The 456184-nt window shown below is 62.8% G+C and carries 406 protein-coding genes, 3 tRNA genes and 8 pseudogenes (2 of these 417 running past the window's edge); 224 read left to right on the plus strand and 193 right to left on the minus strand.

All coding sequences use genetic code 11. From position 1 onward, the window contains the following. Positions 1-416, minus strand: the 5' end (the start) of a protein-coding gene (locus XH96_RS02630; RefSeq protein WP_194390929.1) for an alpha/beta hydrolase. It extends 520 nt beyond the left edge of the window; 416 of the gene's 936 nt are visible here — the first part of the coding sequence; its start codon is at positions 414-416; its stop codon lies off the left edge, out of view. Positions 417-560: 144 nt separating this feature from the next. Between XH96_RS02630 and XH96_RS02635 the strand changes: the two genes are divergently transcribed. Further along, on the plus strand, positions 561-1448 hold the full coding sequence (locus XH96_RS02635) for a branched-chain amino acid aminotransferase (protein ID WP_194390930.1): 888 nt from the start codon (positions 561-563) through the stop codon (positions 1446-1448). A gap of 137 nt (positions 1449-1585) precedes the next feature. Here the strand turns inward: XH96_RS02635 and XH96_RS02640 are convergent, their stop codons facing one another. Both XH96_RS02640 and phaR read right to left on the minus strand, forming a co-directional pair. Next, the gene (locus XH96_RS02640) at positions 1586-2203 is read right to left on the minus strand and encodes a trans-aconitate 2-methyltransferase (protein WP_194390931.1); all 618 of its coding nucleotides are present in this window, start codon (positions 2201-2203) and stop codon (positions 1586-1588) included. A gap of 41 nt (positions 2204-2244) precedes the next feature. After that, positions 2245-2835, minus strand: coding sequence for a polyhydroxyalkanoate synthesis repressor PhaR (gene phaR / locus XH96_RS02645; RefSeq protein WP_194390932.1), 591 nt, complete (start codon positions 2833-2835; stop codon positions 2245-2247). 307 nt (positions 2836-3142) lie between these two features. Here phaR and XH96_RS02650 point away from each other — a divergent pair, with 307 nt between their 5' ends. The 3 genes from XH96_RS02650 to XH96_RS02660 all read left to right on the plus strand — a co-directional run bounded on the left by XH96_RS02650 (position 3143) and on the right by XH96_RS02660 (position 6320). Further along, complete coding sequence (locus XH96_RS02650; RefSeq protein ID WP_194390933.1) at positions 3143-4321, plus strand: acetyl-CoA C-acetyltransferase; 1179 nt, start codon at positions 3143-3145, stop codon at positions 4319-4321. Between the two features lie 241 nt (positions 4322-4562). Continuing rightward, positions 4563-5288, plus strand: coding sequence for an acetoacetyl-CoA reductase (phbB, locus tag XH96_RS02655; protein WP_194390934.1), 726 nt, complete (start codon positions 4563-4565; stop codon positions 5286-5288). 162 nt (positions 5289-5450) lie between these two features. After that, the gene (locus tag XH96_RS02660) at positions 5451-6320 is read left to right on the plus strand and encodes a DMT family transporter (RefSeq protein ID WP_194390935.1); all 870 of its coding nucleotides are present in this window, start codon (positions 5451-5453) and stop codon (positions 6318-6320) included. 11 nt (positions 6321-6331) lie between these two features. Here the strand turns inward: XH96_RS02660 and XH96_RS02665 are convergent, their stop codons facing one another. Continuing rightward, positions 6332-6754: a cupin domain-containing protein gene (locus XH96_RS02665; RefSeq protein WP_194390936.1), complete on the minus strand. Its 423-nt coding sequence runs from the start codon at positions 6752-6754 to the stop codon at positions 6332-6334. 37 nt (positions 6755-6791) lie between these two features. Continuing rightward, positions 6792-7559 carry a hydroxyacylglutathione hydrolase gene (gloB, locus tag XH96_RS02670; RefSeq protein WP_194390937.1) on the minus strand — a complete coding sequence of 256 codons (768 nt, stop codon included), beginning with the start codon at positions 7557-7559 and terminating at the stop codon, positions 6792-6794. A gap of 108 nt (positions 7560-7667) precedes the next feature. Between gloB and XH96_RS02675 the strand changes: the two genes are divergently transcribed. Further along, the gene (locus XH96_RS02675) at positions 7668-8414 is read left to right on the plus strand and encodes a class I SAM-dependent methyltransferase (protein ID WP_061882663.1); all 747 of its coding nucleotides are present in this window, start codon (positions 7668-7670) and stop codon (positions 8412-8414) included. A gap of 134 nt (positions 8415-8548) precedes the next feature. Here XH96_RS02675 and XH96_RS02680 read toward each other — a convergent pair whose 3' ends face one another. The 5 genes from XH96_RS02680 to XH96_RS02700 form a co-directional block, all read right to left on the minus strand. Beyond that, positions 8549-9322, minus strand: a complete 774-nt coding sequence (locus XH96_RS02680) for a DUF4167 domain-containing protein (protein WP_194390938.1) — start codon at positions 9320-9322, stop codon at positions 8549-8551. 462 nt (positions 9323-9784) lie between these two features. After that, a complete protein-coding gene (prmC, locus tag XH96_RS02685) occupies positions 9785-10666 on the minus strand; it encodes a peptide chain release factor N(5)-glutamine methyltransferase (RefSeq protein ID WP_194390939.1) in 882 nt (293 codons plus the stop codon). Between the two features lie 3 nt (positions 10667-10669). Continuing rightward, positions 10670-11758, minus strand: coding sequence for a peptide chain release factor 1 (gene prfA, locus XH96_RS02690; RefSeq protein WP_194390940.1), 1089 nt, complete (start codon positions 11756-11758; stop codon positions 10670-10672). Positions 11759-11814: 56 nt separating this feature from the next. Continuing rightward, positions 11815-14082, minus strand: coding sequence for a phosphoenolpyruvate--protein phosphotransferase (gene ptsP, locus XH96_RS02695; RefSeq protein ID WP_194390941.1), 2268 nt, complete (start codon positions 14080-14082; stop codon positions 11815-11817). A 337-nt stretch (positions 14083-14419) separates the two neighbouring features. Next, positions 14420-15676 carry an aspartate kinase gene (locus tag XH96_RS02700; protein WP_194390942.1) on the minus strand — a complete coding sequence of 419 codons (1257 nt, stop codon included), beginning with the start codon at positions 15674-15676 and terminating at the stop codon, positions 14420-14422. 154 nt (positions 15677-15830) lie between these two features. Between XH96_RS02700 and XH96_RS02705 the strand changes: the two genes are divergently transcribed. The 4 genes and pseudogenes from XH96_RS02705 (at position 15831) to XH96_RS02720 (ending at position 18633) form a co-directional block, all read left to right on the plus strand. Further along, on the plus strand, positions 15831-16298 hold the full coding sequence (locus XH96_RS02705; protein WP_194390943.1) for a PH domain-containing protein: 468 nt from the start codon (positions 15831-15833) through the stop codon (positions 16296-16298). Positions 16299-16312: 14 nt separating this feature from the next. Further along, positions 16313-17080, plus strand: coding sequence for a bifunctional 2-polyprenyl-6-hydroxyphenol methylase/3-demethylubiquinol 3-O-methyltransferase UbiG (gene ubiG, locus XH96_RS02710; protein WP_194390944.1), 768 nt, complete (start codon positions 16313-16315; stop codon positions 17078-17080). A gap of 108 nt (positions 17081-17188) precedes the next feature. Beyond that, a pseudogene (locus tag XH96_RS02715) lies at positions 17189-17469 on the plus strand (GIY-YIG nuclease family protein). 264 nt (positions 17470-17733) lie between these two features. After that, positions 17734-18633, plus strand: coding sequence for an EamA family transporter (locus XH96_RS02720; RefSeq protein ID WP_194390945.1), 900 nt, complete (start codon positions 17734-17736; stop codon positions 18631-18633). A 94-nt stretch (positions 18634-18727) separates the two neighbouring features. Here the strand turns inward: XH96_RS02720 and XH96_RS02725 are convergent, their stop codons facing one another. Genes XH96_RS02725 through XH96_RS02740 form a run of 4 tightly spaced genes read right to left on the minus strand, consistent with a single transcriptional unit; the run spans position 18728 to position 21204 of the window. Next, the gene (locus XH96_RS02725; RefSeq protein WP_194390946.1) at positions 18728-19213 is read right to left on the minus strand and encodes a DUF1178 family protein; all 486 of its coding nucleotides are present in this window, start codon (positions 19211-19213) and stop codon (positions 18728-18730) included. Continuing rightward, a complete protein-coding gene (locus XH96_RS02730) occupies positions 19210-20088 on the minus strand; it encodes a carbon-nitrogen hydrolase family protein (RefSeq protein ID WP_194390947.1) in 879 nt (292 codons plus the stop codon). Before XH96_RS02730 ends, XH96_RS02725 begins: the two co-directional genes overlap by 4 nt. Next, positions 20085-20360: a glutaredoxin 3 gene (gene grxC / locus XH96_RS02735; RefSeq protein WP_194390948.1), complete on the minus strand. Its 276-nt coding sequence runs from the start codon at positions 20358-20360 to the stop codon at positions 20085-20087. The genes XH96_RS02730 and grxC overlap by 4 nt, the downstream gene beginning before the upstream one ends. A gap of 34 nt (positions 20361-20394) precedes the next feature. Beyond that, the gene (locus tag XH96_RS02740) at positions 20395-21204 is read right to left on the minus strand and encodes a ComF family protein (RefSeq protein ID WP_194390949.1); all 810 of its coding nucleotides are present in this window, start codon (positions 21202-21204) and stop codon (positions 20395-20397) included. A gap of 115 nt (positions 21205-21319) precedes the next feature. On the opposite strand from XH96_RS02740, the gene XH96_RS02745 reads away from it, so the two are divergent. Then, positions 21320-22198: a methyltransferase domain-containing protein gene (locus XH96_RS02745; protein ID WP_194390950.1), complete on the plus strand. Its 879-nt coding sequence runs from the start codon at positions 21320-21322 to the stop codon at positions 22196-22198. Positions 22199-22265: 67 nt separating this feature from the next. On the opposite strand, the gene XH96_RS02750 is transcribed toward XH96_RS02745, so the two are convergent. The 3 genes from XH96_RS02750 to XH96_RS02760 form a co-directional block, all read right to left on the minus strand. Continuing rightward, entirely contained in the window at positions 22266-22676 is a 411-nt protein-coding gene (locus XH96_RS02750) for a (deoxy)nucleoside triphosphate pyrophosphohydrolase (RefSeq protein WP_028177460.1), read from the minus strand. 4 nt (positions 22677-22680) lie between these two features. Continuing rightward, positions 22681-23922, minus strand: a complete 1242-nt coding sequence (argJ, locus tag XH96_RS02755) for a bifunctional glutamate N-acetyltransferase/amino-acid acetyltransferase ArgJ (protein WP_194390951.1) — start codon at positions 23920-23922, stop codon at positions 22681-22683. A gap of 182 nt (positions 23923-24104) precedes the next feature. Beyond that, on the minus strand, positions 24105-25043 hold the full coding sequence (locus XH96_RS02760; RefSeq protein WP_194390952.1) for a peptidylprolyl isomerase: 939 nt from the start codon (positions 25041-25043) through the stop codon (positions 24105-24107). Between the two features lie 352 nt (positions 25044-25395). On the opposite strand from XH96_RS02760, the gene secA reads away from it, so the two are divergent. Then, positions 25396-28236, plus strand: a complete 2841-nt coding sequence (gene secA, locus XH96_RS02765; protein WP_194390953.1) for a preprotein translocase subunit SecA — start codon at positions 25396-25398, stop codon at positions 28234-28236. A 244-nt stretch (positions 28237-28480) separates the two neighbouring features. Here secA and XH96_RS02770 read toward each other — a convergent pair whose 3' ends face one another. After that, positions 28481-28924, minus strand: coding sequence for a MarR family winged helix-turn-helix transcriptional regulator (locus XH96_RS02770; protein ID WP_061882645.1), 444 nt, complete (start codon positions 28922-28924; stop codon positions 28481-28483). Between the two features lie 143 nt (positions 28925-29067). Between XH96_RS02770 and XH96_RS02775 the strand changes: the two genes are divergently transcribed. The 7 genes from XH96_RS02775 (at position 29068) to XH96_RS02805 (ending at position 36802) form a co-directional block, all read left to right on the plus strand. Beyond that, positions 29068-30288, plus strand: a complete 1221-nt coding sequence (locus XH96_RS02775) for a substrate-binding domain-containing protein (RefSeq protein WP_371739936.1) — start codon at positions 29068-29070, stop codon at positions 30286-30288. Between the two features lie 166 nt (positions 30289-30454). Continuing rightward, complete coding sequence (locus XH96_RS02780) at positions 30455-31969, plus strand: amidase (RefSeq protein ID WP_194390955.1); 1515 nt, start codon at positions 30455-30457, stop codon at positions 31967-31969. Positions 31970-32104: 135 nt separating this feature from the next. Further along, entirely contained in the window at positions 32105-32962 is an 858-nt protein-coding gene (locus tag XH96_RS02785) for a branched-chain amino acid ABC transporter permease (protein WP_194390956.1), read from the plus strand. A gap of 4 nt (positions 32963-32966) precedes the next feature. After that, entirely contained in the window at positions 32967-34184 is a 1218-nt protein-coding gene (locus XH96_RS02790; protein ID WP_028177468.1) for a substrate-binding protein, read from the plus strand. Positions 34185-34313: 129 nt separating this feature from the next. Then, complete coding sequence (locus tag XH96_RS02795; protein ID WP_194390957.1) at positions 34314-35393, plus strand: branched-chain amino acid ABC transporter permease; 1080 nt, start codon at positions 34314-34316, stop codon at positions 35391-35393. Then, positions 35380-36114 carry an ABC transporter ATP-binding protein gene (locus XH96_RS02800; RefSeq protein WP_194390958.1) on the plus strand — a complete coding sequence of 245 codons (735 nt, stop codon included), beginning with the start codon at positions 35380-35382 and terminating at the stop codon, positions 36112-36114. Before XH96_RS02795 ends, XH96_RS02800 begins: the two co-directional genes overlap by 14 nt. Then, positions 36107-36802, plus strand: coding sequence for an ABC transporter ATP-binding protein (locus XH96_RS02805; protein ID WP_194390959.1), 696 nt, complete (start codon positions 36107-36109; stop codon positions 36800-36802). The genes XH96_RS02800 and XH96_RS02805 overlap by 8 nt, the downstream gene beginning before the upstream one ends. Positions 36803-37048: 246 nt before the next feature. Here the strand turns inward: XH96_RS02805 and XH96_RS02810 are convergent, their stop codons facing one another. Next, the gene (locus tag XH96_RS02810; protein WP_246789916.1) at positions 37049-38584 is read right to left on the minus strand and encodes a murein L,D-transpeptidase family protein; all 1536 of its coding nucleotides are present in this window, start codon (positions 38582-38584) and stop codon (positions 37049-37051) included. A 475-nt stretch (positions 38585-39059) separates the two neighbouring features. Further along, on the minus strand, positions 39060-40022 hold the full coding sequence (locus tag XH96_RS02815) for an acetyl-CoA carboxylase carboxyltransferase subunit alpha (protein ID WP_131872680.1): 963 nt from the start codon (positions 40020-40022) through the stop codon (positions 39060-39062). Positions 40023-40359: 337 nt separating this feature from the next. On the opposite strand from XH96_RS02815, the gene XH96_RS02820 reads away from it, so the two are divergent. Continuing rightward, positions 40360-41373 carry an IS5 family transposase gene (locus XH96_RS02820; RefSeq protein ID WP_194389004.1) on the plus strand — a complete coding sequence of 338 codons (1014 nt, stop codon included), beginning with the start codon at positions 40360-40362 and terminating at the stop codon, positions 41371-41373. 152 nt (positions 41374-41525) lie between these two features. Here XH96_RS02820 and xerD read toward each other — a convergent pair whose 3' ends face one another. Beyond that, the gene (xerD, locus tag XH96_RS02825; protein ID WP_194390960.1) at positions 41526-42485 is read right to left on the minus strand and encodes a site-specific tyrosine recombinase XerD; all 960 of its coding nucleotides are present in this window, start codon (positions 42483-42485) and stop codon (positions 41526-41528) included. Positions 42486-42502: 17 nt separating this feature from the next. Beyond that, positions 42503-42649, minus strand: coding sequence for a hypothetical protein (locus XH96_RS02830; RefSeq protein ID WP_035669499.1), 147 nt, complete (start codon positions 42647-42649; stop codon positions 42503-42505). A gap of 210 nt (positions 42650-42859) precedes the next feature. Here XH96_RS02830 and XH96_RS02835 point away from each other — a divergent pair, with 210 nt between their 5' ends. From XH96_RS02835 to XH96_RS02845, 3 genes are all read left to right on the plus strand, one after another. Further along, positions 42860-43486: a shikimate kinase gene (locus XH96_RS02835; protein ID WP_194390961.1), complete on the plus strand. Its 627-nt coding sequence runs from the start codon at positions 42860-42862 to the stop codon at positions 43484-43486. Next, positions 43483-44625 (plus strand): 3-dehydroquinate synthase, encoded by a 1143-nt coding sequence (aroB, locus tag XH96_RS02840; protein ID WP_194390962.1) that lies wholly within the window; start codon positions 43483-43485, stop codon positions 44623-44625. Before XH96_RS02835 ends, aroB begins: the two co-directional genes overlap by 4 nt. 67 nt (positions 44626-44692) lie before the next feature. Then, positions 44693-46045 carry a hemolysin family protein gene (locus tag XH96_RS02845; RefSeq protein ID WP_194390963.1) on the plus strand — a complete coding sequence of 451 codons (1353 nt, stop codon included), beginning with the start codon at positions 44693-44695 and terminating at the stop codon, positions 46043-46045. 34 nt (positions 46046-46079) lie between these two features. On the opposite strand, the gene XH96_RS02850 is transcribed toward XH96_RS02845, so the two are convergent. After that, on the minus strand, positions 46080-46349 hold the full coding sequence (locus tag XH96_RS02850) for a BolA family transcriptional regulator (protein WP_194394008.1): 270 nt from the start codon (positions 46347-46349) through the stop codon (positions 46080-46082). Between the two features lie 104 nt (positions 46350-46453). Here XH96_RS02850 and XH96_RS02855 point away from each other — a divergent pair, with 104 nt between their 5' ends. Beyond that, on the plus strand, positions 46454-47089 hold the full coding sequence (locus tag XH96_RS02855; protein WP_194390964.1) for a J domain-containing protein: 636 nt from the start codon (positions 46454-46456) through the stop codon (positions 47087-47089). A gap of 56 nt (positions 47090-47145) precedes the next feature. Here XH96_RS02855 and XH96_RS02860 read toward each other — a convergent pair whose 3' ends face one another. Continuing rightward, the gene (locus tag XH96_RS02860) at positions 47146-47382 is read right to left on the minus strand and encodes a hypothetical protein (protein ID WP_194390965.1); all 237 of its coding nucleotides are present in this window, start codon (positions 47380-47382) and stop codon (positions 47146-47148) included. Positions 47383-47543: 161 nt separating this feature from the next. Further along, positions 47544-48638: a citrate synthase/methylcitrate synthase gene (locus XH96_RS02865; RefSeq protein ID WP_194390966.1), complete on the minus strand. Its 1095-nt coding sequence runs from the start codon at positions 48636-48638 to the stop codon at positions 47544-47546. Positions 48639-48710: 72 nt separating this feature from the next. Here XH96_RS02865 and XH96_RS02870 point away from each other — a divergent pair, with 72 nt between their 5' ends. After that, positions 48711-49940 carry a citrate synthase family protein gene (locus XH96_RS02870; protein ID WP_194390967.1) on the plus strand — a complete coding sequence of 410 codons (1230 nt, stop codon included), beginning with the start codon at positions 48711-48713 and terminating at the stop codon, positions 49938-49940. 17 nt (positions 49941-49957) lie between these two features. Here XH96_RS02870 and XH96_RS02875 read toward each other — a convergent pair whose 3' ends face one another. Further along, complete coding sequence (locus XH96_RS02875) at positions 49958-50887, minus strand: LysR family transcriptional regulator (protein ID WP_194390968.1); 930 nt, start codon at positions 50885-50887, stop codon at positions 49958-49960. Between the two features lie 124 nt (positions 50888-51011). Between XH96_RS02875 and XH96_RS02880 the strand changes: the two genes are divergently transcribed. Together XH96_RS02880 and XH96_RS02885 are read left to right on the plus strand one after the other, a co-directional pair. Next, the gene (locus XH96_RS02880; RefSeq protein ID WP_194390969.1) at positions 51012-51614 is read left to right on the plus strand and encodes an NADPH-dependent F420 reductase; all 603 of its coding nucleotides are present in this window, start codon (positions 51012-51014) and stop codon (positions 51612-51614) included. A gap of 49 nt (positions 51615-51663) precedes the next feature. After that, positions 51664-52035, plus strand: a complete 372-nt coding sequence (locus XH96_RS02885; RefSeq protein WP_194390970.1) for a nuclear transport factor 2 family protein — start codon at positions 51664-51666, stop codon at positions 52033-52035. Positions 52036-52052: 17 nt separating this feature from the next. Here the strand turns inward: XH96_RS02885 and XH96_RS02890 are convergent, their stop codons facing one another. Next, positions 52053-52712, minus strand: coding sequence for a DedA family protein (locus XH96_RS02890; protein WP_194390971.1), 660 nt, complete (start codon positions 52710-52712; stop codon positions 52053-52055). A 298-nt stretch (positions 52713-53010) separates the two neighbouring features. Between XH96_RS02890 and cobS the strand changes: the two genes are divergently transcribed. The 6 genes from cobS to XH96_RS02920 all read left to right on the plus strand — a co-directional run bounded on the left by cobS (position 53011) and on the right by XH96_RS02920 (position 60164). After that, entirely contained in the window at positions 53011-54009 is a 999-nt protein-coding gene (cobS, locus tag XH96_RS02895) for a cobaltochelatase subunit CobS (protein WP_061882621.1), read from the plus strand. A 237-nt stretch (positions 54010-54246) separates the two neighbouring features. After that, on the plus strand, positions 54247-56151 hold the full coding sequence (cobT, locus tag XH96_RS02900) for a cobaltochelatase subunit CobT (protein ID WP_194390972.1): 1905 nt from the start codon (positions 54247-54249) through the stop codon (positions 56149-56151). Then, positions 56148-57233 (plus strand): esterase-like activity of phytase family protein, encoded by a 1086-nt coding sequence (locus XH96_RS02905; RefSeq protein WP_194390973.1) that lies wholly within the window; start codon positions 56148-56150, stop codon positions 57231-57233. Before cobT ends, XH96_RS02905 begins: the two co-directional genes overlap by 4 nt. A 55-nt stretch (positions 57234-57288) precedes the next feature. Then, the gene (locus XH96_RS02910; protein WP_194390974.1) at positions 57289-58257 is read left to right on the plus strand and encodes a tripartite tricarboxylate transporter substrate binding protein; all 969 of its coding nucleotides are present in this window, start codon (positions 57289-57291) and stop codon (positions 58255-58257) included. Between the two features lie 161 nt (positions 58258-58418). Then, positions 58419-59531, plus strand: a complete 1113-nt coding sequence (locus XH96_RS02915; RefSeq protein ID WP_194390975.1) for an NADH:flavin oxidoreductase/NADH oxidase — start codon at positions 58419-58421, stop codon at positions 59529-59531. Between the two features lie 225 nt (positions 59532-59756). Beyond that, complete coding sequence (locus XH96_RS02920; protein WP_194390976.1) at positions 59757-60164, plus strand: hypothetical protein; 408 nt, start codon at positions 59757-59759, stop codon at positions 60162-60164. 218 nt (positions 60165-60382) lie between these two features. On the opposite strand, the gene XH96_RS02925 is transcribed toward XH96_RS02920, so the two are convergent. The 3 genes from XH96_RS02925 to XH96_RS02935 form a co-directional block, all read right to left on the minus strand. After that, positions 60383-60628, minus strand: coding sequence for a PilZ domain-containing protein (locus XH96_RS02925; RefSeq protein ID WP_165936267.1), 246 nt, complete (start codon positions 60626-60628; stop codon positions 60383-60385). 126 nt (positions 60629-60754) lie between these two features. After that, the gene (locus tag XH96_RS02930) at positions 60755-61027 is read right to left on the minus strand and encodes a caspase family protein (RefSeq protein ID WP_194390977.1); all 273 of its coding nucleotides are present in this window, start codon (positions 61025-61027) and stop codon (positions 60755-60757) included. A gap of 37 nt (positions 61028-61064) precedes the next feature. After that, positions 61065-61484, minus strand: coding sequence for a DUF6647 family protein (locus XH96_RS02935; protein WP_194390978.1), 420 nt, complete (start codon positions 61482-61484; stop codon positions 61065-61067). Positions 61485-61770: 286 nt separating this feature from the next. Here XH96_RS02935 and XH96_RS02940 point away from each other — a divergent pair, with 286 nt between their 5' ends. Further along, complete coding sequence (locus XH96_RS02940) at positions 61771-61992, plus strand: hypothetical protein (RefSeq protein ID WP_194390979.1); 222 nt, start codon at positions 61771-61773, stop codon at positions 61990-61992. 398 nt (positions 61993-62390) lie between these two features. Continuing rightward, positions 62391-63188, plus strand: a complete 798-nt coding sequence (locus XH96_RS02945) for a helix-turn-helix transcriptional regulator (protein WP_194390980.1) — start codon at positions 62391-62393, stop codon at positions 63186-63188. Between the two features lie 197 nt (positions 63189-63385). On the opposite strand, the gene XH96_RS02950 is transcribed toward XH96_RS02945, so the two are convergent. Beyond that, positions 63386-64750, minus strand: coding sequence for a DUF2235 domain-containing protein (locus tag XH96_RS02950; protein ID WP_194390981.1), 1365 nt, complete (start codon positions 64748-64750; stop codon positions 63386-63388). A 111-nt stretch (positions 64751-64861) separates the two neighbouring features. Continuing rightward, complete coding sequence (locus tag XH96_RS02955) at positions 64862-65122, minus strand: hypothetical protein (protein WP_194390982.1); 261 nt, start codon at positions 65120-65122, stop codon at positions 64862-64864. Between XH96_RS02955 and XH96_RS02960 the strand changes: the two genes are divergently transcribed. Continuing rightward, positions 65100-65441, plus strand: coding sequence for an FAD-dependent thymidylate synthase (locus tag XH96_RS02960; protein ID WP_371739940.1), 342 nt, complete (start codon positions 65100-65102; stop codon positions 65439-65441). The genes XH96_RS02955 and XH96_RS02960 overlap by 23 nt on opposite strands. Positions 65442-65560: 119 nt before the next feature. Here XH96_RS02960 and rpmB read toward each other — a convergent pair whose 3' ends face one another. Next, complete coding sequence (rpmB, locus tag XH96_RS02965) at positions 65561-65869, minus strand: 50S ribosomal protein L28 (RefSeq protein WP_028176922.1); 309 nt, start codon at positions 65867-65869, stop codon at positions 65561-65563. Positions 65870-66522: 653 nt separating this feature from the next. Here rpmB and XH96_RS02970 point away from each other — a divergent pair. The 5 genes and pseudogenes from XH96_RS02970 to XH96_RS02990 all read left to right on the plus strand — a co-directional run bounded on the left by XH96_RS02970 (position 66523) and on the right by XH96_RS02990 (position 73401). After that, positions 66523-67329, plus strand: coding sequence for a DUF3108 domain-containing protein (locus XH96_RS02970; protein ID WP_194394010.1), 807 nt, complete (start codon positions 66523-66525; stop codon positions 67327-67329). 655 nt (positions 67330-67984) lie between these two features. Further along, a complete protein-coding gene (locus tag XH96_RS02975; protein ID WP_194390983.1) occupies positions 67985-71416 on the plus strand; it encodes a helicase-related protein in 3432 nt (1143 codons plus the stop codon). Between the two features lie 123 nt (positions 71417-71539). After that, complete coding sequence (locus XH96_RS02980; RefSeq protein ID WP_246789917.1) at positions 71540-71761, plus strand: S4 domain-containing protein; 222 nt, start codon at positions 71540-71542, stop codon at positions 71759-71761. Between the two features lie 131 nt (positions 71762-71892). Then, positions 71893-72232 (plus strand): annotated as a pseudogene (gene fdxA / locus XH96_RS02985) (ferredoxin FdxA). Positions 72233-72576: 344 nt separating this feature from the next. Further along, complete coding sequence (locus tag XH96_RS02990) at positions 72577-73401, plus strand: CarD family transcriptional regulator (protein WP_194390984.1); 825 nt, start codon at positions 72577-72579, stop codon at positions 73399-73401. Positions 73402-73694: 293 nt separating this feature from the next. Here XH96_RS02990 and XH96_RS02995 read toward each other — a convergent pair whose 3' ends face one another. Genes XH96_RS02995 through cyoA form a run of 7 tightly spaced genes read right to left on the minus strand, consistent with a single transcriptional unit; the run spans position 73695 to position 80635 of the window. Next, positions 73695-74228 carry a response regulator transcription factor gene (locus tag XH96_RS02995; protein WP_124162758.1) on the minus strand — a complete coding sequence of 178 codons (534 nt, stop codon included), beginning with the start codon at positions 74226-74228 and terminating at the stop codon, positions 73695-73697. After that, positions 74218-75621 carry an ATP-binding protein gene (locus tag XH96_RS03000; protein WP_194390985.1) on the minus strand — a complete coding sequence of 468 codons (1404 nt, stop codon included), beginning with the start codon at positions 75619-75621 and terminating at the stop codon, positions 74218-74220. Before XH96_RS03000 ends, XH96_RS02995 begins: the two co-directional genes overlap by 11 nt. Next, positions 75593-76444 (minus strand): SURF1 family protein, encoded by an 852-nt coding sequence (locus XH96_RS03005; protein ID WP_194390986.1) that lies wholly within the window; start codon positions 76442-76444, stop codon positions 75593-75595. The genes XH96_RS03000 and XH96_RS03005 overlap by 29 nt, the downstream gene beginning before the upstream one ends. 13 nt (positions 76445-76457) lie before the next feature. Continuing rightward, a complete protein-coding gene (gene cyoD / locus XH96_RS03010) occupies positions 76458-76838 on the minus strand; it encodes a cytochrome o ubiquinol oxidase subunit IV (RefSeq protein ID WP_194390987.1) in 381 nt (126 codons plus the stop codon). After that, positions 76835-77464 carry a cytochrome o ubiquinol oxidase subunit III gene (gene cyoC, locus XH96_RS03015; RefSeq protein WP_194390988.1) on the minus strand — a complete coding sequence of 210 codons (630 nt, stop codon included), beginning with the start codon at positions 77462-77464 and terminating at the stop codon, positions 76835-76837. The genes cyoD and cyoC overlap by 4 nt, the downstream gene beginning before the upstream one ends. Beyond that, the gene (gene cyoB, locus XH96_RS03020) at positions 77465-79462 is read right to left on the minus strand and encodes a cytochrome o ubiquinol oxidase subunit I (protein ID WP_194390989.1); all 1998 of its coding nucleotides are present in this window, start codon (positions 79460-79462) and stop codon (positions 77465-77467) included. A 12-nt stretch (positions 79463-79474) separates the two neighbouring features. Further along, a complete protein-coding gene (gene cyoA / locus XH96_RS03025) occupies positions 79475-80635 on the minus strand; it encodes a ubiquinol oxidase subunit II (RefSeq protein ID WP_194390990.1) in 1161 nt (386 codons plus the stop codon). Between the two features lie 180 nt (positions 80636-80815). Here cyoA and XH96_RS03030 point away from each other — a divergent pair, with 180 nt between their 5' ends. Then, positions 80816-82159, plus strand: coding sequence for an MFS transporter (locus XH96_RS03030; protein ID WP_194390991.1), 1344 nt, complete (start codon positions 80816-80818; stop codon positions 82157-82159). A gap of 84 nt (positions 82160-82243) precedes the next feature. Here XH96_RS03030 and XH96_RS03035 read toward each other — a convergent pair whose 3' ends face one another. Together XH96_RS03035 and XH96_RS03040 are read right to left on the minus strand one after the other, a co-directional pair. Then, positions 82244-83635, minus strand: a complete 1392-nt coding sequence (locus XH96_RS03035; protein ID WP_246789918.1) for a M48 family metalloprotease — start codon at positions 83633-83635, stop codon at positions 82244-82246. A gap of 138 nt (positions 83636-83773) precedes the next feature. After that, complete coding sequence (locus XH96_RS03040; RefSeq protein ID WP_371739941.1) at positions 83774-84544, minus strand: thermonuclease family protein; 771 nt, start codon at positions 84542-84544, stop codon at positions 83774-83776. Between the two features lie 279 nt (positions 84545-84823). Here XH96_RS03040 and XH96_RS03045 point away from each other — a divergent pair, with 279 nt between their 5' ends. From XH96_RS03045 to XH96_RS03055, 3 genes are all read left to right on the plus strand, one after another. After that, positions 84824-86029, plus strand: coding sequence for an ABC transporter substrate-binding protein (locus XH96_RS03045; RefSeq protein WP_194390993.1), 1206 nt, complete (start codon positions 84824-84826; stop codon positions 86027-86029). A 197-nt stretch (positions 86030-86226) separates the two neighbouring features. Next, positions 86227-87018 carry an enoyl-CoA hydratase gene (locus XH96_RS03050; RefSeq protein WP_246789919.1) on the plus strand — a complete coding sequence of 264 codons (792 nt, stop codon included), beginning with the start codon at positions 86227-86229 and terminating at the stop codon, positions 87016-87018. Positions 87019-87020: 2 nt separating this feature from the next. After that, complete coding sequence (locus XH96_RS03055; protein ID WP_194394014.1) at positions 87021-87770, plus strand: hypothetical protein; 750 nt, start codon at positions 87021-87023, stop codon at positions 87768-87770. A gap of 167 nt (positions 87771-87937) precedes the next feature. Here XH96_RS03055 and XH96_RS03060 read toward each other — a convergent pair whose 3' ends face one another. Genes XH96_RS03060 through XH96_RS03070 form a run of 3 tightly spaced genes read right to left on the minus strand, consistent with a single transcriptional unit; the run spans position 87938 to position 91035 of the window. Next, positions 87938-88750 carry an enoyl-CoA hydratase/isomerase family protein gene (locus XH96_RS03060; protein WP_194390994.1) on the minus strand — a complete coding sequence of 271 codons (813 nt, stop codon included), beginning with the start codon at positions 88748-88750 and terminating at the stop codon, positions 87938-87940. Between the two features lie 41 nt (positions 88751-88791). Further along, positions 88792-89952: an acyl-CoA dehydrogenase family protein gene (locus XH96_RS03065; RefSeq protein WP_035675223.1), complete on the minus strand. Its 1161-nt coding sequence runs from the start codon at positions 89950-89952 to the stop codon at positions 88792-88794. Between the two features lie 18 nt (positions 89953-89970). Further along, positions 89971-91035 carry an acyl-CoA dehydrogenase family protein gene (locus XH96_RS03070; protein WP_194390995.1) on the minus strand — a complete coding sequence of 355 codons (1065 nt, stop codon included), beginning with the start codon at positions 91033-91035 and terminating at the stop codon, positions 89971-89973. Positions 91036-91282: 247 nt separating this feature from the next. On the opposite strand from XH96_RS03070, the gene XH96_RS03075 reads away from it, so the two are divergent. Next, complete coding sequence (locus XH96_RS03075; protein WP_194390996.1) at positions 91283-92068, plus strand: SDR family NAD(P)-dependent oxidoreductase; 786 nt, start codon at positions 91283-91285, stop codon at positions 92066-92068. A gap of 197 nt (positions 92069-92265) precedes the next feature. Here XH96_RS03075 and XH96_RS03080 read toward each other — a convergent pair whose 3' ends face one another. Both XH96_RS03080 and XH96_RS03085 read right to left on the minus strand, forming a co-directional pair. After that, positions 92266-92538, minus strand: coding sequence for a GlsB/YeaQ/YmgE family stress response membrane protein (locus XH96_RS03080; protein ID WP_007599301.1), 273 nt, complete (start codon positions 92536-92538; stop codon positions 92266-92268). An 89-nt stretch (positions 92539-92627) separates the two neighbouring features. Continuing rightward, on the minus strand, positions 92628-93206 hold the full coding sequence (locus XH96_RS03085) for a YidB family protein (RefSeq protein WP_194390997.1): 579 nt from the start codon (positions 93204-93206) through the stop codon (positions 92628-92630). A 166-nt stretch (positions 93207-93372) separates the two neighbouring features. On the opposite strand from XH96_RS03085, the gene XH96_RS03090 reads away from it, so the two are divergent. Then, positions 93373-94377 (plus strand): 2-dehydropantoate 2-reductase, encoded by a 1005-nt coding sequence (locus XH96_RS03090; RefSeq protein ID WP_194390998.1) that lies wholly within the window; start codon positions 93373-93375, stop codon positions 94375-94377. An 18-nt stretch (positions 94378-94395) separates the two neighbouring features. Then, a complete protein-coding gene (locus XH96_RS03095; RefSeq protein WP_194390999.1) occupies positions 94396-94611 on the plus strand; it encodes a hypothetical protein in 216 nt (71 codons plus the stop codon). Positions 94612-94688: 77 nt separating this feature from the next. Here XH96_RS03095 and XH96_RS03100 read toward each other — a convergent pair whose 3' ends face one another. Then, complete coding sequence (locus XH96_RS03100) at positions 94689-95312, minus strand: hypothetical protein (RefSeq protein WP_194391000.1); 624 nt, start codon at positions 95310-95312, stop codon at positions 94689-94691. A 231-nt stretch (positions 95313-95543) separates the two neighbouring features. Between XH96_RS03100 and XH96_RS03105 the strand changes: the two genes are divergently transcribed. The 6 genes from XH96_RS03105 (at position 95544) to XH96_RS03130 (ending at position 102237) form a co-directional block, all read left to right on the plus strand. Continuing rightward, positions 95544-97061 (plus strand): AMP-binding protein, encoded by a 1518-nt coding sequence (locus XH96_RS03105; RefSeq protein ID WP_194391001.1) that lies wholly within the window; start codon positions 95544-95546, stop codon positions 97059-97061. Positions 97062-97082: 21 nt separating this feature from the next. After that, positions 97083-97721, plus strand: a complete 639-nt coding sequence (locus tag XH96_RS03110; protein WP_194391002.1) for an RraA family protein — start codon at positions 97083-97085, stop codon at positions 97719-97721. 27 nt (positions 97722-97748) lie between these two features. Continuing rightward, complete coding sequence (locus tag XH96_RS03115; protein WP_194391003.1) at positions 97749-98120, plus strand: cupin domain-containing protein; 372 nt, start codon at positions 97749-97751, stop codon at positions 98118-98120. Between the two features lie 123 nt (positions 98121-98243). Next, positions 98244-99200, plus strand: a complete 957-nt coding sequence (locus XH96_RS03120) for a tripartite tricarboxylate transporter substrate-binding protein (protein WP_194391004.1) — start codon at positions 98244-98246, stop codon at positions 99198-99200. Between the two features lie 286 nt (positions 99201-99486). Then, positions 99487-101274, plus strand: coding sequence for an adenylate/guanylate cyclase domain-containing protein (locus XH96_RS03125; protein ID WP_194391005.1), 1788 nt, complete (start codon positions 99487-99489; stop codon positions 101272-101274). 78 nt (positions 101275-101352) lie between these two features. Then, the gene (locus tag XH96_RS03130) at positions 101353-102237 is read left to right on the plus strand and encodes a phosphatase PAP2 family protein (protein WP_194391006.1); all 885 of its coding nucleotides are present in this window, start codon (positions 101353-101355) and stop codon (positions 102235-102237) included. Between the two features lie 119 nt (positions 102238-102356). Here the strand turns inward: XH96_RS03130 and XH96_RS03135 are convergent, their stop codons facing one another. Together XH96_RS03135 and XH96_RS03140 are read right to left on the minus strand one after the other, a co-directional pair. Next, entirely contained in the window at positions 102357-104801 is a 2445-nt protein-coding gene (locus XH96_RS03135) for a hypothetical protein (protein ID WP_194391007.1), read from the minus strand. A 131-nt stretch (positions 104802-104932) separates the two neighbouring features. Next, positions 104933-105292, minus strand: coding sequence for a VOC family protein (locus XH96_RS03140; protein WP_194391008.1), 360 nt, complete (start codon positions 105290-105292; stop codon positions 104933-104935). A gap of 142 nt (positions 105293-105434) precedes the next feature. Here XH96_RS03140 and XH96_RS03145 point away from each other — a divergent pair. Beyond that, positions 105435-105511 (plus strand) — tRNA-Arg (locus tag XH96_RS03145). A gap of 754 nt (positions 105512-106265) precedes the next feature. After that, positions 106266-111539, plus strand: coding sequence for an ATP-binding protein (locus XH96_RS03150; RefSeq protein ID WP_194391009.1), 5274 nt, complete (start codon positions 106266-106268; stop codon positions 111537-111539). Positions 111540-111600: 61 nt separating this feature from the next. Here XH96_RS03150 and XH96_RS03155 read toward each other — a convergent pair whose 3' ends face one another. Genes XH96_RS03155 through XH96_RS03170 form a run of 4 tightly spaced genes read right to left on the minus strand, consistent with a single transcriptional unit; the run spans position 111601 to position 118701 of the window. Continuing rightward, positions 111601-113445, minus strand: a complete 1845-nt coding sequence (locus XH96_RS03155) for an AIPR family protein (RefSeq protein ID WP_194391010.1) — start codon at positions 113443-113445, stop codon at positions 111601-111603. Then, entirely contained in the window at positions 113442-114455 is a 1014-nt protein-coding gene (locus XH96_RS03160; RefSeq protein WP_194391011.1) for a PD-(D/E)XK motif protein, read from the minus strand. Before XH96_RS03160 ends, XH96_RS03155 begins: the two co-directional genes overlap by 4 nt. Then, entirely contained in the window at positions 114452-117214 is a 2763-nt protein-coding gene (locus XH96_RS03165; protein ID WP_194391012.1) for a Z1 domain-containing protein, read from the minus strand. Before XH96_RS03165 ends, XH96_RS03160 begins: the two co-directional genes overlap by 4 nt. Further along, on the minus strand, positions 117211-118701 hold the full coding sequence (locus XH96_RS03170) for an ATP-binding protein (protein ID WP_194391013.1): 1491 nt from the start codon (positions 118699-118701) through the stop codon (positions 117211-117213). Before XH96_RS03170 ends, XH96_RS03165 begins: the two co-directional genes overlap by 4 nt. Before the next feature lie 119 nt (positions 118702-118820). Here XH96_RS03170 and XH96_RS03175 point away from each other — a divergent pair, with 119 nt between their 5' ends. Beyond that, positions 118821-119279 (plus strand): very short patch repair endonuclease, encoded by a 459-nt coding sequence (locus XH96_RS03175; RefSeq protein ID WP_246790232.1) that lies wholly within the window; start codon positions 118821-118823, stop codon positions 119277-119279. On the opposite strand, the gene XH96_RS03180 is transcribed toward XH96_RS03175, so the two are convergent. Continuing rightward, positions 119221-120528, minus strand: a complete 1308-nt coding sequence (locus XH96_RS03180) for a restriction endonuclease (RefSeq protein ID WP_210337843.1) — start codon at positions 120526-120528, stop codon at positions 119221-119223. The genes XH96_RS03175 and XH96_RS03180 overlap by 59 nt on opposite strands. On the opposite strand from XH96_RS03180, the gene XH96_RS03185 reads away from it, so the two are divergent. Next, the gene (locus XH96_RS03185) at positions 120519-121991 is read left to right on the plus strand and encodes a DNA cytosine methyltransferase (protein WP_194391015.1); all 1473 of its coding nucleotides are present in this window, start codon (positions 120519-120521) and stop codon (positions 121989-121991) included. The two genes, XH96_RS03180 and XH96_RS03185, sit on opposite strands and share 10 nt — an antisense overlap. A gap of 169 nt (positions 121992-122160) precedes the next feature. On the opposite strand, the gene XH96_RS03190 is transcribed toward XH96_RS03185, so the two are convergent. Then, positions 122161-122487, minus strand: a complete 327-nt coding sequence (locus tag XH96_RS03190) for a DUF3850 domain-containing protein (protein WP_246790234.1) — start codon at positions 122485-122487, stop codon at positions 122161-122163. Between the two features lie 5 nt (positions 122488-122492). Continuing rightward, positions 122493-124481: an FAD/NAD(P)-binding protein gene (locus tag XH96_RS03195; protein ID WP_194391017.1), complete on the minus strand. Its 1989-nt coding sequence runs from the start codon at positions 124479-124481 to the stop codon at positions 122493-122495. Positions 124482-125128: 647 nt separating this feature from the next. On the opposite strand from XH96_RS03195, the gene XH96_RS03200 reads away from it, so the two are divergent. Genes XH96_RS03200 through XH96_RS03210 form a run of 3 tightly spaced genes read left to right on the plus strand, consistent with a single transcriptional unit; the run spans position 125129 to position 128251 of the window. Beyond that, positions 125129-125683 carry a hypothetical protein gene (locus XH96_RS03200; protein WP_210337845.1) on the plus strand — a complete coding sequence of 185 codons (555 nt, stop codon included), beginning with the start codon at positions 125129-125131 and terminating at the stop codon, positions 125681-125683. Beyond that, positions 125667-126704 carry a hypothetical protein gene (locus XH96_RS03205; protein WP_194391019.1) on the plus strand — a complete coding sequence of 346 codons (1038 nt, stop codon included), beginning with the start codon at positions 125667-125669 and terminating at the stop codon, positions 126702-126704. Before XH96_RS03200 ends, XH96_RS03205 begins: the two co-directional genes overlap by 17 nt. Continuing rightward, a complete protein-coding gene (locus XH96_RS03210; protein ID WP_194391020.1) occupies positions 126662-128251 on the plus strand; it encodes a trypsin-like peptidase domain-containing protein in 1590 nt (529 codons plus the stop codon). The genes XH96_RS03205 and XH96_RS03210 overlap by 43 nt, the downstream gene beginning before the upstream one ends. A 1148-nt stretch (positions 128252-129399) precedes the next feature. On the opposite strand, the gene XH96_RS03215 is transcribed toward XH96_RS03210, so the two are convergent. From XH96_RS03215 to XH96_RS03230, 4 genes are all read right to left on the minus strand, one after another. Continuing rightward, positions 129400-131805: a primase-helicase family protein gene (locus XH96_RS03215; protein ID WP_194391021.1), complete on the minus strand. Its 2406-nt coding sequence runs from the start codon at positions 131803-131805 to the stop codon at positions 129400-129402. Next, positions 131805-132311, minus strand: a complete 507-nt coding sequence (locus XH96_RS03220) for a hypothetical protein (protein ID WP_194391022.1) — start codon at positions 132309-132311, stop codon at positions 131805-131807. The genes XH96_RS03215 and XH96_RS03220 overlap by 1 nt, the downstream gene beginning before the upstream one ends. Positions 132312-132782: 471 nt before the next feature. Beyond that, positions 132783-133379 (minus strand): hypothetical protein, encoded by a 597-nt coding sequence (locus XH96_RS03225; RefSeq protein ID WP_194391023.1) that lies wholly within the window; start codon positions 133377-133379, stop codon positions 132783-132785. Then, positions 133379-134824: a site-specific integrase gene (locus XH96_RS03230; RefSeq protein ID WP_194391024.1), complete on the minus strand. Its 1446-nt coding sequence runs from the start codon at positions 134822-134824 to the stop codon at positions 133379-133381. The genes XH96_RS03225 and XH96_RS03230 overlap by 1 nt, the downstream gene beginning before the upstream one ends. Before the next feature lie 150 nt (positions 134825-134974). On the opposite strand from XH96_RS03230, the gene XH96_RS03235 reads away from it, so the two are divergent. Next, a tRNA-Arg gene (locus XH96_RS03235) sits at positions 134975-135045 on the plus strand. A 375-nt stretch (positions 135046-135420) separates the two neighbouring features. On the opposite strand, the gene purB is transcribed toward XH96_RS03235, so the two are convergent. From purB to XH96_RS03255, 4 genes and pseudogenes are all read right to left on the minus strand, one after another. Beyond that, positions 135421-136875 (minus strand): adenylosuccinate lyase, encoded by a 1455-nt coding sequence (gene purB / locus XH96_RS03240; RefSeq protein WP_194391025.1) that lies wholly within the window; start codon positions 136873-136875, stop codon positions 135421-135423. Positions 136876-137097: 222 nt separating this feature from the next. Next, entirely contained in the window at positions 137098-137736 is a 639-nt protein-coding gene (locus XH96_RS03245; protein WP_194391026.1) for a GTP pyrophosphokinase family protein, read from the minus strand. After that, positions 137711-138628, minus strand: coding sequence for a hypothetical protein (locus XH96_RS03250; RefSeq protein ID WP_194391027.1), 918 nt, complete (start codon positions 138626-138628; stop codon positions 137711-137713). The genes XH96_RS03245 and XH96_RS03250 overlap by 26 nt, the downstream gene beginning before the upstream one ends. Positions 138629-138759: 131 nt before the next feature. Further along, a pseudogene (locus XH96_RS03255) lies at positions 138760-139539 on the minus strand (SOS response-associated peptidase). Between the two features lie 297 nt (positions 139540-139836). Between XH96_RS03255 and XH96_RS03260 the strand changes: the two are divergent. The 4 genes from XH96_RS03260 (at position 139837) to XH96_RS03275 (ending at position 145123) form a co-directional block, all read left to right on the plus strand. Continuing rightward, on the plus strand, positions 139837-141522 hold the full coding sequence (locus tag XH96_RS03260) for a DUF2130 domain-containing protein (RefSeq protein WP_194391028.1): 1686 nt from the start codon (positions 139837-139839) through the stop codon (positions 141520-141522). Further along, the gene (locus XH96_RS03265; RefSeq protein ID WP_194391029.1) at positions 141515-142459 is read left to right on the plus strand and encodes a ParB N-terminal domain-containing protein; all 945 of its coding nucleotides are present in this window, start codon (positions 141515-141517) and stop codon (positions 142457-142459) included. The genes XH96_RS03260 and XH96_RS03265 overlap by 8 nt, the downstream gene beginning before the upstream one ends. A gap of 376 nt (positions 142460-142835) precedes the next feature. Next, positions 142836-144437, plus strand: coding sequence for an adenylosuccinate synthetase (locus XH96_RS03270; RefSeq protein ID WP_246789921.1), 1602 nt, complete (start codon positions 142836-142838; stop codon positions 144435-144437). Then, positions 144434-145123, plus strand: a complete 690-nt coding sequence (locus XH96_RS03275; RefSeq protein WP_246789922.1) for a hypothetical protein — start codon at positions 144434-144436, stop codon at positions 145121-145123. Before XH96_RS03270 ends, XH96_RS03275 begins: the two co-directional genes overlap by 4 nt. Here the strand turns inward: XH96_RS03275 and XH96_RS03280 are convergent, their stop codons facing one another. Together XH96_RS03280 and XH96_RS03285 are read right to left on the minus strand one after the other, a co-directional pair. Further along, the gene (locus tag XH96_RS03280) at positions 145124-146497 is read right to left on the minus strand and encodes a hypothetical protein (RefSeq protein WP_194391031.1); all 1374 of its coding nucleotides are present in this window, start codon (positions 146495-146497) and stop codon (positions 145124-145126) included. 100 nt (positions 146498-146597) lie between these two features. After that, entirely contained in the window at positions 146598-147278 is a 681-nt protein-coding gene (locus XH96_RS03285; RefSeq protein ID WP_246789924.1) for a hypothetical protein, read from the minus strand. A 30-nt stretch (positions 147279-147308) separates the two neighbouring features. Between XH96_RS03285 and XH96_RS03290 the strand changes: the two genes are divergently transcribed. Continuing rightward, positions 147309-147662 carry a helix-turn-helix transcriptional regulator gene (locus XH96_RS03290; RefSeq protein WP_194391032.1) on the plus strand — a complete coding sequence of 118 codons (354 nt, stop codon included), beginning with the start codon at positions 147309-147311 and terminating at the stop codon, positions 147660-147662. A gap of 287 nt (positions 147663-147949) precedes the next feature. Here the strand turns inward: XH96_RS03290 and XH96_RS39010 are convergent, their stop codons facing one another. The 6 genes from XH96_RS39010 to XH96_RS03320 form a co-directional block, all read right to left on the minus strand. Then, positions 147950-148414 carry a hypothetical protein gene (locus XH96_RS39010; RefSeq protein ID WP_246789926.1) on the minus strand — a complete coding sequence of 155 codons (465 nt, stop codon included), beginning with the start codon at positions 148412-148414 and terminating at the stop codon, positions 147950-147952. A 242-nt stretch (positions 148415-148656) separates the two neighbouring features. Beyond that, entirely contained in the window at positions 148657-148923 is a 267-nt protein-coding gene (locus XH96_RS03300; RefSeq protein WP_194391033.1) for a hypothetical protein, read from the minus strand. 337 nt (positions 148924-149260) lie between these two features. Continuing rightward, the gene (locus XH96_RS03305; protein ID WP_194391034.1) at positions 149261-149602 is read right to left on the minus strand and encodes a hypothetical protein; all 342 of its coding nucleotides are present in this window, start codon (positions 149600-149602) and stop codon (positions 149261-149263) included. Between the two features lie 65 nt (positions 149603-149667). Beyond that, positions 149668-150522 carry a hypothetical protein gene (locus tag XH96_RS03310; protein WP_194391035.1) on the minus strand — a complete coding sequence of 285 codons (855 nt, stop codon included), beginning with the start codon at positions 150520-150522 and terminating at the stop codon, positions 149668-149670. Between the two features lie 18 nt (positions 150523-150540). Further along, the gene (locus XH96_RS03315; protein WP_194391036.1) at positions 150541-150945 is read right to left on the minus strand and encodes a glyoxalase superfamily protein; all 405 of its coding nucleotides are present in this window, start codon (positions 150943-150945) and stop codon (positions 150541-150543) included. Positions 150946-151007: 62 nt separating this feature from the next. Beyond that, the gene (locus XH96_RS03320) at positions 151008-151721 is read right to left on the minus strand and encodes a hypothetical protein (protein WP_194391037.1); all 714 of its coding nucleotides are present in this window, start codon (positions 151719-151721) and stop codon (positions 151008-151010) included. Positions 151722-152088: 367 nt separating this feature from the next. On the opposite strand from XH96_RS03320, the gene XH96_RS03325 reads away from it, so the two are divergent. The 3 genes from XH96_RS03325 (at position 152089) to XH96_RS03335 (ending at position 153931) form a co-directional block, all read left to right on the plus strand. Continuing rightward, positions 152089-152607, plus strand: coding sequence for a hypothetical protein (locus XH96_RS03325; protein WP_194391038.1), 519 nt, complete (start codon positions 152089-152091; stop codon positions 152605-152607). 164 nt (positions 152608-152771) lie between these two features. Beyond that, the gene (locus XH96_RS03330) at positions 152772-153077 is read left to right on the plus strand and encodes a hypothetical protein (RefSeq protein ID WP_194391039.1); all 306 of its coding nucleotides are present in this window, start codon (positions 152772-152774) and stop codon (positions 153075-153077) included. A 542-nt stretch (positions 153078-153619) separates the two neighbouring features. Further along, positions 153620-153931, plus strand: a complete 312-nt coding sequence (locus XH96_RS03335; RefSeq protein ID WP_194391040.1) for a hypothetical protein — start codon at positions 153620-153622, stop codon at positions 153929-153931. A gap of 207 nt (positions 153932-154138) precedes the next feature. Here the strand turns inward: XH96_RS03335 and XH96_RS03340 are convergent, their stop codons facing one another. Then, positions 154139-155305: a site-specific integrase gene (locus tag XH96_RS03340; RefSeq protein WP_194391041.1), complete on the minus strand. Its 1167-nt coding sequence runs from the start codon at positions 155303-155305 to the stop codon at positions 154139-154141. Positions 155306-155522: 217 nt separating this feature from the next. After that, the gene (locus XH96_RS03345) at positions 155523-155819 is read right to left on the minus strand and encodes a ribbon-helix-helix domain-containing protein (protein WP_194391042.1); all 297 of its coding nucleotides are present in this window, start codon (positions 155817-155819) and stop codon (positions 155523-155525) included. Between the two features lie 756 nt (positions 155820-156575). Here XH96_RS03345 and XH96_RS03350 point away from each other — a divergent pair. Further along, a complete protein-coding gene (locus XH96_RS03350; RefSeq protein ID WP_194391043.1) occupies positions 156576-156776 on the plus strand; it encodes a helix-turn-helix domain-containing protein in 201 nt (66 codons plus the stop codon). Between the two features lie 370 nt (positions 156777-157146). Further along, positions 157147-157752 carry a hypothetical protein gene (locus XH96_RS03355; protein WP_194391044.1) on the plus strand — a complete coding sequence of 202 codons (606 nt, stop codon included), beginning with the start codon at positions 157147-157149 and terminating at the stop codon, positions 157750-157752. On the opposite strand, the gene XH96_RS03360 is transcribed toward XH96_RS03355, so the two are convergent. Together XH96_RS03360 and XH96_RS03365 are read right to left on the minus strand one after the other, a co-directional pair. Continuing rightward, positions 157725-158135 (minus strand): hypothetical protein, encoded by a 411-nt coding sequence (locus XH96_RS03360; RefSeq protein WP_194391045.1) that lies wholly within the window; start codon positions 158133-158135, stop codon positions 157725-157727. The genes XH96_RS03355 and XH96_RS03360 overlap by 28 nt on opposite strands. Before the next feature lie 467 nt (positions 158136-158602). After that, positions 158603-159571, minus strand: a complete 969-nt coding sequence (locus XH96_RS03365; RefSeq protein ID WP_194391046.1) for a hypothetical protein — start codon at positions 159569-159571, stop codon at positions 158603-158605. A 113-nt stretch (positions 159572-159684) separates the two neighbouring features. Here XH96_RS03365 and XH96_RS03370 point away from each other — a divergent pair, with 113 nt between their 5' ends. The 5 genes from XH96_RS03370 to XH96_RS03390 all read left to right on the plus strand — a co-directional run bounded on the left by XH96_RS03370 (position 159685) and on the right by XH96_RS03390 (position 164890). Then, positions 159685-161271 (plus strand): hypothetical protein, encoded by a 1587-nt coding sequence (locus XH96_RS03370; protein WP_194391047.1) that lies wholly within the window; start codon positions 159685-159687, stop codon positions 161269-161271. A 4-nt stretch (positions 161272-161275) separates the two neighbouring features. Next, complete coding sequence (locus XH96_RS03375; RefSeq protein WP_194391048.1) at positions 161276-162427, plus strand: hypothetical protein; 1152 nt, start codon at positions 161276-161278, stop codon at positions 162425-162427. 20 nt (positions 162428-162447) lie between these two features. Further along, the gene (locus XH96_RS03380) at positions 162448-163179 is read left to right on the plus strand and encodes a hypothetical protein (RefSeq protein WP_194391049.1); all 732 of its coding nucleotides are present in this window, start codon (positions 162448-162450) and stop codon (positions 163177-163179) included. Positions 163180-163403: 224 nt separating this feature from the next. Beyond that, positions 163404-164033, plus strand: coding sequence for a hypothetical protein (locus XH96_RS03385; protein WP_194391050.1), 630 nt, complete (start codon positions 163404-163406; stop codon positions 164031-164033). A 44-nt stretch (positions 164034-164077) separates the two neighbouring features. Continuing rightward, positions 164078-164890: a hypothetical protein gene (locus XH96_RS03390; RefSeq protein ID WP_194391051.1), complete on the plus strand. Its 813-nt coding sequence runs from the start codon at positions 164078-164080 to the stop codon at positions 164888-164890. Between the two features lie 472 nt (positions 164891-165362). Here XH96_RS03390 and XH96_RS03395 read toward each other — a convergent pair whose 3' ends face one another. Together XH96_RS03395 and XH96_RS03400 are read right to left on the minus strand one after the other, a co-directional pair. After that, a complete protein-coding gene (locus tag XH96_RS03395; protein WP_194391052.1) occupies positions 165363-165569 on the minus strand; it encodes a hypothetical protein in 207 nt (68 codons plus the stop codon). Between the two features lie 230 nt (positions 165570-165799). Then, on the minus strand, positions 165800-166204 hold the full coding sequence (locus XH96_RS03400; protein WP_194391053.1) for a hypothetical protein: 405 nt from the start codon (positions 166202-166204) through the stop codon (positions 165800-165802). A 270-nt stretch (positions 166205-166474) separates the two neighbouring features. Between XH96_RS03400 and XH96_RS03405 the strand changes: the two genes are divergently transcribed. From XH96_RS03405 to XH96_RS03425, 5 genes are all read left to right on the plus strand, one after another. After that, complete coding sequence (locus tag XH96_RS03405; RefSeq protein WP_194391054.1) at positions 166475-166810, plus strand: HNH endonuclease signature motif containing protein; 336 nt, start codon at positions 166475-166477, stop codon at positions 166808-166810. A gap of 98 nt (positions 166811-166908) precedes the next feature. After that, a complete protein-coding gene (locus XH96_RS03410; RefSeq protein WP_246789928.1) occupies positions 166909-167385 on the plus strand; it encodes a hypothetical protein in 477 nt (158 codons plus the stop codon). Positions 167386-167513: 128 nt separating this feature from the next. Continuing rightward, positions 167514-167978 carry a hypothetical protein gene (locus XH96_RS03415; protein WP_194391056.1) on the plus strand — a complete coding sequence of 155 codons (465 nt, stop codon included), beginning with the start codon at positions 167514-167516 and terminating at the stop codon, positions 167976-167978. 63 nt (positions 167979-168041) lie between these two features. Then, entirely contained in the window at positions 168042-169805 is a 1764-nt protein-coding gene (locus XH96_RS03420) for an AAA family ATPase (RefSeq protein WP_194391057.1), read from the plus strand. Beyond that, positions 169805-170122, plus strand: a complete 318-nt coding sequence (locus XH96_RS03425) for a DUF6634 family protein (protein ID WP_194391058.1) — start codon at positions 169805-169807, stop codon at positions 170120-170122. Before XH96_RS03420 ends, XH96_RS03425 begins: the two co-directional genes overlap by 1 nt. A gap of 579 nt (positions 170123-170701) precedes the next feature. Here XH96_RS03425 and XH96_RS03430 read toward each other — a convergent pair. Next, positions 170702-171568 (minus strand): endonuclease/exonuclease/phosphatase family protein, encoded by an 867-nt coding sequence (locus tag XH96_RS03430; protein WP_194391059.1) that lies wholly within the window; start codon positions 171566-171568, stop codon positions 170702-170704. A 311-nt stretch (positions 171569-171879) separates the two neighbouring features. Between XH96_RS03430 and XH96_RS03435 the strand changes: the two genes are divergently transcribed. After that, entirely contained in the window at positions 171880-173280 is a 1401-nt protein-coding gene (locus tag XH96_RS03435; RefSeq protein ID WP_194391060.1) for a phospholipase D-like domain-containing protein, read from the plus strand. Between the two features lie 302 nt (positions 173281-173582). Here the strand turns inward: XH96_RS03435 and XH96_RS03440 are convergent, their stop codons facing one another. Continuing rightward, the gene (locus tag XH96_RS03440) at positions 173583-174677 is read right to left on the minus strand and encodes an alpha/beta fold hydrolase (RefSeq protein ID WP_246789930.1); all 1095 of its coding nucleotides are present in this window, start codon (positions 174675-174677) and stop codon (positions 173583-173585) included. Positions 174678-175180: 503 nt separating this feature from the next. Between XH96_RS03440 and XH96_RS03445 the strand changes: the two genes are divergently transcribed. From XH96_RS03445 to XH96_RS03455, 3 genes are all read left to right on the plus strand, one after another. Beyond that, a complete protein-coding gene (locus XH96_RS03445) occupies positions 175181-176086 on the plus strand; it encodes a cation diffusion facilitator family transporter (RefSeq protein WP_194391062.1) in 906 nt (301 codons plus the stop codon). 195 nt (positions 176087-176281) lie between these two features. Then, a complete protein-coding gene (locus XH96_RS03450) occupies positions 176282-176956 on the plus strand; it encodes a DUF6064 family protein (protein ID WP_194391063.1) in 675 nt (224 codons plus the stop codon). A gap of 19 nt (positions 176957-176975) precedes the next feature. After that, complete coding sequence (locus XH96_RS03455; protein ID WP_194391064.1) at positions 176976-177542, plus strand: hypothetical protein; 567 nt, start codon at positions 176976-176978, stop codon at positions 177540-177542. Positions 177543-177592: 50 nt separating this feature from the next. Here the strand turns inward: XH96_RS03455 and XH96_RS03460 are convergent, their stop codons facing one another. Then, a complete protein-coding gene (locus tag XH96_RS03460) occupies positions 177593-178432 on the minus strand; it encodes a universal stress protein (protein WP_194391065.1) in 840 nt (279 codons plus the stop codon). A 251-nt stretch (positions 178433-178683) separates the two neighbouring features. Here XH96_RS03460 and XH96_RS03465 point away from each other — a divergent pair, with 251 nt between their 5' ends. Continuing rightward, on the plus strand, positions 178684-179514 hold the full coding sequence (locus tag XH96_RS03465; protein WP_194391066.1) for a universal stress protein: 831 nt from the start codon (positions 178684-178686) through the stop codon (positions 179512-179514). A 108-nt stretch (positions 179515-179622) separates the two neighbouring features. Here the strand turns inward: XH96_RS03465 and rnk are convergent, their stop codons facing one another. Both rnk and XH96_RS03475 read right to left on the minus strand, forming a co-directional pair. Next, a complete protein-coding gene (gene rnk, locus XH96_RS03470) occupies positions 179623-180036 on the minus strand; it encodes a nucleoside diphosphate kinase regulator (RefSeq protein ID WP_194391067.1) in 414 nt (137 codons plus the stop codon). 235 nt (positions 180037-180271) lie between these two features. Next, on the minus strand, positions 180272-181123 hold the full coding sequence (locus XH96_RS03475; RefSeq protein ID WP_210337850.1) for a universal stress protein: 852 nt from the start codon (positions 181121-181123) through the stop codon (positions 180272-180274). 228 nt (positions 181124-181351) lie between these two features. Here XH96_RS03475 and XH96_RS03480 point away from each other — a divergent pair, with 228 nt between their 5' ends. Continuing rightward, positions 181352-181753: a hypothetical protein gene (locus XH96_RS03480; RefSeq protein WP_194391069.1), complete on the plus strand. Its 402-nt coding sequence runs from the start codon at positions 181352-181354 to the stop codon at positions 181751-181753. Positions 181754-182045: 292 nt separating this feature from the next. On the opposite strand, the gene XH96_RS03485 is transcribed toward XH96_RS03480, so the two are convergent. Then, positions 182046-183227 (minus strand): APC family permease, encoded by a 1182-nt coding sequence (locus XH96_RS03485; protein ID WP_246789932.1) that lies wholly within the window; start codon positions 183225-183227, stop codon positions 182046-182048. A gap of 978 nt (positions 183228-184205) precedes the next feature. On the opposite strand from XH96_RS03485, the gene XH96_RS03490 reads away from it, so the two are divergent. After that, entirely contained in the window at positions 184206-184817 is a 612-nt protein-coding gene (locus XH96_RS03490; protein ID WP_194391071.1) for a DedA family protein, read from the plus strand. A gap of 128 nt (positions 184818-184945) precedes the next feature. Further along, positions 184946-186019, plus strand: coding sequence for an NAD(P)-dependent alcohol dehydrogenase (locus tag XH96_RS03495; protein WP_194391072.1), 1074 nt, complete (start codon positions 184946-184948; stop codon positions 186017-186019). A gap of 22 nt (positions 186020-186041) precedes the next feature. Here XH96_RS03495 and XH96_RS03500 read toward each other — a convergent pair whose 3' ends face one another. Then, a complete protein-coding gene (locus XH96_RS03500; protein ID WP_194391073.1) occupies positions 186042-188750 on the minus strand; it encodes an HAD-IC family P-type ATPase in 2709 nt (902 codons plus the stop codon). Between the two features lie 294 nt (positions 188751-189044). On the opposite strand from XH96_RS03500, the gene XH96_RS03505 reads away from it, so the two are divergent. From XH96_RS03505 to XH96_RS03520, 4 genes are all read left to right on the plus strand, one after another. Then, positions 189045-189779: a CBS domain-containing protein gene (locus XH96_RS03505; protein WP_194391074.1), complete on the plus strand. Its 735-nt coding sequence runs from the start codon at positions 189045-189047 to the stop codon at positions 189777-189779. A gap of 656 nt (positions 189780-190435) precedes the next feature. Then, positions 190436-191131, plus strand: a complete 696-nt coding sequence (locus XH96_RS03510; RefSeq protein ID WP_194391075.1) for a DUF1538 domain-containing protein — start codon at positions 190436-190438, stop codon at positions 191129-191131. Then, positions 191128-191874: a DUF1538 domain-containing protein gene (locus XH96_RS03515; protein WP_246789934.1), complete on the plus strand. Its 747-nt coding sequence runs from the start codon at positions 191128-191130 to the stop codon at positions 191872-191874. Before XH96_RS03510 ends, XH96_RS03515 begins: the two co-directional genes overlap by 4 nt. 2 nt (positions 191875-191876) lie before the next feature. Then, positions 191877-192206: a P-II family nitrogen regulator gene (locus tag XH96_RS03520; RefSeq protein WP_194391076.1), complete on the plus strand. Its 330-nt coding sequence runs from the start codon at positions 191877-191879 to the stop codon at positions 192204-192206. 167 nt (positions 192207-192373) lie between these two features. Here XH96_RS03520 and XH96_RS03525 read toward each other — a convergent pair whose 3' ends face one another. The 6 genes from XH96_RS03525 to XH96_RS03550 form a co-directional block, all read right to left on the minus strand. Then, complete coding sequence (locus XH96_RS03525; RefSeq protein WP_194391077.1) at positions 192374-193276, minus strand: universal stress protein; 903 nt, start codon at positions 193274-193276, stop codon at positions 192374-192376. Between the two features lie 455 nt (positions 193277-193731). Further along, a complete protein-coding gene (gene ppsA / locus XH96_RS03530; protein ID WP_194391078.1) occupies positions 193732-196155 on the minus strand; it encodes a phosphoenolpyruvate synthase in 2424 nt (807 codons plus the stop codon). A 57-nt stretch (positions 196156-196212) separates the two neighbouring features. Continuing rightward, complete coding sequence (locus XH96_RS03535; protein ID WP_194391079.1) at positions 196213-196476, minus strand: hypothetical protein; 264 nt, start codon at positions 196474-196476, stop codon at positions 196213-196215. A 32-nt stretch (positions 196477-196508) separates the two neighbouring features. Further along, positions 196509-199202 carry an acetate--CoA ligase family protein gene (locus XH96_RS03540; protein WP_194391080.1) on the minus strand — a complete coding sequence of 898 codons (2694 nt, stop codon included), beginning with the start codon at positions 199200-199202 and terminating at the stop codon, positions 196509-196511. A 424-nt stretch (positions 199203-199626) separates the two neighbouring features. Next, a complete protein-coding gene (locus XH96_RS03545) occupies positions 199627-200052 on the minus strand; it encodes a hypothetical protein (protein ID WP_194391081.1) in 426 nt (141 codons plus the stop codon). 58 nt (positions 200053-200110) lie between these two features. Then, entirely contained in the window at positions 200111-201790 is a 1680-nt protein-coding gene (locus tag XH96_RS03550) for an alpha/beta hydrolase (RefSeq protein WP_246789936.1), read from the minus strand. Positions 201791-202578: 788 nt separating this feature from the next. Between XH96_RS03550 and ftsH the strand changes: the two genes are divergently transcribed. The 3 genes from ftsH (at position 202579) to XH96_RS39735 (ending at position 206162) form a co-directional block, all read left to right on the plus strand. Then, complete coding sequence (gene ftsH / locus XH96_RS03555) at positions 202579-204432, plus strand: ATP-dependent zinc metalloprotease FtsH (protein ID WP_194391083.1); 1854 nt, start codon at positions 202579-202581, stop codon at positions 204430-204432. A gap of 256 nt (positions 204433-204688) precedes the next feature. Next, positions 204689-205390, plus strand: a complete 702-nt coding sequence (locus XH96_RS03560) for a CBS domain-containing protein (protein WP_246789937.1) — start codon at positions 204689-204691, stop codon at positions 205388-205390. 178 nt (positions 205391-205568) lie between these two features. Further along, the gene (locus XH96_RS39735) at positions 205569-206162 is read left to right on the plus strand and encodes a hypothetical protein (protein WP_371740204.1); all 594 of its coding nucleotides are present in this window, start codon (positions 205569-205571) and stop codon (positions 206160-206162) included. Between the two features lie 188 nt (positions 206163-206350). Here XH96_RS39735 and XH96_RS03570 read toward each other — a convergent pair. Continuing rightward, positions 206351-206662, minus strand: a pseudogene (locus tag XH96_RS03570) (phosphoketolase); the annotation flags it as partial. A 148-nt stretch (positions 206663-206810) separates the two neighbouring features. Continuing rightward, positions 206811-207128, minus strand: coding sequence for a glucokinase (locus XH96_RS39740; protein ID WP_371739947.1), 318 nt, complete (start codon positions 207126-207128; stop codon positions 206811-206813). Between XH96_RS39740 and XH96_RS03580 the strand changes: the two genes are divergently transcribed. Continuing rightward, positions 207115-207227 (plus strand) — tRNA-Arg (locus tag XH96_RS03580). The genes XH96_RS39740 and XH96_RS03580 overlap by 14 nt on opposite strands. Before the next feature lie 24 nt (positions 207228-207251). Here XH96_RS03580 and XH96_RS03585 read toward each other — a convergent pair. Next, complete coding sequence (locus XH96_RS03585) at positions 207252-208235, minus strand: GlxA family transcriptional regulator (protein ID WP_194391085.1); 984 nt, start codon at positions 208233-208235, stop codon at positions 207252-207254. 105 nt (positions 208236-208340) lie between these two features. Here XH96_RS03585 and XH96_RS03590 point away from each other — a divergent pair, with 105 nt between their 5' ends. The 3 genes from XH96_RS03590 to XH96_RS03600 all read left to right on the plus strand — a co-directional run bounded on the left by XH96_RS03590 (position 208341) and on the right by XH96_RS03600 (position 211835). Next, a complete protein-coding gene (locus XH96_RS03590) occupies positions 208341-208982 on the plus strand; it encodes an HD domain-containing protein (protein ID WP_194391086.1) in 642 nt (213 codons plus the stop codon). Positions 208983-209050: 68 nt separating this feature from the next. Then, positions 209051-210511, plus strand: coding sequence for a catalase (locus XH96_RS03595; protein WP_194391087.1), 1461 nt, complete (start codon positions 209051-209053; stop codon positions 210509-210511). Positions 210512-210695: 184 nt separating this feature from the next. Continuing rightward, positions 210696-211835, plus strand: a complete 1140-nt coding sequence (locus tag XH96_RS03600; RefSeq protein ID WP_194391088.1) for an amidohydrolase/deacetylase family metallohydrolase — start codon at positions 210696-210698, stop codon at positions 211833-211835. Positions 211836-211842: 7 nt separating this feature from the next. On the opposite strand, the gene XH96_RS03605 is transcribed toward XH96_RS03600, so the two are convergent. The 3 genes from XH96_RS03605 to XH96_RS03615 are packed head-to-tail and all read right to left on the minus strand — an operon-like array spanning position 211843 to position 213339. After that, positions 211843-212436 (minus strand): TlpA disulfide reductase family protein, encoded by a 594-nt coding sequence (locus tag XH96_RS03605; protein WP_194391089.1) that lies wholly within the window; start codon positions 212434-212436, stop codon positions 211843-211845. Further along, a complete protein-coding gene (locus tag XH96_RS03610) occupies positions 212429-212890 on the minus strand; it encodes a DsrE family protein (protein ID WP_194391090.1) in 462 nt (153 codons plus the stop codon). Before XH96_RS03610 ends, XH96_RS03605 begins: the two co-directional genes overlap by 8 nt. Positions 212891-212910: 20 nt before the next feature. Then, positions 212911-213339 carry a DoxX family protein gene (locus XH96_RS03615; protein WP_194391091.1) on the minus strand — a complete coding sequence of 143 codons (429 nt, stop codon included), beginning with the start codon at positions 213337-213339 and terminating at the stop codon, positions 212911-212913. A 96-nt stretch (positions 213340-213435) separates the two neighbouring features. Here XH96_RS03615 and XH96_RS03620 point away from each other — a divergent pair. Further along, positions 213436-214319 (plus strand): annotated as a pseudogene (locus XH96_RS03620) (LysR family transcriptional regulator). A gap of 38 nt (positions 214320-214357) precedes the next feature. Here XH96_RS03620 and XH96_RS03625 read toward each other — a convergent pair. Next, on the minus strand, positions 214358-215083 hold the full coding sequence (locus XH96_RS03625; RefSeq protein ID WP_194391092.1) for an alpha/beta fold hydrolase: 726 nt from the start codon (positions 215081-215083) through the stop codon (positions 214358-214360). Between the two features lie 140 nt (positions 215084-215223). Between XH96_RS03625 and XH96_RS03630 the strand changes: the two genes are divergently transcribed. Then, positions 215224-216204, plus strand: a complete 981-nt coding sequence (locus tag XH96_RS03630; protein WP_194391093.1) for a helix-turn-helix domain-containing protein — start codon at positions 215224-215226, stop codon at positions 216202-216204. A gap of 16 nt (positions 216205-216220) precedes the next feature. On the opposite strand, the gene XH96_RS03635 is transcribed toward XH96_RS03630, so the two are convergent. From XH96_RS03635 to XH96_RS03655, 5 genes are read right to left on the minus strand one after another with little or no spacing between them, the layout of a single operon-like run. Next, entirely contained in the window at positions 216221-217366 is a 1146-nt protein-coding gene (locus XH96_RS03635; RefSeq protein WP_194391094.1) for an acyl-CoA dehydrogenase family protein, read from the minus strand. A 13-nt stretch (positions 217367-217379) separates the two neighbouring features. Continuing rightward, positions 217380-218207 (minus strand): SDR family NAD(P)-dependent oxidoreductase, encoded by an 828-nt coding sequence (locus XH96_RS03640; RefSeq protein ID WP_194391095.1) that lies wholly within the window; start codon positions 218205-218207, stop codon positions 217380-217382. Positions 218208-218228: 21 nt separating this feature from the next. Next, the gene (locus tag XH96_RS03645) at positions 218229-218636 is read right to left on the minus strand and encodes a MaoC family dehydratase (RefSeq protein WP_194394022.1); all 408 of its coding nucleotides are present in this window, start codon (positions 218634-218636) and stop codon (positions 218229-218231) included. After that, positions 218636-219091: a MaoC family dehydratase N-terminal domain-containing protein gene (locus XH96_RS03650; RefSeq protein ID WP_194391096.1), complete on the minus strand. Its 456-nt coding sequence runs from the start codon at positions 219089-219091 to the stop codon at positions 218636-218638. Before XH96_RS03650 ends, XH96_RS03645 begins: the two co-directional genes overlap by 1 nt. Positions 219092-219096: 5 nt before the next feature. Then, positions 219097-220278: a lipid-transfer protein gene (locus XH96_RS03655; protein WP_194391097.1), complete on the minus strand. Its 1182-nt coding sequence runs from the start codon at positions 220276-220278 to the stop codon at positions 219097-219099. 88 nt (positions 220279-220366) lie between these two features. Between XH96_RS03655 and XH96_RS03660 the strand changes: the two genes are divergently transcribed. From XH96_RS03660 to XH96_RS03670, 3 genes are all read left to right on the plus strand, one after another. After that, positions 220367-221110, plus strand: a complete 744-nt coding sequence (locus tag XH96_RS03660) for a TetR/AcrR family transcriptional regulator (protein WP_194391098.1) — start codon at positions 220367-220369, stop codon at positions 221108-221110. After that, positions 221107-222663 carry a long-chain-fatty-acid--CoA ligase gene (locus XH96_RS03665; RefSeq protein WP_194391099.1) on the plus strand — a complete coding sequence of 519 codons (1557 nt, stop codon included), beginning with the start codon at positions 221107-221109 and terminating at the stop codon, positions 222661-222663. Before XH96_RS03660 ends, XH96_RS03665 begins: the two co-directional genes overlap by 4 nt. 107 nt (positions 222664-222770) lie before the next feature. Continuing rightward, positions 222771-223445 carry an alpha/beta family hydrolase gene (locus XH96_RS03670; RefSeq protein WP_371739949.1) on the plus strand — a complete coding sequence of 225 codons (675 nt, stop codon included), beginning with the start codon at positions 222771-222773 and terminating at the stop codon, positions 223443-223445. A 242-nt stretch (positions 223446-223687) separates the two neighbouring features. On the opposite strand, the gene XH96_RS03675 is transcribed toward XH96_RS03670, so the two are convergent. Then, positions 223688-224662, minus strand: a complete 975-nt coding sequence (locus tag XH96_RS03675; RefSeq protein ID WP_194391100.1) for a ketopantoate reductase family protein — start codon at positions 224660-224662, stop codon at positions 223688-223690. Positions 224663-224814: 152 nt separating this feature from the next. On the opposite strand from XH96_RS03675, the gene XH96_RS03680 reads away from it, so the two are divergent. Next, positions 224815-225618 (plus strand): enoyl-CoA hydratase-related protein, encoded by an 804-nt coding sequence (locus XH96_RS03680; RefSeq protein ID WP_194391101.1) that lies wholly within the window; start codon positions 224815-224817, stop codon positions 225616-225618. A gap of 3 nt (positions 225619-225621) precedes the next feature. On the opposite strand, the gene XH96_RS03685 is transcribed toward XH96_RS03680, so the two are convergent. Next, positions 225622-225894: a hypothetical protein gene (locus XH96_RS03685; RefSeq protein WP_246789940.1), complete on the minus strand. Its 273-nt coding sequence runs from the start codon at positions 225892-225894 to the stop codon at positions 225622-225624. A gap of 106 nt (positions 225895-226000) precedes the next feature. On the opposite strand from XH96_RS03685, the gene XH96_RS03690 reads away from it, so the two are divergent. The 4 genes from XH96_RS03690 (at position 226001) to XH96_RS03705 (ending at position 230103) form a co-directional block, all read left to right on the plus strand. Further along, positions 226001-227368 carry an FAD-dependent oxidoreductase gene (locus XH96_RS03690; protein WP_194391102.1) on the plus strand — a complete coding sequence of 456 codons (1368 nt, stop codon included), beginning with the start codon at positions 226001-226003 and terminating at the stop codon, positions 227366-227368. A gap of 34 nt (positions 227369-227402) precedes the next feature. Then, positions 227403-228407 (plus strand): ABC transporter substrate-binding protein, encoded by a 1005-nt coding sequence (locus XH96_RS03695; protein WP_194391103.1) that lies wholly within the window; start codon positions 227403-227405, stop codon positions 228405-228407. 108 nt (positions 228408-228515) lie between these two features. After that, positions 228516-229289, plus strand: a complete 774-nt coding sequence (locus XH96_RS03700; protein ID WP_194391104.1) for an ABC transporter ATP-binding protein — start codon at positions 228516-228518, stop codon at positions 229287-229289. Next, positions 229282-230103: an ABC transporter permease gene (locus tag XH96_RS03705; protein ID WP_194391105.1), complete on the plus strand. Its 822-nt coding sequence runs from the start codon at positions 229282-229284 to the stop codon at positions 230101-230103. The genes XH96_RS03700 and XH96_RS03705 overlap by 8 nt, the downstream gene beginning before the upstream one ends. A gap of 152 nt (positions 230104-230255) precedes the next feature. Here XH96_RS03705 and gtdA read toward each other — a convergent pair whose 3' ends face one another. Then, positions 230256-231296, minus strand: coding sequence for a gentisate 1,2-dioxygenase (gene gtdA, locus XH96_RS03710; protein WP_194391106.1), 1041 nt, complete (start codon positions 231294-231296; stop codon positions 230256-230258). Between the two features lie 181 nt (positions 231297-231477). Here gtdA and maiA point away from each other — a divergent pair, with 181 nt between their 5' ends. Both maiA and XH96_RS03720 read left to right on the plus strand, forming a co-directional pair. Beyond that, positions 231478-232110 carry a maleylacetoacetate isomerase gene (maiA, locus tag XH96_RS03715; protein ID WP_194391107.1) on the plus strand — a complete coding sequence of 211 codons (633 nt, stop codon included), beginning with the start codon at positions 231478-231480 and terminating at the stop codon, positions 232108-232110. Further along, positions 232100-232612, plus strand: a complete 513-nt coding sequence (locus XH96_RS03720) for a MarR family winged helix-turn-helix transcriptional regulator (protein ID WP_194391108.1) — start codon at positions 232100-232102, stop codon at positions 232610-232612. The genes maiA and XH96_RS03720 overlap by 11 nt, the downstream gene beginning before the upstream one ends. A gap of 177 nt (positions 232613-232789) precedes the next feature. Here the strand turns inward: XH96_RS03720 and XH96_RS03725 are convergent, their stop codons facing one another. The 5 genes from XH96_RS03725 to XH96_RS03745 form a co-directional block, all read right to left on the minus strand. Continuing rightward, on the minus strand, positions 232790-234403 hold the full coding sequence (locus XH96_RS03725) for a benzoate-CoA ligase family protein (RefSeq protein WP_194391109.1): 1614 nt from the start codon (positions 234401-234403) through the stop codon (positions 232790-232792). Further along, a complete protein-coding gene (locus tag XH96_RS03730) occupies positions 234400-235542 on the minus strand; it encodes an FAD-dependent monooxygenase (protein ID WP_194391110.1) in 1143 nt (380 codons plus the stop codon). The genes XH96_RS03725 and XH96_RS03730 overlap by 4 nt, the downstream gene beginning before the upstream one ends. Positions 235543-235731: 189 nt before the next feature. After that, positions 235732-235947 carry a hypothetical protein gene (locus tag XH96_RS03735; RefSeq protein ID WP_131872512.1) on the minus strand — a complete coding sequence of 72 codons (216 nt, stop codon included), beginning with the start codon at positions 235945-235947 and terminating at the stop codon, positions 235732-235734. Between the two features lie 112 nt (positions 235948-236059). Further along, entirely contained in the window at positions 236060-236899 is an 840-nt protein-coding gene (locus tag XH96_RS03740) for a cysteine rich repeat-containing protein (protein WP_194391111.1), read from the minus strand. Between the two features lie 145 nt (positions 236900-237044). Further along, entirely contained in the window at positions 237045-238046 is a 1002-nt protein-coding gene (locus XH96_RS03745; RefSeq protein ID WP_194391112.1) for an NADP-dependent oxidoreductase, read from the minus strand. 212 nt (positions 238047-238258) lie between these two features. On the opposite strand from XH96_RS03745, the gene XH96_RS03750 reads away from it, so the two are divergent. Both XH96_RS03750 and XH96_RS03755 read left to right on the plus strand, forming a co-directional pair. Then, positions 238259-239557 (plus strand): dicarboxylate/amino acid:cation symporter, encoded by a 1299-nt coding sequence (locus tag XH96_RS03750; protein WP_194391113.1) that lies wholly within the window; start codon positions 238259-238261, stop codon positions 239555-239557. Positions 239558-239566: 9 nt separating this feature from the next. After that, positions 239567-240508 carry an amino acid ABC transporter substrate-binding protein gene (locus XH96_RS03755; RefSeq protein ID WP_194391114.1) on the plus strand — a complete coding sequence of 314 codons (942 nt, stop codon included), beginning with the start codon at positions 239567-239569 and terminating at the stop codon, positions 240506-240508. Positions 240509-240752: 244 nt separating this feature from the next. Here XH96_RS03755 and XH96_RS03760 read toward each other — a convergent pair whose 3' ends face one another. Further along, on the minus strand, positions 240753-241547 hold the full coding sequence (locus tag XH96_RS03760; protein ID WP_194391115.1) for a RimK family alpha-L-glutamate ligase: 795 nt from the start codon (positions 241545-241547) through the stop codon (positions 240753-240755). A gap of 374 nt (positions 241548-241921) precedes the next feature. Between XH96_RS03760 and XH96_RS03765 the strand changes: the two genes are divergently transcribed. From XH96_RS03765 to XH96_RS03775, 3 genes are all read left to right on the plus strand, one after another. Then, positions 241922-242695 carry a ferredoxin--NADP reductase gene (locus XH96_RS03765; RefSeq protein WP_194391116.1) on the plus strand — a complete coding sequence of 258 codons (774 nt, stop codon included), beginning with the start codon at positions 241922-241924 and terminating at the stop codon, positions 242693-242695. 323 nt (positions 242696-243018) lie between these two features. Further along, positions 243019-244716 carry an FMN-binding glutamate synthase family protein gene (locus XH96_RS03770; protein WP_194391117.1) on the plus strand — a complete coding sequence of 566 codons (1698 nt, stop codon included), beginning with the start codon at positions 243019-243021 and terminating at the stop codon, positions 244714-244716. Between the two features lie 133 nt (positions 244717-244849). After that, positions 244850-245089 carry a PilZ domain-containing protein gene (locus XH96_RS03775; protein ID WP_194391118.1) on the plus strand — a complete coding sequence of 80 codons (240 nt, stop codon included), beginning with the start codon at positions 244850-244852 and terminating at the stop codon, positions 245087-245089. A gap of 76 nt (positions 245090-245165) precedes the next feature. On the opposite strand, the gene XH96_RS03780 is transcribed toward XH96_RS03775, so the two are convergent. Then, entirely contained in the window at positions 245166-246461 is a 1296-nt protein-coding gene (locus XH96_RS03780) for a hemolysin family protein (protein ID WP_194391119.1), read from the minus strand. A gap of 245 nt (positions 246462-246706) precedes the next feature. Between XH96_RS03780 and XH96_RS03785 the strand changes: the two genes are divergently transcribed. Continuing rightward, positions 246707-248782, plus strand: coding sequence for a methyl-accepting chemotaxis protein (locus XH96_RS03785; protein ID WP_194391120.1), 2076 nt, complete (start codon positions 246707-246709; stop codon positions 248780-248782). Positions 248783-248897: 115 nt separating this feature from the next. On the opposite strand, the gene XH96_RS03790 is transcribed toward XH96_RS03785, so the two are convergent. The 3 genes from XH96_RS03790 to XH96_RS03800 all read right to left on the minus strand — a co-directional run bounded on the left by XH96_RS03790 (position 248898) and on the right by XH96_RS03800 (position 252558). Next, entirely contained in the window at positions 248898-250862 is a 1965-nt protein-coding gene (locus XH96_RS03790; RefSeq protein ID WP_194391121.1) for a carbohydrate porin, read from the minus strand. A gap of 483 nt (positions 250863-251345) precedes the next feature. Further along, positions 251346-251609: a hypothetical protein gene (locus XH96_RS03795; RefSeq protein ID WP_165936273.1), complete on the minus strand. Its 264-nt coding sequence runs from the start codon at positions 251607-251609 to the stop codon at positions 251346-251348. 139 nt (positions 251610-251748) lie between these two features. After that, positions 251749-252558: a creatininase family protein gene (locus XH96_RS03800; RefSeq protein WP_246789942.1), complete on the minus strand. Its 810-nt coding sequence runs from the start codon at positions 252556-252558 to the stop codon at positions 251749-251751. 150 nt (positions 252559-252708) lie between these two features. Between XH96_RS03800 and XH96_RS03805 the strand changes: the two genes are divergently transcribed. The 5 genes from XH96_RS03805 to XH96_RS03825 all read left to right on the plus strand — a co-directional run bounded on the left by XH96_RS03805 (position 252709) and on the right by XH96_RS03825 (position 257330). Further along, entirely contained in the window at positions 252709-253731 is a 1023-nt protein-coding gene (locus XH96_RS03805; protein ID WP_194391123.1) for an ABC transporter substrate-binding protein, read from the plus strand. 272 nt (positions 253732-254003) lie between these two features. Continuing rightward, positions 254004-254834 carry an ABC transporter ATP-binding protein gene (locus XH96_RS03810; protein WP_194391124.1) on the plus strand — a complete coding sequence of 277 codons (831 nt, stop codon included), beginning with the start codon at positions 254004-254006 and terminating at the stop codon, positions 254832-254834. Then, positions 254831-255649 carry an ABC transporter permease gene (locus tag XH96_RS03815; protein ID WP_194391125.1) on the plus strand — a complete coding sequence of 273 codons (819 nt, stop codon included), beginning with the start codon at positions 254831-254833 and terminating at the stop codon, positions 255647-255649. Before XH96_RS03810 ends, XH96_RS03815 begins: the two co-directional genes overlap by 4 nt. Beyond that, on the plus strand, positions 255649-256638 hold the full coding sequence (locus XH96_RS03820) for a 2-hydroxyacid dehydrogenase (RefSeq protein ID WP_194391126.1): 990 nt from the start codon (positions 255649-255651) through the stop codon (positions 256636-256638). Before XH96_RS03815 ends, XH96_RS03820 begins: the two co-directional genes overlap by 1 nt. Further along, on the plus strand, positions 256638-257330 hold the full coding sequence (locus tag XH96_RS03825; protein WP_194391127.1) for an AprI/Inh family metalloprotease inhibitor: 693 nt from the start codon (positions 256638-256640) through the stop codon (positions 257328-257330). The genes XH96_RS03820 and XH96_RS03825 overlap by 1 nt, the downstream gene beginning before the upstream one ends. Before the next feature lie 201 nt (positions 257331-257531). Here XH96_RS03825 and XH96_RS03830 read toward each other — a convergent pair whose 3' ends face one another. Next, positions 257532-258923 carry a peptidoglycan-binding protein gene (locus tag XH96_RS03830; RefSeq protein ID WP_194391128.1) on the minus strand — a complete coding sequence of 464 codons (1392 nt, stop codon included), beginning with the start codon at positions 258921-258923 and terminating at the stop codon, positions 257532-257534. Between the two features lie 249 nt (positions 258924-259172). Here XH96_RS03830 and XH96_RS03835 point away from each other — a divergent pair, with 249 nt between their 5' ends. The 3 genes from XH96_RS03835 (at position 259173) to XH96_RS03845 (ending at position 260751) form a co-directional block, all read left to right on the plus strand. Next, positions 259173-259547, plus strand: a complete 375-nt coding sequence (locus tag XH96_RS03835; protein ID WP_194391129.1) for a hypothetical protein — start codon at positions 259173-259175, stop codon at positions 259545-259547. 114 nt (positions 259548-259661) lie between these two features. Further along, positions 259662-259970, plus strand: coding sequence for a hypothetical protein (locus tag XH96_RS03840; RefSeq protein ID WP_194391130.1), 309 nt, complete (start codon positions 259662-259664; stop codon positions 259968-259970). Beyond that, positions 259948-260751 (plus strand): tetratricopeptide repeat protein, encoded by an 804-nt coding sequence (locus tag XH96_RS03845; RefSeq protein ID WP_194391131.1) that lies wholly within the window; start codon positions 259948-259950, stop codon positions 260749-260751. Before XH96_RS03840 ends, XH96_RS03845 begins: the two co-directional genes overlap by 23 nt. Positions 260752-260757: 6 nt before the next feature. Here XH96_RS03845 and XH96_RS03850 read toward each other — a convergent pair. Beyond that, positions 260758-260922, minus strand: a pseudogene (locus XH96_RS03850) (JAB domain-containing protein); the annotation flags it as partial. A 199-nt stretch (positions 260923-261121) separates the two neighbouring features. On the opposite strand from XH96_RS03850, the gene XH96_RS03855 reads away from it, so the two are divergent. Further along, entirely contained in the window at positions 261122-262753 is a 1632-nt protein-coding gene (locus tag XH96_RS03855; protein WP_194391133.1) for a GMC family oxidoreductase, read from the plus strand. 75 nt (positions 262754-262828) lie between these two features. Here XH96_RS03855 and radC read toward each other — a convergent pair whose 3' ends face one another. After that, the gene (radC, locus tag XH96_RS03860) at positions 262829-263542 is read right to left on the minus strand and encodes a DNA repair protein RadC (RefSeq protein ID WP_194391134.1); all 714 of its coding nucleotides are present in this window, start codon (positions 263540-263542) and stop codon (positions 262829-262831) included. 242 nt (positions 263543-263784) lie between these two features. Here radC and XH96_RS03865 point away from each other — a divergent pair, with 242 nt between their 5' ends. Both XH96_RS03865 and XH96_RS03870 read left to right on the plus strand, forming a co-directional pair. Then, the gene (locus XH96_RS03865) at positions 263785-264591 is read left to right on the plus strand and encodes an AraC family transcriptional regulator (RefSeq protein WP_194391135.1); all 807 of its coding nucleotides are present in this window, start codon (positions 263785-263787) and stop codon (positions 264589-264591) included. A gap of 92 nt (positions 264592-264683) precedes the next feature. Then, positions 264684-265748: an MBL fold metallo-hydrolase gene (locus XH96_RS03870; RefSeq protein WP_246789944.1), complete on the plus strand. Its 1065-nt coding sequence runs from the start codon at positions 264684-264686 to the stop codon at positions 265746-265748. Between the two features lie 143 nt (positions 265749-265891). Here the strand turns inward: XH96_RS03870 and map are convergent, their stop codons facing one another. Next, positions 265892-266710: a type I methionyl aminopeptidase gene (gene map, locus XH96_RS03875; RefSeq protein ID WP_028179759.1), complete on the minus strand. Its 819-nt coding sequence runs from the start codon at positions 266708-266710 to the stop codon at positions 265892-265894. Positions 266711-266821: 111 nt separating this feature from the next. Beyond that, positions 266822-268138, minus strand: a complete 1317-nt coding sequence (locus XH96_RS03880) for a mechanosensitive ion channel family protein (RefSeq protein ID WP_194391136.1) — start codon at positions 268136-268138, stop codon at positions 266822-266824. A 208-nt stretch (positions 268139-268346) separates the two neighbouring features. On the opposite strand from XH96_RS03880, the gene XH96_RS03885 reads away from it, so the two are divergent. Then, positions 268347-270140 (plus strand): potassium/proton antiporter, encoded by a 1794-nt coding sequence (locus XH96_RS03885; protein WP_194391137.1) that lies wholly within the window; start codon positions 268347-268349, stop codon positions 270138-270140. A gap of 245 nt (positions 270141-270385) precedes the next feature. After that, entirely contained in the window at positions 270386-270646 is a 261-nt protein-coding gene (locus XH96_RS03890; protein WP_194391138.1) for a PepSY domain-containing protein, read from the plus strand. A gap of 167 nt (positions 270647-270813) precedes the next feature. Here XH96_RS03890 and modC read toward each other — a convergent pair whose 3' ends face one another. From modC to XH96_RS03915, 5 genes are all read right to left on the minus strand, one after another. Then, complete coding sequence (gene modC, locus XH96_RS03895; RefSeq protein WP_194391139.1) at positions 270814-271476, minus strand: molybdenum ABC transporter ATP-binding protein; 663 nt, start codon at positions 271474-271476, stop codon at positions 270814-270816. A gap of 2 nt (positions 271477-271478) precedes the next feature. Further along, entirely contained in the window at positions 271479-272174 is a 696-nt protein-coding gene (gene modB / locus XH96_RS03900) for a molybdate ABC transporter permease subunit (RefSeq protein ID WP_194391140.1), read from the minus strand. Positions 272175-272201: 27 nt separating this feature from the next. Next, on the minus strand, positions 272202-272987 hold the full coding sequence (gene modA, locus XH96_RS03905; protein ID WP_194391141.1) for a molybdate ABC transporter substrate-binding protein: 786 nt from the start codon (positions 272985-272987) through the stop codon (positions 272202-272204). A gap of 197 nt (positions 272988-273184) precedes the next feature. Further along, complete coding sequence (locus XH96_RS03910) at positions 273185-273688, minus strand: hypothetical protein (protein ID WP_194391142.1); 504 nt, start codon at positions 273686-273688, stop codon at positions 273185-273187. A gap of 418 nt (positions 273689-274106) precedes the next feature. Next, positions 274107-276095, minus strand: a complete 1989-nt coding sequence (locus XH96_RS03915; RefSeq protein ID WP_194391143.1) for an autotransporter domain-containing protein — start codon at positions 276093-276095, stop codon at positions 274107-274109. A gap of 435 nt (positions 276096-276530) precedes the next feature. Here XH96_RS03915 and XH96_RS03920 point away from each other — a divergent pair, with 435 nt between their 5' ends. After that, the gene (locus XH96_RS03920) at positions 276531-277409 is read left to right on the plus strand and encodes a helix-turn-helix domain-containing protein (RefSeq protein WP_246789946.1); all 879 of its coding nucleotides are present in this window, start codon (positions 276531-276533) and stop codon (positions 277407-277409) included. Between the two features lie 28 nt (positions 277410-277437). On the opposite strand, the gene mepA is transcribed toward XH96_RS03920, so the two are convergent. Then, complete coding sequence (gene mepA / locus XH96_RS03925; protein WP_194391144.1) at positions 277438-278382, minus strand: penicillin-insensitive murein endopeptidase; 945 nt, start codon at positions 278380-278382, stop codon at positions 277438-277440. A gap of 452 nt (positions 278383-278834) precedes the next feature. Here mepA and XH96_RS03930 point away from each other — a divergent pair, with 452 nt between their 5' ends. Next, a complete protein-coding gene (locus tag XH96_RS03930; protein WP_194391145.1) occupies positions 278835-281006 on the plus strand; it encodes an EAL domain-containing protein in 2172 nt (723 codons plus the stop codon). 158 nt (positions 281007-281164) lie between these two features. Here the strand turns inward: XH96_RS03930 and XH96_RS03935 are convergent, their stop codons facing one another. Beyond that, the gene (locus XH96_RS03935; RefSeq protein WP_194391146.1) at positions 281165-282316 is read right to left on the minus strand and encodes an acyl-CoA dehydrogenase family protein; all 1152 of its coding nucleotides are present in this window, start codon (positions 282314-282316) and stop codon (positions 281165-281167) included. Positions 282317-282515: 199 nt separating this feature from the next. Between XH96_RS03935 and XH96_RS03940 the strand changes: the two genes are divergently transcribed. The 3 genes from XH96_RS03940 (at position 282516) to XH96_RS39025 (ending at position 284898) form a co-directional block, all read left to right on the plus strand. After that, positions 282516-283172 (plus strand): Spy/CpxP family protein refolding chaperone, encoded by a 657-nt coding sequence (locus XH96_RS03940; RefSeq protein ID WP_194391147.1) that lies wholly within the window; start codon positions 282516-282518, stop codon positions 283170-283172. A gap of 192 nt (positions 283173-283364) precedes the next feature. Then, positions 283365-284498, plus strand: a complete 1134-nt coding sequence (locus tag XH96_RS03945) for an OpgC domain-containing protein (protein WP_246789948.1) — start codon at positions 283365-283367, stop codon at positions 284496-284498. Positions 284499-284526: 28 nt separating this feature from the next. Beyond that, positions 284527-284898 (plus strand): hypothetical protein, encoded by a 372-nt coding sequence (locus tag XH96_RS39025; protein WP_246789950.1) that lies wholly within the window; start codon positions 284527-284529, stop codon positions 284896-284898. Positions 284899-285251: 353 nt separating this feature from the next. Here XH96_RS39025 and XH96_RS03955 read toward each other — a convergent pair whose 3' ends face one another. The 4 genes from XH96_RS03955 to XH96_RS03970 form a co-directional block, all read right to left on the minus strand. Beyond that, positions 285252-286226: an ABC transporter substrate-binding protein gene (locus XH96_RS03955; RefSeq protein WP_194391148.1), complete on the minus strand. Its 975-nt coding sequence runs from the start codon at positions 286224-286226 to the stop codon at positions 285252-285254. Positions 286227-286356: 130 nt separating this feature from the next. Beyond that, positions 286357-287577, minus strand: a complete 1221-nt coding sequence (locus XH96_RS03960) for an MFS transporter (RefSeq protein ID WP_194391149.1) — start codon at positions 287575-287577, stop codon at positions 286357-286359. 145 nt (positions 287578-287722) lie between these two features. After that, positions 287723-288826 (minus strand): winged helix-turn-helix domain-containing protein, encoded by a 1104-nt coding sequence (locus XH96_RS39745; RefSeq protein WP_194391150.1) that lies wholly within the window; start codon positions 288824-288826, stop codon positions 287723-287725. A 111-nt stretch (positions 288827-288937) separates the two neighbouring features. Continuing rightward, the gene (locus tag XH96_RS03970) at positions 288938-290524 is read right to left on the minus strand and encodes a winged helix-turn-helix domain-containing protein (protein WP_194391151.1); all 1587 of its coding nucleotides are present in this window, start codon (positions 290522-290524) and stop codon (positions 288938-288940) included. 163 nt (positions 290525-290687) lie between these two features. Here XH96_RS03970 and XH96_RS03975 point away from each other — a divergent pair, with 163 nt between their 5' ends. The 3 genes from XH96_RS03975 to XH96_RS03985 are packed head-to-tail and all read left to right on the plus strand — an operon-like array spanning position 290688 to position 293659. Then, positions 290688-291605 carry a DUF1127 domain-containing protein gene (locus tag XH96_RS03975; RefSeq protein ID WP_194391152.1) on the plus strand — a complete coding sequence of 306 codons (918 nt, stop codon included), beginning with the start codon at positions 290688-290690 and terminating at the stop codon, positions 291603-291605. Positions 291606-291642: 37 nt separating this feature from the next. Next, positions 291643-292617: a tripartite tricarboxylate transporter substrate binding protein gene (locus tag XH96_RS03980; RefSeq protein WP_194391153.1), complete on the plus strand. Its 975-nt coding sequence runs from the start codon at positions 291643-291645 to the stop codon at positions 292615-292617. 25 nt (positions 292618-292642) lie between these two features. Beyond that, positions 292643-293659: a methyltransferase gene (locus XH96_RS03985; RefSeq protein ID WP_194391154.1), complete on the plus strand. Its 1017-nt coding sequence runs from the start codon at positions 292643-292645 to the stop codon at positions 293657-293659. Between the two features lie 202 nt (positions 293660-293861). Here XH96_RS03985 and lepA read toward each other — a convergent pair whose 3' ends face one another. Further along, the gene (lepA, locus tag XH96_RS03990) at positions 293862-295673 is read right to left on the minus strand and encodes a translation elongation factor 4 (RefSeq protein WP_194391155.1); all 1812 of its coding nucleotides are present in this window, start codon (positions 295671-295673) and stop codon (positions 293862-293864) included. A 114-nt stretch (positions 295674-295787) separates the two neighbouring features. Between lepA and XH96_RS03995 the strand changes: the two genes are divergently transcribed. Then, entirely contained in the window at positions 295788-297413 is a 1626-nt protein-coding gene (locus tag XH96_RS03995) for a glycosyltransferase family 39 protein (protein WP_194391156.1), read from the plus strand. A 92-nt stretch (positions 297414-297505) separates the two neighbouring features. Here XH96_RS03995 and XH96_RS04000 read toward each other — a convergent pair whose 3' ends face one another. From XH96_RS04000 to XH96_RS04020, 5 genes are all read right to left on the minus strand, one after another. Next, complete coding sequence (locus tag XH96_RS04000) at positions 297506-297823, minus strand: HPr family phosphocarrier protein (RefSeq protein ID WP_028178574.1); 318 nt, start codon at positions 297821-297823, stop codon at positions 297506-297508. Beyond that, on the minus strand, positions 297820-298221 hold the full coding sequence (locus tag XH96_RS04005; protein ID WP_024339151.1) for a PTS sugar transporter subunit IIA: 402 nt from the start codon (positions 298219-298221) through the stop codon (positions 297820-297822). The genes XH96_RS04000 and XH96_RS04005 overlap by 4 nt, the downstream gene beginning before the upstream one ends. A 133-nt stretch (positions 298222-298354) precedes the next feature. Beyond that, on the minus strand, positions 298355-298879 hold the full coding sequence (locus XH96_RS04010) for an HPr kinase/phosphorylase (protein ID WP_194391157.1): 525 nt from the start codon (positions 298877-298879) through the stop codon (positions 298355-298357). Then, positions 298876-300672, minus strand: coding sequence for a sensor histidine kinase (locus XH96_RS04015; RefSeq protein WP_194391158.1), 1797 nt, complete (start codon positions 300670-300672; stop codon positions 298876-298878). The genes XH96_RS04010 and XH96_RS04015 overlap by 4 nt, the downstream gene beginning before the upstream one ends. 117 nt (positions 300673-300789) lie before the next feature. After that, on the minus strand, positions 300790-301491 hold the full coding sequence (locus XH96_RS04020; protein WP_008542552.1) for a response regulator transcription factor: 702 nt from the start codon (positions 301489-301491) through the stop codon (positions 300790-300792). Between the two features lie 245 nt (positions 301492-301736). Here XH96_RS04020 and XH96_RS04025 point away from each other — a divergent pair, with 245 nt between their 5' ends. From XH96_RS04025 to XH96_RS04035, 3 genes are all read left to right on the plus strand, one after another. Continuing rightward, positions 301737-302471, plus strand: a complete 735-nt coding sequence (locus tag XH96_RS04025) for a HugZ family protein (protein ID WP_194391159.1) — start codon at positions 301737-301739, stop codon at positions 302469-302471. A 78-nt stretch (positions 302472-302549) separates the two neighbouring features. Continuing rightward, on the plus strand, positions 302550-305138 hold the full coding sequence (locus tag XH96_RS04030; protein WP_194391160.1) for a tetratricopeptide repeat protein: 2589 nt from the start codon (positions 302550-302552) through the stop codon (positions 305136-305138). Positions 305139-305423: 285 nt separating this feature from the next. Next, positions 305424-307040, plus strand: a complete 1617-nt coding sequence (locus XH96_RS04035; protein ID WP_194391161.1) for a phosphoenolpyruvate carboxykinase — start codon at positions 305424-305426, stop codon at positions 307038-307040. A gap of 231 nt (positions 307041-307271) precedes the next feature. Here the strand turns inward: XH96_RS04035 and XH96_RS04040 are convergent, their stop codons facing one another. Both XH96_RS04040 and XH96_RS04045 read right to left on the minus strand, forming a co-directional pair. After that, positions 307272-308087 carry an acyl-CoA thioesterase II gene (locus XH96_RS04040; protein WP_194391162.1) on the minus strand — a complete coding sequence of 272 codons (816 nt, stop codon included), beginning with the start codon at positions 308085-308087 and terminating at the stop codon, positions 307272-307274. A 223-nt stretch (positions 308088-308310) separates the two neighbouring features. Further along, on the minus strand, positions 308311-310827 hold the full coding sequence (locus XH96_RS04045) for a glycogen/starch/alpha-glucan phosphorylase (RefSeq protein WP_194394028.1): 2517 nt from the start codon (positions 310825-310827) through the stop codon (positions 308311-308313). A 204-nt stretch (positions 310828-311031) separates the two neighbouring features. Here XH96_RS04045 and XH96_RS04050 point away from each other — a divergent pair, with 204 nt between their 5' ends. Beyond that, positions 311032-311289 carry a hypothetical protein gene (locus tag XH96_RS04050; protein ID WP_194391163.1) on the plus strand — a complete coding sequence of 86 codons (258 nt, stop codon included), beginning with the start codon at positions 311032-311034 and terminating at the stop codon, positions 311287-311289. Positions 311290-311312: 23 nt separating this feature from the next. On the opposite strand, the gene XH96_RS04055 is transcribed toward XH96_RS04050, so the two are convergent. Beyond that, on the minus strand, positions 311313-312176 hold the full coding sequence (locus XH96_RS04055; protein ID WP_194391164.1) for a LysR substrate-binding domain-containing protein: 864 nt from the start codon (positions 312174-312176) through the stop codon (positions 311313-311315). A gap of 99 nt (positions 312177-312275) precedes the next feature. Here XH96_RS04055 and XH96_RS04060 point away from each other — a divergent pair, with 99 nt between their 5' ends. Further along, the gene (locus XH96_RS04060) at positions 312276-313187 is read left to right on the plus strand and encodes a DMT family transporter (RefSeq protein ID WP_194391165.1); all 912 of its coding nucleotides are present in this window, start codon (positions 312276-312278) and stop codon (positions 313185-313187) included. A gap of 118 nt (positions 313188-313305) precedes the next feature. Here the strand turns inward: XH96_RS04060 and XH96_RS04065 are convergent, their stop codons facing one another. The 4 genes from XH96_RS04065 to XH96_RS04080 all read right to left on the minus strand — a co-directional run bounded on the left by XH96_RS04065 (position 313306) and on the right by XH96_RS04080 (position 320015). Continuing rightward, positions 313306-314076 carry a TIGR02186 family protein gene (locus XH96_RS04065; protein ID WP_194391166.1) on the minus strand — a complete coding sequence of 257 codons (771 nt, stop codon included), beginning with the start codon at positions 314074-314076 and terminating at the stop codon, positions 313306-313308. Continuing rightward, positions 314073-314990, minus strand: a complete 918-nt coding sequence (locus tag XH96_RS04070) for a sulfite exporter TauE/SafE family protein (RefSeq protein ID WP_194391167.1) — start codon at positions 314988-314990, stop codon at positions 314073-314075. The genes XH96_RS04065 and XH96_RS04070 overlap by 4 nt, the downstream gene beginning before the upstream one ends. Before the next feature lie 728 nt (positions 314991-315718). Then, positions 315719-319123 (minus strand): tetratricopeptide repeat protein, encoded by a 3405-nt coding sequence (locus XH96_RS04075; RefSeq protein ID WP_194391168.1) that lies wholly within the window; start codon positions 319121-319123, stop codon positions 315719-315721. A gap of 301 nt (positions 319124-319424) precedes the next feature. Continuing rightward, a complete protein-coding gene (locus XH96_RS04080; RefSeq protein WP_194391169.1) occupies positions 319425-320015 on the minus strand; it encodes a PadR family transcriptional regulator in 591 nt (196 codons plus the stop codon). A gap of 204 nt (positions 320016-320219) precedes the next feature. Here XH96_RS04080 and XH96_RS04085 point away from each other — a divergent pair, with 204 nt between their 5' ends. From XH96_RS04085 to XH96_RS04100, 4 genes are all read left to right on the plus strand, one after another. Continuing rightward, positions 320220-320606: a nuclear transport factor 2 family protein gene (locus tag XH96_RS04085; protein WP_194391170.1), complete on the plus strand. Its 387-nt coding sequence runs from the start codon at positions 320220-320222 to the stop codon at positions 320604-320606. 39 nt (positions 320607-320645) lie between these two features. Next, entirely contained in the window at positions 320646-322436 is a 1791-nt protein-coding gene (locus XH96_RS04090; RefSeq protein WP_194391171.1) for an acyl-CoA dehydrogenase C-terminal domain-containing protein, read from the plus strand. A gap of 57 nt (positions 322437-322493) precedes the next feature. After that, a complete protein-coding gene (locus XH96_RS04095) occupies positions 322494-323702 on the plus strand; it encodes an acetyl-CoA C-acetyltransferase (RefSeq protein ID WP_194391172.1) in 1209 nt (402 codons plus the stop codon). Positions 323703-323857: 155 nt separating this feature from the next. Beyond that, positions 323858-326071 carry an FAD-dependent oxidoreductase gene (locus XH96_RS04100; RefSeq protein WP_194391173.1) on the plus strand — a complete coding sequence of 738 codons (2214 nt, stop codon included), beginning with the start codon at positions 323858-323860 and terminating at the stop codon, positions 326069-326071. Between the two features lie 80 nt (positions 326072-326151). On the opposite strand, the gene XH96_RS04105 is transcribed toward XH96_RS04100, so the two are convergent. Both XH96_RS04105 and XH96_RS04110 read right to left on the minus strand, forming a co-directional pair. Next, entirely contained in the window at positions 326152-326493 is a 342-nt protein-coding gene (locus XH96_RS04105; RefSeq protein ID WP_194391174.1) for a hypothetical protein, read from the minus strand. Between the two features lie 309 nt (positions 326494-326802). Further along, positions 326803-327111, minus strand: a complete 309-nt coding sequence (locus tag XH96_RS04110) for a hypothetical protein (protein ID WP_194391175.1) — start codon at positions 327109-327111, stop codon at positions 326803-326805. Between the two features lie 677 nt (positions 327112-327788). Here XH96_RS04110 and XH96_RS04115 point away from each other — a divergent pair. The 3 genes from XH96_RS04115 to XH96_RS04125 all read left to right on the plus strand — a co-directional run bounded on the left by XH96_RS04115 (position 327789) and on the right by XH96_RS04125 (position 330506). Further along, positions 327789-328283 (plus strand): MarR family winged helix-turn-helix transcriptional regulator, encoded by a 495-nt coding sequence (locus tag XH96_RS04115; RefSeq protein WP_194391176.1) that lies wholly within the window; start codon positions 327789-327791, stop codon positions 328281-328283. 98 nt (positions 328284-328381) lie between these two features. Next, entirely contained in the window at positions 328382-329752 is a 1371-nt protein-coding gene (locus XH96_RS04120; RefSeq protein ID WP_194391177.1) for a glutamate--cysteine ligase, read from the plus strand. Positions 329753-329939: 187 nt separating this feature from the next. Further along, a complete protein-coding gene (locus tag XH96_RS04125) occupies positions 329940-330506 on the plus strand; it encodes a PAN domain-containing protein (protein ID WP_194391178.1) in 567 nt (188 codons plus the stop codon). Between the two features lie 124 nt (positions 330507-330630). On the opposite strand, the gene XH96_RS04130 is transcribed toward XH96_RS04125, so the two are convergent. The 4 genes from XH96_RS04130 to XH96_RS04145 all read right to left on the minus strand — a co-directional run bounded on the left by XH96_RS04130 (position 330631) and on the right by XH96_RS04145 (position 334175). Continuing rightward, a complete protein-coding gene (locus XH96_RS04130; RefSeq protein ID WP_194391179.1) occupies positions 330631-331200 on the minus strand; it encodes a nucleotidyltransferase family protein in 570 nt (189 codons plus the stop codon). A 119-nt stretch (positions 331201-331319) separates the two neighbouring features. Then, positions 331320-332099 carry a signal peptidase I gene (gene lepB, locus XH96_RS04135; protein ID WP_061882496.1) on the minus strand — a complete coding sequence of 260 codons (780 nt, stop codon included), beginning with the start codon at positions 332097-332099 and terminating at the stop codon, positions 331320-331322. Beyond that, complete coding sequence (gene tldD / locus XH96_RS04140; RefSeq protein WP_194391180.1) at positions 332096-333523, minus strand: metalloprotease TldD; 1428 nt, start codon at positions 333521-333523, stop codon at positions 332096-332098. The genes lepB and tldD overlap by 4 nt, the downstream gene beginning before the upstream one ends. A 118-nt stretch (positions 333524-333641) precedes the next feature. Continuing rightward, positions 333642-334175: an invasion associated locus B family protein gene (locus tag XH96_RS04145; RefSeq protein ID WP_028179828.1), complete on the minus strand. Its 534-nt coding sequence runs from the start codon at positions 334173-334175 to the stop codon at positions 333642-333644. A gap of 460 nt (positions 334176-334635) precedes the next feature. Here XH96_RS04145 and coxB point away from each other — a divergent pair, with 460 nt between their 5' ends. The 9 genes from coxB to XH96_RS04190 all read left to right on the plus strand — a co-directional run bounded on the left by coxB (position 334636) and on the right by XH96_RS04190 (position 341751). Next, positions 334636-335493 carry a cytochrome c oxidase subunit II gene (coxB, locus tag XH96_RS04150; protein WP_194391181.1) on the plus strand — a complete coding sequence of 286 codons (858 nt, stop codon included), beginning with the start codon at positions 334636-334638 and terminating at the stop codon, positions 335491-335493. Between the two features lie 86 nt (positions 335494-335579). Then, positions 335580-337205, plus strand: coding sequence for a cytochrome c oxidase subunit I (gene ctaD / locus XH96_RS04155; protein WP_194391182.1), 1626 nt, complete (start codon positions 335580-335582; stop codon positions 337203-337205). Positions 337206-337266: 61 nt separating this feature from the next. Further along, positions 337267-338211, plus strand: coding sequence for a heme o synthase (locus tag XH96_RS04160; RefSeq protein WP_194391183.1), 945 nt, complete (start codon positions 337267-337269; stop codon positions 338209-338211). Between the two features lie 7 nt (positions 338212-338218). Next, positions 338219-338383: a hypothetical protein gene (locus tag XH96_RS04165; RefSeq protein ID WP_060737279.1), complete on the plus strand. Its 165-nt coding sequence runs from the start codon at positions 338219-338221 to the stop codon at positions 338381-338383. Between the two features lie 5 nt (positions 338384-338388). Beyond that, a complete protein-coding gene (locus XH96_RS04170) occupies positions 338389-339048 on the plus strand; it encodes a cytochrome c oxidase assembly protein (RefSeq protein WP_194391184.1) in 660 nt (219 codons plus the stop codon). 77 nt (positions 339049-339125) lie between these two features. Continuing rightward, positions 339126-340022 carry a cytochrome c oxidase subunit 3 gene (locus tag XH96_RS04175; protein WP_194391185.1) on the plus strand — a complete coding sequence of 299 codons (897 nt, stop codon included), beginning with the start codon at positions 339126-339128 and terminating at the stop codon, positions 340020-340022. A gap of 96 nt (positions 340023-340118) precedes the next feature. Continuing rightward, positions 340119-340520 carry a DUF983 domain-containing protein gene (locus tag XH96_RS04180; protein WP_194391186.1) on the plus strand — a complete coding sequence of 134 codons (402 nt, stop codon included), beginning with the start codon at positions 340119-340121 and terminating at the stop codon, positions 340518-340520. Further along, on the plus strand, positions 340517-341269 hold the full coding sequence (locus XH96_RS04185; protein ID WP_194391187.1) for an SURF1 family protein: 753 nt from the start codon (positions 340517-340519) through the stop codon (positions 341267-341269). The genes XH96_RS04180 and XH96_RS04185 overlap by 4 nt, the downstream gene beginning before the upstream one ends. Positions 341270-341385: 116 nt before the next feature. Continuing rightward, positions 341386-341751 carry a nuclear transport factor 2 family protein gene (locus XH96_RS04190; protein WP_194391188.1) on the plus strand — a complete coding sequence of 122 codons (366 nt, stop codon included), beginning with the start codon at positions 341386-341388 and terminating at the stop codon, positions 341749-341751. Between the two features lies 1 nt (position 341752). Here XH96_RS04190 and XH96_RS04195 read toward each other — a convergent pair whose 3' ends face one another. Next, entirely contained in the window at positions 341753-343093 is a 1341-nt protein-coding gene (locus tag XH96_RS04195; RefSeq protein WP_194391189.1) for a histidine kinase, read from the minus strand. 86 nt (positions 343094-343179) lie between these two features. Between XH96_RS04195 and XH96_RS04200 the strand changes: the two genes are divergently transcribed. The 5 genes from XH96_RS04200 (at position 343180) to XH96_RS04220 (ending at position 348487) form a co-directional block, all read left to right on the plus strand. Continuing rightward, positions 343180-343824, plus strand: a complete 645-nt coding sequence (locus tag XH96_RS04200) for a response regulator transcription factor (RefSeq protein WP_124161277.1) — start codon at positions 343180-343182, stop codon at positions 343822-343824. Between the two features lie 549 nt (positions 343825-344373). Next, positions 344374-345792, plus strand: coding sequence for a threonine synthase (gene thrC / locus XH96_RS04205; RefSeq protein WP_194391190.1), 1419 nt, complete (start codon positions 344374-344376; stop codon positions 345790-345792). After that, positions 345789-347078, plus strand: coding sequence for a pitrilysin family protein (locus tag XH96_RS04210; RefSeq protein WP_194391191.1), 1290 nt, complete (start codon positions 345789-345791; stop codon positions 347076-347078). Before thrC ends, XH96_RS04210 begins: the two co-directional genes overlap by 4 nt. Before the next feature lie 37 nt (positions 347079-347115). Continuing rightward, the gene (locus XH96_RS04215) at positions 347116-347703 is read left to right on the plus strand and encodes a GNAT family N-acetyltransferase (RefSeq protein ID WP_028178162.1); all 588 of its coding nucleotides are present in this window, start codon (positions 347116-347118) and stop codon (positions 347701-347703) included. 133 nt (positions 347704-347836) lie between these two features. After that, positions 347837-348487 carry a hypothetical protein gene (locus tag XH96_RS04220; RefSeq protein WP_194394029.1) on the plus strand — a complete coding sequence of 217 codons (651 nt, stop codon included), beginning with the start codon at positions 347837-347839 and terminating at the stop codon, positions 348485-348487. Between the two features lie 170 nt (positions 348488-348657). On the opposite strand, the gene XH96_RS04225 is transcribed toward XH96_RS04220, so the two are convergent. From XH96_RS04225 to XH96_RS04245, 5 genes are all read right to left on the minus strand, one after another. Beyond that, the gene (locus XH96_RS04225) at positions 348658-349143 is read right to left on the minus strand and encodes an ATP F0F1 synthase subunit B (protein ID WP_194391192.1); all 486 of its coding nucleotides are present in this window, start codon (positions 349141-349143) and stop codon (positions 348658-348660) included. A 5-nt stretch (positions 349144-349148) separates the two neighbouring features. Next, on the minus strand, positions 349149-349715 hold the full coding sequence (locus XH96_RS04230) for a F0F1 ATP synthase subunit B (protein WP_194391193.1): 567 nt from the start codon (positions 349713-349715) through the stop codon (positions 349149-349151). A 65-nt stretch (positions 349716-349780) separates the two neighbouring features. After that, entirely contained in the window at positions 349781-350011 is a 231-nt protein-coding gene (locus XH96_RS04235; protein WP_007599451.1) for a F0F1 ATP synthase subunit C, read from the minus strand. 53 nt (positions 350012-350064) lie between these two features. Continuing rightward, entirely contained in the window at positions 350065-350814 is a 750-nt protein-coding gene (locus XH96_RS04240; protein WP_194391194.1) for a F0F1 ATP synthase subunit A, read from the minus strand. Between the two features lie 111 nt (positions 350815-350925). After that, positions 350926-351300: an AtpZ/AtpI family protein gene (locus XH96_RS04245; protein WP_194391195.1), complete on the minus strand. Its 375-nt coding sequence runs from the start codon at positions 351298-351300 to the stop codon at positions 350926-350928. A 75-nt stretch (positions 351301-351375) separates the two neighbouring features. Between XH96_RS04245 and XH96_RS04250 the strand changes: the two genes are divergently transcribed. Genes XH96_RS04250 through XH96_RS04260 form a run of 3 tightly spaced genes read left to right on the plus strand, consistent with a single transcriptional unit; the run spans position 351376 to position 352657 of the window. Then, positions 351376-351618: a hypothetical protein gene (locus XH96_RS04250; protein ID WP_194391196.1), complete on the plus strand. Its 243-nt coding sequence runs from the start codon at positions 351376-351378 to the stop codon at positions 351616-351618. A gap of 41 nt (positions 351619-351659) precedes the next feature. Beyond that, the gene (locus XH96_RS04255) at positions 351660-352175 is read left to right on the plus strand and encodes a hypothetical protein (RefSeq protein ID WP_194391197.1); all 516 of its coding nucleotides are present in this window, start codon (positions 351660-351662) and stop codon (positions 352173-352175) included. A gap of 8 nt (positions 352176-352183) precedes the next feature. Then, positions 352184-352657 carry a secondary thiamine-phosphate synthase enzyme YjbQ gene (locus XH96_RS04260; RefSeq protein WP_194391198.1) on the plus strand — a complete coding sequence of 158 codons (474 nt, stop codon included), beginning with the start codon at positions 352184-352186 and terminating at the stop codon, positions 352655-352657. A gap of 63 nt (positions 352658-352720) precedes the next feature. Here XH96_RS04260 and XH96_RS04265 read toward each other — a convergent pair whose 3' ends face one another. Further along, positions 352721-354346: an MFS transporter gene (locus XH96_RS04265; protein WP_194391199.1), complete on the minus strand. Its 1626-nt coding sequence runs from the start codon at positions 354344-354346 to the stop codon at positions 352721-352723. A 350-nt stretch (positions 354347-354696) separates the two neighbouring features. Here XH96_RS04265 and XH96_RS04270 point away from each other — a divergent pair, with 350 nt between their 5' ends. Next, positions 354697-355368 (plus strand): response regulator transcription factor, encoded by a 672-nt coding sequence (locus XH96_RS04270; RefSeq protein WP_194391200.1) that lies wholly within the window; start codon positions 354697-354699, stop codon positions 355366-355368. Positions 355369-355407: 39 nt separating this feature from the next. Here the strand turns inward: XH96_RS04270 and XH96_RS04275 are convergent, their stop codons facing one another. Beyond that, on the minus strand, positions 355408-355719 hold the full coding sequence (locus XH96_RS04275) for a hypothetical protein (RefSeq protein WP_194391201.1): 312 nt from the start codon (positions 355717-355719) through the stop codon (positions 355408-355410). A 140-nt stretch (positions 355720-355859) separates the two neighbouring features. On the opposite strand from XH96_RS04275, the gene XH96_RS04280 reads away from it, so the two are divergent. The 4 genes from XH96_RS04280 (at position 355860) to XH96_RS04295 (ending at position 358822) form a co-directional block, all read left to right on the plus strand. Beyond that, positions 355860-356279 (plus strand): organic hydroperoxide resistance protein, encoded by a 420-nt coding sequence (locus XH96_RS04280; protein ID WP_194391202.1) that lies wholly within the window; start codon positions 355860-355862, stop codon positions 356277-356279. A gap of 35 nt (positions 356280-356314) precedes the next feature. Then, positions 356315-357343 (plus strand): alpha/beta fold hydrolase, encoded by a 1029-nt coding sequence (locus tag XH96_RS04285; protein WP_194391203.1) that lies wholly within the window; start codon positions 356315-356317, stop codon positions 357341-357343. 73 nt (positions 357344-357416) lie between these two features. Further along, a complete protein-coding gene (locus XH96_RS04290) occupies positions 357417-357980 on the plus strand; it encodes a cytochrome P460 family protein (protein WP_194391204.1) in 564 nt (187 codons plus the stop codon). 17 nt (positions 357981-357997) lie between these two features. After that, positions 357998-358822, plus strand: a complete 825-nt coding sequence (locus tag XH96_RS04295) for an SDR family NAD(P)-dependent oxidoreductase (protein ID WP_194391205.1) — start codon at positions 357998-358000, stop codon at positions 358820-358822. Positions 358823-358832: 10 nt separating this feature from the next. Here the strand turns inward: XH96_RS04295 and XH96_RS04300 are convergent, their stop codons facing one another. Beyond that, on the minus strand, positions 358833-362342 hold the full coding sequence (locus XH96_RS04300; protein WP_194391206.1) for a PAS domain-containing hybrid sensor histidine kinase/response regulator: 3510 nt from the start codon (positions 362340-362342) through the stop codon (positions 358833-358835). A 376-nt stretch (positions 362343-362718) separates the two neighbouring features. Then, on the minus strand, positions 362719-363948 hold the full coding sequence (gene hemA / locus XH96_RS04305; protein ID WP_194394030.1) for a 5-aminolevulinate synthase: 1230 nt from the start codon (positions 363946-363948) through the stop codon (positions 362719-362721). A 336-nt stretch (positions 363949-364284) separates the two neighbouring features. On the opposite strand from hemA, the gene aroQ reads away from it, so the two are divergent. Beyond that, the gene (gene aroQ, locus XH96_RS04310) at positions 364285-364716 is read left to right on the plus strand and encodes a type II 3-dehydroquinate dehydratase (RefSeq protein WP_028178139.1); all 432 of its coding nucleotides are present in this window, start codon (positions 364285-364287) and stop codon (positions 364714-364716) included. 40 nt (positions 364717-364756) lie between these two features. On the opposite strand, the gene XH96_RS04315 is transcribed toward aroQ, so the two are convergent. From XH96_RS04315 to XH96_RS04370, 12 genes are all read right to left on the minus strand, one after another. Further along, positions 364757-365818: an MBL fold metallo-hydrolase gene (locus tag XH96_RS04315; protein WP_194391207.1), complete on the minus strand. Its 1062-nt coding sequence runs from the start codon at positions 365816-365818 to the stop codon at positions 364757-364759. A 237-nt stretch (positions 365819-366055) separates the two neighbouring features. Further along, positions 366056-368212 carry a methyl-accepting chemotaxis protein gene (locus tag XH96_RS04320; RefSeq protein WP_194391208.1) on the minus strand — a complete coding sequence of 719 codons (2157 nt, stop codon included), beginning with the start codon at positions 368210-368212 and terminating at the stop codon, positions 366056-366058. Between the two features lie 163 nt (positions 368213-368375). Continuing rightward, a complete protein-coding gene (locus XH96_RS04325) occupies positions 368376-369101 on the minus strand; it encodes an outer membrane protein (protein ID WP_194391209.1) in 726 nt (241 codons plus the stop codon). A gap of 226 nt (positions 369102-369327) precedes the next feature. Further along, complete coding sequence (locus tag XH96_RS04330) at positions 369328-369648, minus strand: hypothetical protein (RefSeq protein ID WP_061882463.1); 321 nt, start codon at positions 369646-369648, stop codon at positions 369328-369330. Positions 369649-369833: 185 nt separating this feature from the next. Further along, positions 369834-370775 carry an AEC family transporter gene (locus tag XH96_RS04335; RefSeq protein ID WP_194391210.1) on the minus strand — a complete coding sequence of 314 codons (942 nt, stop codon included), beginning with the start codon at positions 370773-370775 and terminating at the stop codon, positions 369834-369836. Between the two features lie 209 nt (positions 370776-370984). Further along, a complete protein-coding gene (locus XH96_RS04340; RefSeq protein ID WP_194391211.1) occupies positions 370985-371194 on the minus strand; it encodes a hypothetical protein in 210 nt (69 codons plus the stop codon). A gap of 6 nt (positions 371195-371200) precedes the next feature. Continuing rightward, positions 371201-371368 carry a hypothetical protein gene (locus XH96_RS04345; RefSeq protein ID WP_165936251.1) on the minus strand — a complete coding sequence of 56 codons (168 nt, stop codon included), beginning with the start codon at positions 371366-371368 and terminating at the stop codon, positions 371201-371203. 361 nt (positions 371369-371729) lie between these two features. Continuing rightward, on the minus strand, positions 371730-373349 hold the full coding sequence (locus XH96_RS04350; RefSeq protein ID WP_194391212.1) for an ABC transporter ATP-binding protein: 1620 nt from the start codon (positions 373347-373349) through the stop codon (positions 371730-371732). A 1-nt stretch (position 373350) separates the two neighbouring features. Further along, positions 373351-374190 carry an ABC transporter permease gene (locus tag XH96_RS04355; protein ID WP_194391213.1) on the minus strand — a complete coding sequence of 280 codons (840 nt, stop codon included), beginning with the start codon at positions 374188-374190 and terminating at the stop codon, positions 373351-373353. Then, positions 374187-375158: an ABC transporter permease gene (locus XH96_RS04360; protein WP_194394031.1), complete on the minus strand. Its 972-nt coding sequence runs from the start codon at positions 375156-375158 to the stop codon at positions 374187-374189. Before XH96_RS04360 ends, XH96_RS04355 begins: the two co-directional genes overlap by 4 nt. 246 nt (positions 375159-375404) lie before the next feature. Then, positions 375405-376955, minus strand: coding sequence for an ABC transporter substrate-binding protein (locus tag XH96_RS04365; RefSeq protein ID WP_194391214.1), 1551 nt, complete (start codon positions 376953-376955; stop codon positions 375405-375407). A 285-nt stretch (positions 376956-377240) separates the two neighbouring features. Then, positions 377241-377495, minus strand: coding sequence for a hypothetical protein (locus tag XH96_RS04370; RefSeq protein ID WP_194391215.1), 255 nt, complete (start codon positions 377493-377495; stop codon positions 377241-377243). Here XH96_RS04370 and irr point away from each other — a divergent pair. Beyond that, positions 377494-377979, plus strand: coding sequence for a Fur family transcriptional regulator Irr (gene irr / locus XH96_RS04375; RefSeq protein WP_194391216.1), 486 nt, complete (start codon positions 377494-377496; stop codon positions 377977-377979). The genes XH96_RS04370 and irr overlap by 2 nt on opposite strands. 9 nt (positions 377980-377988) lie before the next feature. On the opposite strand, the gene XH96_RS04380 is transcribed toward irr, so the two are convergent. Then, positions 377989-379536 carry a winged helix-turn-helix domain-containing tetratricopeptide repeat protein gene (locus tag XH96_RS04380; RefSeq protein WP_194391217.1) on the minus strand — a complete coding sequence of 516 codons (1548 nt, stop codon included), beginning with the start codon at positions 379534-379536 and terminating at the stop codon, positions 377989-377991. Positions 379537-379669: 133 nt separating this feature from the next. Here XH96_RS04380 and mddA point away from each other — a divergent pair, with 133 nt between their 5' ends. Both mddA and XH96_RS04390 read left to right on the plus strand, forming a co-directional pair. After that, on the plus strand, positions 379670-380458 hold the full coding sequence (gene mddA, locus XH96_RS04385; RefSeq protein ID WP_194391218.1) for a methanethiol S-methyltransferase: 789 nt from the start codon (positions 379670-379672) through the stop codon (positions 380456-380458). Positions 380459-380549: 91 nt separating this feature from the next. Continuing rightward, positions 380550-380972, plus strand: coding sequence for a GFA family protein (locus tag XH96_RS04390; protein WP_124161317.1), 423 nt, complete (start codon positions 380550-380552; stop codon positions 380970-380972). Positions 380973-381193: 221 nt separating this feature from the next. Here XH96_RS04390 and XH96_RS04395 read toward each other — a convergent pair whose 3' ends face one another. Next, the gene (locus XH96_RS04395; RefSeq protein ID WP_131872197.1) at positions 381194-381418 is read right to left on the minus strand and encodes a cysteine rich repeat-containing protein; all 225 of its coding nucleotides are present in this window, start codon (positions 381416-381418) and stop codon (positions 381194-381196) included. 235 nt (positions 381419-381653) lie between these two features. On the opposite strand from XH96_RS04395, the gene XH96_RS04400 reads away from it, so the two are divergent. Further along, the gene (locus XH96_RS04400) at positions 381654-381944 is read left to right on the plus strand and encodes a hypothetical protein (RefSeq protein ID WP_194391219.1); all 291 of its coding nucleotides are present in this window, start codon (positions 381654-381656) and stop codon (positions 381942-381944) included. 135 nt (positions 381945-382079) lie between these two features. On the opposite strand, the gene XH96_RS04405 is transcribed toward XH96_RS04400, so the two are convergent. From XH96_RS04405 to XH96_RS04425, 5 genes are all read right to left on the minus strand, one after another. Further along, positions 382080-384017, minus strand: a complete 1938-nt coding sequence (locus tag XH96_RS04405; RefSeq protein ID WP_194391220.1) for an ATP-binding protein — start codon at positions 384015-384017, stop codon at positions 382080-382082. Beyond that, positions 384014-384697: a response regulator transcription factor gene (locus XH96_RS04410; RefSeq protein WP_194391221.1), complete on the minus strand. Its 684-nt coding sequence runs from the start codon at positions 384695-384697 to the stop codon at positions 384014-384016. Before XH96_RS04410 ends, XH96_RS04405 begins: the two co-directional genes overlap by 4 nt. A 131-nt stretch (positions 384698-384828) precedes the next feature. Next, on the minus strand, positions 384829-387597 hold the full coding sequence (locus XH96_RS04415; RefSeq protein ID WP_194391222.1) for a DUF2235 domain-containing protein: 2769 nt from the start codon (positions 387595-387597) through the stop codon (positions 384829-384831). A gap of 157 nt (positions 387598-387754) precedes the next feature. Then, complete coding sequence (locus XH96_RS04420; RefSeq protein ID WP_194391223.1) at positions 387755-387988, minus strand: hypothetical protein; 234 nt, start codon at positions 387986-387988, stop codon at positions 387755-387757. Positions 387989-388737: 749 nt separating this feature from the next. Further along, positions 388738-389040 (minus strand): hypothetical protein, encoded by a 303-nt coding sequence (locus tag XH96_RS04425; RefSeq protein WP_194391224.1) that lies wholly within the window; start codon positions 389038-389040, stop codon positions 388738-388740. A 640-nt stretch (positions 389041-389680) separates the two neighbouring features. On the opposite strand from XH96_RS04425, the pseudogene XH96_RS04430 reads away from it, so the two are divergent. Further along, positions 389681-389986, plus strand: a pseudogene (locus tag XH96_RS04430) (integrase); the annotation flags it as partial. Positions 389987-390204: 218 nt separating this feature from the next. Beyond that, positions 390205-390924, plus strand: a complete 720-nt coding sequence (locus tag XH96_RS04435) for a nitroreductase (RefSeq protein ID WP_194391225.1) — start codon at positions 390205-390207, stop codon at positions 390922-390924. A 22-nt stretch (positions 390925-390946) separates the two neighbouring features. Here XH96_RS04435 and XH96_RS04440 read toward each other — a convergent pair whose 3' ends face one another. Then, the gene (locus XH96_RS04440; protein WP_194391226.1) at positions 390947-391564 is read right to left on the minus strand and encodes a glutathione S-transferase family protein; all 618 of its coding nucleotides are present in this window, start codon (positions 391562-391564) and stop codon (positions 390947-390949) included. A 202-nt stretch (positions 391565-391766) separates the two neighbouring features. Between XH96_RS04440 and XH96_RS04445 the strand changes: the two genes are divergently transcribed. The 4 genes from XH96_RS04445 to XH96_RS04460 all read left to right on the plus strand — a co-directional run bounded on the left by XH96_RS04445 (position 391767) and on the right by XH96_RS04460 (position 396559). After that, a complete protein-coding gene (locus XH96_RS04445) occupies positions 391767-392723 on the plus strand; it encodes a LysR substrate-binding domain-containing protein (protein ID WP_194391227.1) in 957 nt (318 codons plus the stop codon). A gap of 133 nt (positions 392724-392856) precedes the next feature. Continuing rightward, positions 392857-394023, plus strand: coding sequence for a VOC family protein (locus XH96_RS04450; RefSeq protein ID WP_194391228.1), 1167 nt, complete (start codon positions 392857-392859; stop codon positions 394021-394023). Positions 394024-394123: 100 nt separating this feature from the next. Continuing rightward, positions 394124-395194, plus strand: a complete 1071-nt coding sequence (locus tag XH96_RS04455) for an iron-containing alcohol dehydrogenase (RefSeq protein ID WP_194391229.1) — start codon at positions 394124-394126, stop codon at positions 395192-395194. A gap of 6 nt (positions 395195-395200) precedes the next feature. Further along, positions 395201-396559, plus strand: a complete 1359-nt coding sequence (locus XH96_RS04460; protein ID WP_194391230.1) for an amidase — start codon at positions 395201-395203, stop codon at positions 396557-396559. Positions 396560-396985: 426 nt separating this feature from the next. Here the strand turns inward: XH96_RS04460 and XH96_RS04465 are convergent, their stop codons facing one another. After that, a complete protein-coding gene (locus tag XH96_RS04465) occupies positions 396986-397849 on the minus strand; it encodes a tryptophan 2,3-dioxygenase (RefSeq protein WP_194391231.1) in 864 nt (287 codons plus the stop codon). Between the two features lie 118 nt (positions 397850-397967). Beyond that, the gene (locus XH96_RS04470) at positions 397968-398621 is read right to left on the minus strand and encodes an FMN-dependent NADH-azoreductase (protein ID WP_194391232.1); all 654 of its coding nucleotides are present in this window, start codon (positions 398619-398621) and stop codon (positions 397968-397970) included. A gap of 486 nt (positions 398622-399107) precedes the next feature. Between XH96_RS04470 and XH96_RS04475 the strand changes: the two genes are divergently transcribed. Further along, entirely contained in the window at positions 399108-399947 is an 840-nt protein-coding gene (locus tag XH96_RS04475; RefSeq protein ID WP_210337853.1) for a glutathione S-transferase family protein, read from the plus strand. Between the two features lie 198 nt (positions 399948-400145). Further along, entirely contained in the window at positions 400146-401135 is a 990-nt protein-coding gene (locus tag XH96_RS04480) for a glutathione S-transferase family protein (protein ID WP_194391233.1), read from the plus strand. A gap of 276 nt (positions 401136-401411) precedes the next feature. Here the strand turns inward: XH96_RS04480 and XH96_RS04485 are convergent, their stop codons facing one another. After that, positions 401412-402341 (minus strand): AraC family transcriptional regulator, encoded by a 930-nt coding sequence (locus XH96_RS04485; RefSeq protein ID WP_194391234.1) that lies wholly within the window; start codon positions 402339-402341, stop codon positions 401412-401414. A gap of 514 nt (positions 402342-402855) precedes the next feature. On the opposite strand from XH96_RS04485, the gene XH96_RS04490 reads away from it, so the two are divergent. The 14 genes from XH96_RS04490 to XH96_RS04555 all read left to right on the plus strand — a co-directional run bounded on the left by XH96_RS04490 (position 402856) and on the right by XH96_RS04555 (position 417257). Next, positions 402856-403497: a response regulator transcription factor gene (locus XH96_RS04490; RefSeq protein ID WP_194391235.1), complete on the plus strand. Its 642-nt coding sequence runs from the start codon at positions 402856-402858 to the stop codon at positions 403495-403497. A gap of 65 nt (positions 403498-403562) precedes the next feature. Further along, complete coding sequence (locus XH96_RS04495; protein ID WP_194391236.1) at positions 403563-404000, plus strand: response regulator transcription factor; 438 nt, start codon at positions 403563-403565, stop codon at positions 403998-404000. Next, a complete protein-coding gene (locus XH96_RS04500) occupies positions 403993-406095 on the plus strand; it encodes an ATP-binding protein (RefSeq protein ID WP_194391237.1) in 2103 nt (700 codons plus the stop codon). The genes XH96_RS04495 and XH96_RS04500 overlap by 8 nt, the downstream gene beginning before the upstream one ends. Positions 406096-406309: 214 nt before the next feature. Next, positions 406310-407260, plus strand: a complete 951-nt coding sequence (locus XH96_RS04505; RefSeq protein WP_194391238.1) for an AraC family transcriptional regulator — start codon at positions 406310-406312, stop codon at positions 407258-407260. Between the two features lie 226 nt (positions 407261-407486). Further along, on the plus strand, positions 407487-408344 hold the full coding sequence (locus XH96_RS04510) for an alpha/beta fold hydrolase (protein ID WP_246790142.1): 858 nt from the start codon (positions 407487-407489) through the stop codon (positions 408342-408344). Between the two features lie 44 nt (positions 408345-408388). Beyond that, a complete protein-coding gene (locus tag XH96_RS04515; protein WP_194391240.1) occupies positions 408389-409594 on the plus strand; it encodes an NAD(P)/FAD-dependent oxidoreductase in 1206 nt (401 codons plus the stop codon). Between the two features lie 76 nt (positions 409595-409670). Continuing rightward, positions 409671-410627: an MBL fold metallo-hydrolase gene (locus XH96_RS04520; RefSeq protein WP_194391241.1), complete on the plus strand. Its 957-nt coding sequence runs from the start codon at positions 409671-409673 to the stop codon at positions 410625-410627. A gap of 84 nt (positions 410628-410711) precedes the next feature. Beyond that, a complete protein-coding gene (locus XH96_RS04525; protein WP_194391242.1) occupies positions 410712-411512 on the plus strand; it encodes an acetoacetate decarboxylase in 801 nt (266 codons plus the stop codon). A gap of 33 nt (positions 411513-411545) precedes the next feature. After that, a complete protein-coding gene (locus XH96_RS04530; RefSeq protein ID WP_194391243.1) occupies positions 411546-412721 on the plus strand; it encodes a patatin-like phospholipase family protein in 1176 nt (391 codons plus the stop codon). Positions 412722-412763: 42 nt separating this feature from the next. Next, the gene (locus tag XH96_RS04535; protein WP_194391244.1) at positions 412764-413546 is read left to right on the plus strand and encodes a 3-hydroxybutyrate dehydrogenase; all 783 of its coding nucleotides are present in this window, start codon (positions 412764-412766) and stop codon (positions 413544-413546) included. Between the two features lie 21 nt (positions 413547-413567). Beyond that, a complete protein-coding gene (locus XH96_RS04540) occupies positions 413568-414317 on the plus strand; it encodes an SDR family NAD(P)-dependent oxidoreductase (protein WP_194391245.1) in 750 nt (249 codons plus the stop codon). Next, entirely contained in the window at positions 414266-415843 is a 1578-nt protein-coding gene (locus XH96_RS04545; protein ID WP_246789956.1) for a sensor histidine kinase, read from the plus strand. Before XH96_RS04540 ends, XH96_RS04545 begins: the two co-directional genes overlap by 52 nt. Before the next feature lie 2 nt (positions 415844-415845). After that, complete coding sequence (locus XH96_RS04550) at positions 415846-416238, plus strand: response regulator (RefSeq protein WP_194391246.1); 393 nt, start codon at positions 415846-415848, stop codon at positions 416236-416238. Then, complete coding sequence (locus XH96_RS04555; protein WP_194391247.1) at positions 416232-417257, plus strand: mechanosensitive ion channel family protein; 1026 nt, start codon at positions 416232-416234, stop codon at positions 417255-417257. Before XH96_RS04550 ends, XH96_RS04555 begins: the two co-directional genes overlap by 7 nt. A 189-nt stretch (positions 417258-417446) precedes the next feature. Here XH96_RS04555 and XH96_RS04560 read toward each other — a convergent pair whose 3' ends face one another. Next, positions 417447-418361 carry a LysR family transcriptional regulator gene (locus XH96_RS04560; protein ID WP_210337856.1) on the minus strand — a complete coding sequence of 305 codons (915 nt, stop codon included), beginning with the start codon at positions 418359-418361 and terminating at the stop codon, positions 417447-417449. A 354-nt stretch (positions 418362-418715) separates the two neighbouring features. Between XH96_RS04560 and XH96_RS04565 the strand changes: the two genes are divergently transcribed. The 5 genes and pseudogenes from XH96_RS04565 (at position 418716) to XH96_RS04580 (ending at position 422586) form a co-directional block, all read left to right on the plus strand. Continuing rightward, complete coding sequence (locus tag XH96_RS04565; RefSeq protein WP_194391248.1) at positions 418716-419294, plus strand: flavin reductase family protein; 579 nt, start codon at positions 418716-418718, stop codon at positions 419292-419294. Further along, complete coding sequence (locus XH96_RS04570) at positions 419291-419695, plus strand: ester cyclase (RefSeq protein WP_194391249.1); 405 nt, start codon at positions 419291-419293, stop codon at positions 419693-419695. Before XH96_RS04565 ends, XH96_RS04570 begins: the two co-directional genes overlap by 4 nt. Before the next feature lie 12 nt (positions 419696-419707). After that, positions 419708-421288, plus strand: a complete 1581-nt coding sequence (locus XH96_RS04575; RefSeq protein WP_194391250.1) for a 4-hydroxyphenylacetate 3-hydroxylase family protein — start codon at positions 419708-419710, stop codon at positions 421286-421288. 190 nt (positions 421289-421478) lie between these two features. Then, a pseudogene (locus tag XH96_RS39750) lies at positions 421479-421611 on the plus strand (maleylacetate reductase); the annotation flags it as partial. Between the two features lie 51 nt (positions 421612-421662). Further along, the gene (locus tag XH96_RS04580; protein WP_194391251.1) at positions 421663-422586 is read left to right on the plus strand and encodes an intradiol ring-cleavage dioxygenase; all 924 of its coding nucleotides are present in this window, start codon (positions 421663-421665) and stop codon (positions 422584-422586) included. A gap of 393 nt (positions 422587-422979) precedes the next feature. Here XH96_RS04580 and XH96_RS39755 read toward each other — a convergent pair whose 3' ends face one another. After that, positions 422980-423333 carry a helix-turn-helix domain-containing protein gene (locus XH96_RS39755; protein ID WP_194391252.1) on the minus strand — a complete coding sequence of 118 codons (354 nt, stop codon included), beginning with the start codon at positions 423331-423333 and terminating at the stop codon, positions 422980-422982. A gap of 284 nt (positions 423334-423617) precedes the next feature. Here XH96_RS39755 and XH96_RS04590 point away from each other — a divergent pair, with 284 nt between their 5' ends. The 3 genes from XH96_RS04590 (at position 423618) to XH96_RS04600 (ending at position 426024) form a co-directional block, all read left to right on the plus strand. After that, the gene (locus XH96_RS04590; protein WP_109146010.1) at positions 423618-424070 is read left to right on the plus strand and encodes a transposase; all 453 of its coding nucleotides are present in this window, start codon (positions 423618-423620) and stop codon (positions 424068-424070) included. After that, a complete protein-coding gene (gene tnpB, locus XH96_RS04595; protein ID WP_194391253.1) occupies positions 424067-424423 on the plus strand; it encodes an IS66 family insertion sequence element accessory protein TnpB in 357 nt (118 codons plus the stop codon). The genes XH96_RS04590 and tnpB overlap by 4 nt, the downstream gene beginning before the upstream one ends. 122 nt (positions 424424-424545) lie before the next feature. After that, positions 424546-426024 carry an IS66 family transposase gene (locus XH96_RS04600; protein ID WP_194394035.1) on the plus strand — a complete coding sequence of 493 codons (1479 nt, stop codon included), beginning with the start codon at positions 424546-424548 and terminating at the stop codon, positions 426022-426024. A gap of 435 nt (positions 426025-426459) precedes the next feature. Here XH96_RS04600 and XH96_RS39035 read toward each other — a convergent pair whose 3' ends face one another. The 3 genes from XH96_RS39035 to XH96_RS04615 all read right to left on the minus strand — a co-directional run bounded on the left by XH96_RS39035 (position 426460) and on the right by XH96_RS04615 (position 430357). Next, positions 426460-426891: a restriction endonuclease gene (locus XH96_RS39035; RefSeq protein WP_246790145.1), complete on the minus strand. Its 432-nt coding sequence runs from the start codon at positions 426889-426891 to the stop codon at positions 426460-426462. A gap of 546 nt (positions 426892-427437) precedes the next feature. Continuing rightward, positions 427438-428790: a hypothetical protein gene (locus XH96_RS04610; RefSeq protein WP_194391255.1), complete on the minus strand. Its 1353-nt coding sequence runs from the start codon at positions 428788-428790 to the stop codon at positions 427438-427440. A 16-nt stretch (positions 428791-428806) separates the two neighbouring features. Next, a complete protein-coding gene (locus tag XH96_RS04615; protein WP_194391256.1) occupies positions 428807-430357 on the minus strand; it encodes a hypothetical protein in 1551 nt (516 codons plus the stop codon). 335 nt (positions 430358-430692) lie between these two features. Between XH96_RS04615 and XH96_RS04620 the strand changes: the two genes are divergently transcribed. From XH96_RS04620 to XH96_RS04630, 3 genes are all read left to right on the plus strand, one after another. Beyond that, on the plus strand, positions 430693-432549 hold the full coding sequence (locus tag XH96_RS04620) for a hypothetical protein (RefSeq protein WP_194391257.1): 1857 nt from the start codon (positions 430693-430695) through the stop codon (positions 432547-432549). 3 nt (positions 432550-432552) lie between these two features. Beyond that, a complete protein-coding gene (locus tag XH96_RS04625) occupies positions 432553-433851 on the plus strand; it encodes a hypothetical protein (protein ID WP_194391258.1) in 1299 nt (432 codons plus the stop codon). 88 nt (positions 433852-433939) lie between these two features. After that, complete coding sequence (locus tag XH96_RS04630; RefSeq protein ID WP_194391259.1) at positions 433940-435241, plus strand: patatin-like phospholipase family protein; 1302 nt, start codon at positions 433940-433942, stop codon at positions 435239-435241. 86 nt (positions 435242-435327) lie between these two features. Here the strand turns inward: XH96_RS04630 and XH96_RS04635 are convergent, their stop codons facing one another. Beyond that, the gene (locus XH96_RS04635) at positions 435328-438825 is read right to left on the minus strand and encodes a hypothetical protein (RefSeq protein WP_194391260.1); all 3498 of its coding nucleotides are present in this window, start codon (positions 438823-438825) and stop codon (positions 435328-435330) included. A 2440-nt stretch (positions 438826-441265) separates the two neighbouring features. On the opposite strand from XH96_RS04635, the gene XH96_RS04640 reads away from it, so the two are divergent. The 3 genes from XH96_RS04640 (at position 441266) to XH96_RS04650 (ending at position 445387) form a co-directional block, all read left to right on the plus strand. Next, on the plus strand, positions 441266-443278 hold the full coding sequence (locus XH96_RS04640) for a ParB/RepB/Spo0J family partition protein (RefSeq protein ID WP_194391261.1): 2013 nt from the start codon (positions 441266-441268) through the stop codon (positions 443276-443278). 709 nt (positions 443279-443987) lie between these two features. Continuing rightward, positions 443988-444299, plus strand: coding sequence for a DUF736 domain-containing protein (locus XH96_RS04645; RefSeq protein ID WP_194391262.1), 312 nt, complete (start codon positions 443988-443990; stop codon positions 444297-444299). 599 nt (positions 444300-444898) lie between these two features. Beyond that, entirely contained in the window at positions 444899-445387 is a 489-nt protein-coding gene (locus tag XH96_RS04650; RefSeq protein WP_246789958.1) for a DUF736 family protein, read from the plus strand. A gap of 876 nt (positions 445388-446263) precedes the next feature. On the opposite strand, the gene XH96_RS04655 is transcribed toward XH96_RS04650, so the two are convergent. Further along, positions 446264-446653, minus strand: a complete 390-nt coding sequence (locus tag XH96_RS04655) for a hypothetical protein (protein ID WP_194391263.1) — start codon at positions 446651-446653, stop codon at positions 446264-446266. A 67-nt stretch (positions 446654-446720) separates the two neighbouring features. Here XH96_RS04655 and XH96_RS04660 point away from each other — a divergent pair, with 67 nt between their 5' ends. From XH96_RS04660 to XH96_RS04700, 9 genes are all read left to right on the plus strand, one after another. Then, positions 446721-446930, plus strand: coding sequence for a helix-turn-helix domain-containing protein (locus XH96_RS04660; RefSeq protein ID WP_194391264.1), 210 nt, complete (start codon positions 446721-446723; stop codon positions 446928-446930). Between the two features lie 501 nt (positions 446931-447431). Continuing rightward, a complete protein-coding gene (locus XH96_RS04665; RefSeq protein ID WP_194391265.1) occupies positions 447432-448334 on the plus strand; it encodes a sensor histidine kinase in 903 nt (300 codons plus the stop codon). Positions 448335-448356: 22 nt separating this feature from the next. Beyond that, positions 448357-448917 (plus strand): hypothetical protein, encoded by a 561-nt coding sequence (locus XH96_RS04670; RefSeq protein ID WP_194391266.1) that lies wholly within the window; start codon positions 448357-448359, stop codon positions 448915-448917. 54 nt (positions 448918-448971) lie between these two features. Continuing rightward, the gene (locus XH96_RS04675) at positions 448972-449880 is read left to right on the plus strand and encodes an AAA family ATPase (protein WP_194391267.1); all 909 of its coding nucleotides are present in this window, start codon (positions 448972-448974) and stop codon (positions 449878-449880) included. Further along, a complete protein-coding gene (locus XH96_RS04680) occupies positions 449877-450353 on the plus strand; it encodes a hypothetical protein (RefSeq protein WP_194391268.1) in 477 nt (158 codons plus the stop codon). The genes XH96_RS04675 and XH96_RS04680 overlap by 4 nt, the downstream gene beginning before the upstream one ends. Next, complete coding sequence (locus XH96_RS04685; protein ID WP_194391269.1) at positions 450350-450850, plus strand: HORMA domain containing protein; 501 nt, start codon at positions 450350-450352, stop codon at positions 450848-450850. Before XH96_RS04680 ends, XH96_RS04685 begins: the two co-directional genes overlap by 4 nt. Then, complete coding sequence (locus XH96_RS04690; RefSeq protein ID WP_194391270.1) at positions 450847-451749, plus strand: CBASS oligonucleotide cyclase; 903 nt, start codon at positions 450847-450849, stop codon at positions 451747-451749. Before XH96_RS04685 ends, XH96_RS04690 begins: the two co-directional genes overlap by 4 nt. A 12-nt stretch (positions 451750-451761) precedes the next feature. Continuing rightward, a complete protein-coding gene (locus XH96_RS04695; protein WP_194391271.1) occupies positions 451762-452484 on the plus strand; it encodes a DUF6602 domain-containing protein in 723 nt (240 codons plus the stop codon). 325 nt (positions 452485-452809) lie between these two features. Beyond that, a complete protein-coding gene (locus XH96_RS04700; protein WP_194391272.1) occupies positions 452810-455071 on the plus strand; it encodes a DEAD/DEAH box helicase in 2262 nt (753 codons plus the stop codon). On the opposite strand, the gene XH96_RS04705 is transcribed toward XH96_RS04700, so the two are convergent. Then, on the minus strand, positions 454990-456184 hold the 3' portion of the coding sequence (locus XH96_RS04705; RefSeq protein WP_194391273.1) for a hypothetical protein. 899 nt of this gene lie beyond the right edge of the window; 1195 of the gene's 2094 nt are visible here — the last part of the coding sequence; its start codon lies beyond the right edge, outside the window; its stop codon occupies positions 454990-454992. The two genes, XH96_RS04700 and XH96_RS04705, sit on opposite strands and share 82 nt — an antisense overlap.

Consider the following 456184-nt stretch of genomic DNA (forward strand, 5'->3'; position numbering starts at 1 on the left):
CGCGCCACCCATTCGGTGGCGGCGATCGCGTCGTCGATGGCGGCGGGGAATCTGTGCTCGGGCGCGAGCCGGTAGTCGACCGACACGAGGCGGCAACCGGTGGCATGCGCCAGCGCGGCCGCGATGCGGTCGTGCGTGGCAATGCTGCCGGCGACGAGCCCGCCGCCGTGAAAGAACACGAAGCCCGGTGCAAGCTCCCCGGCGCTTGCCGGCGTGTAGAGGCGATAGGGCAGTTCACTGGCGCGGCCGATCAGCACGCCGTCGGACGTCGTCACGTCCGGCGCCTCGGCACGCGCGAACTGCATCAGCTTTGCCAGCGATTGCCGCCGCGCCTCCACGCTGGGCCGGCTCCGCGCCTGCGGCGCAGCCGCAGCCATCATGGTCAACAAACGCTTTGCGAGCGGATCGAGCGGCATGGCGGACTCCGTATCATTGCCCGCACTATAGCCGGTTTGGCCTGTTTTACCCTCCCCCTCCAGGGGAGGGTGGCTAGTCCCCGCAGCAAATCGTTTAGAAATTGGGACAATAGTGCCCGGATATTTCCTAAGGGGAGGCCGGTCATGGCCGAGATCAAGAAGCCCATCGACTATTCGCCGAGCTGGACCTTCTTCGAGGGCAAATGGCACGAGGGCAATGTGCCGATCATGGGCTCGCGCACGCATGCGGCCTGGCTTGGCTCGATCGTGTTCGACGGGGCGCGCGCGTTCGAGGGTGTGGCGCCTGATCTCGACCGGCACGTCGCCCGCGTCAATCAATCGGCGATCCATTTTGGCCTGAAGCCGTTGCTCGATACCGGCGCCTGGCTGACGCTCGCGCAGGAAGGCATTGCCCGATTTGCAGCGGATGCCGAACTCTATATCCGTCCGATGTACTGGGCGCAGAACGGGAGCGGTGGCGGCGTGCTGTTCGACCCCGAGACCACCAATTGGTGCCTGTGCATCTACGTGGCGCCGATGCCAAAGCCGGTCGGCAATGCGATCACGCTGTCGCCGTTCCGCAGGCCCACCGCCGAATGCGCGCCGGTCGAGGCCAAGGCGGCCTGCCTCTATCCGAACAATTCGCGCGCACTCGCCGAGGCCGCCGCGCGCGGCTTCAACAACGCGTTGATGCTCGACATGCTCGGCAACGTCGCCGAGTTCGGCAATTCGAATGTGTTCATGGCGAAGGACGGCGTGGTCTTTACGCCGGTGCCGAACGGCACTTTCCTGAATGGCATCACGCGCCAGCGTGTCGTCAGCCTGCTTCGCGCCGACGGAGTCACCGTGGTCGAGAAGACGCTGCGCTATGCCGATTTCCTTGCCGCCGACGAGATCTTTTCATCCGGCAATTTCGCCAAGGTCGCGCCCGTGATCCGCATCGACGAGCGCGAGCTGAAGCCGGGCCCGTTCTGCGCGAGGGCGCGCAAACTCTATTGGGATTTCGCGCATGCGGTGAAGCTGGCGGCGTAGCTGCCTTTACTTCGCTGTCATCGCCCACTTGATCGGGCGATCCAGTATTCCAGAGACAGTTGTGGTTCCTCGATAAGCCGCGGCGTACTGGATGCCCCGGTCAAGCCGGGGCATGACACCGTTTCTAGAGGCTTCTTCTAAAGGCTTCGCGTAAACCGGCTGAACTGAAACGCCTGCGTCGAATCCCACGGCGTGTGATGCGTCTCGCTGCGCGTCTCGACGAGCTCAAACTCCGGCCCGAGCTCTGCTGCAAGGCTCGCGCTGTCGTGGCGCTGAACCGGCAGGCCGCTGCATTTCTCGGGACCGTCGGGCGCGAACGTGCCGATGATGACTTGTCCGCCGGGGCTAAGCGCTGCCCGCAGGCGCTCGACGTAGGCCGCTCTGTCGCGCGGGTCGGTCAGGAAATGAAACGCGGCGCGATCGTGCCAGACGTCGTAGGACTTCGCCGGCTGCCACGTCGTGGCGTCGGCAACGATCCAGTCGACGGTCGAACCGGTTTTGCCGATTCGCTTCTTCGCCGCATCAAGCGCGTTGGCAGAGAGATCAAGCACGGCGACGTCGCGATATCCGTCCTGCAGCAGCGCATCGACCAGCCGCGAGGCGCCGCCGCCGATATCGATGATGGCTGCGCCATGATCAGGATTGGCCGCGCGGATCATCTCGAGCGAAATTGTCGGGCTGTCCTGAAACCAGCTGACCTCGGCTTCGCCCTTGGTGGCGTAGACATGGTCCCAATGGGTGCTTCGGCCAGACATGGCTCGTCTCCGGCGTGCCGGGGGCCGGTGCAAATGAAAGACTACTCGTCCTTCTTCGACATCCGCTCGAGGCGTTCCTGCATCTCCTTCATCTGCTGGCGCAGATCGTCGATATTGCTGTCCTTCGCCGGCTCGGTACTCGCATCGGCCTCCGGCTCGGCAGTGGTGGTCGGACGGGGCGCCGCGAACGGCTTGAACATCGAGAAGGTCTGCTGGAACAGCTCCATGTTGCGGCGGACTTGCTCCTCCAGCGGAGCAAAAGGAGTGCCGGACAGCGTATTGGCGATCTGCTTGCGGAACTTCTCCTGCTCCTGCGTCAGCGTCGCGATCGACTGCTCCAGATATTTCGGCACCACCATCTGCATGCTGTCGCCATAGAAGCGGATGAGCTGGCGCAGGAAGGTGGTCGGCAGCAGGTTCTGGCCGGCCTTGTTCTCCTGCTCGAAGATGATCTGGGCGAGCACGGAGCGGGTGATGTCGTCGCCGGTCTTGGCGTCATAGACCAGGAAGTCTTCACCGTCCTTGACCATGGCGGCGAGGTCTTCCAGCGTCACGTAGGTACTCGTTCCGGTGTTATAGAGCCGGCGGTTCGCGTATTTCTTGATGGTGGTGGGTTGGTCTGATTTCGCCATGGGCTCTCACTTGCAAACGCGGAGAACGGGAACCTGTCGGGCAATGCCGCAGGGCGGGAAGAGTACGCAACGCAACAAAATAAGCATTTTCAAAGGGCTCACGCTACCGTTTTGTGCGGCACGGTTAATTGCAGAGCAAAATCTTGCTTGCGAAAGCGCCAAGAACGCTATTTTGAATGCGTTGCGGCATGAATTCGGAGACCGTCCGATTGACATGCCTCAACGACGTTAACAGGATGCCATTCGAGACTGGCGAGCCGTCTTTTCCCCAGCCCCGTCTGCCCCCTTTCAAACCCAGGAGATGCCCATGTCAGACGATGTCGTCATCGTCAGCGCCGCCCGCACCCCGGTCGGAAGCTTCAACGGAGCGTTCGCGACCCTTCCCGCCCATGACCTCGGCGCCATCGCCATCAAGGCCGCGCTGGAGCGCGGTGGCATCGAGCCCGGCCGGGTCTCCGAAGTCATCATGGGTCAGATCCTGACCGCCGCCCAGGGCCAGAACCCGGCCCGCCAAGCGTCGATCGCCGCCGGCATTCCGGTGGAGAGCCCCGCCTGGGGAGTCAACCAGCTGTGCGGCTCGGGCCTGCGCACGGTCGCGCTCGGCTATCAGGCGCTGCTCAACGGCGATTCCGAAATCGTGGTCGCCGGCGGCCAGGAATCCATGAGCATGGCCCCGCACGCCCAGCACCTGCGCGGCGGCGTCAAGATGGGCGGGCTCGAACTGGTCGACACCATGATCAAGGACGGTCTGTGGGATGCCTTCAACGGCTACCACATGGGCAACACCGCCGAGAACGTCGCACGGCAGTGGCAGATCACGCGCGCCCAGCAGGATGAGTTCGCGGTCGCCTCGCAGCAGAAGGCGGAGGCTGCGCAGAAGGCCGGCAGGTTCAACGACGAGATCGTCCCCGTCACCATCAAGACCCGCAAGGGCGACGTTGTCGTCAGCGCCGACGAATATCCGCGTCATGGCGCCACGCTCGACGCGATGGCTAAGCTCAAGCCCGCCTTCGAGAAGGATGGCACGGTGACCGCCGGTTCGGCCTCCGGGATCAACGACGGCGCCGCCGCCGTGGTGCTGATGACCGCCAAGCAGGCGGCCAAGGAAGGCAAGAAGCCGATCGCGCGCATCGTGTCCTGGGCGCAGGCCGGCGTCGATCCGAAGATCATGGGCTCGGGCCCGATCCCGGCCTCGCGCGCCGCGCTGAAAAAGGCTGGCTGGAGCGTCGGCGATCTCGACCTGATCGAGGCCAACGAAGCCTTCGCGGCACAGGCCTGCGCCGTCAACAAGGATCTCGGCTGGGACACCTCCAAGGTCAACGTCAATGGCGGCGCGATCGCGATCGGCCATCCGGTCGGCGCATCCGGCGCACGCGTGCTGGTGACGCTGCTGCACGAAATGCAGAAGCGTGATTCGAAGAAGGGCCTGGCCACGCTGTGCATCGGCGGCGGCATGGGCATCGCCATGTGTGTGGCGCGCGACTGACGAAAACCTTGCACGGAGCTGACGCGTGCGCTGCACACGTCAGCGCGTGCGTTGCACGCGACCAAAAAGGCAGCGGTTGCAAATCAAATATTCTTCGCAACCACGCAGGCCTCGACTAAAGAGAAACGCCCGGCTCACGCCGGGCGTTTTGTTCTTGATGTCCGTCAAACGTCCCGCATAATCCGTAGCTAAAAACAATCACGTCAGAAGCGTCCGAAGAGTCCAAGGGAAGGAATACGATATGGCACGTGTTGCACTGGTGACGGGTGGTACGCGGGGCATCGGAGCGGCAATCAGCAAGGCGCTGAAGGCGGCCGGCTACAAGGTCGCGGCGAACTATGCCGGCAACGATGCGGCGGCGGAGAAGTTCAAGGCCGAGACCGGCATCGCCGTCTACAAATGGGACGTCAGCAACTTCGACGCCTGCGCGGAGGGCGTGAAGAAAGTCGAAGCCGATCTCGGGCCGATCGAGGTGCTGGTCAACAATGCCGGCATTACCCGGGATACCGCCTTCCACAAGATGACGCTCGATCAGTGGACCGCCGTCATCAACACCAATCTGGGCTCGCTGTTCAACATGACGCGCCAGGTCATCGAGGGGATGCGCGCGCGCAAGTTCGGCCGCATCATCTCGATCTCGTCGATCAACGGCCAGAAGGGGCAGTTCGGTCAGGTCAACTATTCCGCGGCGAAGGCCGGCGACGTCGGCTTCACCAAGGCGCTCGCGCTCGAGAACGCCAAGGGCGGCATCACCGTCAATGCGATCTGCCCGGGCTACATCAACACCGAAATGGTGCAGGCGGTGCCGAAGGACGTCCTGGAGAAGAACGTGATCCCGCAGATCCCGGTCAGCCGGCTCGGCGAGCCCGAAGAGATTGCGCGCGCGGTCGTGTTCCTCGCGGCCGACGAGTCCGGCTTCATCACCGGCTCAACCCTGACGGTCAACGGCGGCCAGTACATGGTGTGATGCGATCGCATCACGCGGGCTGATATTTTCCACGTCGTCATGCCCGGACTTGTCCCGGGCATGATGCCCTGTCATTCCGGGGCGCCGCGCCAGCGGCGAACCCGGAATCTCGAGGTCCCGGGTTCGGCTCTTCGAGCCGCCCCGGAACGACGAGGCCCTGGAATGACTCCCCGCACCGCGACGCTGATCGGATTGACCGCGATCCTGATGTGGTCGCTGCTGTCAGTGATGACGGTGGCGACCGGAAAGATCCCGGCGTTCCAGCTCGCCGCGATGACCTTCGCGATCGGCGGTGTCGTTGGGCTGTTCACCTGGATCGGGCGGAGCGAGGCGGCGAAAAGCCTGCGTCAACCGCTCGCCGTCTGGGTCGTCGGCGTCGGTGGCCTGTTCGGCTATCATGCGCTGTATTTTCTCGCGCTGCGCTTTGCGCCGCCGGCCGAAGCGGGCCTTCTGAACTACCTGTGGCCGCTGCTCATCGTGCTGTTCTCGTCATTCCTGCCCGGCGAGCGGCTGGCCGCGCATCACATCATCGGCGCAGTCCTCGGCCTCGTCGGCACCGTGCTGCTGTTCGCCGGCAATACCTCCGGCTTCGCGCCGGGGACGCTGCCGGGATTGATCGCGGCCTTCATCGCCGCTTTCGTCTGGGCGACCTATTCGGTGCTGTCGCGCCGTTTGAAGGCGGTGCCGACCGACGCGGTCGCGGGCTTCTGCCTCGCCACCGCCGTGCTCGCCGCAGTGATGCATGTCGCGCTGGAGACCACCGTGTGGCCGGAGACCACGCTGCAATGGCTTTCCGTGATTGCACTCGGCATCGGCCCCGTCGGCGCTGCCTTCTACGCCTGGGACATCGGCATGAAACGCGGCGACATCCACGTGCTCGGCGCCGCCTCCTACGCGACGCCGCTGCTCTCGACGGGATTCCTCATCGCTGCCGGGTTCGCCAAGGCCAGCGCCAACATCGCCCTTGCTGCGATCCTCATTGCCGGGGGAGGTCTGATCGCGGCCAAGGATATGGTGCTGCGAAAGCGATGATTGGCGTGGAGCTACGGCTCCCAGCCGGGCGGTGCGAGCTCGAAGCCTGCGAACTCGAACGCGGGCGCCACGGTGCAGCCGACCAGCGTCCATTCGCCCGTGGTTTCCGCCATCTGCCAGGCCTGCGCCGGCACGATCGCCTGCGGCCGCTCGCCGCCGACGAGGTCGGTGCCCAGCCGCACCTCATGCTGGGAGCAGCCGTCATGGGCGATGCGCAGCATCAAGGGGCTGCCGGCGTAGTAGTGCCACGTCTCGACCGCATCGACGCGATGCCAGTGCGAACGCTCGCCGCGAGCCAGCAGGAAGTAGATCAGCGTCGAGCGCGAACGCCCGTTGGCGTCCGTGGCCAGATCGCGAAAGGTTTCGCGGTAATGCCCGCCTTCGGGATGCGGCCGGAGTTCGAGGCGCGCGATGATCTCGGCTGCGGTCGGCATCGATCCCCGTCAGGATTTGTTCTTCAGGACTTGTTCTTCAGGATTTGTTCTTGCGCTCGCGCAGTTCGCCGAACACCGCGGCGGCGTCCGCGCCCTTCATGTGCAGCTTGGCCGCGACCGCCGGCTCATCGGCGCGCAGGAATACGTTGGCGCGCTTCTCCTCGCCCAGCAGCACGGGAATGGTCGGCTTGTTCTCGGCCCGGAGCTTCGCCACTTCCGCGGCGCGCGCCTGGAGCGCCGCGTTGTCCGGCTCGATGGTGAGCGCGAACTTGACGTTGGACGCGGTGTATTCGTGGCCGCAATAGAGCTTGAAGTCGTCGGGCAGCGCCCGCAGCTTCAGAAGCGAATCCCACATCATCGGGTAGGTGCCCTCAAAGACGCGGCCGCAGCCGATCGAGAACAGCGTGTCGGCGGCGAAGACCGTCTTCTCGGTGTCGAACACGTAAGAGATGTGGTCGAGCGTGTGGCCGGGCGTCTCCACGACACGCGCCAGCAAATTGCCGATCTTCACCACGTCGGCGTTGGCGACACGCAGATCGACATTCGCGATCTCAGTCGTCTTGTCGTGCGGCGCCACGACGCGGCAATTGTATTTCTGCTTGAGTTCGGCAACCCCGCCGACATGATCGCCATGATGATGGGTGATCAGGATGTCGGTGAGCTGCCAGCCCTCGCGCTCCAGGGCCTGGAGGATGGGACCGGCCTCCGGCGCGTCGATCGATGCCGTCGCCTTGGTTTCCACATCGTGGATCAGATAACCGAAATTGTCGTTTAAACAGGTGAAAGTACGAATTTCGGCGGCCATGTCGTCTCCATCGGGCTCAGCCCCGCCAGACAAATATGGCGTTAACGTTGCGCAGGCAATGCAATATTCCGCGCGCAGCGGCGGCCATGCGCATGTTACATTGCCGTCATGACCATCGACGTCGTCGACCTCCGCGAGTTCTATTCCCGCCGCCTCGGGATCGTGGCGCGGCAAATGATCAATCGCGGCATCAGGGAGCGCTGGCCAAGCGCCGAGGGTCAGCGCGTGCTCGGCATTGGTTATCCCACGCCCTATCTGGGATTGTTCCGCGAGGACGCCGAACGCTGCATCGCCTTCATGCCGGCGGCCCAGGGTGTCCTGAAATGGCCGACGGGACGACCGGCGCTGGCCTCGCTGGTCGACGAATACTCGCTGCCGCTTCCCGACGCCGCGGTCGACCGCATCCTCCTGGTCCACGCGCTGGAGATGTCGGACGATCCGGCCGCGCTGCTGCGCGAGGTGTGGCGCGTACTGTCGCCGTCCGGGCGCGTGATTGCCGTGATCCCGAACCGGCGCGGGGTGTGGACCCGCACCGACAGCACGCCCTTCGGTCACGGCCGGCCCTATTCGCGCTCGCAGATCACCGAGCTGCTGCGCCAGACCTGGTTCACGCCGACCGCCTGGGGCGAGGCGTTGTTCATGCCGCCCTATGCCGGAGGCTGGGTGCTGAAATCGGCGCAGATGTGGGAGCGCGCCGGCGCAGCGCTGTCACTGCCCTTTGCCGGCGTCCATATCGTGGAGGCGACCAAGCAGGTCTACCGCGCGATCCCTGCCAAGCGCGAGCGCGCGCGGCTCATTCCCTCGCTCGCGAAGCCGGTGCTGGTGCCGTCCCAGACGACAGCGACGCGCGGCTAGCTTCACCTCTCCCTATCGGAGAGGTGGCCCGTGCTTGCGGCTCCCACAGATTGAACCAACGCGCACCGTCAAAAACAAATCGTCCCGACGCGAGGCCGGGACGATTTCAGTTCAGGACATCAGATCAGAAGTGGCTACTCGCCGGGGGCGACCTCGTCGCTGGACGCGACCGGGGCGGCCTCGCGCTCGGGGCGCGGGCCATGCGGCCGGCGCCGCCGCCGCGGATAGCGCTCGCCGCCACCGGCGCCCTCGAACCCGCCCTGGCCGCCATTGGCGGCGACATTCACTTGCGGCTGTGCGCCGGTGATGAAGGAGGGCAGGCGGTCGACGTTGCCGGCATCGGCGATGACGGGCTGCGGCTGGTTGGCGGGTTGCGGCTGATATTGCGGCTGTGCACGATGATCGCGTTCACGGTGCTCGCGCGGCTGCTGGTTGTCGCGCTGATAGGGCTGCTGGCCGTCGCGCTGCTGATGATCACGCTGGTGGTGATCGCGCGGGCCATCGCGGTCACGCGTGAAGGGCTGCTGCGGAGGCTGGGGGACGAAACCCGGCTCCTGGCCGAAGGCCGAGAAATTCTCGCCGTCATCCTCGCCGTCGTCGCTGCTGCTGACGGGCTCATCGCCGCGCGGCTGCTGGTTCTGGCGGAACTGCTCCTGGGCCGCCGCGATCAGGCGGAAGTAATGCTCGGCATGCTGGTAGTAGTTCTCGGCTGCAACGGGGTCGCCGGAGGAGCGCGCATCACGCGCAAGCTGGAGATACTTTTCAGCGATGTGCGAAGCGGTGCCGCGAATCTTGATGTCTGGTCCGTTGGACTCGTAGACCCGGGTCATCGGGTTCTGGCCGCGCCGGTTGTTGTTGTTATTGTTGTTGCGGTTGCGCATCCGCTGCTTGTTCTGACCGTTTCTCATGTCCTGCCTTCGATTCCAGCCCTAAAGGTTGCACGCATTACTGATTGCTAGGAGTGACCTGGGGACAGCGGCTCACATCTCTCGCGCGCACCCCGCGCAAGCCGGATCGAGCCCTGCCAATGTTCGTCGACCGTCGCGTTCAACAAAGACGCGTTCCCCACCCGCCAGCATTCATTGCCAGCGAACCCATTCATTTCGCCTGCCGAAACAAGCCCAGCTTTCTTGCGTAAGTCTTCAAGCGCAATATCAGGCTTTCGTTCACGTTGCGGTCGGAGAGCAGCGCAGCTCCACTGGCCATCGCGCTCAACAGGACCTGCGGCTTGGAACCTTTAAATCAGTAAAGCTCTCGCCCGAGAGCCCGGCTTTCACCCGTAGGTATACGGGGCCGGCACCGATGTGTTGAACGGAACGTAGTCGTTCCCAGGCGATATTCCAAGAGGTTTTTGCAGCCCAATCCGGCTTTTATGGGGGCATTTTTCGGGCCGAAACGGCCCGCGGAATGCCCGCCAGGTCGGCCTTGGGCGGCCGGTCAATTGATAACGCGGCGCCCCTCATCAAGGTTTCAATATTTTCGGCCTGGCCCTGTCCGGCCTCGACGATCACCGCACCGCCGGGCGCGAGCCGTTCGGCCGCCTGGGGGATCAGCGCGCGGTAGGCGTCATATCCGTCATTGCCCCCGTCGAGCGCCAGATGCGGATCGTGCCCGCGCACCTCGATGCTTAGTTTCGGAATCTCGGCCGAGGGAATATAGGGCGGATTCGAGACGATGAGATCAAACGGGCCGCGGAGCGCAGCGGCGTAGGAGCAGGCGACGAAGGTGGCGCGGTCGGCGAGGCCGAGCGCGGCGGCATTGTCCCTGGCGGTTCTGAGCGCGTTCTGGCTGAGATCGGTGCCGACGCCGAAAGCATCCGGAATTTCGTGCAGCAGCGCGAGCAGGATCGCGCCGGATCCGGTGCCGATGTCGGCGATACGCGGCGGATGAGACGCCTGCCGCTCGCGAAATATCTCGAGTGCAAGCTCGACCACGGTCTCGGTATCGGGGCGCGGGACCAGGGTTGCTTCCGACAAGCGAAATGGCAGGCCCCAGAACTCGCGTGTTCCGAGGATGCGCGCCACCGGCTCGCCGGCGATGCGGCGCTGCGCATGCTGCGCGAGCCGCGATGCTTCGGCCGCGGTGAGGGGACGGGCAGCCTGCGCGACCAGGCCGGTGAGGTCGAGACCGAGCACCGCACCGATCAGGATGCGGGCGTCGAGCTCGGCTTCGTCGAGCTGTGCCGATCTCAACAGCGCAGCAAGCGTGCGCCGCGCACCCTCGATGGATTGTCCGGTGAAGGGGTTGCTCACGCCTCAGGCCGCCGCCGCACCTTGCGCAGCGAGCTGTGCGGCCTGGTGCTCCGTCGTCAGTGCGTCGATCAATTCGCCCAGGGCTTCACCCGCGATCACCTGCGGCAGCTTGTAGAGCGTGAGGTTGATGCGGTGATCGGTGACGCGCCCTTGCGGAAAATTATAGGTGCGGATGCGCTCGGAGCGGTCCCCCGAGCCGACCTTCTCCTTGCGCTCGGCGGAGCGTGCGGCGTCGACGCGTTGCCGCTCGGCGTCGTAGATGCGCGAGCGCAGGATGTTCATGGCGGAGGCGCGGTTCTTGTGCTGCGAGCGGCTGTCCTGCATCATCACCACGATACCGGTCGGGATGTGGGTGATGCGGATCGCCGATTCGGTCTTGTTGACGTGCTGGCCGCCCGCTCCTTGCGCGCGCATGGTCTCGATCCGCAGGTCATCGTTCTTGATGTCGACGTCGACGTCCTCGACCTCCGGCAGCACGGCCACCGTCGCGGCGGAGGTGTGGATGCGTCCCTGCGTTTCGGTGTCGGGCACGCGCTGCACGCGGTGCACGCCGGACTCGAACTTCAGCTTCGAGAACGCGCCGCGGCCCTGCACCTCCGCGATGATTTCCTTGTAGCCGCCGACGGTGCCTTCGCTGGCCGAGATCACCTCGACCTTCCAGCCCTGAAGGCTGGCAAAGCGCTCGTACATTCGGAACAGGTCACCGGCGAACAGCGAAGCTTCGTCGCCGCCGGTACCGGCACGGATTTCCAGCACCACGTTGCGGTCGTCCATGGCGTCCTTCGGCAACAGCGCGATGCGGATCTTCTGGACCAGCTCCTCGATCTTTGGCGTCAGCTCGTCGCGTTCGGCCTCTGCCATGCTGCGCATCTCGGCATCGGTCGCGGGATCGGCGATCAGCGCCTCGGTATCCGCGAACTCCTTGACGGCCGAGCGATAGGCCTTCACCGCCTCCACCAGCGGGGTGATCTCGGCGAGCTCGCGCGTGATCTGCACATAGCGCTCGGAGGTGAGCTGTCCGAGCGATTCGGCCTCGAGCGAGGCGTGATGCGCGAGCAGGACGTCCAGTTTGGCTTCGGGGAGTGACGACATCGGTTCAGTCTCAATAGCGGCAAGAGGCGAGGCGACAGGACGCGGCGACAGGCCCGCTACAAGGCCAGGCCTTCGGCCTCGGCAAATTCCGTCAGCTTCTGCCGGATCGAGACGCTGCCGGCCGGCGCGTCCAAGAGCGGGCCAAGCATCGCCTCGGCCTTCTTGGCGTCGAGGTCGAGCACCATCGCCTTGACCGGGCCGAGCGCAGTCGCCGAGAGCGACAGCGAGCGATAGCCCAGCGCGATCAGCGCCAGCGCGCCGATCGGCTTCGATGCCATCTCGCCGCACAGCGAGAGCGACTTCTTCGCCGCGTGCGCATTGCGTGCGATGTCGCGCAGCGCGCGCAGGATCGGCGCCGACATGGTGTCGAAGCGTTCGGACACCTTGGCATTGCCGCGATCGACCGCGAACAGGAACTGGAACAGATCGTTCGAGCCGACGGAGATGAAATCGACCTTCTTCAGGAGCTCGTCGAGCTGGTAGAGCAGGGCCGGCACCTCGACCATGGTGCCGATGTCGATTCGTTCAGGCAGCGTGTGGCCGTGCTGGCGCAGATATGTCAGCTCGCGCTCGACCAATGCCTTGGCCGCATCGAATTCGGCGACCTCCGAGATCATCGGGAACATGATGCGCAGCGCGCGGCCGCCGCCGGCGCGCAGCAGCGCGCGGATCTGGCCGCGCAGCAGGCCGGGACGATCCAGCCCGAGCCGGATCGCGCGCCAGCCGAGCGCGGGATTTTCCTCGATCACGGCTTCCATATAGGGCAGCGCCTTGTCGCCGCCGATGTCGAGGGTGCGGAAGGTGACGGGCTTGCTGCCGGCCGCGTCCAGCACGGTGCGATAGAGCGCGAGCTGGTCGCTGGTGCGCGGCAGGCTCTGGCCGACCATGAATTGCAGCTCGGTGCGGAACAGGCCGATGCCGGCGCTGCCGGTGTCCTCGATATGCGGCAGGTCGATGGCCAGCCCTGCGTTGATCATCAGCTCGACCTTCTGGCCGTCCTTGGTGACGCAGGGCCGGTCGCGCAGCGCCAGATACTGGGCCTGGCGGCGGGCGCGGAAGCGCACGCGCTCGGCGAAGGCGGCCTCGATCTCTTGCGACGGGCGCACATAGATCGAGCCCGAGGTCCCATCGACGATGATGGCATCGCCGGGATCGGCGATGCCGGGTGCGTTCGGCACTTCGCCGACCGCGGGAATGCCGAGCGCGCGCGCCACGATCGAGACGTGCGAATTGGCAGTGCCTTCCTCCAGCACGATGCCGCGCAGACGCTTGCGGTCGTAGTCGAGCAGCGCCGCCGGGCCCATCGCGCGGGCGATGACGATGGCATTGTCGGGCAGTTGTTCGCGCGACGGCGCGTGATCCTGGCCGACCAGCTGCCGCATCAGGCGGTAGCCGAGGTCTTCCAGGTCGTGCAGGCGGTCGCGCAAGTAGGGATCGGTCGAGCGCAGCATGCGCGCGCGGGTGTCGGATTGCACGCGCTCGACGGCGGCTTCCGCGGTGAGGCCGGTGGCGACCGCTTCGTGCAGCTTGTGCGACCAGCCCTGGTCGTTGGCGAACATGCGGTAGGCTTCCAGCACCTCGCGATGCTCGCCGCCGTCGGCGACGTCGCCGCGCTCCAGCATGCGGTCGAGGTCGGCGCGCAGCTTGGCGAGCGCGGTGTCCAGCCGCTTGATCTCCTTCGGCAGATCCTCGGCGATGTAGTCCTTGATGACGACGCGGGGCTCGTGCAGCACGACATGGCCGAGCGCGATCCCCTCGGACAGAATCGCGCCGACCTTCTGCGCGGAATGGCGCGCCGCAGGCTCCTGGCCCGGCTGGGCCAGCGCGGACAGCTCGCCCGAGGCGATCAGCTCGGCCAGCACCATCGCGGTGGTCTGGAGTGCCTCGAGCTCCTCCTCGACATAGTTGCGCTTGGCGCGGTTCTGCACCACCAGCACGCCGAGCGTGTTGCCGGCGCGCAGGATCGGCACGCCGAGGAAGGAGTGGTAGATCTCTTCGCCGGTCTCGGGGCGGAACGAGAAGGCCGGGTGGCTCTGCGCATCGCTCAAATTGAGCGGCGTCGCCTCGCTGGCGACGAGGCCGACCAGGCCCTCATGGGCGCTGAGCACCGTATGGTGCACCGCCTCGCGATTGAGACCTTCAGTGGCGTAGAGCTCGAGCGTGTTGTCGATGCGCAGCACGTAGACCGAGCACACCTCGGCCACCATGTTGGCGGCGATCAGCACCACGATCTTGTCCAGCCGCTCCTGGGCCGAGACCTGCTCCGCCATGGTTTCGCGGAGCCGTCTCAATAAGACGCGGGGACCTCCCGACGCGCTCCGCATGAACCGTCAATCTCCTCCGTCTGCCGGGCCCGGCGGTATCCGCCGGCGGCTGGCCCAAAATTCCAGAAAAACAACCGAATTGTTTGTCCGGCGCAGGCACAAGTCCAAATCTACTTGAGATTTAGCGATTGTACCGAATCAGCGCCGCCTGAACTGGGACACAGTCTGCGGCAGCCCACCCTGTCCGCCGTATAGCGAATTGAGGCTTGTTTTGCCAAGCAAAACGCCTGCCAAACGCGAAGGTGTGTACACCCAAGCGTTTGCTGCGACCGCTAAGAGAAAATTAGCCCGGGCATGGTCCGGAAAAGCGCGAAGCGGTCTTCCGGCGGGGCGCGCTTTAAGCCTGATCGAGGCCGTAGAGCGTATGCAGGGTGCGCACCGCCAGCTCGGTATAGGCGGCATCGATCAGAACCGAGAATTTGATCTCGGAGGTTGTAATGGCCCGGATGTTGATGTTCCGCCCGGCGAGGGCCGAGAACGCCTGGGCGGCGACGCCGGCATGGCTGCGCATGCCGCTGCCGATCACCGAGATCTTGGCGACGTCGGTGGCGGTATCGAGCCGCGCATAGCCAATCTTGGCCTTGGCAGCGGTAATCGTATCCTTGGCGCGGGTATAGTCGGCGGCGGGCACCGTGAAGGTGAGGTCGGTGGTCTTGCCGTCCTCGGAAACATTCTGCACGATCATGTCGACGTTGATGTTGGCATCCGCCAGCGGGCCGAAGATCGAGGCCGCGACGCCGGGCTTGTCCTCGATCTGGCGCACCGAGATCTGGGCCTCGTCCTTCGAAAAGGCGATGCCGGTGACGACGTGGCTTTCCATGATCTCCTCCTCGCTGCAGATCAGCGTGCCGGGCGGCTGGTTGGCATGCGGGTCGATATCCTCGGGCTTGTCGAAGCTCGAGCGGACGAAGATCGGCATGTTGTGGACCATGCCGAGTTCCACCGAGCGGACCTGGAGCACCTTGGCGCCCTGCGAGGCCAGTTCCAACATGTCTTCGAACGCGATCTTGTCGAGCCTCTTGGCCTTCGGCACGATTCGCGGGTCGGTGGTGTAGACGCCGTCGACGTCGGTATAGATGTCGCAGCGGTCCGCCTTGACGGCGGCGGCGATCGCCACGGCCGAGGTGTCGGAGCCGCCGCGGCCGAGCGTGGTGATGCGGTTGGTCTCGGGATTGATGCCCTGGAAGCCGGCGACGACCGCGACCTCCTTGCGCTCCCTAAAGCGCTTGATGATCTCGCTGCCGTCGATGTCCTCGATCCGCGCCGAGGCATGGGCGTCGCTGGTCTTGATCGGAATCTGCCAGCCCTGCCAGGAGCGGGCCTGGATGCCCATGCCCTGGAGCACGATGGCAAGAAGGCCCGACGTCACCTGTTCGCCCGAGGCGACCACGGCGTCGTATTCGCGCGCGTCGTGCATCGGCGAGGCCTCGGTGCACCAGGCGACCAGCTCGTTGGTCTTGCCGGCCATCGCCGAGACGACCACGGCCACTTCATGGCCGGCATCGACCTCACGCTTCACATGGCGTGCGACGTTGCGGATACGTTCGATGTTGGCGACGGACGTGCCGCCGAATTTCATCACGAGGCGGCTCATGACGACGCGTGCATTCCTTCATAAGGATCAGTATGGTGACCCGCGATTGGACGGGTGCCTCGCGGACACCGACGCGCGTATACATAGCGGCGGGGCCGGGGGCAAGCGGGTTCCTGCGGGGGCAGGGCGCGGGGGAAGTAGGTTAACCGAGATCATGGCGCGCTATATCGACGAGATCCTGCAACCGGGCGAGCGGGTGCTGTATTCGACCAATGCGCACTGGATCTTCTACTTTCCGGCCATCGTGGCCTGGATCGTGGCGCTGGCCCTGTTCGTGCTGTCCCGGCAGGCCACCGCCGACTGGCTCGTCCTGCTTTGCCTGGTCGCCTCGGGTCTCGTGGCTCTGGCGGCCTTGTATTGGACCATCAAGGGCTGGTTCCATCGCTTCACCACCGAGACCGACGTCACCAATCTCAGGGTCGTGCACAAGACCGGTTTCATCAAGCGCCGAACCTTCGAGATGGCGCTGGACAAGGTCGAGAGCGTCGACGTCGACCAGTCCATTCTTGGACGTATTCTCAACTACGGCGACGTAACGATTCGCGGCGTCGGCGAGGGCATCGAGACGATCAGGACCATCGCCTCGCCGCTCGCCTTCCGTAGTTCGATCACCACGCGGTAGGACCGCGCGCAACCATGAGCATGCAGCAAAATACTTCCCTTTCCGCCCAGCCGGGCTCCACCGTCGACGCCGCCGAGATCGCGAAATTCTCAAAGCTCTCCGCGGAGTGGTGGGACCCCAAGGGCAATATGGCGCCGCTGCACCGGATCAACCCGCTGCGGCTCGGCTATATCCGCGATGCCGCCTGCCGCAAGTTCGAGCGCAACGTGCGCAGCCTGAATTGCCTCGGGTCCTTGCGCGTGCTCGACATCGGCTGCGGCGCCGGCCTCTTGTGCGAGCCGCTGTCGCGGCTGGGCGCACAGGTCATCGGCATCGATCCTTCCCAGAGCAACATCGCGGCCGCAAAGCTGCACGCCGACAAGAGCCATCTTGCCATCGACTATCGCTGCACCACGGTGGAGGAGATCGACCCGCGCGAGCGCTTCGACATCGTGCTGGCGATGGAGGTGGTCGAGCACGTCACCGACGTCGGCGTCTTCCTGAAGCGCTGCGCCGCGATGCTGAAGCCGAACGGGCTCATGGTGGTCTCGACGCTGAACCGCAACTGGAAGAGCTTCGCGCTCGCGATCGTCGGCGCCGAATACGTGCTACGCTGGCTGCCGCGCGGCACCCATGAATGGAACAAGTTCGTCACCCCCGACGAACTCGCGAAACACCTGCTCGACAACCGCCTCGTCATCACCGAGCAGACCGGCGTGGTCTACTCACCCTTCGCCGACAAATGGTCGCTCTCGTCCGACATGGACGTGAACTACATGGTGGTCGCGGAAGGGATGGTATGAGGGCGGCAGCAGGATGCGAGCTGCCTCTCCACAAACGGCGTCGTCCATGCGAACGCAGGGATCCATAACCACAGGCCCCCGTGGTTAGCAAAGACAGGCGCTCCGAGTATGTACTACGTCTACATCCTCGCCAGCCGCCATCGCGGCACGCTTTACATCGGCATCACCAACTCGCTCCAGAAACGCCTGGAAGAGCATCGCGCAGTAAAGGCTCGGAGTTCGTCAAGCGCTATGGCGTGCACCGCCTCGTCTACATCGAGACCTACGAGCGGGCGGACGAGGCGATCGCCCGCGAAAAGCAGCTCAAGCGCTGGAAGCGCGACTGGAAAATCGAGCTGATCGAGCGGGATAATCCGGAGTGGCGTGATCTGAGCGATCTCTTGGTTTGATACGAAAGGTCCGTGCCAAGCCCCCACTGTCGTCCCTGCGAACGCAGGGACCCATACCGCGGAATCTATCGGAGGCGGACGGTGTTGGATGCTCGGCTTGGCAGCTACCGCAAAAACTTCTCCCTGGGGTTATGGGTCCCTGCGTTCGCAGGGACGACGACGGAGTTTGTGGCGAGAGCATCGCACCCATGACCCCCATGCGGTTGACCGATCAAGCCGCAGCTTGCAGGTTGGCCGCATCTTTTCCTGCTAACGCACCCCCCAATGCTCACCGTCACCAGCCTCTGGATTCCCTTCACCATCGTTGCTGCGCTCGGCCAGGTCGCGCGCAATGCGATGCAGCGGTCGTTGACGAAGCCGCTGGGGACCTGGGGTGCGACCAATATCCGCTTCCTGTTCGGCTTTCCATTCTCGGTGCTGTTCCTCGCCGTAGTGCTGCTTGCGACCGGCGATCATCTGAGCATGCCGCCGAGCGTGTTCTGGCCCTGGCTGCTGTTAGGGGCGCTCAGCCAGATCGTCGCCACCGGCCTGATGCTGCTCGCGATGAACGACCGCTCCTTCGTGGTGACGACGGCGTATCTGAAGACGGAAGCGATCCAGACCGCGATCTTTGGCTTCGTCTTCCTCGGCGATCACCTCACCTGGCTCAAGGTGCTCGCGATCGTGATCGCGACCGTCGGCGTCGTCATCACTGCGCTGCGGCCGGGCGGCGAGAAGAGCTTTGCCGAACTGAAGCCGACCATCACCGGCCTCGTTGCCGCTGCGGCGTTCGCGTTGTCCGCAGTCGGTTTTCGCGGCGCGATCATCACGGTGCCGAACGTGTCGTTCGTGACGGCTTCCTCGTTCACGCTGGTGCTCGGCCTGTTCGTGCAGACGCTGGTGCTGACGATCTATCTGCTTCTACGCGCGCCGGACGTATTGCGGGGAATCCTGGGATTATGGCGGCCGTCGATGCTCGCCGGCTTCACGGGCGCCTTCGCCTCGCAATTCTGGTTCCTGGCGTTCGCGTTGACGGCGGCCGCCAATGTCCGCACGCTTGCTTTGATCGAGGTGCTGTTCGCGCAGGCCGTGGCCTACTACTCGTTCAAGCAGCCGATCGCGCCGCGCGAGCTCGCAGGGATCGCGCTGATCGTGGTCGGCGTGGCAGTGCTGGTGGGAGTGTAGCAGTCATTCCGGGGCGATGCGCAGCATCGAACCCGGAATCTCGAGATCCCGGGTCTGGTCCTTCGGACCATCCCGGCATGACGCGCTCCGCGCGTCAGTTCCGGTCTTCCGGGAGCGTCGGCAGCGGCGAGACTTCGATGCCTTCGTCGATCAGCGACTTCGCCTCTTCCGGCGAGGCTTCGCCATAGATCGGACGGTGCTCCTTGTCGCCGTAGTGCATCGCGCGAGCCTCGTTGGCAAAGCGCTCGCCGACATTGTCGGCGTTCTTGACGATATGATCGCGCAGCTCCTTGAGCTTGGCGCGCAGCTCGCGCTCCTGCGCCATCAGCAGCGAGGTCGGTCCTGACGGAGCAGCATCGGGCGTCGTGGCCGCGGCGACCGGCTCCGGCGGGGGCGTCGCGCGGCCACGGCCCTTCTTGCCGACGATGCGTGGCGCCATGATCGCCTTCTCGACCTTGGCCGAGCCGCAGATCGGGCAGGTCACGAGCTTCCGCTTCACCTGCGAATCATAGGCCGACGAGCTCTGGAACCAGCTCTCGAAGGCGTGGTCCCGGTCGCAGCGAAGGGCGTAGCGGATCATGCCGAGCCCCGCACGAGGTGCAAATGGTCGGGCCCCGCCTTGGGATCGGAGACGCCGAAGCGGCGGCCGTGCTGGAGCGAGGGAATCGCCCGGCGGGCGGTCTCGACCCTGGCCGGATCGATCCTGGCCATGATGATGCCGGGCTCGACGTCGCCCTCGGCGAGGATATCGCCCCAGGGATCGATGATCAGCGAATGGCCGTAAGTCTCGCGCTTGTTCTCGTGCAGGCCGGCCTGGGCCGCGGCGAAGACGAAGCAGCCGGTCTCGATCGCGCGTGCGCGCAGCAGCACGTGCCAATGCGCTTCGCCGGTCTTGCGGGTGAAGGCCGACGGCACCGTGATGAAATACGCGCCGCTCTCGGCGAGCGCGCGGTAAAGTGCCGGGAAGCGCACATCGTAGCAGATCGTCAAGCCCACGCGGCCCCAGGGCAGATCGGAGATCACGGCGGTCTCGCCCGGCTGGTAATTGGCGGATTCGCGATAGCTCTCGCCGTCCGGCAGCTCGATGTCGAACATGTGGATCTTGTCGTAGCTCGCGAGCACATCGCCCTCGGGCCCGATCAGGAAGGACCGGTTGACCGCCTTCTCCGGCGAGAAGCGCAGCGCCAGCGAGCCGACATGGAGATGAATCTTCAATTCCGCCGCGAGCGCGCGGTAGGCCTTCAGCGAAGCGTCGTCCTCTTCACTCTGCAGATGCTCGAACAATGCCTTGCGGTTCAGCTGCATCATGTTGCTGACTTCGGGCGTCTGCACGTAGTCGGCGCCGTTGGCCGCAGCCTGCCGGATCAGTTTCGTTGCCTGTTCGAGGCTCGGCTCGGGCATCAGGCCGGTGCGCATCTGCACCATGGCCGCGGTGAAGGTGCGATTCTCGCTCATGAGACCGCCTTGACGCTCTCGAGCAGGCCGTCGAGCTTGCCGTCGCGGTCGAGCGCATAGAGTTCGTCGCAGCCGCCGACATGGGTGCCGCCGATCCAGATCTGCGGGAAAGTCGAACCTTGGCCGGCGCGGCCGTACATTTCCTGGCGCCAGGACGGGTTCTTGGCGACGTCGAATTCGGTGAAGGTCGCCTTCTTGCGGGTCAGCAGGGACTTGGCGGCGGAACAATAGCCGCAGCCCGGCCGGGTGTAGATCTCGACAGCAGCAGTCATTCGTCTGGCGCTCTCATGTCATGAATTCATTGAACTATATGGGACGGGGGCCGCTTTCGACAACCCGGGCGAAGACCAGCACGTCGACCTGGGCCGCTTTGGCGCGCAGCAGGACCCGCGCGCAGGCATCCAGCGTCGCCCCCGACGTCAGGACATCGTCGATCAGGACAATGCGGCGGCCCTGAATCTCGGCCTGACGGTCGGGAGATACCTGGAATGCGCCCTGCACATTGGTGGCGCGCTGGGCGCGCGACAGGCCGATCTGCTGCTCGGTGGCGCGCACCCGGCGCAGCACCTCGCTCTGCACCTTGACGCCGCTCTGGCGCGCGATGACACGCGCGAGCGCCCCGGACTGGTTGTAGCGGCGGCGCCAGGCCCGCCGCCAGTGCAGGGGCACCGGCACCAGCACGTCGGCGCCGGCGAGCAGCTCGCCGCCCGCGCGCGCCATCCAGCGGCCCATGGCAGGCGCCAGATCGGTGCGGTCCTGGTATTTCAGCGCATGCACCAGCGTGCGGGCGACGTCGTCGTAACGCACCGCCGCCCGCGCGCGCTGGTAGGCCGGTGGGCTCGCGATCGCCTCCATCGACAGCATGTCGGGGCCGGGGTCATAGACGAAGGGGATGCCGAGCCTCGGGCAATAGGGCCGCTCGATGAACGACAGCCGCGCCCAGCACGCCGCGCAAACGCCCTCGCCGTCGACCGGCTCGTGGCAGGATACGCACTGCGTCGGCAGCGCGATGTCGAGTGCGAGCCGCGCCGCGCGCGACACCACGTGGCGGCCAGCCGTCCACGCGGCCCGCAGCGGCGCGGCGATCGAGCGGGTGGGGGCGGCGTCGGCGTCCATGAGAGAAGGCTAGCGTTGCACCATAGATTGCTCAAGCCATCATCTCGTGCCCCGGCGCGCAGCGCAGCAGCGCTAAAGAGCGCTGCAGCGCGTCCGGGACACGAGAGTGATTGCCATGGCCAGCCTGATCGGCGTAACCAGCGGCATGGCTCAGACCCCGCAAACCCCGCCCGCTTTGTTCGATCGTGCGTTGCTGCACGCGCGGCAGCGGCGCGCGCAGGCGCTGGGCGAGGTGACATTCCTGCTCGATCGCGTGGCCGAGGACATGTCCGACCGGCTGGCTGCGGTGATGCGCGAGTTTCACGCTCCGGCCGATCTCTGGACGCCCGGCGACGGGCTCGCGGCGTTGCGCACGCGGCTTCCGACAATCGCGCGGATTGCACCCGATGCGACGGGCGCGGAGACACTGCCCTTCGCGCCGGAAAGCCTCGATCTCGTCGTCTCGGCTCTGGCATTGCAATTCGTCAACGACCTGCCGGGCGTGCTGGCGCAGGTCCGTCGCGCGCTGAAGCCGGACGGCCTGCTGCTCGCGGCGATGATCGGCGGCGACAGCCTGACCGAGCTGCGGCAGGCCTTTGCCGCGGCGGAAGCCGAATGCGAGGGCGGCGTGTCGCCGCGCGTGGCGCCGTTCGCCGACCTGCGCGACATCGGCGCTCTGTTGCAGCGGGCGGGCTTCGCGCTGCCGGTCACCGACGTCGACCGCGTCGTGGTGCGCTATGCCAATGCGTTCGCCTTGATGCAGGATCTCCGCCGCATGGGCGCGGCCAACGTGCTGATCGAACGACGCCGCACACCGAGCCGGCGCGCGACGATGCTGCGGATGGCCGAAATCTACACGGAGCGCTTTGCCGATGCCGACGGCCGCATCCGTGCGACGTTCGACGTCGTCTGGCTGTCCGGCTGGGCCCCGCATGCGAGCCAGCAGCAGCCGCTGAAGCCGGGATCGGCCAAGGCGAGCCTCGCAGAGGCAGTGAAGAAGGCCGGGAGGGAGTGACACGTGTCCCGGACCGCTGCAGCGCACCGCTAAAGGAGCGCTGCAGCGCGTCCGGGCACGGTGCAACTCACATCAGCAGATCGATCAGATGCGGGATCAGCGGAATGTCCGCCGGCGGCATCGGATAGTCGCGCAGCTTGTTGGCGCGGACCCAGGCGAGGTTTTGCCCTTCGCGCGGCGTCACCAGGCCCTCCCAGCGCCGGCAGATGTAGAGCGGCATCAGGAGGTGAAAGGTCTCGTAGCCGTAGCTGGCGAAGGTCAGCGGCGCGAGGCATGGCTCGGCGACGGTGATGCCGAGCTCCTCATGGAGCTCGCGGATCAGGCTCTGCTCCGGCCGCTCGCCCGGCTCGAGCTTGCCGCCGGGAAATTCCCAGAGGCCGGCCAGCTGCTTGCCCTCGGGACGTTGCGCGATCAGGATGCGCTTGTCGGCATCGACCAGCGCGCAGGCCACGACGAGGGTGAGCTTCAGTTCGGCCATCCGATCAGGACCTGTAATCCCCGTTGATCGCGACGTATTCCTTGGTGAGGTCGCAGGTCAGCACGCGGTCGCGGCCCTTGCCGAGGCCGAGCGAGACCTTGATCGCGATCTCCGGCGCCTTCATCGCTTCCGACACCTGCGCTTCGTCATAGTCAGGATCGCGCGCGCCGCTCTTGGCGACACGGATGCCGTTGAACGATATCGAGAGCTTGTCGCGATCGGCAGGCTCGCCGGCCTTGCCGACCGCCATCACCACGCGTCCCCAATTGGCGTCCTCGCCCGCGATCGCGGTCTTCACCAGCGGCGAGTTGGCGATCGACATCGCGATCTTGCGCGCCGAGGCCTTGGTCTTGGCGCCCTCGACCGTGATCTCGACCAGCTTGCGCGCGCCTTCGCCGTCGCGCGCCACCTGCTCGGCGAGGCTGGCGAGCACTTGGTTGAAGGCTTTGACGAAGGCCTTCAGGCGCGGATCGCTGGCGCGGCTGATCTTCGGTGCGCCTTGCCCGGCGGCGGCGCCGGTCGCAAAGGCCAGCAGCGTATCCGACGTCGACGTGTCGCCGTCGATCGTCACCGCGTTGAAAGTATCCTCCACGCCGCTCTTGAGCAGCGCCTGCAGGGCTGCGGGCGCGATCGGGGCGTCGGTGAAGATGAACGACAGCATCGTCGCCATGTCGGGGGCGATCATGCCGGCGCCCTTGGCCATGCCGTTGATGGTGACCCTGGCCTTGCCGAGCTTGACCGTCGCGGTCGCGACTTTCGGGAATGTGTCGGTGGTCATGATCGCCTTGGCCGCGGCGAGATAGTCGCCGGGCTCGGCGGTCTCGGCGAGGCGGCCGAGCACGCCGTCGAACTTGGTCGCATCCAGCGGCTCGCCGATCACGCCGGTCGAGGCGAGGAAGATCTCGCTCTCGCTGCACCCGACCGCCTTGGCGGCGATCTTAGCGGTCAGCGCGGTGGAGGCGCGGCCGGTCTTGCCGGTGAAGGCATTGGCATTGCCGGAATTGACCACGAGCGCGCGGGCCTTGCCGCCCTTCAGCTTGGCGCGGCACCATTCCACCGGGGCAGAGGGGCACTTCGACTTGGTGAAAACGCCGGCGACGGCGGTGCCCTTGTCCATCACCGCCAGCAGCACGTCGGTGCGGTTCTTGTAGCGGATGCCGGCTTCGGCCGTCGCAAGACGGATGCCCGCGATCACGGGCATGTCAGGAACGGTTTTGGGGGCGAGGGGAGAGACGGCAGAGGACATCGTGGGGCGCCTTGGACAAATGGAAATCGTCATGGCCGGGCTTGTCCCGGCCATCCACGTCCTTCAGCACACGTTGATGAGGGTCTTAAGACGTGGATGCCCGGGACGTCTAGCGCGAAGACGCGCTTCGCGCTTTGCCCGGGCATGACGTCAAACTAATGAAGTTCTGGAGTGAAGTCGATTTACTTCTTTGCAGGCGGCGCCATCTTGCTGTCGGACGGCTTTGCAGGGTCCGCCGGCTTCGCATCGGACTTGGCGTCCTTGGATGCATCCGCCGCCGGCTGGTCGAGCCGCTCGACCTTGGCTTCGGTGCGCAGCTTGGCGACATACTCGGCCTGCGCCTTGCGGGTCACGTACTGCTCGATCTGGGCCTTGACCTGCTCGAAATCCGGCGCCTTGCGGTTGCGCTTTTCCTCAACCTTGATGATGTGCCAGCCGAACTGCGACTTCACGGGGTCGGAGATCTTGCCGGGCTCGAGCGAGAACGCCACGGCCGAGAACTCCGGCACCATCTGCTCCTTGGTGAAGAAGCCGAGGTCGCCGCCATCGGCGGAGCCCGGGTCCTTGGACTTCTTCTTGGCGAGCTCGGCGAAATCGGCGCCCTTGTCGAGCTCGGCCTTCACCGCCTTGGCCTCGTCCTCGGTCTCGACCAGGATGTGGCGGGCGCGCACCTCCTGCTCGCCGGTGATCTGCTTGGCGGCTTCCTCGTAGACCTTCTTCATGGCGTCCGGCGTGGTGGCTGCCTTGCCCTCATTGGCGAGCAGGCTGTCCATCAGGAGCCGGTTGCGGGCGAATGCCAGGCGCTTCTTGAACTCCTCGCTGTCGGCGATCTTCTTGTCTTCGGCAGCCTTGCTGACGATCTTCATGTCGATCAGGAAGGACAGGACGTTCTCGTCCTTGGTCGCCGGGTCCATCTGGGCGAGGCTCGGCCCGAGTTCCTCCTCGGCCATGGTGACGTCGCTCTTCTTGATTTCCGCCCCATTGACCTTCGCCAGCACCGGATCGTCGGCGGCCCGGAGCGGGCCCGCGAACGCCAGGGTCAGCGCCAGGGCGAGGCTGCCAGCCAGGGCCGACGCATGCCGGAAGCGCTGGCCGGTGGTTACCGGGAACGAGGTGGTCATGGAAAATCCTTATGTTGAAGCAGGGGGCTGCTCGAGCGGGGCGGACACTCGCCCAATTCAGGGGGGCTTGGCAACGCGAAAAGTCTGTCAAAATGATGAATTAGCCGCAATGCGCCCGCCGTTGACAAGGCCCTGACCGGGCCATATCTCTGCCCGGTCGCGACCATGGCGATGGCGTTTATTTTGCTGCGTTTTTGGCCGTTGAACCCAGACTTGCCCAATTCCCACCCATATGGCGGATGAACCCGCAGTCCGGGCTCTGATGCCGCGAGGCGTCACGGTGAGTTGATAGGCAAGCGGGTGACAACTTCTTGGCTGCAACGCGGTTGAATCGCGAACACAGGAACTAGGCATGATCGGCGCGCTCGCCCGCAAGTTTTTCGGCTCCGCCAACGACCGGCGGGTGAAGGGATATCAGTCCCGCGTCAACGCGATCAACGCGCTGGAGCCCGAGGTCTCGAAACTCTCCGACGAGGCGCTGAAAGCGCGCACCGCCGACTTCAAGAAGCAGCTCGCCGAAGGCAAGACGCTCGACGATCTCCTGGTGCCGGCCTTCGCCACCGTGCGCGAGGCGGCCAAGCGCACGCTCGGCCAGCGTCATTTCGACGTGCAGCTGATCGGCGGCATGGTGCTGCACGAGGGCGACATCGCCGAGATGAAGACCGGTGAAGGCAAGACGCTGGTCGCGACGCTCGCGGTCTACCTCAATGCGCTCGCCGGCAAGGGCGTCCATGTCGTCACCGTCAACGACTACCTCGCCCGCCGCGACTCCGGCTGGATGGGCCAGATCTACGGCTTCCTCGGCATGACCACCGGCGTGATCGTGCACGGCCTCGACGATGCCGAGCGCAAGGCGGCCTATGCCTGCGACATCACCTACGGCACCAACAACGAATACGGCTTCGACTATCTGCGCGACAACATGAAGTACCGGCTCGAGGACATGGTCCAGCGCCCGCACTTCTTCGCCATCGTCGACGAGGTCGACTCCATCCTGATCGACGAGGCGCGCACGCCGTTGATCATCTCCGGTCCACTCGACGACCGCTCGGATTTCTACAACACCATCGACGGCTTCCTGCCCAGGCTCGACAAGACCGATTACGAGGTCGACGAGAAGCAGCGCACGGTGACGCTGACCGAAGTCGGCATGGAGAAGATCGAGACCCTGCTGCGCGACGCCGGCCAGCTCAAGGGCGAGTCGCTCTACGACGTCGAGAACGTCTCCGTGGTGCACCACATCAACCAGGCCCTGCGCGCTCACACGCTGTTCACGCGTGACAAGGACTACATCGTCCGCGACAACGAGGTCGTCATCATCGACGAGTTCACCGGGCGCATGATGCCGGGCCGCCGCTATTCGGAAGGCCTGCACCAGGCGCTGGAGGCCAAGGAGCACGTCCAGGTCCAGCCCGAGAACCAGACGCTCGCCTCGATCACCTTCCAGAACTACTTCCGCATGTACGAGAAGCTGGCGGGCATGACCGGCACGGCCGCGACCGAGGCGGACGAATTGTTCGACATCTACAAGCTCGAGGTCGTGGAGATCCCGACCAATCTGGCGGTCGCGCGCCTCGACGAGGACGACGAGGTCTATCGTACCCAGCAGGAGAAATACGCAGCCATTCTTGCCGAGATCGAGCGCGCCAATTCGCGGCTCCAGCCCGTGCTGGTCGGCACGGCGTCGATCGAGAAATCGGAGGTGCTTGCCGAGTTCCTGAAGAAGAACGGCTACAAGCAGATCGATTTCGGCAAGGAGGGCGCGCTCGACAAGCTCTATGCCGCGGCCCGCGCCGGCAAGCAGGCAAAGCTGTTCGCGGTGCTGAACGCGCGCTTCCACGAGCAGGAGGCCTACATCGTCGCGGAAGCCGGCGTGCCCGGCGCGATCACGATCGCCACCAACATGGCCGGCCGCGGCACCGACATCAAGCTCGGCGGCTCGCTGGAGATGCGCATCCAGCAGGAGGCCGCTGCTATCACCGACGAGGCCGAGAAGGCGAAGAAGATCGAGCAGATCAAGGCCGACATCGAGCGCTTCCGCGAAATCGTGCTGAAGGCCGAGGAGACCGTCGAGATCGAGCCGGCGAAGGGATCCAAGCCTGCGAAGACCGTGAAGAAGCCCGGCGGCCTCTACATCATCGGCTCCGAGCGCCACGAATCCCGCCGCATCGACAACCAGCTGCGCGGCCGTTCCGGCCGTCAGGGCGACCCCGGCCGCTCGAAATTCTTCCTGTCGCTCGAAGACGATTTGATGCGGATCTTCGGCTCGGACCGTCTCGACAGCATGCTCCAGCGTCTCGGCCTGCAAGAGGGCGAGGCCATCATCCATCCCTGGATCAACAAGGCCCTGGAGAAGGCGCAGCAGAAGGTCGAGGCGCGCAACTTCGACATCCGCAAGAACCTCCTCAAGTTCGACAACGTCCAGAACGACCAGCGCAAGGTGATCTTCGATCAGCGCGTCGAACTGATGAAGGACGAGAGCGTCGCCGAGACCGTCACCGACATGCGCCACGCCTTCATCGACGACCTCGTCGCCAAGCACGTGCCCGAGCATGCCTATGCCGAGCAGTGGGATGTCGCGGGTCTGAAGGAGGAGCTGAAGCGCGTGCTCGATCTCGACCTGCCGGTCGACGAATGGGCGAAGGAAGAGGGCATCGCCGACGAGGAGCTGCTGAACCGCATCGAGACCAAGGCCGACGAGCACATGGCGGCCAAGGTCGGACAATGGGGTCCCGACGTGATGCGTTACGTCGAGAAGACCATCCTGCTCCAGACCCTCGACCATCTCTGGCGCGAGCACCTGATCATGCTCGATCATCTGCGCCAGGTCATTGGCCTCCGCGGCTACGGCCAGCGCGATCCGTTGCAGGAATACAAGACCGAAGCCTTCAATCTCTTCCAGGAGATGAGCGCTCACTTGCGCGAGGCGGTCACGGCGCAGCTGATGCGGGTCGAGATCGTCCCGCCCGAGCAGGAAGCTCCCGTCCTGCCGCCGATGGAGGCGCACAAATTCGACCCGAATACCGGCGAGGACGAAATGGCGCTTGCCAGCGTCACCCTCGGCGCCCCGGCCACGGATGCGTCGCTACGCGATCCGAAGAACCCAGCCAGCTGGGGCAAGATCGGCCGCAACGAGGACTGCCCATGCGGCTCAGGCAAGAAGTACAAGCACTGTCACGGGCGGTATGCTTAGCGGCTAACTTCGCCGCCGTGCGCGCGTAAGGCGCGATATTCGCGCCTCATCGCTGTCGTCGCCCGGCTCGCGCGCAAGTGCGCACTGGACCGGGCGACCCGGTACGCCGCGGCCTCTCGATTCAATCACTGACGTTTCTGGAATACTGGATCGCCCGATTAAATCGGGCGATGACGGTTGAGCATGTGGCGCTCAGCTCTCACCACGCCGTCGTCCCTGCGAACGCAGGGACCCATACCGCGGATCAATTCGAACTGTCGATCAGGCTTTCCAGCAGCCGCTTGAGCTCGCTCGTCGACTTGCCGCCGTAGCTTTCCAGGATGTGCTCCTCCTGGTCCACCGCGAGCGAGTTGAGCTTCCTGCACAGCACCTTGCCGCGGTCGGAGATGAACATCAGGACCTTGCGGCGGTCGTTCGGGTCCTGCACGCGATAGACCAGCGTGTCGGAGACCATGCGGTCGATCATCTTGGTCAATGTCGGATGGTTGAGCAGCACCGCATCCGCGAGCTCTCCCATCGAGTGGCCGTTGCCATCCGACAGCACTTTCAGGATGCGCCATTGCTCGACGGGAACGCCCTCCTTGCTCAACCGCAGTTCGAGCTGCCGGTTGATTTCCCGGTTGGCTTGCGCGAGCAGGTAGGCGAGGTGTTCGGTGATCGGGGAGTTTTCTTTCGGCGGTTTTGCCACGGCTAAGACTTCGTCTTGACCCAAATGAGTGAATGTCTTGCAATCGATGCTGCATCTATATGCACTTCAATTCTTGAACATTCAATATTTTCAAAATAGGATCATTGCCTAACAAAAGGGCGGAAGCCGCAGCCGCCCGAAGAATGTGCTTTCAGGTCTGGTCCCGGACAGGAGTTGGCGTGCGCGCGACGGTGAACCTCCCGGCTCATGGCGGCCCGGCGTTGCCGCCGTCCCTGCTGTTCAGGAATTTGTCGTCATCGGCGGCGGATTTCGACCTGTCCCCGGTCGATGCGCATTTCATGAAGCGGCGCGGCGCGCGCAACAAGTTGCGCATCGGCAATTTCCTCACCTTCACCGGCTCGCCCGGAATCTGGGGCCCGAGTTCCACCAACAGTGCGATGCTGGCGGTCGCCGAGATCAACAAGCGCGGCGGCATTCTGGGCCGCGAGCTGGAGCTGTCGATCTACGATTCCGGCGGCCCGATCGACGAGGTGGTTCGTCGTGCCGAGCAGGCGATCGCCTTCGACGAGGTCGATCTGATCATGGGCTCGCATATCAGTGCCGTCCGCGTCGCGCTGCGCAAGGTCACCGGCGACCGCATCCCCTATGTCTACACCCCGGTCTATGAAGGTGGCGAGCGCACGCCGGGGGTCATGGCGATCGGCGAGACGCCGCGCTGGCAGAGCCGGCCCTCGATCCATTGGCTCGCGGAGGTCAAGAAGGCGGCGCGCTGGTACCTGATCGGCAGCGACTACGTCTGGCCCTGGCAGTCGCATCGTGCGGTGAAGCGCTACATCAAGGAAGCGGGCGGCCAGGTCGTCGGCGAGGAGTTCGTTCCGGTCGGCGAGGACAATCACGAGCCGCATCTGGCGCGCATCCGTGCCGCCAGGCCGGACGTGGTGCTCATCTCCCTGATCGGCACCGACAGCATCACCTTCAACCGCGCCTTCGCCGAAGCGGGCCTTGCCACCTCGACGCTGCGGCTCGGGGGCGCGATGGACGAGACCGTGCTGCTCGGCATCGGCGCCGACAACACCGAGAATCTGTTCTGCGCCTCCGGCTATTTCAACTGCATGGCTTCACGCGCCAACGACGAGTTCCTCAGCAAATACGAAGCCATGTTCGGCGCCAATGCGCCGCCGGTCGGTTCCGTCGGCCAGTCGAATTATGAAGGGTTGCGCTTCCTGGAGTCCGTGGCCAACCGCGCCGGCTCGCTGGCGTTTCGTCCGCTCCTGAAGGCCGCGCGCAACACCGTCTACTCGGCCGGCCGCGGTCCCGTGACTCTTCGCGACGGCCGCGCCGAGATGCCGATGTACTTCGCTGAAGCCGACGGTCTCGACTTCAGGATCATCAAGACGTTCTGAATGCGGCCGCCGATACGTCGCAGCCGTTTCGCGAAATAATACTTGAAAAGGAAAATATTTCCGTCTGTAGTATCACCGCGAAGCCGGATTGGCCCGCGTCGTGCAGGCGCGGGCGGAAGGCTTCCGTTCAAACGCCAGGAATCAAGAAGTCTTCAAGGAGAGCGCCGTGACAGTTGTCCTTCCCACGCCCGACCAACTTCGCAGCGTCGCCGAGCAGTGCGGCCTTTCGCTGACCGACGACGACGTCGCCTCGTTCCGCGGCCTGATGCAGGGCTCGATCGAGGCCTACAATCTCGTTGCCGCGATGCCGGACGAGGTGCCGGAGGTGAAGTACCCGCGCACGCCGGGCCACCGGCCCTCGGCCGAGGAGAACCCGCGCAATGCCTGGTATCGCAAATCGACCGTGAAAGGTGCCGCCAGCGGCAAGTTGAAGGGCAAGACCGTTGCCCTGAAGGACAACATCATGCTGGCTGGCGTTCCCATGACCAACGGGTCGTCGACGCTGGAAGGCTATGTGCCCGATTTCGACGCCACCATCGTCACGCGCATGCTGGATGCCGGCGCCGAGATCAAGGGCAAGGTGCATTGCGAGCACTTCTGCCTCTCCGGCGGCAGCCACACCGGCTCCTACGGGCCGGTGCACAATCCGCACAAGATGGGCTACTCGGCCGGCGGCTCGTCGTCGGGCTCGGGCGTCGTGGTCGCGCTCGGCGAGGTCGACATGGCGATCGGGGGCGATCAGGGCGGCTCGATCCGCATGCCGTCCTCGTTCTGCGGCATCTACGGGATGAAGCCGACCTGGGGCCTCGTGCCCTACACCGGGATCATGCCGATCGAGATCTATGTCGACCATACCGGCCCGATGACCGCGACGGTCGCCGACAACGCGCTGCTGCTCGAAGTGCTCGCCGGCGACGACGGCTACGATCCTCGCATCAAGGCTCCGAAGGTCGAGGAATACACCAAGGCGCTCGGCCAGGGCGTCAAGGGCATGAAGATCGGCATCCTCAAGGAGGGTTTCGAGCAGCCGGGCGCCGAAGCCGCGGTGAATGAAAGCGTGCGCGAGGCGGCAAAGCGTTTCAAGGATCTCGGCGCCACGGTCGAGACCGTCTCGATCCCGATGCACCTCCTGGGCGGCGCGATCTGGACCCCGATCGGTACCGAAGGCCTGACCCAGACCATGATGTTCGGCGACGGCTACGGCCTCAGCCGCGGCGACCTCTATTCGACCTCGCTGATGGATTTCCATCGCGGCTGGCGCCGGCAGGCCGATTCGCTGTCGGAGACCACGAAGCTGTTCATGATGCTCGGCACCTACATCAACAACAATTTCGGTCCACGCTTCTACGGCAAGGCACTCAACATCTCGCGCCGCCTGACCGCGGCCTACGACAAGGCGTTCAAGGATTACGATCTCCTGCTGATGCCGACCACGCCGATGAAGGCGACCAAGCTGCCGGAGCCCAACGCCAGCCGCGAGGAGTACGTCGCCCGCGCGCTCGAGATGATCTCCAACACCGCTCCGTTCGACATCACGCATCATCCCGCGATGTCGCTGCCTTGCGGCATGGTCGATGGCCTGCCGGCCGGCCTGATGCTGGTCGGCCGCATGTTCGAGGAGACGACCATCTACCGCGCCGCCCATGCCTTCGAGCAGATCGGCGACTGGAAGAAGATGTGAACGAGGTGTTGATGGAGGGCGGAAGGCCAGGACGTTTTCGCGCGAACCGGACCCCGGTTCGTGTCGGGAAAACGCGTCAAAACTGGATTCTAGAGGCCCGTTCCGATTCCATCGGAACGGGAAAGGCTCCGGCGCATGGCTAACGCGTTCGTCGCGACGTTCGAGATCCTGAGCTTCGGGGCGATCATCGTTCTGATCGTGCTGGGGCTCGGGATCATCGCCAGCATGATGGGCATCTTCAACTTCGCGCAAGGCGAGTTCGTCCTGCTCGGCGCCTACATCACCTATCTCGCCTATGCCAGGGGCTTGCCGATCTGGGCCGGCATGGTCGCGGCGCCCTTCGTCGTCGGCGCGCTCGGCTTCGTGCTGGAGGCGCTGATCATCCGCAGGTTCTACGCCGCGCCCATTGTCGCCATGCTCGGCACCTATGCGCTCGGCCTGATCATCCGCGAATCCGTGCGCGGCCTGATCGGCGGCTTCTATCTCACCGTGCCGGAGCCGATCGGCGGCTCGATTGACATCGGTGCCATGCACATCTCGGCCTGGCGCTTCACCATCATCGTCATCACCCTCCTCGTGATGGCCGGCTGTTACCTGCTGCTCTCGCGCACCAGCTTCGGCCTGCGCATGCGCGCCACGCTGGAGAACCCGTCGCTGGCGCGCGCCTCCGGCATCTCCACGCCCTTGATGTACGGCGCCACCTTCGCGTTCGGCTCCGCGCTCGCTGGGCTTGCCGGCGCGCTGATCGTGCCGGTGTTCAGCCTCTACGCCGATCTCGGGCTGCGCTTCCTGATCCAGGGCTTTGTCGCGGTCATGGTTGGTGGCGTCGGCTCCTTCATCGGCCCGGTCGCCGGCGCCGGCGTCATCGGCACCCTCAGCGCGGCGCTGCCCTGGGTGATGGCGCCCGTCGTCGCCGACGTCCTCGTTTTCGTGCTCGCCATTGTCTTCATCAAATTCCGCCCGCAGGGCCTCATCGCTGGAAAAGGGGTTTAATCACATGCTCGATCGTATTCAGCTCACGCGACGTCGTTTCCTCTCCAATTTCGCCTTTGCGTCCGGCGCGGTCGCAACCGGTGTCGGCAGCTGGGTGATCCCGGCGCCCTGGGCCAACGCGGCCGAGGGCCCGATCAAGGTCGGCATCGCCACCGACCTCACCGGCCCCATCGCCTATGCCGGCAACGCCGACGCCAACGTCGCGAAAATGGTGATCAAGGAGATCAACGCGGCCGGCGGCCTGCTCGGCCGTCCGCTCGAGCTCTACATCGAGGACACCGCGTCCAACGAATCCGTGGCCGTCGGCAACGTGCGAAAGCTGATCCAGCGCGACAAGGTCGACATGGTGCTCGGCGGTATCACCTCCTCGATGCGCAACGCGATCAAGGATCCGATCGTCGCCCGCGGCAAGACGCTCTACATCTATCCGCAGCTCTACGAAGGCAAGGAGTGCACGCCCTACCTGTTCTGCACCGGCCCGACGCCGGCGCAGCAGTGCGACGAGTTCATCCCCTGGCTGATCAAGAACGGCGGCAAGAAGTTCGCGCTGCCCAGCGCCAACTATGTCTGGCCGCACACGCTCAACGTCTACGCCCGCAAGGTGATCGAAGCCAACGGCGGCGAGGTCGTGTTCGAGGAATACTACCCGCTCGACCAGGTCGATTTCTCCTCGACCGTCAACCGCATCATCTCCAACAAGGTCGACGTCGTCTTCAACACCGTCATCCCGCCGGGCGTCGGTCCGTTCTTCAAGCAGCTCTATGAAGCGGGCTTCCTCAAGAACGGCGGGCGGCTCGCCTGTGTCTACTATGACGAGAACACGCTCAACATCAACCAGGCCGCGGAGATCGAGGGCCTCGCAAGCTGCCTCGACTATTTCAAGGTGCTGACCAAGGAGAACCCGTTCGACGCCAAGATCCAGGCCGCGTACGAGAAGGATTTCCCCGGCAACTTCCTATTCGCCGCCGGCAGCGCCGCCACCGGCACCTATCGCGGCCTCAAGCTGTGGGAAGCTGCGGTCAAGGAAGCGGGCAAGATCGATCGCGAGTCGGTCGCCGCCGCGCTCGACCACGCCAAGATCGCGGAAGGTCCGGGCGGACCGGCCGAGATGGTGCCGGGCAAGCGGCACTGCAAGATGAAGATGTACACCGCCGTCGCCAAGGGTGGGAATTACGAGATCGTCGCCCGCAGCAACGGCCTCGTCGATCCCAAGGAATGCTGACGACACATGCCGGATCATCGTCAGTTTGACTTGCATCCGTACCAGCCGAGAGGCTCTCTCTTCACCCCTCCCCGTTGGGGAGAGGTGAACCACGACCAGGCGGACTGATCCCACGATGTCGAATTCGAAATGCTGAAGACCATGGGTGCGGCTAAACAGGCTGTCCACGCCAACGTTGGCAGCGAAGCCGACGTTCCGGTGGCCAAGAGCGCATCGACGGGGCGAAAGATCCTGCCGATCGTTGAGGGCGTCGTGCTGGTCGCGGCGCTGCTCGCGCCGCTGGTGCTGCAGGACTACCTCACGGTCTTCGCGACGCGGGTGATCATCCTGGCGCTGTTCGCGCTGTCGTTCGACCTGGTCTGGGGCTATGCCGGCATCATGAGCTTCGGCCAGGCCTTGTTCTTCGGCTCGGCCGGCTACGGCGTCGCGCTGCTCGCGCGCGACCTCGACATCACCAACATCCTCCTGGTGCTGCCGGCGGGGACCATCATCGGACTTACCTCCGCGCTCCTGCTCGGCGGATTCCTGCTGCTCGGACGGCATCCCTCCAGCGTGATCTTCGTGTCGCTGGGCACGCTCACCGGCTCCTATGCTGCGGACCGCCTAGCCCGCGGCTGGTATTATCTCGGCGGCCAGAACGGCATTCCCTCGATCGCGCCGATGTCGCTCGGCGGCTACGAGTTCACGGAAGGTCCGGCCTTTTATTATCTCGTGCTCGGCATTCTCGTCGTCGTCTACCTGCTCTGCCGCTTCCTCGTGCGCTCGCAGTTCGGCCTCGCGCTCGCGGGCCTCCGCGAGAACGAGCAGCGCATCGCCTTCTTCGGCTACAAGGCGCAGCACCTGAAGGCCATCATCTTCACCATCGGCGGCGCCATTGCGGGCCTTGCCGGCAGCCTCTACGCCTTCCACGAGGGCTTCGTCTGGCCCAACATGGTCGGCGTCGTGGTCTCGACCCAGGTCGTGCTCTACGTGCTGTTCGGCGGCTCCGGCACGCTGATCGGTGCCGTCATCGGCACCGTCATCGTCGAGGGCGTCAGCTTCTGGCTGTCGGACAATTATCGTGACGTCTGGCCGATCATTCTGGGCCTGCTGCTGCTGCTCGTGATCCTGTTCCGGCCGCTCGGCCTGATCAGCTTCGTGCTCGGCGAGCGCGAGCGGGTCGGCAGCTTCGGTGCGAAGCCAAAGGAGAAGCGCAATGCCGCTCCTTGAGGCCGCCGACATCAAGAAGGTCTTCGGCAAGCTCACGGCGCTCGACGGCGCGGCGCTCACCGTCGGCGAGAACGAGTTTCACGGCCTGATCGGCCCGAACGGCTCCGGCAAGAGCACGCTGATGAAGTGCATCGCCGGCGCCGAGGTGCCGACCCAGGGCAAGGTGAGCTTCGTCAACACCGACATCACCGCGTTCACGCCGACCGAGCGGGCGCGGGCCGGCATGAGCCTGAAATTCCAGATCACCAGCGTGCTGCCGACGCTGACGCTCTACGACAACATCCTGCTCGCGTTGCAGGCGCAGTGCTCGCTGCTCGACCTCGTGTTCTCGCGCACGCGCGGGCTGCTGCACGACCAGGTCATGACCATGCTGACGCAGTTCCGCCTCGCCGACCGCGCCTTCGACGCGGCCGCCGCGCTGTCGCATGGCCAGCAGCAATGGCTGGAGATCGCGATGGCGCTCGCCGGCAAGCCGAAGCTGCTGCTGCTCGACGAACCCACCGGCGGCATGAGCCTGGAGGAGCGCCGCGTCACCGGCGAATTGCTGCAGCCGATCAAGCAGCATTGCTCGCTCGTCATCGTCGAGCACGACCTCGATTTCATCCGCGACATCTGCGACCGCCTCACCGTGCTCGACCAGGGCAAGGTGCTGGCGTCAGGCACGGTGTCCGAGATCCAGGCCAACAAGGCCGTCCAGGAGATCTATCTGCGCCGTGCCTGAATTTTTGGACATCAAGCATCTCGACGCCGGCTATGGCCGCAGCCAGGTCCTGTTCGACGTCAGCCTCGGCATTCCCTGGCGCGGCGGCGTCGCCGTGCTCGGCCGCAACGGTGCCGGCAAGACCACGCTGATGAAGACCATTGTCGGCGAGCTGCCGGCGTGGAAGGGCGAGATCGGCTTCGACGGCCGCGACATCAGCCGCCGCGCCACCCAGGAGCGCGTCCGCGCCGGCATCGGCTACGTCCCGCAGGAGCATTCGGTGTTCGCGCGCCTGTCGGTGCGCGACAATCTCGCGGTCGGTTCGCTCGCGAGCAAGAAGGCCGACGCGGTCGATCACGTGCTGACCATCTTCCCGAAACTCGGCCAGCGGCTCGACCAGCCCGCCGGCACGCTCTCCGGCGGCGAGCGCAAGATGCTCGCGATCGGCCGCGCCATGTTGGGCGATCCCAAGCTATTGCTGCTGGACGAGCCGACCGAGGGCGTCTGGATCGGCGTCATCGAGGAGATCACCGAACGCCTGATCGATCTCGCCAAGGAGATCGCCGTCATCATCGTCGAGCAGCACCTCGACCTGGCGCTGCGCGTCGCCGACTACGCCTACGTCCTCGACCGCGGCAGGGTCGCCCTGCAAGGCGAGGCGGGCGCGGTGCGGAGCAATCCGGAGCTGATGCGGTATCTGGCGCCGTAGGTCTGCGCGTGAGGTGCGCCGCTCCGACACCGAGCTCAGCTGTCATGCTCCGCGAAAGCGGGGCATCCAGTACGCCGCGGCCTCTCGATCGATAACGCAGGCTTCCGGAAAACTGGATTCCCCGCTGGAGCCTGTGATCGGGCTCGCCGAAGGCAAGACCCGGTGGCGGGGATGACGACGGAGGATATGGCGGCATCGCCGCAAATGCGGGACGGATCGCTGCTCTTGCAGGGAATCAATCGAACCCTACTTCACCGCCCCAAAGCGGCTGTCGAACGAGTTCGACTGCACCACCGGCGCGGCGCCCATGATCTGCGTCGCTTCGCTCGCGCCGTCCGAGACCGACGGCTTCAGCGCCGGACGCGTCGCGGCAAGGCGCGTATCCGGCTTCGCCGGTTCGGCGGGCTTGGCGGCGGCAACAGCCGGCTTCGGCGCGTCCTTTGCGGCATCCTTGGACTTGTCATGCCCCGGCACGAAGCGGGTCACTGCGGCCTTGAGCCTCGATGCTGCCGTGGGCGGCGTCACGGACGTCTGGGCCGGTGCCACGGACGCAGTGGCCTGCGGCGGAGGCGTGGTCGCCGTGGTGTCGGCGGTGCCGAGGCCCATCTTGCGGCCGAGGTTCGAGAAGAAGCCGCCGCCCGAGGATTTCTCCTGGGATTTCTCTTGAGCTCTCTCCGCCGGCGCAACTGCGGCGACGCGCGTGGTTGCGGGCGCGCTGACGGCCGTGACCGGCTCTTCCTGCGGTGCAGGCGCGGATGCCACCGCATCGAGATTGGGCTTCGGCGGATTGACGTGGCCGGGGATCGTGCCCGGCGCCTTCGCCATCGCCAGCATCTGCAGCGTGGTGCCTTCGGCGCCCTCGGAGAGGCCGGTCGAGCCTTCCGGAATCTTGGCGGCGAACACCTTGTTCATGCCGCCGTCGATGCCGGTGTTCATGCGCGCCACCGGTGTGCCCTTGGCGACGAGCCTGGCGTATTCCGTTTCGTCCCTGGCCTGCTTCCCGCGCACGGCCTCGGCGATCTCCTCGGGGATCACATAGGCCGGGCATTTCGCCGAGGCGTCGAACACCGGATCGCGCTTGGCGTCCGCCGGCTTCGCGGCGTCGAACACGTATTTCTTCTCGCAGAAATCGACCTTCGGCTCCTGCCGCGTCACCTCGAAATGATCATAGCCTTCCTTGATCATCTTCCAGAACGGCATGTTCGGATTGTTCCGGTGCCTGGCCATGTTCACCGGCGTCATCTTGAACGGATAGGCCTGCAGCTGGAACGCCTTCTGGCCGCCGAAGAAGGATTCGCGCCCGAGCGAATAGATCTCCGCGATCTGCTCGTCCGTCATCGCGTAGCAACCGCGCGAGGAGCAATCGCCATGCACCATCAGCTGCGAGCCGGTGCGCCCCAAAGCCTTGTCGAACGCGTTCGGATAGCCCGTGTTGAAGGACAGGTAATAGGCCGATTGCGGATTCATCTGGCTCGGGTTGATCGAGTAGAATCCTTCCGGCGCCTGGCGGTCGCCTTCGCGCACCTTGGGGCCGAGGTCGCCGGACCAGCGGCAGATCGGATAGGTCTTGAGCAGCGCGAACTTGCCTGACCGGGTCTGCTTCCAGATCTCGAGCTCGGCCTCCTGCTTGAACAGGCGGACCAGGATCGGCGATTGCAGATCCATGTCCTTCTCGGCCATCGCAGCGATCAGCTTCGGCGGCACCGGCTGGTTGGCCTTGGCGTTGGTCGCGAGCGAGACCTGGTCGGTGTTGCAGCCGGCCAGCAGGCCGCCGGCCGTCATCAGCGCAACCGAAGCCAAGAGCGCGCGAGCAAGCGAACGAGAAATCAAGATGGACCCCACACCGTGCCGGGCAGCGAGCGCGAACCCCAATTCTTCTGGAGCATGATCCGACCGGCGAACCGGACCCGTCATGACGGGCTTTTTCAGCTCACGCCCCAGCGCTTGTGCCCTGAAGCCATTGATTAAAATTCTAACCTCTGGGTCATGTGGTCGCAACCCGAGCGGGGATCACGAGGGCGTTGGCCCAAAGCTGTGGTCAACAGAGACTTAAACTGGGCCGGAACTTGGACCACGCGGCCACATCGTCACTGAGATCGCCGATTTGGGCAAAAAAAGGGTTAATGCGGGGTTACCGGAGTTGGCAGCCGTCATTCCGGGGCGCCCGAAAGGGCGAACCCGGAATCTCGAGATTCCGGGTTCGATGCTTCGCATCGCCCCGGAATGACGGCATCGGTGGCCGACGAACCCACCCGAATCAGCCCAGTTTCCGGCCGATATCGAGGAATTTCTGCCGCCGCTGCTTGCGGATGGCCTCGGCGTCGAGGTCCCGGAGCTCGTCGAAGGCCTTGGCGATGGCCTCACCCGTGGTGGCGATCATGGCCGCGGGGTCGCGATGGGCGCCGCCGACCGGCTCCTTCAGGATCTGGTCGATCACGCCGAAGCGGAGCATGTCCTGGGCGGTGATCTTCATGTTGTTGGCGGCTTCCTGCGCCTTGGTGCCGTCGCGCCAGAGGATGGAGGACGCCGCCTCCGGCGAGATCACGCTGTAGATCGCGTGCTCCAGCATCAGCACCTTGTTGGCGGTGGTGATGGCGATGGCGCCGCCCGACATGCCCTCGCCGGTGATGATGGCGACGTTCGGCACGGTCAGGGCGAGGCAGGCGTCGGTCGAGCGTGCGATCGCCTCGGCCTGGCCGCGCTCCTCGGCGCCGATGCCGGGATAGGCGCCCGCGGAATCGGCGAGCGACAGCACGGGGAGGCCGAAGCGCTCGGCCATCTCCATCAGCCGCACGCATTTGCGATAGCCTTCGGGTCGCGCCATGCCGAAATTGTGCCTGATACGGCTGTCGGTGGAATCGCCCTTCTCCTGGCCCATCACGCAGATCGGCTCGCCGCGGAAGCGGCCGAAGCCGGCGACCAGCGCCTCGTCCTCGCCGAACTTGCGGTCGCCGGCGAGCGGGGTGAATTCGGTGATCAGGCCCTTGATGAAGTCGTTGAAATGCGGCCGCTGCGGATGCCGCGCGACCAGCGTCTTCTGCCACGGCGTCAGGTTCTGGTAGAGGTCGGCCAGCGCCTGCGCCGCCTTGTCCTCGATCCGCCCGATCTCGTCGCTGATGTCGGTGCCGGACGCCGCGAGCGCCCGCAATTCATCGACCTTGGAGTCGAGCTCGGCGACGGGCTTTTCGAAGTCGAGATAGCTGCGCATCTGGTCTTGCATCAACTCAATATAGGGGGGCGGGGCCTTGGAGCGAAGCGAGGTTAGGGTTGCGGAAAGAAGTTTAGCGTCTTCAATGGTTTGGCTTGTGCGCTCGTGTGCCGCCAGCCAAATCAATCAATAAGGCCCCGGCTCTTTCTGCGGAGATGCGGCCGAAGTCAAGGCGGTTAGTGCACCTCTCCCGCTTGCGGGAGAGGTCGCGCCGAAGGCGCGGGTGAGGGCTTTCTCCTCTAGGGGGTTATCCCATTGCGGAACACCCTCTCCCCGCCCCTCTCCCGCAAGCGAGAGCTTTGCATATTCGCGAATCTGCGATTCCCTAGACCGCTGAGGGAGGACGGGAATGGCCTATCGACAGGTTGGACAACCGAGCTTTGCGGACGCGCTGGTGTCGCGACGGGGAAAAGGCAATCCGGTGCTGAGACGGATTGGGGACTTGGTCGATTGGGCAGCGGTAGGGGGCGTGCTAGGCGGTCTGCCGGAACCGGAGCGTGGGGCGCCGGCCTATCCGCGGCTGGTGATGTTCAAGGCGCTGTTGCTGCAGCAATGGTACGGGCTGTCCGATCCGGAGCTTGAAGAGGCGCTTGATGACCGCGCCTCATTCCGCGATTTCTGCGGCTTTGTGCTCGGCGATGAGACACCCGATCACGCCACGATCTGGCGCTTCCGCGACAGTTTGCAGCGGGCCGGCCTGGACGAGAGGCTGTTCGGTGAGATCCTGCGCCAGATCGATGCGCATGGGCTGGTGGTGCGGCGGGGTACACTAATCGACGCGAGCCTGATCCCGGCGGCGGTGAAGCCGCCGAAGCCACCAGAGGAGCCGCAGCCCCCCGGCCCGGACGGTCGGGCGCCGAGCAAACTGGTCAACAGCAAGCGCGATCCGGATGCGCGATGGACCAAGAAGGGCGGCAAACGATACTTCGGCTACAAGGCCCATGTTGGCATCGACCAGGGCTCGGCAATCATCCGCCGCAGCAAGCTGACCGATGCTGCGGTCAACGATACGGTGCCCGCCGACGAGTTGGTCTGTGGTGATGAGAAGGCGGTCTATGCCGACCAGGCCTATGACAAGCACGAGCGCCGTAGCGGCCTGCGCGCGCGAGGCATCAAGCCGCGGCTGATGTTCCGGCCCAACAAGCATCATCCGCTGACCGCGCGGCAGAAGCGCTTCAACGGTGCCGTGGGAAAGCGCCGCGCACCGGTCGAGCAGGTCTTCGCGCGCCTCAAGGGCAGCTACCGCTGGGCGCGCGCCCGCTATCTGGGCTGGGCGCGCAACCAGACGCATCTGCGCCTGATCTGCCTGGCAATGAATCTCAAACGATGGGTGGCGTTGTCTCCTGCGGGAGTTGCCGCATGACCGCCCAACCCAATCAGTCGACCACGAAAGCGCAAACCTTCGATGCCGCCGACGTCCAACGCTACGCAAAAAACGCCCAACAGCGGCAATCACTCCCCCGCGTCCAATTAAGCAAAGCTCTCGCTTGCGGGAGAGGGAGCGCACCGCGACCCCTACTTCTCCGCCAGCGGGTGCAGGTCGCGCACCAGGCTCTTCAGCCGCTCCTCGACCACATGGGTGTAGATCTGCGTCGTGGAGATGTCGGTGTGGCCGAGCAGCGTCTGCACGATGCGCAGATCGGCGCCATTGTGCAGCAGGTGGCTGGCAAAGGCGTGGCGCAGCACGTGCGGAGAGACCAGCCGGGCCTGCAGGCCGGAGGCGACCGCGAGCTCCTTCAAATCGCGGGCGAAATGCTGCCGTGTCAGATGTCCGCTCTCGCCGAAGGAGGGGAATAGCCATTTCGAGGCGGCGAGGCCGTCTTTCTTCTTCTCGGTCTTCGCGGCTTCCGTCGCGGCGAGGTAATCCGCCATCGCCTGCCGCGAGGCCTCGTTGAGCGGCACCAGGCGCTCCTTGTTGCCCTTGCCGCGCACCACGATCATGCGGGCGTCGCGCTTGGCCGCCGAGCGCGGCAGCGCCACCAGTTCGGAGACGCGCAGGCCCGTGGCGTAGAGCACCTCGAGCAGGCAATAGAGCCTGAGAGCGCGCAGCCGCTTCGCCGGCGAGGCCTCTTCCGCCTCGCTTAACTCCTTGGCGCGGCGGAGCATGCGGTCGACATCCGCGATCGACAGCACCTTGGGCAGGCCGCGGCCGCGCTTGGGGCCGGACAGGATCGCGGCCGGATCGTCGCCGCGGATGCGCTCATTGAGGAGGAAGCGGTAGAGATGCCGCATCGCCGACAGGCGGCGGGCGACGCTGGTGGATTTGAAGCCGCGGATGTCGAGATCGGCGAGATAGTCGCGCAGCGTCTGCGTTTCCGCGTCCACAAAATTGTGGCCGACGCGGCCCAGAAATTCCGAGAAATCGGTGAGATCGCGGCGATAGGCGTCGAGCGTATTGGGCCCGGCGCCCTGTTCCGCCGCGAGCATGTCGAGGAACAGGCCGATGAGCTTGGCGTCTGAGGGCTTGGTGGGCATGCCTCGGAGGCTAGCGCCTATTTCTTGAGAAATTTATCCGGCGGGATCGTCACCGTCATTTCCCGCGGCTTGGGATTGACGAAGTTCGCCAGCGCGAAGACCACGCCATAGACGATGCCGGCGATCACGGCGACGACCGTCAGGAAGCGGAACAGGCTGGGCATCGTTCTGGGGTCTCGGGCAGAGGACTTGGATAGGGGTCTCGCGTAGGGCTCTTGGTAGGTCTCGGCAGCCAAATTAACCAATGAAATCATCCAACATGTTCGCCGTTTCGTGGCAAGAGTCCTCTGGCGAGGGCCCCCATGGGATCGTATAGGTGGCCAAAGCATGCCGCCCCCGGCGGCAGTTCGAGCGAGATCCAATCGAGCGAGACAATGTCCGACGCCGCGGTGCCAGCACAAGCGACCCCTGAGGCCGACATCCTGTCGGCGCTCGGCGCGCGCTCGATCGTGCTGGTCGGCATGATGGGGGTGGGCAAGTCCACCATCGGCCGGCGGTTGGCGGCGCGGCTTGGCCTGCGATTTCTCGATGCCGATGTCGAAATCGAGGTGGCCCACGCCGGCATGACCATTCCGGAAATCTTTGCGACCCATGGCGAGCCCTATTTCCGCGACGGCGAGGCCCGCGTGATCGCGCGCCTGCTCGAGGGCGGGCCGATCGTGCTGGCGACCGGTGGCGGCGCTTTCATGCGCGAGGAGACGCGCGCGCGCATCGCGGCGAAGGCCATCTCGATCTGGCTGAGGGCGGACCATGACGTCATCATGCGCCGCGTGCGGCGCCGTGCCGATCGTCCGCTGCTTCAGACCGCCGATCCCGAAGGAACCGTGACGCGCCTTCTCGCCCAGCGCGAGCCGGTCTATGCCAATGCCGACCTCACCATCGCCTCGCGCGACGTGCCGCACGACCGGATCGTCGAGGAGTGCATCGAGGCGCTGCACGCCCATCTCTGCGGCGGACAGGCCGCCCAACCACCTGCCGACGTTGCGAGTGCTGTACGATGACTGCGCCGTTGAAACATTCCGATCCAGTCAAGGTCGACGTCGCGCTCGGCGACCGCGCCTATGACATCGTCATCGGCCGCGGCGTGCTGTCTTCGCTTGGAGAACGGGTCGCAGCCTTGCGGCCGGGCGTGCGCACGGCCATCGTGACCGACCGCACCGTCGCGAAATACTGGCTCGAGCCCACTGAGGCGTCGCTCGCAGCCAGCGGTATTCCGACCTCGCGCATCGTCGTCGAGGAAGGCGAGATCTCCAAGACCTATGCGGGCCTCGAAAAAGTCAGCGAAGCGCTGATCGCCGCCAGAATCGAGCGCAACGATCTCGTCATCGCGCTCGGCGGCGGCGTGGTCGGCGATCTCGCCGGCTTTGCCGCGGCGATCCTGCGTCGCGGCGTCGATTTCGTGCAGGTGCCGACCTCGCTTCTCGCGCAGGTCGATTCATCCGTCGGCGGCAAGACCGGCATCAACTCGCCGCAGGGCAAGAACCTGCTAGGGGCCTTCCACCAGCCGGTGCTGGTCATCGCCGACACCGCCGTGCTCGACACGCTGTCGCCGCGCCAGTTCCGCGCCGGCTACGCCGAGGTCGCCAAATACGGCGTGCTCGGCGACGAGGCCTTCTTCACCTGGCTGGAAAAGAACCATTCCGACATCTTCAAGGGCGGCTCCGCGCGCGAGCACGCGATCGCGACCTCGTGCCGCGCCAAGGCGGGCGTCGTCTCCCGCGACGAGCGCGAGACCGGCGAGCGCGCGCTGCTCAATCTCGGCCACACCTTCGGTCATGCGCTGGAAGCGGCGACCGGCTTCTCCGATCGCCTGTTCCACGGCGAGGGCGTCGCGATCGGCATGACGCTGGCGGCGCAGTTCTCGGCCAGGCTCGGCATGATCGGCGAGGCCGATGCGATGCGCGTCGAACGGCACCTGATCGAGGCCGGCCTGCCGACGCGCCTGCAGGACATCGCCGGTTTCGCGCAGGAAGGACTTGTCGATGCCGATGCGCTGATGGCGCTGATGGCGCAGGACAAGAAGGTCAAGCGCGGCAAGCTCACTTTCATCCTGCTGGAGGCGGTGGGACGCGCGGTGATCGCCAAGGACGTCGAGCCGACCTTGGTGCGCGATTTCCTGCAATCGAAACTGTCGCAGTGATGGCAGGACCGTTCAGATCGGCCGCCCGCGCAACGGCGGGGAATGCCGAGGCGGTCGCGAGGCAAACATGAGTTCGATCTCGATCAATCTGCTGCTGGCGGTCCTCTTGCTCGCCGCCAACGCGTTTTACGTGGCTGCGGAATTCGCGCTCGTGAAGAGCCGCGGCTTTCGCGTCAAGGCCATGGTCGAGCAGAATCGCTTCGGCGCCCGCCTGCTGCAGACGATGATGGGAAATATCGAATCCTATCTCGCCTGCTGCCAGCTCGGCATCACCATGGCTTCCCTCGGTCTTGGCTGGATCGGTGAGCCGACCGTGTCGGCGCTGCTGAGTCCGATCCTCCAGCCGCTCGGTTTGTCGGAGGCCACGCTGCACTTCGTCTCGTTCGTGGCGGGTTTCCTGGTCTTCTCCTCGCTGCATATCATCATCGGCGAGCAGGTGCCGAAAACGCTTGCGATCAGGGAGCCGATGCCGGTGTCGCAGTGGATCGCCTATCCGCTGCATGTCTCCTACCTGGTGTTCTATCCGCTGAGCTGGTGTCTCAACGCGGCTTCGAGCGGGATCCTGCGTCTGATCGGGGTCCAGGAGTTTTCGCAGCACGAGATCCTGACGGATTCCGAGATCGAGGGCCTGGTCGAGGAGTCGGCCGTGCACGGCAAGATCGAGAGCGGCGAGGCCGAATACATTCACAACGTCTTCCGCCTTGGCGAGCTGACCGTGTCCGACGTGATGGTTCATCGCACCGCCATGGTAATGATCAACGCCGACCTGCCGCCGGAGGAGCTGGTGCGCGAGGTGCTGGCCACCGAATACACCCGCATTCCGCTGTGGCGCGACAAGTCGGAGAACATCATCGGCATCCTGCACGCCAAGGATCTGTTGCGAGCCATCCGCGCGTCGGAGGGCGATACCTCGCGTATCGACGTCACCACCATCATGCTGCCGCCCTGGTTCGTGCCGGAGATGCGGCCGATCTCCCAGCAGCTCAAGGCGTTCCGGCGTCGCAAGACCCATTTCGCGCTCGTCGTCGACGAGTATGGCGAGGTCGAAGGCCTCGTGACGCTGGAAGACATTCTGGAGGAGATCGTCGGCGATATCTCCGACGAGCACGACGTGGTGGTCGCCGGCGTCCGCCGTCAGCCCGACGGCTCCGTCGTGGTCGACGGCTCCGTGCCGATCCGCGATCTCAACCGCGCGCTGGACTGGCACCTGCCCGATGAAGAGGCAACGACGGTCGCCGGCCTCGTCATTCACGAAGCGCGCTCGATCCCCGACCGCGGCCAGAGTTTTACCTTCCACGGCTTCCGCTTCCGCGTCCTCCGCCGCGAGCGCAACCGCATCACCGCGCTCCGTATTTCACCGGTGGCACGCGAGGGCGAGCTGGAGGAGACCAAGCCGAGACGGGCCGGAACGTCGTTTTGACTTTCTCTTACCCTCCAGGGGAGGGTGAAGATCATCACCCTTCCCCCGGCGCCTGCGCCTGGATCGCGAGCGCGTGCACGCCGCCGGCGAGTTCCGCGGCGAGCGCCGAATTTATCATGCGATGGCGGTCGACCCGGCTCTTCCCTTTGAAGGCGGCAGACACGATATACACCCGAAAGTGCGTCTCGCCGCCCGGCTGATGGCCGGCGTGGCCCTCATGCAAATGTGACTCGTCGACGACCCGCAGGCTTTCCGGCGTGAAAGCTTCCTGCAACTTGTTGCTGATAGTGTCTTTCATGACCATGAGTGCCATTAAGGGACGCGATCGCGGCCCGTCAACTCCCGGGCCTCACGCTAATTGCAATGTCAAGACTTGAAGGTTTTTGCATTGCGTAGTCAAAGTCAGCCATGCCGATCGATTCATCAAAGTTCTTCGACTCCATCCGCGTCAAGCCGCGTGGCAAGCAGGCGGAAGCGAAGCCGCGCGACAGCGTGGTCGCCTGCGAATGGACCGGCTGCCAGAACAAGGGCAGCCACCGCGCGCCGAAGGGCCGTGAGAACCAGCGCGAATACTGGCACTTCTGTCTCGACCACGTGCGCGAGTACAACCAGAACTACAATTTCTTCTCCGGCATGAACGCCGACGCCGTCGCGCGCTACCAGAAGGATGCGCTGACCGGTCACCGACCGACCTGGAAGATGGGCGCCAATGGCGGCGTCAAGAAGGGCGCAGAAGCCGAGATCGACGGCGCGTTCGATCCGTTCAGCATGTTCCAGGAGCTCAATGGCCGCACAGGCTGGCGGAAGGGGCCGGAGGCGCCGCCCAAGGCCGAAACGCGCAAGGTGATGAACGCCGAGCGCAAGGCGCTCCAGGTCATGGGCCTCGGTCCCGGTGCGACGCTCGCCGACGTGAAGACCAAGTACAAGGCGCTGGTGAAGCAGCATCACCCCGATGCCAATGGCGGCGACCGCTCCACCGAAGATCGCCTGATCGAGATCATCAAGGCGTATAATTATCTGAAGACGGTCGTGCGGGAGGCGTAAGGCTTCCGCGCCTGTGTTGGATGCCGTCCGCCCGGAAGCGGACGGCCCCATCAACGTCACCTCACCCGACAGACACGGACTCGCTTGACGACGCGGCGTCCATGATAGCCGCGCGTGACCACGGTGCGTACGGTGCAGACCCTTCGCGGAACGTAATGATAGCGTGCGTTCACGACGTCCCCCGACACTGAAGCGTTTGCGATGGGATGCGCCGGCAGCGCATGGGCTGGCACCGCGAGTGACGACAGAGCGAACAGCGTTCCGGCAGCGAGGGCGTAGGAGAGCTTCTTCATTACCATTCCTTTTCGTGACTGCCCCTGAAGACATTCGTAGGGGCGATCATGAATGCGCGGCCAGCGTCTTTGTTCCGGCTGGCCGCGGAGTCCTTTCCGTCGCGTGCTCGAAAAGGCCCGAACAAAGTCAATCCTGACGAGCCCGGATATCGTGCTTGCGTCTAATCTGCAGGCATCGCCCCGACGTAGGACGAGCTCGGCCGGATCAACCGTCCCGTCCGCTGCTGCTCGCGCGCGTGTGCAGTCCATCCCGCGGCGCGTGCCACCGCGAAGATCGGCGTGAAGGCCTGGCGCGAAATGGCGAGCGCGTCGAGCAGGATCGCAGTGAAGAACTCCACATTCGTCTCCAGCGGCCGCTCCGGATTCTTCTTGCGCAGCGCGGCGCGGATATAGGCTTCGACCTCGCCGGCGAAGGGCAGGTCGGCGCCGTTGGAAGCCAGCGCCTCGATCGCGGTCTTCAGGACGTCGGCGCGCGGGTCGCGCACGCGATAGACGCGATGACCGAAGCCCATCATCCGCTCGCCGCGCGAAAGCGCCGCGTCGACCCACGGCTTGATCCGTTCACGCGAGCCGATCGCATCCAGCATTTCCAGCACCGGCTCCGGTGCGCCGCCATGCAGGGGACCGGTGAGCGCGCAATAGCCCGCGGTCACGGCGGCGAACAGATCGGCTTGCGTCGAGGCCACCACGCGCGTCGTGAAGGTCGAGGCATTCATGCCGTGGTCGCAAACCGTGACGAGATACGCATCGAGCGCGGTCACCTCGCGCGTTGCGGGCGCGCGCCCGTGCAGCATGCGCAGCGTGTCGGCGGCGTGGCTCACGCCGGGATCGGGCGCGACCGGCTCGAGCCCCTTGGCGTGGCGGACCAGCGCGCCTGCGATCACCGGGAATGCGCCGACGATGGTCGCTTCATGTTCGAGCCCGTGCTCGGCGCGAAGCCCGGCGACGGCTGCGCGAAACCCGTCGACGATGCCCATGCCGCGCGTCGCCGCCAGCAGGTCGGGCAGCCGCGCGAAGGCACGCTCGCGCGCCGCGCCCAGGCTCGCCCGCACATTGGCTTCGCTCAGGCTGGTCTTGCTGGCGCCGTTCCAGAGCCGGGCGGTGACGCCCTCGAAGCTCGATTTGGCGGCGAGGCTGCCGACATGCTCGCCCGCGATGATCAGCTCGCCGCGCTCGCCATCGACATGGCTCAGCACGGTTTCAGCCGCGGGGACCCCGTCCAGCCCGATCTGGCTCTTTGTGAGATGAATGTTCATGGCCTGTCTCCTTTCACGTCAGAAGGGTCGGGCCTCTCGACAGATTGATCAATCTTGATTACGTAAATCAATATGAAAAATTCCGATGGGCTGTATCTCTCCGCCCGGGAAGCCGCCGCCGAGCTCGCGATCTCCCCGGCCACCCTCTACGCCTATGTCAGCCGTGGCCTGATCCGCTCCGAGCCGACGCCGGACTCGCGCAAGAACCGCTACCGCGCTGAGGATGTCCGGGCGCTGAAGGAGCGCCGCGTACCGTCGCCGGAGCCGCGCGGGCTGCGCAGCTTCGATGCCGACCTGCCGGTGATGGACACGGAGATCTCGACCATCACCGAGGAGGGCGCGATCTATCGCGGCGTCAATTGCGTCGATCTTTCCGAGAGCGACACGCTGGAGCACACAGCGACGCTGCTCTGGGACGTCTCCGGCGTCGATCCGTTCGATCCGGACAATCAGCCGGAGATATCCGAGGAGATGCGCACGATCGGGGCGGCCGCGCGCCGGGCGGCGCCGATCGACCGGGCCATCGCCGTGCTGGCGCTGGCCGCGAGTGCCGATCCCCGCGCCTTCACCCGTGCGCCCGACGGCCGCGCCATGGTCGGCGCGCGCATCGTCCGCCTACTGGTCGCGACCATGCTCAACGCCGAGCCCGCGGCCGAGCCGCTGCATCGGCAGATCGCCAAGGCCTGGGCGCCCGACAACAAGCATGCGCCCGATCTGATCCGCCGCGCGCTGGTTCTGCTCGCCGACCACGAGCTGAACGCCTCGACCTTCACCGCGCGTTGCGCGGCCTCGACCGGCCTCAACCTTTACGATTCCGTCATCGCCGGCCTCGCCGCGCTGAAGGGGCCGAAGCATGGCGGGGCCGGCGTGCTGGCCTCGCAGCTCGTGAAAGCGCTGGTCGACCGCGACGTCGAGCCGATGGTGCGCGAGCGCGTCGCGCTCGGCGAGCGTTTTGCCGGCTTCGGCCATGGCGTCTACAAGCGCGGCGATCCCCGCGCGCAATCGCTGCTGAACGCATTGTCGCGCGCCGGCGCGCCGCGCAAATTCACCCGCGAGGTGCCGGAGCGCATCGCGGAAGCCACCGGCGAATTCGTCAACATCGACTATGCGCTCGCCGTCCTCGTGCACGCGCTGCGCCTGCCCGCGGGCAGCGAGCTCGCTCTGTTCGCCATGGCCCGCAGCGTCGGCTGGATTGCGCACGCCAGCGAGCAGTTGCAGTTCGGCAAGCTGATCAGGCCGCGGGCAAGGTATGTCGGGCCTGCGCCGGGACGGAGGGCGGGGGCCGCGGAGTCCAGAGCCTAGAATCTTTGCCGGTCCTGCTAGCTCAGGCTTCCGGCGAAGCGTTCGGCGAGCCTGTTCTTCTTGAATGCGTCGGCAACCCAGTCCACGAAGACTCTCGTCTTCGCGGGCACAAGCTTGCGCGATGCGTGGTAAATCGAGATTGCGCCTGCGTCACAGTACCAGCGTGGCACCAGGCGCAGCAGCGACCCGTTTTCGAGCGCGGGAAGAATGTCGGCGGTGGCAAGCATGGCAACGCCCAGGCCCAACAGTGCCGCCTCGCGCATCGCAGCGGGATCGTTGACCACGATCGACTCGGATAGTGGGGCTTGAACTTCCCGCCCCGAAACATCGCGCATCGACCAGTGCCGGATGCGTCCCGTCTGCAGCGAGCGCATGACGATGCCATCCAGTGCGGCCAATTCGTCCGGCCTGGTCGGTGACGTTCGCCCGGACATGTAGGCTGGAGACGCCACGGCGATGATGTGTGCCGGCGCAAGGGTGCGACTGACAAGACCGGGCAACAATTCGAACCCACCTCCGATCGCGGCGTCATAGCCTCCACCCACCAGATCGACCTGACGGTTCTCGAAGTGCCACTCAGGGCGGACCTGCGGGTAACGGGCCAGGAAGCCGGGAAGCAGTGGCAGAATATGGGCTGTGCCGAATGTCGGCGGCAGGCTTATCTTGAGAACGCCCGCCGGCTCCTCGCGCCCGGTCGATGCTCCGGCGATCGCGGCCTGCAGTCCCTCAAGATGACCGGCGATGGCTGTGCGAAACGTCTCGCCGGCCTCGGTGAGCGTCAGCCTCCGTGTTGAACGATGAAATAATCGCACGCCGAGATTGCGCTCCAGTATGGCGACGTTGCGGCTGACGGCTGCCGGAGTCAGCAGAAGGCGCCGGCCAGCCTCCGAGAAGCTGCCGCACTCAGCGCTGCGAATGAATGATTCCAGGTTGGCCAGTGTTTCCATGGGATCATTTACAAGTGATCGTTGAAAATCTTACGAGCAATATCCTCCTAATCAAAGGGCAATGTTTGGGTCATCTCTAGGCCAACGATCAGCTCGCCTGATCCCAAACAGCTCGGAGCATTCCATGTCCACCATCGGCATCATCGGCGCAGGCAATATTGGCCGCGCAATCGCCCAGGCGCTGGCGCGCAACGGCATCGCCGTGACCCTGTCCAACAGCCGCGGCCCAGACAGCCTGGCGACGACCGTTGCCGAACTCGGTCCGCTCGTGACCGCCGGCACCCGCGAGGAGGCAGCCTCCAAGGAGATCGTGTTCGTCGCGGTCAACTGGTCGAAGCTGCCTGATGCGCTTGCCGGCCTGCCGCCATTCGGCGGGCGCATCGTCGTTGACGCCAACAATCCGATCGAGGCGCCGCTGTTCAAGCCGGCGGAACTGGGTGGTCGCGCCTCGTCCGAAGTTTTCGCCGATCTGGTGCCCGGCGCTCGCGTGGTGAAGGCATTCAATCACCTGCTGCCGGAACTCCTGACTGCCGACCCCGCGGGCGAAGGCGGCCGGCGCGTCCTGTTCTACTCCGGGGACGAGGCCGGCGCGAAAGCGGCGGTCGGCACGCTGATCGAGCAGCTCGGATTCTTCGGCATCGATCTGGGTTCGCTCGCGATCGGAGGCAGGCTGACCCAGTTTCCTGGTGGGCCGCTTCCGGCGTTGAACCTGGTCAAGTTCGGCTGACCCTTCGAAAATGTTCACCAACAAGATGAGATGATGAAAGGCTACCCAGATGACAACCGATAGTACCGATTTCGACCACCTGCTCCGCTCAAATCTGGAGCGCGTGTTCAACGAGCGGGACGAGGACAGGCGGCGGACCGCCATTGCTGAGTTGTTCGTTGAAGAGCCCGTCATGTACGAGCCGACGACGATCGTTCGGGGACGCCTGGAGATATCGCGCGTCGCTGGAGAGCTTCTGAAGCAGTTCGGACCGACATTCAGGTTCGTACCCGAAGGGGTTGCGGTCGGGCATCATGGCTTGGCGCGTCTGGCCTGGCATGCCGGACCCGAGCAAGGCCCTATTGCAGTGACCGGAGCCGACGTGGCCGAAGTCGAAGGTGGAAAAATCGCGCGGCTGTGGGTGTTGCTCAATCCGCAGTGAGAGAAGTCGCTGCCCAGCTAGGCCTGCGGCTTGGACGCCGCAACATGGCGGCCGTTCCGCCGGCGATAGATCCACACCGCCACGCCCAGCACGATCGCCACGGCGACCACGGTCAAGATCCAGATGTGCTTGCCGACATGTTCATGATGATGCAGCCCGGCATATTCGTGCAGGGCTGACACTGCCAGCACGCCGGGCAGCACATGCGCGGGCGCCCAGGCCAGGATCGCCGGGATGTTCACCGCGTAGAATTTGGCCGGCGCCATGCCCAGCGCGCCGGCGGTCACGGGGACGAAGGCCCGGACCGGCGGCACGAAGCGGGCGAAGAACACGGCCCAGGTGCCGAAGCGGTTGAAGAAGCTCTCGCTCTCGGCGACCACGCGGGGGTAGTTGGTCAGCGGCCAGGTGCTGAGGATCTCGCGCTGGCGGCGGTGCCCGATCCAGTAGGCCGAGCCGTCGCCGAGCACGGCGCCGAGCGCGGCCGCCAGCAGCACCCATTGCAGCTTGAGTTCGCCGCCCGGGACCAGGGCGCTCAGCGCCAGGATGATGGTCGAGCCGGGAATCACCGATCCCACCACCGGCACGGCTTCGAGCAGCGCCGCCAGGAACAGGATCAGATAGCCCAGCCATGCATGGGCCGAGACGAAGGAGATGAGGGGATCGAGGAAAGACGTCACGTCGTCTCTGTGGCGGGCTGGAGTATTCCGAGGTCGGACCCTACCTAAGTAAGCACGAGCGGCAAAAGTGCCATTTGGGCAGGCAGAGGCGTTACCCCGCCCGAAATTCGAGCGTGATTCGCAAGGCAGCCCTCCAAAAACTGCGTTCCTTGCCTATCTAAATGAAAAGACGACGGAACTTTGATTGGAGGGCGGGCTTCTGCCCGTCCCTCGTCTCTGATAGGTTGCTTTCCAGCACCCAGCCGCAGCCAACGTGCGAATAACCGGTTTCGGGACCGCCCGGGACCTCGGAGGATTGATGACGACCGCCGCCCTGTCCAAAGTTGAGGAAGTTTCCGGTCTGCCCGACATGAAAGTGTCGGTCCGCCAGGTGTTCGGGATCGATAGCGATCTCGAAGTGCCGGCCTATTCCGAAGTCGATCCTCATGTGCCCGAAGTCGATGCCGATTACCGCTTCGACCGTGCCACCACGCTCGCCATTCTCGCGGGCTTTGCGCGCAACCGCCGCGTCATGGTGACCGGCTATCACGGCACCGGCAAATCCACCCATATCGAGCAGGTCGCCGCCCGCCTGAACTGGCCCTGCGTGCGCGTCAACCTCGACAGCCACATCAGCCGTATCGATCTCGTCGGCAAGGACTCGATCGTGGTCCGCGACGGCAAGCAGGTCACCGAATTCCGCGACGGCATCCTGCCCTGGGCGCTGCAGCACAACGTCGCGCTGGTGTTCGACGAATACGACGCCGGCCGCCCGGACGTGATGTTCGTGATCCAGCGCGTGCTGGAAGTCTCGGGACGCCTGACGCTGCTCGACCAGAACAAGGTGATCAAGCCGCACCCGGCGTTCCGCCTCTTCGCCACCGCCAACACCGTCGGCCTCGGCGATACCTCGGGCCTCTATCACGGCACCCAGCAGATCAACCAGGGCCAGATGGACCGCTGGTCGATCGTCACCACGCTGAACTATCTCAGCCACGACGAGGAAGTGGAGATCGTGCTGGCCAAGGCCAAGCACTATCGCACCCAGGAGGGCCGCGACATCGTCAACAAGATGGTCCGCCTCGCCGACCTGACCCGCAACGCCTTCGCCAATGGCGATCTGTCGACGGTGATGAGCCCGCGCACGGTGATCACCTGGGCGGAAAACGCCGACATCTTCGGCGATATCGGTTTTGCTTTCCGGGTCACCTTCCTCAACAAGTGCGACGAACTCGAACGGCCCCTGGTTGCCGAGTTCTACCAGCGCTGCTTCAACGCGGAGCTGCCGGAATCGGCGGTGAACGTGGCGCTGAGCTGAGGTGTAGGATGTCGTCCCGGACAAGCACGGCTCTTGGCAACGCGAAGCGTTGTCGAGAGCGGAGCGCAGATCCGGGACCGCCGCGCGAGCACTGGCGCTCGTCGCGACCAACCACAGGCCGTGGTTTTGCGCAGATTGGGCCATCAGTGCGCTCACTAATTGCTTCCTGTGCTGATGGGTCCCCGCGTTCGCGGGGACGACGGATCAAGCTGAGCCCGGGACGACGGTGAGATCGAGATGAGCACCACCTCCAACTCCAAATTCCGCAGCAACAAGGAAGCGCCGACCGAGCCGTTCAAGCGCTCGGTTGCCTCCTGCCTCAAGGCGATCGCCAGGACGCCAGAGCTGGACGTCAGCTTCGCGGCCGAGCGGCCCGGGCTTGCGCCGGGCAAGGCGCGGCTGCCCGAGCCGGCGCGCAAAATGACCAAGCGCGATGCCGCGATCGTGCGCGGCCACGCCGATTCCATCGCGCTCAAGCTCGCCTGTCACGATCCCAAGGTTCATCGCAAGCTGATGCCCGGAAATCCGCAGGCGCGCGGCGTGTTCGAGGCGGTGGAGCAGGCTCGCGTCGAGGCGATCGGCGCGCGCCGCATGGCCGGCGTTGCCAAGAACCTCACCGCGATGCTCGACGATCATTTTCATCGCGGCAAGTTCGACGAGATCACCGATCGCGCCGATGCGCCGCTCGCCGATGCGCTGGCGATGCTGGTGCGCGAGCGCCTGACCGGCCTCGCGCCGCCGGCGGCGGCGAAGAAGATGGTCGACCTCTGGCGGCCGATCCTCGAAGACAAGATCGGCAAGCGGCTCGACCGGCTCGACGGCGTGGTCGAGGACCAGACCAGGTTCGGCGACGCCGTGCACGATCTGTTGTCGGCACTCGAGCTCGGCGACGAGCGCAACGCCGACAGCGAAGACAATGACGAGAACGACGAGAACCGGGACGGCGACAACGACCAGTCCGGCGCCGAAGGCTCGCCCGATTCCGACGCCGCGCAGGAGATGAGTGCCGACCAGGCGCAGGCGAGCTCGGAGGAGATGAGCGAGAGCGCGATGGAGAGCGCGCAGGCGTCGACCTCGGATACGTTCGACGACGGCGAACTCGGCGACGACGAGACGCCCGGCGAGGCGACGCGTCCGAATTCGCACGGCAAGAACGAGCCGCGCGGGCCGGAATATCACGCCTTCGCGCCCAAGTTCGATGAGGTGATCGCCGCCGAAGACCTCTGCGACCACGACGAGCTGGAGCGGCTGCGCGCCTATCTCGACAAGCAGCTCGCGCATCTGCAAGGCATCGTCGCCCGCCTCGCCAACCGGCTGCAGCGCAAGCTGATGGCGCAGCAGAACCGCGCCTGGGAGTTCGATCTCGAAGAGGGCATCCTGGACCCCGCACGCCTGTCGCGCGTCGTCACCGATCCCTATCACCCGCTGTCCTTCATGCACGAGAAGGAGGCGACGTTCCGCGACACCGTGGTGACGCTGCTGCTCGACAATTCCGGCTCGATGCGCGGACGCCCGATCACGGTCGCGGCGACCTGCGCCGACATTCTCGCCCGCACGCTGGAGCGTTGCGGCGTCAAGGTCGAGATCCTCGGCTTCACGACGCGCGCCTGGAAGGGCGGGCAATCGCGCGAGGCCTGGCTTGCCGCCGGCAAGCCGGCCAATCCCGGCCGCCTCAACGATCTCCGCCACATCATCTACAAGTCGGCCGACGCCCCCTGGCGCCGCGCGCGCAAGAATCTCGGCCTGATGATGCGCGAGGGGCTCCTGAAGGAGAATATCGACGGCGAGGCGCTGGACTGGGCGCACAAGCGCCTGCTCGGCCGGCCCGAGCAGCGCAAGATCCTGATGATGATCTCGGACGGCGCGCCGGTCGACGATTCCACGCTGTCGGTCAATCCCGGCAATTATCTCGAGCGGCATCTGCGCTACATCATCGAGGAGATCGAGACCCGCTCGCCCGTCGAGCTGATCGCGATCGGCATCGGCCATGACGTGACGCGCTACTATCGCCGCGCGGTGACGATCGTGGACGCCGAGGAGCTCGGCGGCGCCATCACCGAGAAGCTCGCCGAACTCTTCAGCGAGACCAACACGGCGCCCACGCAAGCACCCGGTCGCCCGCGACGCAAATTGCATTCGTGAGCACGCGTTCATCCCGCCGCAGCTTTCTCAGGCACGCAGCGGCGGGATTCTCCACTCTTGCAGTCTCCCGCCTCGCGCAGGCGCAAGCCGCGGCCGAGCCGCAGTCGCGCCCGCTCCAGGTCGAGCACGCCGTCGCCGCGCCCGTCAACGTCGAGGTGAATGCGCGCAGCATTCCAAATTTCGAGCCGCGCGACCGCTCGCGCACGCGCTTCGGTTCGCTGGAATATCGCAGCGGCCTGGTGCTGACCTCGCCCTATCGCGGCTTCGGCGGCTTGTCCGGCCTCCGCTTTCTCGACGGCAAGGGCGAGCGCTTCCTCGCGATCTCCGACCAGGGCGGCTGGTTCACCGGCGCCATCCGCTATGCCGGCCGCGAGATGACCGGCCTTGCGGACGTCGAGGCCGCACCGGTGCTGGGTGCTGACGGCCGGCCGATCACCGAGAAGAAGCTCTGGTACGACACCGAGTCGCTCGCGCGCGACGGCAACCTCGTCTATGTCGGGCTCGAGCGCGTCAACCAGATCCTGCGCTACGATTTCGCCAAGGGCGGCACGCGCGCCCGCGGCGAGGTGATCAGCGTGCCGCCGGCCTTGCGCAAGCTGCCCTACAACAAGGGGCTCGAGGCGATGGTCGTCGTGCCCAAGGGCAAAGACCAGAACATGCCGCTCGCGGGCACCCTGATCGCGTTCTCCGAGCGCGGGCTGGATGCCAATGGCAACCTCGTCGCCTTCCTGATCGGCGGCCCCACGCCCGGCCAGTTCAGCGTGCGGCGCACCGAGACCTACGACATCAGCGATGCCGTGCTGCTGCCCTCGGGCGAGCTGCTCATCCTCGAACGCAAATTCTCCTGGTTCACCGGCGTCAACATCCGCATCCGCTCGATCCCCCTGAAGTCGATCGTACCAGGTGCGCTGGTCGATGGCCCCGCACTGTTCGCCGCCGATCTCGGCCACGAGATCGACAACATGGAAGCCATCGACGCCCACGTCACCGCCGGCGGCGAGACCGTGCTGACCCTCATCTCCGACGACAATTTCTCGATGCTGCAGCGGACGTTGCTGCTGCAATTCACGCTGGCGGAATAGACGATCGCACCGGAACGGTTCTTGCAACGATCGCGCGACCCGATCGGAGATGTCGATGACCAGGTTCCTTCGCGTGTTTTGTCTGTATGCGTGCTTCTGGATCGCCGCTGCCACACAAGTCCAGGCACAAGACTGGCCAGCGCGGCTGATCAAGGCGACCATTCCGTTCGGTCCGGGCAGCGCGGCTGACGTGGTGCCGCGGCTGGTGTTCGAGCGTCTCTCCGCCGAACTCGGTCAGCCGATCGTGATCGAAAACCGCGCCGGCGGCGGCGGTGTGGTCGGTTCGGCGGCGGTCGCGAAGTCCGATCCCGATGGTTACAGCCTGCTCGCCCAGTCGTCGGCGCTGACCGTTGCGCCCCTGCTGTTCCCGAATGCGAGCTTCGACCCGAGCCGCGATCTCGCCTCGGTGTTCATGATCGGATCCGGTGCCAATGTCATGATCGTGCCGAAGGAGCGGCCCTGGAAGACAATCCAGGACTTCATCGCGGCCGCCAGGGCGAAGCCCGGCTCGATCTCGTTCGGCTCGGTCGGCATCGGCAGCGCCGTGCACATCTCGAGCGAGAAGTTCCGCTACGCCGCCGGCATCGAGGCCACCCATGTGCCGTATCGCGCCGGCCCGGAAGTGATCGCCGACATTCTCGGCGGGCGCATCGATCTGTATTTCTGCCCGCTGGCGACCGCGCTGCCGCTGATCCGCGAGGGCCAGGTCCGCGCGCTGGTGGTCTCGACGCCGAAGCGCGTTGCCGAGCTGCCCGATGTGCCGACGCCGGCCGAGATCGGCCTGAAGGACGCCGACAGCGAGATCTGGTTCGGCGTGTTCGTGCCGGCGAAGACCCCGCGCGAGATCGTCGACAAGCTGCACGCGGCCGCCGAGAAAGTTCTGGCCACGCCGGCGATGCAGGCGAGCCTGGCAAAGCTCGGGCTCGAACCGAGGCCGATGAAGCCCGCCGACATGGACGACCTCGTCAAGCGCGAGCTGGCGGCCAATCAGGAGCTGATCAAGGCCGCAGGCATCAAGCCGTAGGGCGCGTCGCGCTCGTAGTCCCGACCAGCGAAGCGCGGATCCGGTTCAGCGCAATGCAGCCCGTCCCGGTGGGCCATGTCCGCCGCGCAACTGGCATTTCGCTGCGCACGCGCTAATCTTCATGCAATCGCTTCCATCTCTCCAGTCCGGAACCCCCTCGCATGAGCGCCCTGTTTTCCCCGATCAAGCTGCGCGGCCTGACCCTGAAGAACCGCATCGTGGTGTCGCCGATGTGCCAGTATTCGGCCGATGACGGTGTCGCCGCCGACTGGCACTTCACCCACATCAACAATCTCAGCCTGTCGGGCGCGGCGATGTTCTGCATCGAGGCGACGCATGTGGAGGCGATCGGCCGCATCACGCCGGGCTGCCTCGGGCTCTACAGCGATGCCTGCGAGGCCGCGCTGAAGCCGATCCTCAATTCGGTGCGCAAGCATTCCTCCACCGCGATCGCGATGCAGCTCGCCCATGCCGGCCGCAAGGCCTCGAGTGCGCGGCCCTGGGACGGCGGCCAGCTGATTCCGGTCAGCGACGGCGGCTGGCAGACGGTCGGCCCGAGCGCGGTGCCGCACAAGGAGGGCGAGGCCGCCCCGCTGGCGCTGGATGCGGCAGGCCTGAAGCGCATCCGCGAGGCCTTCGTCGATTCAGCGAAGCGCGCCGCGCGGCTCGGCATCGACGCCATCGAGGTGCACGGCGCGCACGGCTATCTCCTGCATCAGTTCCTGTCGCCGATCTCCAACCGGCGCACCGACGAATATGGCGGCAGCCTCGAGAACCGCATGCGCTATCCGCTCGAAGTGTTCGACGCGGTGCGTGCCGCATTCCCCGCCGACAGGCCGGTCGGCATGCGGGTGTCGTCGACCGACTGGGTCGAGGGCGGCTGGGACTTAGGCCAGACGATCGAATTTGCGCGAGCGCTGAAGGCGCGCGGCGTCGACTGGATCGATGCCTCCTCCGGCGGCGTCTCGCCGCTGCAGAAGATCGCGCTCGGCCCCGGCTATCAGGTGCAGTTCGCAGACGCCATCAGGCGCGAGACCGGCCTGCCCACCATCGCGGTCGGCCTGATCACGGAAGTAAGGCTCGCGGAAGAGATCGTCGCATCGGGCAAGGCCGACATGGTCGCGCTCGCCCGCGGCATGCTCTACGACCCGCGCTGGCCCTGGCACGCCGCCGCCGAGCTCGGCGGCGAGGTCGAAGCGCCCCCGCAATATTGGCGCTCGCAGCCCTCGACGCAGAAGGCGCTGTTCGGCAAGACCACGTTCGGCGCGAGGTGAGGGGCCGCGTCGCGCCCACGGCATATGTGACGCGATAGCGGCGCCCCATCACCAGTGTCGTCCCCGCGCCCGTGCGCAATTGCGCACGGGGCGGGGACGACAGTGGAATTTGTGGAGCGCGCTTTCGTCCCTCACTTCCCTCCCGCATCCGTAACTCCCCTGAGCTTCCACGCCCCCCGAAACTGGCCTAACCTTCCGCACAGGCGAGGCAATGGAGGGCTGCCCATGCGTTATCCTGTCCGCAAAGCGGCTCACATCTTCGAGCGCGTCGGCCTTGCGATGGCCGGTGCGGCATGCGGGCTGTTCATCGGCGCTTATGTCGGATCGGCGATTCCCTTGCTTACCACGCAGGGCTTCCTGCTGCTGATGATGCTGCTCGGCGGCATCGGCTTCTATCTCGGCATCGACACGCCGCAGATGCCGTTCGACGATGCGCACAGCCAGATCGACGCCGCCGAATTCATGAGCGCCGCCGGCACGCTGTTCGCCACGCTCACCTCCTTCGTCTCCGTCCTCGTCATCGTGCTGCGGATCGACCCGCACATGCTCTGGACCTGGCTCGTCTTGGCCGGCTGGCTCGCCGGCGTCGTCATGCAGATCGTCGCGGGCGCCAAGGCAAGGATGCGGAAGTAGCTTTTTCCTTCTCCCCTTGTGGGAGAAGGTGGCATAGGCGGCCTTCGGCCGCCGTTTACTTAGAACGCCGATGCTTTGCATCGGCTTTGGCGCCGGATGAGGGGTTGTCCCCACTCGCAAGACCGGTGGTGACGAGAGAACCCCTCACCCGGCTTCGCCTTCAGCGAAGCCACCCTCTCCCACAAGGGAAGAGGGTCAGCACGCAGCTCGCTCATTCCTCAGAACACCACGCCCACGCGCGTGCCGCGCTTCCAGGCGATGCGGCAGCGCTTCTTGGTGTTGACGTGCAGGAGCTCGAAGCGATCGGGGATCGTCACCTGGCCGCCGAGATCGACGCAGGCCCCGCCGGGCGAATAGTCGATCAGCGTGCAGGGGATCACCGGCGCGCGCGGGTCGGTGATGATCTTGGCCTGGCGCGAGACCAGCCCTGCGGGCTTGACGCGGACATGGCGGCGCGGATGCATTGGCACTCTCCTCCAATTCCGCATCTAGCGGCGGGTTCGGGCGACGATGATGCCGGGGAGTTGATGCGAAGCAGCTAAGGCCGGCAGGAGAATTTTAACGAAAAGTGCCGGCGAAGGCAGAAGGTTCTACCCCTGCGTTTGCTTCTTGCCGAAGCGGTTCTTCAGACAATTGGCGTCGCGTTCGAGAGCGGCATCGATCGGAACGAGATAGTTGACCCCATCGACCTCGATGCCATGACTCGCATAGTAGACGACCGCAACCTCGGCATCGCGGGACCGTTCGATGAAATCGCGCAGCGCCCACCGCGCCCGCCCGCAGAGCGAAGCTCGCCCGTGGGCGCGCGTGGGGAGCGGGGTGATGTCCCGGCAGGGGCCGTGCTCAACGCGAGGGACCGTCATCCCATCCCGTCACACGGGTCCCTCTGACACCCGGTGCCTATGATCCGTCGCGGCATGCGCTCGCGATGTAGACGCCCAGCTCGTTGGTCTTGATGAGCGCGTACGGATCGGCCACTCCTTCTTCCCGCAGCCATTCAATCTGCAATTCGTAGGCCTGGCGTTCGTAGGCAGCAATACAGGGAAGGACGATGTTGTTTGCCCTCTGCACGTGGTGCACCACTTCGTGCAACAGAGTGCTTTTCTGTCGCAGATCATCGGGTCGCCAGCCCTGAGGCAGGTAGATCGCCCCCTCGTCGCGGCTGTAGAGCGCCTGCAACTCCAGCCCGCTGTTCTCCGGCGAGCCATGTCGCATTGCCATGTCCGCCGCTGTCACGAAATGGATCCGCGGATGATCAGGAGCCGACAAGCCGGTCTTGGCAACGATCCATGCGATGTAGATTGCGATCAGGCTTTCCAAGGAAACGGCTTCCTGCAGTAAGGCCGCAGCGCGGCCTGCTGGTGACGAGGATTTTCGAGTTTCCTATTCTGCTAGGTTGGCCCCGCGGCGGATTGCCTGGGATGCGCGATCAGATGTGCGTACTGACGCAGGATCCGATCCGCCTGAAGGCGTCGCGAGCTTCGCAGCGCCGACGCGATGGAAGCCAGGAAGCGCCGCCCTTCATTCGCGATTGGAAACGACGCAGAAGTCGGCAGTGCGGACGAAGGCTGCGAAGTGCTTTTCATGATCAGGACGCCAGGGTCGGTTGACGACGTGGAACGCTGTCAGCGCGATATCTGGAACCATTGGCATCGACGGCTGGCCGCGCGACGGCGGCGGTCGCAGGGGCGCAATCCAGCATCGCCGGGCGCTTCAGCGTGATCGGTTGCCAGAAGAAGCGACACGCCTCGGCATGCGCTTCGAACGCGTCGACGCCGATATCGCGCAGAAACTCGGATCTGTCCCTGATATCCGCGCGCAGCTCTGACCGGAAGCAGGCGCGCTCCCACCACGTGAAAGGCAGTCGCGCAAGCGGATGGTCGGCGGGGCCGCGTTCAATCGTGTAAACTTGCAGGAAAGCCTCCCGAGGCAGTGTGGTCCGCGATGACGTTGCTGAAAAGAAAGCGCGTGGAAATTCACCGCTCGATGCTCGCTTTTGCAGCGGAGCGGCGCATGACGGGATGGTGAAAGAGCCGGGAAGCCATTCGGTTCTCGGTTCGCTCTCCGGCGGGCCTGCCAATGTCAATACGGTGGGAGGACCCGCTTCCCGACAACCGTGTCGACTATCGCGCCGATTGATGTGCCTGAGAACTACCTGGAAAGGTGGTGCGTTGTGCTTTATGGATACACGCGCGGTCGGCGGCCTGCACACGCTTCGGGAATGACATGCATCTCTCCACGGGTCCTGTCGATCCGCAAGATCAAGAAGTCTATGCACTCTGGGATCAGCTGGCCGACTTCTCGGTCTCCGACGGTGACGCCGCGCTGACGCACCTGTTGTCCACGCTGCGGACCATGTTGTCGGCACGCAATGTGCTGTGGGGGGCGGTCGTGCGATTACCGTCACGCAAGCGGACCGATCCCCTGCTTGGCTGGCGTCCGCGCCTTGTCCGGGTGCTGGACCCGATACCGGCCGTGGCGGCATCGGTGCAGAAGCAGTACGATACGCTCTGGTCCGCCAACGTCGACCTGTCTCAGATTCTGTCCATGTCGGGAGATGAGCCGTTCCGCGTCCGCCTGCTGTTCGAAACGCTGCCGCCGGAATGGTTCGAGGGCGAGCATTATCGCCGGCACTATCTGGATGTCGGATTCGCCGACAGCATTTCAGTGCGCATTGCGCTCAATGAGGACGTGAGAATCCGCCTGTTCGTATTTCGCGATGCGCAGGCACCCCGCTTCTCGGCAGAGGACGGCCAGCTTCTGGGCTTCACGATGCGGGGGTTGAGATGGTTTCACCGTCAACAGCTGCTCAGTCACGGTCTGCTCATCGCCAACGCGGCCCTGACAGCCGCCGAGCGCCGGGTCTTGCTCTCGCTGCTCGACGGGCACGCGGAAAAGGAGATTGCACGGAAGCTTGGCCAAAGTCCGAACACCACGCACTTCCACGTCAAGTCGATCTACGCCAAGTTCGGCGTGCGCAACCGCGCGGCGCTCGCCGCGCTCTGGCTCGGCAAGCTGCGATGATGCGTTGAGCCCGAACGTCAGCCATGCGTCAATCTCGGCGCAAGGCGCACGCCAGGGACTCTGCGCAAGGAGCACGCCAAGGACAAGCTGTCCCCTCCGGAACTGACGCCCGCTCGCAGCCCCCGGGTGGCAGCGTCACGCCCGAGCTGCAAGACCTCCACCGTGCCCCGGCAAGCTGACGTTGATGTTTCCGCGCCCTAGCCCGTCTTCGGCGCTGCGGGCGGCGGCGGAGCCGCGCCCTCCGTCTCTTCGGCCGTCTCCGCGTGTCGCGGCTCCGTCGGCATCGGCACCGTCACGTAGTCCTTCGGCATGTTCACCGGCCGGTAGTCCGGCTCCACCGCCATCCGCTTGAGCACGCTCTCATGCACATGCGCGCCTTCGGGAATGACGCGCGGCTCGCAGTCGGGGATGTAGAAGCCGAAATGGACCTTCCGCGCCGGCCATTCCCTGTACTTGGCCTTCTTCGGCAGATACTCCAGCACGCGCCAGGCCGGCGTCATCGAATCGTGCAACTGGCCCGTCTTGCCGGTGTAGGCCGGCGCGACATAGTGGAACGGCGAGTTCTTGCGCGGAACGCCGAAGGCGAGCTGGTTCACCGTGCTCGGGTTGAACTTCAGCCCGGCCTTGGCGGCTTCCTCGATCATCCAGATCAGCGGATATTTCGAATCGCCGCTTTCGGCTTCCGGATAGCCGCCGCCGATGTCGCCATGCACGCCGGCGAACCACACCTGCAGAATGTCCTGCGGCACCTTCTTCTCGTCGGGGACGTAGCGGTTGCTCCAGAAATCCTGCGGCTCCCGGTATTGCTTCAGGCGGAACATGCAGCGCCGCTCGTCGATCGCGATCGCCTGCCGGAAGATCCTGACGCTGGGGTTGCGCAGCGTGAAGGCGAGCTCCTCCAGGCTCGGCCAGAACAGGCGGTCGGGGCGCGGCACGATCACGCTCGCCACCGTGTCCCAGACGCCGATGAAATGGATGGTCGGCCAGCGCGTCGAGGTGATGCGCGCGAACTGCGCGGCGAGGTCGAATGTGTCCTTCGGCAGCGGCCCGCTCTCGTCGGTCGTGACGCCCTCGACGTCTTCGAGAGCATTGCCGCGCCCGGTGCCGGAATATTGCTTGTAGGCGATGAGGCCCGAGCCTGCGAGGTTCGCCTGCTCCGGCGAGATCAGGCCGATCTTGTGAATGAGCCCCGCCAGCACCCGCACGGTGTAGGCCCCGCGCGAGAAGCCGAGCAGGTAGATCCTGTCGCCCGGTGCATAATGCTGAACCAGGAAGCAATAGGCTGACAGCACGTTGTCATCGAGCCCGTAGCCGGTGGCGAGCCCCAGCACCAGGTTGATGTTGGTCTTCCAGCGGTGCCAGGTCGAAGGCTCCGTCACCGTGCCGACCCCGGGATCGTAATACACCATCTGCCGCGGCGACGTCCTGTCGGTCTTGCGCAGGCAGCGATACAGCTTCAGGACGTTGGAGATGTTCTCGCTGATCTCGTTGCCGGTGCCGTCACAGCAGATGACGAGGTTTTTCGGCTCGGGCTTGCGGTCGGCCTCGTGCGCCTGCTCCATGGGATGCAGCTCCGGGTGATGCTACCGGGGCGAGTATAGCAGAGGGCGCTTCTTGAGCGAACCATAAGGATTCTACTCGTAACAGCTCGGTGCGCCGCAACAACGCGAGCCCTATTTTCCCGTCGAGCCCCACCCGCCCTCGCCTCGATTGCCAGAAAGGTCGAACTCAGTTACGACTTCAATCTGGGGGCGAGTAATATGCACAAAAATAAGCTGAGCAATGCGATCGCCAGGATTGATGGTGATTGCCTGCCCGTGCTCCATATTTCGATTCCATGCCGAGACCAAACAAGGGCCTTGGTAATCGGCGTCAATTACCCCGACCGTATTTCCAAGTACAAGTCCGAGCTTGGCGCGTGAACTGGCACGCATTGGTTTATCACTCAATACCTTTACCCAATGGTATTGGAAGACAGATCTTCACAATCTTCTGCACTTCCTCAGTCTGAGAGCAGATGCTCATGCACAGTATGAAATCAGAGCTTACGCGGAGGCGGTTATGAGCATTTTGCAGAAATGGGTGCCACTTACCTATGAAGCGTTCCTAGACTATCGCCTCAACGCTGCGACTTTATCGGCACAAGCGATTGATGTGGTAAGGCGGCGCCTGCGAGGCGAAGTGGTAGATTTTGGGCGATCCGGATTGTCAAAAAGGGAATGGGTCGAGCTGAGCGCAATCTTCGATCACTGATTTGATGCCCCACAAAAACAAAAACGGCCGGATCTTCCGATCCGGCCGCAACGCAAACTCTTACTCGGCTAAGCCTACGCCACGCGACGCAACCTAGCCCCCGCCCTATTCAAAAAATCTCAGCTCGCCTGCTTCGCCGGCGCGGTGTCGCCGACCTTCTTCTGGATGGCGCGCTTCAGTTCGAGGGCGCGCGGCGACAGGTTGTCGGCGTTGGCCTTGAGCAGGAAGGGGTCGAGGCCGCCATTGTGGTCGACGCTCTTGACCGCATTGGTGGAGACGCGCAGGCGCACGTTGCGGCCCAGCGCTTCCGAGATGAACGTCACGTTGACGAGGTTCGGCAGGAAGCGGCGCTTGGTCTTGATGTTGGAGTGGCTGACCTTGTGGCCGACGAGGGGGCCCTTGGCCGTCAGTTCGCAGCGGCGAGACATGGCAAAAATCCTTATCCTGAACCCCCAACGATCTGCGGCCGCCATTCGGGGCGCCACGGGGGCAAATTCTCTTGTCCTTGCAGGGAGCGGGCGGACGTATAGGGGGGAAGGGGCCTTGCGTCAAGCGACGGGCCGTTTTTGGCCCGTCGTCCCCCATTGCGCGCTTGCGCAATGAGGCGGGCGGAGCCCGAACCCGGGATCTCGCGCCGCCCAGGTGGTGTCATCGACTTGGTGAGCGGAAAAAGTGTCGGCTATGTCCCCGAACACCCGTCGGTCATGTCCCCGGGCTGAACACTTGACCGGGCGATCCAGTACGCCGAGGCGGCGCGGCTGGGGGCGAGGAGCCGCGGCGTACTGGATGCCCCGGTCGAGCCGGGGCATGACAGCTGAGGGCCGGGAGAGGTGGGCATCCGCGGTTACCGCCCGATCACCAAAACGGCAATGATTGTCGCGCCTTACCATCACATAAAGGGCGTATTCGCCGCCGAAATATCAGGGGGAGTTCCGGGGCGGATACGTCCGGACACATTGTTTGCCGCGTTTTTTTGTTTAAGTAACAGCGCATCGCGCCCCGATTGGATTGTTTCGTGCTTGCAACGCCTCCTTTTGCGCAGAAGCTGCGCTCAGCCCGTCCGCGCCTGGCCGGCTGGCTGATGGTGCTTTGCGCGCTGGCCCTGGCGTGGGGCGCGGTGCCGGCCGCGGCCCAAGGCAAGCTCGAGGCGCAGTATGAGGCCTCGCTGGCGGGCATTCCCGTCGGCAAGGGCGCCTGGAACATCGATATCCAGGACGACGTGTTTTCGGCGGCGGCCGCCGGCGGCACCACGGGGCTGCTGAAGTCCTTCACGGGCGGCTCCGGCACCGGCGCCAGCCAGGGGCGCGTCGTCAACGGCGCGCTGGTGGCGACCGGCTACCAGGCCTCCACCACCACCCAGAAGAAGACCGAAGAGATCCGCATCACCCTCGACAAGGGCAATGTGAAGGATTTCGCGATCCTGCCCGAACCGCCGGTCGATCCGGATCGCATCGTCGTCACCGAGGCGCATCGCCGCGGCGTCTGGGACCCCATGACGGCTTCGCTGCTGCGCGTGCCCGGCAATGGCGATCCCGTCTCGCCGGAGGCCTGCCACAACGGCGCGCCGGTGTTCGACGGCCGCATGCGCTACGACCTCAAGCTCGATTTCAAGCGCATGGAGACTGTGAAGGCGGAGAAGGGGTACAAGGGCCCGGTCGTCGTGTGCTCGCTCTATTTCGTGCCTGTCGCCGGCTACATCCCCGATCGTCCCGTGATCAAATACCTCGCCGCCCAGCGCAACATCGAGATCGCCTTCGCCCCGGTCGCCGGCACCCGCATCCTGGTCCCGTTCTGGCTGAAAGTGCCGACGCCGCTCGGGCCCGCCATGCTGGAAGCCACCAGCTTCATCACCTCGGCCCAGCCCCCGCGCGTCGCCAAGACGCAGTAAAAGCCATAGCGGCGTCCGCGTTTACCCTCCCCTGGAGGGGGAGGGTCGGCGCACAGGGAGCGCAGCGACATGGGCGACGGGGTGGGGTGATCTCTCCCCACGGGCACTGTTCGTGGGAGAAATCACCCCACCCCGCTCGCGCTGCGCGCGATCGACCCTGCCCCTCCAGGGGAGGGTAAGAGAATCTCTGTAAAATCAATGGCTTCCCTACTGTGCATGGGGTTGTTTTCGCACTCTTTGTTTTGGCGCCCCCGATCCGGGAATCCATTTGACTCCTTCCCGATTCTGATTCGACTCCGCGCCGTCCCCAGCTTTAACCGATACGGCCGCTTGTGCGGCGGCCCGAACCTCCATCTAGTGCACAACCAGCACGAGTCCCGCGACATGTTGCGAGAACGGAACGGGACTCAACGGGGAGTCAGCGATTCGGCCGCGATTCGTTCTAGAGTCGTTCCGAAGCTTAAGGCGAACGGGAAAAGCGTCGCAAAGTGAGACAGTTGCGCGGGAATTGGCGAGGACGTTCCCACACCCACGGCGTCATCGCCCGGCTTGCCGCCAGCTCCGCGTTCGGAGACATGGCGGACACCCCGGCGTCGCTCGCCCGCCTCATCCAGCACTGACATTCGCCCCAATCGCCACTACCTAATCCCCAGACATGGCTTTTTCCTCCTCCCCCTTCGCCTCCGAGCGCGCACCGTCCGATCGCGTGCCCGGCGCGGGCGTCACCGCGGTGCTCGGTCCCACCAACACCGGCAAGACCCATCTCGCCATCGAGCGGATGCTCGCGCATCCCTCGGGCATGATCGGCCTGCCGCTGCGCCTGCTCGCGCGCGAGGTCTACAACAAGATCGCCGCCAGGGCCGGCGAGGCCAGCGTCGCGCTCGTCACCGGCGAGGAGAAGATCAAGCCGAAGAACCCGCGCTATTGGGTCTCCACCGTCGAGGCGATGCCGAGGGATCTCGACGTCTCCTTCCTCGCCGTCGACGAGGTGCAGATCGCCGCCGATCTCGAGCGCGGCCACGTCTTCACCGATCGCATCCTCAACCGCCGCGGCCGCGACGAGACGCTGCTCTTGGGCGCCGCCACCATGCGCCCGATCATCGAGCGGCTGCTGCCGGGCGTCTCCATGATCACGCGGCCAAGATTGTCGCAGCTCGAATTCGCCGGCGACCGCAAGATCACGCGCCAGCCGCGCCGCACCGCCATCGTCGCGTTCTCCGCCGATGAAGTCTACGCCATCGCCGAGCTGATCCGCCGCCAGCATGGCGGCGCCGCGGTGGTGCTGGGATCGCTGTCGCCGCGCACGCGCAACGCGCAGGTGGCGATGTTCCAGAACGGCGACGTCGACTATCTCGTCGCCACCGACGCCGTCGGCATGGGCCTCAATCTCGACGTCGACCACGTCGCCTTCGCCTCCGACCGCAAGTTCGACGGCTACCAGTTCCGCCGCCTGACGCCGGCCGAGTTCGCGCAAGTCGCCGGCCGCGCCGGCCGCGCCACCCGCAACGGCACCTTCGGCACCACGGGCCGCTGCGCGCCGTTCGAGCCCGAACTCGTCAACGCGCTGCAGAACCACACCTTCGATGCCGTGAAGGTGCTGCAATGGCGCAATTCGAAGCTGGACTTCTCCTCGCTCGGCGCGCTCCAGGTGTCGCTGAACCTCGCCCCCGGCCACGAGGCGCTGACGCGCGCGCCTGTTGCCGAGGACATGCGCGTGCTCGACCACGCCGCCCGCGACGGCGAGGTGCGCGATATCGCGCATGGCAAGGCCGCCGTGGAACGGCTCTGGGAAGCCTGCCAGGTCCCGGACTACAGAAAACTGTCGCCAGCCGCCCATGCCGAGCTGGTCACGACGCTGTACGGCTTCCTGATGCGGAAGGGCTGCATTCCCGATTCCTGGTTCGAGGCACAGATCACCCAGGCCGACCGCATCGACGGCGACATCGACACGCTGTCGGCCCGAATCGCCCAGATCCGCACCTGGACCTTCGTCGCCAACCGCCCGGACTGGCTGAGAGACCCCGAACGCTGGCAGGGGATCGCGCGGGAGGTCGAAAATAAATTATCGGATGCGCTCCATGAACGCTTGACTGAGCGTTTCGTTGATCGCCGGACCAGTGTATTGATGCGCCGCCTGCGGGAGAACACGAGCTTGAATACTGAAATCGGCAAGACCGGCGAAGTCATCGTCGAAGGCCATGTCATCGGCCGCCTCGACGGCTTCACCTTTGCACCGGATGCGGCGGAAGCAGGCTCCGATGCGAAAGCCTTGCAGGCCGCAGCGCAAGCGGTGCTCGCCGGCGAGATCAACGCGCGGGCCGAGAAGCTCGGCAACGCGCCGGACGAGCAGTTCGTGCTGACCTCGGAGGGCATCATCCGCTGGACCGGCGATGCCGTGGCGCGGCTGTCTGCCGCAGACGACGCGCTGCATCCGCGCATCCGCATCATCTCCGACGAGCGCCTGACCGGCGCCCCCCGCGACAAGGTGCAGGCGCGGCTCGAGCTCTGGGTCAAGACGCATATCGAAAAGCTGCTCGGGCCGATGTTCGAGCTGTCGAAGGCCGAGGACGTCACCGGCATTGCCCGCGGCATCGCCTATCAGCTGGTCGAGGCGCTCGGCGTGCTCGAGCGCCCGAAGATCGCGAACGAGCTGAAGGATCTCGACCAGTCCTCGCGCGCCGTGCTGCGGAAATATGGCGTCCGTTTCGGCGCCTACCACATCTATTTCCCCGGCCTGCTCAAGCCCGCCGCACGCGCGCTCGCTGCGCTGCTCTGGGCGCTGAAGCAGGACAATGTCGATCTCTCCGCGCTCTCGGGCGCGCAGCATCTGGCGTCGTCGGGCCGCACCTCGTTCCCGGTCGACAAGCAGCTGCCGCGCGATGCCTATCGCGTGCTCGGCTACAAGCAGGCCGGCGAACGCGCCGTGCGCGTCGACATCCTGGAGCGGCTGGCCGATCTGATCCGCCCGGCGCTGGCCTGGCGCGAGAACTCGCCCGGCGAAAAGCCCGCCGGCGCCTTCGACGGCCGCAGCTTCGTGGTCACGCAGGCGATGACCTCGCTGACCGGATCGGCCGGCGAAGACTTCGCCTCCGTGCTGCGCGCGCTCGGCTATCGCATGGAGAAGCGTCCGCCGCTGCCGCCAAAGCCGGTCGTTGCCGAAACGGTTGCGGCCGAAACGGTCGCGGCCGAAACGCCGCCCGCCGAGGGCAGCGCGGAGACATCGACCGAGACCGCGGCGGAGGCTGTTGCCGGCCTGCCGGCGGAGACGACCGTCTCCACCGAAGCCGCTGACCAGTCCGTGACGGTCGAAGACGCGCCCGGCATGGAGCCGCACGACGAGCCCGCCCATGAGGAGCCGGCGCTCGAAGCCGCTCCCGAGACCCCTGTCACGCCCGAAGATGCCCCCGGCATCGCGCCGCCGGCAGAAGAGGCTGCGACGTCCCCCGAGGCTCCCGGTCTCGAAGCCGCTGCCGCCGAGACGGCCGCGACCGAAGCTGCGGCAGCGCTAGAGGCTGCCGCGCTAGAGGCTGCCGCGCCCGAGGCGGCAGTCGCGCCCGCAGAGCCCGAACTGGTCGAGGTCTGGCGCCCGGCCGGCCGTCACGAGGATCGCAAGCCGCGCCACGAGCGCCATCGCCACCAGCGTCACCACAATCAGCGCCCGCAGGCGGCGGCTGAAGCTGGCGCGGCCGCACCCGGCGAAGCCGCCGAGGGCGCCAAGCCAGGCGAGCGCCATCGTCACGGCGGCGGTCGCCGCGATGGCGGCAGGGACTTCCGCAAGCCGCGCGAAGGCGGTGCGGACGGCGCGCCGCGTCCCGAGGGCCGCGACGACAGGAATCGTCGTTTCGAGGGCAAGGGCGGCGACAAGGATCGCAACCGCGACAAGGGCAAGTTCGGCGGAGACCGCGACAAGGGCCGCGACAACCGTGGCCGTGATCGCGACAAGGGCCGCGACCGCCAGGGCGGTCCGTCGCTCCGTCCCTACGCCTCGAGCGCAGGCCCCCGCGAGCGCGACCGTCCGGCCGATCCGAACTCGCCCTTCGCCAAGCTCGCCGCGCTGAAGGAGCAGCTGTCCGGCCGGAAGGAGTAACGTCGCGTTTTCAGGCAAAATGCGGAGCTGTCGCGCGAAGACATTGCGTCAGAAGGAGCAAGGAGTAGAGTCACGACGACCGAGCGGCAGCGCCTCGACAAATGGCTGTGGCATGCGCGGGTGGTGAAGGCGCGCACCTCCGCCGCCGAGCTCGTTATCACCGGCCATGTCCGCATCAACGGCGCGCGCGAGACCTCGCCGGGGCATGCCGTCAAGATCGGCGACGTGCTCACCATCGCGCTCGATCGCACGGTGCGCGTCCTGAAGGTGACGGGCTTCAACGAACGCCGCGGCGATGCCGCCTCGGCACGGGTGCTCTACCAGGAGCTCGGGACGCGCAATTAATTGCGCATTGTATTCATTTCTTGGTCGATCAAATGCGCAAAGCCGTCATGATCGGCCTTCCCGATCTTGCGGTGCCGGGCCATCCGCGCTACGCAAGCCGCGACTTTTAAAAGAGCTTTTCGGAGCGTTGGATGACTTACGTCGTCACTGAAAACTGCATCAAGTGCAAGTACACCGACTGCGTCGAGGTCTGCCCGGTCGACTGGCTTCTACGAGGGCGACAACATGCTGGTCATCCACCCCGACGAGTGCATCGATTGCGGCGTGTGCGAGCCGGAATGCCCCGCCGACGCCATCAAGCCAGACACGGAACCGGGCCTGGAAAAGTGGCTCCAGGTCAACGCCGACTACGCCAAGAGCTGGCCCAACATCACCCAGAAGAAAGAATCGCCCGCCGACGCCAAGGAATTCGACGGTATGGAAGGCAAGTTCGAGAAATATTTTTCTCCGAATCCGGGCTCAGGGGACTAATTCGGCCCCAAACTTAACCCTAATAGCGGCGCTGCCACCGAAAACCAGCCCTGAAGACCCCTAAATCATTGATTTTTGCGGGAAATGTGCTATATTGGGCACATTAAGCCGAACCCCGTCAGCCCGTTTGGCCCCTCTGGGTTCCCGTGAAACCAAATGTCGAACAGGGGCGTGGCAGTTTCCGCGCGCAGGCTGTGTCACAGAAAACGCGTAAAAAGAGTACTTCAGCGAGGGCTTCCCATAAGGAGGCCAAAAAAGTCGCCGCGGCCAGCCGTAGCGCATCCAAGGGTCGGACCGCGACGAAGGCGCCGGCTGCAAAGTCCTCGAAGAACAAAAGAAGCGCAATGCCTAACAAGACTGCCAAACCGGCCGCGAAAGCGACCGCCGCCAAGCCTGCTGCTGCCAAGCCTGTGACTGCAAAGCCGGTAACGGCCAAGGCTCCCGCTGCCAAGCCCGCGACGAAGGCCCCTGTTGCTGCTGCGCCTGCCAAGGCTCCCGCGGCGGTGAAGCCGGCTGCCAAGCCCGCTGCCGCGCCGAAGGTCGAGGAAAAGAAGGTCGTGACCCAGCGTCAGGGCTTCAAGGCCAACGAATTCGTCGTCTATCCCGCTCACGGCGTCGGCCAGATCCTGGCCATCGAGGAGCAGGAGATCGCCGGTGCGAAGCTTGAGCTGTTCGTCATCAACTTCATCAAGGACAAGATGACGCTGCGCGTGCCCACCGCCAAGGTCGCCAATGTCGGCATGCGCAAGCTGTCCGATCCGGCGCTGGTCAAGAAGGCGCTCGAGACGCTCAAGGGCCGCGCCCGCGTCAAGCGCACCATGTGGTCGCGCCGCGCCCAGGAATACGAAGCGAAGATCAATTCGGGCGACATCGTCGCGATCGCGGAAGTCGTGCGCGACCTCTATCGCTCGGAGTCGCAGCCGGAGCAGTCCTACAGCGAACGTCAGCTCTACGAAGCGGCGCTCGACCGTCTCTCCCGCGAGATCGCGGTGGTGCAGCACTCGACCGAGACCGAAGCGGTCAAGGAGATCGAAGCCCAGCTCGCCAAGAGCCCGCGCCGCACCAGTGCCAAGGCAGAAGCCGCCGACGGCGAAGCCGACACGGATGCCGAGGGCGAGACCGACGACACCGATGGCGACGACACCACCGTCGCCGACGAGGCGGCGTAAACCGCTTCGTTCCGCGCAAGCCATCAAGAGCCCGGCCATTCGGCCGGGCTTTTTGTCTGGGTTCGTAGGGTGGGTCAGCCGTGCGATTGCGCGAAGCGCAAGCGCGTGGCGTAACCTACCGCTTCTGTTGCGGCGGAGACGAAAGTTGGTGGGCTAACCCACCCTCGTTCTCGCTTCATCGCGCCGGAGGCGAGAGCCCGGAATCCATTCACCCACCGTCTCTGTCGCCCGATGGATTCCAGGCTCGTGCTGCGCACGCCCCGGAATGACAGCGGTGAGAAATTGGTGAGGGCTCACTTCACCGGCCGCTTCTCGAGCTTCCTTGCCAGCGTCCGCCGGTGCATGCCCAGCCGTCGTGCCGCTTCCGAGATGTTGAACTCCGTCTCGATCAGGGTCTGGTGGATGCGCTCCCATTCCAGCGTCTTGATCGAGGTCGGCCGCGCGTCGAGCGCGACCTCGGCATTGCCCTCGGCCTTGTTGAAGGCGGCTTCGATGTCATCGGTGTTCGACGGCTTTGCCAGATAGTGGCATGCGCCCAGCTTGATCGCTTCGACGGCGGTGGAGATGCTGGCAAAGCCGGTCAAAACCACGATCAGCATGTCCGGATCGTGCGTGTGCAAGAGCTCGACGCAGGCGAGGCCGGAGGCGCCGCCGAGCTTGAGGTCGACCACGGCGTGGCCGAATGAGCGTTGCTCCAGCACCTGGCGCACCTCCTCGATCGAGGCGGCGAGCACGACCTCGTAGCCGCGGCGCTCGAACGAGCGCTTCAGCGTACGCGCGAAGCCGGCATCGTCCTCGACGACAATGAGCGAACGGTCAGGCGTCAAAATTTCCTCCGATCGCGAGCGTTGCGAGCGGCAACGTCAGGCGCACCGTGGCGCCGCGCTTCCTGTGGTTCTCGGCGGTCACGGTGCCCCCCAATTTGCGTACGACGTTCACCACCAGGAACAGGCCGAGCCCGCCGCCGGCGCGCCCCTTGCTCGAGTGGTAGGGCTTGCCGAGCTGCGCCAGCATCTCCGGCGCAAAGCCCGGGCCGCGGTCGCTGATCGACAGCACGAGATTGTCGCCTTCGCGCTCGGCCACGAGCTCGACCCAGTCGCGCGAGACCTCATAGGCATTGTCGAGCACGTTGAAGATCACCTGCTTCAACGCGACGTCGGAGACGATCGCGACGTCCTCGCCGAACGTATTGACGAAGTAGAGCGTGCGTGCCGAGCGCGCGTCGCGCCACTCCTCCACTAGCGCGGTCACGAACGCCGTCACGGTCGTCGGCGAGGAGCCTTCGCCGCGTGCTTCGCCCGCCGACACCAGGATGCCGGTCACGATCGATTTGCAGCGCTGCAGCGAGGTCTCCATTTCCGCAAGATCCTCGGCAAGCTCCTGGTCGGCGGCGAGATCCGGCATGCGACGCCAGTCGCTGAGGATCACCGAGAGCGAGGCCAGCGGCGTGCCGAGCTCATGTGCCGCGCCGGAGGCGAGCAGGCCCATGCGCACGATGTGGTCCTGCTCGGCGGCATGCTGACGCAGCGCCGCCAGATGCGCATCGCGCTCGCGCAAATTCCTGTTGATGCGGGTGACGAACACCACCAGCAGCACGGCGTTGAGCATGAAGCCGAGCAGCATGCCCGTTACGGTGAGGGTATAGGTCTCGCTCAGCGGATTGGGCGGCAGGTCGAGCGGCCGGTGGGCCAATGTCAGCCAGACGAAGCTCGCGCAGCTCAGCGCGACCAGCGACCATGTCGAGCGGGCATCGAGCAGCACCGCGCCCAGCGTCACCTGGAGCAGGAACAGCGAGGTGAAGGGATTGGTGGCGCCGCCGGACAGGTAGAGCTGCGCGGTCAGCGCGGCGACGTCCAGCATCAGGGCGACCAGGAGTTCGTTATTGGTGATCGCGGCGCGATGGCGCACCCAGACCAGGCTGGACACGTTGAGCAGCACCAGCGCGCCGATGACCGCACCCATCCGCTCCAATGGCAGGGGGATGCCGAGACCAAAATGCACGGCGCCGATGGTCACGATCTGGCCGACCACCGCGGTCCAGCGCAGCTGGATCAACAGCGCCATGTTCTTGCGGTTGGTCTCGTCGTCGGTCGGAGCAGTGCCGATCAGCTCGCTGCGCGCATCGGCCTGCGACTGCAGCGTGACGGCGAGCCCGTCACGCGCAAGCGTCTGGGAAAGCGTTTTCCCGTCGTCAGGTCGGCTCGACGATCGTTCCAGCATCTGATCCCGTCCTGCGGGCAACGGCATCCGAGCCGCCGGCCCCTTCGTGGACGAAGCGCTTGCGGCGGAACAGCCCGCCGCCGAATGTGACGAAGAGTTTACCGGCCAGCATGAAAGCCAGGGCAAACCACGTCAGCGCGTAGATCAGGTGGTTATTGGGAAAGCGGATCACGGTCAATCCGCCGATCGGACCACCGGCGATTTGTGATCCGGCGTCGGCATCGACGAAGAAGGGCGCGACGTCGTGAAGGCCGCGTGCCGCCGCAATCGCGGCGACGTCGCGTGAGTACCAGCGGTTGTGCTGGGGCGCGTTGTCCCGGAGAAATCCGCCCTTCGGCTCCGTCATGCGGATCAGGCCGGTGATCTCGACCTGGCCGTCGGGATTGCCGCCCCTGCGCGTCGATGCGTCGCGCCGCTCGGACGGCACGAAGCCCCGATTGATCAGCACCAGCGTGCCGTCGCTGCGCTTCAGCGGCGTCAGCACCCAATAGCCCGGGCCTTCCTCGGTGACGGCCTGAACCAGAGTCTCTCGGTCATGCAGGAAGCGGCCGCTGACGCTGACGTGCCTGTATTCGTCGTTCGCGGCGCTGATGGCGGGCCATGACGCGGGCGAGGGAACCGGCTGCGCCGGGGCATGAACGCGCTGCTCGACACGGTCGATCAGCGCCAGCTTCCAGGCCCGGCGCTCGATCTGCCAGACGCCGAGCGCGATCAGAACGACAAAGGCGATGAGCAAGAGGGCCGTGAGCCACAAGGAAGGGGCGCGCACAGCCTCGCTGCGCTCCTCCCCTGGCTTGCTCGTCACGGTCCGGGTCTTGCTCACTTCGGAGCCTCGCTCAGTTCATTCCCGGCATCTGGTGCACCGGCATCATGTTGCTGTTGAGGTGGCTCATCACCCACAGCGAACCGGACAGCGCGATCACCACCATCACGATGGTGAAGATCAGCGCCATCATGCTCCAGCCGTTCTCGGAGGACGTGTTCATGTGCAGGAAGTAGATCATGTGCACGACGATCTGCACGACCGCGAAGGCCATGATGACCAGCGCGGTGATCTGCTTGCTCGGAAGCGCCCCGCTCATCACCAGCCAGAACGGGATCGCGGTGAGCACCACCGAGAGCACGAAGCCGAGCAGATAGGTCGAGAACGTGCCGTGGGCGTGGCCGTCGCCGTGGTGATGATGGTCCGCGTGAGCGGCGTGGGTATCGGTGTTCATCGCAGAACTCCCAGGAGATAGACGAAGGTGAAGACGCCGATCCAGACCACGTCAAGGAAGTGCCAGAACATCGACAGGCACATCAGGCGGCGGCGGTTGGCCTCGATCAGGCCGAACTTCTGGACCTGCACCATCAGGGTCACGAGCCAGATCAGGCCGCACGAGACGTGCAGGCCGTGGGTGCCGACCAGGGTGAAGAAGGCCGACAGGAAGGCGCTGCGCTGCGGTGTGGCGCCTTCGTGGATCATGTGGGCGAACTCGGTGAGCTCGATGCCGATGAACGCGGCGCCGAACAGGCCGGTGATCGCCAGCCACATCTGGGTCTGGGCGACCTTGTTCTGCTGCATCGTCAGCATGGCAAAGCCATAGGTGATCGACGACAGCAACAGCATCGAGGTGTTCACCGCGACCAGGTTCAGGTCGAACAGGTCCTTCGGGGCGGGGCCGGCGGCATAATTGCCGCCGAGCACGCCGTAGGTGGCGAACAGGATCGCGAAGATGAGACAGTCGCTCATCAGGTAGATCCAGAAGCCGAGCGGGGTGCTCCAGCCTTCCGGATGCGGATGTTCGTCGGCGAGATAGAAGACCGGCTCGCCGGTTTGCGAGGGATTGACAGCGACAGTCATTTACTTGGCTCCGGCGAGCAGTTTGGTGCGCGCGTCCTCCGTCCGGATGATGTCTTCAGCCGGAATGTCGAAGTCGCGGTGATAGTTGAAGGTATGGCCGATCCCGACGGCGAGCATCGCGATGAAGCTCGCAGCCGCCAGCCACCACATGTACCAGATCAGGCCGAAACCCATCGCGGTGGCGAGGCCGGCGAGGATGATGCCGGTGCCGGTGCTAGCAGGCATGTGGATCGGCTTGAACCCGGTGAGCGGACGCTGGTAACCGCGCTTCTTCATGTCCCACCACGCGTCATTGTCGTGAACGACGGGGGTGAAGGCGAAGTTGTAGTCCGGCGGGGGCGAGGAGGTCGCCCATTCCAGCGTACGCGCGTCCCAGGGATCGCCGGTGACGTCCTTGAGCTGCTCGCGCTTGAGCAGGCTGACCGCGAACTGCATCAGCATGGAGAGGATGCCGATGAAGATGAAGAGGGCACCGATCGCGGCGATGACGAACCAGATCTGCAGCGAGGGATCTTCGAACACGCGCAGGCGGCGGGTCACGCCCATCAGGCCGAGCACGTAGAGCGGCATGAAGGCGAGATAGAAGCCGGTGACCCAGAACCAGAACGACATCTTGCCCCAGAACGGATCGAGCTTGAAGCCGAACGCCTTCGGGAACCAGTAGTTGATGCCGGCGAACGCGCCGAACACCACGCCGCCGATGATCACGTTGTGGAAGTGCGCGATCAGGAACAGGCTGTTGTGCAGGACGAAGTCGGCCGGCGGCACCGCGAGCAGAACGCCGGTCATGCCGCCGATCACGAAGGTCAGCATGAAGGCGATCGTCCACATCATCGGCAGTTCGTAGCGGATGCGGCCGCGATACATCGTGAACAGCCAGTTGAACATCTTCGCGCCCGTCGGGATCGAGATGATCATCGTGGTGATGCCGAAGAACGAATTGACGCTGGCGCCCGAACCCATCGTGAAGAAATGGTGCAACCACACCAGGTACGACAGGATGGTGATGACGACCGTGGCGTAGACCATGGAGGTGTAGCCGAACAGCCGCTTGCCCGAGAAGGTCGAGGTGACCTCGGAGAAGATGCCGAAGGCGGGGAGAACCAGGATGTAGACCTCGGGGTGGCCCCAGATCCAGATCAGGTTCACGTACATCATCGGGCTGCCGCCGAAATCGTTCGTGAAGAAGTTGGTGCCGACGTAGCGGTCGAGCGAGAGCAGCGCGAGCACGACGGTCAGGACGGGGAAGGAGGCGACGATCAGGACGTTGGTGCAGAGCGAGGTCCAGGTGAACACCGGCATCTTCATCATCGTCATGCCGGGGCAGCGCAGCTTGACGATGGTGCAGATCAGATTGATGCCGGATAGCGTCGTTCCGACGCCGGCGACCTGCAGCGCCCAGATGTAATAGTCCACGCCGACATCGGGACTGTAGCCGATGTTCGAGAGCGGCGGATAGGCCAGCCAGCCGGTGCGGGCGAATTCGCCGATGAACAGCGAGGCCATCACCAGCACCGCGCCGCCGACCGTCATCCAGAAGCTGAAATTGTTCAGGAACGGGAACGACACGTCGCGTGCGCCGATCTGGAGCGGCACGACATAGTTCATCAGGCCCGTGACCAGCGGCATCGCCACGAAGAAGATCATGATCACGCCGTGGGCGGTGAAGACCTGGTCGTAGTGATGGGCGTTGAGATAGCCTTCGGAGCCGCCAAAGGCGAGCATCTGCTGGCCGCGCATCATCAGCGCGTCGGCGAAGCCGCGCAGCAGCATCACGATGCCGAGGATCATGTACATGATGCCGATGCGCTTGTGGTCCACCGTGGTGAACCACTCGCGCCAGAGATAGCCCCAGAGACGGAAATAGGTGAGGCCGCCGAGCAGCGCGGCGCCGCCGAGCGCGACCACCACGAAAGTGCCGACGACGATCGGCTCGTGCAGCGGCAGTGACTCGAAGGTGAGCCGGCCGAAGATGAGCTTGAGAAAATCAGGAGACATGCTGGATCTCTACTAGGAGTCTGACTTCGGACGCTGTCCGAGGAAGAAGGACGAGGACTTGAGCGGCGTGAACGACGGCCGCTTCAGACCGGCGCCGATGAGCGGCATGGTGTCGGTCGGGGCCGTGATCGAGGCGGTGGTCTTGCCCTGCGGCGCATCCGGCGTGCAGGTGCCGGCGACGAAGCTCGGCTCCGGCCCAAACGCGGTGCCGCGGCGGGCGTATTTGTCGTAGGCCAGCGGCAGCGTGTTGTTCAGGCCCTGATGGCCGGCTCCGCCCTTGGCGTCGATCGCCATCATCTCGCTCTGGCACATCTTGCCGGTCTCGACGCACATGTTGAGGATCAGGCGGTAGAGATCGGCATCGACGGTGCCCCAGCGGCGCACCGGCTCGTTCTGGCTGGGCTTTTCGAGCTGGAGATATTCGGCGCGGCCGAGCGAGCCGCCGGCCGACTTGGCGCTGGCGATCCAGGCGTCAAAGCCCGTGTCGTCGAGGCCCTTGAAGTTGAAGTGCATGCCGGAGAAGCCGGCGCCGCTGTAATTCGCCGAGAACCCCTTGTAGGTGCCGGGGTGGTTGACGACGGCGTGGAGCTTGGTCTCCATGCCCGGCATTGCGTAGATCTGGCCGGCGAGCGCAGGGATGTAGAACGAGTTCATCACCGAGGAGGCGGTGATGCGGAAGTTGATCGGACGATCGACGGGCGCGGCCAACTCGTTGACGGTCGCAACGCCGTAGCCCGGATAGATGAAGAGCCACTTCCAGTCGAGCGCGACGACATCGACCTCGAGCGGGGCCTTGGCCTGGTCCACGGCGCGGTCGGCATGAATGCGGCCGAGCGTGCGGTACGGATCGAGCAGATGGGTGCCCATCCAGGTCAGCGCGCCCAGGCAGACGATGATCAGCAGCGGCGCCGACCAGATCACCAGCTCGAGCTTGGTCGAGTGGTCCCATTCCGGCTCGTAGCGAGCGGCCGTGTTGGACTGGCGATAGCGCCAGGCGAACAGCGCCGTCAGCGCCATCACGGGGAGGACGATCAGGAGCATCAGGACGGTGGAGATGATGACGAGGTCGCGCTGCTGGGCAGCGATGTCGCCGGCTGGCGCCAGCACGACGTAGTTGCAGCCGCTGAGCGCGACTGCCAGGGGTAGTAGCGCCAGGATCTTGAGACGAGACACGGGCCGAGCCTTTGAGAATGAGTTTCCTTTGCGGGGGCAACGGGTAGCTGCGACGCAACAATCCGGACATTGGACAATTTGTCCAATGTTGCGGTGCGGGATGTTGGGACAGACAGAACCGGATTGCCTGGCTTCAGCCGGGCGGTCGGCTTTGGTTTTCAGGACGTTAAGGGCGCACGAATGGCGACGGCACAGACCCCCGCAATGGCAGACCTCCACACGGGCGAGCACGGCCATGACCAGGCCAGTCCCGGCGAGATCGCTATCGGCGTCATCATCGGCCGCACCTCGGAATTCTTCGACTTCTTCGTCTACGCGATCGCCTCGGTGATCGTGTTCCCGCGCCTGGTGTTTCCATTCGCGAGCGAACTGACCGGCACCCTCTATTCGTTCATGATCTTCGCGCTGGCCTTCATGGCCCGGCCGATCGGCACCGTCATTTTCATGACGATCGACCGGGAATACGGCAAGACGGCCAAGCTGATCTCGGCGCTGTTCCTGCTCGGCACCGCTACCGTCGCGCTCGCGTTCCTGCCCGGCTATCACGAGATCGGCGTTGCCGCGATCTGGCTGCTGGCGCTGGCGCGCATCGCCCAGGGTCTGGCCTGGGGCGGCGCCTGGGACGGCATGGCTTCGCTGCTGGCGCTGAATGCACCGGCCTCCCAGCGCGGCTGGTACGCGATGGTGCCGCAGCTCGGGGCGCCGCTCGGCCTGATCGTGGCGAGCGCGCTGTTCGCCTATTTCGCCGGCCTGCTCTCGGCCGATGATTTCTTCGACTGGGGCTGGCGCTATCCGTTCTTCGTCGCCTTCGCCATCAACGTCGTGGCGCTGTTCGCGCGCCTGCGCATGGTGACGACGGAAGAATACGCCACGCTGTTCGAGACCCGCGAGTTGCAGCCCTCGCGCATCTCCGAGACTGTCGCGCGCGAAGGCCAGAACATCATGCTCGGTGCGTTCGCGCCGCTGGCGAGCTTCGCGCTGTTCCACATGGTCACAGTGTTTCCGCTGTCCTGGGTGTTCCTGTTCACCCGCGAGAGCCCGGTGCGCTTCCTGATCATCGAGATCGTCGCCGCCGTGTTCGGCGTCGCCGCGATCGTGATCTCCGGCATCATCGCCGACCGCGTCGGCCGCAAATCGCTGCTGATGGGATCGGCGATCGCGATCGCGATCTATAGCGGCTTTGCCCCGCAGCTGCTCGATGCCGGCGCGTTCGGCGAGACCATCTACATGGTGATCGGCTTCATCCTGCTCGGCCTGTCCTTCGGCCAGTCCTCCGGCGCGATCGCCTCGAACTTCCGGCAGACATACCGCTACACGGCTTCGGCATTGACCTCGGACATGGCCTGGCTGTTCGGCGCCGGCTTTGCCCCGCTGGTGGCGCTGCTGCTCGCAACCAATCTCGGCGTCATCGCTTCGGGTGCGTATCTGCTCTCGGGCGCGTTCTGGACCCTGCTCGCGCTCTGGCTCAGCGGCCAGCGCGAGGCCGGCGACATGGACGCGGGCGGCAAGGCCGGCAACGCATAGCCATCCGGGCTTCAACGATTGCCGCGGAGAATGGTGGGCACGCTTGCGCTTTGCCCACCCTACAGTTGCTGCGCTTAGCGCACGTCAATCCGCCACGATCTTTACGCGATCGCGCACCTTCACCTGGGCGGTGCGATCGAGGCCGTTCAGCACGCGGAAGCGCTCGGCGGGATGATCGACGCCGGCCATGCGGTGGGAGAGTGATTCCACGGTATCGCCGGGCTGCACGGTGATGACCTTGATGCGCAGCGGGCGCGCAGCCTGGATCTCTTCGAGTGTCAGGCGACGGAACGAGTTGACGGTCTCGCGCGCGTTGCGATCGCTCTCGGTCGACCTCTGCCGCGTCGCGAAGATGAAGCGGTAGACGTCGCTTCCGAAGCGCAGCGCATAGACCTTGAACTGCCACTGATCGCCCTTGGCGGTCGCGGACGCTGCCGGAAACCCGTTGATCGTGAGGTCCTCGGTCGACGCCTTCTCGACGCCTTCCATCCAGCCCGAATTCAGGTAGTCGCCGAGCGACTGTTCGGCCGGCACGCGCACCACGTCGAAGCGCATCGCCTGCGCGCCGCCCTCGCGCACGCCGATCACGGCCTGCGCGGTGTTGTCGAGCGTGAAATTGTCCGGCGCCTGGAAGGTGAAGCCGAGCTTCGGATGCAGGAAACGCCGGCCGCGGACGAAGCCTTCGCTGGGATCTTCGCCATAGACGAGGTTGTCGATCGCGGCGAGATAGCTTTCGCGGTCGCGCTCGGCACCCTCCGGCGCCGTGTATTGCCGCGCGATGTTCTGCGCGTTCTGCACGCGTTCCGGGGTTGCCGGGTGCGACGAGGTGAAATCCTGCGCGCGCGGATCGAGCGAGCTCTTGCCGGCCTTCAGCTCGGCATTGCGCTCCATCGCCGAGAGGAAGCGCGCCGCGCCATAGGGATCGAAATGTGCCTTGGCGGAAATGCCGACCCCGATGCCGTCGGCCTCGATCTCCTGCTTGCGCGAGAAACTCGCCATGGTGAGCTTGGTCTTGGCCAGCGCCAGCGCGGTGAGATCGGGATCGTTGCTCATGTCGGTGACGACGCGGGTGACGATCGCGGCCTGGCGGGCCTGGTCCTCGCGCATCGCGGCGTGCTTGGACAGCACATGCGCCATCTCGTGGCTGAGCACGGAAGACAATTCGGAGGTGTCGCTGGCGAGCGCGAGCAGGCCGCGCGTGACATAGAGTTGGCCGTTCGGCAGCGCGAACGCGTTCACCGCGCCGGAATTGAGGATGGTGACCTTGTAGCCCTGATCGGGGCGGTCGGAAGCCGCGACCAGCCGGTCGACGGTCTTGCTGACCAGCGCCTCGAGCTTGGGATCGTCATAGGTGCCGCCATAGCTCGCCAGGATGCGCTCGTGCTCCTTCTCGGTGGCGGGGGTTTGCGCCACGGCGGGCTTCGGCTTTGGGAGCACGACGGTCGCCGGGGTCGCCGCGGTCTGGAACCGGCCCATATCGCCACAACCGGCGAGAGTAGCCGCGCCCAGAACAAGGCACAGCGCGGCCGGCGCCGCCCGCAGGCGGCGGCGTTCAACCCGTACGTGCCGTTCTAGCACCCCATCCACGTCGCTTAACCCGTGCCTGGCCTGATCTTAAGGCCCTACCCCTGTCGGCTCGTTTGCGCCCAGCAACTCGACCTGCCCCACGAGGCGCACATCGATGCGCGGCCCCGTACTCCCCTCAACCCAGCCCCGAACTCGAATACGTCGATTCTCCAAGGACTTAAGGCTGATACCGGCACCTTCGAACACCGGCAGCGTGCGCTTTGAAATAGTCACGGCAAAGCCACGTGTCCAGTTTCGTCCGAAGTTGAGGTAGGTCGTTGCCCCAGCTTGCCGGACCGACAGGACTTTGCCCTCGACCACCGTAAAACGCCCGATCTCGGCCAAAATATCGTCCGGACTTTCCGCGTTTTTTATGGCCGACGGGTCAGCCCAGCTGCCCATTTTTTGCCGCCGTGCCGCGGCTTCTGACGCCATCAGGGCGGCCGCGCAGTCCTTGTCCGCGATCTCGGCGGAGACCATGGCATCGCCGCGGGCGAGCAGCGTCGCCTGCACCGGGGTGTCGCTTCCGCCGACGAAGACCAGCGCCCCCTGGCGGCCGTAGCGATCGGGCGTGTCGTCAGCGCTTCGCAGCGTCACGTCGCGGCCGGAGAGCAGCGATGCCAGCGCCTGCTTCGTCGCGGCTGTCGGCTCGATCCCGCTAAGGCGAATTTCGCGGCCGTCGTCGAGACGCACGCTGCGCGCATCGACGATCGCGGCAACGCGGCCTTCGTCCTGGGATTCGAACTGGCACGGATTGGCGAGCGCGGTGCTTCTCGCGACGAGAAGACATGCGACGATGAGATGAAGCAGTCGCGTCACGTGACCCGGAGAGGTTGCGTTGCGGGCGGATCATAACTCAAGCGTCGTGAGCCGCGAAGAGTCTTCCTCGCAAGGACGGCGCGGAGGCGCATGTCCGCATCTCACCATTCCGCTTTGCGGAAAACGCGCGCGGCAATCGTGTGCTCTCAACACCCGCATGCGTGCTGCGCTGTTGCGCATGCGGCAGGATTGCGGCAATAGCGAGAGCGAACAGCTATCACCAAGAGCAATAACCAAGCCGCCATCAGAGTACGGCGCGATAAAGGGAGATCGTTTTCGATGAAGAGACTTTTGCCTGGCATTTTTGCCGCCGCTTTTGCATTGAGTGCAAGCGCCGCGCAGGCTCAGGACAAGCCGCCGCTGAAGATCGGCGGCATCCTCGACATGTCGAGCCTGTATGCCGACATCACCGGCCCCGGCAGCGAGACTGCGGCCAAAATGGCGGTCGAGGATTTCGGTGGCGAGGTGCTCGGGCGCAAGATCCAGGTGCTGGCGGCCGACCATCTCAACAAGGCCGATCTCTCCGCCAACATCGCCCGCGACATGCTCGACAACCAGGGCGTCGAGATGATCTACGACGTCGCGGCCTCCGCGACCGCGCTTGCCGCCGGCGAGATCGCGAAAGCACGCAACAAGATCATCATGTTCAACGGCCCGGGCTCGATCCGTCTCACCAACGAGGCCTGCGGTCCCTACACCGTGCACTACGTGTTCGACACCTACGGCCAGGCCAACGTGACCGGCCTTGCGGCTGTGAGGTCGGGTCTCGACACCTGGTTCTTCCTCACCGCCGATTACGCCTTCGGCCAGGACCTGGAGAAGGACACCAGCAGCGTCGTGACCAAGACCGGCGGCAAGGTGCTCGGCAGCGTGCGCCATCCGCTCAACACGTCGGATTTCTCCTCGTTCCTGCTGCAGGCCCAGGCTTCCAAAGCCAAGGTCATCGGACTCGCCAATGCCGGCGGCGACACCGTCAACGCGATCAAGCAGGCGGCCGAGTTCGGCATCACCAAGGGCGGACAGAAGGTCTCGCCGCTGCTCGCCTTCGTCTCCGATATCGATTCGATCGGGCTCGAGACCGCGCAGGGCCTGTTGCTGGCCGAGGCATTCTACTGGGACCTCAACGACGACACGCGCGCCTTCTCGAAGCGCTTCATGGAGCGCACCAAGCGGGTGCCGACCTCGGCGCAGGCCGGTGTCTATTCCTCCGTCACACACTACCTGAAGGCCGTGAAGGCGGCCGGCACGACCGATGCCGCGGCGGTGATCAAGGTGATGAAGGAGACGCCGATCAACGACTTCTTCGCCAAGAATGGCAAGATCCGCGAGGACGGCCGCATGATTCACGACATGTACCTGTTCGAGGTGAAGAAGCCGTCGGAGTCCAAGGGCCGCTGGGACGATTACAAGCTGCTCGCCACGGTGCCCGGCGCCGAGGCGTTCCAGCCGCTCGAACAGTCGCGCTGCCCGCTCGTGAAGAAGTGACGGCGTGAGTCGTCGTGACGACGAGCGCCCCCAACAATAGGTGGTCATCCCGGGACGCGCGTAGCGCGAGCTATGGTGCGCAATTGCGCACCTGAGGATCCATCGGGCGTCAGTAACGGTTGAGCAATGGATTCCGGGCTCGCGACTTCGTCGCACCCCGGAATGACGGAGGTAGACAACAACAAGGGAGACGTCCTGTGAGCAACGACATGGTTCTGCAGAAGCTTGAAGGCGGGCTGCTCACCATCACGATGAACCGGCCGGAGCGGAAGAACGCGCTCAACCCTGACATGGTCGCCGGGCTGGTCGAAGCGGCGCGGCGCGCGGCCGACGATCCCGAGGTGCGGGCGGTGCTGTTCAAGGGCGCGGGCGGCTCCTTCTGCGTCGGCGGCGACGTCAAGTCGATGGCGGCAGGGCGCGCACCGCTGCCGTTCGAGCAGAAGCTTGCGAATCTCCGCCGCGGCATGGAGGTCTCGCGCATCCTGCACCAGATGCCAAAGCCCGTGGTGGCGCAGCTCGATGGCGCCGCGGCCGGCGCCGGCCTGTCGATGGCGCTGTCCTGCGATCTGCGTATCGCCAGCGAATCCTGCAAGATCACCACCGCATTCGCCAAGGTCGGATTCTCCGGCGACTACGGCGGGACCTATTTCCTGACGCAACTGCTCGGCAGCGCGCGGGCGCGGGAGCTCTATCTGATGTCGCCGGTGCTCACGGCCAGGGAAGCGCATGCGATCGGCATGGTGACGAAGGTCGTGCCCGACGCCGAGATTGACGCGGCGGCGCACGAGCTTGCGCTGTCGCTGGCGCAGGGCCCGTCGATCGCGCTCGGCTTCATCAAGCGCAACATCAACAATGCCGAGCATCTGGCGCTGGAGGACTGTTTCGACGGCGAGGCGATCCATCACACCCGCTGCGGCGACACCGAGGATCACAAGGAGGCCGCCAAGGCCTTCGTCGAGAAGCGCAAGCCGACCTTCAGGGGCGCATGACCATGGCGCCCTATATGCGGCTGCGGCAGATCTGTCTGGTCGCGCCGCAGCTCGCGCCCGTGATCTCGGACATCGCGGAGATCATGGGCCTTTCCGTCTGCTATCGCGACGGTAATGTCGCGAAATACGGTCTGGAGAACGCGCTGCTCCCGGTCGATACGATTCTGCTCGAGGTGGTGGCGCCCTTCAAGGAAGGCACCACGGCCGGCCGCTTCATCGAGAAGACCGGCGGCCGCGGTGGCTACATGGCGATCTTCTGCTGCAACGATCCGGACGAGCGCGGCCGCAACGCCAATGCGCTCGGCGTGCGCACCGCCAACGTCATCGACCATGCGCCCTATCACGGCGTGCAGCTCCACCCGCGCGACTGCCGCGCCGCCTTCATTGAGTTCAACCACACCGAAGGCAGCGACGATAGTCTGGGCCCCTATCCGCCGGCGGGACCCGACTGGCAAAAATTCATCCGCAAGGATGTGACGCAGGCGCTCACCATCGTGGAGATGCAGAGCCCGGACCCGGCGGGGCTGGCGCAGCATTGGGGCAGGATCATCGGTATTGCGCCGACGAGCGATGCCGAACTGAAGCTACCCAACGCAACCTTCCGCTTCGTCCAGGGCGCCAGCGAAATCATGAGCGCGCTGGAGTTTCGCGTGGCTGATGCTGCACGTGTGCTGCATGCAGCGCGGGCGAAAGGGCACGCGGTCGCAGGGAATGAGTTCCTGCTGGGCGGCGTGACGTTCCGCTTGAGCTGATTGCGTTCAAGCCCTCTCCCCCTGTGGGAGAGGGTGGATCGGCGCGTAGCGGCGAGACGGGTGAGGGGCTCTCTCCGCGCACTCAATAGAGATTGCCTTGCGGAAACAGACCCCTCATCCGGCGCTTCGCGCCACCTTCTCCCACAAAGGGAGAAGGAAGAAAGCGGCTACCTTCCCCTAAAATTCGCCGCGCGCCGCTCTTCCGTCGCCTTCACGCCTTCCTTGAAATCCTCCGTCGCGCGCAACCTGGTCTGCTCGGCGAGCTCGTGGTTGGTCGCGGCCATGACGCGGTCGGCGAGGCCGGCGCGCATGGTGGCGCGGGTGGAGAGCAGGCCGAGCGGGGAGCATTCGGCGATCTCGCCAGCGAGCTTCATCGCGGCCGGTTTCACCTGGTCCTGCGGCACCAGCTCATTGGCGAGGCCCCACTTGTAGGCCTCCTCGCCGGTGACGCGGCGGCTGGTGTAGAACATCAGCTCGGCGTTGTTCTTGCCGATCAGCTCCGGCAGCGTCACGGTCAGGCCGAAGCCGGGATGAAAGCCGAGCTTGGTGAAGTTCGCGGAGAAACGCGCCTCGGGGCAGGTGACGCGGAAGTCGGCGGAGACCGCGAGCCCAAGTCCGCCGCCGATGGCCGCGCCCTGGACGGCGGCGACGATCGGCTTCTTGGCGCGGAAGATGCGCACCGCCTGGATGTAGAGATGGTTGATCGGGCCGAGGCTGTCGGCCGGGTCGCCCTTCTTGTCGGCCTCGCGCGCTTCCTGCGCCTGCCGCGCCGGATCTCCAAAATTAGCGCCGGCGCAGAACGCCTTGCCCTGTGCGGAAAGAACGGAGCTGCGGATCTCGATGTCGCGGTCGAACTCCTCGAGCGCATCCGCGATCTGGTTGATCAGCGAGATGTCGAAGAAGTTGAGCGGCGGCCGGCGGATCTCGATGGTGCCGACATGCCCGACCTTCTCGACGCCGATATCTTTATAGGTGCTCATGATGATCCTCGATTGAATTAGCGCAAGCCAGATCCGCGCGACTAGCGCAAGCCAAGTCCGCGGGCGATGATGCCGCGCAGCACCTCCGTGGTGCCGCCCTGAATGGTGAGCTTTGGCGCGGTCTTGATGGCGAAGTCGAGCTGCCGCTCCAGCGTCTCGCGGTTGCTCGCGGTCTCCTCGACGAAGGCGGCGAGATCGCGCACGCGGTGTGGAAGCTGCTGCTCCCAGACCGTGCCGATGTCCTTGACGATGGACGCTTCGACCACCGGCTCCTTGCCGGCTTCCAGCATGCCGGCCACCGAGACCGACATGCGCCGCATGGTGTGCAGCTGCGCGACGAGGCGCCCGATGCCTTCGGCGCTGCGCGTATCCGGATTGGGACCGACGGCGCGGACGAGCTCGGTCAGCACGTAATAGGTCTCGAGGAAGCGCTCGGGGCCCGAACGCTCATAAGCGAGCTCGCTCGTCGCCTGCTTCCAGGCGCCGTCGACCTCGCCGAGCACATGATCGTCCGGAATGAAATGGTCGGTGAAGACGACCTCGTTGAACTCGTATTGGCCGGTGATCTGGCCGATCGGGTTCACCTTGATGCCGGGCTGCTTCATCTTGACCAGGAACTGGGTCAGGCCGTGGCGGCGGTTCTCCTTGGTCGGCGGCGAGGTGCGGAAGATCGCGATCATGTAGTCGGCGATGTGCGCCGACGAGGTCCAGATCTTGGTGCCGTTGATGAGATAGCCGCCGTCGGTCCTGGTCGCGCGCGTCTTCGCGGCGAACAAATCTGAGCCCGAGTTCGGCTCGCTCATGCCGATGGCAAAGCAGATCTCGCCGCGGCAGATGCGCGGCAGGATATCCATCTTGATGTGCTCGGGCGCGTATTTCAGCAGCACCGGCCCGCTCTGGCGGTCGGCGACGAAGAAGCGCCGCGTCGGCGCGTTGGCGACGCGCATCTCCTCGGTCACGACGTAGCGTTCGAGGAAGGAGCGTTCCTGCCCGCCATATTTCTTCGGCCAGGTCATCCCGAGCCAGCCCTTGGCGCCGACCCTGCGGGAAAATTCCGGCGCGTCGGTGTCCTCGCGGTTGGGTTTGTGCGGATCGAAGGTGCCGGCGGCGATTTCCTCGGCGAGGAAGGCGCGCACTTCCTTGCGCAGCTGTTCGCACTTCTCCGGCAGGCGGATCGGATCGAAACGGAGGGCAGCGGTCATTGTTGTCTCGTCTCCTGATCAGCGCGACGCCACGAGCGGCCACAATTCGTCGGCGCCGCGGTTTGTGACCAGCTTGCCGAGCTCGACGGCCCAGTAGCTCTCCGAGCCGAAATCGTCGCGCCAGGCCAGCGCCCGCAGCGAATAGCGGTGCAGGATGTGCTCCATGGTGAAGCCGATCGCGCCGTGGACCTGATGGGCGATGCCGCCGCCTTTCTCGGCGGCTTCCGCGCAGCGGATCTTGGCGGAGGCGGCTTCGAGATAGACCTCGTCGTTGAAGGATCTTGCGTTGGCGATCGCGTCGGCGGCCGACGTCGCCGCCGCAAGCGCCGCGGCGGATTCGCCGGCAAGGCGCGCGAGATTGTGCTGCACCGCCTGGAATTTCGAGATCTTCTTCTCGAAGGCGACGCGCTCGTTGGAATAGCGCACGGAGATATCGAGCATCGATTCCAGTGCGCCTGCGATCTGAAGGCTGCGTGCGACGCCGCCCATCAGCATCAGGATGGTTTGGTCGAAGCCATTCGGCGCGGGCTTGATGGTGATGGGCTGGACCTTGTCGAGCGTCACGGTGTCGCTGTGGTCGTAGCCGACATTGAGGCCAGCCTCGATCCGCGCCCTGGCCGCATCGACCAGCGCGATGGAAACACCGTCCCTGCCATGCGCCAGCACCGCGAAGTGCTTCGCTGTCTTCGCGAACGGCACGCCGCGCGCACGGCCGGAGAGCGCGCCATCGGTATCGACGCTGATGCGGTCCTTCGGCGAAGCCGGCAGCACCGTCATCTCGCCTTCTGGCGATGAGATCCTGGCCTGCGCCAGCAGCCACCCCGCCAGCATGGTCTCGGCCAGAGGCACCGCGACCGCGAAACGGCCGGCGGCGTTCAGCAGTGCAAAGCCATCGGCAAGGCTCGCGCCGGAGCCGCCGAGATCATCGGGCACCCAGGACAATGGAAGGCCGGCCTCGCTCAGCGCCCGCCACAGCGGCGCCTGCCACGAATCCTTCCTGTCGTTGTTGATGGTTTGCGGATCGGCGAGATCGGCGAAGATTTTCTCCGCGGTCTCGACGACGATATTGTCACTCTCCGCCACAGCGTTCCCCGTGTCTTGCCATTGGCGCGTCCCGTTCCGTAGGCGGGTGCGCGGTCTCTTCTTGCGCCCGATGATCGGAAAAAGCCATGGCCCTGACAAGCGTTGACCGCAGGTCAACCTGCGGCGCGGGCATGGGCGCAAGGGCCAGCAGGAGGCTAATTCCGCTTAGCGGAGTTTGCTCGATTTGCAGGGCGCGGCAAACTCGCTAAAGAGGACGCCAACGTCAGAACAGGGGAAGGAATTCGGGATGGCGAAGGACAGTCTGTACGCAATCGTGACGGGATCGGCCTCCGGCCTCGGCGCGGCGAGCGCGGAGATTCTCGCGCGGAATGGGGCGCGGCTCGTCATCAACTATTCGTCGAGCCAGAAGGAAGCCGAGGCCACGGCCGAACTCTGCCGCAAGGCCGGCGCGGCGGAGGTCCTTGTCGCACAGGGCGACGTCTCAAAGGATGATGATTGCCGCAGGATCGTCGCTGCCGCTGCGCCCTGGGGCCGGCTCGACGTGCTCGTCAACAATGCCGGCACCACCAAGCATGTCGCTCACGCCGATCTCGACGGATTGTCGGCGGAGGATTTCCAGCGGGTCTACGGCGTCAACACCATCGGTCCATTCCAGATGGTGCGCGCTGCGCGCAGCCTGCTCGAGGCGGGCGCGAAGGCTTCGGGGCGTCCGTCCGCGGTGGTCAACGTGTCCTCGGTCGCCGGCATCAGCGGTGTCGGCTCGTCGATCGCGTACGCCGCGAGCAAGGGCGCACTCAACACCATGACGTTGTCGCTATCGCGCGCGCTGGCGCCGCTGATCCGCGTCAACACGGTATGCCCCGGCTATATCGACACGCCCTGGTTCACCAAAGGCCGCGGCGAGGCAGGGGCCAAGCAGGTGCGCGACAGCGTTGTCGCAAAGGTGCCGCTGAAGGTTGCCTCGCGCGCAGAAGACATCGCGCAACTCGTCTGCTTCCTGGCGATGCCGGCTTCCAGCAACATGACCGGCGAGGTCGTGCGCATGGATGCGGGGATGCACTTGGTTACGTGAGATCGCGCTCCAATCTCCGCTGTCATCCCCGCGAGCGCGGGATCCATAACCACAGGGAGGAGTTTGACGAAGATTCATAACTACGAGTCTTCGCCAAACTCCTCCCTGGGGCTATGGGTCCCGGATCTGCGCGCGCTTGCGGCGCGCTTGTCCGGGACGACAACGGAGCTTGCGGCGTGAGATCCGCGCTTCGCGGGCTACCCCTTGATCACGCCGCTCGCCACCAGCCGGTGCCAGATGAACAGCACCACCACCGCGCCGACCGTGGCCATGATGAAGCCGGCGCCTTGGTCGGGGCTGTAATGGCCGATGGCCTGGCCGATGAAAGTCGCCAGAAATGCGCCGGCGATGCCGAGGATGGTTGTGAGGATGAAGCCGCTCGGGTTGTTCGGTCCCGGCGCCAGCCAGCGCGCGATGAGGCCGGCGACGAAGCCGACGACGATGATCCACAACAGGCCGCCCATGCTCATGAGTGTGCTCCCCTTCCCGAGAACGCTTGAGCATGATCCGGAGAAGCGTGTCGCGGTTCTCCGAATAGATCATGCTCAGACCAAGAACTTCAGATTCGGTCCGAGATTTCGTTCTCGGTCGGCAGCCGTCCGTCCGGCGTCAGATGGTCGATCACCTGCGGCAGATATTGGCTGAGGCCGGAGAGCAGTTCCTCGCGTGACAGGCCGCTCTGGGCGGACAGGCTTTCGATCTGGTCGGCGCCGAGCGCGCTGGCGAGATCGCCGGGTGCAATCGGCTTGTTCTCACCCCTGCCGACCCAGGAATTCGCGGCTTCTCCCTGGCCGCCCTGCTGGAGCTGGTTGAGGAGATCGCCGAGCCCGCCGCTGAGCACGGTCCCCGCCGCCCCGCCCGCAAGCAGGCCGCCGAGGCCGCCCTTGAGCAGATCGCTGAGACCGCCGCCGGGTCCGCCGGCGTTCGCCTGCGTCGGAGGCGGCAGCGGCGACCGCGGCTGCGGGGCAGGCGCCGCGCCGGGCTGGCCTGCCGTCAAATGCTTGAATGCCTTCCAGGCGAGCAGGCCGAGCAGCGCCATGGTCATCGGCGACATGCCGCCGGAGGATTTCTCGGAGCTCGGTGTGCTCGGGCCGCGCGGGCCGTTCTGCATGCCATTGAGGACGTCGAGTAGACCCATGGTGCTCTCCTTTGGCGTCTGGTTCGGCGAGCGTTCGCCGCTGACTGCCCCCGGGGCGAAAACATATGGGGCACGCATGACCGTTACAAGTCGCATGCACCGCGATTGGTTGCCGGCCTGGCCTCTGCTATCGAAGGCGGGCCGTTCAGGTTAATCAAGGCGAGGTATGACAAATCGACCGATCGTAGTCGCCGGCGCGGGCGCCATCGGCTGTTTCGTCGGCGGCATGCTGGCGGCCGCCGGCCGCCGCGTCGCGCTCCTGGTACGGCCGCGGGTGAAGACCGAGATCGAACGGTTCGGCCTGCTTCTGACCGATTTCGACGGCTCCGAGAAGAGGCTCGGCGCGGGGCAACTGGCGCTGGCGGAGGATCCCTCGATCTTCCACAGCGCCGGCATCGTGCTGGTGACGGTGAAGAGCGCCGACACCGCCGCTGTCGCCGAGCAGATCGCGCAGCATGCGCCTGAGGATGCCGTCATCGTCTCGCTTCAGAACGGCGTCGGCAACGTCGCTGTGCTGCGCGAGCGGCTCGGCGGCCGCCGCGTGCTGGCCGGCATGGTGCCGTTCAACGTGATCGCGATGGGCGAGGGCCGCTTCCACCGCTCGACCTCCGGCGACATTCATATTGGGGAGGATGCGGAGAACACGGCCGGGAAGCTCTCGGTCGCCGGCCTCACGATGCGCGCGAGCGCTGACATCACCGGGGTGCAATGGGGCAAGCTGATCATCAACCTGAACAACGCGCTCAGCGCGCTGTCGGACATGCCGCTCGCCGCGCAGCTGGCCAGCCGCGACTGGCGCAGATTGTTCGCCGACCAGATGGCCGAGGGGCTCGCCGCGCTGAAGGCGGCCGGCATCACGCCGGTCTCGGCGACGCCGATCCCGATGAGGTGGTCTCCGGCCTTGCTGCGGCTGCCCGATGCGATCTTCAAAGCGATCCTGGGGCGCACGATGAAGATCGATCCCGAGGCGCGCTCCTCGATGTGGCAGGATCTGAAGCAGGGCCGCAAGACCGAGATCGACTATCTCCAGGGCGCGGTCATCGCGCTCGCCGACCGGAACAATGTCAGCGTGCCGCTGATGCGCCGCATTGTTGCGCTGATCAAGGAGGCTGAGACGGCCGGCAACGGCCCGCCGCGGCTGACGCCGCAGCAGATTCGCGGGTCGGCGTGAGTGCGAAGGAGGAACGCGATGAAGCGTGGTTTGATGATCGGGCTTGCACTTGCCGCGCTTTGCGCCGCATCGACGCTCGCCTACGCCAGGCCGCCGACGGTCATGAACTCGCCCGGCTATGACAGGCGGTTGCAGGAGAGCCGCTCGCAGTTGGGTAGTTCGCCGACGGTAACGGAGCCTACGAGCACGCCGCCGGTCAAACCGAAGCGCAGCAAGAAGAAGCAGCCGAATTGACGCTCCACACTCCGCTGTCGTCCCGGATCTGCGCTTACGCTTGTCCGGCACGACAGCGGAGTTTTGCGGTGGCTAGCTCAGCCCTTCTTCGCGGGCTTGCTCGGGGTCGGGTTGAACAGCTTCTTCAGATCGTTCAAGCTTTCCGATAGCCGCGGCCATTCGCAGGAGAACGAGCCCTTGGTGCAGGGCGCGCCCTTCGGCCTCGGGCCTGCGACCTGCTGGACCTTCGGCCGCTCGACCGGAATAGGCACGCGCTCGACTTCGGTTCGCAGTGCAACCTGCTGAAGCTGCTGCACCAGTTGCTCTTGCTGCTCGCGCTGCTGGCGAGCGGTGGCTTGGGCCGCTTCATTGCTGCGGCGCTGGCTGGCGAGATAGGCGGTGTAGGCTTCGTCGATCTTCTTCTGTTCCTCCGGCGTCGGATTGGGGCCGGCGATGTCGAAGGTGCGATCCTGAAGGAAGTCGTAATAGGAATAGCCGCCGCCCGGCTTGCGGCGGCCGGCAAACTTGGCGTTGCAATCGGCAAGCGCGGCAGTCTTCTCGGACTTGGTTGCGGCCTTCTCGGCGGCGTCGGCGCATTCCTCGAAATCGACCGGCGAGCGTTTCCACCATTGCGCCTCGGCATGCGCATGCGTCAGCAGGAGAGACCCTGCCGCGGTCACAAGAAGCAGCGCCGCACGACGCGATGTAGCCACGGCCGACATTCTACGAGAGCATTCCTTGCAGGACTCAACCCGAACTGAGTCGAGACGGATTTTTGCCCCTTTATCGCCGCCTTGTCACCCATGGAATTCGGGAATTTCATGGCTGCAATGCTGACATTTTGTGCTTGACGTGGCGCCGGAGTCACAGCGCCCTGCCGGCAGACTGTTACACTCATGCCGTGAGCGCCTCACTCCCGAGGCGTCGCCAAGAAGACGAAGTGGAAACGCCTGATGCTGCTGCCCCTGTCCGACGTGCCGCGCTGGTACGCTGAACGTAAACCGCATGGCACGATCGCCATCCGTCACGGGCAGGACACGCTGACCTGGGACGAGCTCGAGCGGGGCGCCAACCGGCGCGCCCGGGCGTTCGCGGCCAGGGGCGTCAAGCCCGGCGATTTCGTGGCGATCGGCTTGCCGAACGGCAACACGTTCTTCGAGACCTCCTTTGCGGTATGGAAGTGCGGGGCGACGCCGACCTCGCTGTCATGGCGGCTGCCGCGCGGCGAAGCCGCCGCGGTGCTCGACATTCTCAAGCCGGCGCTCGTGGTCGGCGGCGAGGCCGACTGGAATGCGCCGAACCGGCTGCCTGCGGACTTCGTGCCGGAGGGTTTCTCGGACGAGCCGCTCAATGCGCCGGTGGCGCGCTATTGGAAAGCGATGACCTCGGGCGGCTCGACCGGCCGTCCCAAGGTGATCCTCGATCATCAGCCGGCGGTGACCGACACGGTCGCCGCGCCGCCGCTCAACATCCCGTTCGGGGTCTCGCTGCTCAATCCCGGCCCGCTCTACCACAATGCGCCGTTCATCGTGTCGCACTACGCCCTGTTCGTCGGCGGCAAGCTCACCGGCCTTACCAAGTTCGATGCCGAGGAGACGCTGCGCCAGATCGAACGCGAGCGCGTGCAATGGGTCAATTTCGTGCCGACCATGATGCACCGGATCTGGGCGCTGCCGGAGAACGTGCGCAACGCCTACGATGTGTCGAGCCTGCAGACGGTCTTCCACATGGCCGCGCCGATGCCGCCCTGGCTGAAGGAGAACTGGATCGCCTGGCTCGGGCCCGAGCGGATCTGGGAGCTCTATGGCGGCACCGAGCGCCAGGGCGCCTGCATCATCTCCGGCACGGAATGGCTGACGCACAAGGGCTCGGTCGGCAAGATCGGCGACATGGCGAAGCTTCGCATCATCGGCGAGGACGGCAACGACGTCGCGCCGGGGGAAACCGGCGAGATCTACTTCCTCAACAATGACGGCAAGGACGCCACCTATCACTATCTCGGTGCCGAGCCGAAGCGCCGCGCCGACGGCTGGGAGTCGCTCGGTGACATCGGCAGGTTGGATGCGGAAGGCTATCTTTATCTCGGCGACCGCCTCGCCGACATGGTCTTGCGCGGCGGCGCCAACATCTATCCGGCCGAGGTCGAGGCCGCGGTCTCCGAGGCTCTCGGCGTGCGCTCCTGCGTCGTGGTGGGCTTGCCCGATCCGGAGTTGGGTCAGCGCGTGCATGCCATCATCGAACCGGAGCCTGATGCCGACGGCCAGGCCATCGCCGACGGCATGGCCGACTTCCTGAAGGACAGGCTCAGCCGCTACAAGCATCCTGAAAGCTTCGAGTTCGTCGGCGCTCCGCCACGCGATGATTCCGGTAAAGTCCGCCGCACGCTGTTGCGCGATGAGCGCGCGGCGTGGATGAAGGAGGGACGCGTTTTCCGGATCTGGCCGGCGAAGGCGCGGGCGCAGGTCGAGTAAGACAAACACGGAAGGACTGACATGACGATCACCATTGCAGCGAGCAGCGTGCCGAAGCCGCCGGCCGATATCATCGCAGGTTTCAGGGACGCGCCGACCTCGGTGATCTCTGACAATCTCGCCCGGTTGCCGGGCGCGGTGGGGCTAAGGCCGTATCATCGCGGCGGCAAGCTGGTGGGAACGGCCTTCACCGTGCGCACCCGGCCCGGCGACAATCTCGCCATCCACCGCGCCCTCGACCTGGTCGGTCCGGGCGACGTCATCGTGGTCGACGGCGGCGGCGACGAGGCGCGAGCGCTGGTCGGCGAGATCATGAAGAACATCGCGCAGTGGCGCAAAGCCGAAGGCTATGTGATCGACGGCGCGATCCGCGACGTCGCGGCTTTCGCGGCCGACGACTTTCCCTGCTATGCGCGCGCGGTGATCCATCGCGGTCCCTACAAGAACGGCCCCGGCGAGATCAACGTGCCTGTCACCGTCGGCGGCAGCGTGATTTCGCCCGGCGACATCGTCGTCGGCGACGAGGACGGCGTGGTGTCGTTTCCTGCCGCCGGTGCCGCAGCGCTGCTGGACGCGGTGCGCGCCCAGGTCGCGCGCGAGGAGGAGACGCTGAAGGCAATCCGCGAGGGCCGCTACCAGGGCTCTTATGGCAAAGCCTGATCGGACACGCGTGAAGGGGAGGATGGCGTGAGCCAGAAGGACGAATTCCACAACGTCGACGATGCCAGCGACGGGCTGTTCCGCGAGCTCGCAAGCGGAGTAACGACGCGCATCTTCTCCGGCGAGCAGGCGATGCTCTCGGTGGTGACGCTGGCGCCGCATGCACAGGGCACGCTGCATCACCATCCCGAGGAGCAATGGGGCTTGCTGCTCGACGGCTCGGCCATCCGCGTCCAGGGCGATGAGGAGATCCGAGTGAAGAAGGGCGACTTCTGGCGCACGCCCGGCAACGTGCCGCATACCATGCGCGCCGGCCCCGAAGGCGCCCGGGTGCTGGACATCTTCAGTCCGCCTCGGCCAGAATACAGAAAACCAGGGTCGGGTTTCGGAACGACCTGAAGCGCTTGGCGCTTCAGGTATCTATCTGGAGCATGATCTTTCCGGAAAGCCGCTAGCTTTTCGGCATCATGCTCGAGCGCCAAAGAGCAAAAAGCCGGGCGCAAGAATCACAGGGAGGGGACCATGAGGATCACAAGACGCACGTTCCTGGCTGCGCCCGCCATTCTCGCCGTGGCGCCCGCTGCGGCACAGGCCGGAAAGATCACGCTTGTCGTGCCGTTCCCGCCGGGCGGCTCGACCGACGCGATGACGCGGCTGCTGCAGAGCAATCTGCAGACCAAGCTCAACCGCATCGTCGTGGTGGAGAACAAATCGGGCGCGGCCGGCGCGCTCGGCGCGGCGCAGGTCGCCAAGAGCCCGGCGGACGGCTCGACCTTCCTGGTGACGTTCGATTCCCATGCGGTGATCCCGGCCATCCTCGACAAGCCGCCGGTCGATGTCGAGCGCGAGCTGATGCCGGTGCTGCTGATCGGCACCGCGCCTTACGTGATCGCCGCGGGCGCCGGCCGTCCCTACAAGAGCTTTGCCGACGTGGTCGCGGCCTGCAAGGCGACGCCCGGCGCGGTGAAATATGCCTCGGTCGGCATCGGCACGCTCGGCCATCTCGCCATGACCGTGCTCGGCAACAAGGCCGGGGTCGAGATCATGCACGTGCCCTATCGCGGCGGCGGCCCGGCCATGAACGACGTGCTCGGCGGCCATGTCGATCTCATCGCGGGATCGGCGGCGCTGGTCGCCGCCCAGCTCGGCACCAACATGCTGCGCCCGATCCTGCAACTCGGCCGCGAGCGGTTGCCGGCCCTGCCTGATACTCAGACCGCGATCGAGGCCGGCTTCCCGGATTTCGAGACGCTGGCCTGGTGGGGCATCTTCGCGCCCGCAGGCACGCCGCCGGATGTCGTCGCGGCCATGGCGACGGCATCCAAGGAGATCCTGAGCGAGCCCGCGACCGCCGCCCAGCTCAAGGACACCCAGCATATGACGCTGCTGCTCCAGGACGGCGCTGCCTTCAAGACCTTCTTCGACAAGCAGGTCGCCTACTGGGGCAAGGTGGTGCGGGACAACAATATCAGGGCGTAGGGCCAAGCGGCGTTTCAGCTGCAAGCAGACGGGGTGCTGCTCGGCCATGCGGCACCTGCCAAGGCGGCCCAGCTCTGCCTTGATGGAAATTGCCGTCTGGTTGTGTAAGATTGCAGGAGCCTACTCTGCCACTTCCGGTATCGATGAAGGCGATTGGGCGGCTCTGCCGCGGAAATCGCCATCATATTGGGGGCGTCAGCTGATAGCAGACCTTGCATTTGATTGCCGATAGCTGTTTGCTACGTTTCCGCGCGGTGGTTGTACGCCCAAGAGTTGTTGAGCTGTGATGATCAGAGTCGACAACAGTTCCCCGGACGGCGACTCGGATCAGAGTCGACCCACTCGCCGTATCGCTGCCACGGTGTTCACCGATGTCGTCGGATATTCCCGTCTCATGGGAAGCGACGAAGTAGGCACGCATAAGCGGTGGATGTTGCTGCGAGCCGACGTTCTCGAACCGCGCGTTGCCTCATTTCGCGGTCACGTGATCAAGAGCACCGGGGATGGCCTGCTCCTGGAATTCGGCGATCCGGTCGACGCGATCAGTTTCGCACTCGACACGCAACATCACCTGGCCGAAATCTCGCCCGACGGCGGCGACGCGCTGCAATTGAGAATGTCCGCCAACGTCGGCGACATCATCGCCGAGAGCGACGACATTTACGGTGATGGGGTCAATATTGCGGCCCGACTGCAGGAATTTGCCGGACCAGGCGGTATTGTGATCTCCGGCGCGATTCATGATCAGGTCAAGGATCATCTCCGTTACCAGGCCGCCGATCTCGGGTTTCTCACGCTCAAGAATATCGAGCGGCGCATTCGCGCGTTCAAGATCGCTCATCAGGGATTGCGGCCTCCGACCGTATCGGTAGCCCACGCGCTCAAGCCGTCAGTGGCGGTATTGCCCCTCCAAATGCTAGGCCTCGATCCGAAGGATGCCTATCTCTCGCAGGGAATCATTCACGACATTGTCGCCTCGCTGGCGGGTATTCGTGAGTTGTTTGTCGTGTCCAGCACATCAACGCTCGGTTTCAATGATCCTGCGATCGATCCGGCGACCGTCTGTCATCGCCTGGGCGTGCGATATCTCGTCACTGGAACGTTGACGCGACACGGCGAGCAGTTGCGGTTACGGGTGCAGCTGATCGACGTCGATACGCGCTCGATGCTGTGGACCAATCAATACGAAGCGTCGATTGCGCAGCTATTTGACGTTCAGGGAAATATCGCGACCAGCATCGCGTACGCATTGCTTCCGCACATTCATATTTCCGAGCTGAAGCATGCCGAGCGAAAGATTCCGCAAAGCATGAACGCATATGATCTCGTTCTGCAGGGAATGTATCGCCTGTACCGCCTCGGTCACGATGACATGATTGCGGCGCGGGTGTTGTTCGAGCGTGCCCTGCAATACGATCCGCAATATGCAGCAGCCTATGCCCTGATGGCCAAGTGGTATATCCTGCACATCGGCGAAGGGCATTCCACCGACTTCAAGGCGGATTCGGAAGAAGCGCTCAGGCTGGCGGCGCGAGCGCTCGAGTTCGAGCCGTCAGATCCGGTCGCACTCGCCATTTTCGGACACATCAATTCCTTCCTCTTCGGCGCGTATGACCGTGCCCTCGATGCCTTCGACCGTGCCATCTGGGGAACGCCCAATTCGGCCATTGCGTGGTCCCTGAGCGCATCGACATACTGCTATCTCGGCGATGGACCGCGTGCCGTGGCGCGCGCGTCCTACGGAATATCGCTGTCGCCGCTCGATCCCTACGCCTATTTCTATCAGTCGGCGCTCACCAATGCGCACTACACCAATGAGACCTTCGACGACGCCGTTCATTGGGGCACGAAGGTCATGGCAGCTGCTCCGCGGTTTGCCGCGAATTTGCGGCTTCTTGCCGCGAGCCTCGTGGCCGCCGGTTCTATCCAGCGGGCGCGCGAAGTTGGCGCCACGCACATGAGGATCGATCCCTCGTTCTCGGTTGAGAAATATTGCACTTGGTATCCGATCAAGCAGCCGGACCGGCTTGCTCTACTTGCTGAACGATTGATTGAAGCTGGGTTGCCTCGCTGACGGCGCGACAAGTGCGCCGTGGTCCTTGGTGGCCTCCTACAAGATACAGGTTCCCGCACAACAGCTCCGGAGGATGACATGGGTATGGGTATGGGCATGGGGATGGGGATGGGGATGGGGATGGGGATGGGCATGGGAATGGGAATGGGAATGGGAATGGCCTTCGGTGCCACGCCTCCCGAGCTCGGCTTCCGACCTCTGACCTTGCAGTACAACCTCGGTCCGAACACGGATCCGAGCTTTCCGGAGGAATTGCTGCCGACGGCATCCTGGAAGAACAGGGTCGGGCCGTGGGATCCCGACGTCCTCTGTCTGCTCTACATCGCGGAGTTCATAAGAGGCACCGATTGGGACAAGATCGATGCAGAGATTGCCGCGCAGCGTCCCGAGTTGCTCAATTGGGACCCAAGCAGGAATGCGAACTTCGAGAAGTTTGTCAGATGCGAGATTATCCAGCTCCAGCAGCTCATGCAAACCGATCGCGAGCGCTATATGGTGGAAATAGTGGCGCAGCATGACAATGCGCCCGGCTATTGGGTGAGTCTGATGGCCGTCAACAATCGTGAGCACCACCATACGCTGATGGTCATGAATCTTGCGGTTCGAATTGGCCAGATCGTGGCCGCCTTTTACAAGCTCCACTACAAGCGGCCGCGGCCATCATTCGTGTGTCCAGGCCTGCTGCCGGGCTTCGGTCCGCCGGCGCACGCCTCGTTTCCAAGCGGACATTCTCTACAGAGCTGGCTCATGTCGCTATTCCTCGAGGAAGTAGCGCCTGGCTACAAGGAAGAGCTGCACTGGCTTGCTGAGCGGGTCGCGCTCAACCGCGAAAGGGCGGGAGTGCACTACCGAAGCGATTCCGAAGCAGGCGAGTTCATCGCCATGAGGTGCAAGGCAAAGATCATGTCTCACTGCAATGATATCAAAGACCTATTCACGAAAGCTGCGGGGGAGTGGAGCTAGCGAACAACCGGTTCGACTATCGGCTCTGCTACAGTGCGGGGGGAGGGAGCCACGCGAGCGGCTCCTGTCGGCAACGTTGTCCGATGCTCGCTGGCAGGTTCGATCGAATTCGCCAGGCGCTACGTGACGTCCCACTCCCGATAGCCGAGATTGTTATCGCTCCGGACAAGGCCTGCGATGGGCACCGGGCCTGTAGCTACAGGCAAACTAGACCCCGCATCAATGTTGCTGCGGTCGCCTGCGACCGTCGCGCGGACGAGCAAGGCGTTTCTCTTTCCAGCCTGTGGTGTCCACTCGAACGGCCCAAAGATCGCAGAGGGCTCACCGGGTGAAACATCCATCGTTGTATTGTTTCCGTTCACTGACGACCACTGTCCCGACTGGGTATCCCAAGTGTCAGCATAGTGGTCGAGTGCTGTGAAAACATTCACCGATGCCGAGTTTGCAATCTGGGCGCCGCGATTCCCAAGCTTGACATAGACATAGTTGACATGGCCCGGGCGCGGCGTCTGGTCATCCGGCTTGCCGTCCGCGGCGTTGCGGACCCAGACAACGGCAGGCAGTGCGTGCCAGTGGTTGCAGTACGTGTATTGCCCACCACGACCGTCATTGACGTAGATGTCGATCGGCGGCGGATTACCTGGCTCGTCCAATCGAGCAGCCGAAGGTGCCTGGTACAGGCCTTGTCTCTCGAAAGACCAGCGGACAACCTTATGGAGCATACCGCCCAGCCGCCGCGATCCGTCGTAGGCGAGATAAGGCGTGCCGACGTCGGCGTCCATCAAGGACGTGGCGAACTGGCTCGCCTCACGGGTCGGTTGCGTCGTGACGGCGCCGAGCGAGGCGATCGCGCGTACGACGAGGTAGGCAATGTAATAAGCAGTCGCCGTGCGGGCGTCGACATCCGCTGTCCCGTCGGGGCGAACCGCATCACCGCCTGCGGCGAGATAAAGCCGAAACAGGGTGCTCGACAGGATCTGCTCGGAGTTGTAGCCGGCGGGATCGCGCGGCCCGTAGGTCGGATCGGGTTTCTCATACAGAGTGCCGTTCCAACCCCACCCTTTCGTGACGTCACGGTCGTGCCGCCGCAACGGAAGTTGGATGAAGGGGAACGTCACGCCACGGCTCTCCGAGAGCTTTGATGCCGGGTCACACATGATCGCGCCGAGCGCGTCACCCGCACTGTGGGCGAAGTCAAATTCGGTCGAGCCAGTCGCGGCCAGGATCAGGACGTGACAGAATTCGTGCCATACGAAGCGCACGTCGGCGACGAGCCCGAAAGGGTGTCTCCAAGTGTCCGCGAAATCCGCAAGCCCAAACAGCATCCTGACGTCCCACTCTGTCCCCGCCTTGTTGGCGTGGAACGGGGTCACATAGGCATTGATGCCCCGGCCGTCGCGGGCTCCCGGGCCAGTCAACATCTTGGCCCGATGTTCGACGGTCAGCGGTAGTGCAACCTTCCCAAAATGATCTCTCAGGACAAACCCGAATCCCTGGACCAATCGCATCATTGAATCGCAATGGCAGTAGGCGCTGACCGCTGCAAATTCATTGGATCGGGCGGTGAAGGCAAAGGGGGGCCGCTGCACCGGCGGATCGTACTTATCACCCAGGGCCGCCGGCGTCAGCACGGCCACGCGCGGCCCCGATAGCTTCCGATGCCCGCCACCGGCGTGATCGAGGTCGAGCAATTCGACCGGATCGCGCTCGTGATCGAGCAAGTCAGCGGCGCTGTCGGGGCGCAGCTTGAAGCCGCCCGTCTTGCTAGCGGGATCAATGAGGAAGGCATATCCGGCGCAAGCCGACACGATGGGCGACTTGCGGACAGGCTTGAGACTCGGAAGATCGATCAAGACCCGCTGGGCAATGAAGTCACCGCTCGCCACCGGCATCACCGCGGCACTGAGGGCGAGGCCTAATTTGCCGCTCCGCCGGCCGGTTGCCCGCTCACGCTCATACGCGAGGATCCGCAACTCGGAGACTCCGAATGATCGGCCAAGACCCAGAACAGAGCGAAGCAGCTCCAGCGCAAAATCCTCCTTCAACTCGTCGGCCCACTCCTGCTTTAGGCCACCTAGCACAAGCACGACGTCGGGTTCAGCCACCGGCAGATCGGGCTCATCGAGAAGCGTCGAACGCACACTTGTGATGAGAGGCCTATTGCTCGCTTGGTCCCGATGCACGGTGAGTCGAAGGCTGCTCCCTTCGACGTCGACGGCAATTTTGGAATTCCTGACCGGAACTGTTTGTTGCACCCAGACGATTGTCGTCTCGAGCTTGTCATTCCTCTTCAGTTCACGGGGCGCTGCCCATGCAAATCGTGCATTAGTGGACCACGACCGCTCACCGGGCTCGGTCGTGCGCTGTAGGTGGTCCAAGTCGTCGTCGCTGAGCGGAAGCAAAGGCGGGCGGGTGTGGGACGCCAGTCTCAGATAATCGAGAGCCGCGAGCTTCGCGGATTGGCCAGGGTCTCCCACCGCCGGCGTCTGCAGATGGCGCAACTCACGAACAACCCCGTCCGCATCCTTCTCAATCAAAAGATCTGGTTCTTGCGGAAGATTCATAGCTCACCTCGAGGGGTCTCGATCTCCGGCACGACGGAGGCAAACATGCATCGGGCGGTGGCCCAAAGCAAGGTTCGTTCCGCCAGATGGAAAAGTAGTGGAAGAACAGACCTCTATGTCCAACGCCTCGGTCACGCGCCGCGCAACGGCCGTGCGAAACTGAGCTCATGGCCGTCGGGGTCGGTGAGATGGAAGTAGCGCTCACCCCATTCGGCATCACGGGGCGTGGTCGACGGCTGCCATCCCGCAGCGCGCGCCTGCTGATAGGTCGCGTCCACGTCGGCGACATGGAAGATGACGCGGCCCCACCAGGACCAGCGCTTGTCGTCCGGCTGCGCCGTCAGGTTGAGATAGCCGCTGCCGGCGCGAAAGCTCGTGAATGCCGCGGCCTCGCCGCCATAGAGAAGCTCGAACCCCAGTGAGCGGTAGAAGTGCACGGCGCACGCCATGTCATGGGTGCCGAGCGTGATGGCGCTGATGCTCTCGATCATGTGGGCTGCTCCGCCGAGAGGGACCTGGAAGCGATTGTATAGCCGCCCCGTTCAGGTTGACGATGGTCTGGCCCGCCTGACGGCTGGCGAACCGCATTTTGCTCTGCTATGACGGGACCGAACCCGTACCCACGGGTTCCGCGGTCCCGTAGCTCAGCCGGATAGAGCGGCGGTTTCCTAAACCGTAGGTCGGAAGTTCGAGTCTTCCCGGGATCGCCAGTGATTACAATGGCTTAATACAGAATCTGCCTATCGGGATGTTGTATCTTTAATCGCCGGGGCAACAGCCGGGGCAACATCTGCCGCTGACCGCAGTATGCGCCCGGCCAAATTGGATTGCCCCTGCGATGGTGAGCGAGATGCTGCTCGCGGAGTTGCCGGCTGGTGCAAGGAAGTGGCAAGCCAGGAAGCCGCAAAGCGGCGATGCGCGAGCTTGGGCAATTTGCAAGGTTCTGGGAACAGAGCGTGAGCGCTAAGGCCAAATGATAAATATGCCGGAATGCCAGCGCACGAAGGCGGTCAGCAGGTCTCGTGTGCGACAGCAGCGCAGGAAAAGCGCCACCAACAAGTCGAAGACAAGTCACGCCGGTTCAGCCTGCACCTGTGTTCGAGTCTGAAGCGACCGACAAAAACAAAGAGGGGCACGTGGCGCGTCGCTGCAGCCGCCTTAAGGCGTGGCCGAGTCTAGACCGATACCCAGGCCGCGGGTCAACTAAGTGTTTTTGATTGGCAGATGAGCCGGCTAGACGTTCAACTGAAGATTGTGCAAGCTCTGTTGGGCACAGGTCGCCAACTTTAGAGCTCGTTGATGCGCTTCGGGGGGAGCGCCCATGCCCTACGGTTTATCATAGGCAAAAGTATTGCCAACATGGATTGATCGCCACTTGAGTGGATAGGCACGCAAGCCGCAAAACGGATCTGGTGACGAGCAAAGCAAGCCTCTAAACCAAAGGGCCAATACGGGGGGGGTGGGTTGAATACACTTGTTGAAGTCGGTCAAGTTCTGACTGCAGCTGAGTACATCCGTCGTGCAACGCTACGTCGCATCGAGCACTATCTGTCAGATCGCGATCAGCGTGTTTATCCAGATCTCAAGGGGATGTGCGAGCGTGTTTCAGACAGCTATCGCGACCGAGTAGTTCTCGAATTGCTCCAGAATGCTCATGACGCGCACGAGTCATCTGACACGCTGGGGCGGATAAAGATTATCCTCGACGTAAAGGATGGACCGTTTGGCTCATTGACGGTCGCAAACGATGGCATCGGGTTTTCGGCCAAGAACTTCAACGCGCTGTGTAGCCCGACACTAACTACCAAAGGTGTAAACGAGGCCATTGGAAACAAGGGAGTCGGCTTTCTAAGCGTTTTCCAAGTTAGCTCGTTCCCGGAAATCTATTCACGGATGCCGGGCTCGGTGGGGCGTGGATTCGACGGCTACTGTTTCCGCTTTGCCAGCGATGAGGACATCGCGGATTTCCTCATCTCGGAGGGCTTGGGTGAGCATGCGCGAGCTGTAGCCGCCAATATGCCGCGCGTTTATCTAGCTTCTCCGTGTGAAGAATGTCCGGCCGCGATTGAGCGGCTTGCCGGAGAGGGATTTGCGACTGCGGTTCGCTTACCCCTGAAGAATTCGGTGTCGTTAGGAGCTGTCGAGCAGCAAATCGCGCAGCTAGCGCAAGGTGATCCACCTATTCAGCTCTTCTTGTCCAGGATTGCTGAGTTCGTCATTGAATCACCAAACATATCTAAAGAACCGCTGATTTTGACGCGGGTCTGCAATGTGCTTCAGGAGCGCGAAGACTTTCGCTTGCTGGAAGTCCAATGCGGGACAAGCAAGTTCATTGTAGCTGAGCGCAAGATCCCTCATGCACATGTGTTGACCGCAATTGACGCAGACGTCGCGGCCGAACGCTTGCCAGATACATGGCTGGCGTGGAAGGGCGACGCGGTCGTGTCTCTTGCAGTCGCTGCAGACGGTGAACCATTGCAGGGACGGTTATACAATTTTCTACCGATGGGCTTTGAAGCCAAGGCGCCGTTTGACGGTCATCTCGATGCACCCTTCTATTCAAGCATCGATCGGCTTAGGTTACAGCCCGGCGTGGGGCTCAATGAAATGTTCCTGACCGCTTCCCGCGACTTGGCAATTGAGGGAGCCCGCGCAGTAAAGAATGTCCTGCCAGTGGCGCTCGCAAAACGCGCTGTGGCTGATCTATTGTTTTGGCACGGTGATGAACGTGCAAAGATCAGGGAAGCGTTAGAGGTTTCGAACGAGGCTCTAATTCCAGCTCTTAGTCATATTCAGGATATTCACTGGGCTGCTCTCACTCAGACGAAATTGTGGGACGGAGACAAGTTCATCACTCATATATATGCGGCAAAGGTTGCACCATTTCCTGTCTTCGACCTCGAAATTGGACCAAAGCGCCTTGCCCGTTTTGTAAACTTTTCCACTACCGAGGTGCTAACCGGCGAGGAAAAAGCACAGGTCGCGGAAGCCGTTGCTGCAGACCTCCTGCACTCGGAGGCTCCCCTCGCCAAGTGGAACGAATTCTACAATTCCCTAGCCAATCTGTTCCGGAATAATCCTGCTCTGCTTGCCGACCGCCGGTTGTTGCTCACAAGCCGCGAAGACATTGAGCACACCAGTGCGCAAACTCAGGCCCGTGGCCGGCGGGGGACTCGCTTAAGCGCAGTATTCTTGCCACCGCTTCGAGCGGGCCAAGGATCCAGCTCTTTGGTTGTCGAATCGCTACCCTTTGCTGTTCAGCGGCGCTTAACCTTCGTGCACAGTGAATTAGAGATAGCGCGGGAAGGCGCAAGCGCCGCTCGGCGTTTCTTGCTCTCTAACGGACTTATCCGCGACTATGAAACCCGCGAGATACTACGCTTGCTTTCGGGCGCCGTTGCGGACCCCGGAGGGGCTGTGAATGCGGAAGCCTTGCGGTGGAGCGCACTCAGTACGATCAAGCGAATCGTAAGCGAGGACGATAGTTCGTCGTCGACGATCGAGGAGCTGAATTTGCTCGTGCCGACCATCAGCGGCTGGAGTCGCGCCAGTGAGGCCTACTTCGGGGCGTGGCGAGGAACTAATGGAGGTGAACTTCAGCAGCTCTTCGAAGAATCCGCCGGCCAGTCGCAGGAGTTGGACGAGCAAAGTTCTAAGCTCCTTCGACCTTACCGCGAATGGCAAGTAAGCCCCGGCGACGTGGAAGGGTGGGTCAACTTTCTTAAAAAGGCGGGTGTATCTGATCACCTCAAGCCTTTATCGGCCTTTGCTGGGCCCCAGCCCCGCGGCCAACCAAGCTATTTAGCCTGGAGTTTTGCCCAAAGCGTTCCAATAGGTGACGAGCAGACCGAAGTCTGGAAGGTGCTATTGGCTGGTGCGGCAAGCCTACCGAACCCGTTTACACACTACACGGCTAATGAAGCATATAGGTTGCCTGGCCAGCGAGACTTTGCAGCGCTGACATCAGCGGCCAGAAAACTGTTCGCGCGCCAAATCGTGCGAATGCTAGAGGTGCAGCCATCTCTTTTAGAGATGACTGTGTATCGACCACAGCACAGCCATGCGCCAAATCGAAAGAGCTTTCCTTCACCCATTGCTGCTTTCGTCCGAGGCATCGCATGGATACCAGTCGCCAAGGGGGGATTTGAGAAAATATCAAACGCTTGGCTTCCGGCCTCGGACGGCGGAACTCCCCCACCCTGCATTTCAATCGTGGATTGGGATTTTCGATCGCTATTAACACGTTGTGAGAGCGCGCTCGCCACTCTCCAGATAGAGGGGCTGCAGCAGTATGGCAGCTCAAGTTCTGCTTGGCCGTTCCTGGTCGCTGCGGGTAACGCGGTAGCATCAGGGGTCGATCCGCAGACTGCCGAGCGAATCTTAGCTGCGGCTCAGGAGACTTGGCCGCACGTATGGCTGCGCGCGGACCCGCCCGAGAATTTCAAGCTCATAGGACGTCGAGGAGCATCCATCGTCGCCATCTCATCAGCAGATGCAGCGAAATGCAGAATTTTGGTGGCGGACGGAGATGATCGGCAAATAGTGGCTGCGATGACGCGAGCCGTGCCTGAAATAATTACTGTTGAACCCCCGTTCGGTATCGCAAATGAGTTTGTAAGATATCTTGGTCGACATTTCCCTCATATCGAACGAGCATCCCGCATAGTAGCGCACTACGAGTCTGATGGCGCGAAAATCATTTTTGATCCTGACGACCGCTTACTTGAGGAGGAAATACAAGGTGTCAGGGATTTTCTGATCTTGGCGCTGCGCTATCGTTGTAGTTTCTATCGCGGCGGATTTGAAGAGGCGTTGCAGCGCTTATCGACATTGCGAATACGGTTGTTGAATAATCTATCTTTCAGATTCGGCGATCATCTCGAAGTCGTACAAATGTTCGATGAGCGTGCTGTTGTCCTGCGTTCGTCGGAGACGTCAACAATTCTCGTTTCACAGGCGCTTCGTGTCTCTCCGCAGCTTATGATCGGCATTTCCGAGGCGCTTGGCGAGGCGGTGGGGAGCCGCAAAAACATTGGCGAGCCTCTTCTCGCACTGGCTGCCACACTACTCTCAAGCGGCTCAACGCCGACGGCAAACGATTACGCGCGCGCCCTAAATGTTTCAGTTCACGAAATTATTGGAGTATTAGGGACGTCTCGCACAATAATCGCCGAAAACGCGAAGCTATTGCGTCCGTTTGTTCAGATGTACGCAGGAGAAGCTCCCGCGCTTCGGTTGGTTCCGGGCGCGGATTTGGCAACAGACGACGATATCCTTACTGTGTTGGATGACGTGAGAGCTATGCTCCCTATGTCTCCCAATGAGCTATTTCAGCGTTGCCGCGAAAGTCCAAGCCTCGTCGGGCTCGCAATCACCCTTAATGCCGACCTTGAAGAACTAAACAACGTCCTGTTGGCCCTCGGGCCGCCGTATTCCGTCATCGACTTGACGGCAGAGCACGAGGCTACATTGGCGGCGTTCCTGTCGCGCAAATCCCCCCTGATTAGAGAGAGCATCAGGGCATCTTACAGACCGCTTTTTGCAAGTGGCGCGGATTTGGACCCTTATATAAATGCGCGCGATTCGGATTGGCCGCGTCTGCCCCTACGGTTTGGCCTTAAGTTCATTTCACTTCCACAAAACATCCTCGACCAATGGTTGACGCAATGGATGATGGACCGTGGCGTTCGCAGCGTCGCGTCGCTGCCGACGACTAAAGAATCCTTGGAGAGTGTTCGCGAGGTCAACCTAAGGACCTTACGTGCGCTCATACCCATCGCTCGAATAGCAGTGCTGGCAAAGAAAGGAGGCAACGAAACGATCAAAAGCACCTGGTCCAATGAAGTCGATGCCGAGCGCACGATAATTGAGGCGTCTATGGCCAGAGGGTGGATCGATTTTGATCGCCTCGATCAGGGAGCTTGTCTGGATTGGCTCGCGAAAGCCGGCTTCTGGCCTGCGAATTGGAAGAGATCTCTTGCCGACCAGGATCTCGGGATCACCGACGCAGACAAGTCTGCGGTGCTTGCTGCGGATGCTAGAGCGCGAACCGAGGCTTCGTCGAACCGGAAGCAAGTCAAATATTCTGGGGGAACGTTTTTCATTGGGAATGACAGTTACGGAGCACTCGCCGACAAGATTACTGAGCTGGCTCAAAGTAACGTAGCTCTGCAACAAACGCCAAATCGCATTCAGCAAAAAGGCGGCAAGATTTTGCTCCGAACTGGCCGCGGCGGTAGCGGCGGTGGAGGTTCTTCACGTCCGTCAAAGCGAATGCCCGAGGAGGAGCGGGCCCTTGTTGGTTTTTTTGGCGAGATGATAGCTTTCAGCTGGTTGAAAACCCGTTTCGGAAAGAAGCGGATCATTGATGAAGCTTGCTGGCGATCACTTTATAGAACTCACGTCTTTGGTGGTGCAGGCGATGATTCGTTGGGCTACGATTTCGAAGTTCAGAATGGCAAACACTTTTGGTACTTTGAAGTCAAGGCAACCGCTGGGCTTGGGCCGCAGCCACGCCAGATGATCGAACTAGGTTCGAGCGAAATCGCGTGGGCCGAGAATTGCCGTGCAGAAGGCAGAACACATTATCGAATTTTGTATGTAGTCAACGCGCTTGCGCCGGAAGCAGCGAGCTTATTCGTGCTTCCCAACCCGCGCAGCAAGTACGGTCTTGGGTTCTTTGCCGAACAGGAGAGCGCAGGCGTCAGACTGTACTTTCCTCTCCTTGAGCAAGGTTAGCTAGCAAAAGATAGCGCGTGCCGCGCTGATCTTGCCATGGTCGAAGCAATGGTACTGAGTTTCAGGGCCTAAGCTCGCTGCTTCGGGTTCTGGAGCGGCTGAGCGTTCGAACGCCTGCTCTTGCCTGATTGAGTTCGGGCGGAAGCTTTTCCGGTAGGTCAAAAGACAATTCACGAAGAGCATCGCGGCACTCAACCCTCTTTGCCCACTCGCTCACCATGCGGTTACCGGCTGTTTTCCGAAGGGCCTTATCGATCTTCCCCACCCAGCCCTCAAGGAGTTTATGAAGCTCGGATGAGATCGCCTGCTGTGTCCAAATCATCTCCAGGTCGAGGCGGCCCCCGGTCGACCATGAAAGGCTAGCGACTGTGTATGCGATAATGTTCGCCTGAAAGGCTGCAAATTTCTTTGTCCTGACGATCGATTGAGTGGCCCTGAAGAGAATGGCCTTCGCAATGAAATCCTTGTACCACGTGGTATCCGGCTCAAAACCATCTGGATGCTCGTCCTTCAGGCCCTGCATAAAGAATTGGAAGTTCTTCTGATTGCCGAAGCTCACTTGATGTGCCTGACCCGCCCAGGCATTCAGGTACTTTGCTAGATCGGTCTTGGAGAACCTGCGCTCTTTCGGCGTTTCTTGTGCAAATCGCCGCTTCTGCGCGGCGGCGAATGACGCCTTCAGCTCTGCCGCGCCGTAGCTGCCGCGAGCGCGTTCGTAGAACCAGCGTCCTTTGCCGTCGGGCAGCCAAGTATTGCTGGCAAGCTTATCAACAGCGACGTGGAAGGGATCATTCGCTGAAAAGTCTGCAGGCTGAACAGTGTTTTGACTGTTGGCTGATTTCGAGACCGCAGCGACCATTTCATCCAGGTCCGCGCCGCCGCCCACGCAGATTACTTTGGCCGGCACCGAGATTGCATCAAGGTCAGCCCCGTCCTGCCGCTTGGCGCGATGCAAGCTGGCGGTGGTCTGACCGCCATTGACTATCTGCAGGCCTCGCACCGATTTGATGCCAAACTGCCCGTTCCCATGATCCTCTAGTTCCATCGCATCAACAGTTGCAACGATGCCGTTATTGTAGGCAAGGAAGCGATGAGGAAGATCACGGATAGTCGCTCGCAAACCCGCATTCACGCTCTTGCGGCCGCGAAGCCCGAGAAACGCTCGCACGTTCAATTCGAGCAGTCGGGTGCCGTATTTCTCGTAAACATCGGCCAGCAGTGCACCGGGAATGGAGGCGAGGTAGGCCTCGTAGTCGGCATTCCCGGAAGATGCCTTGAGACAAGGGAGGGATCCGCCGAAGTCAGCGCTGAAATCCACAACGATGTCGTCTCGGCGCAGCCCCTGCCCGAGAATCCGCTGAAGCCGCTCGATGCCGAATAGATCAACGAGAATGCGCGTGCCGTCGAATGCCTTCTTGAGATCGATAGATCTGAGGCCGGTCAGGCCATCCGAAAGCAGCACGATCCGAAGCACGCTGATTTGTTCGCGCGCCTCGTAGATATACCGAGCAAGCTCGCTCGCATCAGTGTTCGATGGCTCGATTTTTGTATGAAGCCCCTTGCAGCTGCATTCGTAGAATTTCATTGCCTGCTGCAGCGCGCTGAGAATTTCGTCTCGCGTCAGTGCGCGAGGCGGCAGTTCCCCAGTGTGGATGGTCGTGACGAGTATGAGACGTTCCTCGTCATCGGGAACGGAGTACCCGGTTATCTTATAGTTTGTCCGACCAAAATTGCCTTCCTGCCAAAGAAGAGTAGGGTTTTCAATGGCCCCCTCGTCACCGAGTCGATCTAGCACGATGCGGGTAAATTCTTTCTCACTGTAGATGCTGCCATCGTCCGACTGGATCGCTTCCTCGATTTCGCCTGCAAGCTCGCAAGCAAACGTTTCAATTGCTTCGTCACTCATGAGGTTCCGCCCATCAATCTAAGAAATTGAATTAGACCATCAACGCCGATCAGAAATCCGCCTAGTAGTCTTTCGTCCAGGGAATAGGAAGCATCCACAACTTCCGGCGGCACTGATAGCCCGGTTAGCCGCGGAAACTCCTCCCGTACTTCGAAACCGTAGAGGTCCTGGAGGACAAATGAAGCGAAGGGAGATCCTTCGCGATCAACCTCAACGAGGCCAGCCCTGAGCAGCCGGTCATCAAATGCCAGTCTCGCACCGGCAGCCGATCGATCAAGAGCATTACGGATATCGCGCACTGCCAATAGGACGGTGCGTCCGCCGGGCGCTTCCTGAAATCGTGGACGTGCGATGAGAAGGGTCGAGAGGCCCCGCCGATCAAGTTGGTCTAGGCGCGATATTCGCACGAGGTTTCCACCGCCAGCTACCGCCTTAACCTCTATCCCAATTCCCGATCGACTGAAGTCGTGAATGCCTTCCAAGGGACCGAACCAGCCTTCGACAGCCGCGTCATACCCGATCTCGGCCGCCAGAAGCTCCAGCATCGTAAGTTCACCCAGCAGACCGATTTGTTCTTCCCTGGAAAGACCACGCCGGCCAGAGCGCAGAAAGGCCTGCCACGCCTCCAGCCGCGAAACAACAAGCGCGACGGCCTGAGCGGGAGTCGCGGCCCGTCGCACGACTTCGACGAGATCGGCGGCCAGGACCTCAAAGACATCGCGCAGTGGTTCGCGCTCCAGCGCCACCGCGACCCGCAGAAGTCCTTGAGCCGAGTCCCGTCGATCGCTGAGACTGACGCCTTCCGCCGAAATCCTCAGCAATGTGCTTGGCGCCGCGTTTAGAGGAGCTTCGATCAGAAGCGCGACGCGACCGTCAGGTTCACGAATACCAGCAAGGAAACGTACCGTTGCAGGGACGGAGAGGGCGACCGCTCTCCACTCGCGGTCGCTTGGGGCTGCGCGCGCGGCCTGGGCCCATTTCGCGACGAGCTCGTCCTTAATCGATGTCATACTGGTTCGAGCCGCTGTTCGACGGTATTGAACCGGTACCGGATGGATCGGCCGCTGCGAGAGTCTGGGAAGCTGACGACGATTCCGAAGATCGGCACATCCACCTCCGCTAGCTTCGCGTTCTGCGGTGACAGCGGATACAAGAGGAGAAGCGCTCGCTTCGGGTTTTCGCCGCGGACCTTTCGTATCTCGGGGCCATCAGGGGTGCTCGCCTCGTCCTTGCCGGCATTCGCGCGCTTTGTATTGGTTGCCGCCAGCGCACGAGCAAATTCCTCCTGATCGAGATCGATTGCCTCGTCGCGAGGCGACAGTACGGTTTTCACTACATACCGACCGGACGCTTCACCGCGTGGTAGGGGAGACCGTTCGATGGTTGTGAAGGTCCACCCGTTCACGGTGAGCCGCTCGCCGCTACCGCTAGGGACGGCAACTGTCCAATCCGTCAGCTCTCCGGCGCCTAATTGCTCGCGTATGTATGAACTGAGGCGATCGGCATTCACGTCCCGTGCTTCTTCCGGGAAGACGAGGGATGCAAGAAGGTTCGCTACTTCCGCGCCAAGCACACCTTTCCACAAGCGGCGGCCCTCGAACGACTTGAGGCCCGACTGGTTTTTCGGATCGGCTGCCGGTCCGATCCGATCCAGAAAGCGAGTGACAGCACTCGCATTGCGTTGGTTGGCTACCTGGTCATTGAAAAAGACAGTTTGTATCTTCGCCTCGCCCTGAAACGAGACCTGAAACTCCCGCGAATGACGCATTTTATTAGGTGCGGTCACGAGCAAGATGTCGTGCGACTGGATTCTGAGACCGTATTGCTCCGGCGTGGCCCCGATCATAGCCATGTGGTCGAGACGCTCACGCAGCTCCTCCGCAGCGGTAGCTACATGGCGAAACCACAGCCGCAGGTCGGGCGTCATGTAGATTCGACAGAGATCAACGTAGCCGGGTCGATATCCGAACCAGCGTCCCATCTGCATGAGGCTGTCATACATTCTAGACGCGCGGAGAAAGTAGCTGACCGTCAGGCCTTCGAGCGTCAGCCCACGTGAGAGCTTGTCCCCGCCGATAGCAATGACATTCAGGCCCTGTGCCGCATTCCCATCATAGTCGAGTGCGTCGCGGATTTCACTGTTGACGACCTGCGGCCTGATCTTATCGGCGGCGTAGGAAAGCTCGCGCTCGACGTCGGCCCACTCAGTTGCGGGAAGCGTCTGTCCGATTTCCGTCGTCCTGATCGTTGCCGACGTCGGTGCAAAATCCTCTTCCCACAGTACGCGCAAGCGATCCAGAATGGGGTCTTTCTTCTTCGCTCCATATTTGAGTTTGCGCTTGAGGTCCGAAAACCATTCATCCACTTGGCGGAAGATTGTTTGATGCACGTCCTTGAAGCGTGAGACGTGGATCAGCATGGAATTATGGACGTTGCGCTGGCCCCGCGCAGCGCGAGCAGCGCAGGCGAGCACGAAGCTCAAGATGGCGTCTTCGAGAGAAGGTGGGATACGATCCTCGCCGTCATAGCATGGCACAAATCCCTTCTTATGGTCGACAGCTATCCAGCCTTCATCGTCCTGACCAACGTCTCGCGTAACGTCTATCGGCTCCTGCGCTGCGTCGCTCCCACTGCCGTCGATGCCGAATAGAAGGCCAGGTCCGACGTAGTTCGATGGCGAGGGAAGGTTGATGATAAAGCTGCGAGGAAACACATCGTCCCCGTGCTCGTCGGTAGTTGCGGCGTCGTGAATAAGGACATTTGCGAACGGCGTTGCGGTGTACGCAACATACGCAGAACGAGAAAACGCTGAGAGCAGCCTCCGTATCTGGCCGTTGATTCGCTTCGGCTCATACTCGGGATCGGGGGTGTCGCCATCGAATTGCTGTTCACCAGTGTCGACCGAGGCTTGATCAGCCTCGTCGTCGATGAGAAGGAGTGGGCGCACCTCGGTGTCGCCCCGGGGCGCTAGGACCTCACTGACCCAATTGTTCAGATTTTCAAGAATGCGGGCATTCTTCTTTACGACCAGCAAGACCGGCCGCTGTTGCACCCCAATCCCGAGATTGTCGGCGAACGCACGGTTGAAGTCGCCGTTGGCCACTTGGGTAGTGAGATGCTCGGCATGAATGCTCTTGTCGAGTTCTCCCACGCCGATCCGCGTGAAGCCGCCGCCGCCATTCACGGGCGTGGTGTTGTAGCCAAGAAAGTCGCGGTCCATGCGACGCTGGGTCTGCTGTCGCAGTGCGTTGTGCATGCCCGCAAGCACAATTATCAGCTTGTAGCCGGCATCGGCCGCCTTGTTCGCGAGTCCCGCGTAATTGGCCGTTTTGCCGAATTGAACATGGCCGACGACCAGTCCCCGACGATCCCAGGGACCGTCACGATTGGGATCTTCGATCTGCTCCATGATGAGATCGGTTGAAAGGTCGATCGCATCGATGGCAGCCGGTGGCCAGCCCTGATCCTGGAGCAGGAAGTCGCCGTACCGCTTGAAGAACCTTCGGCCCTCCTTCCGGTCCCCGAAATACCACGGAACATGACCCCGCTCGTCAATGAGCTTCGTTGGCCGCCCGACTTTGACGATCAGTCTCGTTTCCAGCTCGTGCACGATCGTCGCGATCTGTTCAGCCGAGATGTCCGCCGCGAGGAGTTTCGCGCAGTCATTCACTGCCTTTTCAATTTCCTCTCTGCCGACCGCCGTATCGGGATGGCGCTGGCGGAGCATCATGAGGGCCATAGACCCAATCGCGTCCTCAACCGAACTCATCGCTTCGCCCCCAACTTCCGCATTAGTTTTTGTTCAATGTCCTGGACCTTGTCGAACGGGTCCATCGTCGAGAGCCGTGCCGCAGCTTCGCCTGGGCTCAGGCCCGCTCTCTCCATCATCTTCGCCATCGAGAGCGCGGTGCTAACGAGTTCGGAGCTGTCGACCTCCTCGTCGGGGACGCCCCCACGTTCAGTCACATCAAGCCACACGCGATCGACCGGAACTGTTCGCTCGATAAGGTCGAGAAGCCCCTCAAGCAGATCGAAACCGGTTTTGTCTATGCGCTCTTTGATCATCTGGACGAGTTCGTGATCTCGCCGCACGGTGTACCGCCGCTTCGCGCCCTCAGGGTTGACCTGCCAAATCCGCGATACGCCGGTTGCCTTCTGCCGACTGCCATACTGCCCGCGATGAACAAAGACTTCGCGCGCCTTGCGACGAACATCCTCGGCTATTCGCTGGAGTGGCTTTCTGATCGCATCCGGTGGCCTCGCTATCGCCTTGCGCACGTCGATTCGCCAGTCATGGTCGGCCGTGTTTGGAATATCGATCCGGATGCGGGCGAGCCGGCTGGTCTCGTCGCGGGTCCATGCGCGGCTGCCGCCGAGGCCGAGCCATCCTCCCGCCGAGAGGAGGCGCTTTTGCCGGTACACATAGAAGCCCTGCTGGGCCGTCCAACCGTCTGGACCGCCCGCCTTCTCAAATTCGATCTCGCTGCGAAAGCGGTCCCGGTGCGGTAGGACGAAGCCGCGGACACGGACCTTGCCTCCGGGGCCAGGGATGTGCTGTTCCGGATTTAGGATGATCGATTCGTCTTTTTCCAGAAATGGGTCCCAAGCGTTCACTCGACTGCCGTTGAGGCTGATTTTGAGTGCGCGGGCGTCCCCGGCGAGAAAGCGATGGAATACCATGCCCAGGTGGGCGTCGACGCGCTGGAGCTCCGCGAGAAAGGACTCGTAGCTCGGCCGATCGGCGGTTCGGCCAAAATCAACCTTGCGCCAGATGACGAGCGTGCCAGAGTTATTCGACTTTAGTTCATCGAGGATTTCACGGGGGAGCCCGGCATCGCCTTCGATCAGGTCCCAGCCGCCTCCGTTCTTGCGAAGCTGATCCAGGTCCCACGTAAATGATGCCAAGCCGGAACGGGTCTTGGAAACGACCGTCAACTGCCGGCACTGGGAAAGTGACGCGGTCTTGAGGCCCAGCCCAAATCTGCCAAGGTCCTCTGGCGATCGTTCGGCCTCCGGGCCGATGCCACCGAAACGCATCGCTTCCACGAGGCGGTCAGCAGCCATCCCGGACCCATCGTCCAGAATCCAGCCGACCGGCTCTCCTTCGTTCCATTCCCATTGAATCTCGATACTCTTCGCGCCAGCAGCTATGCTGTTGTCGAGAATGTCGGCGATCGCGGTCTCAAGCGAATAGCCGACCCCCCGAAGGGAGCCGACGAGGGCGGCTGCGGATGGTGGTACGGCGCGCGTTGGCACGGGAAAAAACTAGGAAAGCCCCACGGGAACAAAGAAAACCCAACGTACCAGGGGTTGCGGACGTTGGCGAGCAGAGTCCTCGGTTCGACATCATGAGCCGGGAGAAGCGCAGCTCCCTCATGGGGCGCATCCGGGGCCGCAATACCGGCCCCGAGATAACCGTCCGGCGGCTGCTGCACGCGCTCGGCTACCGCTATCGGCTCCACGCCCGAGAGCTTCCAGGAAAGCCCGACATTGTCTTCCGCAGCCGGAAGGTCGCCGTCTTTGTGCACGGCTGCTTCTGGCATCGCCATGACTGCGGGTTGGCATACGTCCCCAAGACCCGCCCCGAGTTCTGGCGAAGCAAATTCGAAGGTAACATTATGCGGGATCAACGAACGACGCGCGAATTGGAGGAGGCAGGTTGGCGCGTGGTCGTCGTCTGGGAGTGCCAGTTGAGTGATCTTGCTGCGCTCGGGAGAAGCCTGGCGAGAGAGATCGGTCCGCCAAGCCGTCCCACCCCCCGCACGGGCACGGCAACTAGTGCTCGACGCTCGGGGCCGAAAACTCGCGCTCAAGCCAAGACCGCACGGCAGTAGCGTCTCCATGCCCGTGTCGCCTCAGAAGGCCAACAATATCAACCGCTGAGATCACGATGATCGGATGCTCATCTTCCTTGATTTCGCGGTATGCCTGTAGATCGACGTAGCTGGTGGTGACCAGCATGCCGAATTGTCGATGCCGCAGCCGCGAGATCAGACGGGACATCTCCCGCACTCCCACGCTGTTATCGAGGGCGTAGCACTTCGCTTCCAGCGCGAACTCGACGAGGATCGAGGCGATCCCATGGCCTAGGCGCAGCTTGCCGATGGCGTCTCTTCCCCCGTCGCGCGATGGACGGGTCAAGTCGAGCTCCGCTATGTCCGGCAACATGAGCCGAGCGATTGCTGCGGCGCACTTTTCAAAATCATGGGGCCGTCCCTCAAAGTACTGCTGGACCTCGCGGATGATGGCAAGGTCTTCGGCACTGGCGGGAAGTTGCTCAACCTTGGTTCGGTGTTCAATCGAGCGCGTGGATTTGAGTGCTCTGTATCGGCCCTTGTCCACCCAATCGATCCAAGCCTGCGGCGCGCGTGAGCTGTACGGGTTGCCAGCGATCACCTCCTCGATCCAAGTCCGTTCAATGAGCGGAGCATTCAAGATCGTGAACCGTGCGCGGTAGTTCTGAAAGCGCATACCATTTGAGGTCCGCCAGATCGCGACCAGGTCTTCAGCGACCTGCTGCTCGGAAGTACCCGGGACGGCGAGCCCGAGGAACATCACATCTCGCCACTCTCCGGTATTCCCAAACACGAAGATCGGCGGAACGCTGCGCCGGCCTGCGTCCCCTTCATGCGCTGCGGCAAAGATACGACGCAGGAGCTCGTTGCCGTTCCGAGGCGTGGCGTGAAGGGCTCGACCCGGCTGCTTGTTGTCGCCGTAATAGTTGAACACGCCGGTTTCACGGTCGAGTTCATCTGGCCAGTTGGCATCGGCCATGGATGAGGTGAGCACGACCATCTCAAGAGCGGCAAGCGTTCCGCGGTAGCGGAATCCGCCCATGTTGGATACTCGAAGAAGGCGAGGGAACGGATCATCGCCCGCATTGCCCGAGCGACCACTCTGATAGACGGCATCGACGTGCAGATCGGCCGCTCCAAGCTCGTCGAACGAGACCGACTTCCCCGCGTCTCCCAACTGCCTCTCCCCGACTATTTCTGATGCGACGGCCTGGCAATATCCGCCGAACCTGGTAAGTTGCGGCGGCATCCCGTTTCGCGTCATGGAATCGTTGGTCGATGAAATCATCCTTTGCCGTCGCCGCCAAATGCGCTCGGCTCAGCAATCCACAGGCGCGTCCGCGGGTCCTCGATCTATTCGCGGGCTGCGGCGGCCTGAGCCTTGGATTCCAGGCGGCCGGCTGTGACATTGCCGCGGCGCTCGAGATCGACGAGCTGGCCGCCCGCTCGCATGCAATCAACTTCTTCAAGGACGAGCCGGAGGAGACTATCGAGCACCACGCCAAACCCCGAGACGTCGCCTCGCTCGAACCCGAGGACCTCGTCGCGGAATTCGGACTGGGCAAGACTGCTGAAGCCATAGACATCATTGTGGGCGGACCTCCCTGCCAAGCGTATGCCCGTGTCGGCAGGGCAAAACTGCGGGAAGTCGCGGATCATCCGCGCGCGTTCAAGATCGATCCGCGAGGCAATCTGTATCTGCGTTACCTTCACTACGTGGATCGGCTGAAGCCGCTTGCGATCCTCTTTGAGAATGTGCCCGACATTCTCAACTATGGTGGCCACAACGTCGTTCAGGAGATCGTCGAGGCCCTTGATGATATGGGATATGAGGCGGCGTATTCATTGATCAACGCGGCTCATCACGGCGTTCCGCAGATGCGGGACCGCGTCTACATGATCGCGTATCGGAAGGAACTTGGCGCAACTATTCGCTTCCCGCGCGCAACCAACTATTGCGATCTTCCTCCAGGATACGCCGGAACCCGCGCCGTCGCGTTGAAGCTGATCAATTCGTCAGAGGGGTATGCATTCATCGAACCCGATACGGGACACAAGGGACTTCAGCCTGCCGTAACCGCCCGCGAAGCGATTGGCGATCTGCCGCCGGTCACCGCTCATCTCGAAGGCAAGCTGAAGCGAGGCGCACGGCGCTTTACCGAGGCGGTTCACTATCGCAGGACGGGGTGGGAGAACCTCTCCTCGTATGCCCGCCTGATGCGATCCTGGCCCGGATTCGAAGCGCGAGATGGGATCTACGACCACGTCCTGCGCTATTTGCCCCGCGATTCTCGGATTTTCAAAGCCATGGCCCCTGGAGACGAATACCCTGCGGCGCATCGAGTAGCCATGCAGTTATTTCAGTCGGCGGCGAGGCGACGCGGTCTCTCCGCTTCGAGCGCGCAGTGGCGATCTCTTCGCGATTCGATGGTTCCGCCATACGATCCAGGCAAGTTTCCAAACCGCTGGTGGAAGCTGAAGGCGAACGGTCCGGTCCGGACGCTCACCGCCCATATTGGCAAGGATACGTATACGCATATCCACCACGACAGCGACCAGGCGCGGGTGATCACGGTTCGAGAAGCGGCTCGGCTGCAATCATTTCCGGATGGCTTTGTCTTTGCCGGCACGATGAACCCGGCTTTTCGTCAGATCGGGAACGCCGTCCCTCCCGTTCTTGCTCGCGAAATCGCCGTGGTAATTGTGAATAGCCTTAGGGCAAGCATGCTTCCAGCGCTAGCCGCCGAATAGATGTTGTCCCGCATGGAGGGCGTCGCAGGATAAGCCGAGATCATGTTTTAGGTCGAGGCGGATCGCTTCTTGCCGGGCCGTCGCTCGTTTGCGAAATGCAGAACGCTAGTGACCATGGACGGCTGTTCTGTCTGGACCAGCATAATGTATTCTGGTGAAGCCTCTCCAACTACAAAGTCTGTATGCTCAAGATACAGAAATTCGGGTGCAATGCGTCCTTTGACAAGGCGCAAGGTAGATCAGATGATGTTACGTAGGTCACCTGCACCATCATCGAGCGCCCGGTATAATTGTTTAGCTTTGGATCGAACTCGCGTAGCAGAATCTTGTCGCCGACCTTGAACTTGCGATCATCGTTCCTCCGCAGATCGTGCTTTTTCCGACCCGCTTCTATTTCGCTGAAGAACTGAGGCCAGCACTTCAACTCATGATCGGGCTTGTCAGCGGCCTCAAATAGTTTCGAGACTGGTTCATCGGTTGACTGACGTACGGGCATGGCGCTCACATAACTTCCGGCGTTCCTCTTGTCGGAACGAATTCGGAGACATCGTAGTTCAACTGAAATGGCACATTCGTAGATGGCGGAAGAAGAGGAGCCAATTCTAACGTTATCCTAGCTGCTGTCGGTAATTTGGGGGCGCTCTTGTTTCTTCTAGTTAGCTCAGACAAAGGAAAATTACGAACGTGTCCAAGTTGCTCAACACGTGGTGCTGCTAGGCTTTCCAGAAAACGCTGCGCGATGGAGACCACAGCCGCCAATTTGGTATCATCAATATAGTATCCGGGAGCATTACTATCAACATAGATCACGCCGACGACGGGAGAAGGGGCAGTATAGACTTGTCCGGACTCGATCATCGGAATGGCGAGCACGAAGCCTACATCACGCCGCATCTCACTAGAGGCGTCATTGAGACGAAGCTTTTGCATGGTCTGCCTGAGAGAAAGGTTCTTTACGCGCTTCCTAGATCGAACGATCTGACGGCATTTATAGGCGACACCTATCGTTGCATTATCCGCGGGGAACGTTCTACCTGCAGCGCGCTCGCCCTCAAGCAAGAGCCCCTGGTACTCGCAAGCTTGCTGAAGCAGTTCCTGACCATGGATCACAATCGCTCGATGCACGGTCACTCGCAATCGATGGTTCTTGGGATGGCTCTCAACGAGCAGTCCGGCAATTCCGGAGCACAAAGCGGAGACCACCAGATTTGTCGGGCTCGGAAGATATTCCTTGCGCCATGTCTTCCTCTGAACGTCTGGCAATCGTCGTGCTTGTTTTGATGAGCCGGGAAATCCAAAATAACCGCCTGACCACTTGGCTGTATCAGTTAGCGACAACGTTCGGCCTGATGCGGTTCGTCGGTTGAACTCTTGAACGAGCTTGCCCGATAAAATTTTCTGAAACTGCTCCTCGCGATAAGTACCATGTCTGATAACGATGCAGTCGTCAGGTATCGAATGTTGTGCCACGATTTGCGGTATCGCAACATCGGTTGGGAAGAAGCCTCCACACTTGAACAGCAAATATACCAAAAGCCGGTTTTGAAATGAGGTTCCCGGCCCAAAGATCGCAGCGAAGCTACGTTGACGCATGTGAAGCACTACTTCAGTGTCTCTACGGAGTCTTAGCCGAAGGTCATTGCATGCCTCGTTCAACTCGGTGCCGCTCGGGTCGGTGGCGTGATAGAGCTTTTCAAGCTCGTTAAAGAGAGACGGTGGGCGCTTGGCTCTTTGCCGGGAATAAAGCTTCTCGATAACATTCATCAGGATCTGTTTGCGCGAGAAAAGCTGATCCAGAATCCGATCTTGCCGGAAGTATGAAACGCGAAGTCTCAGGAGATCGATCAACGCGCCGTCGCCTTGACCCGAGATAAGATAGGTCTTGCGAGGTTGGTTCAGACTGGGTTGACCGAATTCCTCATTTCGCCAATACGAGGTTGCATCATCTCGCTCAATTCCAAAACCAACCGCGAGTACGATGCAGTCAAACGTTTCCGAAGCTCCAAGAGCGCTCTTCTGAGCATCGTTGAGAATTCCGCCGTCTCTTGGGTCTCTCCTTTCACCGATCCATTCAATCTGGAGGGTCGATCCGGCGTCCCGTATCTGCAAGTGACGCGTATTGCAAAACAGCCTCGTTCTCTCGCTTTGCCTGCTTGCAAAGTTCTTCCATTCTGAGAGCAGTTGAGCCGCGACGTCGGATGCCCTCGCGGCTGTCCAGTTCATGATCGGCAGCATGGCGGCGGTCACCTCGCTGCCAGGCCCTGGCCAATTGTAGATCTGGGGGTGCAACCAACGAGTGTCGCTACCATGTTGGAGCGGAAGCAAAACATCCCGTTGTTCGAAGATGGTGATGTCGACGTTAGCTCGTTTAGCTATCAAGCCAGCCGCGAAGGTGAGACCGGCAAATCCTCCCCCGACGATCGCGAGCTTTCGCTTTTTTGGCGGCTCCTTACCCGGAAGTGCGCATAATACCAACCCGCATTCGATCATGGCGCACACGAGGTTTAGTGCGCGTGTTTGCTGGCTAAGGACCGTAACCCCAGCATGGAAGGTCCCGACCGAGTAAATTTCGTGACGTCCGATCCTGCAGCTGCTTAGGAGTTCTTTGAAAGTGGGCAAGTCGCTATCAACCTGAAGTGTGTGCTTACGTATAGCTTACCCGCTATTGACGAGGAATCCATACTCCGGACTATCGAATTTGGAGACTGGGCCCGACGCCCAATCAGCTGACCTTGCTCCCGCAGGGCGATACTCGACCCCCCCCCCTTGGAAGTTCAAGATGTTGTGCAATCCCGCGCTGTACGCCTGACACCCGAGCGCGCTAAGCCGGCGTCAACGCACATGCTCATCCGATTTTTTGTAATTGCAACGATTAATCCAAAAGTTGTACGATGAGCCTTTATCAACGCACTATATCTACTTCAGGCGGGCGGATTGGGATGCGGATCGTGCGGTTGGCGCTAGTGCTGCCTCTAATTGTTTTTGTACTTCCCTGCGAAGGACCGTCTCTTGCGTCTGATTGGAAGTGCGCTGGGGTTTCACCAATTCCAGGACCACTTGGGTATCAGGTTCGCCAAGGGGGAGTTAGGTGTGAGGGATTGTTTGAACCTGCAGTTGGAGCCAGTCGCGTCGCTCTAATGAGTTTGACGGACGCGCCCTTAAGCCAGCGTTCAGCGAGATTTCTGCAGATCGCTGCGTCCCCTTCTGTTGCCACCGAACCGGGGTTGCATGTCGTAGTGCTATCTCTTGTCCCCGATACCTTCTATCGATTGGATGCGCCGATCGATAAGCCGGTTATCGTTCCAACTGCAGACGTGATTGAGCCCGCGGCGCTAGACTTACCGCAGCTAGGCTTCGTCGGTTACTCGCAGCGATATGTAGTTCCAGTGCACGTTCGTGCTGCGGATGGTGGTCAGCCATCGAATATTGTCCCGAGCGGCACGCTGTCTGCCTCAGTCACGATATCCACTTTTGCAACCGATATCTTGTGGCGTTGGAAACGGAGCTGCCCATTAGACGCAGCTGAGCAGAAGTGGAATAAAGTGCGGGGCGCAGACTTTGCGCCGAACTCTCCTATCTCGTTTGAGATACGCGTGTTGCCTAAAACGCCGTGCCCGTTGGAGATTGCCGTAAAAACGACGGCAGACGGCTGGATTTCCCAGGAGTGGCCTGTCAATGCAGCGGGCTTTTGAAAGGGCGCGTGCGCGTCTCAGAGATCGTAAGGCCCGGCAATGGAAGTTGTCTAAGATCCATTATGCGGCTCTCTGTTTGGCAGCTATTTCAATCTCGGTCGGGCTTCTGGTTCTAGTTCGTTCCGGATCTACGGCGGTTAAGGTCGATATCGTTGTAGCGAAGTTGGCGTTCAAGGCCTCTAAGGATGCCGAGCCTCGCTTGATAGACATCAATTCTACTTACGCGATCAGGAAGATTGAAAACATTCGGTCGTTAGACATCCAGGATGCTCCAAGCTCAGGTCAACCGTTTTCGATCGAGGCAGATCAACAATCATTAAAGGTTTCTGCCTTGCCAATTAGTCCGGGGACTTGGACCTCCCTTGAGGTTCATCCAAATGCGGGCTTTAGCGTCAACCTGAAAGCTAAAAATGATCAGGTCCAAATAGGCGCAATCCAGACAGGCCCCAACGTCTATCTTCAAGGTCGAGCACAAACGCGAAAACAGCTGTCTCTCACACCGGAAGGGGTAGAGCGATTTTCCATAACGCTCGACAATCCCACAGTTCCGCTTGTTCTTACTTTTCAGCAAACCGATAAATACAACACTTGCTTAGCAGAAAATCAGCCAAATTTCTATTTCCCGAACATCCGCGGATTGGCTTTGGAAAGTGTTAGTTTCGGAGCAGAAGAGAACCCTACTCAATCAATCTTCATAAGCTCCGTTCTCGGAGGCGCCATTAAACTGCTAGACCTGGACCGATCGGTGACGCTATCGCCAGCCGACCTTCTAAGGATCAAATTTCGCTCAGCGAAGATGTCGCGCCTGACCATTCTTCCTTGTTACATTACAATCAGCGTTGACGCGATTGCCGAAGAAATCAAATCCGGTCCCAGGGATCATCTCGTTGATTTGCGGCCAACGTACCTCGAATTGGCGTTCAAGCAGCCAACTGTAACCTTTGTAACTTCCTGTCTTGCTACGTTATGGGGGTTTTTATGGGGTTTAAAGGAACTGTTCGTGCCCTCAAAGAAGGCTTAGCGGCGGGAATAAGGGCGGCCGGCTCGCTGTCTCTATTGCTTGTTCTGACCCTCGAAGGGAGCGAAGCGCGGATATGGAATCGAGCCATTCCGACGATTGATGAATTCTCGCCCAACGTCGTGCGGATAACGGCAGAACGAACTAACGGGTCAGTCGATGTGGGCTTTGGCCTTCTACTTTTCGCAAAGCAGAATCGAATTTTTGTTGCAACAGCCGATCATATTCTTCGCGGAGATAGACATGATCTCGTGCCAAGGAGGATCGTTGTGAATCTCCATGAAAGCCTGGGACGCAGGCCGATGGAGGTAACGTCCGTCTCTCCCTTTTTTGATGCGAAGATCGATGTAGCATGCTTTGAAATTTGGAACTTCGCGGACGACTCATTCAAAGAAACTGCCAAAAACTGGAGTTCTTCGCTGCCCTTAACGCGAAATGATCAATACTATTACATTGGTCGAAACCAAGCTTGGTATGTTCCGACCAGACCAAGCGTCTATAATAGTCGTAGCCCAAACGGTAGTTATGTTTTCGATCAGATAGACGTTGAGCAGGGTTCATCAGGTGCCCCTCTTTACAATGATCAGAATGGTCTCGTCGCTGGGCTGATAAAGAGAAAGCTGGGGTCGGGGTCTGCTGAAGCAATCCCATTCAATGATGTGCTCCGCGTCCTTCGCAATAGCTCAATACAATTAGAGTTCGAAAGCCAGTCAATTGCGCTTCTTTATGAAGACGCTCGTGCCAGCGGGCAGCGCTTCATTCAGGAAATGCAACGTAGGCAGCAAAGTGAACCTGACTCTGGAGATTTGTTCTATCACGGGCCTGTCGTTTTCGATGTGAATCGGGATGGCATACTAGACCGACTCCAAATTTGGACTTCGAGCGGCGCCGGGGGAGGAAATCACGACGAGCAGTATGCTTCTGTATTTCTTGGGCAGAGGTCCGGCACGTTCAAAGACAAGCCAGATTATCAAGCACAAGTGGGGTCTCGGGGAGGAAGCAAGATTATGCTGGATCAGCTAGTAAGACCCGACATTGAGACGGCAGGGAAGGAAAATGGGTTTGTCCTGCCGGGATGTCAGAAGGCTGAAAGGGACACGATGAGTCAGTGCTCAGTAGAAGGAGATCGTCTTTTCATATTTTGTCCCAGCAATAACGATCAGGCGCTCGTCTCTGTAGGCTTTGATGAATATGAGAAAGATCAATATCCTCGTAGAGACTTTCGAGGTTTAGAAAACCTACTAGGCATCTCATTGGGGAACGGAAAGATACGGTTGACGTTTGGTGCTTCGACCATACCCGACTCGGGAATCGCCCCGCGTCAGTCCTACAACGCCTTCGAAATAGCTGAAGTCTCTCAGTCAGGGCGTCGGGCGGGTGTGCAGAAAGGCGACTTTCTTGTCGCGGTGGCCGGAAAAACCGCAGATACGCCGCGGGATCTGACATGCGCTATCGGAGACTTGGACGAGCTGCCAGGACGAAAGTTTGTGATTTACCGTCGGACGCCGCAAGTACAGGTTCTTGAACGGTCTATTCCGGAGAAGCCATAGGCGCCTCGGAACTCCCGCGGCACAAGGAGCAAGAGGCCAAAATGACCGGCATTCAAAGCAATAGGGCCGCTATCGGCTGCTAATTTGCCTGGGCTAAGCCGCGCACAAAGATGGCGCCTGCAATAACACGACAGCAACCAACAACCGGAGGGTAATCCGGTCGACTTGCATGGGCCGCGTGCATTGACCCTGAGTATATTGTGATCCCCGTATCTACTGTTAGCACATAAAACGGAGTCGCGCGGCCTCCTCAAGACGAGTTCGACACCGGTCGATTGCACTGCTGACTTGATTTTCAATCATATTCCGGAGATCTAGATCGCGCGTGCACGCAGTCGGAAGCCCATTGAGCTCAGCACAAAAAGTGGAGACTATTTCCTGCATAACCATCGTTACGTCTTCGAGTGGTATAAGTTCTCCGATCTCCTTCGCCACCCGTAGCTCGATCTCACGAGCGCGGGCCTCGCGTAGCTGAGCACCGCTATCGCCATTGGCCACTCTCCGACTGGCTGCCTGACGCAGAAAGCGAATGTATGCAACGCGACACTCATCAAGGTCGAACGTGCCGTCGTCTTTACGGGGTAGGTTGCCGTCGTTCGCCAACGCAGCCACCCTCTGGCGGGTCAGATCAAGATAGGCGGCACATGCGGCGAGTGTGGCGCCATGCCGACTGCGGGGGCTGCCAGGGCGCTCGAGGCCAGCATCCTCGAGCGTGGAGGTCCCAACCAATTCTGATGGCTCAGCGGGCATTCTAGCCTGTAAACCCTAATCTGCAGCGCGCGGAATATATTCATATTACGGGCCGCCTTGCGCCGCAATGACACTCGATGAAAACACACGGTCCCTAAAATTTCCGCGCCCCGTGCTGCTTTACCTGATCATCTAAGTGCGGACTAGCGCAATGCTGACTAACTCCACCCCAGTTGGAGATAAGCCGATAAGGCTTTCGTTGGTGGGTTCCGGGGGGCAGGCTAGTGTGTGCTGGACGGGCGCGGCGCATAAGCCGGCCCGAGACCAACAGCAAAAACCAAAACCAAAAAAGGGAGTAGTTTCGCTACTTCTAACAAACTGTTTCTCTCTTATCTTTCTGCTTCCACAAAAATAGGAAATCGGGGCTAACAATGGTTTCGGTTTCTGGCTCGCTACGGTCAGAACACCTGCGCTACGTCCACAAAAACCGCCTCTCCGCGTTCAACCATCTTCATTAGCTCCGCTATTGGTGTACTGGTCAGTGTCCCGTCGTTGGTAAGCGCCGTGGTCACACCCACAGACGGCACGCGCCAAGCTGCCGTTTGCACTCGCTGCTTGATGACATGCCACCCCTCGCCCTTAGCCACCTTGCGTATGGTGGCGAGGCTTTCTATCCTGTCGGGGCGGTTGCCCCGGTAAAGTTGGTCGATGATCCTCTTCTGTACGGCCGCGTCCATTACGATCAGCTTCGTGTTTGGAGCGCGCTCGGTCAGATCGCGAAGAACTTCCACAGCCAACTGTTGGCCCTGCGAATAACCCTCCTCAATCACTTCCCTCTTCGCCTGCGTATGTGGTGGCGTGTCGGCAACCGTCACCGGACCGCCATTCGCGGACAGCCACTCCTTCATCCAAAACTTGATTTTGGCGTGTCCGCCTTCGTGGTCGAGCCAGTCGTGCAGCCGCTTCCATTCAGCCGCGCTGCGCCTATGCTCGCTTACCGCAGGCACCAACCAGCGACGGTCATCCATGCTGAGCTTGAGCGCGCGTTTGCTGTTGGAGCACGCTAGAACGTGCAGCCAGTTCTCGATGTCATAGGCCGCCATGTATTTCTCGTTGATACGCAGCGTATTCTCCGTTATGACGCTTTTCAACTTGTCATAGGCCTTGGCATTGTGGCCTGCATAAATTTCGTGGACGATGGCGAGGCGCTTGTGCGCGCACCAACCGTTAAAATTTCCGTCGGTTACGGTCGCTTCGCTCGGCTCGCTGCAGTTCCACTTCCCAATCATCGGCTTCAAAATGTCGCTGCCGAGCGTGCTCTTCCCCACGCCCTGCGTTTCGCTGATCAATAGCAGGCCGTATTTCATCTTGATCTCAGGATGGCATACGAGCGTAGCGCACCAGCGGATCACCGCCGTGCGGTCAGCCTCGATCGGGAACGTCGTGTCAAGGTAATCCAGCCAAGGCGTAACGTCGCCAGCCTCAGCCACCAAGCGCGGGCCCACATACGTGTTCACATATGCATTGTCGCGTTCATCGCTCATCAGCCCGCTTGGACTTGCCGGGGCATAGCGTAGACCTGCGCCTCTATTGGACTGTACGCGCTTCAGAATGCGCGCGGTGTCGTCCGTGTCGCTGAACGGCCTCACCCAGCCATTGAAGGCCTTTTCGCTTAACAGCTTGTCGGGCTTGTTCACATTCACGTACACGTCCGGCTCGCGCACCTGAACCCATTCCTTCAGGAAATGAGGCGTAATCGCGTAAGTCGGCCGCGCCCTGCTGCCTGCTGGGGCAGGAATGATGTCGGTGGCGTATGTGGCATGGTGGACTAGATCATCGATGGTCGGACCAACATATCGGCCAGTGTCGCTGTAGAAGGTGCGCGGCATCGGGTCGGCCATGTCCCAATGCGAGGGAAAAGTCTGGTCGAACTGCACGCCCCACATGGTGCGCCTGTAGTTCTTGCTGACTGTGACTAAAGCCTCCTTGCCGGCCGCGTCGTTGTCACAGACGTAAACCATTAACTCCGGATTGCGCTCCCATAGCTCGTCATAATCGGCACGGTGCGGCGAAAGCGCTCCACCAATCATGCCCCAATGCTCATATTGGCGCAGTTCTTCAATCCACGGATGGGTGCTGCTGGCGTCGGCGCACATTTCGGTGACGAACTTGGCCGCCTTTGCCCCTTCGTGCACCATGTACTTCGTCTTGCCCGTGCTGCGCTTGGGCTTCCAGAACGGCAAGCTACCATCCGGCTCCATGCAGCGCCATTCGCCATCTGACCAATATGACCACGGCAGGTAGCGTTTGCCGGTCGGCGTGTCGATGCGCTGCTGCACCATACGCAGCATACCGGTGCGCTGATTGTAGAATTCGAAGAACAACGGATCGTCATCCGCGTTCACCGCAGCGCGCTGGTGTTCGTCGCGCAGCATGGGCAGCAAGTCCTGTATGGCGGCTGGCCGCACTTCCATGCTTTTGGGGAGCTCAATGCCCGCCTGAAACGCCACTCTGATCGCGGCTTGCTCTGCTTCCGTCGGCGCGTAGGCATTGTCGCTTACCTTTATGGTGCCGTCCGGCTCCAATTTGATGACGCACTTTTCGCGGTAGTAGTGGCCGAAGCTTTCCTGCACCAACCACCGCCGGAAATTCTTCTCCTTAGCGCCGTGCCGGTTGATGTATTGGGCCAGCGCAGGCACGGTTTGATAGAAATTTCCTTGACTCCGCGCACCAGCATGAGGCTGTGCCGGCGGAGCCGCATGGTGGTCTTCTGGAAGGCGAGGGGAATTCTCGCGCCTTATGTAGGCGGCACTTGGCGGGGCGTTATTCACCAGTTCATGCTCAGCGTTGCTGCCTAACGTCATCAGCGGTCACCTTTCCCATGCGCCCGGTGCCACTCCGTTGAGTGTGCAATGAGATCGAGGTGATGAAATCGCCAGCCTCTACCCGGCGGCGGCACCGATATGGGTGTGCCGTGTGCGCCTTGGTTGCGGGTCAAGGTGATCTCCATTCCGCTCCTTATCCACACGGAAAGAAAAGTTACGCCTCCAAAAGCTTCCTCAATGGAGATGAGCCGCTCGGCACTGGTACGGGGATCGACGTGCAGCAGGAAGCCGCCGCTGCGCAGAACCTTTTTCGCCTGCCGCCAGGCTTTTAAGTTTCTGCTCAAATTTAACTCTGCCCATCTTTTGGCCTCTTCGTGCGCAACGCGCCATTCAGAAAGCTCGCGCCGCGCGGCACCGTTCGTGATGGGGCCGAACAACGATCCTTGGCTCTGGTGGATTGGTTGGGTAAAGTCGGGCTGTTCAGCTGCCTGCTTTACCGGCCTCTTCACGATTTCGCATGAGGAGGCCTTCTCTTGTTGGGTCATGCTTCACGCCTCCGCCCGTTCTCGGCTCGGGGTGCGTCTGTGCTTTGGCGGCGGCGGACTGGCGGCGCAGCGCCGCTCGTAGCCCTCCAGTTCAGCGACGCTAAAAAACTGTATGCGGCCGAAATAGGTGGCACGCGGAAAGTTGGCGTCGTCGCGTAATTTCCTCCACAACCACATGAGGCTGCGGCCACCGTAACGCTCACAGACTTGCTTCGCGGTGATCCACACCGCACTGGAGGGGACGGCGAATTGCCGACGTGGGCCTAGTGTATAGCCCGCGCCGCGACGCACGCGATGCGGCACAGTTTCGGAAACGGTAGCCTGCATCGATGCAGGTGGCTGGTTGTGATTTGGCTGGGGCACGGTGTTTGTCCTTCGTTGTTTGCAACAAGGACTAACCACCTAAACCATAGCAAAGCCCAAAACGGGTATTATTCCGAACCCCTTTTTAGGCTCGCCCGAAAACAAGGATTATTTCCAACCCCATTTCGGGGTTTGGCCCAACCGTGCAGCCTTGCATTGCTTGACAAGGTTGGCGTTTCGCTCGCCGTACAGCAGCGCCGCCAACTCGCAGAAGCAGCGGCCCTTGGCGGTGTCGGGGGCGCTGGAATAATACATCAAAGAGAGTGCCGCTCTCACGGCTCGGTGCTTAGCTGCGGCTGCCTTCCGAGACGGTTTTACCATGGCATTGACCGCGGCTGCCTTCCGAGAGAGTTTCACTGGAGCTTTGGCCGCCGCTGCCTCTTTCATTTTTATCCGCCACTCACTAATTTCGGCATGCGGAAAGAACTTGTGGACCTCCCAGGGAAGGTCTTTATTTTTTAGCGCGTGCTCAACACGGACCAGTGCATCCGCCAGCCGTTTGACGGCCCGCTTCGTATCCTTGAACAGTGGCTTGCGCTCCTGCGCGTTGATGTATTCAAGGTCGACGATTGCGGTTTCTAGATGAGAAAGACACTCTTCGCGGCGCGCCGCGGCTGGCTTGATCAGCGCCATGGCTCGCCGGACCGTTGCCCCATGCATGGCCTGCAACTTCTCTTTCAAAAAACCATCCATAAAGTCATCCATTACGCCGGCTCCCGCAACGGCACAAAGTTGCCCGCTCGAGCATACCCATTGACGATGCCCGCGACGTGATCTGCCCAGCGCTCCAGCGCCGCGCGTTTTTCCGGTTCATACTGTTCGCGGTTATAGGTTCCGGCCACACCGCTCTTGGCACCGCTGACGTGGTTCAATGCCGCTTCGATGATGTGAGGTGGTATGCCGATGCTTGCCATACCGGTGGAGCACGACCTACGCAGATCATGCAGCCGCCACGGCGTGAGCGTTGTAGTCCTGCCCTGCTCCGCCTTGGCGGCAGCCAACATCACAGCATCAAACCGCGCCTTGTACTTGGAAAATCCCGATACCGGGGTTTTGCCATTGGTGCTGAACATATAGTTGCAACCTGCAAGCTGCGGCATGTTGGCAATAATTTCCCGCGCTAGCAGGGGCAGTGGCACGTTGTGCGGTAAACCGTTCTTGGTGCGCGTGCCAGGCAACCGCAGCGTAGCAAGGTCGTCGCTTAGTTCATCCCGTGTCATGCGGGCGATTTCATTGAGGCGGCAACCCGTCAACAGCAGCAGCTTGCAGAGCGCGCCGAACGGAGGTCCAACGGCCTCGCACGCGGTCCAGAACCAGCGCAGTTCGTCAGCGGCGCGGACGTCGGTCTTGGCGTTCAAAACACGGTCACGCGCAGCCGGTGGCGGTGGTCGATGGATGCCGAAGCAGGGGTCGGTGGCGATGCGACGATGTTTCTGCAACCATTTGAACATGGTGCCGAGAGCGTCCGCCATGCGCCTGCCGCGTGGGTCGCTGGTGCCGGTGTTGCGCCGTACCAGTCCCGGCACACCGCTGCGGCGGGCTTCTTCGATCACGCTGTAGATGTCGTCGCCGTTGATGCTGGCGATAGGTTTCTCACGCCAGCGGTCGCACAGCCCGTGCTTGATGTGGGTCGGCTCGCCACCGGCCAGCGGGTAAGCAAGGCCCAGCAGCTTTGCGACTTCCCTCCAACGGCGCGGCTTCTGGCCGGTCCTGTCCACGCGATGATCGTCAATGAAGGCGCGCACCGCATGCGGGTAGGTGTATGCGCTGGCCTCCATCAAGGCGCTGCGCTGCCGCCGCCGCGTGGAGTGATGCTCGGCAAACACGTCAACATTGCGCGCCCGCTGCCTCACGAGGGTCAGGGCCAGCACTCGCGCCGCTTTTAACGTCAGGGGATCGCCGATTTGTGGTTCGCTAGCGGCTTCCCTGCCGGATTGGTCCACTGGTCCCAGCGTCAGCTTGACCAGCTTGCCATTAGGCCTGCGAAATTTCACCGCCCATGACTTTGTACCGCTCGGTTGGACGATCAGCTTAAGCCCGCCACTGTCGGCGTCGGGGATTTCACGCCGCCGCTTACCGGGCTTCATGGTCGCCACCGCTACAGCGGTCAGACGCTGGGCGGGCTGACGCTTGGGCTTCGGTTTGGCCATGGCAATTCCTTAGGGGCAACATAGGGGCAACAAATAGGCTGTTACCCCAAGTTAATAAGGATTACCATCATTGAGACGATACAGCACAAAAAAACCGAAAAGATAACGGTTTTCGCCGCCTTTTTCGGTTACGTAAGGTGCGGCGAAGTTGGGTAGGTTTGGGTCTGTGCCACGTTTTCCTAAACCGTAGGTCGGAAGTTCGAGTCTTCCCGGGATCGCCAGTCATTCCGACGCAGGAAACCCAGTAAATATCGGCATTTCCTCGACGTACGCGGTCCGTTCTAAGGCCTATTTGGCCGTCTCAGGGCCGATTCCGTATGCTCCGTGCAGTATGTGGAATTACAAGGGGTTATCTGGGACGACGTCTGCTCCATGCAACACGGATGCAACACGAAGCTGTCGGCATGTTCGTCCTTCGTCCTGTCACTGCTGCGCGGCACAGAACCGACTTCTCGCGCGAGCAGCAAAGCGTCGTCGAGATGGTCCGCACGTTGAAGACGAGCTGCTGACGCTGAGTCGTCATCGTCCAAGGGTTGTCAGCGGAATGGACCGTTCGCGCCTGTCAGCCCATGTTGGGAGCATTTCGTCCGCCGAACTCAACCTGCGCGCACCAGAGACGGGGCGAGACCTACGTATGTATCCGGCATGATTCCCTTCATGCGCCTCTTCGTCTCGTCGTCGATAAATGACGGGTCCAGACCATCCACGAACGCATGCAAGTCGGCGAGCGTGATCTTTGCGCCGCGCGACAATGATTTGAGCGCGTCGTAAGCGTCCGGAAAGCCCTTGCTTCGCAGAATTGTCTGATATGCCTCGGCCAGCACTTCCGGATGCTCGACGAGCGCCTGGCGGATCCGTCCGGCATCAGGCGAGACCTTCTTCATTCCAGCGTGAAGATTTTCATACCCGACCATGCAGTGTCCGAAAATCGTGCCGAACACGCGCACAACGGTCGAGTCCGATAGGTCTCGTTGCAGGCGGGAAACCGGAAGCTTACGGCAGCAGCCCTCCATGAGCCAGTTGGCGATCTGGAGATTGCCCTCAGCATTCTCGAAGTTGATCGGGTTGACCTTGTGCGGCATCGCGGACGAGCCGATCTCGCCGGCGATCGGCTTTTGGACGATCCATTCGTCGCTGATGTAGCGCCACATGTCCTGCGTGACATCCACGAGAATGGTGTTGATGCGCATGATCGCCGCGAACAATTCGGCGTAGGTATCGTGCGGCTCGATCTGGGTAGTGAGCGGATTGAACGAGAACGATACGTGCGCGCCTCTACGCAAGTATGTGCCGTTCTCGACGAAGGCCTGCGCGAACTGTGGCCAGTCGACGCCCGGCAGCGCAGCGTGCATCGCAGCGTAATTGCCGGAGGCGCCATTGAGCTTGAGGGCGATCTTCAGCATGGCCATCTGTCGCATTTGCCGACGCAGGCGCTCGTCGAAGATCGCAAACTCCTTGCCGAGCGTGGTCGGCGTGGCCGGTTGGCCATGCGTGCGCGAGAGCATGGGCATTTGGGCACACTGTGCCGCCGACCCATGTAACCAGTCTGTCACCGATTGAAGCGACTCCATCAGCACGTCGATGGCATCTCGGAGCATCAGCCCGTAGGCGATATTATTCACGTCTTCCGACGTGCATCCGAAATGGATCCATTCCACGATGCCGCCTAGCCCGAGCTGCCCGAATTTCCACCGCAGCCACAGCTCGCACGACTTCAGATCGTGGTTGGTGGCAAGGATGCCGTTCCAGCCCTTGGTCTCCAGCTGTTTGATCGAGAGGGCATCATCGTGTGCGAAGGAATGGATAATACCTTCGAGCACCGTCACGTTGCTCTGGCCGAGGTTGAGCGGAATGTCCTTGTGCTCGCCGAGTGCCAGCACGTAGCGCACCATGACTTCGACACGGTATTTGATCAGGCCGAACTCGCTCATGATCGGGCGGAGCGGCTCGGTGTAGCGCTCGTACCGACCGTCGACGGGCGAGATATTCATCAGAGCATCCGACATCGCGTTGATCCGTCGCTGATTATGCATGCGGTTGCCGATTATCATGCCGCGTATCAGGCGACCAGCCCGGCGGGAGCGCTCCAAGCACAGGATTGGCTCCGTGCCGGATCATGCCTTCTGATCGATCTTTCGGCGTGGCGGCTCAACGCCAGACGAAAGCCAAGTTTTGGCATCGTCCAGGTTACCGCGCAACTTTCGCAATTGGTAGAGCTCGGGTTTGTCCACCTGTTTCGCGGCGCCTTGGATGACGGACGGGCGCGGGCAGGCTCAGTCTCTCGCCGCGCCGCGAGAGCGGAAGAGTTCGTCGAACATGTGATCCGCGCCCCATGCCTGCGCGGACGTATAGGCGAGCTTGCGTTTTTCGTCAGGGCTAAGGGGCATGGAGCCGGGTTTGTAGCCGAGGTCGTGTTCCGCTTCAGACCAGGCGTGCTGGAAAAGCGTCTTGATTTGAAGTTCGAAGAAGTCGGGCAGCATCGACTTGTTGATGGTGTCGCCCTTGACGTCGCTTGGCAGTACCAGAACGTAGTGTCTTCCAAAATAGCCGAACTCCCACTCGGACTCCGGAATCCGATCGCGGAACTCAACTGTCCTGAAGTAGCTCTTGATGATCCCGTCCAGCCGTTTTACGTCGGATCTGAAGAACACGATGATGCGAGCGCCGATTTGGTCCTGAATCTGCGCGAGCGGCTCGGAGTATTTCTGCTTGCCGTTCGCCCGCGCTTCGGCCTTTTTCAGGAAGCTTGCTGGATCCTTCGCGCGCGCCGTGACGCGGTCGATCCTCGGCTCCGACTTTAAAAGGCCGGCGAGATGCTCGCGCAGTGCGAGCGCCGCGGGCTTGAGCGCGTTTTCGTAGCGGTCGCCGTATTCGGTTGCGAGCACGCTACCGCGCTGTCTTGAGTTTTTCATCGATCACTTGGCCTCGCGTCACGAACTTGATTTCATCCTTCGAGCCTTCGACCGGCTCTTGTTCGAAGACCTCGTCGAACTTCTCGGTATCGGCGGTGAGAAGTGCGCCGTTGCTTAGCTCGACCGACTTGAAAGCGACGAGGCTTCTGTAAGTACCGATGTCGAACTGAAAAACCTCCTGTGCGGCGGCAGAGGACTTGAGCTCGCTCTTGATCGCGTTCTTCGCGGCGTCGGAGAGACCCAGGCGCTTGCCGAAATCGTCGATGTTCAGCCGTTGGCCGGCCAGACCGCTCGCCAGCGTCCCGGCCGCGGTGAGTTCCTGTTTGATATCTAGCGAAGCCTTCTTCGCCGCGTCCCGAAGCGCTATCGCGAGGCGCCGCGTTCCCATCGCTGGCGTGGTGGTGAAGTCCGAGAGAAGAAAATCGTTGATCCAGTAGTTCGACGGTTCCCCCAGGAGCGTGTTAAGTTGCTTGTCGATCGCGCGTCCGAACCAAAAGCCGCCCTGCAGCGAAGCGTGTTGGTAGAGAACCGCCTTGTAGGAGGTCTTGCTCTTCATGAAGACGCGTTCCAGGAATTGGACGGACAGGGTGCCCGGCGTCTCGTCGACGTAGATCGCGCTATCTGTCGGGAAGCGGGAGAGGACGATCTTGTGATCGCGTCCTTCCCTGCCCGAGATAAGGAAGAGCAAGCCTAGTCCCGACCGGCCGTCGCTGTACTCGGCGAGCCGCTCGGCGATTTTTCGACCCTTCGAAAGATCCGGCTTGCTCATATACGACACGACGAGATCTCTGCAGTCGTTCTGCTGCTTGCCGTCCGGGGTCGGGCTGAAGGTGATGTCGACGTTGCACTCGGTGTCTGCCTTGGCATAGATCCCGCTCAGGAGGTCGAACATGCCGCCCGTCAGGGAGACCGTTGTGCCTACGATTTTCGTCTTTTCCGTCCCCTTTCCGGGGTGCACTAGAAACGTATGAATCTGCTGTACCGCCAAGTTTTCCCCCGATCCGGAATTCGCTCTTTTTGACGTCAAATATAGCTACGCAACGTCAGCGAGCACAGTGGAAACTGGCCGGGTCCGGACGACAGCGCAGATCGTGCGACGGGTGCTAGGCCCGGCCGTCCGGCGACAATCCGCAGCGCGCCGCCCGGCAGGGGCCGCTGCAGCTTGAGCGCCTGTTCCGCTGGCGCTGTCATCCAGGCCTCGACCTCGTCGGGCGTCGTCAGGATCACTGGCATCGTCTTCGGGTGGATGGTGCCGACTTCGGCGTTTGGCTCGGTCGTTAGGAACGCATAGAGGTCATTCGTTGTCTCCCCTTCCTTCACTTTTCGAACCGACGTCCAGTTGGTCCAGATGCCGCGAAGCAGAGGAGCGGGCGGGTCTCGTTGAGCGCGAACCAGATGTTGCCGCCCTCGGCCTTGTTGAATTCGCTGAACGAGTTGAACGGCACCACGCAGCGGTGCTCCAGACCTAGCCATCGCGTCGAGTGTTTGCTCTTTACGTTCCTGATATTGGTCGTGCCGGCGTCCGGCTCCATCCGGAGCAGTTGGTTTAAATCGACCTCCTTGCCCTTGTCCTGCAGCTTCTCGGCGCGCTTCTTCGTCGCGTCCGTCAGCGCTTTCGACGAAGACGGCATGCCCCAGCGTGCGGTGGCGAGTTCGCGGCCATCGGCTCCGCTTCTGACGATCGGCGGCGTAATCAGGGAAGACTCCGGGCATCGGCGCGAGGTTGCCGACGTAGCGGTTGATGACACCGAATAGCGCACCGATGGCGGCATGGTTGGTGGTATTTAAATAGAGGTTGCACAAGATCAGGTCTCCGGAGCAGCCTGGCGAGGGCGCTGTGCCAACTGCAGCAAGGTGGCGGCTGGATGCTCGCCGGCTTTCGCGCACTTCCGGCACCGCATGCGGCTGGCTAAGTCATGAAGGAACGTCGTCGATGGGTGGGCGAGCGCCGCGAGGTCGACGTCGCCTTGTGGGGAAAAGCACCAAATCTCCAGGGAAAATAACGCACGGCGTGGTCGCCGGCCTGATGTTTAAGCAAAGAAGTTGACAAAACTAGGATTAAATGGGAGAAATTAGGACCCATTCTCGAGGACCGCACCAATGCCGTCGCATGCTCCCCTCTTTGACGCCAAAGGGCTCCAGCCCCCGGCCAAGCTGTCGTTGCTGGCCGAAGCTTGCCCGACTTGTGATCAGCCGATTCCCCACGATCGTTACGACGAGATCAAGGAACGGATTCAGTCGCGCGAACGGAAACGTGCCGACGAAATCACTGCGCGGCTGCAGGAGCAGCACGCTCGCGACAAGGAAGCCGCGCTCGAGGATGCACGCAAGCTCTCCGATACGAAGATCGCCGAGGCGCTCGATCAGGCGCGCAAGCTTTCGGAAGCGAAGATCATCGAGGCGCGCGACGCCGCCCGTCGCGCCGCCGACGCCGAGAACGCCGAGCGCATCGCCGCCGTGCAACGCGAGAGCGGCGAAGTTCAGGCCGCCATGAGCGCTGAACTTGCTGCCGCCCGCGAAGCTACGGAAGGCGCAGCGGCGACCATCGAGCGGATGAAGGAGGATGCGGCGCTGCGCGAACAGACGATCCGCGCCGAGGCCATGCAGGCCGCCGAGGCGGTGGCGCAGGAAAAGCTCGCGGCCGGCGAACGCCGCCTGAAGGAGGTCGAGACCGCGTTGAATCTGCGCATCGAGAGTGCGGACGCGGCCAAGGTCAAGGCCGAGACTGCGGCCGCCACGCTCGAGGCGGCGTTGACGAAGCAGCGCGACGACCACGCGGTCGTGTTGGCCGACATGGAGTCGAAGGCTGTCGCGCGCGAGGCGGAGATCCGCAAGGAGCTCGAGGCCGCAGCGGCCGACGCCGTGCGCGAGCGCATCGAGGCACTGGAAGCCGCGAAGGCGAATGCCGAGGCCGGTGCCGCGTCGGCTGCGAGTCGGCTGGAGGAGCTGGAGAAAGCGCATCAAGCCCAGCTCCAGGATGAGCGCGAGGTCTGGCAGAAGCACGTCGACGCTGCCGTCAACGCCGAGAAAGCCGCCTCGTTCGAGGAGCGCCTCAAGATCCAGACCAAGTTCGAGGAACTGAAGCGCGCCTACGATCAGAAGACCGCCGAAGAACTGGGCGAGGGCGCCGAGATCGACCTCTACGAGTCCCTCAAGGCCGAGTTCGAGGGCGACAAGATCGAGCGCATCAACAAGGGTCTGCCCGGCGCCGACATTCTGCACACCGTCATGCACAACGGTAAGGAATGCGGGAAGATCATCTACGACTCCAAGAACCACAAGCAATGGCGCTCCGAGTTCGTGACCAAGCTGGCTTCGGATCAGATGGCCGCGAAGGCCGAGCACGCCGTTCTGTCGACCAGCAAATTCCCGAAGGGCGCGCGCCAGCTCCATGTGCTCGATGGCGTGGTCCTTGCGGGGCCGGCTCGCGTCGTCGCGTTGGTGCAGGTGATCCGACGGCACCTGGTTCAAACCCACACCTTGCGCCTGAGCAACGACGAGCGCGTCAAGAAGACCGCGGCGCTCTACGACTTCATCACCTCGGAGCGCTGCGCGATGATCCTTGCCCGCATCGACACCCACACCGACGATCTCCTCGATCTGCAGGTCAAGGAGAAGAAGGCCCATGACGCGACCTGGAAGAAGCAGGGCGAGTTGATCCGCTCGGTGCAGCGCGTTCGTGCCGAGTTGGCCAACGAGATCGACGCCATCGTCGGCATGGCGGACTTCGGAGACATGGCCGCCGATTTCAGAACGACCGATTTCGGCGAGACCGTTGATGAATAACGCGGCCGAAGACCGCGATCGGGTCGTCGTGAACCTGCAGGAGCGCAGGCTCGATCGGACCGTTCTTCGGACCTATCGCACGAAGGCTAACATCGACGAGATCGTCCCAAACGAGAAGCAGCCACGCCTTGGGCCGAAGATCGACGAGGAACTGCAGCGCCAGATCGAAGCCAACGGAGGGTTGTTCGAGCCGTTGTTGGTTGAACCTCACCCGCAGTTGCCAGGCAAGTTTCGTATCATCGACGGCGACCGCAGATGGTCGAACTCGAAGGTGTTGGTCGAGCAAGGAAAGGACGAATACCGGCAGATCCCGGTCGAGGTCACGGACCGCACACTGAGCGAGGAGGACCGGCTGCGGGTCTGGATCTACATTCACAGGCAGCGCAAGGAATGGGACGCCAAGGAGAAGGAGATGGTGGCCTATCGTCTCGTGGACCTTATGGGGCGGGCGAGCGCCGCCAACATCCTCGGCATCACCGTCCGCGAACTCGATAAGCTTACCGATGTGTTCGAGCTCTCGGAAAAATTCACCAGTCTTCGTGACCCCGGCGCGGCGATCACGTGGGCGCGAGAGCTGATGGGCGTCAGCAAGAAGCTGCTGACGCCGAGCGTGGTCGAGGCGGTGGTCCGGAAGGTCAACCAGAAGCGGATCACCAACTCCAAGGACCTACGCAAGCTTCGTGCGATCCTGCCGGATCCCATCGCCAAGGCGCACTTCTTGGCCGACGCGGGAGACCTTGAGTCGGCTGCACTGCGGCTCGGGACTGTGAAAACGAAGTCCGACGACGGTCTCACAGGCGAGCTCGACGCGGTCGTCGAGGCGGTCAAGGCGGTGCCATGGACGACGTTGCAGGATCTGAAGGGCAATGCCGAACTGCTGAAGAAGATCGATGATGCGGAGGCGATGCTTCGCTCGCTGCGCAAGGCACTTTCCTAGCGCGCTGGCATCGTTTCCAAGGCGGACACCGCTGCTGTCGGCGCAAGCGCAACCCTAGGCCGGTAGGCATCAGCCTCGCCTTCGCACTGCTTCAGGGCTCGTTTACTTCGACGAGGTCCCTTCCCGCGGCCGGCACCGACCAGGGCGCGAGGGGTGGAACGGGGGCCGGTCATGAGGTGGCGCGCTAGGAATGGTGTCCGAAGCGGAACTTGGCACAAGGAATTGAATCGACGGCGAAATAAAGCCGCGCGGTAAGCTGATGAGACCTTGGAAGACCTCGGGGAACGCCTAGGTTGTCATCTGTTGCCCGCCGATTAATCAGCTGGATATGCGAGTGGGATTCGGCCTTGTCATCAGGACGAGGAAGGGAGGTCTTGTGAAGTACGTCATCGCGTTATCCGGCCCTGTTGCTGTCGGCAAATCCGCGCTCGCGGGGGAATTTGAGAGGCGTTTCGGCGCATACAGGATCTCGACACGTATCCTGCTCGTCGAGGCGGGGACCAAGAACGAACGCTCCGAACTCATCGAAGCCGGCAAACGCCTGGATATGCAGACTGGCGGCACATGGGTTCGTGACGGCGTCGTTGACCATCTCCGTGTGCACGGCGAGAAGGAGATCGTCCTGATCGATTCCGTCAGGACCGTCGATCAGATCGGGCACTTGCGGGATACGTTCGGCGAGAAGTTCGTGCACATCCATGTGACCGCGCCATACGTCGAGATCAAGAAGCGATACAATGACCGCGGCTCGGTCGCCGACACCGGCATGGAATACGATCAAGTCAGGGCCGACAGCACCGAAAGCGGAGTCTGGCTTCTTGATCGTGTCGCCGATCGCGTGGTCGAGAACTGGAGGTGCGAGCCGCCTTCGTTGCTCGCGCGCGCGGTCGTCGGCATAGGCCTCTTTCCCGCGGTTGCCGAACCGCTGGTGGACGTGATCATCAGCGGCCAGTATGGCAGCGAGGGCAAGGGGCACGTTTGCGCACACATAGCCAAGGGGTACGGCGTCCTGGTGCGCGTCGGAGGTCCGAATGCCGGCCATCAAGTGGCTTTCCCGCCTTACAACTACCGGCAGCTCCCCTCCGGCACGCAGTCCAACAAAACGGCGAAGATCCTGATCGCCGCGGGTTCTACGATTCTCCCCGAGAGGATTTTGAAGGAGATTAAAGACTGCGAGTTGACGCCGGATCGGCTCGTGATCGACGAGCAGGCCATGGTGATCGACGACTGGGACAGGGAATTCGAGGGTCAGGAGGGTGGCTTGGGATCGATCGGTTCGACCAAGCAGGGCGCCGGTGCCGCGCTCGCCCGCAAGATCCTCAATCGCAGCGACAAGCCGATGCTCGGACCGAGCGTGCGGCTTGCGAAGAACCGCCCCGACCTTCTTCCTTATGTGAGGCCCGTGCAGCGCGAGCTGGAGAACGCTTATGCTAACGGCACGCGGATCATGATCGAGGGCACGCAGGGAACGGGACTGAGCCTGCACCACGGCAACTACCCGCATGTGACGGCACGAGAGACGACCGCATCCGGTTGTCTGGCCGATGCCGGAGTTGCGCCCACTCGGGTGCGAAGGATCGTTATGGTGGTCAGAAGATACCCAATCCGCGTCGGCGGCGCCTCGGGCCCGATGGGCATCGTCATCGACTTCGACAAGATCGCCGAGCGTTCCGGAATCCCGGCCGCGGAGCTGAAGGAAAAGGAAATCGGATCTGTGTCGGGCAATCCCAGGCGCGTAGCCGAATTCGACTGGGAGCAGCTCAGACGCTCGGCCGTCCTGAACGGCGCGACCGATATAGCCCTTTCGTTCTCCGACTACATCAACGTCGAGAACCGACTGGCGCGGCGTTTCGACCAGCTTACCGACGAAACCAAGACTTTCATCGCCGAGGTCGAGCGCGTCGCCAACGCACCGGTGTCGCTGATATCGACCCGGTTCGACCGATTTGGCGTCATCGACCGGAGGAACTGGCGTTGAAGGAAGAGGATCTGCTCCGGCAATACCCGCGGCTATGGCACATGGCCGAAGACGGTAGTTGGGATTCGATCCGGAAGCATGGGCTTCTGTCGACGACGTCGCTGCTCGATCTCTACAAGTATAAGGGCAAGGCCAGGCACGATCTCGAGTCCGCCCGCCGTCCGGAATCTGTTCTCATCGCAGCCGATGAATTGCCTCATGCGGTCGTACGAGATCAGAAGCCGATGACCGCTTCGGCGCTCGAGAAGTGCCTGACCGACGGCACGACGCCGGAGCAATGGTTCGAGACGCTCAATGCGCGCGTCTTCTTCTGGCTCTCGCGCGATCGGCTAAGAGGTTTGCTTGGCGCAAGGGCTTATCGCAACCGGCCACAGACCGTGTTGACGCTCGACACCAAGAGCCTGGTCGAGGCCAACCGGGATCGCATCAGGCTCAGCCCGATCAACAGCGGAGCCACGATTTACCGGCCGGCTCCGAGAGGCATCGACACGTTTCTTTCGATTGCCGATTACCCATTCGACCAATGGCGCAAGAAACGACGGGCCAGCAACGCAGTCGTCGAGCTGACGGTGCTCGACGGTGTCCAAGACATCACCGACCACGCGATAGCGGTGCATTCGGTCTACAAAGGCGAGCTGACCGAGCTTTGGCGGAAGAAGGGAACCGCTGGCGACGACGGGCCCTAGCTAGTGGCCTGCGGCCGCCGCGCTCTTGATACGGGCGGGCCGCCGTGCCTTCCTCAAGAGGTCGGCAAAGTGGCTCGTCAAGCCGATTTCGCCCTCGATGCTGACGCCGACGTCGCCCGGCAGTCCATCCAGGAAGCCGCGCAACGCTTCGAGCCCGCGCGATACCTGGAACGTTTCCCAGCGTCGCGCGTCGCCCGGCACGATCGTCGATGCGGCGCTGTCGGTGGCGCCCTTGTGCAACTGCACGATCCAAGCTCTTGAGCCGTCGTGAACCCATTCGAAGCGGACCGGACCAAGAGACGCCTTCGCGAGATCGTAAAGCGCCCTGACATCGGCGGTCACCGACGCTGGAATCTTCTCCGGGACTTTCCGGCCGAGCATGAAGTGATCGCCTTCTCCCGCCGTACCCTCTATGATCAATTGACCGGTAGCGTCCGTGATGGCTGCGCCCGAATGGGTTGCCGGAACGGCGGCTTGGCAAAGGATCGCAGGAATCTGCGTGCCCTGCGGATCTTCGATCGACAGTAGCTTGAACGGGTCGGCCCATCCTTTGACGGTCGTATATCGGCCAGGCTCCTGCTCTTTCGGGCAAGTACGCGTCCATACTTCGCGGGATGCGGTATCCTGACCGAACGTGAACGGCGCGACTCGTCTCGAGAAGCAGGTCGTGCGAGGCACGGGCAGGCCGATCGCGTGCGCGACGAGGAGACCGAACGTCTTGTCGCCGATGTGCTGGCTGAACCGGTTCGGCCATTTCATGGCGGGCTGCGCCGGCGCGGATTCCGTGCCCTCGTATTCCCACATCAAAGTATGCGAACGGCGCCAGCCACGGGGCTTCGGATGGATGCTGAACTCCAGACGTCCCCGATCCGCCGCGACCGTTTCCGGCTCGAACCCGAACACCATGCGGATGATCGACCTCGCGAGATTGGACGGCATTGAAGCCGTGCCCTCTTTCTCAACGCAACGAGGAGTGTCGTCGGGAGCGAACTCAGCTACGCCACCTTGAATGACGCCCGAAACGCCGCCATCGGAAACGTCGACCGTCTCGTTCGCAATGACGAACAAGCCCTCAGCGGACATCTTCCTCAGCAAGGATTCCGCTTCATCGACGTTTGCCAAACCATAGTGGAAATCCCTGCTGCGCGGACTCTCCGGCGTGAAGCTTCGGAGGTTGATCGTGCCTTCGGGGCTGTGTTCCACAAGGCTGCAAAGGCCGTCACGCAGCGTCTCGAAGCGGTGGTTCGGCTCATAGCCGGCGATACGGCAGAACTGCTGATTGGGTGCTTTTCCGCCCGGCGAGTAACTCACGAATTGGGCGACATTGCCGATCCTCGCGAGTTCGTCGAGCGATTGGTCTTTCCTGAGCGACATATGCAAGACCTCGTCGCGAGAACGATACAGAACTAACTAACGCGGGTGCTACAGGTGCGACCGGATCACGTCCAGACGGCGAAGCGGTTTTCACCGCATTTCACCGGGTGGATCTGAGGGGATTGACTCTCGGACGCAGCGAAAACAGAGCCTCAAAACGCTCCAGCCACTCGCGCTTGGCCTCCCGCGGGGAGAGATTGCGAACGACGACCGGCGCCGGGATCACGTCCAGTCCCCGGAGCCACTCGTCAGTTCCGCGAGGCATGATCTGGCGCTGCTCGGCTGCGAGCACGCGGAGATCGGCCTGCTTAACTTCGCGAGGCATGGGAGATTGCAGTCCGAAGCGGGAGAAGATCGCGCGTTCGACCTCGCCTTCGATCCGCTTGTAGTCGGGCAACATCTGCTTCAGCGGTCGGGTGATGTCGCCGAGGAACGCCTCAGCGGCATCGTGCATTAGCGCTTCGAACTCGAAACCAGTGGCCACGTCACTGACGAGAAGACTGTGCTCGGCCACCGAATAGAAGTCCCTGCACTGCCCGGAGTACCGGCAGATGTGCGCCAGTCCATGGGCGATGTCCTCGACTGTGAAGGGGCTGGCGTGAGGCGCAGCGAAGTCAAACCACGCCCCGCTCTGGAGCATGATTGATGGTCCGACATCTATTCTGACCGCAACCACTGTGTTCGCTTCCCAAGGCATCAGCCCCTCCGAATATATGCCGAAATGCGAACCTTGTTCCATCGGCGGCGGAAGCAGGACACGTGCCTTTGAATAAGGTTGCAAATTCGTATGTCCCTATATATGCAAATTCGCATGAAATTGGCAAGCGAATCGAAACGGGCGCTGGTGAACGAAATCCGCGATCAGATGAGGGCGCGTCAGCTTTCTGCGTCTGAACTGGCTGCTTTGAGCGACGTAAATCAAGGCCAGGTCAGCAGGATTCTCGCCGAAGACTTCCGGGCAATCAGTCAGAATGTTTTGCAAATTTGCATAAAACTAGGAATTGATCCTCTGCGCTTCGTTGGTGGTGTTCATGGAGACGAATTCGCCAAGCGGCGCATCGTAGACAGCGCTTTGTCCGTGTGGGATGGGACGCCGGAAGACGCGGATCTGCTGGTATCCGTGCTCGGCGGTATGGCGGCTCTGCGCGGCGCCAAGCGGAGGTGAGGCGTCAGGCCGCCTAACGAATAAGAATTTCCGAGCACCACGAAGCATCGTCCGGAGCCGGCGGCACGGCGGTTGCCCGAGGGCTGCAGGATCGTGAGTTATCTTTCGGGTGGCGCACCATGTCGATCATGCCGCGCGTCGCCGTCGTGTCTGGCAACCACGACACCCGCCCGATCTTGGTCAGCTTGAGACGATCAGCGTCCGCCGCTGATCGCCCCTCCGTCGGATAGGGCTTCGGCGATGAACGCCAGTCGTTCGCCCTCCTCGAGCTGGCATAGACGCCTTCCTTAGTGGAGCCCGATGTCGGGCTCCATTGTTCTGCTTTCCGACACGTCCATGATCGCGATATCCAGCTCCGCAGGGATCGATGTTTTTGCTGCGACGGCTTCAATGAGCTCGTGCCAATCGACCCAGACCGATGGCTCCGGCGAAGGAGAGGAAGAACCCCAGGATGAAGCCGGCGCACGCGAACAAGACGCCATCGGCGGAGACCGGTAGAGCGAATTGAAAATCTTTCCATGTTCGGGCGGCAAGGTCGGCAAAATAACCGGTCGCGAACGCGCCGGCGCGTGCGAGCGATCCGGGCTGCCCATGGCGGTTTGCTGTTGCACGTCGAGATGCGACGATCCACTGCAGGCGAGCTTGGAAAGGGTGGTGCTCGCGGTCCAGTCAAAGCCGACATGTCCTAGGTCAATTTTAGGAGTTCGCGCTTCGGTGTTCCTAACGATGACATTCAGGCCGAGATTACTCAACGGAAGCTGTCGACACCTGCACCACGGGTGGAGGTCACAAACATATTCGTAGAGCCGTTTGGGCCGAGTACTCGGCAGTGGGAGACTTAGTGCCGTGAAGGCGCATCTGCCGTCCCCTCCGCAAGCGGCAACTGCTCGGATCGTGGTCCGCCGAGGGCGGCTATTCCAAGACCTCGATCCAAGCGATTTGCACGACCCTGGGAGTCGAGCAGGCGCCGGACCGGAAGTTCTCTGCGTGGGGGTCAGATGCGAGTCCTGAAGACAGCGATGGTCCGATCACCGAGGTCGTGCGTCGTCAACAGCGTGGCGGTAAGCACCGTCTTGCCGCCGTCGGGACTGAGGCGCCATCCGCGGCCGGTCGCCATACGGCTATCCTGCTTGATGAGGCCGTAGGACCTGGCCTTGCCGGCGGCCTTGATCTTCCCAGCCTTTTTGCTGGCGGCCGTCGCTCGAGCTGTGCCCTGCTTTTTGGACGTCTTCGTCCTGATCTTCTTTGCTTTCGTAGGCATTCGCAAATTCTGCTTAGTTGCTTCGGTGAATATGTGATGTCGCGCGCGGGCCGGACAGCGCCATCGCCGGCTTGGCGCAGTGGTGGGCCTACGGACCAGATCCACGAACGCTAGAGCAGGAGACGCTCGATCCCGCCCCGGCTTCGGGCGACCTGCTTCTCTCGCCGAATTATCGAGACAGAGTGCAGCCGTAGGTGCCCGCCGACGGCTCGATCACTTCGGCCAAACCAGCAATTTCAGCGTCGGAGTCTTCGGACCCGGACATTTCTTTCATGTCTCCTTCCGCGCCACGGTGAAGCGAAGCAGAAACGGCGACGACCGCTGAGCCGACCTTCGTCTACGCGACTTCCTTCATGGCGCGGGTGACGACGGACTGCGCGATCACGGCGGCGACGATCACCTCCTCCCTAACGTCGACGATGCAGTTGGCGTCGTACAACGCCGACCCCTTGCCGTAGGTGCGCATGACTTCGTAGTCGCTGTCCCCCTCGTGCCGGCTGATCACGACGTACTCGGTAGGCTGAGAGCTGGGCGGGGCCATGATGTCGATCAGTGCCTCGATCGCATCCTTCGCCTCCTTGAGGCCGCAGCCGTAGGTGCGACGGAATACCGCGATGGCCTCGATCTTCTTGCCGTCCCGCAGGAGGGAAAACACGGTGTGCATGGGGGTGACGTTCATGGTAGATGCCTCTCTTGTTGGTGGTGGTGACGACGGGAACTTCGCGCCGGCATTGTCCGTTACGACTAGCGCTCGCGACGCTTTCGGGCCGACTTCGTGGTCTTCGCCTTATGCTGCTCGTATGCCTCGTCGAGCATGGTCTCCAACGACGCCCGGCGACGGTGCAGAAACTCGAGGTACACCACGTCGACCGCCTCGCGACCGTCGAGCGCCGCCATGGTCAACGCTTCGAGTTCCTCGCAGCACTCGATGAACAGGTCCAGCCTGGTCTCGAGAGCGTCGGAAAGCAGAGCGAGCGAAAGCTTATCCTCCAGGGTCAGTCCCAGATCGGTTGCGCGCCGACGTTCGGAGGCGAGCCGCCGCGGATCCATGGCGGCGATCTCGGCGGCCACACGCTGCCGCCGCGTCGGCGCCTCGTAGGTGCGGAAACGCCGAGTGACCGGGCGGTCGAGATAGTCGAAATCCGGCGGCACGTCGCGGTCGGGCACGAACACGACGTAGCTCTCGCCCCTGGTGTTGGGCGTCAAATCCACCAAGCCGGTGTCGGTCTCGAACATGGCGTAGAACTCGGCAGTGACGTACAGCGGGCTGGTCCGGATCCGATATCCGAATACGGGACGGCCCGCGGTCTCGAGCATGGCCTGTGCGATGTTCAGGACGTAATTGGTCGGATCGGCGTTCTCGATCGGGCGAACCGGGACGAGCACGAACTCCGTCAGGCCCAGTTCGGCCTTGCAGGTCGAATAGACGTCGACAGGAGCGAAGGGGTAGATGATCGGCGTCGTCTCGGTAGTTGCCCCCAGGGCCAAGGGCTCTATCGCCGCGCTGGCGGGGACGCCGTCGGTGATCTTCTCGTCACCGATGTTCGCGGTGTCGGGGATGGGTTGGCCGGTCGAGAAGCAGATGACGTTGGTCGACATATTCTTTTCCTTTCGGAGTTAAGTGGTTCGTGGGGGTTGCTCTTGTCCGAGCAGACTTCGGGGAACGGGTGGCCAGGGCTGGATCGGCTGTCCTTTCGCTGCCTGGGCCTTGGCCCACGAGCCGGTCGGGTCGACGCGGTCCAACAGCTCACGGGCGACGGCGCCGAGACCGGCGGCCTTCAAGACGTTCATCTGGAACGCGTCACGCTCCAAGAAAGCGGTCTCGGAAAGATCCTTGTCGAACGAGCTGTTGGGCTTCCAGCGATCGCTTTCGAGAAAGTGCCGCCAGCCGTCGAAGCCGTACAAACGCGCGGCAAGGTCGCGGGCCCGGCCATGTGTCAGTTTCATCCCGTGGGCGAAAAGTATGATGCGCAGCCGCTTCGCGGTTCGCTTCACCCGGGTCGCAGGCATGTTGATGATCATCGTCTGATCTCCTTGCTTCTGATGCTGTCCTTAAGCGATGCATCGCCTCGGCGTAGGCGCGATCACCAGCCCTGAAAGAGCGCCACCAGCTTTCCCCAGTCGCCGAGCATGCCCGAACCCTTCATCGCGCTGATCGCGTCGGCGGCATGCCAACGGTGGGGAAGACGTCGGAGCCACGGGCCGTCGCGCTGGTCGCGGTAGAGGAACATGATGGTGGCAACCATCATCTGCTCTGAGAGGTCGAGCTCTTTGTATGACTTGCGCCAGGTCTTCAGCGCCGACTCGTCGATCTCGTGGGTTTCCCAGTGGACGCCGGGTGGCCTGACGTCGATATCGAAGCAAGCGGGAAATCCCGAACGGCCGTAGAACGGCTGCAACCCGTACCGGTCAATCACGGCGAGCAGGTGGGCGGCGAAGTCCCGCGCGTTGGGATCGGGTTCGGGCGGAATGTGCTCACCGCAGACGGCGGCCAGCGCCATCGCCTCGCGGCGATCCATGTGACAACGCTTCAGGACGAGGTCAGCGAGTGTCGTCTCCGGGAAGCGGCCCTTGGCGAAGTTCGGCGAGATCGTCGCGTAGGCCGTTAGCGCCGCCGGGACCGCGGTGTGGTGGACATACGCGTTCTCGGCCTTTGCGAAGTCGCTGAAGACCGCAAAGCCGCCGGGCGCGAGCCGCGTCCCGAAGCTATGCAGAAGAGTGGCGTAATCACTGTAGCAATCAGTCATCGTGCGGATCCAAATATCACTTGGTTCTAGTGATATTATCGCTAGAGTCATGCTATCCTGCAAGGGTCTCCGGTGGTACTGCTCTCGGCAAGGTTAATTTTTCGAGGCCAAAATGCGAAGAAATTGGCGAGAAGAAGCGAGACAGGCGATTGAGCGATTGAGAGACTGTCCGTATGGGGAACGAGAGGCGCGTTTGCGCAGCTTCGCTTCGCAGCTCCAATATAAGAATAGTGATCCGTCTTCATTGCGGCGTGCGGTCAGCGCAGCGGAATTTCTCGATCGGCTTCGCCGAGAGCAACCCTTCTCCTACGCCCGACTAGACGGCGTCTCCCTATCGGTCGCAGAGCTCATGGCGCGCGTGTATGAAGCAGATTCAACCCTATTCCCTGAAGTCGCCAAGGACTGGCAGGAAGGCCGTGTGACCGTCGCAAGTATGCGGAAGCTCTTGAAGGGCATTTTGCCATCCGGCTACGCAGGCAAAGTAGGAAAAGCGAGACAGCAATCGTTCAAAGACGCTGCGGCGGTCGCCATCAAAAACATAGTCGGCGATATGGATCTCGGCGAAATAGTGTCGATGACAGCGCGAGCGGCACAAAAGCGACCGTCTGCAGTGAAGGTGGACTATCTATTCGAAATGAGGACCGCTCGGACCGTCGCCGTGATGACGGTGGGGCCTTACCGAAACGCTACCATGTATCGCGACAGGGCGGAGGAGTGGTCGCTTAGAGCCTTCGGCATAACTTGGTTTTACGATGTTGTGGTTCTGGTCCTTCCCGGTCCGGAAGAAGCAAAGGTCTACCGTCAGCGAGTGCACCAGCTTCAGGCCGAGATTACTCAGCGAAAGCTGTCGACACCTGCACCACGGGTGGAGGTCACACACATATTCGTAGAGCCGTTTGGGCCCGAGTACTCTGCAGTGGGAGACTTGGCGCCGTGAAGGCGCATCTGCCGTCCCCTCCGCGAGCGGCAACTGCTAGGATCGTGGTCCGCTGAGCTGCGTTGTTCTAAAAGCTCGAAGAGGAAGAGATCATGAATTGCTTAGATCGAGCCAGGCGAGCCAGTGTAAGTTGCAGTTGAGCTCCCGAAACACGAAGCGCCTCCGTGTTCCCGCTACTCAGCGGCTTTGCCTGCCGCTGCCTCATATCCTTAGTTCAGAAGCTCGCACAAGCCGATAAGGAGCAGCAGCGAGGAGATGTTGCTGCAGAGCGGAGACCATCATATTACGAACGGATGGTCGAGCTGGAAAATTTTCGCCCGGCCTGTCCCAGTGACATCGTCATTGGATGCAATTCGAACGATCGAATTAACGGGATAGCCAAGATTTTCTGCTTTGAAGGCGGCATGATCAAGATAGCCATCGTCCTTTCCGCACGCCACAAGGCGATGCGCCTTGTTCGCCAGCCCTAGGCCACGATCCGCGATGGATCCGCCGGGCCAATCGGCGGACAGGTCATCTCCTCGAGGGCAACCGAGCCCACCAAGTTTGCCGGCATGCCGGTGAGGAGTCTTCCGATGTTTGTTTCGAAATCACCGGTTAGCTCCGGAGCGATAGCCGCTTCGTAGAGCCAAGCGACCCGAACCCGCGCGATGCGGTTCGGCGCGTTTTCGCCGATCCCGCCACCGATGAAGTCCGCCGGCGCGCACCGGACTCGGGAGAATTCGCCAAATTCTAATCGAATAGCCGCCGCGCAGCGCGCGGTTCCAACTCGTGGAGCGACGCCGAAAGGCGAGGCGCTCCGGTCCGGAATGCCGAGGGTATGTCTTTTGCTCGGCAGAAAGGATGTCTCGGGGCGCTGCCCCTGACGAATTCAAAGGGCTCGCGACCGGTTTGATCAACTGGGTCTTCGAGCTCTTCAGGGCAAGCAGGCGGTCTTAGCCGCGGCACGGAATGCTCCCGATCAAGGTCGGTCACCGGCCGCGTCACCGTCAAGCAAGAAGGGGCATGACACATGTCCAAGTACGTCAAGTGTAGGATCGTTCGTCTGGGCAATCAGGGAACGTGGACCACGAGCTACCGCGTGACCTGCAGCGACGCGAGGACCCGAGCTTTCGTCAGCAGCGTTTCGCTGCCGGCCTTGCGCAACGGGGCACCGCCACCGGTTACGATGGCACTGCTCGCAGAGCTGCTCGATGGTCACCTGGTCACCTCGGTCTGCATCGAGATCGAGCCCGAGTTGTGGCCCTCGCCGTCGCGATTGCATCGCGGCGGTCCCATTCAGGACGGCTCCCAGCCGTCGCTGGTGAAGATCGAACTGGCTTAGTTCGCAATCTAAGCTGCGCGCGGGGCACAGACCCGCGCGCAGCATAAGGGAGCTGTCGTTAAAGTAACGCTTGAGGCAGAACGGTGTGCGTGGAGTCTCCCGGCTTCCGATTCCACGAAGATACGTCAATCAACGCCGCCCTAGCTTTTCGACAAAGATGATCCTTCTTACACTTATGCCGTAAGGTCGCAGTCACGCTGTGCCAACTCAGCCGGCCATGACGATCGACTCGGCACGATCTCTCGCCTTATCGACATTCATGCGCGCCTCGAACAAGTAGCCGTAGGTATCGAAGGTGAAGGCGACGGTGGAGTGTCCCATCATCACCGATATGCGCTTCGGCGAAAAATCCGATTCAATCCACAAGGCGGCGCAAAAGTGACGTAAGGCATGCATGCCATATTTTGCCACGCCGACGCTGATCTGTTTCCCGTTCTTGTCGGGCTTGATCCTTATCCTGGTGACGCCCGCCTCGATTTGAGCGAGGCGCAGCCACCGGTTCATAAGGTTCGCGTGATTTTGCGGCGTGCCGCGAGAGGTAGGAAAGACGAGACCAAGTGCACTTTTCGGGCACTTCAATTTCCACTCCTTCAGCGCCTTCGCCGTGGTCTTGTTCATGACGATCTCTCGTGTACCCGACTCCGATTTGGGGTCACCGATCACGCCGAACTTGTCGGCGCGCCTCGAGATCGATATGAGCATTCTCTTGAAATCGATATCGCTCCAACACAAACCCCGCAGCTCGGATCCACGCAGTCCAGCGAAAACGAGTACGAACAGCATGGCGAGGTAGTCAGGCCACTGCTCGGTCGTAGCTTGGATGAGCGCCTGTACCTCCTCCACAGTCGGCATGGGAGGGCGCTTCTTCCTCTTCTTGACCTTGTAAGGAGTGAGGTGGATGACGTTCTTAACGAGCCATCCCTTGCTCTGCGCGAATTGCAAGATGGCTCCGACCTCGATGCGGACTCGACGGACGATCTCGTGTGAACGTGAACGGTCCAGGATGTCTTCGTAGAGTTGCTTGGCATCCGCCACCGAGAGTGTTCCGATCTTTCGGTCGTCCCATAGTGGACCGGAATAATCTCTATGGCGCTGCTCGTACACGTCTGTGGTCGTGCGCTCGCGTCCGTTCGCCTTGCAATCGGCGATCCAGGCTGTGGCCACCTCCTTGAAGGTCTTGGATGCGGTTGCTGCTACGTGTGTACCGGCTGCGACTTCGCCCCGGGCCTCAACTAGCCACTCGTCCGCCTCCCGTCTTGTCGGGAACTGCCGGTGGCGGCGCTTGCCTTGATTGTCCTTGTAGTCGACCTGCCAGACCGTTTTTCTCTTCCCGGTCTTGGTCGGCTTGAGGACCCGTTTTCTGATGCTGGCCACGCCGTCTACCTGATGCCTGACAGAGAGTTCGGGGCTCGGTGGGGAACTCGACTGGTCGGCGCAGGAGCGGATGCGTTGCGAAGCGTAGCGAGCGAAATCTGCAATCGGGAAGGCGGATCAGCGCCGCCGTGACATCGTCCGGTGACGGGTAGCGTCTCCATCGATGCTGCAAGGATGTCGCGCCCGGAAGCATCACTTCTCATATGAAGGCCCGCCATTAGTGTCGTATCCCCCCGATGGCGTTCGGCGAGCTCGCCGTCTCGGCCTGGTGGACGCGTGCGATAGGAGCCGTGGCTTCGGCGGCGATAGCGACGTAGTGTTCAAGCACGAACACACGGATCGCCGAGGAAAGATTGCCCTTCCGCTGCCTGTCGATCTGGCACAAAAGCTCGGAGAGCGACATATTGCGTTGACGACAGATGGCTCGCAGGCCATCCCAAAAAACGTCTTCGAGACTGACGCTCGTGATGTGACCGGCAACGACGATCGATCGCTTCACGATGGGCGACCTCATGCCTTGACCTCAACGCGGATGAAACGGAGCAGTTGAGGACGTTCCGCGACGGCCGCGAAGAGGCGTGTCAGATCCGCATGAGAGAGCGTTAGGCAATGCGGCTGATCGTTGTTCCCCGCGTGGAGCGGAGTTCGGTGGGAGGACTGCTCGGCGCGTCGCTTCCCCGCAAGCTTAGCCCTTTCGAGTCTGAGACATGACTGCAAAGTCCTGCCGCACCAAGTTCTCAAATTGCTAGGACCGTAGGCACAGATGCAACGCTGATCCTTCGGCGCTTGCTGGGCGCGACACGAGAAGTTGGGCACGAGAAAACCTCCGCAGAGCGTTTGTAGCACTTGCTATGTGCTGTATATAGCATATAACTTGTGCTACAAAACGCAAGCGTGAGACGCACGAGATGGTTAACGAACCTTTACCCGATGATTTGACGAGAAGAGTCGCCGCGCGGCCGTCGAGGCCGTCCATCAGGTTCGGAGGCGCGCGTTATCTCGATCTTGCCCGGGGACGGTTCGAAGCCGCAGCCGCCGGATGCCGTTCAATAAGGCTCGTACGGCTAACGCTGACTGCCGCTAGGAGCCGGGTCTCACCACGATTTGGGTCGGTGCCGGCGACGGGTCTTCGACTTGGATTCATGCACGCGGCGTCGGTAGCCCGCAACCAACGCGAGGTCGCGATACGGGCCGTCCACCTCGATTTCTGCGCGCGCACCGGCCGGTGGGCGAAAGCCCGGGGAACGGTCGGTGGATTGCGGGTGGAAAGATGATCGATCTCATCGAGGGCGCTGACGGGATAGCAAAATTTCTCTTCGGCGAGGACACTCAGCGGCTTCGTCGCCAAGTCTACCATTTGGCCGAGAGCCACGATCTGCCCGCGTTCAAGATCGGGAACAAGCTTTACGCCCGGAAAGCGAGACTCGCCGAGTGGATCGAGGCCCGGGAGAACGAGGCCCCGTCGGCATGAATCTCAACCATCAATCCGATCGGAGCAAAGACGTGAGCAACGACGAGGAGGACCATTGGGATCGATTGCCGAAAGCGCAGCGAAGCGCTTTCGAACGCATCGCCGCAGGTGCACCTCCGAGGTGCTCGGCACAGACACTCGATAGTCTCATCCGAGCCGGACTAGTCGAGCGTCACAACGAACCAATAGCGCCGCCGGATCGGTTTGGGCCCGTGTACCAATACGTCTATTCCGTGCCCATTACCGTCCACATGAGTTGGGCCGAGTGGGCGAAGCGGCCGCGTCGCAAGCGCCGGCTTAAGGTGCTCCCTCCACAACGGCCGCCGGATGATCTTCCTCTGTTTTCGGGCGGCCGGGAAGGACGGGCAGCGTGAGATTGCTCGGTCTGGACCTCGCGACCACTACCGGCGCAGCTGTGCTGGACGGCGAGCGATACCTATGGGCCCGAGAATTTCGCTTTGAAGACAAAACGAGCGGACAGGTCTTCCGTAACCTCCGCGAGTCGCTTTGCCGGATCCTCGAACAGGATGACGTCGCTCACGTGGCGGTCGAGCAGCCGCTTCGAACGGACGTCGAGGTCCGGAGCGGCCAAGTCGATCCTGACACAGGCTTACCGATCATGACGCGCCCCGCCATGAAGACCTTCATGCGGATGTATGGTCTCTGCGCGGTGGCGGAGGAGGTCTGCGCCGCGAGAGGCGTACCCTTCACGTACGTGAACCAGATGACCTGGCGCAAGGCCTTTACCGGCAACGCGCGCGCGACGAAAGATCAAGCGTTGGCCCAAGCCCGCTTGATCGACAAATCCATCATATCTGTGGATGCGGCGGAAGCGCTCGGCGTTTGTTGGTGGCTCCGTGGTCATGTCGACCCGAGATTTGCATTTCGGCGCGGCGGCTGTGCCAATCGTATCCGCCACCGTCTTCTTGCGCACGGCAAAGCGTCGGCTCAGCGCTTCGACTTCACCCGCTCCTGACGCCCCCGGATCCGCTCCAGAACAGGATCGATCTGCGGTACGGGCGGCGGAGACTGTTCCAACTCGGGCTGCGCCCTGGCGGCCGCAACGATATCCGCTGCCGCGAGCGGGCGCGGGGTCGTCATCCGGTAGATCGCCGCCTTGGTTGTAAAAAATTTTCCTGCTATCTTTGCGATAGGCAAGTCGCCGTCTTTGACCGCTGTCCTCAACGTGGTCAGCGTTATCGGCGCCCCGTCGGGCCAGAATAATGCAACAACTTCAGGTAGAGTAAGCAATTCATCGTCACTCCAGAGCGATGGGCACGGGCGGGCCCGCACCCGCTCCGGGATTGCGTCCGCGAAAACACGGGCACCGGATGCGTCATCAGAGGGAAGAGCAGTCATATCAAGGGACCTCGTGAGCTTTTATAGGTTACATTTTGTCACCGATTGCCTTCGCCGTCCAGCTCCGATGGTCCACAAGGTAAACGGCCCCAGGAAGGGCTAGGTAGAGGGCAGTTCGGTGGCTCGCGCGAAGCTGCGAGCCGATCGTGCGGCTAGTATTGGGATACGAGGGACTTGCGGAATCGCTGTCCTGAGGTTTGTCTGGAAAACCTGATGTAACCGGGCAAAACGAGACCGCATCGCTCGAAACCGAAATGGACAAGCGTTTGATTTCGTTGAGTCCGGTATCGCGGAGAAGGGTGGGATTGAATCTGGACCGGAATCTACATCGAGGAGAGGAATGAAGCCTCAATGGTATGATCCTCCTTTGAAATTTCGCGACCACGCAGGCCGGTCCGAAAAATTTGTCTATGGGTCTGTCGCAGCACGGGGCCGGCCAGGACCGAACCGGATGCGACGCCGCGCCATTATCGAGTCCCGGTGCTGTCCCCGCCGGGATCGCGCTTCCAAGGCCTGCGCATGGGAAAGAACTTCTCGTAAGCGGACCGCCGATCCGGCGTCGGAGGTCCGGAAGGTTCGACGATCGTATCGAGTGCGCCATCGGGCGTCACCTGCATGATGCCTATGGACCTGGTCCGGAAGGCGTCGATCAGCGCCCGAACCGCGTCGACGAAGCCGCCGTCCGTCGTCGGCGAGAAGACGAGATCGAAGCGCGGGTACAGGGTCGCCAGTAGGGCGAAGGCAGGAAAGTCCCGCTCCACCGCCCGGACCGGTCCATTCTCGTAGACCAGCAACTCGACGCCGGCGACCACCTCGAAGGGAAGCGCGCCCCTCTTTGCGATCTCGAGGCTGCCGTGGCCGCCGGCTGCGAAGCCCACCGGGGGGCGGGCACGCAGCATCATGGACGGGTCTGTCAACAGAGGACTGTGCCGCTGCAGGGCCTGTTCCATGAAAACGTGGGTCGTGCGCAATTTGGTGAGCGATGAATCGTGGTAGTGCCAGCCCTTGGACGCGACTCCTTCCCCTGGCGCGTCCACCGGGACCGTGGCGAGACGCTCGCGAAGGCTGGCCAGCGTCGCCGCGCCGGCCTTGAGGTTTTGCAATGCCTTCAGGCCTTCGGCAGGATTTCTGTCATGGATCCTGACCGCAACCTCGCTCGGATTGAAGTCCATCGACACGAGGTCCTCCAGATCGATCCCCTCTTTCCGGGCGATGGCCCGCAGCTTCGACAGCACCGAAACGTAGCGCCTGAGGACACCTTGCGACAGCTCGGTGGCTTCGGCGGCACGCTCGCGGATCCTCGAGGCAGCGCTGCCGTCGGGCGCCGCTTCCAGCCACTCCGCTAGGATTTCAGCGATTTCGAACCACGGACGCCGCCGGCTGCGCGCCGATGCCAAGCGCCGTTCAAGTAATTCGGCAGACGGATCTTTAACCATTCGAGAAACTCGCCTCTTGCGTAGCATCTTACATGTGCTACATGGCATTGGAGCACGTCGCATCTGCTACGTGCGATTCGCACTCGACCACACAGACGAAGGGTTCGCAAGGAATGACACGACACGAAACCAACTTTGACTCCGAAGCGGTGCCAGTCTCGGACGCCGTCCTCCCCGACGCGCTGATCCCTCCTTCGCTCCGCGAGCAGACGATCCTCCCCAATGCCGTCAGCGCGTCCCGGATGATCAGCGCGGTCATCTACGGCCGCCCGGAGCAAGCCTATCTGGCGCCGGCGGGCATGTTCGTCCTCGAAGCGCTGAAGAAACTCGCGAACCCGATGCATTCCGGGCCGGCGAGTGGTGACGCCAAGCTCGACCTGCGCGAGCACAAGCCGGGGCGCAACAAGAAAGGAAACCTCGGGAAGAAGAAGCCGCCCATGATCATCATCAAGGAGGGAAGCAAGTACGTCGCGAGCACGGGGGTCCGCGCGATCCCCGGCCAGGACTGGCGGACTAATCCGATCGCGTTGGCGAAACTCGCCAACTACCGCTATCGCAAGGCCATCGGCGAACTGAACACCGTCTGCGCTCCGGCGATCACCATCGCGGACATCGTGGACGAATGGACCGCCGACTTCGAGCCCAAGAGCAAGGCGATGAAGAAGCTCTCCGGCAAGCGCTACAATCAGATGTGCGAAGCCGGAAAGCACATCACCCGCCTGATCGGCCACTATCCCTATGCCGGACCGATCAAGGAAATCGGCAACGAATACGCCAACAAGCGGACCACAGAACCGCGAGGCAACTGCTCTGCCGACAACCCGAATCCCGGCACCGTGAAGGTCGAAACCTCCCGCGGCGAGATCAAGTGCCTTCGCCAGATGGTCCGTCATCACTGCGAAAAGCACAACAAGACCGTCAAGCTGATCGATCTGCCCAAGGAGGAGCAGCGCGGGCTGCGTTTCATCAACTGGTACCAGTTCATGCAATTCCTGCTGGCGTGCCGGGGTTGGCAGTTCGATCTCGAAGGCAACCTTCTGCGCGATCCGGTCGTCCAGCCCGACGGCCGCACGAAATGGGTGCCGCGTCGCCTCCCGCGCAGCCAGTGGGAGCAGTTCGAGATGGTCGAACGTTTCGGCCAGCTCTGCTGGTACGGACTCCGGCACGCGAAGGCTCTCAAGATGAAGTGGGGATTCGGCGACTGGGGCTACTTCGATTTCGTCAATCACCTGGTGAACAGGGCGGCCCAGAGCTCGGTGATCCACAACAAGCGGGCTGCTCCGTCGCGGATGATCAGCTCGCTGGAGCGGGCCGCCCGCAGTTGGAAGCGCAAGGACGACGCACGCGAATACAAGCACGTCGTCAACAACGCCGACGGGAGCCCGCGCAAGGCCAGCATGCAGAGGCCCTTCATGCGCGTGGCGCAGCTGGCGGGCCTGCCCTGGCTGCGGCCCCACCACCTCAAGCACTCCGCGGTGACGGCGATGGCCTACGCCGGCATGCCGGTGCCGGCGCTCGTCGAAAGCTTCTCGACCTCCTACCGGACCCTGATGAAGCACTACACGCACCTGCAGACGTTCTGGCAGCTGGGCTCGATCCGCGAGTGGAAGCCGGAGAACGTCGGACTGAAGGCTCTCAAGGCCTCTTCGCCGCTGCCGGCGGGCTACCCCCGCATCGGCGGTCGCCTTCCGCCGGTCTGACGCCATGCCCGGCTCAGATCCGAACTCGACGTCGCCTTCTTCCGGCCTTCGCCGGTTTTCTCCCGGCGACGTCGTGATGCTCCTCCGCGTGAACTTCTTCTCCAGCGTCGGCTGGCGGCTGCCCGACGCCGTCCGGGTGGTCGCCATCGTGGCGCTGCTGGTGCTCGGACGCACCGGCACAAAGCCGCTGCTCCGGATGCGACGCAAACATTGGCGCCCGGGCGGCAAGGACGTCATGGTGATCACCAGTCGCGGCGTGCTGCGCATCGTGCCGGTCGTGCCTGCGCTGGCCGCCGCCGTGGAGCGCTACCTCGACCAGGCTCCAGACAAGCGTCCCGGCGCACCGCTTCTGCAGACTACTTCGGGCAAGCCGCAAACGAACGGATTCTTCGGGCGGACTTTCAGTCAGATCGACTCGCATCTCGGTTTCGCCCGCTCCAGCAAGACGATGCTACGGCGGTTCTGCAGCGACATGCTCCGCCGCGGCGACGACCTCGACCCGCGGCTCCAGGCAGCGCTCGAATACTTCGAGGTGGGTAGTTCCGAAATCCGGCCGGCGCACGCGCCGATCGCCGGCATGCTCGCCCTCATCAGACGCCGGGATCCGTTCGAGGCTGGCCTTCAGCGCGCGATAGGGAACGACGGTTTCGCTCTGCAGCTTGCGAAGAAACTCGATACATCCCTGCCTGATCGGCTCACGACCCAACCTTCGCGAAAAGGCTGTCCAAGATATCCGCGTCTCCCCGCCGACCATTGGCTCGTCGTATGGCTGAAGGCCCACGACTTTCCGCGCGGTAAGCCCCACCGCTTCGCCCGCGCCGAAGAGCTCCTCGACCAGCGCAGGGACGAGATACTCGAGTTGCTCGACCGCAAGGAGCTCTGCAAGACACAGCTACGGGAGTTGCTGCATGTGTCGCCGACCGGAATCAACATGCTGATCGCGCGAGCGGGAATGACGGCAGAAGAGAGAGCCGCCCATCGCGCCGAAGCTACCTCGGCGCGCCAGCTTCGCAACCGACGCAAATCCGGAAAAGGCGCCAGACGGCGGTCGAGCTCGGCCGCCAATAGGACGCTACGCGCCACGGCCGCAACCAAAACTACGTCGGAAACCGCCGATCGGATCGGCGCTCGCGCCGCGCCCGAACCATTTCGCTAAACCCGCAGGAGTACCAGTCCATGCCAACGACACCATTCGGCAACGCGATGCAGAACCGCGAGGCCACGCCCGAGTCGATCAGAGACGACGTCGCTACGTTTGCCGCGGATCTAGGCGCTTCAATGCCCACCTTCGTCCCTTTGCGGGTGCCATCCGACGCCGCCGAGATCGGACGCGAGCAGAACATGTTCCGGCAATGCCGCGCATATAAAGGCAGCCCACTATTCGGCCGAGCGATCAGCTTGGCGGACGATCTCTATGCAGTGGCGGAATTCCATTGCGTCGTGGCGACGTCGGTCGGACTGATCGACGTTACGCCGGGCAACGCCGGCGAGCACCGGATATTGTTCGCGGCCTATCCCACTATCGCTGACGATGGCGGCGGTCTCCATAGGCCAAACATCAGAGCGCGCCTCTACGGGACGTGGGCGAAAAAGGCCCAATTGGACGCGAACATCTCGGCGGCCACCGAGCGCGACGCCGCGACTGCGGCGAGAAACGGGGTCACGCTGCGACAGCTACTGCTTTCAAGGATGGCCCGCACCCCGTTCGAGGCTCGCATCGACGACTATCTGAGGGCAGAAGGAAAGCTGGAAGCGATGTTCGTGGCGGCGCATGACGGGGCGGGAGGTCTAGATCCGACCAGGCTCGCCGGCTTGCGCGCGGAATCGGATCGCGTCGACCGCAAGCGTAACGATGTCTATGCGGAAGCCGATCGTCTTAAGGCCGCGAACGCGCACCAGCCCAGGTAAGTGTTGTCGCCCGTGTTCGTCGCGCCGGCTCTGAATATCAGGGTGCTTGCCGTTCAAGCTCGCCGTCCATGGCGGCGACCGCTTTCCTGGCCGGGCGCTACCGCCGGGGAGCTTCAGACGAAGTTAACCAAAGAGAGACACTGAAGTTGGCTGTTTGTAGCACAAAATATATGCTACATCCGCAGAAACGAAGGCTCCTGCGGACCCGAAAAGAAGGAGACGACATGAGAGACCTCAGCATGGTGATCGAGTCGACCCGCCTCGCTCCGCTCTATCGGACGGTCTCCGGGTCCCGTATCGCTCCGCTCGCCTACCTCGAGCTCGACCCGAGGAGCGGGGTCGTCACGTTCGGCAACCGCATGAATTGCGCAAAGACGGAAGACGAACAACGCGGCCTGCTCTACCGGTGGGCCGTACCTTCGAGGATCCGCGGCTTACACTGCCAGACAATCGTAAGGTCGCTCGAGCCCTTGCTGGAGCAGATGGTGGATGGCTTCTTCGAAAACGTCGAGCAGGTGATCGACACCGAATATATCACGTCTGGACACTTGCTGCCGCGTGCCAATCGGGCTCGTCTTCGGATCGGGCGCCTCCTGAGAGACTCCCTCATCGACGTAACCAATCGCGAGCACGTCGTCTCTGCCCGTAGTCCGGACGAATTCGTACGTGATCGGATAGACGACTGCCTTGCAATCCTGCCGTCGACGACGGACGTCGGTCTGAATTCGATTGCGCTCGAATACCGGCGTGCCGCCGAAGAAGAGGGCGTTCTCATCACCGGATCGCTCCTGGGCGCGCTCTACGCGCTTCGTGATCGAACCGCCACCCTCGGGGACAAAGAAGCCGCAGCTTAGACGGCGTCGATCTGAGCCCCCATCCACCCTCCCCGGAGACCGAAATGCCCAAGAAGATGCATCCCGATCGCGACCACTACACGGATATCGCGCGCCAGCGCGGTGAGGCCGTGTTGCAATCGAACCTGCTGCTCTCGGAGATTACTCCACCGCGCCTCACATCGCGGGTCGAAGCTTTCTGCCGGAGCATCGGTTCGCAAGGCCCCGTCTTCCTGAAGCGCGAGGTCGTGAATGATCCGGATCCGGCGTGCTCGCCGGTCGAACGACGCATTGCCGAAGTCGGCGGATCCAGCCTTCGAGGATGGGCAGTGAAATGCGTGCCCGGGTTGTGGGCCTCGGCGGAGGCACGTACGGTCTGGGTCTCGCCGACCGGCGAGACGATGGATCTGGGGCTCGACGCCCCCCACGAAGATCAAACCTTGCTCATTCCCGACACCGGTGTTTCACAATCGACCGAAGGAAGATCATACAGAATCAACGAGCGATTGCTCGTGGAGCAAAACGAACTGTCAGCTTCCAATGCCATGATCGCCGCGCTGCCGGTAGCGGATCGCATCCGGTACGAAATGTTCGCGAGATGCAACGGCGTGACCGTGGCACAAGTGATGCGAACGGCCATGAACATCGGCGGTCCGATCGCGACAATCATCGACCGCTATCTCAAGGAAAAGGGGGCGCTCGACGCCATGCTTGAGATTTCGCCCAACGGTCAGCTTCGGCCTGATCCGCGGCATCAAGATGAGTATGCGAATCGGGAAATCGCAGCGGAAAAAGTGAGAGCCAAAATAATATCTTGGGCTGGCGCACAATTGCGCACCAGGCTGACCGGGAAGCTCTACGCGAGACCAGCTCCATAACCTTCTGGTTCGTCGGCGGCCCGATCCGAACATTGATGTGACGGCCGTGGCTTTGCAGCGCGGCTCTTTTTACGGCGGCGCAGAGGTTTTTGTATCCTTTTTATGGTGGGAAGGGCGGCTGGCTCCAACCGCCGCTACCTCGCATCAAAAGCTGCTTTAAAGACGTGATGAGCACTGCCGGTGCCCTTGGCATCTTGGCTGATCCATCGGCACCCCATCAAATCAAACCAATACAGAGACGGTCACCTCCGTCTTGCAAGCATTGCTCTATAGATGTGACAGCGGCCCCATCTCTGGCAGGCGAGTGCGAGTAGGGGACCTAACTGCCGCGTCGTTCCATCGGATCGGTGCAGGCGCCAAAGCGCGCTGCGCTCCATGCGCACGCGCTGCCGCATATCAGCGGTGCAGTATAGCTCGCCTTCCGGCCGCCCTACGGACCAAATATCCATGGAAGCGGCGCGCGTATCGGCGCTCAGACCCGGTCGGAATAGCGATCGTAAGTCGTCATGCGGCGGGACAGGATTTCCGCGTCGGGCTGCCGGTAGATCTCGCTGCGAAGAAATTCGCTCTCGGTCTCAAGCTGGTCTTCGGTGATGTCGACATACCAAGCTTTCGGTCTGCCGTCGCTGCCGTCGCTCCATCGATACCCGCGCCTTTTCAGGACCCTCTTTGAGTTCAAAAGGCGCGTTCCCATCTGCTCCAAATTGATCGAATGTCGGCGATCTTGGAGGGCTCTCCGGAGATGCTGCGTTGAAGTCGGTCATGAAGGCCTCTTATGTGTGCCTTTTTGTAACCGACGACCCGGCCGAGTTCAAGTGGCCGGATCCACGAGGGCCGCTGCCGCGGGGATGAGCGCGCGCCGCGTCACGGGCCGGACTTGGTCTCGGCCTGCTGCACGGAGCGTTCGGCTCATGCAGACTTGCGCTTGGAGGGTTTCTTCTTGGCCTTCTTGCGCGCGTCTACGGAGACGGCCTTCCGTCGGCTACCTCTGCGCTCCTCGATCAGATGACGGACTTCGCTGACGGTCTGGGCCTCGCGTTTGCCGTTGGCAAAACGCACGCCTCCGCCTTTGCCGTCCTGCGGACGTATGAATTCGATGCCCTGACCTTCCAGGAAGGCCGCAAGCACCTCGACCACCTCCTGCCGCCTAGTGTCCATCGTTGGATCGACGTGGTTTTCGATCAAGATAACCGTCTTGCGGACATAGCCATTTCTTGCCGCAAGTTCGTCCTGCCCCATGTTCAGCAGGCCGCGTGCCGCGCGGAAAAGCGCGGGCGTCGGCCAGACTTCCGACATGTCGACTTGCTTGGCCATCCTGTTCTGTTGATCGTCTCCGTCGCCGGCGTGAGGCCGACGAATCGCGCGCCAAACCCTAGCCCAGCCTCCACCGTCTACGCCAGAACGCACGCTCAGCCATTCGACCGTGGAGCTGCACCTTCACGCTCCTTTCGGCTCGATTTCGGTGTTGGTCGCAAGCGAAGCCGTGGCAAGGAATTCCGTTAACTCTGATGAGTGACAAAAAGTAACTGATGCTTGCGCTCGCCGCCAATCGGTGTCATTATGTCACCAATGAAAGGAGATAGAATGTCGTCCCGATACCGCATCTACATGGCCAGCGAGGCATGGCTCGAGAGTCCGGCACGCTACGAAGCGCTTCGCTCCGCGGATTTCCGATGCCGGATCTGCAACGTGCCGTCGGACGAAGTCCCGCTCCAGGCGCACCATCGCACCTACGAGCGGCTCGGCGCGGAGTTGCCCGAAGACCTGACGGCGCTGTGTCTCCTGTGCCATCGCGAAGTGACGAACTTCCTGGCCGCCCGCCGCTACGCATTGCAGCAGCCGCCCACGATCGTCGACGTCGTGATCCAGGAACGGGCGCCACTCTGGGACGCTTCGATGGCCGCCGGGAGCGCCGCATGAGTACGGAGCGCATTCGTTTCAAGTTGCAATCCGTCGGACCCCTGCTGATGAACGGCTCCCGTCTCGCCGATCCTCTCGATCCCGATGCGATCAAGCTCTTGGCCGTCACGGCCAAACGCAAGAAGACCGTCGCCGACCACCGCCGCATCGCCGACATCGAGTGGGTCGGCAAGCTGTGGACGCACGAGGGCCGGGTCTGCATCCCGATGGATGCTCTCGAGAAGGCCTTCGAGGAGGCCGCCAAGACCCGCAACGGCGGCGCCGCCCTGGCGGCGGCGGTCGTCGTCGACGAGCCGGCGGTACTCGAATATCCGGGGCCGACGGACCTGAAGAAGCTCGCGAAGCGCGAAGACTTCCGATTCAGGAAACTGGTGCGTGTTAGGAGGGCTCTAACGCCGCGGACGCGGCCGATCTTCAACGAGTGGAGCGCGGTCGTCAACGTTACCTATCTCGCCTCGGTCATCAATCGCGAGCAGGTTGTGGACTTTTTTGGTCTCGCCGGCTCCAGCGTGGGCATCGGCGATTGGCGCAAGAAGTTCGGCAGGTTCCGGATCGAGGAGATCCCGATCTGCTGAAGTCCCCCGTGGCGGGGCGTGGCCCGGTGAGGCAGCGCATGGCCCGGCGTGGCGAGGGCGGTGGTGTCCGTGTGGACACCACCGCAAGTCGCAGACTCTTCCAATGACTAACTACCAAGGAATCGAACGTGCCCAGCAACGAAGATACCGGTCCCCACAAGCACGACTCCTACGAGCCGGCCGATTGGCACGAGGCGCTCTCGCACTGGCGGGACCATTCCGCGGAAATGTTCAACGACCGGCTGAAGAGTGAGGTGCGTTCTTGCGTGGAGCGGATCCACTCTACGACGGAGGATTGGCGCGCCGCCATCGATGGAGACCCCGCCGCCGCGGTGAAGGTGGCCCTCCGCCTCCAGATGCCGGACGCCATCAACGTCCGCCTCGATCTCGCCATGACCGTGTTGATGGCGGCGGCGTTCGACGACGCGGGGGCGGCGGCGGTGCTCGCCGTCCTGGTCGAAAGCGCACCGCTCGACCTCGCTGAAAGGACCGCGATCGCGACGAGCTGGCGCGTCCACAAGATCTGGTGCGAGAGCAGGATCCGCAACCGCCGTCGGCGCCTATTTAGGGATCGGCCCGAGGGCGCGGCATGAGTCGGTCGGCGGCGCCGAGGCCGACTAGCACGGACAGGTATTTCTGATCGAAAAAGGATTACGATGGAAGAAGTCGAGAGGCGGCTGCAGTGGCTTGCGGCAATGATCTGCATGCCAACGTGGTCGGCCGCGCTTTGGTACGTGGTGGCGCGCACGGAGGCGTCGGGCTTTGAGCTCGACCTGCAGGCCGACCGATCGATGCGCGACGCCAGCCCGGACGCCATGCGCAGGATCGCCAAAGCGATGAATGACCCCGCCTTGGCTTGCGCATGGAGGTTGTTGGCGCTGCGGCCGACGCATCCCTCGACAGAGATCGACGCGGTCGTCGCAGGCGCGCGCGCCCTAATGTCTGTCGCGGAGGGCGACGTGACGCATGCCCTGGCGAGACTCCGGTTGTGGAGCGCCGTCGGCCGTGGCGAACGGACGGCGGACTTGGGCGATTTCTTCCGGACCGCCGGCGATGAAAAACAAGCTCCGCGCGCCGTCCCGCTATGCATCGAGATGCTCGAGCACGATCGCTGGGACGAGGCCTTCAGTTGGTTGACGGCGCAGACGCGTCGGCTGACGGCCGAGCTCAAGATCGGGGATTGTCCCACGCCGGAACGAGATCGCAAGAAGCAACGGACGTTGATCGAACGGTATGCCGAGCTGCTGTTCTCCCAAGGGCAGGATTGGACCGGCGATCTGGCATTGGCCTGGTTGATGCTGGCCTGCGATCCCGAGGTACCGGAATCCTTTAACTTCGTGTTGCCGCCGCTGCGCTGGCTGCTCGATCGCGTCCCCGCGCCGCGACGTAAGGCCCATCTGCTCGAGCGCCTGGAGATCTGGTGGCGCGCTGCCAGAGGAGAATGGGCCGGTGCCATCGAGCCGGTCTCGATCTTCCGCGTCGCCGAGCGGGAAACGACGGGCGACTTCGACGACGAGGGTATCCCGCCCGATCCCGCGCCCCCTCGGAAGCCGTCGCCAGCCCCCGGCGTTGTCGTCATGCCCGGGAAATCCGCGGAAGAGCGTGGATTGCCGCTCGCCTGGCGGGACCTTCGCGACGAACGCCTGCCGTTCGTGCTCTGCGACGACGCGGCGCGCGTTCGCAAAGCGCTGCGGGAAGAATACCCCCACGCGAATCGCGAGATCGACATCCTGACCCAGGATCTGCGCGATGGACAACCAGTCAGAATGCGGCCGACCTTGTTGGTCTCTCCCGAGGCCGGCATGGGCAAGTCGCGCCTCGTCGGCCGCTTCGCCGAACTCCTGGGCGGCGATATGTACGTCTATCGCTTCGACGGAGCCGCGAGTCGCGACGGGGCATATTCCGGATTTCCGAAGGGTTGGTCGAGCGCCCAGCCAAGCGTGCCCGCGCGAGCGATCATGATGTCGCGGATCGCCAACCCGATCGCGTTCGTCGACGAGATCGATCGTGCGGGGGAAAGCACGTACAACGGCAATCTATGGTCGGCGATGCTTCCCTTTCTGGAGGTCACGACATCACGCCGGTATCGCGAGGTTGGCATCGACGCGGAACTGGATTTGTCCCACGTCCTCCATTTTTCCACAGCCAACTCCGTCGAAAAGCTGCCTTCTCAACTCAGGGACCGCTTCCGCGTGATCCGTATGCCGTCCCCGACCTTGGCGCATCTCCCGGCCTTGGCGGCGCTGATCATGAAAGAGCTGGCCTCGGAGGGCGATCGGCGTTTCGACGAGCCGCTCGCCACGGACGAGCTCCACAACATCGGGCCGGTGTGGAAACGGGAACGTTTTTCGATGAGGAAGTTGAAGCGGCTGATCGAGGCGACTCTCGAGGCCCGGGACACATGCGCGGTGAGGCACTGATGACGTTGAAGGAGGAGTTGGGTACGGATATCGAAAGCTACCTGCGTGGCGAGCAGCCGTCGGAGGATGCCACGACGAAAGCCGCGCAGATCGACGACTGGGCGCCTCTGATTTCGCGCGGCCTACGTGGCGGGTACGTCATGACGCTCGTGGGCAAGGTCTCTAACCATCCGACGGTTGCCGACGGCAAGGTGACGGAAACCAGCGAAGTCTGCTGGCTCGATCGCGAGAGGCGATGGGCGCGGACCCGGTCCAGGCTTTGGCTGCTCGGAGAACCCGAGGGCAGCGAGATCGCGGTCGACGGTCTGGAATTGTGACCCGTTCGCGGTCCGCTGCGCTACGGTCGCGGACAGCCTCGCCTCACGAAAGCCTTCTAACGGATCCCGTTCAGGAGGCCATCGAAGTATCTGCGCAGGTCGCTCGATCGCTGCTCCGCCTTGGAGGAGATGAGGGCAACACCGAGCTGTTGAAAAAGCGTGACGATGCCGAGAAGATGCTTCGTTCTCTGCGCAAGGCGCTTTCCTAGCTTCGATACTCCGCCTCAAAGGAGCTGGCGAGCGTGAGCGGCCATCATGACGGCTGCAACTTCGCTGATGTCGGTCTAGCCGGCCAACAGAGATCGCGTGAATCTCGTAAGAGGGATGAGAATCCCTCCCTCTCCGCCACCTTGAAGCAGCTTCGAGAAAGCCCCGTAAAATAAGGCCTTTCTGCACGTCCGGTTTTGCCGGTGTAGCCCCCGAGTGTAGCCCTTGGGGAGACTCGTAATCTGCCACGGCGCGGGTCTTCTCCGCAACACCTACTTCTTGAGACCTGGTACTTCGGAAAATAGGTGTTGGGGAGGCCCGCTGAACGACGGTTCGCGGCCCGGAGATTGTCCTTTTCAGTCTTTGCGATCGCTAGACGTATGTTATCGAATTGCCGATCGAGCGCGATCCTTGATGCGCTTCTGCTCCATGATGTCCTTGCTCGGAGGATCGGGGCGCTGCCGTTTTGCTACGCTTCGCTTTCCGCAATTTCAGATCAAGCCCTTCCAAAAGAGTCTGCCTCACGCGAATGCGGGCGGGTGTTTCGCGCATTGCCCGAAGCCATCGCTCCACAGTCACGCGCAGCATCCGACGCCGAACGTGTGCCGTGACGGGTCCGTCCGAGACCTGAATGACCGGCAAGGCATGTAGCGTGAGCGAGATCGGATGATGATCGGAAGCCCCGCGCGCCAGCACCCGAGCATAGGAACAGCGCAAACCTCGCGCCATGCAGCGATCGAGGCGGAAGGAAATGATGTCATTCGGACTGTGTGTGGATTGGCGCGGTCCGACATCCTTGAAGCCGGCAAGCTTGATCGGCCCGACCGCGTTGTAATCGCCGACAATGGCCGCCGGACCGTCGAGGGCATTCGAGATGTGCATTAGTTGCCACCGGTTCAGGAACTGGCCGTGCGAAAGATGCACGTTGGCGAAAGTCACGTCACCCAGCTGGACGATTTGCGCGACGCGAGGTGGCACGCGACCGGGCACCTGCGAAGCCGGCAGACGTAGCGCATAGGGCCGCAGCAATGGATGCGGGCTCCACACAGCCAAACCGTAAATACGGCCCTCCAGCGGTTCGCGAAAAAAATATCCGCCGACCATAGCCGGTAGATCCGCCATTTCCTCGGTCGCTTCCTGCAAGAAGAGAAGGTCGGGATGATGTCGTTTGACGAGAGCGGCTACATCCTCTACCTGCGCACCAGTCAAACGCAACAAGTTCCAGCTTATAACTTTCAAGTTTCTACCCCCGGCTGGCGCTCTTCAGTTCCCGAGTATCCCATTCTCCCGGATGACACTCGAGATCGCGGTACGCCGCGACACCCCAATGACGCTAAGATTGACTCGCTCGAATTGGGAAAGTCTGGCCGATATTTAGGGAGACGGACGAGCGATTCAACACCGTCAGAGGCGAAAGAATCCAACCGCATTCGCGACACCTGCCATGGTCGGCGCTAGAATATTATGCGTTGCCCATCTCTAGCGAGGGTTGGGCAACCGGCACACCGAGCTGGAAAACCGCCGAGTGGCCATCGAACGGGCATCCGACAATGCAGTTTTTGCTCATAGTGATCTACGTGCTCTTCGCGGGCACAGTCACGGTCCACGTGCTGCTGACGAAGAGCGACGTCCGCGCTGCGTTGGGGTGGATTGCGGTCGCTTGGTTGGCTCCGGTTTTCGGCGCGGCACTCTATTTCGTCTTTGGCATCAATCGCGTAACGCGCCGGGCCTTGCACTTTGCGAAGCTCGAGCACGAGCGTGGAAGCGCTACCGGCCCCGATGCGTGGCCGCCGGTGCCGGCGAACATCGCAGCCCTTTCCGCCATTGCCCAGCGCGTGACCGGAAGCCCCCTGATCGCCGGCAATGCCGTTTCGGTCTTACGGGGCGGCGATGAAGCATATCCGTCGATGCTGGCCGCGATCCGCAGTGCTCGTCATAGCGTCGCTCTCGGCTCTTATATCTTCCGCGATGATCCGGTCGGGCGCTCCTTCGTCAGCGCCCTGATCGATGCTCGGAAACGTGGCGTCGAGGTGCGTGTGCTAATCGACGGAATCGGCAGCGGCTATTTTCGGTCATCACCGCTGCGCGATCTGGAAGCCGCCGGGATCCCCACCGCCCGTTTCCTCCATACTTGGGTGCCTTGGCGCATGCCTTTCCTCAATATGCGTAACCATAAGAAGCTCCTGATCGTCGACGGGACGGTGGGATTCACCGGCGGATTGAACATTGGCGCGGACCACTCACGCCGACGTGCGACAAAAGACTATGTCGACGGTGTGCAGGTCAGGGTGGAGGGGCCGGTCACTCGGCAGCTCATGGACACCTTTGCGCGAGACTGGTCGTTTACGGTGGATGAGGTGCTGGACCAGGATGTCTGGTGGCCCCCCATCGACTCCGTGGGATCGGTCGCCGCCCGCGGCATCCATTCGGGACCGGATGCTGATATGTACAAGCTGGAAACGATCCTCGGCGCGGCCCTTATCCAGGCACAACATCGGGTTCGTATCGTCACACCCTATTTTCTTCCCAACCAGCGTCTCCAGTTCGCTATCGCACAGGCAGGTCTGCGCGGGGTTTCCGTCGAGATTCTGATTCCGCAGCGATGCGACTACTTCTTCATGGATTGGGCGATGCTGGCACATCTCCGCTTTTTCAAGGATGTGCTCGCCACTGTCTATTTCACACCATCACCCTTCAACCATGCCAAGCTCATGACGGTGGACGGGCAATGGTGCCTAATCGGAAGTTCAAACTGGGACACGCGGAGCTTACGGCTCAATTTCGAGTTCGACCTGGAATGTTACGATAGCGCGGTGACCGCGAATGTCGATGCTCTGATCGAGAAGAAAATTTCAGAAGGCCGCAAGCTCAGCCCGGACGAACTCGCCGCCCGGCCCCGATGGAGCCAATTGCGCGACGCGGCCACGCGACTTCTGCTGCCGTACCTCTGACTGATGTCGCAATCCGTGTTGCAATTTGGGTTGCGGTACGGGTCCGGATAGCGCGCGTCGCTTCAACATCGACCATGATCGCGGCATTGTCGCTGAACCTAGTATTTTGACTCCACCATCCTTTTCGCGAACGAATAGCTCTAGTCCGGGATCGAGAGCGTCGATCCTCGAATACAATTTTTGCATCCAGATGCGCGGCTCGTTCATCGGTTGCTTCGCGCTGGTTCCATGCGTTTACCGTCGGCAATCGAACATGGAGACACATTCGATCGCGCCTTTCGGTGAAAGTTCGGCGCGCCGGTCTAATCTTTCTTCTTCGCGCTGTCGAGAAATGCACCAGTTTCTCTGTTGAGAAACTCCACATCCGCCGGAATCGCGCCGCCGGCTGCCGCATGCCCCGTAACGCTGCCCGGGCTGATCGTCATCACCTTGGCGCCCGCGATGTTCTTGCCGGCTTCGATCGGCTCGAATTCGGGATTGAGCAGATCCTTCGTTCCCGTGAGGATCAAGGTCTTCGCCTTGATCGAGGCGAGCGCTTTGGCGGTGTCGCCATTGAAGCCCGGCGTGGTGCCGACGTCGTGGCGCTCATAGGCCCAGGTCTGGTAGATCCAGTCGTTGGCGTCGAACGCCTTGATCAGCGCGGTCTCCTGGCTTTCCATCCAAGGCAGCACGTCCATGCCGTTCTTGAACTGCGCGGAATACATGTCCGGCGTGCGTGCCGACAGCAGCGAGAGGACGTCGCGCCACAGGCGGATGCCCTTTTCCGGCGGCGCTTCGTAGTTTCCGTCCTTCCATGCGGCGTCGTTCATGATCGCCTTGCGCGAGGCCTCCAGCACCGCGACCGTCCAGGCCGGCGTCTTGGCCAGCGGCACCATCGCTACCAGCGCGTCCATGTAATCCGGATAGCTGACGCCCCATTGCAGCACTTGCATGCCACCCATCGAGGGGCCGACCACGGCGACGACGTGATCGATGCCGAGCTTCTCCTTCATCAGGCGGTACTGCGATTGCACCATGTCGCGGATGGTGAATTTCGGGAATTGCATGCGCGGCTGCGCCTTCGAATTGCTCGGCGAGGTCGAGAGACCGTTCGCGATCGCATCGGTGCAGACGACGAAATATTTGTCAGTGTCTAACGCCTTTCCCGGGCCGATCAGGAAGTCGAGCCGGTGGTGATTGCCCGAGATCGCCGTAACCATCAAAATAGCGTTGGACTTCTTGTCGTTGAGTTGGCCGTGCGTGACGTAGGAGATCGAAAAATCCCTGATCACCTCGCCGCTCTCGAGCTTGAGATCGCCTTCGCTGTAGGCTTGGTGCGGCGGCTGCTGCGGCGAATGCGCCGCGGCGGGCAGCGATAGTAGCAGTCCGGCGGCAACGACATATCCGATGCGTTTCACTTGGTTTTCTCCCCTGGGCTCACAAGCGCTGCTTCTGGAAGGCATAATGCGCTTGCACACAAAACCCTTCCTGGATCAAAATATTCCCAAACTGCAGGCGTTTGCACGTCGAAGGGGAGGGAGCGCGCAACACGCCTCAATCCTGCTACTCGTATTGGCTGTTCTCTCGCCGGCCTTGCCGACCTGACAGCGCGTTTCATGTTGATCATTTTGCGGTCGCGAACGTCGCATTGATCAGGATCAAAGGGCGAAGGACAAGCCGCGCGCGGAAGAGTTCGTTTGAACGCGCGGGGTACCCGCCGCGGGCTTGGGATCCAGCATCAATCTCCTTGTCGTCGAATTAATCGCGCAATTGGCGGAACTCCAACGGGGAGCGCCCGACGCCAAATGGCAGGCCCGGCGGGTGACCTTGATTTGCAACTGATTGTCAGAAGCAAACCATGCGGTGGACTGGACGGGTGTTTGCGTGCTTCTAAGCGCCTTGCGCATTCGCGAGAACGGAAATGGACAAGAACCTGCAAATTGCCAGCGGCAGCATAGTAGTTGGCGTGATCGTATTGGGATTGAAGTACCTTGCCTATGCCTGGACGGGTAGTGTTGCCCTTTACTCCGATGCCGTCGAAAGCATTATCAACGTCGTGGCGGCGGTCGCGGCGCTGATGGCGGTTTGGTACGGTGCGCGACCGGCGGACGAGAACCATCCCTACGGTCACCACAAAGCCGAATACTTCTCCGCGGTCCTTGAAGGTGCATTAATCATTGTTGCGGCCATTGCCATTGTGCACGAGGCGTATGGGACCTTTCTTTCCCCGCGTGCCATTCAGGCTCCTCTCGAAGGCCTATTGCTCAACGGCTTGGCCAGCGCCTTGAATGCCGTTTGGTGCTGGATCCTGATATCGCGAGGTCGAAAACTAAGATCTCCAGCGCTCGTAGCGGACGGAAAGCACCTGCTTAGCGACGTGATCTCATCCGGCGGCGTAATCTTCGGTGTGGCCTTGGCCTCCATCACGGGCTGGACAGTTCTCGACCCAGCCTTGGCAATTCTAGTTGCCCTGAACATTCTATGGTCAGGATGGGGCTTGATTCGGGAGTCGACAGGCGGGTTGATGGATGCCGCGGTAACGCCTCGGCAACGGAATACGATTCAGAAGGTAATTTCGGAGAATGCCGAAGGTGCCATCGAGGCCCATGATTTGCGAACGAGAAGCGCCGGCAGGGCGATCTTTATCGATCTGCACCTCGTCGTGCCGGGCGCAATGTCGGTGGACGCCTCGCACGCGATTTGCGACCGGATCGAGAATGCCCTGAGTGAAGCCGTACACGGCGCCGTCGTGACGATTCACGTTGAGCCGGAAGGCAAGGCAAAGCATCGTGGAATCCCGGTGCTTTCGCCATCTAGACACAGCTGACCTGCGGAGCTGGACCCGTCTCTGGACGAGCTTCCACATGCCCCGACCCGGTCTCACGTTGATCGCAGAGCACGCACCCGGGAATCTGCGGCGATGACGGTCCGGCCTCCCCCCCCCGCCTTCCCAAGAGTTTTGTGCGATGTCAAAGCATCCCATGACGAGCCGCCTAGTAATTGGAGCATAGGAGGCGAGGCAATGCTGCCCTTCACATCCGAGCAGTTTCGTTCGGTCTTCGTGGACTACAACAACTCCATCTGGCCGGTCCAGATCGCCGCTTATCTGCTCGGCGGCGCCGCGCTTGCATTACTCCTTCGCAAAACTCGGGAGGGAGACCGCGTCATTGCTGGAATTCTGGCAATGATGTGGTTGTGGACCGGCGTGGGCTATCACGGGCTTTCGTTCTCCTCGATCAACAAGGCCGCCTACATTTTTGCCGGGCTTTTCGTTCTCCAGGGCTGCTATCTGTTTTACTCGGGCGTGTATCGTGGTCAGATGCGGTTCGGCGTACGACAGGACCTGCCGACAGTGATCGGCGGGTCGTTCGTGGCCTACGCGGCGATTGTCTATCCGATGATTGGGGTAGCCATCGGGCATGCCTATCCCGAAATGCCGATGTTTGGCGTTACGCCGTGCCCGGTGACCATTTTTACGTTCGGGCTGCTTCTACTGACCGTACGCCCTGTGCCACGCTGGCTTTTTGTCATTCCATTTGTCTGGTCCTTGATCGGTGGCAGTGCCGCCATTCTCCTGCAAGTCCCGCAAGACTGGCTTCTCCTCGTCAGTGGTGCGATTACTGTACCGCTGGTGGTTCTTCGAGACCGGCAGACGATAGAGGATCGCGATCCGCGAAAGAATAGGGCAGCGAATTGATGGAATTGTCGATGATCTAATGGATGATGGTAAGCATGGCGAGTTGATTGAACTGCGAATCGAGAATGTCGCGCAGATCTTTCACACATTAGATCCGTTCCCATTCCGTGAACGCGATCTGGATAGAGAAGCGGAAGAATTCATCGTCGGTTGGGCTCGCGAGTTGCCAGCCGGCTGCGCCATAAGAATTGTAGTTCACTTGCCTGAAGCCGAGGCAAAGACCAGGGCGGCAGGTGAACTAAGCGAGGCGCTCCGTCGCTATTTTTCTGATCGCGCCACCGCTGTCCAAAGCGAGATCAAGGAGCTGTTCCGGATCGGCCGTCGATCGCTTTGGATAGGAATATCAATCCTGGTGGCCTGTCTGGTGGCGGCGCATCTGGCCGCCGGTTATCTGATCGAGAGCCCGTTCAGACGCCTCGTCGAGGAGAGCTTTCTAATTCTCGGTTGGGTCGCCAATTGGCGGCCTATCGAGATATTCCTGTATGATTGGCTGCCGCTCGTTCGGAAAAGGGATCTGTACCGACGTCTGGCCGCGGCGAAGCTCAACCTGAAGCCCTACACCGCTCCAAAACCCTTCGATCTTTAGCCAGCCGTCGTCGGATGCCTCGGCGGCACCGTCGCACACCTCAGCAACGGTCAGTGGGAAAACAGAATCGGAAGGGGTGGCCTAGCCAATAAACTTCTTGTCGCGCCGCCAAGAATGAATTCCCGGAGTCTGGATTGACCGTACGCACCCATCACAAGTACGTCGGCACCGCATGAAGCCACGTGGCTTTCGAGAACCTCCCCGATCGGCCGTGCCGCCGCGTCGACTTTATCAACCGTCACATCAACGCCATGTCGCGATAGATTTTTTGCGACTTCCTCGGCCGAATGTGTAGTTCCCAAAGCCTTTTCGTTAAACACGGTCACAACCCGCACCCGCTTTGCCTTCTCCAGCACCGACATGGCATCGGCAATCGCCCGAGCAGCCGTACGGCTGAAATCCCACGCGACAACGACCGTGTTGAGTTCGAACGACTTCGTGCGGGGTCGCTCCGGCAGGACCAGTGTGGGCTTCCCCGATCCAAATATCACAGCTTCTGCATACCATTGATCGTAAGATTCCGGCACCGAGACGATCGTCAGATCGCGAAGGCGTGCGTACTCCACGAACGTGTCGGACACTTTGTACGTAACACACCGCTCCAGGATCTTTTCATGAATCAGGCCTGCCTTCTCAGCCGCCGATTCAAATGAAGCGAGCAAATCCTCGGCGTTCTTCAGGCTCTTACGCGCCTCGGCGGCGGCGATTCCCGCGACGTCAACAAGCGAACTGGAGAGAAAGGTCCCAGGAATTTCTACACGCGCTTCGCAGGCGATTGCCGCAATGTGCGCGCCGAACAACGAGGCAAACGCGACGGCATCGCCAATAATCGAAACCGGGGTCGGTTCGGGATAGCTCGTCAAAGTGAGAAGAATGTCCTTTATGGGCATCCGCTGCCTCCCTGAAGTAAAATCAGAGACTAGCCTCCGCGCACGGAGGAGGATTGATCTGGCGCAGACTTATATGCGGCATCACGTCACGGAGCAATTAATGGGAGCCGCCAGAGGAGCGAGGGAGCGCGGGGTAGGAGTGCGACTCGGTTCCTTCATCTCTTTCCGCAACGATGAGAGCCGAAGATTTGCGCTACGTCAATACGCGCCGATCGATGGCTGGCATCATTAAACAATAGGAGTTGCTTGCCATGAAGGATCTACTTGCTCTGCTCGCACCAACGGTTGGCGGCGACCTCTCGGCCGGAGCGCGCTACGCTCTCGGGCTGGCGAGCGCTTTTGATGCCCGTTTGTGCGCGTTGATTGCAGAAATCGAATTCACTGATCCTTCGCCTGAGCCAGACATCATGCAGGCCGGCGGCGCAAGTGGCGCGCGACCAACATCTAGGGAACGGTTGGAGCAAACGGAAAGAGTCGTCCTGTCCGCAGCTAAGGCTGCGGGTGTGCCGTGTGAGACTGTGGCAGCTGACGGCGAATTTCCCTCGCTGCGCGAGCGCGTGATCCGTTCGGCGCAACTGCGAGACGTCTTGATCATCGATTCGTATGGGCCACTCCAGCCTCCGCGCAAGGACCTGGTCGATGGTGCACTGTTCGGGAGCGGCCGGCCACTCGTGCTCGTGCCGCAGCATGCCGGCGAATTTGCGGGGAAGAGGATTGTCATTGCATGGGATGCCTCGCGTTCGGCCGTGCGGGCAGTACACGACGCGCTGCCCCTTCTCGCGCAGGCGCGCAATGTGACGGTCGTGTCGGTAGTCGACGACAAGACGATCTTGGCACCCAACACGGAAAACGCATTGTGCAGTTACCTTCTGCAACGGGACATTGTCTCGGATTTCGATCGAATCAACCGTGAGAAAGTCGCTGTCGGCACCGCACTCCTTGCTTATGCGGGACAGGCAGACGCGGATTTGCTGGTGATGGGCGGCTTTTCGCATGGATTCGAGCGGGAGCTCATGCTTGGCAGCGCCACGCGCGATATCTATCGCGCCAACCTCGAGATACCGGTGTTCTTGTCGCATTAGCCGAGCAATGACACGTAACCACGTGTCGCCAAGAGCTATTCAGAGCAGCGCAGGTGATTTGCCGCGACGCTGCAGGCGGTCTGCGGCACCTACGAGCGCTGTTGCCACTTAGCCGGGCTTGCCCGCAGCCTCCGGCTGGTACGGCACCGCGATGACGCGATAGCGACGCCGCTGGCCGCTCGGCAACTCCCAGTCGATCGATTGTCCGACCCGCAGTCCCAACAGCGCACTGCCGACCGGAACCAGGATCGAAATCTTGCCTGCGCCAATATCGGCCTGTGTAGGATAGACCAGTGTAACCTCGCGTTGTTCACCTGTCGTCTCGTCCTCGAAGACGACCCGGGAGTTCATCGTCACGACGTCCTTCGGTATCTTGCTCGCATGGACAACGATGGCCCGAGCCAACTCGTTTTCGAGGGCGTCAAAGCGTCGTCCACCCGAGCCGGTTGCATAGGCTTCCAGCAGATCGCTCAATCGGTCGCAGTCGTTTTGGGTCAGATAGATTGAAGTGGGCTTGGCCATTAACATGCTCCAACAGGCGCTTTCGTCACGTGCAGTGTAAGCAGGATGCAACCTTCCCAGCCTGCCGGCTGACAAGAAAACCCAGCGGAGCCAGCAAATTTATCTTGACGCTTCTGAACGGCCATAGATTGATTAAGATCAAAAAGAGGTCTTCACCCGCATGATGATCAGGCGAGTACCATCCTCAAATCAGTTGGCTCTCTGGGATACCCACATGAGGACGCAATGGTCAGCTTTAGTGTGCCATGAATACCGGGGTCTTGGTTTGTTGGATCATTTCGGCCGTCATTGAGCCAAATACAGGGCGCCCAGTACGATAGCGAGTATATGCACCGAGAACGATCAGATCCGCCCCGAAGGCGAAGGAAACCGCAAGCAAAGTTGAGCTTTCCGACTCTCGTTCGAGAGGAACAGTCATGCTCTCAGCCTCGATTCCATGACATTTTAGGTACTCCACAACGTTTTCGCCGGACGGTTGAATGTCGTGACTTCCGACTGTAACCACGAGAGTGCTCTCGCTTCGCAGAAGAATTGGGATCGCGAATGTGATAGCCCGGACGGCTTCTAATGAACCGTTCCAAGCAATTACACTGCGCTTGCCGACTTGAGCGACCGTGCTTGGCAACAGAAGAACGGGCCGAGCCGTCTCTCGAAGCGCGCTCTGTACCGAAATGTTAGGCCACGGGAGGTCAGTTGAATGAGGGCGTGCAAACACGATCAGGTCGGAGAGGCGGCCATGTTCCGCAATGAGATCGGCCTCTATCCCCGGCAGTTCCAGAAAACTCGCCGACAGCTTGCCGGCCGCTCTACTCCCCAGTTCATCGATTCCGTAGGATTTGCAACCGCTTAAAAAGAGTGCACGCACGCGATTTGCTCTCGTCAGACCTGCACGCTCAATCTCACCACCGACGGAGTCCTGATCACGTGCGGGCCTGGCGTAGAGAGCCTCTATGCGAGCCTCGAACTCGCGACCGAGAAGTAGAGCGGCGCCAATGGCAGCCGAATCGCTATCGACGCCTGCCAGCGGAACAAGAAGTTTTCTGAACGACATTTGGATGACCTCCCTTGCAGCCAAAAGCCGCGCCATCGGTCACTGCGGCTTGATGACGATCAGAATTATCGCAGGCAGCTTGTTTGAGCACCAGCAGCATTGCACCGCCCGGCGAACGACGCCTTGGTGACGAGCATTGCTTCAGCCTCGCCCATCGGCAAATCCCGACCGCGTCTTTCTTCTCCGAATTGACAGCGCCGGCCGTTCCGCACCTGGCGGGGGCGTGTGCGGATCGCTTCCGCGCGCTCCCGTTGGGCTTTCAAGATGGCGGTCCGCTTCCGCAGGACATTCGTCCAGATCGAGGATACCGTCTTCAATGGAGCGGCAAGGCCGCGTCAGACTATCTTCGGCGTCATCCATCTCCTTTTGCAGGTCGAGCAGCCGCCGGTCCGCGTGATCTTTGTTGTGTCTGCTGCGTTGCGTGATCTTCTTTGCGAAATCGAGCTGGTGATTGGTGCGGCTGTGGGGCTCGCAGGTACGCACTCCCGTCTGAAGGCTCCCATGGCCGTAAAAGACGTTCCGCTCTCGCCGATCGCCTTAATGGCCTGCCTCCTCGTTGCTGCGCCGCATTCGCCAGTCGCGACCTACCTTCCGGCGATCCCAATCCCTCTGGTCCAGCATTCGGTCAAGGATCTCAGCGTCTTTTCGATGTTTCTTATGTGGTGACTTCGTTTGGCCGGGGCCAGGCCCTTGCAATCGATCAGTCTGAGCAAGCCTGACATGTGAAGCATTCTTCATCTCGCCGGCGAAACAGGAAGGCACGCCGGAGAACAGCATCAATATCGCTGTCACCGCTAGTACACGCATGAGCGTCCTCCTTTTTAGGAGAACTCTCCATCCAACCGGTCGGATGGGCATTGATCTATGTCATTAATTGGCATGCAAGATGGAAGAAAGCCAGCCGGGTTGAAATCCAAAGCCCCCAAAATATTGGCCGGTTTCGTGAGTCAGCGGTTCATCATACGATCAGGTCGACCACCAGAAGCAGGACGCTGGAAACCAGGCCTGCAAACGGCACCCACCGCGGACAAATGAACGTTCCCAATGGCGGGGCATCATTTCTACCTTTGATCCGGATCAGCGCGAGGTTCACGACCGCGAAAATCACAAGCGTGAGGCCCGCCGTCAGATCGGCGAGGCCCGCGAGCGGAACGGTCAGCGCAAGCACGAGAATGGTGCCGACCCCGAACGCGGTCGCCAACAGAGGCGTGTGCGTCACCGGGTTCAACCGTGTAAGAGCCTTCGGTAGGCCGCCCCGATCGGCCAGGCCATAGATCACCCGGGCAATCATGATCATATGCACGATGATACCGTTAAGCGTCGCTACAATAGCGATTGCGCTCATGGTTACGAGCGGTAAGCCCGTGAGCCGTTCGAAGACAAGCGCGAGCGGTGCCTTAGAGCGGGCCAGCTCCTGCGGAGGTACCGCTGTCACCGCGATCCACACAACCAGTCCGTGGATGAGCGCGGTCAAGCCCAGCGTCAGGAACAACGCGCGCGGCAGGGTTCTACTCGGCTCCTTCAGCTCTTCCGCAATGTTGACGAGAAGCTCGAAGCCGAGGAGGGCAAAGACGGCGATGAGCGCTGTTCTGGCTATTCCAGCCCAGGCCGTCGCATCGCCGGCAGAAGGCCAAATCTCCGGAAGGCGGGTGACAACGTCGGTCCCGTGACCGAGGCCGACGATAATGATCAGGGCGAGGCCGCCCACGTTAATGAGTGTCATAAACCCGGCGAAAGTGACCGACTGGACCGTGGCGAGACCCGCTACGATACCCATCGCAAGGACTACCCCGGAAATGATCCACGGAGCGGGGAGGGGTAGAAACACCGCAATATAGCCTGCGCTACCAACGCCGATGGTCGCGGCCGACACGATTGCCGTCATGACCACAAGAAGTCCGACAGCGAGACTGAGCCAATCAAGCTCGAATGCGGCCTGGACATAGGCCGCCTCGCTGGCGCTCACCGGCATGCGTGTTCCTAATTCGGCAAACGATGCCGCATTGAAAGCCATGACGAGTGCCGCCCCCATAAAGGCAAGCGGCGCATGCAAGCCGCTGCGCCCCGCAGCGAGACCGATAAGAACGTAGATGCCGGCTCCGATGGTGACGCCGAGCCCATACAATACCGCGTGTGTCAACGTGAGTGACCGAACAAGGCGCCGTGACGCGTCCCGCGTTGCTACAGACTGGACAGACATTCAACGTTCTTCCTCGATTGGTCCCGCCGGGCTGACTCATATGACGGGAGCTAAAGTATGCCAGAGTGCGGGCCAAATGGCGAAAGCCAGATTGTATCGCGCGCGTTGCAGGTACGTGGCGTTTGAGCCGCCAGTCCTTCTGTACCACATCGCGCATCGCTAGGCGTGCCCGACCGTTCTTACCCGCGGGAGAATTTGATTCGCGTCAAGGAACCAGTTTCATGATCTCAACCACATCTTCGTCGTGCAGCGTGGCGAGTACTCGGAGCTTGGCCCACTGTTGATCACGGCAGTAGTGCTTGGTTTCATCCTCCCGATTGGCGCGATTCTCCTCTTCGGTTGGCGCGCGTGATCTAATCCGGCGCCGATCGCCGTTCCGGCCGCCAACCGGCATGCAGCTCCAGTCGCAGTCTAAGACTGAATTTCGAATTCGATCTGGAGTGCTAGATCGACGATGTGATCCACCTAAAAATATCTCAAGCCCGCAGACTCGATCCGAAGGAACTCCACTCACGTCCCAGGTGGACACAGTTGCGCGACGCGGCCACTAGGCTGCTGCTGCCATACCTCTGACCGAAAAGTCATCGCACCCGCCTAGAGGGTTCTGAATCGTTCGTTGGAAGCTTTCGCGACTACCTCCCCTCGAAAATTGAAGATCTTGACCTCGACACGTCATTGCAAGCCCTCGAAGGCGGAACGAAGGGTGAGCGTCTCCGGCTTGGCGCCCTTGCGGCGGTCCGATCATGAAATGACTCAGGCCGGGCTCGATACTTGATATCGATCAAGGGCCGCAAGAACGGATTGACTTAGCTGACTGAGGGTATCTCGACTTCGATTGCGTTTCCTGCGGTGCGGGCGGTTCGAAAGCTGCCGATCTCCCGTGCAAGAGCGACTGCTTTCCGTCATAACGAGTGGCCGATGAGCGATTGGATCGTTACATTTCTCTCTGAGGCGGGCTACCTCGGCATTTTCGCGCTTATGGTACTCGAGAACGTCTTTCCCCCCATCCCTTCCGAGTTGATCATGACGTTTGCCGGCTTTGCCGCCAGCCAGGGCCGGTTGAACCTAGCTGCCGTCATCTGCGCGGGCACGTTTGGATCAACGCTGGGAACGACTTTCTGGTATCTGGCAGCTCGCTGTCTTGGACTTCAACGTGTCAGAGAACTTGCGGGCCGGTATGGAAGGCTTCTGGCCGTCTCTGCTGCCGACATCGACCACGCGGTGAGATGGTTTGGCCGGCACGGCCGCTCGGCGATTCTGCTGGGCAGGCTCGTGCCGACTGTGCGAACTCTGATCTCCGTTCCCGCCGGATTGTTATCCATGCCGTTCGCCCTTTTTCTTGCATATACCATGGCGGGAACGTTAATCTGGGTCACCTTCTTGGCCTGTGCAGGCTACTGGCTCGGTGAGAACTACTCGACCGTCGGCCGCTTCATCGATCCCATAGCCTCGTTGATTGTTGCGGGTGCCGCCACAATTTATGCCCTGCGCCTCTTACGCCGGCATTCCCGTCGGGATTTGGCCGAGTAGGCGCTCCGTACCTCCGGTCACCCGGGAATGGATCAAGTTCAGCATTTTCTGCGTTGAAAGCTAGGTCAAACATCGAGCTTAGCACACTGCTAATCAAGTCTGTCGATGTTCAAGAATGGAGATGGAACATGGCCAAGATGAAAGCAGCCATCTTTGTCGAGCCTGGCCGAATTATTCTTGACGACAAACCGATACCGGATGTCGGCCCGCTCGATGCCCTGCTGAGGGTGACCACAACAACGATCTGCGGCACTGATGTTCATATTCTCAAGGGTGAGTATCCTGTTCGCAGCGGGCTGACGGTCGGTCATGAGCCCGTTGGCGTCATAGAGAAGCTTGGGTCCGCGGTACAAGGATATCGAGAGGGTCAGCGGGTCATCGCAGGCGCGATCACGCCGAGTGGTCACAGTCACGCGTCTCTTGACGGGTGCCATGCCCAGGACGGTGCCGGCACGGCGCATGGCTGGAAACCTATGGGAGGTTGGAAATTCGGCAATACGATCGATGGTTGTCAGGCCGAATACGTGCTTGTGCCTGACGCGATGGCAAACCTCGCCCCAGTGCCTGACAACCTAACAGACGAACAGGTCCTGATGTGTCCCGACATCATGTCGACCGGCTTTGGTGGGGCCGAGAGTGGACACATCCGGATCGGTGATGCAGTTGCCGTCTTTGCGCAGGGTCCGATCGGCCTTTGCGCAACTGCAGGCGCAAAACTCTCCGGCGCCACGACAATCATTGGAGTGGATAGCATTCCGGAGCGACTGGAAATGGCGCGTCGGCTAGGAGCCGATCATGTCATCGATTTCAGAAAAGTTGATCCCGTCCAGGAAATCCTTCGTATCACCGATGGTCGCGGCGTTGACGTTGCAATCGAGGCGCTCGGTATTCAATCGACCTTCGAGGCATGCTTGCGTGTTTTACGTCCTGGCGGGAGGCTCTCAAGTCTTGGCGTTTATTCAAGCGACTTGCGGTTACCCCTCGCCGCATTTGCGGCTGGGCTTGGCGACCACACGATCGTGACAACGCTCTGCCCTGGGGGTAAGGAACGAATGCGGCGCCTCATGGCGGTCATCGCCTCGGGACGCATCGACCTGAAATCGCTTGTAACGCACCGGTTCAAGCTCGATGACATCGAGCGCGCCTACGAACTATTCGCAAATCAGCGCGATGGTGTACTGAAGATCGCAATAACTCCGTGAAGATGAAGGCGTCAATTGCGAGTCAGACGAGTCCAATGGCGTGCAAAAGGCGGCCTCCAAGCTTGCGCGCTTCTTCAAGAAGCAACACAGACGAGGCGACACATGCAGCCAACAGCCAATCGAAAAGGCTGAGGTTTGTGACATTAAACAGCTTCTGCGCTGGCTCCCAATTCACGACGATTATTTGCAGGCCTAGGACCCCGCAAAGACTCACCCAAAGCATCGGATTGTCGAAAATGCGGCGGTTGAAGGCGGTGCCCTCCTCGACGCGGGCATTAAAGGCATTGAAGAATTGGAAGAGCACGAACGTTGTGAAGGCGAGGGTGAGGGCGCGCGGCTCATTTCCTGTTTGTAGGCCATAGTGAAGCACAAGGAGTGTGCCGGCCATCATGGTCAGGCCAAACGCCATAATTTTGACGAACCTGGGAAACGTCAGTAGCGGCACATCGCGTGGACGAGGCGCTTCGGTCATCAGGCCGGGCCGTGGCGCATCGAGAGCCAGCGAGACCGCAGGCGGTCCATCCATGATCATTGCAACCCATAAGATCTGGAGCGGCGTGAAGGGCTCCGGCATGCCGGCGAGCGGAGCAAAGAACACGGTCAGGATGGCGCCGATTGTCGTGGACAACTGGAAGCGAACAAATTTGATGATGTTGTCATAGAGTGCGCGGCCTTGCCGAATGGCACTCACGATGGTCGCAAAATTGTCGTCGGTCAGCACCATGCTGGCTGCTTCTTTGCTGACCGCCGTACCGCTGATACCCATGGCTACACCGATGTCGGCAGTCTTTAGTGCGGGCGCGTCGTTGACACCGTCGCCTGTCATTGCGACGACGTGTCCCTTGGCTTGCAGCGCACGAACGATTTTGACTTTGTGCTCAGGGGCGACGCGCGCGAACACGGCGATGTCCTCTATGTCCTGGGCAAGGTCCAAGGCATCCATGGCCTCCAACTCTACTCCGGTGATCGCGTTTCCCTCGAGGCCAAGCTCCCTCGCGATTGCCAGCGCCGTATCCCTGTGATCGCCGGTGATCATCTTAACGCGGATGCCCGCAAACCTGCAGCGTGCTATGGCGTCCTTGGCTTCCGGCCGAGGGGGGTCCATGAGGCCGATCAGCCCGACAAAGGTCAGGCCCGAGACAAGCCGATGCAGATCGCCGTTCGGATCGAATTCCGACAGAGGAACACTGCGTGAGGCAATTAGCAGGCCGCGCAATCCGCGTGTCGCGAGCGCCGCGTATTCGCGCTCGATGCCTGATCCATCGGCTGCGTCAAATTCCGTTTCCCCTTCGGGAGTCAACTGGCGATCGCATCGAGAAAGGAGCACATCAGGCGCACCCTTGACCAGCACGCGGATGATCTCCCCGTCGCGGTGAAAGGTTGCCATGAATTTGTGGGCAGCATCGAATGGGATCTCAGCTATTCGAGGGAATTGACGAGCCACCGCTTCGGGGTCCAAGCCGCCCTTGACGCTCAACACCAGTAATGCCCCTTCCATAGGGTCGCCGATGACCCGCCCCTCCTTCACCTGGCTGTCATTGCAAAGAGCGAGCGGAACAAGCATTGGCCGGAGGTCGACGCGGCCAATGACGCCGTCGTCCGGGGTAATCTCACCCGCGTTGCGATATCCTTCTCCCGAAACCGCAAAGCGCCGACCCCGAAAACAAAAGGCGCGCACGGTCATCTGATTGAGCGTCAGCGTCCCGGTCTTGTCGGAGCAGATAACGGTCGTTGAGCCGAGCGTTTCGACGCTGGCGAGCCGTTTAACGATGGCGTGTTGCTGGGCCATTCGGTGCATTCCCAACGCCAGCGTGACGGTGACGACAGCCGGCAATCCTTCCGGCACCGCGGCGACCGCCAGTGCAATGGCATCAAGGAGAGCGTGCGCAAGGTCGGCGCTGCGAAGATATTCGAGGAAGCCCAGAAGTCCGACCAGTACCAGCGCTATGCCGCCGAGCCGTTTGCCAAGCACGTCGAGCTGGACCTGCAGCGGGCTTTTGTTGTCACTTGCAGTCGTCAACTCTTTCGAGATTTTGCCCATGACGGTAGACGCGGCTGTCCGTGTCACCACGATCTCTCCGCGTCCTCTCGTCATCAACGTGTTCATGAAAGCCATGTTCTGACGTTCGGCGAGGGGAGCTTCGGGCAGCACCGACGCGCTGGCGTCCTTCTGTACCGGCAGGGATTCGCCGGTGAGGGAGGATTCATCGATGGCGAGGCTTGCGGCTTGAATTAGCCGGCCATCCGCCGGAATCCTGTCTCCCGCCTCAAGCAGAACGATATCGCCGGGGACGAGACTATCGGCCAACACCTCAGCGATCATCCCGTTGCGGCGCACCCTTGCCTTGACGGGCAGCATGCCGCGCAATGCTGCCAGGCTCCGCTCGGCTCGATGCTCTTGATAGAAGCCCAGTGCCGCATTGAACAGAACGACCGCGATGATGACCGCAGCGTCCTTCAAATTGCCCACCACTGCGGCAAGAGCGGCTGCAACTGCCAATACAACGATGAGCAAGCTCTTGAATTGGTCGAGGAACTTCAACCACGTGGGACGAGGCGCGGCCATGGGTAAGGTATTGGAACCATAGCGGGAAAGCCGCTCTTCGACCTGCTCTTGCGAAAGACCGCGCTCCGGCTCGACCGCAAGGCGGTCAAGCAGTTCGGCCAATGATAGGTGATGGATTGAGAGGACCTTCTCCTGGCTGTCGTTGAGAAATCCAGTAGAAGGCATCGACGTCTCCCTGCCCAATCGGTTCTAGGTTCCGTAAAACTGCATCGCCGTATCTATGCTTGAAATGGCAGATGCCGAAAGCAAGAAATGAAAACGCGCGTTGAGCTTGTTCATTTGACGGGTTTTCATCAAGTCAGCCCGTTACAATCCCCAAAGTCCTCCTTATTCTCAAGGTCGGTCGACTATTTGACGCAGATCAATCGAAAATGCCCGACCCGATTTGGCTCGTGATTGAGCTGCATCAACCATGCGGTTTCGGTCTTGAATAACGTTCATCTCAAACGGGAGGTTTGAATGCGTGCACATCAGATTATGAGTCGCAAGGTGACCACGGTGACAGCCGATACGCCCATTTTGGACGCTGCAAACCTCATGTTGCAGCAGCATATCAGCGGCCTGCCGGTGGTTGACGAGACGGGGCGGCTAATCGGCGTGGTATCGGAAGGAGACTTTGTGCGACGCAGTGAGATTGGTACGCAAAGTCCTCGCATCAGATGGCTCGAGTTCCTGATGGGGGCTACCGGAAAGGTTGCCCAGGACTTCGTACGCGAGCATGGTCGGAAGGTCGGTGCGATTATGACGCAAGATGATCTCTGTACCGCAACCGAAGACATGCCGCTTGCAGAGCTTGTGCGTTTGATGGAACGTCGCAACGTCAAGCGTCTGCCTGTGGTGCGTGGACACACGCTAACGGGCATTGTGACCCGCGCTGACTTGCTCCGCGCTGTTGCAAGTCTGGCGCGGGACGTACCGGACCCGACAGCAGATGATGATCACATTCGTGACCGCGTGATCGCCGCCGTCGAGAAGAATGACTGGCGACCAGTGCAATTCGGCGTCACGGTTCGTGACGGAATTGTGCATCTCAGCGGCATCATCACGGACGAGCGCTTCCGGCGGGCCACGATCGTGGCGGCTGAAAACGTCTCAGGTGTCAGGCTGGTTCACGACCACCTCTGCCTGGTCGACACCACGTCCGGGCTTTCGTTCAGGTCGCCCGAAGATGAGGAATGGGCGAAGATTGGGTAGGCACCATGGCCGAGCAATTCTATCAGTCATGCTGACGGGCAATCATTGCGACGTCTCGATCAGTCGGGGCTCACCTTATTAGTCCATGGTGATGATCACGATGATCAATCGGAAGAACTCCCAAGCAGCGGCAACAAGCAACGTGCCGATTATCAGAAGGCTGCCGTACCATGACACACTAGCGGCCTTTGGACGGACCCGCCTTTCTGCCGTTGCGCCTTTTGGCGTCGGCGTCGCCTCCGCGTGCTCTTCAGGTGCTTGAAGTGCACGATCGAGGGAAGTAGTAAGCGTGGCAATCTTTGATCTAGATCGGCTCAAGCCTTCCATGAGCACTTCCTCATCCTATAAAACCCAGTAAAATCTTGGTGGCTAACGGAAACCGTAGGCGGGACCGTTTTTGGATTGCCAGTCCAAAGCTTTCATGACCGTGGAAGCCGTCTCTGACAAAACTCCTTTGAGGATTGCGGCAACAAGAAACATATTCGTGCACTGGAGAGCGTCTTTGATTTTGATCAATAAAGGCACTGAAGGCGGGCTTCTCATTTCACATTGACTGGTACGTTAGTCGGGGCCTGATCTCTATCTCTGTCAGGCTGGCTGCCTTCAAAGGGGCTGACTTTCCACCCCGCTGCGGCTGAGAGAGACTGTTCGGATCCATGTCCTCGGAACTGAAAGCAAGACTACTTGAGGTGCTAAGGACCGTCGCGCCGCTCATCGGCATGATCTGCGTGCTTCAGGTGATACTCGTTCAGGCGCCCATGTTACTGTTTCTTCAGTTTCTTGCGGGAGCGGCGCTTGTCATCGTCGGGATGATGCTCCTGTTCATGGGAGTCGATCTCGGCATTCTGCCGATGGGGAGATTCATCGGAGCCGAACTGCCCAAGAAAGGATCGGTCGCGGTGATCGTTGCGGTGGGCTTCGCCATGGGCTTTGCCGTCACCGTCGCCGAGCCGGACGTGCTGGTCCTCGCCAGCCAGGTCGATCGCATCTCGCAAGGCGGCATCGACGGAGAGGCGGTTCTCTATGTGATCGCCGTCGGCGTTGCCGTCTTCGTGGCTCTTGCAATGGCGCGCGTCGTCTATGGCGCATCGATGCGGCTCCTGTTCACAATCGCATTTGGCGTGGTGATTTTCCTCTCGTTCGTCACCCCCGCGGAATTTGTGCCCTTGGCCTATGATGCCGGTAGCGTCACCACCGGCGTACTGACGGCGCCAGTGGTGATTGCGTTGGCCGTCGGCCTGAGCTCCGTTCTGTCCGGGCGCAGCGCGGTGTCCGACGGATTCGGACTCCTAGGCTTCGCCTCGGTTGGACCGATTATCGCCGTTATGATCATGGGGATGGTGCTGCGGTGATTGAGAAGCCCTTTCTGGAGGAATTGGGAGCCACCGGATGGAGTGTCGTGCTGGCGTTGCTGCCGCTGGCGATCATCTTCATGGTCTTCCAGATTTTCCTGCTCAACCTGCCTCGCAAGGATGTCCGGGAAATCCTGACCGGAACGTTGATGGCGGCCGCAGGGCTGTTTTTGTTTCTGCTGGGCGTGGGTATCGGCTTCATGCCGTTCGGACGGGCGATCGGCGCAGCTCTCGGCGCGCTGTCCCAGAAATGGCTGCTGCTGCCGGCCGGCCTACTTCTCGGCTTCGTCACGACCTGGGGGGAACCGGCGGTGCGAATCCTTGCGGATCAGGTCGAGGAAGCCTCCAACGGCTCCATCCGCCGGTCCCTGGTTTTATATGCGGTCTGCATTGGCGTATCGGTGTTCGTCGGGCTGGGGATGCTCAGGATTGGCTACGAAACTCCAATATTGTACCTGCTGGTGCCGGGCTATGCGCTGGTCATCATTATGATGTGGTTCAGCGAAAAGAGCTTCGTGGCGGTTGCCGTCGATGCTGGCGGCGTGGCCACTGGTCCGCTTGCCAATACCTTCCTGCTGGCACTTGCTTTGGGCGCGTCGGCGGCACTGGGAAACCAGGACCCTGTCCTGCATGGCCTGGGCCTCGTGGCGCTGATCGCGCTGGCGCCGTTGATTTCTGTCATGATGCTGGGACTTCTTATCCGGTGGAAGGAAGCCCCAAAGAAATTTCGAAAGGAGCCGTGAAAATGCGGAATCCCTCCCTGATCGTAAGTATCGTGCGTAAAGGATGGGGCGATACTGTTCTGGAAGCTTCTATGAAGGCGGGCGCCACTGGAGGCACGGTACTCCTCGGGCGCGGTGTGGGCGTCAACGAGAAGGATTCGATCTTTGGCATCCCGATCGAGCCGGAAAAGGAAATCGTGCTCACGCTCACGCATGAGAACCAGAACGAAGTTATCCTTCAGGAAATTATTCGCGTTGCCGAGTTGAACAAGCCGGGCCGAGGATTGGCTTTCGTGGTGCCGATCGAAAAGGTTGTCGGCGTGCCGCATATCGCGGGAGAAGGCCCGCGATAATGTTGCGGCCGCAGGTCAGGCACTTTGCCAAGCCCACCCTGACGGTAAATCATCCCATCCGCATGTATCATCGCATCGTGCGCCTCGGAAAGATGAATGCGCATGGCGAAACTATATCTGAGACCGTCGAAGTTTGCCGGCACGCCTTCGCGACTGATGTCGCGACCTCAGATTTCTGTCGCCGCGGGTGGCGCCCGAATGACTAAAGCGTCGCAATGCACTTCGTCCACGATCATTTTGGCGACGCTTCCCAGCAATACTTCCATGACAGCACTACGCCCTTGCGTACCCAGAACGACGAGATCTACCGCCTTTTCTTGGACATACTCACGCAATAGTTCCCATGGTGCGCCATGCTCGATCAGGACATTAGGTGACTGCCATTGGTCGGGCTTTTTCATAGTTTGCAGAAATGCATCGCATTCTTGTTCGACCGCCGTGCGATATTGTCTTTGATAGGGCGCAGAATCTATCATTCTGCCCGACAATGGCGCCTCATACGCATTAAAAACAGTGAGCCGTTGGTACGGAAACATGTGGGCAGCGGCTTCAAGTGCGTGACGCGATGGATTGGAAAAGTCCGTTGCGACGACGACGTGCCGATACGGCGCTCGTGCGCGGTTTTTGACGACCAGCAGCGGCACCTGCGAACGGCGAAGCAGCCGGTCCACGGTCCGTCCCAGGAGAAAGCGGCCAAGTATCTCGTCCCGGGCCAGACCTGTCACGATCAGGCCGCAGTCTTCGTTCTCAGCGGTACGAATGATGGCGTCGACCGGATCGCCGGTTTCGATCACGACCGTTGCGTGCCCCGCGACGGGACCGACGTCGGTGTGCAGTTGCTTCCGCGCAACGCTGAGCGGGTCGGACGGGCGCCTCCAGGAAGGCAGTCGCCCCGTCGGATCTGTCATGTTCGGTTCTGGCTCTTCAAGAACGTGCACGATGACCAGCTTCGCCTGCCACTGGTCGGCCAGCAATACGACACGATCGAGCGCGCGATCGCAACGGGGGCTCAGATCAGTTGCCAGAAGAATCCGCTTGGGAGGCCCGTTCATCCAACTCGGCATGTTCATGATTTTACTCCTCAGTGCCTGGGCCAAGGTATCGAAACCTGCGCACGGAGTTCCAGGACCACCATGGTGGACGGCCCTTTCCTTCTCCTATCGCCGCATCAATTCAAATCAAAATAGAGGTCATCAGGACAATCTTAGCTTTGATTTACCGCAAGACCGGGTCTCGTTGGTCGGCGGCGCTTACGGGCTCAACGGTTTGCGAATCCGCAGACAGAGTTGATCGATACATCGCTGTGATGCTTGCCAGCGGGGTGCCCACAACAACTCCAGCCATCGAGGGACCTTGCGCCGGCTATAGCGCTTGGTGATCCGGCGCATAATTTTGCGATAGTTTCTGTGACAAAATTAGACGTCGTTAGGCCTTACCAGTACTGGTGGCTCCGGAACTCACCCGGCCTCGTCGCGCTAGGCGGCTTCGAGCTCGTCGTCCACAATGCCCACCTGCTACACAACGTTCATGAACGACGTGCAGCGGGGGACGCGTCGGCGTCCTTGCCGACTGCTTCCGCCGCCGCGACCTTACGCTTGACCTCGATGAAGCTGTCAGGGCTGACGGAAATGGAGTCGATGCCGCAGGCCACCAGGAACTCGGCGAACTCCGGATGGTCGCTCGGCGCCTGTCCGCAGAGGCTGATCTTGGCGCCAGCCTTGTGCGCTTCGTGGATTACATTGCTGATCATCCACTTCACCGCCTCGTCCTGCTCGTCGAAGAGCTCCGCGAGTTCCTCGGAATCGCGGTCAACGCCGAGCGTGAGCTGGGTCAAATCGTTGCTGCCGATCGAGAAACCGTCGAACCGTTCGGCGAATGCCTTCGCCAGGATGACGTTCGAGGGAATCTCGCACATAACGTAAACTTCGAGACCATTCGTGCCGCGCCGCAGGCCGTTTTCTGCCATGACGTCGAGGACGCGGTCTGCCTCCTTGATTGAGCGGCAGAATGGGATCATGACGATAACGTTACGGAAGCCCATCTCTTCGCGCAAGCGGCAGATCGCGCGGCACTCCAATTTGAAACCGTCGCGATAGCGCGGCGAGTAATAGCGCGAGGCCCCGCGGAACCCGATCATCGGATTCTCCTCTTTGGGCTCGAAGGCGGCGCCGCCGACCAGGTTTGCATATTCATTGGTCTTGAAGTCGCTCATGCGGATGATGACTGGCTTGGGATGCTGAGCGGCAGCGATTCGGGCGAGTCCTCGCGCTAGGTGGTCGACAAAATATTCCGTCTTGTCCACGTAGCCCTGGGTGAGATCGGCAATGGTTTGTTTGGCATCCCGATCTTCGAGCGTGTCAAAATGTACCAAGGCCATCGGGTGCACCTTGATGTGGTTGCTGACAACAAACTCCATGCGAGCAAGCCCAACACCGTCCGCGGCAATTCGCCACCAGCGGAATGCCGCTGCCGGATTTCCGAGATTGAGCATGATTTGGGTGCGGGTAGGGGGCAGGTTTCTGAAATCCAGCTTCTCGACCTCGTACTCGGCAAACCCTTCGTAGACGAAGCCCTGGTCGCCCTCGGCGCAGGACGCCGTAACCTCCTGTCCATCGGACAAAAGGCTCGTCGCGTCGCCGGTGCCGACGATGGCCGGCAGGCCGAGCTCGCGACTGACGATAGCGGCGTGCGACGTACGTCCGCCGCGATCGGTGACGATCGCCGCAGCCCGCTTCATGATCGGCACCCAATCGGGGTCGGTATTCTGCGTCACCAGAACGGCGCCGTCGACGAAGCGACCGATGTCGCGGGCGCTCTCAATAAGGCAGACAGGCCCGGTCACGATCGCTTCGCCGATGCTCAGGCCGGTGACAAGTGTCCGCCCCTTCGATTTGATTCGATAGGATCTGTACTCGCCCGCGTCCTTGCGGGATTGCACTGTCTCGGGCCGTGCTTGAACGATGAACAGCTCGCCGCTCTCGCCGTCCTTGGCCCATTCGATGTCCATCGGGCAGCCGTAGTGGTCCTCGATCACACAGCCCCAGCGGCCGAGTGTAAGGATATCCTGATCCGTCAGGACGAATACGGCACGTTCCGCCTTGGAAGTTGGCACGGTGCGGGTGGGCCGATCGCCTTCCCGGGCATAGATCATCTTCTGTGCCTTTCCACCCAGCCGCTTCTCGACGATCGGCGACAGAGACGGCTCCGATAGCAGCGGCTTGAACACCTGATATTCGTCGGGATCAACTGTGCCTTGCACGACGGTTTCCCCCAGTCCCCAGGCGGCATCGACTACCACGATCTTGTCAAAGCCAGTCTCGGTATCGATCGTGAACATGACCCCGGCGCTGCCGAGGTCCGAGCGCACCATGGTCTGAACGCCGACCGAAAGTGCGACCTTAAGGTGATCGAAGCCTTTGGTCTGCCGGTAGCTGATGGCGCGGTCGGTGAAAAGCGACGCAAAGCAACGCCGGCAGGCGTCGAGCAACGCCGCCTCGCCGCGAATGTTGAGAAACGTCTCTTGCTGCCCGGCAAAGCTGGCATCTGGAAGGTCCTCGGCCGTCGCGCTAGACCGCACGGCTACATCGGCGTCCGTTTTACCGCCACGCCGGCAAAGCTCCCGGTAGGCGCCGCCGATGGCGGCGGCCGTGTCCTTTGGCCATTCGCCGCGAAGGACGGCGCGGCGGATCGACTGTCCGGCTTCGGGCAACGGGGTCCGGCCCGCCTGCAAGTCTTGTAGCGTGGTTGCGATGATATCTCTCAGTTGGTTGGAATCGATGAAGCGCCAAAATGCCTGAGCCGTGGTTGCAAAACCCGGCGGAACAGAGACACCCCGTTCGCCGAGATGGCGCACCATCTCGCCGAGTGACGCATTCTTCCCGCCGACGAGCGCGACATCGGCACGGCCTAATTCCTCAAACCAGACCAGTTCGTCAGGTCGTTTGGGCATCGCATCCTCCTTGGCTTGCTCTCCCGGTGCCGTGGCGGCAGGCAGATTGCGAGATGTCTATAGGCGCTTCATGAACCGCCATACTCGTTGCCCGGCTTGTCCCTTACCGTTCAGCGTTGCGGGCTTGGCGTTATGTGCGGTGCAGCTCTCAGAGCGACGCAAACCGTGAACCTCCGCAACGATGCCAACGAGATTCTTCGTGGCATCAACGGCGGGCAGTTCGCTGATACAGTACGGAAGCATCAATTGGGCAGGTTGCGCGATCGAGGTATCGGAGTAGATCGTGGCTGCCCAGAGCGAAATGATATCAGCCGCTTTCATCTTGACCTCCTGCCAGCGTAGACGGTCCCTTCTCAGGGATGTGGCTGTTCAGTTTCTCGCGTTGCCAAGGAGTGTGACGGATCAGCTTCGTGTGCTTCCAGCGAGAACCCAACGTCCTTAAATAGTGTTGAGAGTGCTGCGTGGTTGGTTGGCAGAACAGAGACTACTTGCCGAATGCCTTGAATTGCTGCTGCTTCGAGCAGCAATCGCATCAATTCGCGCGCTAAACTGTACGACCAGTCCCGAACCAGAACAGCGCATTCCGCCTTTTCAAGATCAGGATCGGCTGTCATGCGCGCGATGCCAATGAGGGTGTCTCCGTGCCAGGCAACGAGCGTCATTTCGCGGTCGTAGTCTATCTGACTTAGGCGTGCCGCCGATCGTCGCGTGTCGTCACGCAACGGCGAAAAGAATTCATGCCAGAGTTCGTTCGTACCCATACCGGTTGCCATCTGGCGCAGTGCTGGTTCGTCCTCCGGCCGGATCGGGCGAACGAAATAGCAGCCTCCATCGCTCGTACTGACTGTCGCTTCAAGGCTCTGCGGGTAGGGTCGAATCGCCATGCGCGACTGCGCTGTTGTGCTTGCAGCATGCACCCGCATCCGGCCGTCGAGCGCAATTACGCCGGCTTGATCGCAAAGCAGCGGATTGATGTCTAGTTCCGTGATCTCGGAATGATCAGCCGCAATTTGCCCCAACTTGATGAGCACTTCGACAAGCTCTTCGATATGCACAGGTGGACGATCACGATATCCCGCCAGAAGCGAAGCGATTCGCGTTCGCTCGATCTGTCTCTTCGCAAGCGCTGTGTCCAGCGGAGGAAGCTCCAGCGATTTGTCACGTACGACCTCGACCGCGGTTCCGCCATGACCGAAAAGGATGACCGGACCGAATGTTGGGTCCGTCGTAATACCCGCAATCAGTTCATAGGAGCCAGGTCGCATAACCATTTCCTGCACGACGAAGCCCTCCAGACGGGCGTTTGGAAGTGCCTTGGAGATATTCGAAATCATTCGATCGGCCGCTGCCGCAACCTCGATAGGTCCCACGAGGTTGAGCACGACGCCGCCAACATCCGACTTGTGGACGATGTCACGGGACCGAATCTTCAAGGCTACCGGCCTTTTGATCTCTCTAGCCAAGCGCGCGGCCTCCGCACCGTCGGTGACCGCCTCGGTGCGCGCGATCGGAACACCATAGCACTGGAGGAAGGCTGCGAACTCTGCGGGATCGAGCCATTCGCGGCCGTCGGCGAGAACCTGGCGAATAATTGCCTTGGCGGCTTTGACATCCGCTGCAGCAAAAGGCACGCTCGACGACGGTGTTTGGAGAAGCAGTTCCTGGCTTTGTTGGTAACGCACAAGGTGCATGAAGGCACGCACGGCGCGTTCAACCGTATCATAATGCGGAATGCCCGCAGCGACGAGACGTGCGCGTCCCTCGCGCGCAGTCGCGTCCCCCATCCACGAGGCAAAGATATTCAGCCTGGACGTTGCCGGACAACGGTTTGACAAGGTCTTAACTAGCCCGTTTGCAGCTTCGAGGGGTGTTGAAACCCCTGTCGGGCAGTTGGTCACCAACAAGCCATCGATGTTAGGCTCCGTCATGAGAACGGAAACAGCGTCAGAATAGCGCTGCGCGCCGGCATCGCCGATGATATCGACCGGGTTCCCTTTGCTCCAGGTGGGAGGGAGCACGGCGTCGAGCTTCGCAATCGTTTCAGGAGCAAGCGTAGCCAATATTCCGCCTTCCTCGATCAGTCGATCCGTTGCCAACACTCCGAGGCCGCCTCCATTTGTGACGATCGCGAGGCGATTGCCGCGTTGCAGCAACATCCGAGAGAGAGTCGCGGCTGCGTCAAAGAGCTCGTCGATTTCATGCACGCGAAGCATTCCAGCTCGCCTAAAGGCAGCTTCATAGACGGCGTCTGCCCCAGCGAGCGCCCCGGTATGTGAAGCTGCTGCGCGTGCGCCTTCCTTGAGGCGGCCGGCCTTGACGACAATTACAGGCTTGGCACGCGCGGCCCTGCGTGCTGCCGACATGAACTTTCGTGCCTGTGTAATCGCCTCTGCGTAAATCAGGATTGCCGTCGTAATATCATCGCGTGCGAAGTAGTCGAGCAAGTCGCCGAAGTCGACGTCGCACATATCTCCCATCGATACGATTGCCGAAAACCCGATTCCTCGGGGGAGCGCCCAGTCGAGGACGGTGGTCGCCATGGCCCCGGACTGGGTCAGAAAGGCGATGTTACCGGGAAGAGGTGCAGCGGATCCAAAGGTGGCATTCAGGCCAATCCCCGGAACCGCAATACCAAGGCAATTTGGACCGACGATACGCAAGAGATGAGGACGAGCGGCGTTGAGGAGCTGCTGACGTCTGCCAACAAGGGCACCCGCTTCCTTGCCGTCGTCGGTAAGGCCAGCAGTGATCACCACGACCGCGCGGGTGCCGCGGGCACCGAGATCTGCGATCAACTGCGGGATGGCTTCGGGCGGTGTGGCAATAACGGCGAGATCGGGGGTGACCGGAAGGCTGGCAACGTCGCGATATGCCAAGACACCTTGAATTGCGGGGGCCATCGGATGCACGGGAAGAATCGGTCCTCCAAAGCCGGCTTGGAGCAGATTGCGCATGAGAGCCGCGCCGACGGATTGAGGCTTGGTCGATGGTCCGATTACGGCAACCGAGCGAGGCGCGAACATTCTATGCAGATTGCGGATGGACATGTCATTATCCTCGGTAGCTATTGCGTCGAGGCTCGCGCGCGGGCGACGTTCTTGATTGGGGCATCGCGTCTTTTCTGGGCGTCCCAAGTTCCCCAGATTCGGCCTGTTCTCGGAAATTAAGGCTTGCAGGAATGCCGATCCTCGGCGCAGTCGACTTTCTTGCCTCCAATATTCTGTCGCCGCTGAGCTGGTGGGTCATCGCGTTACGCTGGCTGGCATTGGCGGGGGGCCGTGCCACCGAGGCCGTCGGATTTCAGCGAAGGTGGCTGGCGCGATTGTGGCGAACTTCGATGCGAAATATCGTGCCAGCGCCAATCACAGTCATATTCCTGCGATCGCGGACGATCATCTGAGAGATCGTGCCAGGGGATGCTAGACCGGTGAATTTGCTTTGCCGGCTTCAGACTCGCTCCCGGATGTGCGGTTACGCGGCGTCGGTGCGGGCGGTCGCCTTCGATTCGGACGGCGAAACGCCTGCCTGTTTTTCGCTGCCCAGCGGCGTCAATGGTGGCGCAATAGTGCCGACGACCGCCATGCATTGTTGTTGGCAGGCCAATCCGTCGGTCATCAACCGCTGGAAAGCACCGCTGACCCAACCCTGATGCTCACGCAGCAGTTCGACCGGTGTTTCGGCTTTGCACATCCGTTGCGCCGCTTCGAGCGCAGCATGTGTTCCGGCGTGGCGCCGCTCGAACCACCCGTTGGCAAATGTCTGCATGGCGTCGAGAACCTTGTCCTGATCCTCCCAGTACGAGCCCGTATTCTTACGCAACGTGTCTGAAATATCAGAAGTCGGCAGAAACATGCGTTGCATTGCGTTCAGTTGCTCGGTCACATTCACAGTTTTCATGATGTACTCCTCCACTAGGCTACTTCGTAGTATCCCAACCCCAAATTGGCGAAATCATTCAGCGGTCAAACACGTAGCTGCCAGGCGCCCCCTCAATCGGGCTTAGCCCGATTGCTGTCGCTCCCATCGTAGGTGGCGCGCCGGGCGCCGAGGAGTTCGTTTTAAGCCAGTCCACCCAAGCGCCCCACCACGAGCCAGCGATAGAATCATGGGTTTCCAACCAGTGGTCAGGCGAAATGTAAGTTGCCGTGTGCGGCTGCGTACCCATTCGATACTGACGCGTCGAACTCTTCGGTGGATTGACGATCCCGACGTTATGTCCACCCGTCGTCAACACAAACGTGAGGTCTACGTCGGCCTGCAGATGAATCTTGTACACCGACTTCCATGGCGCGACGTGGTCCCACGCTGTTGCTACGACAAACATCGGCACGTCAATATTGGAGAGCCCAACCGGCATGCCACCCACGACATAACGGCCCGCCGCCAGGTCGTTGTTGAGAAACAATTGTCGTAGATATTCGCTATGCATGCGGTAGGGCATGCGCGTGCCGTCAGCATTCCATGTCATCAGATCGGACGCTGCCATGCGTCCGCCCAGGAGATAGTCACGCACGACGCGTGACCAGATAAGGTCGTTCGAGCGCAAAAGGTGGAAGGCGCCGGCCATCTGCCTCGCCTCCAATAGGCCCCGCTGCCACATCAGGTCTTCCAGAAAAGTGACCTCGCTCTCGTCGACGAAGAGCGTCAGTTCGCCGGCATCGGCGAAATCCGTCTGCGCCGCTAAAAGCGTGAGCGTCTTGAGCGCGTGCTCCTCGCGCCGGGCGAGCGCGGCAGCGGCGATGGCAAGCAAAGTGCCACCCAGGCAATATCCGACGGCATGGACAGGGTGATCGGGGACCACCGCCTTGACACCCGCCAACGCCGCGTCGATCCCGAGCGACAGGTAGTCGTCCATGCCGAGATCGCGGTGCTCCGGCCTGGGGTTGCGCCACGAGATCATGAACACAGTGTGGCCGGCCTCTAGGAGATGCCGCACCAGCGAATTCTCCGGCGACAGGTCCAGGATGTAGTACTTCATGATCCAGGCCGGTACGATCAAAACAGGCTCCGGGTGCACCTTGTCGGTCATGGGGCTGTATTGGATCAACTCGATCAGCTCGTTGCGGAAGATCACCGAACCGGGCGTGCAGGCGATGGTCTCGCCGACCCGGTAGGCCTCCGTACCCGCCACTGGGCGGCGGGAAATGGCCCGCTGCAGGTCGTCGACAAAATTGCACGCGCCGTCCCATAGGTTCCGGCCGCCGCTTTCGAGGGTCTTGCGCAGCACCACCGGGTTGGTTGCAACAAAGTTGCTGGGCGCGAATTGATCGAGAACCTGCCGCGCCAGAAACGACACCTCGCGCGCATTGTGCGGCGACACGCCGGGCACCGCCGTCGTCGCCCGCCCCCACCACTCCTCCTGCATAAGGAACGCCTGATGAACAACGTTGAAGGGCCACGTCGACCACGCGGGATTCGAGAAGCGGTTGTCTTGCGGTAGCGGCCCGACGCAGGGTACTGGTGCCGTCCCTCCGTGGACCGCACACCCCGTCGCGTATTGCCAAAGCTGCAGCGATCGTTGGATGGCAAATTCAAGCAGTTGCTGTCGAAGACCCGGCGCCACCGCGAGATGGCCGAGCCAGTCCGAGTACGCATTCAGCACCGAGAGTGGTGAGCGGCCAAGGGTTGCTTGCATGATTGACGATCGCACAAGCCGATCAAGGTCGCTGTACGCAGCCGCGCGATCCGCGATCAACGTTTCTTCATTCTGACTTTGCGACGATTTGGCGCGCTGAGGCGCGCTATTGCCGCCGTGTGAAGCAGCCGATGCGTAGATTGAAGCGTACCGCGCTCGATGGCTCCGCTGCTGCGCCGCTATCGGAGGCAGAGTTTTCATGCTGTTTGATTATCATCATAGATCACCGCCAATCTTGATCTGAGTCAAGGCGGACCGGTTCAGGGAATCGTCTGCACACGGCTCACAAATCGGGGGCGACGAAATCGCTGACAATCCGTCCCATTACAACTGGGTTCCCTGGGGCATTTAAGGCTTATGAAGCTCGGAAATTTCCACCAGCCGCACCGGCTTTAAATTGACAACTCATTACCGGATCATCGAGCACCCATCCTGGCGAAGTGTGATCCACCTTTCTCCACCGATATATAAAGGCGGCCAAACTCATGCCCTGTGAGAGGTGAGGCTTGCGACGGGCTGTCAGCTTGATGCGCCTTTAATCTAGATCAACCTTTCGTCGAGTGATTGCCGATAGGCTTTGGTAGGTTTTCCAAACGTAAGCGCGGGACGACGGGCCTTGCTGACGGATATGAGTTCACGGTCTCTTGGATCGTAGTCGTCACGTCATCCTTACCGTTATCCCGGAAATCGAGAAGATCGTCGTGCGCCTCGAGTGGGAGGCCCGCGTCTGAGTCGCGCTTCGACGCGTAGGAGTAACGCGAGATTGTGTGGAGATGAGAACCAGCAAGATGAACGACAAGACGCAGTTCAACATTTGGTATTGGCTTCTCGCGTTCGCTGGTCTGATGTTATTCCAGTACTTGTTCACGACAACGCAGCAAGTCGCTCAGATTTCTTACAGCGAGTTCGAGAGCCAACTGCGAGCCGGACAAATTGCCGAAGTGCAAGTGTCAGATCGCTACATCCAAGGAACGTTCAGGAAGCCGCTTGAGGGAGGGCAGCTCCGCTTTATCACCACCCGCGTCGACCCAAACTTCGCCGAACAGCTTCGCCAGAACAACGTCGTTGTCACGGGCCAGATCGAAAGTACCTTCCTGCGCGATCTATTGTCGTGGATCGTGCCGATGGCACTTTTCGTTGGCGTATGGATGTTCGCGATGCGGCGCATGGCAGGCGGCGTTGGCGGCGGCCTGATGCAGATCGGCAAAAGCAAGGCGAAGGTCTATGTCGAAACCGACGTCAAAGTGACGTTTGCCGACGTGGCCGGCGTCGATGAGGCCAAGGTAGAACTTCAGGAAATTGTCGATTTCCTGAAGAACCCGGAGGAATATGGTCGGCTTGGTGGACGTATGCCCAAGGGCGTGCTCCTCGTCGGACCGCCCGGCACGGGGAAGACGCTGATTGCGCGCGCGGTCGCCGGCGAGGCGGAGGTACCGTTCTTCTCGATCTCCGGGTCGGAATTCGTGGAGATGTTTGTTGGTGTGGGCGCGGCGCGCGTGCGCGATCTGTTCGATCAGGCGCGGGCAAAGGCGCCCGCCATCATCTTCATCGACGAGCTGGACGCGCTCGGCCGGGCCCGGGGCATCGGGCCGCTGATGGGCGGGCATGACGAGAAGGAGCAGACGCTCAATCAGCTCCTGTCGGAGCTCGATGGTTTCGATCCGACCATCGGCGTGGTGCTGCTGGCTGCCACCAATCGGCCCGAGATTCTCGACCCGGCGCTGCTGCGCGCGGGTCGCTTTGACCGCCAAGTGTTGGTCGACCGGCCGGATAAGCAGGGCCGAACCGCGATTCTTCATGTGCATATGAAGAAGGCTAAGCTCGCGCCGGACGTCGACGCGGAGAAGGTGTCCGCGATCACACCCGGCTTCACCGGTGCAGACCTCGCCAACCTCGTCAACGAGGCCACGCTGCTCGCCACACGCCGGAAGGCAGATGCTGTAACGATGGCGGACTTCAACAACGCGGTCGAGCGCATCGTGGCAGGGCTGGAAAAGCGCAACCGACTTCTCAACCCCAGGGAGCGTGAGGTGGTCGCCTATCATGAGATGGGACATGCGCTCGTTGCCATGGCCCTGCCGGGCATGGACGCCGTGCACAAGGTCTCCATCATCCCACGCGGGGTGGGCGCGCTGGGCTACACCATCCAGCGCCCAACGGAAGACCGCTTCCTGATGACTCGCGAGGAACTGGAAAATAAAATGGCGGTCTTGCTCGGCGGCCGCGGCGCAGAGAAGATCGTGTTCGGGCACTTATCCACGGGAGCTGCTGACGACCTCGCCAAAGTGACCGATATCGCCCGTGCCATGGTGACACGCTACGGCATGTCAGAGAAGCTCGGCCATGTGGCGCTTGAGAAAAATCAGCACCCCTTCCTGAGTCCAACCCCTTACGCAGGCTACGCGCAAGAGCGGGACTACGGCGATGCTACCGCCGACGCCATCGACGCCGAGGTACGCGCTACTGTGGACGCCGCCTTTGAGCGTGCTGTCAACCTGCTGACTGACCGACGCGAACTGCTCGAGCGCGCCGCATGCCGTTTGCTTGAGAAGGAGACACTCGACGAGAAGGACTTGATTGCTCTGAGCGCAACACCTGCCGCCGATAGCAACATTGCTGCCGTGAGACGACCTACATCGTAACAGCGCCCCGCCAAAACGTCGGCACTCACTAGAGCCGAGAATGGCGTGTCCGGTCCAGCAGGGGCCGGGGACTGTGCCGAGCATGTCGGCGGTGGCCACAAACACGACCCGCGAGAGGTCAATTCACACGCCAAGGTAATGGTCTTGGTAGCCGCGCATCCTGGCCATCTTCCAGAGCGATGCTCCGTGAGGTAAGTATGGAGGGCGGTCGGCTCGCTTGACATAGCTCAACCATCTCCTTTGGCCGCGGCTTAGAGTGTTCTCGTCCGAAGAGGAGGAGGAGGCTCAGATGCAAGCGCAAGACGTGATGGTTCGCGGGGTCATTTCGGTTGGTCCTGATATTCCGATTCAGGTCGCCGCGAATGCAATGGTCAGCAACGGCGTCAGTGCGGTCCCGGTCATCGACATCACCGCGAGGCTTGTCGGCATCGTCTCGGAAGGCGATCTGATCCGCCGCGCCGAGAATGATACCGAGCGGCGACGCTCGTGGTGGCTCGAACTATTCTCATCGACCGACACGCTGGCGAAGGAGTTTGTTAAATCGCATGCCAGGCGCGTAAGCGACGTGATGACCCGCGACGTGATCACGGCGACACCCGAAACGCCGTTGCGCGAAATCGCCAACCTCATGGAGAAGCACGGCATCAAGCGGGTGCCGATCGTCCAGAACAACTTGGTGGTCGGCATCGTCAGCCGCGCCAACCTGCTGCAGGCGCTGGCCAGTGCCACCGACGCTCGTGAAACGGCGGAAACCGATCGCGTGCTGCGTCAGCGTATCGTCGACGGCATCAAGGATCAGCCGTGGGCGAACAGGCCGTTCAACGTCATCGTCAAGGATCACCACGCCGACCTCTGGGGTTTCGTGTTCAGCAAGGAGGAGAAGGCAGCCGTTCGCGTGGCCGCCGAGGCGACGCCCGGAATCGAATCAGTTACCGATAATCTGCGCGTCATGCTTTGATAGCCGGCGTCTGATAGCCGGCGTCTGATAGCGCGCCAGCGCGCCGCCATTCCGCGGCGCAACGAATCGAACACGCGGTGTGAGGCAATATATCGACATACAATCTGAACAGGTTGTTCGCACCGGCTCGGTGGCCGTCGTGGGCGCCAGCCAGCGCCCCAGCTCCTTGGGTGCGGCGGTGCCAATTTCCTGGAAGTGGGGTCTGCTAGTGAGATCGGGATCGTCAATCCCCGATACGACAAGATTGCCGGCAAGCTCGGTCGTACCCGATGTCGCGCGCCTGCCGTTCGCGCCGGATTTCGCAGTCGTCACCGCGCCCGCGAACGTAACCCCTCGCCTTGTCAAAGAGGCGGGGCAGGCCCGGAGCAGCCGATTGCATCATCATCGATGCGGGTCTTGGTCACGGCAAGTTCTTGCCGCCGAAGCTGAAGACGCCGCGAGGGCGGGATCGCGTGCTGATCTCGCAATTCGGCGCGATTGTAGCGGCGATGATAGACGGGACCGGCAGCGAGCCGCCGGATTCTCGGGCATCGTTTCGGCCGGCGATCAGCTCGACGTCGATCTTGCCGACCTGTTGGACTGCTTCGCCTTGGATATCTCGACACGCGCGATTCCGATGCATGTCGAGTCGATCCGTGACCCTCCTCTCATCCTTTGGCTTTCCGGTCGTCTCATTCGCGGTTTCCGCGACGCCGGAGCAAGCTCGCGAACGGGCAGGCGCAATTTTTCTCGCCGCAGGCCAGGCCGTCGCGATCAAGAATCTGTCGTGTGACATCTTGCACAAGTCGGATGGCGCGGCGTCCGGTTGAATCTCGCGGGCGCCGATGGGTCAAAGCAGCCCGAAAAAATGCTCGATGGCGTCAAGGCAGCGAGGCCGGATGCACGCATTGATGCCTCGTCGTACAGCCGTAGGATCACGCGGCCGCACGTACGCGAATTGATCGCCAGCATCGCCGCCTCGTTGCTCATCCGACCAAGCACCGTTGGATTGGCGATCTTGCAGCCATCGAGATGCGGGATCGGTAGCACCGCTCCGTCATGGGAAGGACTCAGGAATTTATTGGAATGCCAGGCAGCGGCCAATGGGCCAGTCTCGGCTTCGCCGTCGCCAACGACGCAAGCCACGATGAGGTCTGGATTGTCGAGTGCCGGGCCATAGGCGTGGACCAGCGCATAGCCGAGTTCGCCGCCCTCGTGGATCGACCCGGGTGTCTCGGCCGTGGCTCGGAATGCCACCCCGAAAGAAAACTGCCGGAACAGTTTTGCCGGGCCCGCCATGCATGAGAATCAGTCGACAGTGCAGACGTTCTCCAGGGGTGGTCCCCGGTCGCAGCGATGCGGCGAGCGCACGTATCTGCTCGCCCACCAATTGTGAGGAAGCAACGAGCCGGTGAGCACACGCGAGGCGATGCGAAAGGTGTCACTCAGCGCGCTCCAGCAGCTTGGCCGCCCCGAGAAGAGCAGGAATGGGTCGAGTAATTACATAGGTGGGTATTGCTGCCAGATAGCCCCGGAACCGGCCTTTTGCCTCGAAGCGCGCGCGGAATGCGGATTCCGCGAACGTAGTGCCCAGTTTCGGAACGATGCCGCCGGCGATGTATGTTAACGGTAGAGCACCGCGGCGCCAAACCTTCAGGAGGACCGAAGCGCGAGGGGGCAGTCCATCGGCGGGTGGATGGGCAAAGATAGTGTTCTCAACGGAGCCATTGCCGAAGCAATGGGCCGATCCTATTTGCAACAGATATGCAACATCCTACCCGTAAGTTATTGATTTCTGGAACGACAAAACGGCTTCCTAAACCGTAGGTCGGATGTTCGAGTCATCCCGGGATCGCCATTCTCACTTTCCCCTCGTCGCGTATCAGGCCGGGATCCGAGCAAAGCGCTTGCGATATTCGGCGGGCGTCACGCCGACATGGCGGGCGAATGCGCGGCGCAATGTGTCCGCGTCGGCAAAACCGCAATGCAGGGCCACTTGCTTGGGCGCTTCGTTTCCAAGCTCCAGCAGGCGTCTCGCGGCGTTGACGCGGGCCTCCTCGACCCAGGTCGCGGGGGTGGTTCCGACTTCGGCACGGAATAGCCGCGCAAAGTGACGCGGGCTGATGTCCATGCGCGCCGCGAGGCTCGCGACGCTGTGGTCCAGTCCAGGATTGGCGGCGACCCAGCGCTGCAGTTCCTGCAGCGCGGCACGGCCGGCGGGGACGGTCTCGCCCTTGCGGCTGAACTGCATCTGTCCGCCCGGGCGCTTGAAGAACATGACGAGCTGGCTCGCAACCTTCATCGCCGTCTCGCGCCCGAGATCCTCCTCGACGAGAGCGAGCGCGAGATCGAGCCCCGCAGTGACGCCGGCAGCCGTGCGGAGCTTGCCGTCGGTGACGTAGATCGCGTCCCTGTCCAAGGTGACTGACGGGTATTTTTCGGCAAGTCGGTCGGCGACTGCCCAGTGCGTCGTGACTCGTCTGCCGTCGAGGAGGCCCGCCGCTGCAAGGAAGAAGGCGCCGCTGCAAACCGATCCGAAGCGCCGGGTCCTGGTCGCCCGCCGGCGGAGCCAATCGGTCACGACGCCGTCAGCCGGCACGTCGCCGGCATGCGGGCATCCCGCGATCAGCAATGTGTCGATGCTCTCCTGGAAGCCATGATCGATGATCCGGTCCGGCATCAGTCGCACGCCTGAAGAGCTGCGGATCGGTCCGGGCTCCGCCCCAGCCACCAAGAGCACATAGGCCTGATGGCCGGCCTGCACGTTGGCCTCGGCGAAAACGTCGAGCGGTCCCGCCACGTCGAGAAGCTGCACGCCGGGCAACGCCGCGATCACAACTGTCCTGGGTTTCGGCTTCCCGCTCATGTCCGCCTCGGTCGGTATTTGTCCGTTTTAGACGTATTACGTAAATTGAAGACAGAATAGCCCGGATTTAGCTTGCGGGCGACCAGAAATTTTCAGGAGAGCCTCGTGCCACAGATTGCCAAAGCCGCCGCCATTCCCGACAGCACCCTTGCGCGCGCCATCACCGACTACATCCGTGACACCGAGACGGATCTGCTCTTCAACCATTCCAGCCGCGTCTATCACTTCGGCGCGCTCGCGGGCATTCGCCGCGGGCTGAAATTCGACCGCGAGCTGCTCTATGCCGGAGCGATGTTTCACGACATCGGCCTGATGCCGGGCCATGGCAGCAAGCACGAACGGTTCGAAGTGGACGGCGCGCACGCAGCTCGTGACTTCCTGCGCAGCCATGGCATCTCCGAAGCCGACGCCTACACGGTCTGGACCGCGATCGCGTTGCACACCACGCCGGGCGTGCCGCAGCACATGCATCCCGTCGTCGCTCTGGTGACCGCCGGCGTCGAGATGGACGTTCTCGGCCTCACCTACGAGGATTATTCCGACGAGGAACGCGAGGCGGTGGTGGAGGCGTTTCCGCGAACGCCGCACTTCAAGGAGGACATCATCCAGGCGTTCTACGACGGCATCAAGCACAGGCCGGATACCACCTTCGGCAACGTCAAGGCCGACGTCATCGCCGACAAGGAGCCGCATTTCCATCGCGGCAATTTCTGCAGCGTCATCCGCGGCTCGCATTGGCACGGCTGAGCCGGCGTTCGGCGCTGCCGCGCGGCCCTACCGCCTCTTTCTCCAAATCACCGATCGGGAATCATCACATGAACGACAAGCCATCCCATCTCACGCACGCAACCGGCGCTCCCGTCAGCGACAACCTGAACATCATGACCGCGGGCCGTCGTGGCCCCGCTCTTCTCCAGGACATCTGGCTGATCGAGAAGCTGGCTCATTTCGACCGCGAAGTGATCCCCGAGCGGCGGATGCATGCCAAGGGATCGGGTGCCTTCGGCACCTTCACCGTAACCCATGACATCACCCGCTACACCAAGGCGAAGATCTTCTCGAAAGTCGGCAAGCAGACGCCGATGTTCGCGCGGTTCTCGACCGTCGCTGGCGAGCGCGGTGCGGCCGACGCCGAACGCGACATCCGTGGCTTTGCGCTGAAATTCTACACTGAGGAAGGCAACTGGGACATGGTGGGCAACAACACTCCCGTATTCTTCTTCCGCGATCCCCTGCGCTTCCCCGATCTCAATCACGCAATCAAGCGCGATCCGCGGACGGGGATGCGCAGCGCCGACAACAATTGGGATTTCTGGACGTTGCTGCCGGAGGCGCTGCATCAAGTCACCGTCGTCATGAGCGAGCGCGGCATTCCCAAGAGCTATCGTCACATGCACGGGTTCGGGAGCCATACCTACAGTTTCCTCAACGCTGCCAATGAGCGGACCTGGGTGAAGTTTCACTTCCGCACGCAGCAGGGTATCGAGAACCTGACGGACGCCGAGGCCGAGGCGCTCGTCGGCAAGGACCGCGAGTCTCATCAACGCGACCTGTTCGGGAGCATAGAACGTGGCGATTTTCCGCGCTGGACCATGTTCGTGCAGGTCATGACGGATGAAGAAGCCAAAGCGTTTCCGTTCAACCCGTTCGATCTGACCAAGGTCTGGCCCAAGCCGGACTTTCCGCTGATCGAGGTCGGTTATTTCGAGTTGAACCGGAATCCCGAAAACGTCTTCGCCGAGGTCGAGCAGGCGTCCTTCTCGCCGGCCCATGTCGTTCCCGGCATCGGCTTCTCGCCCGACAAGATGCTGCAGGCTCGTCTGTTCTCATATGGAGACGCGGCGCGCTATCGCCTCGGCGTCAACCATCACCTGATTCCGGTCAATGCCCCACAATGTCCGTATCACAGCTACCATCGCGACGGCGCAATGCGGACGGACGGCAATCTGGGGAGAACGCCGACCTATTTCCCTAACAGTCACGGCGAGTGGACCGATCAGCCCGATCTCAACGAGCCACCGCTGGAGATGGACGGCGCAGCCGCCCACTGGGATCATCGGGTCGACGACGACCACTATCAGCAGCCCGGAGACTTGTTCCGCAAGATGAACGCGGCGCAGCGGCAGGTCCTGTTCGACAATACGGCACGTGCCGTCGGCGGTGCAGCCATCCACATCCAGGACCGCCACATCGCGAACTGCACGAAAGCCGATCCGGCCTATGGCGCCGGCGTCCGCAAAGCGCTGATGCGTCTTGCCACGGTTCGCTCTGAATAGGTGCATGGACAGCATCTCCGGAGGAGACAAAGGCCGAGGCGTGGCTCTTACCGGGGTTGCTGATTTGTCATGGGTCTTCGTCTCACTTTGCCAGGGACTCCGGCGCAAAAATTGCTAGAAGCGTGGGGATTCCCTCCCTTCCTCTGACCAGTCGGGCGCCTCACAGCCACATCCGGAGACCACGATGCCTTTCGACTTGATCCTGCGCGGGGGGCGGGTGATCGACCCGTCCCAGAAGCTCGATGCCGTGACCGACGTCGCCTTTGCCGGCGGCAAGGTGGCGGCGGTCGGCAGCGGGCTCAAGGCCGATCCGGGCACCGAGGTGCGCGACGTCTCACAGTTCATCGTGACGCCGGGGCTGATCGATCTGCACACCCATGTCTATTGGGGCGGCACCTCGCTCGGCATCGATGCCGAGGAATTCTGCCGCCTCTCCGGCGTCACCACGGCGGTGGACACCGGCAGCGCCGGTCCCGGCAATTTCGCCGGCTTCCGCAAGCATGTCATCGAGCCGAGCCAGGTCCGCATCCTCGCTTACCTGCACGTCTCGCATGCCGGCATCTTCGGCTTCTCGCACCGGATCATGGTCGGCGAGAGCGAGGAACTGCGGCTGATGAATCCGATCGAGGCGGCCAGGGTGGCCGATGCCAACCGCGACCTCATCGTCGGCATCAAGGTGCGCGTCGGCTTGCATTCTTCCGGTACGTCAGGGGTCGTGCCGCTCGACATCGCGCTCGAGGTCGCGAACGAGGTCGGCATGCCCCTGATGGCGCATATCGACCACCCGCCGCCGAGCTACGAGGAGGTGCTGGCCCGCCTGCGCCCTGGCGACGTTCTCACCCACGCTTTCCGTCCCTTCCCCAACACGCCGGCGACTGCGCAGGGCACGGTGAAGAAGGCAGTGCTGGACGCGCGCGAGCGCGGCGTGCTGTTCGACATCGGCCACGGCAAGGGCTCGTTCGCCTTCAAGACCGCGCGCGCGATGCTCGCCAACGGCTTCTATCCCGACACTATCTCCTCCGACATCCATCAGCTCTGCATCGACGGCCCGGCCTACGACCAGGTCACGACCATGTCGAAGTTCCTGTGCATGGGCATGGAGCTGTCCGACGTGATCGCGGCCTCGACGGTGAATGCGGCGATGGCGCTGCGCCGCCCCGAGCTCGGCAGCCTCAAGCCCGGCAGCGTCGGCGACGCCACGCTTGTTACGGTCAGGCAAGGCCAGTTCGACTACGAGGACGTCGTCGGCGAGCACCTGATCGGCGATCGGAAGATCGTCTCGGAGGGTGTCGTGATCGACGGCCGCTGGTGGCATCCGAACTGACGCCGCGCTAATCCCGCTCGCGATAGAATTGCAGCAGCCGCGCGCCCGCCGGTGAGAGCCAGTCGGGCGCGCCGGCGATGTAGCCCTCGACGCGTCCATCTGTCCCGACGAGATAGGTGATGGGCATTCCGACGATTGAAAACATCTCGGTGGATGCCCAGGCCGCTGCGCCATAGGCATCGACATAGCAGGCGAGGTTCTGCACGGCGAGGCCGCCGAGAAATGCGCGGATCTTGCGCAGGTCTTTGGTGTCCGTGCAGATCGCGACGATATCGAGCCGATCGGGCCGCGAGGCGGCAAGGCTTGCGAGCATCGGCAGATCGAGCTTGCAGGCCGCGCACCAGGTCGCCCAGAAGTTCACCAAGGTGACGCGGCCCGGCTTTGCCGTCACGACGGTATCCCTGCCGTGCAGGTCCTGAAGCCTGAGCTGTGGCATCGCTGCGCGCGGCCGCACCAGTGTGAACTGGCTGCGGCCGGCCTCGAACACCGGCGGCCAGCTGTCCTGCGCGCCGCTCGCATGCGGGAGAGCGAGAGAGGCTGCCGCGGCGATCAAGATCGATCGCCGCGACAGCGTAACGCCTTCGCTCGCTTCGTCACGCATGGATATAGGCCCAGCCCTTCAGTTGCAGATCGACGACGCGGCCGATGCCGAACGGGACGAGGCTCGCGCCTGAGATCAGCGGGATCGAGATCTGCTCCCTGGCTTCCGCGATCGCCTTTGACGAGGCACACATGCTGTAGGTGAGATTGGGCAACGACTGCCGCAGTGTCGCGAGCGGCTCGACCAGCTGCGTCTTGTCGGCGCGGAAGACGTCGATGCCCTTGCCGTTGGCGACGACCTCGATCAGCAGCCGCGCGCCCCTGTCGGAAAAATGCTTGGACAGGTTGGCCGAGTAGCTGATCGCGTGACCCGTGACATAGGGCTCGTTGCTGTCGATCAGGATCACGACGCCGTCAGTGAGGCGATCCTCCTTGGCCGCGGCGCCGCCGCCGGCCGTGAGGATCGCGGTGCCGGCGAGCAGGCCCCTGCGGGACCATCCGTTGGCGGAGATCATGGCGACGGCGCTCCTGCCGGTCAGAACTGCCGCGGCGCGATCGGTGCCTTGCTGTTGCGTCCCCACAGCACGAACAGGGCGAGCGCGAGCAGGACGACATTGAGCGGCGTCACCGCAGCCTCGCCGCGCGAGAGATGGAAGAGGAGCGCGATCACCTGCAGCACCGCGCAGCCGAGCGCGGCGAGCACCGTCAGCCGCGGCAGGATCCGCGTCAGGGCCGGCAGCAGGATGCCGATGCCGCCGGCGAGGTCGACCAGCGCGATGGATCGGACGAACGTCTCGGAATACTGGCCCGCCCACGGCATCATTGCGGCCAGCTGGGGAATCGGCGTGGTCAGCTTGACGTACCCCGCCGCGATGAAGACGAAGGCGAGGCCGATTTGGGCGGCCCAGAGGCCGATGCGAAGGGCCCGACCCGGGGTGGTGGCCTCGAAGGTGGTTGTGGACACGGCGTTCTCCAAAGGGTTGCCACCATTTTATAATTTCTCCATTCTTGATCATTATGTGTTCCGGGATGGGTTCATTTCCTGGATGTTGATGATTTCATGGATACCCTGGTCAGCATGAGGGTGTTTTGTCTGGTTGCCGAGCTGAAGAGCTTTGCCGCCGCGGCGCAGCGCCTGCGCATCTCGCCGCCATGGCGAGCAAGCATGTGATGCAGCTCGAGAAGCGGCTGGGCACGCGGCTGCTCAACCGGACCAGCCGGCGCGTCAGTCTGAGCGAGAGCGGCACGCTCTATTTCGAGCAGGCCCGGCAGATGCTGGATTCGCTCGACGAGGTCGAGGCCGCCGTCAGCAAGGCGACCGTCGTTCCGCGCGGCACGCTGCGGCTGACCGCGCCGGTGTGGATGGCGAACGCGATCTTCGCGGGCGTGCTCGCGGACTACCAGGCTCGATATCCGGAGGTGCGGCTCGATGTCGATCTCAGCGGGCGCCTCGTCAATCTGGTCGAGGAGGGTTTTGATCTGGCCTTGCGCGCGACGGGCGCACCTGACGAGGCGCTGATCGCGCGCCCGATCACCAGCGTCCCGTTCCGCCTGGTGGCCACCCCGGCCTTTCTCAAACGCGCGGGCCGACCGAAGACATTCGCCGATCTCTCCGGCCAGCCCCTGTTGCACTATGCGCTTTATCCGGGCGAGAGCTTCTCCCTCAACACGAACGGCACGGTCGAGACCGTCAAGCTCAACCCGGTGCTGCGCAGCGGCAACGAGACGCTGCTGCACATGGCGGCGCTGGAAGGCATGGGCTTCGCCTTCCTGCCGAAATGGCTGGTCACCGAGGACATCGCCAGCGGACGTCTCGTCCACGTCCTGCCCGACAAAGTCATCTTCGAGGGACGATTGCTCGCGGTCTATCCCAGCCGCAAATATCTGTCCGCGAAGGTGAGGACCTTCATCGACTTCGTCGCCGCCGACAAGCGGATGAGGTAGCCGCGTGCGGCACCGCGAGATCAGCGGCGTGGCGGCTGTCAGTCGCGTCCCGCCTCCATGATCGCCTTGGCGAGCCGCGCGGGATCGGAGAAGCACAGCTCGTGGCTTCCCGGCACCTGCACCAGGCGGAACAGGCCGAGCTTCTCCGACAGGCGCGGATGCCACCCATGGCTGTGCGGCATCGCGGTGTCTTCGGTGCAGTTGATGTAGGATTTGGCCACCGGCATCTCCGCCGGATTTTTCTTGAGCGCGATCTTGTCGGTGAAGGTCGCCAGTGGATGCGGATTGAGGACGTCGAAGGCGCGCTGCGCCAGCTCGATATCGGCATCGTTGATGAAGGCTTCGCGCCAGATCGGGAAGGGCAAGACCACCGAGCCGTCGCCGCGCTCGGCCGCGATCGCGTCGAACAGCCCGATATAGTGCGGCGGCACCATGTCGTTGAGGCATTCGCCGTCGTTGGGCACGAACGCATTCCAGTAGACCAGCCGGCGGATGCGCTCGGGCGCGAGGTCGGCGACGCCGGTGATGATCATGCCGCCATAGGAATGGCCGAGCAGGATGACGTCCTTGAGATTGTTTTCGGCGAGATAGTCGGCGATCGATTGGATCGCCTCCTTCAGCCCGGTCGTCTTGGCATCGCCCGGGCGGTTGCCCTTGATGGTGGGGGTATGGACCTGATGGCCGGCCGCGCGGATTGGTGCGGCGACGGGCTCGAACTCGGCACCGGTGTGCCAGGCGCCGTGGACGAGAACGTAGGTCGACATGTTGTGACTCCTCCCGAGGGTGTGGTTAGATCGAGGCCGCGCGGCCTCGATCGGTGCGGCGCTGCCGTGCGTCAAGTGTGGACCGGCGGCTGGTTTGCCGCTTGGCTGTGAGTGAACCGGATTGGTCTCGGAGTGAACCGATGCAGCAGATCGAGCGCGCCATTCCGTCACGTCGATCGGCCTGGAATACTGCGGGCGTGCGGCCGACCGAGCAATTCGCCTATTATCGCGAGGCGATCTGCCAGGCCTTCATGAACCTGACGCCGGAGCCGGCGGCCGCAGCCGGCTTTCCGGCCAGCGTCGAGCACGTCCGCCTCGGCGATGCTGCGATCAACCGCGTCAGCTTTCCCGAACATTTGGTGCGGCGCTCCGCGGCCGACATCGCGGCATCGGACCGCAGTTGCTTCTACCTCAACCTGAAGCTGGGGGGCCGCTGTCGCATCCAGCAGGATGATCGCGAGATCAGCCTTTCGTCGGGACAGGTCGGCATCTTCGACAGCGATCGGCAGTTCGCGCTTCTGCACGACCGCGGGCCACAATTGCGCGTTGCCTCGTTCTGGGTGCCGGCAGAAGCCTTGCGCGAGCGCCTGCCGGCCTCGTTCGACGTCGGAGCAGCGCGCGTCTCCGATGATCCTTTCATCGGCCATCTCATCGTCGAGACCGCGCGCACGCTCAGCGACGGGGCGTTGCGCATGACCGAAGACGAGGGCGTGCGGCTGTTCCGCGTCCTGATCGAGTTGGTCGCCGTGAGCCTGTCGCGGCGCAGCCGGGCAGGCGCTGCGGAGGCCGAGAGTCTTGCCGATGCAACCACGCTGGCGCTGAAACGCGCCATCCACCGCCGGCTCCGCGAGCCCGGCCTTGCGGTTGCCGATGTCGCCGAGGCCGTCGGCATCAGCGAACGCTACGTCCACAAGCTGCTGGCGCGATCAGGCTCCAGCTTCACCGACTACGTCATCGACCACCGGCTCGACGGCGCGGCCAGGGATCTCGGGGATCCCGCGATGGCGGACCGTGCGATCGGCGCCATCGCGTTCGACTGGGGCTTTTCGGACCTCTCCCACTTCACGCGGCGCTTCAAGCAACGCTTCGGCTGCCGGCCGCGCGACTGGCGCGCGCGATGATCTACAGCGGCCTGATCTACAAGGATCTGGCGATCAACAGCTTCATGATCTCGTTGGTGCCGCCATAGATCTTCTGGATGCGGGAATCGATGAAGATGCGCGAGATCGGATATTCCTGCATGTAGCCGTAGCCGCCGAATAGCTGCAGGCATTCATCGGCGGTCTCGACCTGCTTCTCCGAGCACCAGTATTTCGCCATCGAGGCCGTAACGGTGTCCAGGTCCTTTGCGACCAGGCGCTCGATGCACCAGTCGACGAAGACGCGCGCGATCATCGCTTCCGTCTTGCGCTCGGCCAGCGTGAAGGCGGTGTTCTGGAAGTCCATCAGCGGCTTGCCGAACGCCTTCCGCTCTTTGGTGTAGTCGGTGGTGAGCTTGACCGCGCGTTCCATCGAGGCGACGGCGCCGACCGCGAGCGCAAGCCGCTCCTGCGGCAATTGCTGCATCAGCTGCACGAAGCCTTGGCCTTCCTCCTTGCCGAGCAGGTTTTCCGGCGGCACCGTGACATTGTCGAAGAACAGCTCTGACGTATCGGACGCATGCAGGCCGATCTTGTCGAGGTTGCGCCCGCGCTTGTAGCCGTCCGCGCCCGCGGTCTCGACCACGATCAGCGAAATGCCCTTGGCGCCGGCATCGCCGGTGCGCGCGACCACGATGACGAGGTCGGCGGCCTGGCCGTTGGTGATGAACGTCTTCTGGCCGTTGATGACGTAGGAATTGCCCTGCTTCTTCGCCGTGGTCTTGACGGCCTGGAGGTCCGAGCCGGTGCCGGGCTCGGTCATGGCGATGGCGCCGACCATCTCGCCGGAGGCCATCTTGGGCAGCCAGCGCTTCTTCTGCTCCTCCGAGCCGTAATTGAGGATGTAATGCGCGACGATGGCGCTGTGCACGGAGACGCCGGTCGTCATCTCCGGCACCGTGCTTTCGAGGTCTTCCAGCACCGCTGCGTCATAGGCGAAGGTGGCGCCCAGGCCGCCATACTCCTCCGGCACGCTGGCCAGCAGCGCGCCCATCTCGCCGAGCCCGCGCCAGGCGAAGCGGTCGACCATCTTCTGCTCGCGCCATTTCTCGGCATGCGGCGCCAGGTCCTTGGCGAGATATTTCCGGAACTGGTCGCGGAACGTGTCCAGCTCTTCGGTCATCCACGACGATCGGTATTGCATCAGCGCCTCGCTCTCAGACAATCAGGCCGCCGCCGGCGACGACCACCTGGCCGCTGATATAATTGGATTCCGGGCTGCAGAACAGATAGACGGCGTCGGCGGCCTCTTCCGGCGTGCCGCCGCGGCCGAGCGGGATCATCCGCGACATCGCCTCCAGCATGTGCGGCTGCACGCCCACCTTGATGTCGCGGCCGGCGACGTCGATGGTCTTCTGCTGCGCCTCGATCGGCTGGGTCAGACGGGTGTTGATGAGACCGAAGGCGACGCAATTGACGTTGACCTTGTAGCGCCCCCACTCCTTGCACATGGTCCGGGTCAGCCCGATCAGCGAGGCCTTGGCCGAGGAATAGCTTGCCTGTCCGGCGTTGCCGTAGAGGCCTGCGATCGAGGAAATGTTCACGACCTTGCGGAACACCTCGCGCCCTTCCTCGGCCTCCTTCCTGGCAAAGACGCGGATCGGCTCCGCGGCCGCGCGCAGGATCCGGAACGGCGCGACGAGGTGGACGTCGAGCATGGCCTGAAACTGCTCGTCCGTCATCTTCTGGATGGTGGAGTCCCAGGTGTAGCCGGCATTGTTGACGATGATGTCGAGCCCGCCGAATTTGTCCAGTGCGGCGCCGACGAAGCGGTCGGCGAAACCCGCCTCCGAGACGCTGCCGTTCACGGCGGCGGCGTCGCCGCCGAGCGCCTTGATCTCCGCAGCCACGGCGTTGCCGGGCTCGGCATCGAGGTCATTGACGACCACCCTGGCGCCCTCGCGCGCAAGCTTGAGTGCGATCGCGCGCCCGATGCCGCGGCCCGACCCGGTGACGAGCGCGACCTTTCCCTGCAGTTTTGCCATTTTGAATGATTCCTCTTGCTGTTACAGCGCGACGATGGCGCTGCCTTCGAGCTTGACCTCGCCGCGATCGTCCCGGGCGGTGAGCGCGAGCCGTGCGCGGCGCTCGCCATTCTCGGCGAAGAGCTCCGTCACGGTGCCTTCGCAGGTCAGCCTGGCGCCGAGTTGAGTTATCGCGACGAACCGGGTCGCAAAACTGCGGAGCCGCGACGGCGGCACCGCATCCGTGAGCGCCTGCCCGAGATAGGCCATCACCAGCATGCCGTGGGCGAACACGTCAGGGAATCCGGCCGCCTTGGCGAAGTCGATATCGACATGGATCGGATTGTGATCGCCCGATGCGCCGCAATAGAGCGCGAGGGTGTGGCGGGTGATCGGCGGAAAGACCTTGTGGACGATGCGGTCGCCGGCCTTGATGTCTGCGGATGCCATCACGACGCCACCTCGTTGCGGACCACGATGGTGCGCGCGGTGTCGGCGACATGCACGCCGTCCTGGTTGGTCACCTCGCACCGGATGCCGATCAGCGTCATTGCGCCGCCCTTCTTGTCCGTCACGCTGGCCACGCGCGGCCGGAACGTCAGGGTGTCGCCGACCAGAACCGGCGCGTGGTAGACGAAGCTCTGCTCGCCATGCAGCACGCGGGCGAGATCGATGCCGAGCGCGCTGAACATTTCGAAGGGGTCGTCGACGTCCATCATCTCCAGGCAGAACAGATAGGTCGGCGGCACCGGCATGCCGGTGAATCCGGCCGCGCGCGCCGCATCTGCGTCGCGATAGGTCGGATTCTCTTCACCCAGCGTGTTGAGGAAGTAGCGGAGGCGGCCGGGCTCCACGCGCGCGGTGACGGGCGTGAAGCTGCGCCCTACGGCGGACTGATCGACCATGCGGATCAATGCCGCTTGTAGAGCGTGACGACGCAGGCGCCGCCGAGGCCGAGATTGTGCTGGAGTGCGACCTTGGCACCTTCGACCTGCGTTGAGCCGGCCGTGCCGCGCAGCTGCCGCGTCAGCTCGTAGCACTGCGCAAGCCCGGTGGCGCCGAGCGGATGTCCCTTCGACAGCAATCCGCCGGACGGGTTGGTCACGATCCGGCCGCCATAGGTGTTGTCGCCGTCATTGATGAACTTGCCGGCTTCACCCTCGCCGCAGAGACCCAGCGCCTCGTAGGTGATGAGCTCGTTATGGGCAAAGCAGTCGTGCAGCTCGACGACGTCGAGATCGCCGGGCCCGACGCCGGCACTTTCATAGACCCGGCTTGCTGCCTCTTTGGCCATGTCGTAGCCGACCAGCTGCATCATGTCGCCGGCCTTGAAGGTCGAGGGCGTGTCGGTGGTCATGGCCTGCGCCGCAATGCGGACCTGCTTGCCGATGCCGTGCTTGTCCGCGAAGCGCTCGGACACCAGCACAGCGGCCGCGCCGCCGCAGGTCGGCGGGCACGCCATCATGCGCGTCATCACGCCCGGCCAGATCACCTGGTCGTTCATCACGTCGTCGGCCGTGACTTCCTTGCGGAAGAGCGCGAGCGGATTGTTCCTGGCGTGACGGCTCGCCTTGGCGCGCACCTTCGCGAAGGCGTCGAGCGGGGTGCCGTATTTCTTCATGTGGCTGAGCCCGGCACCGCCGAAATAGCGCAGCGCCAGCGGAATGCCGGGGGCGTCGATTAGCTGGTCCGCAGCCGCGTCGAACTCCTCGAACGCGCTCGGGCGATCGGTGTAGACGCTGCCGAGCGCGCCGGGCTTCATCTGCTCGAAGCCGACCGCCAGCACGCAGTCCAGCGCGCCGCTCGCGATCATCTGCCGCGCCATGAACAGCGCGGTCGAGCCGGTCGAGCAATTGTTGTTGACGTTGACGATGGGGATACCGGTCATCCCGACGTGATACAGCGCGCGCTGCCCGCAGGTGGAATCGCCGTAGACGTAGCCGGCATAGGCCTGCTGCACCTTGTCGTAACCGAGGCCGGCATCGGCGAGCGCGAGCTTGGCCGCTTCCGTCCCCATCTCGTGATAGGGCGCGCTGGCGCCCGGCTTGGCGAAGGGGATCATGCCAACCCCTGCGACGATCACGTCAGACATGGCTTCCTCCAGATAAATTACCCATTGGACTTTTTCTTACCCGCGGGTAACATATCGGCCGATGGCCACGAGAGTCAACCGACCGAGCATGGATTCAGCGCCGCCCGCTCCGCCCTCATCGCTGCCGCCGTCGCCCTGGCTGCCGTTCGAGAGCCGCCGCCGCGCCCGCGACGAGAAGCGCGAGGCGGTGCTGCGCGCCGCCGTGCAGCTGTTCCTGGAGCAGGGCTATCATCGCGTGACGCTGAACGAGGTTGCCGAACGGCTGAACATCACCAAGCCCGCGCTCTATAATTACTTCCGGGGCAAGGACGAGATCCTGTTCGAATGCTGGTCGATGGGCGCCGAGCTCGTCGACAGCGTCATCACGGAGATCAACGCCGGCGGCGGTTCGGGCCTCGCCAAGCTGCGCAAGCTGGTGCATGCCTATGCCGCGCTGATGGCGACCGATTTCGGCGCAAGCCTGGTGCGTTTCGACCTGCGCGACCTGACCGAGCGGAACGCCGGCGTCGCGCGCGCCGCCAAGAAGCGCATCGACGCCACGTTCCGGAAGTACATCGCCGGGGGCATCGACGACGGTTCGATCAGGTCCTGCGATCCCAAGCTTGCAGCGTTCGCGATCGCGGGTGCGCTCAACTGGATCGGCCACTGGTACCAACGCGACGGCGAGTTCTCGCCGACCGAGATTGCCGACGAGTTCACGGTTCGGCTGACGGAGGGCCTCGCGACCGAGGGCCGACAGCAGATGACAAAGAAGACGCCGAGAGCGCCGCAACGGCGCAACTCAGGGCGCGCCACGACTGGGAAGAAGCGCACAGGAGGAGGAACGCGATGAACATCACACATGGGCTGCGGCGCGCGCTGCAGATCAACCCGAACGGGCTGGCCACCGTCTATGGCCAGCGGCGCCGCAGTTGGGGCGAGCTCGGCGAACGCGTTGCCAGGCTGGCCGGCGGTCTGCGCACGCGCGGCGTCCGCGACGGCGATCGTGTTGCGGTGCTGTCCTTCAACTCGGACCGCTATCTCGAGCTTTATCTGGCGACGGGTTGGGCGGGCGGCGTGATCGTGCCGCTCAACATCCGCTGGAGCGCCCTCGAAAACGAGGATGCGCTGCGCGACTGCCGTGCCTCCGTGCTGCTGGTCGACAAGGCCTTTGCGCAGGTCGGCGCGCAGCTCGCCGGCGCCATTCCGGGGTTGAAGCTGGTCTACGCCGACGACGGCGAGGTGCCGGCCGGGATGGAGGGCTATGAGGATCTGGTCGCGGGCAACGCTCCGGTCGCCGATGCCATGCGCAAGGGCGAGGATCTCGCCGGCATCTTCTGCACCGGCGGCACCACCGGGCGGTCCAAGGGCGTGATGCTCAGCCACCGGAACCTGATGGCCAACGCGCTCAATGCTCTCGGCGAAGGACTGTTTCCGGCGAGCACGACCTATCTGCATGCGGCGCCGATGTTTCACCTTGCCAACGGGGCGGCGATGTATTCGCTGCTGCTCTCCGGCGGCTCGAACGTAATCGTTCAGGGCTTCACGCCCGAAGGCGTGATGGCCGCGATGCAGAACGAGCGCGTCACCGACGTGCTGCTGGTGCCCACGATGATCCAGATGTTCGTCGATCACCCCGCGATCGGAAACTACGACCTGTCGTCGCTCAAGCACATCATCTACGGGGCCTCGCCGATCAGCGAGGCGGTGCTCGACCGTGCCGCGCGCGCATTGCCGCATGTGCGCTTCACCCAGGCCTATGGCATGACCGAATTGTCGCCGATCGCGACGCTCCTGCATGCCGGCGAGCATGTCGGGGAGGGGCGCCGAAAGGGACGTCATCGCGGTGCCGGCCGTGCCACGCTCGGCTGCGAGGTCCGGATCGTCGACGAGAACGACCGGCCGGTGCCGGCAGGGGCCGTCGGCGAGATCGTGGTGCGCGGCGACACCGTGATGATGGGCTATTGGGAGCGGCCGGAGGAGACCGCGCGCGCCGTCGTCGACGGCTGGATGCACACGGGCGACGGCGGCTACATGGACGAGGACGGGTTCATCTATGTCGTCGACCGCGTCAAGGACATGATCATCTCGGGCGGCGAGAATGTGTACTCGGTCGAGGTCGAGAACGCGCTGGCGCAGCATCCGTCGGTGCTGCAATGCGCCGTCATCGGAATTCCCAATGAGCAATGGGGAGAGCAGGTCCATGCCGTCGTGGTCAGACGCAGCGGCGTGGAGGTTTCGGCCGGCGAGCTGATCGAGTTCACGAAGACGTTGATTGCGGGCTACAAATGTCCCCGCAGCATCGAGATCACGGAGACGCCATTGCCGCTGTCGGGCGCGGGCAAGGTGCTGAAGCGCGAGCTGCGCCGGCCGTTCTGGGAAGGGAGGGAACGGCGGGTCAGCTGACGGCTGCCGCGCGTTACGGCATGCGCGCCGAGGACGCGTGAAGATTGATGTTTCCAGACCGCGGTCGCGCGAGTATCTCTTGCAGGACTCATCGGGAACATCCAATCTTGGTCCAGAGGCGAGAGCTCAAGCTCGACATCGAGCGCATCGGGACGGTCTCGGCGATCCTGACGCAGCCGGGCCGTGCGCGCGCCTGCTACGTGCTGGCGCACGGCGCGGGCGCCGATATGCGGCACTCCTTCATGGAGAAGGTCGCGGCAGGTCTCGCGGAGCGTGGCATCGCGACGTTCCGCTTCAATTTTCCGTACATGGAGAAGAAGCAGGGGCGTCCAGACCAGCCGGCCGTCGCACACGCCGCCATCCGCGCGGCGGTGGAGGAGGCGGCGCGGCTCTGTCCCGGATTGAAGCTCATTGCCGGCGGCAAGTCGTTCGGCGGCCGCATGACCTCGCAGACGCAGTCGAAGGCACCGCTGCCCGGTGTCAAAGGGCTCGCCTTTCTCGGCTTTCCCCTCCATGCCGACAAGAAGCCGTCGAGCGAGCGCGCCGAGCACCTCGCCGGCATCGCAATCCCCATGCTGTTCCTGCAAGGCACGCGCGACGGGCTTGCTGATCTCGGCCATCTCAGGCCCGTGATCAAAACGCTCGGCGCGAGGGCGACGCTGCATGAAGTCGAAGGCGGCGATCACTCCTTCGCGGTCCTAAAAAAGTCCGGCCGCAGCAACGAGGAGGCGCTTGCGGAAGTGCTGGATACGCTCGCGGCCTGGATCGACGGAGTCGCGTAGAGTTCGACGAACAGCAAGGCACGCTTCGTTCCAGCCCCTTATGGGGAAGGGTGATTGCATTCTAACCTGCAAGCGAGATCGTCATGCCCGGGCTTGTCCCGGGCATCCACGTTCTTCGTGCCGCCGGCAAAACGTGGATGGCCGGGACAAGCCCGGCCATGACGATGTGGAGACTATTGTGCCCAAAAGGGCACGGCTCATGTGCAAAGACGGCTCATATGCCGTCCCAGCGGCTCATCCCTTCACGCCGCATAAAGACCCTTGTCGCGCGCCTTCTGAATCGCCAGCGCGGCGATCAGGTCGAGCGTCGGCGTCGACAGGCCGGCGGTGCGCGCGAAGGCCTGGGGCGCCTTCACCAGCACGTCGATCTCCATGGCGCGGCCAAGCTCGTAATCCTGGAGCAGCGACGGCTTGTGATTGGGGGCAGAGCCGCTGCGGGTCACGCGCTTGACCTCGGGAATGAAATGCTGGGCGATCTCGTTGGCCTCGCTCAGCATGCGTGGAATCACCTCGGCAAAGGCGGGGTCGTCGCGCACACCGCGCGCGGTCTGGCCGGTGAGCAGGCACAGCACCGAGAGCGACATGTTGGTCAGCAGCTTTGACCAGATCGCCTCGCGGATCTCGGCCACCGGCGGCGATTCCAGCCGGGCATCGTTGAGGACATTGCGAAGCGTCGTGATGCGCTCGCAATGGCGATCGTCGCATTCGCCGATCAAGACGCGATTGCGGTCCGGCGTCAGGTTCTGCACCACGCCGGGCGCGATCACCTCGTTGGAGGAGAAGATCACGCCGCCGACGATGCGCTCCTTCGGGATGCAGGTGCGCAAGCGTCCGCCGGGATCGAGGAAGGAGATATCGGGCGGCGTCGGATGCCGCGGCGGCAGGCCGATGCCGTACCACCAGGGAATGCCGTTCTGCGCGAACACGATCGCGGTATCGTCCTGCAGCAGCGGCTTGATGCTGGACACCAGTCCGGTCAGGGCGGTGGCCTTCAGCGTGGAGATCACGACGTCCTGCGGGCCGAGCTGGGCCGGATCGCCCGAGGCGTTCACCTTGGCACTCACCTCGGAATCGCCGACCCGCAGCTTGAGGCCGCCTTCGCGAGCTGCCTCCAGATGCGCCCCCCGCATCACGCAGCTGACCTCGTGGCCGGCGCGCGCCAGCCGGACCGCAATGTGGCTGCCGACGGCGCCCGCGCCGAAAATGCAGATGCGCATGATGATGTCCCGTACCTATGGTGTCGCCCCGGCACCAGCATGACACAAGCCGCCATGCGATGGACGCGGCCGCCCCACGCCGGAAAGATATGGATCAGGACGCGCCGTCTCGGTCATAGTGCGCAGTAAACAGACCGACCGGAGGATCGCCGATGACCGCCAGCCCCGTCCTGTGGACTCTCGATGAGCGTGGGGTTGCGACCGTCACGTTGAACCGGCCGGAGGTCAACAACGCCTACGACGGCGCGCTGATATCAGGCGTGCTCGCGGCTATGGACGATCTCGGCAGAAAGCCGAACCTGCGCGTCGTCGTGCTCAGGGGCAACGGCAAGCATTTTCAGGCTGGCGCCGATCTGAAATGGATCAACGGCGTGCGGCCGCAATCGGCTGAAGCCAACGAAGCGGCGTCGCGGGCCACTTTCGAGGCGGTGCAGCGGCTCAACACGCTGCCGATCCCGACCGTCGCGCTGGTGCAGGGCGGCTGCTTTGGCGGCGGTACCGGCGTGATCGCGGCCTGCGATGTCGTGATCGCCGCGGACAACGCCCTGTTCTCGATCACCGAGGTGCGCTGGGGCCTGACCGCGGCGATCATCATCCCGCAGCTCTGTGACGCCATCGGCGTTCGGCAAGTCCGCCGTTACGCGCTGACCGGAGAGCGCTTCGGCGCCGAGGATGCTCGCCGCATCGGCCTCGTCCACGAGGTGGTACCGCTGGCTGAACTCGAGGCCGCAGGCAGCAAGGTGGTCGAGCAATTGCTCGCCAACGGGCCCGAGGCGATGGCCGAGACCAAGCGCCTCGCGCTTGAGAGCTCGTTCGGCGGCATGGCGGTGGACGATGCCGCCTACACCCGGCTCGTGCAGCTGCATTCGCTCAAGCGTCAGAGCGCCGAGGCGGCGGAAGGGCTGGCCTCATTCGCGGAGAAGCGGGCGGCGAATTGGGGCGGCGCAAACAGCTGAACGTCAGCAGCCGCGGCAGATGTTGCTGATGCTGCGGTAGACCGCGTCGTCATCCTGCCGCAATTGGCGCATCGTTTCGAACGACTTGCTCTCGCTGGTGGGCGCGGCCGGCCTGCGCCTCACCGCCAGCTCTTCCTCCTGGCGCTTGTAGCAGGCTTCGCGGTCCGTCTTGGCCTGGATGAAGCGGCAAGTCTGCTCCAGGGCTGCAACTGGAGCGACCGAGATCGCGAGAAAGATCAGGGCGGGCAGGGCGAGCTTTGCGGGTTTGCGATTCATGGCGAGGGTTGTTTCAGGTCTGATCGCTCCGTGCAACCGGCGACTTGTGACCCCCGTGCAAGCCGGGATAATGCAGGCTCCGACGAGGTAAGAGGATAGAGGTGCGATGCCGACCGGCATGATCGAAGAACCGGCACGACAAGTGCCGCTCTATGGCGAATACGAAGTCGTCGTCCTCGGCGGCGGTCCGGCTGGCATATTGGCGGCGGCCTCAGCTTCGCGGGCCGGGCGGAAGACGCTGCTGATCGAGCGATACGGTTTTCTCGGCGGCATGGGCACCGCAGCCGGCGTGACCAACTTCTGCGGCCTGCACGGCAATGTCCATGGCGAGCATCGGCGGCTGGTGCAGGGCATGGCGTCGGAACTGCTGGCACGGATCGATCGCTTGAACGGCCTGAACACGCCGCATCTGATCCTCGGCAAGGTCTTCGCGCAGGCCTATGACACCGCCGCGTACAAAATCGCGGCCGATCAACTGCTCGCCGGTCACAAGGTGCATATCCTCTTCCATGCGCTCGGTGCCGGCGTCGTGATGGGCGATGTCCGCCGCATCGACGCGCTGCTGGTCGAGACCAAGGCCGGCCGGCAGGCGGTGCGATCAGAAATCTTCATCGACTGCTCGGGCGATGGCGATCTCGCCGTGTGGGCCGGCGCGCCGTTCGAGATCGGCGACGAGCAGGGCCATCCGCTCTATCCCTCGATGATGCTCCGCCTCAACGGCATCGATCCCGGGAAGGCGGGCGAGGCCTGGCGGACCATCCCGCAGCTGATGGAGAAGGCCATCGCGGCCGGCACCCATACATTCCCGCGCAAGAGCGCCATCGTGCGGCCGCAAAAATCCGGCATCGAATGGCGCGTGAACTTTACGCAAGTCGCGCGCGAGGACGGCCATGCCATCAACGGCATCGAGCCCGACGATCTCACCCGCGGCGAGATCGAGGGCCGCAAGCAGGCGCTCGCCGCGTTCGAATTCCTGCGCAGCACCGTGCCGGGCTTTGAAAAATCCTACATCGTCGACCTGCCGCCGCAGCTCGGCATCCGCGAGACCCGCCGCATCGAGGGCGGCTATCAGCTCAGCGGCGAGGACGTGCTCGGCTGCGCCTCGTTCGAGGATTCGATCGGCGTCAATGGCTGGCCGATCGAGGCCCATGTTCCCGGCGACGTCGTCTTCACATTTCCGCCAATTCCGGAATCGCGCGGCTACAACGAGCTGCCCTACCGGATGCTGGTGCCCCAAGGCGTCGACAATCTCCTGGTCGCCGGCCGTTGTGCCTCGATGACACATGAAGGCCAGTCGGCGGCGCGCGTCTCCGGTGCCTGTTTCGTGATGGGCGAGGCTGCCGGTTCCGCCGCCGCGCTGGCGCTCTCCGGAAACCGAATCCCGCGTGACATCCCCATTGAAAAATTGCAGGAAACGTTGAAGCGACAGGGCGCCTTCATCGGGCGGGACCAGGCTGTCCCCGAAGGCCTGTAGCGGACTGCAAGACAACGACGGCGGAGGAATTGGAATGATCGGGATGGCGCGGCTCGCGATAGCGGGCCTGGTGGCGATCATGGCGATGGGCACGGCGCGGGCCGAGGATGTGCTGAAGGCCAGGATCGGCGTGCTCCGCCTGTCCTCCTCCGCGCCCGTTTTCATCGCGCAGGACAAGGGCTATTTCCGCGACGCCGGCCTGGAGGTCGAGCTCAAATTCTTCGATGCGGCGCAGCCGATCGCGGTGGCGACGACCTCAGGCGATGTCGATTTCGGCGTCACCGCCTTCACCGCGGGCCTCTACAATCTCGCCGGCAAGGGCGTGCTGAAGGTGATCGGCGGCATGAGCCGTGAGAAGCCCGGCTATCCCCTGATCGGCTATTTCGCCAGCAACAACGCCTATGCCGCCGGGCTGAAGACCCCGAAGGACCTCGCCGGCAAGCGCGTGGCGGTGACGCAGGTCGGATCGAGCTTTCACTATTCGCTCGGCCTGCTCGCCGACAAATACGGCTTCAAGCTCGCCGACGTGAAGATCGTGCCGCTGCAATCGCTGTCGAATGCGGCGGCTGCGCTCAAGGGCGAGACCGTCGATGCCGCGCTGCTGCCGATCTCCACGGCGCGAAAGCTGATGGACGAAGGCGGCGCGAAGTTCCTGGGCTGGGTCGGGGACGAGACGCCGTGGCAGCTGGGGGCGGTATTCGCCGCGCCGAAGACGCTGGCCAACAAGGCGCTGGTGACGAAATTCCTCGGCGTGCTCGCGAAAGCCGACCGCGAATATCACGACGTCATTCTGGCTTCGATGAAGGATGGCGTTGTCCCGATCAACGAACGGACAAAACCGCTGCTGGAGATCATCGCCAAGTACACCAATTTGCCAGTCGAGCAGGTGGTCGGCAATTGCGCCTATGTCGATCCCGACGGCAAGCTCGACGTCAAGAATGTCGACAACCAGATCAAATGGCTCCAGGAGCAGGGCTTTGCCGACAAGGGTTTTGATGCGGAAGCGATCATCGCCAAGGAATTCGTGAAAGCGGATTGATAATCGCTGTCATTCCGGGATGGTCCGAAGGACCAGACCCGGAATCTCGAGATTCCGGGTTCGGCTCTTCGAGCCGCCCCGGAATGACAGAGCAAGTGAAGGTGTCTCATGGACCTGATCGCCAATCACATCTCCCATCGCTTCGGCGATCTCGCCGTGCTCGACGATGTCTCCTTCACCGTCAGCGCCGGCGAGGTGGTGGCGATCGTGGGGCCATCGGGGTGCGGCAAGAGCACGCTGCTGTCGATCCTGGGCGGGTTGCTGCAGCCGACCTCCGGCGCGGCGGAGCTGCGCGGCGCGCCGCCGGCGGACAGTCTCAATCCGCTGACCTTCGTGTTCCAGGATTTTGCGCTGCTGCCCTGGGCCACGGTGGAGGAGAATGTCGAATTCCCGCTGCTGCATGCCCAGCTCACCGCTGCGCAACGCCGTGTGCTGGTCGAGGACGCCCTGCGCCGCACCGGCCTGACCGATTTCCGCACCACCTATCCAAAGCAGCTCTCCGGCGGCATGCGCCAGCGCGTCGGTATTTCGCGCGCGCTTGCGGTGAAGCCCGCGATCCTGCTGATGGACGAGCCGCTCTCGGCCCTGGATTCGCAGACTCGCGAACTCCTGATGGAAGACTTTGTCCGCCTGCTCGCCGATGGCGGCATGGGCGCGGTCTATGTCACCCACAATCTCGAAGAAGCCGCACGGCTTGCCGACCGCATCGTCGTGCTGTCGCGGCGGCCGGGACGCATCCGCGAGGTCGTGACCGTGCCGATGACGCGCGCGGCCCGCGGCGAAATTGCTGCGCGTGAACAGCTGCTCGCGCTTCAGAACCAGATCTGGTCGCTGATCCGCAACGAGGCGATCGATGCCGAGCGCGAGGTCCAGCATGCTTGATCGCGCGCCGGCGGAGATTGCGAAGGACACTGCGACGCGCCGCGTCCGCTTCCGTGGCGCGGGCTTCGTGCCGGACTCGAGCCGCCACGGCGGCTGGATCGCGCTCGCGCTCGTCATCGCCCTTTGGCAGGTCGCCGGCAGCGCCGGCCTCGTCAATCCGCTGTTCCTGCCGGCGCCCTCGGCGATCGCGCACGCGATCTACCAGCTCGCTATCTCAGGCGCGCTCTGGCAGCACGTTTCGGCCTCGCTGCTGCGCATCGGCGTCGGCTGGCTGCTCGGCACCGCGGCCGGTGTCGCCGTCGGCTTTGCCATCGGCCTGTCGCGGCTGGCGCGCAGCGTCGGCATCACCTTCATCTCGGCGCTGTTCCCGATTCCGAAGATCGCGCTGTTGCCGCTGTTGATCCTCTGGCTCGGCATCGGCGAAGAGCCGAAGATCGCAACCATTGCGCTCGGCGTCTTCTTCTCCACCGCGATCTCGGTCTATAGCGGCGTTGATGCAGTGCCGCGCAACCTGATCCGCATGGCGCAGAGCTTCAACGTTCCCTTCGCCACCATCGTGCGCAAGGTGATCTGGCCGGGCGCACTGCCCGCGATCCTCGCCGGCTTCCGCATCACGGCGTCGGTGGCGCTGCTGCTCGTCGTCAGCGCCGAGATGGTCGGTGCGCAATACGGCATCGGCGCCTTTGTGCTGCAAGCCGGCAATCTGATGCAGACGGATCAGCTGCTCGCGGGCGTGGTGATCCTGTCGGTGTTCGGGCTGGCAGTGGGCAAGGTGATCGGCTGGCTGGAGACGCGGCTGTTGCATTGGCGGTAGCCGCGAACGCAAAGATCATGAGGACGCAGGCGAGCGCCACAAATCAGGTCGTCATGCCCGGGCTTGACCCGGGCATCCACGTCTTTCCTCGGGCGTAGCGGCACGTGGATGGCCGGGACAAGCCCGGCCATGACGGAGGATAGAGCGGCGCCTCACGCGTTGCCGCGATCTTCCCTGAACAGATCCAGCTTCTGCTGCACGGGCCGGTCCGAGAAGCTGAACAGCACGGCGTCCTCGTCCGCCTCGTGCGTCACCCAGTGCCAGCTCGGCACCACGAACAGATCGCGCGGGGCCCATTCGAAAACAGCATCGCCGATGCGGCTGCGGCCCTTGCCTTCGATCGGGCAGAACACCGTCGCATCGGTCGCGCGATAGCGCGCCGTCTTGAATCCCCTGGGCAGCAGCTGAATGAAGGTGCCGATGGTCGGCATGGCGAAATCGCCGGTCTCGGGGTTGCTGAACTTCAGCTTGAGGCCGTGGCAGGCGTCCCATTCCTGGCTGGTCCTCGCCTTCTCCAGTGCCTCGCGGGTGTAGGCATAGGGATAGCTGAAGATCGGCGAGGTCTTCGAGCTCCGCTTCACATCAACGGGCAAGAGGTTGTGGCCGTAGCGGGCAAAGCTGTCGCCGGCAGGTTTCGTGATCTTCTGCTGGTCTTCCTTCGATCCTTCCGCGAAGGAACAGTCGAAGAACTGCACCAACGGGATATCGAGGCCGTCGAGCCAGAACATCGGCTGGTCGGTCTCGTTGGAATGATCGTGCCAGGTCATGGACGGCGTGATGATGAAATCGCCGGGCTCCATCGCGGTGCGTTCGCCATCGACGGCGGTGTGGGCACCCTTGCCTTCGAGCACGAAGCGCAGCGCCGACTGGCTGTGCCGGTGCGCAGGCGCGACGTCGCCGGGCACCACCATCTGCACCCCCGCGTAGAGCGAGGTCGTGATCTTGGACTGGCCGCGCAGCCCCGGGTTCTCCAGCACCAGCACGCGCCGCTCGGCCTCCTTGGCGGTGATGAGCTTGCCGGCCTCCGTCATGTAGTCGCGGATGACGTCGAACTTCCAGAGGTGCGGCCGGCAGGCACTCTTCGGCTCCGGCGTGATCAGGTCGCTCATCACCGTCCACAGCGCGGTGAGATTCTCGCCATCGATCTTCTTGTAGAATGCCTCGCGTTCCGGCGTCTTGATCACGACTTCCATGGTTGCTGCTCCCGATCGTTTGTTGATTGACAGTATACTGACGATCTAGGTAGCGTCAATGTAAGGGATGGTGGTAAGGCTGTCGTTCCGGGGCACGCGAAGCGTGAACCCGGAACCTCGAGATTCCGGGTTCGATGCTGACGCATCGCCCCGGAATGACAAACAAGGGAAGGAGGTCCCGATGAAGCTGCACGGCTATTTCCGCTCCAGCGCCGCCTATCGGGTGCGGATCGCGCTGAACCTCAAGGGGCTCGGCGCCGAGCATCTGCCGCATCATCTTCGCAAGGGCGAACAATGCGCGCCCGCTTATCTGGCCATCAACCCGCAAGGCCTCGTGCCCGCGCTGGAGAGCGAGGGCGGCACCGTGCTGACGCAATCGGTGGCGATCATCGAATGGCTTGACGAGACCCACCCCAATCCGCCGCTGCTGCCAAAGGATCCGCTGCGCCGCGCCAAGGTGAGGGCGTTCGCGCTGGCGATCGCCTGCGACACCCATCCGGTGCAGAATTTGAAGGTGCTGGCGCGGCTGCGCGAGCTCGCCCTGCCCGAGGAGAAGGTGCAGGACTGGGCGGCGTGGGTCAATCGCGAGGGCCTGTCGGCCTGCGAGACCCTGATCCGAGATGAGAAGGGGCCGTTCTGCTTCGGCGATGCGCCGACACTGGCCGATCTGTGCCTCGTGCCGCAGCTTACCAATGCCCGCCGCTTCGGCGTCGATGTCTCCGCCTATCCGCGCCTGCTCGAGGCCGAGGCCGCCGCCAAGGCGCTGCCCGCCTTCGCCGATGCCGCACCGGAGAAGCAGCCCGATGCCGAGTAAGCCTGCCGCTCCGATCACCATGGACGCGGTCTATGCCGCGCCGGGCTATCTGTTCCGGCGCATGCAGCAGATCGCGGTCTCGATCTTCATGGAGGAGTGCAAGGCGTTCGATCTCACCCCGGTGCAATATGCCGCGCTGGTCGCGATCCATACCCATCCCGGCATCGACGCAACGCGGCTGTCGGCGGTGATCGCCTTCGACCGCTCCACGCTCGGCAGCGTGATCGAGCGGCTCCAGGCCAAGGGCTATATCGAGCGCAAGCCGGCCCCGGAAGACAGGCGGATCAAGCTGCTCCACCTGACAAAATCAGGCGCCGCGATCCTGCGCGACATCATCCCCGCCGTCGAACGCGCCCAGGCGCGGATGCTTGAACCGCTGAAGCCCGCCGACCGCAAGACGCTGATGGGGCTGTTGGTGCAGCTCGTCGATCTCAACAACGAGGCCTCGCGCGTGCCGCTGCGGGCGGAGGATGCACTGGAGCATCTGGGGAAGGCTGGGTGAGGGGATGATTCGCGGCTGTTGATGTGGCCGTGCTGCCACCTCCATCTCCGCTGTCATTCCCCGCGAAAGCGGGGATCCAGTACGCTGCGGCTTCTCGGCTCATCACAGCCGCCTCTGGAATACTGGATCGCCTGCCTTCGCGGGCGATGACACTGAGAAATTGGTGAGGCTATCGCCTCACATCCGCAGCAACGCCTGCCGGTCGATCTTGCCCGTGCCCGTCTTCGGCAGCTCGTCGATGAAGATCACCTCGCGCGGATATTTGTACGGCAAGAGCTTGCCCTTGACGTAGTCCTGCAGCCTACGCGTCGCTTCGCCCCGGTCGGCGGCGCGGTTGTTCATCACCACGACTGCCTTCAGCGTCATGCGCCGGTCCGGCAATTCGGCGGCGAACACCGCGCATTCGCGGATGTCGGGGTGGTCGGCCAGACACAGCTCGACTTCGAGCGGATAGACCCACTGGCCTGAGATCTTGATGAGATCGTCGGCGCGGCCGCGGAAGAAGTGGAAGCCGTCGGCATCGCGGATGAAGCGGTCGCCGGTGTAGATCCAGCCGCCGTCGCGAATCGTTTCCGCGGACTTGTCCGGCCGGTTCCAGTACAGCGGCGTGTTGGAATCGCCGCGCACCCACAGGATGCCTTCCTCGCCGTCACCGACGTCGTTTCCGTCCTTGTCGCGCAGCGCGACCTCGTAGCCGGGCACGCGCAGGCCGGCGGCGCCGAGCTTTTTCTGCTCGGGCCTGTTGGAGAGATAGATGTGCAGCACCTCGGTCGAGCCGAGGCCTTCGACGATTTCGAGCCCCGTGAGCGTCTTCCAGCCGTTGAAGACCTCCGCCGATAGCACCTCGGCGGCGGAGAGCGCCATGCGCAGCGACGAGAAGTCCGTCTTGTCCGCGCCTTCGGCTTTTGTCAGCGATGTATAAAGCGTCGGCAGCCCGAAGAAGAGCGTCGGCTTGTATCGCTCGATCGCGGCGAAGATCGACGCAGGCTTCGGCTGGCCCGGCAGCAGCAGCGTCGCGGCGCCGGCAGAGAACGGGAAGGTGACGGAGTTGCCGAAGCCGTAGGCAAAGAAGATCTTCGGCACCGAGAAGCAGATGTCGTCAGGCGTCAGCTTCAGCACGTTCCGCGCAAAGGCGGCATCGCTGTAGGCCATGTCGTGCTGCAGATGCACGATGCCCTTGGGCCGTCCGGTCGAGCCGGAGGAGTACATCCAGAACGCCATCTCGTTGCGACGCGTGTCGGCTTCGGCGAGATCAGCCGGGAATTGCGCGAGCCAGTCTGCCGCCGCGAGCGCCGCAGGCGCGGCATGCTCGCCCGCTGTCCCATTGACGACGATCAGCGTATGGAGCGTCGTATCCTTGCACGCCTCCGCGTTGAAGCGCGCCGCGAACTCGGCATCCGCGACCGCGACGGCCGCGCCGGAATCGGCGAGATAGAATTGCAGGAGGTCCGGCGGCGTCAACGTGTTGATCAGGAGCGGCACGAAGCCGGCCCGCACCGCGCCGAAGAAGGCGGCCGGGTAGGCCGGCGTGTCGTCGAGGAACAGGAGCACGCGATCGCCGCGCTCGAGGCCGAGCGAGGCGAATCCGTTGCCCCAGCGGCAGGCTTCGCCGCAGAGCTCGGCATAGGTCCGCGTGCCCGCCGGGCCCATGAGTGCGATCTTGTCGCCGCGGCCCTTGCCGAGATTGTCGAACAGCACGCGGCTGGCATTGTAAGTTTCAGGAACGGCAAAGCCGATTTCGCGTGCGCCCGGGCCGTCGGCGGGCACCTGGTCGCGGATTTCGTTGCTCATGCGGCATCTCCGCCGCCGTTCTTGGCCGCCTCGTAGCGCGCCATGAAGGCCGGCGACATCGCGCGCAGCCGCGAATCGTCGATGCGGCCGGAGCGGGTGATATAGCTGTAGGCGAAGTCCATCAGGGGAAGCTTCATGTGCTCGGCGAAGTGCTCGTACCAGAACGCGCTCGTGCGCGCGGCATCGACGAGCTTCTGCACGATGGGCTTGCGCGCGGCCTGATAGCGATGCAGCGCGGTCGCAAGATGCGCATCCGACTCCAGCGCCTTGACCAGCGCGATCGCGTCCTCGATCGCGAGCCGCGTGCCCGAGCCGATCGAGAAATGTGCGGAATGCAGCGCGTCGCCGAGCAGCACCATGTTCTTGAACGACCAGTGCTCGTTCCAGACCCAGGGGAAGTTGCGCCAGACCGATTTGTTCGAGACGAGGCAGTGGCCGCCAAGCGTGTCGGCGAAGACCTCCTCGCAGACACCCTTGGACTGCTCGACGTCCTTGTAGGCGAAGCCGTAGGCCTGCCAGGTTGCGTGATCGCATTCGACCAGGAACGTGCTCATGCCCGGTGAATAGCGGTAGTGATGGGCGTTGAAGGCGCCGCGGTCGGTCTTCACGAAGGTCTGCGACAGCGTGTCGAAGCGCTTCGAGGTGCCGTACCAGACGAACTTGTTGGAGGAGTAGGACAGTGAGGTGCCGAAGTCGCCTTCGAAGGCGCGGCGCACCAGCGAGTTCAGCCCGTCGGCGGCGACGATCAGATCGTGGCCGTTGAGCTGGTCGATTGCCTGGATCTGCGTGTCGAAGCGCGGCGTGGCGCCGACATCGAGCGCACGCTGCTGCAGGAACCTGAGCAGCTCGAGGCGCCCGATCGAGGAGAAGCCGACCCCGTCGATGGCGACGCTGTCGCCATGCAGGTTCAGCGTGATGTTCTCCCAGCTCTCCATATGCGGGGCGATCGCATCGACCGTCTCGGGGTCGTCGGCCCGCAGGAATTCCAGCGCCTGGTCGGAGAACACGACGCCAAAGCCCCAGGTCGCGTCGGCCGGGTTCTGTTCGAACAGGTCGACCTGATCCTCGGGATGACGCTTCTTCCAAAGATAGGCGAAGTAGAGCCCACCGGGCCCCCCGCCAATCACGGCGATCCGCAACGTCTGCCTCCCTAATTGACAGTATACTTACTATCTAGGGGTAGACTAATGTGCTCCGGCGCCCGGCGCCAGCGGAATTATCGGCAAGGCCGGCAAGCCAAAGCACGCCTTCGAACACCCCTTTCGCCGGTGTCCGAAACCTCAGGTCCGAACCATAGCCAAACCGGGGCGAATTGGCCACCGGGGGTGTCAGACGCAGCGCTTCACATAGACCCCGTTCACCAGCACCCTGGTGCAACGGACCGCGGGCACGGGCTTGCGGACGACCACGGCCGCGTTCGGACCGGCGCAGCCGGCGCGATAGACGCCGCGGGCGCATACCACCGCATTGGCATCGGTGGCCTCGAACGTCATGGTTGCGGCGAAGGCGAAGAGAGCAGAACCAACGAGCAGCAACGAACGCATGTCGTCCTCCCGATCTTGTCGTTATCGAAATGCTACTTGCAAAAGGCTTGTCGTTGCAGGCGTGCGGCGGTTCATTTTCGCACGCCGACCATCATTGCCGCGACGCGCCGCCTCATCGTGCCGCGAACGGGGCGAGCACGTCCTTGCACGCGGGCGACAGCGAGGCGGCCCTGTTGGAAATGCATTGTATGATGCGGCCGCCGCCGGGCGCGACACCGGCGCAGAGCGTGCGGATGTCGGCGCCGCAGGCCGACCTCACGATGAACAGCTCCTCTCGCGGCAGCAGGGGGCGCAAGACGATGACGGCAGGCGCGGCCGCTGCCGGCGCTGCAGCTGCCGCCGGTGCTGCCGTTGCGCCGCCGCCGGCTGCGGCGCTCACGGCCTTCTCGCAGGCCGGCGAGACCTTGGCCTTGTTCTTCTCCAGGCATTCGAGCGCCGCCGCGCCGCCCGGCGTCACGCTGGCGCAGACCTTGGGATAGTCGGCGCGGCACGCGCTCTTGACGGCCGCGACCTGCGCGCTGCTCGGCTGCTTGGCGGCAGCGGCCTTCGGCGTCGGTGCAGCGGCGGGCTGCGCTGCGGGCGCGGGCTCAGCCTTGGACGCAGCAGGCGGCGCCGAATCCACCTTGGGTGCGGCTTCCTTGGGCGCAGCCTCGGCCTTCGGCGCAGCGGGCGCGGCTTCGGTCTTCGGAGCCGCAGCGGGTTCGACGGCGCGAACCGCGGTCTGGCATCCCGATGACAGGCTGGACATGTTTTTCGCCAGGCATTGATACGCTTCCGTGCCGCCGGGCGTCACGCTCGCGCAGTGCGCCATGAAATCCGAGCGGCATGCGGAGCGGATGGCGCTCTTCTGGGCCTCGGTCGGCGCTTGCGCGGCTGCCGATGTCGCGGTTGCAAAGAGTGCCGCCGCCAGCAGCGCCTTGCGCCGCGATGCATGCTTCAACGTGTTGAACATCTGAATGATTTCCTGCCCGTCGGGTAAGCCGACGATTCTTGAAATGTGATGCAATCGCAATTGTCGCGAGTGACGCCTCGCAAGGCAGCATCATTCGCCGCTTTGACCTCACTCGCAAGTCAATTATGCCAGCGCCGACCGGGTCTCAGAGCCTGACCATGCGCTTGCCGCGGTTCTCGCCCGCGAGCAGCCCGATCAGCGCCTTCGGTGTGTTCTCGAAGCCGTCGACAATGTCCTCCTGCACCCTCAGCTTGCCGGACTTGACCCAGGTCTGGAGGTCGGCGAGCGCACGCTGGCTTTCCTTCATGTAGTCCATCACGATGAAGCCCTGCATGACGAGCCGCTTCACCACGATCAGCCCGGGCACGCCGCGCGGGCCGTGCGCGGCAGGAGCGCCGTCATACTGCGAGATCGCGCCGCAGCAGGCGATGCGGCCGTAATTGTTCATCTGCGGCAGGCAGGCTTCGAGGATGTCGCCGCCGACATTGTCGAAATAGACGTCGATGCCTTTCGGCGCCGCTGCGCGCAGCGCCTTGAACACCGCGCCGTCCTTGTAGTCCACCGCGGCATCGAAGCCGAGCTCGGAGGTCAGCCACCTGCACTTGTCAGCGCCGCCGGCGATGCCGATGACGCGACATCCCTTGATCTTCGCGATCTGTCCGACGATCGAGCCGACCGAGCCCGCAGCCGCAGAGACCACGACCGTCTCGCCCTCCCTGGGCTTGCCGATCTCCAGCAGGCCGAAATAGGCGGTGAGGCCGGCGATGCCGAACACGCTGAGCAGGTGCGTCATCGGCTCGAGCTTGGGCATCTTGGTGAGATGCTTGGCCGGCACCGCGGCAAATTCCTGCCAGCCGGTGTCGCCGAACACGATGTCGCCGGGCGCAAGCTCCGGTGCCTTCGAGCTGACGACCTCGGCGATGGCGCCACCGGCCATCACGCTGTTGGCTTCGACCGCGGAACGGTAGGTCGCGCCGTGCATCCAGGCGCGGTTGGCGGCATCGAGCGAGATGTAGCGCACGCGCAGCAACGCCTCGCCGTCCTTCGGCTCCGGCATTGCGCTCTCCCCCATCTTGAAATGTTCGGGGCCGAGCTTGCCGCTGGGCTTCTCCACCAAAAGAATCTGGCGATTGATGTTGCCGCTCATGGCGTTTCCCTCTTTGATTGTGTTGACGATTATTGATGCAGCCGCCGCAAACAAAACGTGCAGACCGCATGTGTCGTGCGTTGCATGAAGGCTAGATCGCTGCGTTCCATTTCACAACGGGAACATCCTGAAAAATCGACCACACGCAAAGCGTGTTGCGTCGTCGCCGTATCTGCGACATCATGAAGCGCCGGTGTATGTGGGGGTAAGCGATGTCCAACAGGTTCACGCAATACATTCTGGCGGCGATGGTGCTCGGCATCGTCATGGGCTCGGCGATCTACAATTTCCTGCCCGACACGCGCGCCGACTGGGCGTCCTCCATCAATCTGATCGCCATGATGTTCCTGCGCCTGATCAAGATGATCATCGCGCCCTTGGTGTTCGCGACCCTGGTCGGCGGCATCGCCCATATGGGCTCGGGCTCCAAGCTCGGCCGCATCTTCGCCAAGACCATGGGCTGGTTCGTCAGCGCCTCCTTCGTCTCGCTGCTGCTCGGCCTGATCATGGTCAATCTGCTGCAGCCCGGCGCGAATTTCCCCGGCACGCTGCCCGCGGCGAGCCAATCGACCGGCCTGCCGGTCTCGGCCTTCTCGATCGAAAAATTCCTGACCCATCTGATCCCGACTTCGATCGCGGACGCGATGGCGCAGAACGAGATTCTCCAGATCGTGATCTTCGCCGTGTTCTTCTCGGTGGCGATGGGCGCAATGCCCGAGCGCTCCAAGCCGATCCTGGCGTTGATCGACGACATCGGCCACATCATGCTGAAGGTGACGAGCTATGTGATGCTCTTCGCGCCGCTCGCAGTGTGGGCCGCGATCACCGCGACGGTGGCCAAGAACGGCCTCCTGGTGCTGTGGAAGCTCGTCGTCTTCATGGGCGGCTTCTATCTCTCGCTGATGATCCTGTGGGCCATCCTGGTCGTCGTCGGCTTCGTCGTGATCGGGCCGCGCTACGGCCATCTGCTGAAGCTGATCCGCGAGCCCCTGATGATCGCGTTCTCGACCGCGAGCTCGGAGGCGGCCTATCCGAAGACGCTGGAGGGACTCAATCGCTTCGGCGCCTCGTCGCGGATCTCGAGCTTCGTGCTGCCGCTCGGCTATTCCTTCAATCTCGACGGCACGATGATGTACTGCACCTTCGCCAGCGTCTTCATCGCGCAGAGCTATCACATCGACATGCCGCTCGGCACCCAGCTCGCGATGCTGGCGACGCTGATGATCACCTCGAAGGGCGTCGCCGGCGTGCCGCGCGCCTCCCTCGTCGTGATCGCCTCGACGCTGGCGCAGTTCAACATCCCCGAGGCGGGCCTCTTGATGATCATGGGCATCGACACCTTCCTCGACATGGGTCGCAGCGCCACCAACGTGATCGGCAATACGCTCGCCACCTCGGTCGTGGCCAAGTGGGAGGGCGAGCTGGGCCCCGAGCACGAGCTTGGCCCCGGCGATGTCGTGCCCGACGACATGGTCCCGGGCGAGGTGCCCGCGATGGCCGGCCATGGATAGGAGCGGGACATGGGCCGGATATTGGCGAGGCCGCTGACTACGGGCGTCCTCTTGTTCGCCGCATCGTTGCTCGCGACCTCCTTGTTCGCGGCATCGGCACTCGCGCAGACCGCCAGCGAAGGGCTCAGCCCGACGCTGTCGGCCGTCAAGACGGCGCACACCGTGCGGCTCGGCTATCGCGAGAGCTCGCCGCCGTTCTCCTTCCTCGACCAGTCGGGCCGCCCGATCGGCTACAGCCTGGAGCTCTGCGAGGCCATCGTTGAGGAGATCGGCGTCGAGGTCGACGATCCCAACCTCAAGATCGACTACGTCAAGGTCACTTCGGACGACCGCATCGATGCGGTGGTTCAGAACAAGATCGATCTCGAATGCGGCTCGACCACGGCCAATGCCGAGCGCGGCAGGCGCGTCGCGTTCTCGCCGCTGATGTTCGTCGCCGGTACCAAGCTGATGGTGCCGAAGGCCTCGGGCGTGCAGGCGCTAACCGATCTGAAGGGCAAGACCATCGTGGTGACGAAAGGCACCACCAACGAGCAGGCGATCCAGGCCGCTGACAAGAAGTTCGGATTGGGGCTGAACATCGCCGTCGGCGCCGACCACGAGCAATCCTACCAGATGCTCGCCGACGGCAAGGCCGATGCGTTCGCGACCGACGACATCCTGCTGTTCGGCCTGATCGCGCGCCACAAGGCGCAGGACAAGTTCCGCGTCACCGGCGACTATTTGTCCTACGATCCCTACGGCATCATGTTCAGGAAGGGCGAGCCGCAGCTCTCCGCCGTGGTCGAGCGCGCCTTTCGCAAGCTCGGCTCCAACCGCGACCTTGTTCCGCTCTACAACAAATGGTTCACCGCGCGGCTGCCCACAGGCGAGCGCCTGAACGTGCCGATCTCGCTGCAACTGGAGGAAGCCTTCAAGGCGATGGACGATACCGCCGGCGCGAATAATTAGCACGGTCTCTCTTACCCTCCCCTGGAGGGCAGGGCTATCGCATGTGCACATTTTGCAGGGGGCGCCATGCCCGGGCTTGTCCCGGGCATCCACGTTCTTGTGCCGCGTGGAAACGCGTGGATGGCCGGGACAAGCCCGGCCATGACGCTGTAGAAACAGTCGGTGCCCCACAACTCACATGCGATGGCCCTGGGCCCCCGAGGGGGGTGGGCACCTGTGTCGCGGCTGCTATTCTTTGCCGCTCTCACCCAAACACCCGGTCCAGCGCCGCGTGATAGGTTGCCTGCACCAATTCCGGATGCAGCTTGCCCAGCGCCTCCATCATCACGCCCGAATTGATCTCGAGCACGTGCCACGCACCCTCGACGCGCACGATGTCGATCGACGCAAAGGCGATGCCGATGGCGCGCGCGGCCGCGATCGCGAGCTTCACGCAGGCTGCGCGAGGCCCGCCGTCCTCCAGCAGCACCGCCCTGGCGCCGGCGTCGAGATTGTGCCGCCAATCCGAGCCACGCTGCTTGCTGTAGACGACGCGCGGCACATCATTGAGCAGCACCACGCGGACCTCGTCCTCGATCGCGACATAGGGGGAGATCACGAGCCCCGCGCTCATCGAAAAGACTTCGCCGGCGGCGTGGTCGAGTTCGGCTTCCGTCGTCACCTTGAACACCGAGCGCCCCGATGTTCCCTCGTTCGGCTTGACCACCACGCCTTGCGGATTCTGCGCGAGCAGGTCCAGCATCGCCTCACGCCAGGCCGCGCCGACCACGTTCCTGCCCAGCTTCGGATTGAGGAAGAGGTGATGGGGAACGCACGGCACGCCGGCCATCTCCAGCGCCTCGGCAGTAGCCGATTTATCGTTGGCGAGGCGGTGGGCGATGGCGCTGTTGAGGCCGATGTCGTAGCCGAAGGCGAAGTGTCGCCTTTCGTCCCGGCGCATCGCGATCAGCCAGCCGCCGGGGCGGACATCGACTGCGATGTCGTGCTCCGCGCAATAGCGCCTGATCGCCTGGACGAAGATTCGCTCGCCGCCTGCCATGGTCTTTCGTCGTTCCTGTCGCCAAAAGCCGCAAAAATGCGGGAATCGGCGCCAATAGGGATGAAAATCAGAGCTATTCTTAATGAAATTCTCGCGAGCGCGACGGAAATTAAGTGCTGCCATCGCGCCCCGCAGGGAAAAGAAATTGCCCGCCTCATGCGCCCGGCAGCAGATTCATCAATGATGTGACCAGTTCTGCCGCAAATGCCGGTTTGATCGGCATCAATTGCATCCGAAACGAGGTTGATTATTGGTCTCAATGGCGTAGATCACACACGCGAAATCCTCCGCCATGGCAGATGGTGCCCGCCCCGCGTCAGGGGCCGGGCAGCGCTTTTGCCCTAAAACCGCAGTTATTCGGAATATCGAAAATCATGAGCGCGTTTTACCGAGAGAAGGTTCTTTCCGTCCACCACTGGACCGACACGCTGTTCAGCTTCCGCGCCACCCGCGATACCGGCTTCCGCTTCCAGAACGGCCAGTTCGCGATGATCGGCCTCGAGGTCGACGGCCGTCCGCTGCTGCGCGCCTACAGCATGGCGAGCGCCAATCACGAGGAAGAGCTCGAGTTCTTCTCGATCAAGGTTCAGGACGGCCCGCTCACCTCGCGCCTCCAGAAGATCAAGGAAGGCGACACCATTCTGGTCGGCCGCAAGGCGACCGGCACGCTGATTACCGACAACCTGCTTCCCGGCAAGCGGCTGATGCTGCTCTCGACCGGCACGGGCCTCGCGCCCTTTGCGAGCCTGATCAAGGATCCCGAGGTCTATGACCAGTTCGAGTCGATCGTGCTGGTGCATGGCTGCCGCCAGGTTTCCGAGCTCGCCTATGGCGAGAAGCTCGTCGCGACCTTGCGCGAGGATGAGCTGTTCGGCGAGCTGCTCGCGGACAAGCTCGTCTATTATCCGACCGTGACCCGTGAGCCGTTCAAGAATCGGGGCCGCATCACCGACCTCATCAGCTCCGAGCAGATCTTCAACGACATCGGCCAGGGCCCGCTCGATATCGAGACCGACCGCATCATGATGTGCGGCAGCCCGGCGATGCTGGAAGAGCTGAAGGCGATGTTCGAGAGCCGCGACTTCGTCGAGGGAAGCGGCAACAAGCCTGGCCATTTCGTGATCGAGAAGGCCTTCGTCGAGCGGTAAGCTCGAGCCACGCTCTCGTGCCCCGGACGCAGCGCAGCACCTCTTCGGTGATGCGCTGCAGAGCCGGGGCCCATCTCACCATATCGCAATCGTATGCTGTTGCCTTCTGTTGGGTCCCGGGTCTGCGCTTGCGCTTGCCCGGGACACAGCTAGTTTGCGGCCGCCGCAGGCTGCTCAATTCGACCGTCTCTGCTGCACTGCAAAAGCCCATCCTCTCGGCGGATTGATCTGAGCCAGCCGAATTCGCTAGCCTTGAAACAAGGGCGGCGTCATATCCGTATGACAGGCGCGGGCGTATCGTACCGCCTTCTGCTGGCAAGAGGATGGGAATCGTGGCCGACGACGACAAGACACATGAATCCCCCAAACGCCTGCCGCTCGCGGAAGAGGGGATCATGGAAACCCTGCTACTGCCCTTCTCGCCGCGCTTCATCGTGCTGACGATCTGCGCGGTGGTCACCGCGCTCCTGATCGGCATCGGCATCGCCGACGGCAAGATCTTCGACATCCTGCTGATCCCGATCCTGATCTTCGCCGCGTTGACGCTGCTCGGCGTCCGCGATCTCCTGCAGAAGAGCCACGCGGTGCTGCGCAACTACCCGATCTCCGCGCATATCCGTTTCCTGCTCGAAGAAATCCGGCCGGAGATGCGGCAGTATTTCTTCGAGAGCGAGAAGGACGGCATGCCGTTCTCGCGCGACACCCGCGCGGTGGTCTATCAGCGCGCCAAGATGGAGCTCGACAAGCGTCCCTTCGGCACCCAGGAGGACGTCTACCGCGACGGCTACGAGTGGATGCATCACTCGGTCGCGCCGAAGACGCATGCCGCGGAGAAATTCCGCATCAGCATCGGAGGCCCCGATTGCACCAAGCCTTATTCGGCCTCGGTGTTCAACATTTCGGCGATGAGCTTTGGCGCGCTCAGTCCGAACGCCGTGCGGGCGCTGAATGCCGGCGCCAGGAAGGGCGGCTTCGCGCACGACACCGGCGAGGGCGGCGTCAGTCCCTATCACCGCGAAATGGGCGGCGACATCATCTGGGAGATCGGCTCCGGCTATTTCGGCTGCCGTCGTCTCGACGGCACCTTCGATCCCGAGGCGTTCGCGCGTGTCGCCAGCGAAGACCAGATCAAGATGGTCGAGCTCAAGATCAGCCAGGGCGCCAAGCCCGGCCATGGCGGCGTGCTGCCGGCGGCAAAAGTCTCGGAAGAAATTTCGAAGATCCGTGGCGTCGCCATGGGCGAGGACTGCATCTCGCCGGCTTCGCACCGGGTCTTCTCCACACCCGTCGGCATGATGCAGTTCATCGCCGAGATGCGCCGCCTCTCCGGCGGCAAGCCGGCCGGCTTCAAGCTGTGCATCGGCCATCCCTGGGAGTTTCTGGCGATCTGCAAGGCGATGATCGAGACCGGCATCTATCCCGATTTCATCGTCGTCGATGGCAATGAGGGCGGCACCGGCGCCGCACCGCTGGAGTTCATGGATCATCTGGGCATGCCGATGCGCGAGGGCGTCAACTTCGTCCACAATGCGTTGATCGGCATCAACGCGCGCGATCGCATCAAGATCGGCGCCTCCGGCAAGATCGCAACCGCCTTCGACATGGCGCGCGCCATGGCGATCGGCGCCGACTGGTGCAATTCGGCGCGCGGCTTCATGTTCTCGCTCGGCTGCATCCAGTCGCTGAGCTGCCATACCGACCGCTGCCCGACCGGTGTCGCGACGCAGGACCCGACGCGGGCGCGCGCGCTCTACGTGCCGCTCAAGATCGACCGCGTACACAATTACCATCATGCGACGTTGCACTCGCTGACCGAGCTCATTGCCGCCGCCGGCCTCGAACATCCGCAGCAGCTGCGCCCGATTCACTTCAGCCAGCGGACGTCGACAACCCAGGTGCAATCCTTCGCGCAGCTCTATCCGGCACTGCGCCCGGGCGAGCTGCTCGAAGGTACGGAAGACCCGCGCTTCCGCGACGCCTGGCGCATGGCGCGCGCCGAGACGTTCCAGCCCGCGCCGTAGGATTCCCGTCGCGTAATTTCATCGCGCTTTGGGTTGTTGTTCGGGCATGGTCTTTTCGGAAAGCCGCTGCGCACTTTCCGCATCATGCTTTGGGGCTTAACGTTTGGTTCAGCTTTGGGTGTAAATTGCGCCCATGGACGAGCGACGCAGTAAATCGAGGCACCGCGTGCTGAAGGCCGGAACCATCGAGTTCGGCGGCGGCGCGATCGACTGCACCGTTCGCAATCTCTCCGATACCGGCGCCGCACTCGACGTCACCAGCCCCGTCGGCATCCCCCAGCACTTCACTCTGTTCGTGCAGGCCGACGGAACGCATCTGTCCTGCACTGTGGTCTGGCGCAAGGAAAAGCGGATCGGGGTGAGGTTCGGGTGACGCTCGCTGTGTGACACGCGCTTGAGGCGCGCTTGTCCGGGACGACAGCTGACTTTGCGGCTTGCTGTCGCTCAATTCACCCCGTCTCGACCTCACTCAACCGGCTCGCCAGGATCTTGTCGATCCTGCGCCCGTCGAGATCGACCACCTCGATGTGCCAGCCGCGGAAATCGAAGGCATCGCCTGCGCTGGGGAGCGCGTTGAACTGTTGCAGCACCAGGCCCGCCACCGTGTTGTAGCGGTGCGGCGGCAGTTCGACGCCGAGCAGCTCGCCGAATTCGTCGACTGGCATCCAGCCGGAGATCAGGAGCGAGTCGTCGGCGCGCCTGACAAAGGCCGGCTCCGGCGGTCCCGCCTCGGAATGGAAGGCTCCGACGATCGACTCGAGGATGTCGGTGGCGGTCACCATGCCTTCGAAGGCACCGTATTCGTCGTAGACGAAGCCGACGTGGACCGGAGCAGCTTTCAGGATGGTCAGCACGTCGCGCGCATCGGCCGACGCCGGAATGCCCGGCGCCTCGCGTACGAGCGCGCGCAGGTCCGGCGTGCGTTCATCCATATAGGCCACCAGCAGGTCCTTGGCCTGGAGCACGCCGATCGGCTTGTCGCGGTCGCCGTCGCAGACCGGAAAGCGCGAATGCGGGCTCTTGGCGATGATCTCCCTGATGGCGGCCGGATCGTCGTTCAGGTCGATCTCGTCGACCTCCGTGCGCGGGGTCATGACGGCGCCGACAGGGCGATCGCCGAGCCGCATCACGCCGGCGATCATCTCCTTCTCGCCCGGCTCGAGCACGCCCGCGCTCTCGGCCTCGCGGACGAGGTGATGGATCTCGTCCTCCGAGACCTTTTCCTCGGTTCTGCCGCCGCGGCCGAGCAGCGTGAGGATCAGCTTTCCGGAGACGTCGAGCAGGAAGACGAGCGGCAGCGAAATCTTCGCCAGCACATGCATCGCGGGCGCGACGCGGACCGCGATGCTTTCGGGATCGCGCAGCGCCACCTGCTTCGGCACCAGCTCGCCGACGATGAGGGTGGCGTAGGTGATGAGCGTGACCACGATGCCGACCCCGACGATGTCGGCAATGCCCTTGGAGAGGCCGAGCTCGAGCAGCCATTGCGTCAGCCGCTGCCCCAGCGTCGCGCCCGAGAACGCGCCGGAGAGCACGCCGACCAGCGTGATGCCGATCTGCACCGTCGACAGGAACTTGCCGGGATCGGCGGCCAGCGTCAGCGCCCGCTCGGCGCCGCGCACGCCCTTGGCCGCGAGCAGCGACAGCCGCGCCGGACGCGACGAGACCACGGCCAGCTCGGACATGGAGAGCAGGCCGTTGATGACGATCAGGATGACGACGATGACGAGTTCGAGCGAGAGCATTGACCTTCCGGAGGTAAGCAAGTGTGGCGCAGATGACAGCGCAAGCCATTGATATAGGTATTCGGTGAGGAGATGCTGGCGATTCCACGCATTCGGGCACTGAAGGGAACAGGCGTCCGGCAGTGTTCCCGAGGCCGTCCGCGACGACCTGACGCTCCGCGGAACTACGGATCGTTCCTTAACGCCCCCTTAGTGGCCGCCCGCTAGATTTTCGACATTGCAGAAATCAATTCGGGGAAATCAGGATGCGGATCGGAAAGCTTTTCGCGCTGTCGATGCTGACGGTGACGGTGTTTGCGGTCATCCTTGGCGCCGAGGTGCTGATACCCCAGACGCGCATTTTCGCGAACCGCTCCGATGCGATCAAGACCGTCGATGCCTTTGGCGCGACGCTGATGGCAAGCCAGCACGTCGCCAGCCTTCGCGCTCCCTATATCGGGCCGATCTTCCAGGAAGGCGCCGCGACCCAGGCGCAGCTCGATGCTGCCACCAAGGCTGCGAAAACGGCCGAGGCAGGCTTCGAGACCGCAAGGCGGGCGGTGATGGTGCTGGATGACGGCAGCGCAATTGCTGAAAATCTCGACCGTGCTGTGCGGCGGCTGAAGGACATCACCGCTGCGGCCGATCGTGCGATGAGCGTTCCCCTCGCGACGCGCGACGGCGCGGCGACAAAGGGCTTCCTGCCCGGTGTTGCCGAGGTCCTCGCCAATCTCGAACCCGTCATGAACCGGCTCGAGGCGAAGGTGATCAACGCCGACTCCTCGCTTGCGGCGCTCCTCAACCTGGCGCGGACGGCGCAGGATCTGCGCGTGTCGGCCGGCAGCCGTGCGGCCACGCTGTCGCCGGCGCTCTCCGCGCGCCGCCCGCTCACCGCAGCTGAACTGACGCTGATGGACCGCATGCAGGGACGCGTCGAGGCCGATCGCGAGCGCATCGAGGCCGGCGTCGACCAGCTTGGAAATCCCGCGCGCATCGCCGCCGCGCTGAAGGCGGCAACGGAATCATATTTCGGGCGAGCAGCGGTTGCCGTGGACAAGGAGCTTCCTGCAGCCCGGAGCGACGGCAAGTACGCCGCTACGGCGGACGACCTCGCGAAGGTCATCGTGCCGGCGATTCAGATGTTCTACGGCGTACGCGACGCCGCGCTGGCGGAAGCAGCCGACCGCGCCTCCGCCGCGCGCGACGGTGCGCTGGCGATGCTCGCGCTCGCCGGCGTCGTCGTGACGGCGCTGCTCGGGACTCTCGCTGGCGTGACCATCATGTTGCGCAGGCGCGTCGTGACTCCGCTTGCGAAGCTCGCGGACGTGATCGGGGTTCTCGCCGCCGGACGGCACGAGGTCGAGATCCCGGCAACGGGCCGCAACGACGAGATCGGCCAGGTCGCAGGCTCGCTCCAGCACTTCAAGGATTCGCTGCTCGCCAAGAAGGCCGCCGACGAGGCCGCCGCGGTCGAGGCGGAAGCGAAGCTCAAGCGCAGCCAGCGCATGGACCAGATCGCGCGCGAATTCGAAGCCATGATCGGCGACGTCGTCAACACCGTCTCCTCGGCGTCCTCCGAACTGGAAGCATCGGCGGGAACGCTGACGAGCACGGCCGACCAGTCCGAAAAGGTCACCGCGACCGTCGCGGCCGCCTCCGAGCAGGCCTCCACCAACGTCCAGACCGTCGCCGCCGCGGCCGAGGAGATGGCCTCGTCGGTCGACGAGATCGGCCGCCAGGTCCAGGATTCCGCGCGCATCGCTGGCGAGGCCGTGCAGCAGGCGGTGCGGACCAACGATCATGTCGGCGAGCTCGCCAGGGCCGCAGGCCGGATCGGCGACGTCGTCGAGCTCATCAGCCAGATCGCGGGCCAGACCAACCTTCTGGCGCTCAATGCCACCATCGAGGCGGCGCGCGCCGGCGAGGCCGGTCGCGGCTTCGCCGTCGTCGCCTCCGAGGTCAAGGCACTGGCCGAGCAGACCGCCAAGGCCACCGGCGAGATCAGCCAGCAGATATCGGGCATCCAGACGGCGACAGAGGACTCCGTCGGCGCCATCAAGTCGATCGGCGACACCATCTCCCGCATGTCCGAGATCGCGTCGGCCATCGCCGCGGCGGTCGAGGAGCAGGGCGCGGCAACGCGCGAAATCTCCCGCAACGTGCAGCAGGCGGCGCGCGGCACCCAGCAGGTCTCCGCCAGCATCGTCGACGTGCAGCGCGGCGCGAGCCAGACCGGATCGGCTTCCTCCAATGTGCTCGCGTCCGCCAGATCGCTGTCCGGCGAGAGCAGCCGTCTCAAGGTCGAGGTCGGCAAGTTCCTGGACGCGATCCGCGCGGCGTAGGGCTCGCACAAAGGCTGTTTAGGTGCAAGCCGAGGACAAGAACACCTCTCCCCGCTGGGAAGAGGTGGAGCAAGCCGGCCGGCGAAACCTTGTTCACTGGCAGTTGCGTCGCCGCTCAGAACTCGCCGTGCAGCCGCCCCGAAAACACCGACACCGGTCCGCGATCGGCGTTGTAGGCGGGGTTGACGATGAGCTGGTAGTCGGCGGTGAAGGTCAGCGCCTTGTTCAGCGCGTAGGCGTAATAGGTCTCCAGCACGCGTTCGCGGCGGTAGTTGAGCCGGCCGTCACCGATCAGCGGGCCGAGACCGCCGGCGGCGATGAAGTCGCGGTGATCCTGCGACAGGGCGTTGACGGCGCCGGCGATCGCGACCACGTCGTCGGGCCGGCCCCAACTCGCTCCCTTGACCGAGACGCCACCGGACAGGCTGCGATCGATGTCGGTGAAGGCCATGATCTCGTTGCGGCCGTCGTTCCAGCTCCAGCGGCCGAACACGCCGATGTCGCCGGTGATGGCCTGTTCGAGATTGAACGCGTAGCCGTATTTGAGGCGGCCGCGGCGGGTCTGGCTGATGTCCACGCCGAACGCAGGATTGTCCAGCGTCTCGCGATAGCTGCCGGAGAAAGCACTGTTGACGAAACCGAGCGTGCGCAGCTTGCCGGGCTGGCCGAACAGCGAATAGCGCAGCTCGAGCTCCGCGACGTACTCGCCGCGACGGCCGATATTCATGTCGAAATTGTTGGAGTTGGAGACGGCATCCATCAGGAAGTAGCCGCCGCGCAACGCCCATTGCTTCTGGTTCAATTCGGCGGTGGCGCCATAGCCGAGGCCGAGCTTGTCGGCGGCATAGTCGAAGGCGCCGGACGCCCAGATCGACCAGTTCATGAAATCCTTGCGCGGATCATGCGCGTAGGCATTGCCGTCGAACACGTCGACCACCGAGAACTTGCCGACCTGCAAGGTCAGGCGCGAGACGTCGACCTTGCCGGCGAGCTGAAGCTGGCCGCTGGCCAGCTCCTCCTGCTCGCCGCCGAATCCGAAGGTGTGGCGCACGAACAATCGCGAGGCGTTGAAATGCGGATAGGGAAAGCCGGACTTCTGCGCTTCGCCGTTGGGGAAGCCCGCGGCGCCGGTCGTGTTGTTGAATCCGAAGCCCTGGAGCAGCTCGGGATTGAAGTAGACCTCGCCGCCGTCCCACAGCCGCGCATTCAGATAGAGCGAATTGCTCCAGGTCTGCTGAAAATCTGGCGACGGGAGCAGGCTGTTCGGTCCGGTATAGGGCGCGTGGAACGCGGGGTAGCCCTGTCCGAGCACGGTCGACTGGCCGTGGATCTCCCAGCGGCTGGATTCGGTGTCGGTGACGTCGGATTTCGGGTCGTAGGTCGGCACGCCCGGCCAGTCGATCTTGCGATTGAGGCCGATGCGCAGGCTGTGAAAATCCATCGACGACGAATATTGCCCGCCGGAGGGGAAGGTGACGTTGGCGTCCTCGAACTTGCTGTAGAGATATTCGAGCCGGGCGCTCCAGTGCGGCGCGAAAGCGTATTCGGCGCCGCCGCCGCCGGTCCAGCCGAACCGCGTGTGCAGCACTTTCTCTTCAACGCCGCCGGTCGGCGTCGAGAGAAAGCGCTCGCCGGCGAACGCCGCGCCGCCGGTCGCGTAAAACAGCCAGTTGCCGCTGGCGTAGCCGAGCCGCGCGCGCAGGCTCGCGACATAGTCCCAGCGCTCCTCCGCGCTCGACAGCGCGGTCGCCGCCGATGACACGACGTGATTGGAGGGGAGGTAGTTCGGGAAGGAGATATCGCCTTCGACGCCGAGCAGGAAACCTGAATTGAGGCGCCAATTGTAGCCGGCCTGGACGCCGCCGGTCATGCCGTTGAACACGTGATCGTCGGTCGCGACCGTGGGATCGGCCAGCGTTGCCGCGGATGTGCCGCGGGTGACACCGACATGCGCGCCGATATAGAGGCCGGTCCAGTCGTAGACCGCCTTCAAGGCCGGGGCCTTCAGCGGCAGATCAGCCGTGTGGCCGGTGGCGGGAAAAGCCAGCACGCCCGCGGCAATTGCCGCGGCCGTCCGCAAGTACCTGTAACGGTGACCTCTCAACGTCAAAACGCACGCCCCCAAACGCGAATGTATTCCACCTGCCGCGACATCCCTGCCGATTCGCGGCGCCCCTGTCATCAGGCCTCGGTCGTCCATGCGATCCGACGCGACCTTAGTCCCAAGTTCCCGTGCCTGGAGCAAGCTTTATTGCGATTAATTCGCAATTGCAACTGATCTCAATCGCTGCAGGTGGATGCTTCGCACTGCTTTGTGACGGGGATGCAACAACTGCCCTCAAGCGAGATGGGTTCAGGAGAGTGCTCATCGCGCTTTAGGTTATTGTTTGAGTGCGATCTTTTCGAAAAGCCGCGGCGCACTTTTCCGGATCATGCTCCGGGACCCAAAATGGATGACCCCGCCCGGGGGGACAGCCGGGCGGGGTCGGGGGCACGACACGGGGTGGATGAGGCGCCCGTGTCGGACGCAGGAGCCACGAGAGATCGGCCTCAGATACCCAGATCAGTAGCAGGTACGAACGCGGCCGACGTACTGGCCGAAGGCGTTGTACTGGGCGACCCAGCCGCAGCGGTGATAACCGTGGTAATAGGGGTCGTTCGTGGCGGCGATCGCGGAGCCGACGACGGCGGCGGTGGCGATGCCGGCGCCGACACCCCAGACCCAGCCGGGCTGCTTGGCTTCGGCAGAAGAGGTGGTGGACACGATGCTGCCGGTGACGGCGAGAGCAGCGAGAGCTGCGGCGGCAATCCTGGTCTTGATCGACATGTGAAACTCCATCCGGGTTGAGGCGGTCCGTTGTGGCCCGCATGCCCAGTTGGACGGAGGCTCTTCGCATCCGGTTCGAAGATCGCAGATGTGGCCGCGAAGACTCGACCTTTCCCGAATGAATCCAGGAGGATGCCGGCTAGCCGAGGGGGCCCTTGGCGAGCCTGTTCACGTCGAAGTTATCGACTTCACTCAGCAGCTCGCAGAAGGCGCGCGCACCCTGGTCGATCAGCCGCTCGCCCTTCTCGGCCACGGCCAGCGTCGCATTGCCGACCGCGCCGCTGGGGTTGAGATCCTGTGCCTGCCATGCGAACGGCGCGGGGCGCTGCGTCGAGAGCCAGCGATACTGCTGCTCCAGCGCGACGCTGCTCGCAGGGAAATCCGCGATCGCATCCATGCGCACCTGATCGGGATAGCGCGCCAGCATGATCGACGTCTCGACCGCGCCGCCGTGAATGCCGTGCCGCACTTCCTCGGCCGGGAACAATCCGTCCGCGCCCGAGAGCCGCGACCATGACGTCGTCACCACAAACAGTTTTTGGTGCGCGCGCAGGTCCTGCGCCACCAGCATCATGGCCGCGCTGTTGCCGCCATGGCTGGTGACGATGACGAGCTTCTTCACGCCGCGGCGTGCAACGTCCTCGCCGATCCCTGTCCATTTCTTCAGCGCAATTTCGGTCGGCAGCGTCTGCGTGCCCGGATAGTCGATGTGCTCGGTGGAAATCCCGATTGGCTCAACGGGGAGGAAACTGGCCGGAACGTCCGCGGACAACAGCTCGCGCGCACGGGCAAGATAAGCGTCCGCGATCAGCACGTCGGTCGCGAGCGGCAGGTGCGGACCGTGCTGCTCGGTCGCCGCCAGCGGCAGCACCGCGATCCAGCGCGACACCTCCGCAGGGTCCGCATGAGCCCAGTCGATGTCGATCCAGTCGCGCGAGGGCGTCTTCAAGGTTTCTTTGCCCGAATTTGTCACGTAATTTGGGGTATGAGGGGACGCGGGCCTGGCCGGTTCGCGTCCCCTGACGTCATGCGGTTCTATCGCGTTGCCTTCACTCGGACCAGACACGATTGGGCCAGCCACGATCCACGGAGTGCCATCATGACCCCCTCTCATCTGCGGCGAGCGTTAATTGCGGGTTTGTTGGCCGCTATCGTGCCCTTTGTGCCGGCGCGCGCCGAAACGCTCGACAAGGTCACCTTCGGCACCAACTGGGTCGCCGAGGCCGAGCACGGCGGCTTCTTCCAGGCGGTCGCCGACGGCACCTACAGGAAATACGGGCTCGACGTCACCATCGTCCCCGGCGGTCCCAACGAGAACAACCGCATGCTGCTGATCGCCGGCAAGATCGATTTCTTCATGGCCGCGAACACGCTGATGTCGTTCGACGCCGTCGCCAACAACGTCCCGGTCGTGACCATCGCCGCGATCTTCCAGAAGGATCCGCAGGTGATGCTGACGCATCCCGACGCCAAGGTCACGAAGATCGAGGATCTCAAGCCGCTGACGCTGTTCGTCTCCAAGGAGGGCATGACCTCCTACTTCCAGTGGCTGAAGTCCGAATATGGCTTCAGCGAGAAGAACGTCCGTCCCTACAATTTCAATCCGCAGCCCTTCATCGCCAATCCCAAGAGCGCGATGCAGGGCTACGTCACCTCCGAGCCCTTCGCGGTGGAGAAGGCCGCCGGCTTCAAGCCCAACGTGCTGCTGCTCGCCGACTACGGCTTCAACACCTATTCGACCCTGATCGAGACGCGCCGCGACGTCGTCGAGAAGAAGCCCGACCTGGTCCAGCGCTTCGTCGATGCCTCCATGGTCGGGTGGTACAATTACATCTACCGCGACAATTCCGCCGGCAATGAACTGATCAAGAAGCTCAATCCGGAGATGACGGACGATCTGCTCGCCTATTCCGTCGCCAAGATGAAGGAACACGGCATCGTCGATTCCGGCGACAGCTTGAAGAACGGCATCGGCGCGATGAGCGACGAGCGCTACACCTCCTTCTTCAACAAGATGGTGAAGGCCGGCGTGGTGAAGGCAGATATCGACTTCCGCAAGTCCTATACGCTGCGCTTCATCAACAAGGGCGTCGGCATCGAGCTGCGCCCGAACAAGCCGTAACGCATGTTGAGATCAGGCACTGCGGTGCGGCTGGGGCCCGCCTCTCCCCGTCGGGGACAGGGCTATCGCATATTAGATGTAGCCATGGGCACCGACTGTATCCACGGCGTCATGGCCGGGCTTGACCCGGCCATCCACGCCTTTTCACGCAGCACAAAGAACGTGGATGCCCGGGACAAGCCCGGGCATGACGACCTCTGCAAAATTCAAACGCGATTGCCTTGCCGTCGGGAAGAGATGAGGGGCGCCCGAAACGCTGCAGTCGTCGATCAATGGTAGAGCGCAACATCTCGCCCGCCGTCGAGGCCAGCCTGACGGCTCTTGCCGTCAGTCTGCGCGGCGTGACGAAGGCCTATGACAACGGCGTCACGGCACTCGGCCCGTTCGACCTCGCTGTGCGCAAGGGCGAGTTTATCTCGCTGCTCGGCCCGTCCGGCTGCGGCAAATCGACGGCGCTACGCATCATCGCGGGGCTCAGTGCGCCGTCAACGGGCACTGTGCGGGTGGCGCGTCACGAAGGCTCAGTGCAGCCCGGCCATGTTCAACCAGGTCACGGCATCGGCTTCGTGTTTCAGGAACCGACCCTGATGCCCTGGACCAGCGTCCGCGAGAACGTGCGGCTGCCCTTGAGGCTCGCACGCGTGCCGAAGGCAGACGCGCGCGCGCGTGCCGACCAGGCGCTGGCGAGTGTCGGGCTCGCCGATTTCGCCGATGCCTATCCGCGCGAGCTCTCCGGCGGCATGAAGATGCGGGTGTCGCTGGCGCGCGCGCTCGTCACCGACCCCGAGATCCTCCTGATGGACGAGCCGTTCGCAGCCCTCGACGAGATCACGCGCTTCCGCCTCAACAACGATCTGCTCGCCCTGTGGCGCCGCCTTCGCAAGACCGTCATCTTCGTCACCCATTCGGTGTTCGAGTCCGTCTATCTGTCGCAGCGTGTGGTGGTGATGACGGCCCGGCCCGGCCGCATCCAGGCTGACATCCGCATCGAGACGGTCGAGCCGCGCGGGGAGGAGTTTCGGACCTCGGCCGCCTATTCCGATTACTGCCGAAGAGTGTCAGCCGCGCTGGCACCATCGTATTCGGGACAGTCGACGCTATGAGCGCGCAAGCTCCCATCATCGCGGGATCGTCCCGCGCGCAGCGCGCGATGCGCTTCGTGCTTCCCGTCGTCGTGTTCGCGGCCGGCCTCGTCGCCTGGGAACTCGTGGTCCGCCTCAAAGGGATCCCGCCTTACGTGCTGCCGGCGCCGTCCGTCATCGTCCTGACGCTGATCAGGGACTGGGCGGTTCTGTCACAATCGCTCGCCACCACGCTGCTGACCACGCTCGAGGGGTTCCTCGCGGCGAGCATCGGCGGCATCGCGCTGGCGCTGCTGTTCAACCAGTCGAAATGGGTGGAATATTCGCTGTTCCCCTATGCCGTGGTCCTGCAGGTGACGCCCGTCATCGCGATCGCGCCGCTGCTGCTGATCTATCTGGAGCAGCAGACCGCGGTCGTGGTCTGCGCCTTCATCGTCGCCTTCTTTCCGGTGCTGTCCAACACCACGCTCGGGCTGAATTCGGTGGATCGCAATCTCGCCGGCCTGTTCCAGCTCTATGGTGCCTCGCCACAGCAGACGCTGCGCTTTCTCAAGCTGCCCGCGGCGCTGCCCTACATTCTCGGGGGCCTGCGTATCGCCGGCGGCCTGTCGCTGATCGGCGCGGTCGTGGCCGAGATCGCGGCGGGAACTGCCGGCGCCGGCTCCGGCCTCGCCTACAGGATCGCCGAGTCCGGCTATCGCCTGAACATACCCCGCATGTTCGCGGCGCTGCTTCTGTTGTCGCTGGCCGGGATTGTCATCTATGGGGTGCTGGCGCTAGTTTCGCACCTCGTTTTACGGCGCTGGCATGAGAGCGCGCTTGGAAAGGAAAACTGATGGCTGCCGGTTCGATTTCGTCCGAAAAGATCGACCTTCTGATCTATGGGCCGGTGCGGCCGATCCTCGAGAGCGGCTTTTCCGATCATTTCGTCGTGCACAAGGCGGAGACACGCGGCGATCTCGAGCGCCTGACGCCGGCGGTTCGCGACAAGATCCGCGGCGTCGCGGTGACCTACCACACCGTGCGCGCGGACAGGGATTCGCTGTCGCAGCTGCCGAAGCTGGAGATGGTGGCGAGCTTTGGCGTCGGCTACGACCATGTCGACGCCAAATACGCGGCCGAGAACAATATCGTCGTCACCAATACGCCCGACGTGCTGACCGAGGAGGTCGCCGACGTCGCGATGGGTCTTCTTATCGCGACCTTGCGCGAGTTCATCAAGGCCGACCGTTACGTCCGCTCCGGCCTCTGGCAGACGCAGAACTACCCGCTCAGCGTCGGCTCGCTGCGCGACCGCAAGGTCGGCATCGTCGGCATGGGCCGGATCGGCCAGGCCATCGCGCGCCGGCTCGACGCCTCGCTGGTGCCGGTGGTCTACCACTCGCGCAATCCGTCCAAGGACGTCTCCTACAAGCACTACCCTGACCTGCTCGAGATGGCGAAGGCGGTGGACACGCTGATGGTGATCGTGCCCGGAGGCGCCGCCACGAACAAGATGATCAATGCCGAGGTGCTGAAGGCACTCGGTCCGCGTGGCGTGCTGGTCAACGTCGCCCGCGGCTCGGTGGTGGACGAGCCGGCGCTGATCCAGGCGCTGAAATCAGGCACCATCCTCGCCGCCGGCCTCGACGTGTTCGCGGCCGAGCCGAACGTGCCGGACGAGCTCAAGACCATGCAGAACGTCGTTCTGCTGCCGCATATCGGTTCGGCCTCGGTGGTGACGCGCAACGCGATGGACCAGCTCGTGGTCGACAATCTCAAGGCCTGGTTTGCCGGCAAGGCGCCGCTGACGCCGGTTGCGGAAACGCCGGTCAAGGGGCGCTGATGAGAGCTCTTCGGGTCGTTGCATTCGCCGTCGCGGCCTTCTTGGCCGCGATCGGCCTTGCGCATGCACAGGATGCGACGAGCCTGAAGAAGCAGATGCCCGGCCAGTGGGAGCTCTCGACCACCGAGCGCAGCAAGACCTGCGTCGTCACGCTCAAGAGCGATGCGGCGGCGCAGGGCTTCAAGCTGGAGCTGGAGCCGGCCTGCAAGACCGCGCTGCCGTTCACGAAAGACATCGTCGCCTGGAACGTCAGGGGCCTCGACATCGTCCGCCTGCAGGACGCGACCGGGGAAGCCGTGATCGACTTCACCGAGGTCGAGGCCGGCATCTTCGAGGGCCTGCGCCAGGGCGAGGGCGTCTACATCCTGCAGGATCTCGCTGCCGCGCGTTCGATGGCCAAGTCGATGGACCAGATGATCGGCGACTGGTCGATGGTGCGCGGCAACGGCCAGCCCGTCTGCGGGCTGACGCTGACCAACACCGAAGCGGACTCGGACAATTTCCAGGTCTTCCTCAAGCCGAGATGCGACGCGACGATCGCGCAGTTCAACCCGACGCAATGGCGCCTCGAACGCGGCCAGATCATCCTGATGTCGAAATCAGGCGAGGCCTGGCAATTCGAGGCCGACGACCACGCGCAGTGGCGGCGCGTCCCCGACACCGCCGATCCCCTCATCATGCTGCGCCAGTAGGCGCGGGCAAGCCGCGGGCTCTCCGGCTTTCCCCCGCAAGCGCAGGGCAATCGCATATGAAGACTTACAAGAGGTCGTCATGCCCGGGCTTGTCCCGGGCATCCACGTTCTTTGTGCCATGTAGCCAGGCGTGGATGGCCGGGACAGGCCCGGCCATGACGCTGTGGAAGCAGCCGACGTCCCTCGCGGCTCATCCGTGTTCTACGTCGTCAGCTTCGGTGGCGGTGCGGTACCTTGCGACCATTTCTCCATCTTGCCGAGCACGCCCCAGACGGTGAGCGCGAGCGAGATCGGCATCGCGAACTGGCTGATGCCGGGCACGGCGGTCACGATCGTTCCGAGCAGTCCGGCGAGGCCGCCGGCGCTAGGACTCGCCGTCACCGACGAGAGCAGCGCGGTGAGCAACGAGCCGCCGATGCCGAGCGCGGTCTTCTTGCCGTCGAGCAGCTTGCCGACGGTCTCGCCGAGCGCGCCGTTGACCTGGCCCAGCATGGGCTTGCCGCTGCTCGTGTTGAGAAGGGTGCTGAGCAGGTCGACGACCTGCTTCAGCTGATCGACGGGGGCGGGGCTTGCCGGGGCGACGGGTCCCGGCATGGGCGCCGTCCTGTTGATGAGCGAGAAAAGCCGCTCGAACAGGCTGATCGGGTCATTCGTGGCAGGCAATGTCCTGCTCGGCACGGTCGCCGGCAGCGTCGTGCCGCCGGCTGACGGTCGCAGCAATTGCGCGAGGTCCTCCAGCCGCTTCAGGATCTGCGACAGGTCGACCGCCTGCACCGGGCCTCCAGGCTGCGTCGCGCGCGTGATCGCGGCGACCGTGGCCGCGTCGAGAAGCCCGGTATCCCTCAGGCCGTTCTGTTCCTGAAATTGCGAGACGGCGGCCCTGGTCTTTGGTCCGCTGATGCCGTCCTCGGCGAGCGGCGGATTGGCGCCGAGCTGGTTGAGCGCCTGCTGCATGAGAATGACCGTCGAGGCCACGTCGTCCTCGGGCTCGCCGCGGCCGGCGAATTGCGGGCTGCCGTCGAGCGTGATCGAGGAGTCGAGTGACATCATCGCATGCAGGATCACCGCCGTGCCGAGTTGCGAATCGACGTGATCGGAGTCGAACACATGGTCGCGAACGAATTTTCCCGCCCTTGCCTCCGGCGGGCCGTACAGCGTCGAGCCGCCATAGAGATAGGGCGAGTTGACGCCCTTGGCGTGATAGCCGAAGCCGTTGAACGCCTCGAGCCGGAACATCATCCGCGCGATGCTCCAATCGTTCGCGCCAATGAAGTTTTGGATTCTGAACGCGTCCACGGCGCCGTCCACGAACGTGGCAAAGGGGCCGCGCCCTTTCGGAACGAGCTTCGTCACGCGATGAAGCGACTCGCCGTTGCCGAGATACGTGTCGAAATCGAAGTTGGACTCGCGGTAGTGGCAGAGCGCGGTGAAGAACCAGGGGACGCCCGTCAGCCGCTCGATCTGCTGATACGTCGCCTTGCCGTTGAGGGCCTTGCGGGCGACTGCATTCGCCTCGGCCAGGCGTCCCGCCCGGATCTCGAGACCGGCCCAATTCCGCTCATACTCGTTTTTCAATCTTTCGAATGAGATCATTTTCCGCTCCCGCAAATTGACTGAATGATCGACTCTCCGTGCAAGCCAAAGTGAACCAGGTGCCGTGATCAGCGTGACTCCAGCGTCATCTCCCGAAATCTGGCAGGTCGCCGGCCCGGAGCATGTGAAATGGCTTACAGCTTCGGCGGGAAATCATTGGTAGAACCGGGAGCGCGTGCGACCACCCTTCGGGGGAACCGGCTCGGCCCTCCACCGTTAGCGATGAGGCGGTCCGGCAAGGAATCCCGCATGGCCAAGCGCGTCCTCGCGATCGGTATCGAACCCGGCAATGCGGACTACAGCGCGTTTCCGCAGGTCACGCCGGAGCTCGTGCGCGGCCATATCGAGGCGCAGCTGTTGCGCCTGCGCGATCTCGGCTTTGAGGTCACGAGCTGCCTGATCGATCTCGATGCGACCGCCGAAGCCGTCGTCACGGCGGTGCTGCAGGACGAGAGCTTCGACTGCATCGTGATCGGTGCCGGCCTGCGCGAGCCGAAGGAGCGCCTGCTGATGTTCGAGAAGGTGCTCAACCTCGTCCATCGCATGGCGCCGAACGCCGCGATCTGCTTCAACACCACGCCGGCGGACACCGCCGAAGCGGTGCAGCGCTGGGTCGAGCCGTGAGCTGACGGCACTCGGTTGCAGAGCTCGCGTGTATCGGTTCATTTTCACAATCACCAATTGACGCGACCGGCCTGTGGCGCAATCATCCGCAGTCATCACGGGTGGGGAATCTTCATGTCCAGGTTTGTTTTGCTGCTGGCCTGCGCGGTGGTGCTTGCGGGCTGCGATGCCGTGAGCACGGTGACGGAAGGGTTCAAACAGTCGAAGGCGGTGGAGGCGGACCTCGAGCAGTCGACCGGGGTCAAGCCGGCGGTCGGCTTCAACTGGCACAACGGAAGGCTGGTGTCGGTGACGGTCCAATTCCCCCGTCTCTACCAGGACAAGCCGCTGAACGAACTCGCGGGCCTCGTCCGGGACGCCGTGACCAAGGATTTCAAGCAGACGCCGGAGAGGATTGTGCTTGCGTTTGCGGTCGACAAGTGACGGCCTGGCCGAATTTGAACTTTTCTTTCGTTCTGGTGACCAAGGCATGATGGCCAGACCGGATCGGGCTTTTGATATGAGATTCGTTGCCGTTACCTTCGCCTGCATTCTCGGCCTCTCGATGCCCGCCGAGGCAAATGATGCGCGCACCTTCAATGCGATGGTGACCTTGGCCAATCGCGGAGATGCCGACGCGCAATATCATGTCGGCATGATGCACAATAACGGCATCGGCACGCCGCAGGATCGCAGCCAGGCCTTCGAATGGTTTCAGAAATCGGCCGCGGCCGACCACCCCCTGGGGGCCTACAAGCTCGGTTGTTATTATGACGGGCAAGGCGCGGGGGTCGTCGCAACCGACTCGGATCAAGCGCTGAAATACAAGCTCGTTTCGGCCAAGGCCGGCTATGCGCGAGCCCAGCACGACGTCGCCCTTATGTACGACCGGCAAGGCAATTCGGAAGAAGCGCTGAAATGGTGGAAGCTGGCAGGCGATCAGGGGCTTCCCGCCGCGCTCTTCAGCCTGTCCCGGGCGTATTCCGCGGGAAAGGGCACGCCGAGGGACCTGTCCCTGTCGTACGCCTATTTCAAGCTCTCGAAGGTCGCACCGGCCAAGAATGTCAACGAGATGGCTTCGATGTTGTCCAAGCCGGAGCTCGAAAAGGCCGAGAAAATCGTTGCCGAATGGAAGCCGCAACCGACCGCTCTGACGCTCAAGGCATTCGCCGGCATCACAGCCGCGGAAGATCACTTGAAAGCTGCCAAGAACCAAGCGTTCTGACTTGGCCTAGATCAACCGCAGCCCTTCAAGCTCGCGTGGCCCGCTCTTACCCACGATGATGTGGTCGTGCACGGCGATGCCGAGCGGCTTGGCGATGTCGATGATCGCTTCCGTCATCTGGATGTCGGCCTGCGAGGGTGACGGATCGCCCGACGGATGGTTGTGCATGACACGCTGCCTTTGTGCGTCACATTGAACACACGATCGATTTTCAAGTTCGGAACGTGGACAGGGGAATGCAAGACGTGATCGATTGTGATCATCACGTTAGCACACGAAGATGCCTGTATAAGCCATTTCACTCACGAGTGATCATCCGCGGACTTCAGCTCTCACCTCGAAGGACTAAACCATATCGAGGGAGAAGGAGATGCTCACACACAGCCACATCATTGTCGGGGCCGGGTCCGCTGGCTGCACACTGGCTAGCCGCCTAACGGAGGACCCCGACACTCGCGTGCTTCTGCTGGAAGCCGGTAGCTGGGATCGTGATCTGCATATCCACATCCCGCTTCTGTGGCCCCGGATGTTTCTCAAACAGCGGAACGACTGGGGCTTCTTCACCGAGCCTGAAGCGAGCATGGGCGGCCGGCGCATCGAATTCGCGCGCGGCAAGGTCATCGGCGGTTCATCCTCGACCAACGCCATGGCCTATGTGCGTGGCCATCGCAGCGACTATGACCGCTGGGCGTCGGCCGGGCTTCCCGACTGGTCCTATGCGCACGTTCTTCCCTATTTCCGGCGGCAGGAGTCATGGGAAGGAGGTGCCGACGCCTGGCGCGGCGGCGACGGCCCGCTCACCACGTGCTTCAGCCGCTACCAGGACCCCCTCGTGGACGCCTTCATGGTAGCGGGAGAAGCAGCCGGCCATCCGACCACACCGGACTACAACGGCGCACAACAGGAAGGCTTCGGCCGCTGGCAATCGACCATCCGCCGTGGACGGAGATGCAGCGCGGCCGTTGCCTATCTGCGGCCGGCGCGGCGGCGTGGCCGGATCGACATCGTCACGGGTGCCCGGGCGAGCTCCATTATCTTCCAAGGCCGACGCGCGGTCGGCGTCGAGTACCTGCACGGCGGCAGGACGCAGACGGCACATGCCGATCGCGAGATCATCCTTGCCGCCGGCGTCATCGGTTCGCCGCATCTGTTGATGCTGTCGGGCATTGGCGATCCCGACGTGCTTCAGCGCCACGACGTTCCGGTCCGCATGGCGCTGCGCGGCGTCGGGCAGAACTTGCAGGACCACATCTCCGCGCCGGTCGCCTATGCTCGACGCGGCGCCGGTCCGTTGCACAGACGCATGCGCGCCGACCGGATCGCGATCGATCTCGTGCGGCAGCAGCTGTTCGGCACCGGCATCGCGAGCGACCTGCCCGCGGCCGCCATGGCGTTCCTGAACACTGGGGTCGGCGGCAATGTGCCGGATGTGCAGTTCCTGTTCGTCGCGCTTCCCATGACGGCCGGACCCTACTTCAGTCCGGTCGTGAAGCCCTATGCCGATGGCTTCGCCTGCCGGGTCGCCCTGCTCAGGCCGGAGAGTCGGGGGCATCTGGAACTCGTTTCGCGCGATCCATCAACCGCCCCACGGATCGTGGGCAACTATCTCGCGACTGATCGCGACCGCATAGTCTTGCGCCAGGGCCTGCGGCTGGCACGCGACGTCGGGCATCAGCTTGTGCTGAAACCGTTCATCGCCGCCGAAGTGGCGCCGGGCCCGGACAATTGGTCGGACGCCGGGCTCGACGCCCATATCGCGGCCACGGGTATCACCGTCCATCATCCGCTCGGCACGTGCCGCATGGGACCGGAAAGCGATGGAACGGCCGTTGTTGACAGCGAGTTGCGCGTTCATGGGGTTGAGAACCTTTGCGTTGTCGACGCATCGGTAATGCCGGACATGATTGGCGGTAACATCAACGCAGCAGTTATAATGATCGCGGAAAAGGCTTCTGATATCTTGCGAGGCAGGCCAGTCCTCGCTCCAATGCCCGGTTGTTGAGGGACTCTCCCAATGCGTCGTTCTGCGAGTTTCGCGGTCAGGTTCGCTCTAGCTGGCCCCGGGAGTCCGCGACATTCAGATAAGCCGCATCCCGCGCAGGCTCGCATGCCCGCTCTTGCCGACGATGATGTGGTCGTGCACGGCAATCCCGAGCGGTTTTGCGATGTCGATGATCGCCTTGGTCATCTGAATGTCGGCCTGCGAGGGCGAGGGATCGCCGCTGGGGTGGTTGTGCACCAGGATCAGCGCGGTCGCCGATAATTCCAGCGCGCGCTTGATCACCTCGCGCGGATAGACCGGGGTGTGGTCGACCGTGCCGGTCTGCTGCACCTCGTCGGCGATCAGCTGGTTGCGCTTGTCGAGGAACAGCAGGCGGAATTGCTCCTTGTCGGCAAATGCCATGCTGGTGCGGCAATAGTCGATCACCTCGTTCCAGGACGACAGCGCATTGCGGCTGTTGACGCCGCCCTTGGCGACGCGATGCGCCGCCGCGGCGATCAGCTTCAGCTGGTTGATCGCGGATTCGCCGACCCCGTCGACCTCGCGCAGGCGCGCCACCGGCGCATGCACGACCTCGGCGAAGGAGCCGAACGTCTTGATCAGTATTTTCGCCAGCGGCTTGGTGTCGCGCCGCGGCAGCGCCGGAAACAGCGCCATCTCCAGCAGCTCGTAATCGCTGAGCGCATCCGCGCCTGCGCTGTAGAAGCGTTCGCGCAGCCGCTCGCGATGGCCGTGATAGTGCGGCGCGTCCTCAGGCTTGCTCTTGTCGTGGTCGGACTTGGCGGGCATTGGCCGCCAGCATTGCCGGGGAACTGCGTTTTTGCAACCGTCAATTGCGCCTGCCGATCGCCGTTCGCCCGCGCAGCGGCGCAGGAGGCGGGCGGCGGTGCCGCGTCCGGCGGTCGTCTCCGCGCGGCGATCGTCGTCAATTGTCATCGCGCGCCACCTTGCCGTCGTTTCCGAAAGCCGGTTGTGATAACATGAATTGTCGGATGTTGGTCTTACGGTGGCGCCGAAACGGGAAGCCGTCGATGGATGTCAGACGAAGGATTCCTCACACAGCGCTTCGTAGCCTCGTTCGCTCGTTCGAGGAACGGCGCGGAGCATTGGGCCCCGACAGGCTGACGTGGCCGCTGACGGCACGGCCCCACCAGATCATAGACATCTATCTGGGCGATCCATTCCGTCTTCGAATTGATGGAGGCCCCCTGCAAGCGGCCCCCGAAACGGTCGTGGTCGGTCCGCAAGGGTCGCGCCGTATCCAGCTCTACGCGTCTGGAGAGGTTCACATCTTCAACATTCTGCTGCAGCCGGCTGCACTCAACCGCCTCGTCGGCGTGGATATGACGTCGCTCGTCAATGAAGGCATTCCGGCCTGCGACGTGCTCGGCAGGCGTGCAATGTTGCTGAGCGACGCCGTTCGTCTGGCTGCGGACTTCGACTCGCGCGTTGCCGCGGCAGAACGTTGGTTCGGGATGATGCAGGATGGCAGTTCAGCTCAGGATGGGATCGATCATGCGTCGCGTCTGCTGCTGGAATCCCGCGGTCGCGTCCGTATCGACCATCTCGTGAGGCAATCGGGTCTAAGTGCCCGCCATTTCCAGCGACGGTTCACCGCCCAGGTGGGTCTGTCCCCCAAACTTTACGCGCGCACGGTCAGGTTCGACGCAACCTTGACGGCCCATCGCAATCAGCCGGCAAAACCGTGGACCGGCATCATTCACGCAGCGGGATATTTCGATCAGGCGCATTTCATCCGTGAATGCCATGCGTTGGTCGGCGTCGGACCAAGTCATTTCGTCGGCGACTGGGAGAACATTTTTTCTCCGGATGGCTGAAATATACAAGCGCGCCGGTCGAAGGCGGCTATTTTCTATCGCACGAGAAGGTGCGCCCGATGTGGGCATGGATAGTGCTCGGGTCGGAACGCATGATCGATGCGACCAGGCAAAGGGCTGTTTCGATGGCGGCAAGTGGCGGGATGAACTCCCGGCGATGCATTCTGGCAGGTATCGCGGCGATGTTGGCGCTGGTCTCGTCGAGATCCGGCACCGCGTTTGCGGAAGACAAGCCTCCAATGTCCAGAGACATCGTGGTGACGCTGCTCGGGACGGGTGCGCCGCTGCCAAGTCCCGTACGTTTCGGGCCGGCAACGCTGGTCCAGGCCGGCGGACTGAATCTGCTTTTCGACGCTGGGCGGGGCGTTACGGTGCGCCTGTTTCAGCTAGGCATGTCTTCCGGCAGTGGTATCGATGCCGTCTTCCTCACTCATTATCATTCAGACCACGTCGCCGGATTGCCTGATCTCTGGATGACGGGATATATGTTTGGACCGTTTGGATCTCGCGCCAAGGCCATGCGGCTGTGGGGGCCATCGGACGGAACGGGCGCGGCGAGTGGTGTGGCGAAGATCGCCAAAGGCCTGGCCGAGGCCTTCTCCGACGATGTGCGAATCCGTCAGTTGGACGAACATATTTCTGCGGCCGCCACCCAGATCGAAGTCCACGATTTCCACGGAGATCGTGTCGTGTTCGACGAAGCCGGAGTCAAGGTCACCGCGTTTGCGGTCAACCACGGCGACCTCATCAAGCCATCTGTGGGCTATCGGATCGACTACGAAACAAGGTCTGTCACCATTTCAGGCGACACGAAGTTCGACGAAAACCTGATCAGGCACGCGACGGGAACGGACCTCTTGATCCATGAAGTTTTTGCGATGTCGGAGCAAATGGCAAAACTGCCGCAACTCAAGCCCATCGCGGCTCATCACACCTCTCCCGAGGAAGCCGGGACGGTTTTTTCCCGGGTGAAGCCGAAGCTCGCAGCCTATTCGCACATCGTCCTTCTGGGCACGGACGTGCGTGAGCTCCTGACGCGGACGCAAAGCACCTACCAGGGGCCGCTGGAGGTTGGAGAAGATCTGATGCGCTTCACGATCGGTGATCGCGTGGTCACGAAGAGATGGCACACCGAGCTTCGAAAGTATCCAGATTAGATCATCTTTCTCCACCGCAGGGGAGAGATGAACACGGATAGCCCGCTGAACCGCATTCCATCAAAACGGTACTCGCATCCGTCATTCCGGGCTCGACTTCGTCGCGCCCCGGAATGACGACGGAGATGGACTGGTGTCGGCAATCACCCGATCTGCTTCTCGCCGTGCCGCTCCGACAGCGTGAAGATCTCGACGCCCGTCGCGGTGACGCCGACGGAGTGCTCGAACTGCGCCGACAGCGAGCGGTCGCGGGTGACTGCGGTCCAGCCGTCGGAGAGGATCTTCACGTGCGGCTTGCCGAGATTGATCATCGGCTCGATGGTGAAGAACATGCCGGGCTTGAGCTGCACACCCTCGCCGGGCCGGCCGACATGGATGATGTTCGGCTCGTCGTGGAACATGCGCCCCAAACCGTGGCCGCAGAAATCGCGCACCACGCTCATGCCCTGCGGCTCGACGAAGCTCTGGATGGCATGGCCGATGTCGCCGGTGGTGGCGCCGGGCTTCACGGCGGCGATGCCGCGCATCATCGCTTCATAGGTGACCTCGATCAGCCGCTCGGCCTTGCGCGCGATCGGGCCGATCGCATACATCCGGCTGGAATCGCCATACCAGCCGTCGACGATGAAGGTGACGTCGATGTTGACGATGTCGCCTTCCTTCAGCGGCCGGTCGCCGGGCATGCCGTGGCAGACCACGTGGTTGAGCGAGGTGCAGGTCGAGTAGCGGTAGCCGCGATACATCAGCGTCGCCGGATAGGCGCCGTGGCTGAAGGCGAAGTCGCGGACGAATTCGTCGATTCTGGAGGTCGGCACGCCCGGCCCGACGATGTCGGTGAGCTCGTCGAGGCATTTTGCCACCAGCGCGCCCGCCTTGCGCATGCCGGCAAAGGCGCTCGGCCCATGCAGCTTGATCTGTCCGGTCTTGCGCAGGGAGGTATCGGTGGCTTCGACGTAGCTCATGCGGATGCGGTCTTCCTCGATGTCGGTGGAAAGGCTTGATTTCAGGCCCCAATTTAATGATTGGCGGCCTTCATGCAAGCCGAGCCTGCCGGCCCTGGGTGCGAAAGCGGCCTAATTCGGGACTTCTACGGTGGTTTCCACGGGGAGGGCGCCGCCGCGGATGCGGATTTCGCGGACCGGATAGGGAACCCGGATGCCCTCGCGCTTGAACGCCTCCCACAGCTCCAGCATCACGTCGCTCTTGACCTTGTCCATGCCGTCGGGGTCGGCGATCCAGAAGGTCAGCGAGAACTTCATGCCGGCTTCCGCGAACTCGGTCAGGATGCAGGTCGGCGGCTTGCCCTTCTGCGCCCGCGGATGGGCGGCGGCGGTCTCGGCGGCGAGCGTGCAGACGAGGCGCGGGTCGGCGTCGTAATTGGTGCCGAAGGCGATCTTCACCAGCGTGTTCTTGTCGGTATAGGTCCAGTTGACGACCTTCTGCGTCACCAGATCCTCGTTCGGCACCAGGAATTCGCGGCCGTCGCCGGCGGCGACGGAAATATAGCGCGTCTTCATCGCGCTGATGCGACCGGTATTGTCGCCGATGGTGACGAGATCGCCGGGCTTCACCGACTTGTCGGCGAGCAGGATGATGCCCGAGATGAAATTGGCCACGATCTTCTGCAGGCCGATACCGATGCCGACGCCGACCGCGCCGGAAAACACCGCGAGCGCCGACAGGTCGATCCCGACGGCGCCGAGCGCGATCACGATCGCGACCGTGAGCAGCCCGATGCGGATGATCTTGACCAGCAGCACCTGCACCGACGGCGTCAGATCGGTGGTCGCGTTGATCCGGCTCTCGGCAAAATTGCTCGCGATGTTGGTGGCCCAGAGGGCGATGAGGAGGAGCGCACCGGCCTTGAGTGCCAGCAGCGGAGTCAGCCTGAGGCCGCCGAGCACGATCGCGAAGGAATCGAGCACGTCGACCGTCGCGTCGAGCTGGCCGAGGATGGAGAGCGCGGCGACGAACCACGCCGTGATCGAGACCAGCTTGACGATGAAGGCGTTGCGCAGCACCGAGGTCACGAGCCGGATCACGAGCCAGGCGAAGCCCAGCTTGGCTGCGACCATCAGGAGATAGCTGCGGCTCGGCCAGGTCGCGTGGTACATCACCACGCGCGAGATGATCACGAGCAGCGTGAACACCGCCGTCGAGGCGCTGGAGACCATCACCCGGACGAAATGCCGGAGCGGCAGCGGCAGCCGCATCGCCAGCGAGGTCATGTCGATGCGGCTGCGAATCGCGGTCTCCGCGGCATAGGCGATGCCGGCGGCCGCCAGGATGAGACCGAATTGCAGGTAGAACCAGGGTGAGGAGATTTCCGCCCCGACGCTGCGTGCGGTCGTCTGCACGAACTCCATGAAGTCTTTGAGGTCCATGTCCATCGGTCTCGTCGGCAAGCGGGGGAGGAATTGATTCGAGGGAGCCGCAAAATCCCACAAGGGGCGCGGCCGGACCATCGATACACCGTCAAGTGAAGCGCGTTAAGGCCGCAAAATGCGGGCAGATTGCCTCGAACCACGGAAAATGGGTTGGCGCGCGAGTCCGGCGACGATAAGGATGCAATCCCAGCGATTTTTACCCGGAAGGTGGATGGCTTCCCTCGACTCCGTCAGCATCGCCATACTGCTCGGCGCCGTCCTCATCATGGCCGGCATCCTCTCGAGCCTGCTCGCGTTGCGCTTCGGCGCACCCTTGCTGCTCGTCTTTCTTGCGATCGGCATGCTCGCCGGCGATTCCGGCCCTGGCCAGCTCCAGTTCGACGACGTCCGCACCACCTATCTGGTCGGCTCCGTCGCGCTCGCCCTGATTCTGTTCGACGGCGGCCTGCGGACGCGCTTTGCCAGCATCCGTACTGTGCTCGCCCCGTCCGTGATGCTCGCGACCGTCGGCGTGCTGCTGACCGCCCTTGTCACGGCGCCGTTCGCGAAATACGCGCTCGATCTCAACTGGTCGGAATCGCTGCTGGTCGGCGCCGTGGTGGCCTCGACCGATGCGGCCGCGGTGTTCCTGCTGGTGCACACCCAGGGCCTGCGCCTGCGCCCGCGCGTCGGCGCGACGCTGGAGGCGGAATCCGGCACCAACGACCCGTTCGCGATCTTCCTCACGCTCATGCTGGTGGAATACATCTCGATCGGCTCGAGCTCGCCCGGCCATGTGCTGGTGGAGTTCATTCAGGAGGCGGTCCTGGGCGCCATCGTCGGTGTCATCGGCGGGCGCCTGGTCGTAATCGCCCTCAACAAGGTGGCGCTGCCGCAGGGCCTGCATGCCCCGTTCGTGGCCACAGCTGCCCTCGTGATCTTCGGCGGCTCGCAGATCATGCACGCCTCCGGCTTCCTCGCGGTCTATCTCGCCGGCATCATCATCGGCAACCGGCCGACCCGCGCGCATAATTCGGTGGTGACGTTCCTCGATGCTGCCACCTGGCTGGCGCAGATCGTGATGTTCGTGCTGCTCGGCCTCTTGGTCTCGCCGAGCCGGCTCGGCACCAGCGTGCTGCCGGCCGTCGCCGTCGCGCTCGTGCTGATGCTGGTGGCGCGGCCGCTCGCGGTGTTCGTGTGCCTTTCGCCGTTCCGCTTCAACTGGCGCGAGAAGATCTTCATCGCCTGGACCGGCCTGCGCGGCGCGGTCGCGATCTTCCTGGCCTCGATCCCGATGCTGGTCGGGCTGTCCAAGGCCTATCTCTATTTCGACGTCGCCTTCGTCGTCGTCATCATCTCGCTCCTGCTGCAGGGCTGGACGCTGGCGCCCGCCGCACGCAAGCTGCACGTGGCGCTGCCGCGCGCCGAGCGCGGCCCGCGGCGCGTCGAACTGGATCTGCCCGGCCAGCTCGAGCAGCAGCTGGTCGGCTATCCGGTGCGGCCCAAGAGCCTGTATTTCCGCCGCGGCCTGATCCCGTCCTGGTCCAAGCCGACGCTGGTGATCCGTAACCAGAACATCCTGACGCCGGCGGAAGCCGACCCGATCGCGCCCGGCGACTACATCTATCTGCTGGCCCCGCCGGAAAAGGCCGAGTCGCTCGACCGCTTCTTCGTCGACATGCAGCCGAGCACGGCGCCCGATCCGCATCTGCTCGGCGACTTCATGGTCTCCGGCGACCACACGCTCGCCGAGCTCGCCGAGATCTACGGCATCAAGGTCGGTGAAGACGAAGGCAAGCTGACCTTGGCGGACTATTTCGACGTCCATCTCGACCGCGCGCCGAAGGAGGGCGCCGAGCTCGCCCTGGACGAGATCGTCCTTGTCTCGCGCTCGATCTCCGGCGGCCGCGTCAATCTCGTTGGCTTGCGTCTGCCGGAAGAAGACGAGTCGCCCGAGCCGCTGACGCGCGCACAGGCGCTGCGGAAGAAACTTGCGGAGCTGTGGACCTCGGTGGCGGGGGTTTAGCCTCCTCTCGTCATTCCGGGGCGCGCGTCAGCGCGAACCCGGAATCCATTTATCCTCTGAACGAGCGGCGAGATGGATTCCAGGCTCGCCCTTCGGGCGCCCTGGAATGACGAGATGGGACAACCGCCACCAAATCGCCGCAACCGCTGAAGATTCGCGCGGCCTCGTGACTGTGGAACCCGGAACGCTCCGCGGCGCCGCTCGTTTTTCGCGTGGCAGTCAACGTCTTTGACAGGAGCAGTTCCATGCGCAAGTTCATCTTGCCCGCCATCGTCGCCATCGGGCTCGGCGCAGCGGCGCCGGCAATGGCCTATGACGCCGGCGATCAGATCTCGATGCAGGTCGCGCTCGATGTCGCGACCGACATCGGCGTCGTGACGGTCTCTCACACCCAGTTCCTCGGCGATGAATGGCAGATCGAAGGCCGCGATCGCACCGGGCGCTGGATGGAAGTCGATGTCGATGCCCGGACCGGCGAGGTCCGCAATGTCGACCGCGGCTGGTAAAGCCGAAGCGACGGAAGCGCTGCTATCCGGGCACCGTCCTCTCCGCCGTCATTGCGAGCGCAGCGAAGCCATCCAGATGGTCACCGCGGAAAGATTCTGGGCTGCTTCGCTGCGCTCGCAATGACGGTGGGGCGGGATCGTCGCTCTTCATCCAGGCTACAAGTGCCTCACGTCAGCACCTTCACCCCGCCGAAACTCGTCACGCGGCCCTGCTTCAGCAAAACGATCTGCGTCGCGAGCTGGCGCAGCTCGGCGGCGTCGTGGCTGACATAGACCATCGGGACGTTGGCTTCGTCCCGCAGCCGCACCAGGTAGGGCAGGATCTCGAGCTTGCGGCCCTCGTCGAGCGCGCCGAGCGGCTCGTCGAGCAGCAGCAGCCGCGGCTTCGACAGCAGCGCGCGTCCGAGCGCGACGCGCTGGCGCTCGCCGCCGGAGAGCTTTCCGGGACGGCGATCGAGCAGCGCACCGATGTCGAGCAGGTCGACGATGCGCTTGTGCTGGGAGGCATCGGGCGGCAGGCGGTTCATCCGCCGTCCATAGTCGAGATTCTGCGCGACGGTGAGATGCGGAAACAGCCGCGCGTCCTGGAACACATAGCCGATGCGGCGGCGCCAGGTCGGGACATGGATGCCGGCCGCGCTGTCATCCACGGTTTCGCCGTCGATCACGATGGTGCCGCGGTCGGGCCGCAACAGCCCTGCGATCATGTTGACCAGCGACGTCTTGCCGGCACCCGAGGCGCCGAACAGGCCGATGGCACGGCCTTCGCTGGCGAAGGATGCATGCAGCGAGAATTCGCCGAGCTGCTTTTCGATGTCGACGCGCAGCATGGTCAGTTTCCGTGCAGCCGCGCGGTGGCGCGGCGGGCGAACCACTCGGCGGCGATCAACGCGCCCAGCGCCAGCACGATCGAGACGATCACCAGCCGTCCCGCCGCGGCATCGCCGTCCGGGGTCTGGATCAGCGAATAGATCGCCGAGGATATCGTCTGGGTCTCGCCGGGAATGTTGGAGACGAAGGTGATCGTCGCGCCGAACTCGCCGATCGCCTTGGCAAAGCCCAGCACCATGCCGGCGAGCACGCCGGGCAGCGCGAGCGGCAGCGTCACCGTGAAGAACACTTTCCACGGCGCGGCGCCGAGCGTCTCGGCCGCCTGCTCGAGCCGGCGATCGATCGCCTCGATCGACAGCCGCATCGGGCGTACCAGCAGCGGAAACGCCATCACGCCGCAGGCCAGCGCCGCGCCGGTCCAGCGGAATGAAAAGACGATGCCGAGATAGTCGGCGAGGAAGCCGCCGACGAGGCCGCGGCGGCCGAACGTCAGCAGGAGCAGATAACCGGTGACGACAGGCGGCAGCACCAGAGGCAGATGCACGACCGCGTCGAGCAGCGACTTGCCCCAGAAATCACGCCGCGCGAGCAGCCACGCCAGCGCGATGCCGAATGGCGTCGCCACCAGCGTTGCGATGATGGCGACCCTGAGCGAGAGCAGGATCGCCGTCCATTCGGCGGGAGAGAGGTCCGACATCAAGCCGCAGATATCACGTCGCAAGCCCTAAGTTATGGGACTGACCAGGAACTTGAAACCGTACTTCTCGAAAATGGACTTGGCCGCCGAGGAGCGCAGGAACGCCAGATAGTCGCCGGTCTCACCCTTCGCGGTCGTGGTCGCGGCGACGGGATAGATGATCGCCGGATGCGAATCCGCCGGGAAGGTGCCGATGGTCTTCACGCCGGGCTCGACCTTGGCGTCGGTCGAGTAGACGATGCCGAGACCGGCTTCGCCGCGCGCGACAAGGGTCAGCGCGGCGCGCACGCTCTCGGCCATGGCGAATTTCGGCTCCGCGGCCTGCCAGGCGCCGAGCTTCTCCAGCGCGGCCTTGGCATATTTGCCGACTGGCACGGACTTGACATCGCCGGTCGCGATCCTGCCGTCGCCGGCCAGCTTGGCGAGGTCGAAACCCTGCGCGATGTCGACGTTGTCGATCCTGGCATCCTTCGGCGCGATCAACACGATGCTGTTGCCGAGCAGGTTGACTCTGGAAGGTTCGTTGATGGTCTTCTTGGAGATCGCGTAGTCCATCCAGTCGGTGTCGGCCGAAACGAACACGTCGGCCGGCGCGCCCTGCTCGATCTGCTTGGCGAGCACCGAGCTTGCCGCATAGCTGACGCTGAACTTGACGCCGGTCTTGGCGGTGTAGGCGGCGTCGATCTCGTCCAGCGCGTTCTTCATCGAGGCGGCGGCGAACACGGTGATGGTCTTGTCCTCGGCGGCGGCGGGCGAGAGGGCTGCGCCCGCGAGGATCATGAAGGCGGTGAAAAGTCCTGAAATACGTAACATGGGGAGCGCTCCGTGCGAGTCCGCGCGCGGCAAGATGCACGCGCAAGTCTGGCGTTGGGTGGGTTGATGCGACGGGTGGAAGCGCTGCTCCACGCGGCCCGGCAGCGGCTTACGACCGGCAGGGATATCGCTCCAGGCAAACATAGCAGGCCGAGGCGTCAGGTCAAAGGGCGACCGTTTGGTCAGTTCAACGGCGCCTATTGCGCCGGCAGGACTGCGATCGAGACCGAATTGTCCCTGGCGCCGCTGACCTGGAGCACGAAGGGCTGTGCCGACAGCTGGTATTTCATGGTCTTGCGGATGCCCTCGCAATCGGTCGCGCCGCTGAAGTCCATGGGCTTGAGGACATGCCCGTCCTGGACCACGTCGACCCAGGCGCCAGTGGACAGGCTGATCGTGTAGAGCCCGGCTTTGGCGGACTTGACGCTGGTAAATCCGGCAAAGGTGCCGTCCTTTGGCGCGCGCTCCGGCGTCGTCGGCAGCCTTGCTTCGCTCGGGACAATCAACTCCAGCGTGATGGCTGAGGACGGCAAAGCCGCCTGCTCGCTTCCCGAGGCGAGCTTGGTGCGGTCCGGTGCCGTGAGCGCGGCGCGCTCGCGCTCGATCGGCCATTTGAACTTGTCGCAGCCGCTGTGTTCTTCGGCGGCGAAAGCGGAGGTCGCGCTGATTGTGAGCGCAGCGAGCAGCGGGAGGACGCGCATGTGAAATCCCATCGTTGGCCACGCGACCGGCGCGCGGCTTGCAGTCCGGCTTGTTGAAAGGTGGGATGCACATCCCCGATGCCGCGGGCTTACGGCTCGGCGGCAGGGCAGGTTACCGCATTCGGGTGCGGCGAACCAATCAACGAGTTCGTCATCCCGGGGGGCGCAGCGCGAGCCCGGGATCCATAACCCAGGGAGGAGTTTGGCGAAGATTCGGAGTGGCTACCTCACGCCACGACCGCTCCCTGTGGCTGGGTCCCCGGGCTCGCTTCGCGCCCGGGATGACACAGGGATGACACAGGTGGGTGAGGCGGCGTCGTCGCTTACGGCTTCGCGTCGCCTGCGTGCAGCACGATCTCGCACACCGCCGGCTCCCGCGCCGCAATCTGCATCTGGCTCCGTCGACTGGGGATTTATCCTAAAAGGGGAAGGCGGCCTGCGCCTTGGCACTCCAGAGCGTGTAATCGCGGCCCAACCCGCCGACTTCACCACCGATCGAGACCCGCGGTCCTCCTGCGAATGTCATCGCCGCGCCCGAGGTGACGCGCGTCGACCATGACTGGAGGACGACGAGCGGAACCGTGGCGATCGCGGAAAGCCCGCTGGTATCGGTCCCGTCCTTGCTGAAATAGTAGTCGGCGTAGATGCCGACATAGGGCGCGAGGGTGAGATCGGACCCGATCATCCAGGATCGCGCGGCCTTCAGGCCGGTGCTCGCGCGACCGGAGGAGAAATTTCGGTCGGTCTGCGCAGTACCGAGGCTGTCCGTATAGCCATCCTGATGCTCCCACAGCGCGTAGAGGCGCGCGGATGGTTCGAGGTCGATATCGGCCAGGCGGTAGTTGCCGGTCAGGCCCGCCGACACGAGCACGCGCCGGCCGGGCAACGAAGCCGCGGCCGTCCCGGCCGTCAGCGAATAGTCGAGTCCGGTATAGGCCACGGCGACATCGAGGCGGAGACGATTCCAGAACCGCCAGCCGAGATAGGCGCCGCCGGTCCAGCCGTCGCCGCGGAGCCGGGCGGTGAGAAAGGCCGAGTCATATCGGAAGTTCTCGTAACCAACGAGCATGCCGATCAGGACGTCGGGCGTCAGCCTGCGGGTCAGGCCGGCCGTCACATTGATCTGACCGCCGGAGAGATCGTTCGCGGTGCCGGAGTTGTTGCGAATGCCCCCTCCGCGCACATCGATCCAGGCCTGCCAGTCGCGCTGCGCGACGCGCGGCGACGCTTTCGTCACCGGCCGGGCGCGACCCGCGTAAGCGAGCGCCGAGAAGGCATCGTCGACCCGGTCGTTTGTCGGCGACCGCGTGGCCCCGAACGGTCCTGGCCTGCCACCGTCATCATCGGCCGCGGCGAAGTTGAACCGCATGCCGTCACCGTTCGACGTCACCGGCGATGGATTGTCGGAGAAGCCGTCCGCGATCGCGCCGTCGATGGCGCCAGAGATGGCTTGGCCCGAAATCTGCGCCACGGTCCTGGTCGCGACGATCTGCATCGATCGCAGCCTGCTGCTGTCGGCCGGCACGTTCACCATCTGGGCAAGCGCTGCGGACGCAGACCCTGAGAATCCGGGGCCGGCATTATATGTCGCCGTGATGTTGTGCGTCCCGACCGAGAGCGATGCCGTTGTCAGGGTGGCAACGCCCCCGCTCAGGGCAACGGTACCGAACACGACGCCGCCGTCGCTGAAGGTCATCGTGCCGGACGGAGAACCGCCGCTGCTTGCCACCGATGCACTGAATGCCACGGCCTGCCCGGACTGGCTCGGGTTCGGCGATGACGTCAGGGTCACCGACGTGCTGGCGTTGGTATAGGTGAAGCCGGCGGAGAGCGTGCTGCTGCCGACATTGTTCGTGACGACCACATCGACCGCCCCCGCGGCATGCGCCGGGACGACGGCGGTGATCTGCGTGCCGCTGTTGACGGTGAAGGAGGTCGCTGCGCTGCTGCCGAACGCCACGGCCGTGGCAAAAGTGAAGCCAGTGCCGGTGATGACGACTGACGTGCCGCCAAGCGCCGCGCCGGTGTTCGGGCTGACCGAGGAGACCGTCGGCGCCGGCGCATTGACGCAGAGGCCGGCGACACTATCCCCCGGATTGAGCGTGCCGCCAAAATGCAACGCGTCCGATGTATCCGCCGGCACGACGTAGGTGAAAGCCGTTGTGGTCGGACCCGCCAAGACCGCGAACGCCGTACCATCTATCAGGGACATGAAACTGTTCCCGGAATTGTTCGTAAGGGTGAGCGTGATCGTGTCGCCTCGGACAAATCCTGTCCCCGGCGTGGTCACGCCGAGGGGTGTGATGCTGATCGCATCACAGCCCGGCGAAGCTATTGCGGCATCCAGCCAGCCGAACGCCGCGCACAGCGATGCCAGCGCCACCAACGCCTTCCGAACGATCCGCATTCCAGTCCCCCGGTCTGTCGCGCCAGAGGCGCGGCAGACGTGCCGCAAGTCCGATCCCGCTGCATAGCAGGCAGCCCAGTGGGGCAATGTGCCCAGAATCTCATGTTCACATCTCGGACGAATGCTGGTGCCGAAACGACACAATCACCGGCAGCGGACGGCCGCTGCCAACCCATCGTCGGTTGCGTGCCGCTGTTCGGCTGAGTACAGATGAACGACGAGGTTGGCGCCCGGCCGGGGCACCAGCAGATAAGGCCGCGCGATCTTGCCGCGTTGAGCAGCGATGCGGACGAAGGACATATGAGCGAGCTGGCGGCGGCGCCCCCCGGAATCGGCAGGCAGGCGCTGGAGGCACTTCGCGCGGCGACGTCGGATATCTGCGACGTCATCCCGCTGAACGCGCCGGACGACTTCTACTTGTTGTCCGCGACCAAGATGACCGGCAAGGGCATGCTGGTCGAGAGCGTTTCGTCGCCGCTCGAATATGATCGTACGGCCGCGCATATCGCGCGTGGCGGTCTCGATCACTATCACATCACCCTTTGCTTCCAGGGACAGGTAGGGTTTGCCTCGGGGCGCCGCGAAATAGCCCTGCGCCCCGGTGACGTCTGCCTGATCGACATGGCGCAGCCGAGCCGCACCTGGCTGACGGGGGCGGGCGGGGAGCGTTCGCGGCAGACCTCGCTGATCCTGCCGCGTCCGGTGCTCGCCCCGCGGCTGGCGCACCCGGATTCTTCAACGGCGACGCTTCTGCCGGGATACGATCGTCGTGCGCGTCTCCTCGCCGATCAGTTCGCGGCGCTTTGGCAACAACCTGAAACCTCCGACGCAGCCGCCGTGACCGCGGCGATCGTCGATGGCATATGCGACGTCATCGCGGAAGTCGCCGGCCGCGCGGCCGACGCTCGTGGCGATGTCGGGCGGGCGGAACGCCGACTACTCCTGGCGGCGATCAAGCAGCATATCGACGCCAATCTCCACACCGGCGCGCTCAGTGCTGACGATCTCTGCAGCCGCTTTCGATTGTCTCGCGCCAGCCTCTACCGGCTGTTCGAGTCCGATGGAGGTCTTGCGCACTATGTGCAGGATCAGCGCCTCAATCGCGCTTTGCTTCTGCTCATTTCGCCGGCGGCGCGGAGCAAACGCTTGATCGATCTCGCGGTCGAACTGCAATTCAGCGGCGATTCCACCTTTGTCCGGGCCTTCCGCCGCCAGTTCGGCCTGACGCCGGGCGAAGTCAGGGACCGCGCCGAGGCATGGTCCCGTGAAACGAGCGCGGCCGACGGCCCGCTCCATGTTCTCGGCCGGCGGTGATTCCCCAAAGCCGTGGCGGCGGCGTAGCTTACGGCTTCGCGTCGCCCGCGTGCAGCACCGCCCTGCAGGCCGCGGGCATCTGCGCCAGCGTCATCGGCGGCTTCGGTTTTGGCGGCTCCGGCGGCGGCTTGGGATGCAGCACCGCGTCGGAGAACCAGTAGGCGAGGTCGGCGGGTTTGCAGCCTTCGTCCTCGGCCTGTGACGGCTGGCCCTCGCACTCGCCGGCCCCCGGCGGGCAACGCATGCGGATATGGAAGTGATAGTCGTGGCCCCACCACGGCCGGATCTTCGACAGCCATGCGCGGTCGCCCTTGGCCTCGCGGCACAGCGCCTTCTTGATCGCGGCGTTGACGAAGATGCGCTGCACCGCGGGCTCCCGCGCGGCATCGCGCAGCACCAGCACGTGGCCAGGCGTGAACACCTTGGGGTCGACGTCGAGCCGGTCCTGGCGCACCATCATCACCGCCGACATGTCCTCGCGCTCCTCGCGCGCGAGCCGGCGGTTCGGCATCGGCGTCAGCCAGATGTCGGCATCGAGGCCGATCTGGTGGCTGGCATGGCCGGACAGCGCCGGCCCGCCGCGCGGCTGGGCGATGTCGCCGACCAGGATGCCGGGCCAGCCCGCGTCCTTGTGCGCCTTCGCCGCGAGCCGCTTGATCAGCGCAATCATGTCGGGATGACCGTAGCTGCGATTGCGCGACAGCCGCATCACCTGCCAATGGTCGCCGTTGACCGGAATCTGCTCCGCGCCGCCGATGCAGCCCCTGGCGTAGGAACCGATGACATGGGCCGGCCCCTTCGACGGCAGCAGCTTTCGCGCGAACAGCTCCTTGGCGGGGAGATCGGGATCGTTCGGATTGGCGAGCGGCGGCAGCGGCTTCGGGGTGATGCTGCCCTTGTCCTGGCCCAGCGCACCGCCGGCAGCCAGCAGAGCAAGCGAGAGCAGGAGGAGTGTGATGCTGCGGCGACTCATGCTGGCATCCTTATAGCCCAATGCGGCATCAGGGTTAACAACGAGGCATTGAGCGGACCGCAACATCACGGCGCACGGGACCAAATCGCGTCTCAAATGGCCGCTTTTTAACGCCGCAATAACCGTATCCCGCATTGACCAAAATTCGTGCGCGGAGGGAGGAATATCTGGGGACCGCATGCAATCGCGCACGATTTCGGAACGGATTCAAGCGCGCGCGCAATTTTGCGCCGGATCGTCCATTGATTGCGGTGCCGGACCGAGTTCGAAGGCGCTTGCCGCTGCGGCCGCGCCGCGCAAACAGGCAGCAGGGTGTGCTTCGCGCGGACCGCGGTCGGGCAAGATTACTTTTTTTTCAGACACTTGCCTCAAGACTGCGGCCGCCGGGCGCGCGACTGGGACGAGTGAAGTTGAGTTTGGGGTCTCGAAAGACGAAAAAGCGAAAGCAAGACGTGCTTGCCCGCACCGGCAGGAAGGCGCGCAAGCCGCGTTTCGCGTGCGCGCCGCGAGACCTTGTCGAGCGCGACGAAGTCCTGCGCAGCCGCGCCGAGGCGGAAGCCGCGATTGCGGAAGCGCGCAAATCCCATGAGCGCCTGCGCCAGGCCATTGACATCCTGCCGCAGGGCATCGTGTTCCTCGATGCCGAAGGCCGCTACGTCCTCTGGAACAAGAAATACGCCGAGATCTACAGCAAGACCGCCGATCTGTTCGAGGAAGGCGCGCGCCTCGAAGACACGCTGCGCATCGGCGTCGCCCGCGGCGACTATCCCGAGGCCATCGGTCATGAGGACGAGTGGATCGCCGAACGTCTGCAAAAGCTTTATCAGCCCGGTGCGCGCCATGAGCAGAAGCTGTCGGATGGTCGCGTCATCCTGATCGACGAGCGCCTGACCGAGGACGGCGGCGTCGTCGGCCTGCGCGTCGACATCACCGAATTGAAGCAGCGCGAGGCCTCGTTCCGCCTGCTGTTCGACGGCAATCCCGTGCCCATGATCGTCTGCGCGCTGGATGACGAACGCATCATCGCCGTCAACGACGCCGCGGTCGCGCATTACGGCTACAGCCGCGCCGAGTTCGAGCGGCTGAAGATCCGCTCGCTGCAGGCCTTCGACAGCGAACCGCCCTGGACCGCCGAGCGCTCCAGCGAGGAACAGGCCGGCCGCACCTGGAAGCATGTCAAGGCCGACGGGACGCTGATCGACCTTGCAATCTACTCCCGCGAACTGACCTATGCCGAGCGGCCCGCGGTGCTGCTCGCGCTGATGGACATCACCGAGCGCAAGCGCGCCGAGGCGCGGCTCGCCTTCATGGCCCAGCATGACACCCTGACCGGCCTGCCCAATCGCAGCCTGCTGCGGCAGCAGATGGACGAAATGCTGCTGCACACGCGGCGCAGCGCCGAGAAGGTCGCGCTCCTGATGCTGGGGCTCGACAATTTCAAGGCGGTCAACGATACGCTGGGGCATGCGGTCGGCGACAAGCTCCTGCGCGGCGTCGCCAAGCGGTTGCGCTCGACCCTGCGCGAAGAGGACGCGCTGGCACGGCTCAATTCCGACGAGTTCGCGATCGTGCAAGGCGGATTGACCCGTCCCGAGGACGCGGTGATGCTGGCCAAGCGCCTGCTGGAAGCCATCGCCGATCCCTATCTGCTCGACGGCCATTCCGTGGTGATCGGCGCCTCGATCGGCATCGCCATGTCGCCCGGCGACGGCGACGATTCCGAGAAGCTGCTCAAGAGCGCCGACATGGCGCTGTCGCGCGCCAAGCTGGATGCACGCGGCACCTTCGCCTTCTTCGAGGCCGCGCTCGATGCGAAGGCGCAGAGCCGCCGCAAGACCGAAGTCGAGCTGCGCGACGCGATCCAGAACGACGTGCTCCGTCCCTATTACCAGCCGCTGGTCGATCTCCAGAGCGGCCGCATCACCGGCTTCGAGGCGCTGGTGCGCTGGCCGCATGCCGAGCGGGGCATGGTCTCGCCGGCCGAATTCATTCCGGTCGCCGAGGACACCGGCCTGATCAATCCGCTCGGCGGGCAGATGCTGCGCCGCGCCTGCCTGGATGCCGCGGCCTGGCCCGACGACGTTCGCGTCGCCGTCAACCTGTCGCCGCTCCAGTTCCGCAGCGGCAATCTGCTCTCGGTGGTGACGGACGCGCTGAAACATTCCGGCCTGCCGCCGCGCCGGCTCGAGCTCGAGATCACCGAGACGCTGCTCCTGGAGAAGAGCGCGCAGGTGCTGGCGACGCTGCACGCGCTGCGCGCGCTCGGGGTGCGCATCTCGATGGACGATTTCGGCACCGGCTATTCCAGCCTCAGCTATTTGCGCAGCTTCCCGTTCGACAAGATCAAGATCGACCAGTCCTTCGTGCGCGATCTCGGGGCCAACCGCGAGGCGCAGGCGATCATCCGCTCCATCGTCAGCCTCGGCAAGGGCCTCGGCGTCACCATCACCGCCGAAGGCGTCGAGACCGAGGCCGAGCTGAGCTGTCTTCGCGCCGAAGGCTGCCACGAGGGCCAGGGCTTTCTGTTCAGCAAGGCCCGGCCGAATGCAGAGATCGTCAGCCTGCTTGCGGCACAGCGCGGGATTGATGCCGCCGATGACGAGGACGCCGCGCTGGTGGCGTGATATCTCGTTCCTTTGGTGCGTAAGGGACGCGCCACTCTCTCGGTTAATCTCTTCCGCTTGCGGGAGAGGCGGAGCAAGCCTGCAGACAGTCCCCGTGCAATTCATACGTTAGCCCTGCCGCAGGCGCGGGAGCGAGCAGACCGGCGTTGCGGCCGTCATCAGCGTTCCGCCAAAATCGCCTTCCCGACATCCTCGTAGTGGCTATCCCGCGCCTGGATCTGCTGCGCGATGGCGTGCATGTCGCGGAACCTTCGCTCGAACGGGTTGCTGCGGAACACCGCGGTCGCGCCGGCCATGTGATAGGCCGTGTCGACCACGCGTGCGGATTGATGGATGGTCCAGGTCGCGGCGAGGCGGACCGCGTTGCGATGCGCCGCGCTGAATTCGCCGGTCGCAGCGAGGTCGCGCCACATCGCGTTCGCGGCCGCATAGAGATAGGCGCGGGCGGCACGCAAATCGCCCTCGGTGCGGCCGATCAGCCCCTGGACCGCCCCATTGTCGCGCATGGCGCCGGCCGCCAGCGATTGGTGCTTCTCCCGTGCCAGCGTGATAGCGGCATCCAGCGTGGCGCGCGCGACGCCCAGCGACACTGCGGCAAAGCCGAGGCTGAAGGTCGCGCCGGTGCCGATCTTGTAAAGCGGGCCCGGCTCGCGCAGCGCCGACGGCACGTCGCGAAACGCCGTGAAGCGCTCGGGGATGAAGAGGTCGTTGACCTCGTAGGAGTCCGTGCCGGTGCCGGCGAGCCCGATCGCCTGCCAGACGTCGTGCAGGGTCGCGCTCGCAACCGGAAACAGGATGGTGCGCAACTCCGGCGACCCGTCGGCATTCTTGCGCGGCACGCCGTCAGCGCCGACGATGCGGACATGCGCGCCCAGCCAGCTCGCCTGCCGCGAGCCTGAGGCGAAGTCCCAGCGCGCCGTGACGCGATAGCCGCCCTCGACGATGCGTGCCTCATGCGCAATCGCGCCCCAGGCGAGGATGCCGGGCGGGGTGTTGAAGATGTCCTGCGCGGTGTCCTGGTTGAGCCAGGCCGCGATCATCCCGCAGACGCTGCACTGGCCGAGACACCAGGCGGTGGACGCATCCGCCTTGGCGATTTCCTCCAGCATCTGCATGAAGGCTTCCGGCGTGGCTTGCGCGCCGCCGAGGCTCTGCGGCAATAGTGCCCGGTAGAGCCCGTTCTCGATCAGGGCATTGACGACCGCAGGCGTCAGCCGACGGCCCCGCTCGGTCGCGTCGGCTTCGCGAGCCACCAAAGGGGCGATCGCGCGCGCCCGCTCGACCAGGCCAAATCCGGAAAGCTCGGACATTCGCGCTTCTTCGCTCCTTCTGCCGTGAGCGGTAGAGGCGCGATGGTGGTCCATTTGGCTGATGGGATCAAGGCGACGCCGTCGGCCGGAACGAGCGCGTCATGGCCTGCCGCGGCGGTTCCGTTGATTTGAGTCAAGCCGAATTCGGCGGGCGAGCTCCACAATCGCAAATGAAGGGCGGGACCTCGGGAGGCACACGATGCGATATCAAATGCTTGCGGCAGCCCTGCTGCTGCTCCTCCTCGGCAATTCCTCACTCGCGCAATCGCCTGCCGACCACCAGGCCCATCATCCGGATCAGAAGGACGCGCCTGCGACCAGTCCGGCCACGCCGCCGGAGGCACCTCGCAGCACCGCCCCATCTCAGGGCAGGATGGGCGGCGGCATGATGAACATGATGGGCGGCAACATGCCGATGTCCGACATGATGCGGATGATGGGCATGATGCGTCAGTCCGGTGGTGACTGCATGAGCGGGATGGAGACCATCGATCGCGTGGAGGGCCGGATTGCCTTCCTGCGCACCGAGCTCAAGATTTCCGATGCTCAGGCGCCGGCCTGGAATGCGTTCGCCGATGCGTTGCGCGCGAATGCCAGGGCTCTCGGGGAGCTCCGCGGGTCGATGGCCGGCTCCGGGTCGGAGACCTTGCTGGATCGCGTGACCTGGCAGGAAAAATGGCTGTCGGCGCGGCTGGAGGCCACCCGGGCGATGAAATCGGCGCTGACCAACCTCGTCGGCATCCTTTCCGACGAGCAGAAGAAGACCGCCGACGAATTGCTCGCGCCCAACATGGGCATGATGCCGATGATGCGGGGTGGCCGGATGGGCGGCATGCCGATGCAGGGCGGAAAATGAGGGCTTCACCCGCATCCTCGCCATGTCTCGACAATGTTGGCAACTGCGGCATGCTTTCTGGACCGTAGCGGCGCGGCGATGTACCTTTGGCGGTTGATTGAAGTGATGAGCCGGCGTCACGACATCACCGCGCTGGCCCGGTAAGCGCTCGCCGTGGCGAGACGCCCTGATCAAGAGAGGCAGTGCGCTGGAGTGAAGTGGACTGCGACCAAACCACCACCTCTGAAGGAGCGCGATCTTCGGATCGATCTCTTCCGGGGCCTTTCCCTGTGGTGGATCTATATCAATCACATACCGGAAAGCTATCTGAACCGGTTCACGCCCAAGAATTTCGGCTTCAGCGACGCGGCAGAGATTCTCGTATTCCTGTCGGGCCTTGCGTCCGGCATCGTATACGGCGACCTGATGCGTCAGTCCGGCTTTGTGGCCGCGAGCTTGCGCATGTTGCGACGTTCGTTCGAAATCTATGTCGCGCAGATCATGACTGTCGTCCTGTTGCTGGCGGAAGTGGCGTACATCGCGGCATGGCAGCCCGGCATGTTCGATCACGCCAACTTGGCCATCCTGCTGCAGGAGCCTGCAGAAACACTGGTTCAGGTGGCACTGCTGCGCTATTCCCCGGTCAATCTCGACCCTCTGCTGTTGATGGTCATACTCCACTTCGCGCTCATTCTCATCGTGCCGCTGACGATACACGCCTGGCCGCTGGCCCTGACCGGATCCGTCGCTCTCTATGTTCTCGCCCATCTGTTCGACTGGTACATCCCGGCCTATCCGAGGGGGCAACTCTATTTCAATCCGCTGAACTGGCAGCTGCTGTTCGTGATCGGCATCTGGTGGGGAGCAAACCGCGGCGATTGGCAGCTGGCCGTTCTCAATTCCCGGGCTCTTGCCGTTCTGGCGGCGGGCTACGTGCTGTTCTCGTTCGTGATCACTCTGGGCTGGCAGATCCACGCGATCGAAGCCTATGTGCCGGGATGGCTGTCGCGCCTGATCTATCCGGTCGACAAGACCAATCTCGATATTCTGCGATTGTTGCATTTTGCTGCGCTCGCACTGCTCTGCTGGCGCCTTCTTCCGAGCAATGCCAGCATCTTGAAAGCCGGAGCATTGCGGCCGCTGATACGATGCGGCGAGTATTCGCTCGCGATCTATTGCGCCAGTGTTCTGCTGTCCTTTGCAGCTCATGCACTGCTCAGCCTGGGCGCGAACAGCCTGGCATCGCAGACGCTGGTCACTCTCCTGGGCCTGGGCCTGATGAGCGCGATGGCGATGGTGCTCGCCGCAATCGATCGCGGCATGTTTCCCAATCTCAGGCCGTTGTAACTTGAATACGAATCCGCGGGCACTCTCGATGAGCGAGCCTGTCTTCACCGCCAAGGCGCCGACCAAGACCTGTGTCTCAAGCGAGGTGATGGTGCATGCCCTCAGAAACGTCGATCTGGAGATCGTCGTAATCAGCGGACATTTCAAGGACGTCTCACTCGATCACGTCGTCCGTCAGCACGAGAATGGTGGGAGGAATCGTCACTGCAAGCGTGCGTGCAGTCTTGAGATTGACGGCCTGTTCGAATTTGGTCGGCAGCTGGATTGGCATGTTGGCGGGCCTCCGTCCCTTCAGAATCAAATCGACCTACACGTCGGCGGCGAAGTCGGCGTGGGCTCATCGGTGATCGCTCCGATCCCGGCCGATCGGTCATCCCAGCGGCACACAAAGATCGCGTGAAGCATGGCACGATTCTCGGAGCATTCCGCGGCCAGGTGGGTCATGTGCGCGTGACCGCCGGCTCTGGCGTTGGCCTCGAGGTCGGGAAATCCGCGGGAAGAGTATCGGCGGTTCGCTCGAGGAAGATCATCGTCATGGTGTTATTCATCCGACGTGCCAGGAGAGCGATCGCCCTCGCTTGGCGAGAATGTCCCAAATGAACGGGTCTTTGCCGATCAGGATCGGGCTCGTGAGAGACACGTCGCAACATTAAGCCGCAGCACGAATGTCGCCTAGCTGGTCGGGACGGCGCGGGCGACTCGTCCGCCACCGGGTTTGGCAAACGCACATTTCACGGGCGGGGTGAGGCGCGATCATTCGATCACTTCGTCCGCGGACGCCACGAGGGAGTCGGGCAAGCGCAGGCCAAGTTTCTCGGCGGTTCGTAAATTGAGGACCATTTCGAACTTCGTTGGTCGCTCGATCGGCAAGTCCGCCGGTCGTGCTCCCTTGAGGATGCGATCCACGTACGATGCCAGCCGATGGTACGAATCGGAGAGCTTCGGTCCATAGGTGCAGAGGGCGCCACTTCTGGCAAAGATCGGCCAGCCCGAAATGACCGGCGCCCGATGTTGCATGGCGAACTCGATGATCTTGCTTCGAAACTGAATGGCAAAGCCGTCCGCGAAAAGCGAGATCGCTTGCGGATGGTTCAGCTTCATGGTCTCGAATGCCGAGACGAGCTGGTCCTCGGTTGCCGTGCCGAAGAAGTCGGTTGCCACGCCAAGTCTCCTGGCCGTTTCCTCCGAATAGATGCGCTCGATCTGAGAACCCGGGTGTTCGGGGTTGCCGATGATGGCAATGCGCTGCACGCCCGGAACCGCATCTCGCAGGATTTGCAGGCGCTTGGCGTTCAGTTCGGCCGCCATGAAGGTCAGGCCGGACATGTTGCCGCCAGGATGCGAAAGGCTTTGGGCGAGGCCCGCGATGACGGGATCTCCGCTGAAGACATAGGCCGTCGGGGTGAGCAATTTCAGCTCGTTGACCACGGCGACCGCAGATCCCTGGACAACCAGGACGTCGACCGGCTTGCGAACCAACTCCGAGGCAAGCGCCGGTACGCGCGTCAGATCATCATCACCATAGCGATAGGTGATTTCCAGATTCCCGTTCTCGCGGTAGCCAAGTCCGTTGAGAGCCGCTCTGAAGACTTCCACAAACGGTGCAAGGCTCGCCTCTCGCTGAGCCGTTAGAAACCCTATCCGAAACGGCTTGCCCGCCGCCGTTAGCCGCTGCGGCGCGGCTAACGCGAAACCAGCACTGCAAAATAGAAACGCGCGTCGGTCCATCTGGCCGCCTCCACGGCAGCCAATAGCTTAGCCGCATTTGCCGGTGTCATCCAGCCGCGCCGCCCGTCCGGCTGATGACGGATACCGCAACGGCTCGGCTTATTGAACGGGCTGTCGGAGCGTGACCTCGTCAGGCCGCTGCGCGGCCGAGGTCGAGTGCCGGCCTGCGCCGCGTCGGGAAGCTCAGCGCCACCGCGACGGCGGCGAGCCCGATCGCGAACGAGCCGGCGTGCAGCCATGTGTAGCGCTGGAAATTGTCGAACACGAGCCCGCCGGCCCAGGGACCGAGCGCCATGCCGAGGCTGGCGAAGGCCGATACCGCGCCGAACACCGTGCCCATGATGCGCGCGCCGAAGAATTCGCGGACCAGCACCGCATAGAGCGGCATCACCCCGCCATAGGCGAGGCCGAACACCACCGAGAGCGCGTAGAATTCGCCGAGCTGCCCCACCGCGAGATAGGCCGCGATGCACATCGCCTGCACCAGCAGGCCGCCGACCAGTACGGGCTTGGCACCGATGCGATCGGCGGCCGCGCCCAGCAGCAGGCGCCCGCCGAGGCCCGACACGCCGGCCACGCTGTAGACCGTCACCGCCGTGAGCGGAGCGATGCCGCAGACCATCGCGTAGGACACCATGTGGAAGATCGGGCCGGAATGCGCGGCGCAGCAGGCGAAATGCGCCGCTGCGAGCGCGATGAACTGCGGCGTGCGCAGCGCCTGCGCCGCGCTCAGCTCGACGTCAGGAGCGGCGTCCGCATTCGTGTCGCCTGCCGCTGCGGGCGCCGGACGCACCAGGAAGCAGGCGGGGATCAGCAGCGCCCAGGCAGCACAGCCGATCACCAGCATCGCGGTGCGCCAGTCATAGGTCGTGATCAGCCAGCTCGCGGCCGGCGCGATCGTCACCGGCGACACGCCCATGCCGGCGGAGACGAGAGCTACCGCAAGGCTGCGGTTCTTCTCGATCCAGGCGCTCGCGAGCGCCATCATCGGTGCATAGAAGCTGCCGGCGGCAATGCCGATCAGCACGCCGAAGCAAAGCTGGAACTGCCACAGGGTGGCCGCCTGGCTCGCCGTCACCAGACCGAGCCCCAGCAGCAGGCTTCCCGAGAGCACCACGACGCGGGTGCCGAAGCGGTCCGACAGCGCGCCCCACAGGAACGCGGCAAATCCCATGCAGAGGAAATCCAGCGTCGCCGCCGCCGACACGCCGGCGCGCGACCAGCCCATCGCTTCCGAGATCGGCTGCAGGAACACCGCGAGCGACAGCATCGTGCCGAACCCGACACAGGTCATCAGCGCACCCGCGGCGACAACGACCCAGCCATAGTCGAAGCCTGACGGCTTGCTCATGCGTTTCCTCGGCGCTTTTGGTTTTGTTGGCGGTGCGCGCGGGGATGGTGGCCTATCCGCAGGCGGAGGGCAAGGCTACTCGCAATACGCGGGCACAGAGCTTGCTATCCTGCAACTGCCATGATCTGGCATTCGGCGCGCCTGGTTAGGATGTGTCCTGTGCCGCGGTTACATTACCTCCGCGTGTCCGTTCCGTTTGCCATGTCCACCCGTAGGCCGAGATCAGACTCATGTAAGCCTGAAAATCCGTGCCGGTCATATTCAGCGAGCGGCTGCACGGTTGGAGGGCTTCTTCATATTGACGGAGGTGCAAGTGTGCGACGCAGAGAAGCCGCGCTGTGATGGTATCCTGCAAGACGGTCAGATTTGCGAGGTCTCCGTCGAACCGATCCGACCAGATGTCGCGGGCAGTCTGGAGATCGGTCAGAGATACGTTGACCCGCACCTGCTCCCCGTTGCGTCTCACCGCGCCCCGCACGGCCCAACGTATGCCGAGATCCGTCCCGAGCTGCTTCAAATCAATCGACTTCTTCTTGTAGGTCAAAGCGGTCTCGCGTCCAATAACGAGGGTGGCGGGCATTCTCGCCAGATCGGTCGTCAAATCTGTCGAGATAGAGTCGGCAAAGGAATCCTGCGCTTGATCGTCATTGAGGCTGGCGAAGGGCAACACGACGAGAGAGAGGCGAGGCGCGATCTTGGGCCCGACTGTCGGTATATTTTGAGATTCCCGTTGGGCGTCGGCACGGACAGTCTTCCAGGCATTCCAGTATCCGGCAACGCCGCCGGCAATTGCGCCGATGGCGGCGACCGACGCCAACACGCTGCCGACGAGCTTTAAGCGACGTCTGAGGTTCTCCAGCCAGCCGGTGAATCGCCGTTCGCCAACAGCGTTTGAAGAGACAACCGGGACTGTAATGACCGTGGTTCCCGGCCTCCGATCCTCGTCGTACACAGCGCCCACGAAACGAAAGCCCTTTCGTGGAAATGTCTTGATAAGACGTTGCTGCTGACCAGAGTCACCGATTGCGCGTCGGACAGCGTTCAGCCGGGTCGTCAGCGCCGCATCGGATACGATCCGGCCATTCCAAATCGCGCTGACGAGATCGTCCTTGCTGACGACGCGGTCCCTGCTGCGGATCAGATATTCGAGCAGATCGAGAACCTGGGGTGTCGTGGGCACGACATCGAGGCCGCGCCGCAATTCGCGCCGCTCGGTGTCAAACGCACAGTCCTCGAAGAAATAGCGCATGGCACCATTCCCCAAGCCCGCCCTCTACCCTCCGAGGGCGCGGGAGCAGTTACCTGACGACAATAGGCCTTCGTTACCGAAAATGTAAGCCGCGAACATCGGTCCACCCCCTCACGGGGGGCCGGCGCCGTGCTTTTCCGGAAGGCCCGCTTGGCAGAGACCCTTCTCGAAGATCACGAAGTCATCTGCCCGCCGAAACGGTGCCAGATTACTGAGATTTTCACGAAGATCCGGATTGCATTCGAGCGCTTGCAGCAGGGGGCGTTGCGCTCGCTCACGCCGCCCGGCGAGTGCGTTGCTGGCTGCTGAAATGCAGGTCACGAGCAGAAAATTTATCTGACCACGCAATGCGCTCTCGGCGCATGATACTGCCGCGTCATACCGGCCCGCCAGAAAATGCGCATACGCCATGGCGCCGTGCGCGTCGTAGTATATGGGCGGATCGAGCGGGCTAAGCCTCACGGCAAGTGCGGAGTGCTCAAGGGCGAGATCAGGCTCTCCCCTCCAAACTCTCAACCAGGCACTGGTGGCCCAGCCCTGAGCGAAATTCGGGTTGTCAGCCAACGCCCGGTCCACGTAGGCCGCTGCGTCGTCGAATTCACGGGCTATGAAGGCGAGTGCATATCCACCCACGGACAGTGCGACCGGATCATTCGTCCCCAGTTCTACAGCCTTCCGGGCCAGCCGAGTGGCTTCCGCAATTTCCTTTGCCGGATCGCTGATCCAGCCATTCGCCTTGCGCCGGACATAGCACCAGGCGGCCATCGCGTAGCCACAAGTCAGCCGAGGGTCGAGTTCGGTCGCCTTGCAAAAAAGCTGCAGCGCCTCGGTGTTTGCGTTGTTGGACCAACGGGATTTCGCCAGCCCGCGCAGATAATGGTCATAGGCATCCAGATCTGCGGGTGGCTTTCGCCTTGCCCGCTTGATCTCCTCACGCTGCAGTTTCGGGGCGATTGCACCTACGACGCAGGACGTCAGATTATCCTGCAGATCGAGCATGTCCTCGATCGGGCCCTCAAAGCGCTCTGCCCAGAGGTGCGTTCCAGTTTCGGAATCGATCAGCTGTCCCGCGATTCGAATGCGATTTCCGGCTTTGCGCACGCTGCCTTCAAGGACGTAGCGTACACCAAGTTCGCGGCCGACCTGTTTTACGTCAACGACCCGTCCCTTGTATGCAAAGCTCGAATTGCGTGCGATCACGAACAGCCAGCGAAAATGAGCGAGGGCCATCGTGATTTCCTCCACGATGCCATCTGCGAAATACTCCTGTTCGGGATCGGAGCTGAGGCTGACGAAAGGGAGCACGGCAATCGAGGGCTTATCGGGCAGTGGGAGGAGCGCTGTCGTCCCGTCTGGCTGGAACGGGGCGGCCGAAGAATCCGGTACCTGTACTTCCCGAACGGCTCCGACGAAACGGAAGCCCTTGCGCGGGATGGTCTTGATCAGTCGCTGCGCTCCCCCGCAATCGCCGACCGCGGTGCGGGCGGCATTCATGCGGGTCGTGAGCGCAGCCTCGGACACGATGCGCCCTTTCCAAATCGCGTTCATGAGGTCGTCTTTGCTGACGACGTGCTGCCGGTGGCGGATCAAGTATTCGAGAATGTCGAAGACCTGTGGCGCAACGGAAACGAGATCAGCGCCGCGACGCAGCTCGCGCCGATCTGTGTCGAACACGTGTTCATCAAAGAGATAGCGCAAGTTGCCACTCCTGTCGCCACACTCCGCTGGATGACGCCGCCTCCACAACAATTGGGGCATAAAATAAGCCGCCGGTAAGGAAAATGTAAGCCGCACGTCAAGCGTGCCCGACGAAGTCCTGACAGCCTGTCACCAGGAGAGTGATTGCCGAGGGAAATCGCCGATGAGTTCCATCTACGGCCCTGCACAGATACGGCGGACTGCCACATCCCTGCAGCAAGCCATCAGCCTGTTCCTGCAATTCCGGACCGCATGGCGGAAGCGCCGCGCGCGGCAGAGGGTGCGAGCCGCCCTTGGTGCCCTCAGCGATCGGGAACTGATGGATATCGGCGTGACGCGGGGCGAGATTGACTACGTTACCTCGCAACGAAGCATTGCAAGGCCGCATCGTTCGACACTCCGATACATTGGCGATGCGCTTCAGATCTTGTTGCTCGCCAATCTGTTCGGCTTGATCTCTGTAGATCGCACCGAGGCTCAATGCACCGCGCAGGATGTTCTGCGGCGAGGCTTGGCGGTCAAGGGAGCTCCGCCAGGTCAAAAAACGGAGATTCCGGTCAACTCAGCAGCAGATGTCCTGGTGTGGAAGACGATCCGGATAGGGACATTCACGGATACTTTTGCGCTTCGCAACGCGTTGAGCGCGATCGGGTGCGGAGTCGGAAACTCGGCCGCTGAGATACTGGCTCGACCGGCCTTTACGCTGAACCACGGGCAGGCGGAGGTTGCGCTTGTCGCTGTGTCGGTTGCCGAACTCGGTTTTCAAGGCGCCGCTTCGCTGCGGGAGATCTATCTGCGTGCACAAGAGCTCGGTTTCGTCCTTGCGCCCGCCGAAATCGCGCCGCAGCTGAGACTTCAATATTTGGACCAGCCGATCGGTGAGTTTCTCACTATTGGCATGGAGCCCATCAGGACATGGGCGGGTGAAGCCATACTTCTCACCGTGGCGAATGGTGGAGCAGGCCTCATCCTGATCGGTCAGGACGGCCGCGATGATGCGCAGATGTCTGTGATGTCCCGTTTTGTGTTCGTGCGACCCCGCACAGCCCCAGCTGTGGAAGCCGCCGCGATGGTGAGGTAGTTCGCCGTCTATTGGGGCTGGGTCAGGGAGACAGTCGATGATCACACGTCGCGACGTGTTGTCGGCGGCCGCTGCCGCGCTCTCCGCCACGCAACTTGTGCCGCGGGCGCTCGCACAGCCGATCGGGAGAACCGTGCATATCCTGACGGGATTCACGCCTGGGCTGCAGGACGGGTTGGCGCGGCTCGTGGCCGGCCAGATGGGCGGGTATGCCGACACCATCGTGGTCGAGAGCCGGCCGGGCGCAGCCGGTCGCATCGCGGTGGAGGCGGTGAAGAACGCCGACGCGGATGGATCGGTTATTCTGTTCGCGCCGCTCGGCTTCATGATGTTCTTTCCGCACGTCTACAAGACGCTGAGATACCAGCCGCGGGATTTCACGCCAGTGTCGACTGTCGCCTCGACCCCGACCTTGCTGACGGTCGGTCCCAAGGTGCCGGCCGACGTCAAGACGCTAGCGGATTTCGTGGCCTGGTGCCGCGCCAATCCGAAGCACGCCACCTTTGGCACGCCGGGCGCCGGTACTACCTTGCATTTTCTCGGTGCTATGCTGGGCCGCGCCGCCGGCTTCGACTTTCTTCACGTGCCCTATCAGGGTGGTGGCGCGATTCAGGATCTGGTCAAGGGCGTGATTGCCGCGACCGTCATGCCGATCGGCAGCTCGCTCGGGCTCGTCCAGTCCGGTGACCTTCGCGCACTGGCGACCACCGGGCCGCGCCGCTGCCCGTTTGTTCCGGCGGTGCCAACGGTGCGGGAGGCCGGATATCCGTCGCTCGAGGACCTCACATGGTTTGCGTTCTTCGTTCCGGCCAAGACACCGGCGCCGATCGTCGATAAGCTCAACGCCGCGATCCAGGCGGCCCTGCGCACCGACGAAGTCAAGGCTGGCATGGTAAAGCTGGCCGTCGAGCCCGACGCGATCGCCATGGAGGACTTCGCCAGGCTGATCGCATCCGAATCCGACCGGTGGAAGGCGATCGTGGAAGCAACGGGGTTCGCCCCGACCGATTGAACCCGGCATTGACGGGAGGCAACACATGAGCGTGCCGGCATCCGTACACGATCTCGTGCAGTCGCATCGCGTCACCGCGGTGATCTATGCCGCCGCCAAGCTCAATCTCGCCGAGGCCATCGGCGATGAGACGAAATCGGTGGCCGAGCTTGCCCGGCTGGTAAGCGCCGACGAAGCCGCGCTGCGCAGGCTGCTCGTTGGCCTGACGACGATTGGCCTGTGCAGGCAGGCCGATCGGGACCGGTTTGCCATGACCGAACTCGGTCGGCAGCTCGACGAGACCGCCGACCCGTCCTTCAAGGATTGGGTTCTCTTCGAGGGCGAGACGCTCGCGCAAGTCTGGAGCGGACTGGTCGAGTCGGTTCGTTCCGGGAAGAGCGCGGGCGACTTGCGCGGCGATGGCGACGATCGCTATGCCGCGACGAGCAATGCGCCGGAATGGACCCGTCTGTTCAATGCCGCGATGGTCAACCTCACGCGAACCATCGTTCCAAAGATCGTTGTGGCGCACGACTTCACGGTTGCACGCGTTGTCATGGATGTCGGCGGCGGCACCGGCGAATTGATCGGCGGCTTGCTCCAGCACAATCCGCATCTTGAGGGCATCGCCTTCGATCTGGCGCGCTGCGAGGCAGGAGCGCAGGCGCATTTTGATCGGCTTGGCATTGCCGGTCGCTGCCGGTTCGTCGCCGGTAGCTTCTTCGAGAAGGTCCCGGGCGGTGCCGACACGATCTTGATGAAGAGCATCCTGCACAATTGGAAAGACGATCGTTGCGAGGTCATTCTGCGGAACTGCCGGGACGCGCTGCCGGCCAGCGGAACGTTGATCGTGATCGAGCGGATCATGCCGGAGCTTGCCACGACTGAGCCGCAAGATCGCTCCTGCGCCATGAGCGATCTTAATATGCTGAGGGGACCTGGCGGCCGCGAACGGACGGAAGCCGAGTACCGCAGGCTCGGCGTCCTGGCCGGCTTCGCCTTTGTCGGAACCTGCAATATCGGCTCGTTCAATCTCGTCCAATTCAGAAAGGTCGGAAACTGACTGCCGCGGTGACCTTTCTTGAGCCGGTCACGTCAGCTGCGATGATGCCATCATGCCAGTGTTTTGCCCGACGCTTCAACTGCAAATTTCGAAATATCGAAAAATGTAATGGCTATAAGCCCCTTGCTACTGTGCATGGGGTTGTTTTCGCATTTATGTTCGAGGGGGCTCGTGCGGGCAGAGGGAAGCGGGCGACGTCCACTCAGCTGTCCACCTTCAGTGCGGCAATGAAGGCCTCCTGCGGGATGTCGACCTTGCCGAACTGCCGCATCTTCTTCTTGCCTTCCTTCTGCTTCTCCAGAAGCTTGCGCTTACGCGTGATGTCGCCGCCGTAGCATTTTGCGGTGACGTCCTTGCGCAGCGCGCGCACCGTCTCGCGCGCGATCACCTTGCCGCCGATCGCCGCCTGGATCGGGATCTGGAACATGTGCGGCGGGATCAGCTCCTTCATCTTCTCGACCATGGCGCGGCCGCGGCCTTCGGCGCGGGTGCGGTGGACCAGCATCGAGAGCGCGTCGACCGGCTCGGCATTGACCAGGATCTGCATCTTGACGAGATCGGCCGGCTTGTAGTCGGTGAGGTGATAGTCGAACGAGGCGTAGCCCTTGGAGACCGACTTCAGCCGGTCGTAGAAGTCGAACACGACCTCGTTGAGCGGCAGATCGTACTTCACCATGGCGCGGGAGCCGACATAGGTGAGCTCCTTCTGCGCGCCGCGGCGGTCCTGGCACAGCTTCAGCACGCTGCCGAGATATTCGTCGGGCGTCATGATCGTCGCCTCGATCCAGGGCTCCTGGATCTCGGCGATCTTCACCACGTCGGGCATGTCGACGGGATTGTGGATCTCGAGCTCGCTGCCGTCGGTGAGCTTCATCTTGTAGATGACGCTTGGCGCGGTCGCGATCAGGTTCAGGTCGAACTCGCGCGACAGCCGCTCCTGGATGATCTCGAGGTGCAGCAGGCCGAGGAAGCCGCAGCGGAAGCCGAAGCCGAGCGCGGCGGAGGTCTCCATCTCGAAGGAGAAGCTGGCATCGTTCAGGCGCAGCTTGCCCATCGCGGCGCGCAGCGTCTCGAAGTCGTCGGCATCGACCGGGAACAGGCCGCAGAACACCACGGGGATCGCCGGCTTGAAGCCGGGCAGCATTTCCGTAACAGGCTTCCTGTCGTCGGTGATGGTGTCGCCGACGCGGGTGTCGGCGACTTCCTTGATCGCGGCGGTGATGAAGCCGATCTCGCCGGGGCCGAGCTCGTCGACCTGCTGCATCTTCGGCGTGAAGAAGCCGACGCGCTCGACGTCGTAGGCCGCGCCCGTGCCCATCATGCGCACGCGCTGGCCCTTCTTCATGGTGCCGTCGACGATGCGCACCAGGACGACGACGCCGAGATAGACGTCGTACCAGCTGTCGACCAGCAGGGCTTTCAGCGTGGCGTCGCGATCGCCCTTCGGCGGCGGCAGGCGCGTGACGATGGCCTCCAGCACGTCGGGGACGCCGAGGCCGGTCTTGGCCGAGATCATCACCGCGTCGGAGGCGTCGATGCCGATGACGTCCTCGATCTGCTGCTTGACCTTCTCCGGCTCGGCGGCGGGCAGGTCGACCTTGTTCAGGACCGGGACGATCTCGTGATTGTTGTCGAGCGCCTGGTAGACGTTGGCGAGCGTCTGCGCCTCGACGCCCTGGCTGGCGTCGACCACCAGGAGGGAACCTTCGCACGCCGCCAGCGACCGCGAGACTTCGTAGGCGAAGTCGACATGGCCGGGCGTGTCCATCAGGTTGAAGATGTAGTCCTTGCCGTCCTTGGCGCGGTACTGAAGGCGCACCGTCTGCGCCTTGATGGTGATGCCGCGCTCGCGCTCGATGTCCATGGAATCGAGCACCTGCTCCTTGCCCGCCATCTCGCGGTCGGAGAGGCCGCCCGTCATCTGGATCAGGCGGTCGGCCAGCGTCGATTTGCCATGGTCGATATGGGCGACGATGGAGAAATTGCGGATGTTGGAAATGGGGACGGTCGTCATGGGCGCGGGATACCACTCACATCTCCGTGCGGCAACCATATTGCTGTATTTTCAGGGCCTTTCTTCACGCCAAGCTGATTCCACCGCAGGCCAAAACGCGCTACGCAACGGCGCATGTCCACCACCTCGATCCCATCCGCCGGCGCGCGGGCGAAGACCCGCTTGAGCTACAACCGCTTCCGGGCCTGGCTGGTGGCCTGCGCGGTCCGTCCCGAGGCGCGCCTGTGGCTGGTGATCCAGCTCGCCATCCTGCACGCCGTGCTCTGGACCTTCATCCTGATCAATATCAAGGCGGCGCAGGACGTTCACATGGACGTCGCAGAAGCCTATGGCTGGGGCCAGAAATTCCTCTGGGGTTATGGCAAGCACCCGCCGCTGTCGGGCTGGGTGGCCGGCCTGTGGTTCAAGGTGTTCCCGGCGGCGGACTGGGCGACCTATGCGCTGGCGATGGCGACGGTGAGCGTCGGCATGGTGATCTGCTGGTTCGTGAGCTTGCGCGTGGTGGACGCGCGGCGTGCGTTCCTCGTCGTGGTGATGATCGCACTCTACCCGATCTTCAATTTCAAGGGCTTCAAGTACAACCCGGACCTGCTCCAGCTCGTCACGCTGCCGCTCCTGGTGCTTGCTTATCTCAACGCATTCGAGAAGCGGACCTGGCAATCCGGGCTCCTGCTCGGCCTTGCCGGCGCGCTGGCGCTGATGACCAAATATTGGGTGCTGACCATGGTCGGCGCCATCGGACTCGCCGCGCTGATCCATCCCGACCGGTTGCGGTTCCTGTCGTCGCCCGCGCCATGGGTGGCGATTGCGACGATGGTCGCGGCGATGATCCCGCACATCGTCTGGCTGGCGGACGCGCATTTCGTGCCGCTGACCTATGCCGGCGACACCTACAGCCTCCAGGACAGCGGTCAGGTGCATCAGCTCGTCGCCGGCTATGTGCTGCATAATTTCGGGTTGCTGGCATTGCCGGTCGCGCTCGCGGCGCTGGCCATGGCGCTGGTGCCGCCGTGGATCGAGTTGCTGCTGCGCGCCCCCTTGCGCATCGTCACGCGCGCCTGGGCGCGCGGCGTCAATCCCGGCGTCAATCTTTCGCAGGCGCTGAACGTCTGGATGATCCAGATCATCGTCGCGGTCGGCCCGCCGCTCGGCGCGCTGGTCTTCAGCATCTACATGAAGACCGATTGGGGCATCTCGCTGTTCTTCCTGGTCCCGCTCGCGCTGGTCGCGATTCCCGCGTTGCGGGTGCAGAGCGCCGTGCTGTTCAACATCGCCGCGATCTGGCTCGTGCTCAGCGCCGCCACGCTCGCCGCTTCGCCCTGGATCGCCGCGCGCGAGATGGCGGCCAATGGCGGCAACACCGCGACCTATGGCGCGCGCTCGGAGCTGGCGCGCGAGCTGACCCAGGCCTGGCACGCGCGCTTCGCCTCGCGCTGGGCCGTCGTCGCGGGAACGATGGAAACGATACAGCCGATGGTGTTCTACAGCCCCGATCACCCCAGCCCGTTCACGCCGAACGAAGCCTGGGCTTCCGGGCTGACCTCGCTCGACGACGTCAAGAGATACGGCTTCATCGGCGTGTTCGATGCGACCGACGAACGCCTGCCCAAGTTCGAGAAATGGGTGTCCGAGACCGCGCCGAACGCCGAGCGCATCGTGATGACGACGCGCCGCTTCACCCACGGCAAGGCGGGCCCGTCGATGACCTGGAACGTCTATATCGCCGCGCCGGGGAAGTGAGGGTTATTGTCGTTCCGGGCCACGCGAAGCGTGAACCCGGAACCTCGAGATTCCGGGTTCGATGCTGCGCATCGCCCCGGAATGACGATGACCTAAATCCCTTCCTCGTTGAACTTGCTCTCGACGAGTTCGGTGATCGCGGCGAGCGCGGCTTCGGCATCGGTACCGGCGGCGGATACCGTGATCGTCGTGCCGGGACCGGCGGCGAGCATCATCAGGCCCATGATCGAAGTGCCGCCGACGGTCTCGCCGCCGCGCGTCACCCACACCTGCGCGTCGAAGCGCTCGACTGCCTGGACGAACTTCGCGGAGGCGCGCGCGTGCAGGCCGCGCTTGTTGATGATCAGGAGATCCTTGGAGATCGCGCCCGCGGGCACGCCTGTCCCCGCTTGTGGCGCCTCCCCGCTCATTTGCCGGCGAGCACGCGACTGGCGATGGTGACGTATTTGCGGCCCGCTTCCTGAGCCATCGCGATCGCGTCGGGCAGCGAACGCTCCTCGCGCACCTTGGCGAGCTTGACCAGCATGGGAAGGTTGATCCCTGCGAGCACTTCGACCTTGGGCCGGCTCATGCAGGATATTGCCAGGTTTGACGGCGTGCCGCCGAACATGTCGGTGAGGATCGCAACGCCGTCGCCGGAATCGACGCGATTGACCGCCTCGATGATGTCGCTTCGGCAGAGATCGGAATCGTCTTCGGCACCGATCGTGATCGCTTCGATTTGCTTTTGTGGACCCATGACATGCTCAAGCGCTGCCTTGAATTCGTCGGCAAGGCGCCCGTGGGTCACAAGTACTAGACCAATCATCGGAAAACTCCTCGCGGGCGCTTTTGGTGCACCGCACGAACGCGCCACTTTGACCATCCAGAGCCCCCGCGCAAGAGGGGATGTTGCGTATCTCCCTGAATATAGACGGATGGATAACGGGAGCTGCGCCGGTCTATTCGGTCGCGATACTGGGGTTCATATGGTTACCATTTCCCTTCGAACAATCGCCGGTAGGGTTAACGGAAGATGAACTCTTGGTAGTGGTCAAGGCCGCAACAACCAGGGGGAGGGGCGAATGGTCGCGGCCGACCGGGACTCGCGGTATTTCGACACCAAAAATGCTGGTTTTCAACGATTCCGCCGCAGGCAGGCGCTCCGCGTCCGTCGCGTCCAGATCGACCACGAGACCGACGGTCGCATGCTCCACGAAGTCGCAGCGACGGATTCCCAAACCCCGGATCTCGATCAGGCCAGCCAATACCGGCGCGGGGCGCACCTCAATTTCATGGCCGACTGTCGCCAGATGGACACGGTCATCACCGACCAGAACGGCCCTTTCGACCACGCCCGAGCGTCCCGCCATGATCAAATCAAAGGCAAGGCGCGACTTGCCGGAGCCCGACGGCCCGCGGATCAGCACCGCCAGAGATCCGACCTTGACGGCGGAGGCGTGGACGCTGGGCCCGCCGTCGCTCATAGGGCCGGCAGCCTGACCACGAAGCGCGCGCCGGCAACCGTCGGAGCCCCGTCGGCATCCAGCGGGCCAGGGCGGTTCTCCGCCCAGATGCGTCCGCCATGGGCGTCGATGATCTGCTTGGAGATCGACAGGCCGAGGCCGGAGTTCTGGCCGAAACCCTGATGCGGACGGTCGGTGTAGAAGCGCTCGAAGATGCGCTCAAGCGCGTCGTCGCGAATGCCGGGGCCGTCGTCGTCGACCACGATCTCGATCTCGCCGCGGACGCGGCGGCAGGTGAGACGCACCTTGCTGCCGGCTTCCGAGAACGATTGCGCGTTGGAGAGCAGGTTGGAGACCACCTGCCCCAGCCGTGAATCATGGCCGCTCACGGCGAAGGAGTCGGTCGGGCTGCGGCCCTCGAAGCGCGTCTCGACCGCGACGTCGTGGCCGAGCTTGGTCTCATTGGCGACGGACACCAGTGTCGTCAGCAGGCGGCGCAGATCGACGGGGATCGCATCCTGGCGCTGCAATTCGGCATCGAGGCGGCTGGCGTCGGAGATGTCGGAGATCAGCCGGTCGAGCCGCTTGACGTCGTGCTCGATCACCTCGAGCAGGCGCGCGCGGCTGGTCTCGTTGCGCGCCAGCGGCAGCGTCTCGACCGCCGAGCGCAGCGAGGTCAGCGGGTTCTTCAATTCATGGGCGACGTCGGCGGCGAACATCTCGATCGCCTCGATGCGGCTGTAGAGCGCGCTGGTCATGTCGCGCAGCGCGCCGGAGAGGTGCCCGATCTCGTCACGGCGGCGCGTGAAGTCGGGAATCTCGATGCGGGCCTTGATGCGGCGGCGGACGCGCTCGGCGCTGTCGGCGAGCCGGCGCACGGGTCCGGCAATCGTGCTCGCGAGCAGCAGCGACAGCATGATCATGACGGCGGCGGCGACGCCGCCGACCTTCAGGATGGCGAGGCGCTCGGCGGTGACCATCTGGTCGATGTCGTCGCCTTGCGTCGACAGCATCAGCGCGCCGTGGATCGCGCGCGAGCGCAGCACCGGGACCGCGACCGACACGATCACCTCGCCGCGTGCATTGACCCGCACCATCGAGCGTTTCTGGCCCTGCAGCGCGTCCCCCACCTCCGCATAGCCATTGCCGTTCTCGGGCCCGAGCTCGCGATAAAGCGGCAGGTCGCCGCGGTTCAGCCAGGTGCGCACCGCGACCATGCCGCGCTCGACGAAACCGGGCTTCTCGGCCGGAGGCGGCAGATCGAAGCGCAGAACGTTTTCGAGGTTGCGGCTGTCGAGCAGCAGGCTGCCGTTCGGATCATAGATGCGGGCGCGCGTCTTGGTCGGCGAGATCAGCGTGCGCAGCACCGGCGCCACGCGCTCCGGATTGATCGGGAAGTCCAGCGGCGAATACTCGTCCGAGCCGCCATAGGTCTCGCCCGGCTTGAGGTCGAGCAGCCGGTCGGGGTCGATGGTGATGGCGTTGGTCTGCACGGTCGCGGAGGCCGCGATCGCGCCGGCGATGATCTCGGCCTGCACCAAAAGGCTCTGCGCGCGCGCGTCGATCAGCCCGGCGCGGAATTGCGACAGGTACAGGATGCTCGCCACCAGCGCGACGAGGCCGGCAAGGTTGAGCGAGACGATGCGGCGGGTCAGGCTGGAGAAGGACAGCGCGAAGAAGAACTGCCCGGCGCGCTTCAGCCAGTTCAGCGGTCGCCAGCCCTGCGGCTTTTCATCGGTGACGTGCTCCGGAACGCCGTTGGATGCAAGATCCCCGGCGCTCTGGTCTGAGTCAGGCTGCGTTCGGTCAAGCAATGCTCACGCCCGCGTTAGGACAGCTCGTGCGAAGGTCCGCGCATCCTAGAGCGATCCTGGTCCCGATGGAACGAGAACCGGAGATGACATCGATCTTCGTGAAGGGCGCCTGCCGCCTCAGGCTTCCTTGAAACGGTAGCCGACGCCGTAGAGCGTCTCGATCATCTCGAACTCGTTGTCGACCACCTTGAACTTCTTGCGCAGCCGCTTGATGTGGCTGTCGATGGTGCGGTCGTCGACATAGACCTGGTCGTCATAGGCGGCGTCCATCAGCGCGTTGCGGCTCTTCACCACTCCGGGCCGGGTCGCGAGCGCCTGCAGGATCAGGAATTCGGTGACGGTCAGCGTCACCGGCTCGTTCTTCCAGGTGCAGGTGTGGCGTTCCGGATCCATGCGCAGCAGGCCGCGGTCGAGCGCCTTGGCGTCGTTCTCCTTCGGCGCGACGGTCGGGTCCTTCGGCGCCGAGCGGCGCAGCACCGCCTTGACGCGCTCGACCAGCAGGCGCTGCGAGAACGGTTTGCGGATGAAGTCGTCGGCGCCCATCTTGAGGCCGAACAGCTCGTCGATTTCCTCGTCCTTGGAGGTGAGGAAGATCACGGGCAGGTCGGATTTCTGCCGCAGGCGGCGTAGCGTCTCCATGCCGTCCATGCGCGGCATCTTGATGTCGAGGATGGCGAGATCGGGCTGGGTGGTGCGGAAACCGTCGAGCGCGGAGGCGCCGTCGGTGTAGGTCATGATGCGGTAGCCTTCGGCTTCCAGCGCGATCGAGACGGATGTGAGAATGTTGCGGTCGTCGTCGACCAAAGCGATTGTGGGCATGAGCCTCTGCTTTCTGCTTTCCGTTTGGGTCGTGGCTTGAAACGGCGAGCAATCCAGTGATGCGCCGCATACATACATGGGTGCCGAAGTTGGCGTTCGAACCTTGTCACCGAGCAATGCAAGCTGGGCTGAAGTGTGACCAAGTTCCACGAAACGCGGCAGATTCGCCGCATCTCGACCCATAACCGGGCTCTCGTTTACCCGAAACAAGGCCCCTCATGCAACCACCTGACCAGAGAAAGCCGATGCAACCGACTCCCGATTTCGACCCCGGAAAGCTCGCCAAATCGCTGCTGCGGCGGTCCCGGCAGGGGGCCCTGGCGACGCTGATGACCGGCAGCGGCGATCCCTATTGTTCCCTGGTCAATCTCGCCAGCCATCCCGATGGCTCGCCGATCCTGCTGATCTCGCGCCTCGCCGTGCACACAAGGAACATCCTCGCCGACAGCCGGGTCTCGCTGATGCTGGACGAGCGCGTGGCCGGCGATCCCCTGGAAGGCGCCCGAATCATGCTGTCCGGCCGGGCGGAGGAGGCCGATGCCGGCAAGGCTCTGCTGCAGCGACGGTATCTCAATGCCCATCCATCGGCGGAGGGCTTTGTTTCGTTTAAGGATTTCGCCTTCTTCCGGATCCGTCCCACGGGGACCCATCTGGTCGCCGGCTTCGGCCGGATCGTCGACCTCGGGCCCGATCAGTTTCTCACGGACCTCACCGGCGCCGAGGACCTGCTGGCGGCGGAAGAGGGCGCCGTCGAGCACATGAATGCCGACCATCGTGACACCATGAACCTCTATGCAACGAAGCTCCTTGATGCCGCCGAGGGCGACTGGCGCTGCACCGGCTGCGACCCCGAGGGCCTCGACATGCAGGACGGCCAGACCACGCTGCGGCTGGACTTCCCGGAGCGGGTGACGGATGGCACGGCGCTGCGCAAGATGCTGGTCCGCCTCGCTGGTGAAGCGCGCATGAAGATGGTCTAACGCGCAAGCCCTTGAACGCTGTCCCCCGCCGCGGCGACTCAACACCGTAATGGTTCGAGGCCGGCCGCGAGAGGGTTCATGACACGCTGTCGTTTGACGCTGGTTGCAGGGTTGGCGCTAGCGATCACTGCATCGCTTGCGACGCCGGCCCTTGCGCAGAAAGGTCTCGCCGCGGAGAGCGCGCAGCTCAACGCGCTCATCGGTGCCGGAAAATATTCGGAAGCGCTGCCGTTCGCGCAGGCGATGGTCGCCAGCCTGGAGAAGGACAACGGACGCGATCTCTCGGCCGCGTTGAACAATCTCGGCCGGGTCCATGCCGGTCAGGGGCGGGACGATCTGGCTGAGCCGCTCTACAAGCGCGCGATCGCACTCATGGAAAAATCGCTCGGCCCCGACAACGCCCTGGTTGCGGCCGAGCTGACCAATCTTGCCGCGCTCTATCAGCGGCAGGGTCGCTTCGCTGAGGCCGAGCCGCTGTTCAAGCGTGCACTTGCCGTCCGCGAGAAGGCGCTACCGCGCGAGCATCCCGACATCGGTCAATCCCTCAACAATATCGCCACGCTCTACGCCAAGCAGCAGCGTCCGGCCGACGCCGAGCCGCTGTTCCGCCGCGCGCTCGCGATCTATCAGAAGGCCGCCGGTCCTGAGCATCCCGCGGTCGCAACCGTCCTGAACAACATCGGTCAGGTCGATCGCGACCTCAATCGCGACGCCGATGCCGAAGCTCCGATCAAGCGCTCGCTCGCGATCCGCGAAAAGGTGCTGGGGCCGGAACACCCCGATGTCGCGCGCTCGCTCAACAATCTCGCCGGGCTCTACCAGCACCAGAAGCGCCATGCCGAGGCCGAGCCGCTCTATCGTCGCGCCCTGGCGATCCGCGAGCGTGCACTCGGGCCGGATCATCCCGATGTCGCGACTTCGGCGAGCAATCTCGCCCATTTCCTACAGGCGACGGGACGCACCGCGGACGCTCTGCCGTTCGCGCAGAAGACGCTCGCCGCCGATCGTGCCCAGTTGCGCGTGGTGCTGCCGATCCTGTTCGCTGCCCGGCAGCAATCGCTGCTGACGAACGACAGGGCGCTCGATGACGCACTCGGTGCGATCCAGCGCGGCACGCAATCGTCCGCCGCCTCCGCCGTGAACAAGCTCGCAGTGCGGCTGGCCGCCGGCAGCGACCGGCTCGCGGAGCTCGTGCGCAAGGATCAGGATCTCGCGACCGAGTCCGAAGCGCTCGACAAGGCGATCGTCGCCGCGGTGTCGAAGCCGCCCGCCCAGCGCGACGTCGCGGCCGAGCAGCGCAGCCGCGCGCGGATCGCGGCGATCGCAAGCGCGCGCAATGGATTGCAGAAGACGCTCGCCGTCGAGTTTCCCGACTATGCTTCGCTCTCCAACCCGCTGCCTTTGACGGTGAAGGAGATCCAGCCGCTGCTCTCGGCCGACGAGGCGATGGTGATCTACTCCGTCGTCGACAGCCAGAGCTATGTCGTCGCGATCACGCGCGAGGGCGTCGACTGGAAGGAGATTTCTCTCGGAGCGGATGCGCTGGCGCAGAAGGTGGCCGCCTTCCGCAGGGGGCTGGATGTCGGCAAGGCGCTCGATGCCTCCGGCAAATCGGGACTGTTCGATCTTGCGCTCGCGAGTGAGCTTTATGCCGCGCTGCTCGGCCCGGTCGAGGCGCTGACGAACGACAAGCGCAACCTGCTGATCGTGCCGTCGGCCGCGCTGACCGCATTGCCGTTTCATCTGCTGGTCACGGAGAAGCCGCAGGCGGCGATCCCGGACAGGCCCGAAGGCTATCGCGATGCCGCCTGGCTGCTGCGGCGGCAGGCCGTCTCGGTACTGCCGTCGGTGATCAGCCTGAAATCGCTGCGCGCCTTTGCCCGCAGGGACCACGGCGTCAAGCCGATGACCGGTTTCGGCGATCCCGTGTTCAACCCTGCCGCCGAAGGTCCTGCCGACCGGCGCGCCGCGAGCGGCAAGATCGCCGCGCGCAGCATCGCGACGATGGCCTATGCCGAGTTCTGGCGCGGCGCAGGCGTCGATCGCGCGCGGTTGGCGCAGGCGCTGCCGCAGCTGCCCGACACCGCCGACGAGCTGAATGCGGTGGCGAGGGACGTCGGCGCCGCCGCGGCCGATATCCATCTCGGACGCGATGCCAGCGAAACGACGCTGAAGCGTGCAGCGCTTGCCCAATACGGCATCATCTATTTTGCCACCCACGGCCTCGTTGCCGGCGACGTCAAGGGACTGGGCGAGCCCTCGCTCGCACTCTCCATTCCGGATCAGCCGTCGGAGCTCGACGACGGTCTTCTCACCGCGAGCGAAGTGGCCCAGCTCAAGCTCAACGCCGATTGGGTGGTGCTGTCGGCCTGCAACACCATCGCGGGCGACAAGCCCGGCGCCGAGGCGCTGTCGGGATTGGCACGCTCGTTCTTCTATGCAGGGGCCCGCGCGCTGCTGGTTTCGCATTGGGCCGTGGATTCGGAAGCTGCCACCCGCCTGACCACATCGACGTTCGCGCTGCTCAAGAACGAACCAAGGATCGGTCGTGCCGAAGCCTTGCGCCGTGCGATGTTGGCCTATCTCGACGACGCCTCGTCGCCGCGCAATGCCTATCCTGCGATGTGGGGGCCGTTCGCACTGATCGGTGAAGGTGAGGTCAGGTAGGATTGCGCTGCGGCGATTGTGCATCGCAATAACCCCGAGTAACGCGCAAACGTGCATTTGGTTGCGCGATCATTCGTACTTTTTCGCCGCGGCTGCTCAGAGCTGTCATGCGCGACGTTTGGCGCGGTCCTTGAATAAACCAAATCCTGCGGGATCAGCTTGGCAAGGCCAGCGTTCATGATTATTACGTCGTTCAGCCGAGGCCGAACGGCCCATTGATCAAGGTGACCGTGGTGGCGCCAAACTTGTCGCGCTGAGTGTCGCGGGTTCTAGGAGGATTCTTTCGTGCAAGAGACGGGCGTGCGCAACGGTGCCTTCGGCGCCGACAAATTCGGCTTAAAGAATCTCAAGCAGGTGCACTGGAATCTCGGTGCGCCGCAACTCTATCAATACTCGCTCGCAGCGGGTGAGGCGGTGCTGTCCGCTGACGGTGCGCTCTGCGCCGACACGGGCGAGTTCACCGGCCGCAGCCCGAAGGACAAGTTCACGGTCCGTGACGCCACCACCGACAAGAAGATGTGGTGGGCCGGCAACCAGTCGATCACGGCAGAACAGTTCGAGACGCTCTACCAGGACTTTCTCAAGCACGCCGAAGGCAAGAAGCTGTTCGCGCAGGATCTCTACGGCGGTGCCGACCCGGCCTACCGGATCAAGACGCGCGTCTTCACCGAGCTCGCCTGGCACTCGCTGTTCATCCGCACGCTGCTGATCCGCCCCGAGGCGATCGAGCTGTCGACCTTCGTGCCGGAGCTTACCATCATCGACATGCCGAGCTTCCGCGCCGATCCCAAACGCCACGGCTGCCGCTCGGAGAACGTTGTCGCGATCGACTTCGCCCGCAAGATCGTCCTGATCGGCGGGTCTTATTATGCCGGCGAGATGAAGAAGTCGGTCTTCACCACGCTGAACTACTACCTGCCCGAGCGCGGCGTGATGCCGATGCACTGCTCGGCCAATGTCGGCGCCAAGGGCGACACCGCGATCTTCTTCGGCCTCTCCGGCACCGGCAAGACCACGCTGTCGGCCGATCCCAACCGCACGCTGATCGGCGACGACGAGCACGGCTGGGGCCCGAACGGCGTCTTCAATTTCGAGGGCGGCTGCTATGCCAAGTGCATCAAGCTGTCGAAGGAGGCGGAGCCCGAGATCTTCGCGGCATCGACCCGCTTCGGCGCGGTGCTCGAGAACTGCGTGCTCGACGAGGACACAAGGGTCGTCGATTTCGACGACGGCTCCAAGACCGAGAACACGCGCTCGGCCTATCCGCTCGACTTCATCCCGAACGCCTCGCGCACCGGCCGTGCGCCGCAGCCCAAGAACGTGGTGATGCTCGCCGCCGACGCCTTCGGCGTGCTGCCGCCGATCGCAAAGCTCTCGCCGGCGCAGGCGATGTATCACTTCCTCTCCGGCTACACCGCCAAGGTCGCGGGCACCGAGCGCGGTCTCGGCAACGAGCCGCAGCCGGAATTCTCGACCTGCTTCGGCTCGCCGTTCCTGCCGCTCGATCCCAGCGTCTACGGCAACATGCTGCGTGACCTGATCGCCCAGCACAATGTCGATTGCTGGCTTGTCAACACCGGCTGGACCGGCGGCAAGTATGGCGTCGGCTCGCGCATGCCGATCAAGGTGACGCGCGCGCTGCTCACCGCCGCGCTCGACGGTTCGCTCCGCAACGTCGAATTCCGCACCGACAAATATTTCGGCTTCGCGGTCCCGACCGCGCTGCCGGGCGTGCCTCACGAGATCCTCAACCCGGTCAACACCTGGAAGGACAAGGAGGAGTTCGACAAGACGGCCCGCGCGCTGGTCGGCATGTTCCAGAAGAACTTCGCCAAGTTCGAAGCCCAGGTCGACGCCGAAGTGCGCGCCGCCGCGCCGGACTTGAAGCTTGCGGCGGAGTAAGCGCTCTGTCTTCAATGCAACGGGGCGGCCGCGAGGCCGCCCTTTTTGTTTTGTGGCGCGAGCGCGAACCGCACCCTCGGTGTCGTCCCCGCGAAGGCGGGGCCCATAACCCCAGGGAGAAGTTGTTGCGCGAGCTGGCAACGCCGAGTCCTCGTCAAACCACATCCTGTGGCTATGGGGTGCCGGATCTGCGCTCCGCTTCGCTGCGCTTGTCCGGGACGACGAGTGTGGCTACGCCTTGAAATACGCGATCTGTGTCGTGGTCGCGAGCAGCCGGCCCTTCGGCGACCACAGCTCGGCGTTCTGGTCGGCGTAGCTCTTGTGCATGATCTTGGAATCCGCCGTCGCGAGCACGCGCGTGATGTCTTCCGCCGCGAGCTCTGCGCTGTCGGTGTGGAAATAGGTCGTCAGCGACACCGTGCCGAACGGCACCAGCTCGCGGCGCGCGTGGAAGATGCGGCCGAAGAAGGCATCGGACATCGACATCAGCGACAGCATGTCGAGCTTGCGCGGCGTGCGGTCGCTGATCCAGATCTTGGAGTAGGTGCTGGCGAGCTCGGGCTGCGGCGGGCCGATGCGCATCTCGCCCTCGACGAAGCGGAATTCGTACTGGTTGGCCCACGACGCCGATATTTTGGGAAACGGCATCGTCTCCTCGAACGGCTTTGTTTCAGGATATTGCGCCACCCGGTGTTCCCAGGATGGCCGCCGCTCGGCGAACACCGCGGTGGCGAGCGTCGCGACCTCGCCGCCGCCCTGGCTGAGCTCGACGCTCCAGTGCTGGCTGGAGCGGTTGGCCTTCACCAGCCGCACGTCCAGATCGAACGGGCCCTTGGCGATCGGCGCGCAGTAATTGACGGTCAGCGCGAGCGGATCGCCGGCGGCCTGCGGATGCTCGATCAGCGCCCGCAAGATGGTGGCGGCGGTGGCGCCGCCGAACGGCCCGACGAAGGCCCAATAGTCGTCGCTGGTGTGCCCCTGCCAGCTCGAGTCACCGGCGGTGACACGCGTGGCCTCGTCGAAGGGGTGCGGGAGCTTGGCGTGCATGGGAGTCCTCGGTGTCTCCCCGCCGTCATTGCGAGCGCAGCGAAGCAATCCAGACTGTCTCCGCGGAAAGATTCTGGATTGCTTCGCTGCGCTCGCAATGACGGGGTTCGAGGTGGCGGCGTCGGTTCACCGACCCCGCTTTGGGGATGATGGCAATCATATCATCATCCGCCCTGCGAGATGCAATAACCTCGCAGGTAACGCCGTTTCACGCCGCGGAAAATCAGCCCGCGGCGTCGCGCAGATCCGGCAGCAGCGGCGTGGTCGGATTGACCGGCACGTTCCAGATCTCCTCGGCATATTCGCGGATGGTGCGGTCGGAGGAGAACCACGCCATGCGCGCGACGTTGAGGATGGAGGCGCGGGTCCAGGCCGACGAGACCAGCCAGCGCGCATCGACCGCACGCTGCGCCTCGTAATAGGAATCGAAATCGGCGCTGACCATGTAATGGTCGAGATAGCGCAGCGCATGCGCGATGGATTCGAAGCGGCCGGGATCGCCGGGCGAGAACTCGCCGGCGCCGATCGCGTTGATGGCGCGCTGCAGCTTCGGCGAATTGCGGACCACGTCGGAGGCATCCAGCCCCTGCTTGCGCCGGATCATCACGTCGCCGGCCTCCATGCCGAAGATCGCGATGTTCTCCGCGCCGACATGGTCGCGGATCTCGATATTGGCTCCGTCGAGCGTGCCGATGGTGATGGCGCCGTTGAGCGCCAGCTTCATGTTGCCGGTGCCGGAGGCTTCCATGCCGGCGGTGGAGATCTGCTCGGAGAGATCGGCTGCGGGAATGATCACCTCGGCGAGGCTGACATTGTAGTCGGGCAGGAACACGACCTTGAGCTTGCCGCCGATCGCGGGATCGTTGTTGACGATTTCGGCGACGTCGTTGATCAGCTTGATGATCAGCTTGGCGTAACGGTAGCTCGCCGCCGCCTTGCCGGCGAAGATCTTCACCCGCGGCACCCAATTGCCGTTTGGATCGTCCTTGATCGCCTGGTACAGCGCGACCGTCTCGATGACGTTGAGCAGCTGGCGCTTGTACTCGTGGATGCGCTTGATCTGCACGTCGAACAGCGCGCCCGGGTCGACCTTGATGCCGAGCCGCTCGCCGATCAGGCGGGCGAGCTGTGTCTTGTTGTGGTGCTTGACGCTGCGGAATTTCTTCTGGAACTCGACGTCGCTGGCGCGCGCCTCGATCAGCGAGAGCTGGGTGGGATCGTCGAGCACGGCATCGCCGCAGGTCTCGCGCAGCAGGTCGGTCAGCTTCGGGTTCGCCAGCATCAGCCAGCGGCGGAAGGTGATGCCGTTGGTCTTGTTGGTGATGCGGCCGGGATAGAGATGGTTGAGGTCGTGGAACACGGTCTCGCGCATCAGGTCGGAATGCATCGCCGAGACGCCGTTGATGCGGTGCGAGCCGACGAAGGCGAGCTGGCCCATGCGCACGCGGCGGCCGCTCTTCTCGTCGATCAGCGAGACCGAGGCGCGGAAGTCGATGTCGCCGGGGCAGCGCGCCTCGGCGAGCGCCAGGTGCTGCACGTTGATGCGGTAGATGATCTCCAGATGCCGTGGCAGCAGCCGCTCGAACAGCTCGACCGGCCAGGTCTCCAGCGCCTCGGGCAGCAGCGTGTGGTTGGTGTAGGAGAGTGTGGCGACCGTGATCTTCCAGGCCTCGTCCCAGCGGAAATTGTGGAGGTCGACCAGGATGCGCATCAGCTCGGTGACGGCAAGGCTCGGATGGGTGTCGTTGAGCTGCACTGCGACCTTGCCCGCGAGGTTGCGCAGCTGGCCGTCGGAGGCGAGATGCCGTTTCACCAGGTCCTGAAGCGAAGCCGACACGAAGAAATATTCCTGGCGCAGCCGGAGCTCGCGGCCCGCCGGGCTCTCGTCGTTCGGATAGAGGAATTTGCAGATCGCCTCCGCCCGCGCCTGCTCGGCGCTGGCGCTGACATAGTCGCCCTTGTTGAAGGCATCGAGCTTCAACGGATCGGGCGAGCGCGCCGACCACAGCCGCAGCGCATTGACGTGATGGCCGCGCCAGCCGACGATCGGCGTGTCATAGGCGATCGCCTGCACGGTCTCGCCCGGATGCCAGATCGCGCGGTCGCGGCCCTTGTCGTCGACATGCTCGACGCCGCCGCCGAAATTGACGTCGTAGATCACCTCGGGCCGCTGCAATTCCCAGGGGTTGCCGAAGCTCAGCCATTCATCGGGATATTCCTGCTGCCAGCCCTGATTGATGATCTGGCGGAACAGGCCGTAATCGTAGCGGATGCCGTAGCCGATCGCGGGAATCGACAGCGTCGCCATGCTCTCCATGAAGCAGGCGGCGAGGCGGCCGAGGCCGCCATTGCCGAGCGCGGCGTCCGGCTCGCATTTGCGCAGCTCGGGCAGCGAAACGCCGAGATCGCCGAGCGCGACCTCGAAGATCTTCAGCAGCCCCATGTTGTTGAGCGCGTCGGTGAACAGGCGGCCGATCAGGAATTCGAGCGAGAGATAATAGACCCGCTTGCGTCCCGCATCGTAGCTGTGCTTCTCGGCCGTCAGCCAGCGATGCACGATGCGGTCGCGCAGCGCCAGCGCCGCGGCCTGGTACCAGTCGTGTTTCGTCGCCATGCCCGCATCCTTGCCGATGGCAAGGCGCAGCTTTGCCAGGATCGCGCCCTTGATCTCAGCAAGCGCGAGTTCGTCGATGGGCTGTCCGGGGGCCGGAGAACTGGGTTGGAACGATGAATCCTGCAAAGCCGTCACTTCCTGGGTCGAAAGAACTCTTACCAATCTACGCGTCCTGCCCTTGCACCGGAACTGCCGCCCGTGCGGTCGTGCACTGCGCTGGCGCAAATTTATGCAAGGAACGGGCCGAGTTGGGAACCCGGGCGAGCACGGAGAAACCGGGATTCGGTGCTAGATTACGCAAGATTCAGCCATCAGTGTGGAGGAGACCCCATGAGACTGCTGATACGACTGCTGACGCGACTGCCGATCGAAATCGCCGCTGCGGCCCTGCTCGTCGTCTGCATCAGCGCCTCGGGCGCGGCGTTTGCCGCCGGCAAGTCCGGTCGCAGTGCCGACGGTCTCAGTTGTGGATTCACGGTCCCGCAGAATGCGTCGCCGGCAGCCCGATGCGCCGCGATCAAGCGCCAATGCGGCGGCAAGTTCTACGCAAATGCGTGCGGCGACAAGCTGCTGTCCGCGGCGAATTAAGCGCCGCCGGAGATCCGGCGGACTCAAGCCGCCTTCGTCTGCACCGTGTCGCAAAACTCCGCGAGACGATTCGCAAGCCGCAGCGTTGCCGGGCTCGCATTCGGCGAAGCCATCAGTGCGAGCTCGGTCTTGTTGATCGGCGCAAAGCCTTCCTTCGCCGTCAGCACGCGGTGCTCGGACTGGATCGACATCTCCGACAGGATGCTCAGGCCCATGCCGGCGGCGACGGCGGCCTGGATGCCGGCGAGATTCGATGACGTATAGGCGGTGTGCCAGGCGCGGCCGGCGCTTTCCAGCGCGTGGATGGCGCCGGCACGATAGAGGCAGCCGAGCGGAAAGCCGATCAGCGGCACCGACGACACGTTGACGTCGACCGGATGGCTCTTGCTGGTGACCCAGTGCACCCGCTCGGGCCACACCGCGATCGCGTCCTTTCCGCCGGCCTCGCGCTTGTAGAGCGCAAGATCGAGCTCGCCGCGTTCGAGATCGCGGGCCAGGTGCTTGCTCTGGTCGGCGCGCACGTCGAGCCGCAGGCCCGGATGCGAGCGCGAGAACGCACCCAACAATCTGGGCAGCCGGTACGCCGCGAAATCCTCGGGGATGCCGAGCCGGATCGCGCCTTCGCTGTCAGGCTGGCGCAGCACGTCGCGCGCCTCCTCGGCGAGCGAGAGCAATCGGCGCGCATAGGAGAGCAGCCGCTCGCCGGCCTCGGTCGGCCGCACGTCCTTGCCGTCGCGGTGCAGCAGCAGCTGGCCGACATCCTCCTCCAGCCGCTTGATCTGCTGGCTCACGGTCGATTGCGTGCGGTGGACGCGGGCGCCGGCGCGGGTGAAGCCGCCGGCCTCGACCACCGAGACGAAGCTGCGCAGGAGCTCCAGATCGAGCATGCCGGCCTCCATTTGAAAATCCACTGACATTGAGTTAATCATTTAATTTCCAAATGACAAGCCGCCTCTCTAGATGAGGGCATTCTGGAGAATGCCCTCATGTCGCTCGCCTCCTCGATTTCGGTCCCGCGCAGCCGATTCAACACATTGCCGTTTGCCGTCGGCCTGTTCTGCCTGCTCTGGAGCTACGCCTTCATCGCCGGCAAGATCGGGGTCACCCATTGCCCGCCGCTAATCCTGCTCGCCGCGCGTTTCTCGCTCGCCGGCATCCTGATCCTGGGCGCGACGCTGATCCGCGGCGACGGCTGGTCGTTGTCCTGGCGCGACGCCGCCATCTTCGCCGTGCTCGGCATCGCCAACAACGCGCTCTATCTCGGCCTCGGCTATACCGGGCTGCAATCGGTCTCCGCAGGTCTCGGCGGGCTGATCGTCTCGGCCAATCCGGTGTTCACGGCGGCGCTCGCAGCGATCCTGCTCGGCGAAGGCATGACCTGGCGCAAGGCGAGCGGCCTCCTGCTCGGCGTGATCGGCGTGACGGCGATCGTCTGGCACCGCCTCTCGGTCGGCACCGATTCCCTGCACGGCATCGTCTTCACGCTGGCCTCACTGGCCTCGCTCGTGGCCGGCACCATCCTGTTCAAGCTGCTGGCGCCGAAGGGGTCGTTGTGGATCGGCAACGGCGTGCAGAACCTCGCCGCGGGCATCGTGCTGACGCCGGTCGCACTCACCTTCGCCGACATCCATGCGATCGACTATACGCCGAGCCTGATCGGCGCCTTCGCCTTCCTCGTGCTCGGCGGCTCGATCCTCGCCTATTGGCTCTGGTTTCACCTGCTGAAGGTGTGCGGCGCCACCGCCGCCAGCGCCTATCATTTCCTGATGCCGCCGCTCGGCATGCTGTTCGCCTTCCTCGTGCTCGGCGAGCACGTCGAGGCGCGGGACCTGCTCGGCATCATTCCGGTCGCGCTCGGCATCTATCTGGTGACGCGGCCGGCGAAGGCGGTGGCGTGAGCTCAGCCTTCGTCATGGCCGGGCTTGACGCGGCCATCCACGTCTTCGTTGCCGCGCGCAAGAACGTGGATGCCCGGGACAAGCCCGGGCATGACGGCGACGAGGCAGCATGCGCCCATCAATCCTTCCTGAACACGATCGACGCCATCCAGCCCGTCATCAGCGCCATCGCCACCGTGGCCAGACCGTACAGAAACCCGTTGTGCCGCGCCGTGGTGGCCACGAACTGCTCGAATCCGACCTTGACGATCTCGAACGCGGTCTCGGTCTTGCCGATGAATGCGCCGTTCGCAAACAGCTTGATCTCGATCTCATAGGTCCCGATCGGCACCTCCGCGGGCAGGGGAATGCCGGTGCGGAACAGCGTTGGTGTCAGGAACGTCACCGCGCTCGGATCCTCGCGATAGAGGCCGCGCTGGGTGCGCAAGCGAATGAAGGCCGAGCGGAACGCGTCGTTCGGCACCACGTCGGCGTAATCGCCGCCGACCCGCTGCGTCAGCAGCACGTTGTTGAGCCCGATCTGCTGCCGCCGGGCGATCTCGGGCGAGGTGATCGCATCGAAGGGGCGGTTGGCAAACAGCGCCAGATAGCTCGGCACCTGCAGGAACTGCCGGTAGTCGGTGTTGATCCAGATGCCGAAGGTGCGTTCCTTGCGCCGTGTCACCATGTCGGCGCGCGGGCCCCTCACGGTGACGACGAGATCGTAAGCCGTGCGGTCGGCCGGCGTCGTGGCGTCCCTCTCGACCGAGCCGAACAGCACCAGCTCCTCGCCGGAATAGTTCGGTGTCACCGTGACGCGGTGGTTGGAGACCGACACGATCAGCCGCTCGGCCCGCGCAGCGCCGCCGAGCAGCAGGACGAGAGCGATGGTGAGAAGCGTGCGCGTCATCCGCTCACTCCCAGCTCGCGAATGGTGAAGAGATCCGAGGGCTGGATCACCAGCTCGATCGCGAAGCGGATGCCGACCGAGAGGATCAGCAGGCCGAGCAGCAACCGCAGCTGCTCGCCGCGGATCTTCTGGCCGGCGCGGGCGCCGAACTGAGCACCGGTGACGCCGCCGACCATCAGGATCAGCGCCAGCACGGCGTCGACGAGGTGGTTGGTCACGGCGTGCAGCATGGTCGCGAACAGCATGGTGACCAGCGTCAGCACCATCGAGGTCCCGATCACCGTCGAGGTCGGCACCCTGAGCAGATAGATCATGATCGGAACCAGGATGAAGCCGCCGCCGATGCCCATGATGGCGCCGATGAAGCCGATCAAGATGCCGACCACCACGACCGGAATCACCGAGAGATAGATCTTCGAGCGCTTGAACCGCATCTTCAGCGGCAGGCCGTGGATCCAGTTGTGCGTGCGTCGCGGCGGCAGCGCGCCACGCCGGGTCCGCATCAAGGCGCGCAGGCCCTCGGAGAACATCAGGCTGCCGACCGTGGTGAGCAGCACGACGTAGGACAGCGCGATCATGAGGTCGAGCTGGCCGAGCGCGCGCAGCTGGGTGAAGGCCCACACGCCGAGCGTCGTTCCGGTGACGCCGCCGCAGAGCAGCACGCTCGCCAGCGCCGGATCGATCGCGCGCCGCCGCCAATATGAGAGCGCGCCGGAAAAGGACGAGGCCGCGATGTGGCTCGCGACGGAAGCGACCGCCACCGCCGGCGTGATGCCGATGAAGATCAGCAGCGGCGTCATCAGGAAGCCGCCGCCGATTCCGAACATGCCCGAGACGAAGCCGACCGCGGCACCCATGGCGAGCACCAGGAAGACGTTGACCGGCAGATCGGCGATCGGAAGGTAGAGCTGCATTGAACCACGCACCGGCGAGACGGATCGACGAACGCGGAATGCTCGCGGAAAGGACGGAACGATTGCCGCGCCCCTCAATAGCGGAATTCGCTGGCGGGCGGGACCGGGAACTTCGCGCGTGGTGAATGGTGATGGAGAGAGCCTGGAGACACGATGGTTGCGGCACCGAAGGTGCGCTCCCTCTCCTGCCTGCGGGCAGGGCTATCGCCTATGAGATGTGGCTATGGGTACCGACTGTCTCCACAGCGTCATGGCCGGGCTTGTCCCGGCCATCCACGCCTTTCCACGCAGCACAAGAACGTGGATGCCCGGGACAAGCCCGGGCATGACGACCTCTGCAATATTCAAATGCGATTGCCCTGCGCCTGCGGGGGGAGGGTTGGGCAGAGGGTGTCTCCGCAGAGAGATTCCCCAAGAGGAGAGAACCCCCACTCGCCGCGCTTCGCGCGTCGACCTCCCCCGCGAGCGCAGGGCTATCGCATATTGGCTCGCCGGTGGCCATCCTTCGAGACGCCCGCCGTTGGCGGGCCCTCAGGATGAGGACCGAGGTCGTGGCGACCGTTTCAACGAGCACGGATGCTGTTTAGCCTCATCCTGAGGAGACCGCGCAGCGGTCGTATCGAAGGACGAGGCGGCGCACCGGCCGCCGCTACAAGTCATATGCGATCGCCCTGCCCGCGAGCGGGAGAGGTGCACCGAGTCCGCGGCACGTTGATCGGATCTAAAGCCTATTGCGCGGCCGAGGCCGAGCGCTTGGTCGCGACGGCCTTCGGGGCCGGCTTGGCGCTCGCCTGCGACGCGGTGTCCCAGCCGCCGGCGGGCGCTGAGACATTGACGGCATCGTCCGGCTGCGGCTCGGCGCTGAAAGTCTGGATCGCGAGCTTGGCGGCAGCGAGCGATTGCGGGTCGAGGCGCTTGGCGACGTCGTCGCGCTTGCCGGCCGCGTCTGCATCGCCCTGCGCGGCCGCCAGGCTGAACCATTTGTAGGATTCGGCGAGGTTCTGCTCGACGCCGATGCCGCGGGCATAGAGGATGCCGAGGTTGAACTGGCTGTCGGCGACGCCGCGATCGGCGGCCTTGCGGAACCACTGCGCCGCGCTCTTGTAATTGGCGCCGCGCCCACCGCCGTCGGCGTCGAGCACCGCGAGATTGTGCATCGCCTTGGCGTTGCCGCGCTCGGCGGCCTGGGCGTAGTAGCGGCGGGCGATGTCGGCGTCCTTCTTCACGCCAAGGCCCTTCTCGTAGAGCGTGCCGAGGCGGAAGATCGCGGGCACCACGCCCGCCTGCGCCGCGCGGTCGTACCACTTCGCCGCTTCGTCGTAGTTCGTGGCGACGCCCTTTCCTTCGGCAAAGCGCACGCCGATCTCGTAGGCCGCGGTTGCATCGCCCTTCATCGCGGCGGTGCGCAAGGCCGGGCCGCCGATGCCGTCAGGCAGTCTCTCGCTCGGCGGCACCTGGACGAGGCCGAGCTTGGCGCGGCTCGTGCCCGACAGCGCGCCGGTGACGTCGCTGGAGGCCGGCGGCGGGGCCGCGGCAGGCGCCGGCGGGATCTCGACGGAGGCCGAGTTGCCCGGAATGGCGGCGGGCGCCGGCGCGGCATTGATCTGGGATTGCCGTCCGATCGGCGTCGGCGACGTCATCGACGGCGTGACCTGCTCGGGCGTGGCGGGCTTGGTCTCGACCGGGGGCGGCGGGGCCATCGGCGCCGGCTGGCTGGACGTATCGTCCATGGCCTGCGGCGCCGGCTGCGGGCTGCCTTCGAGCAGGTTCATCGCCATCTTGAAGGTGCCGAGCACGATCACGACCACGCTCGCGCCGACCAGCAGCGAGCGGATCTTCGAGGTGATAGTCGAACCGCCGTCCTTGCCCTTGTCCTTGGACCGGTCAGCCCCTGCCTTGGCGGCGCGGCCGGTCTTTTCCGGTTGCGCGGCGGCGGCTTGCGCGGCGCGGCGTGCGGCCGCGATGAAGCTCGACGACGACACCGGCTCTTTCGGCGCGGTGGCAATTCCGCTGATCGCGCTCTCGGAGGCGGCGATGCGCTCCGACGGCGTGGCGAGGCGCCCGCCCGGTCGTGTGCCCGGCTCGAGCGGATGATCCGGTGGCAATTCCGGCGCGAGCGCGGCCCGCGCGGGCGCGGTGTGCGGCTCCAGGATTTCGCTGATCGCACGCGGCGGCAAGGGTGGTGCGACTTGCGGTGCCGCCGGCACCGGCGGCGGCGCAACCGGCGCAGCTGCGTGGAATTCGCGCGGCGCGGCGACGAAGGCGGCTTGCGTACTCTGCGCGGCGGCGGGATTGGGCAGCTCGGGCTTCGGATCGTATTTCGGCTGCTGCGGTTGTGGCCGCGGCTCGCGCGCCATCGGCGCCGGCTCCATCGGAGCGGCCATCGGCATCGGCTGCGGCGCCGGCACGGTGCGCACCGCGCGCAGATCGCCCTCGATCATCGAGAGGCGATCGACGACGTGGCCGAGCGCGCTGTGGACGGCCTCGAGCGAGTCCTGAGTGTGCCGGTTGGTCTCGGCCTGGCTGAAGCGGATGTCGGAGAGCTCGCGCTTGACGAGATCGACCATGCCGGAATCGGGAGGCGGTGCGGAGTTGCGGCTCTCGGCCAGCGCGGCATAGGTCGCCTGCTGCCGCTCGAGATGCCGCAGGATGTCGTGCAGCCCGTCCTCGACGCGGCTCAAATTGCCGTTGTGCGGATCGGAGGCGGCTTCGATCCGTTCCAGCAGATAGGAGACGCGCTGTTCGAGATGCGCGAAGGTGGACGCGGAATCGCTGCCGACCTGCATGCGGTCGAAACGGTCCGACAGCGCGCGGATCGCGGCTTCGAGATGCTCGGTGCTCTCGGATGGCTGAGGCCGTTCGCGGGTTTCGAGCGCGGCGGTGAGCGCGGCGATGCGCTGCTCCAGCACCGCGAAGCTGTCGCCGTGGCCGGAGGCGCGGGTGATCTGGTCGACCTTGGACGACAGCAGCTGCACGTCCTCGGAAAGCCGCGCCAGCGCTTCGTTGGAAGCGACGTTCGAGACGATGCCGCGCAGCGCCGAGATCGCGCCTTCGAGCTGCTGCACCGTCGAGGGATCGTCATTGGCGCGCAGGATCAGATCGAGCTTGGCGCCGAGATTGCGGATCGCCTCGTCGTAGCCGGTGAGCTGCTCGGCCGGCGTCAGCGTGCGCAGCACCTGCTTGATGTCGGACAGCGCATGCTCGATGCCGGAGAGGACCTGGCCGTCGGTGCCGTTGGACCGGGTCTCGTCGATGCGACGGTGCAGCGAGCGGATCTCGTTCTCGATCGATTCGATCGCGCGCCGCGGCATCGCCTCGGTGATGGCGGCACGGATTTCGGCAAGCTCGCTGCGGAAGGCGTTGATCGCCTGCTCGGTATTGTCGGGACGCTGCAGCGACTCGATCTGGCTCGTGATCTTGAGCAGGTGGCGCTCGAGCGATGAAAAATCCGGTCCTGGCTGCGGTGGCGGCGGCGCGTAGGCAGGCGCCGGCGGGGCCATGGGCGGTGCGTAAGGAGCGGCGGGCGCAAGCGACGGCGCGGCACGCGGCGGCATGTGCCTCGGCGCAAAACCGTCGAGCTCGCTCTGGCGCGCGGTGATCTCGGCGACCGCGACGTCGAACGAAGCCGGGCTCAGGGGTGGTGAGCTGCGATAGACCTGCGCGGCCGCGCGCTCGACCGCATCGGCCTGGCGCTGGCGCGTGTCGGCCGGGGCGGGGCGGGGGGCCTGCGGCTGCTGCGGTTGCCGCTGCGGGCGCGAGATTTGCGACAGGCGCGCATCGAGCCGCGAGATCGCATCGTTGAGCTGACGCGCGACGCCCTGCTCGCGCGAGACGTCTGGTCTTGAAGAGTCCTGGCGCGGGGCGGGCTTGGATATCCGTTCGATCTGCTGGGTGATCGCGTCGAGCCGCTGGTGGATATCGGCGACTTCGCGGCTCTCCTGACTCGGTCCTTGGCTCGGCATGTGCTGCGGCCGCGGGTCGTAGGCTGCGCGAAAGTTCGGCGGGGTCGTCTCGCCGAGCGTGGAGTTCAGCCAATCGTTGAGCGACATGCCCGCACGACGCGCAGCAGCTTCGGCCCGCTCCCGGACGGATGGATCGATGCCGTCAACACTCCACGATACGCGCGAATTCATGACTCTGTCCGGTTCCGACTCCGGCGCCCCACCCGGCGCCTCCAGCCTCCCCACGCGCCCCGGTTGCAAAGACAATCGAATTTGGCGCGGGTCGTCTGCCTCGAAAACCGACTTTTTCCTGTTACGGTAAATAACGAGTTAAGGAATGCGGCGCGGGTGTCTTAAAGTTCGGCGGGGGAACTTAGGGGACACCGAAACCGTCATGCCCGGGCTTGTCCCGGGCATCCACGTTCTTCGGTGGTGAAAGCAAGATCGTGGATGGCCGGGACGAGCCCGGCCATGACGCAGCAATCCTGGCCTCTCACCCCTTCCCCTCGCGCTTGCCATCCTCGATCGGCACTACGGTGGCCTTGCCGCTCATCGCCGACAACGCCGCGAGCGCTTCCTCGCAGAAGTCGGCCACCATCTGCTCGTGCCGGGCTCCCAGGCGGAGCAGGAGCAGGTTTCCCAAGTCGAGCTTGCCCTCTGCCGTGCCGTCCGGAAAACGCTTCTTCAGGATGCGCTCGTAATTGGCGTGGCGGTCGCGGTGGTGCTCGAGCCGGGCCATCAAATCGGCGCGAAGCGGCTCGATGTCGATGCTGTCGAGCGCGTGGAGGCGGACCAGGAGGTCGTCCTTGGTCGAGGCCGGTGTACTTGGCCGCGCGGCCCAGTGCCGCAGCGCTGTTCGGCCCTCCGGAGTGAGCGTATAAACCAGCTTGTTGGGCTTGCCTGATTGCACGACCTCGCGGCCCTGGATGTAGCCGCGGTCGCGCAGCTTGGAGAGTTCGCGGTAGATCTGCTGGTGGTCGGCCTTCCAGAAGAAGCCGATCGAGGAATCGAACGTCTTGGCGAGCTCGTAGCCCGTCATCGGACGTTCCGTCAGGCATGCGAGGATTGCGTCGCCCAGTGCCATGACCGGTCTCCTGTTCTCGACCTTGTGGCTTGACTTTATGCGCATCGGCGCATATGCGTCAATGTGCATATGAGGCGGTGGAAGGGCCGGGCGAAAGACCCGTCCCGAAAACCCAGCGGAATCAACCTTCTCGCTACTGTGCATGGGGTTGTTTTCGCGTTTTTGCCAAGGCTCCTGGAAAGCCCTTTAGGGAGGCACCCGAGAATGACCGGCCTCGATTCCTGGTACGCCTACATGAAGTCTCATGATCGCACTGCGCTCTGGGATCTTCTGCACCCCGATGCCGTGTTCGAAAGCCCCGTCGTTCACACGCCGCAGCGCGGCCGCGACATCACCTTCAAATATCTCTCCAGTGCCGAACAGGTGCTCGGCGGTCCGACCTTCACCTATGTAGGGGAGTGGAGGAACGAGCGCGGCGCCGTGCTCGAATTCAAGACCATGGTCGACGGCATCGAGATCAACGGCGTCGACATCATCAGCTTCGATGACGAGGGACGCATCACGCACTTCAAGGTGATGGTGCGTCCGCTCAAGGCGATCAACATGCTGCACCGCCTGATGGCGGAGCAGCTTGCTGCCGCCCAATCATAAGCCAACATCATCCCTTCGAGGCCCTGCCGGGAGAACCCCATGCCGATCTATAAAGCCCCCGTCGAAGACGTGAACTTCCTGCTCAACGACGTCTTCCAGATCGACCGCTACGACAATCTGCCGGGCTTCTCCGACGCCTCGAGCGACGTGCGCGAGGCGATCCTCGGCGAAGCCGCCAAGCTCGCCGAAGAGGTGCTGCAGCCGCTCAATCGCGTCGGCGATCTCGAAGGCTGCAAGCGCACTGAGGACGGCAGCGTCACCACGCCGAAGGGTTTCAAGGAAGCGTTCAAGCAGGTCGTCGAGGGCGGCTGGCTCGGCCTGTCGGCGCCGACCGAATATGGCGGCCAGGGCCTGCCGGTGACGCTGAGCCAGGCGGTCAACGAATTCCAGATCTCCGCCAACATGGCGTTCTCGATGTATGGCGGCCTGACCATGGGCGCGACCGCCGCGCTGCTGGTGCACGGCACGCCCGAGCAGAAGAAGACCTACGTCCCGAAGATGGTGGCCGGCGAATGGACCGGCACCATGAACCTCACCGAGCCGCATTGCGGCACCGACCTCGGCATGCTCCGCACCAAGGCGGTGCGCCAGAGCGACGGCAGCTTCAGGATCACCGGCACCAAGATCTTCATCTCGGCCGGCGAGCATGATCTCGCCGACAACATCATCCACCTCGTGCTCGCCCGCATCGAAGGTGCACCCGCCGGCATCAAGGGCGTGTCGCTGTTCGTGGTGCCGAAATTCCTGGTGAACGCTGATGGCTCGGTGGGCGCCCGCAACGGCGTCGTCTGCGGCTCGATCGAGCACAAGATGGGCATCCACGGCAACTCCACCTGCGTGATGAACTACGACAACGCCACCGGCTGGCTGATCGGCGAAGAGAACAAGGGCATGCAGGGCATGTTCGTGATGATGAACGAGGCCCGTCTCGGCGTCGCCGTGCAGGGCCTCGCGCAGTCCGAGGTCGCCTATCAGAACGCCGTCGCCTATGCCCGCGAGCGCATCCAGGGCCGTTCCCTCACCGGCGCCAAGGCGCCGGACAAGCCGGCCGACCCGATCATCGTGCATCCCGACGTGCGCCGCACGCTGCTCTCGATCCGCGCCTTCAACGAGGCCGCGCGCGCCTTCGTGATCTGGACCGCGCTGAAGAGCGATGTCGCCCACCGCTCCGAGGATCCCAAGGATCGCCAGGCCGCGGACGACCACATGGGCCTGATGACCCCGGTGCTGAAGGGCTTCCTCACCGACTACGGCTTCGCCAACGCGGTGCAGGCGCAGCAGATGTATGGCGGCCACGGCTACATCGCCGAGCAGGGCATGGAGCAGTTCGTGCGCGATGCGCGTATCGCGATGATCTATGAAGGCGCCAACGGCATCCAGGCGCTCGACCTGGTCGGCCGCAAGCTGCCGCGCGACGGCGGCCGCGCCATCATGGCCTTCTTCGGCGAGGTCATGGCCTTCGCCAAGGAGAACGGCGGTGACGAGGGCCTGAAGCCCTTCATCACCCCGCTCTCGACCTCGCTGGGTCACCTGCAGCAGGCCACGACCTGGCTGATGCAGAACGCGATGGCGAAGCCGGACAATGCCGGCGCTGCCGCCACCGACTACCTGCATCTCTTCGGCTTCGTCGCGCTCGGCTATATGTGGTCGAAGATGGCCAAGGTGACGCAGGCGAAGATTGCCGAGAGCGGGGCGACGCCCTATCTCTCGACCAAGCTCGTCACCGGCCGTTTCTTCATGGAGCGGATGCTGCCGGAGACTGCGGCCAATCTCGCGCGCATCCAGGCCGGCTGCGCCACCATCATGGAATTGCCGGCGGAAGCCTTCTGAGGCCTGCTCCCGCCGCCGTTTCCCAATAGCTTTCAAACATCACATCAGGAGGGCGTCATGCCTGAGGCATTCATCTACGACCACGTTCGCACCCCGCGCGGCCGCGGCAAGGCGGACGGCGCGCTGCACGAGGTCACGGCGCTCGCGCTCGCCACCGTGCCGCTGAAGGCGCTGAAGGACCGCAACAACCTCCCGGAAGATTCGGTCGACGACGTCGTGCTCGGCGTGGTCGATCCCGTCGGTGAAGCCGGTTCCGACATCGCGCGCTTCGCCGCGCTCAAGGCCGGTCTCGGCGATGCCGTGCCCGGCGTGCAGATCAGCCGGTTCTGCGCCTCCGGCCTCGATGCCGTGAACTTCGCCGCCGCGCAGATCATGAGCGGTCAACATGAGCTGGTGATCGGCGGCGGCGCCGAATCCATGAGCCGCATCGGCATCGGCGCTTCCGGCGGCGCATGGCCGATGGATCCCTCGATCGCGGTGCCGGCCTATTTCATGCCGCAGGGCGTCTCGGCCGATCTGATCGCGACCAAATACGGCTTCTCGCGTGACGACGTCGACGCCTACGCCGTGCAGAGCCAGCAGCGCGCGGCCAAGGCCTGGGACGAGGGTCGCTTCGACAAGTCGGTGGTGCCGGTGAAGGACATCAACGGCCTCACCATCCTCGCCAAGGACGAGCACATGCGTCCCTCGACGACGATGCAGTCGCTGGCGCAGCTGCAGCCGTCGTTCACCATGATGGCGCAGATGGGCGGCTTTGACGGCGTCGCGGTGCAGTCGCATCCCGAGATCGAGCGTGTCAACTACGTGCACCACGCCGGCAATTCCTCCGGCATCGTCGACGGCGCCGGCGCCGTGCTGCTCGGCACCAAGGAAGCGGGCAGCAAATACGGCATGAAGCCGCGTGCAAAGATCCGCGCCTTCGCCAACATCGGCTCCGAGCCGGCGATGATGCTGACCGGTCCGGTCGACGTCACCGAAAAACTGTTCGCGCGCTCGGGCATGAAGAAGTCGGACATCGACCTGTTCGAGCTCAACGAGGCCTTCGCCTCCGTCGTGCTGCGCTACATCCAGGCTTTCGACATCGACCCCGCCAAGATCAACGTCAATGGCGGTGCGATCGCGCTCGGCCATCCGCTCGGTGCGACCGGCGCGATGATCCTCGGCACCGTGCTCGACGAGCTCGAGCGCACCAACAAGTCCACCGCCCTCGTTACGCTGTGCATCGGCGGCGGCATGGGCACCGCGACCATCATCGAGCGCGTGTAACGAGCTGCCGTAGGGCGGGCAAAGCGAAGCGTGCCCACCACTGTTGCCTTTCGCGAATGATGGTGGGCACGGCGCAAGGGCGCCTTTGCCCACCCTACGAGATCACCGTCAACCGCCGCGCTTGAGATCGGCTGCGGCACCGAGGAGCAACCAACATGTCGTACAAGAATTTCAAGGTTGAGACCGACGCAGACGGCATCGCGCTCGTCACCTGGGACATCCCGGGCCGGTCGATGAACGTGCTCGACGAAACCTCGACCAACGAGCTCGAGGCGATCGTCAAGGCGACCACGGCTGACGCCGCGGTGAAGGGCGTCGTCATCACCTCCGCGAAAGAGGCGTTCTGTGCGGGCGCCGACCTGTCGATGCTCGAAGGCATGAACCAGGCCTATGCGAAGGTCTTCAAGGAGCAGGGCGAGACCGCGGCGAACCAGATGCTGTTCGACCAGAGCCGCCGCTTCTCGCTGGTGCTGCGTTCGATCGAGACGTCGGGCAAGCCGTGGGCGGCCGCGATCAACGGTCTCGCGCTCGGCGGCGGCTTCGAGATCACCCTGTGCTGCCACTACCGTGTCGCCGCGGAGAATCCCAAGACGCGTCTCGGCCTGCCCGAGGTCAAGGTCGGCCTGTTCCCCGGCGCCGGCGGCACGCAGCGCGTGCCGCGCCTGGTGCCGCCGCAAGATGCGATGACCATCCTGCTCAAGGGCGACCCCGTCACGGTCGAGAAGGCCAAGGCGCTGAACCTGATCCACGCCGTCGTTCCAGCTGGCGATCTCATCAAGGCCGCCAAGGACTGGATCAAGGGCGGCGGCAAGGCCGTCGCGCCCTGGGACGAGAAGGGCTTCAAGCTTCCCGGCGGTCCGGTGTTCTCCAAGGCCGGCATGATGATGTTCCCCGCCGGCAACGCGATCTACCGCCGCGAGACCTACGACAATTATCCGGCCGCGCGCGCGATCATGAGCTGCGTCTATGAGGGCCTGCAGCTGCCGATCGACGCCGCCCTGCGGGTGGAGTCGCGCTACTTCGCCTCGGTGCTGCGCTCGAAGGAAGCGGCGGCGATGATCCGCAGCCTGTTCCTGTCGATGCAGGAGCTCAACAAGGGCGCGCGCCGCCCGAAGGACGTGCCGCCGACCAAGGTGAAGAAGATCGCGGTGATCGGCGCCGGCTTCATGGGCGCCAGCGTCGGCTACGTCTCGGCGCGCGCCGGCCTGGACGTCGTCCTGATCGACCGCGACCAGGAGAGCGCCGACAAGGGCAAGGCGCATGCGCAGAAGGTGATCGAGGAGCAGATCAAGAAGGGCCGCGCCAAGCCTGGTGACGCCGAAGCGCTGCTCGCGCGCATCACGCCGACCGCGGACTATGCCGCGCTGAAGGATGTCGACCTCGTCATCGAGGCCGTGTTCGAGGACCGCAAGGTGAAGGCGGACACCTTCGCCAAGGCGCAGCAATATCTGAAGCCGGACGTGATCTTCGCCTCGAACACCTCGACGCTGCCGATCACCTCGCTGGCCGAGGGCTTCAAGGACCAGGGCAAGTTCATCGGCATCCACTTCTTCTCACCGGTCGAGAAGATGATGCTGGTCGAGATCATCCTCGGCAAGAACACCGGCGATGTCGCGCTTGCGACCGCGCTCGACTATGTCCGTCAGATCGGCAAGACGCCGATCGTCGTGAACGACTCTCGCGGCTTCTTCGCCAACCGCTGCGTCGGCCGCTACGTCGCCGAAGGCAACGAGATGTTCCTGGAAGGCGTGCCGCCGGCGATGATCGAGAACTGCGCCAAGATGGCCGGCATGCCGGTCGGCCCGCTCTCGTTGTCGGACGAAGTCGCGCTCGACCTCGGCCTCAAGATCATGAAGGCGACGGAGGCCGATCTCGGTCCCAACGCCATCAATCCCGATCAGAAGAAGCTGATGGTGGAGATGGTCGAGAAGCAGGGCCGTCTCGGACGCAAGAACAGCAAGGGCTTCTACGATTACCCCGAGAAGGGCAAAGGCCAGAAGAGCCTGTGGCCGGGCTTGTCAGCGCTGCAGCCGAAGCAGCTCGACCCCGATACGATCGACATCGAGGAGCTGAAGCAGCGCTTCCTGGTGGTGCAGGCGGTGGAAGCGGCGCGCACGGTGGAGGACCACGTCATCACCGATCCGCGCGAGGCGGATGTCGGCTCGATCCTCGGTTTCGGTTTCGCGCCGTTCACCGGCGGCACGCTGTCCTACATCGACTTCATGGGAACGAAGAAGTTCGTCGAGCTCTGCCGCAAGCTCGAGGCGAAATACGGCTCGCGCTTCACCCCGCCGAAGCTGCTCGAGGAGATGGCTGCGAAGGGCGAGACCTTCTACGGCCGCTTCGCGCCGAAGAAGGCGGCGGCCTGAGAGAGACCTGTAGCCCGGATGGAGCGTGAGCGAAATCCGGGCACGCAAAGCCAAAAGGCCGGATCATCGATCCGGCCTTTTTATTTTCCGTCGCCGACCGGCGAGAATGCGCGCCCCGATACGGTCTCGCCGGCGAGACTGGCCGTCCAGCTGCCTTCGTCGCCGCGGCCGATGCGCACTTCGAAACGCCAGCCATTCTGGTTGGTGAAAGCGATGTCTGCGCCGCGCTTCGTCTTGGCGTAGCTGCACCGATATTCGGTCGGCCGGTCCGGAAAGACGATCTTTCCTTCCTTGCCCTCGAACACGGCCGAGATGGTCTGTGGATGGATCATGAAGATGCAATCGCGCTGCGGCGCGACCGGCGTCGACAAGCCGAGAATCGCGAGCGGCGCACCGGCGGTCATGAGGACGATTATATTCATGAGGCAACTGTCTCCAGGAGATGATCCTTCGACGTCGTCGCCGATCGCATGGTTCACGATGAAAAAGGCTGGATCATCCACGCCAAAATCCTGCCGCAGCCACGCTCCGCCCTGGCACCGCTCTTGCTGATGTTTCTCTCGATGGCCCATTGGCATTGAAGGTGTCCCGCAATGATCCCCACTGTGTCTCAAGTCAGCGCGGCCGGCGTTGCGGTAAGATACGCGCCCCTGCTGCTTCTGGGCCGGTCGTGGCGACGCCGCGGGCTCCTCCGGCGGCGCAGAAAAATTCCCTCGTGGATCGGCCTGGTCCTACTCGTTCTCCTTCTGGATATCGCGATGGCCGTGCTCGCCTGGTTCGCCGTCGATGTCGTCCTGCATTGAGAGCTCGCCTCCGTACAGGTAGAAGGTCGCCGCCAAATAGGCGAGCTGGCCGGCAATCAGGCAGCCGACGACGATTGGAACGCCCGTCCAAAATCCAAAGCCTGAGCTCTGAAGGACCGTTGCTGTAACGATCGCGGTCGCCGGCGAGACCAGCAGCAGAGTCCAGACTCGGAAGATGAGCCCCGTCGCAAGGCCAGTGATTGCGCTCGCGAGCAGGAGAAGGAGTACAGCCGTCACAATAGCTTCCCGGTCCAGTGGTCTGCGTCGTGTTCTCGCGCTGAAGCTGAGCCAAGTGGAGTGCTCTCACAAGGATGGTGACGGCCGCGGAGTGCACCACGCAGAGTTATTGTTAACCCTGACAATGCTCGTAAAATTGAAGTCAGTGCATCGCGGATCTTCGGATTCGGCGAATGGCGCAGGCAGAGCGCCGGGTCATCGATCCCGGTCTTCGTCGCTTCGCCTGTCCTGTGCGAACGGCGGACCCAAGCTCCTGCGCAGCTCGGAGGTGGGGAATTTCAGCTTGTGGCGCTCGGAACTGTCGTGGGCCGGCGCGAGCGCCTCGGCCGAGGCCTGACGGCGATCTTCTGGACAATCACCGGGCCTTCGGTCACGATCTCGCCGCTGTCGAGGCCCGGCGCAGGGCTCGGCCCCCAGGGGCAGCTTCAGACAGTCCTCGCCCATTTTCGAGCTTCTTGGCGCCGATTCGACCTCGACCATCTCATAGGGCAGGCCGGCTGACAGGAGGGCCATGGGGGACGGCGAGCAGGCACCGGTCGAATCCTGCGGTTTCGCGGAATTCCGCCTGATGCTTGGTTCGGCCGAAAGAGCAACTACATGCACCTGCTTGAAATAGTCAAGATTGATGCAGGTGCATCAAATGGAGTAAGAGACGGGCGACGAACTTGAGCGGGACCATGAAACGCAAACCATCGACCGAGGCAACGGCTGCCTGGATCCGCCTGATGCGGGTGCAGAGCCGCGTGCTCGATTGCGTCGAGCAGGACTTGAAGAAGGCCGGCTTCCCACCGCTGGCCTGGTATGATGCGCTGCTCGAATTGTCGCGGGCGCCCTCGGGCGAGCTGCGGCCGGTCGAACTCGAGCGGCAGATGCTGATCCCGCAATATTCCACCTCGCGGCTGATCGACCGCCTGGTCGACGAGGGCCTGGCCTCGCGGCGCGAATGCAAGGTCGACAAGCGCGGCCAGTTCGTCGAGATCACCGAAGCCGGCCGCGAGTTGCAGAAGCGGATGTGGGGCGCCTATTCGGCTGCGATCGAGAAATATGTCGGCTCGAAACTGTCCGATGCCGACGCCGTCAAGCTCAGCAATCTGCTCGATCGCCTGGGCTGCTCGTGCGGCGAGGTGAAACTGCCGCCCGTGGGCGTCAACGAAAGCATGCCGTCGCGATGATCGCGCGGCAAACCGCTCGTCCGCGCAGCCGGTGGGTTCGCGGGCCATCCCTGTCACCGCGCGCGTTCGGTCGAAGCGCCTTTTGATTAGAGTTTGATATGGCGCGAGACCAGATCGATATGACTCCGCTGCAGTCACGCGACGAACTCGTCGCGTGGTTCGAGGCCGGCTGCAAGGACCCGTCCGAATTCCGCATGGGCACCGAGCACGAGAAGACGCCGTTCACGCTCGAAGGCCACCGTCCGGTGCCGTACGAAGGTGCACGCGGCATCGGCGCGCTGCTCGAAGGCATGAAGCTCCTGCTCGGCTGGGAGCCGATCATGGAGCAGGGCAACATCATCGGCCTCTACGACGTCACCGGTGGCGGCGCGATCTCGCTCGAGCCCGGCGGACAGTTCGAGCTGTCCGGCGCGCCGGTCGAGAACGTGCACCAGACCCAGGGCGAGTTGATGGCGCATCTGGCACAGGTGCGCGAGATCGCGACGCCGCTCGGCATCGGCTTCCTCGGGCTCGGCATGACGCCGTCCTGGTCGCGCGCCGAAATCCCGATGATGCCCAAGGGCCGCTACAAGATCATGACCAATTACATGCCGAAGGTCGGTCAGTACGGCCTCGACATGATGTACCGGACCTGTACCGTGCAGACCAATCTCGACTTCTCCTCCGAAGCCGACATGGTCAAGAAGCTGCGTGTCTCACTCGCACTCCAGCCGGTCGCGACGGCGCTGTTCGCCAATTCGCCGTTCACCGAGGGCAAGCCGAATGGCTTCCTGTCTTTCCGGTCCGAGATCTGGCGCGACACCGACAACGCGCGCGCGGGCATGATGCCGTGGGCCTTCGAGGACGGCATGGGATTCGAGCGCTATGTCGACTACGCACTCGACGTGCCCATGTATTTCGTCAAGCGCGGCGAGGAATACATCGACGTGTCGGGCTCCTCGTTCCGCGCGTTCTTCGAGGGCCGCAACAACAATCTTCCCGGCGAACGTCCGACGCTGTCGGACTGGGCCAACCATCTTTCGACGATCTTCCCGGAAGTGCGGCTCAAGCGCTATCTTGAGATGCGCGGCTCCGACGGCGGTCCGTGGGGCCGCTTGCCGGCGCTGCCGGCGTTCTGGGTCGGGCTGCTCTACGACGACGTTTCGCTCGACGCCGCCTGGGACATGGTGAAGCACTGGACCGCGCATGAGCGTCAGGCCCTGCGGGATGACGTGCCGCGCTTCGGCTTCAAGGCGCGGATCAAGGACCGCTATCTGTTCGAGATCGCCAGGGAGTGCCTCGTTCTGGCACATGCCGGCCTGCGCCGGCGCGGCCGGATCGACCAGCTTGGCCGCGACGAGACCCGACACCTCGAGCCGCTCGATCGCATCATCGATTCCGGCCGGACGCCGGCGGAGGAGATGCTGGAGAAGTTCAACGGTCCCTGGAAGGGCTCGGTGGAACCGGTCTACGCGGAGTATGCGTTCTAGAGCTTGTTTGCGCATGATCTTCTCGGAAAACCGCGTCACACTTTGCGCGAACGCGGTCCTTCGGGTCCGGATCATGCTTTAGGCCAACGATCGGGATTTGAGCCGTTCATCGCCCATACAGGTTTGCGGCGATCAAATGACCGGCCGAAAAAACCTGAGCGTCGTCAATAACTCGAAAGCTGTTCCGATGAGGAAGGGCCGCCTGTCCGGGGCCGTCATGGCCAGCGTCGCGGCATGTGTGACGCTGCTTGCGCTTGCATTTGCGAGCGTGCCGGCGCCTGCCCAGACGGCGTTCGATCGCCCCGGCGGCGACTATTTCAGCACGCCGGTCACGTCGGGCGATCCCGAGGATTGCGCGCTGCTTTGCGAGCGTGATCGCCGCTGCCGCTCCTGGAGCTTCAGCTATCCCGACGTCGAAGGCGGCTCGGCGGTCTGCTGGCTGAAGAACACCGTGCCGCCGCGCGTGCCGGGAAGTTGCTGCATCTCCGGGGTGCGCGGCGCCGGCGTAATCGAGCCGCGCGTCGAGGGCGTGGAGACGTCGATCGACCGCCCGGGTGGTGATTTGCGCAATTTCGAGCTCAAGGACGGCGAAAGCGTAGAGGCCTGCAAGGCCGCCTGCACCGCCGATAACAAATGCCGTGCCTTCACCTATGCCCGCCCCGGCTACACCGGGCGCGAGGCGCGCTGTTTCCTGAAGAAGGAGATCAAGCCGCCGCGCCGCAAGGCCGGATTCACGTCGGGCGTGGTGCGGTGATGCTCGTAATCGTGCCCCGGACGCCATCAGCGCGTTTACGCGCGTCTTCGACGCGCTATGGCGACGCTCCTTCAGCTCTGCGCCGCATCGTTTCACGATGCGTCTTATCCGGGACACGTGGGACTTATGCGTCCGCCGCGATCACCGTGAGCTCGGGCCACAGTGCCTTCCATCGCGCGGCTTTCGCCTCGTAGTTGGCGGCGGAGAAGTTCGGCGCCCGGTTGGGCCTTACGATCAGCCTTGCGACGTCATCGAACCCGTGGGGCGCATAGACGTCGAAATTCCCATCAACGGGTCGGATACCCAGTTGCGTATTCTCGGTGAGGAAACGGTCGATGCCGTCCGTCGAGCGCGTCAGCGGCGGATAGGGCAGGCCATGCTTGCCGGAGTACCACAGATGCACCCGCGCCTGGTTGCGGATCTCGATCTTGGCGCCGAGATGCGCGAGCCGCGCATGCAGCCTGCGGATCACTGCGTCTTCCGCCTCCCACGACGTATCGGGATCGAAGTAGAACACGTCGTAGTCGGCGATGCCGTGACTGATCGGACGGCCGGTGAGCGCGTTCCACACCGTCTGCACCAGGCAACCCGCGACCAGCCAGGCATCCGGCAGCGCCAGACGATGGAGTTCGTCAACGATCGTTGCGTTGACCAGATTGCGCAGGGCGAGAGCGAGAAATTCGTCGCGGGTCATCGGACATCGTAGGGTGGGCAAAGGCGCGCTCTTTGCGCGCCGTGCCCACCATCTCTCCACGTTGCGACAGACGTGGTGGGCACGCTTCCGCTTTGCCCACCCTACGATCTACGTCTCGCTCAATGCACGGCGGTGAAGAACCGGGCAAGCCTGAACCCGGACAGCCAGGTCCACACGGGCTGGCCGCGCATGCCGAGATCCCAGGAGCCGAGCACGGCATCGGCACGGCCGATCAGATTGTCGATCGGCAACAGGCCGACGCCGCCGGCACGCAGCGGCACGCGGCTGTCGGCGGAATTGTCGCGGTTGTCGCCGAGCACGAAGAGATGCCCGGCCGGCACCGTCACTTCGGGCGTGTTGTCGAGCGGGCCGTTGTCGCGCATCTTGAAAATCAGATGCGAGACGCCGTTCGGCAGCGTCTCGACATAGCGATAGGCAGGCTCGCTGCCGCCACGGTCGTCCTCGGCGGCGCCGACGCCGTCGGGCTTCAGCTCGGCGGGACGGTCGTTGATGAAGAGCTGGCCCTGCCGCATCTGGATGCGATCGCCGGGCAGCCCCACGACGCGTTTGACCCAGGCCTGCGAGCGATCGCCGGGCCAGCGGAACACGACGACGTCGCCGAGCTTCGGCGTCTCCGCGAACACCCGGCCGCTCTCGGGCAGGCTGATCTGGATCGGCAGCGACGAGGTGCCGTAGCCATAGGGGAATTTCGAGGCGAGCAGCGCATCGCCGATCAGCAGCGTCGGCTCCATCGAGCCCGACGGCACGTAGAACGGCTCGGCGAGCGCGCCCTTGGCGATGAAGACCGCGGCGACGATGCCGGCGAGCTGCACGAGTTGGCCACCCCAGCCGCTGCTTTTCCGCTTGGGGGTGACAGTCACTTTGTCTTCCACGCTCATGCGCCCGTTCCACCCACGGTGATGCGTTCCATCAGCAGCGATGGCTGGCCGACGCCGACCGGCACGCCCTGACCGTTCTTGCCGCAGGTCCCGATGCCGGTATCGAGCGCAAGGTCGTTGCCGATCATGCGGATGCGATGCAGGTCGGTCGGCCCGTTGCCGATCAGCATGGCGCCCTTCAGCGGCGCGCCGATCTTGCCGTTCTCGATCTTGTAGGCCTCGGTGCACTGGAACACGTACTTGCCCGAGGTGATGTCGACCTGGCCGCCACCGAAATTCGCGGCGAACACGCCGTTCTTGACCGAGGCGAGGATCTCGGCGGGATCGCGGTCGCCCGCGAGCATGTAGGTGTTGGTCATGCGCGGCATCGGCACATGGGCGTAGCCCTGGCGACGGCCGTTGCCGGTCGGCTTCATGTTCATCAGCCGCGCGTTCTGGCGGTCCTGCATGTAGCCGACGAGGATGCCATCCTCGATCAGCACGGTGCGGTTGGTCGGCGTGCCCTCGTCGTCGATCGACAACGAGCCGCGCCGCGAGGCGATGGTGCCGTCGTCGACGACCGTGACGCCCTTGGCCGCGACCTGCTGGCCCATCAGGCCGGCAAAGGCGGAGGTCTTCTTGCGGTTGAAGTCGCCCTCCAGGCCATGGCCGACCGCTTCATGCAGCATCACGCCGGGCCAGCCGGCGCCCAGCACGACGTCCATCTCGCCAGCCGGCGCAGGAATCGATTCCAGATTGACCAGTGCCTCGCGCAGCGCGCCGTCGGCGGCCTCGCGCCAGGATCTGCTCTCGATGAATTCGGCATAGCCGGCACGGCCGCCATAGCCCTTGCTGCCGCTCTCCTGGCGGTCACCCTGGCCGGCGACGACGGAAATGTTCACGCGCACCAGCGGACGGATGTCGCGATAGCTCTCGCCGTCGGGCCGCAGGATCTCGACGACCTGCCAGGTCGCGCCCAGGCTGACGCTGACCTGCCGCACCCGCGGATCCTTGTCGCGCAGGTAAGCGTCGATCTCGGCGAGCAGCTTGACCTTGGTCTCGAAGCCGGGCGCATCGAGTGGATTGTCATCGCCATAGAGTCGCACATTGGTGTGCGGGGGCGGCGCGGCGAAGCTGCCGGAGTAGCCGCCGCGCACGGCGGCGACCGCGTCGGCGGCGCGAATCAGCGCCGGCAGCGACACGTCGGAGGAATGGGCGTAGCCAACCGCATCGTCCTTGACGGCGCGCAGGCCAAAGCCTTGCGAGGTGTCGTAGGTCGCCTGCTTCAGCCGCCCATTGTCGAACATCAGCGCTTCGGTCTGGCTGTATTCCAGGAACAATTCGCCGTCGTCGGCGCCCGAAAGCCCGCGCGCGACCTCGTTGCGAACCTGGTCGCGGTCGAGATTGGCACGGTCGAGCAGGGAGGTTGTTGCAGGGTTGGTCATGCGTTCGTCCATTATCGGGGGCTGTGAGGCAAGATAATGGTTTCGGACCGGTTCCGCGAGGGCGCCAAGTCTCACATTACGGAAACAATAGGATCGCTCGCCGGTGCCCGATCGGCCGCTACGGCAGCTTGTCATAGCCCTCGCCGAGCCCGTTCAGGCTGAGCGGGAAGCCGATGCCTTCTTCGGGCGTCTCGAAGATGATGAAGGTCGCGGTCTTGGCGCTGCGCAGCTGGCCGAGCAGCTTGTCGTCCATCACCACTTCCGCCACGCAGCCGTTGGGCAGGCATCTGACGAAACCGGCGCGGCCGACGTCCTGGTTGTCGAGCTTGAGGCCGAGGCCGGAGGGCAGCAGCACACCCAGCGGCGCCACCACGCGCATCAGGCGGCTCTTCTGGTCGGCGGTTTTCAGCACGATCACGGTCAGGCCGGCATTGGAGCGGTCTTCCGCCACCACGCTCTGGATCAGCGCGCATTGCTCGGTCTGGGCGCCAGGCGGGGTATCGCAGCGGATCTGCCAGTCGCCATGGACGGAGCGCACCGCGCCCTGCGCATGGGCGAGGCCGGGGAGCGCCAGGAGGACGATCGCGGTCAGGAGGGCGGTCAGCGCCGGGAGGCCGCTAGCCGGCTTTGCCATCGATCTCGAAAGCCCCATCGGGTCGGTCCCTCTGCTCGCCTGGGTCGCTCGCGCTTGGCAGGCCAATCTGGCGGACTGATACGGGAATGACGGCGTCTTGAAGGCGATTCCCAAGCAAATTCCGCGCCGCCTCGCGCCGCCGCCGCCGGCACGAATCAGGCTCCTGCGCAGCCATCCGCCAGTGCCTACCGCGGGCAATTTCGCTGTCAAGCCGCGGCATCCCGGGAAACGGTATTTTTGTTTGATGTTGCTAGGAAATATCTTGCCGGTGATGGCTGACAGACCGAGCTCAAGACTGCATTGCGATAGATCAAGAATTATGGTTTGAGAGGCTTGATTTCGCGTTCTAGCGATCTGGCCCCAATTCCTCTTAGAGGTATTCTTGCGTGGCGGTTTGTCGGACTGGCGGATCGAATAAGCGTTTCCCGGAAGCAGGGGAATGCACTTGGGGTGATTTCGTAAGGGGAGCGCGAACGGCATGAGGATGTCGATGGGTCGGGTGGGCCGGCAATTGCTGGGATTGGCCACCATCGCCTTGATGGCGGCTGGCGTCACGCTGGGGACGGGTGGTGCGGCATTCGCCGCCGAGCTCGGGCAGCCGGCGCCGTGGGAGTGGACGCTTCAGCAGTCCGGTTCCCCGGTGATGGACAATATCGTCTGGTTCCACAACTTCCTGTTCGTGCTGATCACCCTGATCACGCTGTTCGTCCTGGCGCTGCTGGTGATCGTGGTCATCAAGTTCAACGCGAGGGCCAATCCGGTGCCGTCGCGGACCACCCACAACACGCTGATCGAGGTGGCCTGGACGCTGATTCCCGTGCTGATCCTGGTCGGCATTTCGGTGCCGTCGTTCCGGCTTCTGTTCCTCGAGCTCGACATTCCGAAGGCGGACCTGACCGTCAAGGCGACGGGCAAGCAGTGGTACTGGTCCTACGCCTATCCCGACAACGGCAAGTTCGAGTTCGACTCGCTGATGGCCCAGGACAAGCAGCCCCGCCTGCTCGGCGTCGACAACGAGATGGTGGTCCCGGTCAACAAGGTGATTCGGGTCCAGACCACGGGCGCGGACGTCATCCACGCCTTCGCGCTGCCGGCTTTCGGCGTCAAGATCGACGCCATTCCGGGCCGGCTGAACGAGACCTGGTTCAAGGCCACCAAGACCGGCATGTATTACGGCCAGTGTTCGGAATTGTGCGGCAAGGATCACGCCTTCATGCCGATTGCCATCCGCGTGGTCGACGACCAGGAGTTCGCCTCCTGGGTCGAGGCGGCCAAGAAGAAATATGCGAGCGGCGGCACCAGCACCTACGCCTCCGCGGCCGGCCCGACGCAGTAAGCGTCGGGTGACGGCTCGGGGGACTGAAAGCGATAAAAGGGCGGGACCTCCAAAGGTCCGAATGGGACGCAAGGCAGGATTTGAAAATGGCAACGAGCGCAGCGGCACACGGCGATCACGCGCAAGACCACGGACATGACGAGCACGCCCATCCGACCGGATGGCGCCGCTACGTCTACTCGACCAACCACAAGGACATCGGCACGATGTACCTCATCTTCGCGGTCATCGCCGGCGTCATCGGCGCCGCGATGTCGATCGCGATCCGTGCCGAGTTGATGTATCCGGGCGTGCAGATATTCCACGAGGCGCACACCTACAATGTGTTCGTGACCTCCCACGGCCTGATCATGATCTTCTTCATGGTCATGCCGGCGATGATCGGCGGCTTCGGCAACTGGTTCGTGCCACTGATGATCGGCGCGCCCGACATGGCGTTCCCGCGCATGAACAACATCTCGTTCTGGCTGCTGCCGGCGTCCTTCGCGCTGCTCCTGATGTCGACCTTCGTCGAGGGCGAGCCGGGCGCCAACGGCGTCGGCGCCGGCTGGACCATGTACGTGCCGCTGTCGAGCTCCGGCCATCCGGGGCCGGCCGTCGACTTCGCGATCCTGTCGCTGCATCTGGCGGGTGCCTCGTCGATCCTCGGTGCCATCAACTTCATCACCACCATCTTCAACATGCGCGCGCCGGGCATGACCCTGCACAAGATGCCGCTGTTCGTGTGGTCGATCCTGGTGACGGTGTTCCTGCTGCTGTTGTCGCTGCCGGTTCTCGCCGGTGCGATCACCATGCTGCTCACCGACCGCAATTTCGGCACGACGTTCTTCGCGCCCGACGGCGGCGGCGACCCCGTGCTGTTCCAGCATCTGTTCTGGTTCTTCGGTCACCCCGAGGTGTACATCCTGATCCTGCCCGGCTTCGGCATGATCAGCCAGATCGTCTCGACCTTCTCGCGCAAGCCCGTGTTCGGCTATCTCGGCATGGCCTACGCCATGGTCGCAATCGGCGGCATCGGCTTCGTGGTGTGGGCGCACCACATGTACACGGTCGGCATGTCCTCGGCGACGCAGGCCTATTTCGTCGCGGCCACGATGGTCATCGCGGTTCCGACCGGCGTGAAGATCTTCTCCTGGATCGCCACGATGTGGGGCGGTTCGATCGAATTCCGCGCCCCGATGATCTGGGCGGTGGGCTTCATCTTCCTGTTCACGATCGGCGGTGTCACCGGCGTCGTGCTGGCGAATGCGGGCGTCGATCGCGTGCTGCAGGACACCTACTACGTCGTCGCGCACTTCCACTACGTGCTGTCGCTCGGTGCGGTGTTCGCGATCTTCGCCGGCTGGTACTACTGGTTCCCGAAGATGTCGGGCTACATGTACAACGAGACTTTGGCCAAGGCGCACTTCTGGGTCACCTTCATCGGCGTCAACATGGTGTTCTTCCCGCAGCACTTCCTCGGGTTGTCGGGCATGCCGCGCCGCTACATCGATTATCCCGACGCCTTCGCGGGCTGGAATCTGATCTCGTCGCTCGGCTCCTATATCTCCGGCTTCGGCGTGCTGATCTTCCTCTACTGCGTGATCGACGCTTTCGCCCGCAAGGTACCGGCGGGCAACAATCCGTGGGGTGCCGGCGCGACCACGCTGGAGTGGACGCTGTCCTCGCCGCCGCCCTTCCACCAGTTCGAAGTGCTGCCCCGCGTGCAGTAAGCAATCTTCCGCGGCGCCCGTGACGGGCGCCGCGGTGCTATAACGAAGCGAGTAGATCTAAGTGTCCGTCCTCGACCAGAACGCCATCGACATCAATCCCCGCATCTCCGAAGCGGAGGTCGGCGATTACATCGCGCTGCTCAAGCCCCGGGTGATGTCGCTGGTCATCTTCACCGCCCTGGTCGGGATGGCGATGGCGCCCGGGCATTTCCACCCCGTGCTGGCGATCACTTCGCTGCTCTGCATCGCGGTCGGTGCCGGTGCCTCCGGGGCGCTCAACATGGCGCTCGAAGGCGATATCGACTCCAAGATGTCGCGCACTGCGAACCGGCCGCTCCCGCGCGGCCGAATCACCCGTCCCGAAGCCATGGCGTTCGGAATGACGCTCGCCTTCTTCTCGGTGATGACGCTCGGCATCCTCGTCAACTGGATCGCCGGCGCGCTGCTTGCCTTCACCATCTTCTTCTACGTCGTGATCTATACGATGTGCCTCAAGCGCTGGACCGCGCAGAACATCGTGATCGGCGGCGCCGCCGGCGCGCTGCCACCGGTGGTGGCCTGGGCTGCGGTAACGGGCACGGTCGACGTCGAGCCGCTGCTGCTGTTCGCCATCATCTTCTTCTGGACCCCGCCGCATTTCTGGGCGCTGGCGCTGTTCCGCTCCGACGACTACGCGCGCGCCGGCATTCCGATGCTGCCCAACGTCGCCGGCCCCGACGCGACCCGTCTCCAGATCCTGCTCTACACCATCGTGCTGATCGCGGTCGCCGCGGCGCCCTGGGCGCTCGGCTATTTCGACGCCTTCTACGGCATCGTCTCGCTGATCCTGGGCGCCGGCATGCTGGTGCTCGCGATCAACGTCTATATGCGCCGCGAACGCAGCCAGTCGCTGCGCGCGACCCGCAAGCTGTTTGCCTTCTCGATCCTGTATCTGTTCGCGCTGTTCGCGACCCTGCTGGCCGAGGTCGTGTACCGGGCGCTTGCTCCGATGGTTGGGGGCGCATGAGGCAGGAATGGCTGACAAACCCGAGCCAGATGGAATCGTCCTCACCGAGGCGCAGCGGAAGAGCCGTCGTCAGCGTTCGATCGCAATCGCGCTCGCGCTCGGTGTGCTCGTGGTGCTGTTCTTCGCCGTCACCATGGTCAAGGGACCGGCAGTGCTCGTGCGGCCGATGTAGGTAAGATGGATCACGAGCCGACCATATCGCGGGATCAGAACCGGACGGATACGAAGCGCCGTCTCGGTGGCCTTGGTTTCAGTGGCCTCGGCCGCGACGCGCTGGTCGCCTCGATCTGCGGCGGCGTGGTCGCGCTGATGGTCGGTGCGTCCTACGCGGCGGTGCCGTTCTACAACTGGTTCTGCCGTGCCACGGGCTTCAACGGCACGACGCAGGTCGCGACCTCTGCGCCGGCCACCGGCCCGATCGCGCGGAGGATATCGGTGCGCTTCGATTCCAACGTCGCGCCCGGCCTGCCCTGGAAGTTCGAGCCGGAGCAGAGCGAGATCGAGGTCAATATCGGCCAGGTCGTGACCGTCTTCTACACCGTGACGAACCAGGCCGCGCGCACCACCGCGGGCCAGGCCGCCTACAACGTCGCGCCGCTGACGGTCGGCTCCTATTTCCAGAAGATCAACTGCTTCTGCTTTACCGAGCAGACCATGGCGCCCGGCGAGAAGCGCGAGATGCCGGTCGTGTTCTACGTCGATCCCTCGATCGTCGACGACCACGAGAATGACAGGCTGAGCTCGATCACGCTGTCCTACACGTTCTATCCGGTGCGCGACCCCGTGGTGAAGCCGCTCGCCGCCAGCGAGGACGACAAACGCAAGGGAAATCTTTGACCGCCGGGCTCACGGTCAGGCGGTTGGAAACAAGGGGATAAGTGCCTGACAGGCACGGGATTGAGGAGAGAGACGGAATGGCTACGGCGCACACCAAGCATCACGACTATCACCTGGTCGATCCCTCTCCCTGGCCGGCCGTCGGCTCGCTCTCGGCCTTCATCATGGCGGTCGGCGCGATCGCCTGGATGCACCACATGTTCTCCGCCGCGCCGATCGTGTTCGGCGTCGGCACCGTGGGCGTGCTCTACACCATGGCGAGCTGGTGGGGCGATGTGATCAAGGAAGCCCAGTACAAGGGCGACCACACCCGCGTCGTGCAGCTGCACCACCGTTACGGCATGATCCTGTTCATCGCCTCGGAGGTGATGTTCTTCGTCGCCTGGTTCTGGGCCTATTTCAATGCCGCGCTGTTTCCGGCCGACGCCGTCCATGCGACGCGCGATGCAGTGTTCGGCTGCGGTCTCGGCACGCAGCCCGGCGCCTGCTCGGTCCCCGGCACCTGGCCTCCGAAGGGCATCGAGACTTTCGATCCCTGGCATCTGCCGCTCCTGAACACGCTGATCCTGCTCACCTCCGGCACCACCGTGACCTGGGCGCACCATGCGCTGCTCGAGAACGATCGCCAGGGCCTGAAATACGGCCTGATTCTCACCGTCGTGCTCGGCGCGCTCTTCACCTGCGTGCAGGCCTATGAGTACAGCCACGCGGCGTTCTCCTTCGCCGGCAACGTCTATGGCGCGACCTTCTTCATGGCGACCGGCTTCCACGGCTTCCATGTGCTGGTCGGCACCATCTTCCTGCTGGTCTGCCTGTTCCGCGCCTATGCCGGCCATTTCACGCCGAAGCAGCATCTCGGCTTCGAGTTCGCCGCCTGGTACTGGCACTTCGTCGACGTGGTCTGGCTGTTCCTGTTCCTCTGCATTTACGTCTGGGGACGCGGCGCCGCGACCATGGCCCACGCCGCGCACTAAGTTGCATCGAACCGATCAGAAAGGGCGGCCCCAGGGCCGCCCTTTCGCTTGCCGGCCGCCGAACGTTCGGCGGAAACTGTGATAGGGTCCGCCATCATGAACGACACCGCCGGCCCACCGCAGCCCGAAACCACCGTCCTGCAAAGCGCGATGCGCGGGCTCGCCTGCAAATGCCCGCGCTGCGGCCAGGGCAAGCTCTATGCGGGCTTCCTGACGCTTGCGCCCGCGTGCGACCGCTGCGGCCTCGACTATGCCTTCATCGATACCGGCGATGGCCCGGCGATCTTCATCATCATGCTCGCCGGCGCCATCGTGGTCGGCTGCGCGCTGGTCGTCGAGGTCAAGTACCAGCCGCCATACTGGTTGCATGCCGTGCTCTGGCTGCCGCTGATCCTCGCCACCACGCTGTTGCCGCTACGCTCGATGAAGTCGTTGCTGATCGCGCTGCAATTCCACCACAAGGCGGCGCCCGGCCGTTTGGTCGATCGCGCGAAATGAACGAGCCTGCGCGCAAGGCCCGCGTGACCGGCTTCGCGCTGTTCACGCTGTTCCTGACGGCTGCGTTCGTCGCGCTCGGTGTCTGGCAGCTGCAGCGCCGGACCGCCAAGCACGAGCTGATCGCGGCGCTCACCGAGCGGCTCGCGGCGGCGCCCGTGGCGCTGCCGCCGTCTGCGCAATGGGCCGCGCTCAATCCTGCCAGCGACGAATTCCGCCGCGTCAGCTTCACCGCCACCTACGCGGCCCTGCCCGATGCGATGGTCTATTCCTCCGGCTCCGCGGTGCGCAAGGACGCCTCCGGCCCCGGCACCTGGGCGTTTCTGCCGGCGCGGCTACCCACGGGCGAGACGGTCGTGATCGATGCGGGCTTCGTCGCGAACACGATGCAGGATCGCGGCGTCGAGGACCGCGCGGTGAAGAAGCTCGTCACGGGCCAACCGGTGGCGCTCACCGGCTATCTGCGCTTTCCCGAGGCGCCCGGCTGGCTGACGCCGGCGGAGAATCGCGACAAGCGGCTCTGGTTCGTGCGTGATCACCTGGGAATCGCAAGTGCGCTCGGCTGGGGTACGGTCGCGCCGTTCTACATCGATCTCGAGCATCCCGCGCCCGCGAATGGCATTCCGCGCCCGGGACCGCTCGACGTGAATCTGAAGGACGATCACCTGCAATATGCGGTGACCTGGTTCACGCTGGCCGGCGCCGTTTTGATCGCCTTCGCCGTATGGGCAAGAGGCCGGCGGCAGAGCTGAGCTTGTTCGGAACCATCTTGAGGGAACCCGGTATCGCCCGGGGTTTATTGTTCAGCGCATATTCACGAGTGTGGTCCTAAGCCGCCGGTTCTTTCCGCGGCAGACAGGATTGCGGCGTGAGCGATTTCGACCAGATGGGAATTATCGTCGATTGGGTGGACGCCTGCCGGAAGGGCGACCTCACGGCGCTGCTCGACCTCTATGCCGACGACGCCCAGCTCGAATGCATGTGCAACGGCACGCAGCGATATCAGGGACGGAGCGAGCTCGAAGCCTATTGGCAGCCGCGGCTCAGCGCCTTCTCGTCGGCAGGTTTCGGGCTGGAGGAAATCCATCCGACGCCCCACGGCGTCGATCTCGAATATTCCGTCGCCGGCGCGCTGCGCATTCAAGCTTCGTTTCGTTTCAACCCGGAAGGCAAGATCCGCAGCACGGTATGCGAGCCCGCGCGCCAGAACGCGCATGGCGGCTGCGTATGCTAGTCTAGCCTGCTGACGGCGCGTCCCGCGTCGTTTCGACAGGAAGACGGCAGCGGACGTAAGTTCGCTCATCCACGCGCAACAGGGACAGCGATCCGCTGAGCGCGCGCACGCGCTCATGCATGCCGGTCAAGCCCCGGCCGAAGACGTTGCCCGCAGGAAAACCGCCGCCGTCGTCAGAGATCTCGATCGCGAGTGTCTCGCCGGCGACGGTCGCCCTTACATGGGCGTTGCTGGCGTTGGCATGGCGCAGCACGTTGGTCAGTGCCTCCTGGATCAGCCGATACACGGTTTGGGCCGCTGGCCCGTCGATCACGTTCAGATCGCCGTCGATCGTGTCGGTCAGGATGATGTGCGATGCCTGATTGCGAAAGGTCCGGAGCAGCGTATGCACGCTGGCCGAAAGGCCGAGTTCCTCGATATAGAGCGGCCGCAGCCGGTCGAGGATACGGCGATTGGTCTGCTGGAGCGCCTCGACCGATTGCAGTAGGCTCTGTGCGGAATTGCCGAAGTTTCCCGCCGGCGGCACAGCCTCGACCAGCGCGATCGTACCGGCGCGGATGCTGAACAGGAGCGGTCCGAGTTCGTCGTGCAGTTCGCGGGCGAGATCGCGCCGCTCGTCGTCCTGGAGCGACACCAGCCGGTGCATCAGATCGCGATTGTCCTGGCTCAGTTGCGCCAGCGTTGCAGCCAGCGCATTCGCCTCTTCGCAGCCTTGCCGGATTTCCGGCGGACCCCGGACCGGAATCGGCCTGGCGTAATCGCCCCGTCGTATCCGCGTGAGACCTTGGCCGAGATCTTGCAAAGGACGCAGGACGGATCCCGCCAAGACATAGGCGATCGTGCCGGTAAGAACCATCAGCACGGCGACCAGGCTGGTGAGCGCGAGAAAGCCGATCCATTTCTCGAACAGATCGGCCGACATGTCCTGCAGGAATACGATATCGCCGATGCGTCTGCCGTCGATCGTCACCGGGGATGCCGCATCCATGTCGGGGGTGGCGAGAAGGTCGATGAACCATTGCGGCACGCCATGCGGCTTGTGCAGGCCGTCCTTCGGTGACGGCGCGGGACCCGCATCCAAGGCGCGGAATTGGATATCGGAGGAGGTGTCCAAGGAATGGACAAAGGCCTCGAGCGTCCGCCGTGGATCGTCCGATGTGCGCAGCGTGTCGTTGAGCGCGGCGGCGATGGCCTCTGTCGAACGTCGTCTGGGCTCGTTCTCCGCTGCCAGTTGGTCCGCTGCGAATATATGGAGCAGCACGCCCGCCAGGATCAGCGCCGCCAGAAAGCTGGCGCCGAGCGGAAGAAACAGTTGCGTCCTGAACGAAAGTCGTTGCCACATTAGGCCAATTCTAACGCGCATCGGCGGGATTTACCCTTTCCATTTATTCCCGCCGGTCTATGAGTCGAAAAACAAGAGAGTGCGCGATGCAAGATACCGCCAAGCTGGCGACCAGGGTCCTGATCGTCGACGACCATCCGGTAGTGCTGTCCGGTTGCCGCACCCTGTTCGCGTCCGACCATTCAATTCGCATTGACGAGGCGAGCGACGCCAAATCCGGGCATCGCGCCTATGTCAGCAAGCGGCCCGACGTCACCGTGATCGACATCAGCCTGCCCGATGTCTCCGGCTTCGAGCTGATGCGACGCATCCGCAAGGACGATCCCGACGCCAAGATCATCATGTTCAGCATGAACGACGATCCGGCCTTTGTGGTGCGGGCCGTCGAGCTTGGAGCGCAGGGCTATGTCTCCAAGGGCGACGATCCAAGGATGCTGCTCAAAGCGGTGCGCAAGGTGGTCGCGGGAGACAATTTCATCTCGCCGCAGCTTGCGGAAGCCGTGACGTTTTCCGGTGCGGCGATCAAAGCCAATCCGGCCTCGCAGATGACGCCGCGGGAGCTTGAGATTCTGCGCCTGCTTGGACGCGGCGACAAGATCGTCGAGGTCGCCGAGGCGCTCGGCATCTCTTACAAAACCGTGGCCAACACCACATCCCTGCTCAAGCAGAAGCTGGGCGCCAAGAACCACTCCGACCTGATCCGGATCGCAGTGGAAATCGGGATGAACTGACCTTCCGCCAGAGACCGAACCGGCTGCTCCAGGATGCAGCGGTTCGGTCGACGGATCGACGCCGCCGTTGGCCGGGCAATGCATGGACAACGGGCCGACACCCATCCGCGGACACAATGGGCTGAGGCTGCATTCGTTCCTGCAGCGGACAATCATTCGGGAAAAAGTCGCAGTTGGAAATAGACCCCGGCTGTACCGCGTCAGTCGGCGCCCGAAGCGTGGCGGGAAAAATAGGAACATTCTTCGGCCGGCACGGTTTTGGCCCTTGACGATTTCGTGACAGCCGACGAAAGCTTGCCAGAACAGTTTTGACGGGCGGTGGCCCCGACGAAGCAAACCGGTCTGCACACAACGACAGACCTTCCAAGAGAAGGGCTGCGGCAAACGCTGCAGCCCTTTTTCATTGGGCGACGCGAGGGGCCGGAAGCGGTTTCCTGATGCCGCAAAACAATTTATGGTGGCCCAAAGCCTCTGGCTGTAATCAAGTAGTTTCGTAAGATCAAAGGCTTAAGGACCTGGCCTCGGTTCGGCCGGCCTTTGGAGGGCAGTTTGACTCGTTATATCTCGACCCGGGGCGAGGCCCCCGAACTCGGCTTCTGTGACGTGATGCTGACCGGGCTTGCCCGCGACGGGGGCCTGTATGTGCCGGCGACCTGGCCACAGCTCCCGTCCGAGACGATCGCCGGCTTCTTCGGCCGGCCCTATTGGGAGGTCGCGGTCGACCTGATTCGTCCCTTCGCCGGCGGTGAGATTTCGGACGCCGAGCTTGGTCGTATGGCGAACGAGGCCTATGCCACCTTCCGCCATCCCGCGGTGGTGCCGCTGCGCCAGATGTCGCCGCACCAGTTCGTGCTGGAGCTGTTCCACGGCCCGACGCTCGCCTTCAAGGACGTCGCGATGCAGCTGATCTCTCGGCTGATGGACCATGTGCTCGCCAAGCGCGGCCAGCGCACCACCATCGTGGTCGCCACCTCCGGCGATACCGGCGGCGCAGCGGTCGAAGCCTTTGCGGGACTCGAGAATGTCGATCTCATCGTGCTGTTTCCGCACGGCCGCATCTCCGAGGTGCAGCGGCGAATGATGACGTCGACGGGCGCGGCCAACGTCCATGCGCTCGCCGTCGAGGGCACCTTCGACGATTGCCAGGCGATCGTGAAGGGGATGTTCAACAACCATCGTTTCCGCGATGCGACCTCGCTGTCCGGCGTGAATTCCATCAACTGGGCGCGCATCGTCGCCCAGGTGGTCTACTATTTCACCTCCGCCGTTGCCGTTGGGGCGCCGGCGCGCGCGGTCGATTTCGTCGTGCCGACAGGCAATTTCGGCGACATCTTCGCCGGCTACGTCGCCAAGCGCATGGGGCTGCCGGTGCGGACCCTGCGCATCGCCGCCAACGTCAACGACATCCTGGCACGGACGCTGAAGACCGGAATCTACGAGGTGCGCGAGGTGCACGCGACGGCGTCGCCGTCGATGGACATCCAGATCTCGTCCAATTTCGAGCGGCTGCTGTTCGAGGCGAGCCGGCGCGACGCAGCAGGCGTGCGCCGTCTGATGGAGTCGCTGAAGCAGTCCGGACGTTTCGTGCTGCCCGATGCGACGCTTGCCGCGATCCGAGAGGAGTTCGATGCAGGGCGCGCCGACGAGACCGAGACTGCGGCCGCGATCCGTGCTGCCTGGCGCGAAGCGGGCGAACTGGTCGATCCCCATACGGCCGTGGCGCTCGCTGTGGCGGACCGCGACACCACCGACACGAGGGTGCCGAGCATCGTGCTCTCCACCGCCCATCCGGCCAAATTCCCCGACGCCGTCGAGGCGGCCTGCGGCCAGCGGCCGCAATTGCCGGCCTGGCTGGATGGCTTGATGACCAAATCCGAACACATGAGGGTGATGAAGAACGATCAGGCCGAGGTCGAGCGGTTCGTGCTGTCGGTCAGCCGCGCCGCAAAGCAAGGAGTTGCCGGATGAGCGTCGAGATGACCAAACTTGCCTCCGGCCTGACCGTCGTCACCGACGAGATGCCCCATCTCGAGACTGCGGCGCTCGGCGTCTGGGCCGGCGTCGGCGGACGCGACGAGAAGCCGAACGAGCATGGCATCTCGCACCTGCTCGAGCACATGGCGTTCAAGGGCACGACCAAGCGCTCCTCGCGCGAGATCGTCGAGGAGATCGAGGCGGTCGGCGGCGACCTCAATGCCGGCACCTCGACCGAGACCACGTCCTACTACGCGCGGGTGCTGAAGGCCGACGTGCCGCTCGCGCTCGACGTGCTCGCCGACATCCTCGCCAATCCCGCCTTCGAGCCCGACGAGCTGGAGCGCGAGAAGAACGTGATCGTACAGGAGATCGGTGCCGCGCAGGACACGCCCGACGATGTCGTGTTCGAGCATCTGAACGAGCTCTGCTATCCTGACCAGCCGATGGGCCGCTCCCTGCTCGGCACGGCCAAGACGCTACGCGCCTTCAACCGCGACATGCTGCGCGGCTACCTCTCGACGCATTATCGCGGGCCCGACATGGTGGTGGCGGCGGCCGGCGCGGTCGATCACAGCCAGGTCGTCGCCGAGGTCGAGAGACGCTTTGCCAGCTTCGAGGGGACGCCGGGGCCGAAACCGCAGACCGCTCAGTTCGGCAAGGGCGGCACCAAGGTGGTGCATCGCGAGCTCGAGCAGGCGCATCTGACGCTGGCGCTGGAAGGCGTGCCGCAGAGCGACCCGTCGCTGTTCTCGCTCCAGGTCTTCACCAACATCCTCGGCGGCGGAATGTCGTCGCGCCTGTTCCAGGAGGTGCGCGAGAAGCGCGGCCTCTGCTACTCCATCTACACCTTCCACGCGCCTTATTCCGACACCGGCTTCTTCGGCCTCTATACCGGCACCGACCCGGCCGACGCGCCGGAGATGATGGAGGTCGTGGTCGACATCATGAATGATTCGGTGGAGACGCTGACCGAGGCCGAGATCGCCCGGGCCAAGGCGCAGATGAAGGCGGGCCTGCTGATGGCCCTGGAGAGCTGCTCCTCCCGTGCCGAGCAGCTTGCCCGGCATGTGCTCGCCTATGGGCGGCCGCAGACGGCGCAGGAACTGGTCGCCCGGATCGATGCCGTCAGCATCGAATCGACGAGGGACGCGGCGCGTGCACTGCTGTCGCGGAGCCGGCCCGCCGTTGTCGCATTGGGCAGTGGCAGGGGTCTGGACACGGCCGTATCTTTTGCGGAAGGATTGACCCGGGCGCGCGCCAAGGCGCGGCTGCACTAGGAGCTGTGCTAGGGAGCCCACCCCGGAAAGCATCACCATGGCCCTCTTTCGCCTGCCATCCAGTGGACCCGCCACCCTCGCCCCGCGCGGCAACGGGCTGCTGCTGCGCGCGCCGCAAATGTCGGACTTCCTGCAATGGGCTCATTTGCGCGAAACCAGCCGCGACTACCTCACGCCCTGGGAGCCGATCTGGCCGTCCGACGATCTCACCCGGTCCGGCTTCCGGCGGCGCCTGCGCCGCTATTCCGAGGACATTGCCGCGGACCGCTCCTATCCCTTCCTGATCTTCCGTGAGCTCGACGGCGCCCTGGTCGGCGGCATTACGCTTGCCAACGTCCGGCGCGGCATCGTGCAGGCCGGCACCATCGGCTATTGGGTTGGCCAGCCTCATGCGCATCGCGGCTACATGACGGCCGCGCTGCGGGTGCTGCTGCCGACGCTGTTCGGCGAGCTCAATCTGCACCGGGTCGAGGCCGCCTGCATCCCCACCAATGCGCCGTCGATCCGGGTGCTGGAGAAGTGCGGCTTCTCGCGTGAGGGCCTGGCGCGCCGTTATCTCTGCATCAACGGGGTCTGGCAGGACCACCTGCTGTTCGGCCTCCTGCACGAGGATTTCCGCGGCTGAGCCGCCATCCCGTGAGGGCAAGGTCTCCCTGCTTGCCACCTTTTTGCTGCCTTGGGTTCGCCGATTTTGACGATATAACGGCGCGGACCGGCCGGTGGTTGGGTCCGGATATTGTGATGGAGTATGGGTGTCGATGGTGAAGGAGCTTCGGTCATCGCGGAGGGCGTTGCGGCGGGGGACAGCGGTCGCGTTGGCGCTGTCGATTGCGCTCGTGTGCGCCTCGCCGGTGGCGGCCCAATCCTTGAGCGACCGCTTCAAGAGCCTGTTTGGCGGCAAATCGGACGAGCCGGCGCAGCCCAATCCGGCGCCCGCGCCCGGCCAGCCGGCCGACGACGAGCTCGATTGCCCGCAGGTCACCGTGCGCGCCGGCGCCTCTACCTATGCCGTCGGTGCGAACGGCAAGCAGGCCGTCGGTAACGACATCCGCTTCCAGGCCACGATCACCAAAATGGCGCGCGAATGCGCCCGGAGCGGTGGCGACATCACCGCCCGGATCGGAATCCAGGGCCGGGTCATCGCGGGTCCCGCCGGTGCGCCTGCTACGGTCGACGTCCCATTGCGCATCGCGGTGGTGCACGGCGGCATCGGTGAGAAGGTGATCGCCTCGAAGGCCTACCGGACCACGGTCGCGATGTCGGAGGGCGGCAGCGTGCCCTTCACCTTTGTCGCCGAGGATCTGAGCTATCCGGTGCCCTCGGCCAAGGATGCCGATTCCTACATCTTCTATGTCGGCTTCGACCCGCAGGCGCTCGCGCCCGAGCCGAAGGCGCGGAAGAAGAAGTAGGGTGAGGCTTCGTGCCCCTGCGGAGCCGGGGCTCACGCCGCGGCATAACTGGGTCCCGGCTCAGCGTCGCGTCATTGCATGCCGCGCCGCGTCCGGGACACGAGGTCGTTCAGACAACAAAAAAGCCGGCGCTCATCGCGCCGGCTTTTTGATTGATGAGAGCGCACCCCTCAGTTCAGCTTCTGCCTGACTTCGTTGATGCCCTTGGCGAGCAGGTCGTCGGCGACCTGGCCTCTGACCGACTGCGACAGAATCGTGGAAGCGGCTTGGACGGCGGCTTCCGCGGCTGCGGCGCGGACGTCGGCCAGCGCCTGGGCCTCGGCGAGCGCGATCTTGCTCTCCGCGGTCTTGGTCCGGCGGGCGACGAAGTCTTCCATCTTCGCCTTGGCCTCGGTCCCGATGCGCTCGGCCTCGGCCCTGGCGTTGGCGATGATGTCGGCAGCCTCGCGCTCGGCCGTGGCACTGCGCGACTTGTAGTCGGCGAGCACCTTCGCCGCCTCCTGCTTGAGGCGCGCGGCGTCGTCGAGCTCGGCCTTGATGCGTTCGGCGCGATGATCCAGCGCCGTCATCGCCGTCTTGAAGACCCCGAGATAGCCGAACACGACCATCAGGATCACGAAGGCGACGGCGACCCAAAATTCAGGTTCGAAGAACATCTCGACTAACCCTTCAAGGACGCATCGACCGCGGCATTGACCGACGCGGCGTCCGGAACGACGCCGGTGAGCTGTCGCACGATCTGACCTGCCGCATCGGCCGCGATGCCGCGGACGTTGCTCATGGCGGCGGCGCGGGTCGAGGCGATGGTCTTCTCCGCCCCGGCGAGCTTGGCTGCCAATTGTTCTTCCAGCGCCTTGCGTTCGGCTTCCGCCTGCGCATTCGCCTTGTCGCGGGATTCGTTGCCGATTGCCTGCGCCCGCGTGCGCGCCGAAGCGAGCTCGCTTTCATAGGCCTTCAGCGCTGCGTCGGACTGGTCCTTCAGCTTCTGCGCTTCGGCGAGGTCGCCCTCGATCTTGTTCTGACGCGCCTCGATCGCACCGCCGATGCGCGGCAGGGCGAGCTTGGACACGATCACGTAAAGCAGGACGAAGAAGATCGCGAGCGACACCAGCTGTGAAGCGAAGCTGCTGCTCTCGAACGGCGGAAAACCGCCACCGTGGTGACCACCGTCAGCCTCGGTGTGAGCGCCCGCCGCCGGACCTTTCGCGCCGCCATGACTCTCAGCCATGGAGTTCTCCTGTTGCAGTCACACGCGCCGTTCCAAGGACTGGAACGGCGCGAAAAACGTCGTCCTCAGAGCGGAACGAACAGCAGCAACAGCGCGATCAGCAGCGAGAAGATGCCGAGCGCTTCGGTCACGGCGAAGCCGAAGATCAGGTTGCCGAACTGGCCCTGAGCGGCCGACGGGTTGCGCACGGCTGCGGCGAGGTAGTTGCCGAAGATCACGCCCACGCCGACGCCCGCACCGCCCATGCCGATGCACGCGATGCCCGCGCCGATAAGTTTTGCTGCTGCCGGATCCATTTTAGACTCCTTGGAAGAAAGATGGGGTTGTGGGTGGAAATTCCCCGGACCGCTCAGTGTCCCGGATGAATGGCGTCGTTGAGGTAGATGCAGGTCAGGATCGCGAACACATAGGCCTGGAGGAACGCGACCAGGATTTCCAGCGAGGTCAGCGCGACCGTGAGCGCCAGCGGCAGCACGCCGCCGATCCAGCCTACGGCGCCGAGCGAGAAGCCGAGCATGGCGACGAAGCCCGCGAACACCTTCAGCGCGATGTGGCCGGCCAACATGTTGGCGAAGAGACGGACGCTGTGGGAGACCGGCCGCAGGAAGAACGACAGGATCTCGATGAACATGACCAGCGGCAGGATGTAGATGGGGACGCCGTGGGGAACGAAGATCTTGAAGAATTTCAGGCCATTCTTGTAGACGCCGTAGATCAGGACCGTGAAGAAGACCAGCAGCGCGAGCGCCGCGGTGACGATCAGATGGCTCGACACCGTGAAGGTGTAGGGGATGATGCCGACCAGGTTCGAGACGCAGATGAACATGAACAGCGAGAAGATCAGCGGGAAGAACTTCATGCCTTCCGCGCCGGCCGTCGAACGGATGGTCGAGGCGACGAATTCGTAGGAGATTTCTGCGACCGACTGGAGGCGCCCGGGAACCAGCTGCGTGCCGCTGGCAAGCATCAGGATCGAGATGATCGCCACCGCCACCAGCATGTAGAGCGACGAATTGGTGAAGGCGATCGTGTGATTGCCGATGTGGCCCAGGGTGAAGAGAGGCTCGATGTTGAACTGGTGGATCGGATCGATTTTCATCAGCGCGGCATCTCTTGGTCTGCCGGGCAATGCCGGCGGGTCTCGGTCTGCCGGCCGGGCCGGCCCGTACCGGCGAGGCCGGCACGATCATTCCTCTCCTGGTGGGATCCGCTAGGAATCGCCGCGCCTGTTTTGACCCGCGCCCGCCGTTCTCACCACATTCACCACGCCAGCCACGAAGCCCAGCAGCAGGAACACGATAAATCCGAAGGGCGACGTCGACAGCAAGCGGTCGAACCCCCAGCCAATCCCCGCTCCGACAGCGACGCCGGCGATCAACTCCGAGGATAACCGGAAACCAAGCGCCATCGCCGAGGCTCTGGCCGCTCTGTCTCCACCGTCACCTGCGGGTTGCTCGGTCTTGGTCCGGCGGTCGCGAAATTCGGACAACCGCTGATCAAGACTTCCGAGCCGTTCGGAAAGCGCGGCTTCCTCGGACGATCTATCGCGATCTCCATCCTCGCCGTGTCCCGTGCCCTGTGTCATGCAACGAAGACCCGAAACGCTGCGGCTGAATGGAAATTGCGCCCGTCACCCTCAAAAGCCGCGCGGACCATACTGATGGCCCATAATCAAGTCAAGCCAAGTCACGATTGCGTCGCTTTCGGTTATGTACCTGATTTACTTGATGATATCGGCGTGTGCGGCAGCGCTGCACACAGCGTGACGCCGCACCGCAGCAGGTCTCCACGCGATCGGCGGACGCGGCTGTCCTTTCGCCTCGCGGCCTGGATCAAAGAAGCCACCGCGTTCGTTGATTTCAGAGGCGGGTTTTTGGCGGCGGATTGCCTGACGCGGGTGTAGAATTGCACAAAAGCCGCACCAGTGCCGTGGCGGAGAGGGCGATGAGACCAGCGACGTCATCCACAACATCATGGCTTGCGGCGGCCGCCGCGGTGATGGTCGTCAGCGGCGGCCTCGTGGCCGCCCAATCCGCGCCCGACGGCGAAAATGGCCGCTACAGCATGACGCCCATCGCCGAGGGCGTGCTGCGGCTCGACACGCGCACCGGCACGGTATCGACCTGCACCAAGAACGACGCCGGCTGGGCCTGCTACGCGGTGCCCGACGAGCGGACCGCACTCGACGCCGAGATCGGCAGGCTCCAGGCCGAGGTCGAGAGGCTGAGGGGACAACTCGCGGCGGGGCCGACGGTGTCGGGCAAGATCGACGAGGCGCTGCCGAAATCCGACCAGTTGAAGAAGGCGGAGCCGAAGGCCGCCGAGGGCGAGCGCAAGATCGAGATTCCGCTGCCGAGCGACCAGGACGTCGATCGCGTGATGTCGTTCCTGGAAAAGGCCTGGCGGCGGCTGATCGACATGGCCAACCGCGTGCAGAAGGACGTGTCGGGCAAGATTTGAGAGTTTGAATGACCTCCGCGAAACAGCTGACGCGTTCGGTGCCATCGACCGTGCAGGCCACGGCCATCGGTACCGCCCTGTTGACGGTGCAGACGCCCGGGCGAACTTTCGTCGATCTCACCGCGGAAGCGACGAAATTCATCAAGGACGTTCACGCGCGCGACGGCGCGCTGACGCTGTTCATCCGCCACACCTCGGCCTCGCTGACGATTCAGGAGAACGCCGATCCCTCCGTGCTGGTCGATCTCACCACCGCACTGTCACGGCTCGCACCGGAGAACGCCGGCTGGACCCATGACACCGAGGGGCCCGACGACATGCCCGCGCACGTCAAGACCATGCTGACGCAGACTTCGCTCCAGGTCCCGGTCCTGAACGGGAAGCTCGCGCTCGGCACCTGGCAGGCGATCTATCTGGTCGAGCATCGCAGCCGCCCGCACCGCCGCGAGATCGTGCTGCAATTCATCGGCAGTAATCAGTAAGCGCACAAAACAAAACCGGCCGCGGAGACCGCGGCCGGTTCGTGTCGTCGATCGCTGCTTCGATCAGGTCGCCTTGATGTCGACGTCCTTGGTCTCGGGCAGGAAGAAGAAACCGATCACGACGGTGATGGACGCGAAGATGATCGGATACCAGAGGCCGGCATAGATGTCGCCGGTCGAGGCCACGATGGCGAAGGCGGTCGCCGGCAAGAGGCCGCCGAACCAGCCGTTGCCGATGTGGTAGGGCAGCGACATCGAAGTGTAGCGGATGCGGGTCGGGAACAGTTCGACCAGCATCGCCGCGATCGGGCCGTACACCATGGTGACATAGACCACGAGAACGAACAGCAGCCCGATGACTGCCGCCACCTGCGGGCGGAAGATGTCGAACGGATGCGCCATCTTCACGACACCGGCGTCGCCCGCCTTCGGATAGCCTGCGGCCTGCACGGCGGCCAGGATAGCCGGGTTGCTATCCTTGGCGTTCGTGTAGGGAATTTCCTTGCCGTTGATCATCACCTTCACGCCGGAGCCGGCCGGAGCGGAGGTCGTCGTGTACTTGACGGACGACTGCGACAGGAAGGCGCGCGCGGTGTCGCAAGGTGCGGTGAAGACGCGGGTGCCGACCGGGTTGAACAGGTCGCCGCAGCTCGCGGGATCGGCCACCACTTCCACCTTGGTCTGCTCGATGGCCTTCTCCAGCGCCGGGTTGGCGTTGGTGGTGATCATCTTGAAGATCGGGAAGAAGGTCAGCGCCGCGATCAGGCAGCCGCCGAGGATGATCGGCTTGCGGCCGATCCTGTCGGAGAGTGCGCCGAACACGATGAAGAAGCCGGTGCCGAGCAGCAGCGACCAGGCGATCAGGAGGTTGGCGGTATAGCCGTCGACCTTCAGGATCGATTGCAGGAAGAACAGCGCGTAGAACTGGCCGGTGTACCAGACCACGCCCTGGCCCATCACGCCGCCGAGCAGGGCGAGCAGCACGAGCTTGCCGTTCTGCCAGTTGCCGAAGGCTTCCGTCAGCGGCGCCTTCGAACCCTTCCCCTCTTCCTTCATCTTCTGGAAGATCGGCGATTCGTTGAGGCGAAGCCGGATCCAGACCGAGATTCCGAGCAGCAGCACCGAGACCAGGAACGGGATGCGCCAGCCCCAGGCGGCGAAGTCCGCTTCGCCTGTCGCGGTGCGGGTGAACAGGATCACGAGCAGCGACAGGAAGAGGCCGAGAGTCGCCGTGGTCTGGATGAAGGAGGTATAATAGCCGCGCTTGCCGTTCGGCGCATGTTCCGCGACGTAGGTCGCCGCACCGCCGTATTCGCCGCCGAGCGCCAGACCCTGAGCGAGGCGCAGCACGATCAGGATGATCGGGGCCGCGATGCCGATGGTGGCGGCATTGGGCAGCAGGCCGACGATGAAGGTCGACAGACCCATGATCAGGATGGTGACGAGGAAGGTGTATTTGCGGCCGACGATGTCGCCGATGCGGCCGAACACGATCGCGCCGAAGGGGCGGACCAGGAAGCCTGCGGCGAACGCCAGCAGCGCGAAGATGTCGCGGGTTGCGGGCGGATAGGCCGAGAAGAACTGCGCGCCGATGATGCTTGCCAGCGAACCGTAGAGATAGAAGTCGTACCACTCGAACACGGTACCGAGCGAGGAGGCGAGAATGACGAACCGTTCGTCCTTTGTCATCCCCCCCGCGCCCGCTTGAGACACAGCCACTGTCGACATGTTGAGTCGCTCCCCGAAATGAAATCGTTTCCTCGCGCCCCAGATGTCCGGACATGCCGGATCAGCCTGGGCCTTGGCGACAAGGTAACATCGGCGTGAAACTCGCCCCAATACGACTTTCGGCCTTGCGCACTGGCGCGCAGCACACACACGGTGTGGTATCGGGCACCGGCGCGCGAACCGTGAGGGCTGGGATTAACCCCTTTGCAGCAAAGGGATAATGTGCACTTGCATGCCACGGCCGCTCGGGGAAGAATTGACGCACCCGCCGGATCTGTTCGCCGGCCGGCGCGAACGACAGCAAGAGAACGATGAACGCTCCCTCAACCCACCTCGTCATCGCCGATGACCATCCCTTGTTCCGCGATGCGCTGCGACAGGCGGTGGCGGGTGTTCTCCCGTCGGCCAGGATCGACGAGGCCGGATCCTTCGAGGAGCTGACCGGGCTGCTGGAACAGACCTCGGAGGTCGACCTGATCCTGCTCGACCTCTCGATGCCCGGGATCTCCGGCTTTTCCGGCCTGATCTATCTGCGCGCGCAATATCCGGCGATTCCGGTCGTGATCGTCTCAGCCTCGGACGACAGCGCCACGATCCGCCGCTCGCTCGATTTCGGTGCTTCCGGTTTCATTCCAAAGCGTTTCGGCGTCGAGACGTTGCGTGACGCCATCCTCAAGGTGATGGACGGCGACGTCTGGGTTCCCGCCGACACCGACCTGTCCGTCGCGGCCGACCCCGACATGACGCGCCTGCGCGACCGCCTGGTGACGCTGACTCCGCAGCAGGTCCGGGTCCTCATGATGCTGTCGGAGGGCCTTCTCAACAAGCAGATCGCCTATGAGCTCGGCGTCTCCGAGGCCACCATCAAGGCGCATGTCTCGGCGATCCTGCAAAAGCTCGGCGTCGAAAGCCGCACCCAGGCCGTCATCGCCGCCGCAAAGATCGCCGGCGGCCAGTGGACGCAGGGCACGCCGACGGGGTGAGCCGCGGCGGCATGCGCTGAGCGGCCCATCAAGGCGGTGTCAGCATCTCACATTTGTATTCGTCGTCCCGGCCGCACATCGCTCGCCGTTGTGCGGTTTGCACCGTCGTTCCGACCAGCGCCGGCCTTCGATCAAGAGGGACATCGCGAGGAAGATCGGCGCTGCCGCGGCGGCGAGCGCAATGCCGGTGCCGGCGTCGCCAACCGCGCCAAAACACCAGTCCAGCGCGGCACGCACGTTGTGAAGCGCGGAGAAGTGGATCGCCCGTTCGTCGGCGTTCGGTGTCGCCGCCCATGTACTGCCGGCCTGTTCCGGCCATCGCCGGATAGCCAGCAGGTAGCGATCCAGCAAGGCCGGCTTTGCCTCGGCATCAGACCGCGTTTGCAAGCCTCGTAACAGGTTCTCGGCCGGCCTCACAACTTCTCACAAGTCTAAACGCGTCTCCCGGGCGCGCCGCTGATAGTTGGTTGCGCAGCGCCAAGGAGACTTTCATGACGCCAGCGGCAGAACTGCTCCACACGGCCCGGACGCACACCCGCGGCGGGCGGCACGACGGCCTGTCGCGCAGTTCCGACGGCCGCCTGGACGTCAGGCTGTCGCCGTCAGGTGGCGCAGGCATCGGCACCAATCCCGAGCAATTGTTCGCAGCCGGCTGGTCGGCCTGCTTTGAAGACGCGATGGAAATGGCCGCCCGCGAGCGGAAAATCGTGCTTCCCAGAAAAAGTGCGATCGATACGGAAATCGATCTTCTTCTCGATGAAGGCACTTATGCCCTTCGGGCGCGCCTCAATGTCAGCCTGCCGGGTCTCGATCGCGAGACCGCACAGGGCATGGTCGCTGAAGCGCATCAAACCTGCCCCTACTCCAAGGCCGTCCGCGGCAACATCGACGTCACGGTCGCGCTGGTCTGACGCAGCATCATCAACCACCAGGAGGTCGCAACGCCATGAAGCAGATCATCGATGAGCACCGCCGCCAGTTTCTCGGCATCGCCACAGGAGCCGTCGCCGTCGGCCTCGGCGTGATCGATCTCGCACGCGCCGAGACGGAACCGCTCCGATCCTCCGCATCGAATGCGTCCTTCGGGGCGATCAAGCAGATCGACGCCGGCGTTCTCAACGTCGGTTATGCGGAGGTAGGGCCCTCGAACGGTCCCGTCGCGATCCTGCTGCACGGCTGGCCCTACGACATTCACGCCTTCGTCGATGTCGCGCCGATTCTGGCGAAGGCCGGCTATCGCGTGATCGTCCCTTATTTGCGCGGCTACGGCACGACGCACTTTCTCTCCAGTGAGACGCCGCGCAACGGCGAGCCTGCGGCGATGGCCGTCGACATCATCGCGCTGATGGACAAGCTCGATATCAAGAAAGCCGTCGTCGCCGGGTTCGACTGGGGCGCGCGCACCGCGGACGTTATCGCCGCGCTGTGGCCCGACCGCTGCCGTGCACTGGTGTCGGTCAGCGGCTATCTGATTTCCAGTCAGGCTGCCGGCAATGCGCCGTTGCCGCCGCAGGCGGAGCTGCAATGGTGGTACCAGTTCTACTTCGCCACCGAGCGCGGCCGCGCCGGATACGAGAAGTACACGCACGATTTCGCCAAGCTGATCTGGAAGCTCGCCTCGCCGCAATGGAAGTTCGACGACGCCACCTTCAATCGCAGCGCGGCGGCGCTCGACAACAAGGATCATGTCGCGATCACGATCCACAATTACCGCTGGCGGCTCGGGCTCGTCCGCGGCGAGGCGAAGCACGAACATCTCGAAGAGAGGCTCGCGGCGGCTCCCGTCATCGACGTGCCGACCATCACGATGGAAGGTGACGCCAACGGCGCGCCGCATCCCGATCCGAGCGCGTATGCCAGGAAATTCTCGGGCCGTTACGAGTTTCGCCTGATCACCGGTGGCATCGGCCACAATCTGCCGCAGGAAGCACCACAAGCCTTTGCCAAGGCCGTCATCGATGCCGATGGTGCCTGAGCATCTGTCAGCGCCCTCGGTCCAGCCGGGCTGGATCGAGGATCGCCCCATTGATCCCAGCTTGAAGAACATCATGTCGTCAACCGAACCTGGAAAAAAGAAGTCCTTCTATGCCACGATGATCGTGCTGACGGTGGTCCTGCTTGTCGTGCTCCTGACCTGCGTGCCGTATCTCGTCACGATCGCCTCCGCAGAGGGGCCGGCGGATCTGAGCGCGGCGGATGCGTCGCCGATCTTCGGCGTCACGATTCCGCAAGGCTACAAGCAGTGGGAGCTCGTCGCGCCGGCCGAGGAGGCGGCGCCACTCGACGAGCTTCGCGCTGTGGTCGGCAACCAGGCCGCAATCGACGCCTATCAGGCCGGGAAACTCCCGTTCCCGGACGGCACCATTCTGGTCAAGCGCGCCTGGAAGCGGAGGCAATCGCCGGAGTTCGCGTCCGCAACGATTCCCGGCGCCGCCACCACGGTCCAGGTGATGGTCAAGGATTCCAAGAAATACGCTGCCACCGGCGGCTGGGGGTTCGGCCGTTTCATCAACGGCAGGCCGGTGGACGAGGCCCAGCATCGCACCTGCTTCGCCTGCCACGAGGCCCGCGTCAGGAGCCGCGATTACGTCTTCACGCGCCTTGCGCCCTGAGCCATCCGGAGACCGTCATGTCGAAGACATGGTTCATCAGCGGCAGTTCGCGCGGGCTTGGCCGGGCCATCGTGGAAGCCGCGCTCACAGCGGGAGATCGCGTGCTTGCGTCGGCCCGGGACCCAAAACCGCTTGAACCGCTGCTTGAGCGCTTCGGCGAAAGGCTTCGGCTTGCAACCCTCGACGTGACCGACGAGGCGGCAGCGCAAGCAGCGGTCGGCCTCGCCGTGCAGACATTTGGCGGCATTGATGTGGTCGTGAACAACGCCGGTTACGGCGATCTCGGATCGGTCGAGGACACCAGCCTCGAGACGTTCCGTCATCAGATCGGGGTCAACCTGATCGGTACCATCATCGTCACCAAGGCGACGATTCCCGTGCTGCGTCGGCAGCACCGCGGGCACATTGTGCAGGTCTCATCCGTCGGCGGGCGCATTGGTGCTCCGGCCCGCGCAGCCTATTCGGCCGCGAAATGGGGGATCGAGGGCTTTTCGGAATCGCTGGCGCGGGAGATGGCGTTGATCGGCGTGAGCGTGACGATCGTCGAGCCCGGCGGCTTTCGCACCGGCTTTGCCCGGGCCGCGCATGCGGCCGGCGAGGGCCGGTCGGAGTACGACGCGGTCGTTGGCGCCGCCGTCAGGATGCAGCGCGATTACGATGGCCGCCAGCCCGGCGACCCGGCCAAGGCTGCAGCCGTCATGTTGAAGCTCGTCGACATGGATCGCCCACCCCTGCGGATTGCGCTCGGCAGCGACGCCGTGAACGCCATTGCGGCGGCGGACCGGCTTCGTCTCGAGGAATTGGAGAGGTGGCGCGCGCTCAGCCTATCGACCGACTACTGACCCGCGCGTCTCACTCCGCCGCCACCATCTGCTGTGTGCGCCACTGACCCAGCAGGGCACGGAGCGAAGCCGGCTTCACGGGCTTGTTGAGCACCGCGATCTTCTCGTCCCGCGCGGCGACCTGCACGGCGGGGCTGCGATCGGCGGTGATCAGGATCGCAGGGATGGTGTCACCGAAGCGGCGGCGGATCTCGCGGATGGCGGCGATGCCGTTGCCACGATCGAGGTGATAGTCGACGAGCAGGCCGGTGACGCGCCGTCCGGCTGTTTCGATTGCGGCGATCGCGCCTTCGGGGTCGGCGACCGCGATCACCTCGGCGTCCCAGGCCTTGAGCAGCGTGCGCATGCCGTCGAGGATCGCCGCATCGTTCTCGATGCAGACGATCAGCGCGCCAGAGATCGGGGTGCGCGCCAACGGCGTCGCGCTGGTCACGGCCGCGGTATGGGTGATCGCCTTCGCCGTCGGCACCGTCACGGAGAACACCGAGCCGCCGCTGGCATTGGAGTCGATGGCGATGCCGTGCTTGAGCACGCGTGCCAGCCGCTCGACGATCGATAACCCCAGCCCCAGGCCGCGCGCGATCCGCGCCCCCTGCTCCAGGCGATGGAATTCCTTGAAGATCTCGCCGCGCTTGACCGGGGGGATGCCGACGCCGGTGTCGTAGACGCAGATCTTGAGCGAGGTGCCGCGGCGGCGGCAGCCGACCAGCACGCGGCCGCGCGGGGTGTACTTGATCGCGTTCGAGATCAGGTTCTGGAGCAGGCGCCGCAGCAGGAGCCGGTCCGACTCGACCGGCAGCGAGCAGGGCACGAAGTTGAGCTCCAGGCCCTTGGCACGCGCGATCGGCGCGAACTCGATCTCCAGCGAGCGCATCAGATCGGCCATCTTGAAACTCGAGATCGAGGTCGTCATCGCGCCGGCATCGAGTCTGGAGATGTCGAGTAGCGCGCCGAGGATCTCCTCGATGGCCTGCAGCGATTCGTCGATGTTCTCGACCAGCCGCGTCTCCTCGCCTTCGTGCTGACGCTCGACCAGGCTCGTGACATAGAGCCGCGCCGCGTTCAGCGGCTGGAGGATGTCGTGGCTGGCGGCAGCGAGGAAGCGCGTCTTGGAGATGCTGGCGTCTTCTGCCGCGCTCTTGGCCAATGCCAGCTCGGAGTTCAGCCGCGTCAGCTCCTCGGTGCGATCGCGCACGCGCTTTTCCAGCGTTGCATTGGCGCGCTCCAGGGCTTCCGCGGCTTCGAAAGTGGGCGTGACGTCGGTGAAGGTGATGACGAAGCCGCCGCCGGGCATCTGGTTGGTGAGCACTTCGATCACCATGTGGCGTTCCGGCAGGCGTTCGAGATAAGGCTCGCTGTCGGTGGTGTAGGCGGCGAGGCGCCGCTCCAGCAGGGCCTCGCTCTCGAGCGGATGCTCCGGATCGCCCACGCCTATGAATTCCAGGATTTCGCGCAGGGGCGTGCCGAACTGGATCAGATGCGGGGGAACGTTGAGGAGATCGCCGAACTGCCGGTTGGAGCAGATCAGTTGCAGATCGGCATCGAACACGGCGATGCCCTGGCGCACGTGGTTGAGCGCGGTCTGGAGGATCTCGCGGTTGAAATGCAGCGCCGCGTGGGAGTCGTCGAGCAGCTTCAGCGCTGCCTTGGCGGAGACCGTCCGCTTGCGCAGCAGCAGCGACATCACGAGGCGGGAGGAGGCCGCGCCGATCGAGGACGCGATCAGGTGCTCGGCGTGCTGCAGCAGCTCGAAATCGGCAGGTGCTCCGGGCTCCAGCCGCACGTTTCGCCGCGCCGAGAATGCCTCGAAGGAATGCCGCGCCCGGTCGGGTCCGAGATATTGCGCCACCGTGGTCTGGATGTCCTGCACGGTGATGCTGGTGCGCCAACGGCGGAAGCTCGGGGAGATCGGTGCGAGCGTATTGGGCACGAACAGATCGGCCTGCAACAGCTCGATGGACGACGGCTGGCGCGCCAGCGACAGCAGCACATAGGTCAGGATGTTGAGCGACAGCGACCAGATGACGCCGTGCATCAGTGGCGGCAGGTCGGCGCCGAACAGCGCCTGCGGCCGCAGCGCCTCGATGCCGAACGGGCCGTGCTGGAGCAGCATGATGCCTGATGTCGAGGAATCCATGAAGCTCGGAATGAACAGCGTGTAGAGCCACACCACAAAGCCCACCAGCATGCCGCCGATGGCGCCGCGCGCGGTCGCGCGCCGCCAGAGCAGCCCGCCGAAGAAGCTCGGTGCAAGCTGGGCGATGGCGGCAAAGGAAAGCAGACCGATGGCCGCGAGCTGGGTATTGCCGAGCGCGCGATAGTAGAAATAGGCCATCACCATGATGGCGAAGATCGCGAGCCGCCGCGAGCGCAGCAGGAAGTCGCTGAAATCGGCACCGCCGGCGCGCCCCTCCGGCCGACGTTGCAGCACCAGCGGCACCACGAGGTCGTTCGAGACCATGATGGAGAGCGCGACGCATTCGACGATCACCATCGCGGTCGCCGCCGACAGGCCGCCGACGAAGATGACGACGCTGAGCAGATCGGCGCCGCCTTCCATCGGCAGCGCCAGCACGTACATGTCGGGGTCGGCGGCGCCGAACGGGAAGGTCACGAGGCCGGCGATCGCGATCGGGATCACGAACAGATTGATGGCGACGAGATAGAGCGGGAACAGCCATCGCGCGCGGCCGACCTCGGCATCGGAGGAATTCTCCACCACGCTGACGTGGAACTGACGCGGCAGCAGCATGATCGCGCACAGCGACAGCAGCGTCATGGTCAGGAAGTTGCCGATCGACGGCGAGTAGTTGATCGCGCGCACCGCTTCCGGCGTCTTCATCGCGCGCTCGATCAGCTCATGCGGCGAGAACATCCAGAAGGTGACGAAGATGCCGGCGGCGAGGAAGGCGATCAGCTTGATGATGGATTCGGTCGCGACCGCCAGCATCAGGCCGTGCTGGTGCTCGGTGGCATCGGTCTGCCGCGTGCCGAACAGCACCGCGAAGGCGGCCATCGACAGCGTCACCATCAGCGCGACGTCGCCGACGATCGGGATGTGGGAGAAGGCCTGGTCCTCGCTCAGGATCGTTTCGAGCGAGGAGGCAACCGCCTTGAGCTGGAGCGCGATGTAGGGCACCGAGCCGATGATTGCCATCAGCGCGACGGTCGCTGCCACCGCCTGGCTCTTGCCGTAGCGGGCCCCGATGAAGTCGGCGATCGAGGTGATGTTGTGGGTTTTGGCGAGCTGGATCACGCGGCGGAGCACGCCGGCCCCTAACCCGATCATCAGGATCGGACCGAGATAGATCGCGAGGAAGTCGGTCGAGGTGCGGGTGGCGAAGCCGACCGAGCCGAAGAAGGTCCAGGAGGTGCAGTAGATCGCCAGCGACAGCGGATAGATCAGCCCGGAGGCACGACCGCGCCCGGCCGGCGAGCGGCGGTCGCCATGGCTCGCCACCAGGAACAGGAAGCCGATATAACCGAACGCGGCGGCGATCACGCCCCAGTCGTGCAGCATGGTGAGCGTGCTTCTCTCCCTGGGCGCTACCAGCGCCCGTGCTCATTTTCCCTGCAAACCTAGCGCGTTGGACGGTCGCAAGCGACAGCGAAATGCCGGGCGGCGGCGGGAACTGGCGGCGTCGTTAAGGTGCGAGCGTGCACCCACGGGCGCCTACCCTCCCCTGGAGGGTGCAGGGCTATCGCATATGAGATGTGGCCATATGGATACCGACTGTTTCCACCGCGTCATGGCCAGGCTTGTCCCGGCCATCCACGCCTTTCCACGCAGCACAAAGAACGTGGATGCCCGGGACAAGCCCGGGCATGACGACCTCTGCAATATTCAAATGCGATTGCCCTGCCTGGAGGGGCCCTGGAGGGGGAGGGCAAGAACCCTACTCCGCTGCCAGCGACTTCTCGCGCAGCGGCAGGCCGAGGCGGTCCCATACCTGGAGCAGCGCTTCGGCGAGCTGATCGATCAGGCCGTCGTCGTGATAGGGCGAGGGCGTGATGCGCAGGCGCTCGGTGCCCTTGGCGACGGTCGGATAGTTGATCGGCTGGATGTAGATACCGTGCTCTTCGAGCAGGAGGTCGGAGGCCCGCTTGCACTTCTCGGGATCGCCGACGAACAGCGGCACGATGTGGGTGTCGCTCGACATGACGGGCAGGCCGGCGGCATTGAGGATTGCCTTGACGCGGGCGGCGCGGTCCTGGTGGCGCTCGCGCTCCCAGTTCGAGCTCTTCAGGTGCCTGATCGCGGCAGTCGCGGCCGAGCAGACCGCCGGCGGCAGCGCGGTGGTGAAGATGAAGCCCGGCGCATAGGAGCGCACGGCGTCGATGATCTGGCCATTGGCGGCGATATAGCCGCCGAGACAGCCGAACGCCTTGGCGAGCGTGCCCTCGAGAACGTCGATGCGATGCATGACGCCGTCACGCTCGGCGATGCCGCCGCCGCGCGGGCCGTACATTCCGACGGCGTGGACTTCGTCGACATAGGTCATCGCGCCATACGTCTCTGCGAGATCGCAGATCCTGGCGAGCGGCGCGACATCGCCGTCCATGGAATAGAGGCTCTCGCAGACGATCAGCTTCGGCCGATTCGGGCCAGCCGCCTTCAACAGCTCTTCGAGATGCGCAACGTCATTGTGGCGGAACACGACCCGCTCGCAGCCGGACTGCCGGATGCCCTCGATCATCGAATTGTGGTTGAGCTCGTCCGAGAGGATCAGGCAGTTCGGAATGAGCTTTGCGATTGTGGGGATGCCGGTCTGGTTCGAGACATAGCCCGAGGTGAACAGCAGCGCGGCTTCCTTGCCGTGGAGGTCGGCGAGCTCGGCTTCGAGCTGGACCAGCGGATGGTGCGTGCCGGCAATGTTGCGGGTGCCGCCGGCACCGGTGCCGACGCGCGTCGCGGTCTCGACCATGGCGCCGACCACCTTCGGGTGCTGGCCCATGCCGAGATAGTCGTTGGAGCACCAGATCACGACGTCGCGCTTGCCCTTGGACGAGTGCCACACCGCGTGCGGGAACCGGCCGGCCGTGCGTTCGAGGTCGGCGAACACGCGATAGCGCCGCTCAGTATGGAGACGATCGAGAGCGGAATTGAAGAACTGGTTGTAATCCATCGGCAAGACCTGCAACGGAACCCGGCCATGACGGCCGCTCATTTTTTAGAGCTTTTCGAGCTCCAATGTCTATGCGCCAGCACACATTTGAGGCAAGGCGAGCGTGCCAATTGATAACCGCCGGTCCGATGGCGATTGTTGATTTGGATCAAGCGCCTAGCACAGGACTGCCGGCCGCGACCGGCCCGACCGGGGGGAGGCAGGGCTGCCGTGGACATTTTGTCCATGGCGCGCGCACCATCCATGATGGCCAAGCTGGTTGCACCGACGCCATAGCCTTGCCCGGCTGGGGCGGCGTGCCGGTCAGTCGGACAGCCCATGCGAAAGGAAGCCCCGATGAAGCGTGTCATGATCCTCAACGGTCCCAACCTCAATATGCTCGGCATCCGCGAGCCGCACATCTACGGCACGACGACGCTCGCAGAGGTCAACGCGAGCTGCGAGGACGCCGCCGCCAAGCTCGGGCTCAAGCTCGCCTTCCACCAGTCCAACCACGAGGGCGTGCTCGTCGACCTGATCCAGTCGGCGCGGCAGGATGCCGATGCCATCGTCATCAACCCGGCCGGTCTCTCCTTCACCTCGGTTTCGATCATGGACGCGATCAAGACATTCGAGGGCCCGGTGCTGGAGGTCCACATCTCCAACATCCACGCCCGCGACGAATATCACCGGCACTCCAAGATCTCGTTCGTGGCGACCGGCGTGATCTGCGGGCTGGGACCGTTCGGCTACGTCGCGGCGCTGCACGCGATTGCGAACATGAAGTGAGAACTTCTCGCTCGCCCGCTTGCGGGGAGAGCCGAAGAAATCACGTCGTCCTGAATTGCAGCACGCCGTCCTTTGTCTCGGCCGTCAGCCGGCCCTCGACGATCATATAGTTGACGTGGGCGACGAGTTCGCCGGCGGCAAAGCCCATCTGGTGCTCGTCCAGCACGTGCTTGTTGAACACGACAGGCACCAAGGCGCGCGATGTCTGCGGCATCTCGCGGCAGGCTTCCGCGATCAGCCGGCAGCGCTCCTCGTGATGGTCGGCGAGCTGCTTGATGCGGGTCTTCAGTCCATAGAACGGCACGCCATGGCCGGGCAGCACCAGCAGATCATAGGGCAGGGTGGTGGTGAGGCTCGCGAGCGAGGCCAGGTATTCGCCGAGCGAGTTCTGGTCGGGCTCGACCGCCCAGACGCTGACATTCGGCGAGATCTTGCTCAGCACCTGGTCGGCGGAGAGGAACAGCTTGTCGTCGGCGCAATACAGCATGACCTGGTCGAGCGCGTGGCCGCCGCCGGTGATCACCTTGAAGCGGCGCGTGCCGATCACGACCTCATCGCCGTGCGAGATGCGGCGGTAGGACGGCGGCAGCACCGAGACGCGCTTGAGATAATCCTGGCCGCGCCCGAGCAGCTTCTCGGTCAGTGACTCGTCCATGCCGTGACGGCGGAAGAACAGCCGCTGCGCCTCGCGCCGCTCCTCGGTGCCGCGGTTCTGGTGATAGACCGATTGCAGATATTCGACCTGCGACATCACCAGCGGGCAGTTGAAGCGCTCGACGATCCAGCCGGCGAGGCCGACATGGTCGGGGTGGGAGTGGGTGACGATCAGGCGCGTGATGTTGACGCCCTTCAGCGGCCCCTCGAACAGTTTCGTCCAGGCCTCGATCGTCTCCTCGTTGCCGAACCCGGCATCGATCATCGCATAGCCGTCGCCGTCGGCGAGCAGGTAGATGTTCACGTGGTTGAGGCGGAATGGCAGTTTCAGCCGCGCCCACAGCACGCCGGGTCTGATCTCCACGACCTCTTCGGGGCCGGGGTGTTGTTCCCAGGGGTAGCGCAGGGCCTCGGCCGAGGACTGTGCGATGTCGGTTTTTGAGCTCATGCTACCCGCTTAAACCCAGCGCGCGCAGGGCGCCAGCCGAAAAAGCACGCATGGCGGGCGCCGCATGGCCGTCATACCGGCCGTGTTTTCCGCCTCCCGGTTTGAAGTCGCCAAAACATGCCTTCATTCCGGGGCGCGCGTAAGCGCGACCTCAGGTGCGCGATTGCGCACCTGAGAATCCGAAGATCGTGGTGCGGGATCCCGGCGTCGCCGCTTCGAAAGTCGCCGGAAAGACGATCAGGCCGCCCGCATGTCGTTGAGGAACGCGTCGATTTCCCCGCGCAGCATATCGGCCTCGCGCCGGAGCGCGTCCGAGGCGCTCAGCACGTCGCCTGCCGCAGCGCCCGCTTCGGCGGACGCAGTGGAGACGCCGACGATGTTGCTGGAGACTTCGCTGGTGCCGCCGGCGGCATGCTGGATGTTGCGGGCGATTTCGCGCGTGGCGGCGCCCTGTTCCTCGACCGCGGCTGCGATTGTCGTGGTGACGTCGTTGATCTCGCCGATGATCCGGCCGATGCCCTGGATGGCGCCGACCGCAGAGGTCGTGACCTCTTGCATGCTGGCGATCTGGGTGCGGATCTCGTCCGTCGCCTTGGCGGTCTGGCTCGCCAGGCTCTTCACTTCGGAGGCCACCACGGCGAAGCCGCGGCCGGCCTCGCCTGCGCGCGCGGCCTCGATGGTCGCGTTGAGCGCGAGCAGGTTGGTCTGCGAGGCGATGGTCTGGATCAGGTCGACGACAACGCTGATGCGGCTCGCGCTGTCGGCGAGGCTCTGCACGGTAGCGTCGGTCGCTCCCGCTTCGTCGACCGCCTTCTTGGCGATCTCGGCGGAGGTCACGACCTGGCGGCTGATCTCCTGGATCGAGGAGGACAGCTGCTCGGTGCCGGCCGACACGGTCTGCACATTGACAGACGTTTCCTCAGCGGCGGAGGCGACTGCGTTCACGAGCGCGTTGGACTGGTCGGCGGTGTTCGACATGCTCTGCGCGGTCGATTGCATCGAATTGGCCGACTGCGCGAGATTGTCGAGCGCCGAGCGCACCGTGCTTTCGAATTCGGCGATCTTCGCTTCCATGCGCGTGGCACGCTCGGTCTTGGCGATACGGTCCCTGTCCTGCTCGCTCGCCAGCGCGCGGGCCTCGATCATGCTCTCCCGGAACACTTGCAGCGTGTTCGCCATCACCGAGATCTCGTCGTTGTGGTTCTTCGAGCGGTAGATGTCGGTTTCGAGGTCGCCGTTCGCGAGCAGCTGCATCGACTGATGCAGGGCGCCGATCCGGCGCAGGATGCTGCGGCCGACATAGAGCCACACGAACAGCGCCGAGCCGACCAGCATCAACGCGCCCATCGCCAGCATGACCGACGTCGCGAGCGAAATCTCCTGCCGCGCCTGGAAGGTCGAGGCGTTGGTCTCCTTCTGCACGCCGTCGACGAGCTGCTGCACGCTGATGCCGAGACCGACATTGAGCTTGCGGGTCTCGTCCAGGATGGTCTGGCCATAGTCGATGGAGTCGAGCTCCTTCTCGCGCAGATTGAACACGCCGGTCTTGCCGGTGCCGAGCGCGAGCAGCTTTTCCGCCGTTTCGCGCAGCATCTTGTTGCCCTGGTTGTCCGGCAGCAGGTCGAGGTTGGAGCGCAGGCGTCCCTGCGCGGTCTTGAACTCCTTCTGGATGTCGTCGAGCTTGTCGCTCGTGTTCGCCGACAGCGCCGCGCTCATGTTGGCGGCGGCGAGATTGCCGCTGGCGACGACGTTGCCGAGCTGGCCGACGGTCTGCGCGGCGTCGGTCGCGTCTGCGGCTGACAGGTCGGCTGAACCGAGGATGGCGTTGACACGGGTCTGCGCGTCCAGCATCGCCGGGCTTGCGGCGCCGACGAACGCGCCCTGCGCGCTGCGAAGGGCGTCATATTGCTTGTCGTGGAGGGCCGCGATATCGAGCCGTTCGCGGGCGGCCTTCGCCAGGCTCTGAGCCGCCTCGTTGATGCTCTTCATCGTGTCGCTGAGGCCGGAAACGACGCTCTTGTCGCCGCCGTGCTCAATGATTTCGTTGAGCTTCTGCTGCGTCTGCTCCTGCAATTCCTTGAGCTTCTTGGTGCGCTCGCTCAGGGCGTCCTCGCTTTGCGCCGCCAGCAGGGCAGGCCCCTGGGCCGCAAGGCTGGCGCTCAGGGCCGACAGTTGCAGGCTGGCGGCAAGGCGCGGAATGTCCCGCCCGCTCAGTTCGGTCATGCGTCCGCCGAGATTCTGCAGCGCCAGGCCCGCGCCGGCCGCGATCACGAGGCCCATGCCCGCGATCACTGCGAAGGCCGCGAACAGGCTGCCGCGCACGCCCCATTTCGGCATTCTGAAACGAGGACGGAAACGGCCAAGGAAACGGCCAAGGCCCAGACGGATCGCCATCGAAATTCCCCCAATGTTCTTGCTTCTGTTTGTGAGCGCAGTATCGGCAGCACCGGTTAAAAAATCGCACTTGGCACAATTGGTTGCGCATGTTCCGCAGAGCGAAAAAAGAAGGGCCGGCAACGAGGCCGGCCCTTCATCGTGATAAGGTTTTGATAACCGGTCAGTAGGGCCCGACCGCCGAGCCAGCCCAGTTGAAGCGGTAGTTGACGCCTGCCTTGAAGGTATGGTCGTCGGTGGTGAAGTTGCCGGTGCCCACCAGCGGCCCCGCCGTGAAGTGCGCATCGCCGAAATTGTAGTACTGGTACTCGGCCTTGGCCGACCAGTTCGGAGCGAACATGTATTCCAGGCCGGCGCCGACGGTGTAGCCGTTGCGGTGATCGCCATCGATGATGAAGCCGGTCGGCACGCCGCCCACAGTCACCTTCTCGTTGTTGTCCGAATAGGCGTAGCCGCCCTTCACGTACAACAGGCCGGGGCCCCAGGTATAGCCGACGCGGCCGGTGATCGAGCCGAGGCCGCGCTGGTCATTGGTATAGGCGATGCCGCCCGGAAACACTGCGCCGACGCTGCCCGTGAGCCAGGAATACTGGCCTTCGACGCCGACCACGAAATTCGGGTTGAACTGCCAGTCCGCGCCGACCTGCACGCCGCCGAGGAAGCGGCCATTGCCGTTGCTGCCGGTGGAGAGGCCGTTAAAATTGTTGTCGCTGGAGAACGCGCCGCCGACATGGCCGCCGATATAGAAGCCGGTCCAATTGTAGATCGGCGCGGCGTAGGCCGGCGCGGGCGACTTGTAGTAGCCGCGGTTGCCGAGGTCGGCGCCGACGGCCGGCGCAGCCGCGCCCACCACGAGCAGCGCCACGGTCGCAAACAGAATCTTCTTCATCGTCTTGAACTCCAACACGTAAGGTCCCCGGCAGGCGCGCTTTCCTGCGCCGTCGTTGGTTTTGCAGATAGCTCGCTTTTGATGAAAATGCTGTCACATGCGTGGCACAGCGACAGCCAACCTAACTTGTTGGGCTGTAAATGATTTTCGTGCTTAATGGCGGCTTAAGAAGTGGTGAAGGAAAGCTTAACTCCGCGCATCGCAGGTAACTTGCGCGCGCCTCTTGTTAACCAAGACGCCGCCGCACCTCATCGCGCATCTGTTCGCGAAAGGCCGCGCGCTTTGCCGGCCGGTCTTCCTCGCGCACGTCATGACGATCGAAGATGTCGAATTTCTCCAGGATCGGATAGCGCTCGCTCGCCATTGCAAGCACGCGCAGAACCCTGGTCGCCGCCGGCGTCGGGCCACTGACCTCCCAGCGCCGGATGGTGTCGGCGCCACCCTTCTCCGGCAATCCGCACAGCTTCGCCATATCGGCCGCCGAGAGCTTTCGCTCGAGGGCATCGGAGAGGTCGTTGCGAAGCTGCTTCAGTTCGGGGCCGGTCATGCTGCTCGCGTCCAGGGAAGTGGCTGAACGCAATGCACTAGCGCTGATTCGGGTCCATCCGAAGGCGGCGGGTGCGCGTGCCCCGCGCTCCGTCTTGAAATTGGCCCTCGGTCGGCGTGTCCAACTCGGTCCCCTCCTGCAGCTATACTACGAGATAGAGAGCGAGGCGGGACCCCGGTGGCCGATCAACCCGTGCCACTCACCAGTCCGGAGAGCAGATAGAGCGCGATCAGCAATGTCGCGACCGACAGCATCGTCGTGATCGAGACCGTGGCCGCAACCAGCTTCTCCTCCACCTTGTGCTCATGCGCGAGGACATACACGGTTTTCGCCGTCGGTACGGCGGCGCAGACGACCGCCGCAACCGTGTACAGAGGGTTGAGGCCCATGACGGCGCAGAGTCCGTACACGATGAGCGGCATGACCACCAGTTTCACCGCCGCGAGTGCAAACGACGCTTTCAGGTTGGATCGCAGGCCCTCGACGGACAGGCCGAGCCCGATGGCAAACAGCGCGCACGGCGTGAGCGCGGCAGCGATCATGTTGAGGTAGGCCGCGACCGGCGCCGGAATCGGCAATCCCGTTATCGCCCACGCAAGGCCGATGAACGTCGACAGCACCATGGGATTGAACAGGATTTGCTTTGCCAGTCCCGTAGAAAACGCGGACCGCCCGCGAGAATCGCGCTTTTCCAGCAGGATCACCGTGATCGGAAACATCACGGCGGCCACGAACACCGTCGCGACAGCCGCGGGCAGGACGGCGGGTTGGCCGTAGATTGCATGCAGGATCGGCAGCGCGACGAATCCGGTGTTGGTCATCGCGGCTGCCATCCCATGGATGGTGCTGCTGGCGAGATCGTGTTTGCCACCCGTGCGGACCGGCAGGAACACCAGGGCGAAGCAGATGAGTGAGCCGCCGCCGAATGCGAGCAGAAAGCGCCATTCCAACAGATTGCGCGCCGGCTCCTGGGCGATCGTGACGATCAGCAGCGCCGGCATCGCCACGTTGTAGGCAAAGTGGACCAGGGCATCGGCAAGCGAGCGGGAGAGATAGCCAATCTCGCCCGCGAGCCAGCCGGTGACGATGATCGCGAATACGGGAAGAACGAGGCTGGCGACCTCCATCCGGCTTCCCCCTTGCTGCCAATGGCCGCAACAAGAGGTTACTCCGGGAATGGAGCGACGTCACTGCCCAACGTTCAGCGAGGAGCAGGCTTAGTGGCGTGTCCCGGACGCGCGAAGCGCAAGCCGAGACCCAGGAGCTGCAAGACTCGGCGCTGCGATGCGTCCGGGGCTCGAGAACGGCTTACTCCGCCGAATCGAGACGCCCCGGCTTAGATTCCACGGGCGGTCTGTTGACCGATCACGCAGCGCCATCCAGCGAGTCGTTCGGCCGGATGCTGGTTCATCCATTCGGCGAGTTGCGGCGCACCCATCAGGCAGGACTGCACCGAGATTTGCGCAAAGTCCGATGTGGTGACGATCTGCTCGTGACAATTGGCGGGAGAGGCTAGACTGCAAAGCACGGCGATGATCTTGATCACGATACGTTACTCCCCGTCGCGACCGATGAACGTGCGACCGATCGCCGGTTCGTCCTGCGCCTCGCCGGCCGAGTCCGCCGGAGGAAAGATGCTGTCGTAGATGGCGCGCGCCTCCTGGATGAGACGCGCTCGCTCGCGCTCGGATTTCGAGACAAATCGAATGACTTCGCCCATGGTGGCTCCCAATCTCAACTCATGAGTCTGTCATGAGATGACGCAAAACATTCAATCCTGATCTATGGTGCCGCCGTCGACCTTGAAGCGGCTTGGCGGTCACGACCGAATAAAAAGCGCGTGACCGCACATCCCAACGTCCCGGTGTTCTTGTTGGGTTGCAAGGCCGGTCTACCACTTCATGTCAGTTGCGCAGCTCCAGCAGCCGAGCGGGGGAATGCTTGTGTCGGCCTGTCCTTGCGCCCGTCGGCAAGGAAAGTCTCACGAAGCAAATGCTGCCGAAGCGAATATGTTTCGCCTCTTGCGGCGTGCAAGTTTTTGGAACGATCTCGAAATTCGGTGCATGCGCCCGGCCGGTCTCTCAGGCCGCCGGCGCTTGCTCCTTTCGTCCCGGCACCGCCGCGAGCAGCTCGCGCGTATAGGCATGCTCGGGCGCGGCGAACAGTTGCGCGGTCGGCTTCAGCTCGACGATCGCGCCGCGTTGCATTACCGCGATGCGGTCGCAGATCTGGGCTGCGACGCGCAGATCGTGGGTGATGAACAGCATCGAGAGGCCGAGACGCGCCTTGAGGTCTTCGAGCAGCTTCAACACCTGCGCCTGCACCGAGACGTCGAGTGCGGAGACGGCCTCGTCGGCGACGATGATCTCCGGCTCGAGCGCAAGCGCGCGCGCAATGCCGATGCGCTGACGCTGGCCGCCGGAGAATTCGTGCGGATAGCGTTCGAGCGCGCCGGCGTCCAGGCCGACCATCCTGAGAAGATCGCGGGCGCGGTCGAACGCGACCTTCGGATCGACGCCGGCCGCGATCGGGCCGTCGGCGATGATGTGACCGATCTTGCGGCGCGGATTGAGCGAGGCGAATGGATCCTGAAAGATCATCTGGATGCGATGACGCTCGGCGCGCAGCGCCTTGCCGGAAAGCGAGGTCAGGTCGGTCTCACCGATCCGCACCGTGCCGCGGTCGGCCTCGATCAGCCGCATCACCAGGCGCGCCACGGACGATTTGCCCGAGCCGGATTCGCCGACCAGGCCGAGCGTCTCGCCCTTGAGGATGTTGAAATTGACCGCGCGCGCCGCATCGACGCGGCGGTCCTCGCGAAACCAGCCGCCCGAGGTGACGTAGGTCTTGTCCAGCCCGATCACCTCGACGGCCCTGGCCCGATCGTCGAGAGGAGCGCGCGCCGGCGGATCCATCGACGGCACCGCGGCGAGCAGCGCCTTGGTGTAGTCGTGCTGCGGCGCGCTGAAGACGGTCGCGGCGGGACCTTCCTCGACGACCTTGCCGTGCCTGAGCACCACGACCTGGTCGGCAATGTCGGCGACGACGCCGAAATCATGGGTGATGAACATCACCGCCATGTTGCGGTTGCGCTGGAGATTGCGGATCAGCTTCAGGATCTGCGCCTGCGTGGTGACGTCGAGCGCGGTCGTCGGCTCGTCCGCGACCAGCACGGCCGGCTCGAGCGCGAGCGCCATTGCGATCATGGCGCGCTGGCGCTGGCCGCCGGAGAGCTGGTGCGGGTAGGCGCGCACGATTCGTTCCGGGTCGGGCAGGCCGACTTCGCGTGCCAATGCAAGCGCCCTCGCGCGGCGCTCCCTCGGCGTCAGCAGGCCGTGCGCCTCGAACATCTCCGCCATCTGGTCGCCGATCCGCATCAAGGGATTGAGCGCCGTCATCGGCTCCTGGAAGATCATCGCGAGCCGGCGGCCGCGCAGATCGCGCCAGCCGTCGTCGTCGAGCTTGAGCAGGTCGCGGCCCTCGAACATGATCTCGCCGGCCGTGACGTCGACCGTATCGGGCAAGAGGCCCATCAGCGCGTGCGCGCACATCGATTTGCCGGAACCGGATTCGCCGACCACGCAGACGATCTTGCCGGCCCGCAGGTCCAGCGAGATGCCGTCGACGGCGTACGGCCGTTCGGCGCTCTTGGGCAGCGCGATCCGCAGGTTCTTGATGGAGACGGTGGCGGGCGCGGTCATGTCAGCGTCCCTCGCGCGAGAGGCGCGGATTGAGCGCGTCGTTGAGGCCTTCACCGATCAGATTGAGGCCGAGCACCGAGATCAGGATGGCGATGCCGGGAAACACCGTGATCCACCACGCCTGGCGGATCACGGTGCGGCCGGCGCCGACCATGTAGCCCCAGGAAATCAGGTTGGGATCGCCGAGGCCGAGGAACGACAGCGAGGATTCCAGGAGGATCGCGGTCGCCACCATCAGCGAGGCCAGCACGATCACGGGCGACAACGCGTTCGGCAGGATCTCGCGCAGGATGATCCAGCTGTTGCTCTGGCCGGTGACCACAGCGGCCTGGACATATTCGCGCGTGCGCAGCGACAGCACCTCGCCGCGGACGAGGCGGGCGACCGGCGGCCAGCTCACCACCGCGATCGAGGCGACGATCGAATAGATCGAGGGCTGCAGGATCGCCACCAGCACGATCGCGAGCGCGAAGCTCGGAATGGTCTGGAAGAACTCGGTGAAGCGCATCAGGGCGTCATCGACCTTGCCGCCGAAGTAACCGGCCATGGCGCCGATCGGCACGCCGACGATCAGTGCGACCAGCGTGGAGACGAGGCCGACCAGCAGCGACACCCGTGCGCCGAAGATCATGCCGGCGAACACGTCGCGGCCGAGCGCGTCGGTGCCGAGCGGCACGGACGAGAGCGTGAAGGGCGGCAGGAACGGCCGCTGCACCATGCGCCACGGCGAGTTCGGGAACAGCATCGGCCCGAACACCGCGACGGAGATCGCAAGCAGGAGGATGATGAGCCCGATGACCCCGCTCGGGCTTTTCAGCATCGATTTCCAGAACTGTTTCATGAGGCGAATTCGATGCGTGGGTCGACCAGCCGGTAGACCAGGTCGGTGATGAGGTTGAAGATCAGGACCATGGCGGAGCAGATCACGAAGACGCCGAGCAGCAGATTGTAGTCCCGCTGCAGCAGCGCGTCGTACATCAGGCGCCCGATGCCCGGCCAGGCGAACACGGTCTCGGTGATGACGGCGCCGCCGATCAGCGTGCCCGAATGGACGCCGGCGAGCGTCACGACGGGAAGCAGCGCGTTGCGCAGCACGTGACGGCGCTGGATCACGGCGTCGGAGAGACCTTTCGCACGCGCCGTCTTGACGAAGTCGAGCCGTTTCACCTCCAGCATCGAGGCGCGCGTCATGCGGGTATAGGTCGCCATGAAGAACAGGCCGAGGGTCATCGCCGGCATGATCAGATGCTTGGCGACATCGATCACATGGGCAAGGCCCGTATAGTTGCCGCCGACCGTGTCGTAGCCGAAGCTCGGCAGCCAGTCGAAGGTGACCGAGAACAGGAGGATGCCCATCAGCGCCACCCAGAAGATCGGCATGGCGTAGAAGATCAGCGCGAACACGGTGATGCCGGTGTCGAGGAAGGTGCCGGCAAAGCGCGCGGCGAAGGTGCCGAACAGGATGCCGAGCGCGAGCGAGATCGCGAAGGCGGTCAGTGTCAAGAGCAGCGTCGCCGGCAGCCGCTCGCCGATCAGCTTTGCGACCGGCGCCTGCTGGCGGAAGGAGAAGCCGAGGTCGAGGGTCGCGATGCCCTTGACGTAGATGAAGAGCTGCTCGGGCAGCGGCTTGTCGAGGCCGAACTTCTCCCGGAGCTGCTTGACGAAGACCTGATCGGTGGCCCCGGCCTCGCCCGCCATCACCACCGCGGGATCGCCGGGCGCGAGGCGAATCAGGAAGAAATTGAGGACGACGATCGCGAGCAGGACGATCACGCCCTTCACGACACGCTGGGCAACAAAGGAGAGCATTTCAGATGGCGATCGGATCAGGTTGAACGCAGCCAGAATCATGGTGCGCTCCCTCTCCCGCTTGCGGGAGAGGGCAGGGGAGAGGGTATTTCCGCAGAGAGGACGCCAAGAGGAGAAAGCTCTCTCCCGCCGCGCTCTGCGAGCGCGTCGACCTCCCCCGCAAGCGGGGGAGGTGCAGCGAGTTTGCGGCTCGATCGGAGGTCATGTGGCGGGAGCCATCGCAGAAGGATCGGACGCGCATTGTGACTATTTGTCGAGCCATGCGTCCTTGAAGCCGTCATTGACCCCGATCCCCGTGGTGATCAGGTTCTTGACCTTGCAACGCATGATGGTCGGGAACTGCAGCTCGAGCATCCAGGCCACCGGCACGTCCTCGACCAAGATCTTCTGCGCCTTCTCGTAGATCTCCTTGCGCTTGGAATCCGGCGTCGCGACCGCGCCGTCGGCGAACAGCTTGTCGATCTCCGGGTTGGAGTAGCCCTCGACGTTGTTGAACATCTGGCCCTTGGCGATCGCACTGGAGACGTAGTTGCGCCCCACCCCGAGTGCGGGATCGCCGTACTGGTACAAATAGGTGAAGGCGATGTCGTAGTCCCACTCCGCGATCTTCTGGTTGCCGCCGGCAACGTCGGTGGCGATCGTCTCGATGGTCATGCCGACGTCCTGGAGATTCTGCTTCACTGCTTCGCCCCAGCGCTGCCAGGTCTCGCCATAGGCGAGCGGCAGCAGGCGGATCTTCTCGCCCTTGTAGCCGGCTTCCTTCAACAGCGCCTTGGCCTTGGCCGGATCGTACGGATATTTCTTCACGTCGTCGGTGTAGAACTTGATGGTCGAGGCTGACGGGCCGGTCGCGACCTTGCCGAGCCCGTTCCAGATCACGTCCTTGGCGAAGTCGCGGTCGATCGCGTACATGATCGCCTGCCGCACCCGCTTGTCCGCGAGCGGCCCCTGGCGGTTGTTCAGCCACAGCCACGCCAGCGGCGAGAAGAACTCCCAGCCGGCGCCGGTGACGCAGGTGTCCTTCAGCTTGGACAGCCGCGGAACGTCGAAATTCTCGACCGAGCCGCCGGGCAGCACGTCGACCTTGCCGGTCTCGTACGCCACCGATCGTGCCGCGGCGTCGGGAATGACCTGCCAGTAGATCTCGTCGAGATAGGGCTTGCCCTTCTCGTGGTAGTTCGGGTTCTTGACCAGGCGGATGAACGAGCCCTTCTGCCATTCCTTGAACATGAAGGGGCCGGTGCCCACCGGCGCGTTGTTGTAGGGATTGGTCTTCCAGTCGGTGCCTTCGTAGAGATGCTTCGGCACCATCGGCATCGAGCCGACCTCGAAGATGCCGAGGAAAGGCCCGAACGGCTGCTTCAACGTGAACACCACCGTGTAGTCGTCGGGCGCCTCGACCTTCTCGACCTGCGCGAGATTGTTGCGGGCGCGCGCGTGGGTCTGCTTCAGCATCTCGATCGAGAACAAGACGTCGGCGGCGGTGAAGGGCTTGCCGTCATGCCAGGTCACGCCCTTCTTGAGCTTGAAGGTGTAGGTCTTGGCGTCCTCGCTGACGCTCCAGCTCTCGGCAAGCTCCGGCTGCGGCTCGAGCTTGGGACTGTAGCGCAGCAGGCCTTCGAAGATGTTGCCCGACACCATCTGGGTCGGGCCGTTCTGGATCTGCGCAAGCATCAGGCCGGGTGGCTCGGGCTGGATCACGGCATTGATCGTGCCCCCTGTTTTCGGCTGTTGCGCCAGCGCCGAGGCCGTGAGGCCGCAAGCCAGGAGAAGACCAAGCAACACTCGTTTTGACATGTCGTATCTTTCTCAAGCGAGGCCAGCCGTGAACGCTTCGCAACGTCCTGGCGCGCAAAGCGACGGTCGGCCCATCCCAATCCCCATCCGATATCGAGGCTCACACAGTCTCGTTCGGCGCCGCAAGATGAAAGTCTCGACAGTGTTCGCACAAAAAATGTACAGGGCGTCCTGTTTCTGCCGCGGGTCCTTCTGCGACGTCAGGCTGGCTCGCGCCGGGCGACCAGGCGGCCTCGCGGCAATGTCGGTCGTGATTGCACAAGCCTGCGCCTGCGACCAAAAGCATCAGGCCGTCATTCTGCGCCACGCGCCCGCTGCAGCACCGGCAAGCACCTCTGCCAGTTTGTCCGCGGTGCGAAATATCGTCCTTAGAGCCGCGAGGCTACCGGTGAGTTCATGACCGTCCTCACCATCGGTCAGTGGCGGATCCGCTGCGAATTTGATCCGGATCAAAGCCGAGCCACCGCTTTTGCGATCGAATGGCAACTGGCGGGACGCGGCATTGCGCGTCCCGTTTCCTTGAGCTGTGAGACGATCCATGGACATTCAGGCCACGACGATCCCTGGGGATGACGATAGCGGGCCTGACGTCGCCGGCCTCGATCTCTCGTCGGAGGCGGGTGTGCAGCACTGCCTGCAATTGCTGAACAATGCCGGCCTGCGTCCGACGCGCCAGCGCCTGGCGCTGGGCCAGTTGCTGTTCCTGGGCGGCCATCGTCACGTCACCGCGGAGAGCCTCTACGAAGAGGCGATGGCGACGAACGCGTATCTGTCGCTCGCGACCGTCTACAATACGCTGAACCAGTTCACCGAAGCCGGCCTGCTGCGCCGGATCGCGGCCGACGGCATCAAGTCGTTCTTCGACACCGACACGTCCGTGCATCCTCACTTCTATCTCGAAGGCGAGGATATGCTGGTCGACGTTACCGACGGCCTAGCCTTCACAAAAGTGCCCGAGGCGCTTCCAGGCCACGAGATCGCGCGACTTGACGTCATCGTCCACCTGCGCCGGAAGAGAACGTAGCGCCGCGCTTTACCGCAAGCCCGCCCGCCGAAATCCCTCCAGATAGTGCTCGCGATCCCCGTCATTGGCCCACGGCAGTTGCGTCGCGATCCAGTGCAGTGAGATGTTGGGTTGGGTGCGACGGAGCTCGCCGAGCGCCATCTCCGCAAGCGCTCCGTCACCCGTCATGCCTGCGGAGACCGCGAGCACCCGGTAGGCGCCGGTGAGGTCGCCGCGGTGGCGGATGGCCTCGCGCGCCAGCGCGATGGCCTCGTCATAATGCCGCTCGGTGAAGCGGGCATAGGCGGCGATACCGTGGTAGATCGCCAGTGACGGATCGCGCGGCGACAGCCGGATCGCCTTTTGCGCAGCCTCGAACGAGTCCTTCGAGCGTCCGGCATAGGACAGCGCCAGCGCGTAATAGCCCTGCGCCAGCGAGAAGTTCGGATTGAGCGCGAGCGCCTGCTCGAACTCGGACAGCGCGTCCGCAAGCCTGCGTGTCGAGAAGCAGACGCTGCCGAGCGCGGCATGGGCCCAGGCGTCCTCATGGTCGCAGCGCACCGCAGCGAGCGCGGCGGCTTCCGCGACCGGAGCGACCGCGGCCAGCTCGGCCCAGCCGAGATGCACGCCGAACATGGCGTTCACGGCCAGCAGCGACAGCGCGTGGCCGTAGTTCGGATCGATTGCAATCGCGCGCTCGAGCAGCCCCCGGGCGTCGTCGTGATCCTGCCGGGTCACGCGCCAGTAATGCGACAGCGCGCGCATCAAGAGGTCCCAGGCGTCCAGGCTCGCCGGCGGCTTGCGATGGCTGCGGAAATTCTCGGCCGCGTGGATCTGCGGCTCGATCGCGGCGGCGATCGCGTTGGTGATCTCGTCCTGCACGGCGAAGACGTCGACGAGCTCGCGGTCATAGCGCTCGGCCCAGAGATGATTGCCCGACACGGCGTCGTTGAGCTGTGCGGTGATGCGCACCCGGTTGTCCGCCTTGCGCACGCTGCCTTCGACGACGTAGCGGACGCCGAGCTCCTCGGCGATCTGCCTGATGTGGACCGCGCGCCCCTTGTAGGTGAAGGACGAGTTGCGGGCGATCACCATGAACCAGCGCTGTTTCGACAGCGCGGTGAGGATGTCTTCGCTGATCCCGTCGCCGAAATAGTCCTGCGCGGGATCGCCGCTCATGTTCTCGAAGGCGAGCACCGCGATTGCCGGGCGGTCCGCCACGCGCGGGGGAGTGGGCACGGTTCCCGCCCGCGCGGGGGATGCTGCCGCTTCTTCCCGGACCTCGCCGACGAAACGAAAGCCCTTGCGCGGAATGGTCTTGATCAGCCGCTGGGCCGCGCCGTCGTCGCCAATCGCCTTGCGCGCGGCGTTGATCCGGCTGTTCAGGGCGGAATCCGAGACGATGCGGTCGCCCCAGATCTGGCTGATCAGGTCACCCTTGCTGACCACTCGCGCGCGTTGCGTGACCAGATAAAGCAAGAGATCGAACACTTGCGGCTGCAACGGAACGGCTGCCCCGTCGCAAGTGAGCTCCCGCAGGTCGCCGTCGAGCACGTTGTTTTCAAAGCGAAATCGCACGTTTTCATCGTCTCAAGCAAAAATCAAAGTCGTCTCAGGCGAAAATCAACTGTCCGCGAAAGTCTTGGGAAGTCCGATCCGGCATGGTGCGGAGACCAAACAGTGTCGATATCTCGGCACAACGGAGCATTTCATGACCCAACTTGATCAACAGGTTCATTCCATCGGCCCGGAGGTGACGGGCTCTCGCATTTTCAAGTTCATCGCCTTTCTGTACGGAATTGCGGCATATCTCGTGTTTTTCCTCACCATTCTCTACGCCATCGGTTTCGTCATGGGGGTGATGGTGCCCAAGACCATCGACACCGGAAGCGACTCGTCGACGGTCGAGGCCCTCATCATCAATCTCCTCCTGATGACGCTGTTCGCCCTTCAGCACAGCGTGATGGCACGCAGGCAGTTCAAGGCCTGGTGGACGCAATTCGTGCCCAAGCCGGTTGAGCGCTCGACCTATGTTCTGTTCGCGAGCCTGTCATTGCTGCTCCTGTTCTGGCAATGGCGCCCGCTGCCGTCGGTCATATGGAACGTCGAGAATCCGGATGTTGCCGTGACGCTGGTCACGCTGTCCTTCGCCGGCTGGGTGCTGGTGTTCACCTCGACCTTCATGATCAACCATTTCGAGCTGTTCGGACTGCATCAGGTGACCGACCATCTCGCCGGCAAGGAGACGGCGCCGCCGCGCTTCAAGACGCCGCTGCTCTACAAGTTCGTTCGCCATCCGATCTATCTCGGCTTCATCATCGCGTTCTGGGCGGCGCCGACCATGACCGTGGGCCACCTGCTGTTCGCGGCCGTGACCACGCTCTACATCTTTGTCGGCATCGCGCTCGAGGAGAACGATCTCGTCGATCTCTTCGGCGAAGAGTATCGGCAGTACAGGCAACGCGTCTCCATGCTTATCCCCTGGCGCCGGTCGGTATAGTCTCGGCCTCGCCCCGCGCGTCCACCGCAAGGAGGACGCGCGGGGCGCCGACGCGCAATGATGATCCCAAAAAAAGAACGGAGACGCCCAAATGAAACATGTCGGAAACTGCTTCTGTGGCGCGGTCACGGTCGAGGTCACGGGTGCACCGGAGGCGATGGGCTATTGCCATTGCCGCTCCTGCCGCTCCTGGTCGGGCGGTCCGGTCAACGCCTTCAGCCTGTGGAAGCCCGAGGCAGTGCGCATCACCGAAGGCGCTCAGAACGTCGAGACCTTCGTCAAGACGCCGCTCAGCCAGCGCAAATATTGCAGGAAGTGCGGTGGCCATCTCATGACCAACCATCCGCCGCTCGGTCTGGTCGACGTCTTCGCCGCCACCATCCCGACGCTCGCGTTCGCGCCCGGCGTCCACGTCAACTATGCCGAGACCGTGCTGCCGATGCGCGACGGCCTGCCCAAGCTGAAGGATTTTCCGGCCGAGTTCGGCGGCAGCGGCGAGATGATGCAGGAGTAGCGGCGCCTTCAGTTGAAGGCTCCTCCCTGCGGCCATCCTTCGAGACGCCCGCTTCAAGGCGGGCTCCGCAGGATGAGGAGCCTCATCCTGAGGAGGCGCGTAAGCGCCGTCGCGAAGGACGAGGCGTGCGCTGAGGCCTCTCCCAATGCCGAAGCTGTCTCTCGAGAGGGCGGCAGAGCGCCGCCCTCGCGGTCTTCTCCAATGGGGAGAGGGACGAAAGACTAGCCGCCACGGGATTCAACGACCTTGCGGCAGGAGTCCGAGAGCTTCGACTTGTTCTCGCGCAGGCAGGCATTCATCTGCGGCGGCTTGCCGACATGTTCGGCGCAGAATTTGCTGGCGTCGCCGCGGCAGGCCATTTGCTCCTGGATCGATGGGCCGGACTGTGCAGCAGCCGGCAGGGCGGCAGCGGTGAGCAGCAGCGCGGCAAGAACCGAAATTTTCATAAGGCACCTCTTTGGAATCGTGGTTGGTCCCGACCGGGATCAGGCGGGCCGGACCATCTCGCGAAGCCCAGCCGTGGGTCCATGCCATGTTCATGGCACCGGCTCTGTGTCCCGCCCGCCGTACCCCCATCTTCATGGCATGTATCCCAGCGCCGACTTTTGCCATTCAGGCTGCACCTCGGCTGCGAAACCCGGTGATTGCATCGGGACGCCGAACGGGAAGCAGGAGAACAAGATGTCGAAGAGAGCTGGAGCGCTGAGCGCCGGGCTGACGATCATGGCCCTGGCGGGCGCGGCGGTGGTGTCGCTGGGCACGAGCCCGGCGCAGGCGGTGGTCTATTGCAAGACCGTCGGGGTGCCCAAGGGCTGCGTGGTGCGGCCGACTGCGGCGGTGGTGGTCGCGCCGGGAGCTCCGGTTGCGCGGGCTGCGGTGGCGACCCCCGGTGTCGGCGCGCCCGGCGTCGGCGTGCGCGCAGGTACGCCGATGAATCGCGGCGGTCCGGTCAATCGCGTCGGCGTGCGCTGATATTTCATTCGATTGATTTGATTGCATTGCTTCGGGCCAACGGAGCCTGCGGACGAACACCCCCCGTCCTCCGCAGGCAATCACCCGGCCCGTCCCCTCTCTCCGTGCGCCCCACACGTCCGGAGAGGGGGCTTTTCAGCCCGCAGCCATGTCGCTGTCGGGAAAGCGCTGCGGCAATTGCAGCCGCACGCGCGTGCCGGTGGCATCCGAGCTCAGGTCGAGCACCGCGTCGCAGCGCGCGGCACGGCTTCTCATGTTGCGCAGGCCACGGGCGGTCTGGCCTGCGGCCGCGGCATCGCAATTGCCGGCCATCGCAAGGCCACGGCCGTCATCCGTGACGCTGATCACGCCGTAAGGCCCCAGGCCGCCGTCATGCGTCTCGATGGTGACCGCGACGTGGCGGGCCTGTGCGTGCTTGGCCGCGTTGGTCACGGCCTCGTCGAGGATGCGCACGATCTGGATGACGTGCCATGGCCTCAGCTCGGGATGCAGCGGCAGGCCCTGCGGCGTCGCCACGCGCCAGTCGAGAGCGATGTCGTGCGGCCGCAATTGCGCGGTCGCGCGCTCGCGCCAGGAGCCGAGCGCGAGCATCAGGTCGCCGCCGATGTCGTCCATGGAGTCGATGACGAGGCGCAGGTCCTTCAGCGCCGCGCGGGCCGCGTCCGTGATGGTCGCGCCCTCACTGCCGCGCTCGGACAATGCGACGATGCTCACGAGCTGCCCGCCGAGGCCGTCATGCAGGTCCCGCATCAGGCGCGTGCGCTCGTTGGCGAGCGCGGCGGCGCGGGCGCGCTCCTCTTCGCGGGCGAAGCTCGCCTTCAGCCGTTCCTCGGCTTCGCGCACGCGCGTCACGAGCTGCCCGGCAAAGCTGTCGACCTGGTTCAACGCGCGGGCAAAGCGCCAGGTCAGCCCGGCGCCGATCGCGACCAGCATCGCCGAATAGGACAGACGCGAGACGAAGATGCGATCGTTGGTCTCGATCTCGAGCACCGTAAGCATGTCCTGGATCCAGCAGACCAGCACGATGGTCACCGCGCAGCCGATCATGAAGCTCGCCGCGTCCTGCCGCCGTACCACCGCGGCAGCCGTGACGCAGGCCATCAGGAACAGGCAGAGCCCGACGGTGGGAATGCCGAGTACCAGGAAGAGGATCCGCGGCAGCGGCGGGCCGCCGATCAGCCCGACCACGAACACGAGGATGCCGGGCACGAACAGCAGCGTGCCGTAGCGCGGCCAGCGCCAGCCGAAGAACAGCACGCCGAACACGACGACCAGCGCGCTCTCGATCGGCGCGGACGCCAGCAGCACCGCGGCGAGCCGGGATGCGTTGGCTGGCGGCACCGGCGCCTGCGCGAACGCCTGCACCACGCCGAGCACCATCGCCACCGCCAGCACGCCATAGACCGGCTCGCGGCGCCGCATCAGCCACATGATCGCGAGGATGACGGCCAGGATCGCCTGCCAGGCGGAGAACACCACCGGCAGCGTGACGAACAGCAGCGTGCGTGTCTCGTAGGCAGGGCGCAAGGCCGCATCCGGTCCGACATAGACGGTGTCGAGGAAGCCTTTGAGCGGCCCCCACACGAACAGCCGCACCGTGATCTCGTTGCCGCCCTCGCGCAGCAGCGAAGCGGGGATGAGCGCGATCTGCGGCGTGTTGCGGTCGGGCCGGTTGGCGTTGGCATCGCGCCGGGAGTCGAGCACGACGACGCCGTTGACGGCGACCTCGACCGCGTTGCTGAAGCGCGGCAGGAACACCGACCAGCCCGAGGCCGCATCGCCGCTCTGGAAGGTGAAGGCGCCGGTGTAGAATGGCGGGTCGGCCAGGGAGTAGCGCGACGACGTGAAATGCGGCAGCGTCACGGGGCGCGTGACGCCGTCCTCCTGCAGCGTGAATCCGCTGAGCGCAAAATCCTCGGGGTCGCTCGGTTGAAGCAGCCGCAAGCCGAGAATGGTGGCGATCACGATCAGCGCCTGGAACAGCAGATAGGGCACGAGGCGTGAGGCCAGCAGACGGCGCCGCGCGGGTTTGGCTGGTGCCTCCGTCGGTGCTTTGGCCGCGATCTCGCTCACAGCTTGATCAGGCCCTGCTGCACCGCCTCGAACACCGCTTCGCTGCGCGTGTGCACTTCGAGCTTGCGATAGATGTTCTTGATGTGGCCGGGCACGGTCTGCCTGGACAGGCCGAGATGGCTCGCGATCTCGGCATAGCTGAAGCCCTTCGCGATGCCCCACAGGATGTCGATCTCGCGCGGGGTCAGTCTTGCCGTGTTGAGCGCGGGGCCGGGCGGCGGCTCGGCCGAATTCTGTGCGACGCCTTGCGTTCTGCGCACGATGAAACGGGCGATCGAGGCCGAGATCGGCGAATGGCCGGCGACCAGGTCGCGCACGGTGGTGGCGATGTCGGTGGGGAAGGCGTCCTTGAGCAGATAGCCGGTGGCGCCGACCGTGATCGCGGAGATCACGCTCTCCTCGTCGCCGAGCGCGGAGATCACCATGATCTCGGTGTCGGGAAAGCGCCGCCTCATCTCGCGGATCAGCTCGACGCCGTGGCCGTCGGGCAGCCGCAGGTCGGTCAGCAGCACGCGCGGCGCGCCGCCGCTCAGGGCCTGCCGCGCCTCCGCGAGCGTGCCGGCGCTACGCACCTCGTAACCGGCCTTGACCAGCGCATCCTGGAGCCGCCAGCAGGTCGGCGCGTCGTCCTCGACGAGGAGGATGGTGATGGCCTCACCGGTCTCGCCCTGTTCGGTCATGATCATCGTCCCGCGACCCGCGTGTCCCCCGCGGCGCGAGGCAAGTTTAACCGCAGCGCGGATGCCGCGACACCCATAATCATGGGGGCGGCAAGTCTTTCGGAGCGCGGCGGATCACGCCGGTCATGGCTCTATTTGTTCGCCGGCGAGGACGCCGGCTTGTCGGGGGTCGGTAGCCGCTGCACCGTCATCCGCGCCGTGCCACTGTTGTTCCTGTAGTACTGGTCGTCCGGTCCGAAATAGGCGGCGTATCTTGTCGGGAGCATCCATCGCAGGAAGCCCGGAAAGATCTGCACGGCGTCGTTGACGTAGAAGAACAGCTCACCGGAGTCCGGCGCCACGAACTCGGCAACCATCCGGTCTGCCAGCTTCTGTGCGTCCCAGACCTTGCGGGCCGTATCGCTCTTCGGAAGCGCATCGAATGTGCTCATCCCGGCCACGTCGCTCTTCAGTTTCTTCAGCTTCTCCGTGTCGGCGGGATCCGGCAGCTCCGTCGCATCTTCGAGATGGACGGGATATCTGTTCTTCGACTTGTCGTTGTCCTTTTCCGCGGGGAGGGTCGGATTCATCCTGCGGGGCAGCTCGTCGGAGGACATCGCATTCACGGCTTGCAGCGGTTGGTCGTTCAAGCCCTTCTCGCCGACGCGCACCAGCGGCTGAAACCAGTTCGCGCCGAACAGCCGTCGAAGCGGCAAGGCGAAGTAGTGATGGATTTCGTAGGTCTGGAATCCATTGACGCCGGTCATGATCGTGCGGTCGAACCAGGGGTCTTCCATATCGATCCAGACGCGGTATTTGCGGCCCTTCTCGACCGCGAGTCTGCTCGCCCAGCAGAACTGGTCGACCTTGAATGGCTCGGGCGCCTGCACGGCGTCGTCGCCTACCGGCTGGGCCGGCGCGATATTCGCCGGCACCTTTGTCCCCGCTCTCGTTTCCCTTTCCGCTTTTGTTTCCGGGCTCTCGCAAACCTGTCCCGTCGCGACGCGCCAGGTGAAGAAGCTGCTTGAGCCGATCAGAAGACCCGAGCCATAGATCGCGATGATGGAGACGACCGGAATCACGAACTTGGCGAACGGGAAACGTATCCAGCCGGCATTTCTCTGCATGAAGCCGCCGAATTTGAACAAGAAGTTCAGTCTGCTGAGGTTCTTCACGCTTGCCTTGCGGTCCGGCCGGTACCATGCGAGCCGCGCGCGCTCCTGGATGCCATCGCGCAGCCGGGAGTTCACATGCCAGACGCCCCACGCAAGCAGCACGACGAGCGAGGTCAGGAAGGGATAGTAAAGCGCGATGTCGAGCCATGGTCCGGCATAGGACGGCAAGACGTTCCTGAGCGTGTTGGCGATGGACCCGACCAAGGCGCCGAGACCCCAGTCGATGTCGGTGATGATCCGCAGCACGAGAGTATCGCGCAGGCCGTTATCCACCGACAGTTCGACGATCTTGCGCGCGATCCACGGCCAGGCGACGATCACGCCCGCCATGGCGAGGAGCGAGAAATAGGCGATGCGTCGCCACCACACCGCGCCGTGCGCGAGATTGACCATCTCGGCGTCGGGCGCTGCCATGGCGGTGAAGGCGCCGGCCCCCTCCTTGCTCGCCAGGCTCTTCGCCTTCTTGAGATAAGCCTCCTGCATTGCCTTGTGCGTGCCGCCGTCGGTGAGCTCCTGGATGCTTCCGTCCGGCATCAGCACGCGTGCATTCGCAGGAAGCATGATCGGCGCGTAGTCGTCGCAGCCGAACAACATCCGCTCGACCACCGCGAAGTGCACCACAGGCGGGCCGCCATTCTCCCTGCCACCGAGGATCGGACGAGGATCGTATCGGTACAGCACCGCCGCGCCGCTGCGTGAATCATGGCGAGGTCCGATCGCCGACTGATAGGCCTGGAAATGCTCGATGGATCCATTCTGGAAACGAAGCTGCCCACCGAGCTGCTCGATCATCCAGACCAGCGGCACGAAGGACAGGGTGGATTCCGGATAGCCGCCGCCGATGTCGGAATGGACGCCTGCGAACCACACCTCCTCGACGGTCTGGCCGGCCGCCAAACGGCTATGGTCGATCCGCAGTGGATGAAAGGTTGTGCGCTCGTCATCCAGCGCCAGCGCGTGGCAGATGTGCTTCACCTTGTGCGCGGGCCGGTGATTGCGGAACGAGATTGGCCAGATCGCCCAATCGATCGCAACACGCAGCTCCTCGATCGGGACGCCGAAAGCTTCGACCGTGTCGAACAGGCCAAGGAATTCGATGTTGACGTCCTTGCGGCCGTTCATCGCGGCGCGGACATCGGCGTAAGCGCGGTGCCGGCAGATCGCATGATAGAGGTAGAGCAGGGCATCGCGGATGAGGCGCGCGATCCAGATCGTCGGCAGGCTCTTCTGCAACGGCACGGTACCGCGGCGGTAGGCCCGCCACGCCGCCATGGCGTTGCGTCCCATCTCGGCATGCGACAGCGGCTCGCCCTTGATCTCCGCCGGCACCAGCCCCTGGCTCGCGATCAGCGCCGCCAGCGTGCGCGCGGTGAAGGCGCCGCGGCTGAAGCCGAAGATGTAGATCTCGTCGCCCTCCCGCCAATTCCAGCACAGGAAGCGATAGAGTTTTCGGACGTTGGAGGGCACGCCGATGCCGGTGGCACCGTCGAGCGCAGCAAGCGGGGCCCACCCGGCGGTCCCGACGCCCTTGATATAGTAGGCGATCTGGTCCGGTTCGGTGTGGTCGAGCGCCTCATAGAGTCGCCAGACGCTGGACTCCTGCGCGGTGAAGGCGTTGCCCGTCCCGTCGGCAAACAGCACCAACTTGCGCCGCGATGGGGCTGTGGCCGCGCCCGCATTCGAGCCGACGGGCGCCTCGTGATGTCCAATGGGATCGCCGTTCGGCGCACCGTCATTGTGCGGCATGGGCTCCTCCGACAATGCGACCGGAGAAGGTTCAAGCCCGTTTCAGGCCGCATGCTCCGGGTTCAATCAATGATTGCGTCACGGACATAAAGGTGCATCCTGGATCAGGACGCCCTTAGGGAGCAAGCGCGATCATGTATCCTGGCGCTGCCCCGGCCTACGACAGGTCGACCCGTGGCGGCGGATAGCGACGCGCCAGCATGGCAAGCGGCAGGTGTCGCTCGTCCTCCGGCAGTTCCATATAGGCCAGCACGAGCGGCCGCTTCCAGTCACCGATACCGAAATCCATCGCCATCCATTTTTGTGGCTCGGGTCCCTCGAGGCCCCGGACCCAGACGAAATAGCGGGGCAGGTCGTCGGCGTCCGTATCCGTCGTGCGTCTCCTGGCCATCGAAGCTGTCCCGCTGCATCAACATCACTGCCAGAGGATATAGGTCTTAGCCCGGCGAAGTCGAACGCTTGGCGGCGTTCCGCGCAACGTCAATCGGTTGCGCGACGGTCGATCAGGCGCCGCTTTCCCGTGCTCGAGGCAGAAAGTCAAGGGTATGGCATCAAAAATTCCGATTGACCGAAATTCGGAAATATCGTATGTGTCCCTCACCCCGGCCCAAGGATAGGGGCGTTTCGCGATCGTCACGATACGCGGGCCGGGTGGCGGTGGGCGTGGAGCGCATCGGCGCGCATGCAATCGCAGGGCGGGTTTGGCCCGTGAGCCGTTGAGCGGCGCGCACACGACCGGTGCGATTCGAGCGTACGGCAAAAGCGTGTGGTCCTGACGCCCGGGGTCTGTGCGTCAAGGCTTGCGGTGGTGCGTGCGGCCCGACCGGGCGCGCGCATCAGTCATCTGCAAGGCGACGGGGGCAATAGTGCATCGCTCCCCGGGGAGAGCGCGCCATAAGCCGTCAAACCACTGCGCAGGGAAGGCCGGGATGTCCAGGCTGCCCTGTATGCCGCTGTGCATCTGTCTTCGCGCAATTTGCGCACAGCGGACCGCGGGTGCCAGCCGGCGCCCGGTCTTCCCTGCGCCCTTCCAACGAAGGGGCGTCGAGAGAAGCACAAGACTCGGGCGTGATGCGTCGCGAGGCTGTACTGGCGTGTCCCGTCGTTTGAAAGTCGATCTGTGCCAGCTCGTCGTGCCAGTCACCGCCACAAGTTGCAGATCGCCACGCGGTTGATGTCGGCGAGGCGGCGGTCGGCGTTTCCGTGCGGATCGAGGCTGCCGACCAGCGTCAGCAGGCGCCGGTAAGCACGATCGGCGACGTCGACCGGCAGCGGGGCCTCGTCAAAGGCCTCGACATAGCTGCCGACGAGGCCGCTCAACAGACGGCACAGACCGCGCTGGGCGGGATTGTCCCTGCCGAGCGTCTCGAGCTTTTGCTGAAAGGTCTGGAAGGTCCGCAAGCCGTGGTGTTGCTGCGAAAGCCACGCGTGCAGGTCGTTCATGTGAGCTCCTTCGAGTGACGGAAGAAGCTGACGGTTTATACAGGGGACATGGGGAGATGGCTAGGGAGGGAAGCGGAGCTTGCCGAGCCAGTCCGCCTTCGCCAAGAGGCTTCGCCGGACACGCTTCGCCCTTCTTCGGGCTTCGCATGGCCGCGCCACGCGTAGCCCGAAGGGCGAAGCGTGGTGCCCCTGGCCTCTAACTGCCTAGAGCCATAACCATTTGAATTTGAAGCGACTTTTGTCGTCAATTGCTGCCGATACCAGCACAAATACCAGCAGGATGACGCGCGGTATTCGCCGACAAAAATAAAATAGCAGGCTTCCGGTAGCGGGCACGCCTGTGCCGTTCCAGACTCCACAATTCACCCGACGGGAGTCGAACCCGGCTCTGGCTCGAAATCCCGCGAGGTCAAAGAAGGGTCTTGTCATGTGGATCCGTCATTCCAACGATGCCTAGCGAAACACCTGCCTCGTCCTAGAGACTTCGGAGGACTGCTCGGTTGCGCTTGGCGCAAGACCGACGCCGAAAGCGCCGATCGCGCGACGCTGATCCGCTATATGCTGGACCGCCATGCCGATGGCGTGCCAGTGTCCGGCAACGCTGCGGATCATGGGCTACAGGGACCTATGTCACCTCGGTTTGCGCCACAGCTTCGCGAGCATCGCCAACGATCTCGGCTTTACCGAGGTGACGATCGCGGCGCTGGTTGGCCATGCCAAGGGCTCGGTAACGAGCAAGTACATCCATACACTTGACACGGCCCTCATCATGGCTGCGGACACGATCTCCGGCTACATCCAAGGGCTCCTCGATGGCATCGAGTTCAAGCAGACTGCCTACGCGTTGGATCGCGATTCGCGAAAGGCCGCCCTGGCGCGCTTCCTAAAGAGAGCTTCGAGTGGCGACCAACAGCTGATCGAGCAGGAGTGCCAATTGGCGGCTTAGTTAGGGTCTATACCAGTCCTGGCGGGCTAGCCTTAGTAGCAACGAAAAACCTCCGAGGCGCGACCAGGCGCAAGAAGCAGCCTAGGACCGGGGTGCCGCATCGTTCGAATTTGTTGAACGATAAGTTCGAAGATCTGCTACTTCCCTAGATGGCAGCTGAACTCCGAAGATGGGTCATACGGCCATGCGGTCTTGGTTCAAAGGATTCGGGGGATGCAATGACACTAGAGCTTCAGCGGCACGTGCAGAAGGATGATGAGAGCCCCTTTTACATTGATGAACTCATCAAATGTCGTCGGGCGAAACGTGGCTTTACAGACAAATCCGTTCCAACCGAAGTTGTTAAGGACATCCTCTCGATCGCTAGGTTCGCCCCTAGTTCGAGCAACACTCAACCGTGGAAATGCTACGTATTGACCGGGAAGGCCCGCGAGCGCGTAGTTGCTGCAGCGGTGAAGAATTTCAATGACAACCATGACAAACTGACTCCGGAATATCCATTTTTTCCGGAACCACTTCACGAGCCCCATTTGTCGGTCTTCACCAAGTTTCGTGGTCAACTAGGAGACGCGCAGGGGGTAGAAAGAAGCGACAAGGAAAGCCGCCGCCGCGATGTAGCGAGACAGTTTATGTTCTTTGGCGCGCCAGTCGGTCTCATTTTCACGATGGACCGGAAACTGGTCCCCGCAAGCTTCATCTGCTACGGCGCCTTCCTCCAAACGGTAATGTTGGCGGCTCAGGGCCGAGGACTTGATACGCTTCCTCAACAGATTTGGTCGTTGCAATATCAAGTGCTGCGTAAGGAGCTTGGCATTCCTGAAAGCGATATGGTCGTGTGCGGCATGTGTATTGGCTACGCAGACAACGGCCTTCCCGAGAACAACATGGCGCTTGATAAGTTCGGGCCGGAGAAGTTCGCAACGTTCCTCGACGTCTAGACATCCCTGTGCTGGGTACGGATTATCTTGAAGGGGCCGTCCCTTCGATAAGCGGTACCCAGCCATCGATCGATCGTACGTCGTCCAACCATCTGAGAATTCCGGGGTATCGCTCCATCTGGTATCCGCCCTCTGCAGCCAGGGACACGTAGGCGAAGACTGCAGTGTCGGCTATCGTGTAGCCATTACCCACTAGCCAGTCTCGATTTCCAATCCAGTCCTCGAGTTTTTGTAAAGCGCTGTATCCGTCCTTTTGCCGGTAGGCGATTTCGCCTGCCATCTGGGATGCCTGGCCGCGAAGATTGTAAACACGTGGATATGCGATGGCCTTTTGAAGATCGGCTTGTTCGAAAAACAGCCAGCTGAGCACCTCCGTGCGCGCATGCCGGTCGCCAGGAAGAAAACGCGTTCCTTCTGCCAAATGCATCAAGATGGCGCCGGACTCCACGATGGGGCGACCATCCTCCAACACTAATGTCGGGACTCTCGAGAACCGGCTAATTCTTTCGAAATCCGGTTGTTGAGTATCGCCTCGGACCAAGTCCAGAGTAATTCTCTCGTACTTGAGGTTCAGCTGAGAAAGCAGAATTCGGACCTTCCAACAGTTTCCAGATAGCAGGCTATCGTAAAGACGAAACATGGCTTACTCCGGCGAATGGCTTACTCCGATGGGCATCGAGTTCGAGACAGAATACGAGCCACTGGTGTCGAGAGACAAGCAAGGGGTGTGCCTGTTGAGGTCAGAACGGCGGGTGTCTAGAATAGCTTAAATCGAACTGTACATCTAAAAGTGCGAGCCGTGTCTTTTGTCAGCCTGAGGTACACATCAATCAGCTTGCGTCATGCTTGATCTCAAGGATGTCTTCTATTTTGTCCAGGTTGTTGACAGAGGGGGCTTTACCTCTGCGAGTAGATCGTTGGGCTTGCCGAAATCCACCTTGAGCCATCGGATAAGAGAACTCGAGGGCACTTTGGGCGTAACGTTACTCAACAGAACATCGCGTCGTTTCGGTATGACCGAAGTGGGGACGCAGTTCTATCATTACGCTCAGACATTGCTGCAGACGGCCGAGGTCGCGGAGGAGGCGGTGCGCCAGAGGGCAACCGAGCCCAGCGGCGTCATCAGAATGACGACGGCCGTCGAAATCGCTCAGTTCGCATTGAAGGACCTGATACCGATATTTCTCAAGAAGTATCCGAAAGTTCAGATCGTCGAGATTACTACGGATGCCCTCGTCGATATCGTCGCCGACGGCTTCGACCTGGCTTTGCGGGGCCATACCTCGCCGTTGCAGAATTCATCACTGGTCCAGCGGGCCATCGCGCGCGCGCCGTGGTACTTGTTCGCCGGACCTGGATATTTGGACGCCAGGGGTGCCCCCGCCACCCCTGAGGAAATTGCCCAACACGATACTATCTCGATAGCGAGGACGAGCTCATCGAATCTGGTATTGACGGGCCCCAACGGCCGCAGGTGCATCGTGCAGACAGCACCTCGCTTTCAGAGCAACAACCTTGTTGCGCTGAAGGAATCAGCATGCGCCAATCTGGGCATCGCCGCATTGCCAGGTTACATTTGCCGAGACGAAATTGCTGCGGGAAAGCTGAAGCAGATATTGCCGCGTTGGATTGCGGCAGACGCGCGCGTCTCGGCCCTTATCCCATATAAGCGGGGCCTTCTTCCTGCGGTCAGGGCCTTGGTCGATTTCCTGGCGTCGGAGATACCGCGCGTGACCGCATTCGAGCCTGCGCCGGCGGAAGACGTGCACGTCAAAGCGTCGAGCAAGCGATCGACCTGAGGATTTGCCTCTCCGTCCAACAAATTGAACGCTACGTCCTTCGCTGAGTATCTTCATATCCCTCAGTAGCGCTGCCATCCTTCGCGATGGGTAGAGACGCCGCTTCAGCGGCCTGTGATCGCGAGGGTTTAAGATGAACAACATGACTATCGGCGGCGTCAACAACCAGGTATTTGTGGCCGCAAATCTCGGCAGGATTGAGCACTTCTATTCAACACTTCTTGGCCTGCCAGTCGTGAAGCGGACTGTCCATCATTTGGACTCGCGATTGCCAGTCATTACTTTTGGATTTCAGGGATTCAAGGGCGAGACGAAGCGCGGTCACACGATCAGCTACATCGAGTGGAATCCGATTTTCTACATGATGCCGCAAACTGGATTCGTGGATCCAAAGACGGCCGTCGCTGGCGTTACGTCGCCGCGGGTTGGAGACCCAAAGGGGCGTTGGGGGGCCGGTACAAACCATCATCTGGCTCTTCACGTTCCTACAAGAAACGGCCTCTTGAAATGGAAGCGGAGACTCACCGACCAGGGTATCCACGTTACGGGGCCCTACAACCGTAACTACTTTCATGCGATCTACCTCCGCGACCCCGATGGCGCGATCATCGAAATCGCGACCACCGAACCTGGGTTCGGGCACGATGAAGCGGTTCTCGGGTCTGGCTTCCGGTCTCAGCCGAAGGAGAACCTTATTGGGGGTCGCGACGAGGTGTTGACGGCAGCCGAAACTTGGCCCCGTGCCGTCCCGTCGATTACGGATGACTTTGCGCTGCGCGGTTTTCACCACATCACGTCGATCTCCTCGAACGCCGAGCGAACCGAAAAGTTCTTCGTCGAAACGGTCGGGCTTCGATTGATCAAAAAGACCGACTATTTGGATGAGCGCGGAGGTACGCACTATTACTACGCCTGCGACGATGACCTCTCGCCTGGCTCGGTCTTGACCTTCTTTGGGCTGCCTGGGTATTCCGCCGGACATTTGGGCACAGGATTATCGCATCACTTTTCCTTGGAAGTGGAGAACGACGCGGCTCTTGCGCATGAGCACCAACGCCTAAAACGGGCTGACGTGAAGGTGTCGGACGTTTATGACTGCCTCTACAGCAAGCTGTTCTACTTCCGGGATCCGGATGGGCACATTTGCGCCCTTTCCACGCCAACCCAACTGACGATCGATGAACCCGCTGAAGAGCTCGGGACCAAGCTTTGCTTGGCGCCGGATTTGGAAGATCGCCGCATCGAGATAGAGCGCAATATGGCGTTGCGCCCAGCTCCTGTACCGCTTCCTCGGAATTGAAGGAGCCGGCACCGTGCTGAAGCCAGCCGCGCCTCGCTCCGAACGTGTAATTAGCGGGGGGATCCTGCGGTGCTTACCGCAGGAAACCCTGCGGTGGGGGATGGGTATCGTCGATGCGGCCCTCCGGGAGCTGGCTCACGACGGCCTCGAGCGGCCAATGATTTTTACGGTTGAGCCGCTGCTGCGCTCAACCGATCGGCTCATTCTTCCGCATCTTCACGACGTCTCAGGAATCATCTCCGATTTTCCGCCTCATGCGCCCGATACAGCGATCGAAAGTGCGCTTGACCGCTGCATCCTAGCGGGCGCCCGCTCGATCGTCGCCTATGGAGGCGGCTCGGTTTTGGATGCCGCCAAGGCCGTTTCTCATTTTCATTCACTTCGTCAGGGGCGCCATCTCCCGATAGTCGCTCTGCCGACAACTCTCTCTGGATCCGAGTTCTCTCACTATTTCGGTGTCACGGAAACGTCGGGGGCGCGACCGTTCAAGAGGAGCTACGCCGAGCGCGACACAGTTCCGAAGATTGTGCTGATGGATCCGAGCTTGCTCATCAACACTCCCCGGGCGTTGCTCTTGTCGTCTGCCGTCAAGGGGCTGGATCATGCCATCGAAGGCATGCGACTAGTCGACGTCGACCACCCACACGCCATCATGGCTGCGGCAGGGGCGAGTAGATTTTTTGACGTGCTGGAGCAGTGGCCAACCGATCTGGAAACCGGCGAGGCCGTTCAACGAGGAGCGGTTCACCCGGACGCTCTGCTTCAGCTGCAGTTGGCCGCGTGGCAATGCTATTTCTATCCGGCATCCGTCATCTACGGGCTCAGTCATCGAATCGGACATATCTTGGGTGGGACGTTTGGATTTCCGCATAGCGTCACGTCATGCATAACGCTTGCGCCTGTCATCCGAAATTGTGAAGCGCGGTATGGCAATAAACTTCGGGTGTTCAATTTGCCAGGAGAACCTAATCCAGGGGCGGCACTCGCCGCCAGAATAGAGAGTCTAGTGGCGCACCTCGGGTTACCAAATCGGCTGCGATCGTTTGAGATAGGACTGTCGGCGCTTCCGGAGATCACTGATCTTCTGCGAGCGAATTATCAGAGCGAAGTCGCCGATCTTGGAGAAGACGCTGATCGAAAACTTGAAGCCCTGTTACGAAGCCTGTGGTGAGCCAGGATGACGTCGCCATCCGTGGCCGAGATGCTAGTTGAGCTTCAGTCGGGCGCGACAACATCGCGTCAACTTGTGCAAGTAGCACTTGAAAAGGCAAAACGTTGTGCAGCTGAGTTGAATGCCTTTGCGGCGATCGATGAAAGCGTGTTGGCTCTCGCAACCGAGAGCGACTGGCGATACGCAGAAGGTTCGGCAAGAGCTCTTGAGGGCATTCCGATCGTCGTCAAGGACATCATCGATACCGCTGGTGTTGAGACCCGGTATGGATCGGCCGCTTACATCGGTAACGTTCCGAGAGCCGACGCCCGGGTGGTTCGTGATCTGCGCAATGCCGGTGCAATCATCCTTGGAAAGACGACCACACACGAATTTGCCTGGGGCGTCACTACATCGAGCGAAGCGTTTGGCAATACGCTCAATCCAAACGATTCCGCGCGAATTCCGGGAGGATCGAGCGGTGGCTCGGCCGCAGCAGTTGCTTACGGAGTGGTTCCGGTCGCTATTGGCACGGATACAGGAGGTTCGGTTCGAATTCCGGCCGCACTTTGCGGGGTAGTTGGACTAAAGCCGACGTACGGCGTTCTCTCACCCGATGGAGTATTTCCACTCGCTCCAACGCTGGACCATGTGGGCCTGATTTGCCAAACGGCCGAGGATCTCATCGTTCTTGCCGGTGCTTTGGGCATGAACGTAACGCCAGATGACTCCTGGCGTGACGCCAACGTGAAGCGAACGATTGGCGTACTTAAAGTGCCAAGCGATGTTCCGGTCGACGCGGCCATTTGGAGCGACCTTTCGACGGTCGTTGAAGGGTTGCGTCATGATCATAACCTAATGGAGATCGAGACACGCCTAGATGAGGCTTACTCGATCTTTGCCAACCTGGTGCTGGCCGAGGGAGGTATGATACATTTTTCGCGCAACTCCTCAGAGCTAATTCGCCAAAGCTACGGTAGAGAGACAGTGGCCAGGCTCGAGCGTGCGCGCATGCTCAGCATCGACGATTTCGCACGAGCCCAAGAGGCAAGGCGGCGGTTCTCGTCGAAGATTGCATCCCTTTTTGAGCAAATTGAGCTTCTCATCTTGCCTACGTGCCCCTGTACTGCACCCCTGGTAGGAGCGGACGATGTCCGGATTGGAGCATGGAGCGGCGACGTCCGCAAAGCGCTCATGACCTACACGGCACCCTTCAACCTCGTTGGATATCCTGTCGTGACTCTGCCCTTGCCGCGAAGAGCCGGTGTCCTGCCGGCGGGCCTGCAGATCGTGGGCCGCAGAGGAAGGGATCGCGATGTCATTAATGCCGCGGTGCAGTTCCAGAGGCTGGTCATCGAGCTCAGCTGCAGCAATGCAATTAGTTAGGTCCGGCTGGCCGCCGGCGGATGATCGATGTTTCTGCGCATCGAAATAAGCGATGGCCTAGTTGCTTGGGTCGAAGGCACTCGCCGGGCTTAGGCTCTCCGATAAACTCAACGCCAGCCCCTTCGAGCGCCCGGCGGATCTTTTCGACCGTCTCGAACTGGGCGTTGGTTGCACCAGTCATTCTCTCAATCCGGCGAATGCTTGCGATGCCGACGCCGGCTGCAATGGCCAATTGAAGCTGCTGCATCCCACAAGACAAGGCGCGGCCTTGACTTGGCGTCCCAAATGAGCATTCGCTCACTCCGCGCCTGCTATCGGTTCCGTGCAAGAACCAAGTCCCCATTGCAGGAACGCCGATCCGCGCGGGTCGGAGGGAAGCGGCCGTCACGGCTGCTTCCCTCCCAAAACTCTGGCGGTTGCGAAAGCTCACTCCTTGGCTTTGCCCACAGGGCAGCCCGCCGGAGGATCGCCGATGAACGTCCTGGCCGAAAAGAGTTCCGGGAATGGAATCTCTTCGAGAGTCGGCGTCAGCCACTCAATTCCGGAGACGCCGAAGTAGGCCTTACGAGATCCCAAGGTACGTCGGGTCAGCATTAAGTGGCGATATTTCCAGGTCGTGAACTCCTCGGCAATATCGGCAAGTGTCTCACCCAAGTTCTTGATCTCGGGTCGCTCATCGTACCCAATTTGCCAAGCCCGCTCGACCTCGGGGCTAGGTTTGTACGGCTGAGCGAAATCACGCTCAAACTGAGCTCGAGGAATGGGAAGCTTTTCACGATGCAGGAATGCCAGCACGTCGTCGTAGACGCTCGGAGCGTTAAGGGCCTCATTCAGTTGCTGCCATCTGCGCGGCTGCGGCTTGAAGTGCTCCAAATGTTCCCCTTGTTTGATTCCGAACAGATAGACCATGTGGCGGTAGGTCCAACCTTGGAGAGCAGTGTCGCGCCCTAACGTCGCTCCAGCCGCGCCCAGCATCGGAAGCAGGTCAGACGGGGTCAGCCACGATAGAGAACGCCACGTGGCATTGAGTGGTTCATGTGCATCGACCACTCGGCGCAAGGCTTGCTGAGCCTTCGCAAGGTCATTCTGTCTCAGACTGCTCTGTGCGGCCTGAAGTTCTCGGACAATGAGAGCCCAATAAAGCTCCATGACCTGACAGTTGACGATGAACGAGTACTCCCCTGGATGATCGCTCACCGTCCTTTGCAGCGTGTGCAGAATCTCTGTCTGCAGCCACATACTATACGGTGTCTGTTCAAATCTGTCTTTGTCGGTGATCTGGACGTTCATCGCGTTGGTGCTCCCATTCTGCCTGAGTTTCGTTACTGGTCCGGAATGTATTTTGGTTTGCAGGATTCTGGAACGGCCAGCATCCTGAGCGATCAAATCTGTCACTCAAAGTGTACGATCAAGCGACGGTCAGAGACTCCAAACGGTCCGTTCTCGGCCATGCTGCGGCCGCAGAGATTTCGGCATCGAACCGTTTGGCAAAATCCGCAAGGGTTGTCTCACCTTGGTCGATAGTGAGAGTCTTGACGGCGAGAACGATGTTGACGTCGGTAATGCCGACAAACCCGAGAATCTGTTTGAGATACGAGCTCGCCACGTTGGCTGAGGCGAATGGAGCTCCAGGAGAGAAGTCGCCGCCCGTCGTGAGGATCACGGTCGCCTTTTTGCCCTTCAACATGCCTTCATAGGTGTTTGAGACCGTAACGCCGACGCGCACGATCTGATCGATGTAAGCTTTGAGGAGTGCCGGTATGGAAAAATTGTACATTGGCGTGCCGATGACGATGTGGTCGGCAGCCTTGAGTTCCTCGATCAAGGTGTTTGATGTCTTCAAGGCCGCAGCGGATTCCGGCGAATGTTGGTCAGGCGGGGTAAATGCGGCTCCGATCCACGGAAGGTCAACGAATTGTAGGTTGGATCGCGCAAGGTCGCGCCTAATGACGGAAGCATTCGGATGTAGGCGCGACCACTTCTCGACAAACTGAGCAGTCAAGATGCGGGAAGTCGAATGTTCAAAGCGTGGGCTCGCTTCAATTACCAAGAGACAAGTCATTTCTTAGCTCCAGAGTTTTGAGGAGTCAGCCGCCGACCACGTCAATGCGGCAGCCGATGGCCGTCTTGGACGTAAATACAGCGCGGGCAGGGCGGGAAGCCGGGCGTTATCGGACGCATCGTTCCATGAATTGGAACGATGGTCGCGAGATCCTGCCTTCCCTCGGCGGCGGAAGCATCGTCCGATAGCTTGAACGCTTGGTTCGAAAAATGTCGGCTTCTAGTCGAGCGGTCCGCGACTAGTCTGGCCACGGCAGAAGCGTGCGTGCCAGACCCCCAACATTCAGGAAGCGCTATGACTACCAATCTAAGAACGTCTGTCGACGCGTTGGCGGAGCAAGCGCGGAATTCCGCAATCGGAGATCCTGAGCGGAGGTGCATAGTGTCGAGTGGCGGTGTGCATCCGAAGCCGAGAGGCGACCAGTCGCTAATTCCACGACTCGAGCTTTTTCATTTCACTATGTCGATCTGCTCTCAGAAGATTCGCGTGGCGCTATTCCAGATCCGGGCTCCATTCGCCAGCAGCGAGCTGATCATTATGCCGCCGTTCAGCGAAAATTATTCGGCGGAATATGTGAAGCTCCGCATGGCGTCTGCCATCGCGCGGAGCCGACCATTCGTTAGCGGCTATTCCGGGAGCTCAAGTGTTGAGAACGAGGGCTTTGACCCCCTGGCGGTACCCACGCTGGTCGATCATGAGAAGGGAGAAGTTGTCGCGGACTCACGTCTGATTGCGGCCTATCTCGACATCTTGAGTGGAGGGGCGTTGGTGCCGTTGCAATGGCAAAACAGGGTTTGGACTGAAATAGCAATTGTCGACACAATACCACATGCCGGTTTGTTCTACGGCGCAAATCCCGACGGCGACGATCGCCCCGAAGAAATTCGCGCGGGAATGCAGGGGGCTCACAACAAGAAGATCGAACTAGTACGAAAGCGTTTGGAGGGCTTACCGGTAGACTCCATTCTTCGCGAAGCTTACAGGCACAAGATCATAAAGGAAGAAGCGGGGCGTGAATTCATATCGCAGCCGACCAATATGCGGAGGATTATCGAAGCAACGCACAGCACTATCGTGCAACTGGATCGAAGATTGGAAAGCAAAAACGAGTGGTTGATGCCCGATGGATTTACCCTGGCTGATATCTTCTGGGGTGTAAGTCTCTTCCGGCTTCTCTTTCTTGGTTACGATTGGATGTGGAAGGACTGCCCGAGGGTGTCCGAATACGCTGAACGGCTCTTTGCCTCGCCGTCGATGCAAAATGGCGTAATCAATTGGCCTGGTCATCCGCCCGGCGAGCGCATCGAACGCTTCAAGAAGCACTAGAGCTTTGGCCTTTGCCTTTGGCGCCAGAATGCGGCTCCCGATCGGAGCCGCTTTTAGTGATTGGAATACGTGATATAGGCGCGATCCAAGCACCGCCGATCGGCATTCTCGACAAACTCACCGGTGCCAGCCATAAGACTCTTGTCTCTCGTTCTTACCAGAGATGAACCCGCGAGATGATCACGCCAGGAGGACGGTATGGGACTGTTGGTCGAAGGTGAATGGCGTGACACCTGGTATGACACCGGCGCGACCGGCGGCGTTTTCGTCCGCAAGGACGCAGCTTTCCGCAACTGGATTACCGCCGATGGAAGTCCTGGTCCGAGCGGTGTTGGCGGGTTCAGAGCTGAGGCTGGTCGATATCACCTTTACGTCAGTCTCGCTTGTCCCTGGGCCCATCGAACACTGATCATGCGAGTGCTCAAGGGTCTTGAAGACAAGATCTCCGCATCCATTGTGCATTGGCTGATGGCCGAGCGCGGCTGGAGTTTCTCGAAGGGGCCGGGAGTGATACCCGACCATGTCAACGGCGCGGAATATCTGCATCAGATCTACACGATGGCCAACAGCCACTATACTGGTCGGGCAACTGTGCCAGTGCTGTGGGACAAGCAACAAGGCACTATCGTCAGCAACGAATCGTCCGAAATCGTTCGCATGATGAATTTCACGTTCGATCACCTTGGTGCGAGATTGGGCGACTTCTATCCTAGCGAGATTCGAGACGAGATCGATGCCGTGAATGCCCGTGTCTATGACACGCTCAACAATGGTGTCTACAAGGCGGGATTTGCTACCACACAAGCTGCCTACGATGATGCTGTCGGTCCGCTGTTCGAGACACTGGATTGGCTCGAAGAGCGTCTGGCAGATAGCCGCTTCCTTTTCGGCGATCGTTTGACCGAGGCGGACATCCGGCTCTTCACGACGCTGATCAGGTTTGACGTCGTCTATTTCGGCCATTTCAAGTGCAACATTCGATCTGTTGCCGACTATCCCAACCTCTCCGCGTACGTCCGTGACGTCTACCAATGGCCAGGGATCGCATCGACCGTTAATTTCGAGCATATCAAGCGTCACTACTATCAGAGCCATCGCTCCATCAATCCCACGGGTATCGTCCCTGCGGGCCCTCTGCACGATTTTGGCGCGGCGCATGGGCGCGAACGGCTCTCGGCAGATAAATAGCATTTCCGGCCTGGGAACGGGTACCCGCCCGCCCGGGCGCAACGAGCGCCGACGGGCGTTTGGTAACCTCCAACGAGCGTTAGCACTGCTGTGCGCACAGCAGGATCAGACAAAACGTGCCTGTTTTAGGAAAGGTCGCTTCACCACTGTAGTGCGTAGAACGCGCGCATGTCGCTTGCGGTGGTCAGGAAAATACGTCACGTGCTGCTGGGGCGATCGCCATCACGAGTGTCGGTTTGACGACGCGTGGGATGAGCCGCAATAAAGTAATCAGGATCAGGTCTCGCTGTCCGATGAGCCCCGCATGTCTCGCCGCCAGGCTCCCGGGCTGACGCCGACTATGGTCGAAAAGACCTTGGTAAAGTGGCTCTGATTGGCAAACCCGGCCGATTTCGCCACCTCGGATAGAGGCACATCGCGAACGGTCATCAGCTGCTGGGCTGCCTTCACTCGCTGGCGAAGCAGCCATCGATGCGGCGGCAGACCCGTGGAGATTCGAAACGCTCGCGAAAAATGATCGACTGAAAGACCGAACTCGGCCGCGATCTGCCGTAGTGAAAGTTTTCCCGCGAGGTCGGACTCGAGCCTATCGCAAGCACGGTCTAACTGCCACGGAGCAAGGCCACCGCGGATCGGCTTGGCGTTAGGTCGGAGCCCACCATAGGCCTGAGCGACGTGCGCAGTAAGTGCGTGCAACATGTGGTCGACGAAAAGCTGGTTGGTCTCGTCCGCTCGACGGAGAGCGTCCAAGAGCGACGCTCCGAGGTTACGGACGACCGCGTCGTCGTGGCCTATACCCGGTTCATAGGCGAGTTCACCAATGCGCGGTGCACCGGCCTGCCTCGCGATGTCGTCAAGAGCCGAGCGTGGAAGATAGAAAAAGAGGGAGTGGAACGGCTTGTCGATGACGTAGCGCGGATCGCGTTTCAGATCGTAGAGATAGGTTGCGCCGCCGTGGATATTCGTCTTGATGACACTTCGGCCTCGCTCCCAGCACTCGCAGTCCGGATAGTCACGAAATTTAAGGCTGACGAGGTAAGCGTCCGCGGAGGGCAGGGAACCGGAAAGGCCGGGCACCGGGCCGTCGTTTCGGGTTTCAGTCACCGCCAGTTCGGCGCTGCGCAGCGTACGTGCAATCAGCGAAGGTGCATTCTTCGCCTGCAAGGGTTGTCCGAGCCTCGATCCATAGACGCCGGCCTGTGCCATTTGAATTGATCCGGAAGGTTAGATTGCAGGCTCTGATTGGCATGCGAATTTTGCGCTGTATTATCGGAAATCGGCAAGGGGCTGTCTACGGCCGCCCCGGGATGCAACTTTTCGTGAGGGCACATCGTCGCGAAAGTCGCAACGGCTTCGGAAGCAATCTCAATGCGGTCGACCCAATCAACTGCTGCTACCAACTGCGGCGGAATCCCGAGCGCAGGTGGTAACTGTTCGCAAGCACTGGTGATTCCGTGACTCGTGGTCGCATGGTCCTCGTTTGGCACGGAATGAGCCAAAACATGACGGCTTTGGGCAAGACGCGGGCACCCTGCGAGTCCTAGAAACACGCCGTAAAAGCCAAGTGACCGTGATGGCCGTGTCATGACATGGACCTTACGGGCATCTGCGAAGAGGCAGCGAAAGACCGCGGGGCAGAAGCGATCGGGAGGCCACCCAAATGCTTGGGGCAACCGTATCCACGGGCTCGCAGCCTTCTTCGCACGTAACGCGCTTACCTATGACTCTTAATTCCAACACTGCAGACCGCCCACTTGTTTTGATCGTGGACGACGACGAGGAGATCCGGTCCGCGCTTCGGGAGCTTTTGCTGTCGGTCGGCATCGACGCGTGCTGCTTTGGCTCGACGCAGGAATTGTTGTGTGCCGATCTTCCGGAGCGGCCCGGCTGCCTGATTCTCGATGTTCGCATGCCCGGAGCAAGCGGGCTGGATCTGCAGCAGCGTCTGGCCTTGAACGGCAACACCAGACCGATCATTTTCCTCACGGGTCATGGCGATATCGCCATGAGCGTCCAGGCAATGAAGGCGGGAGCCGTCGACTTCCTGACGAAGCCAGTCAGAGACCAGACGCTCCTCGACGCCGTCGCGGCGGCGATCGAAAAGGATGTCTCGCAAAGAGCCGCGGCCAGGCGCATCACGCAACACGCTGCCCGCTTTGCAACCTTGACTCCGCGCGAACGCGAAGTCCTAGGTGAGGTAGCAAGGGGCCGCCTCAACAAGCAGATCGCCTTTGATCTTGGCATAAGCGAGATCACTGTGAAGCTGCATCGCGGCAACGGGACAAGAAAGCTGAAAGCAACGTCAGTCGGAGAATTGATCCGGATTTGGGAAGCACTTCCTGCGGAACTTCGAGGGAAGTAGGTAACCCAGCCTACACCAAGGAATAGGTACAACCCGATCAACAATGGGCAGATGGTCGTCGGGCCATGCCAGCGAAAGACATCTGTTTGTCCAAAACACCCCTAGTTGCCATCGTAGATGACGACCAAGCTGTACGAGAGGCTCTTTGCGATCTCCTCCTGGTCCTGGACGTTGCGTGTCGCTCGTTTGACCGGGCGGAGGCTTTCATGGCCGAATTTGAGCCGGGCCGCTTCGATTGCTTGATCACCGATGTGAGTATGCCCGGGCGGAGCGGGCTTGAACTACAGGAGCGATTGCGAGAGCTGGGCTCGTCGATGCCGGTCATTTTTATCACCGCGGACACGAGTCCGGCGATAGAGGCTCGCGCACTGAGGGGCGGTGCCTATGCCTGCCTGACGAAGCCAGTGAATGATGAGGTGCTGTTTCATCTCCTGCAGAACGCAATGAACTGCGCAGGCCGCTCGCGACGCAACGACCGACGGGATCCACCATCAGATGACTAAACTCGCCCGACAGGTATCGCAAGGCGGCCAGCCAAATCTCGCGGCCTCCGCTCCCGGCACGGACCTGGCTGACCTTGTATCCGAAAGCATCATCGTCAGCGACCTGCACGGTGTCATCCAGTACTGGAATGCCGCATCGGAAGTCCTGTACGGCTGGCCTTCCATGGCAATGGTCGGTCGACACATGGCAGAAATCGGCTCGCGCGGCCAATCCGTTATCGATCACATCGACATACTGCTCCGCGAAGGTCGATGGGAGGGTATCGTCTTTCGGCGTAGCCTGACCGGCGTCGAGATTGCGGCCGCCGTGCGGCAAGTGGTGCGGCGAGACGCAACCGGCGCCGTCCTTGATATCGTTGAGTTTGGCCGAAATGCGGGACCACTCACTGAAGCAGCATACCTGCGCATGGATGCCGAGTTGCAGGGATCTCTGGCCGCTGCTTGGGAGCTTGATGCCTCGCCGGCCCGGCCCCTGCTTGATGCAATCGCGGAGCACAGGCGCCGCGGAGCCGCTATCGACCTTGATCAGCATCCGGAGTGGGTCAACGGACTGCTTACCGCAACTCGAATTCTCGCCGCCAATGATCGCGCGGTTCGCATGTTCGGGGCACATGCAGGGCACGAGCAGATGATCGGTCAGTCGATCGGTGTATTCTGGCCGGCTGAAAGCCGCTCAATCCTGGCCGGACTAATCGAAAACGTTGCCATGGACCGCTCGCGCCTTGAGACTCGCAGAATGGTCCTGAGCGGCACTATACGCAATCCTATCATCCGGGCGTGGCATTCTGCCGAGCCAAAACCGCCAGGCACCGTGCTCGTGACGATCAACGGCGCGATCGATGATGACCGCACGTCCTGGGAGTTGCAGGCGAGCGAGGATCGGTATCGCAAGCTCATTCAGTACCTACCGACGGCTCTCTGGCAAGTCGATTCACGACGCGCGGGCGAGGTCTTTGACGAATTGAAGGCAAAGGGCGTCCGCGATATCGCCTCCTATTTGAGCCGAAATCCTGACCTCGTCGAGCACGCCAAGGACGTCGTTCGAGTGACGGACGTCAATCGCGATGCGGTCTCACTGTTTCGGGCTCATACTCTCGCCGACCTGATCAAGCCCGTTCGATACCTGTTTGCTGCCGCCCCGGGGCTCGCCGAGCGGGTCATGGTGGCTCACTTTGAAGGTCGACGCAATCTCATAGAAGAGACCAGGATCCGCGCGTTCGACGGTTCGCTCATCGATGTCCTGTTCACGGTCACATATCCTGTGCCCCCCGAGCAACTCGACAACACCTTAATCACGATCCAGGACATCAGTGAGCGGTTGAACGCAGAGCGCCAACTTCGGAAACTTCAAGCTGATTTCGCGCATGCGGGCCGCATCGCAACTCTCGGAGAGTTGGCAACTTCGATCGCGCATGAAATCAACCAGCCGCTTGCAGCCATCGTGACCAATGGCGAGACAAGCTTGAGGTGGCTGGCGCGCGCTGATCAAAACCTCGAAAAGGTCACCCAGCTCACGTCCCGAATCGTGACGAACGCGCGACGCGCGAGCGAGATCATTAATCGCATCCGGGGTATGGCGGCGAAGCATGAGCCGGAGAAGCGCCTCATGGATATAAATGAGGTCGCAAGAGAAGCGCTGCTATTCATTCGCCACGACATTGATTCAAGATCAATTGCCTTGTCGACGACCTTCGCATCCGAGCTTCCCCAGGTGCTGGGCGACCGCATTCAGTTGCAACAGGTGATCATCAACCTGCTCGTCAACAGCGTCCAGGCCATTGTGCAGTCCGGTCAGCCGATTCGCCGGATTGACGTCCAAACTTCGATCGACGAAGACGGCTCGGTCGGCCTTTCCATCTTCGACAACGGGCCTGGCATCGCTGACGTAAACCTCACGCGCATCTTCGACAGCTTCTTCAGCACCAAGGATGCCGGAATTGGCATCGGCCTCGCGATCTGCCATTCGATCATCAGTGCCCACGGCGGCAACATTTGGGGCGCGAATCGCCCCAATGGCGGCGCACATTTTCGCTTCACGCTTCCGGTGCCGGGGACTGCCGGTCCCGATTCCAGCGTTGTCGCTCTCATTCGCTAAGTGCGCCTGCGTTTGCAAGGAATGCGCCCGTGATGGGGAGTATCTCTCCCGAACTATACCGAGGTATAGGTCGATCTATCCGCTGAACCAGCGCGACCAGACCCGCTGCACGATGCCCTCGTACAGCGCTCGCCGCCATGATCGCAGCACACGGGAAGCGATGCATCCGCAGACGCGCGGAATGAACGTTCTTCCCCAATGCGAGTGGAAGTTCATGAGCAAGCCCATCTTGCGCGCCCCCCTGGACAATGCGCCCGGCGCGACGCAGTCGGATAGGAGTGATCCGCTGGCCGGTGAGCGGCGCCCCGCCAATGAAGAGATGGCACGCGTGCTCAGGACCAAGCCCTTTCGCGTTGCGTTGGAACCGTCCAGCGGCACGATCGCATACTGGAAGCACGAGCCCGTCCACGACGTCGTCAAGCCGATGGTCGATCACGTCATCATGACCTACCCGACCGGCGTACAACGGCTTGAGCGGCGCACCGGACGATCAGTTGCGATCGGAACGGCGCGTCCCGGCGTCGTGACGCTCATTCCGGCTGGCTCAACCTCTCGGTGGGATATTCACCGGCCGATGCATGTCCTTCAGCTCTATCTTCCGCACGCAACACTCTCGCGCGTTGCCGACGAAGCCGACGCGGCCGCGCCCGTCGATCTTCGGGAGCGGACAGTGCACTCGGATCCTGTTACATCCCGGTTGCTGATGAGTGCAGTGGATGTTCTGGAAGGACACGCGACGCTGGACGCGTTGTTCAGGCAGCAATTGATGGATCTTCTCGCGACGCGCCTCTTGGCGGCACATGCTGGCTCGTCGATCACGGTTCGGCCAACTCTGGGCGGTCTGTCGCCGAATGTCCTGCGCCGCGCCATCGAGCGCTTGCGCTCCGATAGCGATGCGGACGTTTCCCTCGGAGCACTCGCTTCCGAGGCCGGTCTTTCGCGCTTCCACTTTTGCCGTGCCTTCAAGGAGAGCACAGGCCTTTCGCCTCATGCCTGGCTGCGCCAGCGACGACTTGAGCAGGCCATGGAGATGCTGCGCGATACCGATGCATCGGTCGTCGCGGTGGCGGAAGCCCTTGGCTACGGCTCTCAGACCGCGTTCGCCGCGGCATTCAAACGTTTGACCGGCGAGACACCGACCAATTGGCGGCGCAGCACGCGTTAGTCGCAATCGCGCTGCAATCGGCGCAATCGCTCTTGGGCAGCGGTCCCCGAGATCCCCTAGATAGCCGTAAGCGATCTGACGACACGGAGACGAATGGATGACTTCGGAAAAACTCTTCAGCGGCCTAGCCACGTCACGTCGAAACTTGCTGGCGAGCGCGCTCATTGGCGCGACATCGCTGACTGTTCGCTCGTCTTCGGCGATTGGCAAGGAGAGGGACCATTCGATGTTGCCTGCACAAGGAAACGATCCCACGACCTCTGTCGCTACCAAGGACGGCGTACAGATATTCTACAAGGATTGGGGGGCGAAGTCCGCCCAGCCGATCGTCTTTCATCACGGTTGGCCGCTCAGTTCCGACGACTGGGACGCGCAGATGCTGTTCTTCGTCAGCAAGGGCTATCGAGTCATTGCCCATGACCGGCGAGGTCATGGCCGCTCGAGCCAAGTGAGCGATGGCCATGACATGGACCACTATGCAACCGACGTTGCGACTGTGGTCGAGCATCTCGACCTTCGCAATGCCATTCATGTTGGTCATTCCACGGGCGGAGGCGAAGCCGCACGTTATGTCGCGCGTCACGGCAGGAACCGGGTGGCCAAACTGGTCCTGATCGGGGCCGTGCCTCCCCTGATGTTGAAGACCGAAGCCAATCCGGCGGGCGTGCCCATTGAGGTGCTTGACGGATTGCGCAAGCAGCTCGCAGCGAACAGGGCACAGTTCTATCTCGAATTCGCGAGTGGCCCGTTCTATGGCTACAATCGCCCAGGTGCACAGGCGTCCCCGGCGGTGATCTGGAATTGGTGGCGCCAAGCAATGATGGGTAACGCCAAGGCGCAATACGATGGCATCAAGGCCTTCTCGGAAACCGACTTCACCGAAGATTTGAAGAGCATCGACATCCCCACGCTCGTCCTGCATGGCGGCGACGATCAGATCGTGCCCGTTGGCGATTCGGCAGCCTTGTCGGCGAAGCTTCTGAAACGAAGCACTCTGAAAATCTACGATCTGCTACCGCACGGTCTGTGTACGACGCATCCCGACATAATCAACGCAGACTTGCTCAAATTCATGGGCGCGTAGCTCGGCGCCCTCATCGAAGAGAGTCAATCCCAAGGAGTAAACAAATGCGACTCGTCATCATTGGCGCCGGATTCGCCGGCATGTATGCCGCTCTCTCTGCGGCCCGGCTGCGCGACATCCAGGGCGTTTCGCCCGAGGCGCTTGAAATTGCGTTGGTTTCACCGGAGCCGAAGCTGGTGATTCGACCGCGGCTCTATGAGCCGAAGCCGGAGACCCTGACAGCTTCGCTCCTGGACGTGCTGAAGGCCGTTGACGTTGCCTATGTGAAAGGCAGCGCCGAGTCCATCGATATCAAGTCCCAAGTGGTAGACATCGTTGCGGCCAAGGGAGCGAAGCAGAGACTCACCTACGACCGATTGATTGTCGCCACTGGCAGCCGGCTGTTTCGTCCCAGTATCCCCGGGCTCGCCGAACACGGCTTCAGTGTCGACCAGCTCGACGACGCGATCGCCCTCGATCGGCATTTGCATCACTTGGCGGGGTGGCCGGTATCACAGATGCGCGACACGGTGGTCGTGGCCGGCGGCGGGTTCACTGGCATCGAAGTCGCGACAGAAATGCCCGCACGGCTTCATGAGATCCTCGGCAAGGATGCCAAGCCGCGTGTCGTCGTCGTCGAACGAAACAGTTCGATCGCTCCCGACATGGGCGAAGGTCCTCGTCCTATCATCGAGTCTGCGCTGCATAAGCTGGGGGTGGAGACTCGGCTCGGCGTTGGCGTCACCTCGCTCGACAAGTCCGGCGTCACGCTTTCCAGCGGAGAGCATATTGAAAGCGGCACCGTGATCTGGGCGGCCGGCATGCGCGCCGCTCCGCTAACCGCGCAGATTCCCGCTGAGCGCGACAACTTTGGACGCCTGTTCGTCGATCCCGACTTGCGCGTGCTGTCGGTGCCTGGCGTTTTTGCCACCGGCGATGCCGCGAGAGCGGCATGTGACCAGATTGGCAACTACGCGCTGATGTCCTGCCAGCATGCCACGCGGATGGGCGCCTTCGCTGGCAACAATGCGGCCGCCGAGCTGCTCGGCGTCCCCACCAAACGGTACCACCAGAAGGCCTACGTCACCTGCCTCGATCTTGGAAAAGCCGGCGCGCTGTTCACGCGAGGCTGGGAGCGCAAGGTCGAAATGGTTGGCGACGAAGCCAAGAAGACCAAGAGGGATATCAATACCGTCTGGATCTATCCGCCGCGAGCCGAGCGTGCCGCCGCTCTTGCGTCCGCTGATCCGGAGCGTGTCACTGATCTCTGAACGCCTCACGAGCACTGACCGCGCTTTCTGCGCGGGAAGCACGAGCCGCTCAGGATCGATCGCTCGAATCTCGAAGATGGATCGGATGATCCGCAATACTCAACAGGAGACAACCATGAGCTTAGACACTGCCGCACGCTCCGTTAGATCGAAAGCCGACGAATTGGTACCATCGCGCTACGCACTGAAGATCGGCGACATCGATGTTATGGTGATCAGCGACGGCGTGCTGCCGCTGCCGTCCAAGATGCTGGCGCACAATGCCGACCCGACCGCCCGCGCCGCCTGGCTGGACGACATGTTCCTGCCGCCGGACGCGTTCGACTGGGCGCTGAACGTGGTCGTGGTGCGCAGCGGAGCGCAGACCATCCTGATCGACGCGGGTCTTGGGCTGGATCCGGATCTGCACCTGCCGCGGGCCGGGCAGTTGGTCAAGCGACTGGAAGCCGCCAGCATCGATCTGGCATCCGTGACCGACGTGGTGCTGACCCACATGCACATGGACCATGTCGGCGGTTTGCTGGTCGAGGGCGTGAAGGATCGGCTGCGTCCGGACCTGCGGATCCACGTGGCGGCCGCCGAGGTCAAATTCTGGGAGGCGCCCGATTTCTCCCGCGTCTCGATGCCGCCGGGATTCCCGGAGGCGCTTCGGGCCACCGCCAAGCGGTTCGCCAACGAGTACCACAACCAGCTTCGGACGTTCGAGGATGAGCACGAGGTTGCGCCGGGCGTCGTCGTCCGCCGCACCGGTGGCCACACCCCCGGACACAGCGTGGTCCGCGTCGCCTCCGGCGGCGACCGACTGACCTTCGCCGGCGACCTCGTCTTCACCGTCGGGTTCGAGCACCCGGATTGGCACAACGGCTTCGAGCACGATCCCGAGGAAGCCGCCCGCGTCCGGATCGAACTTTTGCGCGAGCTGGCGGCGAACCGCGAACTGCTGGTGGCCACGCACATGCCGTTCCCGTCGGTCGGTCATGTCGCGGTCGCCGGCGACGCCTTCCGATGGGTGCCGGCGTTCTGGGACTACTGACCGTGCGTTGAGTCAAATCCGAACCAGGGGCGGGTGCCGATAAGCGCGATGCGCCCGCCCCCGACAAACTTGGAGCTTACCATCGTGAAACACGAGACCGTGCGTGCATCGTCGTTCGCGATGCCGCTGAGAAGCCCGGCCTTTCCTCCCGGTCCTTATCGCTTCGTCAACCGCGAGTATTTCATCATCCAGTATCGCACCGATCCCGACGCGCTGCGCCGTGTGGTGCCGGAACCGCTGGAAGTCGCCGAACCGGTGGTGAACTACGAGTTTATCCGTATGCCGGATTCCACCGGTTTCGGCGACTACACCGAGAGCGGCCAGGTCATTCCCGTAACCTACAAGGGCCAGCTGGGTGGCTTCACCCATCAGATGTTTCTGAACGACCATCCGCCGATTGCGGGCGGGCGCGAACTGTGGGGGTTTCCCAAGAAACTGGCACAACCGAAGCTGGAGGTCGAAATCGACACGCTGGTTGGCACATTGAACTACGGCTCGGTCCGCATTGCGACCGGCACCATGGGCTACAAGCACCGCACGCTCGATACCGCAGCGGAAGCCCGCAAGCTCGCAGCTCCCAATTTCCTGCTCAAGATCATTCCGCATGTCGATGGTTCACCGCGCATCTGCGAGCTGGTCCGCTTCCACCTCGAGGACATCACCGTGAAGGGCGCTTGGACCGGGCCCGCTGCCCTGGATCTGTACTCGCATGCCCTGGCACCCGTGGCCGAGTTGCCGGTGCTGCAGGTGCTGTCGGCCAAGCACCTGGTCGTGGACCTGACGCTCGGGCTCGGCGGCGTGGTCCACGACTATCTTGCCGCCGACCAGGCAACTCCGCGCCGCGGCTCGGTCTCCGACGTCTCGATCGAAGCAAATGCCGGCTGACCGAGATCAGCCCTACATCCGGAGCTTCAGAAAATGTTGAACGTCATGCGCGGGAAAATCGATCCGGCGCCGCAAGCGGCCAAGCCATTGCCATATGATGTCGTGGCCCTGGTGCTTCAGGGTGGCGGCGCGCTTGGTGCATATCAAGCCGGCGTTTACGAAGGCCTGCACGAAGCCGGCATACGGCCGAACTGGTTGGCTGGCATTTCGATCGGCGCGCTGAACGCCGCCATTATTGCCGGCTCGCCCGAGGCCGAGCGGATCGAACGGCTACGCAAGTTCTGGGAGAGCATCTGCGCGGCGGCGGTGGAATGGCCGGTCGGCGAAGGGCTTGCCAATGTGATGCCGTTCGCCTTCGATCTCCGCTCAGCGTACAATGCCCTGGCGGCGCTCAGGGCCCTCTTCCAGGGGCAACCCGGCTTTTTCAAGCCACGCTTCCCGCCACCGTTCCTGGCGCCCTTCTCGGGCAACGCGGCGACGAGTTTCTACGATACCTCACCATTGCAGCAGACGTTGGAGCGGCTTGTCGATTTTGATCGGCTGAACGCGGGGGAGGTGCGCGTCAGCGTTGGCGCGGTCAACGTCCGTACGGGCAACCTGACCTATTTCGACACGGCTGAACGCCGGCTCGGACCGCAGCATTTCATGGCATCCGGTGCCCTGCCGCCGGGCTTCCCAGCGGTCGAGGTCGACGGTGAGCACTATTGGGACGGCGGCGTCGTTTCGAACACGCCTTTATCCCGAGTGCTGTCGAGCGAGCCGCGCGACACGCTGACCTTCCAGGTTGACCTTTGGTCGGCGCGGGGCCGTGTGCCGAATGACCTAATGGAGGTGTCCAGCCGCCAGAAGGACATTCAGTATTCCAGCCGCACACGCGCCATCACGGACCAGGCGCTTCGGATGCAGAAGATGCGTCAGGCGTTGCAACGAATCCTCGAAATGTTGCCGGATGGCGCAAAGCAGGATCCGGAAATCCGCGCCATCGCGGACATGGCTCGCCATCGCTCCTGCAACATCATCCATCTGATCTACCAGTCCAAGATCTACGAGCGCCATTCAAAGGATTACGAATTCGGGTTGAACGCGATGCGGGCGCATTGGCAGAGCGGTCTGGAGGATATCCGCCGTACGTTAGCCGATCCGCGGCGGCTCGACCCGCCAGCTCCTGAGCTCGGCATTGTTACGCACGACGTCCACCGCCGTGACTGATCTCGCGGCAAATCTCATCCCAAAGCATCGAAAGGAACTCCCATGTTGAAGGGCAGGGTAGCCGTCGTCACCGGATCGACCAGCGGTATTGGGCTCGGTATCGCTAGGGAGCTGGCCAAGCTCCGGGCTGATATCGTTTTGAACGGCTTTGGCGATGCCAGCGAGATCGAGGCGATCCGCGGCGGCATCGAACGCGAGCATGGTGTGCGCGCCGTTTACGATGGCGCCGATATGTCGAAGGAGGAGGCCGTGCGCGGATTGATCGCAGCGACGGTCGAGAAATTCGGCCGGCTCGACATCCTCGTCAACAATGCCGGCATCCAGTTCACTGCTCCGGTCGAAGAATTCCCAGCCGGCAGGTGGAACGCGATCCTGGCGATCAACCTGTCGGCCGCGTTCCACGGCATTGCGGCGGCGGTCCCGCAGATGAAGAAGCAGTGTTGGGGGCGGATCGTCAACATTGCCTCCGCGCACGGCCTCGTCGCTTCGACGCATAAGGCAGCTTACGTCGCGGCCAAGCACGGCCTGGTCGGCTTGACCAAAGTGGTCGGCCTGGAGACTGCCGGGAGCGGGGTCACGTGCAATGCAGTATGTCCGGGCTGGGTGCAAACGCCCCTGGTCGACAAGCAGATCGACGACATCGCTGCGCAAAGAGGGGTCAGCCGGACGGAAGCCGCCAGGACACTCCTGGCGGAGAAGCAGCCGTCCCTCGAATTTGTTTCTCCGGCGCAGCTTGGCGGCACTGTCGCTTTCCTATGTTCGTCCGCCGCCGACCAGATCACCGGAACCGCCGTCTCGGTTGATGGCGGCTGGACCGCCCAGTAACCGCAAAGGAGCGCGGTCAACATGCATAGCGAAGAAAAGGTCATTGTCCTGACCGGTGGCACTTCAGGAATCGGGCGAGCGGCGGCGACCCGCCTTGCCAACCAGGGCGACAAGGTGCTCGTGACCGGCCGCCGGGCGGGTCCTCTGGACGAAACGATCGCCGAGCATCCGAATATCGCGGGTATCGTTGCGGATGCGGCCTCGACCGATGATGCCAGGCGCACAATTGCCAAGGCGATGGATCTCTGGGGCAGAATAGACGCCTTGGTCAACAACGCCGGCGCCGGCGCAATCCTTCCATTGGCCGATACCACGGCCGATCGCATCATGGATATCTTCTCGGTTAATGTGCTCGGTCCTAGCCTGCTTGCCTCGGCTGCCCTTCCGCACCTGAAGGCGAGGCGCGGCACTATCATCAACGTGTCGAGTACCTTTGGCCACCGGCCCGCGGCCGGACTGTCTCATTATGCAGCGAGCAAGGCGGCGCTGGAGCACCTGACCCGTTGTTGGGCGCTGGAGCTTGCCCCATTCGGCATACGGGTGAACGCCGTCGCCGCTGGGCCAACAGAATCCGGCGCCCTCACCGGCATGATGGGGCTGACCCAGGAACAGGCCGCCGCAGTCAAGGAACAGGAGCGTGCGCGCATCCCGCTCGGACGACGCGGCGTTCCGGACGATGTCGCAGAATGGATTGTCAGGCTTGCCGGATCAACCTCGGAATGGATGACCGGCCAGGTGGTTGCCATCGATGGCGGCTTGGGGTTGGCCTAGTCCCCATCGGGCCGTGGGCGCTAAGTCCGGAAGTGATGATCAGCACAATGGATGCCGACCTTAGGAACAGGGGCGATGGGCTCGAACAACGACTGCAGAGCGGAGTAGCCGAGAATGCCCGCCTGCAGGGCGAACTCGCTATCGCGCTGGAGCGGCAGACCGTTACGGCAGGAATCCTCAATGTCATCGCCAGTTCACCAACTGACGTGCAGCCGGTATTCGACGTCATCTCCGAAAGCGCGAGGCGGTTGCTTGCCGGCCAAACGGCGCTCGTGACACGGGTCGTCGGCGACATGCTTCATCTGGCGGCCTGCACGGCGGGAAGCGTGGCCGGCGATGAGGAGATCCGAACCTCATTTCCCGCGCCGCTCACGTCCTCCGGGATCCACAGCCGGGTCGCACTCACGTCGGCGATCGCATTTCGCTCCGATATCGAGACCGAACCGGATGTCCATCCGGCGATCAAGAGCATGGCACGCGCGAGGGGGTATCGAAGCATCGTGGTCGTGCCCATGCTCCGGAAAGGCGCGGCGATCGGCACAATCGGCGTTTCGCGCGCCGAACCAGGAACGTTCACCGCTAGCCAGATCAACCTTCTCAAGACGTTCGCCGATCAGGCCGTGATCGCGATCGAGAACGCGCGGCTGTTCGAAGAAGTAGAGGCCCGCACGAAGGAGCTCGCCGGATCCCTCGACGATCTACGCGCGGCCCAGGACCGCCTGGTGCAGACCGAAAAGCTCATTTCGCTCGGTCAACTCACAGCTGGCATTGCGCACGAGATCAAGAACCCGCTCAACTTCGTCAACAATTTCGCCGCGCTCTCGGTCGAACTGACCAGCGAGTTGAACGAGGTTCTGGCTCCGGTCATGCTCCCGGACGACATCCGCGGCGAAATCGATGAACTGAGCGGGCTGCTAACAGACAATCTTCAGAAGATCGTGCAGCATGGTGAGCGCGCCGACTCCATCGTCAAGAACATGCTCCTGCATTCGCGTCGTGGCGGCGGCGAGCATCGGCCTGCCGACGTCAATGCGCTGGTCGAGGAGAGCCTCAATCTCGCCTATCATGGCGCGCGCACTGAGAGACCACAGTTCGACGTCACCCTCAGGCGGGAGTTCGATCCGGACACCGGTATGGCCGACGTGTTCCCGCAGGAGATCACGCGGGTGCTGCTAAACGTTATCTCCAATGGTTTCTATGCCGTCGCCAAGCGTTGTGACGATGATGATCCCGGATTTGAGCCCGCGCTCTGCGCCGTCACGCTCGATCGCGGCGATTACGTTGAAATCCGCATCCGCGACAATGGCGTTGGTATTCCACCGGACGTGAAGGAGAAAATGTTCAATCCGTTCTTCACGACGAAGCCGCCAGGCGAGGGAACAGGCCTCGGACTTTCCATGAGCCACGACATCATCGTGAAGCAACATGGCGGCAGGATCAATGTCGAGACCGAGCCCGGCGAATTCACCGAGTTTACTATCCTGCTGCCGCGCAACACCGGTCTTTCTCACAGTATTGCGGGCTGACTATGACTGTATCAGTTCTTGTGGTGGATGACGAACCCGATTTGGAGGTCCTGTTCCGCCAGCAATTTCGACGCGAGCTTCGCGCCCAGCGCTTTGTGATGGACTTTGCCGGCTCGGCAGCGCAGGCCCTGAACCGCATTTCCGATACGGGCGAGCAAACGTTGATCCTCATCCTCTCCGACGTCAACATGCCCGGGATGAATGGCTTGGAGATGCTGCCGGAGCTTCGCGCTCGGCGGCCCGACGTTCCGGTGATCATGATCACGGCGTACGGCGACGCCGAAACGCGCAAGACGGCACTTGAGCGGGGCGCGCAGGCCCTGTTGACCAAGCCGATCGACTTCGACCAGGTCCGCCAGGCGATCGAGGCGAGACTGGAACAGCACGTATGTTAAACGAAGATCACATGATGCCGCTTGTTCTGACCAACATTCTCGGAATTGCCGGTATCATCGTTTGGCATGTTCAGGGGAGCGGTCGTCCGACAGGCCGATTGATCGCCCAGATTCTGTTCTTTGTCGGCATGAGTCTCGTGCTCTATCTGGGCGGCATCTCTCCCCACCTCGTCGATGGCGCTCACTTGCGGGGTTTCGACGCGTTGCTCTCCATATCGGCCAGGATCCTGTGGTGGACCCATCTCGCGTGGACCGTTATTGGCCTGGTCCACATCTATATGTTGCTCAATCGCCGGCCACGGGAAGCGCATCTGATCCAGGACATGGCCGTCGGTGTCATCTATCTCGGTGTGGCGCTGTCGATCGTTGGCTTTGTATTTGGTGTGCCGGTCGGCACTCTGGTCGCGACGTCAGGTGTTGTCGCGATCATTCTTGGCCTCGCGCTGCAAAATACCCTTGGTGATGTCTTCTCAGGAATCGCGCTGACGCTGGGGAGGACCTATGCCATAGGCGACTGGATCCAGCTGAAGGACGGTACGGAAGGTCGCGTCGTTGAGACTAACTGGCGCTCCACCAATCTGCTTACCGGGGGGTACAATGTCGTCGTTCTGCCGAACAGCATCTTGGCAAGACAGGGCGTCACCAATCTCAGCCGCCCCGACGAGACGCACCAGATCACGTTGACCGTACGCATTGCCACCACGACGCCAAATTTCGTCGAGCAAGTCATGCGGTCCGTACTGGAAGCCAGCACGCGGATCGTCCAGGACCCGTCGCCGATTGTCGCCCTGAGTTCGATCGACGCAGCCGCGATTGAAGTCGGGTTGCTGTTCCGTGTGGACAGTCCCGCCGGCTGGACGGCGGCCCGCAACGAAGTCATCGACCTCCTTTACACCCAATGCAAGGCAAACGGTCTTTCGTTGGCCGCGCCGGCCGAAAGCCTTGTCTTCGGTCCGGCCCCGATCAGTGGCGAACATTCTGCCACGGCAATCGAGGCGCGTTCATCCCGAGCCGGATAAGACCCACGCGAACGTATCCTTCCAGAGCGCCGCATGCCTCCTTTGAAGGAATTTGCACGAGATCGGACAGCGTGACGCTGCGCGGTTTCTCGCGCCAAGCCCCCACGATCCGTGCGACAGCGCCCTAGTAGCCAACGCGTGGACATGGAGATTGAGGTTGCCGTCCTCCCGTTGCCGATGTCGATCACCCTAAACGAGGTCGGCGGCTACATCGCGTAGTCGATTGCGCAGCCATGCGTGTGCGGGGTCGTTGGTATGTCGAGGATGCCAATACATGGCTTCGTGAATGTCGGGCAAAGCAATGGGGGGCTCGAATAGTTTGAGCTTCGGGCAAGAATGCAGCGCCCGGACCTCGCGCTCCAATACGAGACTGATGAGCGGTGTACCTTCGATGAGAAACGGCACCAGCAGGAAGCTCTCGACCGTGACTTGAATGCGCCGCTGGATACCCATCTCGGAAAGGCGTTGGTCGGCCAAGTTTAGCTGCCGGTCTATTCCGATGCCATAGACGAGATGCGGCAGTTCCAGGAATTGTTCGTGGGTCAAGCAATTCTTCGCGATGTGCGGATGTTGGACGTCGGCAGCACATAACCAGCGGTCGCTGAGTAGAGGCATCGACGGGAATCCGGCGTCGCCAAACAGTTCGCTGGGTTCGATCACGAGGTCGGCCTGGCCAGTCTGCAACATGCGCCCCGGGTCGCGGGCGCGCGGCAGGAGATGAACGGTCACATTGGGCGCTTCGGTGGCGAGCGCACGTACCAGCGGCGTTAACAATACCAGGACGGCGTAGTCCGAAGCACTTATCGAAAAGCTACGCGCATTTTCGGCCGGATCGAAATGCGCCTTCTTCGAAAGCGTCTGCTCGATGCGGTCCAGCGTCTCCCGCACCGGAACGATGAGCTCTTCGGCGTTTCGCGTCAGCTCCAGCCCTCGACCGAAGCGAACCAGAAGCGGATCGTCGAACAGCTCGCGGAGACGCGACAGAGCCGCGCTCATCGCAGATTGCGTAAGGCCAATGCGCTCGCCGGCGCGACTGACGTTTCGTTCCGTCAGCAGTGCATCGAGCACGACTAGGAGATTGAGGTCGACGCTGCGAAGGTTCAAAGCCCTGCTCCCGCTGAGCGGCAAGTGGCACAATACAAGAGTGTGCACGTTTCGATCGAACAAAATCAACCTGATTTGATGGTTTCGGGAGCCCGCGGCCGGGGGGATCGGTCACAATATCCATACGATCGATGTTAGACATCCACTGCATCTATAGTCGGGGCGCGGCGCCGCGTTGGCAGGCCGCCATGGTTCTAGCGCGTGCAGAACGCAGCATTCGCATAGATATTTGAAATCACAAATATCGATTGGACCCTTTGTAGTTCTCCCGAATAGCCTCGCGACACAACATATCGCGCACTTTCCTCCGAGCGGGGTAGGGAATAGCGCGAGGCTGCGATGGGAGGCTATACGATGAGACATCGTTTGGAGATGGGCGTCAGTACGCACGCTGCGCTTTGGGATCTCGCTTCCGGTCCGCGACCCGAGGCCTTCCGCACGGTGATGCGTCGGGTGGTGGGAGGCGTCGCCGTTGTAGGCACGCTTCGGGAAGAACGGCCATGGGGAATGACGGTGAGCGCGTACACGCCCGTCTGCATGGAGCCACCGACTCTTCTGGTCTGCATCAACGCGAAGACGGCCACAGCCGCGGACATTGAGAGAGACCGAAAGTTCTCGCTCAATCTGCTCAGCGAAGCTCAAGCCGGGCTCTCTCAACGTTGCGCACAGCCCGGCGCTTCGAAGTACCTCGAAGGCGATGTCGTGCCCGCGGACGAGCTTCCCGTCCCATCTTTTACGCCCGTGCTGCGTGAGGCGATCGCAACGTTCGATTGCGACGCCTCCGAAATCCGACGGATAGGGACCCATGTCGTCGTGATCGGTGCGATCCGGACGATCTTGGCGCCTACGTCGCTTCGTCCGCTACTGTACGGGCAGGGCCGTTACTTGAAGACGGTCGCGTTGGACCTCGCATCCGCAGGGGCGTCGGCATGAGTATCGAGAAGGTCGTCGAACGATTCTACGAAGCCCACAACGCTCGCGATGCCGCAGCGGTCGCGGCTCTTTACGCGTTCGACGCCAGTCACGAAGAGATTGCGCAACGCAAGGTCAAACAAGGTCCGAAGGAAATAGCTTCAGGCCTGGGGCGCTTCTTCGGCTGGTTTCCTGATGCTTCCTGGGCGCCGGACCGGCGTGCCGTCGGTGCGAACGGCGTCGCCATGATGAGCTACCTCCTGAAGGCGACGCTCAAGAGCCAAATGGGACCGATCGCGCCGCGCGAACAGGCGATTTCGCTTCGCGGCGTGCATTTGTTGGTAATCCGCGACGGCCTCATCCACCGGAGCGAGGATTACTGGGATGCAGATACTTTTCAACGTCAACTCAACCACGTCTAACGGAGAATAGAAATGAGAAGCGGGAAGGAATACCTGGAGTCGCTCCGCGACGGCCGGAAAGTCTATGTCGGAGGCGAACTGATCGAGGACGTCACGACTCACCCTGCGACCAAGGGCTATGCCCATGCCATCGCCGGATATTACGATCTCCACCTCGATCCGAAGAACCAGGAAATTGCGACCTTCATCGACAAAGACGGCAAGCGCCAGTCGATGCATTGGTTCCTGCCGCGCAACAAAGAGGACGTCGTCAAGCGCCGGCAATACTGCGACTTCCTCTGCCGCCATTTCAAGGGCGGTATCTTCACCCGGCCGCCTGCCGGCATGAACGTCGTGATGTTCACCCAGGTGGACGATCAGAAGCCCTGGTCGGAAAACTCCCGCTTCTCCGGAAAGAAGCGCGATCTCTCGGGCAACATCCAACGGCAGTGGGAAGAAGTGACTTCGCAGGATCTGGCCATCTCGCCGATGTTCCTCGACGTGCAGTTCGACCGCGGCCGCGACAATGCGATGGCCGAGACGCCGATGCTCAAGATCATCGAAGAGCGCGATGACGGCATTCTGGTGCGAGGCTGGAAAGCGATCGGCACCTCCGTTCCGTTCGTCAACCACCTCCTCATCGGAAACCTCTGGCGCCCCGGTCAGACGCCGGAGCAGACCGTTTACGCGCTGGTACCGATCGCCACGAAGGGCATCTCGGTCGTCGCCCGTAAATCAAACGCTCAGCCGGATGCGGATCCGTATGATCGTCCGTTGGCCACGATCGGAGACGAATTGGATGCGATGGTGTACTTCGACGACGTCCTGATTCCCTGGGACCGCGTCCAACACGTCGGCAATCCGGACCATGCCAAGTGGTATCCGCAGCGGCAGTTCGACTGGGTGCATCTCGAGACCCAGATCCGGCATTGCGTCCATGCCGAACTGATGGTTGGTCTCGCGCTGCTCCTAACGCAATCTCTGGGTACCAGCACCAATCCGCTCGTCCAGGCCCAGCTCGCCGAACTCATCCGCTTCCGCGAGACCTGCCGTGCATTCATGATCGCCGCCGAAGAAACCGGCTTCGCGACGCCGGGCGGTCTTTTCAAGCCGAACAATATCTACATCGACTTCGGCCGTGCCTACTATCTTGAAAACCAGAACAAGATGGTCAACATGCTCATCGATTTCTGCGGCCGCGGCGTCGTGATCCAACCGTCGAGAAAAGAGCTGGAGGACCCCTACATCGGTCCGAAGCTTTCCGAGGCCTTGCGCGGTGCTGAGATCAGCGCGTACGACCGCATCAAGATCTTCCGTCAGATCAGCGAACGGTTCCTGACCGAATGGGGCAACAGGCACGAGATGTTCGAGAAGTTCAACGGAACGCCGCTCTACCTCATCAATCTGCTCACGATGCAGCGTACGGAGTACCAGGTGGACGGTCCGTTGACCGAGTTGGCTCGCCAGGTTGTCGGCTTCGGCGATACGGCGGAACTCGGCAAGCGGGCCGCAGAGGCGCAGAAGAATTCGCACTACGCCAATGTCCGCTTCCAACCCGAATACGCCAAGGCGCAGGACCAGCGCGACGGTTATATGTCGACGGCTGCCGAGTAGACAACATCCTGAAGCGCTCGGGCGAAAGCCCGAGCGTCGAGGGCTCTCTTCCATCAAGAGCCGGCAGTGATTTCCTGCCATCGATCAGATCCGGACACTTCGGACTTTGACTCTACTCGATCTCTATGAACTACAAGGCGCCGTGGCGTCCTCCGCGATGCCCAAAGCCGAGCAACCCGCGGATCGACCGCCTGTTGACGGTATCGATCGTGCGGCGGGCCTTGCGATTCGACGCCAATTGGAATCCCCGTCCTCCTGAGCGCGACGCAATCCGAGATCTATTCGCGCGTGCCTGGGCAGGCGAGCCGCCCGCCATGTCTTAGGAGACATGCTCTCTTCCGCCGAACAAAACGAACGCGACCCACGGAGTGACAATGCGCAATTTCAACGAAAATACGATCACCGATGCGGTGCTCGAGCGGCTGCAGAGCGCGACCGATGCCCGCGTTCGACAGATCAGCGAAGCCCTGGTGCGACACCTCCATGCTTTCGTACGCGAGGTGCGTCCCACCCAAAAGGAATGGGAATACGGCATCGACTTTCTTACGCGGACCGGTCACATGTGCGACGACAAACGCCAGGAGTTCATTCTGCTCTCGGACACGCTGGGCGTCTCGATGCTCATCGACGCGATCAATCATTCTTCAATGCACGGCGCCACCGAAAGCACGGTGCTCGGTCCGTTCTTCGTGCAGGACGCTCCGGAGATAGAATTGGGGAAGGACATCTCCAACGGCATTGAAGGCGATCCGCTTTTCGTCACGGGCTCGGTCTCGACCGTCGACGGTCTCCCCCTTTCTGGCGCGTGGGTCGACGTTTGGCATTCCGACGAGGATGGCAATTACGACGTGCAGCAACTCAGCGAGATCGGAGGGCTGGCGATGAGGGCCCGCTTTCGCACCGACGCCAGCGGTCGATTTAGTTTTTGGTCGATCAAGCCCGCAGCCTATCCGATACCGCACGACGGCCCGGTCGGCGAAATGCTGAAGGCACAGGGCCGGCATCCTTGGCGGCCGGCACACGTACATTTCATGATTTCCGCCCCGGGCTTCGAGCAGTTGGTGACACACATCTTCGTCGCAGGCGACCAGTACCTCGATTCCGATGTCGTCTTCGGCGTGAAGGACGATCTGGTCCGGGAATTCGTGCTTCGTAATCCGGGCGAAGATGCGGACGGTCGGGCCACCAACAGAAAGTATTACTACCTGAACTACAATTTCGGTCTGAAGAGGGCTGGGGAAAGCTCGCACTCTGTGGAGTCAACGAAGATCTCGCGAATTCCCGTCGCACAGACCTGAGCGCTTTCGTCGCAGCTATGTCGACCGTCGAGCAGCCGCAGAGCGTTGGCCGCTCGATGCAGCGCGACGGTCCGAACAGCTCGATTGCGATCATTACATAAGGTGTCCACGCCGCGGCAAGGATGGTCGACGACGGAGGGGCTGCTGAAGGCACCGCCGGCTACATGGCAAGATGTGTTCTTTCCACCGGTGTCGGGAAGGCGCGGAAGCTAAGCCGGGTGGCGACCTGCATGCCTCCGCAAACCCATCAAACAGACCGTTCATCGTGGGCTGTGCTTGCCGTGGTCTGCCGACGCTTTTGGATGGGGGTGCGCCCCGCAACAGCGGCGATGATCCAGCATTGCAAGTCAGGCTGATACCCGAGTCGGATCGATAGAAGTTCGGCATGGGTCATCACGGCCCATGCGAGCCCGGGCACCCGTTTCGGCGTGACGCGCGAGTCGACTCACTCACACTGATCGCCGCGACGGCGACCGGTGCTGTTGCGGATGGGAGCGCCCACGCACCGCAACTCCGGTTCGTGCTCGCAGTCATCAATCGAATATCCGACGCGGCAGCTGACTTCTTCGAGCGCGATCGGTCTCGATCCAAAAGACGGTTCGCGATTTCGATTTGGAGATTCCGAAGGTATTCGAGCGGCGCCAAGCCTATGGTCTGCTTGAAGCGCCGGTTCAGCGTTCGCTCGCTGACGGCGAGGTTGGACGCAAGCTCCCTGAGATTGAACCCGCTCGCGAGCGTCGCCTCCATCCGTTTCTGAGCGCGTGCGATCAGAGAGTCCGCGTGCCCGTGCTCGTCAACCAGCGTCGCGTACGACGCGTGGTCGGTTCATGTCTCAACAGCGTCTTCGCCGTCCGCGCCGGCGCTCCGCCGGCGAAAGTCTCCACTATAGTCAGATCTGCTTTGGGTTGGCACCCGCGCGATCATTCTTGCAGCCATCTGCTTGATTCGTAAGCGTCGTTCCGCTCCCACCTTCTCGCGGAAGATGGGATAGGCGAGCTTCACGATCTCTTTGAAGGGATCGGCTTGTGTCTATGCTTGACCATACGCTTAAGTCGGACGTGACGGCGCGTCGGCTGGAGGTGATCACGGAGACGGGACGCCGTCGTTGGTTCTCCAAGGACGACAAGACCCGGATCGTCGAGGAGACGCTGGCACCAGGGGCGGTCGTTTCCGAGATTGCCCGTCGACACGGGCTGAGCCCGCAGCAAGTCTTCACCTGGCGCCGGCAGGCGCGCCGGTCGCCGGCGCCGATGGCTGACGATCCGCCGTTTGTACCGGCGGTGGTAGACGCCACAGTGCCGGCGGTGGCTGTTGGCCATGAGCGCAAGACAGCGCGACGCAAAGCCAAGCCGAATGTCCGGGCTCGCCGTTGCGACGCTGGGGACATCGAGATCGAAGCCGAAGGCGTTACGATCCGGGTCGGCCGAGGCGCGGACGTGGTGATGATTGCGGCCATCGTCCATGCGCTGAAGGCAGGTCGGTGATCGGCCCGTCCGGAACTGTCCGGGTGATGGTGGCAACCAAGCCGGTCGACTTCCGCAAAGGAATGGAGGGGCTTGCGATGCTGGTACGGGAGCACATGAAAGCCGATCCGTTCTCGGGAGCTGTTTATGTGTTCCGTGCCAAGCGGGCGGACCGGATCAAGCTGATCTTCTGGGATGGTACGGGTTTGTGCCTGTTCGCCAAGCGGCTCGAGGAAGGCCTCTTCCACTGGCCGAAGATCGAGGATGGCGTGATGCGTTTGTCGGCGGCGGAATTGTCGGCGCTGCTCGAAGGGCTGGATTGGCGGCGTGTCCACGCGGCACGGGAGACGGTCGTCCCGACGCAAGCCGGATAATTGTGGGCCGCGCTGCGGCGAAGTGAATCAGAGGTATCGAGCACGTCGTCAGGCGGGCGCGAATATGCTCTGATTTGCCTGTGAGCGATAACCTTCCTGATGATCTTCAGACGCTGAAGGCGATGCTGCTGGCCGAGCGGCACGAGAGCGAGCGGCTGCGCCAGATCATCAAGGAATTGCAGCGTCATCGCTTTGGCCGGAAGGCAGAGTCGCTTCCTGAGGAACAGATGCTGCTGGGCCTCGAGGACGTCGAGCAGGTCGCGGCCTCTACCGAGGCCTGTCAGGACGAGACCGCCCCGGAAGGCCGGGCGGAGCGCGCACGCAAGCGCCGCAACAATCGCGGCGCACTGCCGGCGCATCTGCCGCGGATCGAGGTCGTCGTCGATATCGACGATAAGACCTGCCCCTGCTGCCAGGGCGAGCTGCACCGGATCGGTGAAGACAAGAGCGAGCGGCTGGACATGGTGCCGGCGCAGTTCCACGTTGTCGTCACCCGACGTCCCAAATACGCCTGCCGCGCCTGCGAAGATGGCGTCCTGCAGGCCGAGGCTCCGGCCCGGCTGATCGAGGGCGGACTGCCGACGGAGGCAACCGTCGCTCAGGTTCTGGTGTCCAAATACGCCGATCATCTGCCGCTCTACCGGCAGGCCCAGATCTATGCCCGCCAGGGCATCCAACTCGACCGCTCGACACTGGCGGACTGGGTTGGGCATGCCGCCTTCCATTTGCGTCCGCTGCATGAGCGCCTCCTCACGGTGCTTCGAGCGAGGTGCAAACTGTTCGCCGACGAGACGACAGTGCCGGTGCTCGATCCCGGTCGAGGGCACACCAAGACTGGCCAGCTCTGGGCCTATGCCGCCGACGACAGGCCTTGGGGTGGCCTAGATCCGCCCGGCATCGCCTATGTTTATGCACCCGACCGCAAGGCCGAGCGGCTGTTCAGCCATCTTGCCGGCTTCAAGGGCGTCCTGCAGGTCGATGGCTACAACGCCTATCCAAAGCTTGCCGAACGTGGCGAGGTCGAGCTCGCCTTTTGCTGGGTGCACATGCGGCGCAACTTCTATGAACTCGCGACACCCGGCCCCGCACCGATCGCAAGCGAGGCGCTAAAGCACATCGCCGCATTCTATGCGATCGAGAAGGAAATCCGCGGCCGCAGCGCCGAGGAACGTCGCCTCGTGCGGCAGCAGAAGAGCCGACCACTGGCCCAGGCCTTTGAGACCTGGTTGCGCGCCAAGCTCGCTCTCATCAGCCAAAAGGGCAAGCTCGCCGAGGCCATTCGCTACGCTCTCTCGCGCTGGCAAGGGCTGACGCGCTTCATCGACGACGGGCGCATCGAACTCGACAACAATACCGTCGAACGATCAATCCGTGGCATCAAGCTCAGCCGCAAGAATGCGCTGTTCGCCGGATCCGACGGTGGCGCCGAACATTGGGCCGTCGTCGCTACCTTGGTCGAGACTTGCAAGATCAACGACGTCGATCCGCTCGCCTATCTTGCCGACGTCCTGACCAGGATCGTCAACGGGCATCCAAACCGCGACATCGATCAGCTACTGCCCTGGGCCTACCGAGCTCAAGCCCTCAAAGCCGTGGCCTGAGAACGACGCTTACCTTGATTCCGTCGTTCGGAATAGCGAATTCGTCGCGGCGCGTTTGGCTTGGCGATACCAGCAAAAATGCCAGCAAATCGGACGGCTGCAGTGGGCTTTTGCTTGTATTTTCAATGCGTCGCGAAAGCTTTCCGGACAAATCCGGAATCGAACCAGCTACTTAAGTTATTGTTATTATTATGATTTTTTCCATGGTGCCCCTGGCCGACAGTCGCCTAGTAAGTTAACCAGTTGAAGTTACGAAGGTTTTAGCCGCCGATTGCTGCGGATGCCAACAGAAATACCAGCAAACGGAGCTCGTCACCGGTTGGCGCTCGCGAAAGAGCCCTCCGTCAGGAGCATGTACGATACGAAGATATGCCTTCGCAGAAATGGTCGCCGAGTTGGAAGTGTGTCGCTGCGACACTTGTCAGTCGCTGTGTCTCAAAAAAGCAAGTTTCTTTGATGCTCGTCGATGGTTTTCATACTGGAAAGGCAGCGCTGTATATCGACCTGTTCGAAACTCTCTGGCGCATCGATTTGGGTTAGCTTGAGCATGTCAAAGAAGCGTGGCGCATCGATCAATTCAATCGGGTAGCCACGCACCCTGAGGCGGTCTATAGTTCGGGCTGATCCACGTTCGAATTTCGACGTTGTAACGAATATGCCTTTTGTGACGTCATTGACGATCATTGCACCGGCCAAAGATCTTATCTGCTCAACCGATATCGAGTTCCGGTGCCGCTTGACTTGAACGCCAATTCTCTCTTTGCCCTTTTGGAGTATGACATCTACTCCATCGTCGCCGCTGTATGCGGTCACTGTCGCCTCGTAACCTAAAGATCTGAACACACTGGCGACAGTCTCCTCGAACATCCGAGGGTGAACAATGTGACGCAATTCGTAATTGGCAGTGAGAAATCTTTGCACTTCTTGAACGGGTTGTTCCACGTCTGTGAGAGCAAAGTCACAAAGGCTTGCGCAGGCGCCGCGAGTGGAATGATTCGTGATCCAAGGCCGCGTTGTCTCACTTTCTTGGTGCTCGGTAGCTTTCCACCAACCACAAAGACGGCAAATCCAAAGTCTCGCCACTTTGGTTGTATGATTCGAGAGTGACAGACGCGTCTTGCGAGTGTCCAGCACCTCATGATGAATGCGGTTGAGTGCAGATTTGCAGAATGGACAATCGTCATTCCACACATACTCAGGCTCACGCGCGGACGTCAGATATCTCCAAATGGCCAATGCACAATTCCCTCTGCGTCATCGTCTCGAAAGCTTCTTGGTCCGTTTTCCTGGGTGTAGACAAGGCCTCCGCAAATTCGCGGCGGATTGCCACTGAGAAGAACCCGGCCTCTGAGCCCCGCAAGGACTTTCGTCTAGAATTGGATCGGTGGTTTAGAGCCGGCGGTTGACGCCTGATCACCATTTTCCTGATGATAGATTCCAAATCTTCGTGGTAAAGTCCCCTCTAACCATGCTCATCCAGGTGAGTCCATCCGCTTGGGCTGCGAATGCTCCATGCTCCCAGCTGAGATCTTTCGGTAGTTCGGGAAGTGTCACGGAATCTGGCGGTGTTGAGCGATTGGCCGCTAGTGCCTCCAAGATTGCTTCGGCGGCAGGCTTGTAGATCGCGAAGTACCCGCTGGGCGACCAGCATTTGGCAAAGGGAGTGCCTCCAAAGAGGAAACGGTCGTCAGAGCTGGATTGATAGAACGCTTGCATCACTGGATTATCTTCACGTTCAACCGCGCCGTCGAGGCACTGGCGCAACATGAGCGCGGCGTTGGCCGCGCCGCATAGCCGGAATACGGTCTCATAGTTCGCAAAAGCGATCCTTCCATGCGCATTCGGTCCACGTCGACGTTTTCGTCCCGGTCTGTGATGTCCGGGCCCATTCCCGTTCGCCTGTGGATCCAACGTGGCCGACTCACGTTCAATCTCGTGCTTCTTGTCAAGCTGCTGCATCGCGTTCGCGGCCGAAGAGAGCGACCGAGGAATGCGCGCCCCACCCAAGCCCGGGCCTCTTACAGCAGCTCCTGCCCCTCCCGAGTCGGTCCCGCCGGCCGGCGCTGAGACGTAAAGACGAAGCGTGCAGTCCCCGTTACCCGGTGTGGCGCCAAAGGCAATTGCACAACCTCCTGTAACGGCAATGCTGTCGTTCGCCGTGCTGCCCACGAAAGCCTGAACCTGCGCTTCGTAGGCTTTTTTAGCTAAATTCTTTAGTCGACTCTTCGTGGCCCTCAATCTTGAGAGGCTGCCTTTTGCTTCCACCGCGACAACATCGGATGGTGTCGTTTCATCGCCCCTGCCAGAATCATAAACGAAGTCTGGAATGTTCTTCGATTGAGTTGCCTCAAACTGCTCAAACGTCAATTCTCTCGCGTTTGCCCGAAAACGGAAGCCGCTTTTCTCCATTTCGACATCGGCAATTGCAGCGCCGACTTTGCTCGCAACTGATGTTCTCTCTTCGTCGGCGAGCTCCTCTAGCAGCGTTTGAAATGTAAAGCGATCGCTCTTGCGTTCCAAGAAGATGTCTATCTGGGTCAGAATTGCTACGCTGACATCGCGTACAAGACGGTCTCGCTGAGCGAGAGAGAGGCCTGTCCGGGAGGTGCTGAGCATCTGTGTGCGCCCAATGCTAAGAACTACTTCTTCCCAGCGGAGCGATAAGGCTCTCGCTAATTGTGCTTCAAGATCGGCTGAAGCTCGAGGCTCGGGGGCGGCAATGACACGTACGTCCTCAATCGCTTTCTCTGCGGGCATCCAGTCCATAAGTTCTTCCTATGAGCTATTTCGGAAAACGCTGCTCGAAAAGGCCGTCATTTGTCAGCATGAGATGAATGGGCTCGTCGTCACACAGAAGAATCTCCCCTTGTTCGGAGCGTATGAGCTCAACGACCTCAGCGTCGGGCAGACGAAAGCGGGGGTCTGGGTTAAGGACGGCGTAGAATCCGCCAGTCTCGGTAATATCTCGCAATATTTCACGATTCATATAGGCTTTCGAGCCAGCGCGAGGAACGGTAATTCCGTCTGACTTAAACATACGGCAACCGCCGAACGCCTTCAGGAGACTCCGCCACAGGGCAATTGTTGTATCAGCGGTAAGCAGGAACGCGCGCGCTCCGACGGAAATGCGGAAGACTGAGCCTAAATCGTTAGCCGCCTGGCCACTCCGCATTCTCTCAATAGGAATTCCAGCATTTGCGCGAAAGGCCTCCACGACTGCTGTCGGCCGGGCTGATCGCTTCGAGCTTCTATATAGAGTCGTTCGTGCCTGTTCAGGAATGACATTAAGAAGCTTAGGGTGCTTCGCAGTCAGTAGATCCAGTTGATCAAAGAACCGAGGCCGCTGTGCTTTTGGGATGTACTCATACTGTGGGATCCACAGTTGCCGCACACTCTTCAAGGTGCTCGCGATAGATAGCACGCCGTCATATCGGTCTACGTGCCAATGTGAGATCGCGATGAACTCAAGTGCCTCTATGCCTCTCTCGTACAAGAAAGGTATTATCCTCGATGACGAAACCCGCCCGCAATCGATCAATCCAAACGTGCCATTAGAAAATCCAATGAGTGCGGATCCGCCCGGAAACAGGCTGATTCGGCAGTACACATCTGGGCGCACGTTGATGCCGACGTAAGCCGGACGACCTTTGTCGAATACCCCTTGCGCCTTGGCTACAAGCGGCTGTCTAAGTGAGAGGGGCAGTCCGGCTGGCTCGCCGGGTTTTGCTTCGGCCAAGATGTTGAGTGCAAACGCGCGCGAGATGCTCGCGCCCGCCGGCGGCGAGGAAATCAGGGAGAGCAATCGTCCGCCAACTTCGGCTGTTCTTTCCGCGGAAACACCAATCCCGATCAGCGATCTATGGAAAACCTCGTCAAAGTGATCGTTGTCGCCTCCACACCAGCTTGCTTGGAAATCAAGGTAAACATGACTGAGGAGAAAGTTCGCCTTTACGGCAATCCGAAGCGTCTTAAGTTTCTTCGTCAACTCGTGCACCGCGCCTTTGCCAATTTGTGACCGCGGACCGTAATTGACGATGAGCTGCTTCGTCTTTTTGAGGATCGCCTGGATGCCCCGCAATCGTTCAACACAATCAGTAGTAACAACATGATACTTTGCAAAAGTCGCAGGGAAGCGGCGATGCTTGCGCTGGAAATTGTTCAAAATCTCGTTGAATGTCTTAAGATTAAGTACCGTATCCTTGAGCTGAAACGTCTCCCAGATGGTTATAGCTGGCTGCCGGGCCTTAGCCGGATAGAAAAACTTGACATCAACATCATCGACGCCTTCGTTGATGATGGTTTGGAAGCCAGGATCATTCAGCCAGCTGGCCAAATTCCAGGCTATCCACCGGTCCTGAAAGCGAAAGCCCCGGCGAGCATGGTCGCCGCCTAGTCCAGCCGGCCCAAGAAGCTCGATTGTCCTTTTTGTTCGCTTCCCCACTGACTTGCCTTCTTGGAGGTCCTAGCCAATCGGAGATTGAAAGCTCCAATAGGCCTAGTTGGGTCGATTGTGATAGCTATCATTGCGCAATTTGGCGTTGTCGGGCAAGATGTATACCATGAATACTGAAGCCAGCGGTTTACGAGGCGGCGGCTAGCGTTGTCTTAGTTGTTATTTTGAGTGCGGCTGATTGCGTATCCGAAGCCGCAATAGTCTGGGGGATTAAGGTGGCTCCGAAGGCGACACCCGGCAAGACGCGAAGCCGTTCCAACACAAGATTGCTGCACGTTATTGCGCAGGATCCTGCCGTCAAGCGACAGGATGGCAGAATTCTCATGTCGAGAATCCAGATACCCCAGGAATTGCTTGAGCGCGGGCCGATCGGGTACCGGGTTCAAATCGTTGACTATGACGCAACCGAAGACAGGTTTCATGGCGCTCATGAACTGCCCGCTGCATTGGAGCAAGAGCCCGCCGCATGGAAAAGCGGTAGCCCCAGCATAGTTCACGATTTTCGTTTTCATGCGCAGAATGTGTACGCGCTGGTCATGAAAACACTATCCAGATTCGAGTATGCGCTAGGCCGCCGTATCGGCTGGTCTTTCCGGACCCATCAGATCAAGATAGCTCCACATGGGATGCTTGATGCAAACGCATTTTACACTCCCGATGCCGAAGGGCTCGTCTTTGGATACTTTCTCGGCCGCAGTGGTGCGCCTGTATACACGTGCCTTTCGCACGATGTCGTGGTGCACGAAACAACTCATGCACTTCTTGATGCGTTGCGAGAGCGGTATCTCGATCCTTCAAGTGCCGATCAGGCCGCATTTCATGAGGGGTTCTCAGATGTAATAGCCCTTCTCTCGGTATTTGCTCAACGTGAACTTGTCCTAGAGCTTCTGCGTGGGGGCCGCACACGAACGAAGGGCGTCCCGAACAGTATGATGAGAGCAGCCGACGCTGGGGTCGATGCGCTCAAGGCGCACGCGCTGTTCGCGTTGGCTCAACAGATGGGACAGGAGTTGGAGGGCGTTCGCGGCAGCGCATTGAGGAATAGCGCTTCGATCCCTTTGAACAAAAAGTTGCGCGATTCTGCAGAATACCGCGAGCCGCATCGAAGAGGAGAACTGCTTGTTGCGGCTGTTTTGCACGCCTTCATATCGGTTTGGGCAAAGCGCATTAAGGACATCGCGATTGGCGTTAACGCCCTTGTGCCGTTAGAGCGCGTTGCCGAGGAAGGGGCCGATATCGCTGATCTGATGGTCACGATGTGGATCCGCGGGCTGGACTACATGCCGCCCGTTCATGTCGAGTTTGGTGATGCGCTGAGCGGCGCATTGACAGCTGATCAGGAGCTTCGGCCGGATGATCAGAGGTATGAGTTGAGGGCCCAGACCAAGGCGGCGTTCGAGGCCTATGGTTTTCGTCCCGCGGCGGGAACTCTAAGCGGCACCTGGCAGGCGCCCCCGTTGGATCTCGACTACTCGAACGTCCGATTCGAATCGATGCGGACCGATAAAGATGAGATCTTCCGCTTCCTCTGGGATAATCGTACGAAATTTGCGCTTCGGCCTGGCGCGTATACTGAGGTCCTTTCGGTCAGACCGTGTACGCGGATAGGTGAGGATGGCTTCACCCTCCATGAGACAGTTGCCGAATACTATCAGGTGGCCCGACTTACCCCAAAGGAGCTGCGCGCCGAAAAGATCAAACTGCCGCCTGGCTTTGAGCGCGACCTCAAAGAGGCGCGGCGAAAAAAGACTGCACGTTCTTCCAACGGCAGCGCGCCGCTCGGCGCCCATCAACATGGGGGGACAAGTGAAGAGCTGTCCAAGGACGACGATAGCGATGTAACCCCGCTGTACGGTGGTGGCACGCTTATCTTTGATGACTATGGCCGCCTAAAATACTGGATCCACAACGACGTTTTTGGTTCACGTCAATCTGACCGGCTCAAGTATCTGTATGAAGCAGGCCTCCTGAGAGCGAGTAAGGGTGGAGCGCGCCTGTCAGCTGCCCGTTTGTCCGCCGTACACCGGCTCCGCGCGCTTGATAGCCGCAGATTTCCTCAGGAAGGCTGGTAATCTATGGCCAATGTTCCGAAGAAGGTTGTTTTGCGTTCATATCAGGTCGGCTTCGGGGACTGCTTCCTTTTGACCTTTGTGTATGAGAAGCAGAAGCGGCATATCTTGCTCGACTTTGGGACGACCGAGCTTCCCCCAAAGAAAAAGCCGTCTGATCATATGCCAAAGATTGCCAAGCAGATCGCAGCGGATTGCGGCGGCCAGCTCACAGCTATCGTGGCCACCCATCGGCATGCCGATCACATCAGTGGTTTCGGCCTCGATGGTAAAACGGGCAAATCGGGAGATATCATCCGTAAGCTGAAACCGAAGCTCGTCATCCAGCCGTGGACGGAAGACCCCCGGGCAGCGAAGAACGCAAAGCGCGCCACCACCGATTCACCGCGCTCTGAGAAAAGTTTCGTTTCCGGTCTCGATGCTATGCATAGAGTTTCGGAGGCGGTCTTGGCGCTTACAGCACATCCGCCATCCTGGATGGGGCCCCAACTCGCCAAAGAACTGCGCTTTCTCGGGATGGACAATATCAAGAACCGGTCTGCCGTCGAGAATTTGATCGCGATGGGGAAAGCACGAGGGGCGAAGGCGAAGTGGGTACGCTACGGTTCCGATGCTGGCTTAGGAAAGCTTCTTCCTGGCGTAAAGGTGCGGGTGCTGGGACCTCCTAGTCTCGAGCAGAGTGAAAAAATTCGCAAGCAGCGCAGCAGGGACGCCGACCAGTTCTGGCACCTGCTAGCGGGTGCGAGCTCACTGAGAACGCGGCCCCTTGCAGATGGGATAAAGCAGCGACCGCGAAAGGCCGTAGTGCGTACGCCGCCCGAGGCGCGTTGGTTTCGGGATAGGCTGCAGCGATTGCGCGGGCAACAAGTTCTGGAAATCGTGCGGTCGCTCGACAACCAAATGAACAACACGAGTGTCATTTTGCTGTTTGAAGTGGGAAATAAAAAGTTGCTGTTCCCTGGTGACGCTCAAATTGAGAATTGGAGTTATGCGCTTGAGGACGCGCCGGACAGCAAGGAAGTTCGCAAGCTGCTTTCGACAGTGGATCTCTATAAGGTCGGCCATCATGGAAGCCTCAACGCGACCCCAAGGAAGCTTCTTTGGGAAGGATTTAAGAAGCGGGGAGGCCAGAGGCGTCTCAAAACCGCCTTATCAACCTTGCCGGGGAAGCACGGAAAGACGACGAGCAATACGGAAGTGCCACGCCGGTCTTTGCTGAAGGCGCTTAAGGCTGAGAGTGAGCTGAAGAGCACAGACGATTTGAGCAGCAAGGATCTCTTTTTCGATCTTGAACTCAAGATATGACCGGCGCTGGCTGAAGAGGTTCGTCCGAGCATCGTAGCAACGATGCGCCGCATTGCATAAAGTTCAAGGTCTTCCGTCGGAGTTGGCGATGACTGTTGTCGATGAGTATCCGGCCTCCCAAACTTCGATCGACGAAGAATCCGTTTCTTTAAGCCTTGCTCCGCCAGTCCCTCGACGCCGGGACCGCGACTTAGAGCTAGGACTATGCTTGTCTGGCGGCGGCTTTAGGGCGATGTTGTTTCATGCGGGGGCGCTAACCCGCCTGAACGAGCTTGGCTACCTCGCAAAGATCGACGCTATCTCTTCGGTCTCGGGCGGATCAATCGCTTCGGGTCTCCTCGGGGCGGTCTGGGACCAGCTCGAGTTCGACGCCGGCAGCGGAGTGGCCGCGAAATTCGAGGAGCGATTTCTTCGGCCGCTTCTTACATTTGCGCAAACGACGGTCGACTTTCCCTCCATCGCCTGGGGAATTGCAGCACCATGGACCACAGCATCTCAAGAAGTGACAAAGCGCTATCGCGATTTGCTTGGTACCGATGCAAATCTCAACAGATTGCCAATCCGGCCAAGATTTATTTTCTGCTCAAGTAATCTGACCACAGGTTCGCTTTTTCGCTTCTCTCGCGGGTACATTGCTGATTATCGTCTTGGCCTGCATCGCGACCCGGATTTGGACCTAGCTACGGCTGTCGCGGCCTCGGCCGCATTTCCGCCAGTGCTGTCACCGCTCCGGCTCGATCTCAGCCGCTTCAACTTTGTAAACGAGGCGATCGATGGGGTTGTCCCACGGCCGCCAGAGCCAGCCTTGATGCGCCGAGCCGTTTTGAGCGACGGGGGCGTCTACGACAATCATGGCTTGCAACCCCTGCTCGAGCGTTGCCGGACTTTGTTGGTCAGCGACGGTGGAGCGCCTTGGAGTACTTCTTTAGGCGGATATTACCGATGGTTGCCTCAGCTTAAGCGCGTGCTTGATACGACAGATAATCAGGTTCGCGCGCTGCGGCGGAGAGATTTAATTTCCCGCTTCGAGGCGGCGGGTGATCCTTCACTGCAACTCCTTCCCGAAAGCTCCGAGGTGCGGCGGCACTTTGCCGTCAGAGGGGCTTACTGGAGTGTCGCTACCAACCCGGCAAACTATCCTGCAGAGCATGGCGATCTGGCGCAGGCGCGGTGGCGGCGCTTAGCATCGATAGGAACCTGGCTGCACTTCCTAGGTGGAAGCGAGACCGAGGATCTGGTCAATTGGGGATATCTGGTAAGCGATCTTGCTTTGCGAAGCTACCTGGACACCGAGACTCCGCCAGTAAAATCACTGCCAGTTCAAACCGGCAGCGTCAAAGCCGGTTGGGCAGCTAGAGCGGCAAAGTGGATGGGCGATCGCTTGTCTTAAGTAGACGACACATCGTGTAGATTCGAGAAACGGCAGCCCAAAACGGAACTAGCGGCGCGAACAACGAGATAACTCAAAAAATTCATCTAACCAGCGTCACTTCGAGGCCATCCAAGGTAAGTCTCTTGCAGGCGTCGGGTATTATCCGTTTCAAATTCCGAAATCGAGTGTGCATACAAAATGGCATGCTGGAGACGATTCTCAAAGGCACCCTCTTCTTCCTTTTCGCGCCAGATACGTGCTCTTGCATCTACAGACGCCAAGTGTAACGCTAAATTTGCCACCGCTTTTATGGTTCCTGGTTCGCGGAGGTACCTACCGTACCACACAGCTGAATATTGATTTCTAAGATGCCAGACTTCGGCCATAGCTGCAGTTGTCTCTGCCCATCCCCCCTTCGCTTTGCCAATAAATTTCCTACCGACATCCACTAGCGCAAATCCGGCTAAGACGTTGCCCCGCGCCATTCGCCAATCGACAGAACTTGATCTGTCCCGCGCGATGACTCCCGTTAGCCAATCGCGCTTCCTCGCATCGGCGCTACAGTTGAGAGCTAATTCAAACAGGGACAGATCGTTATCGTACAAGTCCAACGCCGACTGCAGCCACTCATCTTCCAACAACGGAATGGAACTTGTCAGGCTGTGAATCAAATCGCGACTGTGACGCATCGGGGCGAGTTGTTCCTGTCCTGAATCAAAGAAGGATCGCCAAAGAGACCTGGCTAGCTTTAGATCGAAGCTCATAAGGCTTCTTATTAGCATGCAGTGCATGAAACGTACGAACTCTCCGCGCGCCCTTTTGGGCTGCTCTCGCATGGTCTTGATCCAGCCACCAAGGCCTCGGCCTTTGCCTTCGGATAGTATCGAAAGGAACTGCAGGTTGTGACCAACAACGTCGGACGTCTTGCGCCGATCGCCGCGGCTTTCGAGAGTCCTTAAGGTCAACGAAGTGGCAACATCGAAGATTGGATTAGTTTCGGATTTTGTAATCCAGCTGTCGAATGCACGTTTCCATTGCACCAAGTTTTCATCCGTATGCTCGCGTGCCATCGCCGCGGTAGCCCAAAAAATGGGAGGCAAGTGCGTTGTCAACGTCTCGATCGATAGAGTCTGATCTCGAGCCAAGAGCAAGGCGCCGTAAACCTGCTCTTCTTTTGCAACGCTATCTACCCATGACCATTTTTCGGCCAGGGCTTTGAGATCCACAGATTGGACATTGCTGTTCAATGCTGCGAGCAACACCGACCTCGACCGAGAGGTCATATGGTCCCAGTTATTCAAATACTCCGCGATATGTCCTGCGGCCATTTGTTGGTCGCCGGTGGCTACGATCGTGTCAAACTTGAAATCCTTTAGCGCCCCTGCTCTCTTCCTCGTGTCGGGAGAATTCTCCGGCTCTGCATCTGCAGCAAACCCACGGGCAAGCCTACCCCAGTTCTCATCCGCAGCAATTCGATCCAAATCAAACTGCGCCCAAGAAGATCGCAGCTGCTTCCTTTTAGAGGCTGACGATAATCCAAATACAAGCTCAACGAAATATTGAAGTCGGTCGATTGTTGTATAACTGATACCGAGGGAGTTCAGCCTTTGCGCCAACTCATCTAGCTTTAGTTCTATTTCCTTTATGTTCGTTTGCACGAGTGGGGCCGTGACAATGGCCGGTAGGTGCCAATTCAACACCTGCGGAAAAGTGATCCTCTCAGAATCGCTGCGTAGATAGCTATCGAGGAATTTTACAATAAAGGGCTGAATCCTGGAGATTGCAGCAGGGCTCTCGCGGGCGCTTCGAACAAAATCTCCAAACGTGACGATTTCGTTGATTGCTGAGGCTCGCACCCTTGGAAACTCCGCAGTCGGATCAATCCACCCAAGTGCCTCGTCGATCTTCGTTTCACCGCTGACCGCGCCAATCAGTTGTGTGGCGCCCGTGACGTTGAGCGAGCGAAGCTCGTTTCGATAGTGAGAGCTGATTCGATTTTGGTCTGTTGATCCTCCGACGATCGCAAGTAGAACGCACCCAACTGCGTTACAAAGGGCCCCAGGAATTTTCGATAGCTTTTGGGCAATCAGTCTTATGGCTGTATGTGCCTCTATGGGGTCGTGTCGATTCAGACGGACGATCCACGTTACATCTGACAGAGATCCCATTTTTCGCTGAGAAACGGCCGTAAAGCAGCTCGCCAAGAACACATTGAGCCAAGGCAGCTGTGGGCCACTCCCAATTACCGTCATGGCGATGCGGCGCAATTCACCACTTTGGTTTGCCGTCCGGTCGGGAATATCAAGGCCAAACGTAGAACGGATGCTTTCGAATGTTGTCGCCTTTGACAGACCATAAGTGAAAATGCGTTTGTCCCAACCGATCCATGATAAGAAGTGTTCCATAAGCGAATGCTGAAATTCCGGAACGTCTCGCAGTCGCAGGAGAGCGTCGAGAATAAAATCGCCGCTCTGGCCTCTGAGCGCACTGCGGCTGTCTAAGAGTTCTGCAACCTCCAAGTATGTTTTGGGAGCCGTGCGAGCATATGCAGCAAAAAGTGCCGTAATGTCTGCGTTTTGAATGTCGGCCCATGTAACTAGCAGTAGCGTCTTAGCTTGTTCCGGACATTTATCAGCCGATAAAAGCGCGATGGCTGCGGCGGTGCCGACGATCGACGCCAAAAAGTCCAGGCCGGCCAAAGGATCACAAAACTCAGCGAGTCGCTGCTCGGCCGCTGACCAGCCAAACTCCAGTTTCTCGACGACTTCTTCGAAGAGAAGAGCGCCAAGTGCATATTGTACGAGCCGGGGCTCGGCCTCGTACCGACCTCTACCTAGGTTCTTGAATAATTTGCCCTCCGTAATTTCGCTCAGGCACGTTTCAATGTCGTCAGCATCAAGCCGATTGTCTTCACTAAGTATGTCTTCGATCTCTCGTTCTCTTAATATCCGTCGGAGCCCGCCTTCCGGTCGATGTATTTGGTCGCGCTTTTCTACGGTTAGGCGCTCCAACGCTTCTTGCCATTTGTAGTCGGGCATGCTCCGAACGAGTGAAAACCGGCCTAGCGATACCCGATTGCGAAAGTCATGAAAGAGTAAGCGCTCGACCGTAATTTCGCTGCCGTAATCTCTGACCGTGCCGAGATGCTCAAAGGCGATACGAAAATATCGTGGCACGCGGATAAGATCGAGGACGCTATTCGGAAGTTCGTAGTCTTCGACACCAGCTTGAGATAGCGCGCTAGCGAGTTCAGAGTCATCAAAGGGGTTGACTTGGATGCCGTGGGGCTGGCCTTGCAAGCACCAGCCCTCGTTTGCAGATGACGGTGGCCCGGAATACGCTAGACGTGTCTCTGCGAAACGCGGTCTTGTTGTCACTATCACTTGTATCTTTGGCGCTTTAGCGATCGCTTGCTGAAGCAGTTCTTGCCATTGAGCGCTGGGACGTTCGTTAAGTCCGTCGAACACGACAGTTAGTGACGGCGACATCCGGCGGTCACTAAGCCTGCGAATCACCCAGCTTTCCCAGACGTCCTCGGTGGGGCCCGAGGCCCACTTTCGCAGGGCGGCCGCCAGAACTTTAAACAAGTTCAGGCTAATCATGTCGATTCTTGTTATGAACAAGACTGGCGGTAACCTATCGAGGTTGCCGGAGATCCAAGCCGCGAGAGACCATGTCTTTCCGACCCCCTCATTTCCCATGACAAGAGCCGGGCGCCTAGTGCTTGGCCAGTTGGCCAGCCAACGCGAGAGTTGATTGTCGACCGTAGGACGCTCGATTCGAGTCCCCTCGGCTAGGACTGCTAGTGGTTGACCAAATGCGGCTCGAGAATTTCCGTCCGAACGGAATACATCTCTCAGTTCGGAAGCAATCGTCTGCCTAACTCCGGCCAAGCCTGCCGATATCCCAGATAAGCTATCGTAGATGTTAACGAGCAAGTCTTCTGCGCTCGGATGCGCCTTTAGCTCGTCCAGCTCTTGGGTAATCTTCTTGAGGCGTCCCCATGCCGCGCCCTCCACATTTCGCCAAGATTGGGTCGCAGCGAAGCATAGGGCCAAAGAGGAAACAGGTTCCTTGCAGTCCAGAAACACAACCTCGATGAGGTGAGGGGCTGCGACCTGCCTCATCTGCGCGGCTAGCTGGGCATGTACCGCAGTGGTTGCGCAGAGCACATACACCTCTAAGCTCGGCGTCTTTACAATGGACTGAGCTAGCTCGCCTACAATCTCTCGATCCTTTAGCTTCCCGCTGTACCGCTTACACTCTACATGCGTAACGATGGATCCGAGATCGGAGTCTAAATCGCGACCTTCTTGAAAGCCCGCCCTGGCTCGTCGAAAGGGGCGCTCTAGAAGCTCGCTGAGCATTAGCAAACATAAGTCTTCGAACACGCTGGGCGTGGTCCAGCTCTCACCGGTGATGGCTTCCACAAAGGAGCTTGGGTCGCGGGACTTCGGCTTGGAGACCTTCCGCGCGGCAGCCGTCTTCTTACCTTTAACGCTCTCACGATTGTTGCGCATCGAGAAGTATCACTCTTGAGGCTTCAGCTCATTGCCTTGATATGATTGCTCCAACAGGCACCAATCCCGGTGCAGGCGGAAAACCCGCCTTGGTCCAAGCGTACGGTGCATACTGACTAGCTCCCGCAGAGCCAGCAAAATTAGTCAGATCGTCAGGGGTTTTCGACCGGAAGACAAGCTTAGACGCGCTCATGCTAATTAGTCGTATCGCGCCCTCTTGTGCTTTAGTAGCGTCAATTTGCCTTTGAGCGATCCCGATACATCGTCTCAGAACTGGATGGCAGCTCAAGCCAGACCTTGAACAGCGCAAGATGTTTGCGGGGTTCGATCGGCCGAACGCAACTGCAAATCCGTTCGAGGTGGTGGATCGCTTAAGTAGAAAAAAGGCCGCGGGTGACCCAATCCTAAGACATTCGATCATGGTTGTGAGGCAATAGCGCTTGGCAGCAAAAAGGGATTAGCTACCATAGATTGACTCGTGTCTTCGGCGCAAGCCGACTTGAGTGTCAGGGAGCGGGCTTGGCCGCAACAAGGGACTTCAAGGAGCCATGCAGTCGACAAGCCAAATACAATCTTCTCCTCGAAGATTGAAGAACTCGGCAGCTGGTTGGGGCTGATCGGAGCCGTCAGCCGAGCGCCCGTCGAGCAGGACTAGTTGAGAGTTTAGCCGCGCAAGTTGGTGAGGCGGCGAACGGACGTGCGTCGTTCTGCTTCGAGAAGGAAAATCAACGTATTGCCCAATGATTCAGCGACGAGCACGCGAGGCGTGTCGGCGTCATGTGATCGCTTATTCCGAGTGTGTGCAACACGCGGCCGTGAGCTGTCCATTCCGAGCTACGCGCCCTGCACGGCATAGCCGTCTTCGGGGCGAATTTCCGAGCCGGATGGCGCCAGGGCCCAACTTTTTGGATTGGGCGCGGGCGGCTATCGCCACGTCGGGCTCTCGTGAACCGAGCCGCGTTGCGTCTCGGCCTTCGGCCTCGATCCCTCGCGCGAGCAGCAGATAATAATGTGTCGCTCGCCGGACTCGCGGGCCCCGCCGGCATTGCATGCCGGCGTCGCTATCACTGTCCCGCGCTCGGGTGCCTTATTAACCGGTCTCGCGACTGCACTCGGTCCCGGGTCCCGCCGCTACGCGTCGGCGCTATGCTGACCCTCTTGCGGGTGCCTCTTTTGATCCTCTCACTCTGCTCTTGTTTTCACCTGCGCTGACTTGCTCAACATTCCGACGCTTCGGATCTAATGGGCTCCGCCCCTCGCGCGTGCCAGGGTAAAGCGCCGGCTGGCGCCGGCGCCGCCCCGAGCGGTCTCCCCGGTCTTCCGTGCTTTCGAACGGGCTGTCACCTTCTCGAACGTCTGACAGACGCTCGTGCAGACCCGCTCTTGCGAGCGGCCCTCATCGGGCGGGCGATCCCCCTCCGCTCGGGGCGCCCTGGCACTTGCTACCCCCGGTCTCGCCGACGGGCAGGGGCGCAGGCGCGGAGTGCGCCTTGCACCCATGGAAGCAAAAGGAAGAATGATCATGTCGGCCAAATCAGTTGAAATCATTCCCGCGAGCGGGACGGAGGTTCTCATTCCGCTCAACAAGCTGAAGAAGTCACCGAACAATGCGCGCAAGACGCCCCACAGCGAGGCGGCGATCGAGGGCTATGCGGCGAGCATCGCCGCCAAGGGCATCTTACAAAATCTGGTGGTCGAGCCGGAGTTGGATGGAGAGGGAGCCGCTACCGGATTCTATCTCGTGACCATTGGCGAGGGCAGGCGGCTTGCCCAGCTTCTGCGGGTGAAGCGAAAGGAGATCAGGAACACCGAGCCGATCCGCTGCATCATCGACACCGCGAATGACCCCCACGAGATCAGCCTGGACGAGAATGTCACCCGGGAAAATATGCACCCCGCAGACCAGTTCGAGGCGTTCAGGAGGCTTGCGGAGGAGCGTGGCTTTGGTGCGGAGGAGATCGCCGCGCGGTTCGGGGTGACGCCGCATGTGGTGCGGCAGCGCCTCCGGTTGGGTGCGGTTTCTCCACGATTGATCCAGCTCTACCGCGACGGCGATCTGACCCTTGAGCAGTTGATGTCCTTTGCGATCACCGACGATCAGGCACGGCAGGAGAGTGTCTATGAGCGCATGTCCTACGACCGGGATGCCAGCACCATCCGCCGGCTGCTCACCGAAACCCACATCGCTGCAACAGATCGCCGCGCGAGGTTTGTCGGGCTCGAGGCCTACGTGGAGGCGGGCGGTACGATCCTCCGCGACCTCTTCACCGAGGACCGGGGCGGCTATCTGGAAGATGTGGCGCTGCTCGATCTCCTGGTGACGGCGCGGCTTGGCCGGGAGGCGGACGCCTTGCGGGCCGCCGAGGGATGGAAGTGGACAGAACCCCATCTCGACTTCCCACACGCCCACGGCATGCGTCGCGCCTACCCGCATCCAGTCGAGCTTTCGCCGGAAGATCAGACCGCACTCCAAGCCGCGCAATCCGAGTTCGACCGGCTGGCCGAACAGCATCAAACGGCCGAGGAGCTGTCTGATGAAGTGGATGCTCGGTTCGGTGAATTGGAGAGCAAAATCGAGCAGCTGGAAGCGAAACGGCAGGCCTACGATCCCGGCGATGTCGCGCGCGGCGGCGCGTTCGTGATCCTCAATCATGACGGCACTGTCAGGATCGAACGAGGTTTCATCCGCCCCGAGGACGATAAATCCCGCCCCGAAGCGGGGGAGGATGGCGACGGACAAGCGCCGGATGAGGAGGGTGGAGGGGACGATCGAGCCACGCGCGATGGTGAAGGAGGGGAGGCAGAAAACGAGGAGGAAGACGAGGAGCAGAGACTGTCCGACACCCTCGTTCGTGACCTCACCGCGCATCGCACTTTGGGGCTGCGTCTCAATCTGAGTGAGCAGCCGGACGTTGCCATCGTGGCGGTTACGCACGCGCTCGCAGCACAAATCTTCTATATCGGCGCCAATGCCCATGTGGTCGGCATACAACCGGTCAAGACGGATTTGGCCACGCATGCGGTCGGAATCGAGGACACTCCGGCTGGGAAAGCGTGGTCGGATCGCCATGCCAATTGGGCCAGGCAGATGCCGCGAGACGTCGCTAAGCTGTGGGAATTCGTGACCGAACTCGACCACGACAGCCGCATGGCGCTGTTCGCCCATTGCACGGCATTGACGGTCAATGCGGTCAAATTGCTATTTGACCTCCGGCCGCGCGCCTCGGCGGCGGCCAGCCGGTTGGCCGGGGCTGTCGCCCTTGACATGACCGGATATTGGCGGCCGACGGTGCAAAGCTATCTCGGCCGGGTCACCAAGGCGGTCATCCTTGAAGCCGTCCGCGAAGGCGTCGGTGAGGAAGCCGCCGAACGCATCTCGGGAATGAAAAAGACCGAGATGGCAGCCGCCGCCGAGCAATTATTGGCGGCAACCGACTGGTTGCCGCCGTTGCTGCGCACGGCCGAAACGGACGATCAGGTCGGAGCGCCAGACGAGGCGCAGCGCAATGATTTTTGTTCGCAAGCTGCCAAGTAAGAGGTGACCCGGGGCCGCTGGAGCGGCCCCGGCTTGCCGTCAAATTCCGGCCGCGCACCTGACGGCGCGCGGCCGTTTCAAGCAAAGTGAAGCGAGCGATTATTCACGCCGGCCCATCTCCAGAGGCGGGCCGCGATCCCTCCGGTCTCCGCGGCTGGCAGCGGCCGGTCAGGCTGTGGCGCACCTCCCTTTCATAGCGGGGAGGCGATCAGGGTCGGGGCACTGGTCGTATCCAGATCTGGCGTATTCAAAGCGCAATCGCGCGAACAATCCTGGCCGGCGCGGTGGGTTCCCGATGCGTAAATGCAATCGAGCTTGCTGGTTTGTCCGGTGAATCGGCCTTGCGATTGATCCGCAGACGTCGGCTTTCTCTGATCGATTCCGCCGTTGTCTAATGCTGTGGTGGGCGCTGGCAGCCATGGTCATCGCCGTCAGTCGGTCACGGGCGCGCGTCCAACGCACCCTCGATTGGCTGATCAGGCCCGAGGGACGGCAAGGGCCTCGATCGCCTTCCCGCAACAGCTCGCGCCTGCTTTTTTCCCCTGCCGCCAAGCGGCGGCATTCCTCGCGGGAAGACAAAAAAGCAGGTTTTCGCCGTCCTGCGCTGCGCTGCGGGCCTGACGGCTGCGGGCCGATCGCTCCCCGGGCCAAGGATCGCCATCGAGGTTGCGATAGGCGCGGCCCGAGCAACAGACAGACGGAGATCACCATGGCGACCATCGGCACTTTCACCACTTCGGACAACGGCTACACCGGCTCGATCAAGACGCTGACGCTGAACATCAAGGCCAAGTTCACGGCCTCCGAGAAGGACAACGACAAGGCTCCCGACTACCGGATTTTCGCTGGGTCGACCGAGTTCGGCGCCGCCTGGAAGAAGACCGCCCGCGACAGCGAGCGCGAATATCTCTCGGTCAAACTCGACGATCCGAGCTTCCCGGCTCCGATCTATGCCTCGCTGGTCAAGGTCGAAGGCGAGGAAGGTTTCACCCTGATCTGGTCGCGCCGCAGCGGCGACTGACGCCGGGGATCGTCGGCCCCGCCTCCTCGGAGGCGGGGCTTTTTGCGTTTCCTGCGCGCTTTGGCAGAAGTGCATTTTCTTCCTCAAAAGGGGGGCGCGCAGCCACGGATTCATGGCGCAATTTACGCCGGTTCGAGGCGCCGAGTTAGGAACTAATCGAGCTTTTGGGTGCGTTTTCGTGGGTGTTTCGCGAACTCAATCGCCATCTGCGCGGGCGACTGATAGCGCCGGATTCGACTTGATAGCTGGTACCAGGACCACGCCTCGGATGCGAAACCGAGCCGCTTGCCAAGCGAAATAATCTGGGCCGGATCGCGAGAAACTCGAGAAGTGACGCATGCCTCGAAGCGTTGCCCAAGCGCCGTTTTACGCGGTGACCGGTGCTCTGCGGCAAGGCCTGGCTCCTTCGCCCGAAAGGGACGATTCCCTGCTTATGGCGTAACGACCTATGGCAGCCGTCCCCCATCCGAAACCCTCGCACGCTTCCTTTTTCTCCGCCGGCAAGCCGGCTCCTCGCGGCCGCTTCGCTGCAAAAAAGGAGCGCGCTCGGGTGCGCCGCTGCGCTTCGCCCCAAGGGGTTCGGATGCAGGCCGGCCGCCATGACGGTCTCGCCATCGCAGGGCATCGGCCCTGCAATAACGAAGGAGACAGACGATGACCGCGATCGGATTCGTCACCCGCACAACTCACGGCGGCTCAGGGGCCAGCTCAAATTCCTGCCTGTCTGCGCCGATATCGACATCGTGCCCAACCGCGAAAAATCCGGCAATGCATCACCGGACTTCCGCATCTTCATCCAAGGGGTTCAGGTCGGATCCGGTCAGATTTTGACCGGCGAGAGCCGCGGAACGGACTATGTCAGCCTGTCACTCGCAGCACCCGGCCTGGGAGGCCGCAAGCTCTGCGCCAATCTTGGTCGAATGGTTGGCCTTGGCGGTGACGGTGGCTTTTTCCTGATCTGGAACCCTGTCGACAAGGTCAGAATGTTGGGCTCCCGCGCATTGCGCGGGGGCCCTTTCTTGCCTTCCGGAAACCAAGTTTTGAAGATCGCCGACGGGTGTAAGAGCGCCCCAACTGAGCGCACGTAGAAGAGCGAGCGGCGGCTGAACAGCCTGCGAGACATCCAATTGCGATCGAAGAAACGCACTCGCACGGAGCGGAATTTTGACCGGAGCTGAAGGTCGTTCGATGGCTTTCTCTCTTCGTTCCGATGCAGAAAATCGCTCCATCGGCATTGGAATTTGTACCAATCGATGGACAGCTGAGAGGCTTGAATTGATGCCTTAGAAGCGTGCCGAGCGCTCGATTTTTGTGTGAAGATAGCGTGCTGATGGCATACGGGCGATGCCTTCGGCCCGCGCTCTACTCGTCGCTTCGCTCCTCACCGAGCCACCCTACGGGTGTCTCGGCCCTTCGGGTAACGATCGCTATCGCAAAAGAGCGCACAGCAAAAAGAGCAGCGGGAGTGAGGGCAAGATAAAAGCACTGGCGCCAATGGGCGGCTAAGTCGTTGTCTGCACATCCAAGAGTTGGGGATACCGCAAGTAGCGATGGCGCCAATTGCGGCGTATGCCAAGGCTCTCCCTCATTGATTGCGTCTGCGTCTCGATGGCAGCTCGCTGGCTTCTCATATCCGCCGTGTTCCTCAAGAAGATCTTGCGTCACGCGCGGGCGTCGATGACGAGTTCGAAGTCAAGCTTGGCCGGATCGACAATCGCAGAGCCAGGAAGGCAACCGGATACTTCGTTGCTCGCGCTGCGCAGCGGAAAAGGCGGCGCCAGCTCGCATCGCGCGTCAAGCTCTTCAGGCGAACGGATCGGTCGTTGATTCGCGTAACGTGCGGTGCTTGCCGGGCGCGGGAAAGCCAAGGGACCACGCCGGTGTGTGATCACGTCCCTATTGTGCGATCAAGGCGAGTGATCTTGGCTGCTCGGTCTCAAGTTTGATGCCATGACGCCATCGAGCTACATCGCCGCGAGGGCAATCCTTACCCGCTGGATAGAAATCTCGAGCGCTCGGAGGAAGCTGCGGAGTTCGCGCCGGCTGGCCTCCTCCATGCGGAGGTTGTCGACGCTAAGAGCTGCTTCAACCAACTCTACGAGGGAAATCGCCTCGGATTCGCGGCTAGGCGTGCCGTGATCGACGTCTGGTAGTTGAGCGTGGACGACGATCTTCCCATCTGTCGTCATTCGAGCGGAAACTTGCAGTGGAACGAATTGAGCTACCGTCGTAGCCGCGATTTCAACGATAGCGGCGGGGACACCTGTCTCCTTGCATCGGTAGCCGAAGCGGTATGCCTGCCCGGCACGATCGCGCCCTGGGAGTTCAATGAAAGGTTCGAGATCAACCGGCACAAGCCTCTCCTCTTTGTTGAGTATACTCAATTGATGAGTTTACTCAACAGGAAGCATCTCGCCGTCGATGGACGAGATGAAGCAGATTGTCGCTCGGAACTTGAGGCGCCTCCGCCACGAGAGAAAACTCAGCCAGGAAGAGCTTTCGTTTCAGGCGAAAGTCGATCGCAGCTACATCAGCCAGCTGGAGACAGGTGTCTACAGCGCATCGGTCACGATGTTGGCAAAGCTGGCGAAGGCGCTGGGTGTGGATGTCAGCGAGCTATTGAAGCAGTAACACGGCGGAAGAGCCCGCTAGCACTGCCTTGAATGCGTATCGATCCAGGCAACTGCCCCCACGCCCAAAGGCTCACTACGACCCGTCCCAAACGGTTGTAGAGGTATGCTGGCGGTAGTTTGTTGTCAGGAACCGGCGGGCCCGAGTTAGGGGATGGTTAGCTCGGGCGCCGCGGGACCACTCCGATCAGCGGTGGGGTATCCAGCTTAACGGGGACGCGAATCCCTCCCTCTCCGCCGTCGCTTTTGACAGCGCAGAAGTTCTTCAAAGATAGGCTTTTCTCGAAACCCCGGATTTTTGCGGTGAAGCTCCGTGGACATAGGAATTTGTCATTGGCCGGGCCAATCGCGCCAACGGAGTTCGCCGCCTGTGAACGAAAGGAACGCAGAAGATCGCCATCCGCGCCGGTGAAATCCGCGTTTGGGGTCGTTCGAATCCCGACGACTCGCCCTATATTACCAATCCTTTGCGAATCACCTGAGGTTCGACGTGCAGTGTATAGTGCGTTTCCCGCCGCAATGGATCGACATCACCAGGTTCGAACGCGCGCTGCTGAGCTCCTGCGGCCCGCACAATGCTGGCACCTATCAGGTCATCTTTGAATTTCCTGTCGGCTGCAAAATCATGGTCGACGCGGCGACGCGCCTTCTCTCGCTCATCAATCAACTGGCATCGACCACGCGCACGGTGCTTCTCGACTTTCAGGAAGGCGACGCCGGCACCATGGGGTATCTCAACCGCATGGGATTTTTCGATCACCTCGCGGGTGATGTTGAAATCGTTCAGGGCTGGCCGGTTTATTCCGCGGCCGAATATCATCGCGGCGCGAACTCGGCCCTTGTCGAGATTGCCCGCATCAACAAGGATGCGCGCGACGAGGATCTTCCCACCCGCCTGACCAACGCCTTGATGCGCTCCTGCGGCGATCGCGAGGACGCTTCGGCGTTGGAGGGGGCGGCCTGGACGATTTTCGCCGAACTTATCGACAACATATTCTCGCACAGCCGGACCGCGCTCGATGGCTATGCGGCGCTGCAGGTGTATTCTGGCGGCAACCGGCTTTCGGTGGCGGTTTCGGACAGCGGCATTGGAATCATGGACACGCTAAGGCCCTCTCTCCGATCCGAATTCCCTCGCCTGCACAACCTGTCGGATACGGACCTGCTGGTCGAAATCTTCAGGCAGGGCGTGTCACGTCACGGGACGGATCGCGGCTGCGGCCTCAAGGGCTGCGCCGGCAAGGCCATCAAGTTTAACGCTAATCTCGACGTGCGGCTCCCGCAACAGCGAGTTCTCTTGACCCCGGCGCAAGGCAGTTACCGTCCCAACACGGCCCACTGCTACGAGGGGCTGCCGCTCATGTGGGGAACCCATATCGCCTTCACCTTTGGCCTAGGGTCTTGAACCCCGCCGCGAATCTGGTTAAATGAAGCCAATGAATGAGAGGGTGCGAGTCCTGCAATTGCGCAACGTCATGGACAAGGGTGAGGGCTGGGGCCGCGACCAGGGGCGCGAAGTATATCAGCGCATGCTCCGGTTTGTCGAAGACAGTCCCGGGGTTCTAATCTTCAAGGTGTCCATGAAAGGCGTGAACAGGCTCGACATTTCCTTCTCGTCCGAGACTATCGTTGAGCTGGCCCGCCGCTTCCGTACGCGAAAGGGCTTTTGCCTCGTCGACCTCAGCGATCAGGACCTGATCGAGAATCTCGGCGCAGCGGCGGAAAAGAAGGAGCAGCCGATGCTCGTCTGGCACGATCGCTCGGCGAACCTGATTGGCGCTGTGCCGAGCGAAGGAACACGCGAGGCCTTCTCGTTCGCGATGGGCCGGCCTGAGTGCCGCGCCTCGGAGTTCGCACAGAGCAGGGGTATCTCGATCAACAACGCCAGCATGAAGTTCAAGCAACTGTGGGAGCAAGGTTTCCTGCTTCGGCGGGAAGCGGTCGCCGAGAGCGGCGGCGTCGAGTTCGTCTACCAACGCATCGGATAAAAATTTTTGCACTCTGATTAAATGGCTTCATTGAATGAGAATAAGGAGCAGATCATGACCGCCCATCCCGACTTCAACCGGCCCAAAGGCATACAGCGGATCCGCCCGTTGCCGGATCCCGCGCTGGGGCGCTTGTGGGATTCCATCATCCTGAGCGGGTCCGTGAAGGATCAGCTGCTTTCGCAAGCCATGTTGAACTTCAGCATCCGCGGCAAGGTCGACCGCAGCATCCTGCCGCTCCACGGCGTCATCATGCTGGTCGGCCCGCCCGGCACCGGCAAGACGTCCCTTGCACGCGGCCTTGCCCACCGGACGGCGCAATCGTTCAAGAACGGAAAATTCCAGTTGCTGGAGGTCGAGCCGCATTCGCTGACCAGCGCCGCCATGGGCAAGACGCAACGCGCCGTATCCGACCTGTTCGCGCAATCGATCACCGAAGCGGCTGCGCGTGGGCCGACCATCGTCCTGCTTGATGAGGTCGAGACCCTTGCCGCTGACCGCAACAAGCTGAGCATGGATGCCAACCCCGTGGACGTTCACCGCGCGACGGATGCGGTCCTGGTTCAGCTCGATGTCCTGGCCGAACAGAATCCCCACCTTCTGTTCCTGGCGACCAGCAATTTTGCGAAGGCGGTCGATGCGGCCTTCACCTCGCGCTGCGACCTGGTCGTGCACGTCCCGCTGCCGGATGCCGAGGCCTGTGCCGCGATCCTTTCGGATTGCCTCAATGGTCTGGCGCAAACCTATCCGGCCATCGGGAAGCTGGCGAAATCCGCCGACCTTGCGCGCTGGGCATCGGCATCAGTCGGACTCGATGGCCGCGCCATCCGCAAGATGGTGGCCAATGCCTTGGCGAGCACGCGCGATATCGCGATGGACCCCAACACCTTGACCTCGGACAAGCTGCTCGCCGCCGCAAAGGCCGCGACGGCCAGCCGGTTGAACGTGGAGAAGAAAGCATGACGACCGTTGCCAGCCGGATATTCATCAGCACACCCGGCCGCGATGCCATGGCGACGTGGACCGCCATCGTCGATTTGCTCACACAGGGCAAGAACACGGCCGCGCGCAACGACTTGCTCGCGGTCTCGGGCGTGGCTGCCAGCGTGATCGCCGACCATGCGCCCAAGAGTGATGCCATCGTGGTGACCTGCGACGGCCCGCGGACGCGGATCTACTGTGTCTACGACGATGACGCGATCGAAGCGTCGGACGCTAACGAGGACGCGCTCGGCTTCGACCCGCTCAGCGGCAATTGGCGCGTCTCGCTGCCGTGTTTGCCCGACGATCTCGGCTGGGTGCAGAGCGCCTTGAAGAAGCACTCCGAGCGCATCACGGCGCGCGCGCTGGGCGACGGTATCGAGAAGAGCGACAGCGGCAATGCCGCGGCCGCCGCCGTGTTGGTCTTCGACCAGAAAGGATTTATGGGATCATGACGAGCGTTGGCGTCCATTCCTACACGCACTCGGTCACCTACGTGGCCGACAATATCCTCAAGAGCCTGAAGGATATCATCCGGCTGAGCGGGCTTGATCCCTCCAAACTCGTCAGCGACTGGACGGTGCTCATGAGCGGCCTGAGCACCTGGCTGAACTCCCAACACCTCAGGTCCGTCACGCTGGAGGTCTACAATCCGACGACCGACCGCCTCGTGGGCCGCTGGGACATCGACATCGCCTACGGCGCGTCGGGCGACGGCAGTTTCTGGACCGACACCGACCAGATCAAATACGCGATCCTCAAAGCGGGGCTTTGGCCCAGCCAAACCAGCTACCGCATCGTCGTCGATACGTCGGACGGCCGCCCCTACGTGGCGGGCTGGAGCGACACTTCGCTCCGTTCGACGGCAGGCTTCGTTCGGCACAGCCTGGGATCGACCATCGAGCACAATGGACTGGGCGGCAGTGCCGCGTACTGGAGGAAAGCCGGATGATCAACCTTGACGAAGCCTTCCGCAAGTTCAAGAGCCGCCTCGAGCTCAACGACCGCGAGCAGAAGAACGCGAGCCAGCGCCACACTGAGGTACGGGAGTATCTGCAGACGAAATTCGCGGTCGAGCGCAGCTTCCTGACCGGCTCCTACGCGCGTCACACCAAAACCAAGCCGCTCAAAGACATCGATATCTTCTTCGTGCTGAAGGAGAGCGAACGGCACTACCGCAACAAGGCTCCATCCGTGGTGCTCGACGCTTGCTACGACGCTCTTGTCGAAAAATACGGCAAGAACGCCGTTCGCAAGCAAAGCCGCTCGATCAATATCGATTTTGGCGTGGTCGTCGACGCCGAGGACAACACCGATTATCGCGTCGTCAGCGTCGACACAGTGCCTGCGTTCGCTAATGGGGACGACTATGAAATCCCCGACACCGACACCGGCAGGTGGATCGAGACTAATCCCGACATCCACGCGCAGAAGGCTGTCACGGCACACCAGGCCTTCTCGAATGAATGGAAGGGCTTGGTGCGCATGGTGAAATATTGGAACAACAATCCCCGCCACGGCACCGACAAGCCGGTGAAGCCCTCGTTCCTGATCGAGGTGATGGCGCTGCAATGCCTTCATGGCGGCTGGCAGGGCCGCTTCGATTACGAGCTGCAGGCACTGTTCTCCACGCTTGCCGACCGCATCTTCGACGAATGGCAGGATCCCGCCGGCCTCGGGCCGCCGATCAGCAACGGCATGGACACCGCGCGCAAGACCCGCGCGCGCGACCTCCTGCGTCAGGCCGGCCGCGATGCCAGCATCGCCATCAATCTCGTGCGCCAGGGCCAGAACGGCGAGGCGCTGAAGGCATGGCGCGCGCTGTTCGGACCCAAGTTTCCGCTTTCGTGAGGTGGGTTTACCATGACTGATTGGTCGCTTTCCGTGCTGCTGTCCGGGTTGCACGACGACATCCAGCAGAAACTTGCGATCGCGCGCAAATCCTTTGCCCATCCCGGGACCAAAGGCGACGCCAGCGAGAAGGTGTGGCTGGAGATGCTGCTGGAATACCTGCCGCAACGCTACCAGGCCGCTTCGGCGCATATCGTCGACAGCCACGGTAACTTCAGTGACCAGATCGATGTCGTCGTGTTCGACCGCCAGTATTCGCCCTTTATCTTCAAGTATCAGGGCCAGACCATTGTCCCGGCCGAGAGCGTCTACGCTGTCTTCGAAGCCAAGCAGGCGATCAACGCCACGATGGTGGGGTACGCCCAGAAAAAGGTCGCGTCTGTGCGGCGTCTCCACCGCACCAGCCTGCCGATTCCGCACGCCGGCGGGACCTATCCCGCCAAGCCCCTCATTCCGATCCTCGGCGGCTTGCTGACCTTCGAGAGTGATTGGAGCCCGCCCTTCGGTGCGCCGTTAGAGCGCGCGCTCGCGGTAACCGACCAACTAGAACGTCTGGAGATGGGCTGTGTCGCTGCGCACGGGCATTTCAGTTTCGATCCTGCCGCCAAGACTTATTCCTTCACTAAGGAAGGTCGGCCCGCGACCGCCTTCCTGTTCAACCTGATTTCTACGCTTCAGTTTAGCGGCACGGTGCCGATGATCGACATTCAGGCCTATGCACGCTGGCTTTCCTAGGACCGTACATCCGGCGATCGGTTGGACACATCGCAAGGGCGACCGAGCGCTGGTCCGGCTGTTGCCGGACCAGAGCCGCCTAACGCAGTCTCGGCCTGTCAGTAACGCTCCCTCGCGCTCGCGCGGATCGAGCGCCCGCCTGGAGGCACGCCGCTCTACAAGCGCACGAGCAAGCCCCACGCGCCTTGGCCCCTTCTAGCTTAGACTAGCGGTGGGGTTGTGGCGTCATGGTCATACGATTTATAATAACCTGCCCGTAACTGTTCGGATGAAGGCGCATGAGCGGGGCTCGGGCGCTCGGCGAAGAGAGCCAACTGAGGATCAGATGAAGCGATTTCCGCCGTTCCATGACCGATACCCAAAGGAAATTGTAGATTGCATTGACTCGAAGGGTTGGCAGACCTTCACCGGCATCCAAGAAGCTGCGATCACAACGCTGCCCACCAACCCCGGTACGGCCCTGCCAGACGCGATCTTGGAGGCCGAGACCTCAAGCGGCAAAACGGAGGCCGTGTTTTTGCCGCTTCTCGCCTGGTTGAGCGGGAAGCGGCGAGACGACGCGAAAGGCTTCTCGCTCTTGTACATCAGTCCTCTTCGCGCGCTCATCAATGATCAAGTCGGGCGGATCGGGCCGCTCGCACAGACGATTGGCCTCGATGTGCATCGCTGGCACTCCGGTGTCGGTAAGACAGAGAAGGATCGCGCACGTCGGCAACGCAAGGGCATTCTTCTGACCACCCCGGAATCGATCGAAGGTTTCTTTTTGCGAATCGCGCACGAGAATCCGGAAATTGAGGCGATCTCCAAGGTGTCGGCGGTGGTCATCGATGAACTGCACGCGTTCTTCGACACGGCGCGCGGCCGCCACCTCCAGTCGTTGCTGCACCGTCTCGACCTGCTTGCGGGCCGGAAAATTCCAAGGTTAGGCCTTTCCGCCACGCTAAGCGACATCGACAAGGTCGCGCGTGAGGTGCTCCGCCCGAAGTCGGATGTGCCGATCGAGTTCCTGAGGCCGCAAAAGAACGCGCGGAAAATCAAGATCGGCCTGAAGGTGTTTATTGCCCCCGATAAAGAGGACGCGAGCACGAAGGGGAAAAAGTCCTCGCCCTTGCCTCTGAATGATCAATTCGCAAAGGAGTTGATGAAGGATTTTCGCCGCGATGCACGCGGCTTGGTGTTTTGTAATTCGCGCGGCGGTGTTGACCTTCTGCAAGAGCGTGCGTCGACCATCTCTGAATCAAGCGGCTTGACGTTTGAAGCTCATCACAGTTCGATCCCGAATTCGAAGAAGGAGCTGATCGAGCGCAAGATGCGGAACGAGGTGCCGGACCCACCCAAGCAAATGGTAGTCATCTGCACCAACACGCTAGAACTAGGGATCGATATCGGCCAGGTGCAGCGCGTCGTCCAGATCGATCCGACTTTTAGCGTCGCAGCGCTGCGGCAGCGCGTCGGCCGCTCCGGCCGGAGAGGCGATCAGGGGGCGGAAGGAATGATCTACGTTGGCGAGCGTGAGCTCACCGCCGATGCACATCCGCTCGACCAATTGCGCATTAAGACCTTTCAAGCGATCGCAACGACGCAGTTGAGTCTGGAAGGCTCTTTCGAAGAGCCTAACCACGCGGATCTGCATCTTTCCACGCTGTACCATCAGGTCATCTCGGTTCTCCGCGAGGGACGCCCGAAGACGACACAACAGCTCCATCAGCTGCTGGTTCTCGGCGGTCCTTGGCATGCTGCTCCCGAGCTCAAGGACGAGGCGTTCTTTGCGCGCTTCCTGGAAACGATGACCGAGATGCGCCTCTCGTTGGTCGAGCGTGTTTCCGACGATGAATGGCGGCTAAGCACGAGCGAAGAGATTCCGCGGCCCGCCTACGCGGTCTTCAGCACGCCACCTGAATATACGGTCTATTTCAACGGGCAGCCGATCGGCCACCTTCCCATGACGATCAGTTATCGCGTTGGCGATACGTTTGTCTTGGCAAATGGCCGCTGGCGAGTGCTCAACGTAAGTGATCACAACCGCTCATTGACTGTAGCGAAGGCTGCATCGGCGGGTGCACCCCGTTATGGCGGCGCGGCCCAGACCCCAAGCGGCCTCGTCGCCGCCCGGATGAGGGCAATTTATCGGGGCGAAAAGTCCTACACCATGGAGAGGGACGAGACGGCGGCTCAAATGGTGAAAGACGGCCGCAAGGCTTTCAAGAAGTTCGGTCTCGATAAGAACCGCTTTCTCGATCATGGTCGGGATGTGGTCTTGTTTCCTTGGTGCGGATCACGACGGGCGCAAACCCTTGTTCTCTTGCTGCGGCGCGAGGGAATGAAAGCGTCGATTGAAAATTTCGCGATTGCCATCGAAGCGGCGTCCGCCAACGACGTGAAGACGCTGCTGGCGGAGATTAAGCGACAACCTTTACCGGAGGCAGACGAACTAGCTCGGGAAGCACGGCAGCTACAAGCTGACCGTTTCGATCGCTACCTTATCCCTTATCATCAGCGACTTGCCTACGGCCGGCGCTTCCTTGCACGCGATGGTGTTAAGGAACTTGTCGAAGAGCTGCTCACGGCGGACGCCGCGGCCGCTTGATCATCGACTCCCATCACGGCCATCGTCGCGCCAAGCTTCTGGAAAATTGACTCGGCTCCGGATAGCAATGCGCTGAGTTGGCGCATTCTACCCACTTGTGCAGCGTCCTGTCCCGAACGATGGGCGTGGACCGCTTTCTCCCACGCCTTGCGATGGGTACGGGGTTGCAAGATCAATACATGACGCTGAGCTCCATGACGAAACTCATCGAGCTTGGCGGCAAATTTTTTGCGGTCGATCATCACACCATCCGCCCGCCAGACAAGCTCAGAATTAACATCGGTCGTGCGATCATGGATTGCTTTGCCAAGAACGTTTTGATCGAACGAGCGAAGATTCTTGATCGCCTGGGCTATCACCTCTGAATAAGGTGTGACGGAGATCGTCGACTCCTTGCCGTCCTTCCAGGCTTTCACATGCACGAAGGTGACGAACAGGCGTTTCGTATCAAGGGCAATGAAATCGGCGATCTCGCCGGCACCATCATCGCAGAGCAGCCACCAGTCGCCAGAGGGCCGATCATCCGGCGATATCAAATCCGCTGCGTTGTTGCGCACATAGCAAAAAAGGGAGTGGTCTTTGCCGATTTGATCCGGCACGTAGATCTTTTTCTTGCCCTTGCCCGTAGTGGGTTTCTCATCAGTCAGCTTATAGGGCTTGCCGTCGGGAGCCGCCGGAAATGACGTCCAATGCCACCGATCGAAGATCACATCGCGAAAGTGAAGAGTATAGAGGACCCCGTTCTGGATCACATGTCCTGAGCCATACCGCAGCGTGAGGTTGGTATTGCGCTTGGCAAGCGACCGATCTAGCGCAACAACGGCAGGATCGTCCTTGCGAACCCCGTAAGAATCCACGCGGTGAAGAATATCTACGGTCTGATCGGTGCGCCTGATCGGTCGGAATGATACCGTCGCGACTCGTTGGTCGCCATAGTAGGCTTCGGCGGCGATCTCTGAATCAGGTGCTGCGCTGCGGCGTGTGGCGCCCTCCACAACGAAGCGCCCCTGCTGTGACCATGGACCGGCGCTCAATGTCCTGTCGAGCGCCTCACCCGCCAACAACTCAAGCTCGGGAGTTGTCGGCGCTTCGTAACCAATATCGAAGCCGTCG

Origin of the sequence: Bradyrhizobium sp. CCBAU 51765 (assembly GCF_015291725.1) — a bacterium.
Lineage (GTDB): Bacteria > Pseudomonadota > Alphaproteobacteria > Rhizobiales > Xanthobacteraceae > Bradyrhizobium > Bradyrhizobium liaoningense.

What these genes read in the sequence shown, in the direction of transcription:
- XH96_RS02635 (WP_194390930.1), top strand. Translation starts at nt 561, where the DNA reads ATGGCCGAGATCAAGAAGCCCATCGACTATTCGCCGAGCTGGACCTTC.
- XH96_RS02640 (WP_194390931.1), bottom strand. Translation starts at nt 2,203, where the DNA reads ATGTCTGGCCGAAGCACCCATTGGGACCATGTCTACGCCACCAAGGGC.
- phaR (WP_194390932.1), bottom strand. Translation starts at nt 2,835, where the DNA reads ATGGCGAAATCAGACCAACCCACCACCATCAAGAAATACGCGAACCGC.
- XH96_RS02650 (WP_194390933.1), top strand. Translation starts at nt 3,143, where the DNA reads ATGTCAGACGATGTCGTCATCGTCAGCGCCGCCCGCACCCCGGTCGGA.
- phbB (WP_194390934.1), top strand. Translation starts at nt 4,563, where the DNA reads ATGGCACGTGTTGCACTGGTGACGGGTGGTACGCGGGGCATCGGAGCG.
- XH96_RS02660 (WP_194390935.1), top strand. Translation starts at nt 5,451, where the DNA reads ATGACTCCCCGCACCGCGACGCTGATCGGATTGACCGCGATCCTGATG.
- XH96_RS02665 (WP_194390936.1), bottom strand. Translation starts at nt 6,754, where the DNA reads ATGCCGACCGCAGCCGAGATCATCGCGCGCCTCGAACTCCGGCCGCAT.
- gloB (WP_194390937.1), bottom strand. Translation starts at nt 7,559, where the DNA reads ATGGCCGCCGAAATTCGTACTTTCACCTGTTTAAACGACAATTTCGGT.
- XH96_RS02675 (WP_061882663.1), top strand. Translation starts at nt 7,668, where the DNA reads ATGACCATCGACGTCGTCGACCTCCGCGAGTTCTATTCCCGCCGCCTC.
- XH96_RS02680 (WP_194390938.1), bottom strand. Translation starts at nt 9,322, where the DNA reads ATGAGAAACGGTCAGAACAAGCAGCGGATGCGCAACCGCAACAACAAT.
- prfA (WP_194390940.1), bottom strand. Translation starts at nt 11,758, where the DNA reads ATGTCGTCACTCCCCGAAGCCAAACTGGACGTCCTGCTCGCGCATCAC.
- ptsP (WP_194390941.1), bottom strand. Translation starts at nt 14,082, where the DNA reads ATGCGGAGCGCGTCGGGAGGTCCCCGCGTCTTATTGAGACGGCTCCGC.
- XH96_RS02700 (WP_194390942.1), bottom strand. Translation starts at nt 15,676, where the DNA reads ATGAGCCGCCTCGTGATGAAATTCGGCGGCACGTCCGTCGCCAACATC.
- XH96_RS02705 (WP_194390943.1), top strand. Translation starts at nt 15,831, where the DNA reads ATGGCGCGCTATATCGACGAGATCCTGCAACCGGGCGAGCGGGTGCTG.
- ubiG (WP_194390944.1), top strand. Translation starts at nt 16,313, where the DNA reads ATGAGCATGCAGCAAAATACTTCCCTTTCCGCCCAGCCGGGCTCCACC.
- XH96_RS02720 (WP_194390945.1), top strand. Translation starts at nt 17,734, where the DNA reads ATGCTCACCGTCACCAGCCTCTGGATTCCCTTCACCATCGTTGCTGCG.
- XH96_RS02725 (WP_194390946.1), bottom strand. Translation starts at nt 19,213, where the DNA reads ATGATCCGCTACGCCCTTCGCTGCGACCGGGACCACGCCTTCGAGAGC.
- XH96_RS02730 (WP_194390947.1), bottom strand. Translation starts at nt 20,088, where the DNA reads ATGAGCGAGAATCGCACCTTCACCGCGGCCATGGTGCAGATGCGCACC.
- grxC (WP_194390948.1), bottom strand. Translation starts at nt 20,360, where the DNA reads ATGACTGCTGCTGTCGAGATCTACACCCGGCCGGGCTGCGGCTATTGT.
- XH96_RS02740 (WP_194390949.1), bottom strand. Translation starts at nt 21,204, where the DNA reads ATGGACGCCGACGCCGCCCCCACCCGCTCGATCGCCGCGCCGCTGCGG.
- XH96_RS02745 (WP_194390950.1), top strand. Translation starts at nt 21,320, where the DNA reads ATGGCCAGCCTGATCGGCGTAACCAGCGGCATGGCTCAGACCCCGCAA.
- XH96_RS02750 (WP_028177460.1), bottom strand. Translation starts at nt 22,676, where the DNA reads ATGGCCGAACTGAAGCTCACCCTCGTCGTGGCCTGCGCGCTGGTCGAT.
- argJ (WP_194390951.1), bottom strand. Translation starts at nt 23,922, where the DNA reads ATGTCCTCTGCCGTCTCTCCCCTCGCCCCCAAAACCGTTCCTGACATG.
- XH96_RS02760 (WP_194390952.1), bottom strand. Translation starts at nt 25,043, where the DNA reads ATGACCACCTCGTTCCCGGTAACCACCGGCCAGCGCTTCCGGCATGCG.
- secA (WP_194390953.1), top strand. Translation starts at nt 25,396, where the DNA reads ATGATCGGCGCGCTCGCCCGCAAGTTTTTCGGCTCCGCCAACGACCGG.
- XH96_RS02775 (WP_371739936.1), top strand. Translation starts at nt 29,068, where the DNA reads ATGTGCTTTCAGGTCTGGTCCCGGACAGGAGTTGGCGTGCGCGCGACG.
- XH96_RS02785 (WP_194390956.1), top strand. Translation starts at nt 32,105, where the DNA reads ATGGCTAACGCGTTCGTCGCGACGTTCGAGATCCTGAGCTTCGGGGCG.
- XH96_RS02790 (WP_028177468.1), top strand. Translation starts at nt 32,967, where the DNA reads ATGCTCGATCGTATTCAGCTCACGCGACGTCGTTTCCTCTCCAATTTC.
- XH96_RS02795 (WP_194390957.1), top strand. Translation starts at nt 34,314, where the DNA reads ATGCTGAAGACCATGGGTGCGGCTAAACAGGCTGTCCACGCCAACGTT.
- XH96_RS02800 (WP_194390958.1), top strand. Translation starts at nt 35,380, where the DNA reads ATGCCGCTCCTTGAGGCCGCCGACATCAAGAAGGTCTTCGGCAAGCTC.
- XH96_RS02810 (WP_246789916.1), bottom strand. Translation starts at nt 38,584, where the DNA reads ATGACGGCCGGCGGCCTGCTGGCCGGCTGCAACACCGACCAGGTCTCG.
- XH96_RS02815 (WP_131872680.1), bottom strand. Translation starts at nt 40,022, where the DNA reads ATGCAAGACCAGATGCGCAGCTATCTCGACTTCGAAAAGCCCGTCGCC.
- XH96_RS02820 (WP_194389004.1), top strand. Translation starts at nt 40,360, where the DNA reads ATGGCCTATCGACAGGTTGGACAACCGAGCTTTGCGGACGCGCTGGTG.
- xerD (WP_194390960.1), bottom strand. Translation starts at nt 42,485, where the DNA reads ATGCCCACCAAGCCCTCAGACGCCAAGCTCATCGGCCTGTTCCTCGAC.
- XH96_RS02830 (WP_035669499.1), bottom strand. Translation starts at nt 42,649, where the DNA reads ATGCCCAGCCTGTTCCGCTTCCTGACGGTCGTCGCCGTGATCGCCGGC.
- XH96_RS02835 (WP_194390961.1), top strand. Translation starts at nt 42,860, where the DNA reads ATGTCCGACGCCGCGGTGCCAGCACAAGCGACCCCTGAGGCCGACATC.
- aroB (WP_194390962.1), top strand. Translation starts at nt 43,483, where the DNA reads ATGACTGCGCCGTTGAAACATTCCGATCCAGTCAAGGTCGACGTCGCG.
- XH96_RS02845 (WP_194390963.1), top strand. Translation starts at nt 44,693, where the DNA reads ATGAGTTCGATCTCGATCAATCTGCTGCTGGCGGTCCTCTTGCTCGCC.
- XH96_RS02850 (WP_194394008.1), bottom strand. Translation starts at nt 46,349, where the DNA reads ATGGTCATGAAAGACACTATCAGCAACAAGTTGCAGGAAGCTTTCACG.
- XH96_RS02855 (WP_194390964.1), top strand. Translation starts at nt 46,454, where the DNA reads ATGCCGATCGATTCATCAAAGTTCTTCGACTCCATCCGCGTCAAGCCG.
- XH96_RS02860 (WP_194390965.1), bottom strand. Translation starts at nt 47,382, where the DNA reads ATGAAGAAGCTCTCCTACGCCCTCGCTGCCGGAACGCTGTTCGCTCTG.
- XH96_RS02865 (WP_194390966.1), bottom strand. Translation starts at nt 48,638, where the DNA reads ATGAACATTCATCTCACAAAGAGCCAGATCGGGCTGGACGGGGTCCCC.
- XH96_RS02870 (WP_194390967.1), top strand. Translation starts at nt 48,711, where the DNA reads ATGAAAAATTCCGATGGGCTGTATCTCTCCGCCCGGGAAGCCGCCGCC.
- XH96_RS02875 (WP_194390968.1), bottom strand. Translation starts at nt 50,887, where the DNA reads ATGGAAACACTGGCCAACCTGGAATCATTCATTCGCAGCGCTGAGTGC.
- XH96_RS02880 (WP_194390969.1), top strand. Translation starts at nt 51,012, where the DNA reads ATGTCCACCATCGGCATCATCGGCGCAGGCAATATTGGCCGCGCAATC.
- XH96_RS02885 (WP_194390970.1), top strand. Translation starts at nt 51,664, where the DNA reads ATGACAACCGATAGTACCGATTTCGACCACCTGCTCCGCTCAAATCTG.
- cobS (WP_061882621.1), top strand. Translation starts at nt 53,011, where the DNA reads ATGACGACCGCCGCCCTGTCCAAAGTTGAGGAAGTTTCCGGTCTGCCC.
- cobT (WP_194390972.1), top strand. Translation starts at nt 54,247, where the DNA reads ATGAGCACCACCTCCAACTCCAAATTCCGCAGCAACAAGGAAGCGCCG.
- XH96_RS02910 (WP_194390974.1), top strand. Translation starts at nt 57,289, where the DNA reads ATGACCAGGTTCCTTCGCGTGTTTTGTCTGTATGCGTGCTTCTGGATC.
- XH96_RS02915 (WP_194390975.1), top strand. Translation starts at nt 58,419, where the DNA reads ATGAGCGCCCTGTTTTCCCCGATCAAGCTGCGCGGCCTGACCCTGAAG.
- XH96_RS02920 (WP_194390976.1), top strand. Translation starts at nt 59,757, where the DNA reads ATGCGTTATCCTGTCCGCAAAGCGGCTCACATCTTCGAGCGCGTCGGC.
- XH96_RS02925 (WP_165936267.1), bottom strand. Translation starts at nt 60,628, where the DNA reads ATGCATCCGCGCCGCCATGTCCGCGTCAAGCCCGCAGGGCTGGTCTCG.
- XH96_RS02930 (WP_194390977.1), bottom strand. Translation starts at nt 61,027, where the DNA reads ATGACGGTCCCTCGCGTTGAGCACGGCCCCTGCCGGGACATCACCCCG.
- XH96_RS02945 (WP_194390980.1), top strand. Translation starts at nt 62,391, where the DNA reads ATGCATCTCTCCACGGGTCCTGTCGATCCGCAAGATCAAGAAGTCTAT.
- XH96_RS02950 (WP_194390981.1), bottom strand. Translation starts at nt 64,750, where the DNA reads ATGGAGCAGGCGCACGAGGCCGACCGCAAGCCCGAGCCGAAAAACCTC.
- XH96_RS02955 (WP_194390982.1), bottom strand. Translation starts at nt 65,122, where the DNA reads ATGCGTGCCAGTTCACGCGCCAAGCTCGGACTTGTACTTGGAAATACG.
- rpmB (WP_028176922.1), bottom strand. Translation starts at nt 65,869, where the DNA reads ATGTCTCGCCGCTGCGAACTGACGGCCAAGGGCCCCCTCGTCGGCCAC.
- XH96_RS02970 (WP_194394010.1), top strand. Translation starts at nt 66,523, where the DNA reads ATGGTGCTTTGCGCGCTGGCCCTGGCGTGGGGCGCGGTGCCGGCCGCG.
- XH96_RS02975 (WP_194390983.1), top strand. Translation starts at nt 67,985, where the DNA reads ATGGCTTTTTCCTCCTCCCCCTTCGCCTCCGAGCGCGCACCGTCCGAT.
- XH96_RS02990 (WP_194390984.1), top strand. Translation starts at nt 72,577, where the DNA reads ATGCCTAACAAGACTGCCAAACCGGCCGCGAAAGCGACCGCCGCCAAG.
- XH96_RS03000 (WP_194390985.1), bottom strand. Translation starts at nt 75,621, where the DNA reads ATGCTGGAACGATCGTCGAGCCGACCTGACGACGGGAAAACGCTTTCC.
- cyoD (WP_194390987.1), bottom strand. Translation starts at nt 76,838, where the DNA reads ATGAACACCGATACCCACGCCGCTCACGCGGACCATCATCACCACGGC.
- cyoC (WP_194390988.1), bottom strand. Translation starts at nt 77,464, where the DNA reads ATGACTGTCGCTGTCAATCCCTCGCAAACCGGCGAGCCGGTCTTCTAT.
- cyoB (WP_194390989.1), bottom strand. Translation starts at nt 79,462, where the DNA reads ATGTCTCCTGATTTTCTCAAGCTCATCTTCGGCCGGCTCACCTTCGAG.
- XH96_RS03030 (WP_194390991.1), top strand. Translation starts at nt 80,816, where the DNA reads ATGGCGACGGCACAGACCCCCGCAATGGCAGACCTCCACACGGGCGAG.
- XH96_RS03035 (WP_246789918.1), bottom strand. Translation starts at nt 83,635, where the DNA reads ATGGGCCGGTTCCAGACCGCGGCGACCCCGGCGACCGTCGTGCTCCCA.
- XH96_RS03045 (WP_194390993.1), top strand. Translation starts at nt 84,824, where the DNA reads ATGAAGAGACTTTTGCCTGGCATTTTTGCCGCCGCTTTTGCATTGAGT.
- XH96_RS03055 (WP_194394014.1), top strand. Translation starts at nt 87,021, where the DNA reads ATGGCGCCCTATATGCGGCTGCGGCAGATCTGTCTGGTCGCGCCGCAG.
- XH96_RS03060 (WP_194390994.1), bottom strand. Translation starts at nt 88,750, where the DNA reads ATGAGCACCTATAAAGATATCGGCGTCGAGAAGGTCGGGCATGTCGGC.
- XH96_RS03065 (WP_035675223.1), bottom strand. Translation starts at nt 89,952, where the DNA reads ATGACCGCTGCCCTCCGTTTCGATCCGATCCGCCTGCCGGAGAAGTGC.
- XH96_RS03075 (WP_194390996.1), top strand. Translation starts at nt 91,283, where the DNA reads ATGGCGAAGGACAGTCTGTACGCAATCGTGACGGGATCGGCCTCCGGC.
- XH96_RS03080 (WP_007599301.1), bottom strand. Translation starts at nt 92,538, where the DNA reads ATGAGCATGGGCGGCCTGTTGTGGATCATCGTCGTCGGCTTCGTCGCC.
- XH96_RS03085 (WP_194390997.1), bottom strand. Translation starts at nt 93,206, where the DNA reads ATGGGTCTACTCGACGTCCTCAATGGCATGCAGAACGGCCCGCGCGGC.
- XH96_RS03090 (WP_194390998.1), top strand. Translation starts at nt 93,373, where the DNA reads ATGACAAATCGACCGATCGTAGTCGCCGGCGCGGGCGCCATCGGCTGT.
- XH96_RS03095 (WP_194390999.1), top strand. Translation starts at nt 94,396, where the DNA reads ATGAAGCGTGGTTTGATGATCGGGCTTGCACTTGCCGCGCTTTGCGCC.
- XH96_RS03100 (WP_194391000.1), bottom strand. Translation starts at nt 95,312, where the DNA reads ATGTCGGCCGTGGCTACATCGCGTCGTGCGGCGCTGCTTCTTGTGACC.
- XH96_RS03105 (WP_194391001.1), top strand. Translation starts at nt 95,544, where the DNA reads ATGCTGCTGCCCCTGTCCGACGTGCCGCGCTGGTACGCTGAACGTAAA.
- XH96_RS03110 (WP_194391002.1), top strand. Translation starts at nt 97,083, where the DNA reads ATGACGATCACCATTGCAGCGAGCAGCGTGCCGAAGCCGCCGGCCGAT.
- XH96_RS03120 (WP_194391004.1), top strand. Translation starts at nt 98,244, where the DNA reads ATGAGGATCACAAGACGCACGTTCCTGGCTGCGCCCGCCATTCTCGCC.
- XH96_RS03125 (WP_194391005.1), top strand. Translation starts at nt 99,487, where the DNA reads ATGATCAGAGTCGACAACAGTTCCCCGGACGGCGACTCGGATCAGAGT.
- XH96_RS03130 (WP_194391006.1), top strand. Translation starts at nt 101,353, where the DNA reads ATGGGTATGGGTATGGGCATGGGGATGGGGATGGGGATGGGGATGGGG.
- XH96_RS03135 (WP_194391007.1), bottom strand. Translation starts at nt 104,801, where the DNA reads ATGAATCTTCCGCAAGAACCAGATCTTTTGATTGAGAAGGATGCGGAC.
- XH96_RS03140 (WP_194391008.1), bottom strand. Translation starts at nt 105,292, where the DNA reads ATGATCGAGAGCATCAGCGCCATCACGCTCGGCACCCATGACATGGCG.
- XH96_RS03155 (WP_194391010.1), bottom strand. Translation starts at nt 113,445, where the DNA reads ATGAGTGACGAAGCAATTGAAACGTTTGCTTGCGAGCTTGCAGGCGAA.
- XH96_RS03160 (WP_194391011.1), bottom strand. Translation starts at nt 114,455, where the DNA reads ATGACATCGATTAAGGACGAGCTCGTCGCGAAATGGGCCCAGGCCGCG.
- XH96_RS03165 (WP_194391012.1), bottom strand. Translation starts at nt 117,214, where the DNA reads ATGAGTTCGGTTGAGGACGCGATTGGGTCTATGGCCCTCATGATGCTC.
- XH96_RS03175 (WP_246790232.1), top strand. Translation starts at nt 118,821, where the DNA reads ATGGGGCGCATCCGGGGCCGCAATACCGGCCCCGAGATAACCGTCCGG.
- XH96_RS03185 (WP_194391015.1), top strand. Translation starts at nt 120,519, where the DNA reads ATGAAATCATCCTTTGCCGTCGCCGCCAAATGCGCTCGGCTCAGCAAT.
- XH96_RS03180 (WP_210337843.1), bottom strand. Translation starts at nt 120,528, where the DNA reads ATGATTTCATCGACCAACGATTCCATGACGCGAAACGGGATGCCGCCG.
- XH96_RS03190 (WP_246790234.1), bottom strand. Translation starts at nt 122,487, where the DNA reads ATGCCCGTACGTCAGTCAACCGATGAACCAGTCTCGAAACTATTTGAG.
- XH96_RS03195 (WP_194391017.1), bottom strand. Translation starts at nt 124,481, where the DNA reads ATGATCGAATGCGGGTTGGTATTATGCGCACTTCCGGGTAAGGAGCCG.
- XH96_RS03200 (WP_210337845.1), top strand. Translation starts at nt 125,129, where the DNA reads ATGAGTTTGACGGACGCGCCCTTAAGCCAGCGTTCAGCGAGATTTCTG.
- XH96_RS03205 (WP_194391019.1), top strand. Translation starts at nt 125,667, where the DNA reads ATGCAGCGGGCTTTTGAAAGGGCGCGTGCGCGTCTCAGAGATCGTAAG.
- XH96_RS03210 (WP_194391020.1), top strand. Translation starts at nt 126,662, where the DNA reads ATGGGGTTTAAAGGAACTGTTCGTGCCCTCAAAGAAGGCTTAGCGGCG.
- XH96_RS03215 (WP_194391021.1), bottom strand. Translation starts at nt 131,805, where the DNA reads ATGACGTTAGGCAGCAACGCTGAGCATGAACTGGTGAATAACGCCCCG.
- XH96_RS03220 (WP_194391022.1), bottom strand. Translation starts at nt 132,311, where the DNA reads ATGACCCAACAAGAGAAGGCCTCCTCATGCGAAATCGTGAAGAGGCCG.
- XH96_RS03225 (WP_194391023.1), bottom strand. Translation starts at nt 133,379, where the DNA reads ATGGATGACTTTATGGATGGTTTTTTGAAAGAGAAGTTGCAGGCCATG.
- XH96_RS03230 (WP_194391024.1), bottom strand. Translation starts at nt 134,824, where the DNA reads ATGGCCAAACCGAAGCCCAAGCGTCAGCCCGCCCAGCGTCTGACCGCT.
- purB (WP_194391025.1), bottom strand. Translation starts at nt 136,875, where the DNA reads ATGATAATCGGCAACCGCATGCATAATCAGCGACGGATCAACGCGATG.
- XH96_RS03245 (WP_194391026.1), bottom strand. Translation starts at nt 137,736, where the DNA reads ATGAAAAACTCAAGACAGCGCGGTAGCGTGCTCGCAACCGAATACGGC.
- XH96_RS03250 (WP_194391027.1), bottom strand. Translation starts at nt 138,628, where the DNA reads ATGTTCGACCTCCTGAGCGGGATCTATGCCAAGGCAGACACCGAGTGC.
- XH96_RS03260 (WP_194391028.1), top strand. Translation starts at nt 139,837, where the DNA reads ATGCCGTCGCATGCTCCCCTCTTTGACGCCAAAGGGCTCCAGCCCCCG.
- XH96_RS03265 (WP_194391029.1), top strand. Translation starts at nt 141,515, where the DNA reads ATGAATAACGCGGCCGAAGACCGCGATCGGGTCGTCGTGAACCTGCAG.
- XH96_RS03280 (WP_194391031.1), bottom strand. Translation starts at nt 146,497, where the DNA reads ATGTCGCTCAGGAAAGACCAATCGCTCGACGAACTCGCGAGGATCGGC.
- XH96_RS03290 (WP_194391032.1), top strand. Translation starts at nt 147,309, where the DNA reads ATGAAATTGGCAAGCGAATCGAAACGGGCGCTGGTGAACGAAATCCGC.
- XH96_RS03300 (WP_194391033.1), bottom strand. Translation starts at nt 148,923, where the DNA reads ATGCCTACGAAAGCAAAGAAGATCAGGACGAAGACGTCCAAAAAGCAG.
- XH96_RS03305 (WP_194391034.1), bottom strand. Translation starts at nt 149,602, where the DNA reads ATGAACGTCACCCCCATGCACACCGTGTTTTCCCTCCTGCGGGACGGC.
- XH96_RS03310 (WP_194391035.1), bottom strand. Translation starts at nt 150,522, where the DNA reads ATGTCGACCAACGTCATCTGCTTCTCGACCGGCCAACCCATCCCCGAC.
- XH96_RS03315 (WP_194391036.1), bottom strand. Translation starts at nt 150,945, where the DNA reads ATGATCATCAACATGCCTGCGACCCGGGTGAAGCGAACCGCGAAGCGG.
- XH96_RS03320 (WP_194391037.1), bottom strand. Translation starts at nt 151,721, where the DNA reads ATGACTCTAGCGATAATATCACTAGAACCAAGTGATATTTGGATCCGC.
- XH96_RS03335 (WP_194391040.1), top strand. Translation starts at nt 153,620, where the DNA reads ATGTCCAAGTACGTCAAGTGTAGGATCGTTCGTCTGGGCAATCAGGGA.
- XH96_RS03345 (WP_194391042.1), bottom strand. Translation starts at nt 155,819, where the DNA reads ATGAGGTCGCCCATCGTGAAGCGATCGATCGTCGTTGCCGGTCACATC.
- XH96_RS03350 (WP_194391043.1), top strand. Translation starts at nt 156,576, where the DNA reads ATGATCGATCTCATCGAGGGCGCTGACGGGATAGCAAAATTTCTCTTC.
- XH96_RS03360 (WP_194391045.1), bottom strand. Translation starts at nt 158,135, where the DNA reads ATGACTGCTCTTCCCTCTGATGACGCATCCGGTGCCCGTGTTTTCGCG.
- XH96_RS03365 (WP_194391046.1), bottom strand. Translation starts at nt 159,571, where the DNA reads ATGGTTAAAGATCCGTCTGCCGAATTACTTGAACGGCGCTTGGCATCG.
- XH96_RS03370 (WP_194391047.1), top strand. Translation starts at nt 159,685, where the DNA reads ATGACACGACACGAAACCAACTTTGACTCCGAAGCGGTGCCAGTCTCG.
- XH96_RS03375 (WP_194391048.1), top strand. Translation starts at nt 161,276, where the DNA reads ATGCCCGGCTCAGATCCGAACTCGACGTCGCCTTCTTCCGGCCTTCGC.
- XH96_RS03380 (WP_194391049.1), top strand. Translation starts at nt 162,448, where the DNA reads ATGCCAACGACACCATTCGGCAACGCGATGCAGAACCGCGAGGCCACG.
- XH96_RS03385 (WP_194391050.1), top strand. Translation starts at nt 163,404, where the DNA reads ATGAGAGACCTCAGCATGGTGATCGAGTCGACCCGCCTCGCTCCGCTC.
- XH96_RS03390 (WP_194391051.1), top strand. Translation starts at nt 164,078, where the DNA reads ATGCCCAAGAAGATGCATCCCGATCGCGACCACTACACGGATATCGCG.
- XH96_RS03400 (WP_194391053.1), bottom strand. Translation starts at nt 166,204, where the DNA reads ATGGCCAAGCAAGTCGACATGTCGGAAGTCTGGCCGACGCCCGCGCTT.
- XH96_RS03405 (WP_194391054.1), top strand. Translation starts at nt 166,475, where the DNA reads ATGTCGTCCCGATACCGCATCTACATGGCCAGCGAGGCATGGCTCGAG.
- XH96_RS03420 (WP_194391057.1), top strand. Translation starts at nt 168,042, where the DNA reads ATGGAAGAAGTCGAGAGGCGGCTGCAGTGGCTTGCGGCAATGATCTGC.
- XH96_RS03425 (WP_194391058.1), top strand. Translation starts at nt 169,805, where the DNA reads ATGACGTTGAAGGAGGAGTTGGGTACGGATATCGAAAGCTACCTGCGT.
- XH96_RS03435 (WP_194391060.1), top strand. Translation starts at nt 171,880, where the DNA reads ATGCAGTTTTTGCTCATAGTGATCTACGTGCTCTTCGCGGGCACAGTC.
- XH96_RS03445 (WP_194391062.1), top strand. Translation starts at nt 175,181, where the DNA reads ATGGACAAGAACCTGCAAATTGCCAGCGGCAGCATAGTAGTTGGCGTG.
- XH96_RS03450 (WP_194391063.1), top strand. Translation starts at nt 176,282, where the DNA reads ATGCTGCCCTTCACATCCGAGCAGTTTCGTTCGGTCTTCGTGGACTAC.
- XH96_RS03455 (WP_194391064.1), top strand. Translation starts at nt 176,976, where the DNA reads ATGGATGATGGTAAGCATGGCGAGTTGATTGAACTGCGAATCGAGAAT.
- XH96_RS03460 (WP_194391065.1), bottom strand. Translation starts at nt 178,432, where the DNA reads ATGCCCATAAAGGACATTCTTCTCACTTTGACGAGCTATCCCGAACCG.
- XH96_RS03465 (WP_194391066.1), top strand. Translation starts at nt 178,684, where the DNA reads ATGAAGGATCTACTTGCTCTGCTCGCACCAACGGTTGGCGGCGACCTC.
- rnk (WP_194391067.1), bottom strand. Translation starts at nt 180,036, where the DNA reads ATGGCCAAGCCCACTTCAATCTATCTGACCCAAAACGACTGCGACCGA.
- XH96_RS03475 (WP_210337850.1), bottom strand. Translation starts at nt 181,123, where the DNA reads ATGGCGCGGCTTTTGGCTGCAAGGGAGGTCATCCAAATGTCGTTCAGA.
- XH96_RS03480 (WP_194391069.1), top strand. Translation starts at nt 181,352, where the DNA reads ATGGCGGTCCGCTTCCGCAGGACATTCGTCCAGATCGAGGATACCGTC.
- XH96_RS03490 (WP_194391071.1), top strand. Translation starts at nt 184,206, where the DNA reads ATGAGCGATTGGATCGTTACATTTCTCTCTGAGGCGGGCTACCTCGGC.
- XH96_RS03495 (WP_194391072.1), top strand. Translation starts at nt 184,946, where the DNA reads ATGGCCAAGATGAAAGCAGCCATCTTTGTCGAGCCTGGCCGAATTATT.
- XH96_RS03500 (WP_194391073.1), bottom strand. Translation starts at nt 188,750, where the DNA reads ATGCCTTCTACTGGATTTCTCAACGACAGCCAGGAGAAGGTCCTCTCA.
- XH96_RS03505 (WP_194391074.1), top strand. Translation starts at nt 189,045, where the DNA reads ATGCGTGCACATCAGATTATGAGTCGCAAGGTGACCACGGTGACAGCC.
- XH96_RS03510 (WP_194391075.1), top strand. Translation starts at nt 190,436, where the DNA reads ATGTCCTCGGAACTGAAAGCAAGACTACTTGAGGTGCTAAGGACCGTC.
- XH96_RS03520 (WP_194391076.1), top strand. Translation starts at nt 191,877, where the DNA reads ATGCGGAATCCCTCCCTGATCGTAAGTATCGTGCGTAAAGGATGGGGC.
- XH96_RS03525 (WP_194391077.1), bottom strand. Translation starts at nt 193,276, where the DNA reads ATGAACATGCCGAGTTGGATGAACGGGCCTCCCAAGCGGATTCTTCTG.
- ppsA (WP_194391078.1), bottom strand. Translation starts at nt 196,155, where the DNA reads ATGCCCAAACGACCTGACGAACTGGTCTGGTTTGAGGAATTAGGCCGT.
- XH96_RS03535 (WP_194391079.1), bottom strand. Translation starts at nt 196,476, where the DNA reads ATGAAAGCGGCTGATATCATTTCGCTCTGGGCAGCCACGATCTACTCC.
- XH96_RS03540 (WP_194391080.1), bottom strand. Translation starts at nt 199,202, where the DNA reads ATGTCCATCCGCAATCTGCATAGAATGTTCGCGCCTCGCTCGGTTGCC.
- XH96_RS03545 (WP_194391081.1), bottom strand. Translation starts at nt 200,052, where the DNA reads ATGAAAACTGTGAATGTGACCGAGCAACTGAACGCAATGCAACGCATG.
- XH96_RS03550 (WP_246789936.1), bottom strand. Translation starts at nt 201,790, where the DNA reads ATGCAAGCAACCCTTGGCCGCTCACCACTCTCGGTGCTGAATGCGTAC.
- ftsH (WP_194391083.1), top strand. Translation starts at nt 202,579, where the DNA reads ATGAACGACAAGACGCAGTTCAACATTTGGTATTGGCTTCTCGCGTTC.
- XH96_RS03585 (WP_194391085.1), bottom strand. Translation starts at nt 208,235, where the DNA reads ATGAGCGGGAAGCCGAAACCCAGGACAGTTGTGATCGCGGCGTTGCCC.
- XH96_RS03595 (WP_194391087.1), top strand. Translation starts at nt 209,051, where the DNA reads ATGAACGACAAGCCATCCCATCTCACGCACGCAACCGGCGCTCCCGTC.
- XH96_RS03600 (WP_194391088.1), top strand. Translation starts at nt 210,696, where the DNA reads ATGCCTTTCGACTTGATCCTGCGCGGGGGGCGGGTGATCGACCCGTCC.
- XH96_RS03605 (WP_194391089.1), bottom strand. Translation starts at nt 212,436, where the DNA reads ATGCGTGACGAAGCGAGCGAAGGCGTTACGCTGTCGCGGCGATCGATC.
- XH96_RS03610 (WP_194391090.1), bottom strand. Translation starts at nt 212,890, where the DNA reads ATGATCTCCGCCAACGGATGGTCCCGCAGGGGCCTGCTCGCCGGCACC.
- XH96_RS03625 (WP_194391092.1), bottom strand. Translation starts at nt 215,083, where the DNA reads ATGTCGACCTACGTTCTCGTCCACGGCGCCTGGCACACCGGTGCCGAG.
- XH96_RS03630 (WP_194391093.1), top strand. Translation starts at nt 215,224, where the DNA reads ATGCAGCAGATCGAGCGCGCCATTCCGTCACGTCGATCGGCCTGGAAT.
- XH96_RS03635 (WP_194391094.1), bottom strand. Translation starts at nt 217,366, where the DNA reads ATGCAATACCGATCGTCGTGGATGACCGAAGAGCTGGACACGTTCCGC.
- XH96_RS03640 (WP_194391095.1), bottom strand. Translation starts at nt 218,207, where the DNA reads ATGGCAAAACTGCAGGGAAAGGTCGCGCTCGTCACCGGGTCGGGCCGC.
- XH96_RS03645 (WP_194394022.1), bottom strand. Translation starts at nt 218,636, where the DNA reads ATGGCATCCGCAGACATCAAGGCCGGCGACCGCATCGTCCACAAGGTC.
- XH96_RS03650 (WP_194391096.1), bottom strand. Translation starts at nt 219,091, where the DNA reads ATGGTCGATCAGTCCGCCGTAGGGCGCAGCTTCACGCCCGTCACCGCG.
- XH96_RS03655 (WP_194391097.1), bottom strand. Translation starts at nt 220,278, where the DNA reads ATGTCTGACGTGATCGTCGCAGGGGTTGGCATGATCCCCTTCGCCAAG.
- XH96_RS03660 (WP_194391098.1), top strand. Translation starts at nt 220,367, where the DNA reads ATGGATTCAGCGCCGCCCGCTCCGCCCTCATCGCTGCCGCCGTCGCCC.
- XH96_RS03665 (WP_194391099.1), top strand. Translation starts at nt 221,107, where the DNA reads ATGAACATCACACATGGGCTGCGGCGCGCGCTGCAGATCAACCCGAAC.
- XH96_RS03675 (WP_194391100.1), bottom strand. Translation starts at nt 224,662, where the DNA reads ATGCGCATCTGCATTTTCGGCGCGGGCGCCGTCGGCAGCCACATTGCG.
- XH96_RS03680 (WP_194391101.1), top strand. Translation starts at nt 224,815, where the DNA reads ATGACCGCCAGCCCCGTCCTGTGGACTCTCGATGAGCGTGGGGTTGCG.
- XH96_RS03685 (WP_246789940.1), bottom strand. Translation starts at nt 225,894, where the DNA reads ATGAATCGCAAACCCGCAAAGCTCGCCCTGCCCGCCCTGATCTTTCTC.
- XH96_RS03690 (WP_194391102.1), top strand. Translation starts at nt 226,001, where the DNA reads ATGCCGACCGGCATGATCGAAGAACCGGCACGACAAGTGCCGCTCTAT.
- XH96_RS03695 (WP_194391103.1), top strand. Translation starts at nt 227,403, where the DNA reads ATGATCGGGATGGCGCGGCTCGCGATAGCGGGCCTGGTGGCGATCATG.
- XH96_RS03700 (WP_194391104.1), top strand. Translation starts at nt 228,516, where the DNA reads ATGGACCTGATCGCCAATCACATCTCCCATCGCTTCGGCGATCTCGCC.
- XH96_RS03705 (WP_194391105.1), top strand. Translation starts at nt 229,282, where the DNA reads ATGCTTGATCGCGCGCCGGCGGAGATTGCGAAGGACACTGCGACGCGC.
- gtdA (WP_194391106.1), bottom strand. Translation starts at nt 231,296, where the DNA reads ATGGAAGTCGTGATCAAGACGCCGGAACGCGAGGCATTCTACAAGAAG.
- maiA (WP_194391107.1), top strand. Translation starts at nt 231,478, where the DNA reads ATGAAGCTGCACGGCTATTTCCGCTCCAGCGCCGCCTATCGGGTGCGG.
- XH96_RS03720 (WP_194391108.1), top strand. Translation starts at nt 232,100, where the DNA reads ATGCCGAGTAAGCCTGCCGCTCCGATCACCATGGACGCGGTCTATGCC.
- XH96_RS03725 (WP_194391109.1), bottom strand. Translation starts at nt 234,403, where the DNA reads ATGAGCAACGAAATCCGCGACCAGGTGCCCGCCGACGGCCCGGGCGCA.
- XH96_RS03735 (WP_131872512.1), bottom strand. Translation starts at nt 235,947, where the DNA reads ATGCGTTCGTTGCTGCTCGTTGGTTCTGCTCTCTTCGCCTTCGCCGCA.
- XH96_RS03740 (WP_194391111.1), bottom strand. Translation starts at nt 236,899, where the DNA reads ATGTTCAACACGTTGAAGCATGCATCGCGGCGCAAGGCGCTGCTGGCG.
- XH96_RS03745 (WP_194391112.1), bottom strand. Translation starts at nt 238,046, where the DNA reads ATGAGCGGCAACATCAATCGCCAGATTCTTTTGGTGGAGAAGCCCAGC.
- XH96_RS03750 (WP_194391113.1), top strand. Translation starts at nt 238,259, where the DNA reads ATGTCCAACAGGTTCACGCAATACATTCTGGCGGCGATGGTGCTCGGC.
- XH96_RS03755 (WP_194391114.1), top strand. Translation starts at nt 239,567, where the DNA reads ATGGGCCGGATATTGGCGAGGCCGCTGACTACGGGCGTCCTCTTGTTC.
- XH96_RS03760 (WP_194391115.1), bottom strand. Translation starts at nt 241,547, where the DNA reads ATGGCAGGCGGCGAGCGAATCTTCGTCCAGGCGATCAGGCGCTATTGC.
- XH96_RS03765 (WP_194391116.1), top strand. Translation starts at nt 241,922, where the DNA reads ATGAGCGCGTTTTACCGAGAGAAGGTTCTTTCCGTCCACCACTGGACC.
- XH96_RS03770 (WP_194391117.1), top strand. Translation starts at nt 243,019, where the DNA reads ATGGGAATCGTGGCCGACGACGACAAGACACATGAATCCCCCAAACGC.
- XH96_RS03775 (WP_194391118.1), top strand. Translation starts at nt 244,850, where the DNA reads ATGGACGAGCGACGCAGTAAATCGAGGCACCGCGTGCTGAAGGCCGGA.
- XH96_RS03780 (WP_194391119.1), bottom strand. Translation starts at nt 246,461, where the DNA reads ATGCTCTCGCTCGAACTCGTCATCGTCGTCATCCTGATCGTCATCAAC.
- XH96_RS03785 (WP_194391120.1), top strand. Translation starts at nt 246,707, where the DNA reads ATGCGGATCGGAAAGCTTTTCGCGCTGTCGATGCTGACGGTGACGGTG.
- XH96_RS03795 (WP_165936273.1), bottom strand. Translation starts at nt 251,609, where the DNA reads ATGTCGATCAAGACCAGGATTGCCGCCGCAGCTCTCGCTGCTCTCGCC.
- XH96_RS03805 (WP_194391123.1), top strand. Translation starts at nt 252,709, where the DNA reads ATGACCCCCTCTCATCTGCGGCGAGCGTTAATTGCGGGTTTGTTGGCC.
- XH96_RS03810 (WP_194391124.1), top strand. Translation starts at nt 254,004, where the DNA reads ATGGTAGAGCGCAACATCTCGCCCGCCGTCGAGGCCAGCCTGACGGCT.
- XH96_RS03815 (WP_194391125.1), top strand. Translation starts at nt 254,831, where the DNA reads ATGAGCGCGCAAGCTCCCATCATCGCGGGATCGTCCCGCGCGCAGCGC.
- XH96_RS03820 (WP_194391126.1), top strand. Translation starts at nt 255,649, where the DNA reads ATGGCTGCCGGTTCGATTTCGTCCGAAAAGATCGACCTTCTGATCTAT.
- XH96_RS03825 (WP_194391127.1), top strand. Translation starts at nt 256,638, where the DNA reads ATGAGAGCTCTTCGGGTCGTTGCATTCGCCGTCGCGGCCTTCTTGGCC.
- XH96_RS03830 (WP_194391128.1), bottom strand. Translation starts at nt 258,923, where the DNA reads ATGATCTCATTCGAAAGATTGAAAAACGAGTATGAGCGGAATTGGGCC.
- XH96_RS03835 (WP_194391129.1), top strand. Translation starts at nt 259,173, where the DNA reads ATGGCCAAGCGCGTCCTCGCGATCGGTATCGAACCCGGCAATGCGGAC.
- XH96_RS03840 (WP_194391130.1), top strand. Translation starts at nt 259,662, where the DNA reads ATGTCCAGGTTTGTTTTGCTGCTGGCCTGCGCGGTGGTGCTTGCGGGC.
- XH96_RS03855 (WP_194391133.1), top strand. Translation starts at nt 261,122, where the DNA reads ATGCTCACACACAGCCACATCATTGTCGGGGCCGGGTCCGCTGGCTGC.
- radC (WP_194391134.1), bottom strand. Translation starts at nt 263,542, where the DNA reads ATGCCCGCCAAGTCCGACCACGACAAGAGCAAGCCTGAGGACGCGCCG.
- XH96_RS03865 (WP_194391135.1), top strand. Translation starts at nt 263,785, where the DNA reads ATGGATGTCAGACGAAGGATTCCTCACACAGCGCTTCGTAGCCTCGTT.
- XH96_RS03870 (WP_246789944.1), top strand. Translation starts at nt 264,684, where the DNA reads ATGATCGATGCGACCAGGCAAAGGGCTGTTTCGATGGCGGCAAGTGGC.
- map (WP_028179759.1), bottom strand. Translation starts at nt 266,710, where the DNA reads ATGAGCTACGTCGAAGCCACCGATACCTCCCTGCGCAAGACCGGACAG.
- XH96_RS03880 (WP_194391136.1), bottom strand. Translation starts at nt 268,138, where the DNA reads ATGGACATGGACCTCAAAGACTTCATGGAGTTCGTGCAGACGACCGCA.
- XH96_RS03885 (WP_194391137.1), top strand. Translation starts at nt 268,347, where the DNA reads ATGGCTTCCCTCGACTCCGTCAGCATCGCCATACTGCTCGGCGCCGTC.
- XH96_RS03890 (WP_194391138.1), top strand. Translation starts at nt 270,386, where the DNA reads ATGCGCAAGTTCATCTTGCCCGCCATCGTCGCCATCGGGCTCGGCGCA.
- modC (WP_194391139.1), bottom strand. Translation starts at nt 271,476, where the DNA reads ATGCTGCGCGTCGACATCGAAAAGCAGCTCGGCGAATTCTCGCTGCAT.
- modB (WP_194391140.1), bottom strand. Translation starts at nt 272,174, where the DNA reads ATGTCGGACCTCTCTCCCGCCGAATGGACGGCGATCCTGCTCTCGCTC.
- modA (WP_194391141.1), bottom strand. Translation starts at nt 272,987, where the DNA reads ATGTTACGTATTTCAGGACTTTTCACCGCCTTCATGATCCTCGCGGGC.
- XH96_RS03910 (WP_194391142.1), bottom strand. Translation starts at nt 273,688, where the DNA reads ATGCGCGTCCTCCCGCTGCTCGCTGCGCTCACAATCAGCGCGACCTCC.
- XH96_RS03915 (WP_194391143.1), bottom strand. Translation starts at nt 276,095, where the DNA reads ATGCGGATCGTTCGGAAGGCGTTGGTGGCGCTGGCATCGCTGTGCGCG.
- XH96_RS03920 (WP_246789946.1), top strand. Translation starts at nt 276,531, where the DNA reads ATGACCGGCAAGGGCATGCTGGTCGAGAGCGTTTCGTCGCCGCTCGAA.
- mepA (WP_194391144.1), bottom strand. Translation starts at nt 278,382, where the DNA reads ATGAGTCGCCGCAGCATCACACTCCTCCTGCTCTCGCTTGCTCTGCTG.
- XH96_RS03935 (WP_194391146.1), bottom strand. Translation starts at nt 282,316, where the DNA reads ATGTCCGAGCTTTCCGGATTTGGCCTGGTCGAGCGGGCGCGCGCGATC.
- XH96_RS03940 (WP_194391147.1), top strand. Translation starts at nt 282,516, where the DNA reads ATGCGATATCAAATGCTTGCGGCAGCCCTGCTGCTGCTCCTCCTCGGC.
- XH96_RS39025 (WP_246789950.1), top strand. Translation starts at nt 284,527, where the DNA reads ATGAGCGAGCCTGTCTTCACCGCCAAGGCGCCGACCAAGACCTGTGTC.
- XH96_RS03955 (WP_194391148.1), bottom strand. Translation starts at nt 286,226, where the DNA reads ATGGACCGACGCGCGTTTCTATTTTGCAGTGCTGGTTTCGCGTTAGCC.
- XH96_RS03960 (WP_194391149.1), bottom strand. Translation starts at nt 287,577, where the DNA reads ATGAGCAAGCCGTCAGGCTTCGACTATGGCTGGGTCGTTGTCGCCGCG.
- XH96_RS39745 (WP_194391150.1), bottom strand. Translation starts at nt 288,826, where the DNA reads ATGCGCTATTTCTTCGAGGACTGTGCGTTTGACACCGAGCGGCGCGAA.
- XH96_RS03975 (WP_194391152.1), top strand. Translation starts at nt 290,688, where the DNA reads ATGAGTTCCATCTACGGCCCTGCACAGATACGGCGGACTGCCACATCC.
- XH96_RS03980 (WP_194391153.1), top strand. Translation starts at nt 291,643, where the DNA reads ATGATCACACGTCGCGACGTGTTGTCGGCGGCCGCTGCCGCGCTCTCC.
- XH96_RS03985 (WP_194391154.1), top strand. Translation starts at nt 292,643, where the DNA reads ATGAGCGTGCCGGCATCCGTACACGATCTCGTGCAGTCGCATCGCGTC.
- lepA (WP_194391155.1), bottom strand. Translation starts at nt 295,673, where the DNA reads ATGACGACCGTCCCCATTTCCAACATCCGCAATTTCTCCATCGTCGCC.
- XH96_RS03995 (WP_194391156.1), top strand. Translation starts at nt 295,788, where the DNA reads ATGTCCACCACCTCGATCCCATCCGCCGGCGCGCGGGCGAAGACCCGC.
- XH96_RS04000 (WP_028178574.1), bottom strand. Translation starts at nt 297,823, where the DNA reads ATGAGCGGGGAGGCGCCACAAGCGGGGACAGGCGTGCCCGCGGGCGCG.
- XH96_RS04005 (WP_024339151.1), bottom strand. Translation starts at nt 298,221, where the DNA reads ATGATTGGTCTAGTACTTGTGACCCACGGGCGCCTTGCCGACGAATTC.
- XH96_RS04010 (WP_194391157.1), bottom strand. Translation starts at nt 298,879, where the DNA reads ATGAGCGACGGCGGGCCCAGCGTCCACGCCTCCGCCGTCAAGGTCGGA.
- XH96_RS04020 (WP_008542552.1), bottom strand. Translation starts at nt 301,491, where the DNA reads ATGCCCACAATCGCTTTGGTCGACGACGACCGCAACATTCTCACATCC.
- XH96_RS04025 (WP_194391159.1), top strand. Translation starts at nt 301,737, where the DNA reads ATGCAACCGACTCCCGATTTCGACCCCGGAAAGCTCGCCAAATCGCTG.
- XH96_RS04030 (WP_194391160.1), top strand. Translation starts at nt 302,550, where the DNA reads ATGACACGCTGTCGTTTGACGCTGGTTGCAGGGTTGGCGCTAGCGATC.
- XH96_RS04040 (WP_194391162.1), bottom strand. Translation starts at nt 308,087, where the DNA reads ATGCACGCCAAGCTCCCGCACCCCTTCGACGAGGCCACGCGTGTCACC.
- XH96_RS04050 (WP_194391163.1), top strand. Translation starts at nt 311,032, where the DNA reads ATGAGACTGCTGATACGACTGCTGACGCGACTGCCGATCGAAATCGCC.
- XH96_RS04055 (WP_194391164.1), bottom strand. Translation starts at nt 312,176, where the DNA reads ATGCTCGATCTGGAGCTCCTGCGCAGCTTCGTCTCGGTGGTCGAGGCC.
- XH96_RS04060 (WP_194391165.1), top strand. Translation starts at nt 312,276, where the DNA reads ATGTCGCTCGCCTCCTCGATTTCGGTCCCGCGCAGCCGATTCAACACA.
- XH96_RS04065 (WP_194391166.1), bottom strand. Translation starts at nt 314,076, where the DNA reads ATGACGCGCACGCTTCTCACCATCGCTCTCGTCCTGCTGCTCGGCGGC.
- XH96_RS04070 (WP_194391167.1), bottom strand. Translation starts at nt 314,990, where the DNA reads ATGCAGCTCTACCTTCCGATCGCCGATCTGCCGGTCAACGTCTTCCTG.
- XH96_RS04075 (WP_194391168.1), bottom strand. Translation starts at nt 319,123, where the DNA reads ATGAATTCGCGCGTATCGTGGAGTGTTGACGGCATCGATCCATCCGTC.
- XH96_RS04080 (WP_194391169.1), bottom strand. Translation starts at nt 320,015, where the DNA reads ATGGCACTGGGCGACGCAATCCTCGCATGCCTGACGGAACGTCCGATG.
- XH96_RS04085 (WP_194391170.1), top strand. Translation starts at nt 320,220, where the DNA reads ATGACCGGCCTCGATTCCTGGTACGCCTACATGAAGTCTCATGATCGC.
- XH96_RS04090 (WP_194391171.1), top strand. Translation starts at nt 320,646, where the DNA reads ATGCCGATCTATAAAGCCCCCGTCGAAGACGTGAACTTCCTGCTCAAC.
- XH96_RS04095 (WP_194391172.1), top strand. Translation starts at nt 322,494, where the DNA reads ATGCCTGAGGCATTCATCTACGACCACGTTCGCACCCCGCGCGGCCGC.
- XH96_RS04100 (WP_194391173.1), top strand. Translation starts at nt 323,858, where the DNA reads ATGTCGTACAAGAATTTCAAGGTTGAGACCGACGCAGACGGCATCGCG.
- XH96_RS04105 (WP_194391174.1), bottom strand. Translation starts at nt 326,493, where the DNA reads ATGAATATAATCGTCCTCATGACCGCCGGTGCGCCGCTCGCGATTCTC.
- XH96_RS04115 (WP_194391176.1), top strand. Translation starts at nt 327,789, where the DNA reads ATGAAACGCAAACCATCGACCGAGGCAACGGCTGCCTGGATCCGCCTG.
- XH96_RS04120 (WP_194391177.1), top strand. Translation starts at nt 328,382, where the DNA reads ATGGCGCGAGACCAGATCGATATGACTCCGCTGCAGTCACGCGACGAA.
- XH96_RS04125 (WP_194391178.1), top strand. Translation starts at nt 329,940, where the DNA reads ATGAGGAAGGGCCGCCTGTCCGGGGCCGTCATGGCCAGCGTCGCGGCA.
- XH96_RS04130 (WP_194391179.1), bottom strand. Translation starts at nt 331,200, where the DNA reads ATGACCCGCGACGAATTTCTCGCTCTCGCCCTGCGCAATCTGGTCAAC.
- lepB (WP_061882496.1), bottom strand. Translation starts at nt 332,099, where the DNA reads ATGAGCGTGGAAGACAAAGTGACTGTCACCCCCAAGCGGAAAAGCAGC.
- tldD (WP_194391180.1), bottom strand. Translation starts at nt 333,523, where the DNA reads ATGACCAACCCTGCAACAACCTCCCTGCTCGACCGTGCCAATCTCGAC.
- XH96_RS04145 (WP_028179828.1), bottom strand. Translation starts at nt 334,175, where the DNA reads ATGGGGCTTTCGAGATCGATGGCAAAGCCGGCTAGCGGCCTCCCGGCG.
- coxB (WP_194391181.1), top strand. Translation starts at nt 334,636, where the DNA reads ATGAGGATGTCGATGGGTCGGGTGGGCCGGCAATTGCTGGGATTGGCC.
- ctaD (WP_194391182.1), top strand. Translation starts at nt 335,580, where the DNA reads ATGGCAACGAGCGCAGCGGCACACGGCGATCACGCGCAAGACCACGGA.
- XH96_RS04165 (WP_060737279.1), top strand. Translation starts at nt 338,219, where the DNA reads ATGGCTGACAAACCCGAGCCAGATGGAATCGTCCTCACCGAGGCGCAG.
- XH96_RS04170 (WP_194391184.1), top strand. Translation starts at nt 338,389, where the DNA reads ATGGATCACGAGCCGACCATATCGCGGGATCAGAACCGGACGGATACG.
- XH96_RS04175 (WP_194391185.1), top strand. Translation starts at nt 339,126, where the DNA reads ATGGCTACGGCGCACACCAAGCATCACGACTATCACCTGGTCGATCCC.
- XH96_RS04180 (WP_194391186.1), top strand. Translation starts at nt 340,119, where the DNA reads ATGAACGACACCGCCGGCCCACCGCAGCCCGAAACCACCGTCCTGCAA.
- XH96_RS04185 (WP_194391187.1), top strand. Translation starts at nt 340,517, where the DNA reads ATGAACGAGCCTGCGCGCAAGGCCCGCGTGACCGGCTTCGCGCTGTTC.
- XH96_RS04195 (WP_194391189.1), bottom strand. Translation starts at nt 343,093, where the DNA reads ATGTGGCAACGACTTTCGTTCAGGACGCAACTGTTTCTTCCGCTCGGC.
- XH96_RS04200 (WP_124161277.1), top strand. Translation starts at nt 343,180, where the DNA reads ATGCAAGATACCGCCAAGCTGGCGACCAGGGTCCTGATCGTCGACGAC.
- XH96_RS04210 (WP_194391191.1), top strand. Translation starts at nt 345,789, where the DNA reads ATGAGCGTCGAGATGACCAAACTTGCCTCCGGCCTGACCGTCGTCACC.
- XH96_RS04215 (WP_028178162.1), top strand. Translation starts at nt 347,116, where the DNA reads ATGGCCCTCTTTCGCCTGCCATCCAGTGGACCCGCCACCCTCGCCCCG.
- XH96_RS04220 (WP_194394029.1), top strand. Translation starts at nt 347,837, where the DNA reads ATGGTGAAGGAGCTTCGGTCATCGCGGAGGGCGTTGCGGCGGGGGACA.
- XH96_RS04225 (WP_194391192.1), bottom strand. Translation starts at nt 349,143, where the DNA reads ATGTTCTTCGAACCTGAATTTTGGGTCGCCGTCGCCTTCGTGATCCTG.
- XH96_RS04230 (WP_194391193.1), bottom strand. Translation starts at nt 349,715, where the DNA reads ATGGCTGAGAGTCATGGCGGCGCGAAAGGTCCGGCGGCGGGCGCTCAC.
- XH96_RS04235 (WP_007599451.1), bottom strand. Translation starts at nt 350,011, where the DNA reads ATGGATCCGGCAGCAGCAAAACTTATCGGCGCGGGCATCGCGTGCATC.
- XH96_RS04240 (WP_194391194.1), bottom strand. Translation starts at nt 350,814, where the DNA reads ATGAAAATCGATCCGATCCACCAGTTCAACATCGAGCCTCTCTTCACC.
- XH96_RS04245 (WP_194391195.1), bottom strand. Translation starts at nt 351,300, where the DNA reads ATGACACAGGGCACGGGACACGGCGAGGATGGAGATCGCGATAGATCG.
- XH96_RS04250 (WP_194391196.1), top strand. Translation starts at nt 351,376, where the DNA reads ATGGCCCATAATCAAGTCAAGCCAAGTCACGATTGCGTCGCTTTCGGT.
- XH96_RS04255 (WP_194391197.1), top strand. Translation starts at nt 351,660, where the DNA reads ATGAGACCAGCGACGTCATCCACAACATCATGGCTTGCGGCGGCCGCC.
- XH96_RS04260 (WP_194391198.1), top strand. Translation starts at nt 352,184, where the DNA reads ATGACCTCCGCGAAACAGCTGACGCGTTCGGTGCCATCGACCGTGCAG.
- XH96_RS04265 (WP_194391199.1), bottom strand. Translation starts at nt 354,346, where the DNA reads ATGACAAAGGACGAACGGTTCGTCATTCTCGCCTCCTCGCTCGGTACC.
- XH96_RS04270 (WP_194391200.1), top strand. Translation starts at nt 354,697, where the DNA reads ATGAACGCTCCCTCAACCCACCTCGTCATCGCCGATGACCATCCCTTG.
- XH96_RS04280 (WP_194391202.1), top strand. Translation starts at nt 355,860, where the DNA reads ATGACGCCAGCGGCAGAACTGCTCCACACGGCCCGGACGCACACCCGC.
- XH96_RS04285 (WP_194391203.1), top strand. Translation starts at nt 356,315, where the DNA reads ATGAAGCAGATCATCGATGAGCACCGCCGCCAGTTTCTCGGCATCGCC.
- XH96_RS04290 (WP_194391204.1), top strand. Translation starts at nt 357,417, where the DNA reads ATGTCGTCAACCGAACCTGGAAAAAAGAAGTCCTTCTATGCCACGATG.
- XH96_RS04295 (WP_194391205.1), top strand. Translation starts at nt 357,998, where the DNA reads ATGTCGAAGACATGGTTCATCAGCGGCAGTTCGCGCGGGCTTGGCCGG.
- XH96_RS04300 (WP_194391206.1), bottom strand. Translation starts at nt 362,342, where the DNA reads ATGCTGCACGACTGGGGCGTGATCGCCGCCGCGTTCGGTTATATCGGC.
- hemA (WP_194394030.1), bottom strand. Translation starts at nt 363,948, where the DNA reads ATGGATTACAACCAGTTCTTCAATTCCGCTCTCGATCGTCTCCATACT.
- aroQ (WP_028178139.1), top strand. Translation starts at nt 364,285, where the DNA reads ATGAAGCGTGTCATGATCCTCAACGGTCCCAACCTCAATATGCTCGGC.
- XH96_RS04315 (WP_194391207.1), bottom strand. Translation starts at nt 365,818, where the DNA reads ATGAGCTCAAAAACCGACATCGCACAGTCCTCGGCCGAGGCCCTGCGC.
- XH96_RS04320 (WP_194391208.1), bottom strand. Translation starts at nt 368,212, where the DNA reads ATGGCGATCCGTCTGGGCCTTGGCCGTTTCCTTGGCCGTTTCCGTCCT.
- XH96_RS04325 (WP_194391209.1), bottom strand. Translation starts at nt 369,101, where the DNA reads ATGAAGAAGATTCTGTTTGCGACCGTGGCGCTGCTCGTGGTGGGCGCG.
- XH96_RS04330 (WP_061882463.1), bottom strand. Translation starts at nt 369,648, where the DNA reads ATGACCGGCCCCGAACTGAAGCAGCTTCGCAACGACCTCTCCGATGCC.
- XH96_RS04335 (WP_194391210.1), bottom strand. Translation starts at nt 370,775, where the DNA reads ATGGAGGTCGCCAGCCTCGTTCTTCCCGTATTCGCGATCATCGTCACC.
- XH96_RS04345 (WP_165936251.1), bottom strand. Translation starts at nt 371,368, where the DNA reads ATGGGCGAAGTCATTCGATTTGTCTCGAAATCCGAGCGCGAGCGAGCG.
- XH96_RS04350 (WP_194391212.1), bottom strand. Translation starts at nt 373,349, where the DNA reads ATGACCGCGCCCGCCACCGTCTCCATCAAGAACCTGCGGATCGCGCTG.
- XH96_RS04355 (WP_194391213.1), bottom strand. Translation starts at nt 374,190, where the DNA reads ATGAAACAGTTCTGGAAATCGATGCTGAAAAGCCCGAGCGGGGTCATC.
- XH96_RS04360 (WP_194394031.1), bottom strand. Translation starts at nt 375,158, where the DNA reads ATGCTCTCCTTTGTTGCCCAGCGTGTCGTGAAGGGCGTGATCGTCCTG.
- XH96_RS04365 (WP_194391214.1), bottom strand. Translation starts at nt 376,955, where the DNA reads ATGTCAAAACGAGTGTTGCTTGGTCTTCTCCTGGCTTGCGGCCTCACG.
- irr (WP_194391216.1), top strand. Translation starts at nt 377,494, where the DNA reads ATGGACATTCAGGCCACGACGATCCCTGGGGATGACGATAGCGGGCCT.
- XH96_RS04370 (WP_194391215.1), bottom strand. Translation starts at nt 377,495, where the DNA reads ATGGATCGTCTCACAGCTCAAGGAAACGGGACGCGCAATGCCGCGTCC.
- mddA (WP_194391218.1), top strand. Translation starts at nt 379,670, where the DNA reads ATGACCCAACTTGATCAACAGGTTCATTCCATCGGCCCGGAGGTGACG.
- XH96_RS04390 (WP_124161317.1), top strand. Translation starts at nt 380,550, where the DNA reads ATGAAACATGTCGGAAACTGCTTCTGTGGCGCGGTCACGGTCGAGGTC.
- XH96_RS04395 (WP_131872197.1), bottom strand. Translation starts at nt 381,418, where the DNA reads ATGAAAATTTCGGTTCTTGCCGCGCTGCTGCTCACCGCTGCCGCCCTG.
- XH96_RS04400 (WP_194391219.1), top strand. Translation starts at nt 381,654, where the DNA reads ATGTCGAAGAGAGCTGGAGCGCTGAGCGCCGGGCTGACGATCATGGCC.
- XH96_RS04410 (WP_194391221.1), bottom strand. Translation starts at nt 384,697, where the DNA reads ATGACCGAACAGGGCGAGACCGGTGAGGCCATCACCATCCTCCTCGTC.
- XH96_RS04415 (WP_194391222.1), bottom strand. Translation starts at nt 387,597, where the DNA reads ATGCCGCACAATGACGGTGCGCCGAACGGCGATCCCATTGGACATCAC.
- XH96_RS04420 (WP_194391223.1), bottom strand. Translation starts at nt 387,988, where the DNA reads ATGGCCAGGAGACGCACGACGGATACGGACGCCGACGACCTGCCCCGC.
- XH96_RS04425 (WP_194391224.1), bottom strand. Translation starts at nt 389,040, where the DNA reads ATGAACGACCTGCACGCGTGGCTTTCGCAGCAACACCACGGCTTGCGG.
- XH96_RS04435 (WP_194391225.1), top strand. Translation starts at nt 390,205, where the DNA reads ATGACACTAGAGCTTCAGCGGCACGTGCAGAAGGATGATGAGAGCCCC.
- XH96_RS04440 (WP_194391226.1), bottom strand. Translation starts at nt 391,564, where the DNA reads ATGTTTCGTCTTTACGATAGCCTGCTATCTGGAAACTGTTGGAAGGTC.
- XH96_RS04445 (WP_194391227.1), top strand. Translation starts at nt 391,767, where the DNA reads ATGCTTGATCTCAAGGATGTCTTCTATTTTGTCCAGGTTGTTGACAGA.
- XH96_RS04450 (WP_194391228.1), top strand. Translation starts at nt 392,857, where the DNA reads ATGAACAACATGACTATCGGCGGCGTCAACAACCAGGTATTTGTGGCC.
- XH96_RS04455 (WP_194391229.1), top strand. Translation starts at nt 394,124, where the DNA reads ATGGGTATCGTCGATGCGGCCCTCCGGGAGCTGGCTCACGACGGCCTC.
- XH96_RS04460 (WP_194391230.1), top strand. Translation starts at nt 395,201, where the DNA reads ATGACGTCGCCATCCGTGGCCGAGATGCTAGTTGAGCTTCAGTCGGGC.
- XH96_RS04465 (WP_194391231.1), bottom strand. Translation starts at nt 397,849, where the DNA reads ATGAACGTCCAGATCACCGACAAAGACAGATTTGAACAGACACCGTAT.
- XH96_RS04470 (WP_194391232.1), bottom strand. Translation starts at nt 398,621, where the DNA reads ATGACTTGTCTCTTGGTAATTGAAGCGAGCCCACGCTTTGAACATTCG.
- XH96_RS04480 (WP_194391233.1), top strand. Translation starts at nt 400,146, where the DNA reads ATGGGACTGTTGGTCGAAGGTGAATGGCGTGACACCTGGTATGACACC.
- XH96_RS04485 (WP_194391234.1), bottom strand. Translation starts at nt 402,341, where the DNA reads ATGGCACAGGCCGGCGTCTATGGATCGAGGCTCGGACAACCCTTGCAG.
- XH96_RS04490 (WP_194391235.1), top strand. Translation starts at nt 402,856, where the DNA reads ATGACTCTTAATTCCAACACTGCAGACCGCCCACTTGTTTTGATCGTG.
- XH96_RS04495 (WP_194391236.1), top strand. Translation starts at nt 403,563, where the DNA reads ATGCCAGCGAAAGACATCTGTTTGTCCAAAACACCCCTAGTTGCCATC.
- XH96_RS04500 (WP_194391237.1), top strand. Translation starts at nt 403,993, where the DNA reads ATGACTAAACTCGCCCGACAGGTATCGCAAGGCGGCCAGCCAAATCTC.
- XH96_RS04505 (WP_194391238.1), top strand. Translation starts at nt 406,310, where the DNA reads ATGAGCAAGCCCATCTTGCGCGCCCCCCTGGACAATGCGCCCGGCGCG.
- XH96_RS04510 (WP_246790142.1), top strand. Translation starts at nt 407,487, where the DNA reads ATGTTGCCTGCACAAGGAAACGATCCCACGACCTCTGTCGCTACCAAG.
- XH96_RS04515 (WP_194391240.1), top strand. Translation starts at nt 408,389, where the DNA reads ATGCGACTCGTCATCATTGGCGCCGGATTCGCCGGCATGTATGCCGCT.
- XH96_RS04520 (WP_194391241.1), top strand. Translation starts at nt 409,671, where the DNA reads ATGGATCGGATGATCCGCAATACTCAACAGGAGACAACCATGAGCTTA.
- XH96_RS04530 (WP_194391243.1), top strand. Translation starts at nt 411,546, where the DNA reads ATGTTGAACGTCATGCGCGGGAAAATCGATCCGGCGCCGCAAGCGGCC.
- XH96_RS04535 (WP_194391244.1), top strand. Translation starts at nt 412,764, where the DNA reads ATGTTGAAGGGCAGGGTAGCCGTCGTCACCGGATCGACCAGCGGTATT.
- XH96_RS04540 (WP_194391245.1), top strand. Translation starts at nt 413,568, where the DNA reads ATGCATAGCGAAGAAAAGGTCATTGTCCTGACCGGTGGCACTTCAGGA.
- XH96_RS04545 (WP_246789956.1), top strand. Translation starts at nt 414,266, where the DNA reads ATGGATGACCGGCCAGGTGGTTGCCATCGATGGCGGCTTGGGGTTGGC.
- XH96_RS04550 (WP_194391246.1), top strand. Translation starts at nt 415,846, where the DNA reads ATGACTGTATCAGTTCTTGTGGTGGATGACGAACCCGATTTGGAGGTC.
- XH96_RS04555 (WP_194391247.1), top strand. Translation starts at nt 416,232, where the DNA reads ATGTTAAACGAAGATCACATGATGCCGCTTGTTCTGACCAACATTCTC.
- XH96_RS04565 (WP_194391248.1), top strand. Translation starts at nt 418,716, where the DNA reads ATGAGACATCGTTTGGAGATGGGCGTCAGTACGCACGCTGCGCTTTGG.
- XH96_RS04570 (WP_194391249.1), top strand. Translation starts at nt 419,291, where the DNA reads ATGAGTATCGAGAAGGTCGTCGAACGATTCTACGAAGCCCACAACGCT.
- XH96_RS04575 (WP_194391250.1), top strand. Translation starts at nt 419,708, where the DNA reads ATGAGAAGCGGGAAGGAATACCTGGAGTCGCTCCGCGACGGCCGGAAA.
- XH96_RS04580 (WP_194391251.1), top strand. Translation starts at nt 421,663, where the DNA reads ATGCGCAATTTCAACGAAAATACGATCACCGATGCGGTGCTCGAGCGG.
- XH96_RS39755 (WP_194391252.1), bottom strand. Translation starts at nt 423,333, where the DNA reads ATGGAGGCGACGCTCGCGAGCGGGTTCAATCTCAGGGAGCTTGCGTCC.
- XH96_RS04590 (WP_109146010.1), top strand. Translation starts at nt 423,618, where the DNA reads ATGCTTGACCATACGCTTAAGTCGGACGTGACGGCGCGTCGGCTGGAG.
- XH96_RS04600 (WP_194394035.1), top strand. Translation starts at nt 424,546, where the DNA reads ATGCTGCTGGCCGAGCGGCACGAGAGCGAGCGGCTGCGCCAGATCATC.
- XH96_RS39035 (WP_246790145.1), bottom strand. Translation starts at nt 426,891, where the DNA reads ATGTTCGAGGAGACTGTCGCCAGTGTGTTCAGATCTTTAGGTTACGAG.
- XH96_RS04610 (WP_194391255.1), bottom strand. Translation starts at nt 428,790, where the DNA reads ATGGACTGGATGCCCGCAGAGAAAGCGATTGAGGACGTACGTGTCATT.
- XH96_RS04625 (WP_194391258.1), top strand. Translation starts at nt 432,553, where the DNA reads ATGGCCAATGTTCCGAAGAAGGTTGTTTTGCGTTCATATCAGGTCGGC.
- XH96_RS04630 (WP_194391259.1), top strand. Translation starts at nt 433,940, where the DNA reads ATGACTGTTGTCGATGAGTATCCGGCCTCCCAAACTTCGATCGACGAA.
- XH96_RS04635 (WP_194391260.1), bottom strand. Translation starts at nt 438,825, where the DNA reads ATGATTAGCCTGAACTTGTTTAAAGTTCTGGCGGCCGCCCTGCGAAAG.
- XH96_RS04640 (WP_194391261.1), top strand. Translation starts at nt 441,266, where the DNA reads ATGTCGGCCAAATCAGTTGAAATCATTCCCGCGAGCGGGACGGAGGTT.
- XH96_RS04645 (WP_194391262.1), top strand. Translation starts at nt 443,988, where the DNA reads ATGGCGACCATCGGCACTTTCACCACTTCGGACAACGGCTACACCGGC.
- XH96_RS04650 (WP_246789958.1), top strand. Translation starts at nt 444,899, where the DNA reads ATGACGGTCTCGCCATCGCAGGGCATCGGCCCTGCAATAACGAAGGAG.
- XH96_RS04660 (WP_194391264.1), top strand. Translation starts at nt 446,721, where the DNA reads ATGGACGAGATGAAGCAGATTGTCGCTCGGAACTTGAGGCGCCTCCGC.
- XH96_RS04670 (WP_194391266.1), top strand. Translation starts at nt 448,357, where the DNA reads ATGAAGCCAATGAATGAGAGGGTGCGAGTCCTGCAATTGCGCAACGTC.
- XH96_RS04675 (WP_194391267.1), top strand. Translation starts at nt 448,972, where the DNA reads ATGACCGCCCATCCCGACTTCAACCGGCCCAAAGGCATACAGCGGATC.
- XH96_RS04680 (WP_194391268.1), top strand. Translation starts at nt 449,877, where the DNA reads ATGACGACCGTTGCCAGCCGGATATTCATCAGCACACCCGGCCGCGAT.
- XH96_RS04685 (WP_194391269.1), top strand. Translation starts at nt 450,350, where the DNA reads ATGACGAGCGTTGGCGTCCATTCCTACACGCACTCGGTCACCTACGTG.
- XH96_RS04690 (WP_194391270.1), top strand. Translation starts at nt 450,847, where the DNA reads ATGATCAACCTTGACGAAGCCTTCCGCAAGTTCAAGAGCCGCCTCGAG.
- XH96_RS04695 (WP_194391271.1), top strand. Translation starts at nt 451,762, where the DNA reads ATGACTGATTGGTCGCTTTCCGTGCTGCTGTCCGGGTTGCACGACGAC.
- XH96_RS04700 (WP_194391272.1), top strand. Translation starts at nt 452,810, where the DNA reads ATGAAGCGATTTCCGCCGTTCCATGACCGATACCCAAAGGAAATTGTA.